382 protein-coding genes, 15 tRNA genes, 3 rRNA genes, 13 pseudogenes, 3 riboswitches and 2 other annotated features (2 of these 418 running past the window's edge) are annotated in these 461,373 nt (G+C 43.7%); of the genes and pseudogenes, 109 read left to right on the top strand and 304 right to left on the bottom strand.

What is annotated here, in order from left to right:
• The 8 genes from alr to MHH52_RS05625 all read right to left on the bottom strand — a co-directional run.
• On the bottom strand, positions 1-240 hold the start of the coding sequence (alr, locus tag MHH52_RS05660; protein ID WP_313640820.1) for an alanine racemase. Its footprint begins 942 nt before the window's first position; only the first 240 of its 1,182 coding nucleotides appear in the window; its start codon is at positions 238-240; its stop codon lies off the left edge, out of view.
• 189 nt (positions 241-429) lie between these two features.
• Positions 430-1,515: an outer membrane lipoprotein carrier protein LolA gene (locus MHH52_RS05655; RefSeq protein WP_340007180.1), complete on the bottom strand. Its 1,086-nt coding sequence runs from the start codon at positions 1,513-1,515 to the stop codon at positions 430-432.
• A 235-nt stretch (positions 1,516-1,750) separates the two neighbouring features.
• Complete coding sequence (locus MHH52_RS05650; protein ID WP_340007179.1) at positions 1,751-1,924, bottom strand: aspartyl-phosphate phosphatase Spo0E family protein; 174 nt, start codon at positions 1,922-1,924, stop codon at positions 1,751-1,753.
• A gap of 13 nt (positions 1,925-1,937) precedes the next feature.
• On the bottom strand, positions 1,938-2,591 hold the full coding sequence (locus MHH52_RS05645; protein ID WP_340007178.1) for a hypothetical protein: 654 nt from the start codon (positions 2,589-2,591) through the stop codon (positions 1,938-1,940).
• Positions 2,592-2,730: 139 nt separating this feature from the next.
• Positions 2,731-3,357 carry a helix-turn-helix transcriptional regulator gene (locus tag MHH52_RS05640; protein WP_340007176.1) on the bottom strand — a complete coding sequence of 209 codons (627 nt, stop codon included), beginning with the start codon at positions 3,355-3,357 and terminating at the stop codon, positions 2,731-2,733.
• Between the two features lie 258 nt (positions 3,358-3,615).
• On the bottom strand, positions 3,616-4,374 hold the full coding sequence (locus tag MHH52_RS05635) for a DUF3600 domain-containing protein (protein WP_340007174.1): 759 nt from the start codon (positions 4,372-4,374) through the stop codon (positions 3,616-3,618).
• Positions 4,361-4,948 carry a sigma-70 family RNA polymerase sigma factor gene (locus MHH52_RS05630; RefSeq protein ID WP_340007171.1) on the bottom strand — a complete coding sequence of 196 codons (588 nt, stop codon included), beginning with the start codon at positions 4,946-4,948 and terminating at the stop codon, positions 4,361-4,363. The genes MHH52_RS05635 and MHH52_RS05630 overlap by 14 nt, the downstream gene beginning before the upstream one ends.
• A 449-nt stretch (positions 4,949-5,397) precedes the next feature.
• Positions 5,398-5,721, bottom strand: coding sequence for a DUF4367 domain-containing protein (locus MHH52_RS05625; RefSeq protein ID WP_340009506.1), 324 nt, complete (start codon positions 5,719-5,721; stop codon positions 5,398-5,400).
• Between the two features lie 81 nt (positions 5,722-5,802).
• Here MHH52_RS05625 and MHH52_RS05620 point away from each other — a divergent pair, with 81 nt between their 5' ends.
• Positions 5,803-6,222 carry a MarR family transcriptional regulator gene (locus tag MHH52_RS05620; RefSeq protein WP_340007170.1) on the top strand — a complete coding sequence of 140 codons (420 nt, stop codon included), beginning with the start codon at positions 5,803-5,805 and terminating at the stop codon, positions 6,220-6,222.
• Between the two features lie 67 nt (positions 6,223-6,289).
• On the opposite strand, the gene MHH52_RS05615 is transcribed toward MHH52_RS05620, so the two are convergent.
• The gene (locus MHH52_RS05615) at positions 6,290-7,246 is read right to left on the bottom strand and encodes an IS30 family transposase (RefSeq protein ID WP_340003901.1); all 957 of its coding nucleotides are present in this window, start codon (positions 7,244-7,246) and stop codon (positions 6,290-6,292) included.
• Between the two features lie 194 nt (positions 7,247-7,440).
• Between MHH52_RS05615 and MHH52_RS05610 the strand changes: the two genes are divergently transcribed.
• The 3 genes from MHH52_RS05610 to MHH52_RS05600 all read left to right on the top strand — a co-directional run bounded on the left by MHH52_RS05610 (position 7,441) and on the right by MHH52_RS05600 (position 10,101).
• Positions 7,441-8,085 carry a hypothetical protein gene (locus tag MHH52_RS05610; RefSeq protein ID WP_340007168.1) on the top strand — a complete coding sequence of 215 codons (645 nt, stop codon included), beginning with the start codon at positions 7,441-7,443 and terminating at the stop codon, positions 8,083-8,085.
• A gap of 103 nt (positions 8,086-8,188) precedes the next feature.
• Positions 8,189-9,322 (top strand): stalk domain-containing protein, encoded by a 1,134-nt coding sequence (locus tag MHH52_RS05605; protein WP_340007166.1) that lies wholly within the window; start codon positions 8,189-8,191, stop codon positions 9,320-9,322.
• Entirely contained in the window at positions 9,319-10,101 is a 783-nt protein-coding gene (locus tag MHH52_RS05600; protein ID WP_340007165.1) for a TatD family hydrolase, read from the top strand. The genes MHH52_RS05605 and MHH52_RS05600 overlap by 4 nt, the downstream gene beginning before the upstream one ends.
• Before the next feature lie 354 nt (positions 10,102-10,455).
• On the opposite strand, the gene MHH52_RS05595 is transcribed toward MHH52_RS05600, so the two are convergent.
• The 5 genes and pseudogenes from MHH52_RS05595 to MHH52_RS05575 all read right to left on the bottom strand — a co-directional run.
• Entirely contained in the window at positions 10,456-11,022 is a 567-nt protein-coding gene (locus MHH52_RS05595; protein WP_340007164.1) for a histidine phosphatase family protein, read from the bottom strand.
• Between the two features lie 496 nt (positions 11,023-11,518).
• Positions 11,519-12,724: an IS4 family transposase gene (locus MHH52_RS05590; RefSeq protein WP_340004457.1), complete on the bottom strand. Its 1,206-nt coding sequence runs from the start codon at positions 12,722-12,724 to the stop codon at positions 11,519-11,521.
• Positions 12,725-12,963: 239 nt separating this feature from the next.
• Positions 12,964-14,259 carry an MFS transporter gene (locus MHH52_RS05585; protein WP_340007163.1) on the bottom strand — a complete coding sequence of 432 codons (1,296 nt, stop codon included), beginning with the start codon at positions 14,257-14,259 and terminating at the stop codon, positions 12,964-12,966.
• A gap of 86 nt (positions 14,260-14,345) precedes the next feature.
• On the bottom strand, positions 14,346-15,497 hold the full coding sequence (locus tag MHH52_RS05580; protein WP_340007161.1) for a winged helix-turn-helix domain-containing protein: 1,152 nt from the start codon (positions 15,495-15,497) through the stop codon (positions 14,346-14,348).
• Between the two features lie 156 nt (positions 15,498-15,653).
• Positions 15,654-16,108, bottom strand: a pseudogene (locus MHH52_RS05575) (YjgB family protein); the annotation flags it as partial.
• 244 nt (positions 16,109-16,352) lie between these two features.
• Between MHH52_RS05575 and MHH52_RS05570 the strand changes: the two are divergent.
• The 4 genes from MHH52_RS05570 to MHH52_RS05555 all read left to right on the top strand — a co-directional run bounded on the left by MHH52_RS05570 (position 16,353) and on the right by MHH52_RS05555 (position 20,824).
• Positions 16,353-16,931: a sigma-70 family RNA polymerase sigma factor gene (locus MHH52_RS05570; protein WP_340009504.1), complete on the top strand. Its 579-nt coding sequence runs from the start codon at positions 16,353-16,355 to the stop codon at positions 16,929-16,931.
• On the top strand, positions 16,928-17,293 hold the full coding sequence (locus MHH52_RS05565; RefSeq protein WP_340007159.1) for a hypothetical protein: 366 nt from the start codon (positions 16,928-16,930) through the stop codon (positions 17,291-17,293). The genes MHH52_RS05570 and MHH52_RS05565 overlap by 4 nt, the downstream gene beginning before the upstream one ends.
• The gene (locus MHH52_RS05560) at positions 17,283-19,592 is read left to right on the top strand and encodes a hypothetical protein (RefSeq protein WP_340007157.1); all 2,310 of its coding nucleotides are present in this window, start codon (positions 17,283-17,285) and stop codon (positions 19,590-19,592) included. Before MHH52_RS05565 ends, MHH52_RS05560 begins: the two co-directional genes overlap by 11 nt.
• 275 nt (positions 19,593-19,867) lie before the next feature.
• Positions 19,868-20,824, top strand: a complete 957-nt coding sequence (locus MHH52_RS05555; protein ID WP_340003901.1) for an IS30 family transposase — start codon at positions 19,868-19,870, stop codon at positions 20,822-20,824.
• 41 nt (positions 20,825-20,865) lie between these two features.
• Here MHH52_RS05555 and MHH52_RS05550 read toward each other — a convergent pair whose 3' ends face one another.
• The 11 genes from MHH52_RS05550 to MHH52_RS05500 form a co-directional block, all read right to left on the bottom strand.
• Positions 20,866-21,405 carry an RDD family protein gene (locus MHH52_RS05550; RefSeq protein ID WP_340007156.1) on the bottom strand — a complete coding sequence of 180 codons (540 nt, stop codon included), beginning with the start codon at positions 21,403-21,405 and terminating at the stop codon, positions 20,866-20,868.
• Positions 21,406-21,433: 28 nt separating this feature from the next.
• Positions 21,434-21,952: an AAA family ATPase gene (locus MHH52_RS05545; protein ID WP_340007154.1), complete on the bottom strand. Its 519-nt coding sequence runs from the start codon at positions 21,950-21,952 to the stop codon at positions 21,434-21,436.
• A gap of 174 nt (positions 21,953-22,126) precedes the next feature.
• A complete protein-coding gene (abc-f, locus tag MHH52_RS05540; RefSeq protein ID WP_340007152.1) occupies positions 22,127-23,977 on the bottom strand; it encodes an ABC-F type ribosomal protection protein in 1,851 nt (616 codons plus the stop codon).
• A gap of 482 nt (positions 23,978-24,459) precedes the next feature.
• Entirely contained in the window at positions 24,460-25,374 is a 915-nt protein-coding gene (locus MHH52_RS05535; protein ID WP_313640261.1) for a L,D-transpeptidase family protein, read from the bottom strand.
• Between the two features lie 482 nt (positions 25,375-25,856).
• Positions 25,857-26,999 (bottom strand): Ger(x)C family spore germination protein, encoded by a 1,143-nt coding sequence (locus MHH52_RS05530; protein WP_313640259.1) that lies wholly within the window; start codon positions 26,997-26,999, stop codon positions 25,857-25,859.
• A 5-nt stretch (positions 27,000-27,004) separates the two neighbouring features.
• Positions 27,005-28,090, bottom strand: coding sequence for a GerAB/ArcD/ProY family transporter (locus MHH52_RS05525; protein ID WP_340007151.1), 1,086 nt, complete (start codon positions 28,088-28,090; stop codon positions 27,005-27,007).
• Positions 28,071-29,594, bottom strand: coding sequence for a spore germination protein (locus tag MHH52_RS05520; protein WP_313640257.1), 1,524 nt, complete (start codon positions 29,592-29,594; stop codon positions 28,071-28,073). Before MHH52_RS05520 ends, MHH52_RS05525 begins: the two co-directional genes overlap by 20 nt.
• A gap of 509 nt (positions 29,595-30,103) precedes the next feature.
• Positions 30,104-31,072: a sugar phosphate isomerase/epimerase gene (locus MHH52_RS05515; protein WP_340007149.1), complete on the bottom strand. Its 969-nt coding sequence runs from the start codon at positions 31,070-31,072 to the stop codon at positions 30,104-30,106.
• Positions 31,073-31,804, bottom strand: a complete 732-nt coding sequence (locus tag MHH52_RS05510; RefSeq protein ID WP_313640255.1) for a ThuA domain-containing protein — start codon at positions 31,802-31,804, stop codon at positions 31,073-31,075.
• Between the two features lie 51 nt (positions 31,805-31,855).
• Entirely contained in the window at positions 31,856-32,932 is a 1,077-nt protein-coding gene (locus tag MHH52_RS05505; protein WP_313640254.1) for a Gfo/Idh/MocA family oxidoreductase, read from the bottom strand.
• A gap of 7 nt (positions 32,933-32,939) precedes the next feature.
• Positions 32,940-33,893 carry an AraC family transcriptional regulator gene (locus MHH52_RS05500; protein ID WP_313640253.1) on the bottom strand — a complete coding sequence of 318 codons (954 nt, stop codon included), beginning with the start codon at positions 33,891-33,893 and terminating at the stop codon, positions 32,940-32,942.
• Positions 33,894-34,290: 397 nt separating this feature from the next.
• On the opposite strand from MHH52_RS05500, the gene MHH52_RS05495 reads away from it, so the two are divergent.
• From MHH52_RS05495 to MHH52_RS05475, 5 genes are all read left to right on the top strand, one after another.
• A complete protein-coding gene (locus MHH52_RS05495; RefSeq protein ID WP_313640252.1) occupies positions 34,291-35,295 on the top strand; it encodes a substrate-binding domain-containing protein in 1,005 nt (334 codons plus the stop codon).
• Positions 35,296-35,448: 153 nt separating this feature from the next.
• A complete protein-coding gene (locus MHH52_RS05490; RefSeq protein ID WP_340007142.1) occupies positions 35,449-36,714 on the top strand; it encodes an extracellular solute-binding protein in 1,266 nt (421 codons plus the stop codon).
• A gap of 82 nt (positions 36,715-36,796) precedes the next feature.
• Positions 36,797-37,663, top strand: coding sequence for a sugar ABC transporter permease (locus MHH52_RS05485; protein WP_313640273.1), 867 nt, complete (start codon positions 36,797-36,799; stop codon positions 37,661-37,663).
• Complete coding sequence (locus tag MHH52_RS05480) at positions 37,660-38,478, top strand: carbohydrate ABC transporter permease (protein ID WP_313640250.1); 819 nt, start codon at positions 37,660-37,662, stop codon at positions 38,476-38,478. Before MHH52_RS05485 ends, MHH52_RS05480 begins: the two co-directional genes overlap by 4 nt.
• 37 nt (positions 38,479-38,515) lie before the next feature.
• Positions 38,516-40,204, top strand: coding sequence for an alpha-glucosidase (locus tag MHH52_RS05475; RefSeq protein WP_340007141.1), 1,689 nt, complete (start codon positions 38,516-38,518; stop codon positions 40,202-40,204).
• Positions 40,205-40,313: 109 nt separating this feature from the next.
• On the opposite strand, the gene MHH52_RS05470 is transcribed toward MHH52_RS05475, so the two are convergent.
• The 4 genes from MHH52_RS05470 to MHH52_RS05455 form a co-directional block, all read right to left on the bottom strand.
• On the bottom strand, positions 40,314-40,868 hold the full coding sequence (locus MHH52_RS05470) for a GNAT family N-acetyltransferase (RefSeq protein ID WP_340007140.1): 555 nt from the start codon (positions 40,866-40,868) through the stop codon (positions 40,314-40,316).
• The gene (locus tag MHH52_RS05465; RefSeq protein WP_340007138.1) at positions 40,826-41,197 is read right to left on the bottom strand and encodes a cupin domain-containing protein; all 372 of its coding nucleotides are present in this window, start codon (positions 41,195-41,197) and stop codon (positions 40,826-40,828) included. Before MHH52_RS05465 ends, MHH52_RS05470 begins: the two co-directional genes overlap by 43 nt.
• A gap of 1 nt (position 41,198) precedes the next feature.
• On the bottom strand, positions 41,199-41,645 hold the full coding sequence (locus MHH52_RS05460; protein ID WP_340009502.1) for an NUDIX domain-containing protein: 447 nt from the start codon (positions 41,643-41,645) through the stop codon (positions 41,199-41,201).
• A 123-nt stretch (positions 41,646-41,768) separates the two neighbouring features.
• Positions 41,769-43,244, bottom strand: a complete 1,476-nt coding sequence (locus MHH52_RS05455) for an amidase family protein (RefSeq protein WP_340007136.1) — start codon at positions 43,242-43,244, stop codon at positions 41,769-41,771.
• A gap of 269 nt (positions 43,245-43,513) precedes the next feature.
• Here MHH52_RS05455 and MHH52_RS05450 point away from each other — a divergent pair, with 269 nt between their 5' ends.
• The 7 genes from MHH52_RS05450 to MHH52_RS05420 all read left to right on the top strand — a co-directional run bounded on the left by MHH52_RS05450 (position 43,514) and on the right by MHH52_RS05420 (position 50,814).
• The gene (locus MHH52_RS05450; protein WP_340007134.1) at positions 43,514-44,359 is read left to right on the top strand and encodes an STM4015 family protein; all 846 of its coding nucleotides are present in this window, start codon (positions 43,514-43,516) and stop codon (positions 44,357-44,359) included.
• Positions 44,319-45,656, top strand: a complete 1,338-nt coding sequence (locus tag MHH52_RS05445; protein WP_340007132.1) for an STM4014 family protein — start codon at positions 44,319-44,321, stop codon at positions 45,654-45,656. Before MHH52_RS05450 ends, MHH52_RS05445 begins: the two co-directional genes overlap by 41 nt.
• Positions 45,656-46,438: an STM4013/SEN3800 family hydrolase gene (locus MHH52_RS05440; protein WP_340007130.1), complete on the top strand. Its 783-nt coding sequence runs from the start codon at positions 45,656-45,658 to the stop codon at positions 46,436-46,438. Before MHH52_RS05445 ends, MHH52_RS05440 begins: the two co-directional genes overlap by 1 nt.
• Before the next feature lie 42 nt (positions 46,439-46,480).
• Positions 46,481-47,830 carry an STM4012 family radical SAM protein gene (locus tag MHH52_RS05435; RefSeq protein ID WP_340007129.1) on the top strand — a complete coding sequence of 450 codons (1,350 nt, stop codon included), beginning with the start codon at positions 46,481-46,483 and terminating at the stop codon, positions 47,828-47,830.
• Positions 47,827-48,693 carry an STM4011 family radical SAM protein gene (locus tag MHH52_RS05430; protein WP_340007127.1) on the top strand — a complete coding sequence of 289 codons (867 nt, stop codon included), beginning with the start codon at positions 47,827-47,829 and terminating at the stop codon, positions 48,691-48,693. The genes MHH52_RS05435 and MHH52_RS05430 overlap by 4 nt, the downstream gene beginning before the upstream one ends.
• A 157-nt stretch (positions 48,694-48,850) precedes the next feature.
• Positions 48,851-49,579, top strand: coding sequence for a glycerophosphodiester phosphodiesterase (locus MHH52_RS05425; protein ID WP_313642006.1), 729 nt, complete (start codon positions 48,851-48,853; stop codon positions 49,577-49,579).
• A 17-nt stretch (positions 49,580-49,596) separates the two neighbouring features.
• The gene (locus tag MHH52_RS05420) at positions 49,597-50,814 is read left to right on the top strand and encodes an SLC45 family MFS transporter (RefSeq protein ID WP_340007124.1); all 1,218 of its coding nucleotides are present in this window, start codon (positions 49,597-49,599) and stop codon (positions 50,812-50,814) included.
• A 99-nt stretch (positions 50,815-50,913) separates the two neighbouring features.
• Here the strand turns inward: MHH52_RS05420 and MHH52_RS05415 are convergent, their stop codons facing one another.
• Together MHH52_RS05415 and MHH52_RS05410 are read right to left on the bottom strand one after the other, a co-directional pair.
• Positions 50,914-51,717 carry a GGDEF domain-containing protein gene (locus MHH52_RS05415; RefSeq protein ID WP_340007123.1) on the bottom strand — a complete coding sequence of 268 codons (804 nt, stop codon included), beginning with the start codon at positions 51,715-51,717 and terminating at the stop codon, positions 50,914-50,916.
• Positions 51,718-51,808: 91 nt separating this feature from the next.
• Positions 51,809-52,387 (bottom strand): histidine phosphatase family protein, encoded by a 579-nt coding sequence (locus MHH52_RS05410; protein WP_340007121.1) that lies wholly within the window; start codon positions 52,385-52,387, stop codon positions 51,809-51,811.
• Between the two features lie 174 nt (positions 52,388-52,561).
• On the opposite strand from MHH52_RS05410, the gene MHH52_RS05405 reads away from it, so the two are divergent.
• From MHH52_RS05405 to MHH52_RS05380, 6 genes are all read left to right on the top strand, one after another.
• A complete protein-coding gene (locus tag MHH52_RS05405) occupies positions 52,562-53,716 on the top strand; it encodes a phosphodiester glycosidase family protein (protein ID WP_340007119.1) in 1,155 nt (384 codons plus the stop codon).
• Between the two features lie 1,084 nt (positions 53,717-54,800).
• Complete coding sequence (locus MHH52_RS05400; protein ID WP_340007117.1) at positions 54,801-55,757, top strand: WYL domain-containing protein; 957 nt, start codon at positions 54,801-54,803, stop codon at positions 55,755-55,757.
• Positions 55,758-55,862: 105 nt separating this feature from the next.
• Positions 55,863-56,321, top strand: coding sequence for an SRPBCC domain-containing protein (locus MHH52_RS05395; RefSeq protein WP_340007115.1), 459 nt, complete (start codon positions 55,863-55,865; stop codon positions 56,319-56,321).
• A 273-nt stretch (positions 56,322-56,594) separates the two neighbouring features.
• Entirely contained in the window at positions 56,595-56,849 is a 255-nt protein-coding gene (locus tag MHH52_RS05390) for a FeoA family protein (RefSeq protein ID WP_313641534.1), read from the top strand.
• Positions 56,846-57,577 (top strand): FeoB small GTPase domain-containing protein, encoded by a 732-nt coding sequence (locus MHH52_RS05385; RefSeq protein WP_340007112.1) that lies wholly within the window; start codon positions 56,846-56,848, stop codon positions 57,575-57,577. The genes MHH52_RS05390 and MHH52_RS05385 overlap by 4 nt, the downstream gene beginning before the upstream one ends.
• Positions 57,555-58,964 carry a nucleoside recognition domain-containing protein gene (locus MHH52_RS05380; RefSeq protein ID WP_313641531.1) on the top strand — a complete coding sequence of 470 codons (1,410 nt, stop codon included), beginning with the start codon at positions 57,555-57,557 and terminating at the stop codon, positions 58,962-58,964. Before MHH52_RS05385 ends, MHH52_RS05380 begins: the two co-directional genes overlap by 23 nt.
• 319 nt (positions 58,965-59,283) lie before the next feature.
• Here the strand turns inward: MHH52_RS05380 and MHH52_RS05375 are convergent, their stop codons facing one another.
• Complete coding sequence (locus MHH52_RS05375) at positions 59,284-59,964, bottom strand: hypothetical protein (protein WP_340007110.1); 681 nt, start codon at positions 59,962-59,964, stop codon at positions 59,284-59,286.
• A 133-nt stretch (positions 59,965-60,097) separates the two neighbouring features.
• Entirely contained in the window at positions 60,098-61,507 is a 1,410-nt protein-coding gene (locus tag MHH52_RS05370; protein WP_340007108.1) for a PLP-dependent aminotransferase family protein, read from the bottom strand.
• 164 nt (positions 61,508-61,671) lie between these two features.
• On the opposite strand from MHH52_RS05370, the gene MHH52_RS05365 reads away from it, so the two are divergent.
• The 4 genes from MHH52_RS05365 to glpX are packed head-to-tail and all read left to right on the top strand — an operon-like array spanning position 61,672 to position 65,165.
• Complete coding sequence (locus MHH52_RS05365) at positions 61,672-62,622, top strand: EamA family transporter (RefSeq protein ID WP_340007106.1); 951 nt, start codon at positions 61,672-61,674, stop codon at positions 62,620-62,622.
• A 3-nt stretch (positions 62,623-62,625) separates the two neighbouring features.
• A complete protein-coding gene (locus MHH52_RS05360) occupies positions 62,626-63,306 on the top strand; it encodes a CBS domain-containing protein (RefSeq protein WP_340007105.1) in 681 nt (226 codons plus the stop codon).
• A gap of 12 nt (positions 63,307-63,318) precedes the next feature.
• A complete protein-coding gene (locus tag MHH52_RS05355) occupies positions 63,319-64,125 on the top strand; it encodes a pyruvate, water dikinase regulatory protein (protein WP_340007104.1) in 807 nt (268 codons plus the stop codon).
• Between the two features lie 44 nt (positions 64,126-64,169).
• Complete coding sequence (glpX, locus tag MHH52_RS05350; RefSeq protein ID WP_340007101.1) at positions 64,170-65,165, top strand: class II fructose-bisphosphatase; 996 nt, start codon at positions 64,170-64,172, stop codon at positions 65,163-65,165.
• Positions 65,166-65,247: 82 nt separating this feature from the next.
• Here the strand turns inward: glpX and MHH52_RS05345 are convergent, their stop codons facing one another.
• Positions 65,248-65,916 (bottom strand): general stress protein, encoded by a 669-nt coding sequence (locus MHH52_RS05345; RefSeq protein WP_340007099.1) that lies wholly within the window; start codon positions 65,914-65,916, stop codon positions 65,248-65,250.
• 202 nt (positions 65,917-66,118) lie between these two features.
• Between MHH52_RS05345 and MHH52_RS05340 the strand changes: the two genes are divergently transcribed.
• Together MHH52_RS05340 and MHH52_RS05335 are read left to right on the top strand one after the other, a co-directional pair.
• A complete protein-coding gene (locus MHH52_RS05340; protein WP_340007097.1) occupies positions 66,119-66,967 on the top strand; it encodes an AraC family ligand binding domain-containing protein in 849 nt (282 codons plus the stop codon).
• A 91-nt stretch (positions 66,968-67,058) separates the two neighbouring features.
• The gene (locus tag MHH52_RS05335; RefSeq protein WP_340007095.1) at positions 67,059-68,051 is read left to right on the top strand and encodes an aldo/keto reductase; all 993 of its coding nucleotides are present in this window, start codon (positions 67,059-67,061) and stop codon (positions 68,049-68,051) included.
• A gap of 82 nt (positions 68,052-68,133) precedes the next feature.
• On the opposite strand, the gene MHH52_RS05330 is transcribed toward MHH52_RS05335, so the two are convergent.
• The 5 genes from MHH52_RS05330 to MHH52_RS05310 all read right to left on the bottom strand — a co-directional run bounded on the left by MHH52_RS05330 (position 68,134) and on the right by MHH52_RS05310 (position 72,743).
• The gene (locus MHH52_RS05330) at positions 68,134-68,865 is read right to left on the bottom strand and encodes a ZIP family metal transporter (protein WP_283910468.1); all 732 of its coding nucleotides are present in this window, start codon (positions 68,863-68,865) and stop codon (positions 68,134-68,136) included.
• A 69-nt stretch (positions 68,866-68,934) separates the two neighbouring features.
• A complete protein-coding gene (locus tag MHH52_RS05325) occupies positions 68,935-69,462 on the bottom strand; it encodes a GNAT family N-acetyltransferase (protein WP_340007094.1) in 528 nt (175 codons plus the stop codon).
• Between the two features lie 458 nt (positions 69,463-69,920).
• Complete coding sequence (locus MHH52_RS05320) at positions 69,921-70,682, bottom strand: hypothetical protein (RefSeq protein ID WP_340007092.1); 762 nt, start codon at positions 70,680-70,682, stop codon at positions 69,921-69,923.
• Between the two features lie 385 nt (positions 70,683-71,067).
• Positions 71,068-72,279, bottom strand: a complete 1,212-nt coding sequence (locus MHH52_RS05315; protein WP_340007091.1) for an MFS transporter — start codon at positions 72,277-72,279, stop codon at positions 71,068-71,070.
• Positions 72,280-72,290: 11 nt separating this feature from the next.
• Positions 72,291-72,743 (bottom strand): MarR family transcriptional regulator, encoded by a 453-nt coding sequence (locus MHH52_RS05310; RefSeq protein WP_340007089.1) that lies wholly within the window; start codon positions 72,741-72,743, stop codon positions 72,291-72,293.
• 279 nt (positions 72,744-73,022) lie between these two features.
• On the opposite strand from MHH52_RS05310, the gene MHH52_RS05305 reads away from it, so the two are divergent.
• Together MHH52_RS05305 and MHH52_RS05300 are read left to right on the top strand one after the other, a co-directional pair.
• Entirely contained in the window at positions 73,023-73,562 is a 540-nt protein-coding gene (locus tag MHH52_RS05305; RefSeq protein WP_340007088.1) for an NADPH-dependent FMN reductase, read from the top strand.
• Positions 73,563-74,077: 515 nt separating this feature from the next.
• Positions 74,078-75,034, top strand: a complete 957-nt coding sequence (locus MHH52_RS05300; protein WP_340003901.1) for an IS30 family transposase — start codon at positions 74,078-74,080, stop codon at positions 75,032-75,034.
• Between the two features lie 77 nt (positions 75,035-75,111).
• Here the strand turns inward: MHH52_RS05300 and MHH52_RS05295 are convergent, their stop codons facing one another.
• The 3 genes from MHH52_RS05295 to MHH52_RS05285 all read right to left on the bottom strand — a co-directional run bounded on the left by MHH52_RS05295 (position 75,112) and on the right by MHH52_RS05285 (position 78,243).
• On the bottom strand, positions 75,112-75,717 hold the full coding sequence (locus MHH52_RS05295; protein WP_340007086.1) for a flavin reductase family protein: 606 nt from the start codon (positions 75,715-75,717) through the stop codon (positions 75,112-75,114).
• 17 nt (positions 75,718-75,734) lie between these two features.
• Positions 75,735-76,712, bottom strand: coding sequence for a ring-cleaving dioxygenase (locus MHH52_RS05290; RefSeq protein WP_340007085.1), 978 nt, complete (start codon positions 76,710-76,712; stop codon positions 75,735-75,737).
• A 289-nt stretch (positions 76,713-77,001) separates the two neighbouring features.
• Positions 77,002-78,243 (bottom strand): Zn-dependent hydrolase, encoded by a 1,242-nt coding sequence (locus MHH52_RS05285; protein WP_340007084.1) that lies wholly within the window; start codon positions 78,241-78,243, stop codon positions 77,002-77,004.
• Between the two features lie 121 nt (positions 78,244-78,364).
• Here MHH52_RS05285 and MHH52_RS05280 point away from each other — a divergent pair, with 121 nt between their 5' ends.
• Positions 78,365-79,237, top strand: coding sequence for an alpha/beta hydrolase (locus MHH52_RS05280; protein ID WP_340007082.1), 873 nt, complete (start codon positions 78,365-78,367; stop codon positions 79,235-79,237).
• Between the two features lie 163 nt (positions 79,238-79,400).
• Here the strand turns inward: MHH52_RS05280 and MHH52_RS05275 are convergent, their stop codons facing one another.
• The 7 genes from MHH52_RS05275 to MHH52_RS05245 form a co-directional block, all read right to left on the bottom strand.
• A complete protein-coding gene (locus tag MHH52_RS05275) occupies positions 79,401-79,853 on the bottom strand; it encodes a nucleoside deaminase (protein WP_042124600.1) in 453 nt (150 codons plus the stop codon).
• Positions 79,854-79,868: 15 nt separating this feature from the next.
• Positions 79,869-81,323 carry a cytosine permease gene (locus MHH52_RS05270; RefSeq protein ID WP_340007081.1) on the bottom strand — a complete coding sequence of 485 codons (1,455 nt, stop codon included), beginning with the start codon at positions 81,321-81,323 and terminating at the stop codon, positions 79,869-79,871.
• Between the two features lie 23 nt (positions 81,324-81,346).
• Positions 81,347-82,297 carry a carbamate kinase gene (gene arcC / locus MHH52_RS05265; protein WP_340007079.1) on the bottom strand — a complete coding sequence of 317 codons (951 nt, stop codon included), beginning with the start codon at positions 82,295-82,297 and terminating at the stop codon, positions 81,347-81,349.
• 31 nt (positions 82,298-82,328) lie between these two features.
• Complete coding sequence (locus MHH52_RS05260) at positions 82,329-83,489, bottom strand: tetratricopeptide repeat protein (RefSeq protein WP_340007077.1); 1,161 nt, start codon at positions 83,487-83,489, stop codon at positions 82,329-82,331.
• An 87-nt stretch (positions 83,490-83,576) separates the two neighbouring features.
• The gene (locus MHH52_RS05255; RefSeq protein ID WP_340007076.1) at positions 83,577-85,004 is read right to left on the bottom strand and encodes a DUF1116 domain-containing protein; all 1,428 of its coding nucleotides are present in this window, start codon (positions 85,002-85,004) and stop codon (positions 83,577-83,579) included.
• A gap of 2 nt (positions 85,005-85,006) precedes the next feature.
• Positions 85,007-86,554: an acyl-CoA synthetase FdrA gene (gene fdrA / locus MHH52_RS05250; protein WP_340007075.1), complete on the bottom strand. Its 1,548-nt coding sequence runs from the start codon at positions 86,552-86,554 to the stop codon at positions 85,007-85,009.
• A 15-nt stretch (positions 86,555-86,569) separates the two neighbouring features.
• The gene (locus tag MHH52_RS05245; RefSeq protein WP_340007073.1) at positions 86,570-87,436 is read right to left on the bottom strand and encodes a DUF2877 domain-containing protein; all 867 of its coding nucleotides are present in this window, start codon (positions 87,434-87,436) and stop codon (positions 86,570-86,572) included.
• Between the two features lie 264 nt (positions 87,437-87,700).
• On the opposite strand from MHH52_RS05245, the gene MHH52_RS05240 reads away from it, so the two are divergent.
• Positions 87,701-89,395 carry a PucR family transcriptional regulator ligand-binding domain-containing protein gene (locus tag MHH52_RS05240; protein WP_340007071.1) on the top strand — a complete coding sequence of 565 codons (1,695 nt, stop codon included), beginning with the start codon at positions 87,701-87,703 and terminating at the stop codon, positions 89,393-89,395.
• 86 nt (positions 89,396-89,481) lie between these two features.
• Here MHH52_RS05240 and MHH52_RS05235 read toward each other — a convergent pair whose 3' ends face one another.
• From MHH52_RS05235 to MHH52_RS05200, 8 genes are all read right to left on the bottom strand, one after another.
• Positions 89,482-90,681 (bottom strand): MFS transporter, encoded by a 1,200-nt coding sequence (locus MHH52_RS05235; protein ID WP_340007068.1) that lies wholly within the window; start codon positions 90,679-90,681, stop codon positions 89,482-89,484.
• 190 nt (positions 90,682-90,871) lie between these two features.
• Positions 90,872-91,648 carry a DeoR/GlpR family DNA-binding transcription regulator gene (locus MHH52_RS05230; RefSeq protein WP_340007066.1) on the bottom strand — a complete coding sequence of 259 codons (777 nt, stop codon included), beginning with the start codon at positions 91,646-91,648 and terminating at the stop codon, positions 90,872-90,874.
• Positions 91,649-91,703: 55 nt separating this feature from the next.
• Positions 91,704-92,369 (bottom strand): deoxyribose-phosphate aldolase, encoded by a 666-nt coding sequence (deoC, locus tag MHH52_RS05225; protein ID WP_340007064.1) that lies wholly within the window; start codon positions 92,367-92,369, stop codon positions 91,704-91,706.
• A 691-nt stretch (positions 92,370-93,060) separates the two neighbouring features.
• Positions 93,061-93,924, bottom strand: a complete 864-nt coding sequence (locus tag MHH52_RS05220; protein WP_313638248.1) for an SMR family transporter — start codon at positions 93,922-93,924, stop codon at positions 93,061-93,063.
• Between the two features lie 31 nt (positions 93,925-93,955).
• Positions 93,956-94,768 carry an MBL fold metallo-hydrolase gene (locus MHH52_RS05215; RefSeq protein ID WP_340007062.1) on the bottom strand — a complete coding sequence of 271 codons (813 nt, stop codon included), beginning with the start codon at positions 94,766-94,768 and terminating at the stop codon, positions 93,956-93,958.
• Positions 94,769-94,839: 71 nt separating this feature from the next.
• Positions 94,840-96,444, bottom strand: a complete 1,605-nt coding sequence (locus MHH52_RS05210) for an extracellular solute-binding protein (protein ID WP_340007060.1) — start codon at positions 96,442-96,444, stop codon at positions 94,840-94,842.
• A gap of 72 nt (positions 96,445-96,516) precedes the next feature.
• Positions 96,517-97,413, bottom strand: coding sequence for a carbohydrate ABC transporter permease (locus MHH52_RS05205; protein ID WP_340009500.1), 897 nt, complete (start codon positions 97,411-97,413; stop codon positions 96,517-96,519).
• Positions 97,414-97,427: 14 nt separating this feature from the next.
• Entirely contained in the window at positions 97,428-98,351 is a 924-nt protein-coding gene (locus tag MHH52_RS05200; RefSeq protein ID WP_340007059.1) for an ABC transporter permease subunit, read from the bottom strand.
• 248 nt (positions 98,352-98,599) lie between these two features.
• Here MHH52_RS05200 and MHH52_RS05195 point away from each other — a divergent pair, with 248 nt between their 5' ends.
• Positions 98,600-100,831, top strand: a complete 2,232-nt coding sequence (locus tag MHH52_RS05195; protein ID WP_340007058.1) for an AraC family transcriptional regulator — start codon at positions 98,600-98,602, stop codon at positions 100,829-100,831.
• A 314-nt stretch (positions 100,832-101,145) separates the two neighbouring features.
• Here MHH52_RS05195 and MHH52_RS05190 read toward each other — a convergent pair whose 3' ends face one another.
• The 8 genes and pseudogenes from MHH52_RS05190 to MHH52_RS05155 all read right to left on the bottom strand — a co-directional run bounded on the left by MHH52_RS05190 (position 101,146) and on the right by MHH52_RS05155 (position 110,947).
• A complete protein-coding gene (locus tag MHH52_RS05190) occupies positions 101,146-101,715 on the bottom strand; it encodes a hypothetical protein (RefSeq protein WP_340007057.1) in 570 nt (189 codons plus the stop codon).
• Between the two features lie 265 nt (positions 101,716-101,980).
• The gene (locus tag MHH52_RS05185) at positions 101,981-102,454 is read right to left on the bottom strand and encodes a hypothetical protein (RefSeq protein WP_340007056.1); all 474 of its coding nucleotides are present in this window, start codon (positions 102,452-102,454) and stop codon (positions 101,981-101,983) included.
• A 74-nt stretch (positions 102,455-102,528) separates the two neighbouring features.
• The gene (locus tag MHH52_RS05180) at positions 102,529-103,371 is read right to left on the bottom strand and encodes a hypothetical protein (protein WP_340007055.1); all 843 of its coding nucleotides are present in this window, start codon (positions 103,369-103,371) and stop codon (positions 102,529-102,531) included.
• 29 nt (positions 103,372-103,400) lie between these two features.
• Positions 103,401-103,781 (bottom strand): annotated as a pseudogene (locus tag MHH52_RS05175) (hypothetical protein); the annotation flags it as partial.
• A 605-nt stretch (positions 103,782-104,386) separates the two neighbouring features.
• Positions 104,387-105,652 carry an extracellular solute-binding protein gene (locus MHH52_RS05170; protein ID WP_340007054.1) on the bottom strand — a complete coding sequence of 422 codons (1,266 nt, stop codon included), beginning with the start codon at positions 105,650-105,652 and terminating at the stop codon, positions 104,387-104,389.
• Positions 105,653-105,690: 38 nt separating this feature from the next.
• A complete protein-coding gene (locus MHH52_RS05165; RefSeq protein WP_340007053.1) occupies positions 105,691-107,247 on the bottom strand; it encodes a response regulator in 1,557 nt (518 codons plus the stop codon).
• A gap of 19 nt (positions 107,248-107,266) precedes the next feature.
• On the bottom strand, positions 107,267-109,063 hold the full coding sequence (locus tag MHH52_RS05160) for a sensor histidine kinase (protein WP_340007052.1): 1,797 nt from the start codon (positions 109,061-109,063) through the stop codon (positions 107,267-107,269).
• Between the two features lie 81 nt (positions 109,064-109,144).
• Entirely contained in the window at positions 109,145-110,947 is a 1,803-nt protein-coding gene (locus MHH52_RS05155) for a glycoside hydrolase family 66 protein (RefSeq protein WP_340007051.1), read from the bottom strand.
• Between the two features lie 646 nt (positions 110,948-111,593).
• On the opposite strand from MHH52_RS05155, the gene MHH52_RS05150 reads away from it, so the two are divergent.
• On the top strand, positions 111,594-114,146 hold the full coding sequence (locus MHH52_RS05150) for a glycoside hydrolase family 31 protein (protein WP_340007049.1): 2,553 nt from the start codon (positions 111,594-111,596) through the stop codon (positions 114,144-114,146).
• Positions 114,147-114,311: 165 nt separating this feature from the next.
• A complete protein-coding gene (locus MHH52_RS05145; protein ID WP_340007047.1) occupies positions 114,312-114,557 on the top strand; it encodes a hypothetical protein in 246 nt (81 codons plus the stop codon).
• A 543-nt stretch (positions 114,558-115,100) separates the two neighbouring features.
• On the opposite strand, the gene MHH52_RS05140 is transcribed toward MHH52_RS05145, so the two are convergent.
• The 3 genes from MHH52_RS05140 to MHH52_RS05130 all read right to left on the bottom strand — a co-directional run bounded on the left by MHH52_RS05140 (position 115,101) and on the right by MHH52_RS05130 (position 119,604).
• Positions 115,101-116,552: an IS1182 family transposase gene (locus MHH52_RS05140; RefSeq protein WP_340006552.1), complete on the bottom strand. Its 1,452-nt coding sequence runs from the start codon at positions 116,550-116,552 to the stop codon at positions 115,101-115,103.
• Positions 116,553-117,126: 574 nt separating this feature from the next.
• Positions 117,127-118,713 (bottom strand): alkaline phosphatase family protein, encoded by a 1,587-nt coding sequence (locus tag MHH52_RS05135; RefSeq protein WP_340007046.1) that lies wholly within the window; start codon positions 118,711-118,713, stop codon positions 117,127-117,129.
• A 669-nt stretch (positions 118,714-119,382) separates the two neighbouring features.
• Positions 119,383-119,604 carry an acyl-CoA dehydratase activase-related protein gene (locus MHH52_RS05130; protein ID WP_340007045.1) on the bottom strand — a complete coding sequence of 74 codons (222 nt, stop codon included), beginning with the start codon at positions 119,602-119,604 and terminating at the stop codon, positions 119,383-119,385.
• A gap of 260 nt (positions 119,605-119,864) precedes the next feature.
• Here MHH52_RS05130 and cls (MHH52_RS05125) point away from each other — a divergent pair, with 260 nt between their 5' ends.
• Complete coding sequence (gene cls, locus MHH52_RS05125; protein ID WP_340007044.1) at positions 119,865-120,878, top strand: cardiolipin synthase; 1,014 nt, start codon at positions 119,865-119,867, stop codon at positions 120,876-120,878.
• Between the two features lie 149 nt (positions 120,879-121,027).
• Entirely contained in the window at positions 121,028-121,279 is a 252-nt protein-coding gene (locus MHH52_RS05120) for a phospholipase D-like domain-containing protein (protein ID WP_340009498.1), read from the top strand.
• Between the two features lie 26 nt (positions 121,280-121,305).
• Here MHH52_RS05120 and MHH52_RS05115 read toward each other — a convergent pair.
• Together MHH52_RS05115 and MHH52_RS05110 are read right to left on the bottom strand one after the other, a co-directional pair.
• Positions 121,306-121,482: pseudogene (locus MHH52_RS05115) on the bottom strand (SpoVA/SpoVAEb family sporulation membrane protein); the annotation flags it as partial.
• Positions 121,422-122,184, bottom strand: a pseudogene (locus tag MHH52_RS05110) (hypothetical protein). The pseudogenes MHH52_RS05110 and MHH52_RS05115, both read right to left, overlap by 61 nt.
• A 290-nt stretch (positions 122,185-122,474) precedes the next feature.
• On the opposite strand from MHH52_RS05110, the gene MHH52_RS05105 reads away from it, so the two are divergent.
• The 4 genes and pseudogenes from MHH52_RS05105 to MHH52_RS05090 all read left to right on the top strand — a co-directional run bounded on the left by MHH52_RS05105 (position 122,475) and on the right by MHH52_RS05090 (position 125,483).
• Positions 122,475-123,158 carry a class I SAM-dependent methyltransferase gene (locus tag MHH52_RS05105; protein WP_340007043.1) on the top strand — a complete coding sequence of 228 codons (684 nt, stop codon included), beginning with the start codon at positions 122,475-122,477 and terminating at the stop codon, positions 123,156-123,158.
• A pseudogene (locus tag MHH52_RS05100) lies at positions 123,136-123,339 on the top strand (DUF1657 domain-containing protein); the annotation flags it as partial. The gene MHH52_RS05105 and the pseudogene MHH52_RS05100, both read left to right, overlap by 23 nt.
• A 728-nt stretch (positions 123,340-124,067) precedes the next feature.
• Positions 124,068-124,222, top strand: a pseudogene (locus tag MHH52_RS05095) (transposase); the annotation flags it as partial.
• 286 nt (positions 124,223-124,508) lie between these two features.
• Positions 124,509-125,483 (top strand): tRNA-dihydrouridine synthase, encoded by a 975-nt coding sequence (locus MHH52_RS05090; RefSeq protein WP_340007042.1) that lies wholly within the window; start codon positions 124,509-124,511, stop codon positions 125,481-125,483.
• 144 nt (positions 125,484-125,627) lie between these two features.
• On the opposite strand, the gene MHH52_RS05085 is transcribed toward MHH52_RS05090, so the two are convergent.
• The 11 genes from MHH52_RS05085 to MHH52_RS05035 form a co-directional block, all read right to left on the bottom strand.
• Positions 125,628-127,013 carry an alpha-galactosidase gene (locus MHH52_RS05085; protein ID WP_340007040.1) on the bottom strand — a complete coding sequence of 462 codons (1,386 nt, stop codon included), beginning with the start codon at positions 127,011-127,013 and terminating at the stop codon, positions 125,628-125,630.
• Positions 127,014-127,018: 5 nt separating this feature from the next.
• Positions 127,019-127,930, bottom strand: coding sequence for an ROK family protein (locus MHH52_RS05080; RefSeq protein ID WP_340007038.1), 912 nt, complete (start codon positions 127,928-127,930; stop codon positions 127,019-127,021).
• A gap of 15 nt (positions 127,931-127,945) precedes the next feature.
• Positions 127,946-128,668, bottom strand: a complete 723-nt coding sequence (locus MHH52_RS05075; RefSeq protein ID WP_340007036.1) for a 6-phosphogluconolactonase — start codon at positions 128,666-128,668, stop codon at positions 127,946-127,948.
• Between the two features lie 20 nt (positions 128,669-128,688).
• Complete coding sequence (locus tag MHH52_RS05070) at positions 128,689-129,819, bottom strand: ROK family protein (protein WP_340007034.1); 1,131 nt, start codon at positions 129,817-129,819, stop codon at positions 128,689-128,691.
• Positions 129,820-130,285: 466 nt separating this feature from the next.
• Positions 130,286-131,914: a chaperonin GroEL gene (groL, locus tag MHH52_RS05065; RefSeq protein WP_313638398.1), complete on the bottom strand. Its 1,629-nt coding sequence runs from the start codon at positions 131,912-131,914 to the stop codon at positions 130,286-130,288.
• A 78-nt stretch (positions 131,915-131,992) separates the two neighbouring features.
• Entirely contained in the window at positions 131,993-132,274 is a 282-nt protein-coding gene (gene groES / locus MHH52_RS05060; protein WP_036676506.1) for a co-chaperone GroES, read from the bottom strand.
• Between the two features lie 466 nt (positions 132,275-132,740).
• Positions 132,741-133,508, bottom strand: coding sequence for a twin-arginine translocase subunit TatC (gene tatC, locus MHH52_RS05055; RefSeq protein WP_340007031.1), 768 nt, complete (start codon positions 133,506-133,508; stop codon positions 132,741-132,743).
• Positions 133,509-133,658: 150 nt separating this feature from the next.
• Positions 133,659-133,901, bottom strand: a complete 243-nt coding sequence (locus MHH52_RS05050) for a twin-arginine translocase TatA/TatE family subunit (RefSeq protein WP_042185275.1) — start codon at positions 133,899-133,901, stop codon at positions 133,659-133,661.
• A gap of 137 nt (positions 133,902-134,038) precedes the next feature.
• Positions 134,039-134,524 (bottom strand): MogA/MoaB family molybdenum cofactor biosynthesis protein, encoded by a 486-nt coding sequence (locus tag MHH52_RS05045; RefSeq protein ID WP_038586695.1) that lies wholly within the window; start codon positions 134,522-134,524, stop codon positions 134,039-134,041.
• A gap of 79 nt (positions 134,525-134,603) precedes the next feature.
• Positions 134,604-135,077 carry a cyclic pyranopterin monophosphate synthase MoaC gene (gene moaC / locus MHH52_RS05040; RefSeq protein WP_340007029.1) on the bottom strand — a complete coding sequence of 158 codons (474 nt, stop codon included), beginning with the start codon at positions 135,075-135,077 and terminating at the stop codon, positions 134,604-134,606.
• A 3-nt stretch (positions 135,078-135,080) separates the two neighbouring features.
• Complete coding sequence (locus MHH52_RS05035; RefSeq protein WP_340007028.1) at positions 135,081-135,716, bottom strand: 5-formyltetrahydrofolate cyclo-ligase; 636 nt, start codon at positions 135,714-135,716, stop codon at positions 135,081-135,083.
• Between the two features lie 244 nt (positions 135,717-135,960).
• On the opposite strand from MHH52_RS05035, the gene MHH52_RS05030 reads away from it, so the two are divergent.
• Positions 135,961-137,901: an ABC-F family ATP-binding cassette domain-containing protein gene (locus tag MHH52_RS05030; protein WP_340007026.1), complete on the top strand. Its 1,941-nt coding sequence runs from the start codon at positions 135,961-135,963 to the stop codon at positions 137,899-137,901.
• A 406-nt stretch (positions 137,902-138,307) separates the two neighbouring features.
• Here MHH52_RS05030 and MHH52_RS05025 read toward each other — a convergent pair whose 3' ends face one another.
• The 7 genes from MHH52_RS05025 to MHH52_RS04995 all read right to left on the bottom strand — a co-directional run bounded on the left by MHH52_RS05025 (position 138,308) and on the right by MHH52_RS04995 (position 144,240).
• The gene (locus MHH52_RS05025; protein ID WP_340007024.1) at positions 138,308-139,843 is read right to left on the bottom strand and encodes a 2-isopropylmalate synthase; all 1,536 of its coding nucleotides are present in this window, start codon (positions 139,841-139,843) and stop codon (positions 138,308-138,310) included.
• A gap of 238 nt (positions 139,844-140,081) precedes the next feature.
• Positions 140,082-140,361, bottom strand: a binding site (T-box leader).
• A 52-nt stretch (positions 140,362-140,413) separates the two neighbouring features.
• Positions 140,414-140,709: a binding site (T-box leader), on the bottom strand.
• A gap of 42 nt (positions 140,710-140,751) precedes the next feature.
• Entirely contained in the window at positions 140,752-141,801 is a 1,050-nt protein-coding gene (tsaD, locus tag MHH52_RS05020; RefSeq protein ID WP_313638404.1) for a tRNA (adenosine(37)-N6)-threonylcarbamoyltransferase complex transferase subunit TsaD, read from the bottom strand.
• 1 nt (position 141,802) lies between these two features.
• Positions 141,803-142,321, bottom strand: a complete 519-nt coding sequence (rimI, locus tag MHH52_RS05015; protein WP_313638405.1) for a ribosomal protein S18-alanine N-acetyltransferase — start codon at positions 142,319-142,321, stop codon at positions 141,803-141,805.
• Positions 142,318-143,151, bottom strand: coding sequence for a tRNA (adenosine(37)-N6)-threonylcarbamoyltransferase complex dimerization subunit type 1 TsaB (gene tsaB, locus MHH52_RS05010; protein ID WP_313638406.1), 834 nt, complete (start codon positions 143,149-143,151; stop codon positions 142,318-142,320). Before tsaB ends, rimI begins: the two co-directional genes overlap by 4 nt.
• Positions 143,152-143,156: 5 nt before the next feature.
• Complete coding sequence (gene tsaE / locus MHH52_RS05005) at positions 143,157-143,594, bottom strand: tRNA (adenosine(37)-N6)-threonylcarbamoyltransferase complex ATPase subunit type 1 TsaE (protein WP_340009496.1); 438 nt, start codon at positions 143,592-143,594, stop codon at positions 143,157-143,159.
• 258 nt (positions 143,595-143,852) lie between these two features.
• Positions 143,853-144,038, bottom strand: a complete 186-nt coding sequence (locus tag MHH52_RS05000) for an H-type small acid-soluble spore protein (protein WP_313638407.1) — start codon at positions 144,036-144,038, stop codon at positions 143,853-143,855.
• Positions 144,039-144,069: 31 nt separating this feature from the next.
• Entirely contained in the window at positions 144,070-144,240 is a 171-nt protein-coding gene (locus MHH52_RS04995; protein ID WP_313638408.1) for a hypothetical protein, read from the bottom strand.
• Between the two features lie 139 nt (positions 144,241-144,379).
• On the opposite strand from MHH52_RS04995, the gene MHH52_RS04990 reads away from it, so the two are divergent.
• The 3 genes from MHH52_RS04990 to ligD are packed head-to-tail and all read left to right on the top strand — an operon-like array spanning position 144,380 to position 147,222.
• Complete coding sequence (locus MHH52_RS04990; RefSeq protein ID WP_340007021.1) at positions 144,380-145,351, top strand: Ku protein; 972 nt, start codon at positions 144,380-144,382, stop codon at positions 145,349-145,351.
• Positions 145,352-145,363: 12 nt separating this feature from the next.
• The gene (locus tag MHH52_RS04985) at positions 145,364-146,320 is read left to right on the top strand and encodes a DNA ligase (protein WP_340007019.1); all 957 of its coding nucleotides are present in this window, start codon (positions 145,364-145,366) and stop codon (positions 146,318-146,320) included.
• A gap of 17 nt (positions 146,321-146,337) precedes the next feature.
• On the top strand, positions 146,338-147,222 hold the full coding sequence (gene ligD / locus MHH52_RS04980) for a non-homologous end-joining DNA ligase (protein WP_340007017.1): 885 nt from the start codon (positions 146,338-146,340) through the stop codon (positions 147,220-147,222).
• Between the two features lie 303 nt (positions 147,223-147,525).
• Here the strand turns inward: ligD and MHH52_RS04975 are convergent, their stop codons facing one another.
• Both MHH52_RS04975 and cls (MHH52_RS04970) read right to left on the bottom strand, forming a co-directional pair.
• Complete coding sequence (locus MHH52_RS04975) at positions 147,526-148,365, bottom strand: YitT family protein (protein ID WP_313638432.1); 840 nt, start codon at positions 148,363-148,365, stop codon at positions 147,526-147,528.
• A 240-nt stretch (positions 148,366-148,605) separates the two neighbouring features.
• Positions 148,606-150,036, bottom strand: coding sequence for a cardiolipin synthase (cls, locus tag MHH52_RS04970; RefSeq protein ID WP_340007016.1), 1,431 nt, complete (start codon positions 150,034-150,036; stop codon positions 148,606-148,608).
• Between the two features lie 207 nt (positions 150,037-150,243).
• Here cls (MHH52_RS04970) and MHH52_RS04965 point away from each other — a divergent pair, with 207 nt between their 5' ends.
• Positions 150,244-151,362 carry a peptidoglycan DD-metalloendopeptidase family protein gene (locus MHH52_RS04965; RefSeq protein ID WP_340007014.1) on the top strand — a complete coding sequence of 373 codons (1,119 nt, stop codon included), beginning with the start codon at positions 150,244-150,246 and terminating at the stop codon, positions 151,360-151,362.
• Between the two features lie 63 nt (positions 151,363-151,425).
• Positions 151,426-151,875 (top strand): polymer-forming cytoskeletal protein, encoded by a 450-nt coding sequence (locus MHH52_RS04960; protein ID WP_340007012.1) that lies wholly within the window; start codon positions 151,426-151,428, stop codon positions 151,873-151,875.
• 8 nt (positions 151,876-151,883) lie between these two features.
• Here MHH52_RS04960 and MHH52_RS04955 read toward each other — a convergent pair whose 3' ends face one another.
• From MHH52_RS04955 to MHH52_RS04930, 6 genes are all read right to left on the bottom strand, one after another.
• Positions 151,884-152,672 (bottom strand): ABC transporter permease, encoded by a 789-nt coding sequence (locus MHH52_RS04955; protein WP_340007010.1) that lies wholly within the window; start codon positions 152,670-152,672, stop codon positions 151,884-151,886.
• On the bottom strand, positions 152,665-153,576 hold the full coding sequence (locus MHH52_RS04950) for an ABC transporter ATP-binding protein (protein WP_340009494.1): 912 nt from the start codon (positions 153,574-153,576) through the stop codon (positions 152,665-152,667). Before MHH52_RS04950 ends, MHH52_RS04955 begins: the two co-directional genes overlap by 8 nt.
• Positions 153,577-153,789: 213 nt before the next feature.
• Complete coding sequence (gltB, locus tag MHH52_RS04945) at positions 153,790-158,385, bottom strand: glutamate synthase large subunit (RefSeq protein WP_340007008.1); 4,596 nt, start codon at positions 158,383-158,385, stop codon at positions 153,790-153,792.
• A gap of 377 nt (positions 158,386-158,762) precedes the next feature.
• Positions 158,763-161,117: a YhgE/Pip domain-containing protein gene (locus MHH52_RS04940; protein ID WP_340007006.1), complete on the bottom strand. Its 2,355-nt coding sequence runs from the start codon at positions 161,115-161,117 to the stop codon at positions 158,763-158,765.
• 204 nt (positions 161,118-161,321) lie between these two features.
• On the bottom strand, positions 161,322-161,897 hold the full coding sequence (locus tag MHH52_RS04935) for a TetR/AcrR family transcriptional regulator (protein WP_340007004.1): 576 nt from the start codon (positions 161,895-161,897) through the stop codon (positions 161,322-161,324).
• The gene (locus tag MHH52_RS04930) at positions 161,827-161,979 is read right to left on the bottom strand and encodes a hypothetical protein (protein WP_340007002.1); all 153 of its coding nucleotides are present in this window, start codon (positions 161,977-161,979) and stop codon (positions 161,827-161,829) included. The genes MHH52_RS04935 and MHH52_RS04930 overlap by 71 nt, the downstream gene beginning before the upstream one ends.
• A 184-nt stretch (positions 161,980-162,163) precedes the next feature.
• On the opposite strand from MHH52_RS04930, the gene MHH52_RS04925 reads away from it, so the two are divergent.
• On the top strand, positions 162,164-163,351 hold the full coding sequence (locus MHH52_RS04925) for a glycosyltransferase (protein WP_313638420.1): 1,188 nt from the start codon (positions 162,164-162,166) through the stop codon (positions 163,349-163,351).
• Positions 163,352-163,419: 68 nt separating this feature from the next.
• Here MHH52_RS04925 and MHH52_RS04920 read toward each other — a convergent pair whose 3' ends face one another.
• From MHH52_RS04920 to thpR, 3 genes are all read right to left on the bottom strand, one after another.
• Entirely contained in the window at positions 163,420-164,103 is a 684-nt protein-coding gene (locus MHH52_RS04920) for a metal-dependent hydrolase (RefSeq protein WP_340007000.1), read from the bottom strand.
• A 74-nt stretch (positions 164,104-164,177) separates the two neighbouring features.
• A complete protein-coding gene (locus MHH52_RS04915) occupies positions 164,178-165,083 on the bottom strand; it encodes a cell wall hydrolase (RefSeq protein ID WP_340006998.1) in 906 nt (301 codons plus the stop codon).
• Between the two features lie 78 nt (positions 165,084-165,161).
• A complete protein-coding gene (gene thpR / locus MHH52_RS04910) occupies positions 165,162-165,764 on the bottom strand; it encodes an RNA 2',3'-cyclic phosphodiesterase (protein WP_340006996.1) in 603 nt (200 codons plus the stop codon).
• A gap of 88 nt (positions 165,765-165,852) precedes the next feature.
• Between thpR and MHH52_RS04905 the strand changes: the two genes are divergently transcribed.
• The gene (locus MHH52_RS04905; protein ID WP_340006995.1) at positions 165,853-166,809 is read left to right on the top strand and encodes a D-2-hydroxyacid dehydrogenase; all 957 of its coding nucleotides are present in this window, start codon (positions 165,853-165,855) and stop codon (positions 166,807-166,809) included.
• A gap of 219 nt (positions 166,810-167,028) precedes the next feature.
• Here MHH52_RS04905 and dgt read toward each other — a convergent pair whose 3' ends face one another.
• Positions 167,029-168,438, bottom strand: a complete 1,410-nt coding sequence (gene dgt, locus MHH52_RS04900) for a dGTP triphosphohydrolase (protein WP_313638425.1) — start codon at positions 168,436-168,438, stop codon at positions 167,029-167,031.
• A gap of 327 nt (positions 168,439-168,765) precedes the next feature.
• Between dgt and MHH52_RS04895 the strand changes: the two genes are divergently transcribed.
• Entirely contained in the window at positions 168,766-169,401 is a 636-nt protein-coding gene (locus MHH52_RS04895; protein ID WP_340006992.1) for a polysaccharide deacetylase family protein, read from the top strand.
• Between the two features lie 66 nt (positions 169,402-169,467).
• Entirely contained in the window at positions 169,468-170,442 is a 975-nt protein-coding gene (locus tag MHH52_RS04890; RefSeq protein WP_340006990.1) for a helix-turn-helix transcriptional regulator, read from the top strand.
• 395 nt (positions 170,443-170,837) lie between these two features.
• On the opposite strand, the gene modB is transcribed toward MHH52_RS04890, so the two are convergent.
• The 5 genes from modB to MHH52_RS04865 all read right to left on the bottom strand — a co-directional run bounded on the left by modB (position 170,838) and on the right by MHH52_RS04865 (position 175,272).
• A complete protein-coding gene (modB, locus tag MHH52_RS04885) occupies positions 170,838-171,500 on the bottom strand; it encodes a molybdate ABC transporter permease subunit (RefSeq protein WP_340006989.1) in 663 nt (220 codons plus the stop codon).
• Between the two features lie 34 nt (positions 171,501-171,534).
• Complete coding sequence (gene modA / locus MHH52_RS04880) at positions 171,535-172,326, bottom strand: molybdate ABC transporter substrate-binding protein (protein ID WP_340006988.1); 792 nt, start codon at positions 172,324-172,326, stop codon at positions 171,535-171,537.
• Between the two features lie 217 nt (positions 172,327-172,543).
• A complete protein-coding gene (locus tag MHH52_RS04875; protein ID WP_340006987.1) occupies positions 172,544-173,509 on the bottom strand; it encodes a WYL domain-containing protein in 966 nt (321 codons plus the stop codon).
• 199 nt (positions 173,510-173,708) lie between these two features.
• Positions 173,709-174,395: a hypothetical protein gene (locus MHH52_RS04870; protein ID WP_340006985.1), complete on the bottom strand. Its 687-nt coding sequence runs from the start codon at positions 174,393-174,395 to the stop codon at positions 173,709-173,711.
• 190 nt (positions 174,396-174,585) lie between these two features.
• Positions 174,586-175,272 carry a M50 family metallopeptidase gene (locus tag MHH52_RS04865; RefSeq protein WP_340006984.1) on the bottom strand — a complete coding sequence of 229 codons (687 nt, stop codon included), beginning with the start codon at positions 175,270-175,272 and terminating at the stop codon, positions 174,586-174,588.
• Positions 175,273-175,498: 226 nt separating this feature from the next.
• Here MHH52_RS04865 and MHH52_RS04860 point away from each other — a divergent pair, with 226 nt between their 5' ends.
• Positions 175,499-175,966 (top strand): hypothetical protein, encoded by a 468-nt coding sequence (locus tag MHH52_RS04860; protein ID WP_340006983.1) that lies wholly within the window; start codon positions 175,499-175,501, stop codon positions 175,964-175,966.
• Between the two features lie 49 nt (positions 175,967-176,015).
• Positions 176,016-176,720 carry an AIM24 family protein gene (locus tag MHH52_RS04855; protein ID WP_340006981.1) on the top strand — a complete coding sequence of 235 codons (705 nt, stop codon included), beginning with the start codon at positions 176,016-176,018 and terminating at the stop codon, positions 176,718-176,720.
• 82 nt (positions 176,721-176,802) lie between these two features.
• On the opposite strand, the gene MHH52_RS04850 is transcribed toward MHH52_RS04855, so the two are convergent.
• Positions 176,803-177,258 carry a DNA starvation/stationary phase protection protein gene (locus MHH52_RS04850; RefSeq protein WP_313641894.1) on the bottom strand — a complete coding sequence of 152 codons (456 nt, stop codon included), beginning with the start codon at positions 177,256-177,258 and terminating at the stop codon, positions 176,803-176,805.
• A gap of 155 nt (positions 177,259-177,413) precedes the next feature.
• Entirely contained in the window at positions 177,414-178,874 is a 1,461-nt protein-coding gene (locus MHH52_RS04845; protein ID WP_340006980.1) for a potassium/proton antiporter, read from the bottom strand.
• A 194-nt stretch (positions 178,875-179,068) separates the two neighbouring features.
• Between MHH52_RS04845 and MHH52_RS04840 the strand changes: the two genes are divergently transcribed.
• Entirely contained in the window at positions 179,069-180,136 is a 1,068-nt protein-coding gene (locus MHH52_RS04840) for a GNAT family N-acetyltransferase (RefSeq protein ID WP_340006979.1), read from the top strand.
• An 89-nt stretch (positions 180,137-180,225) separates the two neighbouring features.
• Here the strand turns inward: MHH52_RS04840 and MHH52_RS04835 are convergent, their stop codons facing one another.
• From MHH52_RS04835 to MHH52_RS04725, 23 genes are all read right to left on the bottom strand, one after another.
• Positions 180,226-182,901 (bottom strand): discoidin domain-containing protein, encoded by a 2,676-nt coding sequence (locus tag MHH52_RS04835; protein WP_340006978.1) that lies wholly within the window; start codon positions 182,899-182,901, stop codon positions 180,226-180,228.
• A gap of 50 nt (positions 182,902-182,951) precedes the next feature.
• Complete coding sequence (locus tag MHH52_RS04830; protein WP_340006977.1) at positions 182,952-184,511, bottom strand: glycosyl hydrolase; 1,560 nt, start codon at positions 184,509-184,511, stop codon at positions 182,952-182,954.
• 93 nt (positions 184,512-184,604) lie between these two features.
• On the bottom strand, positions 184,605-185,006 hold the full coding sequence (locus MHH52_RS04825) for a PA14 domain-containing protein (RefSeq protein ID WP_340006975.1): 402 nt from the start codon (positions 185,004-185,006) through the stop codon (positions 184,605-184,607).
• Positions 184,961-185,311 (bottom strand): glycosyl hydrolase, encoded by a 351-nt coding sequence (locus tag MHH52_RS04820; protein WP_340006973.1) that lies wholly within the window; start codon positions 185,309-185,311, stop codon positions 184,961-184,963. Before MHH52_RS04820 ends, MHH52_RS04825 begins: the two co-directional genes overlap by 46 nt.
• A gap of 1 nt (position 185,312) precedes the next feature.
• Positions 185,313-185,597 (bottom strand): hypothetical protein, encoded by a 285-nt coding sequence (locus MHH52_RS04815; protein WP_340006971.1) that lies wholly within the window; start codon positions 185,595-185,597, stop codon positions 185,313-185,315.
• A gap of 12 nt (positions 185,598-185,609) precedes the next feature.
• A riboswitch (cyclic di-GMP riboswitch) is annotated at positions 185,610-185,689 on the bottom strand.
• 114 nt (positions 185,690-185,803) lie between these two features.
• Positions 185,804-187,177, bottom strand: coding sequence for a sugar phosphate nucleotidyltransferase (locus tag MHH52_RS04810; protein WP_340009492.1), 1,374 nt, complete (start codon positions 187,175-187,177; stop codon positions 185,804-185,806).
• 477 nt (positions 187,178-187,654) lie between these two features.
• A complete protein-coding gene (locus MHH52_RS04805) occupies positions 187,655-189,001 on the bottom strand; it encodes a UDP-glucose/GDP-mannose dehydrogenase family protein (protein WP_340006969.1) in 1,347 nt (448 codons plus the stop codon).
• A 4-nt stretch (positions 189,002-189,005) separates the two neighbouring features.
• Positions 189,006-190,106: a glycosyltransferase gene (locus MHH52_RS04800; RefSeq protein ID WP_340006967.1), complete on the bottom strand. Its 1,101-nt coding sequence runs from the start codon at positions 190,104-190,106 to the stop codon at positions 189,006-189,008.
• Positions 190,107-190,203: 97 nt separating this feature from the next.
• A complete protein-coding gene (locus tag MHH52_RS04795; RefSeq protein ID WP_340006966.1) occupies positions 190,204-191,343 on the bottom strand; it encodes a glycosyltransferase in 1,140 nt (379 codons plus the stop codon).
• Positions 191,337-192,530 (bottom strand): glycosyltransferase family 4 protein, encoded by a 1,194-nt coding sequence (locus MHH52_RS04790; protein ID WP_340006965.1) that lies wholly within the window; start codon positions 192,528-192,530, stop codon positions 191,337-191,339. Before MHH52_RS04790 ends, MHH52_RS04795 begins: the two co-directional genes overlap by 7 nt.
• On the bottom strand, positions 192,517-193,371 hold the full coding sequence (locus tag MHH52_RS04785) for a glycosyltransferase family 2 protein (RefSeq protein ID WP_340006964.1): 855 nt from the start codon (positions 193,369-193,371) through the stop codon (positions 192,517-192,519). The genes MHH52_RS04790 and MHH52_RS04785 overlap by 14 nt, the downstream gene beginning before the upstream one ends.
• 23 nt (positions 193,372-193,394) lie before the next feature.
• Positions 193,395-194,774, bottom strand: coding sequence for an oligosaccharide flippase family protein (locus tag MHH52_RS04780; protein ID WP_340006963.1), 1,380 nt, complete (start codon positions 194,772-194,774; stop codon positions 193,395-193,397).
• A complete protein-coding gene (locus MHH52_RS04775; RefSeq protein WP_340009490.1) occupies positions 194,740-196,230 on the bottom strand; it encodes an O-antigen ligase family protein in 1,491 nt (496 codons plus the stop codon). The genes MHH52_RS04780 and MHH52_RS04775 overlap by 35 nt, the downstream gene beginning before the upstream one ends.
• A 6-nt stretch (positions 196,231-196,236) precedes the next feature.
• The gene (locus MHH52_RS04770; protein WP_313638153.1) at positions 196,237-197,010 is read right to left on the bottom strand and encodes a WecB/TagA/CpsF family glycosyltransferase; all 774 of its coding nucleotides are present in this window, start codon (positions 197,008-197,010) and stop codon (positions 196,237-196,239) included.
• Positions 197,007-198,353, bottom strand: coding sequence for an O-antigen ligase family protein (locus MHH52_RS04765; RefSeq protein WP_340006962.1), 1,347 nt, complete (start codon positions 198,351-198,353; stop codon positions 197,007-197,009). The genes MHH52_RS04770 and MHH52_RS04765 overlap by 4 nt, the downstream gene beginning before the upstream one ends.
• A gap of 9 nt (positions 198,354-198,362) precedes the next feature.
• The gene (locus tag MHH52_RS04760) at positions 198,363-199,298 is read right to left on the bottom strand and encodes a glycosyltransferase (protein ID WP_340006960.1); all 936 of its coding nucleotides are present in this window, start codon (positions 199,296-199,298) and stop codon (positions 198,363-198,365) included.
• Positions 199,299-199,323: 25 nt separating this feature from the next.
• Positions 199,324-200,016 carry a sugar transferase gene (locus MHH52_RS04755; protein WP_340006958.1) on the bottom strand — a complete coding sequence of 231 codons (693 nt, stop codon included), beginning with the start codon at positions 200,014-200,016 and terminating at the stop codon, positions 199,324-199,326.
• A gap of 38 nt (positions 200,017-200,054) precedes the next feature.
• On the bottom strand, positions 200,055-200,945 hold the full coding sequence (gene galU, locus MHH52_RS04750) for a UTP--glucose-1-phosphate uridylyltransferase GalU (RefSeq protein WP_340006956.1): 891 nt from the start codon (positions 200,943-200,945) through the stop codon (positions 200,055-200,057).
• A gap of 63 nt (positions 200,946-201,008) precedes the next feature.
• Complete coding sequence (locus tag MHH52_RS04745; protein ID WP_340006955.1) at positions 201,009-201,650, bottom strand: CpsD/CapB family tyrosine-protein kinase; 642 nt, start codon at positions 201,648-201,650, stop codon at positions 201,009-201,011.
• The gene (locus MHH52_RS04740; RefSeq protein WP_340006953.1) at positions 201,634-202,374 is read right to left on the bottom strand and encodes a Wzz/FepE/Etk N-terminal domain-containing protein; all 741 of its coding nucleotides are present in this window, start codon (positions 202,372-202,374) and stop codon (positions 201,634-201,636) included. The genes MHH52_RS04745 and MHH52_RS04740 overlap by 17 nt, the downstream gene beginning before the upstream one ends.
• A 252-nt stretch (positions 202,375-202,626) precedes the next feature.
• Positions 202,627-203,262, bottom strand: coding sequence for a response regulator transcription factor (locus tag MHH52_RS04735; protein ID WP_234534625.1), 636 nt, complete (start codon positions 203,260-203,262; stop codon positions 202,627-202,629).
• Positions 203,263-203,286: 24 nt separating this feature from the next.
• The gene (locus MHH52_RS04730; protein WP_340006952.1) at positions 203,287-204,729 is read right to left on the bottom strand and encodes an ATP-binding protein; all 1,443 of its coding nucleotides are present in this window, start codon (positions 204,727-204,729) and stop codon (positions 203,287-203,289) included.
• 463 nt (positions 204,730-205,192) lie between these two features.
• A complete protein-coding gene (locus MHH52_RS04725) occupies positions 205,193-206,047 on the bottom strand; it encodes a helix-turn-helix domain-containing protein (protein WP_340006950.1) in 855 nt (284 codons plus the stop codon).
• A gap of 84 nt (positions 206,048-206,131) precedes the next feature.
• Here MHH52_RS04725 and MHH52_RS04720 point away from each other — a divergent pair, with 84 nt between their 5' ends.
• Complete coding sequence (locus MHH52_RS04720) at positions 206,132-208,042, top strand: glycoside hydrolase family 20 zincin-like fold domain-containing protein (RefSeq protein ID WP_340006948.1); 1,911 nt, start codon at positions 206,132-206,134, stop codon at positions 208,040-208,042.
• A gap of 41 nt (positions 208,043-208,083) precedes the next feature.
• Here the strand turns inward: MHH52_RS04720 and MHH52_RS04715 are convergent, their stop codons facing one another.
• The gene (locus MHH52_RS04715; protein ID WP_340006947.1) at positions 208,084-208,377 is read right to left on the bottom strand and encodes a hypothetical protein; all 294 of its coding nucleotides are present in this window, start codon (positions 208,375-208,377) and stop codon (positions 208,084-208,086) included.
• Positions 208,378-208,480: 103 nt separating this feature from the next.
• On the opposite strand from MHH52_RS04715, the gene MHH52_RS04710 reads away from it, so the two are divergent.
• Together MHH52_RS04710 and MHH52_RS04705 are read left to right on the top strand one after the other, a co-directional pair.
• Positions 208,481-209,416, top strand: a complete 936-nt coding sequence (locus MHH52_RS04710) for a hypothetical protein (RefSeq protein ID WP_340006946.1) — start codon at positions 208,481-208,483, stop codon at positions 209,414-209,416.
• A 93-nt stretch (positions 209,417-209,509) separates the two neighbouring features.
• On the top strand, positions 209,510-209,749 hold the full coding sequence (locus MHH52_RS04705; RefSeq protein WP_313638140.1) for an NHLP leader peptide family RiPP precursor: 240 nt from the start codon (positions 209,510-209,512) through the stop codon (positions 209,747-209,749).
• A 16-nt stretch (positions 209,750-209,765) separates the two neighbouring features.
• Here the strand turns inward: MHH52_RS04705 and MHH52_RS04700 are convergent, their stop codons facing one another.
• Together MHH52_RS04700 and MHH52_RS04695 are read right to left on the bottom strand one after the other, a co-directional pair.
• The gene (locus MHH52_RS04700; protein WP_340006944.1) at positions 209,766-211,685 is read right to left on the bottom strand and encodes a HAMP domain-containing sensor histidine kinase; all 1,920 of its coding nucleotides are present in this window, start codon (positions 211,683-211,685) and stop codon (positions 209,766-209,768) included.
• A 113-nt stretch (positions 211,686-211,798) separates the two neighbouring features.
• A complete protein-coding gene (locus tag MHH52_RS04695; protein ID WP_340006942.1) occupies positions 211,799-213,688 on the bottom strand; it encodes an ATP-binding protein in 1,890 nt (629 codons plus the stop codon).
• A 224-nt stretch (positions 213,689-213,912) separates the two neighbouring features.
• Here MHH52_RS04695 and MHH52_RS04690 point away from each other — a divergent pair, with 224 nt between their 5' ends.
• Complete coding sequence (locus tag MHH52_RS04690) at positions 213,913-214,317, top strand: hypothetical protein (RefSeq protein ID WP_313638137.1); 405 nt, start codon at positions 213,913-213,915, stop codon at positions 214,315-214,317.
• Positions 214,318-214,422: 105 nt separating this feature from the next.
• Here MHH52_RS04690 and MHH52_RS04685 read toward each other — a convergent pair whose 3' ends face one another.
• The gene (locus MHH52_RS04685) at positions 214,423-215,628 is read right to left on the bottom strand and encodes an MFS transporter (RefSeq protein ID WP_340006940.1); all 1,206 of its coding nucleotides are present in this window, start codon (positions 215,626-215,628) and stop codon (positions 214,423-214,425) included.
• Positions 215,629-215,831: 203 nt separating this feature from the next.
• Here MHH52_RS04685 and MHH52_RS04680 point away from each other — a divergent pair, with 203 nt between their 5' ends.
• Complete coding sequence (locus MHH52_RS04680) at positions 215,832-216,527, top strand: peptidylprolyl isomerase (RefSeq protein ID WP_313638167.1); 696 nt, start codon at positions 215,832-215,834, stop codon at positions 216,525-216,527.
• Positions 216,528-216,617: 90 nt separating this feature from the next.
• Here MHH52_RS04680 and MHH52_RS04675 read toward each other — a convergent pair whose 3' ends face one another.
• The 3 genes from MHH52_RS04675 to MHH52_RS04665 form a co-directional block, all read right to left on the bottom strand.
• Positions 216,618-217,724, bottom strand: coding sequence for a Glu/Leu/Phe/Val dehydrogenase (locus MHH52_RS04675; protein WP_340006939.1), 1,107 nt, complete (start codon positions 217,722-217,724; stop codon positions 216,618-216,620).
• A gap of 187 nt (positions 217,725-217,911) precedes the next feature.
• A complete protein-coding gene (locus MHH52_RS04670; RefSeq protein ID WP_340006938.1) occupies positions 217,912-218,844 on the bottom strand; it encodes a manganese-dependent inorganic pyrophosphatase in 933 nt (310 codons plus the stop codon).
• Between the two features lie 108 nt (positions 218,845-218,952).
• A complete protein-coding gene (locus MHH52_RS04665; protein ID WP_340006937.1) occupies positions 218,953-219,759 on the bottom strand; it encodes an AAC(3) family N-acetyltransferase in 807 nt (268 codons plus the stop codon).
• Between the two features lie 163 nt (positions 219,760-219,922).
• Here MHH52_RS04665 and MHH52_RS04660 point away from each other — a divergent pair.
• A pseudogene (locus tag MHH52_RS04660) lies at positions 219,923-220,156 on the top strand (VOC family protein); the annotation flags it as partial.
• Between the two features lie 67 nt (positions 220,157-220,223).
• Here the strand turns inward: MHH52_RS04660 and MHH52_RS04655 are convergent.
• The gene (locus tag MHH52_RS04655) at positions 220,224-220,925 is read right to left on the bottom strand and encodes a YjjG family noncanonical pyrimidine nucleotidase (RefSeq protein WP_340006936.1); all 702 of its coding nucleotides are present in this window, start codon (positions 220,923-220,925) and stop codon (positions 220,224-220,226) included.
• 143 nt (positions 220,926-221,068) lie between these two features.
• Here MHH52_RS04655 and MHH52_RS04650 point away from each other — a divergent pair, with 143 nt between their 5' ends.
• Positions 221,069-222,028 (top strand): MraY family glycosyltransferase, encoded by a 960-nt coding sequence (locus MHH52_RS04650; protein ID WP_340009488.1) that lies wholly within the window; start codon positions 221,069-221,071, stop codon positions 222,026-222,028.
• Between the two features lie 69 nt (positions 222,029-222,097).
• Here MHH52_RS04650 and MHH52_RS04645 read toward each other — a convergent pair whose 3' ends face one another.
• From MHH52_RS04645 to MHH52_RS04590, 12 genes are all read right to left on the bottom strand, one after another.
• Entirely contained in the window at positions 222,098-222,610 is a 513-nt protein-coding gene (locus MHH52_RS04645; protein WP_313638130.1) for a mismatch-specific DNA-glycosylase, read from the bottom strand.
• Between the two features lie 39 nt (positions 222,611-222,649).
• Positions 222,650-223,207, bottom strand: a complete 558-nt coding sequence (locus MHH52_RS04640) for an RNA 2'-phosphotransferase (RefSeq protein WP_340006935.1) — start codon at positions 223,205-223,207, stop codon at positions 222,650-222,652.
• Between the two features lie 38 nt (positions 223,208-223,245).
• Positions 223,246-225,861, bottom strand: coding sequence for a polynucleotide kinase-phosphatase (locus MHH52_RS04635; RefSeq protein ID WP_340009486.1), 2,616 nt, complete (start codon positions 225,859-225,861; stop codon positions 223,246-223,248).
• Positions 225,862-225,866: 5 nt separating this feature from the next.
• Complete coding sequence (locus MHH52_RS04630; protein ID WP_340006933.1) at positions 225,867-227,249, bottom strand: 3' terminal RNA ribose 2'-O-methyltransferase Hen1; 1,383 nt, start codon at positions 227,247-227,249, stop codon at positions 225,867-225,869.
• Positions 227,250-227,287: 38 nt separating this feature from the next.
• A complete protein-coding gene (locus MHH52_RS04625; RefSeq protein WP_340006932.1) occupies positions 227,288-228,091 on the bottom strand; it encodes a nucleotidyltransferase domain-containing protein in 804 nt (267 codons plus the stop codon).
• A 363-nt stretch (positions 228,092-228,454) separates the two neighbouring features.
• Positions 228,455-230,473: a hypothetical protein gene (locus tag MHH52_RS04620; protein WP_340006930.1), complete on the bottom strand. Its 2,019-nt coding sequence runs from the start codon at positions 230,471-230,473 to the stop codon at positions 228,455-228,457.
• Entirely contained in the window at positions 230,448-231,350 is a 903-nt protein-coding gene (locus tag MHH52_RS04615) for an ABC transporter ATP-binding protein (protein WP_340006929.1), read from the bottom strand. The genes MHH52_RS04620 and MHH52_RS04615 overlap by 26 nt, the downstream gene beginning before the upstream one ends.
• On the bottom strand, positions 231,343-231,732 hold the full coding sequence (locus tag MHH52_RS04610; protein ID WP_340006928.1) for a GntR family transcriptional regulator: 390 nt from the start codon (positions 231,730-231,732) through the stop codon (positions 231,343-231,345). Before MHH52_RS04610 ends, MHH52_RS04615 begins: the two co-directional genes overlap by 8 nt.
• Positions 231,733-232,166: 434 nt before the next feature.
• Positions 232,167-232,916: an amino acid ABC transporter ATP-binding protein gene (locus tag MHH52_RS04605; RefSeq protein WP_340009484.1), complete on the bottom strand. Its 750-nt coding sequence runs from the start codon at positions 232,914-232,916 to the stop codon at positions 232,167-232,169.
• A 9-nt stretch (positions 232,917-232,925) separates the two neighbouring features.
• On the bottom strand, positions 232,926-233,585 hold the full coding sequence (locus MHH52_RS04600; RefSeq protein WP_340006927.1) for an amino acid ABC transporter permease: 660 nt from the start codon (positions 233,583-233,585) through the stop codon (positions 232,926-232,928).
• A 30-nt stretch (positions 233,586-233,615) separates the two neighbouring features.
• Complete coding sequence (locus MHH52_RS04595; RefSeq protein WP_340006926.1) at positions 233,616-234,386, bottom strand: amino acid ABC transporter substrate-binding protein; 771 nt, start codon at positions 234,384-234,386, stop codon at positions 233,616-233,618.
• Between the two features lie 234 nt (positions 234,387-234,620).
• Positions 234,621-235,739, bottom strand: coding sequence for a polysaccharide deacetylase family protein (locus MHH52_RS04590; RefSeq protein WP_340006924.1), 1,119 nt, complete (start codon positions 235,737-235,739; stop codon positions 234,621-234,623).
• Positions 235,740-236,222: 483 nt separating this feature from the next.
• On the opposite strand from MHH52_RS04590, the gene qoxA reads away from it, so the two are divergent.
• From qoxA to qoxD, 4 genes are read left to right on the top strand one after another with little or no spacing between them, the layout of a single operon-like run.
• Complete coding sequence (qoxA, locus tag MHH52_RS04585) at positions 236,223-237,218, top strand: cytochrome aa3 quinol oxidase subunit II (RefSeq protein ID WP_340006922.1); 996 nt, start codon at positions 236,223-236,225, stop codon at positions 237,216-237,218.
• 38 nt (positions 237,219-237,256) lie between these two features.
• Entirely contained in the window at positions 237,257-239,200 is a 1,944-nt protein-coding gene (gene qoxB / locus MHH52_RS04580) for a cytochrome aa3 quinol oxidase subunit I (protein WP_313638119.1), read from the top strand.
• Positions 239,197-239,793 (top strand): cytochrome aa3 quinol oxidase subunit III, encoded by a 597-nt coding sequence (gene qoxC / locus MHH52_RS04575; protein ID WP_042124373.1) that lies wholly within the window; start codon positions 239,197-239,199, stop codon positions 239,791-239,793. The genes qoxB and qoxC overlap by 4 nt, the downstream gene beginning before the upstream one ends.
• A gap of 4 nt (positions 239,794-239,797) precedes the next feature.
• The gene (gene qoxD, locus MHH52_RS04570; RefSeq protein ID WP_036680878.1) at positions 239,798-240,088 is read left to right on the top strand and encodes a cytochrome aa3 quinol oxidase subunit IV; all 291 of its coding nucleotides are present in this window, start codon (positions 239,798-239,800) and stop codon (positions 240,086-240,088) included.
• Positions 240,089-240,231: 143 nt separating this feature from the next.
• Here the strand turns inward: qoxD and MHH52_RS04565 are convergent, their stop codons facing one another.
• The 9 genes from MHH52_RS04565 to MHH52_RS04525 form a co-directional block, all read right to left on the bottom strand.
• Complete coding sequence (locus tag MHH52_RS04565) at positions 240,232-241,938, bottom strand: methyl-accepting chemotaxis protein (RefSeq protein WP_340006920.1); 1,707 nt, start codon at positions 241,936-241,938, stop codon at positions 240,232-240,234.
• 209 nt (positions 241,939-242,147) lie between these two features.
• On the bottom strand, positions 242,148-244,727 hold the full coding sequence (locus MHH52_RS04560; RefSeq protein ID WP_340006918.1) for a DUF4430 domain-containing protein: 2,580 nt from the start codon (positions 244,725-244,727) through the stop codon (positions 242,148-242,150).
• Between the two features lie 272 nt (positions 244,728-244,999).
• Positions 245,000-245,201: riboswitch (cobalamin riboswitch) on the bottom strand.
• 126 nt (positions 245,202-245,327) lie between these two features.
• A complete protein-coding gene (locus MHH52_RS04555) occupies positions 245,328-248,324 on the bottom strand; it encodes a glycosyltransferase (protein ID WP_340006916.1) in 2,997 nt (998 codons plus the stop codon).
• Entirely contained in the window at positions 248,321-249,583 is a 1,263-nt protein-coding gene (locus tag MHH52_RS04550) for a hypothetical protein (protein ID WP_340006914.1), read from the bottom strand. The genes MHH52_RS04555 and MHH52_RS04550 overlap by 4 nt, the downstream gene beginning before the upstream one ends.
• 83 nt (positions 249,584-249,666) lie before the next feature.
• Positions 249,667-250,308: a beta-mannanase gene (locus MHH52_RS04545; RefSeq protein ID WP_340006912.1), complete on the bottom strand. Its 642-nt coding sequence runs from the start codon at positions 250,306-250,308 to the stop codon at positions 249,667-249,669.
• Positions 250,309-250,330: 22 nt separating this feature from the next.
• Positions 250,331-251,602: a VWA domain-containing protein gene (locus tag MHH52_RS04540; RefSeq protein WP_340006910.1), complete on the bottom strand. Its 1,272-nt coding sequence runs from the start codon at positions 251,600-251,602 to the stop codon at positions 250,331-250,333.
• A 208-nt stretch (positions 251,603-251,810) separates the two neighbouring features.
• Positions 251,811-254,213 carry a transcription initiation factor TFIID gene (locus MHH52_RS04535; RefSeq protein ID WP_340006908.1) on the bottom strand — a complete coding sequence of 801 codons (2,403 nt, stop codon included), beginning with the start codon at positions 254,211-254,213 and terminating at the stop codon, positions 251,811-251,813.
• A gap of 4 nt (positions 254,214-254,217) precedes the next feature.
• A complete protein-coding gene (locus tag MHH52_RS04530; protein WP_340006906.1) occupies positions 254,218-257,607 on the bottom strand; it encodes a tubulin-like doman-containing protein in 3,390 nt (1,129 codons plus the stop codon).
• A 60-nt stretch (positions 257,608-257,667) separates the two neighbouring features.
• Positions 257,668-259,485 carry a vWA domain-containing protein gene (locus MHH52_RS04525; protein WP_340006905.1) on the bottom strand — a complete coding sequence of 606 codons (1,818 nt, stop codon included), beginning with the start codon at positions 259,483-259,485 and terminating at the stop codon, positions 257,668-257,670.
• Positions 259,486-259,690: 205 nt separating this feature from the next.
• Between MHH52_RS04525 and MHH52_RS04520 the strand changes: the two genes are divergently transcribed.
• The 3 genes from MHH52_RS04520 to MHH52_RS04510 all read left to right on the top strand — a co-directional run bounded on the left by MHH52_RS04520 (position 259,691) and on the right by MHH52_RS04510 (position 262,731).
• Positions 259,691-259,843: a hypothetical protein gene (locus MHH52_RS04520; RefSeq protein ID WP_155986556.1), complete on the top strand. Its 153-nt coding sequence runs from the start codon at positions 259,691-259,693 to the stop codon at positions 259,841-259,843.
• On the top strand, positions 259,836-260,762 hold the full coding sequence (locus tag MHH52_RS04515) for a hypothetical protein (RefSeq protein WP_340006903.1): 927 nt from the start codon (positions 259,836-259,838) through the stop codon (positions 260,760-260,762). The genes MHH52_RS04520 and MHH52_RS04515 overlap by 8 nt, the downstream gene beginning before the upstream one ends.
• 190 nt (positions 260,763-260,952) lie before the next feature.
• Positions 260,953-262,731: a hypothetical protein gene (locus tag MHH52_RS04510; protein ID WP_340006901.1), complete on the top strand. Its 1,779-nt coding sequence runs from the start codon at positions 260,953-260,955 to the stop codon at positions 262,729-262,731.
• Between the two features lie 109 nt (positions 262,732-262,840).
• On the opposite strand, the gene MHH52_RS04505 is transcribed toward MHH52_RS04510, so the two are convergent.
• Positions 262,841-263,224, bottom strand: coding sequence for a pyridoxamine 5'-phosphate oxidase family protein (locus MHH52_RS04505; protein ID WP_340006900.1), 384 nt, complete (start codon positions 263,222-263,224; stop codon positions 262,841-262,843).
• Between the two features lie 210 nt (positions 263,225-263,434).
• Between MHH52_RS04505 and MHH52_RS04500 the strand changes: the two genes are divergently transcribed.
• Entirely contained in the window at positions 263,435-263,830 is a 396-nt protein-coding gene (locus tag MHH52_RS04500; RefSeq protein ID WP_340006898.1) for a hypothetical protein, read from the top strand.
• A 235-nt stretch (positions 263,831-264,065) separates the two neighbouring features.
• On the opposite strand, the gene MHH52_RS04495 is transcribed toward MHH52_RS04500, so the two are convergent.
• Positions 264,066-264,551 carry a GyrI-like domain-containing protein gene (locus MHH52_RS04495; RefSeq protein ID WP_340006896.1) on the bottom strand — a complete coding sequence of 162 codons (486 nt, stop codon included), beginning with the start codon at positions 264,549-264,551 and terminating at the stop codon, positions 264,066-264,068.
• A gap of 150 nt (positions 264,552-264,701) precedes the next feature.
• Here MHH52_RS04495 and wrbA point away from each other — a divergent pair, with 150 nt between their 5' ends.
• Positions 264,702-265,343 (top strand): NAD(P)H:quinone oxidoreductase type IV, encoded by a 642-nt coding sequence (gene wrbA, locus MHH52_RS04490; RefSeq protein ID WP_340006895.1) that lies wholly within the window; start codon positions 264,702-264,704, stop codon positions 265,341-265,343.
• A gap of 85 nt (positions 265,344-265,428) precedes the next feature.
• On the opposite strand, the gene MHH52_RS04485 is transcribed toward wrbA, so the two are convergent.
• From MHH52_RS04485 to MHH52_RS04470, 4 genes are all read right to left on the bottom strand, one after another.
• The gene (locus MHH52_RS04485) at positions 265,429-266,427 is read right to left on the bottom strand and encodes a Gfo/Idh/MocA family oxidoreductase (RefSeq protein ID WP_340006894.1); all 999 of its coding nucleotides are present in this window, start codon (positions 266,425-266,427) and stop codon (positions 265,429-265,431) included.
• Positions 266,428-266,471: 44 nt separating this feature from the next.
• Positions 266,472-266,624, bottom strand: coding sequence for a hypothetical protein (locus MHH52_RS04480; protein ID WP_313640000.1), 153 nt, complete (start codon positions 266,622-266,624; stop codon positions 266,472-266,474).
• Between the two features lie 238 nt (positions 266,625-266,862).
• The gene (locus MHH52_RS04475) at positions 266,863-267,189 is read right to left on the bottom strand and encodes a nucleoside triphosphate pyrophosphohydrolase (RefSeq protein ID WP_340006891.1); all 327 of its coding nucleotides are present in this window, start codon (positions 267,187-267,189) and stop codon (positions 266,863-266,865) included.
• A gap of 26 nt (positions 267,190-267,215) precedes the next feature.
• On the bottom strand, positions 267,216-267,368 hold the full coding sequence (locus MHH52_RS04470) for a hypothetical protein (protein WP_340006889.1): 153 nt from the start codon (positions 267,366-267,368) through the stop codon (positions 267,216-267,218).
• 43 nt (positions 267,369-267,411) lie between these two features.
• Between MHH52_RS04470 and MHH52_RS04465 the strand changes: the two genes are divergently transcribed.
• Both MHH52_RS04465 and MHH52_RS04460 read left to right on the top strand, forming a co-directional pair.
• Positions 267,412-267,660, top strand: coding sequence for an ATP-binding protein (locus tag MHH52_RS04465; protein WP_340006887.1), 249 nt, complete (start codon positions 267,412-267,414; stop codon positions 267,658-267,660).
• 69 nt (positions 267,661-267,729) lie between these two features.
• Positions 267,730-268,221, top strand: coding sequence for a hypothetical protein (locus MHH52_RS04460; protein WP_340006885.1), 492 nt, complete (start codon positions 267,730-267,732; stop codon positions 268,219-268,221).
• 337 nt (positions 268,222-268,558) lie between these two features.
• On the opposite strand, the gene MHH52_RS04455 is transcribed toward MHH52_RS04460, so the two are convergent.
• A complete protein-coding gene (locus MHH52_RS04455) occupies positions 268,559-268,738 on the bottom strand; it encodes a hypothetical protein (protein ID WP_340006883.1) in 180 nt (59 codons plus the stop codon).
• Positions 268,739-269,074: 336 nt separating this feature from the next.
• Here MHH52_RS04455 and MHH52_RS04450 point away from each other — a divergent pair, with 336 nt between their 5' ends.
• Positions 269,075-270,532 (top strand): amidase family protein, encoded by a 1,458-nt coding sequence (locus tag MHH52_RS04450; RefSeq protein WP_340006881.1) that lies wholly within the window; start codon positions 269,075-269,077, stop codon positions 270,530-270,532.
• 93 nt (positions 270,533-270,625) lie between these two features.
• Here the strand turns inward: MHH52_RS04450 and MHH52_RS04445 are convergent, their stop codons facing one another.
• On the bottom strand, positions 270,626-271,183 hold the full coding sequence (locus MHH52_RS04445) for a DUF1273 domain-containing protein (protein ID WP_340006879.1): 558 nt from the start codon (positions 271,181-271,183) through the stop codon (positions 270,626-270,628).
• Between the two features lie 290 nt (positions 271,184-271,473).
• Here MHH52_RS04445 and MHH52_RS04440 point away from each other — a divergent pair, with 290 nt between their 5' ends.
• Entirely contained in the window at positions 271,474-271,629 is a 156-nt protein-coding gene (locus tag MHH52_RS04440; protein ID WP_340006878.1) for a hypothetical protein, read from the top strand.
• Positions 271,630-271,703: 74 nt separating this feature from the next.
• Here the strand turns inward: MHH52_RS04440 and MHH52_RS04435 are convergent, their stop codons facing one another.
• On the bottom strand, positions 271,704-273,734 hold the full coding sequence (locus MHH52_RS04435) for a beta-galactosidase (RefSeq protein ID WP_340006877.1): 2,031 nt from the start codon (positions 273,732-273,734) through the stop codon (positions 271,704-271,706).
• A 119-nt stretch (positions 273,735-273,853) separates the two neighbouring features.
• Between MHH52_RS04435 and MHH52_RS04430 the strand changes: the two genes are divergently transcribed.
• Complete coding sequence (locus tag MHH52_RS04430; protein ID WP_340006876.1) at positions 273,854-274,687, top strand: AraC family transcriptional regulator; 834 nt, start codon at positions 273,854-273,856, stop codon at positions 274,685-274,687.
• Positions 274,688-275,249: 562 nt separating this feature from the next.
• On the opposite strand, the gene MHH52_RS04425 is transcribed toward MHH52_RS04430, so the two are convergent.
• On the bottom strand, positions 275,250-275,570 hold the full coding sequence (locus MHH52_RS04425; RefSeq protein ID WP_340006875.1) for a beta-galactosidase trimerization domain-containing protein: 321 nt from the start codon (positions 275,568-275,570) through the stop codon (positions 275,250-275,252).
• 36 nt (positions 275,571-275,606) lie between these two features.
• Between MHH52_RS04425 and MHH52_RS04420 the strand changes: the two are divergent.
• Positions 275,607-275,858, top strand: a pseudogene (locus MHH52_RS04420) (helix-turn-helix transcriptional regulator); the annotation flags it as partial.
• Here the strand turns inward: MHH52_RS04420 and MHH52_RS04415 are convergent.
• On the bottom strand, positions 275,848-277,023 hold the full coding sequence (locus tag MHH52_RS04415) for an SGNH/GDSL hydrolase family protein (protein WP_340006874.1): 1,176 nt from the start codon (positions 277,021-277,023) through the stop codon (positions 275,848-275,850). The pseudogene MHH52_RS04420 and the gene MHH52_RS04415 overlap by 11 nt on opposite strands.
• 201 nt (positions 277,024-277,224) lie before the next feature.
• On the opposite strand from MHH52_RS04415, the gene MHH52_RS04410 reads away from it, so the two are divergent.
• Entirely contained in the window at positions 277,225-277,623 is a 399-nt protein-coding gene (locus tag MHH52_RS04410) for a helix-turn-helix transcriptional regulator (RefSeq protein ID WP_340006871.1), read from the top strand.
• A 378-nt stretch (positions 277,624-278,001) separates the two neighbouring features.
• Here the strand turns inward: MHH52_RS04410 and MHH52_RS04405 are convergent, their stop codons facing one another.
• The 13 genes from MHH52_RS04405 to MHH52_RS04345 all read right to left on the bottom strand — a co-directional run bounded on the left by MHH52_RS04405 (position 278,002) and on the right by MHH52_RS04345 (position 289,423).
• On the bottom strand, positions 278,002-280,071 hold the full coding sequence (locus tag MHH52_RS04405; RefSeq protein ID WP_340006870.1) for a class I SAM-dependent methyltransferase: 2,070 nt from the start codon (positions 280,069-280,071) through the stop codon (positions 278,002-278,004).
• A gap of 127 nt (positions 280,072-280,198) precedes the next feature.
• Positions 280,199-281,074 (bottom strand): radical SAM/SPASM domain-containing protein, encoded by an 876-nt coding sequence (locus MHH52_RS04400; protein WP_340006869.1) that lies wholly within the window; start codon positions 281,072-281,074, stop codon positions 280,199-280,201.
• 18 nt (positions 281,075-281,092) lie between these two features.
• Positions 281,093-282,079: a Gfo/Idh/MocA family oxidoreductase gene (locus MHH52_RS04395; RefSeq protein WP_340006868.1), complete on the bottom strand. Its 987-nt coding sequence runs from the start codon at positions 282,077-282,079 to the stop codon at positions 281,093-281,095.
• Positions 282,080-282,339: 260 nt separating this feature from the next.
• A complete protein-coding gene (thrC, locus tag MHH52_RS04390) occupies positions 282,340-283,728 on the bottom strand; it encodes a threonine synthase (protein WP_340006867.1) in 1,389 nt (462 codons plus the stop codon).
• A 123-nt stretch (positions 283,729-283,851) separates the two neighbouring features.
• Positions 283,852-284,355: a CYTH domain-containing protein gene (locus MHH52_RS04385; protein WP_313640019.1), complete on the bottom strand. Its 504-nt coding sequence runs from the start codon at positions 284,353-284,355 to the stop codon at positions 283,852-283,854.
• A 170-nt stretch (positions 284,356-284,525) separates the two neighbouring features.
• A complete protein-coding gene (locus MHH52_RS04380; protein WP_340006865.1) occupies positions 284,526-285,125 on the bottom strand; it encodes an IS3 family transposase in 600 nt (199 codons plus the stop codon).
• A gap of 70 nt (positions 285,126-285,195) precedes the next feature.
• Positions 285,196-285,513 (bottom strand): hypothetical protein, encoded by a 318-nt coding sequence (locus MHH52_RS04375; RefSeq protein WP_340006864.1) that lies wholly within the window; start codon positions 285,511-285,513, stop codon positions 285,196-285,198.
• Positions 285,497-285,712, bottom strand: coding sequence for a helix-turn-helix transcriptional regulator (locus tag MHH52_RS04370; RefSeq protein ID WP_016114251.1), 216 nt, complete (start codon positions 285,710-285,712; stop codon positions 285,497-285,499). Before MHH52_RS04370 ends, MHH52_RS04375 begins: the two co-directional genes overlap by 17 nt.
• A gap of 10 nt (positions 285,713-285,722) precedes the next feature.
• Positions 285,723-286,205, bottom strand: a complete 483-nt coding sequence (locus MHH52_RS04365; RefSeq protein ID WP_340006863.1) for a DUF2975 domain-containing protein — start codon at positions 286,203-286,205, stop codon at positions 285,723-285,725.
• 403 nt (positions 286,206-286,608) lie between these two features.
• Positions 286,609-286,953, bottom strand: a complete 345-nt coding sequence (locus tag MHH52_RS04360; RefSeq protein ID WP_340006862.1) for an antibiotic biosynthesis monooxygenase — start codon at positions 286,951-286,953, stop codon at positions 286,609-286,611.
• 191 nt (positions 286,954-287,144) lie between these two features.
• Positions 287,145-287,510, bottom strand: coding sequence for a hypothetical protein (locus MHH52_RS04355; protein WP_340006860.1), 366 nt, complete (start codon positions 287,508-287,510; stop codon positions 287,145-287,147).
• A 171-nt stretch (positions 287,511-287,681) separates the two neighbouring features.
• Positions 287,682-288,269 carry an AAA family ATPase gene (locus tag MHH52_RS04350; RefSeq protein ID WP_340006858.1) on the bottom strand — a complete coding sequence of 196 codons (588 nt, stop codon included), beginning with the start codon at positions 288,267-288,269 and terminating at the stop codon, positions 287,682-287,684.
• Positions 288,270-288,721: 452 nt separating this feature from the next.
• Positions 288,722-289,423 carry a type II CAAX endopeptidase family protein gene (locus MHH52_RS04345; protein WP_340006857.1) on the bottom strand — a complete coding sequence of 234 codons (702 nt, stop codon included), beginning with the start codon at positions 289,421-289,423 and terminating at the stop codon, positions 288,722-288,724.
• Positions 289,424-289,514: 91 nt separating this feature from the next.
• On the opposite strand from MHH52_RS04345, the gene MHH52_RS04340 reads away from it, so the two are divergent.
• Together MHH52_RS04340 and MHH52_RS04335 are read left to right on the top strand one after the other, a co-directional pair.
• The gene (locus MHH52_RS04340) at positions 289,515-290,258 is read left to right on the top strand and encodes a MerR family transcriptional regulator (RefSeq protein WP_340006856.1); all 744 of its coding nucleotides are present in this window, start codon (positions 289,515-289,517) and stop codon (positions 290,256-290,258) included.
• Between the two features lie 431 nt (positions 290,259-290,689).
• Positions 290,690-291,907 carry an IS110 family transposase gene (locus MHH52_RS04335; protein WP_340006855.1) on the top strand — a complete coding sequence of 406 codons (1,218 nt, stop codon included), beginning with the start codon at positions 290,690-290,692 and terminating at the stop codon, positions 291,905-291,907.
• A 790-nt stretch (positions 291,908-292,697) separates the two neighbouring features.
• Here the strand turns inward: MHH52_RS04335 and MHH52_RS04330 are convergent.
• The 18 genes from MHH52_RS04330 to MHH52_RS04245 all read right to left on the bottom strand — a co-directional run bounded on the left by MHH52_RS04330 (position 292,698) and on the right by MHH52_RS04245 (position 309,306).
• Complete coding sequence (locus MHH52_RS04330; RefSeq protein WP_340006854.1) at positions 292,698-292,994, bottom strand: hypothetical protein; 297 nt, start codon at positions 292,992-292,994, stop codon at positions 292,698-292,700.
• An 87-nt stretch (positions 292,995-293,081) separates the two neighbouring features.
• Positions 293,082-293,843: a SagB/ThcOx family dehydrogenase gene (locus MHH52_RS04325; protein ID WP_340006853.1), complete on the bottom strand. Its 762-nt coding sequence runs from the start codon at positions 293,841-293,843 to the stop codon at positions 293,082-293,084.
• Between the two features lie 455 nt (positions 293,844-294,298).
• Positions 294,299-295,264, bottom strand: a complete 966-nt coding sequence (locus MHH52_RS04320) for a hypothetical protein (protein ID WP_340006851.1) — start codon at positions 295,262-295,264, stop codon at positions 294,299-294,301.
• Between the two features lie 89 nt (positions 295,265-295,353).
• The gene (gene fabZ, locus MHH52_RS04315; protein ID WP_313641668.1) at positions 295,354-295,782 is read right to left on the bottom strand and encodes a 3-hydroxyacyl-ACP dehydratase FabZ; all 429 of its coding nucleotides are present in this window, start codon (positions 295,780-295,782) and stop codon (positions 295,354-295,356) included.
• A gap of 470 nt (positions 295,783-296,252) precedes the next feature.
• Entirely contained in the window at positions 296,253-297,539 is a 1,287-nt protein-coding gene (locus MHH52_RS04310; protein ID WP_340006849.1) for an IS110 family transposase, read from the bottom strand.
• Positions 297,540-297,751: 212 nt separating this feature from the next.
• On the bottom strand, positions 297,752-298,423 hold the full coding sequence (locus MHH52_RS04305) for an aminoglycoside adenylyltransferase domain-containing protein (protein WP_340006847.1): 672 nt from the start codon (positions 298,421-298,423) through the stop codon (positions 297,752-297,754).
• Positions 298,424-298,818: 395 nt separating this feature from the next.
• The gene (locus MHH52_RS04300; RefSeq protein ID WP_340006845.1) at positions 298,819-299,124 is read right to left on the bottom strand and encodes a DUF3889 domain-containing protein; all 306 of its coding nucleotides are present in this window, start codon (positions 299,122-299,124) and stop codon (positions 298,819-298,821) included.
• Positions 299,125-299,182: 58 nt separating this feature from the next.
• A complete protein-coding gene (locus MHH52_RS04295) occupies positions 299,183-299,497 on the bottom strand; it encodes a hypothetical protein (protein WP_340006843.1) in 315 nt (104 codons plus the stop codon).
• Between the two features lie 119 nt (positions 299,498-299,616).
• Positions 299,617-300,603, bottom strand: a complete 987-nt coding sequence (locus tag MHH52_RS04290; RefSeq protein ID WP_340006841.1) for a phosphotransferase — start codon at positions 300,601-300,603, stop codon at positions 299,617-299,619.
• Positions 300,604-301,071: 468 nt separating this feature from the next.
• Entirely contained in the window at positions 301,072-301,629 is a 558-nt protein-coding gene (locus MHH52_RS04285) for a methyltransferase domain-containing protein (RefSeq protein ID WP_340006839.1), read from the bottom strand.
• A 160-nt stretch (positions 301,630-301,789) separates the two neighbouring features.
• Complete coding sequence (locus MHH52_RS04280; RefSeq protein WP_340006837.1) at positions 301,790-302,422, bottom strand: GNAT family N-acetyltransferase; 633 nt, start codon at positions 302,420-302,422, stop codon at positions 301,790-301,792.
• A 460-nt stretch (positions 302,423-302,882) separates the two neighbouring features.
• Positions 302,883-303,398, bottom strand: a complete 516-nt coding sequence (locus tag MHH52_RS04275; protein WP_340006835.1) for an AAA family ATPase — start codon at positions 303,396-303,398, stop codon at positions 302,883-302,885.
• Positions 303,399-303,621: 223 nt separating this feature from the next.
• A complete protein-coding gene (gene murF, locus MHH52_RS04270; RefSeq protein WP_340006833.1) occupies positions 303,622-304,998 on the bottom strand; it encodes a UDP-N-acetylmuramoyl-tripeptide--D-alanyl-D-alanine ligase in 1,377 nt (458 codons plus the stop codon).
• Between the two features lie 369 nt (positions 304,999-305,367).
• A complete protein-coding gene (locus MHH52_RS04265; protein ID WP_340006832.1) occupies positions 305,368-305,820 on the bottom strand; it encodes a hypothetical protein in 453 nt (150 codons plus the stop codon).
• Positions 305,821-306,018: 198 nt separating this feature from the next.
• Positions 306,019-306,933, bottom strand: a complete 915-nt coding sequence (locus tag MHH52_RS04260; protein ID WP_340006830.1) for a helix-turn-helix domain-containing protein — start codon at positions 306,931-306,933, stop codon at positions 306,019-306,021.
• A gap of 265 nt (positions 306,934-307,198) precedes the next feature.
• Complete coding sequence (locus MHH52_RS04255) at positions 307,199-307,732, bottom strand: GNAT family protein (protein ID WP_340006828.1); 534 nt, start codon at positions 307,730-307,732, stop codon at positions 307,199-307,201.
• Positions 307,733-307,837: 105 nt separating this feature from the next.
• A complete protein-coding gene (locus tag MHH52_RS04250) occupies positions 307,838-308,812 on the bottom strand; it encodes a phosphotransferase (RefSeq protein WP_340006826.1) in 975 nt (324 codons plus the stop codon).
• A gap of 173 nt (positions 308,813-308,985) precedes the next feature.
• Entirely contained in the window at positions 308,986-309,306 is a 321-nt protein-coding gene (locus tag MHH52_RS04245; protein WP_340006824.1) for a Beta-galactosidase C-terminal domain, read from the bottom strand.
• Positions 309,307-309,614: 308 nt separating this feature from the next.
• Between MHH52_RS04245 and MHH52_RS04240 the strand changes: the two are divergent.
• From MHH52_RS04240 to MHH52_RS04230, 3 genes and pseudogenes are all read left to right on the top strand, one after another.
• Positions 309,615-309,860: pseudogene (locus MHH52_RS04240) on the top strand (ABC transporter permease subunit); the annotation flags it as partial.
• A 91-nt stretch (positions 309,861-309,951) separates the two neighbouring features.
• A pseudogene (locus MHH52_RS04235) lies at positions 309,952-310,143 on the top strand (helix-turn-helix domain-containing protein); the annotation flags it as partial.
• Positions 310,144-310,147: 4 nt separating this feature from the next.
• Positions 310,148-310,894: a fused MFS/spermidine synthase gene (locus MHH52_RS04230; protein ID WP_340009482.1), complete on the top strand. Its 747-nt coding sequence runs from the start codon at positions 310,148-310,150 to the stop codon at positions 310,892-310,894.
• An 82-nt stretch (positions 310,895-310,976) separates the two neighbouring features.
• Here MHH52_RS04230 and MHH52_RS04225 read toward each other — a convergent pair whose 3' ends face one another.
• The 5 genes from MHH52_RS04225 to MHH52_RS04205 form a co-directional block, all read right to left on the bottom strand.
• Positions 310,977-311,864: a sugar phosphate isomerase/epimerase gene (locus MHH52_RS04225; RefSeq protein WP_340006823.1), complete on the bottom strand. Its 888-nt coding sequence runs from the start codon at positions 311,862-311,864 to the stop codon at positions 310,977-310,979.
• Between the two features lie 45 nt (positions 311,865-311,909).
• Positions 311,910-312,932 carry a LacI family DNA-binding transcriptional regulator gene (locus MHH52_RS04220; protein ID WP_340006822.1) on the bottom strand — a complete coding sequence of 341 codons (1,023 nt, stop codon included), beginning with the start codon at positions 312,930-312,932 and terminating at the stop codon, positions 311,910-311,912.
• A 68-nt stretch (positions 312,933-313,000) separates the two neighbouring features.
• Complete coding sequence (locus tag MHH52_RS04215; RefSeq protein ID WP_340006820.1) at positions 313,001-314,575, bottom strand: DUF3502 domain-containing protein; 1,575 nt, start codon at positions 314,573-314,575, stop codon at positions 313,001-313,003.
• Between the two features lie 75 nt (positions 314,576-314,650).
• Complete coding sequence (locus MHH52_RS04210; protein WP_313641051.1) at positions 314,651-315,547, bottom strand: carbohydrate ABC transporter permease; 897 nt, start codon at positions 315,545-315,547, stop codon at positions 314,651-314,653.
• A 28-nt stretch (positions 315,548-315,575) separates the two neighbouring features.
• Complete coding sequence (locus MHH52_RS04205) at positions 315,576-316,511, bottom strand: ABC transporter permease subunit (protein ID WP_340006818.1); 936 nt, start codon at positions 316,509-316,511, stop codon at positions 315,576-315,578.
• 591 nt (positions 316,512-317,102) lie between these two features.
• On the opposite strand from MHH52_RS04205, the gene bglX reads away from it, so the two are divergent.
• The 4 genes from bglX to MHH52_RS04185 all read left to right on the top strand — a co-directional run bounded on the left by bglX (position 317,103) and on the right by MHH52_RS04185 (position 322,293).
• Complete coding sequence (gene bglX / locus MHH52_RS04200; protein ID WP_340006816.1) at positions 317,103-319,262, top strand: beta-glucosidase BglX; 2,160 nt, start codon at positions 317,103-317,105, stop codon at positions 319,260-319,262.
• Positions 319,263-319,374: 112 nt separating this feature from the next.
• Positions 319,375-320,343: a metallophosphoesterase family protein gene (locus MHH52_RS04195; RefSeq protein ID WP_340006815.1), complete on the top strand. Its 969-nt coding sequence runs from the start codon at positions 319,375-319,377 to the stop codon at positions 320,341-320,343.
• 194 nt (positions 320,344-320,537) lie between these two features.
• The gene (locus MHH52_RS04190; RefSeq protein WP_340006813.1) at positions 320,538-321,290 is read left to right on the top strand and encodes a 3'-5' exonuclease; all 753 of its coding nucleotides are present in this window, start codon (positions 320,538-320,540) and stop codon (positions 321,288-321,290) included.
• A 211-nt stretch (positions 321,291-321,501) separates the two neighbouring features.
• The gene (locus tag MHH52_RS04185) at positions 321,502-322,293 is read left to right on the top strand and encodes a MerR family transcriptional regulator (RefSeq protein ID WP_340006812.1); all 792 of its coding nucleotides are present in this window, start codon (positions 321,502-321,504) and stop codon (positions 322,291-322,293) included.
• Positions 322,294-322,466: 173 nt separating this feature from the next.
• On the opposite strand, the gene aroD is transcribed toward MHH52_RS04185, so the two are convergent.
• On the bottom strand, positions 322,467-323,231 hold the full coding sequence (gene aroD, locus MHH52_RS04180) for a type I 3-dehydroquinate dehydratase (protein ID WP_340006811.1): 765 nt from the start codon (positions 323,229-323,231) through the stop codon (positions 322,467-322,469).
• Positions 323,232-323,281: 50 nt separating this feature from the next.
• Positions 323,282-324,217, bottom strand: a complete 936-nt coding sequence (rbsK, locus tag MHH52_RS04175) for a ribokinase (RefSeq protein ID WP_313641044.1) — start codon at positions 324,215-324,217, stop codon at positions 323,282-323,284.
• A 252-nt stretch (positions 324,218-324,469) separates the two neighbouring features.
• Between rbsK and glgP the strand changes: the two genes are divergently transcribed.
• Both glgP and katA read left to right on the top strand, forming a co-directional pair.
• A complete protein-coding gene (gene glgP / locus MHH52_RS04170; protein WP_340006810.1) occupies positions 324,470-326,086 on the top strand; it encodes an alpha-glucan family phosphorylase in 1,617 nt (538 codons plus the stop codon).
• Positions 326,087-326,330: 244 nt separating this feature from the next.
• Positions 326,331-327,788, top strand: a complete 1,458-nt coding sequence (gene katA, locus MHH52_RS04165; RefSeq protein ID WP_340006808.1) for a catalase KatA — start codon at positions 326,331-326,333, stop codon at positions 327,786-327,788.
• A gap of 189 nt (positions 327,789-327,977) precedes the next feature.
• On the opposite strand, the gene MHH52_RS04160 is transcribed toward katA, so the two are convergent.
• The gene (locus MHH52_RS04160; protein ID WP_313641041.1) at positions 327,978-328,172 is read right to left on the bottom strand and encodes a sporulation protein Cse60; all 195 of its coding nucleotides are present in this window, start codon (positions 328,170-328,172) and stop codon (positions 327,978-327,980) included.
• Positions 328,173-328,568: 396 nt separating this feature from the next.
• Here MHH52_RS04160 and MHH52_RS04155 point away from each other — a divergent pair, with 396 nt between their 5' ends.
• On the top strand, positions 328,569-329,024 hold the full coding sequence (locus tag MHH52_RS04155; RefSeq protein WP_340006806.1) for a GreA/GreB family elongation factor: 456 nt from the start codon (positions 328,569-328,571) through the stop codon (positions 329,022-329,024).
• Positions 329,025-329,120: 96 nt separating this feature from the next.
• Here MHH52_RS04155 and MHH52_RS04150 read toward each other — a convergent pair whose 3' ends face one another.
• From MHH52_RS04150 to MHH52_RS04055, 20 genes are all read right to left on the bottom strand, one after another.
• The gene (locus MHH52_RS04150) at positions 329,121-329,585 is read right to left on the bottom strand and encodes a YdeI/OmpD-associated family protein (RefSeq protein WP_340006804.1); all 465 of its coding nucleotides are present in this window, start codon (positions 329,583-329,585) and stop codon (positions 329,121-329,123) included.
• A 111-nt stretch (positions 329,586-329,696) separates the two neighbouring features.
• Positions 329,697-329,767, bottom strand: a tRNA-Gly gene (locus tag MHH52_RS04145).
• A gap of 12 nt (positions 329,768-329,779) precedes the next feature.
• Positions 329,780-329,853 (bottom strand) — tRNA-Pro (locus MHH52_RS04140).
• A gap of 30 nt (positions 329,854-329,883) precedes the next feature.
• Positions 329,884-329,960 (bottom strand) — tRNA-Arg (locus MHH52_RS04135).
• 10 nt (positions 329,961-329,970) lie between these two features.
• Positions 329,971-330,045, bottom strand: a tRNA-Gly gene (locus MHH52_RS04130).
• 7 nt (positions 330,046-330,052) lie between these two features.
• A tRNA-Leu gene (locus MHH52_RS04125) sits at positions 330,053-330,137 on the bottom strand.
• A 14-nt stretch (positions 330,138-330,151) separates the two neighbouring features.
• Positions 330,152-330,227: transfer RNA gene (locus MHH52_RS04120), tRNA-Lys, on the bottom strand.
• Positions 330,228-330,234: 7 nt separating this feature from the next.
• Positions 330,235-330,309 (bottom strand) — tRNA-Gln (locus MHH52_RS04115).
• A gap of 16 nt (positions 330,310-330,325) precedes the next feature.
• Positions 330,326-330,403, bottom strand: a tRNA-Asp gene (locus tag MHH52_RS04110).
• 25 nt (positions 330,404-330,428) lie between these two features.
• A tRNA-Met gene (locus MHH52_RS04105) sits at positions 330,429-330,505 on the bottom strand.
• A 72-nt stretch (positions 330,506-330,577) separates the two neighbouring features.
• Positions 330,578-330,654: transfer RNA gene (locus MHH52_RS04100), tRNA-Met, on the bottom strand.
• A 15-nt stretch (positions 330,655-330,669) separates the two neighbouring features.
• A tRNA-Val gene (locus MHH52_RS04095) sits at positions 330,670-330,745 on the bottom strand.
• Between the two features lie 6 nt (positions 330,746-330,751).
• A tRNA-Glu gene (locus MHH52_RS04090) sits at positions 330,752-330,823 on the bottom strand.
• A 16-nt stretch (positions 330,824-330,839) separates the two neighbouring features.
• Positions 330,840-330,930: transfer RNA gene (locus tag MHH52_RS04085), tRNA-Ser, on the bottom strand.
• Positions 330,931-330,935: 5 nt separating this feature from the next.
• A tRNA-Asn gene (locus MHH52_RS04080) sits at positions 330,936-331,011 on the bottom strand.
• Between the two features lie 3 nt (positions 331,012-331,014).
• A tRNA-Ile gene (locus MHH52_RS04075) sits at positions 331,015-331,091 on the bottom strand.
• A 57-nt stretch (positions 331,092-331,148) separates the two neighbouring features.
• A 5S ribosomal RNA gene (gene rrf, locus MHH52_RS04070) occupies positions 331,149-331,265 on the bottom strand.
• A 75-nt stretch (positions 331,266-331,340) separates the two neighbouring features.
• Positions 331,341-334,269, bottom strand: a 23S ribosomal RNA gene (locus MHH52_RS04065).
• 287 nt (positions 334,270-334,556) lie between these two features.
• Positions 334,557-336,114, bottom strand: a 16S ribosomal RNA gene (locus tag MHH52_RS04060).
• The 16S, 23S and 5S rRNA genes sit together here with 15 tRNA genes alongside, the layout of an rRNA operon.
• Positions 336,115-336,587: 473 nt before the next feature.
• Positions 336,588-341,006: an S-layer homology domain-containing protein gene (locus MHH52_RS04055; RefSeq protein WP_340006802.1), complete on the bottom strand. Its 4,419-nt coding sequence runs from the start codon at positions 341,004-341,006 to the stop codon at positions 336,588-336,590.
• A 168-nt stretch (positions 341,007-341,174) separates the two neighbouring features.
• On the opposite strand from MHH52_RS04055, the gene MHH52_RS04050 reads away from it, so the two are divergent.
• The gene (locus tag MHH52_RS04050) at positions 341,175-341,306 is read left to right on the top strand and encodes a DUF4023 domain-containing protein (RefSeq protein ID WP_340006800.1); all 132 of its coding nucleotides are present in this window, start codon (positions 341,175-341,177) and stop codon (positions 341,304-341,306) included.
• A 233-nt stretch (positions 341,307-341,539) separates the two neighbouring features.
• On the opposite strand, the gene MHH52_RS04045 is transcribed toward MHH52_RS04050, so the two are convergent.
• Positions 341,540-341,893 carry a hypothetical protein gene (locus MHH52_RS04045; protein WP_340006798.1) on the bottom strand — a complete coding sequence of 118 codons (354 nt, stop codon included), beginning with the start codon at positions 341,891-341,893 and terminating at the stop codon, positions 341,540-341,542.
• 121 nt (positions 341,894-342,014) lie between these two features.
• Positions 342,015-342,536 carry a GNAT family N-acetyltransferase gene (locus tag MHH52_RS04040; protein ID WP_340006796.1) on the bottom strand — a complete coding sequence of 174 codons (522 nt, stop codon included), beginning with the start codon at positions 342,534-342,536 and terminating at the stop codon, positions 342,015-342,017.
• A gap of 165 nt (positions 342,537-342,701) precedes the next feature.
• Here MHH52_RS04040 and MHH52_RS04035 point away from each other — a divergent pair, with 165 nt between their 5' ends.
• On the top strand, positions 342,702-344,297 hold the full coding sequence (locus MHH52_RS04035; protein ID WP_340009481.1) for an AMP-binding protein: 1,596 nt from the start codon (positions 342,702-342,704) through the stop codon (positions 344,295-344,297).
• A 91-nt stretch (positions 344,298-344,388) separates the two neighbouring features.
• Here MHH52_RS04035 and MHH52_RS04030 read toward each other — a convergent pair whose 3' ends face one another.
• Positions 344,389-344,967: a hypothetical protein gene (locus tag MHH52_RS04030; RefSeq protein WP_340006795.1), complete on the bottom strand. Its 579-nt coding sequence runs from the start codon at positions 344,965-344,967 to the stop codon at positions 344,389-344,391.
• A gap of 11 nt (positions 344,968-344,978) precedes the next feature.
• A complete protein-coding gene (locus tag MHH52_RS04025) occupies positions 344,979-345,419 on the bottom strand; it encodes a HEAT repeat domain-containing protein (protein WP_042184977.1) in 441 nt (146 codons plus the stop codon).
• Positions 345,420-345,672: 253 nt separating this feature from the next.
• Between MHH52_RS04025 and MHH52_RS04020 the strand changes: the two are divergent.
• Together MHH52_RS04020 and MHH52_RS04015 are read left to right on the top strand one after the other, a co-directional pair.
• Positions 345,673-345,801: pseudogene (locus tag MHH52_RS04020) on the top strand (DUF4358 domain-containing protein); the annotation flags it as partial.
• Positions 345,802-345,958: 157 nt separating this feature from the next.
• Positions 345,959-346,441: a hypothetical protein gene (locus tag MHH52_RS04015; RefSeq protein ID WP_340006793.1), complete on the top strand. Its 483-nt coding sequence runs from the start codon at positions 345,959-345,961 to the stop codon at positions 346,439-346,441.
• A 244-nt stretch (positions 346,442-346,685) separates the two neighbouring features.
• Here the strand turns inward: MHH52_RS04015 and MHH52_RS04010 are convergent, their stop codons facing one another.
• From MHH52_RS04010 to MHH52_RS03945, 14 genes are all read right to left on the bottom strand, one after another.
• Entirely contained in the window at positions 346,686-348,080 is a 1,395-nt protein-coding gene (locus MHH52_RS04010) for a HAMP domain-containing sensor histidine kinase (RefSeq protein ID WP_340006791.1), read from the bottom strand.
• Positions 348,064-348,711 (bottom strand): response regulator transcription factor, encoded by a 648-nt coding sequence (locus MHH52_RS04005; protein ID WP_340006789.1) that lies wholly within the window; start codon positions 348,709-348,711, stop codon positions 348,064-348,066. Before MHH52_RS04005 ends, MHH52_RS04010 begins: the two co-directional genes overlap by 17 nt.
• Before the next feature lie 10 nt (positions 348,712-348,721).
• Positions 348,722-350,053: a cellulase family glycosylhydrolase gene (locus MHH52_RS04000; RefSeq protein WP_340006788.1), complete on the bottom strand. Its 1,332-nt coding sequence runs from the start codon at positions 350,051-350,053 to the stop codon at positions 348,722-348,724.
• A gap of 139 nt (positions 350,054-350,192) precedes the next feature.
• Positions 350,193-352,523 (bottom strand): bifunctional glutamate--cysteine ligase GshA/glutathione synthetase GshB, encoded by a 2,331-nt coding sequence (gene gshAB / locus MHH52_RS03995; protein ID WP_340006787.1) that lies wholly within the window; start codon positions 352,521-352,523, stop codon positions 350,193-350,195.
• Positions 352,524-352,542: 19 nt separating this feature from the next.
• Positions 352,543-353,895, bottom strand: coding sequence for an MATE family efflux transporter (locus tag MHH52_RS03990; protein ID WP_340006786.1), 1,353 nt, complete (start codon positions 353,893-353,895; stop codon positions 352,543-352,545).
• A 62-nt stretch (positions 353,896-353,957) separates the two neighbouring features.
• Complete coding sequence (gene arsC, locus MHH52_RS03985; protein WP_340006785.1) at positions 353,958-354,380, bottom strand: arsenate reductase (thioredoxin); 423 nt, start codon at positions 354,378-354,380, stop codon at positions 353,958-353,960.
• Positions 354,381-354,392: 12 nt separating this feature from the next.
• Positions 354,393-355,454, bottom strand: coding sequence for an ACR3 family arsenite efflux transporter (arsB, locus tag MHH52_RS03980; protein ID WP_340006784.1), 1,062 nt, complete (start codon positions 355,452-355,454; stop codon positions 354,393-354,395).
• Between the two features lie 12 nt (positions 355,455-355,466).
• Positions 355,467-355,787 carry a metalloregulator ArsR/SmtB family transcription factor gene (locus tag MHH52_RS03975; protein ID WP_313637033.1) on the bottom strand — a complete coding sequence of 107 codons (321 nt, stop codon included), beginning with the start codon at positions 355,785-355,787 and terminating at the stop codon, positions 355,467-355,469.
• Positions 355,788-356,013: 226 nt separating this feature from the next.
• On the bottom strand, positions 356,014-356,223 hold the full coding sequence (locus MHH52_RS03970) for a hypothetical protein (RefSeq protein ID WP_340006782.1): 210 nt from the start codon (positions 356,221-356,223) through the stop codon (positions 356,014-356,016).
• 4 nt (positions 356,224-356,227) lie between these two features.
• Positions 356,228-356,956: an ECF transporter S component gene (locus MHH52_RS03965; protein ID WP_340006781.1), complete on the bottom strand. Its 729-nt coding sequence runs from the start codon at positions 356,954-356,956 to the stop codon at positions 356,228-356,230.
• On the bottom strand, positions 356,938-358,608 hold the full coding sequence (locus tag MHH52_RS03960) for an energy-coupling factor transporter ATPase (protein WP_340006780.1): 1,671 nt from the start codon (positions 358,606-358,608) through the stop codon (positions 356,938-356,940). Before MHH52_RS03960 ends, MHH52_RS03965 begins: the two co-directional genes overlap by 19 nt.
• The gene (locus MHH52_RS03955; protein WP_340006779.1) at positions 358,581-359,471 is read right to left on the bottom strand and encodes an energy-coupling factor transporter transmembrane component T; all 891 of its coding nucleotides are present in this window, start codon (positions 359,469-359,471) and stop codon (positions 358,581-358,583) included. Before MHH52_RS03955 ends, MHH52_RS03960 begins: the two co-directional genes overlap by 28 nt.
• Entirely contained in the window at positions 359,471-360,442 is a 972-nt protein-coding gene (locus MHH52_RS03950; RefSeq protein WP_340006778.1) for a DUF4430 domain-containing protein, read from the bottom strand. Before MHH52_RS03950 ends, MHH52_RS03955 begins: the two co-directional genes overlap by 1 nt.
• Positions 360,443-360,514: 72 nt before the next feature.
• Positions 360,515-365,086, bottom strand: coding sequence for an S-layer homology domain-containing protein (locus MHH52_RS03945; RefSeq protein ID WP_340006776.1), 4,572 nt, complete (start codon positions 365,084-365,086; stop codon positions 360,515-360,517).
• 164 nt (positions 365,087-365,250) lie between these two features.
• Positions 365,251-365,452: riboswitch (cobalamin riboswitch) on the bottom strand.
• A gap of 379 nt (positions 365,453-365,831) precedes the next feature.
• On the opposite strand from MHH52_RS03945, the pseudogene MHH52_RS03940 reads away from it, so the two are divergent.
• A pseudogene (locus MHH52_RS03940) lies at positions 365,832-367,279 on the top strand (cellulase family glycosylhydrolase); the annotation flags it as partial.
• Between the two features lie 63 nt (positions 367,280-367,342).
• Here the strand turns inward: MHH52_RS03940 and MHH52_RS03935 are convergent.
• The 24 genes from MHH52_RS03935 to MHH52_RS03820 form a co-directional block, all read right to left on the bottom strand.
• Complete coding sequence (locus MHH52_RS03935) at positions 367,343-367,636, bottom strand: transposase (RefSeq protein WP_340006775.1); 294 nt, start codon at positions 367,634-367,636, stop codon at positions 367,343-367,345.
• A gap of 24 nt (positions 367,637-367,660) precedes the next feature.
• On the bottom strand, positions 367,661-368,221 hold the full coding sequence (locus tag MHH52_RS03930) for a hypothetical protein (RefSeq protein WP_340006774.1): 561 nt from the start codon (positions 368,219-368,221) through the stop codon (positions 367,661-367,663).
• Positions 368,222-368,327: 106 nt separating this feature from the next.
• Entirely contained in the window at positions 368,328-368,984 is a 657-nt protein-coding gene (locus tag MHH52_RS03925) for a SprT family zinc-dependent metalloprotease (RefSeq protein WP_313637042.1), read from the bottom strand.
• A gap of 79 nt (positions 368,985-369,063) precedes the next feature.
• Positions 369,064-370,437, bottom strand: a complete 1,374-nt coding sequence (locus tag MHH52_RS03920; RefSeq protein WP_340006772.1) for a hypothetical protein — start codon at positions 370,435-370,437, stop codon at positions 369,064-369,066.
• Positions 370,438-370,449: 12 nt separating this feature from the next.
• On the bottom strand, positions 370,450-371,100 hold the full coding sequence (locus MHH52_RS03915; RefSeq protein ID WP_340006770.1) for a hypothetical protein: 651 nt from the start codon (positions 371,098-371,100) through the stop codon (positions 370,450-370,452).
• 177 nt (positions 371,101-371,277) lie between these two features.
• Entirely contained in the window at positions 371,278-371,931 is a 654-nt protein-coding gene (bshB2, locus tag MHH52_RS03910) for a bacillithiol biosynthesis deacetylase BshB2 (RefSeq protein WP_340006768.1), read from the bottom strand.
• A 23-nt stretch (positions 371,932-371,954) separates the two neighbouring features.
• Complete coding sequence (locus MHH52_RS03905) at positions 371,955-372,299, bottom strand: YojF family protein (RefSeq protein WP_313637046.1); 345 nt, start codon at positions 372,297-372,299, stop codon at positions 371,955-371,957.
• Positions 372,300-372,527: 228 nt separating this feature from the next.
• Positions 372,528-373,763, bottom strand: coding sequence for an MFS transporter (locus MHH52_RS03900; RefSeq protein WP_340006766.1), 1,236 nt, complete (start codon positions 373,761-373,763; stop codon positions 372,528-372,530).
• 200 nt (positions 373,764-373,963) lie between these two features.
• Positions 373,964-375,523: an aminomethyl-transferring glycine dehydrogenase subunit GcvPB gene (gene gcvPB / locus MHH52_RS03895; protein ID WP_313637048.1), complete on the bottom strand. Its 1,560-nt coding sequence runs from the start codon at positions 375,521-375,523 to the stop codon at positions 373,964-373,966.
• Between the two features lie 23 nt (positions 375,524-375,546).
• Positions 375,547-376,950: an aminomethyl-transferring glycine dehydrogenase subunit GcvPA gene (gene gcvPA, locus MHH52_RS03890; RefSeq protein WP_313637049.1), complete on the bottom strand. Its 1,404-nt coding sequence runs from the start codon at positions 376,948-376,950 to the stop codon at positions 375,547-375,549.
• Between the two features lie 54 nt (positions 376,951-377,004).
• A complete protein-coding gene (locus tag MHH52_RS03885; protein WP_313637050.1) occupies positions 377,005-377,787 on the bottom strand; it encodes an SDR family NAD(P)-dependent oxidoreductase in 783 nt (260 codons plus the stop codon).
• A 14-nt stretch (positions 377,788-377,801) separates the two neighbouring features.
• Positions 377,802-380,957: a glycoside hydrolase family 2 TIM barrel-domain containing protein gene (locus MHH52_RS03880; RefSeq protein ID WP_340006764.1), complete on the bottom strand. Its 3,156-nt coding sequence runs from the start codon at positions 380,955-380,957 to the stop codon at positions 377,802-377,804.
• A gap of 114 nt (positions 380,958-381,071) precedes the next feature.
• Positions 381,072-381,884, bottom strand: coding sequence for a carbohydrate ABC transporter permease (locus MHH52_RS03875; RefSeq protein WP_313637053.1), 813 nt, complete (start codon positions 381,882-381,884; stop codon positions 381,072-381,074).
• Positions 381,881-382,870 carry a sugar ABC transporter permease gene (locus MHH52_RS03870; RefSeq protein WP_313637054.1) on the bottom strand — a complete coding sequence of 330 codons (990 nt, stop codon included), beginning with the start codon at positions 382,868-382,870 and terminating at the stop codon, positions 381,881-381,883. The genes MHH52_RS03875 and MHH52_RS03870 overlap by 4 nt, the downstream gene beginning before the upstream one ends.
• A gap of 26 nt (positions 382,871-382,896) precedes the next feature.
• On the bottom strand, positions 382,897-384,162 hold the full coding sequence (locus MHH52_RS03865; protein ID WP_340006761.1) for a sugar ABC transporter substrate-binding protein: 1,266 nt from the start codon (positions 384,160-384,162) through the stop codon (positions 382,897-382,899).
• A 115-nt stretch (positions 384,163-384,277) separates the two neighbouring features.
• Positions 384,278-385,498 carry a response regulator gene (locus MHH52_RS03860; RefSeq protein WP_340006759.1) on the bottom strand — a complete coding sequence of 407 codons (1,221 nt, stop codon included), beginning with the start codon at positions 385,496-385,498 and terminating at the stop codon, positions 384,278-384,280.
• Positions 385,476-387,224, bottom strand: coding sequence for a sensor histidine kinase (locus MHH52_RS03855; protein WP_340006758.1), 1,749 nt, complete (start codon positions 387,222-387,224; stop codon positions 385,476-385,478). Before MHH52_RS03855 ends, MHH52_RS03860 begins: the two co-directional genes overlap by 23 nt.
• Positions 387,225-387,363: 139 nt before the next feature.
• Positions 387,364-389,070 (bottom strand): trehalase family glycosidase, encoded by a 1,707-nt coding sequence (locus MHH52_RS03850; protein ID WP_340006757.1) that lies wholly within the window; start codon positions 389,068-389,070, stop codon positions 387,364-387,366.
• Positions 389,071-389,398: 328 nt separating this feature from the next.
• Positions 389,399-391,090 carry a hypothetical protein gene (locus MHH52_RS03845; protein WP_340006755.1) on the bottom strand — a complete coding sequence of 564 codons (1,692 nt, stop codon included), beginning with the start codon at positions 391,088-391,090 and terminating at the stop codon, positions 389,399-389,401.
• Between the two features lie 33 nt (positions 391,091-391,123).
• The gene (locus MHH52_RS03840; protein WP_340003901.1) at positions 391,124-392,080 is read right to left on the bottom strand and encodes an IS30 family transposase; all 957 of its coding nucleotides are present in this window, start codon (positions 392,078-392,080) and stop codon (positions 391,124-391,126) included.
• A gap of 143 nt (positions 392,081-392,223) precedes the next feature.
• A complete protein-coding gene (locus MHH52_RS03835) occupies positions 392,224-393,069 on the bottom strand; it encodes a transporter (RefSeq protein WP_340006753.1) in 846 nt (281 codons plus the stop codon).
• A gap of 242 nt (positions 393,070-393,311) precedes the next feature.
• On the bottom strand, positions 393,312-393,476 hold the full coding sequence (locus MHH52_RS03830) for a hypothetical protein (protein ID WP_340006752.1): 165 nt from the start codon (positions 393,474-393,476) through the stop codon (positions 393,312-393,314).
• A gap of 5 nt (positions 393,477-393,481) precedes the next feature.
• Complete coding sequence (locus tag MHH52_RS03825; protein ID WP_340006750.1) at positions 393,482-393,676, bottom strand: hypothetical protein; 195 nt, start codon at positions 393,674-393,676, stop codon at positions 393,482-393,484.
• A 34-nt stretch (positions 393,677-393,710) separates the two neighbouring features.
• Positions 393,711-394,166, bottom strand: coding sequence for a VOC family protein (locus MHH52_RS03820; RefSeq protein ID WP_313637063.1), 456 nt, complete (start codon positions 394,164-394,166; stop codon positions 393,711-393,713).
• Positions 394,167-394,289: 123 nt separating this feature from the next.
• Between MHH52_RS03820 and MHH52_RS03815 the strand changes: the two genes are divergently transcribed.
• Positions 394,290-395,228 (top strand): YafY family protein, encoded by a 939-nt coding sequence (locus MHH52_RS03815; RefSeq protein WP_340006748.1) that lies wholly within the window; start codon positions 394,290-394,292, stop codon positions 395,226-395,228.
• 58 nt (positions 395,229-395,286) lie between these two features.
• On the opposite strand, the gene MHH52_RS03810 is transcribed toward MHH52_RS03815, so the two are convergent.
• On the bottom strand, positions 395,287-395,496 hold the full coding sequence (locus MHH52_RS03810; protein WP_340006746.1) for a hypothetical protein: 210 nt from the start codon (positions 395,494-395,496) through the stop codon (positions 395,287-395,289).
• A 113-nt stretch (positions 395,497-395,609) separates the two neighbouring features.
• Here MHH52_RS03810 and MHH52_RS03805 point away from each other — a divergent pair, with 113 nt between their 5' ends.
• From MHH52_RS03805 to MHH52_RS03795, 3 genes are all read left to right on the top strand, one after another.
• Positions 395,610-396,176, top strand: a complete 567-nt coding sequence (locus MHH52_RS03805; protein ID WP_340006744.1) for a TetR/AcrR family transcriptional regulator — start codon at positions 395,610-395,612, stop codon at positions 396,174-396,176.
• Between the two features lie 235 nt (positions 396,177-396,411).
• Entirely contained in the window at positions 396,412-397,404 is a 993-nt protein-coding gene (locus tag MHH52_RS03800; protein WP_340006742.1) for a DUF4003 family protein, read from the top strand.
• A gap of 20 nt (positions 397,405-397,424) precedes the next feature.
• Positions 397,425-397,883 carry a GNAT family N-acetyltransferase gene (locus tag MHH52_RS03795; protein ID WP_313637068.1) on the top strand — a complete coding sequence of 153 codons (459 nt, stop codon included), beginning with the start codon at positions 397,425-397,427 and terminating at the stop codon, positions 397,881-397,883.
• A gap of 72 nt (positions 397,884-397,955) precedes the next feature.
• Here the strand turns inward: MHH52_RS03795 and MHH52_RS03790 are convergent, their stop codons facing one another.
• Together MHH52_RS03790 and MHH52_RS03785 are read right to left on the bottom strand one after the other, a co-directional pair.
• A complete protein-coding gene (locus MHH52_RS03790) occupies positions 397,956-400,601 on the bottom strand; it encodes an FtsX-like permease family protein (RefSeq protein ID WP_340006740.1) in 2,646 nt (881 codons plus the stop codon).
• Positions 400,602-400,614: 13 nt separating this feature from the next.
• Entirely contained in the window at positions 400,615-401,316 is a 702-nt protein-coding gene (locus MHH52_RS03785) for an ABC transporter ATP-binding protein (RefSeq protein ID WP_313637070.1), read from the bottom strand.
• Positions 401,317-401,554: 238 nt separating this feature from the next.
• On the opposite strand from MHH52_RS03785, the gene MHH52_RS03780 reads away from it, so the two are divergent.
• Positions 401,555-403,360 (top strand): ABC transporter ATP-binding protein, encoded by a 1,806-nt coding sequence (locus tag MHH52_RS03780; protein ID WP_340006739.1) that lies wholly within the window; start codon positions 401,555-401,557, stop codon positions 403,358-403,360.
• The gene (locus MHH52_RS03775; protein WP_313637072.1) at positions 403,347-405,122 is read left to right on the top strand and encodes an ABC transporter ATP-binding protein; all 1,776 of its coding nucleotides are present in this window, start codon (positions 403,347-403,349) and stop codon (positions 405,120-405,122) included. The genes MHH52_RS03780 and MHH52_RS03775 overlap by 14 nt, the downstream gene beginning before the upstream one ends.
• An 84-nt stretch (positions 405,123-405,206) precedes the next feature.
• On the opposite strand, the gene MHH52_RS03770 is transcribed toward MHH52_RS03775, so the two are convergent.
• Both MHH52_RS03770 and yaaA read right to left on the bottom strand, forming a co-directional pair.
• The gene (locus MHH52_RS03770; RefSeq protein WP_340006738.1) at positions 405,207-408,572 is read right to left on the bottom strand and encodes a HEAT repeat domain-containing protein; all 3,366 of its coding nucleotides are present in this window, start codon (positions 408,570-408,572) and stop codon (positions 405,207-405,209) included.
• A 163-nt stretch (positions 408,573-408,735) separates the two neighbouring features.
• Positions 408,736-409,497 (bottom strand): peroxide stress protein YaaA, encoded by a 762-nt coding sequence (gene yaaA / locus MHH52_RS03765; RefSeq protein ID WP_340006736.1) that lies wholly within the window; start codon positions 409,495-409,497, stop codon positions 408,736-408,738.
• Positions 409,498-409,681: 184 nt separating this feature from the next.
• Between yaaA and MHH52_RS03760 the strand changes: the two are divergent.
• A pseudogene (locus MHH52_RS03760) lies at positions 409,682-410,612 on the top strand (RNA-guided endonuclease TnpB family protein).
• A 169-nt stretch (positions 410,613-410,781) separates the two neighbouring features.
• Here MHH52_RS03760 and MHH52_RS03755 read toward each other — a convergent pair.
• From MHH52_RS03755 to MHH52_RS03705, 11 genes are all read right to left on the bottom strand, one after another.
• Positions 410,782-411,027, bottom strand: a complete 246-nt coding sequence (locus MHH52_RS03755) for a hypothetical protein (RefSeq protein ID WP_340006734.1) — start codon at positions 411,025-411,027, stop codon at positions 410,782-410,784.
• A 31-nt stretch (positions 411,028-411,058) separates the two neighbouring features.
• A complete protein-coding gene (locus MHH52_RS03750; RefSeq protein WP_340006733.1) occupies positions 411,059-412,150 on the bottom strand; it encodes a glycosyltransferase family 39 protein in 1,092 nt (363 codons plus the stop codon).
• A 9-nt stretch (positions 412,151-412,159) separates the two neighbouring features.
• Positions 412,160-412,363, bottom strand: a complete 204-nt coding sequence (locus MHH52_RS03745; protein ID WP_340006731.1) for a hypothetical protein — start codon at positions 412,361-412,363, stop codon at positions 412,160-412,162.
• Between the two features lie 415 nt (positions 412,364-412,778).
• Entirely contained in the window at positions 412,779-413,651 is an 873-nt protein-coding gene (locus MHH52_RS03740; protein ID WP_340006729.1) for an aminoglycoside phosphotransferase family protein, read from the bottom strand.
• Positions 413,652-413,688: 37 nt separating this feature from the next.
• Positions 413,689-414,075 (bottom strand): VOC family protein, encoded by a 387-nt coding sequence (locus MHH52_RS03735; RefSeq protein ID WP_340006728.1) that lies wholly within the window; start codon positions 414,073-414,075, stop codon positions 413,689-413,691.
• A gap of 155 nt (positions 414,076-414,230) precedes the next feature.
• Positions 414,231-415,136 (bottom strand): GNAT family N-acetyltransferase, encoded by a 906-nt coding sequence (locus MHH52_RS03730; RefSeq protein WP_313637079.1) that lies wholly within the window; start codon positions 415,134-415,136, stop codon positions 414,231-414,233.
• A gap of 255 nt (positions 415,137-415,391) precedes the next feature.
• Positions 415,392-417,323, bottom strand: a complete 1,932-nt coding sequence (locus tag MHH52_RS03725) for a hypothetical protein (protein WP_340006725.1) — start codon at positions 417,321-417,323, stop codon at positions 415,392-415,394.
• Positions 417,324-417,739: 416 nt separating this feature from the next.
• Positions 417,740-418,906 (bottom strand): DUF4317 domain-containing protein, encoded by a 1,167-nt coding sequence (locus MHH52_RS03720; protein ID WP_313637081.1) that lies wholly within the window; start codon positions 418,904-418,906, stop codon positions 417,740-417,742.
• Between the two features lie 94 nt (positions 418,907-419,000).
• Positions 419,001-420,125 (bottom strand): FAD-dependent oxidoreductase, encoded by a 1,125-nt coding sequence (locus tag MHH52_RS03715; RefSeq protein WP_340006724.1) that lies wholly within the window; start codon positions 420,123-420,125, stop codon positions 419,001-419,003.
• 208 nt (positions 420,126-420,333) lie between these two features.
• Positions 420,334-421,194, bottom strand: coding sequence for a hypothetical protein (locus MHH52_RS03710; RefSeq protein ID WP_340006722.1), 861 nt, complete (start codon positions 421,192-421,194; stop codon positions 420,334-420,336).
• Positions 421,187-421,765 (bottom strand): sigma-70 family RNA polymerase sigma factor, encoded by a 579-nt coding sequence (locus tag MHH52_RS03705; protein ID WP_340006720.1) that lies wholly within the window; start codon positions 421,763-421,765, stop codon positions 421,187-421,189. The genes MHH52_RS03710 and MHH52_RS03705 overlap by 8 nt, the downstream gene beginning before the upstream one ends.
• A 491-nt stretch (positions 421,766-422,256) precedes the next feature.
• On the opposite strand from MHH52_RS03705, the gene MHH52_RS03700 reads away from it, so the two are divergent.
• Complete coding sequence (locus tag MHH52_RS03700) at positions 422,257-422,655, top strand: (deoxy)nucleoside triphosphate pyrophosphohydrolase (protein WP_340006719.1); 399 nt, start codon at positions 422,257-422,259, stop codon at positions 422,653-422,655.
• A 305-nt stretch (positions 422,656-422,960) separates the two neighbouring features.
• On the opposite strand, the gene MHH52_RS03695 is transcribed toward MHH52_RS03700, so the two are convergent.
• From MHH52_RS03695 to MHH52_RS03680, 4 genes are all read right to left on the bottom strand, one after another.
• A complete protein-coding gene (locus MHH52_RS03695) occupies positions 422,961-423,830 on the bottom strand; it encodes an RsiV family protein (protein ID WP_313637086.1) in 870 nt (289 codons plus the stop codon).
• A gap of 1 nt (position 423,831) precedes the next feature.
• Entirely contained in the window at positions 423,832-424,335 is a 504-nt protein-coding gene (locus MHH52_RS03690) for a sigma-70 family RNA polymerase sigma factor (RefSeq protein ID WP_340006716.1), read from the bottom strand.
• A 390-nt stretch (positions 424,336-424,725) separates the two neighbouring features.
• Positions 424,726-425,700: a hypothetical protein gene (locus MHH52_RS03685; protein WP_340006714.1), complete on the bottom strand. Its 975-nt coding sequence runs from the start codon at positions 425,698-425,700 to the stop codon at positions 424,726-424,728.
• A 315-nt stretch (positions 425,701-426,015) separates the two neighbouring features.
• Positions 426,016-426,198 (bottom strand): hypothetical protein, encoded by a 183-nt coding sequence (locus MHH52_RS03680; protein ID WP_340009880.1) that lies wholly within the window; start codon positions 426,196-426,198, stop codon positions 426,016-426,018.
• A gap of 702 nt (positions 426,199-426,900) precedes the next feature.
• Between MHH52_RS03680 and MHH52_RS03675 the strand changes: the two genes are divergently transcribed.
• Positions 426,901-428,430, top strand: a complete 1,530-nt coding sequence (locus MHH52_RS03675; protein WP_340006713.1) for a flavocytochrome c — start codon at positions 426,901-426,903, stop codon at positions 428,428-428,430.
• Positions 428,431-428,561: 131 nt separating this feature from the next.
• Here MHH52_RS03675 and gnpA read toward each other — a convergent pair whose 3' ends face one another.
• From gnpA to MHH52_RS03630, 9 genes are all read right to left on the bottom strand, one after another.
• Positions 428,562-430,742: a 1,3-beta-galactosyl-N-acetylhexosamine phosphorylase gene (gnpA, locus tag MHH52_RS03670; protein WP_340006710.1), complete on the bottom strand. Its 2,181-nt coding sequence runs from the start codon at positions 430,740-430,742 to the stop codon at positions 428,562-428,564.
• A 13-nt stretch (positions 430,743-430,755) separates the two neighbouring features.
• The gene (locus MHH52_RS03665) at positions 430,756-431,595 is read right to left on the bottom strand and encodes a carbohydrate ABC transporter permease (protein ID WP_313637091.1); all 840 of its coding nucleotides are present in this window, start codon (positions 431,593-431,595) and stop codon (positions 430,756-430,758) included.
• On the bottom strand, positions 431,592-432,482 hold the full coding sequence (locus tag MHH52_RS03660; RefSeq protein ID WP_313637092.1) for a sugar ABC transporter permease: 891 nt from the start codon (positions 432,480-432,482) through the stop codon (positions 431,592-431,594). Before MHH52_RS03660 ends, MHH52_RS03665 begins: the two co-directional genes overlap by 4 nt.
• A 94-nt stretch (positions 432,483-432,576) precedes the next feature.
• Positions 432,577-433,917: an extracellular solute-binding protein gene (locus MHH52_RS03655; protein ID WP_340006709.1), complete on the bottom strand. Its 1,341-nt coding sequence runs from the start codon at positions 433,915-433,917 to the stop codon at positions 432,577-432,579.
• Positions 433,918-434,102: 185 nt separating this feature from the next.
• A complete protein-coding gene (locus tag MHH52_RS03650) occupies positions 434,103-440,306 on the bottom strand; it encodes an endo-alpha-N-acetylgalactosaminidase family protein (RefSeq protein WP_340006707.1) in 6,204 nt (2,067 codons plus the stop codon).
• Positions 440,307-440,864: 558 nt separating this feature from the next.
• Complete coding sequence (locus MHH52_RS03645; RefSeq protein WP_340006705.1) at positions 440,865-445,901, bottom strand: discoidin domain-containing protein; 5,037 nt, start codon at positions 445,899-445,901, stop codon at positions 440,865-440,867.
• Positions 445,902-446,272: 371 nt separating this feature from the next.
• Positions 446,273-451,540 (bottom strand): S-layer homology domain-containing protein, encoded by a 5,268-nt coding sequence (locus tag MHH52_RS03640; RefSeq protein WP_340006704.1) that lies wholly within the window; start codon positions 451,538-451,540, stop codon positions 446,273-446,275.
• 373 nt (positions 451,541-451,913) lie between these two features.
• Positions 451,914-453,527 carry a response regulator gene (locus tag MHH52_RS03635; protein WP_313640757.1) on the bottom strand — a complete coding sequence of 538 codons (1,614 nt, stop codon included), beginning with the start codon at positions 453,525-453,527 and terminating at the stop codon, positions 451,914-451,916.
• A 33-nt stretch (positions 453,528-453,560) separates the two neighbouring features.
• On the bottom strand, positions 453,561-455,327 hold the full coding sequence (locus MHH52_RS03630) for a histidine kinase (RefSeq protein WP_340006703.1): 1,767 nt from the start codon (positions 455,325-455,327) through the stop codon (positions 453,561-453,563).
• Positions 455,328-456,034: 707 nt separating this feature from the next.
• Here MHH52_RS03630 and MHH52_RS03625 point away from each other — a divergent pair.
• The gene (locus tag MHH52_RS03625) at positions 456,035-456,187 is read left to right on the top strand and encodes a hypothetical protein (protein ID WP_340006701.1); all 153 of its coding nucleotides are present in this window, start codon (positions 456,035-456,037) and stop codon (positions 456,185-456,187) included.
• Positions 456,188-456,272: 85 nt separating this feature from the next.
• Here MHH52_RS03625 and scfB read toward each other — a convergent pair whose 3' ends face one another.
• Both scfB and scfA read right to left on the bottom strand, forming a co-directional pair.
• Positions 456,273-457,658: a thioether cross-link-forming SCIFF peptide maturase gene (scfB, locus tag MHH52_RS03620; RefSeq protein WP_313640755.1), complete on the bottom strand. Its 1,386-nt coding sequence runs from the start codon at positions 457,656-457,658 to the stop codon at positions 456,273-456,275.
• 122 nt (positions 457,659-457,780) lie between these two features.
• Entirely contained in the window at positions 457,781-457,930 is a 150-nt protein-coding gene (scfA, locus tag MHH52_RS03615) for a six-cysteine ranthipeptide SCIFF (protein WP_076098734.1), read from the bottom strand.
• Between the two features lie 150 nt (positions 457,931-458,080).
• Between scfA and MHH52_RS03610 the strand changes: the two genes are divergently transcribed.
• A complete protein-coding gene (locus MHH52_RS03610) occupies positions 458,081-458,341 on the top strand; it encodes a hypothetical protein (RefSeq protein ID WP_340006699.1) in 261 nt (86 codons plus the stop codon).
• Between the two features lie 267 nt (positions 458,342-458,608).
• Here MHH52_RS03610 and MHH52_RS03605 read toward each other — a convergent pair whose 3' ends face one another.
• A complete protein-coding gene (locus MHH52_RS03605; RefSeq protein ID WP_313640753.1) occupies positions 458,609-458,971 on the bottom strand; it encodes an Ig-like domain repeat protein in 363 nt (120 codons plus the stop codon).
• An 83-nt stretch (positions 458,972-459,054) separates the two neighbouring features.
• Positions 459,055-461,373 carry the 3' portion of a carbohydrate-binding protein gene (locus MHH52_RS03600; protein ID WP_340006698.1) on the bottom strand. Its footprint extends 1,932 nt past the window's final position, so only the last 2,319 of its 4,251 coding nucleotides appear in the window; the start codon falls outside the window, past its right edge — the gene reads right to left on this strand; the stop codon is at positions 459,055-459,057.

The raw sequence follows: 461,373 nt of genomic DNA, 5'->3' as shown, positions 1-461,373 counted from the left end.
AATCAGTATTCCCGCCTGACGCAGCTCCAATGCTTCATCCAAAAAAGCCACACTAACATAATCTGCTCCGAGTCTTTCCAGTTCCCGTGTCACTTCCACTGCTCCATGGCCGTACGCATTTCCTTTGACGCATCCCATAAACTTTGTCTCTGCCGGCAAGTAGCGGCGAAAGGCTTCGTAATTGGCACGCAATTCATCCAGATTAATTTCGGCTACTGTCGGTCGATAGCTTGCTTGCACTTCAAAGTCACCTTCTTACGTTGTAGTAAAACGTCATAGCTGCATTGTATTGATTATTGTCTTAGTACTCATGGTAATGCTACGGAAGGTGGCTGTCAATGTGTGCTAGAGCCCCGGCAAATATAGAAAGGCGGATACTACGTTGTAGAGGAAAGAATCCCACAAAACGCAGTATCCGCCTACTTTATATTATTTACCCGATTGTGCCTCCATAGAAGCGGCAATTTGCATCATTTCGTTAACAGGAAGATTAGCACTTGTAATCCTGTACTCTATACCCTCAGACATCCAAGTCAAAGTCTGCTGCTCATCACCACTCAGAAGTCCTGCGGTAAAACCAAGATCTATCAGTGTTCCAGGAGCCAATGCTACTGCACGGTCCAATGGACGGGCTTCCATAATGGTGTATTGATAAACCCCATCATACCGGATGAGAACGGCATGATCTTTGTTGCCCTCCATTTTATGGGAGTCCTTCAACTCAACACCTGCCGGAACATACCCCGGTTCAATGATCCCAAAGTCACCAAGTTCAGCAGCGACAGGTTGCCCCTCCTGCTCCTGACCCTCCGGAACTACAACTGGATTTCCATTTTCATCAACCTCAGCTACTGTGCTTTCTGAAGCAGCACCTGTGGTCATATTCTTTTGCATATCAAAAGAATCCTTAGTGAAATCCGTATCGAATTTAAAGGTGTTAAACTTCACATCCACAACTACCTTGGCTTCAGAATCAGAGACTTGAACCTGTTTAGGCTCATAAGTCTTTTTATCCAGCCAAATCTTCTGCCGCACAAGGGCATTGCTTTGATAATTCGCGGCTACTTCGAACACATAGTTATCTCCATCTTCCACAAATTGACGATTGTTATCTGAGACAATGCCCCGAACTAGCGTCTGGTACAAATAAACCTGACCTTGATTGTCCGGCCAATCACTCTGGAAGCGGAAGCTCTTATTCATACTTGGTGTGAGGACGAACACTCCTTCATCATTACGAAGCACGATCTGCGTAATATCCTTCTGAACATTCGCCAAGCTGATCCGGTAGTAAGAAGGATTCTTGTACCATACCTCTACCTTATACTCCTGCGGCTGTTCGCCGGTGAACAGGGTCATAGTGCCTGAAGCTTGGTACGTTCCCTGCTTACTCTCCAACTTGTCGGCCACATTGTTCAAATCCTTGACCACGGAAGCGGCATCCTTCTTCCCGCACCCCGTCATCACCAGGGCCACGCTCATAATGATCGCGAGTACCCATATTGTCCGGCGCATGACATCATCCCCTTAACCTGTTTTGAATGCATTGATTAGTACATGTCTATGAGGGACTTGGCCGCAATATGCAGACGGGCATGACAAGCATGGGGCTTAGATTTATTTTTCAGGAACATACAAACAAAAAAAGCCCACGCATAACGCTGGCTTTATGTTTTATACAGAAATGCAATAACATTATGTAGGTCTTATCTTTTGAATAGAGAGCAATTTATACGATCCGTTTCTTGTTTCAATTCTCGTTATCACTATGTATGGCTTTATTGTACTGATTGATTAATTCATCCAACCTCATCGACTGTCTGATCACATTTGGATGTAACAATCCTCCGTATTCCCTTTCCATCAAATAAAGTTTGGCTCTAGCACCCTCTATTCTTTTTTTGATAATTTCTGGATTATTCATTAACACAACCTCCTCAAATTAATATACTAGAGGTATATGTCAAATTCCAAATTTTACAATGAAGTGCAGTACTATAAAAAAGTGTTCCAAGGGATACTAGCCTGCCAATAACAAAGCCATTTTTCTTTTGGTTGATTGTCTGCACCTTACTAATTAGATTTTGATATTCCTTCAGTGTTTCTAAGGATGCTGTATGTCGAAGTTGTTCGAACATTCCTGCACACTTTATTATACATGACTCGCTATTGATTTTTACTGAATATTCTAAACTTTCCATTATATAATCCATGCTAATCTCAAATTGATTCCTATTCATATAATAGAATGCTATTTCAGCCATCAAATTAGTATATCTATCTTCGAAGATTTGTTGATTATAGGATCTAATCTCTAGCTGATGATCTCTACAATCTGATATTTTTTGCTCAAACTGTTGAAGAATATCATCCACGTTAAATTGATAGTAATTAGCTGCTTGAAGGATTTTGAACAGACCTGAGGGGATCTCTTCCTTTCTTTGTTCAATGTATGCCACATATTCCGGAAGCACCGTTACATCCCCTTTTAAAATTCGCAGCAAGTAAATATTAGCCCGTGCCCACTCCATACATTGATTCATAAGCTGCAGAGCTTCTTCCGTGTCTTCACCAATCCAGCTCTTATCCATGTAAAGGTTAACATAATGTAAAGCTCTATCATAATTTCCAAGCTCTCTATAAACTACTGAACGTAAAACGTAAGAATATAGAATATATGAGAATATTGGTATTTCAGGTTCTTTTTGGAGCCTACTTTTTCTGGCCCGGTCATATTTGGAATGATATCAAAGCACTATATGTATTCGCCAAATCTTTCAGCGCATTGAGTTGGTCCACCTCATCAAGCCGATTAACAAATCCTTCAAATTGCACAGCCGCTCGCAAATTAGCATCCTGATCCTCACCCAAAGCGATCGTGAACAACCTGTATTGGCAAAGAGCCAACCGCTCTGAATGCTGATACTTCTCACTCTCTGCCACACTCTGATATAACATCGCTGCTGCTTCATGCTTCCCTTGCACAAAAAAATCTTCCGCAGTATCGAATAACGAAGGCATATAAGATAAGCTGTCCATCATGATCCCAACTACCCGCGCAATACATTCTAGCTTGTCTAGTTCTGCACAGCGAGATAGAAATGGCCGAAGTCGCCTCCAATTCGGATTGGAGTGTACAAAACACTCATCCACATACAGATCATAGTAGCTTCCTTCTTCTAATCCCATACCTTCTGTAATCCGATCTAATTGCTGCATGGCTATAGGACGATTCCCATTGATGATATTACTGATCGTGCCTGAATTTACTTTAGACACCTCTGCGAACTGATTGATCGTTGTCCCATGCTTCTTGAGATAGTCCGCCAGTTCTGCACGAATGGTCATCTGCTTCATGATCAAAGCCACCTTCCGCCAACATAATTCATATATAAGTTAATAGTATTTTAATAAAAATATGTCTAATTATTCCATTGGTCAAATGCTTTTTTTTTCTATTACTTTTCATCATGCAATTATTCAGTGAGCAATGTATAGACTTTAGATTAGAAAAAGATAAAAACCACCAGAATGCAAGGTGTAATAGACCTTTTCTGATGGCTTTTCTTATGATAATTCTATCCATAGTTATTCAATACATGCATATAAATTCAACTAAGAGCTAGGCTTAACCATTAAATCTATCTTTTTAACATAAGGGTCGAGCGCTTCCATTAACTTCTCTTGGTTTTGTATCTCCTCTTTCGAAAGCCGTTCCATATGAACACTGCCATCTGAATCAAATACCTTGGCATCATAGCTTTGTAACTCATTTATTAATCGTTCGATCTCCTGAAACTCCTCTTCGCTAAGGTTTTGCTTTGCTTTTTCAAGCAGGTTATTCCAGAAAGTATTTCTATCGATGGATTGTGCTGATGCCTTAGGAGTTTTCACTTCATTCATTTGTTGGAAATAAGGTTTAAGCTCCGCTTGTAAGTCTTTATATGCCTTCTGATCCTTTGCACTTAACTGCTCTAAGTGAAAGACTCCTTCAGCATCGGCCATTTGCAGATTGTAAACACCCAATTCCTTCAGTAAGGACATCAACCTTGTAAATTCCTCTTCGTTAAAGCTTTGCTTCGCGTTTTGCAGTTTGGCCTCAAGCCTATCATATTGTTTCTGGGTGACTCCAATCGTAGCAGCGGTTGCCTGCGAACCATACATGGTGTCTGCCAAATAATGATATCCGGCATAAACTCCAGTAGGAATTAATAGTGCAGCCGCCATAATACTTGCCACGAGCCATTTCTTCATACGTCTTCCCCCTTGTTTGGCTACGGTCCTATTTAGTATTTGCTCCTTCAGTTCCGGTGGGGCACTTAGGTTTCTCGCCTCTCCCTGCAGAACTGTCCGTAACTCTTCATTGAAATTCATGCAGGTCCTCCACCTTTCCCTTAAAAAGAGTATGATTGTCTGGCTTTTGACGAAGCTTGTGCAGTGCAGCATGAATACGGGATTTCACCGTTCCGAGAGGGATACCCAGTATCGCAGCACTTTCTTCCTGCGAATATTCGTTTAAATAATGCAGAATAATCACCTGCTTCAGCTTAAATGGAAGACGATCTACACTTGCTAGCAGGCGACGGTTAGATAACCTGTCCACGACATCATTCGTAAATTCGTGTTCCATGATCAGATCAGCATGTTCTGCCTTTTTGAGGATTCGGAGATGCGTCCATCTCTTCCTCCGATAGGCATAAATTTGCCGCATAACCAATCCCATAAGCCAAGGCCTAAAGGGGCGGTCCACGTCGAATCTTTCAAGAGACCGGTGCATCTGAAAATAAATATCTTGAACAATATCATCCACATCGAATGGTTCACGAACGAGGAAATGAACGGTTTGATACACATCCCGGATCGTTGCATCATATAACTCACTGAACGCTTCACGACTGCCGGCTTGCGCAAGCGTAATGAGCTTAGAATTTTTAATTGGATGTTTCATCCGCCGCTCCTCCTTCGGTCTTACACTATATATTGGTAAATAGAGGATATATCGTTCGATCTATTTTAGCAAAATTAAAAAATATTCACTTAATAAAGGGGGGAATCTAAATCCTGAAGTAACTACCTCTTAAATAAAGTGATTGATAGTAGGGAATATATTAGTAATACTTACCTATAATTTGGTCAAAAACTACCTGCATAGAGAGCTTATACGGAATAGCTCCCTATAAATTCGAAGAAAACCCTTAATTATGCCCAAAACCTATGAATTATAGGGAGAGATTCCCTATACCTTTTGATTATAGAGTTAAAATACAAAATTACATGGAGAATTTCCCCTTTAGATGACTTTTTCGACATTCAAAAAGCCCGCAAAATGCGGGCTTCCAGTTTAGTTGCATTCCAATCAACAGCATAAGCCACCTGCCACTTACTTAATCTAATCGATTAGTGGATAGACTCTGCTACTTTGATCAAATCATCCTTATCCAAGCTAGCTGATGTTACACCGTATAACACACCATTAGCTTCCCAGTCTACAGCTTTGCCATTATTCAATACAGCGTCAACTCCGTTTATTTTCGCGTTTTCTATTGTACCGTTTGTCGACATTTCATACGCCGTTTCCTCATCAGCATGCCGCTGCTGCATAGTAATAATCTCATCTGTGGCTTCATTTATAAAATATAAATCAATATATTTACTATTAATTACTTCACCGTTATCGTCCTTATAAAACTCTGCGTGATCAAATGCATAACCATCCGGCAGGTACTCCAGAAACCTCTTAACTTGACAAGCTTATTATAGCTTCTATATATTTTAAGAACTAAAGTAAATTGGAGCGTGGCTATGAGCACAGAGCAAGATAAACAATATGCTATCCATAAGGTTATGGAATCCATGGCAAATGTGCAGCAGAAATCCCAGTTTTTCATTGATATGATCACCAAACAGGAAACCCTGACTCACAATCAGATTCTGCTGCTGTTCCAACTCCGGCTTACAGGAAGCTTGAACATTACTGACATCTCCGAACGATTCGTTATTACACCGGGAGCCGCTTCCTCTATGTGCGATAAGATGGAAAAAGCCGGTCTTATCGAACGGGTTCGGACTAAGGAAGACCGCAGAGTCGTAAACATTGTCCTTACAGAACAAGGCGATCGGCGGATCCGTCATATTTTCGAGGCTTTTCCTACCTCAGATCTGGATAAAATCTCCGAAACCTTAGAACAAATAAATGACCTAATGGATAAAATGATGAACTAGTATTTTTTGTTATACACACTGCCTGTCAGGAAACTGACGGCAGTGTTTTTTTATGCTTGACGGATTGTCAAGCTAAGTGCGACACTTCGGACATGAAAGATTCGTGAGCAGACTTCCACCCCAGACATTTCCGGGGGCGGTGGTTGATGAGATCTAGGGCGTGGGCAAGCTCCTCATCTGAAACTTGTGCAAAATCATGGCCTTTGGGAAAGAACTCTCGAAGGAGTCCGTTGCCATTCTCGTTAGACCCTCGTTGCCAGGACGAGTAGGGATCAGCAAAGTAGACATCCAGTCCATGAAAGGCTTCCAGAGCGCTATAGCAGGCGAATTCCTTTCCTCGATCCGCAGTAGCCGTTCGGAAAGTTTCTTGCGGATACTGGCTAGCCACAACACCAAAGGCGATCTCCATCGAATGAGCGGTACGGTCGGGCATCTTTACGGCCAGATACATCCGTGTCTTGCGCTCGATAAAGGTCGCGGCACAAGCACGGCTTTTTCCTCGGCTGGAAACCACCGTATCTAGTTCCCAGTGCCCGAAGGAATCTCTCTTTCGTACTCCCTTTGGCCGTTGACTAATGGTTTTCCCCACGAGGAATCGACCACGTGTCTCCAGTGGTTTACGTCGTTTACCCTTATGCCGTAGCACCTTTACTTCGCCTGCAACCAGACGACCTGCATATAGCCAACGGTAGATCGTCTTGAAGCATACGAAGGGTTGACCACTGGCTCTACGCTGTTCAGCAATCTGCTCGGGCGACCAGGTAAGTCGGAGTTTCTCATTGATCTCTCCGGCCAGTTCCGCGGTGAAACGACCTGTCGACTTACTCCCTTGTCGACGTTCGCTATACGCGATCTGAGCGGTCTCAGCAAGATAGGTATTTCCCTTGCCTCCTCGCTTCCGTTCTCTGGCAATGACGGAGTGATGACGTCCAAGTTCTGCCCCAATCGCTCGACTAGACCATCCCAATCCGTATAGTACTTCTAGTTTGCTTCGCTCCGTTATGCTAAGATGAGTGTAACCCATGGTGTGATTCTCCTTGTGTGAATGGTGTGTGGTAACTTCATTCTACACGAATCCCCATGGGCTTTCTCTGTTTAGCTGTCGCACTTCATATTACAATCCGTCGCTTATAAACACAAAATACTATATTGACTATATATTATAATAAATATATATTTTAATAACTAAAATACATTCCGAAAGGCGGTTCCCTATAAATGTCCAATGATTATGATACTGAATTCAGAGAAATGATCGGTCCACCGCTGAAAGTGAGAGGTTCACTGTTCCTCCAAGAGGATGTTCGTGCGGTTACCGTCGATGTTGTCGGCCATTTAAGTACGCAGAAAAATATTGCCACATCTAATCTAAAAGTATCAGGTGTATGTTCGATTGGAGGTCACTGTAGGGCAAATCAGGTTAACAATCTGGGAAGCCTCCGTGTTCAGCATATCCAAGCAGACAGACTTCAATCGTCAGGATACTTATCCGTAGCACAAGATGCTGTAGTCGAAACCTTTTATGCCGAAGGTGCTGTGAAGATCAATAGATTAATCGCTGGTACATCGATTGAGATTCGTTTAGGAAACAAAAGTACACTTGAGGTCATGAGATCTAGCGGCACCATTACTGTTAAGCCATCTTCCAAGCTAATTAATGCGCTGATGCACTACTGCCGGAAGCTTACCTGCGAAACAATTGAAGGAACTAGCATCACATTATATCGAACGACAGCTGATCTCGTCTGCGGTGAAGATATTTTCATCGGACCGGGTTGTTCCATTGGGGAGATCCGCTATAGCAAAAGTCTAACGATAGATCCTCGATCGCATGTTGATCGGACCGTCTTTTTAAATAAATAGCAAACGTAACAAGCTTGTCTCTGCTTTGTTTACAGAAAGTGACCTACAACGCGCTGATTTATTCTATACTTAAGGGGACTGGACTTTATCCTCGGAGGTAATTATGAATAAAATCATCGTAATCGGAGCTAGCACGCTCTTTTTGGCCGGATGCGGAGCATCGGCATCTATAGATATGGATACATTAATGGCTATTAACCAAACACAAACTACTGAAGCACCACTGAAGCTAATCGTTGACGGCGAAGCCGTTCTTCCCTCTCTCCCGCCTTTTTTCTCAGGTGATAAGGTCTATGTACCTGCAAAAGTACTAAAGGAGTACTACTCGTCAGAACAAAAATGGGATAATACCTCGAAGACCTTAACCATCTCTGATGGAAGTAGTAGATATGTTCTGAAGCCGGACAATGAGTATATGCAAGGTGACGGATATCAAAATGCGCTGGGGGGACCTGCGATTCTACGAAACGGCAATTTCTATATTCCGGCCGATTCATTAAACAGTCTCTCCGGAGCGGATGTGAAGCTGAATGCTTCGCAAACCGCAGTTATGATTACATCAGGCAGCGTAAGCACTACCGTGCGTAAGCCTAATCAAGCGCTCGCTATCGCTGAAGAGAACGATAAAGTTAAGTTATATACAGTCCTTAAAGATGGTGATACCTACAGAGGATTTATTGTAGAGGTCAATGGGACAAAGCATACTTTTAATTGGAAATCACCCAGATTACTAAATGATCCTCCTCAGATTCATTATGCTGACATAGATAAGGATGGGCAGGAAGAAGTCATTGTCATACTGCCGCTCGGAACAGGTACGGGGATGTCCATGCAGGAGATTCACGTTGTTAAGCCTAATTCGTGGAAAGAAGTTACTATCCCATCAGCAGAAAAAGCTGCTACTGCGCTTGTCTCGTCAACGATTTCCAAAGAAAAAGGAGATCTCCTGATTAAGATCCAGATGAAAGGCCCAACTCCATCCATGGTCACTTTGCGACTTCCGGATCGTGCGAAGGACGGCAATTTCGATGAACAAGCAGGCATTGGTGCTGTTACTTACTACATGGTGGAGGCTGGAAAGCTGAAGGCGGAAACTAATGTTTATATTGGATTTTTGGAGAGTATTGGCACGCTAACGCTTGTATACAAAACGGGAAATGATGGAATGGAACCTGAATCTATTCACTTTGATCCTCATGAGGAGTATGCCTCTTACATAGAGGGTAAGCAGCTATGATTGATGCACATATACATTTAGAGCAATATGAGTACGAAGCTATGGAACAGATGCTGAGTGGGCTGCCTAACATGGGAATTGAAGCGCTGATCGCCGTCTCCATGAATTTAGATTCTTGCGTTCGCACCCAAAGTCTTGCAGCTACATATCCCGGTGTGGTCCGCCCAGCTTATGGATTTCATCCCGAGCAGCCACTACCACAGGAAGATGAGCTATCCACTCTATTGGAATGGATTGAGAGTCAAGCTCGGGAGGATTTTATCGCTGTGGGTGAAATTGGATTGCCTTATTATTCGCGTGCTGAAGCACTAGAGCGTGGCGAAGCCTTTGATATGGAGCCTTATATTCAGCTTCTTGACCATCTGCTAGGACTTGCCGCCCGTCTGGATAAACCAGTTGTGCTACATGCTGTTTATGAGGATGCGCTAATTGCCTGTGATCTACTAGAGAAACACAATATTAAGCGTGCTCACTTCCACTGGTTTAAGGGCCCTGAAGAAGCCATTGCCCGTATGATTAAGAATGGTTACTATATCTCTTTCACTCCTGATGTCCAATATGAGCCGGAGATTCAGGAGATTGCCCGCCGCTATCCGCCAGAGCTTGTCATGGTGGAAACCGATGGTCCTTGGCCGTTTGAAGGGCCTTTTGCGGGTAGAGTCACTCACCCATCTATGATTCGAGACGTCGCCGCCGCTTGGGGAGCGCTCCATGGCTACACCCCTTGCCAAGCGGAAGAGATACTGACTGCGAATACTAAGCGATTCTATAGCTTGTAGATAGAAGAAAGGCTGGTCCCTAGCTAACATGCCCTAACGCCAGGCTACCATTATGAATGAAAGCGTCTTGGCCTGTGAATCCGTAAATCCCATAATGGAAGTACAGGTCATAGGCCGAATCTTACTTGATCTAGACCTTAAGCTTTGATTGATTCAGTAACATTTTCGCGTACGAAGCCGCTATCGGACACAGCGGACCTTAAACGCAGCAATATCCTACATTTGGAATGGTAACGGACCCCAGAGTAGCTATTGGCATAAAAAACATCCAATACGGAGCTCTTTCTAAGGAATAACGTCATCTGGGTCCGTACGCTCAAGGGATGATGACTCGGCGGTGTAGGCATCCCCTAATCATAACCTCTCTACACCCATTAAAGTTCCGCCTGCGAACTCCATTTTATAAATATCCGGCTTTGTGGTTTGAAGTAGAAAATTCAGATCATATTTGGCGTCAAAATAATTCATCATAAGCGTCATGACTGCCCCGTGAGTTCCAATCGCAACCTTTTGACTACTGTGTTTGTTCAGTATTTCTGTCAGCACGCTAACTGATCGCTTCTGACACGCATGAATGGATTCCCCACCAACCGGAACAAAATTCGGATCAGCAAACATTGTTGTCAGTAATGGATATAACTCCTGGTCAGACATGATCTTATTTCCGTCCGAAAAATGGATTTCTCGGAGATCTTCAACACTTTGAATCTCTGCCCCTAACTCCTGCGCCAATCCAGAAATCGTATGTATAGCCCGAAGGTATGGACTTGAATAAAAGGCTTGAATTCCTTCGAGACGTAATTTTTCCGATATCTTACGGGCATCCGCCTCCCCCTTCGCTGTTAATCCACGTGTCCTCTCAGTTCCTCCGAGTAGCTTTGGCGACTCTCCGTGCCTTACCATATAAATAAAAGTAGCCATTCTTTCCCCTCCTTAACCTCTACAATTTCTCGTGCTCTATCCAAACTCCTCCATAAAATAAAAAAAGCCCTTACGGGCAAGATACTATCCTACCGGGTTAGCTATATTACGACTTATACCGATTCATATGAAGCTGCTACAGACCACAAAATAATAACTTACTGAGAAGTCACTTAATTGCACTATATACAACTATTAATCGTAAAAAGACATCCGATGAACGTATAAGTGTAGTTTGTGCAACTAAAAATCATCATTCCTAGCCTACAAGGGAGAAAATCAAATTATAGCTGCACTAAATACAACTAAAGTCCGCTTTGAGCGATGGAAAGGAATTTAATTGCACGTTCTGCACTAAACATGCATAGAACCTTACATGAAATCGAAAGATATTAAAAAGTAATAATTTTACAGTTCTACTTTTCGAATTAAGAAAAAAAACTAAAGGGCTCTTAAGCGTAGGAGTAATTACCAGAAAAAGTAATTTGGTATGGAGTTAGCTCACGATGATTTTTACGGTTTCTCGCTTGTCACCCGTTCGTGGGGGAGCCTCCGCAGGCTTCGGTATTTTTTGTCTTCCTTTCGAACGCCGTGTCGGCTCAATATCCAGAGTCTGGACGAAAGAATCCCAGTCTCTCGCGAAGTAATATCGCATCTTTCGCAGAAAGTTCCACGGGCTAAGCAATGTCTGTGTTTCCCGTTGAATTAGCTGGCACAGCAAGGCCGTAATCATCCCGATGTAGCATTGGACCCAAATCGCGTTCGGATGATGATTGTGAAATGTAACGGTCGCCAGGTGCTGTTTAATCCACTTAAAAAATAGCTCAATTTGCCAGCGACAGCGATAGATTTCTCCGATATCCTGTGCGGTTAGTTCTTGGCGATTGGTAATGACTTCGTACACCTTACCTTCGTCATCTGAAAACTGTACAAGACGAACCTGAAAGAGTTGTCCTGAGACTTTGTCCAAAATCTCCACGTCAGCATCTCGGGTAATCAGGCCTTCCTTAGGGATCTCTCGTTCCCGAAGCACTGTATATTTCGTCTTGGTTTTCAAACGGGCAACAAAGAGTATGGCCTGCTCTACCCACCGTCTAAAATTACCGTAATTGACATAGCCACGGTCAAAGATGTACGTCGTATCCTGCTTCGTGACCAAACGGTTAACGGCTTGTTGATCCGACACACCGACAGTAGAAAGCACAATTTCATCCGGGAAATGGCAGCCTGACTCTAAGGAGAGCAACCGAGTATGAATCTTTACCCCTTTGGTTTTATCTTGATAAAAGGCCCAGTCCCCTAATACCTTAGGTAGAGAAAACGTGGTGGAATCCACTGGAGCTAATTTTCCAAAGTGCTTGATGCCTTTGGCTCCACGTTGGTGTGCTTTCAATTCTTGAGTCAACTGAGCAAACAGCCACTCTAAATAGGCTAGAGGAATGGCATTCAGTTTGCGATTTAAGGTGGACTCATGGATGGATGAAAGGCCCGTGAATGCTTGAAGATCTAAGTTCGTTTCCAGATTAAGTACGATGTCAGCCAACGATTCCCGTTGCTGGAGTTGGGCCTCGACCAAAAGGGCGATCGCTGAGCCGACAGAAAGCCTTTTGGTATAATGGTCGGTCAGCGGACACCGAAACGAACAAAGTTTTAAGCGAATTAAACACTTGCGTAAAACAGAATTTTGCGTTAAATTACCCATGGATGCTCCTTTTTGTAGAGGGATGTGGGTAACACGCCTACACTTTCTACAATAGGAGTTTTTTTATGGATTGAGAAGTGAAAACAAATCAATATACTCCATATTTAGTAATTTATTAAAACTTTTTTTCTCATGTCAGCTTTTGCGCATGTCTAGTGCACGTTCTGCAACTAAATACTTGGGTAGCCCGGCCTTCACTCCACACTTTCGCAAGCTCATTTCCGAACAAATCAGCATCCTCAAGTTTCCATCACTTCAACCTTCCTAGGTTGCTCCGCTGAGCTATCACTCTTCTCTTTCTCCTTAGGCCACAGCACGCGTCCAAACATCATTCCAAGCACACCAATCAAGGCAATTACGATGCCAAAATTCAAAAATATTCGACTAGGTCCAGCGGCCTGAACCAGCATACCGCCAAGGAGTGGAGCGCCAATCATAACTCCGCTTAGAATGGTACTTTGAATACCGAACACACGCCCTGTCATGTGCGGAGGTGTTTCTTTTTGCAAACAATAATTGAACGTGATCATAAACATTCCGTTTCCGAGACCCAGTACGAATCCTAGCAGCATTACAGGTAGGCTGGAGACTCCCGGCTGAAGCAGGCCAAGCCCTCCGACCGATACACCAATAAGTGCATAACCCGCACCAAGCTTCCAGGCGTAGCCTGTTCCCCGGTTCATTTTGTTCATGACCATGATCATGAATATAGCACCCACGCCAGACGCTGCCACAAGCCATCCCAGCATAGATTCCTGAGAAGGTGCAATCATTCTGAATAAACTAGTGAACTGAAAATCGATCATCTGAATGGCCAACGCACCAACTAAGCCAAAGAGCATGCTGTTTAGAAGCAGTCTACTGCGCAGCATAAAGCCCCAGCCTTCCTTCCACATGGTGCGGAGGGGAACCTGCTCTTCTTTATCGCCCTGATCTGAGCTGACTTGTCCTACCTCACTGTTCTTAACTGTCAGCAAAAGCAGGTAAGAGCAACCTCTGAGACAAGCATTAATCAATATGCACCACTGTGGCGTAAGCACAGACAATGCGAAACCACCAAGCAAAGGTCCAGCGATTTTGGAACCCTGATTTACAATTCCGTTAAGTGAGGTCGCTTGAAGAAGCTGATCCTCTCTGACCATACTGCGGGTCATCGACTGCTGGGCAGGTACGTTTAACGTGGAGATAGCAGCTCGCAACATCAGTAGAGGAAGCAACCACACCATGCCGGGAGCGAAAAGCACTAGTACAGTTAACAATGCCGTAAGCAGATCACACATCCGCATTAGCTTTAGCTTATTCAGTCTGTCAGCCGCTACCCCTGCCACGGAACCGAGCAGAATCCCAGGTAAAGCCATAGAGACCGGAATCAAAGCCAGCATAAGCGGGCTAGCTTGCCAACGGTACCCTACGAGGACCTGAATCGCCAGTGCATCGAACCAATCTCCAAAAGTTGCTGTCGCAAATGCGCTGTACACACGCATAAATACTTTGTTCTTTAACAGGCTCGTTCCTGCTTGTGATGAAGCATTCATCGGACATTCCTCCAAGTTACATTTAAGAAAATATGAAGCATGTTCTTAATGTAACGGAGAATTGTCAGAGAATTGTCAGAGAATTATCAGAGAGCTGTCACAATATTCATAAGCACGGTTTCCAAAGATTGCTCTAACCGATGGAATCCCCGCTTTTCCTTCTCTCGTTCAAATAATTCTGCATATTTGTGATGCAAGGCTAGCTTGGGTGGAAACTCGTTACAATAGTGAACCATTCGGTATAATGCATATATCCGCATCGGTACGAACCCCGACATCTCAAGCACCTGAAGCGCATCATCCAATAGTTGCTCTGCTTCAATCCAAGACTTGCGCCGTAACAACCATAATCCCCTTACAACTTTATAACTGCCGATCTCACGCAAAAAGGGCTTTTCCAGCAAAAGCGCTTCAATGGCGTTCGCCATCCGTTCCAATTCTTGATCCTCAGTACCCATCCACAAGTGTACAAACATTTCTGAGATTGCCGTTACCGGAATGAAGTTCTCATACCCAGGCTCTTTGATCACCTGATGTGTTATCTTTAATCGTTCCAGTGCTTTTTCCGGTTGTCCAGCAAGCGTGTATAAGTCCAGAATATTAAGGATCTCCAGCTCTTTGTGCTGAGGAGGTAAGAGGATCTTTTTCTCAAGTACTTGCTCGCAAAAATCCAGTTTGTTCTTCGGATCACCCAAAAATATATAACATATCAACAGCGAATAGAATCGCTCCTCTATCCCAACTTCATCTGTGTTCAGCAGCCATTCTAAGTCTCCCTGTACAAAATGAATATAGATCGAATAGAACGGATCCATCTCATAACCCAAAACATCTTGTTGTCGCGCTAAGGTTAACATGGATCGACCTTGGCCGTATTGATGGTATTTTACGAATATCTCCCGCATCGTCTCTTGCATCTCTGAGTCATATGTGGTCGGATTGGTCATTGCTACCGAAGGCTCCTGCATAGTCAGACTATAGCCAAATCCACGAACGGTCTTAATATCCAAGCCTTGTAGCTTGCCAAGCTTCTTACGAAGTCGATAAATATGATCATCTACCGTTCGCTCTACCGGATACTCCAATGGCCATACCTTATCCAGCAGCTGTTCTCGACTGAACGTACGCCCTCTATTGTTGTACAAGTACTGAAAAAGCGTAAATTCTTTTGGGAATAATTCTATCGTTATCCCATCTGCGGTCACTTTATATTCACATTCGATTAATTCCAGCTGCATGGTAGAGCCTCTCCTTCCCCCGAATCCACTCCATGGCCTCATTATATCAGTCAGCCTACGGTGTACTCCAGATGGAAATGAACATATAAAAAGAGCAATCCACAGAATTCTCTGCATGATTGCTCTCTTCGAATATTACGGTTATTATCAGACTCCTTACCCAGCCATATTATTGGTGGAATCCTGTTCACTAAACACGGAGATGGGCCCACCTTACCCGTCGAGTTTAGAATAATGAATTTCAACTGGAATTGATCATTGGCTTGATAAATGTAGATCTTATCCTCGCCGTTCACTTTGGTATCATCCGGCTTGCCTAGCGCCCCTTCGATTTGTTTCAGTGTCAGCTTTTGCAGTGCAGAATCACTGGAACGAACATCGAAGATTAGACTCCCTTTATTGAATCCGAATACGACATGTTCGTCAGTGTGGGTAGCATAAATGCCTTTTCCCGCTGGCTCTTGATCAGGCTTACCCCAATCCGCTTCTACCTCATCAATAAGTCCGGTATGAGCAGCATATTCAACACCGGGAACCTTACTCTTTTTGGCAAGCTCAATTAATTCTTTGAGTTGTTGTTTGTCGCTATTCTGCGAATTTGCGTTGGCTGTATCTTTATTAGTCTCCGTAGGAGAAGAAGTAGCTGTTGGCATCGTAGTTGGGGAGGCAGAATTAGCTTGTTTCTATCATATACCCAGATCTACCGATCATCTATTAAATTACGGATTACCTATTTTGAATGTACAAAGTGCAATGGGAGGCACATCTGAAGCATATCTTGGGAAACATCTTGCGACAAACCGCCCTCCCAGTAAAAATATTCCACACAAACGCAACCTTAATCCTCCAAGCCGCATCTTATTAGTAAAGGGAGGGGAGCTTCATCTGAATATTATAGAAAGAATCAAAGCAAAGGATGAGTCAGCTCTCCGCCTGTTGATGGATGATTACGGCGATATGCTGCTCCGGACCGCTTGCTTACTGCTCAAAGATCGACAGAGTGCCGAAGAAGCGGTGCAAGATACTTTTGTTCAAGCATATGCCAAAATGAGTCAGTTGCAAGATCCGGAACGGTTAAAGGCTTGGCTCATTCGCATCGTAATCAACCGTTGCCGGATGAGACAACGAACATGGAGCTGGCGCAATATTTTCCCTTCAGGAGGAACAGCGTTACAACCAAATGACGATGCTAGCTTCACTGCCGGGGCTGAAGAGCTTTTTATGGTGGAATGGCACAATATCAGACTCACCGAGTCCATGAGAAATCTCGATTATATATACCGCGAATGTCTGACGTTGTATTACTTTCATGAAATGAGCATCCGTGAAATTTCCGAGCAATTGAATACACCTGAGAATACGATTAAATCCCGACTCGCCAGAGGACGGACGCTCTTAAAAAAGATTTTGGAGAAGGAGGGACATTTCTTATGAACACGGAGAATACGGAGAATACGGAGAATACGGAACGCGAAGCTATCAAGCAACAACTAGATGAAGAACTACAAACAATCCACTTCAAAGGATACGAACGAGTCCTCAAGATGACCCACCCTCCAACCTTTGGAGCCCGTCTCTTTGCGCTATGGAATAAGGAGATCGAGATCCCAGTCAAACCCCTAGGCGCGATCGGTGCAATTATTCTAGTCATTTCGCTGACCCTGCATCAACCAGAAGTTAAACATCAGCCACAACAAAGCGTCCAGCAACATGCGAACCGGGAACTCATCGAAGCCGGAGGCAATACGTACTGGAAAGATATCTATGAGCAGGCGGTGAAGAGGCATGAGAATTAAGATAAAGGTCAAACATCTGGTGTCATTCGTGCTGCTCCCTGCTTCCCTGATCATTCTTTTATTTAACTTCTTACCCTCAAAGGCACAAATGGATAAGAGCACAGCTACTCAATCTAACCTAGCCCGAACAGAGCTTCTGCAAAAGCTAGAGTCTACAACTGGCAGTAAACGTATGGAGCTTATCCAGACAAACATCATAGATAAGGAGCACGGCTATGATCCCTACAGATATGACGTTAATATCAGCCCCTCTATGAGCCAGTGGACTAATAATGAAATCCATAGTTCCGGTCTGCTACCGGAGGACAAAGTACCCTTGCTTGAGGAATATATCCTTGATGGGCCAGCGGATAATACACGTATATTTGCGGCTAAGCTGCTTGCCTATGAATATGATGCTCTTGGTCGTAAGGACGACGGGGATCAAGCGCTTATCACCGCATCGAAACAGCTAAACAGCAACTCTCTCGTGGCAAAAAAACTAGCGTTCCTTCGTGCAGAACGATCCCTGAATCGTGGGGATACAGCAGTCGCTGAAGCTATTCTAGAACAACCCACTTTTCCATCTGAGTATCAGGAAGATCTAGATGCACAAAAAGCATGGCTTACCGGACGTCTGCTCTTCACAAAAGGCGAAGCGCAGCAAGCCCTTGCTGTAGTAACCGATGGCTTGGAGAGCTACAAAAAATTCTGGCTGAATGTTCATAAACAAATGAGTCAGGTTACTAGCAACTCGGATAAAGACACCACAGACAATGGCGCAGCAGGTTCATCATCAGGGTCAGCACCGGAGATAGGCACTTCAGAGACTGAAATGCAGCTAGAAGCGCTCCGATCCGCAATTCAGTCTGCTATAGATATGGGAAGTACCTCAACTGCTGTCGTATCCGGAACCCTGACCCGTAGCGATGGGACTCCGGTCTCACGTGCAGGTATTTTTCTCCGTGCTGAAAGCGAAGTTCATCACAGCATTACTGCTGCTGAACCGTACCGAATCGTCACCGACGCTGATGGACGTTTCGAATTCCACGGTGTGATTCCCGGCTTCTATCAATTGCAGCTTGGACTTAGCTATGATCAGATCGACGGCTGGACTTGGCCTATACAGTATGACGATTGGATTGAAGTCAAACCGGGTGACGTGTTAAATGAGCGCATTGTTCTGCAACCTCTACTTGAGCTTCAGTCTCCTATTAATCAAGAGACGATAACGGATCAGTCTGTAGATTTCCACTGGAAGGCTGTTGAAGGCGCGGCTTACTATCGTTTAAACGGAGGGGTCTCGACGGTGGGGAGCTCCTTCAGTTCGCAGATTCGGGACCATATCACCGATAATCAAGTCTCCATTCCAGTAGACGAACTTTACTATAACAGCGGTTTCTCTTACAGTAGCGGCGGAGAGGGTTGGGAGTCCATTGAACCTTTGTCTTTTCTCGGGTTCATGAATCCCGAGGTACGCTTTTCTTGGAATATTGAAGCATTAGATGCGGAAGGACGCTTGATCACCCGCAGCAATGGCTACAGGCTGAATGAAGACACCGTCGGTAATCTTCCCTTCTTCTATCTCAAGGAAAGAGAGCTTACCGCGGCTGACCAACTCTTACTGGATAAAAAACCGGATCAGGCTTTAGAAATGTATCAACAGAATGCCGCAGATGATCCACAGGATGCTCATGCCCTGCACATGCTTGTGAAGCTGATGCTCGCCAAATCCTCCATCACGAAGGATGACTCATTAGAAGATCAGGCGATTCCTTCACTCCAAAAACTCATGCAGCTGCATCCTAATTCTAATTATGCCTTCACATTGACGCAGTATTATTTCGACCATGCGGACTGGAAGTCATATAACGAGTATTATTCCCGCTATAACGAACTAAACCAAACCAATGATAACAGTTATGTACTTTCTATTAACGCGACAGCACTCATGCATCAAGGCAAGCTGGAAGAAGCACGTGAGCAATTCGCTATGGCTCTGGAGCATGATGAAAGCCATCGCTTCATCGGGAGTTATCTGGCGGCAGAATTATACGCTGGTGAGTCGCTCTCATCTATAATAACACTGGCTGAGCGTTATCCCGAAAACAGCTTTGGTCTTAATGGGTATCGTTGGCCGCAAATGCTTAAACAGCTCATAGCCGAACGAACAAAACAACCTAACAACTTTGACCAAGAGTTGAAGGAAAAACTCGGATGGTATGTGAATGGTCAGACAGATGTTTTGAAGCAATGGATCGAAGGGGCAAAGTCCTCCGCATTGAAGACCTTTATGCAAGCAGTTCAAGAGGTAAGCTAACTCATTTATGCATATAAAAATCCGGTCCCTCTCGATAAATACGAGTATGGACCGGATTTTTATTTAAGCATGATTTTATTTAGATTTAGCTTCCATCATGTAATTCTGGAAGTCTGTAATACTTGGGTTGGACATAATCAATAAGTATTTTAACGATAAAAAATTTAACATTAGACGGATTGTAATATGAAGTGCGACAGCTAAACAGAGAAAGCCCATGGGGATTCGTGTAGAATGAAGTTACCACACACCATTCACACAAGGAGAATCACACCATGGGTTACACTCATCTTAGCATAACGGAGCGAAGCAAACTAGAAGTACTATACGGATTGGGATGGTCTAGTCGAGCGATTGGGGCAGAACTTGGACGTCATCACTCCGTCATTGCCAGAGAACGGAAGCGAGGAGGCAAGGGAAATACCTATCTTGCTGAGACCGCTCAGATCGCGTATAGCGAACGTCGACAAGGGAGTAAGTCGACAGGTCGTTTCACCGCGGAACTGGCCGGAGAGATCAATGAGAAACTCCGACTTACCTGGTCGCCCGAGCAGATTGCTGAACAGCGTAGAGCCAGTGGTCAACCCTTCGTATGCTTCAAGACGATCTACCGTTGGCTATATGCAGGTCGTCTGGTTGCAGGCGAAGTAAAGGTGCTACGGCATAAGGGTAAACGACGTAAACCACTGGAGACACGTGGTCGATTCCTCGTGGGGAAAACCATTAGTCAACGGCCAAAGGGAGTACGAAAGAGAGATTCCTTCGGGCACTGGGAACTAGATACGGTGGTTTCCAGCCGAGGAAAAAGCCGTGCTTGTGCCGCGACCTTTATCGAGCGCAAGACACGGATGTATCTGGCCGTAAAGATGCCCGACCGTACCGCTCATTCGATGGAGATCGCCTTTGGTGTTGTGGCTAGCCAGTATCCGCAAGAAACTTTCCGAACGGCTACTGCGGATCGAGGAAAGGAATTCGCCTGCTATAGCGCTCTGGAAGCCTTTCATGGACTGGATGTCTACTTTGCTGATCCCTACTCGTCCTGGCAACGAGGGTCTAACGAGAATGGCAACGGACTCCTTCGAGAGTTCTTTCCCAAAGGCCATGATTTTGCACAAGTTTCAGATGAGGAGCTTGCCCACGCCCTAGATCTCATCAACCACCGCCCCCGGAAATGTCTGGGGTGGAAGTCTGCTCACGAATCTTTCATGTCCGAAGTGTCGCACTTAGCTTGACAATCCGTCATTAAAAAAAGAATGCTTTGTGAGAGCATCCTTTAAATCGCTGATTTATCAACAACATAAGTACCGGCCATCATATCGTGAAGCGCACGTTTTCGGGGATTTAGTGCGACAAACAGATAATCTACAAGCATTATGGAGCCAAGTATTTTACTAAGGTCATTAGCCAAAGGTGCCCATAAGGCAAAGTAGGTAGATATAATAGTGAAGTCGTAGAGGCTGACGCCTATAACCATCGAAATAACGAGACTAATGATTCGGAAAATATTTCGAACTAGAGCTTCCTTCAGCGTTGGATAATTCCCTTGTTCATTGATAATCTTTATTTTTAAAATCAGCTTCCCTGGCGTTCCACCAAATCTAACGATCATAAAAATATCAAACACGACGAAGAAAATATACTCAAGGATGATAGGAATCTCCGAGTGCAAGGAAATAGCTAATGAATTGAATATCCAGTATACAATAACCGCAGGGATCAGGATGACAATGAGATCAAGAATGGTAGCCAGAACTCTTCTCCAAAAGCCTATGAAATCCTCCTGTTCCAAACGCTCAACTTTATTATTATCCATATTAGGGCCCCACTCTCTGTACTTTACTTTATTCATTCATCCTTATTACCCGTTCTTCAATAATGGTTTCCAGTTCCTTATTATTCTTTAGAATCACCCGTCTATTAGAAAAATCATTCGTTAATTCAATAATTCTATGTATGGCTTCCCGATTATATCCACGGTTCCATTCAAAAATCATCACATACAGATTCTTAAACGATTGCTTGTAATTCGCTTGCTCGAATCCCAGTCTTGTCTTTATAAACCTTGTAATCACTCTCAAATCACAGATTACTGGATTAGGTCTCAGAATAACGATTAAATCTGCTCTTTTAAAACTTTCTTGCCCCCACTTATAATGTACGCCTTCCAGAATCCATGAGGGTTTATCTAGAATCTCCTCCAATTGTGCATCCCTTGCTTCAACGGAATAACGAAGGTTCTCGGCACTTCTATCCCATACCAAATTATCAGTCTCGTAATAATCTACCCCATACTTTTTGGACAACTCTCTAGCGATATAGGATTTTCCACTTCCACAGGCTCCGATGATTCTAATCTTCATATAACCATCCCTTCAAGATTCTCTGTTCGTAAAAACATCCATATTAATCCAATTATACACCTTACACAGAATGCCTCCTATCGGAATATTCGATTCCTTATGTATTGACCACGCTAAAAAAACAACCCGGCCCAAGATACGTTCTATCCTGAGCTAGGTTGTGTCGCTTCTTCCCTATGATGGTGTAACTTCTTCCTTAACCCCTATTTCCTGAATCTGTGCCCTTAGATTAACGATTTCCGCCATTAACGCTTCATTCTCCTCCTCTGTATCTCTACTTCCGCTCTGGATCAACTGATTCAAGCGTAGCTCCAAAAGGACAAGATCATCCTCCCTCGCCTGTTCTTTACGAGTAAGGATTCGGCTTCTGTCTTTCGAGGTATATTCATCATAAGAACCTTGAAAAAACTTTGGTGTCTGGGATGACTCCAGTATCACCAAACGATTAGCTACTTTAGCGTGAAGATATCGGTCATGCGAGACCATCACAAGTCCCCCCGGATAAACCATAAGCGCTTCTTCTACACGCTCCCTAGTGTCAATGTCCAGATAATTGGTGGGTTCATCCAGTACCAATAGGTTAGCTTTTCCAAAGTACAGTTTAAGGAAAGCTACACGACATTTCTCTCCCAGACTTAAATCACCAATTCGTTTAAAGACATCCTCCCGCGAAAATAAAAAGCAGCCCAGAATCGTTCGCGCCTCCGTTTGGGTCATACCCGGTACTTCAAGCAAACTATCCAGGATGGTGGATGATACCGCTAGATTATCGAGCTCTTGCGCAAAATAACCAATCTTCGTCCGCGGATGCAGCCGCACATCGCCTTTGGTAGGCTTATGAATACCAGCAATCAGCTTCAACAAAGTAGACTTACCGACACCATTGGGACCCAGAATAGCGAGACGATCACCTCGATTCAGAGACAAACTGAAATCTTTCAATACAGGCTTACTACCCTTATATGCAAAATCAATTTCGCGGAGTGACAGCAAAGTGTCCGCCATAAACGCTTCACTCTCCAGCTTCATCTTCAGCTTGCTTGTCTCGCGTGGCAATTCCACACGGTTCTTATTTAAGCGTTCGAGTGCTGCTTCCTTCGCATGAAGACGAGACACGTTCTTCTTAGATTTCGCACGCAGGAAATCATGCTGTCCGGCAGCACGGTGTGCCTGCTGGAACCATTCGGAATACCTTCTGATGCTCTCCAGTAGTTTCTCCTTTTCCTGTTCCTGCTTCTTATATTGTCCCTCCAGTGTTCTCGCCTCCACCGCTTTCTGCTCCCGATACTGCGTATATCCACCCGAATACCGACGACACCCCTCTTGACTAAGCTCCAGCAGGCCCGTCGCTGTTCGGTCGATGAACGTACGATCATGTGAAACATAAAGCACAGTTCCAGGGTAAGTGTATACCCAATGTTCCAACCACTCCATCGTTTCTCCATCTAAGTGATTCGTCGGCTCATCTAGAATCAACAGCTTCGGCTGCTGGGCTAATAATGCTGCTAATTGTACACGTGTCTTTTGCCCTCCGCTAAGCGATGGGTATGGCAAATCCCAAACCGAACGTTCAAGCTTAAGCTGCTTCAAGCATTTTTCCGCTTTAGCCTCCCAGTCATATCCATCAAGCTGCAAGTATTGATCATACACTTCGGCGTATTCAGCCAATCCAGCTTCACTCTCGTCGTTCTGCTCCTGCAACCTCTGACTGAGGGATTTAAGCCGGAGCTTCAATTTGGGTAGTTCTGCTGATCCGGCGAGAACGTAATCCAAGGCGGTTACTTCCTCTGATACTTCAAGCTGCTGATCCAGCACACCCCATTCCTCACGTGGCAAGCCATGATAAATACTTCCCTCCTCAAAGGTGAGGCGACCGATCAGCCCCTTCAGCAGTGTGGTTTTGCCGATTCCATTACGACCGAACAAGAGCACACGCTCTCCTTCTGCGATCTCAAAAGACACCTTCTCGAATAACAGGGTCCCGTTCCATTCTTTACGTAAATTCTTTGCTTTTATTAGGGTCATATTCCATTCCTCCGATTGTATTGCCAAGCATAAACGCCTTCGGCGTCCTTATAAGGACGGTATGCGCTTTAGCGAGAAATCTAAGGAAAAAGTATAGTGTAACACTTATACTTTCTTAGATTTAAATAAAAAACCGCAGCCAGCGGTCTGCGGTCGAATAGCGTATGGTGGGGTGGAATGTGCCATAACATGAATAGACTACGGCCGTGATCACCTGCTGCATGCAGAGTAAACCAAACAATAGATAGATCTATTCATATAAAAGCAACGTAAGGTTCCCGACCGACACACGTATCCCTGACCGTTATCACCCTGCGCGGGTGCTCCGTGACTTGTGCATCATGCACTTTACAAGTTGGATGGTCTGTTTATAGGAAACGTGTTAGTTATACATCAGTCGGTGGCCCTCCGTCATTGTCCGAATTTGTTTGAATGAGTATAGTATATACCTACTTCAGTCAGAAATAAAAGTTCAAGAATAGTTATAAATTAATCTTTACCGACTGGGACTGTGGATTCCATTGTACCGGAATACTAAATAATTCGGGCAAGATGCTCAGTGGAATCAGTAATCGGTTATTTACATTGCGGGACGCCGGTATCGTAATTGATTTTCCATTCACAACAGCCTCATCTGATAACGGCTTATGTGTCACCGTACGATCGCCTATCGTAATTAGCAATGCACCAGTTCCAGCTTCGCTCTGCAAAGTTCCACCTAACAAAGCTACAGATTCTCTCAGCGGAACAAACACACGGGAGTTATCCAGTATAAAGGGATCATTCAGCTTTGTTGTGACTCCATCCATCTCAAAAGCTCCAGCGAACGTCTTACTTCCCACAGAATACCCATTCTTAGTCGCAAGGCTCTCCATAGCCAGTGTGCTTGTTGTAATGATGACCTTTGTATTCTTAGCTATTTTTGGATACAGCCAGTGGATGTCATCATTATGCATTCGAATACATCCAGCACTAACATACTTTCCTATGGATGACTCATTATTATTGCCGTGAATCGCATACGTAGTTCCATAAGTTCCGTTCACTTCCAGCCCCAGCCAGCGGTCGCCAAGCGGATTGGCCGGATCACCCCCGGGTATTTTCTCTTTGTAGTAGGGTCTGTTCTTTACTTTAACTACCATTTTGAAGCTACCTTCAGGTGTCAGTTCCTTCGACTTCCCCGTTGCGACTGGAAAGATCTTTACCAGCTTACCATCACTGAAATACGCGAGTTTGTTTGTTTTTTTGTTCACGATAATCAGATCTGATCCAGCAGCAGCTTCCGCCTTTCCCATACCTGTAAAACATGCAGCGAACAGAAGCCCGAACACAAGTATCAGCTTCATGTTCCGCTGTAATGAAGATTGAAACCGGCCACCCGAAACGAAAAATCCCAATTTTCTCCACCTCCATATATAAAGACGAAATTATTTCAATTTTGTTGCATGCCAGCCTGTACCTATTCTTTTCAACTCGTCCCCCACATTTGACGCAGAGATTGCAATACTGTAACCAAGTGAACACACGACAAAAAAGCCGACCTTTGGATAACCAAAGATCAGCTCTGTATTTTAAACTACAGTATTATGTTATCAGCGACTACAGTTTCTTACAGGTGTCCCACGGAATGATCTGACCTTGTCCTGCTGCATTTGGTTGTACATCTTCAGTACGCGCTGCCTGTATTAGCTTAAATCCCAGTGCAAATTCATCGCGCACCGCCCACCAATACAGCGCGCACCGATAGAGTATCGGTGCGCACTGGCAGCATAGCTTTTTTCATCTGTCTACTTGACAGGGATATGACCATATTTTAAAGTTTGATTAGATTTTTTAGTTTCAGAGGCTTGATAGAAATCGCAAGAACAACAAACATTAGTTAGTTAATAATCCCTTGCTTCGTAATTTCTACTTGTATTACTGGGGCAAAATGCACTTTTTGATAATTGCTGCCCCAGTCTTCCTTATGCTTTTTCCAAACACGTGGATGGAACGCCATAAGTTGTCTACCGATCCCTAATCCATCACAGCGAGCTATTTGCATTTTTTTCAGTGTTTCTTGAGCCAGACTAGTCATCCTCTTCGAAAGATCCTTGTTTAATTCTGCGACCACTTCTTTCTTATCTAAGCGATCTTTCGGATACTCAATTACACTTACTTTCAATTTTAATTTCAGATGAACCGTAATTTGATCGCCTGATTGAACCTTTACTTTCATTTTTCGCTTTAACTTTTCTACACTGAAGGTCAGAAAATCATACCTGTTTTGAGGGTTCTCCTCTGTAGTACCCATTTCCCCTGCAGTGCTCATATTTTGGGTGTATCTCGTCACTTTCCCCTTGCTGCCTTTCAATAATAAGTACATTGTTGATTCTTCAGGACTCAGTGTACCTGTAAACTTATGGTTATGAAACATGGCAATACGAGAAACATTCACACGAGCCCCTTGTTCCATCAGGTAAGGAAGAACAAAATCTTCCCCTGGGTCCAACATCACAGGGTAGATCTTTTCAAGTGTCACCTTGGGAACGGTTGTTGTCTCTTCTTTGCTCTTGATTAATTCATCAATTTCTTCTGCGATCAAGACATTCCCTACTTTCTTTAGGGAAAGTATATCTTCCGCTGTCCCTTGGACCACTCCGATCCTGGCGTTTAAGGCACTCTTCGGGTCACGGTAGAACACTTCGAGGATCGGATAAATATCTTGTTTGGCCAGTTCTTCTCCAATGAGAAAAAACCGGTTTTTATAAGCACGAAGATGCCGTGATATCTGATCGTCTGCATAACTGCGGGTTTCCATAGGCGTATTGCCATCTGTGGATATAATATCGTTTTTAGGACTCTGTTGTTCGCCTGATGGCACGTCCTGAATGACAAAAGTTGCTCGAAGCTTACCATTCGGCGCGAGATCAACCCCCGCTCCATAGAGCAGACGAGCATCTTTTAATAGATCTTGATCCCAGCAGCCAGCTATAAATAGGAGGAGGGACATAACCATACACAAAAAGCAGATTCTTTTCATCTGACTTACGTCCCCCTTTTTCTCATAAAGTACGCGAAACAAAGCAGGATCACAGGAAGTCCAATTACAAATGTATAATGAATAATCTTAATTACTTGATCGTAGAAGTCAATGACCGATGGTTCTTGAGCAATCATAGCCAGAATAAAGAGTATGCATATGGTATAGGGGACGGCCTTTTTATGTTCGCCTTGGTGAAAGAAGTGACCCAATCCAACCGTTGCCATATATATCCAAGAGACAATGGCATTGCTAACTACAAAGACCCATAACGACAAAAAGATCAAGTCGATCCGTTGGATGATCTGAAAAGAAAAACCTTTCAGCATGTAGAGGAGAGGTTCTGAAACCGCGGGCATGACCGCCGGGCTGAAAATGACTAAACTGGTAAACACCTCAAAGGTGTAAAAAAGTGTAATCACCATACTGCCTAAAGAAGCTGCCTTTAATTTTCCGCCGCTCTTCCCTTCAACGAAAGGATAAAGCACCAATATCACTTCATACCCTACTAAAGGAAACAATGCCTCATTCGCAGCTTTGAAGATATTCCCCCATCCCGCTTCGGTTATAGGAAAAATATAACTGAAGTCCGCATTGACATAACCGCTCAAGGATAATGCCACCAATACAATGATCGTTAATGAAGAGATAACGAACAGCCTGGCAATCACCCGAAGGTTTTCTTTAGCCAAGTACATACAAGTGAGAAGGGCGAGAATTAATAATGCCCATCTAGGCGTTGATAGCAGCACCCACCTTCCTACGACATCGGCAAACTTGGCCAGAACCGTTCCTGCAGAAAACAGAAAATAGCCAATATAAAGAAAGCTAAGCAGATTCCCAAGAAGCTTCCCGGTAATCTTCGGCAAGAAATCGTATATCGTATCGGAAGGAAATCGTCTGCAAAGAGCCCATAGAATCAAAATAATAACTTGTACAGCCGATCCCGCGATGAGGACAGAAATCCACCCTCCTCCCTTGGCGCTTGCTTGCATTGTATGAGGAAGCGTTAAAATACCAACCCCCACTTGAGTCTGTACGATAAAAAACATGAACTGACCTTGCGTAATCTTACTCTTTTCCGGGATCATCCTGTTCCCACCCTCTTGAATTTCTTTCTTGAACATACTTTTGGGGATGCGCATCATGAGGACGTTGATTGAGACTCCAGATCGGAAAACGCACAAATGTATCCTTCATATCTTTCATTCGAAGAGGCATGACAGGCGAAAAATAGGGTGTACCAAAGCTTTCTAATTTACATAAGTGAATCAAGATGAATAACATGCCGAACGTAATCCCGATCAAACCGAACATCGCAGCCAGGATCATGAGCGGAAAGCCCAGAATGCGTGTTGCTGTACTTATTTCATTAGACGGTGCGACAAAAGAGGAAATAGCCGTTAAGGCGACGACGATAACCATGGGATAGGATATCAATCCTGCACGCACGACTGAATCACCAATGACCAGACCGCCAACAATACCGATGGTTTGACCTACCCGGCTCGGCAAACGAACCCCTGCTTCACGCAGTACTTCTAAGGTAATCTGCATAATAAGAGCCTCCACTATAGGCGGAAATGGAATCCTGTCTACACTGCTCTTCACGGAAAAAATCAAATTTTCAGGAAGAATTTCAGGGTGAAAGCCAATAACCGCTATATATAAAGCAGGTATAAGAGTTGCGATGATAAAGCTCACAAAACGAAGCAAACGAACAAACGATCCGGCAATCCACCTGCTGTGGTAATCGTCAGGGCTTTGATAGAAAGCAAAGAAAGTCACCGGTAAAATCAGCGCAGACGGGTCTCCATCAGCTATAATAACGACACGGCCTTCCATGAGATGAGCTGCCGCCCGGTCCGTTCTTTCTGTATATAAGATTTGCGGAAATAGAGAAAATGGGTTATCTTCAATCAATTCGGCAATGAATCCAGGCGAGATCGTGATGTCCATCGTAATGGAACCGATTCTTTGATCCACTTCTTTGACCAGATCCGGATTCGCCAGATCCTGCATATAGAGAAGAGCTAATTTTGTTTTGGTTTCCTTTCCGGTCTGATAATAACGAACGACCAGATTCGGATTCTCGACGCGCTTCCGAACCAGATAAAGATTCGTCATGAGGTGCTCTATAAATCCATCATGCGCGCCGCGAATAACCCCTTCGTTCACTGGCTCCGAAATATTTCGTGTATTAACTGCAGCTACATCGACAATAAAGACTTCTACTATACCTTCAAATAACAATACACAATTCCCTTGAATTAAGGCGTAAGGCACCTCGTTGAGATCCGATTTTTTCGTAATCTCCACAGAAGTTATGACTTCATCCACGTTTCCTTCACTTTTTCCTTCTAGAGGCTGGATGATCTCTTTTTGAATTTTCTGTAGATCCGCCAGGGATTCTAGAAAAACAATAAGACCCTCCGTTTGATTAAATCTAATGCTTCTCCATTTTAAATCGCTTGAATGAAACAGCTGATTTTCAACGTACTCCTTATTTTCTTGTAACGAAGAATAAACACTCATTCTCTCATTCGGCTTATTTTCTGTCGGTTTTTTCTTTAATAATGTCCTTAAAAGACTCATCTATCCACTCCACCCATGTTCATTCCAATTTCGGTTATTATAACCATTGAATTCAGAATTATTCCAACGAAAACCTTATCTGCTCGGACCCTCTTTCGCGTCACTACGCCCTTTCGCGTCACTACGCCCTTTCCCGTTACATCAATGTTTTGACAGAGAAAAACCCAAAACTAAAGGCGGCCTTAAAATATGGTGTCTTTATTTGCATACTCTTGGTGCATTAGCTAGCCTGCCCGTTAGCCAGACATACAGCGTACGCGCCGCACCACAACAGATAAAAATACTAGGGTCCGTCAATACTGCAACTGCGGCTGGAGAGGAAGGTCGATGAACTATGGTGCCTATGAGCCCATCCGTTAGTCTTACTCCAACGACCACGGTGCATCACATTGTAACCTAACCAAAAATCTAATCAAAGCTAAGCAGATCCCACATCCGCATAAACACGCAAAAAAAAGCCTTGATCCTCTAAACTAGAGAATCAAGACCTTCAGTTCTTAAAATATTCCTTACGCCCACCACATACCCTGAGGTTGATCGCGAATAAGAATGGATTGCAAATTGGTTACTGCACGATGGAAGCCTTCGTCTACCGTCATAAGAGGGTCTTCATGCTCGATGCTGACTACATAATCATAACCGTAAGTACGCAGCGCACTCATGATATCCGACCATTCAGATATGCTGTGTCCACAGCCAACGGAGCGGAAAGTCCAAGCGCGGGTCTGTACATCACCGTAAGGCTGCATATCCGTCAGACCATACATATTAATATTGTCCTGATCCAGGTACGTATCCTTAGCATGGAAATGATGAATTGCGCCGGCTTTACCAAGAATCTTGATCGCGCCCACAGGATCGATGCCTTGCCACCACAGATGGCTCGGGTCTAGGTTCGCGCCGATCGCATCGCAGGTTGCTTCTCTAAGCTTTAGAATCGTGTAAGGAGTATGGCATAGGAAACCGCCGTGAAGCTCGATACCGATCTTAACGCCATGCTCCTCGGCCAGCTTACCGATTTCCTTCCAGTAAGGGATCAGTTTATGTTCCCACTGCCAGGTTTTGATGTCGCTGTATACGGTTGGCCAAGGTGTAACTGGCCAGTTCGGTGCTTTTGCCTCATCACTGTCACCTGCGGTTCCCGAAAAAGTGTTAACTACCTTAACTCCCATCAGCGAAGCCAGCTTGATCGATTTACGCAGAATTTCGTCGCCTTCACGAGCTTCTTCTTTATCTGGCGAAATTGGGTTGTTGTGGCAACTGAAAGCACTAATCATAATGCCACGTTTCGTGAACTGCTCCAAATATTCCTTACGTGCTGACTCGCTCGCAAGCAGCTCATCCGTAGGACAGTGGGCATTTCCGGGATTGCCTCCTGAACCGATCTCCACCGCATTCAAACCTGCGGCCGCGATTTTATCAAGCATCTCTTCGAGACTTAAACTTCCAAATACAGGATCGAATACACCTAACTTCATTTACATTACCACCTTTTCTTTAATGGGTTCCAAAGCTTCGGAATGTCCGTAAACTGGATAAGCACGCTTCGTTGGTGCACACCAGTTCACGCCATTGATGATTACTCTTTGAATCTCTTTGTTGTAATAGGTTGGGTAAGATTCATGACCGGGCTGGAAGTAAAAGATCTTCCCGTTCCCACGACGATAGGTCGATCCGCTTGGGAACACATTGCCGCCCTCAAACCAGCCGACAAAGATAAGACTCTCTGGTGCTGGTACATCAAAATGTGCACCGTACATCTCTTCTTGCTCCAGATCGATATATTCTCCGATACCCTCAGCAATCGGGTGACTTGGGTCCATGACCCAGAGGCGCTCTTTCTCCCCTGCTTCACGCCACTTTAGATCGCAGCTGGTGCCCATTAATTTCATGAATATTTTGGACATATGACCTGAATGAAGCACCACTAGCCCCATGCCTTGCAGCACTCTTTGGTGGACACGGTTTACAATCTCATCACTAACTTCTTGATGGGCGACATGTCCCCACCAGACCAGTACATCTGTATTATCCAACACTTCTTGTGTCAATCCGTGTTCCGGTTCATCCAGCGTAGCTGTCTGAGCGTCCAGTCCAGCTTCCTGAAGGAAACTTGCCAGTTGTCCGTGAATCCCTTGCGGATAGACCTTGAGAATTCTCTCTTCCTGCCGTTCATGACGGAATTCATTCCATACCGTTACTCTGGTCACTTTGGACACACTCCTAGTTCATAGATATCTATGCCACTTAAAATTGATAGGTTATTCAAAAAATACAGGCATTCCAGTCTCTGAGGATTTATAGATAGCCTCCAAGATGCGGGTGACAACCAGTGCCTGCTCCGGTTTCACTACAGGATCGGTGTCATTTACAATGCTGTCGATCCACTGAGTAGCCTCTGTCACCGCAGGATCATCTCCTGCGCCATCATAAAAGTCAACACCACCGGCTTCCAAGCTAATATGCTTCTCGAATGTCTTACCGTATTCTTCTCCGTTAATGCGCAGACCGTTCTCCATATCCGCTCCACCTTCAGTACCGCAAAGAACCGTCTTAGCTTCACCAACATCGAGTGTATTCAGCGCCCAGCTTGCTTCGAGAACGATGCTAGCTCCATTCTCCATAGTAATGAATCCAATGGCGGAATCCTCAACTGTAAATTTCTCAGGATCCCACGGGCCCCAAGCGTTCGCAGCGTTTTTACGACCGGACAGCTTATGATAGGCGTTACCCACAACATATTTAGGTTTGTAGTTATCCATCATCCAAAGGGTCAAATCGAGGGCATGAGTACCGATATCAATCAATGGACCTCCGCCTTGCGCTTCCTCATCCAGAAACACGCCCCACGTTGGAACGGCACGACGACGGATCGCCTTAGCTTTAGCATAATAAATCTCTCCAAGACCATTATTCTCGCATACCGTATGCAGATAAGCTGAATCTGGTCTGAAACGGTTTTGGTAACCGATGGTCAGCTTCTTCCCAGTTCGCTTTGAGGCATCGATCATGGCTTGCGCTTCTGCTGTGGTCTTAGCCATCGGCTTTTCGCACATTACATGCTTGCCTGCCTCCATTGCCGCAATGGAAATCTCTGCATGGGAAATGTTTGGTGTACATACATGAATCACATCTATACTTGCATCTTTAAGAAGCTCTTTATAATCTGAGTAAACCACGGAGCTCTCATCCCCGAACTCCGCTTTTGCCTTCTCGGCACGCTCAGGAACGATATCGCAAAAAGCAACCATTCGAGCACCTTCCACTTTTGATAGCGCTGGCATATGTTTGCCGTTCGCAATGCCTCCACAGCCGATAATTCCTACTGTTAATGTCATCTTTGTTCTAACCTCCACTTGTTCCTGTTTTGATATCTCTATCATACAAAGCCCGGGGGCGTCTTTCTTCCTGCATTCTTGCTGTATTATTCCCGAATATTGTCTTGTGGTATTTAAGCGGGGATATCCCTGTAGCTTCCTTGAAGAAATGATGAAAGGTCTTCACGCTGCCAAACCCAGCTTCTTCCGCCACCGCGGACATCGGCAGATCATCATTCATCAAAATCCATTTGGCTTTGTTAAGTCGATATTCATTTAAGAATGCTATAAAGGTCATGCCCGTGTTCTTCTTGAATAGTTTGGTAAAATAATACGGACTGAAGCCCATGTAATTCGCTACCTCATTCAGCGTAATGGCCTCCTGATAATGCTGCTCCACATAGATAAAAATCCGCTCTAATCTCTCCAGCGTTTCTCTGGACTGGTTCAGCGTATCTTCCGAGAACTTAGGCTGTTTATTGACTGTGCTCTTCGGCACCTCCCGCAAAATAACAGTCAGTAGTTCAAATAATCTAGCTTTGATTAAGTAGGCGTACCCTTCTCTTCGCTGCACGTCTTCCTCGTAAATACTCTCAATCAGCCCTTTGATCTTCGCGGCGGTTGCCTCGGGCCATTTTGAACTAGAATGCTCCATAAGCGTAAAAACCTCACGAAGCGAATAGTCATTTCCGCTCAAAGCTGCGACTTCCTGAAACAGGTTAAGATCGAATTGAATTACTACCCGTTCGCTCTCAGGTGAGGCGAGAAAATAATGTACATCCCCACCGTTGATAAACTGAACCTCACCCTGCTCCATGTGAATAGGGGTATCATTAATTCCCAGATTTAGACTTCCTTTAGTTACATAGATAATTTCAATTTCTTTATGCCAATGCGGATAGCACAGCGTATCTCCTCCACAAAGTAAACTTCTAAAGGGAAAGTGCTTATCCACATCAGGAATTTCGAGATAAATATTCATAAGCGCAGCTCCTTATCCGGTTAAACACTAAAACAAACGTTGAACATGTCAATCCGATATTTGCGTAAGCGTTTACTCACTAAATGTTAGCCCTCTAATATTCTTTTGTCAATTCTAGGTCATATGATTCCTTATATCCTGCTCCTACTACCTTTCAGCTCTCTTACACCCCCATTTTAAAAGAGATTTTTTGGTAAATTAATCGGTTTCATTCTATTTAAAAATCATTTGCCTTTCACGGTTTTTATTATTCATTTATTTTTTAATAGAGTTGACAAGAATACCTACCAGGATTTATATTCAGGGTAAGCGTTTACGTTATAGTTTTAAGTAATTTCATTACTCAAAGCGTAAACGTTTAATCTAAGGCTAACCGTAATCTAAGGAGCACGTATGAATGAACCCGACAATTAAAGATGTTGCACAAAAAGCGAACGTTTCCATTGCGACAGTCTCTCGCGTGCTAAACAATTTAAGTGGGTACTCCGACAAGACGAAACAAAAGGTAAATGAAGCCATCAAAGAACTCGGCTATCAACCTAACGCGATTGCTCGTGGCCTAATCAATAAGCGTACGCAGACCATAGGTGTAATGTTTCCAAGTGTATCTGGAGCTTTCTCCTCCGATCTGCTTAAAGGCATTGAGGAATTGGCCAATGACCGCAATTACAGTGTGATGGTCTGTAATACCGATCAGGATGGTAAACGAACATTAAAGTACTTGCAGCTCCTAAGAGAGAAGCAGGTCGATGGCATTATTTACTCTAGTGAGGTCTTGAAGAAAGAGTATTACGATGTGCTAGAAACCATGAAGATCCCAGTTGTGTTGGTTTCTTCCCAAACGGAATTTGCCAGTGTACCTTACGTGAAAGTAGACGATTATCAGGCTGCCTATGATGCTACTCTCTACTTAATTTCCAAAGGTCATAGCAAAATCGCCATGATCAGCGGAAATCCAAGCGATGCTATCGCTGGTGTACCCAGAGCCGAGGGATATCGTAAAGCGCTTGAAGCGAATGGAATTCCTTTCGACAGCCGCTATCTCACCTTTGGAGACTTTCTGTATGAAAGCGGGAGCATTGCAATGGAAGCTCTCTTGGAGCAAGCCCCTGATGTCACTGCCGTCTTTGCCGCTAGTGATGAAATGGCGATTGGTGCTCTTTCCACTGTCATCAAAAATGGTTTAAGTGTTCCCGAGGATATATCCATAATGGGTTATGACGATCTTGGAATAGCAAAAATGATTATTCCTCCGTTAACTACAGTGCGTCAACCGCTGTACGATATTGGTAAGATCGCCGTGGAGAAGCTTATTCAGATGATTGAAACAGGCGAGACTGTGGATAGCAAAATTGTCGATCACTCCATCGTGGAAAGACAAACGGTAAGATCACTTACCTGAGTCTTTTTACCCCTTTTACGTAAACGTTTACTCTCTATTGGCAATGCATATCTGCCGCCTATAAGTAGCCAGAATATCAATTAATTTCATTTACGTACATGTTTACTCTCTTACATGTTCATAATACCAACAAATTATTAGGAGGATTTAATCATGAAAAAAACAATCAAACCCGTAGTGGTTAGCGTACTGGCTATGTCCGTACTTAGTGCTTGTGGAAGCAATAGCAGCAACAATGCGGCTGGCAACACGAATAGCGGTGGAAATGCCTCCGGTGAAAAAGTGAAAATCGAATTTTTCCAAAATAAGTCCGAAGCCAAAGCTACCTTCGACAAGCTGGTTGCGAAATTCAATGAAGCCAATCCGAACATTGTAGTCACTCAAGTAAATCCACCGGATGCTGAGACCGTACTGAAGACCCGTGCTGCTAAGAAAGACATTCCTGACGTGGTGGGAATCGGCGCCACCGATACCTACAAGACTTTATCCGCAAGCGGTCTGTTTGAAGACTTCACTACTGATCCGCTCGCTAAGAATATTCAACCTGCATATGTCCAAATGCTGAAAGATTTAACCGGTTCGAGTGAGCTGAATGGTCTTCCATTCTCCTCTAATGCAAGTGGTGTCATTTACAATAAGGCGATGTTCGCTGAAGCTGGCGTTACCGTACCAACAACCTGGGATGAGTTCATTGCCGTCGCTCAAAAGTTCAAAGACAGCGGTAAGAATGCTTTCTATCTAACATTTAAGGATGCTTGGACAACACTTACACCCTTCAATTCCCTCACGACAATCATTAAAGGTAATGATTTCTTCAAGGAGCGTACAGCAGGCACTGTAACCTTCTCAGACAGCTTCAACGAGGTTGCTGAAAAGCTGCTTAAGCTGACGGAATACGGACAGAAAGATATTTTTGGCAAAAATTACAATGACGGCAACACAGCATTCGCTAAAGGCGAATCAGCAATGTACCTGCAAGGCGTATGGGCGATCCCAGAAATCGTGAAAGCCAATCCATCCATTGAACTTGGCGTATTCCCGTTCCCAGCGACAAATGATGCTGCCGATAATAAGGTCATTTCTGGTGTAGACACATTGCTGACCATTTCCAAGAACACTAAGCATAAAGAAGAAGCAAAGAAATTCGTAGACTTCCTGCTCCAGCCTGAGAATGTCAGCCTTTACATCAGCGAGCAAAAAGCATTCCCAGCTGTACAAGGTGTAACGCAGGATGATCCAACGATGGACGGATTCAAAGAATCCTTTGAATCCGGCAAACTAGCTGACTTTGCTGACCACTACATCCCAAGTGCAATGAAAGTGGAAACCATCAATCAGTCCTTCTTGCAAAAGAAAGATATTAATGCTTACCTAAAACAGCTTGATACGGAATGGGATAAGGTAGCTAACCGGAAATAACCCGATCAGACATACTTGAACCGCGAAAGAGAACAGGGTTTCCCCTCTTCTCTTTCGCTTTTACAACGAGGAGGATTATATGATGGCCAAACGCCGAGTCGCCTTTTATCTGATGACAATACCGGCATTGCTTCTTTTCTTTGCCTTTCACACCTTTCCTGCAATACAAGGTATTTATTATTCGTTCACAAACTGGGACGGCTTTAGTGACAGCTTTGATTACGTAGGATTTAAGAACTTCGTTAACATTTTTCAAGACGAAAATGTGTTGAATTCATATTTGTTCACTTTTAAATATGCCATCATAACAACTATTCTCATCAACGTCATCAGCTTGTTGATTGCACTAGGACTAAATGCCAAAATTAAAGCCAAAAACTTTTTCCGCGGTGTATATTTCTTGCCTAATATCCTCAGCGTTCTAATTGTCGGCTTTATTTTCAACTACTTGTTCGCAAATGTATTCCCTATCTGGGGTGCGAAGCTCGGCAGCGAATTCCTTTCGCAGAACATTCTCGGTAACTCCGACTGGGCCTGGATCGGTATCGTTATTGTAGCCGTTTGGCAGGGAATTGCTTATAACACGATTCTCTATCTGGCGGGTCTACAAACCATTCCTCATGATCTTTACGAGGCTTCCAATCTGGACGGCGCTAGCCGCTGGAGAGAATTCTGGAGCATTACGTTTCCAATGCTTGCTTCCTTCTTCACGATCAACATGGTGCTCGCGATGAAGGGTGGTCTGATGGTATTCGACCAAATCGTCGCCTTGACAGGCGGTGGTCCTGGACGTTCAACTCAATCCATTGCCCACTTAATCTACACAGGCGGCTTCCAAGGCGGAGAATTTGCCTACCAATCGGCGAACGCCGTGATTTATTTTATCGTGATCGTCGTTATCTCCGCCCTTCAGCTTAAATTTCTGCAGAAACGGGAGATGGACTTATGATCAAAAAATCAACTAACTGGCCTGTAACGATTCTTATCGCCCTAGGCTCACTACTGATCCTGTTTCCGCTTTACATGACCATTGCCATCGCACTCAAGAATCCCGAGGAAATGGCTCAATCTATCTTTTCACTGCCGACTGGCTTGCATTTTGAGAACTTCAGCAATGCGATTAAGGCAACGAATTTCTTCAATGCATTAGGAAATAGTACCGTGATTACTATTACAACAGTCGTGTTCATATTGCTTACCAACTCCATGGTAGCCTATGCTATTGCACGTAATATGAAGCGAAGATTTTTCAAAGTGCTCTACTTCTATTTTATCAGCGCCATGTTTATCCCTTTCCAGATTATCATGCTGCCTGTGGTCAAAGTGACTACGGACCTGCACATGAACAACATTGTAGGGATTATTATTCTATACGTCGTTTATGGTCTGGCCTTTAACGTGTTTGTATACACCGGTTATATCCGCTCCATTCCGTATGAACTGGAAGAAGCGGCTACAGTAGACGGTGCATCAACATTCGGTACATTTTGGAAGATTATTTTCCCACTCCTTGCTCCCGTTAGTGCAACGATCGGTATCCTGTCTTGTCTATCCACTTGGAATGACTTTATGCTACCGCTTATTCTGCTCGGCGAGGACTCCTACACACTTCCGCTTGTACAATATGTCTTCCAGGGGCAGTTCAGCACAGATTTCAACTTAGCTTTTGCTTCATATCTGCTCGCATTAACCCCGATGCTCATCGTCTATTTGTTCGCGCAAAAATGGATTATCAGCGGACTAACATCAGGGTCCATTAAATAAAATAGCTAGATCTATATAGAGATAGGAGATTACAACCGTGGATAAGAAATGGTGGAAAGAAAGCGTAGTGTATCAAATTTACCCCCGCAGCTTCAAAGACAGTAACGGGGATGGCATCGGTGATCTGCAAGGGATTATCTCAAAACTCGATTATTTAAATCATCTTGGCGTCGACGTAGTCTGGCTATGTCCGGTGTACGAGTCGCCTAATGATGATAACGGCTATGATATCAGTAATTATCAAACGATTATGGATGATTTCGGAACGCTCTCCGATTGGGAGAAACTGTTAGCTGGACTTCACAGCCGCGGCATGAAGCTAATTATGGATCTCGTGGTCAACCATTCCTCAGATGAGCATGCCTGGTTCGTGGAATCCCGCAAATCGCAGGATAATCCTTATCGTGATTATTATATCTGGCGTCCTGGTAAGGACGGACAGCCGCCTAACGACTGGGGCTCCTTCTTCAATGGATCGGCTTGGGAATTCGATGAGAAGTCGGAAGAATATTACCTCCATCTCTTCTCCAGAAAACAACCGGACCTGAATTGGGACAATCCCAAGCTGCGCCAGGAAATCTACGATATGATGACCTGGTGGCTGGATAAAGGAATTGACGGATTTCGCATGGACGTAATCAACCTGATCTCCAAAGTACCGGAATTACCTAGCGTTTCTGGGGAAAAAAACGGGGAACAGCCTTCCTACCACTTCGGAGGAGATTATTTCGTTAACGGTCCACGCGTACATGAATATATGCAGGAAATGAACCGTGAGGTACTGTCCAAGTACGATATCATGACAGTGGGTGAAGCCGTTAATGTCTCTCCCGAAGAGGCTTCAATGTACGTTTCCGAGGATCGGAACGAGCTGAACATGGTATTCCATTTCGAGCTCATGGACGTCGATTCCGGACCCGGAGGCAAATGGAATGTACAGCCTTGGAAGCTGGCGGACATTAAGTCGATCATTTCCAAGTGGCAAGTCGCACTGGACGGTAAAGGTTGGAACAGCTTGTATATGAACAACCACGATCAGCCGCGTATGCTATCCCGCTTTGGGGATGATAAGCGTTATCCGAAAGAGTCTGCCAAAATGCTGGCAACGCTGCTTCACACACTCCAAGGTACACCTTACATCTATCAAGGCGAAGAAATCGGCATGACGAATGTAAAGTTTAATTCTATCGACGAGTACAAAGATATTGAAATCCTAAATATGTATAAAGAATACTTGGCTGCCGGACATTCGGAAGATAAAATCATGAATTCCATTTACATTAAAGGTCGGGACAATGCCCGTACGCCGATGCAATGGAACTCGGAAGCACAAGCAGGCTTCACCACAGGCACTCCATGGCTGACTGTGAATCCTAACTACAAGGAAATTAATGTGGAGCAGGCGCTGGCCGATCCAGATTCCATTTTCCACTATTATAAGAAGCTAATTGAGCTGCGTAAGCAGCATGAGATTATCGTATACGGAAATTATACAATCTTGGCCGAGGAGAACGAGAAAGTATATGCTTATCAGCGTTCTCTCGGAGAAGAGCAGCTGTTAGTTGTACTGAATTTCTTCGGTGATTCTACGGTATTCGAGCTTCCTTCCACTGTGAAATTCCAAGAGAAGGAACTGCTCATTGCCAACTACGAGGTAAACCCAGAAGAAGAACTAAACACGATTCATCTTCGTCCATACGAAGCTCGTGTTTATAAGCTTAGCTAATCGAGCCTACTGTATCTGTTTAGCAATGGTCAATAGTAGACAAGCAGAAAGGAGCCAATCGGCTCCTTTCTGCTTGTCTATTTGCTTGTAAGAACTTTAAAAATTCACTTTATGTAGTTTTGCCTTCAGTGTTTATAATTCCATAATGAATAAGATCATCATATTTATTTTCTTTATAGATATGCTGTAATAAAATGCCTTCTTTCACCATTCCACATTTTTGCATCACCCGCCCAGAGCCGGGATTTGAAGCAAAGTATCTCGCATATACTTTATGATAATGCTTTTCTGAAAATGCAAACGCAATGATAGCTTTTGTTGCTTCAGTCGCGTATCCTTTACCCCAATTTTCCTCACCGATCCAATATCCAACTTCACCATTTCTGTGTGTTTGATTATTTGTCAGTTCTATAGCTCCATAGAGCTCGTTTGTACTTTTATCAGTAATCGCAAACTCATAATACATATTATTGATAAAATTCTCTTCATGAGCTTCAATCCAGGATATTGCACAATCAATAGAATATGGATAAGGAAGAGTCAACGTACTTTTGTAGATATTATAATTATTACAGAGCTCAGAGACACGCTTTGCATCAGCTAATTCAAAGGGTCTCAAAATCAATCTTTCGGTCGTAATTGTTCTTTCCTCTTGATTAAACATTGTTTTACCTCCGCTTCGATTACTATCGCTGTTAGTCCTGTCTCTGTGCGTGTCTCATGCCACTCGCCCTTGTCCCAATACACGGCAGAACCAGCGCTAACTGGAATTCCCGCTTCTTCCCCTGCTCTGACCCAACCTTCTCCGCTAACGACCAGAAACAGCTGTGGAACCGGAGCCTGATGCCAGCCAACAAGTCCATTCACACCCAGGTGCATACAACCTACGTGAGGAGAATCTGCCTTTGACAGTATTCTCGACATATAAAGCTGCTGGCTGCCGAACGCATCAATAGATTTACCGGCTTCTTTGGCAAAGCTATATACTCGCATCTTACACCGTTCCTCCTACGGATACTGGATTCACCTGTACCTGTCCCGCATTCAATTTCTCAATAATCGCCAATAAGAAGGTTTCGGCTAGACTATTCTTTTTAATGGCTCTGACGGCCTCTTCCAAAGTAAACCATTCTGCATGATCAACCTCAGCACTCACCTGACTTAAGTCCTCCGAATCTGCAACGCCTATAAAATTCAGCATTAGCGTATTAGAAGGTGCGAAATACAAGCTGCGCATATATTCATAGGCTACAATATCAAGACCTACCTCTTCTTTTACCTCACGAATAAGAGTTGTTTCCGCATCTTCACCTTTATTCACGTACCCTGCAAGCAATATATAATCTGGTCGGTTATACTGCTGGATCAATAAAATCTTATTCATATCCCTATTTAATACTGCTGTACTGATTGCTGTGCTGAAAATAGGAAATCTGAACATTTCGCATGCATTACAATAAGGTACCTGCCCTTCCCCATCGCTTTCTTTCATTACTAACGCTGTTCCACATTCTAGGCAATATTTCAAGCTGATCGCTTCCTTCTATAATAAAGTAGTCAAAACCTATTCCAGTTGCAGTGGAATACGATGGTGTGTGGCTTGTTCAAACCCGTATGCTAAAGATATGAGCGTAGGCTCACTATAAGCTTTGCCGGAAAAAACAACACCAAAGGGACCCCTGGTAGGATCACCGTCAGCATCAATAATGCCCTGTGCTACATACCCTGCCGGAACGGTAATTAACGGATACCCCAAGCGTGCCGCAATATACATACCATCTACATCACCAGGCAGTAATAATGCATCCAAGCTATATTGTTCCAACACGTAATCTATTCCTTGCTCGAGCGCTAATGCCCTGTATTCTTGTTTCTTTTGCTGATAGTCTTCTTCAGTCAATGTTACTTCTTCTGACCTAGTTAATGTGTCTTGCCCATATTGTAATGCGATTTCAGCATGGCTTTCATTATACGCTATCAGTTCTTGCAAAGAGTGAATCGGAACGGAATCATCTACTTGGGATAAATACGCATTGAGCCCCTTTTTAAATTCATAACAGATCACATTATTATTCCAGTTTTGTTCTTCAACGTAAAGCGTAACTGGATCTATAATCGTAGCCCCTTCGTTCTTCAAAGTCTGGATAGCTGCTTCCATAATTGAAAGTCGCTCTGCATCTAAATGGTTATAATAATGCCGTGGGATACCTATTCTTGCTTGTCGTATAAAGTTTTTATCTAAAAATGGAGTATAGTCCGTAAAAGCATGCTTCTCGCTCGAAAATGTTGCTTCATCCTTGTCATCCACTCCCGTTAATGCCCCCAAAATAATCGCCGCATCCGTAACCGTTTTAGCTATAGGTCCAGGGGTGTCTTGGCTAACCGAAATAGGAATCACTCCAGTACGACTGACCAATCCAACCGTTGGTTTGATCCCAACGAGAGCATGCTGACTGGCTGGGCCGACGATTGATCCCGCTGTTTCGGTTCCGATCGATGCCGCTGCCAAATTCGCCGCAATAGCTGCCGCTGGCCCAGAACTTGAACCACTGACAAATACATTCCCTGGTCCATATGGATTAAGTACTAGACCACCTCGTGAGCTATACCCCGCCGGCATTGAACTAGACATAAAGTTAGACCACTCCGACATATTCGCCTTTCCAAGCAAAACAGCTCCTGCCGACCGAAGCTTCGCAGCTACGAATGAATCTTTTGCCGCAAATGATCCTGCTAAAGCTACTGAACCAGCACTCGTATGCATCTTATCCGCGGTATCTATATTATCCTTCAACAATATAGGAATGCCGTGTAGACTTCCCCGACTTCCTTTTTCCTTACGTTCATTATCCAGTGCTCTCGCGATTTCTATAGCCTCTGGATTGATTTCTAAGATTGAATTTATGTCTATATCGTACTTATGAATCCGTTCCAAATATGCTGCTACCACATCTTCTGAGCTGACTACTCCTGCTTCCATAGCCGCTTGCAGCTTTGCGATATCCGCTTCTATAATCCATTCCTGAAGTTTGATCTTCACCAGAGCAACTCCTTCAAGTATAATCGCCTTCGGCGTCCTTATAAGGACGGTAAGCGTTTAGCGAGAAATATAAGGATAAAGTATAGTGTGAAACGTATACTTTTTTATATTTCAAAATAATGTAATTCCCCCTAGCATAAACCTACCATAAATGATTAGCACAATAACATGACGAATTTGACTATAATTTTTTTAAACTGTTATTTGACTCCCTCCGCTACAGATGATAGGGTATTTTCGAAGTTAAATTTTTCCTGGAGGGAATGCCCATGACGGAAGTAAAGCTTAGCATTGGATACGACGAATTCGAAGAAGGCCAAAGAATTGGCACGGAAATTGAGAAGCTTAGCAATAGCCCTGAAAGTTCTTCGCTGACCAGCCTAATTATTGGTGATTGGGGGCAAGCCTACGAAAATAGTTCAGAAGAGGTTGTAGAGGCACTGGTTACGCATAGCGCTAGCTTCCCTGCTTTGCGCAAGCTTTTTATAGGCGAGATGGACTCTGAGGAATGCGAGATTTCTTGGATTACTCAAAGCGATCTATCACCGCTGCTCCCCGCTTTTCCAGAGCTACAATCACTCACTATTCAAGGCGGGAATGAACTGAGCCTCGCAGAACTAAAGCACGATAAGCTGGAAGAACTGATTATTATTAGTGGAGGCTTAAGTAAAACCGTACTTGAAAATATTGCAGCCAGCCAATTGCCGAATTTGCGCAAGCTGGAGCTCTATCTAGGTGTAGATGATTACGGTTTTGACGGAGGCCTCGCAGATCTTCTCCCTCTTATTGAAGTAGGAAAGTTCCCTAAACTTACTTATCTTGGTTTAAAAAATAGCCAAATCCAAGATGAGATCGCAGGTGCATTAGCAAATGCTCCTATTCTGGATCAACTGGATACGCTCGATCTGTCGCTTGGTATCCTAAGCGACGAGGGTGCAGAATTGCTTCTAGCCAGCGACAGAATCAAAGGATTAAAAGCATTAAACCTAAGCCATCATTATATGTCTGACGAGATGATTAACCGTTGGAAGCAGAGTGGATTGCCTGTTGATGTTAGCGACAAGCAGGAAAGCGATGATGAGGAAGACTGGCGTTATCCTTCCATCACAGAGTGAGCCTCTCATGAGACCGATGATTGTTATCGGTATTCCCGGTGATAAACGGACCAGCGGCATCCAGCAAGCGCGTTCCGATCTCGGAATGCCCCCTGCCATTATTTTATCGTACGCTGAGTTTCTGCAAGGTAGATCGTTAGGTGATCTTATGGAAGAGCAGAAGAAGCAGTTATCCAGTCAGTCCTCCGTTTATAACGGAATAGATCTCAGTGCAGCTCCCCCGCTACTGAGACTAGAATCACCTGGCAGCAGCTTCGAGGTAGAACGAGCCTTAATCGCTCTAGGCGCACCAGATTCGGATGATATTGACGATTCGCTTCATCCCTACGCCGAGAGACCTGATCCGCGGCCACTTCGCGTGAAGGTAGCCCGTCAATTGAATGATATGCAAGGTGTCTTGCATCATCCATCCCAATGGTTCCGCGGTTACTGCCGGATGCTGGCTAGACTACAGCGCGAAGCCAAAGCCGCTTGTCCAGGTTCGCTATGGTTAAATGACCCTGCTGACATAGTAGCCATGACCGATAAACGCCAGACACAAAAGATCCTGAGCGAAGCGGGCCTTCCAATCCCTCGCCCAGTAGGCGAGGATCAGCAACCTACGGATTATGCCTCTCTCCGTGAGATGATGTTATCCCGGCGAATGCACCGGGTATTCATTAAGCTGGCCTTCGGCTCTGCGGCTTCTGGGGTGATCGCCTATCAGATTCATCCCGTGACGGGTGCCGAGATTGCCTTAACTACAGTGGGGGTCGAGAATTATATCACTCGACCACCCATTTACTATAATTCCGGTAAACTACGACGGTATACGGATACCGCCACCATCTCCGGAATTTTTAACTGGATTTATCGGCATGGTGCTTATGCCGAGCAATGGATCCCTAAAGCAGGACTTAAAGGAAAAGCCTTTGATATTCGCCAGCTAGTGGTTCTCCGCGAAGCCTGTCACGCTATTGCACGTGTCAGTCCTACTCCGATTACAAATCTGCATTTACGCAACCAGCGGATGTCTCTTTCGGAAGCCGGCCTGTCTGAACCCATTCAGGAGCAGGTGCGAAATACCGCGGTGCAAGCACTGGCGGCTTTCCCCCATTCCGGGGTAGCAGGAATAGATGTACTGGTATCCGGGGGGTCGCAGCAATGTTTTGTCGCTGATGTAAATCCATTTGGCGATCTACTATACGATGTGAAATACCGTGGATGTAGCACCTACGAATGGGAAATGAAGGTGTTGTCGGCTAGAGATTATATCACGCATCCCTCAACACCGCTTATAAAGGAAGGATCATCTTAATGGATATGAACACCATCGTCGGCACCCATGACATTCTAATGATCACACTCGATACCCTTCGGTACGATGCCGCAACTATGGAGGAAGTCAACTGCCCGAACTTGTGCGGAACCGGACCTTGGGAGAAAAGACATACCCCGGGCAGCTTCACCTATGCTGCCCATCATGCCTTCTTCGGCGGCTTCTTGCCTACTCCAGCAACAACGGATAAGACGGAGCATATCCGCATGTTCCATTCCCGGAACACTGGAATGAAGACGCATCCCCACACCTGGCTGTTCGATACACCGGACATTGTGTCTGGGCTTGCTGCCGAGGGTTACCGTACGGTTTGTATTGGGGGCGTTATATTTTTCACCAAAAAAAATCCACTCGCGCGTGTGTTACCAAGCTATTTCCAGCAAAGCTACTGGCGGATGACGTTCGGCGTCACCAATCCGCGTTCCACAGAGCATCAGGTGAATCATGCCTTGAAGCTGCTGACGGATACTCCGCGCGAGCAAAGACTGTTCATGTTCCTTAATGTCTCTGCCATCCACGGGCCGAATCATTATTTTGTGCCGGGTGCTAAAAAAGACTCCGTAGACAGCCAGCGCGCCGCACTCCGTTATGTGGATGGTGAACTGGGCCGGTTATTCGATGCGTTCCGAGAACGCGGTAATCCTGTCTTCTGCCTAGCTTTTTCGGATCATGGAACCGCTTATGGCGAAGATGGATATCAGGGGCATCGCCTTGCCCACGAGACCGTATGGAACGTCCCTTATCGGGAATTTATTCTATAATTTATACTTTATTATATTTCAAGGAAAGGATGGAGAACTGTTATGACGTTATCGTCCTTCTCTTTAGAAGAGCTTCACAAATGGAAAGACAACATTACTGCTCACCCTTACAGATCTTATCTATATTCCTATCCACACAAAACGGCTTACAGGGATCTACAGCCTCCGATTCCACTAGAATCCTTATGGCGGGATGAGCCTGCAGAATCCTTTTTTCTGTATATGCATATCCCGTTTTGCGGCGCTCGCTGTGGATTTTGCAACCTGTTCACCTTACCTGATAAACGCGCGAATGTTCACGCTACTTACGTAGACGCGCTAGAACGTCAAGCCAAGCAGTGGGCCGAGTTCACTAGACATAAACCTTATGCCCGCTTCGCGATTGGTGGTGGAACTCCTACACTGTTGGCGGCAGATCAGCTTCGTCGCTTGTTCCGCATTGCCGTTGATACGATGGGACTGGATACGAGCTCGGCCTCCATCTCAGTGGAAACTTCACCAGAGACCCTCAACGAAGAGAAGCTGAATATTCTAAAAGAAAATACGGTGGATCGGGTCAGTATGGGCATCCAAAGTTTTGTCGCTGCTGAATCAGCGGCCATCTATCGCCCTCAGAATCCGGATGAGGTATATCGGGCACTGGAGCTACTGGGCAAATATGATTTTCCCATTCTAAATTTGGATCTGATCTATGGTCTTCCGGGGCAGACCGTCGACTCTTGGCTGTATTCGCTAAATCAGGCGCTTAGCTATGATCCGGAGGAGATTTTTATTTATCCGCTCTACACCCGTGAGCATACCATCGTGAAGCCAGGTGATATCCAGCGTCAGGAGGATATTCGCCTAGACTGCTATAAAGCCGCTGGGCAACTGCTTAAAGCCAGAGGTTATCGTCAATATTCCATGCGTCGTTTCGCCAAAGAAACCGCAGGAACGGATAAACGCATTCTTGACTACAGCTGTCAGGAAGAAGGAATGGTCGGGCTGGGATGCGGGGCTAGATCCTATACTCGCAACGTACATTACGCTTCCCGTTATGGAGTGAGTCGTAAAGCAACGGAGAGTATTATTGCCAATTATGTGGCAACGGATCGTTACGATACAGCAGATTACGGAATTGCGCTAAGTCTGGAAGAACAGAAGCGCCGCTTTATTCTAAAGGCGATTCTACATAGTGAAGGTCTGAGGATTGAAGATTACTACCTGCGATTCAGAAATTCGCTCTGGACCGATTATCCTGAGCTGGCCAACCTGCTTCATACCGGCCTTGGACAGGAAGAAGATGGCATACTTAGCCTCACTACCGAAGGGCTGGGCTATTCTGATTCCATTGGGGATTGGTTTATTTCAGGGGAGATTCGGGAGCAAATGGAAAGGTTCGTATTGCCATGAATGCGGTTCTCTATTACCGCGGCTCTCTCACCTCCTGCAATTACGACTGTCCCTACTGTCCTTTCGGCAAAACAAGAGACAGCGCAGCCACTCTCGCGAAGGATCGGAAAGGGCTGGAGAGCTTTGTAGAGTGGGCCTCTTTGCAAGGTGCGGCAGGCCATCGCCTGTCTATCTTTTTCAACCCTTATGGAGAAGGTCTGATTCATCGTTGGTATAAAGAAGCTATGATCTCGCTCTCCAATATGGAACATGTGGATAAGGTGGCGATTCAGACTAACCTTTCAGCAAATCTTGATTTCATCTCCAAACTGAATCGAAGTAAAGCTGCCTTTTGGGCTACTTACCACCCCGGACAGGTGAGCGAGGATAAGTTTCTAACGCAATGCATGACTTTGTACGATAACGTTGTTCCTTTCAGTGTAGGAAGCGTTGGGATACGCAGCGCCTTTCCAGCTATAGCCTCGCTTCGCGCAGCATTACCGGAGAGTGTATATCTATGGGTCAATGCTTATAAAGATAAACCAGATTACTATATAGCCGAGGATCTTTCCATTCTGAGCAAGATTGATCCGCATTTTGCTGTGAATGCTATGGATTACGAAAGCCTTGGTCAAACCTGTAATGCTGGAAATGAAGTCTTTTATGTACAAGGCGCTGGACTGGTGAAACGCTGCTATAAGGACAGAGGTGTTATTGGCAATCTCTACCGCGATGGCTTGGAAGGTCTATCCGCTATAAGAAGCTGCCGAATGAAGGTGTGCGACTGTTATATCGGTTATATTCATATGCCAGAGCTGAAGCTGCAAGATATCTACGGATCAGGATTACTGGAACGAATCCCTTATAGAGCTATGAACCATTGAACCGAAAATTGCTGTAAGGTCAACTGTACGTTAAATTTCAAGAAATAGAGCCCTGTCAGTATTTCTAAACAGGGTTTCTTTACTCTGTGTGGAATATGACAAGTAGTCCTCATCTACAGGGCGATAGCAAACACAAAATTGGAGGGATTGATATCTTATGAGAAACATCATTAATTTTGCGCATCGCGGCGCATCGGCAGTGTGTCCGGAGAATACTATGGCAGCATTCCGCAAAGGTCTTGAGTTAGGTGCAACCGGAATTGAAACTGATGTACAAATGACCAAGGATGGCGGACTTGTTCTTATTCATGATGAAACCCTAAACCGTACGACAAGCGGAAGTGGCTATGTGAAGGATCATACTCTTGCGGAATTATTGGAAGTGGATGCGGGCTCATGGTTCGGTCCCGAATTCAAAGGCGAAAAACTCCCATTGCTAGAAGATTTATTAAGTCTGCTGCAAGGACGAGATACGATACTGAATATCGAGTTTAAAAATGGTACTTTTTTTTACCCGGGTATGGAGGAAAAGGTTATCGCGGCTGTAAGGGAGTTCAAGATGAGCGATCGTGTGATTTTTTCGAGCTTCAACCATTATTCCCTAGCTTACAGTAAAACGATCGCACCTGAGATCAAGACTGGAATTCTATACGGGGAGGGTCTGTATCGTCCTTGGGATTATGCAGCTACGCTTGGCGCGAACGCACTGCATGCTCATCATCAAGCGGTACTTCCTGAATTCGTCGAAGAAGCGGCTAAGCATGGCATCGCCTACCATCCTTGGACCGTTAATGATCCGGAGCGGATGAAGGTTTTGATTGAAGCTGGAGTGTCAGGTATTATTACCGATCATCCAGACGTGCTGGCTGGACTTCTAGCTAAATAATAAGGGAGTGTGAACGTGTGAAAAAAGTCTGGTTGCTCGGATTCGGCTTTTTCAGCATCAGCATTACATGGAGTCTGTATAACGCATTCGTACCCTTTTTTCTAGAAAAATACGTACATAGTGTGGCCCTTATCAGCTTCTTGATGACGATTGATAATTACTTTGCCTTATTCCTGCAGCCTTGGGTCGGCAACCGTAGTGACCGCACTACCTCGCGTTTTGGACGCAGAATGCCTTATCTTATGATCGGTATGCCTTTCGCTGCCGTGCTAACCATGCTGATTCCGTTTCATACCGGACTATTTACACTTCTGTTGTTTATGATGCTGATGAATCTGGCCATGAGCTTATACCGTTCACCAACCGTCGCCCTTATGCCGGATATTACGCCTGAAGAGCAGCGTACGAAGGCAAACGGGCTGATTAATTTCATGGGTGGGTTCGGTTCTATTCTCGCTTTCGGCGTAGGTTCTATCCTGTATAAATCAAACCCAGCGCTACCGTTTATCGTTGCTGGACTAATCACCTTGTTATGTCTGTTTATCGTATCACGCTTCATCAAAGAAAATCGGGATGGCGTAAATGTGCAAATGAAGCTTCCTTCAGAAGCAGATGCTGCCACCAAGCCCTCTCGTATTTCCTTTCGAAGTCAGCTTGACCGTACGACAGTCTTTCTGCTCGCGGCGATTTTCTTCTGGTTCGTAGCTTATCAAGGCGTTGAGACACTGTTTACCTTATATGGCAAACATCACCTCGGTCTCAGTGAACAGGCGGCCTCTTTCTCGCTCACCTTCTTCTCTTTGGCCTTTGTGCTGTTCGCCATTCCGAGCGGCTGGTTGGGCGGAAGATTTGGGAAGAAAAAAATGATCATCATCGGCGTATGCGGACTAATGACCATCTTTGCTCTCGTCGGTTTTGCGAAGGACCTGCTACTCCTGCGAGGTTTACTCTTGCTCGGTGGAATCTTCTGGGCTTGTATTAATATCAATTCCTATCCTTACATTGTAGCTACGGGGACAGAGGAGAGTATAGGCACACGAACTGGGATGTATTATCTGGTCTCTTCTCTTGCCGCCATTAGTTCGCCTCCACTACTGGGACTCATGATTGATATCTTTGATTACTCCATCCTGTTCTATGTGGCAGCGATTAGTATGGCAGTTGCTCTTCTCTGCTTGTTCCTAATGAAAGGCCGCAAGGAAGAGACTAACAGGCTTCATTCGCCAGTCGCATAATTTCATCCCAAATGATATAGGTGATCCAATAAAAACAGCGGCAGTCTAGGACTTATTATCAAGTCCATAGCTGCCGCTTGTATTTTCCATAAAGTCTTTCTAATTCTTATAGACGGAGTAACGCCCCGTACCAAGCTGTTTGGCGGCGTACATTGCTGTATCTGCTTCATTTAACAGCCTAAAATGATCCACCTTACCATGACTTATGCTGATCCCTATACTCATGGATACGAACAAGTTATGCTCGCCAAGCTGGTAACTCTTAGTCGTCTTCTCCAGAATCCGCACAGCAAGCTTCTCCGCTTCCTTCTGGGTGCTACCTTTGGCGACAATCACAAATTCATCCCCGCCCACGCGGAAAATATGACGTTTTCTTTTGCTGGAGAATTGAATTAACTTTTTACCCACCTCTTGCAGTAATAAGTCCCCCACATGATGCCCCAAGCTGTCATTGATCGATTTGAAACGATTCAGATCCAGAAACAAAACGGCAAGCTGCTCATTTACTTTGCATCGATCCCAAAAATGATCCATTCCGTTCTTATTCAGTAGCCCCGTTAAAGCATCCTTATAAGCCAGTTCTTTCAGTTGCTCTCTTTCAGCCAATACTAGGTTCATTCGTGTAAGCAAAAACATTAATAATGCTATCGTAAGACCGTAGACGACCAGTGGTACGACGATCCCACCTTCGGTCTCTTCATTACCTAATAAGGTATTCCTGCCTAGCTGGTGCATGGTCCATAGCCCAACGACGATAATGATAATGGAAAGGCCGGTATGAATCGCTCTTTTTTGAGGAGTCTTAGACGATATATCCCGGTAAAGTCTTAGTACTAAATAACCAGCCGCTGCTGCGATGAGAATGGATAATAATGTTTGTAAGTAAATCTGGACCTCTGCCACCTTAAATTCGCACATCCTTCTGACTACAAAAATGATTAGATTTCTGATCAATTACTATATTAAAATGCTCTGAACATTTTCTGAACACTAGTTACATCTTCAAATGTTGCGCACAATTGTACAGCCCGCAATTCCAAATGTCATCCGATTTAGTAATCTGAGTGATAGACGTATTGCTCAGCAAGAGGGTTACGTTCAGTTCTGGAATAAGCTTTCTAAGAGTACTCCGTAAAATTGCACCATGGCTAACGACCAATATACGACTGCCCGGATGTTTCTCCGCGATATCTTCGATGGCCTGACTGCCTCTGATCTCACTGGCCACTGAACTTTCCAGTCCTAAATCTAACGTCTTCCACTCGTTTCCCCAACGTTCTACACGATCTTGTTCCGTAGTACCTTCAATTAATCCTGCGTTCATCTCACGGATACCCGGTACTAAACCGGCGATCTCCATGCACAGTCTTTTAGCAATAACCTCTGCTGTTTGCCGCGCTCTAAGCAGATCACTTGAATATATGTAGTCCCATTGTTCAGTGCTTAGCCGTTCGGCAAGTAGAGCCGCCTGCTGCAAGCCTTCAGTATCCAATGGATTATCTGTATGTCCTTGCGCTCTGCCTTCCTTATTCCACGCTGTACTTCCATGGCGAATTAAACCTATAGTAGTCATAAAGATCTCCTTTTAGCTGTTGAGTTCTAGTACTATTCATTTAATGGTATCTATATTCTATCAGACCTTCTATGAGCATTCAAAAAATCAGGATTATCCATGTTCTAGAACTTGAGGTATAATAAACCTTATCGTTTTTTACAACAGCTACAAGATAAGGAGATTTTGTTTGATATGAAAAAGTTACTGTTCTCTTTCTTTCTCGCATTCCTACTATTGATTCCGGTCTTCACAATTTGTCCGTTCACTGCAGGCGCTGCTTCTGTTCCTAAAAACACCGTGTATGTGACCAAGAATAATCACTCGTACATCCCGCTACGTCTCTTAAACAATCTCACCGGTATACATGCTGAATGGAATGCTAGTGACAAACGTATAACCATTACGAACGCAGACACTAAGATTACACTTACTCTAGGACAAGCAGCTGCGCTCGTCAACGATAAGCCAGTTACACTAACCGACTCCGCTTTTAGTGATAACGGTACGGTATATATCCCTTTGTCTTTTGTCAGCAAAACGCTGGGCTTTCAATTAGAGTGGAATCAGGAAGCCTCTTCTGTAACCCTTACTAATAACGATATTTCATCGACTGTTCCTGTACAGACTGGCGCACTTATCAAAGCAGATTCCTCCCCCGATGTCAGTGCTAGTAAAACTTTCAAGGTAGGTGGCAGATCCTTCAAAGCCCAAACGGTTACGGTATCCCTACTGCATCCTAAAGTGAAGCTCGACGTTGTACTAGCAGGCAATACGGTGGGAAAAGTGGAGGAACTGAGCAGTCTAGCCAAGCGCAATAATGCCGTAGTTGCTATTAATGGTACGTTCTTTGATGCCTACACTAAAGGGGCTTACAAAGCTCCTTACGGTTATATGGTTAGTGGTGGAAAAATGCTCAAAAATAGCTCCGGGGATCGCCGCACGATTTTCACCTATGACAGCAATCATCTGGCCTCGCTTATTCCCGGACTAGAGTTTACGAACCATTTTGCTTCCGGATCTATAGAAGGGGCGCTCCAAGCCGGACCACGTCTGCTTGTGAATGGCAAGGTATCCCTTAATGTCGTGGCAGAAGGCTTCAAGGATGCCAAAATCTTAACAGGCGGTGGAGCCCGCAGCGCACTTGGCCTCACTCGCGACCACAAGCTAATTCTGCTGACCACTGGTGGAGCTACTATCCCACAGCTGGCAGAAATGATGAAACAGGCTGGTGCGTATCAAGCCATGAATCTAGATGGCGGCGCATCAAGCGGACTTTATTACAATGGCAAATACCTCACGCCCCCAGGACGTCAGATCAGTAATGCGATTGTGGTTAAATATCAATAGATCATCCTAATCAGCGTCTACGTACGAGCGTTGTGCTACGTTTCGTTTTTCGGCTTCTAAGAATACTTTTTTTGATGCTTCTATTGTAGTTTGTGCAATAGAAGTATTCTTTTTTATAGGTAATTGGGATTCTGTTGTACTTTGTGCATCAGAATCTGGTCTTTTAGTGATAATGATACGTTCTTATAACAATTGATCGCAGAATGTGCAATAGAAGCAAATTCCAACGTCTTTTTGATAGAATTTATTGTACAAAGTACAATCAGAGGAGCGTGTGACTTCTGTATGGCCTCTGTTTAATCTCTGTGCGATCTCTTATGTGACTTGTGTAACTCGCGTGACTTGTGTGACTTGTGTTTCCTCTGCGTGACTTTGATGCAACCTCTATCTGACCATCTATGCGGCCAATTCCCATCTTACTCTTCTTAATTGAGGGGACTCTTGTACTCCACTTTGCGTACTCTGTTCCGTATATCCCAAAACCATAGGAGCTCATAAGCACCTGTTAACTGCAAAAAGTGCACTATTCCTCGTGATACTCTCTCAAGATTTTTTTAGTTGTATTTCGTGCAACTAAATTCCTGATTTTCCTTTCTCAGCACCGAATCTCCACTTTATAGCTGCACTAAGTGCAACTAAAGGATCGGAATGAGCTATTTTGGCAGAAATAAATGTATAAACTACACTTAAATCTGCGACTTTGGCTGAAATGTACCCCTTCAGCCTGCTAATCCCCCCAAGTGTCCCTCGTCTGCCGCTTCAAATTTCTCTCCCTATCAGCTCTATCAAACTTCCCAAACTTCCCAAACTTCTCAAACTTCTCAAACTTCTCAAACTATTCAGTCCCTCCTCCCTCAAACCTCATATTATTTTTCGGTATCAATTCTCCCTTTTTGCATCACATTCCTTGTCCGTGTTACTGTATAATCGTGGGGCCAGTAGAATATTTATGGCGACTCGGAACTTATGGTAGGAAACGTATGGTTAAACAGTAATAAGATCATATCGAAAGGATTCTGGCTGATCTATGAGCATTTTGCTATAGTTGAATTACTAATTTCTGTAGCAAGGAGGCTCCTGATTAATGTCCAAGGCCGACCATATGTTATCCATTCTATGGATGCTCAAGCAGCGGGGAAGAACCGCCGGAGAACTAGCGGAAGCGTTAGAGATCAGTGTCCGCTCCGTATACCGTTATATTGATGCGCTATGCATCAGTGGTGTACCCGTTATCGCGGATAGCGGAACTGGCGGCGGTTACAGCTTACCGGAACATTTTATCGAAGCTCCATTATTCTTTGACTCTGAAGAGCAGCGTTCCCTTCTACAAGCTTCTTCCTTTGCCCGGGGAACCGGATACCCTTATGTAGAAGCTCTGGACCGAGCCATTTCCAAGCTGAAAAGGTATAGCAATGCGCAGCAATTAGAACAGATGGAGCGCCACGAGAACGGTATTGAGAGTATCCACTCTCCTTCTCTGCCGCTTACACATCTGATTCAAGAGTTGGAATTGGGGACAGCGAACGGACACACCCTGCAAATGGAATACAATAAGAGAAATGGCGGTACTGTATCCTCCCGTGCCATTGATCCTTACGGTCTAGTTCTATGGAAAGGACAATGGTACACCGTAGCTTACTGCCATCAGCGACAAGAAATTCGCAGTTTTCGGGTCGATAGAATGGTTGAATTGCACCGCACAGAAGCGATCTTTACCCGTCCCACTGATTTCTCTGCACGTGACTTTTTGTTAAACAGCTTACTGCCTGTACGCAATACCGAGGAGACACTAGTTACAGTAGTCATCGCATCAGAAGAGGGAATATTGAATGATCTATGCAGTCATTGGCTATTTGGGCATACGCTGGTCCAGCGCAAAGACGGACAAGCCCGCTTTCAAGTGGACGAAACTTCTTTACTGACTTATGTACCGTACTTTCTGTTACCTTATGGAACCACATTACGCATCATGGAGCCTCTAGCTCTGAAACAAAAGCTGTCTTCTATAGCCACCGATCTGGCAGCTCATTATAGAACTTAAGATATTATTTTTAGGATCACTGACCGTAGTTGTCAGTGATCTTTTTGTATAGTGTAAATGAGTCTGAGGGAATAAATGAAAGTACAAACCAAGGAGGAATTACGAATGAAAGAACTTCACTATGAATTTTATATTGGCGGAACACCTGAGCAGGTATGGGAGACTTTGATCTCTCCGGAAGGTACTAAACAGATTTACTACGGGAGCGTAATCCATTCAACCTTTAAAGAAGGCGAATTGCTGGAATACATTGGTCCCGGTGCAGATGGCGATGAAACGATACATGTATATGGTACTCTGCTGGAGTTCACTCCACAAAAAGCATTGCGCTTCACGCATAAGGTCGGCCCCTCCTATCATAAGGGTACAGAAAGATATGAATCGCGTATATCTTGGCTGCTTGAACCGGTGGGTGGAACTACTAAGCTTACGCTTATCCACGATGAATGGCATCCTGATGATCCTTCATATGCTGGCAGCATCAGCGCTTGGTGGCAGGTTCTAAGTAATACTAAAACCTTGGTGGAGACCGGACGTACACTTGATTTTGGCAGCTGGACATAACTTCACGGCAAATTAAACTTAGATTTGACTGTTCCAATTAAAGACAAGCTTATGAGACTCAACCTTAGCCCCTCGGACGGAGAGCACAAGCCTTCTTTCCGTCAGGGGCTTTTTTTTCTGCCTAAATTTATTTTGCCTTAGGGAAACATTTTTGTTGCAAGGACAAAGTTGTTCACATATACTAATATTGTGTCAGACTACAAAAAAGGTTCTAATGCACAAAATAAAAACCATAAAAATACAAATATATGATAAATGAAAGAAGGGGATCTTATGTCTGGAACTAGTATTCCATTATCAGAAGCGGCTAAAGGCAGCACGCTGCGAATCAGCGGCATTGAAGTTCAGGGTGTACTTAGAAGAAGATTACTGGACCTTGGGTTTGTAGTCGGTAATGCCGTAGAGGTGTTGCGACGCAGTCCATTAGGAGATCCTATAGCCTTTCGAGTATGCAACACGACCATTGCTCTGCGTAGAGAAGAAAGCTCTTTAATTTTTGGTGAATTAATCGGAGGTGTAGAAGCATGAGTCATTTCACAGTCGCTTTTGCAGGCAATCCTAACACTGGCAAAAGCACGCTATTCAATCTGCTAACCGGAATGCGCCAGCATACTGGAAACTGGGCAGGTAAAACCGTCATTACTGCCGAAGGTGAGTTCAAGCACAAAGAACATTCGTACCGCGCAGTAGATCTCCCAGGTACGTACTCCCTGTACTCGAATTCCGCTGATGAAGAAGCGGCTAGAGATTATATTATTTTTGAACAGCCCGACGTTACGCTAGTAGTGCTTGACGCTACTTCGCTAGAACGCAATCTTAACCTTGCCTTGCAAGTGCTGGAGATTACCGGAAGGGCTGTTGTCTGCATCAACCTCATTGATGAAGCCCGTAAACTAGGTATCGACATCAACCTGAAGCGCATCTCCAAACGTCTCGGCGTGCCTGTCGTTGCGATATCGGCTCGAAATAAAATCGGTATTGAATCGTTATTGGATCAGGTGGAGCGAGTCGCTACAGGCGCATTCACTGCACAACCACTACGTATTACTTACAATGAGGAGATCGAACGAGGAATTGCAGAGCTTACACCACTGGTAGAACAAACCATCGGCACCAAATATCCGGCTCGCTGGATTGCACTGCGCCTGCTCGACGGTGATGACAGCCTGCTAACTTCGCTTAAAGAGAATATGAAGAATAAAGATTTACCTGAAGCAAAGGAGGTCATCGGTCATGGAGTCACCGCATATCACTAAAGGATTAGATCCTCTAGATTCCTTGCTGTCCACAGCGAAGAAGCTCGCTGACGGCGGAGCGATACGTGATGAGATTGTCAGCGGCATTTATGGCGTATCCGCAGGCATATGCGGAGATGCAGTCACTTATCAAGATAAGAAGAAGCTCAACAGCACTTATAAACTCGATAATATCCTAACCTCCAAAATATGGGGATTCCCCATTATGCTCGCCATCCTCGGTATTGTGTTCTGGATTACGATTGCCGGAGCCAACTATCCTTCAAGCTGGCTTGCTACTTTCTTCGGCTTCATTGAAGGTTATCTGACTGCCGGATTCGAGGCTATCAATGCCCCAGCTTGGCTACACGGCGTGCTTGTTCTCGGATTATATCGAGGAACCTCATGGGTAATCAGCGTCATGCTGCCGCCAATGATGATATTTTTCCCAGTGTTTGCGCTACTTGAGAATTTCGGGTATCTGCCGAGGGTTGCTTTTAACATGGACCGGTTGTTTAAAAAATCAGGAGGTCACGGCAAACAAGCTTTGACCATGTCCATGGGTTTCGGCTGTAATGCCGCCGCGATCCTCTCCACAAGAATCATCGAATCGCCGCGTGAACGGATGCTCGCGATCCTAACCAACAATTTCGTTCCATGTAACGGCCGCTGGCCGACATTGATTCTATTGTCTTCTTTATTCATGGCAGGAGCTGCTACGACAGGCGCACTCCGTTCACTTACAACCGCCTCTGTACTCATGGGGATGGTGCTAATCGGCATCGTTGTTACCCTGACGGTTTCCTGGGTCATGTCCAAAACAGCGCTGCGCGGTGTTCCAACACATTACACCCTGGAGCTCCCACCCTATCGCCGGCCGCAAATTTGGAAAACCATACTTATTTCCTCCAAAGATAAGTCCCTAAACGTACTTACTCGGGCAATCGTTATTGCTGCCCCTGCTGGGATTATCACCTGGATCTTAGGCAACCTGTTTATTGGCGGAGATTCTGTCCTGAATCATATGGCTGCATTCTTCGACCCATTTGCACAACTGCTCGGCATGGATGGTTTTATCATCATGGCCTTTATTCTCGGACTTCCCGCGAATGAAATCGTACTGCCCATCCTGCTTATGGGCTATATGTCCTCAGGAGCTATGGTCGATATCGACAGTCTTGGAAGCATCAAAGATGTCTTTCTATCACACGGCTGGACTTGGCTGACTGCACTTAATATGATGTTATTCTCCCTGCTCCACTATCCTTGCGGCACCACACTCGTGAACATTTACAAGGAAACGAAAAGCATGAAGTGGGCTGTTCTCTCAGCTGTCATCCCGCTCGGCATTGCCATCGGGGTTACCTTCGCCGTCGCTCAGCTTGCTCGGTTGTTCGGGTGGGTGTGATGTAGGCTTACGGCCTAAATTCACCTCATTTCACAGAATTCTGGCCCACTTGAAACTAAGTTTAAGGGAATTCTCCCTATAATTCGGACCTTAAAAGAGCACATTGAACTTTTTGCGGAATTTCTCCCTATAAACTAGTGGATTATTACCAAAACGGGCAATTCCCGAAGATTTACATGGAGGATTTCCCTGAATATTGATGATATCGAGTAAAACAAGATAAATTACAGGGAGGATTTCCCTAATTATTGATGATACTTAAGGTCAAACAAATAAGCGGTCGCCCGAATAACTCCCGGGCGACCGCTTCATTACATCATCATTTCTTTCGCGTTCCACCATTTCTACGACGGTACAACACAGCACCAACTATAGCTATCAGAACGATAATTACTCCACTGATCCCCACATTAACAAGTGGAAAGGAATCGTTGTCCTCAGCTGGTTTCCCCGTTAGATCAGACTCATTACTCCCAGCTCCTGATTTTGGTGAAGTATTCGATGTTACCTCCGGAGAAGCTGTGGGTGACCCTGCCGATATACTAGGTCCAAGCTTTTTCAGATCCTCCGATGCCGAAGCAAGTAACTTCGTTCGACTGCATAAACTGGCCACTAGTTTACCTGAGTCCCCTTCGTCACTAGCATAAGCATAGACGATATAACTTTCCCCTTCCACGAATTCAAAACCGCAGCTGGCAGACGATAAAGCAGTGGTCAATGTAACTTTATTCCCCTTAACCCCTTTCCAGCTTGAATCGACGTCAAAGGTTACTTTTACTGGATCCGCGGATGAGATTATAGTCCCCTTTGGCTCCTTTATGTCCACTACTTTCCCAATAAAGACGGCTGAACTTGACTCCAGCGCCTCAAGTGGCTCCGCAGGTACAACACAGGAACACGCATAAGTAACGGAGGGGCGCACCGTTAGCAAGGCCATAAATATTAGCGTTATACTTAGGAACATCATTAGTGGATTGCGGAAATTGGCCTTAAACATCATAATAACCTCCTTCTTTACCCTACAGACGGAATAGAAGGAGAAAGTGTTACAGCAATTTCCAAAGTAGTTATACAAGTCTAGTAAATTCCGTCCGAATTGGTCTTCATTAATCCCTCATGTCTACTGTACCTACTCATAACCCTCGAGCGATTGCAATCAACCGCTGGATTCCTTCACGCAGCACCCCTTCACTTGCGAAGGAGTAGCTTATTCGAATCCTCGACTTCATCTCCCCGAGCGGATCAAACAGCTCCCCAGGAACAAAGGCGATCGACTGCGCGATACTTGATGCAAATAACCTATCCACCGAAAGATGGTCCGGCAGCTTCACCCATAGATTTAATCCACCTTGCGGAGGCTTCCACTCCCACCCAGTCGCAGCCAACTCCTCCTCTACGATTTCCTTATGCACCTGAAGCGCAATGCGTAGCTTACCAAGGTGCTGCTGCAAGCGTCGTGAAGTATAGTAATGTAGGAATATTTTCTGGTTGAGCAGCGGAGTACCATTGTCCGCGAGTGATTTGGCCGTGATCAAGCGCTCCATAAACGGATATCGGCAAGCCACCGCACAGATCCGTAAGCCTGGGGCCACATATTTACTGAAGCTGCTAATATAGATCACCCAACCCTCGGTATCGTAAGCAAAAAAAGGCGGCGGTGGCTCCTCTTCAAAATACATATCGCGGAACGGATCATCTTCGACCAACAGACAGCGATAACGTTCGGCCAGCTCTACCAACAGTTTGCGTTGCTGCGCTGGCACCGTATATCCAGTTGGATTATGATGGGTCGGATTGATATAGAACATGCGTGGCCTATGCTTTTTCATCAAAGCTTCTACCTTTTCTAAATCATAACCTGTCGGAGTAATCTCAACCGGAACTAGCCTCGCCCCCTCCCGGCGAAAAACATCCATAGCCACACTGTAGGTTGGTCGCTCCACAAGTACTGTGTCCATAGGCCCGAGTACAATTCGTGCAATCAGATTGATCGCCTGCTGCGCACCCGAAGTGATAAGCAGCTCTTCTGAGGATAGCTGTAGCCGATGTTTCTTCCGAAAATGACGACTTAGCGTCTCTCGTAGCTCGGCATCCCCCTGAACCGAAGAGTACGTCCCCATTACCTTGGGATATAAATCGAACACTTTTTTGACATAGTCAGATAGAAAAAGATTCGGCAAGAGGCCCGGATCAATCAGCGCTTGCGAGAACTGATACTTAGCAGGCACTCTCTGTATATCCGAAAGAGGATTAGTGAGCGCATAGGCAGACACTGCTGCGCCCTCTTCTACAGTAGGAAGCAGGCTTTCTGGCGACATGTAATAACCTGATTTATCTTTTACATAAACTTTTCCATCCTCCGTCAGCATTCTATACGCTTTGAATACCGTCAGTCGGTGTACCTTCAATTCCTCAGCCAGCAGCCGTATAGAAGGAAGCTTATCATGTGCCCCCCACTCTCCTCGCTCCATGCGATTCACCAGAAATTCATATACCTGCCGAAACAAGGGATGATTATGCTCCACACCCGCTGACTTTTTCACCTCACTGCAACTCCTCTCCGAACATCCTAATCCTATTTACAGTATTGTACACGATTTCCGAATTGATCTGTTCTACTCTACATAATCTGTTCTGTGTTCTCCCCTATATGATTAACAGCATGCTTCAATATTGGCTATATAAACACATTAAAGGGGACCTCATAATGATCTTATTTGCTTACGCTCTTGTATGTCTGATTTTTGGCACGACCTTTCTAGCAATCAAAATCGGTGTGGATGCCGGTGCGCCGCCCTTCTTCTCAGCAGGCTTACGTTTTTTTGTTGCGGGCGCTGTTCTATTTATATGGATGGTCTGGAAACGCAAGGCTAGCTTCTCCCTACTCCTGCGCAAAGAAATGCTCTTCACTGGGTTTGCGCTGACCTTCGGAACCTTTGCAGGTCTCTACTGGGCTGAACAATATGTATCTTCTGGGCTTGCAGCCGTACTCTCTGCCACTGGTCCGATCATGATTCTGTTGCTCCAAACCTCTATTCTTCGTCAAAAAGCACCTGCCATCTCCCTATATGGTTGTATCATCGGATTGACTGGCGTACTGCTGCTCGTTCTTCCTAATCTTGTCGTTGATATTTCACCGTTATGGCTCATCGGCTGCACAGCTGTCCTCATTGGGGAATGCTGTTACGCGGTAGGTGCGATTTATTCTAAAAAAGTAATCAATAGTATGCCTGAGGTCTCCCCAATCGCACTAAATGCAGCCCAAATGATGTATGGTGGAGTGTTGTTATTCATTCTTTCCTTAGCCACCGAAAATGTACATCCTGAGTTTCTCCTCTCTTACGAGACTGCAGGTTCACTGCTTTATCTGATCGTAATCGGCTCAATGGTCGGTCATTCGTTGTTCTACTGGCTCGTCGCTAAGACAAATCCTGTGTTTCCTTCTACCTGGCTCTATATCTCTCCACCGATTGCCGTAGGGGTTGGCTTTTTCTTTTATAATGAGGCCGTGAATTGGGTTACGATCCTCGGTGTATTCACCATTATTGCTGGGACCATCCTGGTCAACGCTGACGCCTTGAAGCAATTAATGCTAAAGCGTAGGATCAGCACTTCTGCGTCAAGCAAAAACGCCTTCGGCGTCCCTAAAAGACGGTAAGCGTTGAGGAATGCCTTTTTATCTGAAGTGGAGGGAATTGCGATCGAACTGACATCACGTCAACTAGAAATCATTGATATTGTGAACAAAAGAGCTCCGATTACCGGCGAACAGATTGCCGAATGTCTGAATTTAACACGGCCAACGATTCGCTCCGATCTCTCTGTTCTGGTTATGCTCAAATATATCGATGCTAAACCTAAAGTCGATTACTTCCCGGGACTCAAATCATCCAATCGTCTGGGAAGCAATTATTTATTGCAAGAGACAAAGGTTAAAGAGATTCAAAGTGTGCCTATTATTATCCGTGAGACTACTACGGTTCAAGATGCTGTAGTTACGCTGTTTCTACAAGATGTTGGCACCCTTATTATTTGTGATGAAGAGGGCAAGCTCACCGGTGTTGCTTCACGTAAGGATTTCCTAAAGGTAACCCTTGGCAATCCGGGTGCTGTCTCCATGCCCGTAAGCATGGTCATGACACGCCAGCCCAAAGTAGTCACAACTTCACCAGATGAGACGGTGCTTGATGCCGCACATAAAATGATTTTTCACGAGGTAGATAGTTTACCGGTAGTTGTTCCCAGCGCCACTGAAGACAGTGGTACGAAACTGGATGTCATAGGACGTTTGACGAAAACTGCTATCGTAAAACTTCTCCTCGAAGTTGAAGCCAAAGGATAACAGGAGGAATTCATGAGCATCGAGCAATCTTCCAACCTAATAACGATATGCTCAGATTCTATAGGAGATACGGCGGAAGCTGTCGTGCAGGCCGTCATTCACCAATTCCAGAATCAGCAGATCACCATCAAAAGATACGGGAACATTAGACATGAAGATGAGCTCCGGAAGCTTATGGAAGAAGCCGCCCAGCATCAAGGTTTTGTCGTCTATACACTGGTGCAGCCGGAGCTAAGAGAAATGATTAAAGAAGAGGCTGTACGACTTGACCTTCGTATCGTAGATATCATGGGCCCCATGATGCAAGCTTTCATCGATACGTTTGACGATGCTCCACAGCAGCGGCCGGGTCTATTGCACCAGCTTGATGAGAACTACTTCCGCCGCATGGAGGCTATCGAATTCACTGTTGCCTGTGATGATGGCCGCGATCTCGGCGCTATGCTAAAAGCCGATATCGTTCTGCTAGGAATGTCCCGTACCTCGAAGACACCGCTTAGTATCTTTTTGGCCCATCGGGGGAAGAAGGTCGTTAACTATCCGATTATTCCAGAAATTGCTCCTCCGCAAGAGCTGTTAAGCTTGCCGCCGAACCGACTGATCGGACTAACCATGAAACCGGAGTGCATGCTGAAGATTCGCTCCGAACGGCTGAAGGTGCTGGGGTTACCGACTGGCTCCCAATATGCAAGTCTGGAGCGGATCACAGAGGAGATGCAATATGCCTCTTCTCTGTTCAATAAGCTAGGCTGTCCTGTAATCGATATTACCGACAAAGCTATAGAAGAAACTGCCGGCATTATAATGGGTTATATCTAACATTCGGATTATAAAATATACGGACTGCACTGGAGGGAATTAGAATGGATCGCGAACTGGCTCTTGAGATTGTACGGGTAACTGAACTAGGTGCATTATCCTCAGCTCGCTGGATCGGGCGAGGAGATAAAAATGCGGCAGATGATGCAGCCACGACTGCCATCCGCTCCATGTTTGACTCGGTCTCCATCGACGGAACCGTCGTCATTGGTGAAGGAGAGATGGATGATGCGCCAATGCTCTATATTGGCGAGAAAGTCGGGAATCAAAAGGGGCCTTCTGTTGATGTAGCCGTCGATCCTCTGGAAGGCACCGAAGTGGTAGCCTGTGGTCTGCACAATGCCCAATCCGTGATTGCCATAGCAGATAAGGGCAGCCTGCTGCATGCTCCAGACATTTATATGGAGAAACTCGCTTGCGGTCCTGAGCTTGCCGGGAAGCTTAGTCTTGAAGACCCTGTAGAGGTCACTCTCCAGAAAGCATGCCTCTTCAGCGGCAAGTCCCTCTCCGAGCTAACCGTAATGGTACTTGACCGCAAACGGCATGAGCAGCTCATTCATAGCCTTCGAGAAGCGGGTGTACGGATTAAGCTGCTCGGTCACGGAGATGTAGCTGGCGCTATTGCGGCAGCCCTGCCGGATAGCGATGTCGATTTGTACATGGGCTCCGGCGGAGCACCTGAAGGCGTCCTTGCCGCAGCTGCACTGAAATGTCTTGGCGGAGAAATGCAAGGCCGACTACTTCCTGATGGACCTCTGGAGCAGCAGCGCTGTGTGCGCATGGGAATTGCCAATCCTACGCGAGTGCTGTACATGGAGGACATGGTTGGCACGGGCGACGTACTCTTTGCCGCTACCGGTGTAACCTCAGGTGAATTCCTGAACGGTGTTCGTTTTATCGGCAAAGAACGCGCCGAGACGCATTCGGTCATCATGCGGGCACAGAGCCGAACGATCCGCTACATCCGCAGCATTCATTTCCTTCCTGGCAAAGAAATACCGGATGGACAGACCGTTAGACAGAATGTTGCCTCTTTATAAAATCACAAAAAACAGGCTATCTCACCAGCTCACCCATGGCTAGTGAAATAGTCTGTTTTTTTACGATATAGCTAATCTTTACTTATTTATTTCTAATACGCTCACTCGCTAAGGTATCCATGGCATCCAAGGTTCCGGTAGCTTGAGCTAGATTTCTCGCCTCTTGTTGATCAGCTGCCCGGAGCGCATCGCTTTCCTTTACACTACCATCATAATTTCGATTCTCAGCTGTATTTATTTTAGCAATATCCTCAAAACGCTCCGCGTTCAGACTATTGTACTGTATGAAGATCCGCTTCACTTCTTCCTCCTTCTGCTCGCCCTCCACATCCACCATTACAAGAATATGTCCTACGTCCACGTAGTTATTGTAACTCTCTGCTTCCGCCTCAGGAACTCCAAGACCAATAAGCCCGCCGACCAAACCGCTGCTGCCAGCACCTATCGCCGCTCCAGCCAGTGTTGCCGTAAGAGGTCCAACTGCAATAATCGGTCCTATGCCAGGAATGGCCAAAGCGCCAATCCCCATCAAGAGCCCTGTCACTCCACCCAGCAGACCACCAGTCGCCGCACCAGTAGCCATACCTTCCGGTACTTGGGTACCTGATTCGTCTCGAAGCGTATCCGCATGCTCTTTATTTCTCGCGATAATCGAAATGTCCTCCGTTCTGCAACCTTGACGCTTCAATTCTTCAATAGCTCTCGAAGCCTCGTATTCGGCGGCAAAGACACCCACTATTCTCTTATTCAACTCCATTACCTCCTATTGATGTAGTTAGCTCATACGTTCAGCTTCATAGCTTACTTAACCAAACTGGACAGGGATAAACTAAGATCTTTGAATTTGCTAACAATTCTGAGTTAATATTCCTTCTAAAATATGCTGTATAATAGAAGACAGCGGGTAAAATCACCCTTGATTAACTCTATAAAAGAAAGTGACTGAAGCATTCATGGCGATTTTCAATTACAATTCTGAGCGGCCCTACAGGAGCAATCCCGATCTGCATCTCCATTATTGGGGGCGGGAGCATTGTCTTCCCGGACATTATTTCGGACCCGGGGTTCGTGACGTATACAAAATACATTTCATTCATGAGGGAGCAGGCAAGGTATCTGTGGGTGAACAGACCCATATTCTACAAGCGGGACAAGCTTTTCTTACCTACCCTCATATCGTTACTTCTTATGCAGCAGACCTATCGAATCCCTGGACCTATTCCTGGGTAGCTTTTACCGGAGAACAAGTGGAATATATTTTATCCAAAACTTCCTTGTCGCCTGAGCAGCCGATCTTCCCGATGGATGAACAGCTTATGCCTAATCTCTACAAGCGCCTGACACAAGCAGCCGACACTTCGGATTGTCTTGACCTGCCGCTGAAAGCGATTATGTATGATTTCTTCTCCCTCTTGCTTCAAGCGGTGCCGGCTGTTACGGATGTACTTCCTTTACCACGTCAAAAGAGTATTTACGTCGAGCAAAGCCTGCACTTTTTGCATACGCATTATTGTGAGAATATTTCGGTGGAGATGTTATCTTCTTCTCTCAAGCTGGATCGCAAATATTTATCTTCCTTATTCAAGCGGACCATTGGTATGCCACCGCAACAGTATTTATTAAATTACCGAGTCGCCAAAGCATGCGAGCTTCTGACAGAGACCCTTTGTACCATCGGTGAGATCTCGCGTTCCGTCGGCTATCAGGACCCCTTACTCTTTTCACGAATGTTTAAGAAGGTGAAAGGTTGTTCTCCAAAAGAATACCGTGTCCGTCATCTCGAAAATGACATTGTGCTATAAACTTCTTCCTTGCTGACATACGTTTGTCCGGGATCTTTCGCTACAATAAGGACGTAACGTAATCAGAAATAAGTCTTTTTAGGAGGAAATAATGATGTATAACGCAAGCGCTACCAGATATGACAATATGAAATATAACCGCACTGGAAAAAGCGGTCTCCTCCTTCCGGCGATCTCGCTAGGACTATGGCATAACTTTGGCGGCAACGACTTATTTGAGAATGGTCGCGCCATGGCAAGAAGAGCTTTCGATCTTGGAATCACTCATTTTGATCTCGCTAATAACTACGGTCCGCCAGCTGGCTCCGCAGAAGAAAGCTTTGGTCAAATTCTTAAGAAGGATCTGGCTCTTTATCGAGACGAAATGGTCATCTCTACAAAGGCCGGATATTATATGTGGGCTGGCCCTTATGGCGAATGGGGCTCCAAGAAATATCTCGTCTCCAGCCTAGACCAAAGCTTGAAACGTATGGGACTTGATTATGTAGATATTTTCTATCACCACCGTCCAGATCCAAATACACCACTTGAAGAGACCATGGCTGCGCTGGATCTCATTGTACGTCAAGGTAAAGCGCTGTATGTAGGGATCTCGAATTACGGACCTGAACAGACACGCGAAGCGGCACAAATTCTGCGTCGACTTGGAACGCCATGCCTGATTCATCAACCTAACTACTCCATGATGTCTCGCTGGATTGAAGATGGCTTGCAGGATGTATTGGCTGAGGAAGGTATCGGTTCGATTGTGTTCTCCCCACTACAAGGAGGCATTCTGACCGACCGCTATCTAAACGGAATCGCTCCTGATTCTCGTGCTGCTGGACCAAGTGTATTCCTGTCCGAGAATGCCATTACTGAAGAGGCGATCGGCAAAGTTCGCAAACTGAACGAGATTGCTGCAGCACGTGGACAAAAAATGTCTCAGCTAGCGTTATCTTGGGTACTCCGCGGAGGTAAAGTCACTTCAGCTTTGATCGGCGCAAGTAAGGTGAGCCAGATTGAAGATGCAGTCGCTTCCTTGAATGCACCGGAGCTAAGCGCAGAAGAGCTGGAGCAAATCGAGACGATTTTGCGAGGATAATTCCAGATTAAACTATAAAAACGGCCAATGAGGTCAGGCAGCTTAAGCTGCTCTGGCACTTCATGGGCCGTTTTTTTCCTACTCATCCAAAAATCTGCGTAATATACACCATAATTAATAATCCAAAGATAAACGAATACGTCGAAGGCCGTTCATAACCATGACCGTGACTCTCCGGAATAAGCTCCTTGTAGACGATGAATAGCATAGCCCCGGCTGCAAAAGCAAGACCATAGCCCACTACATTCTGTAGGTAACTCGCCGTAAAATACCCAATAACCGCAGATACCATTTCCATAAGTCCGGTAAGCGTAACGATTCCCAAGGCCTTTAGCTTACTTGTTCTAGAATTCATCAGAAAGACTGCGAGAATCAATCCTTCTGGCATATTTTGCGCACCAATTGCTATCGCCACGGTAGGACCCAGACTCGCCTGTTCACTAGCATAACTGAATCCCGTACTAAGCCCCTCTGGTATGTTGTGAATGAACAGCGCGATCATAACGAGCAGCGCCTTCGAATCCATATTGGTATATCCAGGTTTATTCTCCACATCGATATGCGGGATGTTTTTTTCAATTAAATCAAGCAGCAGCACTCCTGTAATCAGGCCCAAGGTTAAAGCGATAATCCCCGACTCTTTAATCGCTTGGGGCATGAGTCCAAATGTAGAAGCTGATACCATTATACCTGCAGTAAAAGCAACGAGAACGTCCTTCCATTTCTCTGATAACCTCTTCACGAACAGGATCGGAAATGCTCCAAGAACCGTAGCCATTGCTGATACAAAGCTGCCTATAAGCGCAGTTTCCAAACCTTCAACTCCTTTTGGTACAAGTCGGATAGACCAACATATGATTGAGGAAAAATAATTATAACTCTCTTACAAATTCTTCCCTTTATATAGATTCAGCTCCAAGCTCATAAAGTCCTCATCCAGATAGCTATCCTCCAGCTTCATCGCATTTCGCTCTGTCCCATAAAGGATGAATCCAAGCGACTCGTATAGTTTTTTCGCTGGAACATTGCTGGATACCACGCTGAGATTGAGTATCTCCAAGCCAGGAAGCTGTTCTGCTCTTGTGATCAGTTCCTTCATTAGAGCATACCCTACCCGCTGTCCTCGAGCTTTCTGGTCCACATACATGGCCACTACATTTCCTTTATGCCGGATCTTTGATCTGCTCTCACGAACAAAAGTCACCACACCAACCAATTCACCATTTTCAGTAAAGCCACCCAGCGTAAAATGTTCCTCGCTTAGGGTCAGTCTACTCTGCGTTGTCTCTATCGGCATATCTTTTTCCGCTTCATAGCTGCTCAAGAAAGCTTCAGGATGTTCCTGTAGAGACTGTAGGCGAATGGTCCGATAGATCTCCGCATCGGCAGAATTCAATAGACGAACATTCAAAATCACAACCTCCTTTGTACAATTAAAAATGAATTTTTTAAATCATATCTAATTCTCCTGTCAGAAGCAATCCAAAGTGAACTTATTAATTGGAGAATAAGTTGGCGGTCTGCTCTAGATTCTGCTAACGAGCACCAATGTATCATTAGCGATGAATGAAACTTTTTCAGGCCTATGTTTGATGGAGTGGAGACTATAGCAAGGCTGAAATATTTTAGGGAAAACCTCCCTATAATTACCAAATAAATACTGAAAATCATTGATTTTAGGGAATTCCTCCCTATAAATCAGTCAAAATCGTTATTAATGATCAAAATCAGCCATATTATAGGGAGTATTTCCCTAAATATGCTTCTGTTAGCTATGAATTTCAAAATTATAGGGAGGTTTTCCCTAAAACTCTGAAATCCAGCTCTCCATTTACTACAATGACATATAGACAACTTCGACTAATCTATCTACATAGCGTTGATAAGCAATGCTATATCATCCTCAATCAGCTTCAAAGCATTTCTCCAGAAATCGACGGAATGAACATCCACGTCCATAGTCTTCGCTACATCAGCAATACGACTGTAGGCTTCAGCCTCAGCTTCATAAGCTACTTTTCTTAATGCAGCATTATTCTCGTAGGCCATACTTTTTAGCTCCGCTAGGGTCACTTGTCTGGTTTCACTTTCCACCACGATATCTGCAAGTGTACTCGAAATCCTCTCCATGTAGAGTCTGCTCCATGCTTTGGAACCTGTGCTCTGCATTCTGGTGATAGCTACTTCGACCTCTTCACTCAACTCATAGCGAGACTGTAACAGGAGTTCCTTCAAATAGAATTGATGTTCCATTAGGTAAGGCGAGCTGGCGATAAGCATATCCAAATGATCACAAGAGCTGACCCAGCGCTTAAAACCTACAACTACCCCGGTAACCTCTGAATTCAAATTCTCAATATCATCAGCAAGATTCATGGCTTCCTCGCTGCTATTATCCGCACTAAGCGTTAACTCTGCAAAAGCTAATAAGCATACATATACGCTTTTATAATCGTTGTAGAGTCTTAAAAATTCCTCGACAGGAGCGACCGTAACATTCGTCCCCTTCAGATTGTTCTCGGCCCACAGCTTTAAATCTTGTATATGTTGACTGAGTAGCTCGCGATCCCCTCTCAACTTCTCTGATTCAAACGAAGGGTATAAGCTATCCAAATTCCATGTCATATTCATTCGAAAACTTCTCCCCTACTTCATTGGCCATCTCCATATTTCTTCATTATACCGTCCTTAGCGGATAAAATCTGTACACTACCTATGCTTTCAGTAGGGCGTAAGAACACAAAAAAAGGACCCCGCCAACGTCCGGCAGGGTCAAAGTCTATATATAAGGGGGTTATGTGATTACTATAACCCTCTTAGCTTAAAAGAATATGAATAGTAGATAAAGATTGGCTTAATCTGACGATCTCTGCCCTCTTCATCCACAAAAAAGGACCCTGCCAACGTCCGGCAGGGTCAAGGTCTATATTTAAGGGGGTTATGTGATTACTATAACCCTCTTAGCTTAAAACGATATGAATAGTAACTAAAGATTAGCTTAATCTGAAAACATCTCTTATTGACTTAAGGCTGAAGGGTGATTTCTAGCCTTAGTAATCTGAATCCCAATATATATCATAAGGAACAACACCATGAATCCAGCAGAATAACGATACATTAACCCATAATTGGTTGCCGCAGAGATTATTCCAAGAATAATAGCCCCACCGGCTACCCCTAGATCCGTTGAGTTATAAAACATACTGTTAGCCATACCATATTGTGCAGGTGTTGAGGTCCGAAGCATCCAGGCCTGTATAGTAGGCTGGATGGCTCCAAACCCGAGTCCATATAGCAGCGCTGATAGGATGAGCATTGGCATGGAAGTCGTATACGAAAGTACCGTCAAGCTCGCGACGACACAAACCGCTGCGGGAATCAGAACAGCAGCAGGTCCTCTTTTATCAAACAATCTGCCGGAAATAGGTCTAATAATGATGATCGTAATCGCGTTAAATAAGAAGAACAAACCCACTTGCTCTAAATGTACCGATTCACCGAACAAAGCGATAAAGCTTAGCAATCCCCCGTAGGTAATCGCCAACATGACGTTCAGTATTGCGGGCAATACTAACTGTGTATTAAAAGGAACCTTCTGGTGTTGCGAGGATTCACTTGAATTTGGGACAGGTCGTTTTTTCGGCACTGCTGGAAGTGAGCGTGAGAAGAACAGAACTGGAAATGCAAGAAGCAAAGTGAACGTTCCGACCATAGCCAGAGTTCCGAACCCCGATTGTTTCATTACGTTTAAGCCAATCATAGGACCAATTGACATCGCAAGACTGGTAGATAAGCCGAAATAACCTATGCCTTCACCCATTCTTTTGCTAGGAATAATCTGTGATACAATCGTTGGAATAATCGTACTGCCGATCCCGAACCCAATTCCATAACCTACGCGCATCAGAAGCAGTGACCCGATCGAATCTGCTACAACATAAAGTCCGGTTATAACCACCGCTATAGCTAAACCAATATATAATAATACATTACGGCTAACCTTCCGCATCAGAAAAGCAGTCATAAAACGCGAGGCAATTGCAGATAATGCGAATACGCTTGTAACTAGGCTGACCATAATATCTCCGACTTGAAATTCTCCTTTTACGTAAGACGGAAATGAAGATAGCAGCATCTGTAAATTCATAAATAATAATAAAGCACTAATCGTTAAAGCAATAAAAGATTTGGTCCAAAGTTTCGTACGCGGTTCTTGTTGGCCTGACATAAATTACGTTCCTACTCTCCATCATTTATTTGATCTATATGACTATTTATTCTTAGAAGCAGCTCCATGAGCAGCTCATATTCGTTACTAGAAATACATTTCTTAATCTCATTTGTGACCTGACCCTCAATAGGAAAGGTTTCCTTAATAAGGGTTCTTCCTATTTCCGTAATATAAACCTTAAAAGAACGTCGATCATTCTCTCCGGTTCTTTTATAGATCAGTCCTTTCCCCTCCAAGTGGTCCAGAATTCTCGTCGTAGTTGGTTTATCCTTACCCAAACGCTCCGCGATGTCCTTCTGAATTAGCCCTTCCGTTCTGTCTACTTGAAAAAGGACTGACCATTGCTCTGGTGTTATATCATACTCTTTTAGCCCATTTTGAAATAACGCGCTTAATTTACGATAAGTCGTTCCCATCATAAATCCTAACGAAAGTTCGGATTGGTTATGCTTTGTCGTCATGAGTGAACCCCTTCTCATTATCTTCTTATTAAATAGTTGCTTAGACAATTATATTCTAGACAACTAAATTTGTAAAGGTGATACAAAATTATAAACTAACTATTATTAAGTTGCTTGACAAAGTAAACTTAATCCGGTATTATTATCTCATGTTAAAGATACTTAACTTAAAGACAACTAGAGCTTAGCACTCTTAAGATTATTTATTTGAAGGTTGTGTAATTCATGGGGTTTCTAAACAAACTATTTGGTAGAACAAAAATCGAGGAGGAACAAACAATGTCAAAATTAAACATCGGAATTATTCTAGGAAGTACTCGTCAAGGTCGTTTAAGCCCACAAGTAGGAGAATGGGTTAAAAAGGTTGCAGATGCACGTGGAGATGCTAATTATGAGATCGTAGATATCGCGGACTTCAAACTTCCACTTATGGGAGAGGTAGATGCCACTGAGCAAGCAACTGCTTGGAATACAAAGCTTGCTTCGTTAGACGGTTTCGTATTTATCGTTCAAGAATACAACCACAGTATTTCCGCATCACTGAAAAATGCACTCGATTACGCACGTGAAGCTTGGAACAACAAAGCAGCGGGTATCGTAAGTTATGGTTCCGTAGGCGGCGCTCGTGCAGCTGAACATTTACGTGGAATCTTGGGAGAACTGTCTGTAGCAGACGTTCGTGTACATCCAGCCCTGTCACTGTTCACTGATTTCGAGAACGGAGCAGTGTTCAAACCAGCAGACCTGCACCTTACCAATGTGAATGGCATGCTTGATCAAGTATTGGCTTGGAGCGGTGCGCTGAAGACTCTTCGTTAAGATCAATCCCCTTTAATATTATGAAATACACCTCTTGGAATAGACATTGGATAAACCTATGGTTTGTCCGGTCGATTCTAGGGGGTGTATTTTTTGTGTGATGAAATGACCATCCAGTGTAGAATCCAATCTGGTATAATCGGCGAGGATTTCATTCTACAGTAAGGGGAATGGTACAGAATTCATCTGGAGCTGTAATGACGTTACTCTTGTTCATCTTGTTCATATGTTCCATACTCTCTTTTACATACCTCAAGTTCATTAAAGAAAGTGAAGTTCAACGTATTCAAAGAGCGGGATAAAGCCTGTGCTGCAGTTCTGGAAACAACCGGGCAATTCTTTTACGACTTTGCTATGTCCAGTAACGCCAGATTGCGGACGAACTCTAGCAGTGTGAAACTATATTTTCTTATGACGGATTGTAATATGAAGTGCGACAGCTAAACAGAGAAAGCCCATGGGGATTCGTGTAGAATGAAGTTACCACACACCATTCACACAAGGAGAATCACACCATGGGTTACACTCATCTTAGCATAACGGAGCGAAGCAAACTAGAAGTACTATACGGATTGGGATGGTCTAGTCGAGCGATTGGGGCAGAACTTGGACGTCATCACTCCGTCATTGCCAGAGAACGGAAGCGAGGAGGCAAGGGAAATACCTATCTTGCTGAGACCGCTCAGATCGCGTATAGCGAACGTCGACAAGGGAGTAAGTCGACAGGTCGTTTCACCGCGGAACTGGCCGGAGAGATCAATGAGAAACTCCGACTTACCTGGTCGCCCGAGCAGATTGCTGAACAGCGTAGAGCCAGTGGTCAACCCTTCGTATGCTTCAAGACGATCTACCGTTGGCTATATGCAGGTCGTCTGGTTGCAGGCGAAGTAAAGGTGCTACGGCATAAGGGTAAACGACGTAAACCACTGGAGACACGTGGTCGATTCCTCGTGGGGAAAACCATTAGTCAACGGCCAAAGGGAGTACGAAAGAGAGATTCCTTCGGGCACTGGGAACTAGATACGGTGGTTTCCAGCCGAGGAAAAAGCCGTGCTTGTGCCGCGACCTTTATCGAGCGCAAGACACGGATGTATCTGGCCGTAAAGATGCCCGACCGTACCGCTCATTCGATGGAGATCGCCTTTGGTGTTGTGGCTAGCCAGTATCCGCAAGAAACTTTCCGAACGGCTACTGCGGATCGAGGAAAGGAATTCGCCTGCTATAGCGCTCTGGAAGCCTTTCATGGACTGGATGTCTACTTTGCTGATCCCTACTCGTCCTGGCAACGAGGGTCTAACGAGAATGGCAACGGACTCCTTCGAGAGTTCTTTCCCAAAGGCCATGATTTTGCACAAGTTTCAGATGAGGAGCTTGCCCACGCCCTAGATCTCATCAACCACCGCCCCCGGAAATGTCTGGGGTGGAAGTCTGCTCACGAATCTTTCATGTCCGAAGTGTCGCACTTAGCTTGACAATCCGTCTTATAATATAAAAATAGACCTGCTTCGTACGTGTCATCACATACTGAACAGGTCTATTCTGTATTCGTTTATTCCGGTCTTTCTATTGAAAATATCTCACCAAGTGTTGCGTAATTCGATCCCGCCAAACGACTCACAGCGTTTAGAGCTCTCGGGTCAATCCGACCCTCCTGATAGATCGATTCATCGATATGAAACTGAACAATTTCGCCGATGAATAAGTCACTCCCAGGTTCTTCTCCCCCTAGAGGAATAGCTTGTACTAGCTTGCATTCAATACGAACCTTCGCTTCTAATACGCCAGGCACAGCTACACTTTTACTTTGGACCGGTGTAAGATTCGCTAGTTCAATTTCACTTTCTGTTGCTGGTATTGAGGCAGCGGTTTGATTGATCTTCCCAACATTCTCAGCATCTACAATATGCACAACAAACTGATGATTGTTATAGATATTACGGGCTGTATCTTTTAATCGCCCCGCTGGTCTTTGAATAGACAGTGAAACCATCGGAGGATTGGATGAGACGATATTAAAATAGCTGAACGGTGCACCATTCAAGATGCCCTCCTCTGATTGTGTGGTGACAAAGGCAATGGGCCTAGGAATTACAGTACCAATTAATAATTTATAATTTTCCCGCTCACTATTTTGTTTTGGATCAATCGAAATCAATCTCCCCAGCTCCTTCTTCACTCTTTCACGAAATCGATCGTGCTTCTTACGGTATCAATAGGGCGTACTAATTTCTCAATTTGCTCACGTTTAGGCTCCAAGAATGGTGGCAATGAAAGCTTCTCTCCAACCGTTTCGTATTCCTCATCTCCCATAAATCCAGGACCATCTGTCGCAAGCTCGAACAAAATTTGTGGAGCAATACGTGTATACAGCGACTCGAAGAAATGACGATCCACATAACCCGAGGTCTGGAATCCAAAACCTTCAAAACGCTCTGTCCATTCATCTAGCATTGCCCGATCTTCTACTCGGAAAGCAGCATGGTGAACAGTACCAAAACCTTGACGCGAATTCGGCAAGTCCTCGTTATGCTCTACAATAATTTGCGCGCCATTTCCGCCCTCGCCGACTTCAAACAAATGATAAGCATCTTCCTGACCGATTTCTTTAAACAACATGACTTTTTCCAAAACTTCTTTAAAGTAGTTGAAATCAGCTATTCGCACAAAGATCGGTCCCAAACCTGTTATCGCAAACTCTAAAGGAATCGGTCCTTTTTGCCATGGTGTGCCTGATGCAACCCCTTCATTAAATTCATCCGAGATAAGTTGATATTGTTGGTCATCAAAATCTACAAAGGATAAAGTCTTCTTGCCAAACTGCTCTTTAATTCCGGTATGCTTCACTCCTAGGCGATCAAAACGCTTTACCCAGTAGTCTAATGCTGCATCTGTTGGTACTCGGAAGGATGTCTTGGCGATCTCATTGGTTCCGTGTACACCTTTAGGAATGTTAGGGAAGTCAAAGAACGTCATATCCGTTCCGGCATTGCCCTTATCATCTGCAAAAAACAAGTGATACGTTTGAATATCGTCTTGGTTGACGGTCTTCTTTACTAGACGCATTCCCAATACGTAAGTAAAGAACTCATAGTTTTTCTCTGCGCTGCTTGTGATGGCTGTTACGTGGTGAATCCCTTTTAAATTTCTCATTATTATACACTCCTAAAGTTTAGTTTGATTTTATAATATAATTCCCTAGATCAAGAAAGATTAATTAAAATATCTTAACGTTAAGATATTAGTCAAAAAATTTTCTTTCCACCATTTCATCCTATGTTTCACAGAACACTATTCCAGAAAATTATCTTTACATTAATTATCTTTATCTTAAGATAAATTTAACATACTCCTTTATTGTTGTCAACAAATCACTATAATAGATATGCAGAACAGCCTTGTTCAGTATGTGAAGAAACATATTGAGCAGGGCTGTTCTGTTTCAGGTTTGTCTTACGAACGCATAACGAAGAACAGCTTCCTCTAGGATATCAATCCCCATAATGATATCATCTAAATCCGTATATTCATTGGGATGATGACTAAGTCCATCTACGGAGGGTACAAAGATAAGCCCTACTGGACAAAGTCTGTTCATGTTCATGGCATCATGCCCTGCCCCACTGATCATCCGTTGATTTGATATCCCCTTCTCTTCACAAATTGATTCTAGAACATGACTGATCTCATCCGATAATAGGACAGGTTCCTCCGAAATGATTTCCGTACTCTCAATCTCAAGTTGTCTACTCTCTTGTACTGAAGATATCGTTTGATACAAATGGTCTAACACACGTTGCCTGGATATCACTGAAGTAGATCTGATATCAATTTTTAATTCAACCTCTCCAGGAACCACATTCATGGCGCCATTTAAGATATCTATCACCCCGAGGGTCGCAACGGTTCCAAAATCTTGTTCGAGTTTGGCTGCTTTTTCAAGCTCTAGTGCTATTTCTGAGGCACCTAGAAAAGCATCTTTTCTCATATTCATAGGTGTCGTTCCGGAGTGGGATGCTTTCCCCCATACTTGAATATGAAGCCTCACGGGTGCAGCAATTCCAGTCACAATACCAATCTTCTTATTATTGTTTATTAAGACGGGACCTTGCTCGATATGTAGTTCGAAAAACGCTTTTAATTCTTCATTCCCTCTACTCGCCTGATCAATACTGTTATAATCTAGTGCGCATAGCGAAAATGCCTTTTCCATGGTAATCCCATCTTTATCCTTTAAATGTTTGTATTTTTCCTTCTGAAATAACCCTGCCATTACTTTGCTGCCTACTGTTGAAATACCAAACCGCGAGGATTCTTCACAGGCAAATGAAATAATTTCGATGGGATGATCCGTTTCAATCCCTTTTTCATTTAGACGTTTGATCACTTCCAAAGCAGCCGTTACACCTACTACCCCATCGTATTTCCCTCCTTGGTAAACCGTATCCAAGTGAGAGCCCATTACAACAGGCGGAAGTCCCTCTATTTTCCCATTTCTTCTAGCAATCACATTTCCGCAATGATCCATTCGGATGTCTAAGTTTTCAGCCTTACACATCCGCATAAAAGCACTCGTGCATGTCTGCTCTTCATTTGTATAGGCAATTCTAGTGATGCCCTTGTCACCCGAGTTATATTGATTAATATTATCAAATAAATCCTGATATCTTCTCTTTCTATCCATGCCAATATCTCCAATCCTGGGTATTCATGATTATGGTTTCATCAAAATTCGTGAATGATATACAATAGAGGTAGTGCTAATCTTTAAAAATCACTTACTTGATGAGGTGTAATGGATAGTTATGAAGAAGACCATTATTTTTAAAGAAAATTATCAATTTACAATTAAGGCTGATTTTCATGAAACAAACCGTCCCCATGCCCCTACTATTGTATACATTCACGGAGGCGGCCTACTTTGGGGGGATAGAGATGATCTATCCGAGGAAATGATACAACTTTACACCAACAATGGCTTTGCGCTATTTTCGATTGACTATAGATTGGCCCCTAGATCAACACTTTCTGACATCCTTGAAGATGTCCAAGATAGCCTTCTTTGGTTAGTGAATGAAGGACCAAAACAATTCTCCATTGATCCCTCAAGGATTGCTGTGGTGGGAAGTTCGGCAGGTGGTTTCCTTGCCCTGTGCACAGGAATGTTTACCAACAAACCACGCGCGATTGTCTCCTTCTATGGATATGGTGATATTAGTGCACAATGGGCACTAGAACCAAGTAAATTCTATTGTGAAAAAGATAACGTCTCCATGGATATTGCAAAAAGAACAGTATCCGATCAAATTATTACGAACGCAAGCGTTGACGAGCGTTTTCTTCTCTATTTATATGCTAGACAATCCGGTCATTGGATTCAAGAAGTGACGGGCTTAAATCCTTCTCTACATAAGGAAGAACTCTTCAAATTCTGTCCTATTTATCATGTGACTAAAGACTTCCCTCCTACATTGTTATTGCACGGAACAAATGATGTAGATGTACCGTATGAGCAATCTGTATTTATGAGAGCTGCGCTAATGAAAGAAGGGGTAACCGCAAAGCTTATTACCATTCCTAATGGAGAGCATGTATTCGATAAAGATTTTGATAACCCTGTTGTGCAAAAGGCTCTTCATCAGGTGATTGATTTTCTCCAGCTTCATCTTGCAGAGTAAGTATGTAAAACAAGAAGAAACGACGTTGTCGTCTTTTAAAGACGATAACCGTTTCTCGTAGAAATATAAGGATAATGTATAGCGTGAAACTTATAAATTCTTATATTTGAACAGGAAAATCCGGCACTAAAATAGTGCCGGAAAATATATGATCATACATGAATTATTTCTTGTTTAATTCGTGGAAATGCGTCCATAAATGATCGCAATCTTCTCTAGCTTCCACTTTAATCATATTAACAACACTCTCATCATGACCCACAAAATATTCGCGAAGGTGAATGTCAGAGAAGCCATGCTCTTTCGCATCGTCTCTAGTGCTACAATAATGAACTTCTTTAACACCTGACCAAATAATAGCGCCCATACACATTGGACACGGTTCACAGGTTGCATAAATTACGCAATCCGATAAGTCCATGGTGTCTAACTTTTTACACGCTTCTCGGATAGCTACCATTTCTGCATGTGCAGAAGGATCCGTATCTCTCATCATTGTATTGCTAACCGCTGCAATCACTTCATCGCCTCGAACAATCGTTGCACCAAACGGGCCTCCAAATTTCTTGTTCATACCTTCGATCGTTGCGTCTACCGCCAATTTCATGTAATCCATTTCAAAATTCCTCCTCTAGTTTAATTGGGATGATTTTAGTGTTTTGCTAAAGATGGTGTATAGAACAAACGAAACAATTAAACCGCTGAAGAAAGCAAAATCATTCATACTAGCTAGGAAGGGTACACCCTTTAGAAACGCACCTGACATAGGAAGGATGAAGCTGACTGCTAGAACAGCCATTGCAACGGGATTGTAGCCATTCTTATATTCACCATTGCTGCCTGCTGGGACATAGATATGGTCAAGATTTAATACTCTTTTCCGATGAATAAAGAAGCTTGAAAGCATAATACCAGCAATTGGACCAAAGATGGACCCAATAAAGCTATAGAAGAAAAATAATGTCGTCGTACTTTCTACAAGCTTCCATGGTAAAATCAAAGTTCCAACAACGGCTGTTAAGACACCCGCAGTCTTTACAGTGAATTTTTTCGGGAAAAGAGATGACATTTGCAAGCCAGCTGGCAATAAGTTTGCAAACACTACGAAGGCGATTGCTCCTACATTTAGCGCTAGAATCAACACAACAACAGCGAAAGTGTTTTCAATTTTATCAATGGCGTGTACGATATTGAAGATCGGCTCACCAAACGCAATTTCAGTACCCGCGATTAAAGCCACACAAGTGATGGCAAAAAGAATATAAGATAGGATAAAGCCTACTGGCAAGCCAATCATAGCCGCTCTTGGTGATTTCGCACGATGCGTGAAGTCCGACATATTAACAACAGGACCCGCCCAGTTAGATACTAATGCACTTACGCAAGCAATAAAGACCAATGGACTTGAACTTGGGTTCGCTGGTACATACTCTAAAATCGGGCCAAAACCTCCAGCAATCTTGATCGCCCAAACAGCAGCACCAATGATAAACACATATACTACTGGGGATGACCAGTTACCGAACTTACCTAATGTTTTCATTCCACCTAAGAACAACAGAACAGTCGCTGTCCAAAGAATTGCATAGGAGATCATTGTCGGGAATGCTAACCCGAATAGTGTAAAACCACCGCCTAAATCCATGTAATTCGGAATAAATCTCGCAAATATAACATTTAATGATTCTGCACCTACAACGGTAGTGGTTCCAAAGAATACTAATCCGGCAACAAGTCCACGTATTAATGCGGGTATAATAGCTCCTTTTACTCCAAAAGAATCTCGAAGCAACATCGCGAATGGAAGTCCATATTTGGATGCAGAATACCCATTTAAAGCATAAAACGCAGAGACAATAATCGCTGAAAGCATAACGGCAAAGAGCACCTGTGTTGTATCCAGTCCTAGGACGAAGAAACCTGCGACTGTCATATACGACATAATATTATGAACAGCGCCCATCCAGAGTGTTATATAGTTGGACATTCCCCAGTCTCTTTGCTCAGGCTTTTTGGGCAGTAATTCCTCACCGTAACCGTATGATTTGTACCTATCATAATTTTGTTCCAATTTTGCTTGATCCATATCTACACTTCCCCTCGCTTAAATTACTTCACGATATGAGTGCCTGCTTTTTCATTGATCGCATCTTTCAAGCTTTCCGGATTCGTAATAATAACTCGCGTTCCGCTTTTCTCTAAGAAGCTTAAACTCGCCTCAATTTTAGGCAGCATGCTTCCTGCTGGAAAGTGATTTTCTAGCACATATTGTTTGGTTTCATCAACCGTCATTTTGGAGAGTTCCTTTTGATTCGGCTTACCATAGTTGATGCAAACTCTAGAAACTCCCGTTGTAATAATCAACGTCTCCGCATGGATTTGTTCTGCTAAAAGACTCGTAGCAAAATCCTTATCGATTACTGCATCAATACCTTTGTACGTATTATCATCAGACTTCACGACTGCGATACCTCCACCACCCGCAGCGACAACGACAAAGCCCCCTTCGATTAATGACTTAATCGCATCTTTCTCCACAATATCTATAGGTCTTGGTGATGGAACCACTCTACGATACCCTCGGCCAGAGTCTTCTACAAAACTCCATTCAGGATGTTCTTTTTTCATTTCTTCAGCTTGTTCTAGGGAAAAGAAGGATCCAACTGGTTTCGTCGGATTCTTGAAATTAGGGTCTTCTGAACTTACTTCAACTTGCGTAATAACTGTAGCAACATTCTTATTGATCCCTCTAACTGCAAATTCGTTAATTAAAGCTTGTTGGATTAAATAACCTATCCCACCTTGTGTATCGGCTCCACAATTCACTAGTGGAACAGGAGACATACCTGCAATTTCATGTGCAATTTCAGATCTTCTTAGTCCAAATCCTACTTGTGGTCCATTACCGTGTGTAACGACGACATTGTAGCCCTCTTGAACCATATCAACAATATTAACGACAACTTCTTTTACTGCTTCAGATTGGTCATGAATCGAATCCAGGCCATTTTCCTTGACCAATGAGTTCCCGCCAATAGCAACGATTACAATTTCTTCCATTTAGTGCCTCCTATGTTGCAATTTTTATGATCTAACCGATTAATTCAAGGGATTGCTTTTTGTGTGAATGGTATAACGGATTGGTTGGATCATTCTTAATCGCGTTCTCGATGGCCTCAATGGCTTCTTCATGCTTACCTAGCGATCTTAGACTGTTCGCCTTATGGAAGGAGAAGTCATATCTATTCGGCTGAAGTGCTAGCAGTTTATCCATCTCGACAACTGCTTCTTCATGTCGCCCAAGTTCTCTTAAATAATTGGATTTGTGGTAGCGATAGAACGTTTCATTAGGCGCTAGCTCACATGCTTTATCATATTCCTGAAGAGCTTCCTCCGGTTTGTTCCACAGTCTTAAACAATTTGCTGTGTAAAAATAACATTCTAAATTAGCAGGATCAATCGATAAAACGCTTTCATAGCAATAAAGTGCCTCTTCGTATCTCTTTAATTCTTGCAAGAAATAACCTTTATAATAGATGAAGTCCAGGTTGTTAGGGTCCAATTCCAACGCTCTGTTAATGACGGATATGGCTTCTTCATATTGATCATTTTTAGCAAGAGCCTTTGCCTGCTTCACATATTCGTTATTTGCTTGAATGCTTTTTTCTAGAATCTTCACGACTTTATACTGACCGTTCTCTTCAGCACGTTGTAGGGATGAGAGCCCATCTCGATCAGGCAAATGCACATCTGCCCCCGCATGAACCAGCGCTTCAATAATGTCAGAATATAATCGACCACCATTCCCCAATATGACTGCCTCAAGCAGGGCTGACCAGCCTAAGTTGTTGACATGATTCACTGGAACCCCAGCATCAATACACACCTCTACGGTTTTCAAATAACCTTTTTCACTCGATGGTAACAGTGCTGTTCCTCCAAAACGATTAACGCTTTTCAAATCAGCTCCACCAGCAATCATGAGACGCAGGATTTCATAAAAACCATTTGCTGCTGAGCAAATAAACGGTGATAGTTGTGTAATATCTCTTGTGTTTACGTCACTTCCTGCCTCTATTAAACTTTTAGCAATAGCGATTTGATTGTTTTGAGTTGCCGCCATTAACGCTGTTCGTCCCGCAGCATCTTTATAATCAATGCTGGCACCTTCGTCTAACAGTTTCTCAACAAAAGTCAGTTCTCCCTGTTCACTCGCCTCAATAAGTTTTGTATTCAAGGATAGATTATCCAAAATTATTCACTCCCTCACAACCTAGCACGAGATGTTCGTCTAATTCGAAATAAGAATAGCGGTCCTATACAAGTTAGGACCCTCTTCTTATTTAATTTCTTCACTTAATGCAAGTAATGCTTTTTCAAATGCTTCAATTGGAGGGTTAACGATACCCGCACCAATCATTCCAATTCCTGCATCTTTATGTGCAATGGCTGTATTAATAATCGGCATAATTCCTGTTTGAATGACTTTTTGAATATCAATACCTGTTGGAATACCTATAAAGTCAAGCATTGGAATCGTCACGTTAGGATTCTCTATTGTTGTGATTTCTGCCATTTTTGTGGTGTAGCTGATTGCATCATCAACGGTACCACCCACAAGCGAAACAATGGCTGGTGCAGTTGCCATAGCAAATCCACCAATTCCATAGGTCTCTGTGATCGCACTGTCACCAATATCAAGACCAGAATCTTCTGGTTTGTATCCAGCAAACATAGGACCAATAACTTGTTGTGCAGGACCTGTAAACCACACGTTTCCAGCTATTCCACTCACGCGAATACCGAATTCCACTCCGTTACGAGCCATTGTGGTAACAATTGTACTATTCTCAATGCCATGAGCAGCATCAAGGGCACATTTACAAAGCGCCATCCATGTCGGACCTGAGAAATAGTCGCTGCTGCTAACGAATTCAAACACTTCTTTTTTCTGTTCAACAGTGAAATTCGTTTGGATAATATAAGGCGTTAGCGCTTGAATGAGCAGGGTTGTTCCAGCTACATTTCGGTTATGACATTCGTCGCCCATATGAAGCGCTTGTGACAGCATTAAGCGCAAATCAATTCCATTTGGACTTAGTTTCATCGCATCTCTTAAAATAGGACCTAATACATCACGCATCCAAATCAAACGATGGATAACACTCTCGTCATTGGCACCCATACGAAGGATTTTGGACATCTGCTCACTTAAATTTGTATAAGCAATATTTCCATAGGTTCTATTCTCAACAATATGCATAAACATGGAAGCCGATGTTACACCAGCCATGGAACCTACACAGTTATGTTCATGACATGGCGAGAAGATAATCTCTCCCGACGCGGCTAGTTCAGCTGCTTCTTCAATATTGGGGGCAAGTCCTTCAAATACAATGGCCCCTGTTACTGCGCCCTTCATCGGACCATTCATTTTGTCCCAAGTGATTGGTGGGCCAGCATGTAAAATCGTATTTTTCGTCATACCAGGAACTACATTAATCGCTTGGTCAAAGCCAATCAGTACCGGTTGCGAGTTAATAATTCTCTCAACGGCCGCCTTGTTAGCAGCTTCGATCTTATCTGTTACGCTTGGATCTTCAAGCTTATCAAGCGCAGCAATTAATTCTGGATTCCCTCTGCCTGGCGGCGTCCAATCCAAGTGAGTTACACTCGCGTTTTGTTTAAACAAATCATCTCTGAAATTCTCAATGCCTACATTAATGACATTTAGTTTATTCGTAAAAAGTTCATTGATTTTACTCATGACTATTCTCCTTTCACAACAAATTCTCTTGCTAGTAGACCTGCGTTCTGACTGCTGCTAGCGTGTGTAGCACCAGAAGCTAACAATTTATTAATTTGACCCTCAATATTTTGACTATCTAGCTCGGTTCCAAGAATGTATCCAATAACCTCCAGATGTCTACCTTCTTCTTCAGCTACTTGCTTCGCTTCGATAATCGCTGGAAGCATTGCGCCTACAGGATCTTCGTGTGCTCCGAAGCCTAGAACAAAGTCCATAACAATGACACCAACAGAAGGATCTTTCGCTTCTTGAATAAATCTTTCAATCCGAGTAGATGGATCTATCATTGGATGTGGCTTACCTTGTGTAAATTGATCGTCTCCAAAATCAATAAAGGTATGATCTTGGCTTACTCTAACGTCTTTTAAGCGATATTCAGGCTCTCTCTGAATGTTACTGTAGACATTGTCGAATTTCTCCATAGCAATGTGCATCGCTTCATCACAGAGCGTACCGCCACTAAATAGTCCACGGATATATTTTTGCTCAGGATTTAACTTCGCACGTACTTCTTCAATAAGCGGAAGATTTAACGCTCGTTTGTTAAGCTTGGATTCGTCTGCTCCAGCTAAAAGTACCGCCTTAAGTGCAGCTTCTTTTGACATTTTTGCAAAGTGACCGCCAGCTTGGGTGACCTTTTCTTCATTCCCACCCACAAACCAAACCACAACTGGTTTTTTACATTGTTTAATTTGTGCTAGTACTTTCTCTTCTACACTTGGTGCTGGAGGTTTAGATACAAGGACAATAACCTTTGTTGCATCGTCCTCTTCTAACGCTTTAATTCCAGCCAGCATCATAATGCCGCCAACTTCTTCACTTAGATCTCTACCGCCCGTACCGATCAACTGTGTGATTCCACCGCCAAATTCATGAATACGAACCGTTACCTCTTGGCTACCTGTTCCTGATGCGCCAACGATCCCGATATTGCCTTTTCTCACGGCATTTGCAAAGCATAAAGCGACATTACCAATAATCGCAGTACCACAGTCTGGTCCCATCATTAACAAGCCTTTTTCTTGTGCTAAAGTCTTTAATTGAATTTCATCTTCAATACTTACATTGTCGCTAAATAACATGACGTGAAGATTATTTTCAAGAGCTTTTCTTGCTTCTCTAGGAGCGTAACTCCCATTTACAGCAATAATCGCTAAATTAGCTTCAGGAATACCGTTTACAGCTGAGGTAATGGTTGAGTATTTAACCTCACTCTTTCCTTTAGATGAATCTTTCTTCTTCGTTAATAATTCATTGATACTTTCGAAAGCGCCCTCACACAGCTCTTCTGAGGCAGCCTTCACAATAATCACTAAGTCACTTGTTTTGGCACTTTCCACTTCAGGTGTCATCAAGCCCACATTTCTAATGACCTCTTTATTCATTTCAGTACCCATTGCAATAATGGCTTGTTCTACGATTTCGATCTGATTCGCTTTTGTTGAGAGTGACATCAAAGATACGGAATCGATATAAGTGTTTGGTTTTACTAAAACTTGAACAGTCATACTTGTACCTCCCATTTACATGTTCATTTCCAGCCCTGCAACAATTCCTAGGGCTATATCTGTACCCGAAGTGGATCCTATAGCCAATACCCTACGTAAAGACAATTTTAATTCCTCTTCGCTACCTCTAAATAAAGCCTCCATTAAGTCACTAATGGACTCTCTTACCAGACCAACTGCTGCTTTAGCTAATGCCATATAGCTGATGTCATTGGTTAAAGGCTTCGCATGTAAGACGACTTCTTCACAAAACGATTTGTGTGAAAAGTATCGATTATTCTCGATGTTGAAGACGGTAAACAATCCCACCAAGAAATCATCGCCGGCTGGTGTTAAGCCTGGTCCAAGGCCTATGAGTGAAGTTGCATGTGTGATTGCAGTAGACATTCGCTTGTTTTGCAATTCCAATACAAGTAACTGCGTCCGTTCATTAAGCATTTTAGACATTTCATCGTCAAAAGGATTACCACTTTTGAAAGCCCTTTCAAATCTGCTGTTATTTCCGTGGAGATTGATATATTGCTTCATTGTGAATACATTCATTTTTAAGACATCAGTTTCTGCAGGGTAGATGGGCAATACACAATTCCATTTCATAGCACCGTCCAGTGTTATAGACATCTTATTAGCAATCGTTAGAATCGAATGATCTGAACTTACATTATCATTCACTACAACATCTGCTTCTTCAAAGCTGTCTAAGTCAATAATAAGTGTATTAGGAGCATTATCTATTCCTTTACACGCAATAGTATACAAATCTCCACTATCCAAACATTGAATATTGAGTGTACGATTAAACGTGCTATGAACAAAACCATGAAACTTATGATGAATTATTCGCTGAATAAAATCGCCATCACCGTATTTTGCAAGTCTCACTAGAGTCACCTCTGTTTTAATTCCTTATATTTTCAAAAAGGTGATTGACCTCCTTTTCACTTCTAAAGTTGAATAAATGGATTGAATAATATAATTTGGTTACATCGTACAATAGTAACTATAAGCGTAATTACCTTACGCACTTAATATATAATATAGTAGTGGGGATCGTCATCGTTTAAGCGAACCAAAAACAGTGCATCCTATTTGTGCATGTTATACAAGCGAATGTGTTAAAAGTGTGTCTGAGGAGCGTGCCGAAAATTGCTAACCGTTAAAGACTTAATGAAAATCAAGGCTATAGAGGGAATAAAGATTGTTGCTGGAGAACAAGGAATTGATAAATCCATATCCATCGTTAACATTATTGAGAATCCCGATGCCTTTGACTGGCTTTCACCAAACGAACTACTTTTATCAACAGGCTATATCTTCAAAAATAATGTAGAATTACAAAATCGAATTATTAAGGAACTTGCAGAGCTTAACTGTTCAGGATTGGTTGTGAAAATGAAGCGGTACTTTGACAAGCTTCCTCAGAACATGATTGATGAAGCTAATAAGTATGGGTTACCACTTCTAGAACTGCCTTTTGAATATACACTTTCAAACGTGATCTCGATCATTAATGAGAAGGTTTCCGGAAGATATGATTTGCTCAATAGAAAAACTTTAGATGTACATAACTTGTTCTTCAAAATTACACTTGAAGGCGGCGGTATTGCAAAAATAACTTCCATGTTATCCGAAACGATCAGTAATCCTATTATTATCGTTGACAAGGATTGGCGATTATTGCATCACACAGAACATGCGAAGAACAACAGTCCTCTCGAGTATTATCTTGATTTTTCAAATCAACAGCCTGTTTTTAATAAAGAGTTCATCGATACCATTCCTACAAATCTAAATGAAATGAAAAAGTCTATTAAGAGGATTTATCATTCAGAAGGCGCTGAAATAAAATGTCCAGTTATTCCTGTCGCTGCTTCCAACTATATTTATGGATACATTGTTATTTGGCAGACGGTGCAAGAACTATCTGAATTTGATTACATTATTTTGCAGCAAGCCTCCACCATCATGGCACTCGAACTGATAAAAGCTAAGGAAATTAGCGAACTTGAAATACGAATTAAGCAGGACTCCATTGATGATTTACTCTCGGGGAAAATATCATCTCATGAAGCGCTGCAAACCTTATGTTATTTACATGGATTAAATCCGAGCTATATGTATTACAGTATGGTGATAAATATTGAAATGAATGAAGCAGACAAGTTTGAAGATATGATTATTGGAAAGTACAAAATGGAGTCCATTGCAAAAAAGTGTGTGGATATCATTTATGACTTGTCGCATCAAGCGATTGGAGAAATTAAGTGCTTTTATAGAAATAATAGAGTCATCATTCTAGTAGGACAAAATGAAGAAAAACCTCCTGTTTCGATTAGTGATGCCAAGCTATATGCAAATGAACTACTCGAGGTACTTATTCAAAGAACGAAGGAAACGCTCTTAATAGGCATTGGTCAGCAATACAGTACAATAAGCTCGTTACATAAAAGCTTTTCTGAGGCGAACGAAATGATTAAATTGATGCAACAAAAAAACCTTCAAAACAAGGTCTCACATTTCGAAGATTATTCGGTTTACCACCTGTTGGAAGCAAATATCAAAGTCGTTGCATTAGAAGAATTTTTCCGAAAGTGTCTAGGTAAAGTGTTTGATCATGATCAATTACATGGTACAAGTTATATGTTAACTTTAGAAAATTACTTTATTAACAATCTTAATGTCACGGAAACTTCAAAGGCCATGTTTTTGCACAGAAACACGCTTATCTATCGAATTGAGAAAATAAAGGAAATACTAAATCTGGACTTAAAGCATTCCGAAGAATTACTGCGAATTCAATTAGCATTAAAGATATTTAGTATTTTAAATAAAACGATTTGAGTATAAATAAGCTCCTCTTACAGCAGCAGGTTTAATTATTTCACCTGTCTACCGTATGGGGAGCATAATTTACTACTTGTTCATGTTTATACATACTCATTTCGACCAGACAACATTCCAAACGTCATCACGACTCCAGAAATAACGATCAGTGTGATAAGTGGAATCGTCCACACCTGGGTCATATCGTATAAATACCCGATCAATATAGGTCCAATTGCTGCAAGCATGTATCCCGTTGATTGAGCCATTCCAGATAATTCTGCAGCTTGATTTCCATTTCGGGCACGAATTCCGATATAACTTAAGGCCAGTGGAAAATTCCCTCCTAAAGCGATACCAATTAAGATAATACTTATGATCATTATTGGATAAGATGAGCCCATCCATAGTCCACCATAACCAACAATGGAGCACATGCCTAATGCGAATGCAATCCACACTTGAGAGCGTAGTCGTCCTGCAAGAATAGGAACAAGAAAACTAGCAGGTACGCCAACAATTTGTGTGAAGGATAGTAACCAGCCTGCTGTACCCCTACTTATGCCATAGTTATATAAGATTTCAGGTAACCAAGACATCGTTATATAAAATAATGAAGACTGAAATCCCATGAATAAGGCTATTTTCCAAGCGAGTGGTGAACGCCAGATTTGCTTAGCGCTGATACTTACGCTTTTTACTGCATTACCTTTTGCTGGATTTAACCTAAGAAGAAGGATCCAGACCAAGATCGCTATGATTGCCGGAACTCCCCATACAATTAAAGCTCCCTCCCACCCAAGCTTGAGATCATTGGCTAGAGGAATACTAATACCTGATGCTAACGATGCGAACAATCCCATTGAAGTGGAATATACACTTGTCATCAGACCGAACTTTTGTGGGAATTTCTCCTTCACAACTACCGGCAATAGAACATTCCCGATGGCTATACCTACTCCAACCAATAACGTTCCGAAGAAAATAAAGAGCGTCATTGAAATGGAACGAATGCAAATACCGACTAAAAGAACAATCAAACCTAACAATAGCGTCTTCTCATTGGATAAACGAGTAGCTATTTTGGGTACGAGAGACGACATTACAGCGAAGGATATTAAAGGTATACTCATTAATAAACCCGCACTCCAATGTGCTAGCCCCACCTCTTCTTGAATAATGCCCACTAATGGACCTACGGATGTAATAGCAGGTCGTAAATTAAATGCTACCAGTACAATCCCTGTAATGAGTAAAACGATATATAATGATTTCTTGTTGTCTTGTGTCCGTGGTGAATTCAAAAACTAAATCTCCCTTCAAATAATCAAATGCCAAATGATCTGCAGAATGTAGCATTAGTTATAACATATAAGAAACGAGTTTAAAAGAATAAAGTAACAAGAGACTTACAACACAAGATTAGAGGCATTCGGCTTCAAAGGCAAAAATCAAACAGCGCGCACCGATTGAGTATCGGCACGCGCTGAATTTCTAAGCTAGATATAGAGAAATATTTAATTGTTTGATTTTCTCAATCCACTCTTCTGATAAACCTCTATCGGTTACAATAGCATCAAAATCATTTAACGAAGCAAAGTAGGTGGATTTAACCATATCAAACTTAGAGGAATCAATCACTAAAATTTTCTCAAGGGCACAATTAATTGCCGCATTTTTGGTGTCCACTTCACAACTGTTCGTGCAAGTAATACCTAATTTAGCATTAACTCCAGCAGCAGAAATAAATGCTTTTGTTGTTCGTGTTCTACTTATTAAATCCAAACCTTCTCTGCTTTCAAACATTTGAAGTTCCGGACGGTAATGACCACCGATAAGAATAAAATCCTTAAATCCTTTTTTATGAATCTCAAGTAAGGCGTTCATAGTGCAGCAAACAATTTCTACAGAGCTATTTGACGGAATATGTTCGATGATTTGAGCGGTTGTTGTACCAATGTCAATAAAAATAATATCGTTAGGCTCAATTAATGAAGCTGCTAACTTTGCTATATTATATTTTTCTGATGCTCGATTATTTTTTTGAGTTGTCAAATCATATTCATCTTGTTTATTCTCATTTGGGTCAGAACCATTATAAATAACTGCACCTGAAACAACTTGCACGATTTTATTTTCTTTTAGATATTTAATATCTCGGCGAACAGTCATTTCTGTGACATCAAGTTGATGTGAAAGCTCTTTGATGGATGCGCCACTTTTATTTTTTAGGATTGATACAATTGTATTTACTCTCTCTTGCTTATCCATACCGGTTCATCCTAACTACTAATAATAAAGTATAATTATCAGAATTATACCATATCTAATAACCCAATACTTCCTGCCCTTTTACAATTTTAACTATGGCACTAGTTCCTAAACGGTCTGCGCCCAAATCAATAAATGCTTTAGCATCATCCAAAGAGCGAATACCTCCAGCTGCTTTAATCTTCACATTCTGACCTATGTTCTGTGCAAACAGACTGACATCCTCTTTGGTTGCCCCAGCTTTAGAAAATCCAGTGGATGTTTTGATATAATCAGCTCCAGCTTTTGTAACAAGCTCACATACTTTCACTTTTTCCTCTTGTGTGAGCAAACATGTTTCAACAATTACCTTTAATATTCTACTTCCACATGCATTTTTAAGGGCACGTATTTCGTCGCAAACTTCCTCATAACGTCCACTTTTTAAGAAGCCCACATTGATCACCATATCAATTTCTGATGCTCCATTTGTAATTGCATCCGTTGCTTCAAATACTTTAACGGCTTGTGTATTATAACCATTCGGAAATCCGATAACTGTACATATTGCTATTTTGCCTTCTACATAATTTACTGCTTCTCTAACATAAGCACTTGGGATACAAACACTGGCCGTTTGGTATTTCATCGCATCATCACATAAATTCTTTATATCATCCCATGTAGCAGTAACATCAAGCAGGGTATGATCTACTTTCGCTAATATATCTTTAACATCCATTCCATTCACTTCTCCCTTTATAATTACTTATGAAACGTTTTGAATGTTACTATTCTAACAATTGTTGTTGTACTACAAAGAACTAGCTCTCTCAATAGCAATTGATGTAGATGAACAACCGATTCCTGGGTTCGTGCAACTACTCCAAGATTGTTTATTTGTTATATTACTAATATAAGTTATTAGATTAACAATATATGTTTGAATTATAACACAATCATGATTATAGTCAATTATAAATTAATTCCGATCGAATTGTGATCTTTCTATGATGGTAGCAATCTGCTAAATGTTGTATCCAAGAAAATGAGTTTGAACATTTGGCAACTTTGTTCTGATTTTAAACGCTTCTTTTAACTTATTTCCCTCCATCATAATCCCCCGCCCTTTTAGTGGTTCTCACTAATTGACGTCTGGTGAAATTCCTTTTCTGCGAAGCGAACTTCTCATCATTCATGAAGTACGCTAATAGACCTCTTTCTTCCGAAATAGAGAGTGTATTTCGACTGGTCTTGAGACGATTATGGAATGGCTGAGACACAAGGATGATTAGATAAAAAAGAAGCCTCTCAAAAGTTCAGTGAACTTATGAGAAGCTTCTAATCATTCTTATTTCAAGGCTTTATCTGCCTTATTACATCATGACGCCCATGACACATGAGCAGTTTTATGTGTTTTTTGGCAGACCAACTTATCCCCATATGGCAATGGAGATGATCCCACAGGTAATCACAGCCGACATGATAATTCTTCGCACGCCTTGCTTCTCTTTTAGTACAAGTATGCCAAGAATCGTACCTACAACAGTTCCAATTTCTCGTATTGGCGCAATTGAAGCTAATGGAGCAAGCTTCATCGCCATCAGAAACATAAAATAAGAAGCTGGCGAGCAAATACAACCAATCAAGATCATTTTCCAGTTTTGTTGCCATTCCCTTATGATTTGTGTACGACCAGCTCTTATAACCATAAAGAAAGCGACGATTACATAATTAATATTGGATAATTCAAGCGTTGATAGTGGAGATAATTGCTGGACAATCAGTTTATCCATTAATGTATAGCCCGCAACACATATCCCTACTACAATTGCATAAAGAATGGATATGGAATGATCCGATTTCCCTTGATTTGCATGACGATTAACTATTCCACTAATAATAAAGAGCCCTACTATGATACAACAAAAGCCTATCCAGCCTGCTAGAGATAATGAATCCCCGAATAACACAACACTTAACAAGGTCACTAGCATGACACCAGTACCTCGCATGATAGGATAGGTCTGTGATAAATCACCATAGGAATACGATTTAGAGAGAAAAATGAAGTACATCCCTTGAAATAAAGCAGATATCGCCATATAGCCAAGTGTCTCCGCATGAAGCTCAACTTGGAGCAGTTCAATTATAAAATAAGGTAATAGAGCAAGTGTACCAACAATATGAATCGACCAGAGAAATACGTATTTATTCAGACTTCTCTTTGTAAATAGATTCCATACCGCATGTGTGAAGCCTGAAAATAGAACCAATAAGACTGCCATTGAAATCATAGAAATATCCTCATTTCACTTATGCGCTAACTCATATGTCCAGTTGCATCCCATCAAATGCTACTGTGATACCATTCGGCTCAAAAATATGAACCAAATCTTCATGCAACAGATGAGCATTATGAGAGAAATGAGTGACTACGATTCGCCCTTCCGCTTGCATAACATGATTCTCGACTAACCATTCCCGTGTTTTTAGAGTATCCTTGACATTCATATGACCGTCGCATTGTTCGGCATTCCCCGTCGTACATTCCAGAATGGCAAGATCCAGTTTCTTCCCTTTCAACCAATTCCAAGTCTGTTCAGGAAACCAGCCGCTGTCGTGACCATAGAAAATGGTTTTGCCGTCCTTCTCTATTATGTACAATAAACAAGTTTCTTTAGGATCATGTTTGGCAAGCAATGGGGTAATCGTAGCTGTTTGCGTTTGTACGGTTTCAAAGGGTTTCAAGTTGTGAAATTGGAAGCGATGCGATTCCGTGGCAAGCAATTGACTGCAGTGCTTAATAGGCAAGTCATGACCATACAGATGAAGTTCTTCCTCTTCAATAAATTGGGCATACCCAAGCGCACGAATCAGTAAATCTTCAGGATACAAATGATCCGAATGTGAATGTGTAAACAATAGATCACGAACCTTATCCATATCTACAGAATCACGAATCGAATGATGTAAGGTGTCCGCCGGAAAGTCGATCTTAAGCACCTCATCAATCAAGACCGAAGTCCGTGTACGAATATTTTTCCCACCAAGTACTTTGGCTTGCTTGCAAGTCTCGCAATGACAGAATAGCGAGGGAATTCCTTCAAATGCAGCTGTTCCATGAAAATGAACCTTCATAAAAATTCCACCTTTGTAGTAGAGAACAACAGGACGTTAGTCCTGTTGTTCTCTAAGAACTCTAGACTATTTTACTTAATGTTTGAATCATCCAAATACTGTATCCACTGCTTCGTGTATTCCGCTTGAATTTTATCGAGACCAGCTTGTTTGGCCTTTTCCATAAATATTTTCAGGCCGCCTTCAACATCCTTAACCATACCAACATTCAAAGGCCATAAGTATTGCTTTTCAACTTGTAGAAGAGCTGCCTTCTCTGCTTGATAAGGCGTCCAATCCTCTCCGAAGCCTTGGTAAATATTTGGCTTTTGTATCTTATCTAATTCAGCGAACATATCTAGCACAGTGTCATAGCTCTTATCAAACAAATTGAACTCCGGATTTCTCCATGCCCATCCATTCATACCTTCTCTTGCGAAGCCGTTTGATTGGACATCACCAAGCATTTTGTAATATTTCCCATCCTCAATTTCAAAATGCTTGCCTTCAATACCGTATTGCGTCAGCCAATTGTAACGTTTATCAGTGACCATTTTCTCATAGAAAGCAAGCGCTCTTTCTGGATTTTTGCTGCTGCGTGGAATTGCAAAGCCATTATGAATCGGGTGAACGGGTGAAGAGAACCCTTTTATATTTGCATATGGGGCATAACCTAGCTCCCAATCCGGGTGCAGCGTTTTCACTTTGACAACAGAATCACCAAAGCGGTTTGGATTCTCAGATCCTAAAATTGCTGCGGCTTTACCGCTAGCAAATATATCATGACCACTATCTTTAATGTTCAGCATATTCTTCATAAAGAACCCTTTTTCTTGCCATCTCTTGTACATTTTTAAATCTTCCAAATGCTTCGGAGAGCCCCAATAGGAGGTTACGTCTCTCGGAGTGTCATACATGATGTTAAGTCCATATGGAACAGTTGAGTTGGTATTCACAGTTTTAGTTGTCATTTGACGGATGGATTCTGTATGATTGATCTCAGTATCTGCCAGAGGCATCATATCCGGTTCATTCTTGCGTATACCTTCCAAATACTGCTCTAGGGTTTCGAGTGTTTCCGGCTTTGGCAAATTATACTTTTTACGCAAATCTTCCCGATAGGCAACACCCTCATTTACATACTCCTTCCAGATCGCTGGAACTGTGTAAATTTTCTTGTCAACCTTGACTGCTTCCCAGAAATCCTGCGGTACATATGCTTGCAGCTTAGGTGCAGCCTTCGGTAGGAGATCATCTAGCGGAAGGAAAGCCCCTTTCTTCGCATATGACTGGTAATTCGTCCATTCTGCCGTAAAGATCAGGTCAATCGGCTGCCCTGAGGACAACAGAAGCTTGTACTTCGACTCCCAGTCTGTCCAGGTTGTGAAGTTGAATTTGACGGTTGCATTCAAATCTTCTAATGCCATTTTGTTAACTTCATCCTGAATGAGCTTTAAATCCTTTGGGGCATCGCCCAGCATATAGAACTGAAGCTCCACTTTCTTGGATGTGTCGATTCCAGTCGCTTCTTTTACAGCCTCTCCTTTTACAGCCTCTTCTTTTACAGTTGGAGCCTCCGTGCTGGTATTTGACGTAGTCTCCCCAGTTTTGGCATTACCACTGCAGCCAGCAAACAAACTTGCAGTTAAGAATAAAGAAGTGCCGATCGTTAACAATTTCTTTTTTCCTTTTCTCATACTAACCCTCCCCTTAATTGAATGATCTATGTCAGCCGATCGCATACGAGTTTCTTTCGTTTGCTTTCGGTACTAACCCTTCACCGCACCAATCGTTAATCCCTTCACGAAATATCGCTGTACGAAAGGATATAAGAAAACAATTGGTCCTGTAACGACGATTGCCATCGCCATCTTCGTCGATTCTGTCGGAATTTCGCGCCCTAGGGATACCCCAGTTCCAGTCGCCATTTGAGAAACGAACATCATGGTATTGATCGTGTTATACAAGTAGAATTGAAGCTGATACATGCTAGTGTCATTAATGAACAAGGAAGACATAAACCAGTCGTTCCAGTACGTCAGAGCAAGGAACAGACCGACAGTCGCTATGCCTGGCATAGCAAGCTTCAGCACGACACTGAAGTAGATCCTAAAGTCGTTCGCGCCATCGATTTTGGCTGATTCGAATAATTCTTCCGGAATCGCAGATTTGATAAAGTTTTTCATTAAAATAATGAGAAAAGGTGTCATAAGACCAGGTAATATCAGTACGGCATAGGTGTCTGCCAGCCCAAAGTATGTGGTCAGCATGATGTACCAGGGCACAAGCCCGCCTCCAAACAGCGTTGTGAAATAAATGAAGAAGGACAATTGATTACGGTACTTGAAATCTTTCCTCTGCAGAACATAACCAGCCATCGTAATAAGAAACAATCCCAGCAGCGTTCCAACCACAGTTACAAAAATCGTAACACCATAAGCCTTGATTAGCTGAGCTGGAAAGGTAAACACCATTTGATAACCTTCCAGCGAGAACACTTTAGGAATCAAGTGAAAACCGTCGCGTATAATGGATTCATTAGCTGTCAATGAGCCTGAAATGATCAGAATGAAGGGAAAGAGACAGAGCAAAGAAAAAATCGTAATGATCAGGTAAGCCATCATGCGGAAAACTCTAGTACTTAGAATGTTGTCATCCAATGTAATCCCTCCTTCCTATTTTAGAACAATGCATAATCATCATTAATTTTCCTGATGATATAATTCACTGTCATAATCATTACAAATCCGAAGATAGACTGATACAAGCCAGCAGCAGTTGCCATACCAATATCAAAATTAACTTTCAAAGATCGATAAACGTAAGTATCGACAATATCCGTAACGTTGAAGAGCACTCCGTTGTTCCCGACAAGCTGATAGAACAGATCGAATTGACCTTTCATAATGCTTCCGAGTGCAAATAAGAGCAGAACGATAAATGTTGCCTTCAGCATAGGTATGGTAATATACCAGATTCGCTGAAAAATATTTGCACCATCAATTTTGGCAGCTTCGTAATACTCATCGCTGATTCCCATGATGGATGCAAGATAAATGACCATGGAATAACCTAAGTTTTTCCATATATAAAATGCTGTAATCAGAAATGGCCAGAGCCATGGTGTATTGTATATGTCTACTGGATCAAATCCTAACGATTTTAGTAACTGATTAACAAAACCGGAATCAGCATTAAACATGTTAAACGCTAAAACACTAATCAGAACAAACGAAACGAAGTAGGGTAGAAACATAATGGATTGTGATAATTTTTTAAATAACTTACCTCGGACTTCACTTAATAGGATTGCTGCCCCTATAGATACCACGTTACCTAATATGATAAACACCACGTTGTATCCAAGCGTATTGATTGTCAACTTCAACAGAATTCCAGATTGCGTTAAAAACTTAAAATTGTCTAATCCTACAAACGGACTTCCAAATAAACCACCTGCAAAATCATAACTTGTGAATGCATAATAGATGCCGACCATTGGAGCATAAGAATTTATTAAGAAAAAAAGCAGTGTCGGTGCTATCATCAAAAACATGATTTTATTCTTATTTAATTCATATAAAAAACCTTTCTTCTTAAACATGACTGACCTCCTCCTGAATAGAATTTCTCGTGAATCTTACTTCCAAATCATAGAAGAAGCGGATTCGATAATATACTGTACAATGACACACATTGCTGTAATCTCGGTACTTGTGAAGTATGAACTTTTTGTACTTTTGTGAATTTTCACTACATTTAACCTAATTTTGGCTGTTGAATTACGAATTTGATTGAAAGCACCAAACTGATGAATTATACTCAGACTAGTAATGAAAGGGGTTTCACGAAATGATGAAACAGTGGTCTAGAGAGCATAAAAAAGTTTATAGCCGAATACTGCTCGGCTCTATTGGATGTGTTGTTATTACCCTTTTGATAACTTCAACTATTCTTTATATGGACTTCACAAGCATCGCACTTAAACAAGTTTATCGTTCCGATTCTAATAGTCTGAATCAAATTAAAACAGAGTTATCTAATATGACAGAGACTGTTACCTCACTGTCCTCCCAGATTTACACTGACCCTGCGGTATCCAAATTGTTGTATTATACGGACTTGAATATCTATGACACCATTTTTGCACAACAACAACTTGATAACTATCGCGCATCCTTACCATTCATTGAATCCATTTATGTATATAATGCGAAATCCAATCAGTTCTATATTAGTGCCAATAATGCACGAAACGGAGTTCAAACGAAGTCCGAACTTGATGATAAGGGAATTCTAGCCCTTTTTAAGAAATTCAAAGAACATCTTCCCTTCCAACCGATCCCCAGAACATATAACATCGGTTCGGTTGAGACCACTCATGTATCAAGCTACACTTACTTGTGTTATAGCATCATTGATGATAATAACGCTTTAAATACAGCGGTCGTTGTCAATATCTCTGCATCATGGTTAGGCCTGCGATTAGATCAATCGGAGAATAACACGTTTATCATTAATCAGGATGGAATATTATACTCCAGTAATGACAGGCAAGCAATGCTAACTGATCTATCTGATAAAACCTATATACAGAAAATTATTCAGGATCCTTCACACTCTACATATTTTGTAGACACAGTAGATGGAGTTAAATCTTTAATAACGTACACTTCTCCCGATCCATTAGGTTGGAGATATGTTCGCATTACCCCTTATAGCAATATTACTCAAGAAATAAGTGGAATGAAGTATCGAACACTCAGTATCTGTCTTGGCATTCTTCTCTTAGGTTTATTGATTTCGTTAACTTTATCCCATAGGGTATATCGACCAATTGATAAATTCATACGTAAATTCAAAATCCTAGAAACTGAAAAACGTAATCATCAACATATTCTCAAACAGGATTTTCTGAGAAATACGATTTTGGGTAGAGAAACGAATAATGCTGAGGTGTTGCAACAAAAATTGAAATACTTCAATTCGGAGCTAATGGTTAATAGTAAATCACTGATTGTTTTAATAAGGATTGATCAGTTCCCGTCGGTTCTCGAGAAATACAAAGATGATATTAATTTGCTCAAATACGGCATAATGAACGTTAGTACAGAAATTGCCTCGCCGATCTTTCAAATCGAAGCCATTGATATGGGGGATGATAGTCTTATACTTATACTCAACTTCCATGATCCGCTTAATAATATGGAACGGGATTCGCTGATAGAAATGGCGGAGCTTATGCAGTTGTCAATCACCAAACATTTAAAATTATCCATTTCGATTACCTTTAGTCCTGTGAAGGAATCCATCGAGCAATGCATTTTAATCTACAAACAGGTACTTGAGGCTTCTTACCATCGATTATTCAAAGGACACGGCAGTATCCTCTTTTCCGATGATATTATGGACTTAAAATTCAAAGAGTATATATTTCCCGTTCACAAAGAAAAACAGTTCATTGAATCCTTGATGTCAGGAAATGTGGATAAGGCACGGAGCATCTATATCGATATCGTAGGAGAAATATCAGAATATTCTTTTACCGTGGTTCAACTTGTCATATCGCATTTAGCACTTACCGTTAATAACGTCTTACGGGCATTAAAAAAGAACAATGCGATTTTAACATTACCCGAATTCGATACAACGTTCTTACTCCCCAATCATGTTGAAACCATGGAAGAAATCAACACGCCGTATTTCAAGATATTTGAAGAAATAAGTCAAAAACTCGAAGAGAAACGAAGTACAAAACAAGAAGATCTCATTAGAAAAGTACATCAAATTATTGAGCGAGATTATAGCAATTCCAACCTGTGCTTAAATTCAATTGCAGACGAGTTATCGATGTCTCCAATTTATTTCAGCCGGCTATATAAACAATTAACCACAAAAGCACTATCTGATAAAATTAGTGAAATGCGGTTGAATAAAGCCAAAGAGCTGCTGGAGACTTCTGATTACACCATTGTTGATATCGCCGAAAAAACTGGATTTACTAGTAGTTCGTATTTTTATCGTTTATTTAAGAATAGTACTGGTATAACCCCGAGCGATTATAGAAAAAAGATAAATGTTTGAGATTAAAATCAGCACAATACTAAATCAAATAGGTCCATGCGCAATTGTATGGGCCTCTCCAACATTAAATCATTATGAAAAAAATGAGACCTCCCGTAAGCTCAACGAACTCACGAGAAGTCTTTAATTTTACACAATGTATTCAATATGTGGTCAAACGACGTTTCCCTTGCGGGAAACCCTTGATGTTACAGGCTTTACAGCCTATATTACATCATCGTTCGACGAGTTTTATATGTTTCTTGATCCTTTTCTTGAATTATAAGTCCACAATTCAGGAAAAGCGCTCAACCCAATACCCTTGGGCTTTTATTTCATAAGGTACTAAGCCGTAGTTCATAAAAATACTGCACAATTGGATGCTTTAACTTCATTTTCTCGGTCATGTTTAAAATTCGCTTTTTTCCAACTCGTCTGTCCACCAAAGCTAGAATATTCAATAAGATATCATTGCTCTCCATGCTTTCCTCTATAGAAATGGATAAAAATTTATTAGCTACAACGCTAAAATTTGATTTACTTAATGATAACTGTGCTAACAAAAGCTCCTTTGCATATTCTGATATTTTTCTACTTCTTGCAATTACTTTTAGACGATCATCCGGAACTATTCCCTTGGTATCTTTTCTGACAGCTTCAATTTCTTCATTGCTGATAGGAATTTGGATATCTGAATCATTCTTAATTTCCAGCTCCGTCTGATACCATCTGATTAAGGTAGTTTTATCACTCATATTGAGTACATTCTTTTTATCTACCGCAATATAACAAAGTCCTGCTTTATCTGGTAAATAATGATAGCCGGTTGCACGGTATTCAACCCTTCCATATAATGCAGGACAGAGAAAACTCTCCAGATGTTGCTTCAATTTGCTCCAGGACATTCAATCCTCCTATGTTCTATATTATAAATACCTATTGAGGCAGTCATTCTATTATCCATAATACAATAACAAACACATAGATCATACTAAATACAAGTAACCTAGCGTTTCTCAATTTTCTTCTGAATAGTTAACCAACACCGGAATAACCATAAATCTCATAAGACCTGTCATGCAATAAAATCTCAACATAAGCAAAACGTCTTTCAAGGATTTATTCAAGCCTTTCTCCATCATACATTCGTTTTGACAAGCTTTAGCAAGCTTAAGAGGGTCGCCCAATCGAGCTAGCACCATAATTCTCTAATGCAAACGTTTTAAATTTATTAATAAATGCTGCGTACCCAATTTTATCAAAAGCCAAAGCAGGTACATGAATACTTGTAGATATCTCTAACCCATATCCAAAATACTTCCATAGCACAATATCGTCATGTTCAACAACATACGCTGAAACTATTGTGCAAAAAAAATCCATGTCATCACTGCATATTAATAATGGCATAGTCACATTTCTAAAATCAATTAGATGAATTGCCTTTTGTTGGTCTTCATTGTTAAACATTGCAATAGGCGGAAGTAGTAAATCAAAATCACTACTTTTGGTGTGAAGATTCAAATAATCATTCAAACTTATATCATTAATTTGGATTGTATATTGGGGATACTTAAATCCTTTTAAGTCACCTAAGAAAATATCAATTTTACTAATTGAATATTTTTCGCTCTTTTTGCCCATACCTTACCCCCATTATATAAATTTACCCTCTCCATCTGTTCTTCTACAACAATGGATATCATTTTTATAACTTATTACAAATTCCCTTCAATCGCAATTTCATCCACATGCTCTAGCGTTGCTATCACCCACCGACTTACATAATCTATAAATTCAGCACTAGATGGGTTATGGATAGCAAGTTGCGTCCAATGCATCAGGATCATTTTCCATTCCGGCTTACTAATAAAATTCATACCAGTATCATCAAAATACTCAAAGCCTGTCCCCTTGCGCGGATATACCAACTTGATTCCTTCATATAATAAATGAAAATCCACACGATATATCCATAAGCCAACACCCAAATTTTTACGCCAACGTCCGTGCTCATCTTCTGCATAAGGAAGAAAATCATAGCCAATTTTCCCATCAGCACGATGATGAAATTGCCGTACCTCGATATATTTTCCTTTTTGATCGATATGAAATGTTAAGGTTGGATGTCCCATATGTTCTTTCATTTGCAAGACGATTCTCTCGAATTGCTTACCCCTGCTATTATCCAAATGATTGAAAATACTGCATTTCAATAGGAAATGCCCACTCCATCTCTCTTGCTCCGCCCATTCAAAAAGAAACAATTCTTTAGTCGTTCGATTCAGTCTACCTGTATTTATCCACTCAAAAAAAGTTATTTCCTCTTGTACGGCTGTTATAGCAAAGCCCGTTTCAACAAGGAAGAAGTGAGCTGTGCCAAAATAATCTATCAAAAACGACTTGATCCGTAGCTTTTGTTCGTGAAGTGTCAAATAAGATGTGCAAGTAATTTCAATGTCATAACGCAATAATAGAATTCCCTTCTGAATATGGTAAAAGGATAACCCATAATTACGGGCTATCCTTTTAAAATGAACAAATAGGTTTCTCACACTCATGCCGTAATAGAAGTGGTGTGAGAGCTTATTTATGATTGCAATTGCATTAGAATCTGTGGATCTTTAATCTTCTTATCCTCGGCCAACAACACGATCTTAGAGAGAATTTCTGCTGTCTTCGGATCTTCATCAATAAAGGGTAAGAATATACGACCTCTATGCTGTGAATGTACAGGAATGATATGCATAGCTCCTGTAGCTTGTCTATAAACCATGCCGCTGCCCAAATGTACGCCATACTCGCCAAGGGCACCTTCAATTCGAGCATAATTACCATCTAAGCGAACATTATCAATCTTCAATAGACGCAGTGACTCTTTGACAATCACTCTCCGCATCTCAATCGTTGTCAGACTGGCTTCTGGATCGACGCCGCCAACATGAGCGACACTCACGACTAAATCGATGTCGTTTTAATTTCATGTAATGTAGTATTCCATTATATTCAATTACTTCGGATATAATTTCTCATCTACTAAATCAAGCAAAACGCTTTGGCCTTCTTTATATTGAATGAAGTATTCACTTTAATCAAATCTAGGATTTTTCTTAACTCTTTGAAATTGTCTCTTCAAAATATTCATCACTTTGCTCGTCATTATATGAAACAAGATTTGAAATTTACTTCCCTATCAAACTGAAATGTTATGATCTAAGTAATCTCTCAAAACCGTTAAAATCTGAATTCCACTACATTAACCATACCAATTCCCACCAATTTAATACATAGTAATTGAAATGTGCACAAAAAAAGAACCTCCTCTTAAGGAAGCCCCTCATTTTAAATTATTAAATCTTCCCGATATATCCTTACTACGCACTCCACATGTGTTGTATGCGGGAACATAGTTAATTTGGTTCCCATTGAACTCAGTGGGCTAAAGCTTGATTTACAAGGGTTTTCTACTTTTGAGTATTATTCTGTTTGGTTACCATTTGCTCTTTGATGATATCTTTCGTCCCCAATTCGTTCCTCTTCATGCACATTAAGATCCTGTGCTTTCAATAAGATATGTCAATCAGAATCTTCCAATAGTTTGTCTATTTCAGCCGCCGCACGATCTAATCCAACCTTAACGGGCAGTTCACCCATAAATATTTTATGCAGGTACAAGGTATACACTTCATCGATTCTGCTCCAGTTTTTCACAGTCGGCCTCAGAAAGGTATCATCCATAGCTTCCACGTATGGGTAAAGGTAAAAATCCTTGTCTAGACTCAGCGCTTTAACCGCCTCCTTGTTAGTCGGGATTAAACCGGCTCGTGCCATGGTCAGCTGAGCTTCCTTTCCTGTCATCCATTTCATAAAAGCCCACGCTTCCGCAGGATGTTTGCTGCCCTTCATAATGACTAAGTTTTCGCCGCCAATAATCGAAGACGGGCCATTCCCCTTTGGAAAAGGTACAGGTACGGTCTGCTGAAGTGCTTGTTTGATTTCCGAGTCTTTTAACAATCTGTAAAACCACGGCGCTTCGTCCGTTAAAATCATGTTTCCGTTCCGTACTTCCCTCCAGTTATCGCCGTTTAGGGTCACCGTAGAAAGATGAATCAGGTCTTCCTTATAAAGACCAACCAGCTTCTCTACCGCCCGGATGGTGGCTTTGCTGTTCAAAAATCCGGAAGCCCTGGTGGAATTCTCATCCATAAACGAGCCTCCAAGGCTGAAAAGGTACGGAAGTGTATCCCAAGCCTCCAATCCCCCCAAGCCAATTGTGAAGTGATGCGTACAAGCAAGCTCCAGAACTTCATCCATGGTGCGTGGAGGTTCTGAATATCCCGCCCGCTCCAGAAGCTCCCGGTTAAAAATGGCCGACTTGGTATATAAATTAAGCGGCAGGGAGTAATATTGATTCTTATAAAAACCAACGCTCATGTCCTTATGGTGAAACGCTTGCTGCAGAAGTTCGAATCCCGGGAACCCGTTTAATGGTTCAAGGAGCCCTTTATGTGAGAACTCTGGCACCCAAGAGATGTCCATTCGTACCACATCCGGACCACGATTGGAGGAGGCCCGTCCAATCAAATTGTACTTTAGTTCATTATTGTTGGCTAAGTTAATGTAATTGACCCGAATGCCCGGGTTCTTGCGCTCAAAAGCCGGAATCAATTCTTGCACTAACAGCCGGGTTTCTGCATCGTTATAGGTATGCCAGAAGGTAATAACGGTTGTATCCTTTCCGTGGAGCGTTTGAACATTATTTGAATCCGAGATTACGGACGGACTCCCACACCCGGCCGTTAACACTAGAGTCAGTAAAAAGGATATCCACCGGATGGCCACTAGGTAATTCTCCTTTCTTAATCGGTGTGCGGGAACTGTCATTTCATGCTTTCCCTATATTCTACTGGAGTAAGTCCTGTTATTTTTTTGAACACCTTGCTGAAATATTTTACGTCTTTAAATCCCACGGCTCCGGCTACATCGTAAATCCGGCAGTCATTTTGCGTAAGCAACCGCTTCGCTTCCCGAATCCGCAGCTCGATCAGATAATCGATAAAGTTTCGTTCGGTTTGTTTTTTGAATAAATGGCTGAAATAACTTTTACTGAGATGAACGATATCCGCTACGCTTTGGAGCGTCAAGTTCTCGGTATAATGGGCTGCTATATATTCCAGCGCCTTCGTGATTAGCTGCCCGCTGTAACCGTTATCGGACAATTTAGGAATAAAAGACTTGCCCATCTCCTCCAGCTCACAAATCATGAATGATGCCAGTTGTTCCAATGTTTCTGTCTTGGAAAGCAGTTCATACCGTTCAGAGAGTAGGGTTCCTGCGTCTTCATGCGGCTGATAAGCGCCTGTAAGCAGGGTGTACGCCTCTAGCTGTACTTCTCCCGGGTTCAAGATCCCGCTCTTCCAGCGTTCAAGCGCAAAATCAACCGCGGATGAAGCCGGATCACCGTTATGAATCATCTCAAAGAAGGGAGCCCAATCATGATTTAGTTCTCCATCTGTTAACGTTTGAACAGGATTGGTTTCCGATCGGCTCCCTCGATACAAGCCGCCCAGCCCTTCAAAAAATCGTCTTTGGCAGGTCAAACTGCTCTCGGCATATCCCTTAAGAATTCGGCTCACTCCTTGCTCTTTGACGAAGCCGACCGACGTCGAAATTTCCCATTTCGCTTCGAGCTGCCGCTTCCAATGGCCGAGCTGTTGTTCAACCTCCCCTTCGAGATCCGGAAAGATGACAAACAGGCTGCTTTCGGACACCAGCAGTGCGCATCCTTCCCTTATCTGCAAATAAAACGCTTCCTGCAGTTCCTCAAGCAGCAGCTGCACATACAAATATCCGTAATTTTCTCTCCATTCCTCAGCGGCATCCAGCATAAGATGAACACAGGTATAGGAATCCTCCAGCCATGCCGGAGCCCAAACGGTAGACTCAGGAAAGGTCTGTTCTTGGACGATGTATCTTTTAATTTCCTGTTCGACACGCTTTCGGTCCAGATAGAGAGCCCCTTGTTGGTAATGATTCCATTCAGAATCCCTTCTCCTTTCTTCCTCCAGCATGGAAATACTACGGTGAAGGACGGCAAGAAGGTCTTCCCCCTTCAAGGTCAGCTTTAACAAATAATCGACGGCGCCCAGCTTAAGTCCTTCTTTTACGTATTCAAAGTCACTATAATTGCTGATGAGGATCACCTTTAGCCAAGGGCATAGCGCCAACGCTTGTTTCATCAGTTGAATGCCATTCAGCAAAGGCATTTTGATATCTGTGATAAGAATATCGAAGGAAAGACTTTCTAAAGCAGACAATGCCTCCTCACCGTTAGCGTAATGGTCTTCAACCGTCATCCCTTCCTTTTCCCAATCGATAAACGCACTGATACCGTTGCGGATGACAGGCTCGTCGTCTACAATAAGAACTCTATACATGATATTCCCCCCTGATCTGCTAGTTCTCAGATGCCGATTCCACAAGTTTTTTTAACAAAATGCGTACTGCGGTTCCTTGGCCGGTTCTGCTTACGATAGACCATTCCCAATTTCGGGCATAATAAAGCCGCAATGAGTCATAGATGTGGCGCAGACCGATGCCAACTTCTCCATTTTCAATAGCAGTCCCCGGGTCGTTCAATGCTTTTAGCTTTTCATCCCCAATGCCTAAACCATCATCTTCTACGAGAAATTCCAAGTCTCCTCTACACGTACGAATTCTTATCGAGATCCGGCCACCTGTATTTTTGGGTACGATCCCATGAAATATGGCGTTTTCCACCAATGGCTGCAGCAGCATGCGGGGAATCATAAACTTCTCAGAACCCGGTTCAACGTCCAGCTCCAGATCAAATGTTTTCTCGTAGCGAAGCTCCAAAATGATCAAGTACTTCCGGATGATATCCAGTTCCTCTTCCACCGGTATCATACTCCCGCTTTTGCCCATGTTAGCCTCGAGCAAATGGTTTAGCGCGTGCAAAACTTGAGATGCCCGGTCGTTCTGGCCAGAATCAATAAGCCACCGCAGTGTGCTGAGCGTATTATAAAGAAAGTGGGGATGAACCCGGTGCATGACAACCCGAAGTTCAGCATGGTGCTTCTCGCTTTGTTCATCCTCCACCTGCTGCATTAAATTCCCGATTTTCTGCAGCATTTTATTAAACTGCTTGCTCAAAAAGCCGATTTCATCAGAGGTTCGAACGACCGCCCTTACGTTTAGGTCTCCTTGTTGAACGTGAAGCATACTTTGGGTAAGTTGTTTTACGGGTTTGGTCACCCATCCTGCTATGAAAAGCCCAATACCGATAGCAATCATGGAGAAAACTACGGAAGACAACAATATCCAGGTCTGGAGATTTTCCAGCTGTCCGCTGATTTCATCGACCGGAACAGTCCCTACAATCATCCAACCGTTGCTCAGCAGCTGCTTAACCCCGTAATAAGGCACCCCTTTCATGTCAAACTCAAATTCCACTGCGTCATCGCTCACAATCCTTTGATACAAGTCGGGATTCTTCACTTTCTGGTTAATCATTTCGAGGTTGGAATCGATCATGAGTCTCCCTTTGGAATCCACAACGAAAAACTTTCCCGTATCCCCGAGTTCCGGCTGCCGGATCGTATTCAGAATCGACTGCCCGTCCAACTGAACCTGCACCAGTCCGATATTACGCATGGTATCAAAATCCTTCAGAACCCTTCCGACAGGCAAAACCAGGTCCGTATTGACACCGCCTCCGCTGAAATGGTCATACTGAAGGCCCTGCCAAACCAGTTCTCCGTCTTTTCTTTTGACGTCTTTCACCCATTCCATATCTGAAAGACGTAACTGCTTAAGTCCAGAGTCGGAAAAGGTACCACTGCCCCACCCTCTCCCCTCCTCTTTCAATAAATAAACGATTTTGACGAAGGAATTAGAATAGACATAGTTGTTCAGTAAAGTATTAATATATTGAGAATTCCTGTTTTCTTCGTACGAATGACTGCTGTTTACTTGCAAAGCAGCGCGTTGAATGTTTGGATCGCTGGAAATAAAATCGGAGGTATCTACTCCTACGTTTAAAATAAAAGAGAGCGACTCCGCCGTTTGCTCGGCGATTTGAAGGGTGGACTCCCGTACGTTTTTCTTCAGGATGGAGTCGGCTACCCAATAGAAGGACCAGCTGGTAAAAATGATCGGGATTAAAATAACGAGCAGGAGGATCAGTATGATTTTAGTCGTGAAGCGATTTGATATTCTGAATTTTCGAAACATAGTACCTCCTATTTTGTTTCTTCCTAAGAGTGTACACGATGAAAGATGCAATACCAATGTCATTTGCAGGAAATGAGCCCTCTACTCCTTATACTCCACAACCGCCATGTCCCAATATTTCAGCTTGGGCAGCTCCCATTGCAATATGCCGTCCCGCTGCGAGAACGCTAAAGATTGCGGTGAGCCCTTGTTATAATCAGGGGAAGCGAACCATACTTTGGCAACCGGTTTTTCCATTTTCACAGAAACCTTAACATTCAGCCTCTCTGTCTGCTCCGCCTGCTTTCCGTTGTCATCATTCCAATCCATAGTGGAAGCATCTGTGAAATTAATGAAATGAAAGATGTCTTTACCATCCTTCCGTTTCGTGAAGGACCACACTTTACCTTGCTCGGCTTGATCCGAAAAGGCTGGCTCTCCCATTCCCTCGGCTTTCAGTATGGAATCTTCCGTGTGATCCCGCAGCAGATTCTGATAAGCTACCAGAAAATCGTAATAGTGGATCAGCTGTTCTTCCAAATCCGGAGACAGGCTTAGATTCTTATGAGGGAAATATTCTTTGGACAGCATGTTTTCTCCAAGCTCCAGATGAGATCCTCCGGAAGCGAAAATCACCGCATCCGTCAGCAGGATCCCCGGTGTATTGAACTCGCCTGGTGAATCGGAAAAATGATAATTCATATAAGCGGCCAATACCGTGTTTAGCTGGTTCCCGCTGTACTTTGAATTTTCCTCAATCACTTCTTTCAAATTCTGATAACCCGGGTGATTACCCCACACCTCGGTATACAGAAACTTGACGGGAGCTTCACGGGCAATGAATTCCTGACCGTATTGGCCAACTGCGTTCATAACATAATCCACATCCAGCCTCTCTTTGGATTTATTCAGGAATGCAGGATAAGTCTCAGCCATGTTGATGCTTTTGCCGTCATAGGTCCAAAGTGCGCCCCTGTCTCCCAACTGGTCCACATGCCAACCATCAAAGGGTAGTGCCTCAAACGTCTTGAGTTCCTTGTCGATCAAGTAGTTCTGCCATTCCGTATTAGAGGGATCATACATATAAATATCGCTTGCCCATTCTTTCGGAAGTGGGTGTTTATCCTGATCCATATGGATTGGGTCCTTGAATAATCCCCACTCCTGCTTCACACCGTCTTTTTCCGCATCGGCATAAGCCCCGAACAGCAAGTTGTAGTTCATTGCCTTCATGTTGCGATTGTGAGACAGGTGGATATAGCCCTTTACCGTATCGAACGCTACAGAACGGTTAGCAATATCTTTCCATTCCCGCACAGGCTTGCCGTCTTGGAAGGGAATAGGCTCTTGATGCTTATATTGCCAGTCGTAGAACTGGATGCCATTGATATGGAACCGGTTTAAACGTTCGATGACTCGGGACATCTCGTCCTGATTCATGGCCGGGAAATCTGCCAAGTAACCATAGCGGGGAAATTTTCCCCAGTCGGAGGAAACGTCCACAGCAATATTCATGTGATCGGCCGTCTTACCGTCTTGCTCATAGAACACTTCGGCCAAGTAGCCTCTCCCTTCGTCCCCAGGCGGTCTCCAGTTCCAAGTCAATTGATCGCCTTCCGCTTTCAGTCTTTCTTCCTTTATGATCCGGTCCATGTGCAAATAACGGATATGGAACGTTCCTCTGCGGACAGACTTCTTTAGCTTCAATTTAAACTGAATATCCTCTCCAGGTTTATAAGCCGCCTTATCCGTAGACAGCTCCTCGAGCAGTGGACCTCTTTGAATATGGACATCCTTTCGAAAATCAGCAACGTTGTCAGCAGCATTCCCACAAGTCGGTATCATCAATATAACTCCGCTGAACGCAAGAGCCGCGACCAGCCGCATCATTCTGCAACTTCTCATTTCTCTCACTCCTATCCATAGTTTCTTAACATTATCCGAAAAACAGCTCTACAATCAAATGTCTCAAGTAACAATTATGATAAGCCATCTCACATTTTTCTTTGCTAACACGTATATGTAATCGTTCCCAAACAATAAAGTGTTTTATATTTTCATAAAGGCATAATATATTCCCCCCTCCTATTTTCACCTAAAATTTGATAAGTCAAAGTTTGATTTTAATAAAACCATACAATAATTCCAAAATTAGTCGGTTGAAGTGTCTTAATTTACGAAATTCAATAATAAAAAAGGTTGATCTTCACATCATGTACTTTTTGAAATGTCTAACCCGTAGCCCTATAGAACTACATTTAACCATATATATACATATTTTTTGGTAATGATTAACTTCAAATTTAATCCTCAAAAAAAAACTTGAACAAGCATAAATCCATGTCAGGACTAGTTTTTCTTTGATTGATCTACCTATATGAGAACCCTCTCTCTCCTGTTAATCAACTTATTAAGGAAGCCCATAGGAGGTTTTCCCCATTGTTCATGCCGTTTTTACTTGCTAACTTTGTAGTAGGCACCGGAAACTGAAGTTTTTACTTTGAAAAGAGTATGTCTGCTTTCTAAACTAAATCGGAGTGGGAGAGAAATTATGATGAAGAAGTTAAAGGTTTTGAGCACGTCAAAAAAACTGGCACAAGCTGCTATGTGTCTAACTCTGCTGACAGGAACGGTCGCGGTCGCGCTTCCGGCCAACGTGGCTTTTGCTGCGATAACGCAGCCTGAAGCGGATACCTCGCTGGACAAACAGAATCTTAAGCCACTATCCGTACAATCGTTAGAAGCTTTGGAGAACGGAGTGAAGTTAAACCTGGGCGACTTCCAAGGCTATATCCGCCTATTCGATGAAGATATGGCGAAAGTCTCGGTAGTGAAAAACGGTGAAGAAGAATTTATCTCCCCAGGTATTGCTAAGAAGGATTGGGAAACACCTGAATTTAAGACCGAAGAAACGGATAAAGAATACACTCTATCTACTAATGAAATTACAGTGAAAATTAATAAAAGTCCGTTCGGTGTCAAATTTTTGGACAATCAGGGAAATGTTATAAACGAGGATGCAGCACAAGGTGTTGGCTATGAAGACGGGAAGCCATATGTATTCAAGAAAACCGATGCCAGTGAAAATTTCTATGGATTCGGTGAGCAATCAGGAGGGCTGAATAAACGCGGCAAAAGTCTTGGCATGTGGAATACGGACGCTTATTCCTATAATAAGGATACAAAATATCTGTATACGTCCATTCCATTCTTCATAGGTCTGAAAGATACAAAAGCGTACGGTATTTTCTTCGACAACACGTATCGCTCCTATTATGAAATGGCCAGTGAAAAAGACGATTATTACTATTTCTACGCCAACGGCGGCACGCTTACTTATTACTTCATCAACGGTCCGGAGATCGGTGATGTGATCGATCAATATACTGAGCTTACAGGAAAATCGGAAACTCCTCCGATGTGGTCACTTGGATTCCATCAAAGTAAATGGGGATATACTCCTGAAGAACTGGTGGATGTGGCCAATAAATACCGTGAGAAACAAATACCGCTCGATACGATGCATTTTGACATCGACTACATGGATGGCTACCGCGTGTTCACTTGGAACGATCAATATAAACAAGCGCTTAAGACGCTGAAAGGCCAGGGATTCCACGCGGTTACAATCAATGACCCTGCTGTCAAGCAGGACGAAAACTACCGTATGTACCAAGAAGGAACCCAAAATAACTATTGGGCGAAAAATCCGGACGGTTCCACTTTCATCGGTGAAGTGTGGCCGGGTAAATCCGCTTTCCCGAACTTCCTGAAGAAGGATGTCCGCAACTGGTGGGCTGACAATCTGGGTACCCTTTATAACGAAGGAGTTGACGGTATCTGGAATGACATGAACGAACCTGCTGTTTTTGACGGCCCATTCCATACGATGCCGCTGGATACCGTGTTTGAAGGCGACAATGGAGAGAAGAAACTGCATACGGAATACCACAATCTTTATGGACATGATGAAGCGCAAGCAACTTATAACGGTGCTCTGAAAAATAAACCGAATACCCGTCCGTTCGTGTTAACCCGCGACATGTACGCTGGAACGCAGCGCTACGCGGCGCTCTGGACCGGGGACAACGTAAGTAACTGGGAGCATTTGCAAATGTCGATTCCGATGAATGCCAACGTCGGTTTGTCCGGGGTTCCGTTTGTCGGCAATGATATCGGCGGCTTTGCGAAATCGCCGGGCAATGTTCCGACGCCTGAACTGTTCGCAAGATGGATCGAGGTCGGTGCCTTCCTGCCATTTGCCCGAGACCACTATGACAATAGCGCGAAATCAGGACTCGGAAGCGGACAGGAGCCCTGGGAATTCGGCAAAGAGGTCGAAGATATCAGCCGCAAATACATTTCGATGCGCTACGAGCTGATGCCGTACTTGTACAATCAATTCAATAAATCAGCCAAAAACGGTCAACCGGTTCAGCAACCGCTTGTTTACCAGTTCCAGGATGATGCGAAAACCTACAACATTGAAGATCAGTACATGTTCGGTGATTCACTCATGCTTGCACCTGTCGTACAAGAAGGTCAAACGAGCCGTGAAGTGTACCTGCCGGCAGGCCAGACATGGGTGGATTACTGGACAGGAAAAGAGTTTGACGGTAACCAGACCATTTCAGTTAAAGCTGATCTTGGAACACTACCTATTTTCGTGAAAAATAATTCGATCATCCCTCGTCAGGAAGTAGAGCAGCACACGGATGAGAAGAAGCTGGAAAACCTGATTCTTGACACTTACCTGAACGGTAAAGCCAGCTACAGCTTCTACGAGGACGATGCTGAGACGTTGGATTACAAACAAGGCGAATATAATGTCACAGAATTCCATGTGGAGAAGAAAGGTAACCACATCGAGTTCGAGCAGGACAAAAAGACTCAAAAGTATGCATCCGATATTAAGTCCTACACGCTTAAACTGCATAATGCTAAAGAACCGAATAAAGTGCAAGCGGCTAATAACAAATATGCCAAAGCCGGCAGTGCAGAAGAATTGAACAAACAGGAAAGTGGTTACTATTTCGATTCGAGAGAGAAAGTTCTGTATGTAAAAACCCCTGTAAACGAAAACCACAAAGTGAAAATTCAATAATACGATTTCACGGTCATTGCCAGATAATAAAAGTAAACGGGTAGGAGCATTCGGCTCCTACCCGTTACTTTTGTATTACAATGCCTCAGCATCTATATGTACCAGATTCAATGATTATCGAAGAGCTCGAACAGGAATTGTCCAAAATACTATAAGGGTGTGATCATGATGCAATGGCAAGAAGTTCGTACGATATACCCTGATCAATACGTCTTACTTGAAATTCTTGACTCTCATACCGAAGATAACATTCAGTTCGTTGATGAAGTTGCTTTAGTACGAGCGATTCAAGATCCTGATGAAGCAACTAGAGAACTATTAAAGTGCAAAAACAATAATGTTGTTTATCATACCGGTCAAGAGAAAATAGCCATCGGACTACGAAGTTATCCTCTATATAGGAGTAGATGAGATATCTTTGCCAAATGTCTGCACACCGCTAAAATAGACAACCTCGCAAGACGAATTCGTGCAAAAAGCGTAAGTCAATTCAGGGCGAATGGTTTCTAACGCTGTTGGTTGAAGTAATGCCTTGAGCGTAATCAATTGAATACTTTTGCCCTTTTGATGACAAACAGGGCATTGAGTAGGTGTTGTTGGCTTTTCGGTGGATGTTTGACAACAGCTATCCATTTATTATCACTCCTTATGCAGTTTTGAATGTGCGAACAAGTGTAAAATTGGCTTTCTTACACGCATCCAACACCATCGATTTTGTTTGTAAATTAAACATAAATATTATCAATGCTGATGAAGCCCTAATATTATCCGCCTTCCACATTTGTAATCTACTGTTCATCCACCTTTCATATCTAAAAACACTCCCCTGAATTAAGGAGGCCACTGAAAAACGTGTGTTTTAAGAATCTGTAAAATGAGCTTAAACAGCTAAAGGCGAATTCCCCTCCATTCTGAGTGAGAATTCGCCTTTATTTTATGTATTCTTCATGCTCTTTACTTTAATAGCGTCAATATTCTTTTGAGATTTACTGCAAATATAGCCATTGCTCCTTGCATGTGCATGCCGACGAGACCGGAGGAAGATGCCACATCATACCCATGTCTGTGTTTTAGTTCACTATTCTTTGCTTCAATTTTATAACGTTCTCTTGCCTTCTCTTTAAAATATTCACTTTCTTGGAAAGTTTGCTGCTCACTATGCTCCGTGGATTTGATGCTCACTGAATAGGTTTTTGATTGTGCTCCCTCTTTATAACATCCTTCTTTGTAGGGGCATTGCTTACACTTATCGATATCAAAATAATAAGTATCCTTTTGATTTTTTCCTACATTCTTTCTCCCCGTACGTGCCCTACGAATTGCCATATGCCCTGCTTTACAAACGTACATCCCTGCATCTTTATTAAACTCAAATTCATCTTCTTTTTTACGAGTACCCTGAGTAATCTGCGGATGTAATTTGGATATGAGTTGCAATTCATTTTGTTTGGCATACTGAATATTTTCTTTCTCAGAATAGGCTGTGTCGCCAATGACTGTATCGATATCCATGCCCGTTTTGCGACTTTTTTCGATTAGTATTTGGAGTTGTTTCCCATCACTTTTTTCACCTGTTGTAACTACGGCAGCTGTAATAATACGTTCTTCATTCATTGCAATATGTGTTTTATAGCCAAAAAAAGAAGAGTCGGCTGTTTTGTGACCCACACGTGCATCTGGATCATTAGAAAATTGAAGGTGCTCCACGTGATCTTCTACGATTTCCTTTAAGTAGTTCAACTTTTCCTTTACCTTTGGATATTCGCGGATACTTTCTTCTTTTTCCACGGCGTCAATTACTTTTTGGCAATAGTCCAGTTCATCCACTAATTCGTTTGTAGTTGTTTTTGGCGGGAATTTATCTTTCATGTTTTCATTGATTTGATAAACGGCCTTGCGCAACAGCTTAGACTTCTCCATCAATATTTCTTTGGGTGATTGCTGATTGAATCGTGATTTCGTGTGGGTAGCATCCACAATAATTGCGCGGCTTTTAATGATTTCTTTTTCCAATGCAATTTCCACCGTTTTTTGAATCAGCATGTCGAGCAGGTTCACATCTTTCAACCGAAGTTTACGAAACTTCGTGAGTGAACTAGGATTGATGACCTCGTCTTCAGGCGCCATATCTAAGAAGTATTTGAGCGACATGTCATATTTAGAACGTTCTACGACATCCACATCGGATAAATCGAAAATCGATTTTAGTAATAAATACTTGAACATACGAATAGGAGGCACGGCATTGCGACCATTATCTAGGCAATATTTATTCTGTAATTCTTCATGAACAAAAGAAAAATCTACGAGGTCATTTATTTGTCGTAGCATATTATCTTTAGGTACGACGATATCGTAAATCGCCATAAATGGACTGAGGTTAAGGGATTGTTGGTTTGAAATCATCCGAGTCACCACCTGAAATTAATACAATCATTATACAGCAAAACAGGACACCCATCCTCGAAAAGATCGAGGATGGGTGTCCTGGAATGGAGTTTTCATGGGCCTCCAAAAGGGGCCTTTATAACTTGAACTTAAAAACATTAGAGGGGCGTAGCGAAGGGGAAATTTGGAACTGGAGGAGCGATAGCGACCGCCTTTGTCTCCGGATTTTAACCGCTAACAGCGGTACAATTCAGGAAATCTGGAGACAACAGCGGCCGGAAGTCCAAATATTCTCCGTAGTTACGACTGACTCCTTAAATGTATGATCTAGAAAGAACTTTTTCAGTGGCCTCGAATTAAGAGGAGTGTTTCAGTTTCAATATATAGACTTACGTGTAACGGGTCTATTTTCCTAAACATTACACGCTGGCAGAGGGAATTTACGCTTCATCAGCGCCAGGGGATATCTTCTCATGCGACATTTACATAATAGATCCCATTCGCTTATTGGGGTCTCTTCTATAGATCGGACCTCGTTTTAACAATTAATGAAATTTCCAATATTGTTCTGGTATTTACTTTTCCTTTGGATTCATTCCGCCAACTTCAGAATCCAGTCTTTGATATCGATTATTCGCAGTGTCTTCGGCCGGGTATTCGTTCCGGATACGATTAATGGAACGAGGGAATCCAATTCATGCAGCGAACCATGGGCGCCCCCACCGACGTGGGTAGGGGAACTTTCGCCAATGACTTCATGACCAGGCTGCACCGTAACGACAACATATCTTCCCTCATGGGAATGCATAGCTCCGTATAATCTCGCAAGTACGTCAGGATACTTTCCATATTTGATCCGATTGCTCGTAATCGTAATATCCGCAAGTTCAGGGTCACCTGATAACGACCACGATTGACCATATTCATCCACATATTTTCCGCCGGGACAATAAGAAAACATTTTATCGCTCTTTCCTGTAGTAACATGAATATTTTTCTCGTCTTTAATAGCGATGATATCGAGCTTATCCTCGTTTTTCAAAAGCTTCACGATGTCCGATAATTTAATCTTTGAATCTATTGCATACACATAGGCCATTCGTTCGTTAGCGGAAATCACGATCTGATCATCGGTCCCTATGGATTGATTTATTTTTGCTATACGGTAACGGTTCAACAGTGGCCTTAAATCAACAATGGATCTTTCGCGATCATCGTATACATAGCTTTGCGCACTGTCTCCCATGACGATCCATACCGCTTTCTTCAAAGCTTGCTCCCATGAACCGTAAGCGTTAAGCACGTCCTGCAGCGCTTGATCGGCTTTCTCGATTCCCTCCAACTCGGTAGGGCCTTTTCTATGAAGGGTGTTATCATTTTCCGGAAAGTAAGCAATAGTTACATTCGGAAGTTTATTTTGTTTAACAAGAAATGCGAGCTCTTGCGCGGAAAATTCATCATTCATGCCGAATTTTTTCCATGGTCGAGCATTCCCATCATTCTTTGGATCTTGCTGCGCAAGCGCCGCATAGGACAACCATTTCGGTCCCGTTACGTTAATATGTTCCGGCAAACGCGTACTGAAAGCAATCCACTGCGGCACATTTAAGATATGCTCCGTCTTCCCTCTAAAAACGATAGCATTAACCGATGCGGAGTCTTTACCTTTTTCAGCTAACTCTTCATGTATAGTTTTCGTTTTTTTGTTCAATTGAACCTGATTTATCTGATAAACGGCATCCATCAGTACTTGCAGTTGATCAATTTTAAACGCTTCCTTGGCACCGTTACCATAGTAAATCATGCGTTTTTCTTTGCCGCTATACCAAACAAGTCCAGGCACTTGGTGCTGGTCTGCATACGTTCCTGTTAATAATGAACTGTCAATCGTCACAGACATCGTAGGGAATGAACTCACGACTTTCTGGAAATATTGCCCCTTATTGAGCAGATACTGCATTGCGGGTACACGGCCCTCTTTAATCGCTTTTTGCAGAGACTTGTCCATTAAAGAATCAATCAGGATCAATACGACAGGTTTGGCAGATTGATTTGATGTGATATTTGACTTGGTCTTCAATTGATTTGTCCGTTCGCCGGACTCCGTCCTGCAGCCAGCAGTTACAAGCAAACTTAGACATAAAACGAGCATAATGGCACTTTTTTTTCTCGCGCCCATCGAACTCCCCCTCCTTGAAATGCCTGATTTGACGGGAAGAGACTCATTGCCTGACATGCCTCTTCCCTATTTCACGAGATCGATCAACTTTGATTTACATTTTCCAACTCCCTTTTTCGAAAGGAAAGCCAGTTGAAAAATCCCGAAGGCATACCGGGCGCCTTCTCCTGTTCTTCCTGAAACAAGCGGAGCTCGACCTCAAGATTCTTTTTCTCCATTACCATAACTCGTTTCACTCCATATCACTGTATGGGGTTATTCTTAGATGTTTTTTTCAAACAACTCGGAACGCTTCTAAGATGCTGCAATTCCGCCTTTTTCTTGGCCAAATCCTGTAAACGTTCTTCATGGAGGCCCAGGCTGTGCGCATACGTCTTAACGCGTATTTTAATCGAACCGCTAGGTTTGTTCGTATCGATATCGTGCAAAGCCGAATATGGCATGCCCACGGTTGAGATGATATGAGTCGATCAATCGTAGGTGGGATTATCTTGACCTCACTTGAAGCTGGACAGGTCTAAGACGGCTATATTGGGTTGGATGGAGCGTGGAAATTGCCCACACCTTCTGCATGTTGTTTGAACTAAAGTTTTCAGGCCAGACGTCGGTCATTTCGAGAGCATATTCCACTCGCCCGCTCTGTAGGTTGCTCTTGAAAAACCGTTGAAGTCATGCTTCATCTTTGAGGATGGAGCGCATGGACAACACGGGATAACCCAGCACCTGAAACTCCTCCAGTACGCCATGATTTAAGCCCGGATCGGAGTGATAGGGGCGGCCGATCAACAGAATGGCGAGACGATTGTCTTGCTCCACCTGATCCAGAATCGAGCGGCCCTTCTCTTGCATCTCGTTATCGAACAGCTCCATCGACCAGAAATTCCAGAACATTCTCCGCCTGCTTAGTATGGTGAGATTGATAATCCGACCACAAAATTACATTGGTTGCCGAATCAACAACGGTTGCTTTGACGGTCGTCGAACCAACGTCAATGCCAATGATTAAGCATCTGATCGTTGCCTATTCCTTTCCATCCTCACTGCTCCTTTATCCAAAAAATCTTAGTAGTATCTTGCGTATAGATTTGTCACTCTATACAAAGAACACTTAAGTACCCGAATCTCTTGGACAAGGAGGTTAGACGTAACCATTGCTTTGGATCATTTTAGCGCTCTTGTTGTTTATCGTCCAAATTGCAGCCATCATCATTGTGGAATATCGCCGATCGAACAAAGCGATAGTATGGCTTATAATCTTATTCCTCTTTCCCCTGCTCGGTTTCATCCTGTATTATTTTGTGGCGAAAGAATACTCTTGTCACCGTACACTCGGTGAAAAAAAAAACAGGCAGTGGACACAATTTAAGGCTGACCTCATTGATCGGTGCAAACAACGAATAACGAAAGCTATGAATGAGGAAAACAATCGGCGAGATCATGACGAACATGCATCGCTCATAAAGATGCCGACCATTCCTATTACGGCTTACAATGAAACGACGATCTATTCCGAAGGGAAACAAGCATTCGAAGCGATGTTGGAAGCAATTGCCGCAGCTATGCACCATATCCACATTGAATTTTACATTATCCGCGACGACCATCTTGGTTCCCAATTCGAGCGGTTGTTGATTCGAAAAGCACAAGAAGGGATTAAAGTGCGGTTGTTATATGATGGGATCGGCAGCCGTCGATTGGGAAAAGCCTATTTGAAACGGCTCCGGGACACTGGCATAGAAACAGGATGCTTTTTCCCTCCATTCATCACCTTCTTCGATAAACGGCTCAATTACCGCAATCACCGCAAAATTATCGTTGTTGATGGGAAAATTGGTTTTTTCGGCGGTTTGAATATAGGGGATGAATACGTTGGTAAGAATCCGAAAATCGGTTACTGGAGGGATACGCATTTCAGCATTACAGGGGATGCATTGCTATGGATCCAGTATACATTTTTAACAGATTGGTATTTGGCCAAAGAACAAATCATAACCGATTCCTTTTATTATCCTATTCAGAAAAGTCAAGGGAAAGAATTGGTGCAAATCGTAAAAAGCGGTCCGGACGAGCCGATCCTGGAGTTTATTTTCTCCTTTATCATATCGGCAAAGAAGCGGATTTATATTGAGACGCCTTATTTCATTCCTGACCCCAGTATTTGCTAGCACTAAAAACAGCCGTCCGCAGAGGTATCGATGTTCGGGTTATTATACCGTCGACTCCCGATAAAAAGATTGTTTACAACGATTCTTTGTCTTATGTTCAGGAATTGCTGTAGGCAGGAGTACGGTTTTATTGTTATAAAAAAGGGTTTATCCATGCCAAAGTAATTATTTCCGATCAATTGGCGTGCTCCGGTAGCGCAAATATGGATATGCGCAGCTTTTGCGAGCAATTTGAACTTAATGCGGTCTTTTTTGACGGCAAGGTCGTTGATCGCCTGGTACAAGATTTTTACCGAGATCTAAGCGTAAGTTATGAAATTTCGCTTTCGGAATTCGAAAAGCGCTCCAGGATTCAAAAGATGAAAGAAGTCTTTGCCCGATTGCTCTCTCCTTTATTCTAGAGGCTAAAAGTAGTTTACATACCGATTTATCCCTTGGGCTTAACGAACAAAGCTGCCAAAAATGAAAAGATAATAGCTGCTGAAATGCCCGCACTAGTGACTTCAAATATGCCTGTAACAAGGCCAATCCAGCCGCTCGTTTTTATTTCTTCCAAGGCACCGTGCATAAGGGCATTACCGAAGCTTGTAATCGGGAAAGAAGCGCACCGGTTGCCACAACCAGAATCAGGTTTAGTTCATTGTTGCGCAATCGTTTCACCCAGGTCGCCATACGTAACGACCGCCGAGCATCCGCAACCGCTAGCTCCAGCCTGTACCATCTGTTTTTCGTAATCGTAAATCATCATTCCACAATCTTTATATTCCGTTTGACGCATTGGCACTTTATGTTTCTCAAATAAATCACATGCGATTTCATATCCCACTTTAGCAGGTCGCCTGTCACAATCAGATCGTAATACCCGGGCTCGATCCGAAAATCACGGAAATGAGCCTGGATCGTGTCTACTACCGCAGGAGCCATCGCGGCTCCCATATTGAACGCATGTCCCGAATATACCGATATAAGGAATCGTTAACGTTCTTGCGCAAAACTGGTACTGATGATTTGATTCATCAAATCGCCGCCAATAAAGAAATTGATTTGCTCTTGTGTTAATCCTGCATTCTCAATAGCGAGCTTAGCTACAGATACCGCGACCCATACCCCCAAAGAAATTATTCCTAGATACCAATTTTCTTCCAAATCCAACGAAATATATGCTGCCAAGCTGCCGATTGTAATTCCTGTAGTGTACTCGAAGAACGAAAGCTGGGAAATTTACCTTTTCCCAACAATTTCGTCATGAAAAAAGGACGGCTATGGCCAATAAAGTACGAAAAGCAATTACTAACCAGTCCGGCACAGTTTAATCCTCCTCAGTCAACGTATTTGAACAAATCAATTTATTTGTCCAAAAGACTGACATCAAACTTATAATTCTTTTCCGTAAAAGGAAAACGTTTTTCTTGGCACACCAAATCAATAATTAAATATCTATACAGTAAATTTTGTGTCATATAATTTTCCCCTTGAATGTCGATAGGGAAATTGAGTTACATTATTATGGTCGTAAATCTAGTGAATAAGGGTCAAGTTAATGTTTTCCATGAATGTTTACCGGGTAACTGAGTTATATTACTTTTCGTTACATAAATGAAAGGTGGTAAATATATGCCTTTATCTCCACAAATGTATCATTGGTTTGTTCGTCCAAAGTGGTTCACAAATAAATATATCCATGAACATATAAAAAACCATTTCCATTTAGAGAACAAAACTGTTCTTGATTTTGGATCCGGTACTGGTGCAAATTACAGTATTTTCAACCCTGGTCTTTATCTTGACATAGAACCTGATGGTAAAAGGGTTGGACTTGCAAAGCGGCTATTTCCGAATCATAATTTTATGATTTTTAAAGAAAATTTGATTCCAGCCCAAAATGATTCAATCGACTATATTTTTATTGTAGCCGTTCTTCATCATATCGATGACAAGCAAATCAAGGGGTATCTGCTTGAATTCGAAAGGATCTTGAAACCAGACGGAAAAGTCATTGTCATGGAGCCGTATCTTTGTGAACGAAAGAAATGGAATAACCTATTCATGAATTGGTATGATGATGGTAATTATATACGACACGAGAACAGTTATTTGGACTTGTTTCAATCTGCGCAATACGAGTGCCAAGTATTAAAGAAGTTTACAAAATGCTTCCTGTACAATGAAATCTTTTTTTTCGCCACAAAAAAAGGAACTCCATTTGATCATTTTACGCATAAAGCTATAGCTGACTCCTTGAAAGGAAGTGATATCGGTGACAGTTGTGTCCCAAGTTAAGACTTGCCTCGCTTCTTTGAAAAGCGCACAAGCGAGCCTTGAACAATTTGCATTATCAACTCAAAATCAAGAAGCTAAAACGCTTTTTACAAATGTAGCGTAGCAAACGGACCAAATCGTTCAGCAAGTGGAAGGCCGCATTCAACAATTGGAAAACGAAGAGGCCCAATATAAAGGCTTTTCCAGCCGATTTCCCATTTCACTGATTGGGCAAATCGGCTTTTGCTTCATCTTTTTTATCATAAAAATAAACCTTCTTGACTATGGCCAATAAGGTGCGAAAGGAAATATCTAATCAGACCGGCATAGGTTTATAACTACTGTTGAAATGATATAAATTTTTTATGAATGACTATGAATGATTTGTTAATTGGCGCGACCTAAACTCATTGCTGTAATACTTTGTCTGAATCAAGGATTAGATCTCTACACAGAATAGAGATTGTTCCTCTGTTATGATCCCAATTCAGCAAGAGGCGGTGAGAATGTATGCAATGGATGACGTCCATAATGGGTAGAATGAATAATCGTAAAATCATCATTTCTTTATTAACTTTAGGAGTTGTTGCTACTGCTCTTTGTATCACGCGCAGACGTAGATTAAACGGGAAATGATTAGTCGAACTTTGAATAAGAGTAAATAATTATTTCTAAAACTCCCAAGTTCTTAGACTTCCATAGGAAGTTTCAAGAGTATTATTCCTTCAATCAAAGGTAGGCATTTTCTTCATTTTGAATTTCACCGGAGAGATGACATTTATAATGGCGAAACAAATAAGCAGCCGAATGTCTTCGTAATGGCATATGTATATAAAGAGGGTTGGACAGCGAACGGATCAGATAAGGATAAGCTGTTTTCAGCACCGTTTCTTCTATCTTGAGCACGGCTTCCATAATAGTGACGACGAGCTGCGCATTTCCGATGTGTTAGGCTTAACTTCGGACTGCTTAGTAAAACTAAACGGCAAATACTCATTGTAACGGATATTGAAAAGACTTATGTTCAAGGTCATCGAATTCCCATTGACGAAAAGTTGGCGGATATTCTTGCAGTTCTCATTCAACAACCAATCTGAATCAAAAAGGAATATTCCCACAATGCTTGTGTACCTCTTCAAAACAGACATACCTTATCATTATAACGAAAATGGGGCAGAATAAACATTCACTTCATACAAATTCAACAACATCAAGTTTGATGTGTGATAGGTGACAGACACCAAAAATGTGTCTGTCGCTCACACAATTAATTCTGTGCATTAAAGGAAAAGAAATGATACTATTTATGATGGGGAAAGGACTTTGCTATAGCTAAAATATTTTTTATATGTTGCAAGAGAAGGAGATATAATGAGTAACGAACATAATTTTTGGCTTGATTTACCGAAGCCGTTTTTTATATTAGCACCAATGGAAGATGTCACAGATGTTGTATTTCGTCACGTCATTAGTGAAGCTGCAAAACCCGACGTATTTTTCACAGAATTCACAAATACAGAAAGTTATTGTCACCCTGTAGGAAAAGACAGTGTACGTGGTCGATTAACGTTCACAGAAGATGAGCAACCGATTGTCGCTCATATTTGGGGCAATAAACCTGCATTTTTTGAACAGATGAGTATTGATATGAAAAAACTTGGTTTTCGTGGTATCGATTTAAACATGGGATGCCCAGTACAAAACGTCGCAGCCAATGGAAAAGGTGCTGGCTTAATACAACATCCTGAAGTTGCAGCAGAAATTATTCAAGCAGCAAAAGCAGGTGGATTGCCGGTTAGTGTTAAAACAAGATTGGGTTACTCTGATATTGACGAGTGGCGCGATTGGTTAGGACATATATTGAAACAAGATATTGCGAATCTTTCCATTCACCTTCGTACAAAAAAAGAGATGAGTAAAGTAGATGCACATTGGGAACTAATCCCTGAAATAAAAAAATTACGCGATGAAATTGCTCCAAATACGTTGTTAACCATTAATGGAGATATTCCTGACCGCGCAACAGGATTAAAATTAGCAGAACAATACGGCATTGATGGTGTCATGATTGGACGCGGCATTTTCACCAATCCATTTGCCTTTGAAAAAGAACCTAAAGAACATAGTGCGAGGGATTTTCTCAATTTACTTCTTTTACAGTTGGATCTTCACGATAAATATTCTAAAGAAGAGCCACGTCCATTTAAACCACTTCTTCGCTTTTTGAAAATCTATGTTCGTGGATTTAGAGGTGCAGGCGAACTTAGAAACCAATTAATGGATACCACTTCAACAGATGAAGTACGTCGTTTAGTACAACCTATTTTAGATCAAGAATTAGAATGAGGTCCGTTCCTTCTAATCAAGAATCATTTCAATCGAACTAACTAATGCTTTACAGAATGAAAGGCCTCTCGTATTACTACGAGAGGCCTTCATTTTTTACACTATATGGTCAAATAACGTATTTCCAAGAAGAAACCCTTGCTATTATTTCCACTCAAGTTTTGGCAGCACTGCTTTTTGCAGTTCACACATTTCATCGATCATCGCACAAGCTTGATAATATGTTGGAGCTTGCGGATCAAGCAGAATCGCTTGCAGCAATTTTGTTCTCGACTCTTCAACAAACGCCTCAAGTAACAGCTTATGGATTGTACCTTGAATATGGATCGTTCCGATAATGGCAGTTGGCAGTTCAACCGTCATTGGCTTAAATGCGATACCATTTTTGTTAACGACCGCTTGTGTTTCAACGACCATATCCTCTGGAAGTCCTTTAATAGCGCCATTGTTTTGCATATTAACAGCATTCAACTCGATTTCATCGTCGAAGAAGATCGCTTCGATAATTGGCACTGCATATTCATTACTGATTTGAACCTTTTCTTCATCGAACGTATAAGCTTGCTCTATCCAGAGCTCTTGGTTCATCGTTTTCTCGAACAAGCCTTTATCTAAAGTACTGCCGCTGGCACAGTATACAAATTCAGGTGTTCTGGAGTCTTTCTTCCACAGCTGCTCACTTATTGGATCGTAACGGAACTGCAAGGGTAGTCCAGCATAGAAATCTTCTGCCCAAGAAATATACTCGCCGCAATGGTTAGTTCCCGGGTAAGGGAAGTAGCCATATGTACGGTACAACGTTCTGGATAATCCAACATGATCGAATTGTGCCAAACGGTTAGCTAGCTTTTCTTTCTCATGGAATAAAGGGTATAAATCCTCTCCCGTATTCTTGTTCCAGATCTTTGTGAAGAAGCCAAAGTGGTTCAATCCACCGCCTTCAACAGCGATATCTTTACTATCCATCTCCAGAAATTCAGCTAGCTGATGAATGCCGATGTCTAAACCATGGCACAAGCCTACCACTTTGATTGAAGTTAATTTGGAGATCGCCTCCACCAATTTTGCTTCCGGATTTGTGTAGTTGATCAGCCAAGCATTTGGACACACTTTCTCCATTGTCTTAGCAATTTCCAACATCGGACCTAGATTTCTCAATGTGTGGAACATTGATCCTGGACCGCCGTTCTCACCATATAGCTGCTTACTGCCGTAACGCCGTGGAATGTGGAAGTCTTGTGACCAGTAGTGATATCTCTCTACCTCAATCGCAACGATGGAGAAGTCAGCATCTCTTAATGCATCTTCCAAATTAGTCGTTTGCCAAATCTTCGCAGGATGAGAATATTCCGTGAACATTTCGGTTGCGTACTTGTACGTTCTATTCACATTTTCTTCTACGATGTCCATAAGCGCGATTTCGAGTTCTACTTGATTTTTCAAACGTTCTGACAACACGATATCTTGAAGTGCTCCTAGTCCAAAGGAAACACTTCCTGCTCCGATTAACGCAACTTTCAACCTTTTCATTGTCTTCAAGCTCCTTTTGCCTTTTTATAAACGTTATAGCCGGCACCAATAATTCCGGCATCAGGTCCGAATTCAGTCAACACGATTTTAATGTGCTCTTTTAAGTGTGGGAGAACTTTCTTTTTAGCGCTTTCAATAACTCTATCAATCAGCCACTGGTTGTAATAAATGACCGCTCCTCCGACAACAAAAATATTAGGATCAATTGTTTGCATTAAAGAAGCAATTGCGTTGGAGAAGTACTCAACCCACCTTTCGATCACTTCAATTGCTTGCCGATCTCCCAAATGATATCGTTCAAACAACAAACTCGAGGTGGCATCTCTACCATATAAAAACTTACTTTCCGCCTCAAGAGCAATGCCGCTGCATAGGGATTCCAAAGTGCCGTTATACAACGTTGAATGGTTTTTTTTGCTGTCGGAAATAATCATGCTTCCGATCTCACCCGCATATCCATGAGCCCCTTGAATAATTTTTTTATCAAGTATGATACCGCATCCAATTCCGGAACTAACCGTTATATAAATGGATTGGTTATACGGCTTGGAGGCTCCATGATCCGATTCAAGCACGGTGATCACGTTTACATCATTCTCAAAAAGCACTTCATAATTCGGAAAGAAAGCTCTGATTGTTTCGATACTAACATTCTCCAGGCAAGGGATATTGGTTACATCTCGAATGATTTCTGTTTGATCATTCCAAGGAATCGGCAATACAATGCCTATCTTGCTTGCTAGCTGTTCATGATCGACTTTAGCGATCATTTCCTTGACGGTTTTGAAAATTTCGTCAGCATCTTGGAAATCTCTTGTTAATGCCGACTCCTTGCGAACAAGTTCAAGTTGCTCGTTCACTAATCCAACCCTAATATTTGTACCTCCAATATCTACTCCAATAACGAAGCTACCCATATTTACGCTCCTCAACTATGATGACTGATCAATATATTTAGCTGCTGCAGCATCCAAATAGAAATCTATATGATCATAACGGAGCAATCGCTGGGCAGGCAGTTGTGCGTCAGGATTTGTGAGAATCTCCTTCACGATATCAGCTTTGCGCTCTCCAGTTATGACGACAACAACTCTTTTACTACTTGCAATCTGTTCCAAACCTAATGTAATACCTAGCTTTAATTCAGTCTGCTCATAAAAATATTTTTGAGCGACAGACTTTGTTGTTTCCGACAGCTCCACAACACTGCTGTAATTTAATACTGGGCTGCCAGGTTCATTTAATCCGATGTGTCCATTCATGCCTACGCCCATCAAGCTGAAGGTAATCGGATGTTGCTCGATAAAGCGATCAATTCGTATGCATTCCTGCTCTATATCCGGCGATGTTCCATCAAAAAACTCAATCTGGCTGCTATCCAGTGAAATCTGCGAGAAAAGATCTTGATTCAACATCTGATAGCAGCTGCCTTCAGAGCTTTTGTCAATGCCAATCCACTCATCCAAGCTAACGATGTTAAGCCTCTTGATCTTCGAGTGGATGTCCGCATCGTTGGCAAATTTCTGATAGCTTTTTTGTGGAGTACTCCCTGAAGCCAGGCAGAACACGGGGTGCTGATCGTTAATTAAATGATCTTTCATCTCTCTGGCAATTTCGTTTGCTACTTCCTCTTCACAATCAAAGATTTTGATCATGTTGTTCACTTCCTTGTTGTTTATTCCGAAATGACATTAATCATCTCTTGCTGAAGAATAAGTATAGCTGATCCGATTGCTGTTGATTGATGTAACTTACTCACCGAAATTTGAGGAGTCCACTCCGTATATTGCTCGACATAGCTTTTGGTGCGGTCCAATATACGTTCCGGGAATAGTGCTACCGTTTTACCACTAATGATGACCTGGTCGATATCCAAGATGCTGATCATATTGGTAATCGTTAATGCCAAATTCTTCGAAACATAATCAATGCAAGCTTCTACATCATTAGCTGAATTCAAATCATATGTGCTTAACAAGTACTTAATGGCTAATCTGCTTTCCAGCCAACCGACTGAAGATGGAGTCCGCTTATATTCTGAATCAAAGCACATATACTCCAGCTCGCCCGCACTTGCATTAACGCCGCGGTGTAGCTCTTTGTTAATGATCAAGCCGCCTCCGACCCCATCACCTACAGCAATATGAACGAGACTCGTCGGTGCTTGATCTGAGTTTTCAAGATTCCGAAATTCCGCCACAGTCGCTGCGTTCACATCATTCTCCAGAAGAATGGGCAAGTTCACTTCACTCTTGAGATTTTCAATAATCGTTTCATACTTAAAGTCGTTTTCTTTATTTTGATGAGTTCTCATCCGAATCGTTTTTTTTCTTGTATTGATCGCGCCATCAACGCCAATACCAATCCCCAAGACAACACTATTCGTTTCCTTCGCTTTATTCTTCAAATGTTCCACAATCTCTATAAATATCGAAGTGAACTGCTGGCTATAAAACGGAATGTCTGTTTCAATCGAATACGTTTCTATAATCTTGCTGTGTAGATTAATGAGTAATGCTGTAATCGTGTTGCCAATAATTTGTATTCCGATTGTCGTATAGCTGTTTTCATTAAATCTGTAAACCGTACGTTTTCTTCCCAAGCCGCCAGATCCTTCTCGACTTTCACCAGTGACAGTCAATAAACCGATCTGTTCAAAAAAGGTAACGATCTTGCTTACAGTAACAAAGCTCATTGCCGTTTTTTCTGTGATCTCGACTTTCGCCAGTTCAGGATGTTGAAGCAAAATATCAAAGACTATTTTCCTGTTCTCATCTTTAATATCATTGGGCAGAAATGATTTCATATGTCCTCCTCGTTATATTATTAATATAATTAATAAATAAAGTTAAATAATTAATTAAAAAATAAAGGTCTGAATTGGCTTCTTAAATTTATAATATATTCACTGGAGTGAAAGTTCAAGTTCATTTATTTAACTTCCTTAAATTAATCCATTCTCTATTCTCTATCTTAATATTAAATCAAACCGTTTTACAAGCTTGCAGATGATAAGTCAGAGCCCATCTGTCCTTTGAGTAACTTAACCCTTTTAGCAGGACTACTCTTAATCACCTTAGTCGTATTCTTAAATCTACGGTCATCTAAAAAATCCTTAAATACAATTTTAACAACAAAAGAACACTCCTTAATAAATTTATTAAGAAGTGTTCTTTGCTTTATTTATTATTTCTAACAGTGACCGCTTCACAAACTGAAGTCAAACTGGGCTGAAATAGCCTAAACTACTTCAAAGATGAAGGCTCGAAAGCCTACATCATGCCGCCCATTCCACCCATGCCGCCCATATCAGGCATTCCGCCCTTTTCTGGTTCTGGCTTGTCAGCGATAACCGCTTCAGTAGTCAAGAACATTGCAGCTACAGATGCAGCGTTTTGAAGAGCAGAACGTGTTACCTTCGCAGGGTCAACGATACCCGCTTCAAACATGTTCACCCACTCGCCAGTAGCAGCGTTGTAGCCGATGCCGATAGCTTCTTTTTTCAAGCGATCCACGATAACGGAACCTTCTTGACCAGCGTTAGCTGCAATGGTACGAACTGGCTCTTCCAACGCGCGAAGCACGATGTTAACGCCTGTTTTCTCGTCGCCAGTTACATCTACAGCAGCAACAGCATTATATACGTTCACAAGAGCTGTACCACCACCGGAAACGATACCTTCTTCAACCGCAGCGCGAGTTGCGTTCAGGGCGTCTTCGATGCGAAGTTTGCGCTCTTTCAATTCAGTTTCAGTTGCAGCGCCAACTTTGACAACGGCTACGCCGCCAGCCAATTTAGCCAAACGCTCTTGCAATTTTTCTTTGTCGAACTCGGAAGTTGTTTCTTCCAGTTGAGCACGAATTTGGCTTACGCGAGCATTGATGTCCGCTTTGTCGCCACTTCCGTCTACGATCGTTGTGTTTTCTTTAGTTACGCGTACTTGACGTGCGTTACCCAATTGTTCAATGGAAGTGCTCTTCAGATCAAGACCGAGCTTCTCAGTGATCACTTGGCCACCTGTCAGGGCAGCGATATCTTGCAGCATAGCTTCGCGGCGGTCGCCAAAGCCAGGAGCTTTAACAGCAACAGCGTTGAATGTTCCACGCAATTTGTTCACAATCAACATAGCTTGTGCTTCGCCTTCGATATCTTCAGCGATAATTACAAGCGGTCTAGCTTGTTGAACGATTTTTTCAAGCAAAGGAAGGATTTCTTGAGTGCTGCTGATTTTTTTATCAGTGATCAAGATGTATGGGTTCTCCAGAACAGCTTCCATTTTGTCCGTATCTGTAATCATGTACGGGGAAATGTAACCGCGGTCGAACTGCATACCTTCTACTACTTCAAGTTCAGTAGCGAATCCACGGGATTCTTCAACAGTGATAACACCGTCTTTACCTACTTTTTCCATAGCTTCAGCAATCAGTTGGCCTACTTCTTCGTCAGCAGCAGAGATAGCAGCTACTTGAGCGATAGCTTGGGAATCTTCGATTGGCTTAGCGATTTTTTTCAATTCTTCAACCGCTGCACGAACCGCTTTGTCGATCCCTTTGCGAATAACCATTGGGTTAGCGCCTGCAGTTACGTTCTTCAGACCTTCACGGATCATAGCTTGAGCAAGAACCGTTGCAGTTGTAGTACCGTCACCGGCTACATCGTTAGTCTTAGTAGCAACTTCTTTAACCAGTTGAGCACCCATGTTCTCGAATGCATCTTCAAGTTCGATTTCTTTAGCGATAGTTACACCATCGTTAGTGATTAGCGGGCTACCAAATTTCTTCTCAAGCACCACGTTGCGACCTTTTGGACCAAGTGTAACTTTTACCGCATTTGCCAAAGCATCTACACCGCGCAACATAGAGCGGCGTGCTTCTTCACTAAATTTAATTTCTTTAGCCATTGTGTAATTACCTCCTAAAAGTTTTTGTATATCAAGTTACTTTAAGTAGTTTAGATTTAGCTTATGATCGACTCTCGCTTAGTCAAGAATCGCGTGAATGTCGCTTTCTTTCATAATCAAATATTCTTTACCTTCGTATTTGATTTCTGTTCCTGCATATTTTGAGAAAAGAACACGGTCGCCTTCTTTAACTTCAAGCGCTACACGTACTCCATCTTTCAAAGCTCCGCTACCTACTGCAATAATAGTTCCCTCTTGTGGCTTTTCTTTCGAGGAGTCTGGAAGCACAATCCCGAATGAAGTGGTTTCCTCCTGCTCGCTCGGTAGCACCAATACGCGTTCACCTAAAGGTTTGATCATGAAAAAATAGCCTCCTTTAAAATTATGTTATTTTGCTTCAAAACATAGTTTAGAACTTACCGGTCAAACTTCAATTTCCCTGGTGTTTATGAAAAATATCAATTGGACACTACGAATTTCTGGGTCCATCTCATATTTTTCATAAGCGTTAGCACTCGACAGTCTGTAGTGCTAACAACAATTTTTATGATACTCAACTTGAGCCCGGATTTCAAGTCCTTTTACACAAATTCGCATTTGTTTTCGCAAAAAATAACGTTTCACTGGTTGTCCTAGGCGCACACTCTATAACATTCTATCCACAGGGTGTGAAAATATGCGTATGATTTCCAGTAGTTTCAACTGTACCACCTATGCCCGGACTTTTCAAAAAAGACTAAATATGTGCTAATTTTTACTGGGCTTTAAAACAAAAAGAGCTGTCTCCTTGGTAGAAAAAATCTACTTAGAGACAGCCCTCTTATCATCATTCCTCACTCTTGGTGTACTGAGCCTCTCGCGCCGCATCCGCAGCAAGCTGCTTACGATAGACGAAGGCGGACAAGAATACGCTGAACTCATATAACACGAGCAGTGGAATCGTCACCAGAAAGTCTGAGATGAAATCCGGGGGAGTGATGACTACAGCGATAAAGACAAGCGTGAAATAGGCGTATCGGCGCATTTTACGCAAGCGTATTGGGTTAAGAACTCTCAGTTTGGTCAGAAACATCACCAGCAGCGGGAGCTCAAACAACAACGCCAGGGGTATCACCAGACTGAACATGAAGTTGAAATACTGTGCAATTCCGTAGGTCTCTTCCAACCCCATACTCCGGGTAATAGAGATCGTGAACGAAAGCGCCATTGGAAATACAATATAATAAGCAAAAGAAAGACCCATTAGGAAAAGAACAAAAACATAGGGAACATAACGAAGTGTCGCACTACGCTCTTCCGACCGTAAGCCCGGACTAATAAACGCCCACAACTGGTAAGCAATAAAAGGAACCGAAATGACTAGTGAAACCGCCATAGCGATCTTCATATACATTCCGATACCGTCCCAGAATGAGAACGCATGCAGAACAAAGCCCTGTGCTAGATCTGTACTAATTAAATAATCGTAGATTGGTTTGGCACAGAACAAACCGCCTACCAATCCCAAAATAAATACAATCAGCACATAAATAATCCGTTTACGTAGCTCGGTGAGATGATCCACCACCGACATTTCTTCCGATTCGAGAGACATCCTGACACCATCCCATGACAAGAGTAGAAACGTTACACCGACTTTGTGTCAAGCTGTGCCCGTTTCTGCAGAAAGCAACAAGCAAATTGAAAAAGGGGCGTCTCCTAAGTCTATTAGACTCGAGAGATTGCCCCATTGTTAAACCTTTTATTATTCCGGCAGGCGTTTGTCCTGAGGAATATCTGCAGCGACCGTCTGCGGGGCCGTCGGCACAGGAGCTTCGCTCTTCTTCACCGGATCACCATCACCGATGATTTCACGTGCGCCTTCCTTAAATTCACGGAAGGTTCGTCCAACTGCGCGGCCTAACTCTGGCAGTTTGTTCGGGCCAAAGAGGAGCAGTGCCAGTATAACCAACAAGATAATACCAGGAGTACCAATTCCACTAAACATTATTATTCCTCCTTGTCCGTCTATCCGATCATGGTATCGTTTACGATAATCTAATAATACCATAACTTATGTCACAGTTACATCCACTATCTTCTATAAATAGTTTATCATTGTGACGTGACAAGAATATGACAATGTTATTGGCGGTATTGGCCAGTTACCATGAGTAATGCTTCCGGTAATTGATCCATAATGGCTGCCAAATTCTCATGAACACCCTTCGGTGTGCCCGGTAAGTTGACAATCAACGTGCGTCCACGAATACCACATATCCCGCGGAAAAGCATCACCGCACGGTTCTTTTGCATCACCGTACTTCGCATCGCTTCTGAAAGTCCAGGTACTTCCCGTTCAATAACACGCCGAGTAGCCTCCGGAGTCACATCACGTATCGCTAGATCCGTACCTCCCGTAGTCAACACTAAATCGGCCTGAAAATAATCCGTCAGTTCTATCAAAGCTGCGATAATCTCATCTTGTTCATCGGGAACGATCCGGTATTCAATGATCTCGCCCCCAAGCTCCTCTTCCACCAGCTCCCGAATAACCTGGGCGCTCGTGTCTTCCCGTTCGCCCCTGGCCCCTTTATCGCTGGCCGTTAGGATTGCTGTTTTCCACGCCATAGGTTTGTCCTCCCTCTCTATGTATAATTGGCTGTACAGTGCAGCCCATTTGCTTCAGCGCATCGAACGTTAGCTCTGATCATTGTTCAAGCGCGTAATCTCCATTCTTGCCCCCGCTTTTAGAGACTAAGAACGTTGGTCCGATAATCATGTCCTTCTGAATAGCCTTACACATGTCGTACACCGTAAGTGCTGAGGCAGAAACAGCGGTCAATGCCTCCATTTCAACTCCGGTCTTTCCTGTAGTATGGACTGTTGCTTCTATATAAAGTTCATCTTCGCTGTTATCGGAGAAGCTGATATCAATACCGGTAAGTGGGAGCGGATGGCACATCGGAATCCAGTCAGACGTCTTCTTGGCTGCCATTATCCCAGCAATCTGAGCAACGGCAAGTACGTCTCCCTTACTGATCTTGCCTCCCTTGATGGCGCAAAGTGTCTCAGCAGCCATCTTGATCTTACTCCGCGCGACAGCTGTCCGCTTTGTAATCTCCTTTTCGCTCACATCCACCATACGAGCCCTTCCCTGCTCGTTAAAATGGGTCAATTCCACGGCTCACTCTCCTTTTTGGCAGTGTACTATGCCATTTTCAGTAATCAGCATGTCCATAAAGGCATCATGCTCATCCATGGGCACCTTCGGAACCAGCTGCATGCCATAGGCTAACCCGATCCAAACAGAGGGCTTCCCAGCCGCATACTCTTCCTTCACCCAAGACGCACGCAGTCGATCATAGTATCCTCGGCCGTAACCAAGCCTACCACCCTGAAGATCAAAAGCTAGCCCCGGAACAAACACAACATCTGGTAGTGTAATAACTTCAATATCTTGTGAATCTTTGCCGGATACAATAGGTTCATGGATACCATACGCCCCCGGCTCAAGCTCGCTCCACGCGTTCACCCTATGGACACTCATTTCACCACTTGCTGGAATGACACGCGGCAGCAATACCCTACGCTGGTCCTTCCACGCCTGTGTAATAAGCGCGTTGGTATCGAGTTCAGAGCGGAATGACATATAAGCCATCAGTGAGGCTATATCCTTCGTCTCCAGCCACTCTGACGCATGCTTGCAGACCAGAAAAGACAGTTCCCTTCTCTGGTCCGAGGAGAGCTCGTTTCGGGCGATGGTCTTCTCTGTTCTTAGTTCTTGCTTTACTTTGGAGATCACCGACTCCTTACTTGACATCGTCGGCCACCCCCATATATTTATCCCAAGCTTATCCTTGTTTGTAAATCCAGTTTACCACTCTTCTCCCCGGTTCGCCAAGGTGGAGAGGACTGTGTTTCCCGACTATGTTACTATTCCCTACTTCCGATATATCGAACTCTCGCTTGGGAAACGCTTTTCATGTAAACTATAGAATAAGTTGTTCATACGGCTGAGGTATAAATGCCAAGGCGAAATATGCAAGGGTGGAGGTTTCATCGTTATGCTTCTTCAAGCGACAGGAATTACAAAATCATATGGTATACAGAACGTACTAGACGGCATAAGCCTGCAGGTGAATGAAAAGGAACGTGTTGGACTCGTGGGTGTTAATGGTGCCGGAAAATCAACTTTCCTACAAATTCTGGCCGGTGAAATGTCCTATGACAGCGGTCAAATTCATAAATCAAAAGAAACTACAATCGGGTACTTAGCCCAAAATAGCGGACTGCAATCCGACAAAACCATTCACGAAGAAATGATGGCAGTTTTCGCACCGTTAATCGAAGCCGAAGCTGAGCTAAGAGAGATGGAAGTAAGCATTGCTGATCCTAAGCTGGCAGAAGACCCAAAACGATACGAAGAACTTCTCGAACGCTATGCCCGCCGATCAGATTGGTTCAAGGATCATGGCGGTTATGAAATGAATACACGAATCCGCAGTGTCCTGCACGGCATGGGCTTCGGCGAGTTCCCACCGGATACACCAATTTCCACACTTAGTGGAGGTCAAAAGACGAGACTGGCATTAGCCCGTATTTTGCTTCAGGCTCCGGATCTTCTTATGCTGGATGAGCCGACTAACCATCTGGATATCGAAACATTGACTTGGCTCGAGGATTATCTTCGCAGTTATGCCGGTGGAATTTTGGTTGTATCTCATGACCGTTATTTCCTGGACCGGCTTGTGACTACTATTGTAGAGATCGAGCGTCATCAATCTCGGCGTTATACAGGCAATTACAGCCGGTATGTAGATTTGAAGGCTGCCGAATATGAAGCACGGATGAAGCAGTATGAGAAACAACAGGATGAAATCTCAAGAATGGAAGATTTCGTACAGAAAAATATTGTGCGAGCATCTACCACGAAACGTGCGCAGAGCAGACGCAAAGCGCTTGAGAAAATGGACCGCATTGATCGGCCGATGGGAGATTTGAAGAAAGCTAGCTTCTCCTTCGAGCCAGACTTCATGTCTGGTAAAGAGGTACTACAAGTTCGTAATGTAGCAGTTGCCTTTAATGATGGGCCACCTTTATTTAAGGACGCTTCTTTTGAACTGCGACGGGGAGAAACCGCTGCGCTCATCGGTCCCAATGGTATCGGAAAATCCACACTGCTGCAGTGTATGACCGGAACTCGTGAGCCTTCCGCTGGAACCGTGAATTGGGGCACTAAAGTAAAGGTCGCTTATTATGATCAGGAACAGACCCGCCTCAATCCAAAGAATACAGTAATGGAAGAACTGTGGAGTGAATATCCAATGATTGAGGAAGCCAGAATTCGTACGATCCTAGGCAACTTTCTCTTCAGCGGTGAAGATGTTCTTAAGAAGATCTCTGCTCTGAGCGGCGGCGAAAAAGCGCGAGTTGCGCTATCGAAGCTCATGTTGCGCGGCGCAAATATGCTCATTCTCGATGAGCCAACCAACCATTTGGATTTGATCAGTCGTGAGGTTCTGGAATCAGCTTTAATCGATTTCGAAGGCACTTTGCTCTTCATTTCGCATGACCGTTATTTCCTCAACAAAATGGCTGAACGCGTTCTTGAGCTTCATCCCGAGGGGATCGACCAATACCTCGGCAACTACGATGACTATATCGAGAAAAAACGAGAATTAGAAGAGATCGCGAAAGATGCCGCCGAATTAGCCTCAAAGAACGTTAACAAGGATGCTGTTGTTCCTGAAAAAAACGCTGTTTCCTCCTTCGAAGCGGACAAGCAAGCCAAGCGTGAAGAGCGTAACCGGAAGCGGCGTATCGCTGAGCTTGAGGAGGGTATTGCCTCACTAGAAGAATCGATCGCTTTTATAGAGAATGAAATGACTAAACCTGAAGTTTATCAGGATTATTTAGCACTTCAAGGTCATGAAGAGGACCTGAAGAACAAAAAAACTCAACTTACCGATTTATTTAACGAATGGGAAATCCTTGCTGACGAATAATGTAAATCCACTTCATAAATATTTTTTCACAGTTCCCGATTTGTTCATAATTAGTTATCCACAACTCTATACACAGGTTTCGTGTATAACTTCCTACTAAAAAAGCCCCTTAGGGGCTTTTTTTATGCGTTAAATCGGTATTTTCAATTCCCAGGAATTATTATCCACCGAATTATCCACATTATCCACAATTCCCACAAGGTTTCATTGCTAAAAAAAATGGTTATAAGGCCATTTTAAAAAGTGCCGACATTGCTGATTTTACGCACTTTTTACACAACTCAGACAGAATATGTGGATAACGTTGTCCACAACTTGACAAAAGACGTAATCGCTCCAAGAACCCTTCATTATACGCTAAAAAAGAACCCGCTATCTCTAAATCAGACAGCAGGTACGTCACATATCAAACGATCTGTGTAGAAAGCAGCGCAGCGTTACAGGCTGCAATATAGGCAATCCCTGCCGCCATGATAATATCTTGATGAGTAGCTGTACCTCTAAATTTAAGGCCTTCCCACTCTACCATCACTGCCGCCTCTGCTTGGGCGTTCTCTCCACTTCCGAGTGAATGTAGCTCAAGCCCCGCAAAGTCGATGTCCTCTGAAATCCCTTGCCCAATAGCGGCGATAATGGCCTCAAGCGGACCATCCCCAGTACTGGTATGAGAGGTTTCCTGTCCAGACTTCAAATGGCGAACTGTAACCGCGGCTACCCGGCGCTGGGCACTACCTGCCAATACCTGAACCTCACCCAGTTCATAGACCTGAGCCTGCTGTCCAGTTGTACTGCTCACCATTTGCAGTAGTTGGTCATCACTGACAACCTTTTGACGGTCAGCTGTCTCTTTGAATGATTCATACAGTGCATCCAGCTCTTTAGGCTCTAAGGTAATCCCATACTTCGCCGCCCGGTCCTTCAGCGCATGTCTGCCAGAATGCTTGCCCAGAATGATCATGCTGCGCGGGATACCCAGCCGTTCTGGGTCCATAATCTCATAAGTGCTGCGATCCTTCAGCAAACCATCCTGATGAATTCCAGACTCATGTTGGAAGGCATTTCTTCCGACGACTGGCTTGTTATAGGCGATTGGAAAATGCATCGCTCCGCTAATCAGCCGCGAAGTATCATACAGTTTATCCAGCACAATGCCTGTTTCTGCCCCAATCGCATCGCCGCGGGTTTCGAGTGCCATCACAAGCTCCTCTAGTGCGCAGTTCCCTGTACGTTCACCCACCCCATTAACAGTCACTTCTATTTGAGTCGCTCCTCCAGCAATCGCTGCCAGGCTGTTGGCTACAGCCAGCCCCAAATCGTTATGACAGTGGGCACTATAGCTTACCGTGTCGCCGCGTCTTGCTCCCTGCCGTACTCGCCGGAACATCTCCCCATATTCATGTGGCAATGCGTATCCGACAGTATCCGGCAGATTGATAATAGAGGCTCCTTCCTCAATAACAGCTTCAACCATTTCAATCAGATCATCTATTCCTGTCCGCGCAGCATCCATAGCTGTGAATTCAACTACATCACTAAATTGACGCGCATAAGCAGTCATCTCACGGGCTTTGGCTACGACTTCAGCTCTGCTCATACGCAATTGATGCTGCAAATGAATATCAGAAGAGGAGATGAACAGGTGAATCCGCCGGCGGTCAGCATCTTGGGTTGCCCGGACTGCCGCGTCGATATCCCCTTTAACCGCCCGTGCAAAACCGCATATTTCCACATTTCGTACCTTACGCGAAATCGTCTGTACTGCTGCAAAATCACCAGGGCTCGATATTGGAAATCCAGGTTCCATCACATCAACACCCAGATCTGCGAGCTTATAGGCCAGCAGTATTTTTTGCTCTGGGGTCAGACTTGCACCCGGAGCCTGTTCACCGTCACGCAGTGTCGTATCGAAAATTTGTATACGATTCTTTACTGGAATAATCATCTGAATTCCTCCTGTTTTCCTCTAATTAGATTTCTCACACCCATCTTCTGGTTCAGTGCAGAGCCACACGTCGACTTGTGGTCCTGCCAATATCCCACCCACTGCTGCCGGCAGCTGATACGAATGAATCCTCTGCATCATTTGGAATGTGCAGAATGTTCACTCTTGGTGTCCTATGTAGTCATCAGCTCGTAACCCGATCTGCTTCTACAAGAACGCAAAAACCCGCCGTCTCTAATAAAGAGACGGCGGGTTACCCCTCCGCGGTACCACTCTTTTTGACGCATAGGCTATAAATATTCAAGCCGTTAAGCTGCGCCCAGCTCTTCTTCCCGGGCCATCCTGGTTATGCCAGTATATCCGGAAAGGTCCTATAACGGGGACAGCCGTAGGCAGCGTACTCTTCATTCCGCCGCTCCGCTCCCGGGCGAGATTCAAGAAATCCGGTGACTGCGTCGCACCACCCCGCAGCTCTCTGTTCACCATCGTTCTCTACTACTCCCGTTCCTTGCGTGTTACATATAAGTTACTCACCACTCTAAATCCATACAAAAAAGCCTGCCATCTCATTCAAGAGACGACAGGCTGTTAACCTTCGCGGTACCACTCTTGTTGATGCCCTGTACTGGCTAATTATTGCCGTTCCACTTGAACATCCACTCTACGGTCGAATATGCTAAGTACTCGACCACCCTATCACGGAGGTTACCCGTAGGCGATGTACAGAAGTTCCGACTTGATGCTTGCCGGATATTGCTTCCACCGCTCCGCTCCCAGACGAGTTCAGGTCCCCTTCGACTGCGTCGCACCAACCCGCAGCTCTCTTATCCCGGAGTATCCTTACTACTTCCGCTCATCGCGTTTCCTTGTATAATTGAATTGATTATACTCGCTCGATCAAAAAGATGTCAATAGGCGGATACAGACCATTGTTCTAGTGAGAATCCAGGGTCTGCAACCATATCCAGCGGCGTACCGCCGTCATGCTGCCACTTCACATATGCAGCAGCTCCAATCATAGCTGCATTATCTGTGCAATATACCGGAGGTGGAATAATTAGCTCAATACCCTCTGCTTCACAGCGCGAGATCAATGCCGAGCGCAGTCCAGCATTTGCTGCAACACCACCGCACAACAACAATTGCTTGGAGTTAGTGGATTTAACAGCACGAACCGCCTTCTCCACCAGCACCTCCACCACAGATTCTTGGAACCCACGGGCGATGCCTGCCACATCCGGCGTAAGACCTTTCATTTTGCTCTGATTCACAACATTCAGCACAGCCGACTTCAGGCCACTGAAGCTGAAATCATAAGAATCTGGCTCCAGCCATACTCGTGGCAATGGTACGACTTCAGTCGCCTCGCGCGCTAGACGATCCACATGAGGTCCGCCCGGATAAGGGAATCCAAGCGCCCGTGCCACTTTATCATAAGCTTCGCCTACCGCATCATCACGGGTACGTCCAATAATCCGGAACTCGCCCTCCCTCTCCATATGAACCAGTTCAGTATGTCCGCCGGACACCACTAGTGTCATGCATGGATACTGCAACTCTGCCACTAAACGGTTAGCATAAATATGTCCTGCAATATGATGTGTACCAATTAACGGCTTACCCCATGCGAGGGCAAGACTCTTGGCAGCTACTACCCCGACAAGTAAAGCCCCCACCAAACCTGGGCCTTGCGTAACCGCCACCGCCGACAACTGATCTGGTGTAACCCCTGCTGTAGCGAGTGCTTCCTCTATCACCAGTGTAATTACTTCCACATGCTTACGAGAAGCTACTTCTGGTACCACACCCCCGAAGGCGCGGTGTGTCTCTATCTGACTTGAGATGATGTTGGATAAAACTTCAGAGCCATTTTTGACCACGGCTACCGATGTTTCATCACAACTAGTCTCAATAGCAAGTATTAATACAGGCTGAGCTGCGCCCGTTTCTGTCTTCATTTCAAGTCACGCTTCCTTCCATATTGCCATGCTCCTCGTACTCTGGTAAATCCGCCCACATAATGAGCGCATCCTCACGATTATCGGAATAATATCCTTTGCGTGTGCCGGCAGAACGAAAGCCTTTTTTACGATATAAATTCTGTGCTACCTCGTTCGATACCCTTACCTCAAGCGTAATGGATTTCATGCCTACATAAGACGCTGTCTTCATAAGCTCTTCGAGAAGGCGCTCGCCCCACTTACGTCCACGATAGGCTTCGAGCAAGGCTATATTCGTCACATGCGCCTCATCCACGATGGCCCACATACCGGCATAGCCGATAATACGACCTGCCAGCTCCATGACCATGTATTTTGCAAAATGATTATGTGTCAGCTCGTTTCGAAAAGCTTCCTCCGTCCAAGGCATCGTGAAGGCTTCCCGCTCAATGATAAGAATGTCAGGGATATCCTCCAACTTCATCAAACGAAAAACAAGTTCAGCCTCCTGAACTCTCATTGATTCCGCTTCCGTCATCGTTTCTTTAAGCCCCCTTCTCTGCTCGACCGCAGATTAGCCTCCGCTTCTGTAATCTGAGTATAGTTAGGGATCAAACTATGGATATCATCATTCTCTACCTGCAGCCGCGCTTCTCCAAGAAATCCTGACCAGCGGCCTTCCAGTTCATAAGGAACAGCTATAGAAGTACCAAGTTCCGTCAGTGGGCGAAGCGATTCCTCACTGCCATGTACAGCGGTCTCCCCAACAAACCATAGAACAGCGGGCTTTCGCCCCTCGACTGACGCCTGTTCTAAACGTTCTGCTAAATACTCCACCCAGTCTGTCATCAAGCGGATGGCATCAGGTTCAAGACGGCAGGGTGCACTATCTCCATCAGCGGCGAATAATCCTGTGTACACCTGACCCCGACGTGCATCCATTAGTGGAATGATCCAGTCAGGCCCGTAGCCACTATTCTCATTGGCTTGTCCTAACTCTTCTGGCGCCTTATTCTTGAGAGCCGTTTGATAGCCCCCCCATGCCACTGCATGTAGACTCGAAATACCAACTACCGGGACATTCCATGCCCATGCGAGCGTTTTGGCAGCGGTAACCGCGATACGTGTCCCCGTATAAGATCCAGGACCCACACCAACTGAAATCCCGCCCAGCATAGCAGCAGTAGTTCCCGTAGCTTGCAGCGCCTGCTCTATGATCGGCAGCAAATGCACCGAATGATTCCGTTCTCCGGAAGCATTAATTTCATGCAATAGTTCTCCATCCTCTGTAACTGCCACGCCTAATACTGCAGTTGATGTATCCAGCGCTAAAAGCCGCTTACGCGGCTCTGTATTCTGATTCGTCATATTCCTTAACCCCACTTCTGGATCAGCCCCCGGCAAAGCTCACCATAAGGCTCTCCGATTCCGGTCACCGTAATGATTCTTTCATCCGGCCCGACTGTTTCCATGTATATGTGCATATGCCGCGGCGGCATTAAATCCGTAATAATGCTGCTCCATTCCACCAAGCAAACACCATGCCCGTAGAAATACTCATCTAATCCAAGCTCGTCCGCTTCCTGAAGCGATATCCGATATACATCCATGTGATATAGCGGTAGACGGCCCTCATACTCTTTAATAATAGTAAAAGTAGGACTATTTACGATCCCTTTTACTCCAAGATGACGAGCGTACCTTTGCGAGAATGCCGTTTTTCCTGCGCCCAGATCGCCATCCAAACCGATAACCATCCCTGCCGTAGAAGCAGCGGCTATGGTGCCTGCGAGTAGCTCCGTATCCTGCAGGCTATAAGAACGGTAAGTGAACACCGTTTCGTCTGTTTTGTCCAACAACAACTACCACCTTTTAAAATATACCTGCCGAAAACCATTACTTTTAATTATATCGGTATGGTCCATCCACCGCAACAACTGTCCCTATTCAATCTTCCATGCCACTATGCCCACAATAGAAAAAGAGACCTCTACGCAAAATTAAGCATACAGAGATCTCTTTTATAAAACTGTGATTTAGCTTATCTCAACTCTTCGACTAAGCCCTCGTTAATGATCTTGCTCCTCTAACCGTTCGACGCCTACCGTATGCGTATTGGTTGGTCGAGAGCCTACTTGCACCGTAGCCATTCCGTTCTCTGCATCCACACGCTCAATCCATACGGGTTCTCCATCCAAATGTACACTCACTGTCTCTTTAGAAGCATAAATATCCTGTGCTCGTTTGACATCCACAACTGTTCTCCTCCTTTATTTTCCCTAAAGTTCACGATTCTAGGGGTGACGTGTCTTCGAGGGTTCGTTCCGCATCCAGCTTCTCTGAATCGGATACCTGCCTAGCCTCCGGTGGAGCAATAATGCTGTCCCAATCCACAACTGTCGCTGGAATATCCTGCTCGCTCAGCGCATCGCTCCACTCGTTTCCACGCGGTTCCATGACTAGTATTCTCCTCCTCAGCTTCACAAGCCTGACTTTATATTTTCCCATGCTTCACAAAAAATGCATTCGGCTAGAAAAGCTTCTCGTGTCTCATACTAACCCAATGCAGCTAAACTAATATCAGGAGGCGTTTCTCATGCATACCGTTTGGAAAGGAGCCATTAGCTTCGGACTAGTGCATGTTCCAGTAAAAATGTTCTCCGCTACGGAGGATAAGGATATTTCTCTGCGGTATATCCATAAGGAATGTGGCAGTCCACTGTCGTATGTACGTAAATGTCCGGTGTGTGACAAAGAGGTGGCTTGGGAAGAGATCGGCAAGGGTTATGAGTATGAAAAAGGGAAATTTGTTCTCTTCGAAAAAGAAGAATTGGATCAATTAACCGACGAAAGCAGCAAAAGCATTACCATTCTCGACTTTGTGGACCTGACGGAGATCGATCCGATTTATTTTCAAAAAACCTACTACTTATCCCCGGATCAGGCAGGCACAAATGCTTATCGGCTTCTGATGGAAGCCATGAGGCAAACTGGTAAAATTGGTATCGCCAAAATTTCGATTCGTTCCAAAAGCAGTCTTGCCGCTATTCGTGTGCTGGAGGATTGCCTCGCTATTGAGACCATTTTTTATCCTGATGAGGTGCGGCCGATCTCGCAAGTTCCCGGTCTCCCCGAAGCAGGAGTGGTGAACGATAAAGAGCTGGATATGGCTAAACTGCTAATTTCACAGCTATCCACTCCTTTTGATCCGGCAAAATATACCGACGATTATCGCCAGCGTATGCTTGATCTGATCTCGCACAAAATTGCAGGCGAAGAATTTCATGTTGCGCCTACGAAACAGGAAAGCAATGTAATCGATCTTATGGCTGCGCTGCAGGCTAGTATTCAGGCGGTACAGCATATCCCTACAGATCCAGGTCCTTCATTAAGCGGCACCGCAAAGACCAAGTCCAAAGCGGCTTCTGCTACCAAGAGAAAGTCTCCTAAAACCAAAGCAGCCACACCCGAACCTGCGGAGCAGCTAAACGAAGTGACAGGACCGATTCCAGTCATCGCGCCAAAACCGAAACGCCGCAGCCCGAAAAGTAAAACAACCGTATCTTAGGAGGCACTGCTGATGAAGCTTCAGCCCATTATTCCTTTTGAACCCATACTAGCTGAGCAGCTTCCAGCAGGTAACCAGTGGATCGCCCAGATTAAATGGGATGGCGTACGCATGCTGTCCTATTACGACGGGAACTCCAGTGAGCTTATCAACAGACGCAGAAATTACCGCACAAGGCAATATCCTGAACTTACTGATGTCGCCGCATATTGCAAGGCTGATTCCGTTATTCTAGATGGTGAGATCATTGCGCTTAAGAACGGCAAGCCCTCATTTCACGAGGTCATGCGACGGGACAGCTTAAAGAACAGCTCCACAATTGCAGTCGTTAGGCATCAGGTTCCCGTCATTTATATGATTTTTGATATTCTGTTGTATAATGGCCAGTCGACGATGGACCAGCCATTATCCTCGCGGCAGCAACTCCTGAGCGATATACTGCTGCCGCATCCACATGTTCAGGCCGTACCAAGTTATACCGATCCCGCAGAATTGTTCGTTGCCGCTCAGAACCAGAACTTGGAGGGGATCGTCTGCAAGGACATATACAGTACTTATGCTCCCGGTGGAAAAGATAAGCGCTGGCAGAAACGCAAAATCATTTCTGATATTACGGCAGTAGCCGGGGGTGTAACGTTTCGTGACGGTATCGTCAATGCACTGCTACTTGGTCTATATGACGACAATGAGAATTTGCATTATATCGGACATGCCGGTCCGGGCAAACTAACTGTTCAGGATAAGCGAGACTTAACCGCACTGGTGCACAGTCTAAATATAGACAGAATGCCATTTGCAGCTTTTCCTCAGCGAGGGAAGGGTGCTTTTTGGATCAAACCAGAACTCGTCTTCAAGGTACATTTTCTGGAATGGAATACCTCTGGTACTCTACGTCAACCTGTCACTCAGGCTAGAGTGGATCTTCCACCACAGTTATGCACTATGGAGCAAAAATCCCCATTCCTATAACAGAGAGGAAGTTCAGGATGCCAGCAGCCATCAAAGGCACAATTACTGTAGACGGCCAAGAGTTAATCATCACCAATCCGGACAAGCTGCTATGGCCTGAATGTGGGATTACGAAGCGAATTTATCTGCAAAAGCTCGCCGCACTCTCCCCCTACCTGATGCGCTATTGCCGAGATCGGCTGCTTATGGTCATCCGTTATCCTCATGGGATTTCCGGAATGTCCTTTTATCAGAAAAATGCTCCTGATCCTCTACCTTCCTTTGTCCAGACCGCAAAATATGAGAATATTAACTACATCATGCTGCAAGGCTTACCCGAGCTGATCTGGCTGGGTAATCTCGCTGCCTTGGAATTCCACCCTTCTCTGCATTATGTAGGTAGCGATCTGCCTTGTGAATGGATGATTGATCTCGATCCGTCACGTGAAGTTGAACCCCGTATCATGGAAGCAACTGCGATCGTAGGAACGGTCTTATCCTCCCTTGGATTGTTGTCTGTACCCAAAACCTCCGGTGCCACCGGGGTGCAGATCATTGTTCCTATCGAGTCTGGCGTTACTTTTGATGGACTGCGAAAAATTGGGCACTTTGTCGGCCGTTATGTCACCGAGAAGCACCCCGATTTATTCACATTGGAACGTCTGAAGAAGAATCGTGGAGATAAAATTTATTTTGACTACCTCCAGCATTATAGTGGTAAAACTTTAGCTGCTCCTTACACACCACGCGCGCGTCCGTTTGCTACAGTATCCACGCCTTTGCTCTGGGAAGAGGTTCAGCAAAATGTATCTCCCTCTAATTTTCATCTGCTCAATATCGAGGAACGACTGCAACGTATGGGAGATCTTCTGGAAAAAGTGCCTCCACAGCCCGTCGAACAGCTCATCGCTAAGCTCCCATAGAGGTGGAATGCCATGAATAATAAGGTATTAAAACAGCAATAAGCCCGCAGCATCAACTTCATGCTACGAGCTTATTTGGCGTCCCACTCAAGGACAGAAGGTATATAAGTTAAGAATACGGCACATCGAGTCTTGTTCACCGTATTTATTGCTCCATTATTCGTAAAAATACCTTCTTTCAGTTAATAATACTAAAGCGCCAAGCTAAAACGCCTGCGGCGTCCTTTTTAGGACAGTAAGCGTTTATGCGAGAATTATAAGGATAAAGTATAGCGTGAAACTTATACTTCCTTATAATTTAAACTAATGAATTGCTTTCTTCTTGAAACGGCCACCTTTAACATCATGAATGTTACCTATTGCGATGAATGCACCAGAATCCCAATCCTCAACAATGGATTTAAGCTTGGCTTCTTCCAAACGGGTAATAACCACGAAGATCACTTTCTTATTCTCCCCGGAAAACCCACCTTCTCCATCTAAATAAGTAACACCGCGTCCAAGACGCTCCGTCAGGGCTTCACCGATATCACGGAAATTATCACTAATAATCCATACTGATTTCGATTGATCTAAACCCTCAAGTGTAATGTCAATCACCTTGAATGCAATGTAATAAGCAATTAGTGAGAACATCGCATTATTCCAACCGTACACAAATCCAGCTCCGGATAAGATGAACAGATTGAAGAACATAACAACTTCACCTACAGAGAAGGGAAGCTTCTTGGCTACTAGAATCGCTACAATTTCTGTACCGTCTAGAGATCCTCCAAAACGTACAACTAACCCTACACCTACACCAAGAATGATACCTCCAAACACGGCAGCAAGCATGGGCTCAACCGTAAAGGCATTCACATGATGCAACAAGGAAGTACCAATAGACATAAGTACGATTGCATATAAGGTAGATAAGGCAAAGGTCTTACCGATTTGCTTATAACCAATTAACAGGAACGGAAGATTTAACAGCGTCAATAAAATTCCCAGAGGAATGTCGAACAGATATGATAAAATAATGGAGATACCGGTAATTCCACCATCAATCATTTGATTTGGTACGAGGAATATCTCAAGTGCAACAGCCATCATTGCTGCCCCTATGGATAACATGATCATTCGCTGCGCGAACTTAGCCATTTTATGTGTTCCGGTCTTTTGCAGTTTGTTCTGTTCCTCTTTGGCAATCATTTGTGGACTCACATTCATAGAACTCCCCCTACAATTTAACAGTATAGTTTTGAAACATTCGGAAGTATAATTATAATCTATACTTTCTTACATTTCTTCTTATACAATTATTATATCATAAAATAAGCCCTAATAATGAATAGAACACGTTATATCCTTCGAAAAATTCAGATTTAGTCCTCTTTCCGGTCATAATAGCGGAGATAACAACTGACACAGCCCTTCACCGAGTTTGACAACTCTCCCTCTCTCCTTAAACTTTACAGGATCAATATATTCACTGTGCTTTTGATCCTTCTCAAACCCTGTGACTAGTGGAGATATAGCATCAGGATGAAGCAGCACAGCAGTCAATTCAAAGTTAGAATAAAAGCTGCGCATATCCAGATTTGCACTTCCCACCGTAGCCAACAGATCATCGACAATCATGATTTTGGCATGCATAAATCCTTTGGTATAGCGGTAGAATTTCACTCCTGCATCTTGTAAATTTTCCAAATAAGACAAAGAAGCATGATAGACAAGTATATTATCAGGCTTCGCCGGAATGATAATTCTTACATCCACACCACGAAGTACTGCACTCTTCAAAGCCCTGCAGATTGCAGGATCAGGAATAAAATACGGAGAAGTAATCCAAATCCGATGTTTAGCTGCGCATAAGGCGGCAAAATACATCTCCTGAGAGGCATCTATTGCAGCATCCGGGCCACTTGCAACAATCTGCACGGCTTCTTGCTCCTCACAAGCATGTTTTGGGAACAGACGAGGATGACTCATGCTTTCACCAGAGGCCAGTCTCCAATCCTTTAAGAAGACATACTGAATATAATATACAGAGTCTCCTTCGAGACGCAGATGGGTATCACGCCAGTATCCCATTTTGAGGTCCTTTCCCAAATAATCATCCCCTATATTCATTCCACCCGTGAAACCAATCAATCCATCCACCACCAGGATCTTCCGATGATTTCGGAAATTAAAACGACGGTCCAATAGAGAACTAATCGGAGGTAAAAAAAAGTGGAACTCTACTCCCGCATTTTTCAAGGCACGGATGAATCTGCGGCTTAAGTGATGGCTACCCAGACCATCACAAAGCAAGCGCACCTTAACTCCCTGACGCGCCTTCCGAATCATAACATCTTGAAATTGCTCACCAATCTCATCATCACGATAAATATAGAATTCCAGGTGTATATGTTCTTTCGCTTCTTCCATAGCTCCCAGCATAGCATCATACGCTTCTCTCGCGGTTGATAATACCCTGCTCTTGTTGTGGCCAGTAATCGGTCCTTCTGAGATCTTCGAGAGCAAATCCAATAGACCTTTATTATTCTCAAACTGAGCATTTCCACTCTCAGTAACATTCTTTACTACCTTAATTTTGCCAGAGACATACGAACGAATTTCACGGAAGAGTGAAGTACATCTTTTGTTTATTTTTCGATTCTGTCTATAATCACGACCCAGAAAATAATAGAATGCAAGACCAAGCGGTGGACAACAGAATGAAATGAACAACCACGCCATAGCCCTTTGCGGGCGACGGAACTCCATAAATACAATTACTGCGATCTGTATAATAAAAAGACTTAGAATTATCGCAAAGGTCTTCAATTCCCTACCCCCTCCATTAATAAAACAGTTGCAATAGACTCGCTGCGACGACTCTAGTACAGGTTTTGCCGTAACTCTCTTTCTTTATTCAAACAAACCGTTGTCATGTTCCCGAAAGATATGGAATACATAGAGTAGTAAGACAATTCGGGATGAGCCTAATGGAAGTACGGTCGTTAGCTTCGGGTATCGTAAGGCGGCTGCCAAATGCCGCGGAAAGGAGAAGCCATGAAGAGTCAGCAAGATCATAACCGGATTACGCTGCTCGTCGTAAGGGATGCCGGACGCCCAGTCAAACAACTCCAGATATCCAAGCCACTTGCGTTCGCCCTGCCGGCAGCGGCAGCACTTTCCCTCTCCAGTCTGGTCACCTCTATGCATTTCCATGCCTCGCAGTCGATCTCACAACTGGAAGCTGAGGCAGCCGCACTATCACTAACCAATCTCCGCATGGAAATGAAGGTCGCCGACAAGGATAAGGATCTAATGCAGCTTCGTAATCAAGTCAGCGAGCTATCAGAAGAGGCAGATAGTATTAAAGACAAGCTGAAGAGTGTAAATGCGCTGGAACAGGAGTTGCAGTCATTGATTAACAAAAGCAAAGGCTCCGCCACAGAAACAAATGAATCAAAAACAGGATCTACCGCTTCAAATTCAACATTAGGCTTATCAAGCCGTAACGCTTTGCCAATACCTAATGAGACATCCTTTAAAGGTACAATCACACCACAGGTAGGCGGAGAATATATCGCTGCTTATCAAAACGAATCGCTAAATCTGGTGGAGGAAGCAAAAGACGACTTCGAAGAGATCCATGGGATACTCGATGAGATGGTGAAAAGTATTTCTCAGACGATCACTCAGGCAGAGCATGTGAATAACGTCCAAGCAAATCTAGAGGCAAAAAAGATTAAGGCTGAAAAAGCTAGACTTAATGCAGTGTCCCTCTGGCCTACCGATTCCAGGGTCATCTCCTCAAGCTTCGGCTACCGATCAGACCCATTCAAGGGCTCATCTGCGTTCCATTCCGGTGTCGATATTGCGGGGAACTCAGGCGATCCTGTATATGCCGCCTTGGATGGTGAGGTCGTTACCGCTGAGCAAATGGGCGCGAGAGGCAAGTATATTGTGATTAAGCATTCGAACGGGCTTGAAACTTGGTATATGCATCTGAAGGGAATGATTGTATCTGCAGGAGACAAGGTTAACAAAGGGCAGAAAATTGGCTTACTTGGAAATACCGGACGAAGCACAGGACCTCATCTTCATTTTCAGGTAGTGAAGCAGAACAAAACTGTGAACCCATTGAATTATGTCAAACCCTAAGCATAACCGCCTTCGGCGTCCTTATAAGGAAAAGTTCAATTTTAGAATAGGAGGAGTATGTACATGTGGAACAAGCGGCAGCAGCGCGTCCCTTTCAAGTCTACTGACTCTCTGATCGGGCATGGGGGTACTCTGGAGGGTAAGGTGCATTGTGATACGAACCTGCGGATTGAAGGTACCTTTAGCGGTGAAATTATATGCAGTGGTGTAGTCACTGTAGGTGAGGAAGGTACAGTGCGCTCCAGTATTAGAGCAGAAGAGATCGTTATCGCTGGTAAAGTATATGGAGATGTTACCGCAGATCGCAGACTCATAATGACTGGCACTGGAGAGCTACACGGTAATATTTCGGCAGGATCACTCAGTATTATGGAAGGCAGCCTGCTTAATGGTTCCATTGCCATGCAAGAACAGCCCACCTCTGAAAAAGCAGGTGAGCCCAAAAGTAATATGAAAAAGGACAAGGCAGCTAAACGCTCCTCCAAAGTAGAAGGAACACTTGAAGCCGGTTAAACCCATTTTTATCCAGCAACGTCCCTTTTACGGAAAACAAACCAGGAAACAGCTAAGAATACGATATAATACGCCGCTAGCACAGCAATGGAGAAGCCAAGTGTAGCACCACCTGGGCCAATATCAGACCCTAGATAGACGCTTAGATCCATATGAGTGAAAATTAAATATTTAGCCCATTCGAACACATCTGGATTAAGCAAAGCAGCGAAAATACCTTGGGCAAACATGATAAACATGGATAATCCAATAGCCAGTCCACTTGCGCGGAATACCGTGGATATCATGAAAGCAAGCGTAACCGTCAAGAAAAGAGTGATGTAGCGGCATAGGAGATCCATAAAGGAATATTCAGCAGGGCTCCAAGCCGCAATCGAAGATGGCATATTTCCAGTTGGAGAGGCAAAAATCAACGATGAAGCTAGACCAAAAACAATCAATACTGCCGTACAAAGAAAGCTAAATAAAACAATGCTAATGTATTTTGAGAGCAAGATCTGGGAACGACTCCACGGGCGAATCAGAAGCATTTTGATGGTTCCCCAGGTAAATTCGCCCGCTACGGAGTCAGCAGCCACAACAACAATGAAGATCGTATTCAGAAAGAATACAACACTCACTACCATTTGGAAGCTGTCCCAAGTTCCCATTAGCGATGAAGAGCCACCCGCTGTGTAATACATCATAGCAGGAAGAAACGCACTAAATACTGCAAGAATAATCAGCATAATCCATGTGCGGACACGGCTATATATTTTGATGTTCTCATTATGTATGAGAGCTGTAAAATTACTCAATTCCTTCACCTCCTGTAACCTCTAAGAATTGATCCTCTAGCGTACGGGCAATTGCTTTGATACTGTACACTTTAATCCCACCTGCCACTAGTCTGGCATTAATCTCAGCAATCGCCTCACGCTCCGCCTCAACTACAAGTCCCCCACTTTTTACTACTCCAAATCCAATAAGAGTAAGTGCAGCTTCAGCATCGTCAACCTCATACAAGGTTTCTCCGATTGGCATTGCAGTATTGCCTACATCTTTTAACTGTTTTACCTCGAGCAGTTGTCCATTCTGAATAATGGCTACACTGTCACACATAAGCTCCATCTCGGAAAGTAAATGGCTGGAGACAAATACAGTTGTTCCTTCTTCATGACATAGACGGCGTAAATAGTCACGAAGCTCACGTATGCCTTGTGGATCAAGCCCATTGGTTGGCTCATCTAGGATCAGCAGCTTCGGCCGGTTTAGAAGCGCCTGCGCCACTCCAAGCCTCTGACGCATACCTAGTGAATAAGTTTTCACTTTGTCATGAATTCTTTGACCAAGTCCGACCAGCTCCACAACCTCATCAATCCGTTGCTTCTCGACCCCCGGTACCATCCGTGCAAAATGTCTGAGATTCTGATACCCGGACAGGAACTTGTACATTTCAGGATTTTCTACAATAGCCCCAACACTCGAGATAGCCTCTTTAAAATTACTTTTAATACTATGACCACTAATCAGGACATCCCCACTGCTCATGGAGATTAACCCAACCATCATCCGTATTGTAGTCGTCTTCCCTGCACCGTTTGGTCCCAAAAAACCGAATATTTGACCCGGTGGGATGTCCAACGTTAAATTGCTTACTATCGTCTTAGAGCCTATTTTCTTGGTAACTCCCTGCAGGCGTGCAACAGGCTCCGACAAAATTTCTGTATTTGACACAGTATCACTTCCTTTCATTTACAAACAAGTTTACCATACAGCTTTTTTCAGAAAATTACAAAAAAGAAACAGTTTAACCTACTTTAAACCGAAGTTCCGATTCTATTTGAACAAAAAGGACCTGGTCTCCCGCAAACGGAAGTGTCCAAGTCCCTCATATCACTTCATTCAATATTCCGTTATTTCAGCTGCAGCTATTTAGCCACCTACGCGTGCAAGCTCGCGCATATTCGCTTCAAATGCAGCCATCAAAGCAGCTTCTCCGGTCAACCCAGTTTGTTCTACTTTGCGAATCTGCTCCATCATCCGTTTGTAATCCTTCGGAATGACACGAACAAACTTCGGCAAGCTATCTGCCCACTGATCCAGTACCCGCGCTCCCGCCTCACTGCCTGTAAGCTCTACATGACGGCTAATCAGCTCGCGTAACTCTTCGATCTCTTCTAGCTCTTCCACTCTCTCGAGCAGTACCATTTCGAGATTGCAGCGGCCGATGAAGGATCTATCTGGGTCATAGACATAAGCGATACCACCAGACATCCCTGCCGCAAAGTTACGGCCTGTTTCACCAAGAACAACCACACGACCTCCAGTCATGTATTCACAGCCGTGGTCGCCCACGCCTTCTACAACAACCTTCGCTCCAGAGTTACGGACGGCAAAGCGTTCACCAGCGATACCGCTGATATAAGCTTCTCCACCTGTTGCTCCGTAGAATGCAGTATTTCCGATAATGATATTGTCCTCAGCAGCAAAGGTAGCTTTTGGAGATGGCTTGATAATAATCTTACCACCCGACAGTCCTTTACCAACGTAGTCATTGGAATCTCCTTCCACCATAAGCGTGATCCCCTTAGGCACGAATGCTCCCAAGCTTTGACCAGCAGAACCAGTGAAATGAAGACGAATTGTATCATCAGGCAAGCCGGCTGCCCCGTATTTACGTGTCAGCTCGCTACCAAGAATGGTTCCAACGGCACGATTAACGTTCGTAATGGGTAGCGATGCTTCTACAGCCGTACCAGACTCCAGTGCAGGTGCTGCCAGATCCAGCAGTTTGGAGACATCAAGCGTCTCATCCAGACCATGATTCTGACGTTTACTGCAGAAGCGTGTGCTTCCCTCTGGCATTTCCGGTGTATGCAGCAGACTGCTCAAATCTACGCCCTTCTTCTTCCAATGCTGCGAAGCCTGAACAGCGTCTAGGCAATCTGTACGGCCTACCATCTCTTCAATCGTACGGAAGCCAAGACTCGCCATAATTTCGCGTAGATCCTGCGCCACAAAGGTCATAAAGTTAACTACATGCTGCGGATCACCAGTAAAGTTCTTACGAAGATCTGGATTCTGTGTCGCTACACCAACCGGACAAGTATCCATTTGGCAGACACGCATCATGATACAGCCCACAGATACTAGCGGAGCTGTGGCGAAACCATACTCTTCAGCACCCAGTAATACAGCTACAGCTAGATCGCGGCCGCTAAGCATTTTTCCGTCTGTTTCCAGTACAACGCGGTCACGCAGATTGTTCAGCATCAATGTCTGATGCGTTTCGGCCAAGCCAAGCTCCCATGGAAGACCTGCATGACGGATGGAGTTCATCGGTGATGCACCTGTACCCCCGTCATAACCGCTAACCAGGATAATATCGGCACGCCCTTTGGCTACGCCAGCAGCAATCGTACCTACTCCGACTTCAGATACGAGCTTAACATTAATGTTTGCACGTGGATTTGCATTCTTCAGATCGTAGATCAGCTCTGCCAAATCCTCGATAGAATAAATATCATGATGCGGTGGAGGTGAGATCAAGCCCACACCAGCTGTTGAGCCACGCACTTCAGCCACCCAAGGATAAACTTTACGTCCTGGTAGCTGTCCGCCTTCCCCTGGTTTAGCACCCTGAGCCATCTTAATCTGGATCTCATCAGCGTTAACAAGGTAGTTCGAGGTAACTCCAAAACGTCCGGAGGCTACCTGTTTAATCGCACTGCGACGGGAATCGCCATTGCTATCCGGGATATAGCGGGCCGGATCTTCTCCACCCTCACCGGTATTACTCTTACCACCGATCCGGTTCATCGCAATGGCAAGTGTCTCATGTGCTTCCTTACTAATGGAACCAAAGGACATCGCACCAGTCTTAAACCGTTTCATAATAGACTCTACTGGTTCTACTTCTTCTAATGGAATCGGTTCATAAGCTGACTTGAACTGCAATAAGGAACGAAGCGTCAGATGCTTCTCACTTTCACCTTGAACAAGTTCAGCATATTTCTTGTACATCTTATAATCTCCACTACGCACGGAGTGCTGAAGCAGATGAATGGTCTGTGGGTTGAACAGATGCTCTTCCCCATCGTTACGCCATTGATAATCACCACCGGAATCAAGCACTTTATCATTTCCATCTTTCTCTGTGAAAGCACGGTTATGATGGATAAGTGCCTCGGCTGCTACTTCCTCAAGACCGATACCGCCAATGCGGGAAGGTGTCCAAGTAAAGTAACGATCCACGAATTCAGAGTTCAGACCTACAGCTTCAAAGATTTGCGCACCCCGGTAGGATTGAATAGTCGAAATCCCCATTTTGGAAAGAATCTTAACTACGCTCTTAGTCGCAGCTTTAATATAGTTCTTAACAGCCTTCTCATGCGAGATTCCCCGCAGTAAGCCTTGGCCGATCATATCATCCAAGCTTTCAAATGCCAGGTACGGATTTACTGCACTCACACCATAACCGAGTAGAAGCGCATAGTGATGGACTTCACGAGGTTCACCGGATTCCAGCAAAATACTAACTTTTGTCCGTGTACCTTGACGGATCAGATGGTGATGCAAACTGGATACCGCAAGTAGAGCTGGAATCGCAGCATTCTCACTGTCCACACCTCGGTCAGTCAGAATCAGAATGTTATGCCCTTTAGCCATAACACGATCAGCAGCCTCATTCATACGCTCAAGTGCAATGCGCATTCCTTCTGCCCCTAGCTCAGCTGGGAAAAGAATTGGAATGGACATTGATTTGAAGCCCGCACGACGAACATGACGAATCTTAGCAAAATCTTCATTCGAAAGGATTGGTGTGTGCAGCGAGATATGGCGACAGCTTTCTGGTTCTGGTTTAAGCAGATTACGCTCTGGTCCAATAGTAGTCGTTGTGGAGGTAACCAGCTCTTCACGAATAGCATCGATTGGTGGATTCGTTACCTGAGCAAACATTTGTTTGAAATAGTTATATAGACGCTGCGGACGGTCCGAAAGTACGGCGAGCGGTGCATCATAACCCATGGAACCGATAGCTTCAGCGCCAGTAGATGCCATTGGCTCAAGTACCTTACGCAAGTCTTCAAAAGTATAGCCAAATGCCTGCTGCAGCTGCTGCACATTGTCATGCTTAGGATTTGGCAGTTCAGGCGCATCCGGAAGCTCTTCGAGACTAATCAAATGCTCATCTAGCCATTGTTGGTAAGGCTTCTCAGTGGCGATAGCCGATTTGACTTCCTCATCGGAGATAATGCGGCCTTCCTTCGTATCCACGAGCAGCATGCGTCCAGGCTTCAGGCGATCTTTATATAAGATGTCCTCTGCTGGAATGTCCAGTACACCCGCTTCGGAGGATAGAATAATCATGTCGTCCTTAGTTACATAATAACGAGCAGGCCGCAAGCCGTTACGGTCCAGAATAGCGCCGATTTGCACGCCATCGGTAAAGCCCATTGCAGCAGGCCCATCCCACGGCTCCATCAAAGTGCTGTGGTATTCGTAAAAAGCTTTCTTGTCGGCGTCCATCTTATCATGATTGCTCCATGGTTCAGGGACCATCATCATGGCTACCTGTGGCAAGGAGCGTCCGCTCAAGTAAAGAAACTCAAAGGTATTATCGAACATTGCAGTGTCCGATCCATCCGGGTTAATAACAGGTTTGATCTTGCTCAGATCTTCGCCGAACACTTCACTCTTGAACAGCGACTGGCGAGCATGCATCCAGTTCACATTACCACGCAAGGTATTGATCTCACCGTTGTGGATCATAAAGCGGTAGGGATGCGCACGTTCCCAGCTTGGGAAGGTATTCGTACTGAAACGGGAGTGAACTAACGCGATCGCTGATTCCAGCTCTTCGTTCTGCAAATCCAGGTAGAATTGTCCGACTTGTTCTGTAGTCAGCATGCCTTTGTATACGATCTTACGGCATGACAAGCTTGGTATATAGAAAGATTCAGCCTCTTCTACACCACCGTAGCGGATCGCAAGCTCTGCACGTTTGCGGATTACATAAAGTTTACGCTCAAAAGACAATTCGTTCGTAATCGAGGTCGAGCGACCGATAAACACTTGGCGCACAAAAGGCTTAGCAGCTTTCGCTGTCTTGCCAAGCATTTCATCATAGGTAGGCACATCACGATAGCCGAGTACTTCCTGACCTTCTTCGGCAATAATGTTGCTTAAGAGAGCTTCATGTTGAACCCGAACCTCTTCGTTATGAGACAAAAAGATCATACCCACGCCATAATGGCCTTGTTCAGGCAATGAAAAGTCTAGCTTCTGGGCTTCACTTGCAAAGAAACGGTGTGGAATTTGAAGCATGATACCTGCTCCATCACCAGAGTTGGGTTCGCTACCTTGTCCTCCCCGATGCTCCATGTTAAAGAGCATTGTTAAAGCGTTACTTACAATATCATGGGACGGTTTGCCTTTAATATGGGCTACAAATCCCATGCCGCAAGCATCTTTTTCGAACTGGGGATCATACAGGCCCTGTTTTCCGGGCAGTTCAGTGTGTCTCATCGAACACAACCTTTCTATAATAAAGTATGACGTAATCTTTGGAAAATTTTTCAGATTAAAATTTTAATAATTATTCAAGCCAGATTAGTGCTATTATTTTATCACCGAGGTGACATCAGCGCAATTTAAACTTTTTTATGAGGCTGATTAACATTTGTTTTTGCGACACAGCTTTAGTGGGAGAAAGTTTAAAAAAACCTCACTGTGCATAATTATGCACAAAGAACGCATAAGAACTTATGCAATGAAAGCGTTACAAGAATTTTCATTCCCCTTGAATGTTTGCAAGAAAAAGGTCTTTTATGATTTGAAGTCAAAAAAAAAGCGTCTCCCTGAGGAGGCGCTTTTTAATACCTTTTTTCAAAAAATCTATTGGATTATACAGTCATAGCTTGTTCACTTTTCATTCCAGCCTCATTGTCCCGACTGCGGGTCATGAAGTAACCGAATGTAAGAGCAAGGAAACCAAGTCCAAAGATTGCAAGCACACCTACATCACTCCACATTGCACTGAAGTCCCCTGTAGAAATTACTGCTTTGAAACCACTAACTGTATATGTCATTGGAAGCAGTGGGTTAAAGAATTTCATCCAGTTCGGGATCAATTCAAGTGGGAATGTTCCGGCACTAGTTGTTAATTGGAAAATAAGAATAACGATAACAACAAACCGTCCCGGTTGATCCAGCCAAGTTACAATGGATTGAACTACCCATGTGTAAACTAGACTAGTCAGGAATGTGAATAGGAAGAACAGCGGTACACTTTTTACTTCTAGTCCAAGTCCGTACAATACAACCACAGCGGCCAGCATAGACTGGATAAAGCTCATGATTGAGAAAGTAAGCGTACGGCTGATAAAACGATTTAGACGGCTAGCGCCAATTACAGCTGATTCACGCATTGGAATAACAATCGTAGAAATCAGAGCACCTACGAACAACCCAAGGGATAAGAAGTAAGGAGCAAACCCTGTGCCATAGTTCGGTACATGATTTACAACTTGATCCTCCACCACAACCGGCTGTGCGAACATTTCCATCATTTTATCTGACTTTTTCACGCTGCCTGATTGTTCAGCAGCTTCACCAAGCTTAGTTGCGAGCTCTGTTGATCCAGATTTCAGATCATCCATCCCATTCTTCAACTCGCCTGCACCACCAGCCAATTGTTTGGAACCGTCAGCTACAGCACCAATGCCGCTACCTAGTTCACCAACACCACTGAGTAGCTTCGATGTGCCATCTCCAAGCGCTTTACCACCCTTAGCGAGCTTATTGCCACCAGCTGCGGCTTCACTAAGCTTCGCGCCAAACTGTTGCATACCTGCTTGCAGCTTGTCGCCGCCAGTTACAAGTGCTGAAGCGCCTTGTGCCAATTTTTGTTGTCCTGCCAAGAGCTGAGTACTACCAGCATTTAACTGCTGTGCTCCCTCATGTAATTGAGTTACACCTGCATCTACCTGCTGCGAACCGGTATGCAATTGAGTAGCACCCTGTGCTAATTGCTCTTGCCCACTGTGAAGTGCGCTTGCTCCTTGTGCTAACTGCTGCTGACTTTGTTGCAACTGTTCACTACCTTGTGCAACAGCTGCACTAGCTGCCAGGAGCTTCTGTACGGCTGCATTTTGAGCCAATTCAGGACTAGCCTGTGCTAGTTGCTGCAATCCTTGAGCGACCGCTTTAGCACCCTCAGTTACCTTCGTGCTGCCATCTGCTGAAGCTTTCAATCCTGCTTCAAGCTTCGCACTGCCTTCTACGGAAGAGGCCAGACCCGCTCCAAGCTTAGCACTGCCATCCACTACAGATTTTGTTCCTGCTTGTAGTTTAGTAGTACCATCCACTGCTGACTTTGTTCCTGCTTGAAGCTGTGTAGCACCTGTTACAGCTTGCTGCAAACCATCACTAAGCTGTTTACTGCCAGCAGCACTTTGTGCAACACCGTCTTGAAGCTGTGTATGAGCAGCCGACAATTGCTGCAAACCGCCTGCTAAAGTGCCAGAACCAGATTGCAATGCGGTAGCACCTGCATTCAAATCAGTTACACCTTTAGTAAGTGGCTTTAAGCCATTTTGAAGCTTGCCCGTACCTTCAGTCAGTACAAGAAGGTTCTCTTTCAACTTCAGAGCGCCGTCATCCAGCTTTCCTGCACCATCGGCGATCTTGGTTGCTCCATCTCCCGCTTCGCCCAGTCCATCAGATGCTTTTGTAATCTGATTAAATACTGCATCCACATAAGCCTCTGTTACCTTAGCAGATATTTTAGATTTAATTTCTGATACAGCTGAGCCGCCGATTTGACCGGCCAGGAAGTTGTAGCCTTCATTTGGCTCATAAATAATTTTTGCCGGTTGTGGTTCATCATCCAAAAGTGTTGTAGCTTTAGCAGAGAAGTCTTCTGGGACAACAATCGCCATATAATAAGTATTGTCCTTCATTCCTGCTTCCGCCTCTTCTAATGAAACAAAGTTCCACTCAAAGCCGTCGGTTACCTTAAGCTCTGCAACCAGATCATCTCCGACCTGAAGTTGTGTTCCTTCATAATTAGCACCTACGTCTTGGTTGACTACTGCAACCGGTAGTTCATTCATCTTGCCATACGGATCCCAGAATGCCTTCAGGAAGAATCCGCTATACATCACCGGAATAAATAAGATGGCAATCATCGGAATCAGCACTTTTGGATTTCTCAGGGCTGCGCCAAGATCCTTGGTAAATACGGATAATGATTTCATTCTGGTTCTCTCCTTATGAGCTTATGCTCTCTTTAAAATGCTTTATTTGCGAAATATTACGTAACACTAGGTGACCATTTTCCCCATTCGGTCAACTTAGGGGATAAAAAAACGCCTTACGGCTCTTCTTTAATACCTAAAACAGCTTGGAATTTGTTAAGGGAAAGCGAATCTGATAACGCTATCCCTATCCTGAATCAACGCTTACTGTGCCAATCCTTCGGCGAGAAACAAATGAAAATACATCTTGATCTGTTCCTTGTCCAAGGGAGTATGTGTTTTATTCAGTTCAGCAGTCAATACAATATATAACCTGAACATGACTACGGATACGATTTTGGGATCGCAAGGTTTGATTTCTCCCTTTTGGAGCGCTTGTTGCACCTCCCGTTCTAAATATTCTAAAACTAAGTTCTCAATCTTCTCGAGCCCTTCTCCTGCCTGCGGCGTTCCGAATTCGCGACTTTCCTGGGAAAGCTTGATGAATAGCTCCTGCTCGCTTCGAAATTCCAGCAGCGCATCCAGCACACGATGCAGGTTATCAAAGAACGGTCTGTCTCGCCTGATCTCGCGCTCAGCAATCATCTTCATTTCCACCATCATATCGCGCAGGATCTCATCAAACAATTGCTCTTTGTTTGTAAAAAAGGTGTAAATGGTTCCTTTACCCACATTTGCAATCTTAGCAACCTGATCCATTGTAGTCGCCTTATAGCCGAATAAAGAAAAAGATTTTGCTGCGGCTTGAAGCACCTGCTGTCTTCGATCCACCACTGCCACCTGTGCCCACTTCCTTTCTCCAGAAAATATCGTTACCGCTGACTTCTGACCACTTTACTAATCCGGTCAATTGGTCATTCATTACTTTAACATGTAGCTTTGCAGTTTGCAATAGTTTTGAAAATCTTTTATTTTTTAATTTATTGCAGGGTTTTAACTTTTATTTTACGTCTTATTTGTATAATGTGAGTAGAGAACAATTTTCCATAATCTAATTTAGAAGAAATTCCGCATTTCTATTGAAAAGGAAAGTAGCAGGTGAACTTATGCGAAAGAAAAGAGTACTGCTGTTTTCGGAAGGCTTCGGTACGGGCCACACAGGAGCAGCCTATGCTCTGGCCGAAGGAATAAAGCTGCTGAATCCGGATGTCCAGTGCCGAGTCATCGAGTTAGGTAAATTCCTTAACCCAATGGTCGCCCCATGGATTCTTTCCGCTTACCGAAAAACAGTTAGCAGCCAGCCTAAGCTGGTCGGCATGATGTATAAGACACAGTATCATAAATCATTGAACCCGTTGACTAAGATGGCACTTCACCGGATTTTTTATACACATGCCTCACAAGTGATCGAGCAGCTAAAGCCTGATTTGATTATTTGCACGCATCCCATTCCGGCCGCTGTCATTTCCAGACTAAAGCGTCGCGGATTGAAGGTACCGCTGTATACGTTAATTACAGATTATGATGCACATGGTAGCTGGGTAAATTCTGAGGTCAACCGTTATCTCGTATCTACCCCACGCGTCAAATCTATTCTAACAGGCCGTGGAATTGCTCCCGAGCTTGTAACGGTCACGGGCATTCCTGTGCATCCGAAGTTCTGGGAACGATCCAACAAGACGCTGCTCCGCAAGGAACTAGGTCTAGCCGATATCCCTACAGTACTTATAATGGGTGGAGGATGGGGGCTGATGTTCGGCAAAAAGATTATGAATTCACTCACAGCCAGAATGGATAACATCCAGCTCATCTTCTGTATGGGCAGCAATGAGAAGCTTATAGCCAAAATGAAGTCCAATCCAAGACTGAATCATCCTAATGTTAAGATTCTTGGATACACCAGTGAAATCAATAAATTGATGGATGCTTCCGACCTACTAATCACAAAGCCTGGTGGTATGACCTGTACAGAAGGTCAGGCTAAGGGAATTCCGATGCTTTTCTATAAAGCTATTCCAGGACAGGAAGAGAAAAACTGCCAATATTTCGTCGAGCTAGGGTTAGCTGAGGTGCTCGACTGTGAAGTAGTGAACAAATGGTTCTCTATGATGCTCCGTGAATATTCTGTTCTCGAAGAGCAGCGCAAACGCCGACTTGCCCCTGATAAGCATCAACCGCAAAGCTGCGCGACTACTGTTCTGCAGATGTTAGGCAATCCTGCAGACAAATCAGCTGATATCAGAGGTTCAAGACCTCAAGCCCGAAGCGAAGAAGCTGTGTGCATTACACCTTAAAGAAAAGCAGGTAGCCGGGGAACTCCCCAGTTACCTGCTTTTTTTTGTAACATGTGATCGGGATTGATTTATACTTCTATACTTTCGCCAGCTTTAAGTGGAAATCCCTCTACACCCTCCTGGCGCAGACGATTACAGAAATCCACAGCATCCTGAGCAATATCCGGAAATGTATTGTAATGAAGCGGTATGACCTTATCCGCCCGCAACCAGCGTGCAGCCAAGAGCGCATCATCCGGTCCCATGGTCAGCATATCGCCTATAGGCAGGGCCGCCAAGTCAATCGCAGTCCTCTCTCCAATTAGACGCATATCACCGAACAGTGCGGTGTCACCAGCATGGAATAACGTCTTCCCCTCTATCGTCAATAGAATACCTGCAGGCTGTCCAGCATAAATCCAAACGTCGCCTTCCTGAATCGATGAGGAATGAAACGCCTGAGTATATTTAACGGTAATGGCATCATAAATATGACTGCCACCTATATTCATATGTTTAACCTTGGCACCCTTCATTCGGCAGTATTCTGCAAGCTCAAAAACAGCAAAGATCGGACAATCATTCTGTTTGGCTATTTGCACAGCATCACCTAAATGATCGGAGTGACCGTGAGTTAGCAGTACAGCATCTACAGTAATGTCATCAGGTGAAATACCGGAGTTCGGATTTCCTGACAAAAAAGGGTCAATAATAACTTTCGCTTGCTCTGTCTCTACCAGCAGTGCTGAGTGTCCGTAATAAGTGATCTTCATGACGATTCTTCCACCTCCAGGGTTATATAGTTTAGTTTACCCTATATATAGCTGAGGTTCACAGATTCGGTCAATTATTTATAAAAAGTATGATTTCCAATGGTCTTAACATACTCCTGCGAATGATGTACGGTAAGATCCTGCGCAAGCTTAAGCGATAGGAAAAAATAAGTATCATCGGGAACTTCCTTTATTCCGGAGAGCGCAGCGTTCACCGCTTTAATACAATCATCACTAGGCTTCACACGTTTAAGACGCCCGTTAGCTACAGGACTAAATTGGTGCTTTTGATAAATGACCTTATATATCGTGTCGGGGAATTTGGCTGACCGTAGCCTATTCAGAACAACGTTGGCAACTGCCACCTTGCCCTGGTACGGTTCACCTTCCGCCTCTGCCATTACAATCTTTTGTAGCAGAAGCAGTTCTTCTTCGGATATAGCGTAGCGCCGGGTTGCATTACTTTGCTGCTCCTGGCTTAATAGCTCGGTCCGAGAGAAGTATAATGTTGTGAGGGGGTTTTTCTGAGATGCCGAGACTGTCTTAACCACAGTCTGAGCGCTCTTTGTTGCTGTTTCCGCCATTTGCGGCGCTTTCTGCACAGCTGGCTTAGATTGTACTACATCAGCCTTTACCCGAACTATGGAAGCGTGTGATGTGTCTTGTCGCTTTATTTTACTCATACTAAGCCATTCCACATCCTGCTCTGGTGTCCAAGTGGAACTGAGCAAGCTAACTGTGTTATAAAGCTTATTTGTTTGTGAAACTTTATTAGTGCCCCTCGTCTTACTAGATATTGATTGTTCTTGTACAAGGTCAAGTACCGCTGCACGGCTCGTAGATTGCAACTTGTCCATCTGCACACTATCAGTTTTCCCTTCGGCAACCTGTTCGTGTTGCAATAAGCTTATGGCAGAGAAACACACTAATATAACGCCAACGAGCAACGCAATATAGCGGTTTTTTTTAAAAATTAACATGATATTCCTCCTATTTCACGGCACATTCCTATTTGTATGTAACCGAAAACGGAAGCTTTGAAAACTTAAATATCGATTTTAAAATGTAATATTTTCAATGATTTCATACATAGGAATGGCATACATTCTGGTAGCATACAACACAAAACTATCAATCGTCCAGTCTCTATGAAAGATTTTTGATCTTTTTTCATCATCCAATTTCAGTAAATTTTCCAGCATTTTATCATCAATTGAAATTTTTCCCCGATACTTTCGTGCAACTGTGAGATGTGGTTTATACTCCCTAGATTCAGCTGGAAAACCTAATGGAAGCATCGCAGAGTGTACTTTCGTAGCTAGTTGATTCAGCTCCTCTAATTCGCCAGAAACCCCTACCCATAACACTCTTGGAGCCGTTGGAAGACCGAATGTACCCCATTTGTCCAAGGATAGTTTGAAGGGGCGGCATTGCCCTGACAACTGCTTCAACGCCATGATTAAATCCGGGATTATCGTCTTCGGGGTGTCTCCCAAAAATTGCAGGGTAATATGATAATCCTCTGGATGCGTCCATTTAGCGAACTGATAAGTCTGAGATAGATTGGAGCACTCCTGAGCCAAAACTTGTCGAAGTTCCAAGGGTAATTTCACAGCAATAAACAATCGTTCTGAATCTTTATCCGACGCGTTAGCATTCATATCAATTTCACCTTCTCCTATAGATTTGGTATCCTTATCCTATAACATTATCCATTTTCATCAAACCGTAGAGCAGGAGGAATACATCATGACTAAGTCCATAGTATGTTTACAGCCACTTACAGCCCAGCAACAGGAAAGGATCAGAGCGGCGGCCCCCGGTTATACATTCACGCAAGGAAATGGCAAAAATCCGGATCTACAGCTTCTTGCTGATGCTGAAATCGTAATCGGCTGGGCCAAAGGCATTGCCGATACACTTCTTCGTCCAGATTCCCCCCTTCGCTGGGTACAATCTTGGTCTGCTGGAATTGAAAAACTTCCGCTTGAGCGTTTTAAGGAACGTGGTATTCTTTTGACCAGCGCCAGCGGAGTTCATGCCGAGCCTATTTCTGCGGTAATCTTCGGCTTCATGCTACTCTTTACACGTAATTTGCATACAGCAGTACGTAATCAGCAGAATCGCTACTGGAACTCTGAGGGTAGTGAAAGTGAATTATTTGGCAAGACAGCCGTTATTGTTGGAACCGGGGCCATCGGCAGCGAAACAGCTAGAATTGCTAAAGCCTTCCGGATGAAGACCATCGGGGTGAGTCGCTCAGGTAAACCGCTCGCTGATTTTGATCAAGTATATACCACAGGCCACCTGCCAGAAGCTGTGAGCCAAGGCGACTTTATCATCAACATACTCCCTATCACTGATGAGACTAAACATTTATTTAATACTGCAATCTTCTCCGCCTTTAAACAAGGCTCCTATTACATTAACGTTGGACGTGGAGCGACTACCGATACCGAGGCTCTAATCGATGCACTGAATCGTGGGCAGCTTCGCGGTGCCGGATTGGATGTATTCGAGACCGAACCCCTTCCGCAGGATCATCCACTTTGGGCTATGGAGCAGGTAATCATCACTCCACATTCCGCAGGCGTAACAGATCAATACGCTAATCGGATCGTAAATATTTTTACCGAAAATATGAATTCCTATTTATCATCTGGCACTCCATCCCTAAATCTCGTCGATTATGCCCGCCAATATTAATTTTAGGAATTGATTTCTAGGAACACTTGTTCTATAATGAGAAAATCCAGGAATCACATATAAAGAGAGGTTAGTTAAATGGATGTTACTGCGATACAATGGTATTTAAATCAATAATAATGAACTTGTCCTATAAAAAGAGTCCCTGCTTGTTCATTTAAAAAACCTAAATGAACAAGCAGGGACCTCTTATAAAATGCTTTTGATCTTCTCGTCTATCTAATCCAAATCATAAATCGAGCCGACCTTCAACCCATATAGCTCATTATATATTTTCTCAGCAAAGGCATCCGTCATCCCGGCGATATAATCAATCACCATATGTTCCCAGGTCCAGATCGGATTTGCTTGCTTCTGATCTTTCTCAAAGCGTTGTAGCCAATCTGATGGAATAATGGCTTTAGACGTCTGCGGATCAAGAAAAGCTCCCCAAAGACGGCGCAAAATCCATTCACTACGTTTCTGAAGCCGCTGCACACGTAAATCACGAATCATCGTGACCCAAGCGAAGCTTTTCAGCACGCTTACGGTCCGTAGCATATCCTCATCTTCTTTTCCTTCCTTTATAAAGGTGACCTTCTTCCAGTCCCCATCAGGGATCACACCCAGACTTGCAACAAAGGTGCTGACCCAATAAGCCTTAACTTCACGCCGAGTTCTGGAATAGTCGTTCTCGCAGGTTGGCATTTTCTCCATCCATACTCGAAGAAATGAACTAAGCACCTCTTCGACCTTAGCGCGAATGCCTTCCTCCTCCCAACCCTTCCAGAAGAAATCCTCTAGTGTTGTGATTTTCTCTACGATAAGCCGCTGAATATAGGAATCATGCATAAAGTGTTCATGCACCTCAATCTTTCCAGCCTTAATCCCATCCTCCAAATCATGTGCAGAATAAGCGATATCGTCGCAAAGGTCCATAAGCTGGGCTTCCAACGTTTTCTTACCTGCTGGTATTCCCCACTCTTTGCGAATCTCCGAAATATATGCCCATTCGTGAAGGTACATCCCCTTCTTCAGCGAGGTGCCAGGAAAAGGATATTTATTAATTCCGAGTAGCACTGCATCAGATAGATTTAGTCCATCAATGTTCTCACGCTTCTCCAGAAACATAATCAGCCGATAATTGTGAGCATTGCCTTCAAAATGCTCATAGCGCTGCTTCATCTGCTCATGAATCAGCAGTCTCTCTGCACCTGTTGCTCCAGATTGCAGGGCAGCTTCATTAGTCTTCTTTTCAATAAGCTGCTCCAAAATATTATCGAGCACCTCTTCCCCTTTATGTCCGAAGGGGGGGTGACCAAAATCATGAGCAATAGCTGCGCATTCCACTACCTCTGGATCTATAACAAGCCCCGGATTCTCCGCCTTACTCGTCTCCACCTCTGGGTAAGATCTGAGCAGACTTTTCGCTGCCTCACGAGCGATCTGTGCAACTTCAAGTGAATGAGTCAGACGCGTCCGGTAATAATCACCCGTGCCAGCCCCGAACACTTGAGATTTGCCTTGCAGCCTACGAAAAGTAGGCGAATGAATCAGGCGTGAATAATCACGCTCATAAGCAGCTCTCGACGTTTCTAGGCGGGTAATTTCCGGATACTGCCGGTGTTCTCTTTTCTCAATAAGTGTCATATTCCCACCCCTAACCAAATGTCTGTATATTGAACTTCATTATAAGGTATTTTCATAACAATTTTCACATCAAAAAACAAATGCTGTTCCAATCCCAAAAGTGATGGAAGTAATCCACCAATCTAAAACTAAGTTAAATGGAGAGATTAATCGTGCTATGAATAGTTTAACCATCTATAGGAGCATTCTAAAATAAAAAAAACAGGTGAATACATGAAAACTAGCAGCAAAATTATGATGACTACCCTCTCACTCTTGTTATGCTTCACGAACTCCGCCCTAGGTAGCCCGAGTAAAAACCGCGACTACTACGAAAAGAGAGGAGACATGATTTGGGAAGTACATACTAACCAAAAAGTAATTGCATTGACGTTCGATGACGGTCCTGACCCTTCTGAAACCGATCAAATATTAAAGGTATTAAGTCAATATCATGCGAAATGCACCTTCTTTGCTATCGGAAAAAGAATTGCAGCGTATCCAGAAGTGGCCAAACGAGTCATTTCCGAAGGGCATGAATTAGCTAACCATACCTACAATCACGTTTATTTTAGAAAACCTATTAACAAAGCCCAGTTTGAGCGGGAGCTGAATTTAACCGAAGAAGAGATTGTAAAGGTCTCTGGAAAGCATAGCGCATTGTTCAGACCTCCAGGTGGAATGTATGACGAGACGCTAGTGGATATTTCAAACAACATGGGCTTAAAGCCTATTTTATGGTCCTGGCATCAGGATACACGCGATTGGAATCGCCCTGGAGTGCACAGTATCGTGAACAAGGTTATTCGAAATGCACATAATGGCGACATCGTTCTGTTTCATGATCATGTGCATGGACAATCCCAGACCAGAGAGGCGCTCAAAATTATTTTGCCGGAATTAGAAAAGAGAGGTTTTCGATTTGTCACCGTTTCAGAATTGATCAAGCTATCCAATACACAGCAGGCGGGTAAACCACAATAGCCTAATTGCACAGGACTTCAAAATAGGGTAGTCTTGTCCTAATATGAAGTTCTGGAGGCTTTTATCATGTCTGATAATACATCATATACGACTGAGGAAATTGCCCGTTTACTGAAGATATCGAAATTAAAAGTATATGACCTAATTAAAAAAGGGGAGCTCCCCTCCTACCGTGTAGGAAAACAGATGCGTGTGGATCAATCGGATTTGGAAGTTTACAAACAGAATACTCGGAGTGGCATGGCCCCATCGACATTTCCGCTGACTTTTGCTGGAGCGAATCCTCCAACTCAAGCTGGAGCCCATTCTAGCCATATTAGCAGTAAAGATGCAGGACACAGCCTTGTTATTACGGGTCAGGATATGTCACTGGATATTCTAGCCACCTATTTGGAGCGTCACCTGCCTACTGAGCGCCCTCTTCGTTCTTACGCCGGCAGTCTAGACAGTCTAATTGCTATGTATCAGGGCGAATCGGACATCGTCAGTACTCATCTGCTCGACGGGGATACTGGAGAATATAACCTTCCCTATATCCGTAAAATACTTGTGGGCTTCTCTTATGTTGTAGTCCGTCTGTTGACCCGAAGTGCAGGATTGTATGTTCAAAAGGGAAACCCTAGAGGTCTTCATGATTGGTCTCATCTACAACAGGGAGGGCTCACACTGATCAATAGAGAACGTGGCTCTGGCGCACGTGTGTTATTGGATGAACAGCTCCGATTGCACGGCATTCCAGCCGCAAGTCTATCTGGATATGAGCAGGAGGAGAATAGCCATTTGGCGGTCGCCGGTAAAGTGGCACGAGGAGAAGCGGATGTGGCAATCGGCACCGAGAAGGCTGCCAAAATTGTCGACGGCATTGATTTCATTCCCTTGATTCAGGAGTGTTACGATCTCGTGATGCTTAAGAAGCCGGAGCATGAGCAGTGGATCGCTACAGTGATTGATATTTTACGTTCGCCAGCTTTTCAGAGTGAGCTTGGCTCCATTCATGGATACGATCTCACGGAAACAGGGACGATTATTTACGAGACCTGAGAGAGCACAGGCTTGCGTAGCTGTATAGAGGATCGACGGAAGCAATACATTTAAACATTTAACTGTATTTAGTACAACTATAATTCTTCAAATTATTCGCCAATGGATATAACTGTATTTCCTACACTTATTATCTTGATTTACTACCTTATTGATGGATTTTCTAGTTTTTAATTGTATAGAATACAGTTATAATCCGAATGATCCCTTTTACAAACGGAATAACTGTATAGAATGCAGTTAACTCACAGATTCCATCAATATCCCATAATAATAGCCAACCTCGAGGTCGGTCGGCTTTCACTTGCCCATCATTTCCTCAAGCGACCCACCGCAGACCAAAAACACCAGGCAGCAATACTCCAATAATCGGAGAATCGCTGCCTGGTGTTTTTTTAAGTACGCCGGTTCACAAACATCAACATCACAGCAGACATAACAATAATGGAGCACACCCACATCCAAGCAAGAGTCATGTTGCCGCCATCCACCGCAACATAGATCGCTGTAGGCACAGTCTGCGTGCGGCCAGGAATATTTCCGGCTACCATGATCGTAGCGCCGAACTCTCCTAAACCACGAGCAAAACCCAGAACATACCCAGCAGCTAATGAGCGACCTGCAAGGGGCAATGTAACATAACGAAGTACTTGCAGTTCACTCGCTCCCTGTGCACGCGCCGCATCTTCAAGATCTGGTTCCACGCCTTCAAAGCCCGCCTTCACCGTGCGGTAGACGAGAGGAAAAGCTACGACAACCGCGGCGATAACCGCAGCCCCCCATGTGAAAAGAATCGTATGCTCCGTCATCTGTTCATACCATCTGCCAATCCAGCTACGACGACCTAAGACGACCAACAGCACAAATCCGACAACTGTCGGCGGCAACACGAGCGGAAGCAGCATTACAGTCTCGACCAAGCTATAACCAGGAAATTTCCGACCTGCCATAGCCTTAGCCGCAGCCGTTGCCAGAATGAACACAATGATGCTGGTAATTACTGATATTTTAACGGAAAGCCATACCGGGGCGAAGAAATCAGTCCAGTTTATTTCCATCCTTATCCACCCCGCTTCTACTCATGATTTCTTATTAAGGAAGCAAGAAGCCATAACTTGCAAAAATATCACTAGCTTCCTTGCTCTGAAGATAACTGTACAGCTCCTTAGCCTCCTTCTGATTCTTCGAATTCTTCACGATACCTGCCGGATAATTAATGGCTTTGTGAACATGTGGACCCACTGTAAGGGCGATCTTGGTCTTCTTTGAAGTCAGCGCATCTGTCTTATAAACAAAGCCTGCATCGACATTCCCCGTTTCGACGTAAGAAAGTACCTGACGGACATCCTTCGCAAAGACAAGCTTGTTTTGCAGCAACGTATCCCATACCTTCTTCGCAGCTAACGATTGTTGAGCATATTGGCCTGCGGGCACAGATTCAGGCTGTCCCACCGCTACCTTTTTAAAGGCTTTATCCGTAAGTTGAGTGATCGTAGTTAATGAAGCATTTGAATTCGACGGTACGACCAGAACCAATTGATTCTTAAGCAGAACCTTATGGTCGGAGATGAGTCCACCATCCACTAACGCATTCATCTGTTTATCTCCTGCCGAGAAGAATAGATCAGCCGGAGCACCTTGCTCAATCTGCTTCTGTAGTGTGCCGGATGCACCATAATTAAAGACCAAATCAATATCAGGATGCTTCTTCTCATAGAGAAGAGCCATTTTATCTAGACTATCTTGCAAGCTGGCTGCAGCGGATACTATAATCTCTGTCTTCTTGGTGGCTGCCTCCACCTCAACCACTGAGCCCGCAGATAAACTCACAACCGAAAAGATTGTCAATACCCCAAGAATTCTGATCGTCCATTTCTTAAACATTTCCATTCCTCCCATTTTCATATGTATATATTTGATGCTATTCTAGCATACAGTTTTTCGATTTTCTATAGATTGAGTTTTGTTTGTATATGTTTAGTTATATATTGTTATAATTAGATATTTAGTATTCACAAAAAAGGATGCCTCCAGCAACCATTTAAATGGTTGCTCAAGCACCCTATCTTTCGAATTGAACACAGGTCAAATGAGAACATCACTATTTATAGTGTGAACTCCATTTCTCCAACTGCTGCCTGATCACTTCGCGATAATAGTAAGGCTCTATGATTTCCGCTTCCTCTTCAAATCTCTTAATCCAGCGGACAAATCCGATATCTTGTTCCACTGCAACTTTAAAATGAAAACATCGAGCTTGACGGTCCACTTTGTTTGGCTTAAATGGCAATTCTTCTTTCTTAATTCCTTCCATTATCCGTTCCGAAAATCTCACTTTGAACTCTACCTGTAAACTATCCCGATCGAGTGACCATTTCTGCTTCATAAAGGCTTGCAAATCAAACGCTTCCTTCGAAAAGAAACGATTTAGTGGCTTCACATTTGAAAAATCGTTGATATGATATGTACGAATAACACCTTGATGATGACAAAATCCAATGAGGTGAAAACGACTTTCCAGCGGGACAAGACAATAAGGATCAATGGTGATCCCTTTCTCTTCTAAAGCATTTTCACTATAATTCGCTTGAATGCTTTTTTGCTTTAATAAAGCCTCCAGGATGGGAGTAAGAAAAGAATGTTGCTCCATCTGCGTGCTGTTTCTTTCCGCCCAACCCGCCCCTACTTCTCTTCTTGCACGTTCTATCGTTTCTTCTCTCTCAGCCTTTCGTTTATATTCAGCTGCGACTACTTTTTCATATGCACTTTCAAAATCTATAGGCAGTACATGTTTTATATCTTCCATAATATAGCGTAATTGCGAAAATGCGGTTGCCTCTTCTTCCGACCAATCCAAGGGATAGAGTGCAAAATTCCCAATAAATGCATAACCTTTTCCATGCCCAAGGTGAGTAATAGGAATATGCATGGCGCTAAGCGCGTCCATATCCCGGTATATCGTTCTCTCGCTGTTGCCGCAGCGTTCCGCCAATTCACGGGCTAATATCCCCGGCTTGGCTTGAACAAGTGTAATAATGCGCATCAGTCGGATTAATCGGTCTGTCATATTCAGTTCCCCTTGATTTATGGTTAAATAGACCCATTATTTTATGAAAAAAAGTAAAATTGTGATAGAACTTTTTTACTATGTTACCACATTTTATATTACAATTCTTCTGATTATTTTCCGCCGATTCCGCAAAAAAATCCAATTTATGTATAGGTCTTTTTTCGTTTATGTGCATCCTCATGAGATGTGTCCTATATTAAATCCCACCAATCGCTTTACTGCGCTGCTGATGCTCGAACTCTATCTGTTTATACAACGTTTCAGCCTCTTTAAGCAGCAAAGGATCTCCAGAACGTACCGCGAGCAGCAACAGCTTATCTGCATGACGACCCAGCATCTCGCGAGCTTCACTATACTCTCCTTTATTTCGTAACGACGCTGCCTCCTCAACCGTTTCAGCCGTCTTCAACAATTCCAGATGTTTCTCAACATGAAAGCAGCAAGTATCGCTCAGAATGCGGGTATGATGGGCGTATTCCAGCTCAAGCACCTTCACAGGGAGTTCACGAACACGCTCTACGGTTGGCTTTTTATATTTCCATTGTAGGGATAGCGCTTCATATTTACCTGCTACTGAACTAGAGGTAGTGAATTCCAACCCTATGAATTTACGTTGTCCTGTTTTTATTTTACCAAGCTTAAGCAAGAGCGAATTGCCTTCTCCCGCTTCCATTTCACATCCATAACAGCGCTTAAAAGTTACATGCGGCTCAAGCCAAACTCGTAGTTCAATATCACGTGCAACCACTTTATGGCTGCTGGGTCGGCTATGTTCTGAAAGCATATTCCCTTTCCATTCGACAAGCAAAACAACATCGCGGTTGCCACCTGCAAAAATACGATCTTGACCCCACGTAAATATAGGATGAATACTTTCCATCATATTTTCCACCTCTTTCTTTTTTTGGGTCTTCTATTAATGTACCAATAATGGCGGACAGCTCCATGTCATGGAATGTATGTTCGGTTCTATATTATCGACAAAAAAAGAGCCATTCTACATACTAAGTAGACTGACTCTCGCAAAAACAACCCCTTTTGTCTGTTTATGACGAAATTTTATGTTTTTTTCTTCATCGGCTTTGAAGTTTAGGCTGCACTCTCTCCCGCTTAAAAAATAGTCCCAGCGCCCATTTGGCGCAAAACAGAGAAAAAATAAAAAATAGGATTGCCCAAAATATGGCTGGTACGGATGTCATCCTTGCCAGGTTACTGGCATCTCCCGCACGGGATGGGGATACAACGGCCGCATATACCAGAAATAAACTCCCCATTACAGACTCTTCTAAGGTCAGAAAAGCCAGTAACAAATAATAATATTTGCTAGCCTTTTTCCACACCACCAGCATTAAACCATTCAGCGCAATAAACCCACCTAACCACATCATTCCGAAGCTTCCCCGCACGTACATTAGCAGCATAATCAATGCTACTGTAGTAGCTAAGATAAGTCCCCAATCATGCCGGCCTTTACTATAGAGATAGAAGAGCAGCAATGCGAACAAGGATGCCATCAAATAACCAGATAGCGATACCAGTATCGCTCTGCCTCCATCTTGAATGGCTGAATAGGTGACACCACTATGATTCGCGTATAGTTCAATCCGCAGCACACTGCCTGACAGCAGTAAGGTCACCAGCGCATGACCAAATTCATGAATCATCGTGTCCAAATTCCGAAACAAAGATGAGAATGGAATCAACCTCGTCAAAAAAGCAGAGCCGACCAAAAATAACATTGTCTTAAGCCATTTATTCATTCCGTAGCAACCCCTTCCCGTCCAAAGTATACGATAAATAGTCCCTCTTCTCAATCATGAAGAGCATAGCCTGATCGTTCTTTACAAGGAAGTGTAACCTCACTTCAACCTGGCAAATAGTACTGACCCAAGAAGCCCAATTCACGTTTAGCGTACGCTGTCAGAAGCTGTCAAGCTGTGTTAAAATAAAAGAAATAGAAGCCTAAATTGGGTGGTGATTATATAGATGAAACAACTTAAATACCGTAAATATCTACAGCTGTTATGTTCGCTCCTGCTTCTGCTGGCCCTTTCCATATCTCTTCCGGCCCCAGTAGCAAAAGCCAATATATTCAGTGATATCTATAATGGAGTCAAAAGTTTCTCTGAGCTTCCAAACGAAGTAAATGAATTGAAAGAGGGATTTCAACAGACAGCTGAAGAACTACAGCAGGCTAAAGATAAGCTTGCGAATAGCATGCAGGAGATGGAGGCCTACCGGACACAGAACGAAGCCCTACAGGAGCAGAATCGCCAACTGACGCAGATGGTTGATGAATTACAAAATGACCGGACGGCACGCGAAGAATATTATCATAAAATCAAAGTGACTATTTTTACAGGGATTGGTCTAATCCTGGGGTATTTTATACTCATCCGTTTCATTCGTTTCAGCATGCTTTACCGTTCTAGAAAAGGTGACCGTCTGCGCTAATCCTGAACATTCTGTAAAGATCACACTCACAGCATGAGGGAGATGAAAAATGAATATCGATGTCCAAGATGAAAGCGACAGCGGGAGCGGACAAGCTGTAACCTTCTCCCTTGGGGAGAAGGAAGAGGTTCATGTACTGCATCCACAGCAAATCATCGCTTATCAAGGGCCTGCCACTGGACGGGCAGACAGATTTATGGATGTTAAAGGTATATATCGCAAGCGAAAATTGATTCGTTCTGATATGTCTGGACCTTGCCATTTTGTCGCCGCTCTTCCACCAGGTTATCGGGTTAAGATTCTTCAGCTCGATGGTAAAAGCGATTTACTGTACGACTTTAAACATCTCTTCTTCTACAGCAAGGGAGTTACGATGGATACACGGGTGCTGAGCATGAAGAATGTGCTCGTTACACGAGATATTGTGAAGGTGAAATTTACGGGTAAAGGCATCATTGGCATACTGACGGAGGGTACGGTCTGTGAAGCTGAGCTTCATCCGTACAATCCACTCTATGTTGATGCAGGCAGCATTATTGCCTATCCTGAGAATGCGAAGCTGGAGCTTACTGTTTACGGCAACCATTTGGCTAGCCAGCATATGAGTTATCACTGGAAGATGACGGGCCACGGCCCTGTGTTGTTTCAGGCAGGACGCCAGAATCGCCGATTTGAAAGAGATAATAACGATGATGGAATTATTAAACGATTTCTGCGCGAGGCCGTACCATTTGGCGGTGTGTTTATTAAATAGAAGTGTTCAAATGAAAGAGCGCCATGCGTATTTCTATACGCAGGCGCTCTTTGTGTGTTCTATCCCTTATAAGGACGTTGTCTTAGCCGATAAAGGCATTCAACATCCAAGCATGTTTCTCAATACTGCTTCTGATGCCAATCAGCAGATCCGCAGTCGGTTGATCACTCAGTTCTTCTGCATTAGCAATTGCAGCTTGCAGTTCTTTAGCAACAGTCTTAAAGTCTCTAACTAGCTCCAATACCATACCCTTGGCATCTTCACCACCGCGGGCTTCTTGTAAGTCAGAAAGCTCAAGATATTGTTTCATAGTCGAGGCAGGTTGTCCACCAATAGCAAGCAGACGCTCAGCCAAATCATCCGCATAACCAGCAGCTTCATTATAGAGTTCTTCAAACTTCTCATGCAGCGTGAAGAATTGCGATCCGCTAACGTACCAGTGATAATGATGCAGCTTCACTCCAAGCAGGAACCAGTTCGCGGTCTGGCGGTTCAATGCAGCATGCAGTTCAGTATGGCTCTTTAATTGTGTAGTCATTAATAAAACCTCCTATGGTTCATTATTTTAATTGTATTTAGACTCGTTCTAAATCTATATACAATTTAACATACTCTTTTGCGTTTTGCAACTATTCTGGAGATTATATGTTGCCGATTCTAGCACAACTTATGTTACAAAGCCTATTATGTGTGTCACACTTTAGAAAAAGAGCCTCTGCTGCGGAAGAAAGCCCTCATCTCATCTCGCTTGCTCTTTGGACTAAGTACATACACAGTATCCCCAGGCTCAATAACGGTATTGCCATGGGGCGTAACAATCTTTTTATTCCGGATGATCGCCGTAAATAAGATGTCCTCGGGAAGTCCAATTTTTGAGATTTTCTGTCCGGCAATAGGCATATAAGGCTCAATTCCAATATGGTTGAACTCAGAGTCCGTCTTGCCGAGAGCGACCAGCTCCATCAGTGAAGGCTGAGCTGAATCTTCTTGCCCCACAAGCTTCAACCGTGAAGCCAGCGGCGAAATACTTGTTCCCTGAATAACCGCTGAGGTCAGCACGACAAAGAATACAACATTGAAGAATAATCGTCCGTGAGGCAGGTCGGCCAGCAGCGGATAAGTTGCTAGTACAATCGGAACGGCTCCACGAAGTCCGGCCCAGGAAATCAGTGTCTTTTCGCGAATCGAGAATTTGGAAAAGTGCAGGCTTATAAATACACCGATTGGCCTAGCTACAACCATCAGAATGACGGATAACAAGATGCCTTGCCAAGCCACTTCCGCCAGCTCCTGTGGAAATACCAGCAACCCCAGCAGAATGAACATGAATATTTGCATCATCCATGCAAAGCCATGACTAAAATTCATAATGGTACGATGATACATCAGCTCGGAATTGCCAAGGGTAAGGCCCATAACATAAACAGCCAGCAACCCACTGCTATGTACCCCTGCGGCTAACCCGTAGGTCAGAACAGCAAATCCGATGGCCATTACTGGATAAAGACCTGTGGAATCCAGGTTAATTCGATTGATGCAGTAAACTGCGATCTTACCCAGCACAAAACCCAGCACTAAGCCAATTCCCATCTCCCATATAAAAGACAACAGGAGCCCCCATATCGCCATATCCGGATGCTGTATCCATTCGATCAGCGATACTGTTAAAAAAACGGCCATGGGGTCGTTGCTTCCTGATTCTGCTTCTAGCGTCGAGGTCAGACGTTTATCGATATTCTTACCGCCGAGTACCGAGAATACGGCCGCCGCATCTGTCGATCCAACGATCGCTCCAAACAGAAAGCTCTCTGCCCATGACACATCGAGGATCAGCTTGGCGAATACCCCTACAATAGCTGTCGTCAACAATACGCCTACTGTGGATAAGGATAATGCCGGTCGAATAATAGGCTTGATATCCTTAATATTGGTCTGCATGCCGCCTTCGAATAGAATGACAACCAATGCGAATATCCCAGCCATTTGTGTTAAGGAAGCATTGTTAAAAAAAACAAATTGGCTTAGCACCATCCCCGCAGCAAGGAAAAGCACTAGCGCTGGCATTCCAAATTTAGTGGAGAACTTGGTGGAAAATACACCTATGAGCAGGAGCGCTGCCAGCAATAATATAATATTATCTGCAAGTTGGGACACCGATTATTCACTTCCCTTTCTCTTCTAGCTTAAAAATATAAGGGGCTTCCTTATTTATGTACGTTATTACCCTTCTCCACATCCATTTGAGACATTGAATAATATGAACAAGATTGGAGATTTCATCCCCCGGGGCTTATACTTTATGTAAATGCTTTCTTCCCCATCATTTGTACATATAGGAGCTGACTGTTATGCAACTGAGATTAATTAAACCTACGGAGCTGGACCAAGCCGCTCTACTCGCTGATTCCATCTTTCGTGAAGCGGGTGCCATTTCAATGAAAGAACTGTTTCCACTGATTTTCCGCCCTGGACTCAGTCATTCTTACGCAGCTATTGCCGAGGATGGAACGGTTGCAGCTTTCATGGGACTCGTACCCTCTACGATCAAGACTGGTAATGATTACCTAGACGTATTCTCCATAGGTGCTGTCTGCACGGATCCAGCTTTTCGTGGACAAGGGCTGGCGGGCCAGCTTCTTCAGCTGTGCCAGACTCATGCTGCGGAAGCTGGCGCATCGCTGATTTTTGTCTCTGGTGACCGCTCGTTGTACACCCGAGCGGGGTGCGTACCGTTCGGAGGTACGCAATTTGCTGAGCTGAGCGCAAGCTCAGCTCAGGCACTTGCAGCCGCAGCAGGGGAAGAATGGACGCTGCGGCCAATGCAGCCGGGCGACTTCTTCGCCGTCAACCGGCTGCTAAACGAACGCGAAACCGGACATGTGTATAGTCCGGGTGAGCTGGCGCTGCTGCTGGGGACCGAGGCTTACGCGGGTGTGGTGGGCTTAGCCCAGCGCACACTCGTAGCCGTACGGGACGGCAGCATCGAGGGGTTCGCCGCAGTTGCTATGCCAGCGGCGGCGGATGTTCCAGCGCCGAGTGCGGCGACGGCGCTGGAATGGGCCGGCCAGCCGCAAGCGGTTGCGGCGCTGCTGGCCAAGGCGGCCCTGTGCAGCGGCGAAGGCACGCTGCAGGTGCCCGTGCCGTGGCAGGAGCGCAGCCTGCTCGCGCTCTTGCGGGACGCCGGCGCCAGCCTAAGCGGCGGCGCGAACAGCGGGACGGTCTGCATCGCAGACCGGGAAGCGCTTTTGCGGCAGACCGAAGGATGCCGCAAGAGCCTCGACTTGTCGTCCGTGCAGGACGACAAGGAGCTGATCTCGCTGCTCTTTGATCCAGCGAGCCCGCTTCGATCCTCTGATTCCTCAGAGGCTTCCGATGCCATTTCTTTGCCGTATATGTCCGGACTACGTTTCATTTAACAGATTTAAATAACATAAATAACCTCTACGGGAATTGTCCCGAAGAGGTTATTTAGTATGCACTTTAACTATTCACGTTCAGCAGTAGATTAGTCTCTGGAATATACCTGAAGCTCCTGTATAGACCAGTAATTCCCGTCAGCTCCGGTCTGCACAATCTTGATGTACCGTGTATTTACCTTAGCGAAGACAATCTTGGTTAGTTCCTTTCTTCCAGTACCAGAAATAATCTGCGTCCAACGCTGAGCATCATTCGAGACATACACTTGATATTGTCTAGGATAATCGTAAGGAGATAAGCTATTATCTAGATCAATGCCTTCAATGTTATATGCCTTCCCTAGGTCAATCTGATAATATTCTCCCGATTCCTGATGTTTCCCGGTATCCCAGCGTGTACGCCGATCCCCATCAATAGCATTGTAAGAGCTTCCCGTGTTCCTATTCGAGGAAACCTTCCATTCCGATCGTTCCAAAGAAACCAATCCAGTAGCTGTAATCTGTATCTTGTCAGACGTCTTACCTGAGCCTGTTACTTTTACAGCATACGTATACAACGTCCCTTCCTGTAAATTGCGATCTGTATAATGAGTTTCTTTTATATTAGAAGCAATAGTCTTCAGTTCGCCCCCATTTCCAGTCGCTCGCAGCAGTTCATAACTAACGCCTGGAGCCTCTAGCCAATTCAATTGGATAGACATTCCTTTGACAACAACAGCTTTAAGTCCCTGAGGTGCAGTATCGACGACCTCTGACGAAGGCTGCAAAATATACTGCACGGCCTCGCCTGGGGCCAGCGTTTCTTTAAATGTGAGCTGGGGGGAAGCCTTCTTCCCGGGCACATAACTTCGTGCTTGCTCATACGTATCTCCATTACCAAAACGTTCACCTTCATATATAGCTTGTTTCGGCATCGTGACGTTCACATTGATGGTCTGTGGTGTAGTCTCAAAATTGATGAGATTCACAAGCACTTTGTTTGAGGTAGCACCACTTCCAGCCAGTGGCTTCAAGGTAGAGGTATCCACAGCCCGGACGTAGACAAGCTTATCCGCTAGGGCATTCTTATTGGTAACCTCGTAGGTTAACGGAGCTCCGTGTGTAGCATAAGCAAGACTTAGTCTTCGCATAATGCTGACACGTGAATCCTCGTTCTGTTTCGTATAATAAATCTCTGTCGAGGCCGGGTCATGCTCCTCCAGATTAAAATCATATTTAAATAAACTAAAGTCCTTGAAAAAAGCAGCATGCTGCACAAACATATCTGCATAACCAATCTGCGCTCGCATGATCCGATCGAAAACAGCAGCTGTGCGCTCGCTAGCCCCATATTGATAAGCATCTTTATGACTATCCGAGGTCCCAAATTCAGTAGTCAGCATGTTTTTGCTAAGCCCATCCACCGCACCACCGAATGTCTTTAAATTCTCGGTAAAACTGCCACCTTCGCTATCACTATAGGAATTTCCATAAGAGTGACCATTCGTCAGATCCGTAACCTCTTCAAGCTCCTTACGCTGCTCCGGATCCCGCTCCCAACCATCTGGGTCACCACATTGTCGCACGCTCCCTTTTTGATAGCCACAAGGCTTCTCCTTGTAGCTCGGCCAATATGCCCAGCCTGGTGCAACCGTAAGCAAATGTGGGACAATTTGTTTCCCCTTCTTATTCAACCAATCTGCAATCGCCAAATTTACAGCCTTGGAACGATTGAATAGTCCTGGCTCATTATCCACTTCATAGTACTGAAAATAGGAACCATACTTCTCGAAATAATCTGTCAGCTTCTTAACCGCATCATCCGGCAGTGAGCCGTCGTTCTTCAGTTTAATATCACCGGTATACAAATGCAGTGCGACTGCCTGCGTATTATAATCTCGTAATACCTTGTAATATTCCTCCATATTAGAGCAGGAGCGGTCTACATCACTAACACAGCTGGCACGCATAATATTGCCACTGTAAGCTACACCGAGCCATTTCATCACATAAGGTAAATGGGTAACCGCGCCTTTATCAAAATAAAACTCTTTATTATTCACGGCCGTACCCGTCAGCGTATAGTTACCGTGGATCGGCTCTTTTATGGGTGTATTTAAAGATTCCAGACTTAAATCATCCCAAGTCCAGCCTATATATTCATCTTCCTTCTCGGAGCAATATAAGCAACGAGTCGTTTGCAGCTTCAATTCATTCGTTCCTGTCTTCAACTGCTCTTTAGGAATATACAGTTCATAGGTTTTGCGGAAGCCGTACTCACTTTCTGTATCAGCAATTCCTGCAATCTGAATTATCCCTGAAAGCTGCCGATTAGAAAGTACACTCATCTGCGGAACCGATTTATAAGCCTCAAGAATACCTACACGAAATAAAATCCCATTCGCCGGAATCTTGTTCAGCTGATAATTAATCCGTAGCTCAGGAAATGTCTTTCCATTAAGACCAGAGGGGATATTCTGAAGTTCTGAGGCTTTGACGGTAGATGAAGTAATATGAATGACTGTATGGTTATCTGAGGCGTTAATGTCTGCAAATTCATTCGATGATCCATCATGCTGCCCGAGTCTCCAGATCATTGTGCTCTTTGGGAACTCGGGACCCAAATCTTTACCAGCTGCAACGTTACCCACCTTACCTTTTGAGGTCCCCTCCATACCGAATATAGAGACAGTCATTAGAAGCAAGACAATCAAAGTAGAGGATTTTAGCAGGATCAGTAAAGGTCTATTTCCACTCAACTTCATTCTTCTATTTGTTGTTTCCATCCCCATGTCCTCGCTTTCTTTCAGATGTCTGCCCGTAAAGCTTTAATAAATCAAGGAAAGAATAGTGCGTTTTGAGGAATCACCGTCTGTTTCTGGCGTGGGCTTTCCCACATTAGACGAATACTTGCGTCTCTGCGATTCTCATAATATTCAATTTTGATATCATGCAAGATTCCAGCTGTTAATTCAATGCTCCCCTTATTAAGGGTAGCGCTATGATCTCGCCAATCGTCAATAATCAGCTTGCCATCAATCCAGACGCGGACTCCATCATCGGAAGACACTGAGAACGTGTATTTTTCACTATAAACTGGCTTGACCTTCCCCTGCCAACGTACGGAAAAGACATCCTTCTCAACCCCCGCTGCTGGTGCTTCACCCTGCCAATTGAAATCAATCTTGTTATCATTACGCGTAACTACCGGTTGGTCAGATAGATCAATATTATTAAAGTATTCTCCAGTCAACCCGTTTCGCGAGACTTTTGCTGCTTTATGGCTAGTAGTAGCCGTTGTCACCATATAATCCTCTCTCGATACGGTGTAGCGATGACTCATGAAATCTTTGATCTGCTGCAGGGTATTATTCTCGGTGAGCATCTTCCCCCATGTCATCGTGTACACCCATTGATTCTGCGTTTTGGATAACATGCTGGGGTTAGGAAGCTCTCCGCTTTCGCCAATTCCGATAGGTTTACCTGCGGCAAGCTTAAGCAAACCGTCATAATAAGACTGCTTATAATCGTTATTGTAAATATCTGCTGCCAGTACATCGACCTTATCTGCTCCCGGATAATAAGCTTGATATGGAGCTGACCATTCATTCGGCGCATTGGGATTCCAAACCCACAACAGATTATTCAGCTTGTGTGTATTCACTAAACGATCGTACATCAGGTTCCAGAGCACAGTAAAATTATCTTTACATCCCCACCAGAACCAATTGCCGTTCATTTCATGATAGGGTCGCCATAAGACTGGAACGCCAGCATCACGCAGTTCTCCTAGATATATAGCAATCTCGTCAAAATCAGCCATCAAACTCTGATATTGAGAGGTTCCAGGGGTAACGTAAGCATTAAATTTCTCCTGACTTAGTTTCATGGATACGTTAGACCATTTCAGAGAAGTTCCCGGCAGACTCTGATGGAACGTCATCGCTACGATGCCGCCCTCCCTCGACCACTTGATCGCACTATCGACAACAGCTTGACGCTGAGAAGCAATTGTAGCTTTGGATTGGTTAGTTATAGCTCCTAATTCGTAACCATGTAATACGGCATGCTCGCCAGAGGTGTTCTTTACCTTATTATTGAGTTCATCCGGACTTTCCAGATAATCGTGCTGACCCGCCATAATCCCTTTTCCGCTGAAATTCGCCAAATCATTAAGCAATTGACTGGCTTCCTCAGAAGCTAAAGGATTAATCGGTATCGCTGGTATTGTAATGGATGTTGTTGTGTTGGTAGTTGCTGTAGTGGTGGCTGATGTGGTAACACTCTGAGGTTCAAGAAGGCCGCGTGCCTCACTCAACGGTAGAAAAGACAAAATAAATACAGTAAGGATGGGCACGACAGTGACAAGAAACGGGTACTTACAATAAAAGCGCAAGTTAATCCTCCTTCCGGCAGCCTCCACAAGTGCTCAAGTGATCATATTCCTGTTTCAGGACAAGCATCTTTTTAGCCAAATGAGGACTATAGCTTAGGAGATATCTGAGAGAAAAAATACGTTAGAAGGAATGGTTCCTTTTGGTTGACTTGGGCTTTGCCACATCAGCCTTACCCTCGCGTCTCCCTGATTCTCGTAATATTCCACTTTGATATCATATAGTTGTCCGGCCTTCAGAGTGATGCTTCCTTGACGCTCCGTTACACTCTGTTCTATCCAGCTATCAATTACGGGTATCCCATCAATCCAGACACGTATACCATCATCAGATGCGGTATAGATTTGATAGGTTTCACTATATAGAGCCTTCATTTTACCGCTCCAGCATATAGAGAAATTGTCTATTCCAAGTGAAGCATCCGGTGCTCCTAACTGCCAGTTAAAATCAATCACTGCATCGTTCTTAGTGAGGATTGGTGCTCCGGATAGACGCATATTCTTAAAGTATTCACCCCACCATTCTCTCCGATAGCAATGGGTTTACCAGCAGCCAGACTAAGCAAACTGTCATAATAATTTTGCTGATAGTCATATTCATAGATATCTGCTGCCAAAATATCCACCTTATCCGCGCCCGGATAAGTAAGGGCATAAGGATCTGACCACGCATTTGGAGCATTCGGGCTCCATACCCACAACAAGTTATTTAATTTATGAACGTTAACAAAACGATCATACATAATATTCCACAGCTCAGAAAAGTTGTTCTTCTTCCCCCACCAGAACCAATTTCCATTCATTTCATGGTAAGGTCTCCATAGAACGGGCACCTTTGCATTTGTTGATTTCATCCGGACTTTCCAAATAGTCATGCTGTCCTGCGAGAATCCCTTTTCCGGAAATAGAATACAGGTCATTAAGCAGCTTGACTGCTTCAGGAGAAGCTTCTGGATTCACCGGATTTCCAGAGCTGGAAGCTGCGCCTGCTACAGACGGTGCAATCCCAAATCCCAATGGAATCACCATCAACAACAAGACCAGAGACAGGAACGTGCTGAGAAGTCGATACGTACGGTAAGCTTTCAAAAAAATCTTCCTTTCGGTAGCCAGGCTGCCACTCTTGCGAAGGCCCTATAGCTTTGCGTCCCTATCTTTCGATAGGTTTGCCATTATCAAATTGAGGAGGATTAATCCCTCTACCGTAAATATCGACTTCATTTAATTGTTATTTTATCTATTTATGTCTATTATTCAATAATTAGGTCACAATACCTGTTTATAACTTATCAGTCCTATGAAATGAACTGCTGTAGCTCAATATCATTCCAGTCTAAAGTAATACGAATATTGTCCTCCTCTACTAGTTCAGATCCCGTCTGTACCTCAATAAATTCAACATCCGTCAAAGCGAGAATGGCATGTTTTGTCCCTTCTGGTATCCGGACCACATCGCCTGCTTTAACATTATGCATCTTTTCATTCAGCACAATGCTTGCTTCACCGCTGACAATCGTCCAGATCTCACTGCGTTTACGATGCAGCTGATAGCTGATATTTTTACCCTCGGCAATAAATATCCGTTTGGTCAGCACTTCATTTCCTTCATCATATTTCACATAATCAATGACCTTATAGTGTCCCCAGCGGCGTTCCTCGTACATTGGTCTTTGTTCAAAAGACTTAAGTACCTCTTTAATTCGTGGACTCTCGGCTTTATGCGTTACTAGAATTCCATCCGGGCTGGCAGCGATAATCAGATCCTTCGCACCGATGACTGTAATCGGAATATCAAGCTCATTGATCAAGCAAGTCCCTTCAGAATCCGCTGTTACAGTACCTTTGCCCACATGGTTGCTAGTCATTTCCTCAGTTAACGTATTCCAGGTTCCAAGATCTTTCCAGAACCCATCATACGGCTGCACCACGATATTCTCTTCTTTTTCGACCACTTCATAATCAAAACTGATAGAAGACAGCAGCTTATACTGTTTCTGTAACTCTTCATAACCTAAAGGCAACCCTTTACGCTGCAAAATATCTAGCAAATACCCTAAGCGAAAAGCAAAAACCCCGCAGTTCCACAAAGCATTCCGGGCGATTAGCTCTTCAGCTTGGGTCCGGTCTGGTTTCTCCTGAAAGTGACTTACTCTCATAAAACCATTCTCCCCCGCCTGATCTGTGGTAGGAATAATATATCCGTATTTCTCCGATGGATGTTCAGGTACAACCCCCATCAGCGCCAGATTAGCGCCACTTTCCTGCATGGTATGCTCTAGCTCAGCTACAGTATCGAAGAATGAAGCCTCCACATAGGGATCCACCGGTAAAATGGCTATAGTCTCCGCAGGAGAAACTCCCGCTACCGAATATAAATAAGTTGCTGTCAGTGCAATGGCTGGAAAAGTATCGCGGCGTTCCGGCTCAACGATGATCGGCACATCAGCGCCCAATTGGCTCTGAATCATTTCCACTTGGCTGCGACCTGTGGCTAGATAGGAGGAATCCGCCATTCCTGTCTCTTTCAGTTGTCTCCATACTCGCTGAACCATCGACTCCGCTTCACCCTGAGGACTTTCCAGCACCTTTAGAAATTGCTTCGAACGTGAATCATTAGATAAAGGCCACAACCGTTTTCCTGAACCGCCTGATAAAAGTACTAGCTTCATATTTGTCGCCTCCGCAAAAGGATTGTTATTCATCATTGGATTACGCTTCGCTGATTGTGTCGGGAGCATGGGTGTAGTGTTGCTCCCCTCGCTTTTCTTGGTCGCCATTCTAAAAACATTGTTAGGCATAAGCCACTCCAAGGAATATTGGACTTCCGATCGCTGTTATCCTCAGATTTCCTGATTTGAACCGCTTCTCGCGGTAGAAATCTGAGGATAAAGGCGAACACTTCGTTTCTACAGTTCCAATAATCCTCTCCGTTCCCTTCCTATCAACCCTTTTTTATATGGATCCCACTCGCTTTCGCTCGCTGGAGCAACCATACCCTTACCTTGCTTCCCAGCTGTTCCAGCGGGAGCTGATGGGATGATTGCTAAAGATTCTTTTGCCGCCTTCGACGGCAGGCAACGTCTAGAACATAGAAAGTTGTTCGCAGAAGCCGAGATAAATACCAAGATAAAATTCTGGATACAACTCTAAGAATTAACCTCAGCAGGCTGTGCGGGAATATCACCATTCAGACCACTCAACTGCGGGCGTCCTATCGAATAATAAGATAGGCCGGTGCCCTCAACCTGCTCTTTCGTGTAGACGTTACGGCCATCGATCAGCACCTTCCGGCGCATGACGTTGGCTACCTTTTGCAGATTTATATCCTTAAAGACTCCCCAAGCAGTAAGCAGGCATACAGCATCGCTGCCATCAGCCGCTTCCTCGGGAAGCGTACACCAACGGAGCTGCGGATGATCATATTGCTGCCGGAAGTTATCAGCAGCGATGGGATCGTATAGCTTCACGATCGCCCCCTCCGCGACAAGCATCTCAATAATTTCCCGAGCAGGGGTCTCACGAACATCATCTGTGTTCGGCTTGAACGCCAAACCCCATATCCCTATAACCGCACCGTTCAATGTTCCTAATGATTCGCGCAGCATTGGAATGATCATGAATCGCCGCTCTCTGTTCACCTCAACAACGGATTGCAGTAGCTTAAAATCGTAATCCACGTTACCAGCGATTTGGATAAGAGCATTGGTGTCTTTCGGAAAGCAGGAGCCTCCATAACCAATACCAGCTTGCAGGAAGGAGGATCCAATTCTTCGGTCCATGCCCATTCCTTCCGCCACCTCGGTCACATCAGCTCCCACTTTTTCACAAATATTAGAGATTTCATTAATAAAAGAGATCTTGGTCGCTAAAAAGGCGTTGGATGCATATTTGATCATTTCTGCGCTTCGGATATCGGTCACGAAGATATTGTCGGTATATCCTTGATGAAGCTGGCGCATGGTTTGCACTAATTCAGTATTATTTAGTCCGATTATAACCCTGTCAGGATGAAGAGTATCCCGAATCGCGGAGCCCTCGCGTAGAAACTCAGGAGCAGATACGATATCGAAAGGATGCTTTGTACGATCCGATATCATTTTTCGTATTTTCTCATTCGTCCCCACTACAACCGTAGACTTGGTCATTATAATTTTGTAACCATCCATCGCATTAGCGATTTCGATAACTGCTTCTTCGATATATTGTAAGTCCACCTCCCCATTGGGGAGAGAGGGCGTACCAACAGCAAGAATGATGATATCAGAGCAGCGTACCGATTCTTGAAGATCAGTAGAGAAGGACAAGCGTCCCTCACGGAAGTTTATTTCAATCAATGCTTCGATTCCGGGTTCATAGATCGGAGATTCCATCCGGTTTAACTTGTTGATTTTCTCCACATCTTTATCGACGCAGATGACCTGATTCTCTCCCAGCGCAAAGCATACGCCGGATACTAAACCGACATAGCCCGTACCGATTACTGCTAGCTTCATAGAATCATTCCCCTTTTAGAAAATTGACGTAGGCCTGTTCCACGTATTGCTTGAATTGGATCATAAACGCCTGCTCATCGAATTTCCGTGCATGGCCCATAATCTGATCGATATCCCACGCATAGGACTCCACCTCATAAATGGCCTTCAGCAAGTCATCCACTTCTTGATGCTCGAAGAAGACACCATTGACATAAGGAATAATCGTATCCAGTGCACCACCGGCTTGATAGGCTATCACTGGTCTTCCAGCAGCATTAGCCTCCAGCGGTGTAATCCCAAAATCCTCTTCTCCCGGAAAAATAAACGCCCGACATTTCGCCATCAATCCCGTAACTTGTTCATCCTCCAACCTCCCCAGAAACGACACATTGTCTTTAGCCATCCCTTCAAGACGCTTTCGGTCAGGTCCGTCACCGACGATGTAGAGCTTCAGACCGTTACGATTAAATGCTTCAACCGCTAGGTCGATCCTTTTGTAGGAGACAAGACGGGAAACGATCAAATAATAATCTCCGATCGATGAAGAGCTTGTGAAACGTGAGGTATTGATAGGTGGAAATATGACATCGGCTTCCCGGTGATAATAGTTCTGAATTCGTGTCTTCACTACAGAAGAATTGGCCACGAACTGATTTACATTTTTGGATGTCCGTTGATCCCAAGTCTTGAGCTGCTGCATATACACCTTCAGCAATCTCTTGAACAGACCGGAATTCGACTGCCGTTCCATGTAAGTGTCGTAATCCCATGCAAACCGCATAGGAGTATGGCAGTAACAAAGATGAAACGTATGCTTCGGCACCTGAATGCTTTTCATAAAAGCACTGCTGGAACTCAGGACGATATCGAAACCGCGAAAGTCCAAATCACGGATGGCCATGGGATAAAGTGGCAGCACCCCTTTAAAATTGGTCTTCACTCCCGGAATTTTTTGTAGCCAGGAGGCTCGGATATCCGCATCTTTGAGGTTGTCAGTGAGGCGACTTCCGTTAAAAACCGTCGTGAAGATCGGAGCATCCGGATACATGTGGTGAAAGACTTCCACTACTCTTTCCGCTCCGCCCATTTGGATTAAGTAATCATGCGCTATCGCAATTTTCATGTGAATCATCCTCAAAGTTTTATGGAGCATCTTCTTCAGCGTTACCCCGTTATCAAAATCTGCTTTCAGGAGCATCAACCTTGGGCCCTATGATCTGTTAGGTGCTCGTCAGCAGGCCTTTATAGTAGTTGACTATGTCCTTAACCGTATTCTCTATTACAAAATGTTCCTTCACCCGCTTCACTCCATTAGCCGCCATCCGCTTTCTATCCTCTGGATGTTCCAACATCCAAGTAATAGACTCAGCAAGAATGGCTGGGTCCCCAGGCTGGATCAGCATCCCCGTCTCCCCAGGAACTACAATTTCAACGGGTCCGCCTTCATTAGATGCGATGACCGGAAGTCCAGCTGCCATCCCTTCTACGATCACTTGACCAAATGGCTCTGGTGTTATCGAGGTGTGAATCAGCAAATTGGCCGTACCCATTAATCCTTGAATGTCTTCCACATGACCTAATAGACTTACATTCGTGAGCTCATCTCGTTCTATCTTCTGAAGCAGCTCTTGTTTATATTCCGCCTCTCCAAACAGAGCGTCACCCGCTAGCCAGAATTTCACACGGGGATCTTGCTTAAGCATCCTCGCTGCTTCCAGTACGATATGTTGGCCCTTCCAATGCGCTAATCGCCCCGCCAACAACACGTTAAAATCCTTCTGATTACGATTACCGATTCCGTTGCCAATGATTTTACCGAAGCCACAGTGAACAACTAGTGTTTTCTTGGAACTAGGTAGATCCAATGCGTTCAACGTAGAATGTGAATTGGCAATTACACCGTTTGGAAGCAGTCGAGACAGGAGCCGAATCACTTTGGCTACAATGGGCTTTAAATAAGGGGCACCAATATGATCTCGAATGTGCCAGATTAAGGGAATGCCTGCTTTCTTAGCGGCGATCGTTCCATAAAGCGCTGACTTCAGAGAATTGGTATGAACACAATCAACCTTCTCCTGCTTGAGTAACGGTGCAAGCTTACGCCCGTATGAAAGCAGCTTAAACGCAGCAGCAGGTGCTCCCAGATTCACAGCATTCCGGTTACGACTACGAATACTTTCATCCAGGGGAACAACACGCACATCAATTCCCTTTTCCCGCAAGCGTTCTGCCAATGTTCCTTCTTCTGCCAATATCACGAGTGGTTCAATATGCTCTCCAATATTCGTGAGGACGTTGAACAACGCAACCTCTCCACCACTCCATTTCGCCGTGTGATCTATATAAGCGACTTTTAGCATTTTGTTGCCACCTCATCTCCTAATGCAGTTAGGAATACAGACTCCACTTGGTCAGTGACACGCTCCCAGGTGTATTTCTCCAGAACATGTTCCCTGCATTCATCACGGCTCGGAAGCAACTTTCGGTTGCTTAACATATGAATCATGCCTTCAGCCATATCCTCGCTCGCTGCACTTTTGAACAGAAGCTCCGGTCTAAAGCCTGCCAATATCTCCTTGTTCCCACCGATCGGTGTAGCCATTACTGGCAATCCCGAGGCCATGGCCTCCACAGTGATCAGACCGAAGCCTTCCAGTGCTTGTGAGGGAACTACGAACAAATCCGCAGCTTGATAATAAGAAACCAGTTCATGATCCGGAATGAAACCCAGCAGCCTTACTTTACTGCTTAAGCCATAATCAGCGATCTTTTCTTCCAATTCCCCGCGTAGTGGGCCTTTACCCCCAATAAGCAGAATTGCATTCGGGAAACGTTCGGACACCTGCTTCCAAGCTTCAAGCAATTGAAGCAGTCCCATCCGATTTACCAGACGTCTTACGGTTAACACCGTCGTTGCACCCTCAGGTAAATTCAAGGTTCTGCGGATTGCTAGCCGATTGGGAGCAGGAACGAAACGTTCTACATTAGCCGCTCCCGGGATAACTATGATTTTGTGTAATGGCACGCCATGGAGCTTATGAAGCATGTCACGGAACGTCTCGCTCAGAACAATAAATTTATCTGCCAGCTTATAGGCTCTATGTTCAATGTTTTTGGCAATCGTGCTCTTGACCCGATGTTTAATGCCGCGCCCCTCCATCTTCATTTCCTCATTCCAAGGTCCATGAAAGGTCATGATTACTGGAATTCCACGTTTCTTAGCTTCCAATGCGGGTCCGATACCATAGGGTGCAAAGTGTGTGTATAGAATGTCTATACGCCCACTCCCTTCTCCCATTAGATCCGCCGCCTTGCGCTGAAAGTCATCCTTCCGTTTCCAGATCCCATCCTTTGGATCCCCTGCATTATGGATCTTTAACTCTTCCGGGGTAGACGGTGTTTCTAGACTACAGATTAAGGCGTGTACCTTGTTGCGTGAAGAGAGCTGCTCGCAAACGGATTTGAAATACGTATTGAGTCCACCCGGCTGTAGCGATGGCCAGCTAAGACCAGTCGTCATAATATTCAATCCGTCACTGTACGGCATAACTTCTCTCCCCCTTTTTCTCTGGCTCGGCTTGCCCTTCCGCATTGTGCTGAGCTAGCTTAGCGGAGTGATTCAATTCGTAATGCTTGAAGCCGACCATGAATTCATACATCACCCAGAATACAGCGACCGCGAAACCTGATATCCCTTTCTTGAACAATCCGTGCACAAAATACTGCTGAACAAAGCGAGCTGGTGGACGTACGAGCAGCCGACTAAGTCGAAAAGGCTTGCCGCTGAGATAAGCGCTTTGAGCTTCCAGATCCGTGTATTTATTAAATCGCATCACATGATCATTAATGCTGCGGAATCCCTGATGCCAGAGTGTTCCGTTTAATCGGACGGTCCGTTCTTCAGATACCTCAGGTCTTTCGTGCACCAAGCTGTTAAGAATGCCATATTGCTTACGATTATAAAGGCGTACTAGGTATTCTCCGTGATTCAGCCATCTTCCGAGAAAATCACCGATCCGGTAGATGGAATAAGCAGCGGTTGGGTCTGTGAGCACTTTCTTTCGTTCAAGAATATTTGCGGCCAGTTCATCACTGACAATCTCGTCGGTATCAATAAGAAAGACCCAATCATGGACGGCGCGTTCCACTCCGAATTCTCTCTGCTTCGCATATCCGGGCCATGGGTTGACGAATACCCGGCAATTCAAGCTTTCGGATAACTCCACCGTCCCATCCTTGCTACCTCCGTCGATGACAACCACCTCGTCAGCAAATAGCCTACAGGACTGAATGGCTTTGGCTATTCGAATTTCGTCATCTTGAGCAATGATAACGGCCGAGATTGGATAACTGCCGGGGCCGCCTAACACGCTTGTCACTGAATCCATGAAGGTTCCTCCTTTTTGCTGTCTTATACATCCATAGGTTTCTTGCGAATATATGAATTCATCGTCGTCTTCATCCACTGAATGTCTTGCCCAGTAATCAGCAGTCGAGGAAGCTTAACTTTCAAGTTGAATCTTATATTTAAGATGATGAATAGGAAGCGCAGTACTGCGGATGAAAGCATCGCTACTCCTGCACCGAGCAAGCCGTACTTCGGAATCAGCAAGAATAAGAGCGGAATCACCAAGATCAGACCAAAGCCTTGAAGCATCGATACAAATTTGGGCTTACCAAGCGCCATAAATACTTGCGCCAGAATAATCGTTCCTCCGCTAATGGTTACTTCCAACAACAGCAATCGGAACACGGTTAGCGCCGTATTGAAATCTTTTCCGTACAGCAGTGGAATCACAAGGGGGGCTACAACCATCAGGGCCAAGGAGCCTAACAGTGTAAAGGTAGTGCTTATCCTAAACGCCTTGAAGGTGAGAGAAATGGCTTCTTCCTTCGACAGTTCAGAAGCTTTAGGGAACAGTACCACCGTAACGGAGCTTGAGAAGAAAGTAACCATCCGTGATAAACTCACGGCCACTACATAAAGTCCCAGATCAGCCGGTCTTAACAAGCCTGCAATTACAATCTGATCGATATAGTAAGAGAACTGACCAAGCAAATCATTGCCGTAGGAACCCAGTCCGTAAGTAAACAATCTTTTGAAATTCAGATAAGCATCCTTCATCTTTACCTTATAGGTGCGTAGCAGGGAAATCGTCATCCCGATGAAGAGCGGGGCTCCTGGAACAAGATAAGCAAGAGCCGTTGTAAAAGGGTTCATCCACCCACCCATAATCAGAATCCCAATGATGACTAGTGTTAGCAGTGGAATCACATAACGAAGACCATTAAACTTCTGGTATTCCCCTCTAAATTGATAGGCCGCATTGTTGATCTGGGCGACGACCATAAGTGGACACTGAATCATCGACCACTGTGCAAAAGCGACAACCTCCGGACTGAAGGATTTCAACCAATAGGGCAGGACCAGTATGCCTATAATCATGGCCACGATCCCAAAGCCAATGCCAAGTAGAAGGGACATCCGGTACAACACGCCGGCATCATCCGGATTCTTCTTAGCGTTATAAATCAATGCCGACGGAATTCCAAAGCTCATGCTGAACGCCAGAAACTGTGACCAGTTCATCATCGCTGTCTGTTCCCCGCGACCGGTCGGACCCAAATATCGGGCTGTCAACACACCTGTCAGCATGTTAATCAGCAGAACCAATACGCTGACTATCATGGTTTTCATGGCTGCTGAGCTATTACCCTTACTCTTCGTGAAACGCTTGAGAGTAGACCAGATCGTGTTAGTGGGGAGCGATTTTGCGTTCAACTGCTGCATGAGGTAATTCCTTCTTTCTGCTCTGAGTAATCTCTCTTGCACTAATCCCAAGACCAATCAACATCCAGATCAAATATCCCTTGAGTCCAGGGAACCCATTGTCTGATACTAGACTGACTACTGCACCGGTCCAAGCAGCCAGAGCAAGCCGCGCGTACGGTTGCCATATATCCTTACTGGTTACTCTGGTAAGTATCTGTTTGGCGACAGTACCCAAAGCACCGAAGAAGAAGACCGCTCCCAGAACACCGAAGGTTAGCAATAATGCAATCACTCCATTATCCATATTTCCGTACTCTCCAAGCTCACCGCTATTTCCTAGCTTGGTGCTCTGCCCTACACTGCCTATTCCCTCTCCAACCGGATTCGCAGCGACCATTGGTAGCATGTTCTGCCATAAACTTAGCCGCTCGTTATAAGATTGGTCTTCCTTCACAGAAGAAAGTGTCTCCACCCGTGCAACCAACCCTTCTGCTCCAGGCAGTTTAGGTACAATCCAGAATAGTAGCGATGCTACAAATACCAACTGAATTAAGGTCTTCCACTTTCCTTTGGACGGAGATGAGCCAATGTACATGAGCAGCATAACCACTAGAACTAGCCAAGCTGAACGAACCAGCGTAGTCAAAAGACAGATTACAACTAGCAGAACGCCGATCCAGCGCAGCGTTCCCTGCCATCTTTTTTCTAGAATCATAGGAACTAACGCGAATACCAGGAAGGTTGCAGCAGGCCCTGGAGAGTTCAACGTTGAGAACACGCGAATCTCGAGTGGATAAGGCGTTCCTATGGACAGCATATCCGCATGCCTCATCCAGAAAGCATCCCAAGGTGGAACGGTTAAATATTGAATTATTCCATAAATGGCAACCATGACAGCAATATTGGCAAAAGTGTATAACAGTCGGTCTATATCCTTGGGCTTGAACCGCGTAACCGCAAAGTAGGGCAGCAACAACAGTGGAACAATATAATTCGCCAAGTCGTAAACCGATCCCATCCCATTCTTAGTAAGTCCAATGATGGCTCCGTAGACCAGCGCTACTGCGAAGAGCAGAATAATCCGGGTAGATGATTTCTGAATCTTATGAATCTCTCTTAGTACCGGAATCGCTAGCGTTGCTCCAGTTAACAATGGGGCTAGACTTAACAAGGATACAGAGTGGTACACATCCTGTGACCAATCAATGATACGTCGAAGTTCTGGAGCTATCGCCCAAATTAGCAAGGTGTAAGAAACCAACAATTTGGGTCTGAGCAGTGCTAGAAGAAAAGCCGGGAATAATATGGTCGATAGGATGGCACCCTGCAGACTGTTCGAGTAGTCCAGCTTCGCACTGGCGAAGCCAATCATCAGTGGAAGAAGCAGTCCCATAATCATCATTCCGCCGATGACTCCAGCGCTCTGGATGGGATTTACGGATGGGAGCGGCAACTTGTTCTCATTCTCGCTCATCATCACTCATTCCAGGCCTCCTCCCTTTGCTTTATCACGCTTGCGCAACTCTTTGAGCAATAGCACTAGAAATTGTGCATCATCCACAAGATATCTTTTCCAGAGTCTTCCCGGCTCCTGACTCAGACGCCAGAACCATTCAAGACCCGTTCTCTGCATGAAATCCGGCGCCCGTTTCACCGACCCTGAGAGAAAATCAAAGGTCGCTCCCACGCCGATCGAGATCGGGGCTTGATAAGAAGTATAGTGACGATAAATCCACTTCTCCTGCTTGGGGGCTCCCACTCCGACAAATACGATGTCAGGCTGACTTTCCGTAAGCATTTTTACAATACGTTCATTCTCCTCATCGTTGTGCTCAAAACCATAAGATGGAGAGTAGCAGCCGACGATGTTGATTCCTGGATAAGCCGCTTTAAGATTCATGGTTGCTCGCTCCGGCACGCCTTCTGCTGAGCCTAAGAAGAACAGCCGGTACTTCCTTTGCTCAAAAGCATTGCCAAGACGACTGAATAGATCAGCTCCAGATACCTTCTGCTTCAGCGGTTTGCCTAGCATTTTGGATGCCCAGATGAGCGGCATGCCATCTGCAACGACAGCTCCTGCCTCGGAGTACACCATTTGGAATTCTTTGTCCTTCCGAAGCTTGATCACATGGTCCACGTTGCAGGTCAGGATGTAGGATTGATTCCTTTCCTGTATGGTTTTATCAATGTAATCAAGCAAATCCATAAAATCATAATTATCAAATTTGACATCGAACATATTCACTTGGTTCATCGTATCACTTCTTTTTGTGGGGAATCGGTTGGCTGTGAAGATCGGTACAGACAGTTTAGGTACCAACAAAACGGAATAATAGATTGGACCGTCGACAGCGTATTGTCGGAAAATGAATAGATTAGGAATCCTGCTAGAAAGAGCAGATAATAGGCTTTAACCGGCGGCACCAGAGCTCTATAAACTAGATAAAACACAGCCAATAGGGAGAGCAGCAGCAATATGGAGCCAATGTACCCCCCATCGAAGTAAAAACGGATATACTCGTTATGCGGAACAACAAAACCTTTGTACAGTGTTCCATCATTCGCAACAGTAACTGAGCCGAGCCCTCTACCTGACCAAGGAGATCCCGCGGCCTTATTCAGAAAATACTCCCATGCCTCCGACCGTCCAGACAAATCAACAGCGCTATCGGTCGATCTCTCGAAGGAACGCTTTTTAAGATTTTCGAGCTGCCAGAATACCGCGACAATCATCAGGAAGAATGAACCCATCAACGGAATTAATAAAAGCGTTTTGCCCTTCAGGTATTGGCGTAGAATGTCATAGAAGTAATACAGAATCATAGGTACCAGAGCCAGCATGGGACCCCTTGTTCCAGTTCCAATCAGAATGAAGAAATTCAGAACCAGCAGGATATAAAAGTACCGTGCATGCTTCGGATTCCGCTTTACCTCAATGAACGGGATTGCGACTCCCATAAAAGCCAGCATGGCTAAATGCGCCGGAATATTCGCCCCCTGAATCCGTACAGCGCCTGTAAACTCTACATTGAGAAAATTATGGATATGAGCAATCTGCAGTAGCAATCCTACACCTACACTTACTAAAGGTAGTAAGCAGATGATTCGAATTTGCCGTTCGGCGACTTCCTTTTTCCAATTAATTAATAAGAAAGCGAACGGAATGGAAAGACCAATAAAAGCTTTGATAGCAATCGATGATGTCATCTGCGGCAACCAGATGGAAGCTGTAAAGGTTATGATCAGCAGCATGACCATGGCCCAAATGGGATGACTTAGATGAAATCGCAAACCATTCACTAGCATGCAGGGGACGAGAAGCGCGATGATAGCCATTTTATAAAGGGACAGTATTTCCATTCCGAAAAGACTGCCATCGACTAAAAAGTTAATGGATATCGCCGTCGTGAATAGAACGAAATAGCTGATCAGCTGAGGCCTAGATATCGAAATCCCTAATAAAATAATCAGAAGTACGGCAGCTATCGCAATCGTCGGCTGATAAATGACCGCCGTTCCGAAGAAAAGGGCCAAGATGAGATAGAGCATCCCGTATGGTAAAGCATTGATTTTGGAGCCCCACTCAAAATTTGTCATGTTATTCCCTCACCCCGCTGCGGAATGCCTCTTAAGGCCCAGAATCATATGAAGAGTTCCGCGAATACTCTCCAGCCTACATTTATTCAGGAGCCTCCTTCCCTTACTTCTCGAAAGAACCATATCAGCCAGAATATACACTAGCTTAGCGGCTGTCTTTCCTAGCAGGGACAGCTTTCCCTTCATTCCCTCGCTCTTTACTGCGTTGGTGATACCCTGGCTATAATAACGTTTCATAATCCAATCCTCGGTTAAACGATTCGTAGGAACAAAATGATCAACCGCCATCTGTGGATGATACAGAATGGAATGCCCTTCCCTCTGGATCTGTCCAAATAACCAGGACTCCTCACCTGAGAGGAGAGAATCTCCCTTTCTACCGAGATCCAGCGGAAACAGACTGATGTCAAACACGAGCTTGCGCATCGCCATGTTAGCTCCGCAAGGATGAAGATGGGCCGGATACTCCTTGATTCGACTGCCTAGATCAACGATCGTATACGGAAGTTCGAATGGTTTGATCAGCCACTCCGGACGTTTGCTTTCGAAGATCGGAGCGATCTTCCCTCCCATAGCCATCACTTCAGGTTTACTTTCAAAGGTGCTGATAATCGTCGTAATCCATGTCTGACAAGGGATCGCATCATCATCAAGAAATGCAATGAGTGGCGTTCTCGAAGCTAGAATCCCTGTATTGCGAGCCGCAGACAATCCCTGCACGGGCTCCATCATATAGCGGATATCCAGAACTGCCCCATGCGCAGCTATGAACTTTTTGACGCAAGCTGCTGTATCATCTTTAGAGCAGTTATCTACAACAATAATTTCGGCCTGCTCCAAATCATCCAGTGTTAATAGTGACTGTAGCGTTGTGATCAATAAATCTGATCGATTGTAAGTACAGATGATAATGGAAACCATAGGAGCGATTCCGTAGACATTCATCGGCATTCACCTAATTTCCATAATATTAATAAGCGTCTTTCGAACCGAGCAACATCAGTCCGGTTTTGGCAATAATCTTCAGATCCAGTCGAGTACTTCGAATATGGATGTAGGTTAGATCCAGTTGTACCATTTCGTCGAAGCCGACGCTGTTTCTGGCGTTCACTTGCCAGTATCCGGTACAGCCCGGTGTAACCGTGAGCCGCTGTTTATCATATTCTGTATACTGTGCCACCTCTTCCGGAAGCGGAGGACGTGGTCCAACTAGACTCATGTGACCCAGCAGGACATTCCACAGCTGAGGTAACTCATCTATACTTGTCTTCCGCAGAAATCTGCCAATCTGCGTGATCCGAGGATCATTCTTGATCTTGAACATCGCACCGCTCACTTCGTTATAAGCGAGTAAGTTTTCCTTTAATTCCTCAGCATTACTCACCATGGATCTGAACTTATACATTGGGAATTGTTTTTCATCCTTACCCACGCGATTTTGCCGAAAGAACACTTTGCCTTTCGGGTCCTCCAGTTTGATCAAGATCGCTACCAAGCCGAATAAGGGCAGCAATATGAGAAGACCAAGAGCGGAAAAAAAGATATCGATCATCCGTTTCATTACCAGATAGAACTCCGTTTCTTTCTTTCCTTCTTTGGCATGTAGCATGTAAAGTTTCGGCAGGACGGCCTCATAGTCTTCCGGCATTTTTTGCATGCTCATCTCTCTTCATTCCTCCTTGAATTTTTGGGAATATCCATTTAACTGCTCAGGCTGGTTTGTCCTGCTTTACTAAGCCAGTCCGCCATAGCATCCATAATCGGATACCGTAAATCATCGCTTTGCAGTGCAAATTCTAGTGTTGTCAAAATATATCCCAGTCGCTCGCCGACATCATATCTCGTTCCGTCAAAGTTATAGGCATATACGCGTTCGCTTTGGTTCAGCTTTTGAATGGCATCTGTCAGCTGAATTTCTCCACCGGCACCTTTTTCTTGCAAGTCAAGATACTTGAAGATCTTTGGTGTAAATACATAGCGGCCCATGATAGCCAAATTAGAAGGGGCTGTACCCAGCGCTGGCTTCTCCACAAAATTATTAACTCGGTACAGTTTCCCGTCCTGCAGATCGGGTTCGATGATCCCGTAACGATTCGTAAATTCATCAGGAATCTGCTGAACACCTATGACCGAGTTTTGCGTTTCTTCATATTGCTCAATCAGCTGTTTCAGACAAGGGGTTTGCCCAACTACGATATCGTCACCTAACATTACGCCAAAAGGCTCATCACCGATAAATCGTCTCGCACACCATACCGCATGACCGAGACCCTTTGGTTCCTTCTGCCGGATATAGTGAATCTCAACCTTGGAAGAACGCTGAACCTCTTTCAGGATTTCCAGCTTGCCATCTTCCAGGAGTCGAGATTCCAATTCAAACGCGTTATCAAAATGATCCTCAATTGCTCGTTTTCCTTTACCCGTTACAATAATGATGTCTTCAATTCCGGAAGCAATAGCTTCCTCGACAATGTACTGAATAGTAGGTTTATTGATGATTGGAAGCATTTCTTTAGGCATTGCCTTTGTCGCCGGAAGAAAGCGCGTTCCTAGTCCCGCTGCTGGTATAATTACTTTTTTCACTTTCTTCATCGCACTTTACCTCCTAAAATCTATTTATTGGAGTTCACTTCGATTGCTAATGCTCGATTACCGTTATTTCGCCTGATTCATGGCAATACCGATAATCTGTGAACCGGCCTGCTCCATCAGCACCTTGACCTTACGAATGGATTCCCTTTTTGACTTCCCATATCTGGCTACGAGAATGACGCCATCCACTTGGGAGGCCAATATACGAGCGTCACTGTAATCCATCGCCGAAGGTGAGTCGAGCAGAATTAGATCATGACTTCCTTTCAGTTCATCCAGTAAAGCGATCATTTTATCGCTGCCGAGTAGATCCGGAGGGCTGATTCTGGATATACCAGCCGGGATGACCGAAAGGTTAGCTAATTTTCCATGCACAACAATTCGATCGACTTCCTCCATGCCGTCTAAATATGCCGCAAGTCCCTGACTGCCTTCCACTTCAAATACCGTATGGAGACTGGGATGTCGTAAGTTGCAGTCTATGACAGCTACCTTTCTCCCCTCCTGCACAAAAGAAACCGCGAGATTGGACAGAATTGTCGTCTTGCCCGCTCCAGCTTCAGCTGAGGTAAAGAGCAGCACTTTTCCTCCGTTGCCCTGTGCCAGCCCAAGCTGGCGAATATACGTACGCAGCGATCGGAACGATTCCGAGATCGACGAGGATGGATTAATGTTCGTAATCAGACTCTTATTTAGCCGTAACATAAGCACCCTCCTTCACTCTTGTTTTGCCATCTGTCGCTTTACCCAAATCGCGTTTGCGAATGGTTGCGATCGTGGCAATTACCGGAAGACCAAGGTCAACCTCTGCTTCCTTTTCAGACCTTAATGTACCGTTGAGTGTTTCCATCAGCAGAATGATTCCTAATGCAGCCATTAGCGATACTACAAAGCTGATGACGAGATTCATAGCGAACCCGCCGTTCGAGGGCCCTGGAACATCCGTCGGATCGGCCGGTGTGAGAAAGGTAACATTGTCTACCCTCATCAGCGATGGCAAGTCACGAATGAATGTCTGCGAAACCGCATTTACGATTCCGGCAGCCTTGGTGTAGCTTTCATCCTGAACACTAAGGTTGATCACCTGACTCTTCTCTGAAGATTTAATCTCTAGCTTCTTGCTCAGTTCTTCAGACGTCAGTCCAAATTCCGGATGACTTTCTATTACGCTTTTCATGATGGTGGGCGATTTAATAATTTCCTTGAAACTCTCAATTAGATTTAAGCTAAAGCTCAAATCGTTAAGATTGTTGCTCTCGGGAGTATTCACGATGTTATTGACTAGCAGCTGTCCGGAAGCGGAATAGACGGGTACAACGAAGTTTTTACTAACATAGTAAGTAGTAGCACAGGAGATCAAAACGAATACCATGATGAGCCAAAACCTTTTTTTAATCAGGTTAATGTAATCCAGAATCGTCTTTTCCACAGTAACCCTCCTTCCGCATAAATTACATTCTGAAATAATTCATGAAAGTTTCAGTTGTTGCTTTAATTCTATCAATCCACATCATTCGCCACATGGGTCATATCATTACTTTCCTGTTCACTTTGGAGTAAGGTGCTTTACACCTTAAGAGGGGGGGATGGTATACTTTAGTACCATATGGAGGGTGAACGCACAAAAAAAACACGGACATCTTGTCCGTGTTCATATATAAACTCCATTTATTTCGTACGTTTAGTCAAATGACATTTCATATTTGGTCAATCCGACAGCATTTGCATAAAGCGCCGCCTGTGTACGATCTGCCACCTGTAATTTCGCTAAAATCTGACTGACATGCTTCTTCACTGTAAATTCACTAATAAAAAGACGTGAGGCAATTTCTCTATTGCAAGCGCCCTGTCCTAGTTCGATTAGGACTTCCTTCTCTTTCGGCGTCAATTCATCTGTCGGACTGCTTCCACTCATTCGCATCTTATCTTCCATCAGACCAGGATCATAATACTTTCTCCCTTTGTGGACCAACTGAATAGCAAATAGTAACTCTTCTGGCAATGCCTCTTTCAGTACATATCCGTCTACCAGCACTTCCTCAGCTTTCAGAAAATCCTCTCTGCTTGCAGATGAAGTCAGCAGAATAAACTTACTAACGATACCACGAGCACGTGCTGTCTTGATGACATCGAGTCCTGATTCATCCGCTAGTTTAAGATCAATGAGTACGAGGTCAGGCTGCGTCTCCTCAATCACAAGAAGCGCTTCTTGGCCATTCGTCGCCTCTCCAGCAAACTTCACATTCGGTTGCATCGAAATAACAGATGCCAGCCCTCTTCTAACTAGAGGATGATCATCTACAATGACGATTTTCATAGAAACGACCTCCCGCCCTAAAGTTTATGCATTCTTTAATTCAGCTACACCCACAGGAATGGAGATCAAGATTCTCGTTCCCATATTTTCATTACTGGACAGCTGGAAGTCGCCACCTAGCGACTGCGTCAAATATTGCATATTCTTCATGCCAAGACCACTTGCACTATCTTCGGATTCAATCCATAACAGATCTGTATCAAATCCAACACCATCATCACAAATCAATAAGCGGATCCAGTTCGGCTTCAGAGATAACTCCACATCTACTCGACTAGCGGCACCATGCCTAATGGCATTCCCAGTGGCTTCAGAGATAATCCGAAAAAGCGCCTTGTGGTAAGGATAAGGGAGACTAAAGTCATCGCCCGTTATTTTTAATTCAATATCGACATCATTTAATCTGGATAAGCTCTGCAAATGCGATCTTACCATACCTAGCCATGTAGGTCCGCCGCTCTTCTTAGAACTAAGACTGTAGATCGTAATCCGCAGTTCTTTGGCTACTTTTGTAGCAGAATCATGGATAAGCTCGATTTGCTCCTCCAGCTCAGAGTCCGTCATTTTCTTCCACGTTTCCTTCAGCGAATGAGTAGCATACACGATACCAAAAAGACTCTGTGAGACACTGTCATGCATTTCATCTGCAATCCGGTTCTGCTCGTTCGTGATGATCAGCCGGTTCTCAATCACACCTAATTCATGACGTTCAAGAATATTCGCGCTTAGCTCAGATAGGAATATCAATTGCTGGATATACCATCTCCGGCCTTCTAGCCCTTCTGTAGACTCCAGCTTGAGTCCAATCACCCCTACAAAACGGGTGCTCATCCGTACAGGCATCAGCAGGAAGTCCCCTAATCCCGGAAGACTTCTAAAAATAGGCTCTCGCTGCAATCTCCATTCATGTTCATGTTTTCCCAGTTCTGAAAATAAGAACTGTTCCTCTTCCTGCTGCCAGCCGGTCTGCCTGCTCTGCGGCGCTGGTTCTCCGCTTTTCTTAGCGAACCAAAACAAAGCTTTATCCAGCTTCGTTAGCTTAACAACATAATCGGTGATCACTTGACCGATGTTCATGAAATCATGTTGGCTTGAGGTTTCCACGATATGGTACAACGCTTTGATATGATCCATCGTCTCTTTCGCGCGAGCAATCGATTCTTCACGTTGATGCTTCATCCGATTAACGCTCTGCATTATTATAACAGCTAGTACCAGCGTTAGAAACAGATTCCCATTTACAGACACAACTTCAAGAAACGTTTTGTTCGCCGAATTGATGAAAAAATAACAGAGCACCGCAAAAGCGCTGATGTAACTAAAGAGCAAAGACCAACCAAAATAAATGGATAACGATCCTGCAGCAATCAACACGGGATTAAGCACATACAACCTAAAGGAGCTTTCGAACCCACCAGTAAATAAGGTCAGTAAAATAATTCCCACCATCTCTATACTAACAGCCAAGACGAGAGTCCGTGGTCTGCTTCGTAGTTTCCGATAACAAAATGAGAACGTTTGTGCAAATAGAAATAGTGTAGCAATAACAAGGGATTTGTATATTACGGAAGGCCCCATTTTATCTAGAAGATACATGAGTGATGTGAGGGACAAAGAAAAATACCTGTAAAACGTGATCAGTTTGTCTTCTGCAGTTGGTTTGATTTTCATCCCACCACCTTATTCTCCAGTTTTTGTGGAAAATGTGAGATTGTACTATGCTTGTTAAAAGCATCATACATGAGAAAAATCACAATAACAAGTTGACATTCTCTATGTTTGCGCTTCCAATAAGAAAAAAATTACAATTATTTTTTTTCGTTTTTCAGGAATCAATAGTCCATTTTTTAACTATTTCATAAACTTTAGTTAATAAGAACTATTACATTAATGTAAATTAAACCCATGAAATAAGTAGAATGATGTCGATTTATATATTACTTCGACACAGCTGTGGTGCAATCCCCATATATTTTTTAAACAAACGAGAAAAATAGAACGGATCATTATAATGAAGCATGCCAGAAATTTCTTTAACTTGTAATGAGGTGTTGAGAAGCAGCTTTTTGGCCTCTGCCATTTTAAGACGGTGAATATATTCATGAAGTGGATATCCGCTACTACGACGAACAAGACGACGAAGGGTAGACATCGAAATATGATGTTTTGCCGCAATTTGCTCTAGGTCCATTTCACCATAAATGCATAAATTCAGGTCCTCCCGAATCTGACGCATATAATCTGCCTGAGCATTCCAACTTTTTTCTTCTATTATAAATGAACACTCCAATAGCATTCTTTCAACGAGTAATGCGGCCCGATCCGCATCTGCTGGTTCTCCGCTCTCCATTCGTTTCAGCACTTCTTCAAATAAGGTCGAAAGACCCATGATCGAATTCGTTTGGAACACATTCCCACCTGCAATCAGACCTGATTCCAACCATTCAGATACACGTGTTCCGTTAAAATTAATATAATACTCATCCCAGCTCCCTCCAGGTGGTGGACCGAAATTGTAACTATATCCTGGGCGAAAAAAGAATAAGCTACCTTCACGCACCTGCTGTTCTTTCCCCGAAGTCTCCATATAGGTGCCACCACCAGATACTATGTAAACAATAGCCCAGTGTTCAAAAACTACGCCTGAACGGAATAACGTTCTTCCTGGCAAATGACCGGCTTGTCCTACTCTTATATTTTTAAGCTTCAGTTTGGAGGACTCAACCTTTGGATCAATAATTCGAATTGGATATGGGCTGATCATATAATCCATGTGCTTGGACATTATAGACATTCCTCCCCGTGTTTAGTAGTGATAAGGTTATTGTGAAGTTGATCATATTCTACATGAATAAGAGGTGTCCACGCTATGCTTAATCATTCTACGCTACTGCTTCTACCTAATCCGCGTGAAATCACATTGTCACAAGGCTCATTCCGTTTTCCAATAAGCGGAAGCATCGTGCTTCCTAGTACAGGAGAACAATGTGCAATGCCAGCTGCACAAAAGTTGCAAGCTGTGATTAAACAAGCCTTGAATCTTCATCTGACCTTATCCATTGGTACACGTCCAACCGTTGTATCCGCCTGTATCTTTAGCTATGTGGCATTATTGTCTGAGCAAGCATATGAGATTGTTGTCGACCAGAGTGGGATCGTTGTCTCCTATAGCTCACCTGTCGGAGCCTTCTACGCGGTAGCAACCCTGAAACAAATCATAGAACAAAACGGAAAATCTATTCCGAATCTACATATTCGCGATGAACCTGATTTTGGAGCCAGAGGTATAACTATAGATATCAGCCGCAATAAAATTCCGAAGCAAGAAACCTTATACCGAATCATTGACCTTATGGCCGATCTGAAGATGAACGAACTTCAGCTATATATAGAAGGTGCTCCGTTCGCGTATGAATCTTTCCCTCAAGTGTGGGAGCTTGAAACTCCGATAACTGGAGAGGAAATCTTGCTTCTAGATACCTACTGCAAGGCGCGTTATATTGAGCTTGTTCCGAACCAGAATAGCTTTGGACATATGGAAGGCTGGCTTTCCCGTTCTGAATTCAACGCTTTGGCCGAAATTCCAGAAGGCTTTATGCTTCCGAAGGAATTGTATATGGGGGACGTATATCCAGAAGGACTATTTATGCATCCAGGTACTTTTGACACCGAAGATCCTGCCGTGCTCCCTCTGCTAGAAAAAATGTTCGACGATCTGCTTCCTTACTTTACCTCTAATCAGTTTAATGTAGGCTGTGATGAGACGTATGAGCTTGGTCTTGGTAAAAGTAAAGCGCTAGCTGAATCACAAGGCAAAGGTCAGATCTATTTATCTTTCCTTCAGAAGATTTATGAGCTCGTTACGAAACGCGGCAAAACGATGCAATTCTGGGGCGATATTATTATCCAACATCCCGAACTAATCCCTCACCTGCCTAAAGATATTATTGCTATGGAATGGGGTTACAGTGCGGAACATCCTTTCGAGTCGGATACTCTCAAATTCCGTGAAGCAGGTATTCCTTTCTATGTCTGCCCAGGCACCAGCTCATGGAACTCCATTACAGGGCGCAGTGACAATATGCTCGCCAATCTGCGTAGCGCAGCTATTCATGGCAAGAACAATGGCGCCATTGGCTATCTCATTACCGATTGGGGTGATCACGGACACTGGCAGCATCTCCCAATCAGCTATGCTGGATATGCTTACGGTGCTGCAATTGCCTGGAATGTAGATAACAATCTAGCAGCGGACACTGCAAAGTATTTAAATACATTCGTTTTCGCGGATCGCTCTGAGGGTATTGGCCAATTGCTCCTTGATCTCGGCAATTACTATCAGCTTGAATCCGAGATTAATCGTTCAAATGATACGGAAATGTCCCTGCTTCTTCGCACCAATCTCGACAATTTGTTAATCGTAGAGAAACTTACCGAAGAACATTTCAACAATCTCGAGGAATACCTACTCTCTATCGAAGCACGTCTCTCGGGACTTGATCTTCAATGTGATGATGCTGATCTTGTCCTAGAGGAACTGAGTAACGGAATCCATTTTGTGAAGCACGCTGTGCAGCTTGGCAGAATCAAACTGCAGCTCGTATCCGCACCAGATTCGATTGACCCTAACCTGATTACGAAACAAATCAATGATCTGAATGTGCTTCTTCACCAATATCGTCTATTGTGGACCGAGCGAAACCGACTCGGCGGCTTGGATCAAAGTATCTGGAGACTTCTACGTCTAAGAGGTCAATACGAAGCATTAAAATCGAAGTAATTTCCTCTTTATAGCTGCGATTGGCGAGTCGAACGTTGAATTTAGCGTTTACGGCTCGCTAATCGCAGCTCTTCATATTGATTCTCAAGCATCTCCCGCTCCCGTTCTTCATGCTTTTCTCTGCCAATCCCCTCTTTCTTGCTTTCCTCATCCTCATAGATCTGCCACAGATCAGAGAACAAATAATCTTTGATTTCTACCATTTTCCCATTCAATATCCCACTGGTCCAAATCAGTCCCGCAGTGGTACGCATCACAATGCGGCCGTCTGGTGTTTCAGCTTTTTGCCCCATTCGAATAGCCATAAGCATTTGACCAAATGTATAGCACTCCATACGTCTTCAAACCTCCTAAATTTTAGTTGTAATGGAATAAAGAGAAGGATATAATCAGGGCGAAAGAACCATTTTTTTGTAATTTTATTGTAGGAGGGATGCAATGGATTGGCTAAATGATTACGAAGAAGAACTCCGCTTAGTATTCCAAGAGAGCAGAAAGATCATCTCCGAGTTTCCAGAGCCTCTAAATTCACAAGGTCTGTCCTATCTTGAACATTTTAACGTATTCAATGCTGAAAGCCACAAAAATTACATATGTTATCTATTGCCCTTTTGGCTTCAGAAAGGCTGCGGACTCTCCGCAGAAATTACCCGTCAAATGTCGATGGGCAATGTCTTCTTCATGCTATATTTCTTCATACAAGATGACCTGATGGATAGCAAAGAATCCTCTACATACGAAAGACTACCTTTGGCGAACCTACTCTATGTTGAATTTTTGAATATCTACAGGCTTTTATTTCCGAATGACTCCTCTTTCTGGGCTTCGTTTAATCGTTACATTTCTCAATGGGCAGACAGTGTTAGTAATGAAACCACCAGCGACTATTTCCTTAACGATCGAATCAAAATCTCTTATAAAGCCAGTCCGCTCAAACTATCCAGCACCGCTGCCCTTCTGCTATCTGGTAAGGATTCCCTTGTGTCGCAGTCTGAGGAAATGATCGACTCTGTCCTACTTACACTGCAAATGCTTGACGACTATGAAGACTGGAAAGAAGATTTGTCAGAAGGCAGTTATAATTGTTTACTCTCCCTCACACGAAGCTATCTATCCAGTGATAGTGCAACTATACTCACTTCGAAAGAAGTCGAATTCTTCCTGTTCACTGCAAACGGACTACAAACCTATGCCGAATTAGCGCATGATACGCATACCAAAGTTATGGCTTCAAGCTTGGATGTGCCTCATCTCATTGCGTTCCACTCTATGCTGGTGACTAATTTACAACAGATCTCCGATTCCATCGAAGCAGAGAAGCAGCTTTTACAAGGCGGAGGATTATTTTATTATCTGTCAAAAAATATACAATAATTCTATTATTTTGTAGAAAAAAGAATAGTATTAGCACAATTGCTATGTTATATTAATAAAGGTAAATATATACATTTAGGAAGGGTGATTATTATGTCAGAAGCAGTTCTTAGAAATCAAGTCATTCAAAAGGCATGGGAAGATCCAAGTTTCAAGAAAAGACTACTCGCAGATCCAAAAGCAGCTCTCCAAGAAGCGCTAGGCGTAATCATTCCCGACAGCGTTACCTTGAAAGCCGTTGAAGAAGGTTCAAATGAATTCTATCTTGTAATTCCACCAAGTCCATCATCAGATGTATTGAAAGCAACCGCAGCACCACGCGGTTCTTGGTAAGACAGCAAGATTAACCTCATAGGGAGTAGGAATCATCCGGAGCTTCTGCCAATGGCAGTATGGTAATGGATTCGGTTCCTACTCCTTTTTTGCTTGTAAATCTCACTTCACCTTGCATAGCATCAATGATGCGGAAGGTGACCATTAAGCCTAAACCTGTTCCTTTATTTTTCTTGGTGAAATACGGTTCTCCTAGTCGGTGCAGAACATCTGCGTCCATCCCTTCCCCGTTATCTTTGATGTGAATAATCACTTTGTCATCTTCACCATATACCGACATATAAATGAACCCTTCCTCACTGAACGATTCAATGCTGTTCTTGATAATGTTGATGAATGCCTGCTTAAACTTCGAGGAATTTCCTTTCACCCATAATTGGCCGGATACATCCAGAATCATCTTTCCTCCATTAATATGACAGAGGGGCTGCATAATACTCTCAATATGCTTGAATTCATCATATAAATTCAGACTAGAGATCGTCTCAAATTCCGGTTTAGCAAAGGTCAAGAAATCCGTAATAATATTAGATGCGCGATCTAGTTCGCTAAGGGCCATTGACATATATATTTGCTCTTCGCTAACGGATTTCTCGCTAAGCAGCTGAAGGAAGCCTCGAGTTACCTGTAGAGGGTTTCGTACTTCATGAGCTACGGATGCAGCAAGCTCGCTAATAATCTCCATTTTTTCCGAACGCTCCAATTCATTGTTGAAACGCTCTAGTTCTCTAGAATAATTAACAACCTGTTGATGGCTATAGGCCAATCTTCGCTCCAGAATAACGATCAAGGAGATAATAAAAGCAACAAGTCCCCACTTCCACAAGAACAAATCATAGTTCCCTTTATGGATGTAATACCATAGTAGCTCTGCAACTACAGTAAACGCAGCGGTTCCAAATCCAATGGCAAAAATAATAGCGTCCTTATTTCCTTTTAGTGAGAACATGATTACACATGCGATTAACAGGATGAACTGAAGGATGAGGATGAACCCTATAATGGTGGTAGAAACAAAATAATAAAACTCAATATAGCGATTATTCGATAGGAGATTGATAAAAAGACATAACAAACAAAAGGAGGAGTAAAGGACTTGAAATTGACGAAACTTTCGAATGATACCGAACTTACCACTACCGAATAATTTTTCAAATAAAAAGGTAAGCGCCGGTAACAGTGACAATAGGGCTAAATCCAAGCATACATTACTGATCGGCCCCAATTTATTGTAAAAGGTGTAAATGAAAGAGGAGTAGGTTATAGAGAGGATTCCGGTACACGCTATAACCACAGCTAGTGAAGCAACACTGGAGAAGTAATCTTTGTTTATGTATAAAGCACTTATAAATAGAACGATGGCCACCAGAAAAAATGCGCAGCCCAAAATCACATCGCTTAGTCCATTCCCAATATAATCATTGATTAATTGACTGTGTTCACCGATCACTACACTGTCTTTAATTCCGATTCTGTCCTGCATCGTTGCTGTCCAGATATATAATGTTTTCCCGTTATCTCCTTGACTTAAAGGTAATAACAAAGAATAGTTATCTTTAATATAATTACGATCTTCCTCGAAGATCAACCGATCCTCCACATACACCCTCACATGAAGAGCATATAAAGTATCAATATAAACCGAAGGAGACACATATTTAAAATCGGGTAAGGTAATACGAGTCCAAGAAGAGGATACACTTGAAGGTAACTCTGGGAGTCCCTTCATAGAATCTACGTTCGTCCAGCTTTGCTGGCCTTCACTCCACGGAATCTCTTTCCATGTATTTCCTGTTTGAGCTCCCCATTTCATTTCCCACTTTGTAATTTCTTGAGATGGATAGGGGTTAGCCGCCGATACAATAATTGAACCATAACCTATCAGGAGAAGTGAAAGGGTTATTGCTATGTGAAGTATTCTAACCATCAAGCGCATAAAGGCACCTCAGAAGGAAGTATCAGAAACAATATTCTGTGTGTACTACTTCGCTCACTATACTACCCTTTCCTTCTAAAAAACGGAATATTCATAAACTTCTCCTAAATATTTCAAACTTTTGGTAATTTGACAATAATCTCCGTCCCTTCCCCCTTCTCACTCTGAAACTCAGTTGTCCCTTCCATCGCCTCAATAATACGGAAGGTTACCATAAGTCCAAGCCCCGTTCCTTTTGTTTTGTTGGAGTAATAGGGCTCACCTAATCGGGCCAGTTCACTACCATTCATCCCTTCCCCATTATCACGTACACTGATCATTATATGAGCTCCGGATTTCCAGGCTGAAACTCTAATAAGTCCATTGTCCTGCAAGGCTTCGATGCTATTTTTTATAATATTAATAAATGCTTGTTTGAATTTGGCAGATGATCCAATCACGCAAAGTCCTGACTGCAGGTTGAGTTCAATGACTCCCCCTTGCAAATTCGCAAGCGGAGATAGAATACCAGACACATGCCGTAACTCTTCAGATACATCAAGCCTCTCAATGGTCTCTAGCCCCGGCTTAGCAAAGGTAAGGAAGTCTGAGATTATAACCGTGGCTCTATCCAGTTCTGCGATTGCCATCTGCATATATTCTCTCTCCTTATGATCTGACCGTTCTCCTAGGATCTGAAGAAAACCACGGGTTACCTGTAAGGGATTGCGTACCTCATGCGCTACAGAAGCGGCTAATTCACTAATAATCTCCATTTTCTCGGAGCGTTGCAAATCATTATTGAACTTCTCAAGCTTACGAGAATACTCAACGAGCTGCTCATGGTTTCTCGTAAACCTTCTGCCCAGAATGACGATCAGCGATATGACGAATCCAACCATCCCCCATTTCCACCAAAACAATTGATAGGATTCTCCTGATACATAGTATTTGATTAATTCACTAATGGACATCAATGCAAATACAGAGAAGCCTGTAGTAAAAACAATAGCATCCGTATTCCTGCGATAAGCATGAATAAACGCCAAACTTACCAATAATACAAATTGCACAATCATAATGACGCCTAGAACGCTAGAAGTCATGAATCTATAAAAGTCTTCCAGCTGATACGACAGAAGGATATTAATAATCATTAGTGATAGACAGAATATAGAATAAACCATTTGAAACTTACGGAATCGGGTGACGATTTGTTTTTTCCCCGGACCGAATATTCTCTCAAAATACAATGTAAAAGATGGCAGTAAAGTATATAAAGCTAAATCAAAGAAAACGAGTGCAACATTTCCATAGTCACCTAGGATGGAGGGCAGAAAAGAAGAATACGTAACCACTACGACTCCAAGGGATAAAGTAATCAGCACAAGTAAAAAACCGCCCGTAAAAAATCCTTTTTTTAAGAATAACGAACAAATCAACAGCACAATGGCTATAAAAATAAGTGTCGTCCCGATGATGAGATCCATTAAACCCTGCTTCACATAAATGGAAAGGAGCTCATTGTAGCGGTCCACTCTTATTTCGCCTTCTATCCCTAAGTCCTTGCTTCCTCCCTGGGTCCATATGTATAGTTCTTGCCCTCCATCTCCCTTGGATAGAGGAATTAGAATTTTGATGCCGTTGAAATTGTACTTATTCTCAGATTCGTATACTAACGCATTATTCAGATAAGCCTTGACGTTATTTCCATATACTTTATCAATGAATAACGCTGATTTGTCACTAATTTGCGGCAAAGAAATCCGGAGCCACGCCGAGGATGTTCCTCTTGGAGTCTCTGATTTGTTATCATGAGGCGTTACGCGAATCCATTCATCTTCAGAAGCTGCTACAGCTTCTTCAACAGTTTCTGCTTCAGTACTTCCAAATCTAATCTCCCAACTTGGCAGCGTAGAGTCTGATGATCCAGCACTCACTATCGCCGCACCGTAAGGCACTATTGCAGACAGCAATAGAAATAATAGCAAAGTAGCTGCTATCTTGGGTTTTGGCAACTTCATCGTAGCACCTCAGTAGTTCATTAGTTGTTTAAACGTTCATACATGATTCTTAATTTCGACAACCTTCGCACTATTCCTGCCTATTCTTGTAAATTTCCTCGAAAAAAGACGTTATTTATCGGCTATTAGTTCCCGATTATTTGTAAAAGGATTCGATTATAGGCAATCGGGTAAAGATACATATGAGAAGTTCAAATCTTATCCTAATGAGGGAGTGAACAGCTATGGAAGATGCGCCTAATAAAACTGAAGCCGACTTTGCATATGAGCGTTATATACAAGCTGATATTGATGTAGAGGATGTTGTCAATGAAGACGCTGACCCCGTGTTAGTTGGCGATAAATATTTGGCGGCGGATATTGGTTTAAACCTACCTGAGGAAACTCTCGAAAGAAATGACTTACTGGAATCCGACGCCTTTCTGGCTGCTGAAACGGCAGGATTAACTAGCAGTGATATGGATTATGCTGAGGATGAAGAGCTGCTAGAGATGGAAGAGGAAGATCAGCCACTGGAAGACATTCCAGATGCTGATGAGGTGTATCCAGGATCCATAATCGACCCTGTTTCTCCACCAGTGGATGTTATGCCCGGAACAGATGTCTTAAACGGATCACAGGGAGAATAGGACAGATATACAATTTATAAAGCTGCCGGGCTTATTACCGGCGGCTTTATATTGTTTCCAGTATGTACGCTGCCCTCAGTAACGGTTAGTTTACAGCGTTACCGGCTATTCTGCTGGACGAGCTGCTGCGATTTGAGCATCCAGCTTTTGGGTCTTAACCAATACTGCTGCTACAAGCAGCATCACCCCATTAATCACAAACACCCAGCGTATCGGGATAAACGCCCCTAATAAACCGCCTATAATTGGCCCGGCCATTGTCGCGAGTTGAGATGCCGCTTGATTCAGACCGAAAGCACGTCCACGAAAGCCTGGCTCAATCACTTGTACAATCATTGCATTTACAGACGGAAGCACACCTGCATAGAACAAACCGTAGGCAAAGCGAAGAATGGCAAACTCCACATACCCCGTAACAAAGAACTGCAGAATATTACCGATACCTCCACCGATCAACCCAATAAACAAAATCATCCCGAAGCCCTTTTGGCTTCCGATTCTACCCCACTGCGGAGCCATCAGCACAGTAGCAATACCCACAGCAGAGAATACAATTCCTGAACTTAGCGAGGCGCTGCTTTTGGCAATCCCCATGTCAAGTAGATGTATCGGAATAAGCGGCTCCAGAATCATAACAGAAAAGGTGCTAATCCCTGCCAGCGATAGCAAAGTCATAAATGCGCGGTTACTTCTCGCTTCCCTAATATCATCGCTTACATGGGACCTCGGAGCAGATCGATCAAAGTTCTCCTCTTTAGCAAAAAAAGTAGCAATAAGTGCCGAAACGAGAACAATACCAGCCGAGAATAGAAAAGCGACCCGATTGCTAGTGTAATAACTGACTACACCGCCGATCAACGGACCAATTATACTGCCCGTTGCTCCGGCTGTAGACATAATGCTTAAGGCATAGCCGGTCTTATTCTCAGGTGTATTCGTGGCTACCATGGCAATAGCTGCAGGAACAAACCCAGCAAGCAACCCTTGCAGCACACGCACGATTAGAAAAACATAAGGATCATGTACAAAATAATTAATCAGATATAAGGCCGCCAAACTAAAGCCCGAGCGAATAAGCATCGGCTTCCGACCATATTTGTCGGCAAGTGAACCCCAAAATGGAGAAATTAGGGCACTGGCTAGAAAGGTTATGCCAAAACTAACCCCAGACCAAATCTCTAAATGATTCGAAACCCCAAGTTCGTCACTCAAAAAAATAGACAGGAACGGAATAGAGATCGAATACGCCGTACTACAGAAAAAGACACCCACCCAAAGCACGATCAAGTTCCGTTTCCACGAAAAGAGCATGATCTGCACATCCTTTCTTGATGTTCTCTCGGAAACATTCCTACTATTGTAAACCTCTTTTGAAAATGTGCCAATCCCTCACGTCACAACTGACCTTTGCATGTAATGGGACAAACGAGTTATTATGAGAGTACCTATGAGATTAATTAAGAAAAAGGAGAGATTAACCAGTGAAGTCTACACGAACAAGATCTGCTATCCTAATGGTCATGTTATGCTTGGTGATGGTTATTGCAGCAGGTTGCGGCAACAAGCCTACCAATAACAATGCCAGTGGTAATAATGGAAGCAGCAGTGGAGCAGCAGGAAATAACGCAAGTAATGAGACAACTCCTGGGGAAGGCGCTGCCTCTAACGAAGGACTTCCTTCAGCTACAGCAAGCCATCCCTTAGTGACCATTGAGATGGGAGATGGAGGCATCATCAAAGCCGAGCTTTATCCTGAAGTTGCCCCAAACACCGTGAACAATTTTATCTCACTGATTCAAAAAGGATTTTATGACGGTACCATATTCCATAGAGTTATCCCTGACTTCATGATTCAAGGTGGAGACCCAGATGGTACAGGCATGGGTGGTCCAGGGTATAGTATTGCTGGAGAATTCTCCGGAAACGGGTTCACCAATAACCTGTTGCACACGGAAGGCGTTCTGTCCATGGCAAGATCGCAGGCTCCAGATTCTGCCGGTTCCCAATTCTTTATTATGGACGCAGCATATCCTAGTCTAGATGGAAGCTATGCCGCTTTTGGTAAAGTTACCGAAGGCATGGAAGTTGTTAAATCCATTGTTGGCTTGAAAACAGACAGTTCAGATCGTCCGGAAGAGCCACCAGTGATGAAGAAAGTAACCGTCGACACACTTGGCGTCACATACCCAGAACCGCAAAAGGTACAATAAAAAAACTCGGCAAGCTCCCATCCGGAAAGTGATTCGGAGGGACTGCCGAGTTTTTTTATAATACATGATTGATTGAAGTTTCTTTGCGACTTATCCCCGTAGTGATCTTCTGCTAAGTGCATGTTGACCATTACGCAGGAAGGTGCTACGACTATTTCTTAATAAGGATATCCGTTCCTCTGCAAGCTGATTTGCAGCCGCATAAGTGGGAATTCCGTTCAGACGTGAGATTTCCAGCACGCGGGTGATGTTATCGTATATTTTTGAAACCTGCTTAAACGCACGTTCCTTATTATAGCCGTTCAGCTCATCCGCGATATTAATAACGCCACCGGCATTAATCACATAATCAGGAGCATATACAATGCCCATTTCGTGAAGAGCATCGCCATGATAGGATTCTTTCAATTGATTGTTGGCTGCTCCTGCGATCACCTTCGCCTTAATTACTTGTAGGGACTCATCATTGATCGTTGCTCCGAGTGCACACGGAGCATAGATATCACAGTCTGTACTGATAATATCTGCGGGATCGACGGCTTTGGCGCCATAAGCCTCTACTGCGCGCCCCACAGCTTCTTTATGAATATCAGTTACGATAAGCTGAGCGCCCTCTTCATGAAGATGCTTGCACAGCGAAAAAGCCACATTCCCAACGCCTTGAACGGCTACAGTCTTCCCTTCAAGTGAATCACTGCCAAATGCTGCTTTGGCCGCTGCCTTCATCCCTTGGTATACGCCGTAAGCCGTAGCTGGAGACGGATTACCCGAGGAACCGTATGTAGGAGATGTACCTGTAACATAATCTGTCTCCTGATAGATAATGTTCATATCCTCTTCTGTAGTGCCAACATCCTCAGCTGTTATGTAGCGTCCATTCAAGCCCTGTATGTATCTCCCAAAAGCACGGAACATAGCTTCATTCTTATCCTTCTTGGGGTCCCCTATAATAACTGTTTTCCCACCACCTAAATTCAGGCCGGATACTGCATTTTTGTATGTCATTCCTTTCGCTAATCGAAGCGCGTCAACAATTGCATCCTCTTCTGTAGCATAGGTCCACATCCGTGTTCCACCCAGTGCGGGCCCTAAAGTCGTATCATGAATTGCGATGATGGCCTTTAATCCTGAGGCTTTATCCTGACAAAACAACAGTTCCTCGTAATCGTCCCGCTCCATTGCTGCAAACAATTCCATTCTTAATATCCCCTGTCTCTTTGTTATATTCCACATGTTGGTTCGCAGGTCATACAATAAAAAAAGAATCAGATGATTCCCTCCCAAAATATTGTAGCAGAATACGTCGTAAAACAAAAAGAACTCATGTCACCATCATAATTACTGATGGGGGCATGAGCTCTTTCTAATGTATCTTCAAAATGCCTTACAGTTTAGCAATCGTCTCTGTAAGAACGGGTACGATTTGCGATTTGCGGGATACTACACCTTTTAGAAGTGCTTTATTGTCATCTAGCTTCACGTTATAGGCTTGTTCTACTGCGCCTGCAACACGGCCTAGAGCAAGACCTACAGAATCGTTATTGAGGATATCTGTAACTACGAACAGGAACAGATCCAATCCTTTTTCATCAATAATGGAAGTAAGAGCTGTTTCCAGTTCAGCCTGTTTGGACAGAACATCATTAACATCCACCGCGTTTACTTGTGCGATTTCCACTTTGTATTCGCCCATTTTGAATTCCTTAGCATCCAGCGAGATAAGCTGAGCGATACTCTTGTCGCTAAGATCAGCTCCGGCTTTCAGCATGTCGAGACCATAGCTTTCTGCATCCACACCAGCGATTTCAGCAAGCTCGCGTGCTGCAGCTACATCTTCCGCTGTGCAAGTTGGTGATTTAAACAACAAGGAATCGGAAATGATCGCAGACAGCATCAATCCGGCGATTTCTTTAGGGATAGCAACTCCGTTTTCTTTATACATCTTGTTAAGAATAGTAGCTGTACAGCCTACTGGCTCAGCACGATAGTATAACGGATGTGCAGTCTCAAAGTTAGCAATCCGGTGATGGTCGATAACTTCAACCACACGTACTTGATCAATGTCATTCGCACTTTGTTGGCGTTCGTTATGGTCAACAAGAATAACCTGTTTTGCTTCTCCAGCTACGTTCTCTACGAGACGTGGAGCCTCTACTCCAAAATGATCAAGCGCAAATTGCGTTTCACCACTAACGTCTCCTAGACGAACTGGCTCAGCATCCCAGCCTAATTCCTTTTTGAGTGCAGCATAAGCAATTGCAGAACAAATGGTATCCGTATCCGGATTTTTGTGTCCAAAAACCAATGTTTTTTCCATTTCCAATCTCCTTACTATGTTTTAGTGAGATTAATATACCATACATTGATAGCAGCTTCCAGATTGTGCGGTTTGAAAAATGATTCATCGCAAATCTAGTAGCATCTTCTAAGGTTGTTCACGTCTCGTCTTTGGAAGTGGTACCGGCTTGACTTCACCATGTAGCGGTTCATTATCTGAGAAAAGATCCGGATTCTCTTTCAACATCTGGCTTAGAATACATGTAGTCTCCACCGTCCCGCATACCCTAACCAGCGCATCTCCAAAATTCCCCTTGCGCATAGCACCACCTTCTTCAAGCTCACGCTCCACCTTCCAAAAATGCTCCGACCAAGAGAGACCACAATGTCTGCGAGAAGGCACCATGATCTCATCACCGGCCGGTGTCACCGTATACAGTTCTTCATGGCTATCCGTCATTCTGCCTGGAGTATCGACCCACTCTTCAATGCCGTGGATGAACGTATTTCGCCGGAGGTCGACACCAAGCAGTACAATTTCCGCCTTTCGATCAAGCAGCTTACCCCACACTGAACCACGGGCGCACGGCGTATCCCATCGTTCATCCCCTGTAGTGAATTCCTTAGCATCTGCACCTAAAGCCGCTACTGAATGTGTCGGGTGCCAAGAGCGAATAACGCCTAGACGTTTACGGAACAGCTCCGGTAATATACCTACACAAGATGGGGAATCTAGAACAGAGAACCGTGGATTGTCTGCATTAATATAAGCCCATGTATGAGTTGGCAGTACGAGCAGCCCATCCTTCATATATTCACTGAGTACATCCAGCACTGTGTTCGCCCCTCCATCTACTTCCCCAATACTTTTTAATGAGGAATGGACCAGAATGGTCCCGTGTGGATCAAGGTTCAGTTCCTGTAATTGCCTTATTAAACTAGCTGTTGTATGCATTTTACTCTCTCCTTATCTATGGATTAGATTTCATGAATTATAAATATCCACTTGCAAAAAATGCACTTTACTATTGAAATTATAGTAACTTAATAATATTCACTAAATTTCTAACGAATAATATAACTTACTCATAATAAGCATTCACACGGAGGTAATTACCATGAGTTTAACATTAAAAGGACTTCACCACGTATCCGCTATTACAGGCAAAGCGCAGGAGAACTTCAAGTTCTATACAGAAGTACTTGGACTGCGTCTCATTAAAAAGACGGTAAACCAGGATGATATTTCAGTGTATCATTTATTCTACGGGGATGAGAAGGGCAATCCCGGAACCGAATTAACTTTCTTCGAACTCCCAATGGCGGGCCCCAACCGTGAAGGTAATAATACTCGGCAGTAAGATTCTTCAGCTCACTAAATAAAAGGTGTGAGTCGCGTATGCGCTCACACCTTATTTTTTATTGAAGATTAGCTATCTTCCCTACAATGTCTAATAGCTCCGATAGGCTTCTAATTTCATATTTTGGCTGAACACCCGACGTGTTCTCCTTACCCAGCGGGTTGAACCAGCAGGTATCGATCCCATAATTAATGCCGCCTTGAATATCCGAAGTTAAGGAATCACCGACAATCAGCACTTTTTCCTTATCCGAAATCCCCAATTTGGCAAAAGCATAATCAAAAATCCCTATCTCTGGCTTCTGGCAGCCAGCCTCCTCTGAGATAATGATCTGCTCAAACGTATCACTTAGCGGCGAACCTTGGATTCTGGAAGTCTGCACTTCCTTAATTCCGTTCGTGATGATTGCCAGTCGGCAGCCTGCAAGCTCCCCGCACAGCTCGATCGCTCCCTGAATCAGAAAGGTTCCTTCACCTAAGAATCGTAGATACGCTTCACTAAAAGCCTCAGGATTTAGTTCCAGCGCATTCGCAGCAAATAACCGATTAAACCGTTCCACACGTAATGCCGCCGAACTAATCTTCCCTTGCTCCAAATCCCGCCACAGTGCATGGTTTATCTCCTGGTAACTGGCAGCATAATCCTCAGCGCCTGTGGGCATCCCAAAGTGTAGAAATGCGTTAGATAGCGCGTGGCTTTCTGCCATTCCGTAATCAAACAGTGTATCGTCGGCATCAAATAAAATAACAGCGTATTTCATAATATCCCCCAAAGCTCTTTTCTCAAAAAGGTACTACAGCGATACAAGCAAGTCAACTTATCATTCCGACGACAAATTTTTACTTTTTTAATGTAGTTTTAAGCGAATTGTGTTATTTTAAAAAGAAAACGGTGGTGAGCGTCATATTATACGTTTTATCGTTCCTAGTATCTTTTTCAATCGTCTACTTCCTAATTCCGCCGCTCGGCAGACTGGCTTTCCGACTTGATTTTGTGGACAAGCCTCGTCAAGACGTTGAGCGTAAAATTCATAGAGAACCTATACCGCTTACCGCCAGCTACGCCATATTCATCGGATTCTTCATCACTTATCTGGCATTTGCCCGTGAATTCTCCATGGAGACAATCGCACTATTTGCAGGGGGCGTGCTGCTGCTGACCATAGGTACCATAGATGACTGGTACAAAACAAAGGGCAAAGATTTCCCAGCGCTACCCAAAATGATTGTTCAGGTTAGTGCAGCTGTTCTTGTTTATCTTTCCGGTAATGCATTTACAGGATTCTACAACCCCTTCTCTGGGGATTATATCGTTCTCCCCGTTGTACTACAGTTTCTGTTGACGATTATCTGGATCTTCGGTGTAACAACTGTCATTAACTTCTCGGATGGTATGGATGGTTTGGCTGGCGCCTTAACTGCCATTTCCGCCGTAACACTATTTATTGTTGCGTTAGCTAAGGGGCAATCCTCTTCTGCGGTTATGGCGATTGCACTAGTCGGCGTTACCATTGCTTATCTACGTTACAATAAACCGCCTGCCAAAATCTTCATGGGCGATGCCGGGGCTACCTTTCTTGGCTTTATCCTTGCCGTAATCGCGCTCGACGGCGCATTTAAGCAAGCCACGGTTCTGTCGTTGTTCATCCCGATTCTGGCACTGGGCGTTCCGATCTTCGACAATATTTTTGTTGTCGTCAAACGCTTTATCCAAGGCAAGTCCATTTACCAGGCCGATGCGACCCAGGCTCATTACCGCCTGCTCCGTGCAGGTCTGAGCCAGAAGCAAGTCGTTGCCGTGCTATGCTTGATCAGTCTCTGCTTATCTTTATCCTCTATTATTCTGCTACTGATCGAGACTTAACTTATAAAACCTCTGAAGAAATAAAACGAGCAAGATTCCAAATTGGAATCTTGCTCGTTTTATGTTTTATTAGGTTTGTATAAACTCAGCCAATCTACGGTAAATCCCGACGATCTCCTCCATTGGCATTCTAACCAATCCACTGGAAGAAGGGGCGACGAATTCACGCACACCGTCTACCTTCGGAGGTACATCCCCTTGAAATCCCCAGTTAGCTTTCGTTCTACGACTAAACTCCGTATATACCCCTTTTCCAACGAAGCAAGCCACCTGAGGGCGATATAGTTCCAACTTGGAACGAAGCAATTCGCGGCCCTCATTATATTCCTCACGAGTAATATCGTCGATTCCGCGTGTAGGCCTGGCAACAATATTCGTAAAACCATAACCCAGTTTAAGCAGTTCCCCGTCCTCAGACGCATCGTACAACCTAGGAGTAAGTCCTGAATTGTGCAAGATTCTCCAGAAATTATTTCGCGGATTCGCGTAGTGATGCCCTAACTCGCCAGAACGAATACTGGGGTTAAAACCAATAAAAACAATCTGTAATCCGTGATCTAGGTGATCTGGGATTCCGTCCATATTATTATGCCTCCTAACCAAACGACAATCTAATTCAACTTACGGGGTGTACAGATTAAGACAGGAAGGCGGAACAGGGGTCGCCAGCCATACCTCATTACCCGCATAATAAAAGGTTACACCCATTTGACCTGCTCTAATCGTATCAACGGTCAGCAGGGTCAAATTTCCCCTGCGGCTTCCGGCCAGACTGGCAAAATGTGTCCCTTCGGACAAATGAACATACTGCCGTCCCATTGGTCGGAGTCCTTCCTCCATAATGACATGAAGCGCACCAGAATGGGTTCCGTGATATAGAATCAATGGCGGAGTCCCCGGCTCGTAAGTAATTTTCGTATGACTATGCCCGTAACGTGCTTTAATTCGATCACCTTCGATTTCAAATCGCTGCTTCTCGCAATCTGCAACCACTTGCTGAATATCTCCCACAGTCACCTCAGACCATCTAGGAGTCTTCACAAGCAGCACAGACAACAAATCGTCCAATGTACAGGAACCATCCTCCGGGTCCAAAATAAGACCGTATTGCTCCGGAGTATGCCGAAGCAATTTAGTCATAAATTTACTTAACGACACTTCTACAGCATTGCTCAACATTATATTTTCACCTCAATTCATTATTAATTTGTACTATTCTACAATCGTGGATCTACCGGATCAGACTCCAAAGACATCGCAGCAAGCACACATTCATGTACACGTTCTATCGGCTCTTTTCGAATAAAACGTTCCACCGATTCCCGGCTAAGCGCACATTCCATCAAGGCATGACGCTCTTTTTTGCTTGTTTTGCGCTGCTTGAGGCGTACAAGATTGTCCGGCTGTAAATAATCTATCCCATAGATAATATGCAGATATTTACGCCCTCTCACCTTAAGTGCAGGCTGAACCATTTTATCTCCATTACGTGTTATAAAAGTTTCCGGCTTGATGACAATCCCTTCATGCCCGTCCTCCGTCATCTTTTCCCACCAACGGATCACCTGTTCCTCGTCAGCTTCGTTACAAACCGTGCGGTATTCAGTCTCCATAAATAAAGGTGACAACTCAGCTAGTTCACGATTATGCTCCATATGCCAAAGATGACTGTGTTCAAAAAAAGTTTGGCTGCTATGCGCAAGGGTATGGAATGGTGCAATCTTGATCCCGTTTAATCCACTTACATCCCAGCAATACTTTTGGAAAGCATCCTTAAAAAGATGAGCATTCTGGAGCTTTCCCTCCATTTCCAGTATCCATGAGGCAACATCTCGCCCTGACCGTTCGGCCTCACGCAGCTTCTCCAAAAGATGCTCCCGATCCAGCAAAGCAGCTTCAGCCACATGGGCATATTGAGAGGAAATCAGCTCACGCGCTTTCAAGTTCCACGGTACGATCTCCGCATCTAGGAGCAGCAAATCCGTGTTGTTTTTCGCAAAATAATTCGCCCGTACGAGATCCTCATTCAGCCTACGTAACACTTCAAATTCAGTATCCCTGTCAAAAAAGGCTCGACCTGTACGTGTATAAATCGTGCCTAGCGTCGGTCTACCCACATACGATAGCGCCGCCTCTTCATCCCGGAATAATAACAGGATGGCCCGGCTGCCCATATGTTTTTTCTCCGCAATCATTGTCTTAACACCTTGTGCCCGGAAATAAGCAAAAGCTTCACGCGGATGCTCCAAATAGTTCTCATCCATAGACACTGAAGGCGGCGGACTCATGGTCGGTGGGATATACACCAGTTCCTCTAGTGGAACCGTGAAGTGAGAGACCGTATCTATCGCTGCTTTAACGAATTCTCCACGTACAGTTACCTCTCCATAAAGGTCCGTCTGAACTGAATAGCCCTCTACGAATTTACGCAGGTTAGGCGGCGAGAATCTCCCCCGCTCCCAGCGAATCAACGGACTATCTGGGTCACCTGCATAATCACGCTTTGCTTTAACACTAACAAATTGTTGTTCAGGATAACGGTACGCAGTTAACGATCCGCCAAAGACAGCGCCTTGGTCGATGTTCACTGTGTTTTTAACCACTGTAGGGAAAGGTCTAGGATCATGCCCCCAGACGATGATCTCTCCAGATTCGTGTTCGACATACCATTCTTTCCTTACAGGAGCACCCTTGCCGTCCATACCATCAGTGTCCCCGTATCGGCAGAAGTCCTGAATCCGCTTTGACTGTTTACCGATATATTCATCGCGAATTCCTGCATGGGTAACTACGACCCGCCGCACGCCATTACGGCCAAACAACAAGTGGCTAGGTGCGGACAACAGAAACTGTTTGAGTTCTTCTCTAAGCCTTTTTACTTCCTCATCCCCTGCTTCTAGCGCAAATGCCTCCAGCTCAGCGGCGATATTCTCGTCTCCATGACTCAATGTGACTTTGCGGCCATCTAGGTAACGGGCGATTTTCCAGCCATGGTTGCTGTCGATCATGCGGGCGATTCCAGCATCCACATGCTTTTTCCAAAACCTCATCGTCTTCAGCGATTCCGGCCCCCGACTCATTACATCACCCACAGAAATTAACTGCCTACCATCGGGGTGTTTGTACAGCCCTTGCTTGTCTATCTTATAATCCAATCTTTCCAGCAGCTCGATCATCTCTTCGTAACAACCATGAATGTCGCCGACAATATCAAGCCCTGCGCCGATTTCAACCCAAAGTGGGTTCTGCTTACGCTCAAAAAGAACTGCCTCTGTATTTTTTAAAAAATAAGTCGAAGTGAAGCCCTCGTCCTTAATGCTGCGCAGCGAACGCTTGAACTGTCCGTATTGTTGCTTGACCCGCTGGCGACCGCGTGGATGCTCACGCTGAATATCCCGCTCTAGCAGCGTTTCCTCTGGAACATCGAGCACCCAGGCCATACATGGAACATTATGCTTGTCTGCTAAATCTAAATATTGCTTACGGAAGTCCTCTTGCAAATGTGTAGCATCCACCACCGTCAGCTTTCCTAGTCGGCAGCGCATGGCAATCGTTGAGTTCATTGCTTCAAAGGCTAAACTCGAGAGCAACTGATAATCATTAAAAATAATATCCGCTTCCTCGCGGGGACGATTCTTCCAATCCATAAAATCAGTGTCACCAAGCATCGTACGGTAATCATCTGATGAGACGATTTCAGTCTGCAACAGCGTTCCTTCATCCACTAATCTCCGCAGTAAAGTGGTCTTGCCACTATTAGAGGGACCAACTAGTACAATAATTCCTGCATGCGGAAAAGAAATAGTTCTCTGCCTTTCCCTTTGCTCTTCCATAGTCATTACAATGTCCCCTCCCTACTAAATATAGCCATCTGTGTCGGGTATCCGAAAGTGTCCGAAGCTTCGCCAATCCCTTTAAAATCAACCGAATAATCAAAGGAACTCGTCCAGCGTTTACACCAAGCGGAGAACTCCTCTCGTCCCCATTCAAAACGGTGATCACCATGCCGCATTTCTTCCGCATCCATCTCATACACCTCGTTATAATCCTTGTTCGGTGTAGTCAAGATCAATACCTTAGGACAATATTCCGTCAAAATGGTCTCCATCACTCGAGCCAACCTATATTCGTCGATATGCTCAATAACCTCACACAGAATCATAATATCCTTGTTGCGCAGCGATTCATCGAAGTAGAACAAAGAACCTGTAACTGGTGTTGGAACTGTAACTCCCGTCCTGTCTTCAAGCTTCGAGAAACGCTGTATTGCCCGTAGCTGTGAGTTTGCGGAAGGCTCAACCGCCCAGATCTGCTTAACGCCCGGCACACTTCCGAGTCTTGCCGAAAGTTTTCCTTCACCGGAACCAAAATCAACAATACTACTCCTGAAGGCCAACCCTTCTACCGTTTCCGCAATCGCTGCATAACGCAGATCATTTAATCTAATTTTAGGCTCAGCTGAGACCTCAGCAGAAGTAACAGCCACTTTTTCAGAAGAAAGGGTCGATTCCTCACCATCAAATTGCTTAATAAGATTAGCAAATCGTAGTGACCGCTTGAGAATTAACCCACGTAACGGATGACTATCCAACCAGCCTTCACCGTACCGCTTTATTTTTTCGATCTCATCATCACTAATAAAATAATGCTTATCATCATCCAGCGCCGGAATCAGAACGAACAATTGACGGAGGGCCGTTTGTAGAGTTTGCTCCCCGCGAATCTTAATGTATCGAACAGAGCTGCGACTTTTTAAATCAAAAGAATACACCGCATCTCCTCTTTCAAGCTCAAGCTCGTAACCAAGCGCATGAAACAGCTCCTCAATCGTATGATCAGGTAAGTTCGATGCTACTGGCCCAAAGGACAACTCCAATTGAAATTTGTGATCCACCCAAGGCAAAAATACTTCCTTAGGCTTTCCGTTAAGTGCTGTGCCTAGCGCAGGACGGATATAGGAGCAGAAGCGGCTGCTCGTAACAAACTCCCGATCGTTAATATATTGTGTGATGTCATTATGAGCAGCATTTCCTTTGACTAGAGCAATTGGATCTGGTGTGACATAGATAACGGCCTCCGTCTCTTCGTCTGAAGCGGCAGTGAACACTATGCGTACTCTGGCTTCTTTGTCGCTCCTGTCATATAAATTATGCGGATTTTTGGCCAGCAGATGAGACAACATTCCCGCCCCTGCCCCCGTCGCCTTGATGATTAAATGCATAAACTTCATCTCTCCTTAACCATTATTGAACTACATACTTACCAGCTCCACTTCCCTGTTTCTCCCCAGACCTCTATTAATGCTGAGCGGAACAAGCCATCTAACGCTTCATCCATAACACCAACACTCTGTTCAAAAGCAGAAGCAACCTTCTCGTAATGAGCAATTCGATCCTCCATGTACATATTGATAACATCCAAGCGCGGCCCCAGATTTAATTCATCACCGGAAATTTTTCGAGATAACAGATTCTGCACGGCCTCCTGTAATTCTGAACCTTCCAGAATCAAATCTTGTACAAGCACGTTAAAATCGAGGGGTGGCACTTCGTTATATTTTTCAATCCAGGCGCACGCAAGGAGTGGTCTTAATACATAAAAGTACTTCTTAATCTTGACCTCGCTGCCTTGCAGATAATCACGGTAATTTCCTCGCGCCATGTTCAAATAGTGGTAAATGCATGATTTAGGCGAAAAGCTTTGTGGTGAGAGCGCACGGATACTTTCGGCTATAGAGTACTTTTCTTCATAGCGGATAGACGACTCTAGCCATTCCAGCAGAGGTGGGTTCGATTTTCGAAATAAATTAAGGCCCTTCTTCAAGTCCCAACCGTTTATATCGAGCATGTCACTAATCGGTCGCTCTATTACATCCCTGTGCTCAAAAATGGATAAGTACGCCTCAGGGCGCCGTATGTATAGGAATCTAACATCATAATCACTATCCTTGGATGGAAATCCCCAAGCCCGACTGCCTGATTCACACGCATACAAAATGCGGACCTGTTCTTCAGATTCAATAGCTCGAAGCTGCTGAATGATGGATTGATGGACTGCTGTCATATAATTCCTCCCCTTTAACCTTTTGAATATGCAAAAAAGACCATGGACTCCATCGTCCATGGCCGGGCTTCACCTAATTACAGATATATTTACCGGTTAATAATGTAATATTATTTAACCGGAAATGAATACACTGGTTCTGAGGTTGACCTGTAAGCCAAGGTGATAGATGGACGATCATATGGATAAACATTATACAAAAACGAAAGTTGATTATTCATATTCTCATTCATCTGTCCTTACCCCCTGATCAATTTATATTTACTCAGCTCTATTTAATACTTAGCATCTCTCCAAAAGCATAAACTAACTATCCAGTTTTTGTCAACCAATAGCCTATTATCTGTAATCTTCTAACTTAGCCTATCTCAGCAACGCCTTCAACCCAGGCGTCAAATCCGATGCTTTTAACATCGTGAAATCCGTATAGCCGCCCTTATATTGCACCTTAACCAGGTAGTTGCTGTTCTTATACGAATAGTATCGTTGCTGTTTCAAAATATCCGCTAGCAATGCCTTGTCCTCTGTAACAATGACTTGGTTCTCTTTGTCCGCAAGTTCCAATAGTAACTCAGGATCATATACATTTTCAGGCGAACGGTTATGATCAACCTTCACAAGCTTTGCGGACTCCACATCCTCAGCGTTACTACGAACCTTGTCAGCATAGCCTTTTTCCTCCATCCATTTCTCCAGCTCGTGATAGGAAGCGGACCATGAATAATTGAAGAAGGAGCTACTCCCAATACCATCAATATTAACAATAGGTGCTATATTCGCCACTGCCGCCTTATCATCCGTTTGATCTTCATAGGACATATTCAAGATTTCTTTTGTCAAAATCGCCTTGAATTCCGTTATTTCTGCTGGATCTGAGATTACTACTTGCTTATTCAGATTCCCTACAGAATTGTTAATTCGTATGAGATCTATATCCTTCTCCAATTGAGAAACGGCATACTGCGCACGCTTGAATCCTTCAGACTCCATTACGGCTTTTAGTTCTGGCTCGAACCCTTTTAGTGGCACGAGATATTTTCTAAGCAATTCTCGGCCATTATCCAAGCTATACGCTACAGTAAACGATTGGTATTGGCTATAGTCATAATAAGGTTTGGATGATTTATTCTCCGGACGAGTCGCTGTAACGGCTAGATGAAGCTTGCGGACAGCCTCGATATACTGTTTATCATTAGAAAAAAGGTCCGCATCCGTTAAAAAATTGCCGCTATACGAATCGCCATTCCTGTTATACATCCAATAGCTGCTTCCCGCAAACACACCGCTGATTTTGTCTTCAGAAGGCACTTTATTTTCATATCCAGTCAATCCAGATGCTGGGATATATAAGAGAAGACCTAACAATGCAGTATAAATCGCAAATTCAACGGGCACTTTATGAGTCATAATCTGCCATGTTTTACGAATGATCATTTCTGCTGCAATATAGCCGACAACCGCTCCAATTGCATATCCGCTAATGACCCATCCTATCTGCTGCTGCTTCATTTGCGCAAAATAGTTACCAGCAATAAGCATAAAGCAAACCATGATTCCCGCTTTAAAAAGAGGATTAAAATACGCGAACGCAATTGTCTGACCCGCTTTTTCCGAATGCCGTTTACGGTATAACAGATAGGATAATCCAATAAATAAAGCGGACAAGCCCCCATAAATCCACAATTCTACTGAGCTAAAAGGATTACCTGAAATATTCATCATACGAATAAACGGTGACCAATTTTCCAGATTGTTATGGAACGCGGACAACTCAGGATAACCATATAAATACATCGATAAATGACTATTCATTAGCAAGATTCCTACTGCTGGTAGAAGGAGCAGCGCATAAATTATAATTCCCTGTAAAACAGATTGCCCTGAGCATATTCCAACAAAAACACTTAGACAGAACAGGAACAGCGTAAGTATGCTTACCGTAATACACCAGCTCCAAATATCATTTCCTTGAAAAATATATAGATTCCCGCCCCACTGCCTAACCATCGCCACAACTGCTGCAGTCAGCCATACGGGTATCAGAAGTAGAAGCAATCCACTAACTAAATGCGAAGTCAGCAGATGTTCGCGGCGAAGAGGCAGGCTATGCCACATATCTGATGGCGATTTGGATTGCAGGTAATAGAATATAAATAGTCCAGCAACAACAGGGATGCTCACGATGAATACCATTTGCATCTCACCGACAATACGGAATAAATTATCAATCTCCTGCGGCTCAGCATTAGGATTATTACTCATGAACATCTGCAGCGGAAGCGCAAATAAAAGACCGAGCGCATATATAATTCCGATCCAGCCATGCTGGCGGAAGTTCTGACGAATGATGCTGCTATTAAAGAAGTATCGGCTGCGCGTCATATCCGGCATCCCCCATTTCATAAATAAAGATTTCCTCTAGCGTCAATGGAAGTAAATCGAATACGTACGGCTCATACACGTGAAAAGCTGCTGTAATTCGCTCACGATCCCCTTTTACTATGTACAGGTTCACGCTACCCCGGCGCTCTTGATGTAAAATTTGCAGCTTGGCCGATATTGCTGTCTCGTGCCGTTCATCTCGAAAGGCTACTTGAATCTTATGGGTATCTGCCTTAAGATCATCCAAATCCTTCTCTATCAACATTTTCCCAGCATGCATAATCCCGACATGATCGCACAAGTCCTCAATTTCTCGAAGATTATGCGAGGAAATTATTACTGTCAGTTCTCGTTCAGCTACTTCTTGAAACAGTATGTTTTTGATTTGACGCCGCATCACCGGATCTAGCCCGTCAATGGGTTCATCCATAATAAGCACGTCTGGCATACAGCTCAAGCTTAGCCAGAATGATGCTTGGCGCTGCATCCCTTTTGAGAAACGACTGAGCTTACGGTTTCTGTCCAATTGAAATACAGAACCCAAATTCTCAAAGCGCTTCTGATTCCAGCACGGATAAATCGAACGATAGAAAGATGCCATCTGCGTAATCGACGATTGAGGGAAAAAGTAAGGTGAATCCGGCATAAATATAACCCTCTGCTTTGTCTGCGGGTGTTCGAATACTCGTTCACCATCCACCTTCACGGTCCCCATATCCGGAGAGTAAATGCCGGCCAATGTCTTCAGTAACGTAGTTTTACCTGCGCCATTAGACCCGAGCAGTCCATAAATCGTTCCTTTATGTACCGTTAACGAAATACCGTCAACCGCCTTCTCCCCTTGAAATAACTTGCTGACTCCCCGAATCTCAATCATTGTTCTTCCCCCCTTCTCTTTGTTTCTCAACTTGTTGATACAATGCGCCTATCTCAGCTGCCGAGAATCCAAGGTATACCGCTTCTGCCATCAGTCGCAGCAGTTCGTCCCGCACCTCTGCCCTTTTGATTTCATTCTGTTCTTTTTTCATTGGGGCTACAAAACTCCCTTTCCCCTGAAGTGAATAGATATACCCTTCGCGTTCCAGTTCCCTGTAAGCTTTCTGAATCGTATTGGGATTCACGGTTAGCTGCTGGGATAACGTCCTCACCGAAGGTAGTTGTTCATCCGTCTGCAAAATCCCATGCAGAATCATTTCCTTGACCTTATCGGTCAGCCGCTCATAAATCGGCTTTCGACTACGAACGTCCAGTTCAAACATAACCATCCTCCTTTCACTTTGTTGCATATACACCTTTCACTTTGTTGCATATACACCTTTCACATGTGTATTAACTGTACTACTATTATTAATACAGTTGAATCTTTATGTCAACCAAAAGAATGGTCTGTCCCATCAGCCAAATACACGTTATGGCGAAAAAACCTGTAAAAATACATTTTTCTAGGATTGAAAGATCGCTAAAGTACTAATTCCTGCAAATGCATTTGCAGGAATTGAACTTTATAAAGATGATATCTGTTAAAAAAGCTGCACTTTTGCAGTCTTTCTATGATTCGATAAGCAGCAAGGATTAACATACATCAGAATCAAAAAAAGGAGTGTCACAGCAGCCATCTCATGGCTACTATGACACTCCCTTCTTTCTCATCAATAGACACTTTATGAATCAGTCTGGAGCATCCATGTCCTTCTCACTCTTGACTAAGAAAAATCCGGGTTCGCTCCTGCTGCGGATTGTCAAAAATCTGCTCTGGTGTTCCGGACTCGGTAATCTTACCGTTATCCATGAAAATCACACGATCCGCCACATCACGAGCGAAGTTCATCTCATGAGTTACAACAATCATCGTCATATTCTCATCTGCGAGTTGCCTGATAACACGTAGCACCTCACCCGTGAGTTCAGGATCGAGCGCTGAGGTAGGCTCGTCGAACAATAGAATATCTGGATTCAGCATTAACGCTCTCGCGATGGCAACCCGCTGCTTCTGTCCGCCCGACAGTTTTGCAGGATACACCTCCGCTTTCTCAGTAAGACCTACCTTGGAGAGCAAATCCTTGCTTCTAGCCGTAATCTCCTTCACACTTTCCCGTTTCAACATCCTTGGAGCTAACTCGAGGTTACCCCGCACTGTTAGGTGTGGGAATAGGTTAAAGTGTTGAAACACCATTCCCATTGACGCAGTTATCTCACGAATATTAGCTCCATTAGCGTATTTACCATTCTCCACAAGCGACTTGCCTTGGATAAAGATGCTCCCACCCGTAACTTCTTCTAGATGCACTAAACTGCGAAGCATCGTACTCTTTCCCGAACCGGAAGGCCCGATAACTGCAACGGCTTCACCCGACTGGATATTAAAACTAACATTCTTCAGCACATCCAAATTGCCAAAGGATTTCTGTAAATCCCTTACTTCTATCATGCTACTCATATTCAGACAGTCCTTCTACTCAAATTTGAAACGTTTTTCCAGTGCTTTGAAGAATAAGGTCAGTACCAGCGTCATCAACAAATAGATAACTCCTGCCACCACAAAAGGGGTTACTGTAAAGTCTCGGTTTACTGCTGTTTTAGCATAATTCAGTAACTCCGGTACAGCAACGGCATACAGTAGAGCCGTATCTTTGACTAGTGAAATCGATTCATTTGCCACAGCTGGCAAAGCTACCCTAAACATTTGAGCTAGGATTACCTTGCGCAGCGTCTGCCATTTACTCAGTCCGAGCACCTTGGCTGCTTCATGCTGTCCTTTATCAATGGAGAGCATGCCCCCACGGAAGATCTCTGCGAAATATGCCCCGTAGTTAAGAATAAATCCAAGACTCGCCGCAACGAAGCGGTCCATGACCAGATATTGTCCAATCACCGGAATCTGTGGTAAACCAAAGCAAAAAAACAACAATTGCAATAAAAGAGGTGTTCCCCGCATGACATAAATATAGCTATGCGCAATCCATGCCAAGGGTTTGAACACGCTCTTCGCCATCAAAGTGACTAGGAACCCGAGCGGAATCGACACCAAAATAACAATAAGGAACAATAAAACAGTCGTACGCGCTCCCTCTAACATCGGTCCTGCAATTTTTATACTATAATCCATATTCATTTCTACAACCGACTCCTAAGTGTTAACAATCTATTTCAGTACCTTATTTTCACCAAACCACTTCGTGGAAATCTCCTCAGCCGTTCCATCACTATTCATTTCATCCAGAGCTTTCTGAAGCTCCTCTAGCAGTGCCTCATTACCTTTCTTAATTCCAATCCCGTACTGCTCAGGCGCAAGCGATTCATCTAACAGTTTAAAGGCATGAGGCTCTTTTGACATATAATATCTAGCCACAACTTCATCAATAACTACACCATCCAGGCGTTTAGTCTTCAAGTCTGTGAGGGCTAGGACGTTATCTGGAAATTCTGATATATTAGCAATTTTGTCTTTAATCGGATTCTCATTCAAGGCATCAGCAGCTGATGATAAACTTTGGAGCCCTACCTCTTTACCAGCCAAATCCTTAAGCTTCGAAATCGATGAATCCGCTAATACGACTACTACCTGGCTATTCTCAAGATAAGGCTTAGTGAATAATACCTTTTCCTTGCGTTCATCCGTGATGGTGTACCCATTCCAAATCATATCAATGCGTCCGCTGTTTAGTTCTGACTCCTTTGCTGACCAGTCGATTGGCTGAAAAATGATTTCTTTGCCCATTTTCTCAGCAGCCGCTCTGGCATAATCAATATCAAAACCAACGATTTCGTTGTTCTCATCTCTGAAGCCCATTGGAGCGAACTTATCATCGATTCCGATGATCAGCTTTCCATCCTTACTCCCTGAAGCTGAGCAGCCTGCCAATGCAGTAATTACCATAATCATTAATAAGACTAAAATTGCTTTGTTCTTCATCTCTTTTATCCCCCATCGTTGACACAGCAGTGTGTGCTTTAGTTCGGTAATACGTTATCAGAGTATCATGATAACATGGCAGGTGAACTACGTCGATAGATTAGAGGGCCTTACTTGTGTCAAAACTACAACGATTTCGGACAAAAAAAAAAAAAAAAAAAAAAAAGACGACAGATCAAATCTGTCGCCTCAACAATATGAATACTCTTCTATTATTCAATCTTACTATCAATTTTAGCGATGATCCTTCCAAAAATTGTTAGGTGTCATATCTGAAGTAATAATATGAAACTCGTAACCCTCTTTCTTCAGCGTCGCTAGGATGCGTGGAAGAACTTTAAGTGTAGCCTTTTGATCATGCATTAGAATCACAGGGCTGCTCTTCTTCAGACCATGAACCTCTCTCATAACCGTATTATAGATGGAATTACTATCGTTCTTATATCTCCAATCCTCAGAGTCAACGTTCCAATCCCACAGATGATAACCTTGAGTTAGTACTTTATCTCTAAAGGGTTTTGTTAAATAAGGTTTACTACCGTAAGGTGTACGAATCAGTGTTGTACTTTGACCAGTAAGTTTCTTCAGAATCGCATTATCGTCATTCATCTCTTTCAACGCAGAAGCCGGAGAAGCATAAAATTTATCTTTCACATGTGTCATACCGTGTAAACCAGGCGCATGTCCTTCCTTCACTAAGCGTTTCACTTGAGACGCGTGTGCGTTCATGTTATTCCCTAACATGAAGAAGGTAGCCTTCGCATCATATTTCGCCAATATATCAAGTAATTGAGAGGTTGTGGCGGATGGACCATCATCAAAGCTAAGATATACGACTTTCCCCTTCGTGCCCGTCGTCCCTGTAGTTACATTCGGCTGCAAAGCCTTCTTATGTTGATTCACAAATGCAGCATCGTTTAATTTAGCCCCGGAATTATGAACTCTTAATAAAGATTCAACTGGCTTAAACGAAATTAAAAATCCAAGATGAGAGGTCATCTTCACAGGAACCATCGTTCTTCCATTTTTCAAAAATGTATCTAATGCAATTGTCTTTCCATTAGGGAGAAGAGCAGTTGCGTGATCATTCAGCAGTTTGATGGATCCATTGTTTCCCTTAACATTAATGCCATCACCCTGAAGAGTTAGAACCAGATTCGTTTCCAGTGACAAATCACGCAGTGGAACAAAATATGTATCTTTTATCGACACTGCTTCAATTTCAGTTAATTTATCGTTTACCCCTAACTTCAGGGATCCTGCACCCGCAGCATTCACTGTATCTATCTCTCGTACCAAACCCGTACATACGAAAAATACTATAAATAATAGCCAAACTTTCTTTTTAAACATCTTAAAAAATCTCCCATCTTGTATATTTACCTATAACCTTACCATAGATTAATAGAAAGAAATTTGAGAGATTGTAACTTAATGCAGAATAATTTGTTACCCTTTTTGTCATTTGCAGAAATTTCGACAAAGATCATCAAAATATGTATTCCACTCAAATCCTATCACACCAACAAAAAATGGTTAAATTATAGTCCTTTTGCACAAAATAGATGTGTCCAAATTAGCAACATTAGTAAATTATTGAACAAAGTTTGAACAGAAAAAAATATCCATAAACTGCGCCGCTACAGTGATCTTTATCATATCATTAGGAACTTGTAACAAATTAATCACACATATTTAACTTGTTCGCCATTATTAAGGACTATTATGGTTCAGATGGTAAAATAAGTCTTTTGCTTTCTTTCTCATTAGTTCTTACTATATATGAAGGTAATGATGAGGGTTATTAATATAAGTATTGAAGGAAGGAGCTTAAGCATGAACAAAAAGGGACCGTTATACGCTTTATTTCTCAGCCTAATTTTACTCTTGCCAGGATGCAGTTCAATCGCTGTTCTGAATCCGAAGGGGCCGGCTGCAAGAACTTTGTCTGACACGATCATCCTCTCCATTGTTATGATGCTCGGTGTTCTAGCAGTTGTCTACATCTTATATGTCTTCGTACTCGTGAAGTACCGCGCTAAGAAAAGTAACGAAGATTATATTCCTCCTCACGAGGAAGGAAACAAATGGTTGGAGGCCATCTGGATTACGATTCCGATTATTATCGTGTCGTTCCTCTCCGTGGTCACCGTCAAAACGACAATTGATGTAGAAAACGTTGCAGCGGACTATAAAGATCAGAAGCCGCTTGTAATCTATGCTTCCTCTTCCAACTGGAAATGGCATTTCAGCTATCCAGAGGAAGGTATTGAAACAGTAAACTACGTTAACATTCCAGTTCACCGCGCTGTAGAGTTCAGATTGTACTCTTTCGGTACGATCTCAAGTCTCTGGATCCCACAATTGGGAGGACAGAAGTACGCGATGAGCGACATGCTTACAACACTACATCTTTCAGCGGATACTGTAGGTTCTTATGTCGGAAGAAATGCGAACTTTAATGGTAAGGGTTTTGCCCACATGGAGTTTGAGGCACTTGCGATGACGGATAAGGACTACAAGGAATGGGTGAAAGACGTTAAAGAAACAGCAGGTCCTCTTACAGAAAAAGAATTCAAGAGCCTTCTGGAAATGGAATTTGTCGGACGTAAAACCTACACCAATACCCACTTATCCTTTAGCCCTCCTCCGGGAAATCACGGTGACCATATGAGTAATAATGGTACAGAGATGGATATGGATAATGGAAGTATGGAACATCAAGATAATAAAGAAATTCACCCGGCTCCTGCACCATCTAGCGAGACGGAATTCAATAGCAAACCTAATCCAGAACTGGATGAAGAGAGCACTACACATGACGGACATTAGTCAATGTTAATTGAACAACTTGAAAGGAGCGATTCCTAATGGATTGGGATAAATTCAAGGTCCACGGCGAACCCCTGATTTACGGGGCTATGGCAAGTATTGTTCTGGCTACAATCGGGATTATCGTCGGCCTGACCTATTTTAAAAAATGGGGATATTTATGGCGCGAATGGTTAACTACAGTTGACCACAAACGTATTGGGATTATGTACATCCTTGCTGCACTACTAATGCTTTTCCGCGGCGGCGTTGACGCTATTATGATGAAGCTGCAAACCGCAGCCCCAGACTTGAAATTTCTTGACGCACAGCATTACAACGAGGTATTTACAACACACGGCTTGATTATGATTCTCTTTATGGCCATGCCGTTTATTATCGGTCTGATGAACGTTATCGTTCCGCTACAAATCGGTGCCAGAGACGTTGCCTTCCCACGTCTGAACGCCGTCAGCTTCTGGCTCTTCTTCTTCGGAGCAATGCTGCTAAACATTTCATTTGTTATTGGAGGATCGCCGGATGCTGGTTGGTCCGCGTACTTCCCACTAGCAAGTATAGAGTTCAGCCCAACGGTTGGTAACAACTACTACTCGCTCGCTCTACAAATATCAGGTATCGGTACACTCCTCACAGGCGTTAACTTTATTGTAACGATTCTGAAAATGCGTGCACCAGGCATGAAGTTGATGAAGATGCCAATGTTTACTTGGTCCGTACTGATCACGAACGTAATTATCGTATTCGCTTTCCCAGTGCTTACGGTAGCGCTCGCTTTGATGATGTTCGACCGATTATTCGGATCTCAATTCTTTACGATGGCCAACGGCGGTATGGATATGTTATGGGCCAACCTCTTCTGGGTATGGGGACATCCAGAAGTATATATCGTTGTATTGCCGGCATTCGGTATTTATAGTGAAATTATCGCAACCTTCTCCAAAAAGAACCTGTATGGTTATACATCCATGGTCTTTAGTATGTTGATCATTTCCCTCTTGTCCTTCTTAGTATGGGCTCACCATTTCTATACAATGGGTCAAGGCGCTATGGTTAACAGTTTCTTCTCGATTACAACCATGGCCATTGCCGTACCAACAGGTGTGAAAATATTTAACTGGCTATTCACCTTACGAAAAGGGCGAATAACCTTTACGACACCGATGCTTTACACCCTAGCGTTTATACCGATCTTTACGATTGGTGGGGTTACAGGTGTCATGCTGGCTATGGCCAGTGCCGATTACCAGTACCATAATACAATGTTCCTAGTAGCGCATTTCCACTACGTTCTTATTCCAGGTGCTGTGTTCGCTGTTATCGCAGGTTTCCATTACTGGTTCCCTAAAGTATTCGGCTTCCGACTGAATGAACGCCTTGGTAAACATGCCTTCTGGTGGATCATTATTTCCTTTAACGTATCGTTCTTCCCGCTGTTTATTCTCGGACTTAAAGGTATGACTCGTCGTCAATACACTTATTCTGCGGATACCGGATTTGGTCCGCTAAGTATGGTCTCGTTCATAGGGGCGATTGGTCTTACAATCGGATTTGTAATTCTGGTTTATAACATTTACTGGAGTACACGTTACGAACCAAGAGATACTGATGGAGATCCATGGGATGCACGTACACTGGAGTGGGCAACGAAAAGTCCGATTCCAGCTTACAACTTCGCAGTGGTTCCAACTGTAAACACACGCGATGCCTTCTGGACTGCTAAACAAGATAAAGTACCACTTTATGAAGACAAGATTACTAAGATTCATATGCCTAGCAATACAGGAAAACCATTTATTCTGGGTGTTATCTTCTTCGTTGCAGGATTCTCTCTGGTATTCAGTCTCTGGATTCCAGCCATTATCTCTGGAGTAGGTATCCTCATCGTTCTAGCTGCTATGTCCTTCGATCGGGATCACGGATTCTACATCCCAGCTGAAGAAGTTATTGCTACTGAAAAGAAATTGCGGGGTGAGACAGTATGAAAATAGATGCGTCTAAGCCGCTTGAATACTCAACAGAAGAGAATAGTAATAAAATCTTTGGCTTCTGGGTCTTTCTAGGAGCAGAGATTGCACTGTTCGCTACGTTGTTCACTGTATACTTTGTAATGGTAGACCGTTTTGCCAGCGGCCCTAGCGGGCCGGACCTTTTTGAAATTGGTCCAGTGATGATCGAAACATTGCTGCTCTTGACAAGCTCGTTCACGATCGGTCTTGCAGTTCATGCTATGCGGCATGGCTACCAAAAAGCCATGATGGTCTTTTTCGGACTAACCCTGTTAATGGGTCTCGGCTTCCTTGGTATTGAAATCACGGAGTTTGTCACTTATGTTCACGAAGGGGCTACACTTCAAACTAGTGGTTTCCTATCCAGTCTCTTTGTACTGCTGGGAACACACGGAGCTCACGTATCGTTCGGGTTCCTGTGGGGTGCGGCTATTCTAATCCAGTTGAAGCGTCAAGGTATTAATCCGGCTACGGCCAATAAATCCTTTATCTTCTCGCTGTACTGGCATTTCTTGGACGTTGTCTGGATCTTTATTTTCAGCTTCGTCTATCTGAAAGGACTGATGTAGCATGATGAAGCAATTGTTTCCAATTCGCCATGTGATGGGTTTCTTAGCCTCTCTTGTCCTTTCTGTGGCTGCACTTGCTGTAATCTATCTTGATCTATCCAATACTGCGAACATGGCTATCCTGCTTGTTACAGCCCTCATTCAGGCTTCCTTGCAGCTCTTCCTGTTCATGCATATCGGGGAATCAGCAGATACCAAGAAAGAACTTTACATCAATATCGCCTATGCCTTATTCGTTGGCTTAGTCACGATATTCGGTACACTCTTCATCTTCGTATGGGGCTGGTATGCTTAATTCCATTCAATAACAAACAAAAGGGACGTTTCTAAAGCCTAAATGGCTTTGGGACGTCCCTTTTTGCATTACCTGTAGCAATAACCGAAATACTAAACAGCCTGCCTCAAGGTACACTAGAAACTGGCTGTTATTATTAAGCGCTATAAACTGAATCTTGCCAAGGTCTTCTGTAGATCTTCGGCCAGCACTGCTAAATACTGAGCTGATGCGGACATTTCCTCCATAGCAGACAGTTGCTGTTGACTAGCCGCGCTGGTGTCCTGAACACCCACCGCCCCTTTATTGGATATAGCATTGACCTGTTCCATTGCTGCCGCTACACCTTGTGACTCTAAAGAGACATGCGCAACCGCCTCTCTGATCTCTTCCGTCTGCTGGGTAGCGTCTTTAATAGAACTTTGAATCTCATGAAACGCTTGAGATACTAGCTGACTTTGAACTACGCCGTTAGAGACTAGCTCAGACCCTAAAGCCATTGATTCTACTGCGCTTTCAGTTTGCTTTTGAATATGCGTAATTATATCTGTTACTTTCAGTGAGCTGTTTCGCGTTGCTTCTGCAAGACCTCGAATTTCTCCAGCAACTACAGCAAAGCCACGTCCATGTTCTCCAGCTCTCGCTGCTTCGATAGATGCATTAAGCGCCAGCAAGTTCGTCTGTGTTGCAATTCCATTAATCGTCGTAATAATCGTATTAATCTCCTGCGACAGTTGTCCAAGGTTACTAACAATCTCTTGGCTCTGGGTTACGCTGGAGTCGATTTCCTTCATTTGTTCTATAATGTTATCTACGGCGATCACCCCTCGATCCGTTGAACCAGAAGCGACTCCCATAAGGTCGGACATTTCAAAACTGCTACTTTCTACGGCCGAAATATTATTAGTCATAGCTTGTATAGACTGTGAGGTGCGACTAATGCTCTCCGTCTGTTCATCAAAGCCCGCTGCAATCTCTCCTGAAGATTCGGCGATCATTTGTGAAGCCAGTGAGGTCTGCTCAGCACTAGCGCTCATCTCTTGCGACGAGGCTGATAACATTTCTGTACTCTCCGCAATTCCCTGCATCATCTTCCGCAGGCTCTCCAGCATATTGTTAAACGAGCTATTAATTTGGCCGATTTCATCCTTGGCCGTATATACAGCCGTCACGGTTAAATCTCCTGCTTCAGCCCGCTTCATCAGCCCTTGAAGTTCCTTAAGAGGTTTCGTAATCAGACGAATGATTGTAACACTAAGCACGATACAAATGATCCAGGAGAACGTTATCAATAATATACTATTAGTCTTCATACTTTTAGCGGTAGCAGTGGACTCTGAATTATGAGCTCCAGCTCCCTTAAGCAGCGAATCGCTTAGTTCTTTAAGCAGATTGATCATTTTCTCACGGGAATTACTAAAATCACCACTGAATACTTTATAGGCCTCTTGACTACCTTTGCTATCCGCAATCTGAATAATACTGTCTCTTTGTGCACGGTAGTCTGTTAAGGAAGACTCGAATTTATTTATTTTACTTACAATCGTACTATCCTTGTATTGGACGGTCTTCAGCTTGTTCAAAAGATCATTATTTTCCTGAACTTTTCCCTTGACGCTCTCTATCAGTTCTTTGTTCTTCTTTACATCAACACTAATCAAACGCTCCAAAAGAAAAGCTTCGATAGCCCGATTGTTTGTACGCATTTGCCCCACGTAAGAAACAGGCAACAAGTTTTCATTATACGTCTCTGTTGTTTTTAGGGCCATTTTGTCCATGGTGAGAAAGCCGGTTACCCCAACGACGTTCAGCATGATCACAGAAAATACCAAAAGAAGCCCAATTTTGAATTTCACTTTCATATTCTTCATCTACATTCCGCCTTCACATCATCTTAATAACTATCTATTTTTATCGGTAAGAGGGACGAATAGTGTGATGATTTTTAAATAAAATCATGAATAAAATGTCGAAAAAAAGTGTCTGTTGTCAAATATTACAACGAACAAAATCAAAAACGGACACTAGATCCGCTAATGCTCCGAATCGTAGTGCCCGTCTAACGAATTATCAATCGTACTTATTTACCCGATGAATAGTACCAATATAACGTATCACCGTTCTCTAAAATATAGCTGTCTGCACTTGTACTTGGATCAGCATCCCTATTCGTCTTATACTTCCATCCACTGCTTGGACCGCCATCAAATTCAGCCAAACCATCTATAGATTTCACGTATTTACTACCAGCGTTTCCGGATGATACAACCTTATCACCCAATTGACTGATCAGTAAGCTATAAGCCGTTTCGCCTTCTTTTAGCGCTACTGTTGTACTGTTCAGCATCGTTCCCTTCTTGCTATCCCCAACGACTGAAATGGTTGCAGTAGCTTTAGCCGAAGCAATATCAGCTGATCCAACGTTCAGTGATTGAGTATAACGCGCCACACTAGGTACACTATCTTTAGCATACCCGGTAACAATTATCGTATAGGTATTCGCTGGTAGACCTTCGTCAAAAACAGCTACACCCTTAGCATTTGTGATTGCCTTCTTATCACCGATCGAGACCTGCACTCCAGCGGCTGGAGAAGTCACTGGATCGGAAGTAAAGGTATCCTTATTCCACACCCATTTCTTCTGAGAGACTGTTACTGTGAAAGCTTCACCCGGCTTTGGTTGTGATGAGGAAACAACCGCGGTATCAACAACCTGTGTGGTTTCTCCGGCATAATATACAAGAACCCGGTCGGATTCCTGTAATTCAAAAGCGTCCATACCCAAACTTGGGTAGATCCACTCCCCGCTACGCCATACTATGAAGCTCCACCAGCCGTCGTAAAGTCCTTGCGTAATTCCATGGATACCCGATACAAAATTTCCGTAAGAGGATTTCGTAATATCCACTTTAAAATCATTGGACAACCCTAATTGCTGCAAAGCTTCAAGGGCATTGGAAGTCTTTATAGTCCCCTCACCGATCAGTCCTTGCGGACCCTCAACGGTAAGTAAAGCCGTTACATTCTTAGGAATCACCTTTAGATCTTGAGTATATTTAGCTATCGATGGCGCTTTTCCTTCACGATAGCCTGTTACAGTCAGTTTGTAATCACCTGCTGGAACATTCCCCGAGAACAAAGCCTCGCCTTTAGCATTCGTCGTTACGATACGATTACCAATTTGGACCTGAACGCCAGCAGCTTTGGCGGTTACAGGGGAGGACGTATTCGTTACAGCGTCCCATTTCCATGTCTTACTAGTCACGACTACGGTAAAAGAATCGCCCTCTTTAGGGCTTGGTTTGGACACCGTTACCGAATCTACAAGCTTAGTGTCGTCTCCGGCATAGTAAACCAGTAGCTGATCTGAATCTTTAAGCGCAAAATCGCTCATTCCAACATCTGGATTGATCCATTGACCACCACGGGATACGATATACATCCATCCATCATAACCGCCATAGCTTCCGCCCAGAACGTTTCCAATTCCTGTGACATAAGCACCGGATGGATTCGTGATCGGCAAGTTCGTTTGAAGTGCCAGCTTCTCCAGTGCTCCAAGTGCGTTTCCGGCATATACATATCCCTGTGCTAATGTACTATTAGGACCTTCTACAGTAACAGGAGCATAGATTAAGGCACTCTGAACGGATGACTTAGAAAAATCGTATAGCTTGCTGTTACTACCTTTATAGAGCAGATTGTAGGCAACAAGCGCCTGAAGACCCTGCTCCGTGGCTAGAACATTGCTGCTTCCACCACGGCTATGAGCGAAGCTTCCGTCAGCGAGACGGTAGCTTAGTAGGTTACCGATCAGATTTACTTTATTCTTGGTATATTCTAATCCACTTGGATCTACACCGAAGGATGTAAGACCTAGAATAGCTTGTGCTGCGCTTTCAGCACTATCTCCGTAACCTCCATGGCTATCCTGAGCATTGGACAACCAAGCCACAGCTTGTAGTCCTGCTGTGTAAGCTTCCGGATTACTCTTATGTGCCGCTAGAGCGGCCAAAGCTATCGCTGTCATATCAGGCTCGCTCGCGCCTGTCGTTAAGGCAAAGCCACCATCTTGATTTTGCTTAGAAATAATCTCAGCAATGAGCTTATCCACAGTCCATTTTGCGTTATATGGAATGTTATATTTGCCAGAATCCAGTGCAATCAAAGCATATACTGGATTATTAAGTTTCTGTCCACTGATTTTGTCATGATTATAGATCTTCTCTATTAAATTATAGCCAGGAGCTGTTCCGCTTCCAGCAAAGCTGGTAGGATCGGCACCAATTGCTCTTACTGCGAGTACGATTCTCGCATAATCCGTTACGTTCGCGAAATTTCCCTCTGCATCTTTCACCTTTTTCTCAAGGGATAGGCTATAACTCGCAGGCAGTTTATATCCTGCTTGAGCTAGTCCAATGGCTTGCCAATCTGACTGCAAGCCACCCTTTAGAATAAATTCTGCAGCCGTATAGGTCGCATCCGCAACATTAATCCGCTCCGCATTAGTAACTGAATCACTGGATGCTTCCTGCCCAGTGCTAACACCCGCCTCTGCGAAGATGGTTCCTGCAGGAGCAAGAGATGTTCCTAGAATCGAAATGACCATGAATAGGGCCAGTCCAAGTACAAAAAACTTGGAGGAGAATATTGTCTTCATTGTTCAACCTCTTTCTATAAAGGAATGGGTACTACACAAGCATATACGCCTTCGGCGTCCTTATAAGGACGGTAAGCGTATATGCGAGAAATATAAGGAAGTATAGATGCAAAACTTATACTTTCTTATATTTTGGAATAAGAGCGCACAACATAAAGACCGCCCCTATGAAGGGCGGCCCGGGAAGATAACAAATCGAGGCTGGGGCGCTTGAAACTCTACGACCACACAGTCTATCTGTATATGTTCCACATTCTTACCCCACGAAGAATAGAAACGCTCATGAAAAAGGCAGGTCTCCTGGCTAATGCTTCATCGCTGCTCTCCACCTTCCCGTCCTTACTTCAGAACAGTGGTTTATAGAAGAAACGCTCCGCATGTACAGTGGCGGGACCGCGCCGGAATTTTACACCGGACTTCCCTTTTAAGCAAACTCCGGTTTAGAGAGTCTGCACCTTTTCCAATATGTAGTATCTTATTGTGATATTCATAATCATATCTATTAATCCACAGCATGTCTATAGAAAAGCTTTGTATGAGTAACAAAAAAGAATAGCAGAACCAAACCTTTCGGTATAGTCCTGCTATTCAGAAATTCCTTTATTCAGCTGTTCCTTCCGGACTTGCAGTTGCCGATGGTTCAGCACTTGAATCAACATTCGGCGTATCGTTTGGAGCAGGATCTACGATCAACGTAAATCTACCAGCCTTGATCATGCTTTTCTGAACGATTGTCGCTCCCGGCTCCAGGGTAACCTCCACCTGATAGGATGGGTGTACTCCTTCTGTGACAGCTGTCGCGGAAGGCACAACTGTGTTGTCCTCCGCATCAGATGAAGGCGAAGGAGACGGAGAAGCATTGACTACTGCGTTAGTAGCGTCTGCACCTTCTGCCGTTCCATCAGTAGTGTCAGCAGAATTGGAATCGCCAGACAAGTCTCCCTCATCCGTTCCATCCGTTGACGGAACTGAACAGGTTCCATTGCTAGCAGCGACCTTAAAGCTCTTATCCACCACATTTGATGAAGTCATCAAACTAATCTCCGTCGGATTAAATTGGACACAGTCATCCGCGTTGGCAAAAGTGAACACCAACACACTGCTTCCTTTATCTTCATCAGCGCTTAAATCCTTCAAATAAACGGAAGCCGGCGGAAGCTGACTGCCTGGACTCTGAACAGGTGTCGGCTGAGGGGTTGTCCCAGGCAAGGCCGTCTTCGAATCTTCCGGACGTAGCATACTGAATACGATAATTGCAATAATCACCAGAATGCCAGTGATGGAACCGGAGATCAGGAGTCGAAATCGACTGCGGCTGATCCAACGCGCCAGCGGGGAAGCGAGCTGGGAGCGGGCTTCATTGTACACATTTTGTAGAGCAGGCCGAGCGGTAGCGACATAGCTTTTGCGGAATTCGCGATTCTTGAATGCCTCGCGGTCACTGTTCAGGAAATACTTCAGAATCGCCCGGCGATAACCCGGATAAATCTTTTTATTCGATATCGTAAATAAAGAATTTCCTTGGGACCAAGCAAAGAATCGATAGATAGCATCCTTATCAGTACCGGCCTTATGCTTAACTAACTCCAGGAGTGCGTCATAATCCAGCGGACCATCTTCGCGCTGACTGGTATAGTAGAAGGCTAGTGGAAGCCGTTCAAATGGCTCTAGAACACGAGCTTCCTTCAGTAACCGGCGACCGAGCAGCTGTACATCGTCCAGTTCCTTCGGAGACAAGCCTGCAAAAATCTCTTCATTCGGATTCTCTTCACCAAACCAGCGATAAGCAGCGCGGAGTGCATTTTCTTTCTGCTTGCTAATTCTATCAAGTGGCGGTTGCCAATCCACTACATTGCCATAACGTAAGAAAACAACCTCAAGCAAGTCCTCTTGCGTCATTTCAGTAAGTGATAGTCGGTTCAGCAAAAATCTATCAGCAGATGCGGCAAGCTCCAGCATGAGCGAGAGTACCATAGGTGTAACTCCTGTACCTCTACGTCGATCTTTTTCCGCCTTATCTACAATCCCATGAATTTCCGCCACCGCAGCAACCGGATCAGTCTCCAGTTGTAGCTTCTCTAGCAAATAATCCCTTACTGCATCCTGAGCAAAAGGCCGTTCTAACGCAGCCGGTAGAAACCGGCCCCAATGGAGTACAAAATTCAAAATGTCCACAGATTTTGGTGCAGCGACTAGTCTTGACTCCATATAAGGCTCTAATAGTTGCTTGCGGAAATACGATTCTGACATCACCCGTTGAAAGAAGGTAGCACTTAGCTCATCATTGCTCTCGATGATACCGTAAGCTGCATTCAATACATCTTTCCGGCCTGCTTCCACGCTATGAAGCATACCATTGATGAAATAATCCACGATTCTGACTTTGTAATTATGACCCTTGAGCACAAAATATTCCTTAAAGCACTCCATAATAGCAGGCTCCGGAACATTCCTTTGCCGGACTAAATCAAATTCTCGGTCGAACCGCTCCAAGAAAATATCGTTCAGTCGGACTCTGGAATGAATGGCCCCCTCAGCTTTTAGGTAAGTAAGCAATTCACTCAGCACCGCGCTCTTGTTCTCCGTATATAAATGCTCATTCCCCTGCTCAATCTCATAAAATACGGCTAACTCATTATAGAAAGCGAGCGATAGTTTATGCTCAGGGCTTTCTCCACGTAGCATCTGATCAGCAAAACTTACGAAATCGTCAAGATCCCCTGGATTCAGAAGTAACAGCTTCCAAACCAGATCAGCATACGGCTGACGGGCCTCGCCAAAATCTACATTCCCCATCCGCCCTGAAACCAAATCGAATGTAAAATCCTTCTCGATGTTGCGATCACCGGGACGGAGCGAACCTTTTTCCACAAAGCTAAGATGGATATATTTACGGCTTTGCGGTTCATTGGCATACGTAATCACGCCTAATCTACGGCGGAATTCATACGGTAGCACGCTATAAAGAATCTCTGTAAGCTCTACCGCCCGCGTGGACAACTCTGTGATCGGTACATTTAGAGCGATATAGATTTTTTTCTTACCTACCACAGAGAGCATCACCGCTTGCAGCAATGCCTTAAATATCCCTTCATTAATCCCTAACAAGCGTAATCCCGCTATAGGATCAGGGCGACGATCCGTACGTATAACTGGAATAGCAGACAGCTCCGGCAAGGTTCCACCCAGCTCTCCTTCATAACTTCTTGCGAAATCAGCATGCAGAAAGTCCCCGTAGCTCTGTACAATCTCCTCTGAACGTGAGGCGGGAACTACAAAGTTATGTGCAAAAAAAGCGCTGCGCTGGCCCGTAAAATCCGTCGCTTGATAACGACTCAGCCCAATGACCGTGTCGCCATTCTCTGCATGGAACAGGTGCAGCGCTACTGGGTATACAGACTCGTCCTTCTCCCCACGTGTGGTCAGCTCTGCTGGAGCATCGTAGAGGCAGAAGGGATGTAATGTTTTTTTGATGAAATTATTGTCCAGACTGTCCGATTTCGCTACCGTATCAAAACCTTCTGTGGAACGAAACACTCCGCGGCGTTCGCGGGTGTACATCTGTTGGGTGATCTTAGACCCTGAGAATGCATTCACGGGCCGTCGCTCCCCTCAATATACTTCAGCTTATGCAACAGCCAAATAAACGGCTCGTCTACGCGAATCGGGCTTACTACTCCCTCAATCTTCTGATTCACAGGATTGCTGCCTAGTGCAGATACCGCAAAATAGCCTGTATTCGAGAAGTACACATCCATCGTATCTTTAAAAGGTCTGTCCACCTTACCAATAAATCTGCGGATTTCTCCATCGATGTTATGGAACTCATCCATATTCAACGTTTTGCGATGGACATAATTATTGAACACATTGCTGTTGGACTTGATGTAATCGCCATCCTCATCCTTCAGCGAATGCAGCATATCACTTTTCGCAAGGACGACTGCTGTAGGAATGTCTGTTTTGCTCTTTTCCTGATAGGCGATAAAGTCACCGAACATCGTCAGCACAACGTCACGCGGTTCGTCATATTGCGAGACCCATTCTCCAGGGCGGTCACCGATGTTAATATGAATCTTCTCACGGATCGAGCGAATTTGCAGTGGATCGACCATAAACAGAATACCGGCAGAGTTCTTAATATGCTGACCGTGTAATCCGAGATAATCCTGATCCACCATGCCCTCACCCGCCACATCGAAGAACACGAGTGTCAGTGGTGGCTTCTCTTCATCCTTAAAGACGAATTGAAAAATAAACGGCTCCTGCATCTTTTCTTTTTGTGTAGAAGCAAGCAGATCCCCGCGCTCAAAAAGCGGTTCTTCATAGAGCGTACGGAACTTACGGCTAATCTCTGCATTAAGCGGCATACAAGCGGCATCGAAATGACCTGCTGTCGTATGCTGTAAGGTGTGAATCAGAGCGGTCATATACACCGACTTCCCGACTTGGGAAGCCCCGATAATCGAGATAATGTTACTTGGAACCTTTCCTGCGGTCACAGGTAGCTCGTTATGGCAGGATGGACATAGCCGTCTGCGCGTGAGCACACCGTAACGATCCGTAAGTCCAGTCAACACGTGATCAGTATAATGATGGTATTCTTCTGGAATATTCGCCGGGTTAATGATCGCTTCTATGTCATCCACCGTATCGAGCCCAAAGCGCTCACGGTATTTATTTAAGGCATCATCCTCGCCTAGTGCGTAATTCTCATCGTCCTCTCGGCTATGCATAGCCCGAAAGACCACATCCTCTGGAGAGAACTTGGTGAAGCAGTACGGACACACAATATCGTAAAAAAGCGGCCGCGGCTCCGGCTGATTCTTTTTCATAAAACGGCTAAAAAAAGACATCTACTCATCCTCCCAAAAGTTGTATCTGCGTATCTTGCTATGGACAACACTGTCCAACACTCGCTTGTACGCGTAGACTGACCTTACTCCGGCACCAACTCGTAATAAAGCCCATACTTAGGACCGTCGGTAAAAAAGATGCGCACAAAATCATCCTTGCCGACCTCAATCGGCGGGAGTACGTTGCGTCCAGGGGCAAAATCCTGTACGAAGGGAAAGAGAATACCATCCTCTTTCCCTGCCGGATGTCCTCCCCGTTTCTTGACATAACAGAGGACATCCCGAGCCAATGGAACTTCTGCCGTAATCGCCATATGTACGGTCTTTTGTTTTCCGAATAATCCTCTTTTTTGTTGGATGGAATAATAGATTCTGGCTTTGCCTGCACTGACCACCACACGGTTCGCACCGTCACTTTGCCTCACCAGTAGGGTCTCTCCGTTCTCAGCAAGGCGAGTAAATATGGTATAGGAGACTAGGCCGATCTCATCCAATCGGTCACGATATCCATTGTTAGATTTGTATTCCTCACGAGTGTAGAGCTTCATCCCGACCGGCGGAATATCCCCTGTTCCAATGGAAGCCTCTTCTGCGGAGGTCTTGTGGATGTACACCGCCTGCACGCAGTCCGGCCAGCGCCATCTCAGCGTACAGAACCGGTCATCCACTTGGGTTGTCACATCCGTTATTAACGGAGCGGAAGCATTAACCTCGGCGTACCTCATCACTGTAAACCCCTTTCAACTACTAGAATCCTTTGCTGTTCCGATTTCTCCGTCGGTCTGGAAAGCCCTCTGACGATGGAGCAGGAGCTGTATTATTTCTTCTATTACGGTAAATACGTCCTTCTCCTACCGGAATGACGCCTGTAAATAATGAGATGATAGCAGCTAGGATAAGAACAGCTAGGAGACGAATAAGTCCGTCAGAGAAATTGTGTCCGCTGAGTCCGAATTCCAGAATAAGCCCTGCGAACAACCCTGAGATTACGCCGCCAATCCCAAAGCTCTTTGCCAAATGACGGTTGTCAAACACAACACCAAGACCGAGTCCAAGTGCAGCACCGATTAGCATCAGCGACAAAATACGAACCGCAGCATAGTATGGACTATCTGCCGTAGCATCACTGCGTACAGTAAGCAATGTTCGATCTCCCAAACGATCATAGATCTGCTGGAATACATCGCCCAAAAGGGCCGAATCTTTCACATCATAATAGTGACCGCCCGTTACTTTCGCAATATCCTGCAGCAACTGGGTACCTGAAGGATCCTGCATCCCCAGACCAATGGTATTTACGGCAATTCCACGATCTATATAGGTCTGCAATTCTCGTGAGGTGTCGAAATCACTCACTCCATCCGACAGCAAAATGACCATAGCTCCCTGGTTTTTCTTGCCGTCACTATCAATCTCCTTAAGTGCCTCTGAGATCGCACCGCTAATGTTCGTACCGCCCTCAGTTGGCTTAAGATTATCAATGGCAGTCAGTACCTTCTCACGATTCTGCGAATCTGAGAGTGGCGTTAACGGCTGGACAACTACAGCTTCGTGGTTAAATGTCACCACTGCTACCTGATTGTCATTGTCCATTCTCGTAATTAACGCCTTAGCGGCTGAATAACGGCTGTTATCAGGATCACTCTGCGCCATACTGCCAGAGTCATCGATAGCCATAACTACATTCTTAATCGGCTTCACACCGCCAAAATTCAGCTCATAAACAAACTCCGTTAATGCACCCACCCCAAACGCCAATACAAGCATCAGAGGCAGGAGCTTCCATGATAGACCTAGGTAGCGCTGCTTCCATGAAGCTCCGTTTAGAGTTGGCGAGATCATCTCCGCCAGCAGGCAACCAATGCCGACACCAAGCGCTACAATGGCAAAATAGATGCCAACAAGCACGATGGAAGGCAGGTCGTTATACCAACTCAGCAGCCATTCGCCAATGAGAAAAGCGACCCCGCCACCGATCAGACTGAAGAAGAGCAGGAGCAGATTAATTTTTCTCTGCATCGTTATACTTCCTTTCCGGGAGAAACCTGAATTGTACTCTTGAATCCATCTGATACTAGACCCATTTCAATTCTATTGCATGTTGTGATTTGAAATAAGGAGAAATGTCCCTATTCCTGAAATCTTCTTAATTCTACTGTATCAAACACAACAGAATATTGATTCTGAGTAGAATCCAACGTAACTATTGCACTAAGTGCAATTCTCCTCAGCGCATCTCAGGAAGCTGCTCTTCACTCAGCCCATGAAGCTGATAGCCATTCTGAGCGTAGGTTTCATAATAAACCTTACCATTACGGTAATAGAGAAGGTCTTCTAAATGGAAACCACCCATCAGATTTAGCTTCTCCACTCCGCTCCTGCGCTGCTCGTGCACGAATCCTAACCGGTAAATGCGGGTCGTCTCATCCACACCAAATGCATAGCGCAGGAATTCAGATCCGCTGTCACCGAAGAAATATTTTTCCTCATGACGATGCTCTTGCGTGTATTCGAACAGACGAACATTGATCGTCGCACCGTCCTCCAGATTATGGTACAGGCGCTTGAACAGCTCTTCCTTGGATAGAACCTGGCGGTTCTCATAAGCAGCCGCAACATTCGCACGCCTCAGAAGCTCTTCCTCGAAAGATAAATTGAAAGGCTCTGCTGTCAGCAGCTCTCGGCGGCAAATATCAATCAAGCGCTCTGCTACCGCTTCTTTACCTTGCTCTAAAAGCTTAGAAATGCTACCCATGTACTTCTCACTGAAGAACATCCCTGGGCCGCGCCGGGTTTCGATATCTTTCATCACTTCTTCTGTGACCACTCGGTAGTACTCCATCACATTCTGGCCAGTGGTTTCGTTCGTTCGCCCAATGCTGTCCATCACAGTAATACGCAGTTCTTCCTGAAGCGTCTCCATAGCTTTCACACGAGCCACACTTTCCACGTGAAGCTGCTCAAGCGCAGATTCCAAACGGCTGCACAGCGCGAGCTCACTTTCCATACATAATAGCTCATATTTTTTGCCATATACCGCTGAGAATAAGTAATGAATGAAGTTGCGTACCGTTCGTTTGTCAAAAAGCGGCACACGCTGGAACGGCTGGCGCTCCACACTTTCCGCATAAAGATCCTCAAGCTCATCCTGCGCGGAGACAATAGCTGAACGCAGTCCAGTCATATGTTGACGTAAAGCATGCAGCACACTGCCACCCTCATCACGGTCAGCAGTCCACTCCGCAAGTTGATAGAATGTTACTGCTGGTGTGGTCGTTTCCTGCGCCGCCAATGTAGTGCGCCATCCACGAAGAGGATGAATACCTTCTACTCTTCGGTTAGACTCTGCGACAAAATTATTGTGGAAATAAGCTTCGCCCCCGTCACCGAACAGCTGCTGTTCAGCTTCACGTAGCGACAACTGCTTCAGTTCATTATAGGAAGGGCGTCCGTGGCTCATCAGCCCTGTCATTTCACTAAGGCCGTCTTTCTCCGGAACTAGCTGCGTTGCATGCTCTCGCAGACTATCAGGGTCCAGTCCTAATAGGGATTGACGCTCGCGCATCGTCCACGGACTGCCCTCACGCATATCCGCTGCAAGGCGCCCGAAAGCGTGATACAGCACAGCCAAGGCAATTTGAACATTAGGTCTTCTTACGCCAGAAAAGCCTGCGGAGGCGTAGCCTTGTCTTCCTGTGCTGCCTCTGATACCGCTTTTGAAAGTCATATTGTTATAGCCACCGTGTCCGGTTGCCTGATCAGAAGTCGGACGGACACGATTCTTGAGAAGACTGATATGGGAGATGATCTCATAGTTATCATCCATGCCGTGAGCAGACATCATGCCGCGCTCATTCTTATCGGAGAGCAGATACACAAGATCAAATAATGCGGATGGACCATGGCCGACTGGAATCGACAGACCATCTTCGGTTACAAGCAGCGGCGCATTAAACGTATATTCCGTAGCTTGCATTCTGTCCAATTCACGCAGAAAAGCCAGCCCTACCGAGCTGGAATATCCAAAATTATCCCCTTGCTCCCGCTCATTGATTAGAGCGTAGAGATCTGTCTGTACAGACTTAAAGGACTGGCTGAGTATTGCACGTGCCAGCAGTGTAATTTCCGGTAAGAATACATTAAGCGGGTCATCGACCCGCGTAATGATAGAAAGATGGATCACGTCGAAAGACGAATACAGACGTCCATAATCCGCTATACTGTTGCTCAGCCGCCGGATAACTTTATTCATTTCAGCAAGATATTTTGTATCCTCATGAAACTTCCGGTAAATATCATGACGTACAGTGCGTGGATCAGACCCAGCCATATCCGGTAAGGCCATAGCCATCACCCGGTCTCTTCCTCCCGCATCAGATCCGCTCTTGCTTTTTTCTGTTCCCTCGCTATTCGCACCTGACGCAGCATGTATTGCCATAACGCCGCCGGCGTTATCCCATTTCCGTTCGCAGCTATCCAGCACCGGACCGATGGCCGGAGCAACCTTGTCGCCTACGAACAGAAACAGGGCAGGGTAATGGATGCTGCTGCGTCCATCCCCTTTGCTGCGCCTTGCTTCTTCCTGTGCCGAATATTGTTCACCATAAGATAATGCCAGTGTTTTGATCATAGGATTATTTCAACTTTCTGCGAATACTGCCCAGCTTACTAGTCATGCTCTTGTAAAAGCTGTACATTTCATCGCCGCTCTCATACTCTACTCGTTCGTATTCCAAGCTGTCACGTGCTTCCAGGAATGATACATACAACCCTTCCAGTTTATACAGCAGCGGGGTTACGTCTTCTGCGGCAGTCATTTCACTCGCACGGCGAGCTGCCTTGCGCAGTAGAACGCTGCGGCTCTTCTCATCCAGCTCCCGGAAATGGCGATACACGGCATACTCCACATAGCTGCGTTCTTTCATTAAGTTGGCAAACGGCTCCCAGGCATCCTCTTCTTCATCGCGATCATAAACGTAGAGTGCGCCCTTCTTAACAATACTGTCCGTGTACAACGCCTCAATGAATTGGTCCATCCACTTATCTTCATCCAAATATTGATGGAGCAGAGCTTCAAGTTCAGTTGCCTTTGCAGTCAGTTCAGCATATTTAGCGAGCTCTACACGAACACGAGAAATCAGCTGTGGCGAACGAATAAGATTCTCCTGAGCCATTTCTTTGTTGATGCTGCCAAAAATATCTTTTATGCCTTCGCGCTCCAAGCCCTTCTCACGCAAATTCTTCAGCTCATCAGCCGCCTTCTTCACTTCGCCAAGATTCGGTCGAGAAGAATTCAACTGCATATCAAATCCACTCAAAAGAGCATCCATATCGAACGGCTTTGTGAAGACAACGGAATATCTGTTGCTTGTGTTCTCATCTACGCCTTTTTCGATGATCACTCCGCTTGCCAACGCCTTTGCAAAGTCTGCACGCACACGGGCATTATAATCACGCACACGAGAGTTGACGTAAGTGTCACCCCATGATTTTTCCGGAATCGGAGAAGGCAGGTACGTCCAGTTGTTCTTATCAGTCATCACCAGGTGGCGACCGATCCCTTCCTTATCGAGAATGGTCCGCTCATAGTTCTCTTCAAACACCCGCAGTGGAGTGTATACGAAGAGTGGCACACCATTACGTGTATTAAGCCAGAAAATACGGTTCTTCACTTGGCTTTCTTTGATTGTAAATTGCGATTTGCCAAGCGCATTGTTCTGATAATTACGAATCCCCTTCAGGATGCCAGGGGCTTTAACTGGTACTGAAACGAATCCCCATGATGGGAAGTGCAAGCTGCCCGAGCTGTTGCTAAGGTGGAAGGTAGGTACAGCCTCTTCGTCCAATTTACCAGCAATAATCCGTTCTACGAACTTATCCAGCGGCTCTTCATGACCGAACTTCATCACAAGGAAATCTTCCATCGAACGGGTGATCAAATCCCCGAACTTATCGCTAAGGAACTCCGAAATCGAACGGACGATATCAATCTCCTGCTCCTTAACCCAACGTCCGGAATGCTTCAGCATTTCACGGGTAAAGTCGCGAATCAGATCGTCGCCGTCCTTCTGATCCATGATTTTGGAGATGGTCGCCGAAATATCTGGCACATTAACAATATTCCAATAATAAGTTTTGTTCCCTTTATAATCCGCCTGCTCTTCACCATTGATAAGGATGTCCCCATTCTTGGCAAAAATCGAGCTAAGTGCACTAAGAATCTCTGTAAACACACCATAAATCCGGCTGTTTTCATCGTTTAAGAGTTCATATAAGTCCTCATAGAATTGAATCATTTGCTCAGTGCGCTCTACATCGGCGTGTAGCCAGTACTCATTGATTTTAGCCTCAATATAGGCATTCTTCTTCTTCTCTTTGGATACAAAAGCACTGCGAGCATCGCTCAGCTTGTCATCCGCACTGTCCTGCGCCGTCTCAATATCGCGTGGCAAACGCAGCAAGCTTTCACGTAAAGCCTCAATATAGGACTGAATCAGCTTCAAAACACAGAATCCCTTCTCTGTATACAGCAGTCGTGAAACGTAGAAAGGTCCTTGCTCTGGGTGCAGGAAGATGCGCTCTAGCTCTTCACTGAACCGTCCAACAATTTCGCCAGGCAGCTGCTTTTTCGATTTGATATATTCTTCACGGGCACGTGCCAGGAAGTTCTGCTCCAGCTCTGTGTCCATGCTTACAACCTGATTCTTAACAACATTAGCATGGCTCAGTCGTTCACTGTTCTCGTAGCCAGGTAGCGGCTCAGGCACACGAGATTCAAACGTTTTTATCATACTGTCGAGATCTATCCCAAGCTTACGTGCGAATTTCTCTACATCCTCTTGACCAGGCGCTTGCTGGAACATTTTTTCCATTTTATCAAACAAGCGGAAAGCCAGATACGTCGTCATTTCCTCAATTGGAAGCACGGCAGACGAGGCACCGATAATGTTGTACTCATAGTTAGCCGGATAGGTCTTATTCATCTGCGCAATATTGGTGCGGATATTACTGATATAGTCATGAATGGCGAATTCTTCGCCAGACGCTTTTTCTTCACTCGCCATAAAGTTCGTGATGTTCTCAGCCGTTACGTTCATACAGTAATCATACGCATTTTCTAACAGCTTACCTTCGGTATTCGTTGCAGAGATCAAATGGCATAGATTAAATGGAGCCAACGGTGAATTTACCGTCAAAATATTTCCGTATTGCTGTTGGAATCGCTCACCACGACTGTCCACATTCATCCAGTAATCCAGCTCTTTAAGCGCCGCATAACCGTTCTTGCGAATATATTCACGCGTATGCTCGCTTAAACTTTTGTTAGACAGATTCACGTCCGGTGTAAATAGGTAACCCAGTGTGTTCACACGGTCAATACCGGCAGATCCATAGTCACGCTCAATAATACCGCGTACGATATAAGCAATATCTAGGAAAGCTCCGCTACCTGTACCCCCTGACAGACCTGTCAAAAGAAAGACCATCAGTTTCTTGTTCGTGCCTACGGATAAGGTCTTGATCTTCTTATCAATCGCGCCTACAACCTGATTAATCTTGGTGAACAGAAGCAGACGACCAGCTTGGCGCACACCAGCAGCACCATTCATACCATCCGTAATACTCAGCTCCGGTGACAGCCAGTCCGTAATATACGAATCAAGAATGCTACGATTCTGAAGCAAGCCTCCGATTTCAGCATTTGCCAACAGAACAAATTCATTCTGTGGATCGAGACCGATCCCTTTGTATCTCTTTCCGCGATCCTGTTCATTTGTCTCAAAAGCTAGAAACTCTACATTATCTGGCTTGTCCCGTTTCTTCTTAGATATCGGATCCTCCGGCAGCTTAAAGCGGCGGTTAATCTGATATTTAAGACGCAGCAGGGCATCAATGCCCGTGCCGCCTAGTCCAATGATCAGGATCGGATTATCAATCGTATCCACCCTGATCTTATCACTGACAATCCCGCCGCCTAGTGATACATCCAACTGCTGTATATGCTCTCTTACTACTGGTTTCATATGCTTATCCTCCTAAAAGTTTTGCGGAAGCTGTACTTCAGATCTCTTGCAAAACCACTTCTATACTAAATATTCGAGATAAATCGTCTTGTCTACCGTCTGCAAGGATACTGAAATGCGGTCACCACTCTTCAGTTCAAGGCCACGTGAGGCATCCGCAGCACGTCCGGATCTTTCTACAGTAACACCTTCTCCGCTACGTAGCAGCAATCGGTCATTCTTAGCTGGTGTGAAAATAATACTCTCGCTTTCCTTCAGCTCAGGCGCTAATTGCAGCAGCTGATGAAGGGTGAACTTGCCTCTGAATCCAGCAAGTTTTTTATATTGTGGGTAGGTCTTCTCCCCCGTATTGCCGTCTTTAACCTCAACTACCAGCTGCCCAACAAAACCACGTGCCGACTTCTTATTCAGCACATACCATGCCGCAGCGGCTGCCAACACTAGAAGAATACCACCAATAATGTAGTACAAGGTTTTGGACGAAGCTTCTTTCAGAGGTTCTTCTTTGCCAGCCCCTGTCGAAGGACTAGTAGTTGCGGCGCCGCCTGTCTTCGCGCTGATCTTTACAGGAGCACTTTCACGATAGAAACTGCTTTCCTCTGCACGAACCTTCAGCTCATAGTCATGGCTTTCTTTTACCTCAAAGGTGCCCTTGAAGACATCCCCGGAGTTATCGAGTTCGATTTCCTGTACATCACCTGTATCAATATCTGTAGCAAGCAGTACCGCCTTCATATCTTGATACAAATTGCTGAGCGTTACCTGAGTACCATTGCTGAACAGGTGGGAGGTAATATCAATTTTATCACCTTTTTTATAGGTTGCTGATGGCAATGCATCGATCTTAAGCTCCAAATCATAGTTAAAGACTAAATTAATATCAATTTTATCCTTTGGCACACCTTTGACCTGAAGCTTCCAATCTCCTTCCTGCGGTGACAACAGCTTGATCAAGCTATAAGTGGAAGACTTGGACAGGACAACATCCTTAGACGGGATGGCGACAGCATTTCCTGATGGATCAGTTAGCTTTGCTGTCACAGGCTGTGACGACATAATTGAGATATTAGCTTCCAAAACACTGCCGTTAGGCACGTTGACGGTCACATCCTGATAATCCCCATTTGCAGTGATCGACTGCACAGGTACTACCTTTAGCTTCAGATGACTAGCAAAAATTTCACTGAGTATTTGTGGAAGATCATCTGCGGAGTCAGTCGAGAATGCTTTACCACCTGTCTCATTGGACAGATCAGCGAGTTTTTGTTTATTCAGTTTGCCGTCTGCATTAAGCCCAATGGTATAAATGGGATAGCCATTCTTCTTGGCGACCTCCACAGCGGCGTTCAGTTCTTTATCCGATTCGCTTTGCGTCCGACCTGTTGATTTGTTGAAATCGTTATTGCCATCAGCTAGCATTACGATGATTGGCTCATGATTCGGATCGCTACCATTCTGGAGCACCTTCACAGCTTCTTCTACACCGACAGCAATGTCGGTATAAGCTCCACGGTCCAGACCATCAATAAAATCCTTCAAATCCTGTTTATCTGTCTCTGAACTAATTTCCAGCAGGGCCTTCTCCCGCTGCACTTTGTCGGTATAGGCAACAATACCTACTTTATCACCTTGGGTAGATAGCATATCTATGAACATTTTCATCGCTTCGCTCGCGACCTTGTTCTTGTCACTTGTCTTCATGGAGTTACTGACATCGATAAGAAGCACAGCATCAATGTGAGATTGCGCTGACGTTGCCGCATAGGCCTGAACAGCTGCAAATGGTGAGGCAGCAAGACATAGAGCCAGCAGTAATGCCGGGAAGATACGTTGAATAAGTGTCTTAGTTGTTCTGTTACTTTGATATTTACAAAGCATAAATAGGGCTCCTCTTGTGTTATATTAGGCACATATGACAGGTTCAGCACTATCGCTAAAATCTGTAAATAGTATGCCATTATGATATAATTAAACCTTGTAAACTTCAACTTTAGGACCGCCGGACCAAAGTAGCATTGATGCATAGAATTATCATTCTATGAGCCATCCAGACTGCGAGGCGTCCATGAGAAAGGACTGTTCCATGATTTCATACGTCATTCTTGGGATTACGTTCCTAATTGCCGTAATTCAGATTTCCATCTATGCTGCACACCAGCGTAAACCACTCACTCGTGATGATATTAACGACCGACTACTGGCTGCTTTGAACGGAGGCGATAAAGGCCGTGAATAAGAAAAGACCCGTTACCTTCCGGCCTTTCAAGGCCCCTCGTTACGCTTATGACAAGCTTCGTAGTTGTCGCCACTGCGGGCAATACACCGCTCTCGGCGAAGATCGATGCACCAAATGCGGTAGAGCCTCACTTATTACTGTAGAGCAGCAAGCCGTATCCATCGCAGGACGGAAAATGCATACGCGCCTCTTATTCATCTTACTGCTCACACTAGCCTCCGTCTATTTTGGAAATAGCATAGAGCAGATGATATTGTGTGGTGCCGGAGGGGTTCTCCTCGCTGGACTATTGTACTATACGCAGCGAAAAGTACGGCAGAACGAGAATCTTCGTTCACTTAACGAGCTGCTTGGCCGAGGCATCGGCATCATCAAGGAGGGACTAGAGAACAACCGTCAGGAAGCTGTCTCCGTACTCCGCGAGAATGATGTGCTTGCCTATGAGAAGCTGCGCGAGCTTTCTATCCTGCTTCGCGGCGACCGGATCGCGCGGCAGCGAGTAGCTTTGCTACATGGATTTTTACTCCGCAAGGATATGGATCTAGAGCTGGAGCAGCTTCTTCTAAAAGACTTCGAACCACTGCTAGCAGAATATATCGGCGAGATCGCTAAAGTCCGTCCCGATCTTATCAAAGATCGCACACTACGCTACGTGAAGAACTATGAAGTGGAGATTCGCCAGATGGCTAACGGCTTAACCATCCTTACGAGCGTTGCAGGAGCGGCGGTAAGAATGAAGCGTTATGCCCTGCTCTACTCCAATATGATTGGCCGATACGTGCAGGATCTGCCCAAAGACCGTTTTATGCGATTGTCCAAACTCATTGCTGCGAATCCCCATGAACCGTGGAACGGCTTGGACCAAAGAGTAGCTGACATTCGCGAAGCCAAATATCGCTGGGACCCAGAATTTCAATAGACCTGAAAGCTTAGATGAAGTCCAGTCACACCATCAGGGTGGAAACGCCAATATAAAGCAAACTTATATTTCAAGAAGAAACGACGTTGTCTTCCTTTATTGATGACAACCGTTTCTCGTAGAAATATAAGGATGAAGTATAAAGTGAAACTTATACTTTCTTATATTTTGAAAAAAGAGGCTACTCTATATGACGTTCAAACAATTAATAACCCTGCGAAACTTTATGATCATTTTGTGTATTAGCATGTTTGTGCTGCTTGGACAGAAGGTTTTTCTGATCGCCGACAAAATACAAATGACAAAGGAAGCTGACCGTCTCTATGCTGCTGGTGATCTGATAAGTGCCGAAAATCAGTATCGCTTGGTGGCGGCAAACCATTCCATTCTTTATATGGAAGAGAGAGTTGCGGAACGGCTAGCTGAACTGTCGCCAATCACGGCCATCCGCCAAGGTTTGAGTACCATGATATCATCCGCAAAAGCACAAGCCGCGACTAAGGATTTTGCCGGATTTATGAAAAGTTATAATGCTCTGCTCAGCTTGAAAGCTACATATATGAAGCCCGGTGGTCCCTATGAATCTTATTATCGCCAGTTATCGACCGATTCAGGCATTTCTGACCAGTTCACAACCTACTTCCGAGAATTTAAGGAACAGTTTCTTACCGAACTTGCTCAGAGCCAGAGCGGAAATACGAGTGAAGAGGACACTTTTAAATGGAATCTGTTGCAAATTCCCGATGCTTATTACGGAAGCGCTGCTTCCAAGGGGGAGTTGCTAGCCTCTAAGTTCAAAAGCCATGATACGGCTAAATTAAAAACCTTAGCAGGGACAGGAAACTTTACAGGTATGCTGGAGAGCGCCCTCTCCATGATGAATGCTTACAGCCATCATAGTTACGAAGCTCCATGGGTACTTCAACAGGCTGAAAGCAGCGGAAAGATCATCCTGAACAAAGACCTAGAGGGCGATAATATCACAGCCTTTGCTGGGCATGCTGTGGCCTATCGTAATTTTGCAGAATCGGCAGGCATCACCTCATCCAAAGTGCTAACCTTGGTCGATACTAGTAAAGCTAAACTATTGAAAAATGCCAAGCGCATGACTAGTAAAGGTCAATATGCTGAGGCTCTTGAATTATACGGAGAGCTTGCTCCGCTAGAGGATACTTCGTCAAACATTGCCGCTGCAAGGCTGGCCTGGAATATTGCCGAGCCTGTTCGCCTCCTTCCGGGTGGTGAAGAGCAAGGCAAATATGAGAACATCATCTCCAGTAAGGGACTACACGGTACGAAAGTGATTGTTTCTGGGACGGATAGCAGCGGCGTCCTCTATTATGCCGCGATGAATAGCGACGATAGTGTGGTTACTTTAACTGGAAATAGCTTGCCAAGATTCGAGAGTCTGCGCAGTCTTACTTTTAATGATCAGCTTGCTTCCTCTTCTGGCTCTGGGGGCCCCGTGGTTCTGGCCGAATCCGAGGTCGAAGGTGGACGCACCCTTTTTACAGCATATGAGATGAAATCGGAAGGTATTTCACAGTTATTTTCATTGGCTGGCGATAGCTACGAACTTCAATCTGATGATTCCATACTCGTGCCTAATGCGGATCTTGGTGACCGTGTCGACGGACAAACTGCACGTTACCGTAAAGTAGATGGTATTTATCAATTTGCTGAGATTGTTCAGGAGTATGCTGTAATTTCAGCTTCCGATGTAGCGCTTCATCCTTTTGAGAAGGTATCTTTTCACTGTGAAATCGTCCAAGATAACTTCGGTAATATGCTTGCTTACTCGAATGGAGTTTATATTTTACTTCAAGGAGACGTGGGTTCCGTTACAGGTAACGCGTTAGTTAGTGGTCAATATCAGAACGGTTATCAGCTTGTTGGAACGGACATGGGAGAGCAATATGTGCCTGTGTTTGTGGTGGAATCCGTGGGTAGTATGAGCTTTGGACATTAGGACTTAAGAGATTACTGATGGCGTCAAAGCTTTAGCAATTCGTGAGAACAATCCTATGACTAGTGAAATCCTTCTATTTGAGGTATGAATATTTGGTCACCGTATCCGGTCAGTTTCTTTGTCCAATTGGTGTGGGTAGTCCGTCTATACTTGTAGTGTTCTTCTCTTGTCTATATGCTTTCAGACCTTCTTCGCCCTTTTGGATAGACCAACGTTGCAACGTATCTCGCTCACCATCATAACTCATGAATGGGACCGAAAATCCGCAGGAAGTCTGTACTTTATGAACATCAATCAAAATGATCTGTCTCACTCCAGGCAGAGGTGTAAACATAGGGTACAGTGCTTCCCATTCTGCTGATCCAGGCAAGATCACGGTCCCTGTTCCATACAATCTCAGAATGTTCGGCGGCCCCTCAAACGCACAAAACATAACCGTCACCCTTCCATTTTCTAGCAGATGTGCGCTCGTCTCATTGCCACTTCCAGTCATATCTATATAAGCCACCTGGCTACTTCAACCCCATCAACTACACCAATTCTCAACCAGCTAAACCAACTCACGAACTACTTCAACTCCCCTTACCAAACTATACTTAACTCGGTTCAGCCGGTGTTGGTAACAAATGTAGGGCACTTTTGCCCTTCTTTCTTACTAATTTGGCTCGATGGGACAAATGTAGGGCATTTTTGTCCTTGAAGATTGCTATTTCGGCCAAATGCAGCTAATGTGCGGGATTTTTACCGTTCTTTCACGCTACTTCAGCCAAATGCAGCTAATGTACGGGATTTTCACCGTTCTTTTGCGCTATTTCAGCCAAATGCAGCTAATGTACGGGATTTTTACCGTTCTTTCATGCTACTTCAGCCAAATGCAGCTAATGTACGGGATTTTTATCGTTCTTTCACACTACTTCGGTCAAACGCAGCAACTTTACGGGATTTGAATTTACCTTCATTTTTCCGCGAACTCATTTGTCAGTTAAGTATTTATTCTCTTGAGCTTCCCATATGTCTACCCTTCGTCTCCCTAGAATACACAGAGAAAATCAAAGTAAATGCGAGCGCAGCAACGGTTAGCGACACATCTGCCATATGATATGAAGAGTCATTACTTATTCCTTCTATTGATATATATTCGTTTCAATCGTTGAGTAACCCTTCACCCGGGGTATTCTGCTCATCAGCGAAAAAAGGACTACCTCTCGGCAGCCCCCAAATCCCCACAAAACATTCTTTTAGCTAAACAAATCTATTCCCCTATAAAACTTCCACATAAGCAGTAACTAAGCCACAAATAAGCTATCACTACACAAAATCATCTATCTCCCTATCTACTCAATCGCAATATAAATCTCAACCTGCGTGTTAGCAGGATCAAAGTTTCGCGAATCATAGAGCTCAAAATCGCCTGTATAAGTTCTTACCTCCGCGGACGCCTTAAAATACGCCCAAATCTCCCCCCACGCTTGCGAGACTACTTCAAATACCGGACCTTTTTTCGTCGTAAATACCAAGTATTTGCTCTCCGGAACAGATGCATAAACGAGATTGCTATTGTCTATCTGACTCTCACCATCAACTTCATGCCCAATCACAACGGTATACGCTCCGGTCGCATCACTCTCATAATCTGTATACAGAGCGTAGATATATTCAGGATTAGCCGTACCAATCTGCACCGCAATATTACTCTGAAAATACGTTTCCCACAGCCGCGACAAGCCCCCATCTGGACCCATTTCCACTTCATTAGTCGTGCGTATGCTAACCCCAGCCAAGGTCATTTTCGGTTTTTGTACAAAATAAGTTTCCATCATTCTCCCTCATTTCCTGTGATTGAATTCAGTATACACAGGAGAAGTGGACACCTGTGTGTCCAGTTAGAGTAGAATTATCGATTTGGGTTATAAATGCTCCTTAGGGGTAATTAATAGTATGGAACTACACTCGAAGGGAATGACTCCATCATGTCAAAAATCAAATTAGCCGTCATCTACTACAGCGCCACAGGAACTAACTATCAGCTCGCACAGTGGGCAGTTGAAAGCGCCGAGAAAGCGGGAGCCGAGGTGAAGTTGCTGAAGGTACAGGAACTGGTTCCCGAGGACAAAATTGCGGCAAATCCAGCCATGAAAGCCCTAGCTGAAAAAACAAAAGATATTCCAGTCGCTACTCCCGATGATATTGTCGAGGCAGATGCGATTATTTTCAGTTCTCCTACCCGCTTCGGTAACATCGCTTCTCAAATGAAGCAGTTCCTCGACACGACCGGAGGGATTTGGGGCAAAGGACTAACTGTAAATAAAGTAGTCAGTGCTATGAGCTCAGCACAGAACCCACATGGTGGACAGGAAGCTACGATTTTGGCACTCTACACATCGATGTATCACTGGGGAGCGATTGTCGCTGCACCTGGTTATACTGATCCAGTAACGTTCGGTGCGGGAGGCAACCCCTACGGAACAAGCGTCAGTGTAGATGGGGACGGTAAGATGATCGAAGAGCAGGATCGTATCCGTGACGCTGTTTTTCATCAAGCGAAGCGTACGGTTGAAGTTGCAGGCTGGGTCCATTCAGGTAAAAGTAAAACCGCCAATAGTCAGAACTAGACGCCCGCCTATCGTTCGATATAGAACACCCCTCGGAGCTTCCAAATAGCGAATTAAACCGAGGGGTGTTGTTATTTTTTTTCATTTATTCTCCAGGATACTTAAGACCCCACTGTGCACGTATTTGATCCAGCAGATTCAGAATCGCTAAAGATTCATCCAGTGACATTACCGAGCTTTCTGTAAGCCCTGCTTGTAGACAACATCCTACTTCCTCTGCTTCAAAACAATATCCGATAGAAGCTCGATCATCCACAAAAGTCTCTACCTTCTCATCCCCTATATAGAGCGAAACAGATTTCGGGTTCACTAACGTCCCTTCTACAATAATACGGCCTTCTGTTCCAAACACATGCGCTTCTTCCAGCATGTTAAGACGAATACCGCCGTTCAACGAAGCTGTTTTCCCATCACCATATGACAGCAACATGGAGAAATGCTCGTCCACTCCAGTCTCACCAATATGCACTGTGCTGGATATAGCTTCAGGATGAGGCCCAAAGACCATGGAGGCAAAAGAAACCGGATAAATCCCAACATCCAGCAGCGCACCCCCACCCAGCTTCGGATTCAACAATCTGCCTTCTGGATTCCAGTCCGTGCGAAATCCTAAGTCTGCCTTTACCAAGCGAACGTCACCAATTCTGCCCTCTTCGATCCACTCTCTAACCTTAACAATCGCCGGGATGTAGCGACTCCACATCGCTTCCATCAGGAACAGCTTATGTTCTCTAGCATAGGATACGATTTCTTCCAATTCTCCACTATTTATGGTGAAAGGTTTCTCACATAGGACAGCTTTGCCTGCACGCAGCGCCAATAATGCATTTTCTTTGTGAAAAGGATGTGGCGTTCCGATATAAACCGCATCTACATTCGGGTCATTTACCAATTCCTCATAGGTGGCGTAGGCATGCGGAACCCCATGATCACGCGCAAATTTATCCGCACTTTCCTGAGAACGCGAACCCACGGCATATGCCACGCCATTGCTAGCGTGAACTAAATCAGTAACAAACTGATGTGCAATCCAGCCTGTACTGAGAATTCCCCATTTTACCTTGTAAGCGTTGTCTTTTTCCATTGTATTGTTCCTCCTCATCCTTCTGTTTCTACTATTTGATTCTATCAGACCATGCTTATTAATGCATATGAACTAATAGCAGCGAACACCACTGTCACTACCACAATAGCAATATTCCAGATCCTGCTCAAAGCTGCCGAATGCTCGTTAGAGTTCTGAATAAACGCTTTTTGGAGAAGACTCTGCAGTATCTTCATTAAAATCAACCCCAAACATCCAAGGCCGCTCAGCAGGATAACCTCAAAGCTGATTTACTCACAAATCTGTCAGCGAAGTTGCTATCGTAATGAATCGGGACTGTGTCCGGCATTCTAGAATATAGGAACAAATAAATTACTAAAGGGATCAAGGCCGCCACAACGCTTAAGATCATCGCTGGCTTGGTTTTGAACATCGTTATAACCTCCTTGTAGCATGAAGATAGGATCTAACCGTTTATTCCTCTTCCACTTCAATCAGAAATATTCGATCCTTAAACCCACCGCGACGTTTAGCCTTCTCCGCACGAAGCTTCTCCAGCTCCATGCTATTACCTCCATGTGTCTCTGCCAGCGCTAGAATCACTTCCAGCATATCGGCAAGCTCCTCCAGAGCTTCTTCGTCACTAGCTGCCTTAAAGTACTCTTCAGACTCTTCTTTCAATTTATTACGTAGTTCAGTTATGTATTCTTTGGGCTCGAGTATCCTTGTTCTAAGATCTTTCCCTTGAGAAGTGATTAAGTCGGGAATTCCGTCACGCACTAGCTTTTGATATACAGGCATTTGAGTTCTTCCTTTCTATCTGATCTTCAGACTGCCCTCAACCTTGATTCGATCCCACCATCAGCCGAGAACACCCAATTGTATTCGTCGTGATCAACAAGTTCAATCACACCTCCTTGATACACGGCTTTCCAAGCAAACAGTCTGATCTGCACACTCCCATAATTATGCTCGTTCATGCCAAAGCTCCAGATCGAATGGTGCAGCTTACAGTAGAATTGTTTGAACAGCAAGGCCATGGCATTGCCGAAATCCGTGTTCAGGATAATGGGCTTGGCATCTCATCGAATTATAGAGAGCATGTCTTCGAGCATTCTTCCGGGCAGCAACAAACAGAGCACACTACGCGGTCTAGGACTCGGCTTAACCTTCAGTCATCTGTTAGCAGAATCTATGAACGGAAGCCTTGTGCTTGAGAAGCACTCAGACGAAGGCTGCACCTTCGTGCTATCCCTGCCGCTGGATCACTAAATATTAGGCTGCGGCACATCATCATGGTATAATCATTTGCACAATAACACCGAAAACCGGAGGCTATATATGCTTACTTTTGAACAGAAATTAGCGATTCTTGATTCTTATCCCCAGTTGGAACGCAAGAACGTATCCCTTGGACGCGTGAACTATCACTATGAGGAAAGCCAGCATGACAAGAAAACTGTTGCCTTTCACCTGCATCCAAACGGTAATGGTTATGTATTCGCAGGATTACTGCGGGGCTACGAGACAGATGATAAGGGATTCGTGAACATTCGCGACTACTCGGAGTCCGAACTGCGGAGTCTCTTAGATGCCGCTATCACTTCTTTGTCTATTTACATTCCGGAAGCCCCTGTAGCGAGCAAAAGAAAGAAAAAAACTGCTGCATCCGCCGATTCACTCTGGACTAATGATGAAGGCCATACCCTAACACTAAAGCTTGAGGATGATTTATGGTATGTCTATGCCGATCTCAATCTGGAAATGGCGTTTGAAACCCTTGAGGAAGCTAAAGAATATTTAGCGGAAGAGGGATTTACACCGCAGGGTTAAGCGTCACTCCTCTCAAAGAGGTGTTCCAACTGCCATTTGATTTGGCGATTCGAACACCTCTTTTCAATTGTAAGCATACAAGCTATATCCAAGAAATGATCCACGATATAACTGCCCTCCACCACTAATCTATCTTCTTTTCCAACAGGAGCTACCAAAATCAGTTGTTCTATACTATTTTCCGGTATTACCAAATTTTGCAGACCACCCGCTTGATCTTGAACATATCTACGGACTGACACGGTGTTACTACCTACTTCCGAGAATCCAGAATTGTTTTTCCGCCATTCTTCAAAAGCATTTTGTTGAGAATGGTTGGAACTAACACAGGCCTGATTTATTGAAAAGTCCGGTAGTTATATACGTCTCCACCAATATTATCTATACCCACTTTATTGGTTACTTCCGAACAATTCTCTTGTTTTTGAATCGGCATGGGGTCTTTTTCTTTAGAGATCGTCCTTATTATCTTTTTAGCACCGGATTTTAAATTTATAAAGATCTCTTTATTATCCATGTTAGAGAACTCAAAGGGACGAGCGTATTATTCTGAGAGCTGATCGCCTTCATTACTTGTTCATTCTCTTTGCCGTTAACAAATTGTTTGAATCGAAGCACAAAAAGTAAACGTTAGCATTACTAAGAAAAGAATGATGATTTTTGAAGGATATTTGTTGTTTATCATATTCCATTAGCTCCCTAATCTAAAAAAATAAAAACAATACATTTCACACCTGAATATATCAAATGGCAAATCATAATGTAAGTCTAAAAAGAACACTACCAACAACACCCAAATTATGGTTAGATGAAGGAGAAGCTATATCTTAAAGGGAAAGAAGCGTGAACGCACATGAGTTTTGAAATCGTAGAAGCCACTATACCGGAGATCCAGGCTGCATTAGAATCCGGAGAAATTACGTCAAAACAACTAGTTCTCATGTATTATGAACGCATAGCTGATCATGACAAAAATGGCTTGACGATTAACTCTGTGCTGGAGATCAATCCTGATGCGTTGTTTATCGCAGAATCTCTGGATGTGGAACGTGCGATCAAAGGCCCACGTGGGCCCTTGCACGGCATACCTGTGTTATTGAAGGATAACATCAATACTGGGGACAAAATGCATACTAGTGCGGGTTCGCTAGCTTTGGCGAATTCTTTTGCCGGGGAAGATGCGTTTATAGTTACCAAGCTGCGTGAGGCCGGAGCGATCATTATGGGTAAAGCCAATATGACCGAATTCGCCAATTTTATGACGAACGGCATGCCTTCTGGCTACAGTTCCCGCGGTGGGCAAGTCCTTAACCCCTACAATATATCTACACCAACCGGAGGCTCCAGTTCTGGCTCAGCAGTAGCAGTCGCTTGTAACTTCTGTACAGTCTCTGTTGGCACAGAGACCTCTGGATCGATCCTTAACCCTGGTAATTTGGGCTCCATCATCGGCATTAAACCGACCGTAGGACTGCTCAGCCGTTCGGGAATCCTTCCGCTCTCCAATACGCAAGACACCGCTGGTCCTATGGCCAGAACGGTTCATGATACCGTGTTGCTGCTAAACGCAATGCTGGGCAACGATAATCACGATGCAGCTATGGGAACGAATACAGGTAAAATCCATGAGGATTACACTGTATTCCTAGACGCCAATGGTTTGCAAGGTGTCCGAATAGGTATCCCGCGAGATTATTATTTCGAGGAGCTGACAGAAGAGCAACTTGCACTGTTCAATGCTTCTGTAGATAGAATGAGAGAGCTTGGAGCTACCATCATTGATCCTGCGGATATTAAGACCGCCCGAGAAATTAGTTACTCATCGGTTGTACTGAACGAATTCAAAACATCACTGAACGCTTATTTATCTCGTTTGGGTCCTGGGGCACCGATGCGAACCTTGAAGGATATTATAGATTTTAACCATGCACATCCTGTGGAGACTTTAAGATTTGGCCAATCTACGTTAATAGATGCGGAGTATACCTCTTCCGGCACACAAACCGAGCCAAAGTATTTGCGACACCGTGCGACCGACCTGAAGCTGTGCAAGGAAGAAGGAATCGACGCCACCATGAAGGAGTACAATCTGGATGCCCTGCTGTTCCCAGCCGATTTCGGCGCCAGAATTACCTCCAGAGCAGGATATCCGTCCATTGTTGTGCCTTCCGGCTATACATCAGCCGGCGCCCCCTTCGGAGTGACTTTCTCAGCAAAAGCTTATCAAGAGCCTACACTCATCAAGCTCGCCTATGCTTATGAACAGCACTACAAGGTACGAAAAGCGCCATCGCTAAAGAGCTTTATCTGATCACGCTTTTTCACCGATATCTAAAAGCCCGTAAACGGTGATTGTCTCATTCACTGTTTACGGGCTTTTTCATCTTCCAAACTCTACATATACTTACTCATAGTCACGCTGATTCTCTTCATCGGCAATATTCTGAATTTCATCGGAGTGAATTAGAAACAACTCATACTCTCTTTCAGCATGCAGCTTCAGCGCCCGCTCTTTAAAAAACTTCGGACTACCCTCCGCCGCATCCTCATCATAAAAGAGCAATATCCCGTCGCTTTTGCGGAACAACAAGTCATCTCTGGCCCGAAACTGCCAGCTACCGTCATATGGAGCATTACTGACCGCCCCGAAGAAGTCCGCACCCGCAATAATACGCCTATACTCGTTCTGCTTCTCTTCTTTCCACTTCTCCTCCTGTCCAGTATGCGCTGTAATGATCCCAAGCTTTAAGTCCGGATACTGCGTCTTAAGTTCGCTCACCACCTCGCATGCCCACAGATCCACACCATATTGCCCGGGCGTAATCACCCACTCTACACCTTCTTCGATTAAGGGTTTTAATCGGTTAGCCAGTGCTTTTTTGATATAAGGAATCCCTTGATGCTTATTGTCAAAAATACCGAGCTCGTGCGCACGATACCCAGTTACCAGTAATGTCTTCATGTGCTGCCTCTTTCCTGAACGTTGTAATCCACTTAATTGTTCATTATATATCATTTGCGCACTTCATTTCTTAGGCAAACTTTCAGCTGATATTAAGCAATTTTTCAGAACCGTCTGTTATATTTCTTCTAAATCATTTCTAAACTACTAAAGAGGAGAAAAAAATGATGAGATTCATCCCTTTTATGATCTCAGGGAGACAGAATGCAGCAAACCTTCTCCGAAGAAACCACAGACCTTACGATTGATGCGGACACTAAAATTGTAGCCGTTACCTTCGACAATGGCACGTGTTAAGAAATGCGATCACCTTAGCAGAACTGAAAGCTGATGATATCATCCAATATACGCTTAAATCAGATTCCACCGTGGCGGAGAGCATTACATTAAGTAATGGCAATCCCGGAGGAACCGATCCAGATGACAGCACGAGCAGCAGCAGCTAATGAAATGCTACGTAACAAAAAAAAGATCTCAGGGGACAAGCTGGTTCCCCGGAGATCTTTTAATATAACATGAACTAGTTCTTATCAGACAAAATCAATACTCCACGAGCTGGCACAACAGCAGAACCGCTAACTTTATTGCCAGTCAGAAGATCCGTACGCTCAGTAGCACCAATATCCGCACTCAAATCACCAGTGGTGTGGTTCAGCAAGAACAGGTAAGATACGCCTTCCTTCACACGTTGCACAGATTCGATACCTTCCGGTGCAGTTACTAACGGTTGAATGTTCTTTTCGGCACACAGATTGGCTAAGAATCCTTTCAAGAATTCAGCTTCTGGGCTAGTAGCCACGTAGTAAGCTTTTCCTTCGCCAAATTTATTCACAGTCAGCGCAGGCATTCCTTTATAGAAATCAGAACCGTATTCTGCCAAAACTTCTGCACCTTCAGCATGAATCAGATCGCAGAGCAGATCACATTTATAAGAACCACTCAATTTGCCCCACTCTTTGCCCATCACAAGCTCGTTGCTCATCCCTGGCAGCAGTGCATCAATTTCCTCTGCCCAGATACCGAGTACCTTACGCAATTCCCCAGGGTATCCACCTACGGTTACGAGGTCCTTCTCATTAACAATACCACTGAAATAAGTCGTAATGAATGTACCGCCCGCTTTTACAAAAGCTTCAACCTTCTCTGCAAAACCTGGCTTAATCATATACATCACTGGTGCGATTACAATCTCATATTTGAACAAATTCTCTTCGACACCGATCATATCGGCTTCGATATTTTGCTGATACAGCGCATCATAATATTTATGGATCTCATTCACATAATCCAAAGCAACGGATGGTCCGCTTGAAAGGTTAATTGCCCAACGGTTTTCCCAGTCATAAATAATCCCTACTTTAGCTGCACTGCGCGCATCCAATAGTTGATCTCCAAGCTGCCCCAGCTCTTTACCTAGCTCAGCGCATTCACGGAATACACGCGTGTGCTCATGTCCCACATGCTCAATAACAGCTCCATGATACTTCTCACATGCACCTATCGAACGACGCAGTTGGAAGAACAGAACAGTGTCCGCACCACGCGCTACAGCCTGATAACTCCACAAGCGCATAACCCCTGGACGTTTCAGAGAGTTATACGGCTGCCAGTTCTGCTGGCTTGGCGTTTGCTCCATCAGCATGAACGGTTGTCCATTCTTCAATCCACGCATGAGATCATGCGCCATGGCTGTGAAACTCACTGGTGTATCGAGTGAAGGATAGTTGTCCCAAGAAATAACGTCCATATGTTTAGCCCACTCAAAATAGTCCAGTTCATCATAAAAGCCCATCAAGTTAGTGGTAACCGGTACGTTAGGACTGTGCTCCTTAATCGCATCGCTCTCAATTTTGTAGCATTCCAGCAAGCTATGCGACATAAATCTACGAAAGTCTAATGATATGCCTTGGAAGTTGGTGCGGTTGCCGTCCCATTCTTCACTCAGCTCACTTGGCAGTACAATTTCTTCCCAATCATAAAACGTATGTCCCCAAAAACGGGTATTCCATGCTTTATTTAATGCATCCAAAGAACCATAACGATCCTTCAGCCAGACACGGAATGCCGCTTCAGATAAATCAGAATAATCATAGTTACTGAACTCATTCGAAATATGCCAAGCTACCAGCGCTGGATGATCCTTATAACGTTCAGCCAGCTTTCCTGCCAGCTTCGCTGCAAACTTGCGGTAAACTGGACTGTTTGGATTCGAGTTATGACGTCCACCGAACTTGCGTTTTCTGCCCTTCACATCAACACGAGTAACTTCAGGATAACGATGAGCCATCCAAGCTGGGTGCGCTCCTGTACCTGTTGCCAGACATACGTAAGTACCATTTTTATATAGTCTATCCATTAATTCATCTAGTGATGAGAAATCATAAGTGTCTTCGGAAGGTTGGATCAGCGCCCAGGAAAATACATTAATTGTAGCAACATCAATTCCTGCCAGCTTAAACATCCGCTCATCCTCTGCCCATACAGGCGCATCCCATTGCTCTGGATTGTAATCTCCACCGTACCAAATCTTAGGTAATTTATCGTTAATCACACTTCGCACATCCTTTATAGTATAATTATATATATATTGTAATCGGTTAATCTTACGCTATAAATATAAAATAATCTTCCCAGCATATAAGAATATGGAACTAAGAGGAGATGAAGTCATTGAAGGGAATCGTTTATCGTAGAATTGTGTTCCCCCATGAGGGTGGACAACATCTGCCTATCACATTAGACAGTATCGGCCACAATCATCAACAAGAAAAAGTATCTCGCCCAGATGGCTACGAAACCTATCATTGGCTCCAAACGGCGTCTGGTGAAGGGGTGATTCATTTTGAGAATAAAAGCTTCTCCCTTACCGCAGGCAGTGGTGTATTACTTCTTCCCTATACCCCACATCGCTATGAAGCTTCGGCTGCTAACTGGAGCACCTCTTATTTAACGTTCGGAGGCAGCTCCGCAGGGTCTATTTTGGAGACGCTGGGGATGAATATGAATTCTTTTTACCGCTGGGAAAAAGAGGCGCCTCTCTCCAAACTGCTAAGGAAAATACTTGATCAATATGATGCCTCACAGGACATGTTTGGTCTGACCGCCTCCACAGATGCTTATCGCTTTCTGCTTACTTTGAGCAAATATGGGCAACTACATAACAACACGACGATATCCCGCAATGTGGATAAGCTGCAGCCTTTACTGAAATGGATGGACAGTCATTATGGTGATCCTGATCTCGGACTTAATGATCTGGCCGATCAACTCGGAGTATCAGGACGTTATCTCAACAACCTATTCATACAAACTTTTGGGCTATCTCCTTATGCCTATTTCGTACGGTTACGTATCCGCAAAAGCAAAGAAATGCTCGTAAGCCAGCCGGATCTTACTGTAAAGATCATCTCGCAGAGAGTCGGCTTCCGTGATGTCAGCCATTATGTAGCCACATTTCGAAAGCAGTCTGGAACTACGCCAGAGCAGTTTAGAAGACTTCACTAACACTCTAAGGTGTAAAGCTTAATCGCCTTCTGCGTAGTGAATTGCTACATAAGGTTGCGTATGACGTAGCCATCGCTGTGTGGATCTCATTAGTATGGGCATGTGCGACAGAGTAATTGCATTTTGTACACTTAAAACAACCTGTTCAGCAGAGAATATCCATATAAGTGTATTCTCGGCATTTGGCTGTGAACCGGGATACTCCGCATTATAGCTGCACTAAATACATCTAAAACCGTTTAATATCCGGAGCACGCTAAGTAAGTGTAGAAAGTGCATCTATTCAGCGGGGAAGAGAGTTTACACTTGGTAAATGCACCTTTTCATCTCATTTCGAGCATTCTATTGCACAGAATGCAATCGAAAGGATTCGAACACGCGAAGGAGATAATTATGACCCTCCCATCGACAGTTACGTTGAATCCTTTCACATCTCCAGAATTTCTACGCCATATGGCTCAAGTAGCAGCTCTCCTGAACGCACAGAGGCCTGTACTCCATCCGGCAATCCCTCAAATCGTAACAATCCTTTCTCCTTCGCTAGGCTCTCCAATAGAACTGACTAGAATCTCTCTTCCATATGAGTCCCGAAGTAATAGACCTGACCTTTCCCGAAAGCATTGACGGTTACGGCCGGAGATCCACTGTAGAAATCATCGCCATACCAAGCAATCGGACGTGCCACAACAGGTCTTAGTATGTCGCACCACTGCGTGCATTCATATTTGTTACCCTCAGCATCAACGACCGTATGTGTTTCAGCACCAATCGGATCATACTCCAGCACTTCAACACCTGTGCAATAACTCAGAAGCCCTGGGAGTGGCTGCATGACTGCGATGTTATTTATATTTTTGACGCCACTTCGGTTAGTAATAAGCAAGGTCCCGCCAGCATGTGCAAATTCCTCCAGACAACGTTAGCCGGAAGGTTCTATGTTAGCCGTGAATATATTTCACGCCGATCCAAACAGGAATATGGCATTAATTTCTCCGATTTCATCGTTAACGTCCGGATAGATAAGGCTAAATTGCTAATGCAGAACCCTCGTCTGAAACTATCGCAAATTTCAGAAATGATCGGTTTTCATGATGTGAAGTACTTTAGCAAGGTATTCAAGAAGCAGGTTGGCGCATCACCCAAGGACTACCGAAATCAATTCAATGATTAAACCAGCTTAAGAAGGCGTCCGCGACCGTCTTACCGGCTATGCCGTTCGGGTGCGGGTCGTCTGTTCCACTCATAAACTCCGGTCTGATCCGGTGATCATCTGGTGCAGGCAACGACAATAGGCTTGCTATATCAAAGACACGACTCACTCCTGCAGGCGGATTGGACAAAATCTCACGATTCACCTTGCGCCAAGTCTCTTCTCTTTCACCCTGAAAATTGAACGGCGGTACCGTACCTAGAATAATACTAGCTTCAGCATTTCCCCCCTTGATCTTAGAAATAATGGTCGTCAAATCACCAAGCAGCTCGTCCGCCGAACGGCATCCAATATCAATATCATTTACTCCGAGTACGATCATCACTTCATCACTTTGCTTAGCTTTGTGTAGCCATGGACCATCCGCGGCAACATCATAAGCTCTAGCCCAGCCTGAACCGAGATTCCAAATGCCAATATCCGTGCCAAGACCATCCGCAATTCTCGCTACCCAATATTCGTACTCATCCTTAAATGTCCGCACCCCTTGAGTAATCGAGTCGCCCAAGAAGACTAGTTTCTTGGTAACAGATTTCTTATACCCAATGAAACTTGGCAGTACCAAAAGATTATCAGACGCTGTGAAACCATCCTCTGAATCCTGTGCGGCAAGATTTCCGGGCGCGTCATAAGCTGTTGCTAGCATCCCTTCTACATTGAAAGGAATCGATTTACCTGCAGTGAGCGTCCTAATCGTCCACGTAAACGCCAAGTAATGATTCTCTGGTAGAACAATGCTTATCTCATCACTCCAGAAACATTCGCCAGCCGCAACGGTTTTAGAGGCTTTGCCTTCAAAGGTAAGCACATGCTGTGTATCTTCAGTAATCGTTCCGTCTGGTTCTGTTCCTCCGTCAGCGATATAAGCTGTCTCGATAACCCAGTCGCCTCCAGGTTCACTGCCTACAGCTTCTTGCCCTTGATCCCATGTAGAATCCACCGCGTTGCTATGCCAGAACTTTAGCTTCAACGTACCATTTTCCCTTAAACGAATATAAGTCCGGAAGGTATGTGTAAACGGCTCTTGCTTATTCATTATAAAATTCGCTGCAGTTGAAAGAACCGTTGCTGAGGTATAATCCGTCTGGTTCAATACTCCACTTCCCTTAGTTAAATTAGTATTCATAACGTTTCCCCCGTTATTCAGTAAGATTGTAACACTAAAACCTCTCCAATAAATCAAGGGAACGGATCGTCCACCCAATTTACAGGAGAGGTTATGGCTATATCAATATGCTTTGAGAAACGATGTTGCCTTTACGGTCAGCCTTCACAGTCAGTTCAGGGGCACCTTTGAGATCACGAACCGTGCAGAAGCGGTAGTGCCATGCTCATTGCTCCAGAGGATCGTTTTGTAAACCGCAGCCAGCTGGATGACGCTGATACTACTAAGATCAATCGTCTTAAGAAGATTATTCTCTATATTCAGGATAGCTATCAGGAGCCGATTCGAACTCGAGACCTCTCCGAGCTTATCCCCATGAGTGAAAGACAGTTCTGCCGATTTTTCAAAGAAATGACCCGTAAGACTCCAGTAGATTACATTAACTCTTACCGAATTCGCCAAGCCGCCGATCTACTGCAACAAAGCGACAGAAAAATATCCGACATCGCATTCGAGGTCGGATTTGATAATGTAAGCTATTTTATTAAAGTGTTTCGCAGAGCGATGAAATGCTCGCCTTCGGAGTTTAGGAAGGGATCAGGGGGGACCATTATTAACTAATTGCATAGAGACACCAACAGTGTCGAATGCTGAATAGGTCGCTTCGTCTACCCGGATTTACTATTTAGTAACGAGTATGAGCTCTACTATGGGAATGAGGATTAATGTATCCGTCACTCATCCATCGAATAATATAAACACGAAACCTAACCTCCCCTGTAAATGGTAACAGTGACACCTTATCTATTAGTAAATCCGCTAGAAGTGCATTTCATAACCAATCCAAAATGGGCGGTAGCCGAAGACTCTGATACGTCTCAATTAGAAATACTAATCTAACAAAGACAAAATTCTCTATATAGAAAAAGCAATCGGACCTCTACCATATCAGAGGGTCTGCCGATTGCTTTTTTATGTGCAGATGATGTTGTTCTACGGCTATTCCTTCCGAATCACAATAAAGCAGGTGCTGTCCGGCAGCGCCACTTCCTGTCCGCTCTCATCCATGAACCTTACCCTGTCGCGCAGCGCTTCGGTATAACCTTCTTGCAAGTAATGCCGGAAGACCTCAATCTTCGCCTGCTTTCCTAAAATCTGTTCAATAAATGAGGCAAACTCCGTAGGAGTAAAATAACCAAACTGTTCTTGGACCTCATGAATATATGCCTCTTCGCCCCAGGTATACGTATATAAAAATTCCATGGCATCATTAACAGGCATGAGCACTTCTTGCTCCCCTAATCTCTGAAACTGAATCTGACGTCCGGCAAAATCCTTCGCATAACGCTCCAGCCACCCCAGACCATCCTCCTCCAGAAAGCGTACTCTCCGCAGCAAAGATTCTGGTTCAGTCATAACCCCATCACGGATAATAATAACCCCGCCCTCAGACAATACATCAAAGGCACTTTGCAGAGCAGCCGATACAGTGTCATGATTGAACTTTTTACCATTAAGCGGCACATAAGAATATAGCTCATGCAAAATCGAAGAGAAGATTACCGTGTCCACTGTTCCAGCCTCCACGAAATCTTTAAGGTTCAACGCATCTCCCTGCAGGACCTCCCAATGACGACCTTCCCGCTGCTTGCGTTGTCGCAAGGCTTCCACTACATTGCTCGATATATCAATGCCGATAGGGGTAACCTCTGGCATACGCTCTTCCAGCAAATCCAGCAGCACACCGCCGCCCGGACCGATATCGAGCACTTTTTGCCCTGTAACATGATCCAGAATCACAGCTTTATAGTCTGCTGTATTATTCATTTGACTTAAGTAGGTATCTTCATTATGAAAACGGTCGAAAGCGTCCCTCCGCAGCTCGAACAGGTCGAACAACAGCAATACAGCACGTTCATACAAGGGTGATTTTTCAGCTTCCATACAGAATTCGATCAACTTCTCAGCCGCTGCTGAGAATTGGAACTGAAAAAATACCGTATCTGGCAGGTACTCCTTAGAATATTGCCGAAGGATTAGGTGAGGGTTCTCAGTAGGTAAAGTCTCTTTGTCGATATCCTCCCATGTAAGCTCCGCTAAATATTTTTCGATAATCCGCTTCTTATAAACGTTGATCTTCTTAACACCCTTGTAGTCGTAGTAAATGCTGTTCATGACATGCTCGAAGCTGATATGGTTTAGGGGTTCATTCTGGGCCCTATGGGCAGCAAGTATCATCACCTTCAGAAATTGCTCCAGCGAAAAGGTCTGCAGTGCAGATTCCACATACCAGAAGGTAATCTTACTTAAGGAGTCCAATCGTTCCGCATGGAAGCCTTCCTGCATCAGCTTTGCCCATTCCGTAGTGAAATCTTCTCCTCTAGAGATCGGACCTAGACGCATTCTGCGCAGCCTTTCCTTCATCGGCATAGGACTAGCAAGGTCTCCGGAGGAAATCAGGGCGATAAGCTGCTTCACTTCATGCTCTACATTCAGCCATAACTCCGGAGACACAGCCTCGATGATGCAATGATTGAGTACGGTCAGCAAACGTTCCAGTTCCTCCACAGTCAGCAGCTGCTCTTCCACAATACCACGGAGCGGCTTATTCACTTCCGGAGGCACCTCCCCACGAATTTGCTGTCCTATGAGTCCATGGGTCTCAATTAGCCAATGAATCATCGCACCTTTCTCAGAGACAGTCCTACCCAAATGCCTATCATATAACTGTGCGGAGCCAATGTTATGTACAAAACAATTAATACCTTCCTCCTGCCAAAGTAGCCGCTCTTTCGATGTGCCACCCTTAGCAGTTTCTGACCAGATTAACGTCTCTTCCACAAGCTCTTTTATCCAAATCGAACGGGGAAGTTGGTCTAGAATCTGCAAACTGCGTTCCACATAGTCCAGCACGGGATTCCTGCGGTCCAGCTCCTCCAGAGATTCCACACGTTCCAAATTTACAATCTGCTCCTCCGCTTGGACAATAAGCTTCAGCCAGAGGTTATCCTCCAAATGATCTTGTATTCCTTCACGGTATAAGGTGATGGCTTCCAGTGATTTCAGCATATACTCCTCCTTCGCTCCAAAGTGGAGACTATAAAGACTAATTATTATATATACACTACTGTAAATTAAAAAACAGAACTAGGGCTCATGAAATAACCATGGCCCAGTTCTGTTTGCATTCCAATCATTAGGTTCCGAACCGCTGCCGATATCCGCACTTGCGGCACAGCTCTTCTACCGCCTCTCTACGAGAGAACCCATAAAATAAATTATTCGCCCGCTCACCCTCTACAATCTCTGAGAACGGAGTCTCATGAATGTTTCCGAGGTTAATTACTCCTTCACCATCCAGACAGCACGGCACAACGGTGCCATCTACGAGGATTGCCGCTTGGCTGCGTAGCGCATGACAGAACCCTTTTCCATCATCCTCCGGCTCGTTCAGTGCAGGCCAACGGAATTCATGGTCCTGATTGAGATACACGCGTGGGGCAATCTTGACGCCGCTGCCAGGCACAACCTTTTCTTCGATCTTGAAATCAAGGTTAAAGGCCTCCTCCAGCAAAGCAAGCGTCTCACGGTTACGATTCTTCTCCAGATTGGTCAGATTGTCCTCCGTCAAATTCCACAACCGGAAGGAAATAATCACTCCTAGCGCAGAGGCTTCCCGTACAAAAGAAATAATCTCCGCCAAATACCCTTCGCGGTTCTCTGACCCTTCATGTCCATCAAAGCTGTGCAGAGAGAAGTTCATCTGACGTAGTGCAGGTTTGCCGAGAATCTTAGGCCCAGCCTTATGAATTAACGTGCCATTGGTTGTAATATTGACCTTAAACCCTTTGGCATGTGCGGCATCCAGTAGCTCACCAATCTTGGGGTGCAATAGCGGCTCACCTTTAACGTGAAGGTAAATATGATTACTATGTGGCTTAATTTCATCTAATATCGTATTAAACGTATCGAGCTTCATAAAGTTCTTCGTTCGAGCGGTTTGTGGACAAAAGCTGCAGGCCAGGTTGCAGACGCTTGTTATCTCAATGTATACCTTTTTAAAAGTCTTCAAGTTCTGCTCCCCTTCTATTTATAGATCTGCGGCATAGCGGAGGCCGATCTGCGCTCTGGCTTCCTCCATAACCTCTGCTACCGCCAAGGAACTTGCATGCGTGTTAATTCTGCTTTCCCGTTCACCGTTCTTAATTAAGTTGATAAATTCCTCCACCTCATAATACATAGACTCGTATACCTGAGGCTGCGTAAGCTCCTCGACGGTCCCGTCACGATAATGAATCTTCACTTGGTAGGGTTGGTTAATCTTGTCGATCACCATTGTACCACTTTCCCCTTGAATCTCGGCTGGCAAATAGGAATCAGCGATCTTGGAATGCATCACAACTGCGTCCATATCATCGTATTGCATGACAATACTTCCTTCGCCATCCACTCCAGAAGAGAGCATTAGACCCACGGCCTTTACAGACTTCGGTTTCCCGAACAACACTACCATAGGATATAAGCAATAAACACCAAGATCCATCAATGAGCCATTAGAGAAGGCTGGATTAAAAGCATTTAACACCGTTCCCTGCCGATAGGCATCATATCTCGATGAGTATTGGCAATAGCTCGCGAAATAACGGCGAACTTGGCCAATCTTATACAAATTGTCTCTGATCACTCCGAAATTCGGCATGAATGTCGATTTCATTGCTTCTACCAACAACACATCATTGCTCTGCGCGGCTTCAATCATAGCTCTAAGCTCGGCACTGTTTGAGGCAGCCGGCTTCTCACAGAGCACATGCTTCCCATGATTTAAGCACATAATCGCCTGCTCAGCATGCATGGAGTTCGGGCTTGCAATGTATATGGCATCGACATCTTTACTGGAGACCATATCTTCCAAATTCGTATAAATTGTAGCTCCAGCATATTTTGCAGCAAAGGCCTGACCTTTCTCCATTGTGCGGGAGTACACGGCTGTCAGGATAAACTCCTCATTCTCCAAGCCGGCTTGCACGAAGCGGTCTGTAATAAAGTTTGTTCCAATGACCCCGAAACGAATTGTCATGATAATCCCGTCCTTTTTAGTTCTTACTAAAACTCTATATGCTATTTTCTCACTCTCTGGGTAGTCATGTCTACTTTTCAAGACAAATTTCCGACAAATTCCGATAGATCCATCTTGTGAAAAAAATCACCACTCCCATTCTTTCGTTAATACCAAACTTTTCATAGTGAATAGCGACATTATTTGACGAAAGGTGCAGTAAAAAGGCTCCCATTCTTAACTTAAGAACAGGAGCCCGTTTAGCCATATTAAATTACATCTTATTTATAAAAAACCTGCAATTGACGCACGATTTCATCCTTGTCATGATCCACTACGGTTTGATGTTGTGGCATCTCGAACAACGCTTTAATTTGTGCCGGGAATTCCTGCTTAATGTCGATCAGGGTAATCGCCTCATCAAATTTAGCTGGATGTGCAGTCGCAAAGGTAATGCCAATCTCATCCGAGCCATTGAAAGCTTCGTAAGCCGCGATTCCACATGCTGTATGCGGATCAAGCAAGTAACCATACTCCTTCTGATACTTAGCGATGGTATTCAAGCATTGGTCATTCTTCACACCCAGCGCTGCAAAATCTTGCTGCACCTGCTGAAGCGCTTCGCCTTCGACCGTAATCTTACCCTCAGTCTGCAGCTTGGACATATACGCAGATAACTTCTCGGAATCCTCGCCTACCAGATAATACAGATACCGCTCAAAATTGCTCGCCACTTGAATATCCATCGAAGGGCTGTACGTGCTTGTGAAGCTGCCTGGTTTGTATTCACCAGTGTTCACGAAACGCTCCAAGATGTTATTTTCATTCGTAGCAATAATCAGCTTGTTAATCGGCAATCCCATTTGCTTAGCCAAATATCCAGAGAAAATATTACCGAAGTTGCCGGAAGGCACACTGATATTAATCTTCTTCTCGCCGCTGCCACCGACATGCAAATACGCATAGAAATAGTAGACGGTCTGCGCCAGAATACGCACAAAGTTAATGGAGTTGATCGCACGCAGATGATAGCGACCCTTAAAGTCTAGATCCGCGAACAGATCCTTAATCACCTTCTGACAATCATCGAAGTTACCATGAACAGATAGGTTCAGCACATTGCTGTCATCTACCGTAGTCATCTGCAGCTCCTGCACTTTACTTACCTTACCATGTGGATGAAGAATACAAATCTTGATTCCTTCTTTACCGCGAACGCCCTGAATGGCAGCCGCCCCAGTATCCCCCGAGGTTGCTCCGAGGATGTGGATGATCTTGTTCTGCTTTTTGGAAATATAAGAGTACAGCTCACCCATAAACTGCAGCGCTACATCTTTGAAGGCAAAAGTAGGCCCATGGAACAATTCCAGTACATACAAGGAATCATTTACTTGGTGAACAGGCGTTACTTCCGGCGCGCGGAAATTGCCATAACTGGTGTTGGCCATTTCCTGCAAATCCTCGTAAGGGATCTCCTCATTAGTGTAATAGGCGAAGATCTTCAGGAACAACTCTTGGTAGCTAAGACTTCTCCACTCTTCCAAAGTAGCTGCTGAAACGACAGGAATCTCGGAAGGGACCATCAGTCCGCCGTCATCCGCAAGTCCCATCAACACCGTATCGATAAAGCCTTTAGGTTCCACATTACCTCTTGTGCTTATATACTTCATACTCATCCTCCTGAACCCCTCTATTTAATATACAACATGATAAATTCTTATATTTAAATATAAGTTTCGCCTTATAGCTGCTTGTTTTCCCTATATACTACCACGTTTACGCGCTAAAGTCCGTTAATTCTTTGTCTTATTTTGTAGCTCTTTCCAGACCGTTTTGTTACTGTATTGCCGTTCCGTGCTGACATCCTTGCCGAACCATTCCGGCGCCTTGAAGCTTTCCGCTTCCTCCAGAGATTCAAATTCAACCTCCAGAACGGACAATTTAAGCTGAGAATATACGTCGATCTCAACCGTGGTGTCATTCCATACCGCTGTAATCCGTTCTTTGACCAAAGCTACTGCTTTTACTGCCTCAATCATCTGATTATATAAACCTTCTGAGATAAAATATTCGATTTCTTCACGTTTGATCCCTTTGCCATCCTTAAACGTATGTGTGTACGTTACCTCGCCTGAGTCCAGATCCGTAATTTTACGTACGCGCAGTTCTTGACCCCCGTCTATCGCCAGATACGTCTGGTCGATATTATGCCGGGTAACAATCTTCAATTCTCCTGCTTGAATTAGCTGTTCCGGAAATTCCGGCAGTAGAAACTTGCGTTCGATCTCCAAAGCCATGATGTTTCGCTCCTCTTCGTGCCATTTATTTTATATTAATAATCATCATAGGGGTGAGACAAACCCAAGTCAATGTGATTACGGGGAAATAGGTCTGCTCTTGCCGAAAAATGATAATGTTGCGCTCAGCGCGTAACTGGCAGGTGGACCTCTGTCAAGAAAGTGGACAGTCACGAAACAGATTTTCTAGTAAATTGCTCAGCAAAACGAACAGGAGAAAGATACCCCAGCGCGCCATGCATTCGCTTCCGGTTATAGTAGAACTCAATGTATTGAAAAAGCGACTGGTAGGCTTGCTCTTTGGTTTTGAACCGCGGATTACAATAGATGAGTTCCTTCTTCAAAATGCTGTGCCAAGACTCGATACAGGCGTTATCATAACAGTTACCTCTGCGGCTCATGCTGGATTCCATATGGTCGTACAATCGCCATCCTACGATTTCACGCGTACATAAATCCATGACGCTGGCTAGGTACAAGCGACCTCCCCGGCAAGGGATGTATGTGATGTCAGTGACCCATACCGTGTTGGGTTTGAGAACTTTAAACTGTTGATTCAGCGTGTTAAGTGCGATGGGATGGTTATGCTTGGAGTGGGTAGTCTGTACACGGTAGGGTTTAGACACGATAGAACGGAGCTTCATCTGTCGCATGTACACACTCACGGTGCGTTCGGTGATGGTATAGCCCTCCTGGTGCAGCAGACGGGTGATTTTCGGACTCCCATACCGCTTTTTATGATCAACAAAATGATTCCGGATTCGCTCCATGACACCTGTAGGATATCGCACATCTTCTCCAAGTGAAACTCGGAGCGATGGTCCTCCATAAACTGGAATCTTAGTTCCTTGCTTTGCTGAAGATGTGCACTGCTTTTTTTACAATCGCTAATTCTTCTTCTGCATCGGCAAGTTTATGTTCTTTCTCCTGAAGCATAACCTCAACAATAGAAACAGCGGCAGTCATCGACCGGGAAAACAAAGCCCTAGACTGTCGCTGTTTAATTGAACTATAGTTCTCCGTTAGCCATTCATGCAGCGCAAGCCCTGCACCACAGATAATGAAAATGGTCATCTCTGTTAATACTGCTACTATGGCTGGGAGAGGAAGGTCGATTGAATAAATTTGTTGTCTATTTTTATTAAGTGTCTTCGTCACTTTTGTACTCCAAAATATCACCCGGCTGACAATCCAAAGTCTTACATATTGCTTCTAATGTTGAAAAACGAACCGCTTTTGCTTTCCCATTTTTCAGAATGGAAAGATTCGCCATAGTAATTCCAACCCTCTCCGAAAGCTCCGTTACGCTCATTTTTCGTTTTGCTAACATCACATCAATATTAATAATAATTGCCATATGCTCCACCTCAGACCGTTAAATCATTTTCTGATTTTATATTAATAGCTTCTTGTAAAAGTCTTTGGAGAACAGCAGCAAAAACGGCGATCACCATAGAGGCGAAAATAATGACCAATCCGATTGGTATGAAACTTGGAGGGTCAACTCTCTTCCCCATGAGATAGTAGAGTGGCATACCTAGCAGGTACAAGGTACTGATTGTGATGGCACAGTATTTTATATTCTTTAAAGCCTTTACCGATAATTCCGAGAACGCTTGGTTCTTATCAATATAGCTTAAAAGTTTAAAAGCCTGATACAGAGCAAAGTAAAAAGGTATCGCTGCCGCGTACATATCGATTAAAACGAGAGATTTCATATAAGCCATTTCTGGATACAATTTTCCAGCAAAATCCCCAATCTTAGGCACTAAAAATATGCACAAAGCGAGAATTGGGATTCCAATAAGAATAACAGCCATCTTCAAAAAGAGTGTTGTTGCTCGTTTCATAAAGTGCACCTCACTTATTTAATGTCAGTTTTGACTTTACTACATAATATATTGTTTCACAATAAACTTATATTGTTTTTAATTATATTATTATATACTTTTAATTTTGACAAAAATAAAAAAGCATTTCTCATTACAAAGAAATGCTCTTACTTTAAAATGTTAAATTTACAACTTGTTCAATAAAACTGCCCGTTACCTCAACGAACATCAAAGAGGAGCTGTATTTGCAGCAGCTCCACACTATCGTTCTGCGTTAGCTCAAAAATAACCACAGAATTACAACATGACATGAACTAACGTTTAGAAATAATAGATGAAACAGTAAGAGCGAATAAAACCAGCAAGTTAAATTGAGAAGGAGCAACCTGTTTTTTAGACAAGTCATTCTTTAAATCATTAATTAATCTATCTTTTTGTTTGTTAAATTAGTTCTCCACTCATTCGTCGGTGTAAGATAACTAATCATTCTTTCATCGATTAAATCCACAAGTTGATGCTCATATGTTTTTCTATAAGGTTTAGGAAGTTCTTCTTTTAACCAACTTTCCTTTGTTCCTTTCCAGATTTCAAAAAGAGTAACCTCATTTGAATTATCAATATCATCTGAAAGAATGGCACTTACAAAAGCTGATTCATGTTCCATCGCTCGCATATTAGCGGATAATAATTCTTTGAATTCTTCCTTTTTCCCACTTTTAACTTTAAATCTTATATAGAGTATTACGTTTTCTTTATTATTACTCATAAATATCCTCCAACTGAATAAGTTTAGCTTAAAATCTAAGTAATCATATCATGTAGTAAACGTTAATCAAAGTACGATCACCATTGAAGGAACCAAAGTATTTATATATCTTTCAATACTGCTCTTTTAAATATGAAACTGTTACTACCGTACATTTTTCGATTGCTTTTTGCACTAACCTGCCCTATAGCTTAACGACAGAAGGAGCAGCTGTCGCGGCGGCAAACTGCTCCCAGGATCTCTGGACTAACGTTCACCGTTAGCCATTCATGCAGCGCAAGAGCGGCGCTGCACCACAGAGGATGAAAATGGGTACCCCTGTCTATACTGTTTGTACGGCTGGCGAAGAAGGTCGATAAGCTATGGTGCCATAGAGCCCAACCGTTAGTCTGATTCCGACCACCACGGTGCATCACAGAATGTCGCACCCTATATGGGTAGCACTCATGGGAGATTAATCCTTTTTTGGTTGTTGCACCAGCCTTGCCTTTTTGTTTGTTGTCTATATGATGTTTTTTGTGCTTAATAGATCTAACAATCTCTATATGATTACTCAAGAGGCTCAACCTTTTTTTAAAAAGTGTTATTCTGAGTCTATTTTATTATGCTCTTTTTCAGGTTTAGAGCTAATTTAGTTTTCATGGGAGCTTAATTCCGAAATCCCTCGGGCAGACCGAGGGGCGATAGCCCCAATGCATGAATATGGTGTTATCTGATGGATACGCCTTCTAAGAAACACTAACATTTCTTTTACTTAATTTCTTAAATACCGAGTATTCCTTATTGGACTTAATAAAACTTAATATCTTTTCGGCACATTCTATTGGATTCATCTCTTCAGTATTTACTTCAAGGTCATATTCATCAATGCAATATACTTTGCTGAACTGTGAAGCTGCTAGTCCAATTTTTCTATCTCCTCTTGTTTGCTCTCTTCTTATGAGTTCTTCTTTCGAGCATATTACACCTATAAATAGTGTAGGCTGATCGAAAAATACATCAAGACACTCATTAAACCACTTATCATTTTCGATTACAGTATCTACTAATACATTCAAACCCATTTCTGAAAACAATTTAATTGTCGAATAGTACATTGAGATTAAGGGATCAAACATTATTTGTGCGATAACTTGCTCATCTACTTCTCTTGTAGGTTCAATATCTGAAAATTTATTATTAAAAAAATCCTTGATAAAATCATCTATTGATAAATGATGAAAAGGAATTTCTTTCTGATTTATCAGTTCATTAGAAATACTAGTCTTTCCTGAACTTGAAGTTCCGTTCATCAACACAATGATTCCTTGCTTCAAACGAATCACCCTCACATATAAGATTTGCGTATCTTTCAGATAACGTTATACTCACAGAGTTCATACAATTATCCAACTCATAAAATATTCGAGAAACGATTGAACTATCCTTCCCTTTAGCTTAATAAAAACAAGGAACAGCTGCCGAGGCAAACTGTTCCTTGTTTCGTTCAACTATATTGTCCCGTTAGTTGAATAAAGGCAGCCGATCACGCAGCTGCCTATTCATGTTTATTGAGCTATCGTTACCCTTTAGCCATCCATGCAGGGTAAACACTGCACCAAAGATGATGAATTGTCCTTTTGAGGTTTTTCGCAGATTTAATTTTCATAGGAGATAAATTACACCTAAGCTTATGGTCAGTACCCAAGTCTTAAATATGCAGCTCTTTCCAATTAATACAGACACAGATGCTCTTTAGCGCTCATCGTGTATACATAATATAATCATCCTAACCCATCGCTGTTAACAACACGGCAATCGTATTAAACACACCGTGAACGATCATACCAGGCACGACCGATCCCGTACGTTCATAGGTCCATGCAAACACAACTCCACTAATAAAATTCACGGGCATGGCATTTATAGTAGGAAAATGTGCAAGAGTAAAGATAAGCGAACTAATCACAATCGCCCATCTCATACTAACACGAGCCCGTAGCCAACGATATATAAATCCACGGTAAAATATCTCCTCATAAAAAGGTGACACGATCCCTGCTGACACAATACCAATAATCATAGTAAATAGAGTGACATTTTGCTTCAGACTCTCTGTTTTGCTATTGTCCACCGTATTCCCAAGGAAACTGGTGAGATAGAGAGTCGCCACACTGAATACGATAAGAATAAGTGTCCACTGCGCAATCCTCCACCAATCTTTCGCAGGAAATCCCTTTACTCCTACCTCTGTCCAGGACATTTTCTTAGGTCGTAAAGCAATGAAATATAATCCTAACAAAAGTACAATCGCGATGGTAAGCCCTGTAAGAGTCCCTGAGTAAAGAGTATTCCCCAACCATTGCTCATACATTGACTGGAGTGCATATTTGATAACGAATATAACGAATACAAATTCAAGTGCAAGTAAAGCAATAAACTCACGCCATGTCCACTGATCCATCTTCTTCCACATTTCCGTACTGGTCATCCTTAATCCCTCAATCCTCTGTGATATAATTTAATGATATTAGGTGACGTTACGTCACCTGCAAGCATTATTTTGGGAGGAAAGAAGAAACATGAATAGATGGACAACAGGACAAGTATCCAAACAGCGGAACATTTCCGTTCGAACCCTACGTTATTATGATCAGATCGGTCTTCTTACACCGAGTTATAAGGAAGATAACGGCCGCCGTTATTATTCAGAGAAAGATTTATTCACTCTCGAAAAGATAACATTGCTTAAATCACTATCACTCCCCCTTGAAGACATTCAAAATGTAATGGACAAGCTATCTTTTCGTCATATTCTAATTGCACACCATAATCATCTTCAGGAGCAGCTCACTTCTCTTCAAGGCAGTATTGCAAATACTACGTCTTTGATCAACATGATTGATCTGGAAGGTACACTCTCCTGGGATCGGGTTTCTCATCTGGTCCATAACGTACAACCTATTTCTAAACAGTGGATCGATTACTTCAACGATGACGAAAGTGCATTTCTACAGAATGCACTACCCAATCTCAACAGTAATGACCAGACCACTCAGCAATATGCCTCTTTGCTGCGCCGGATTGAGTGGTGCATACAGCAATCTGTTCCACCTGAATCTGATGAAGGTTATAACATTGCCTGCGAGTTAATGAAGCTATCACACGAAACCTTTAATGGAGACGAGAAATTGATGGAGAAGTTTTGGGAAGTGAGGAAGCTCCCTACATTAGAGTCAGGACTATATCCCATATCCGACGAAGTGCTGAACTTTGTGGAGCTTAGCATTGCTCACGTTCAAGAAAAAGGGGCTGAACAGAAATAGAAAATGAGGAATTTTCATTGAAATCATGCGTACAACCAGGGCGTTGATGTTTATTTTTTTAAAAATAATGAGCAGGCTTCCGAAGCCTGCTCAAAAATTGATATTCAACTAACCTGCCTTTGTTAACAAATAAAAACCGGCTGCCGAAGCAACCACTATTATACTATCGTTTCCCGTTAGCCATACATGCAGCGCAAGCGCCGCACCACAGATGATGAAAATAGTTATATCTGTTAACACTGCTACTATGGCTGGGAGAGGAAGGTCGATGAACTATGGTGCCTTAGAGCCCATCCGTTATTCTGACTCCAACGATCACGGTGCATCACAGATTGTCGCTCCCTTTTGGGAAGCACTCATGGGAGATTAATCCTACTCTGGTTGCTGCACCAGCCTCTTATCTAATTTAGCCGTTGAGAGGATGCATTAAGGTGGAAATCGTAGTTGAACGAGCATGTGGTATGGATATTCATAAGGATAACATTACCGCATGTATTCTAACGTCTAATGGAAAGGAGATTCAAACGTTTTCAACTAAAACTGTGTTTCTATTACAATTAATTGATTGGATTAAACAACATGAGTGTACTCACGTTGCTATGGAAAGCACGGGTGTATTTTGGAAGCCTATTGTTAATTTACTTGAAGCTGAAGGAATTGAATTTTTAGTGGTAAATGCCCAGCATATGAAAGCTTTGCCTGGACGTAAAACAGATGTTAAGGACTCAGAATGGATTGCAAAGCTTCTTCGTCATGGGCTACTTAAAGCAAGTTTCATTCCAGATCGAAATCAACGGGAACTTCGAGAACTTGTACGGTATCGTCGGAGTACCATTGAAGAAAGAGCTAGACAACATAACCGAATTCAAAAAGTGTTAGAAGGAGCCAATATTAAACTTAGCTCTGTTGTCTCTGATATTATGGGTGTATCCTCTCGCGACATGCTCCGTGCCATTGCTGATGGTGAAGATGATCCTGAGAAATTAGCAAACTTCGCTAGACGCACCATGAAACGAAAGAAAGATCAACTTGAACTAGCTCTGCAAGGCTATGTAAACCCTCACCAACGGCTGATGATAAAGACGATTTTAACTCATATTGATTTTTTAAGTGAACAGATCCTGCTTTTAGATCAAGAAATCGCTTCGAGGGTAGTCCCATTTCATGACGATGTCGAACGTTTAGATTCAATTCCTGGAATAGCTACTCGAATGGCAGAACAAATCTTAGCCGAAATTGGGACCAATATTAAGAAGCAGTTTCCCAGTGCTGCGCATTTATGCTCATGGGCTGGACTTGTACCTGGGCATAATGAAAGTGCAGGAAAAAGAAAATCTACCAAAACCAAAAATGGAAACAAATATCTGAAGTCTGCTTTAGTTGAGGCAGCCCATTCTGTAGCAGCCTCAAAGAACTATCTTGGTGCTATGTATAGACGAACGGCAGCACGAAAAGGAAGAAAAAGGGCAGCAATCTCTGTTGCGCATGCTATGTTGAGAATAGCCTACTATCTGTTAACACGCGAAGAAATGTATGTGGACCTAGGCGAAGATTATTTTGACAAACAGAAGCAACAATCTATTGTGAAATACGCAGTTCGACGACTAGAAAACTTAGGTTATTCTGTAACTATTGCAGAAGTCTCTTAATTCATTAATATACCAATATTCCTATTTCGGGTGCTGTGCCCTTCAAAAAAATGAATGGACTGCGTCTTATTTACGTTTGCCCTTTTACAGAAACTACAGATTTAATTTTCATGGGAGTTCAGCGATTTGAAGTCTTATAAGTGGACACCAATGGAAGTAACTTTTCAATTGTGTATTTAACATCGGTTATAATTGAATCCAATTCAACATGCGTTTCGGGGTTTAAGTCCCAAAAAGTCTGTTCGATGTTTATTACACATACCAACAAGTCTCCTTTATAAAAATCTCCTCTGACAAATGGGTTGTCTGCCAAGTACCTAAGAGCAATTGGAACAAGATATTTCAAACTGAAACCTTGTCCAATCATTATTCTTAAATCTTCGACTGAGAAATCCATTAACGGTTTTCTTCGTAATTCATGACACCTAACAACAAGGTTTGAGCCATACTGGGCTCACCCCAAGTCTCCCCTTCAAGTTCTTCTAATGTTTTATCCAAATAATTATTTAACATCATCCGACCACCTTAAATGCTTTATTAAAAAGTATATCAGAAGTGGCGATTTGTTGTGTTAAACTGCCTGTTAGTTCAATAACCTGAGCAGCGCGCGCATCCGCCGAGTATAGAAAGACCGCTATGAAGGCGGTCTCAAAAAACTTATCTTTTCTGCCCAACAACAAGTCCTAAAGATAACCAACGACCGTTATCTTCTAGTATAAAATCTTTTTCACCATCATAATACATGGCGCCGAGATATTTTTTGACGCTGCAACAGAACGGGCTGCTTCAACTACTTTGGCAGACGATCGATCGTCTGCTGCATGAGAATCAAGAGCTTCAGCAGTCCATTCTCGCGTTCGAGAGCGCTGCAAGGTCGATTATGCTCCTTCGCTTGCTCAAATGATATTTCCCGGAGCATCATCAGCAGATCAACGGTCTCGCCAAATTCGGTTTCCGTTACACGGAGAACATGTCGTACTGCACCATGCTGGTCGGCTTGCACGGGATCCAAGAAATGACCGACATCGCGAAAATCCGCAAAATCGAGATGATTACGGTGCTCGTCGTCGAGAAGGTATTGCAGCATGAACACCTAGAGCATGAACTCTTCGAGATCACCAACGCCGATAAATGCTCATCATATCTTCGGACCAATCTTTGATCAATACTTGCATTATTCTCGTTTCTTCCCAACTGCACCCATAAAGATGATGAATTCTTCATCACCGTCTAATTCTAAAATATCATCAATCAACTTTTGATCATAGATTCCAATTGCACAAGCACCTGCACCGATCGATTCACTAGTCAAATAAAGGTTTTGGCTTACATGTCCAACATCGATGAGGATTTTTTTGTGAGCTGAAATATCATACTTCCATTCAGAGCGATAGGGTGTTGTACTCCATGCAAACATTACCGAAGCTTTTTTAACAAAATTAGGGACAAAAGGCTGATCCAAAGTAATCGCATCAATTTTTTGATCAATTTTATCTAATTCAAACATAAACACGAGCTTGTGTTCCACAGGAAGGTATCTGTAAATTCCTTGTTGCAAGCCTTCTACTCGCATAATAAATAAATATGTCTCAAATGTATGTGTTGCCCCACTGCAGGGTACAGTTCGCAGTGTACACCCATTCTTCGTCATACTCGTTATCCCTTGGGTAGCCCATAATAAATATGATAACTCATCAAGACTTAATGATTCATCAGAATAAAACCTTGTACTTCTTCTATCATTTATACATTCATATATATTTTCTTTACTCACAACGTCTCTGCTGATCTTTGGCAAATCAATAATTAGTGATGTCGAATTAAAGGACTTAACAATTGGTGGTTGTGGGAGTCCCTTTAGCTTATCTGTTTTAATATGTTTAAATTCAAGAAAATTGGATTTCAAAAAGTTTCTTTGTTGTTCATATTTAGCCATAATAGACTCTCCTTAGATGACTTAATCGTTTCTTAATAGTTCTAACATAGCATGTATTAAAAATAGTATTGTGATCTGATTCACAATACAGCTTTTTACTTCAAAATTACTGAATACATTCTGGCAGATACCAAAAAAAGTCAAACCGATAAATATCAACCTTTTCGTCTCTTTTATTGACGTTAGCATTTGTTGAAATAAAATAAAGTATTAGACTAGCCTAACTAAAAAAAACAGCGGCAGCCGTGGACAAGAAAATAAAGTCCTAGACTGCCGCTGTTTTATTAAGCTAACGTTTCCCGTTAGCTCAACTAATCTGGTACCCATGAAGAAATGCCATCGGGTGTAGCCAACCACTATAAGCCCTGCATGATGGGTGCAGCTTGGGCTATCTCCTGATCACCAATATTCACACTTATCATGGTGTCCATTAACCAAAAGCGATTTCCCACTAGTCATTCGAGTTGTGACAATTGGACAATGATATACCGAAAGTTTTCAATATACGATTCTTTCTTTTGCTCCACTCGTCGTAAATGGTCATAGAAGCTATGAGAAAATTTAAATACGTGACCGTAATCCCAATCTTGTTCGCTATAGTTCTTTTCCCAATACTTAATATCGATCGGAAGCACGTTCGCCCGCGCCGCCGGCTGCAAAGGCAGATGATCGACAGGCGAAACCAATTTGATTGAATCTCCAGGTTTAACGTTACGACTATGGCGCAGAACTTTAATTAGCTTCATTATAGGCTGTAATCCTCTTTCGAAAAAGGAGACATGGCCAAGGTCAAACAAGATGTTTAACGCATGTGAGAAAGTCAGCATGTGACCAATTAAATCATGATGTGATTCTGCGCGATAAATGACGGGGAACTCGGCCAATTGTTCCAGCACAAGCGAAGAAAGCTCATTGGGATTCGATATAGTCGGAAAGTCGTCTGCGTCCGTAATCTCCATCCTTTTCACTTCGGAAGCAGAGAAACCAATCCATGACCGTCCCGGAATTGTCCTCTCAAACGAGCGAATGAGATCGGTTATTCCTGCAATATCCTCAGTACTTCCCCAGCCTTTAAGTTCATGGATGGCCAACAAACTTGCTGTACTGTAAATCACATTATGACCGACCCAGTGTAGCTGATCGATCGTTCTATCAAGTGCCTCAAGTATGGTAGTTACGGCTGTTTGCTCGTCACAACCGGAACGGTGTTGTACGCCGTTCGCCCCAAGAATCTTTTTTGCCATCGCTCCGGCCTGCGAAGATACTAGTTGAGCCAGTTCTTGACTCAAATTATTAGTTGTAACGAAAAAATAACTGCCGATGGCGGCAGCACCAAAGTGAGCCTGCCAAATGTCACCTGTTTCCTTTTTGCATGAAGAGATGATCGTTAATCCGTCTCTCAAAATGGATTGATTCAACATAATGTCCACCACCCTTGCAAATTTTGGTCGTTTAGTTACACAAATATTTGCGAGAATATATCGACTATCGTGTCCCGTTACCTTAAAACCTAAATCGAACTGAATGCAAACATTATTTCAGATTCACATACCAATTCATTATTTACCGTGGCGACGCCCTTTCCTTTGACGATTTGTCCCTTGATTCGAATTACATCAAATACAAGAAGGAGTTGGTCTCCTGGTTTTACTTGTCGTTTGAAACGACAACTATCAATACCAGTCAGTAAGCCTATTTTATGATTGTTGCTCTCAACGTTAGACATAGCGATTCCACCGATCTGTGCCAGTGCTTCTACAATTAAGACTCCAGGCATTACGGGATAGCCAGGGAAATGACCTAGAAAATAAGGTTCATTAATTGTTACATTTTTAATTCCAACAGCTCTCTTCCCCTCATTAATTTCCAATATTCTATCGACCAAGAGAAATGGATTTCGATGAGGAATAATCTCTTTAATTCTTTCAATATCAAACATGGATTCGCCTCCCTAATCGGTTTATTGCCAATCGGTTAAACTAACCAAGAAAATAAATCAACAATACCCTTGTTAAGCTATACTGCCCGTCCCTCAGTTTTAATGGGTTATCTCACATATACTCACTCATTCGCAGGATTTCATCACCATGGATTAGTATTAAAGGTGGGGAAAGCTGGAGGCGAGAGCCGTCAGTCCAGTATTTGGGCATGCGGGAACAGAGGAATCGCTTCAGCCATTCCTTATCGCTTCACTCTACTGTACGCAAACTCCACAAATTGCCCTGGTGTTTACCATCCCATGACTCGACGGGTCTATGCCCTTACATTCCATCGTCATACTTATCCAAGGTGTGGAGACCGATTGCGTTTAGCGGACGGGTCTAAGCCCTTTTTGGGCAGTAACTCGGTTCTCCGTGCTTTCTTTGTCAAAATCCCGCGAACGAATCAATATACGTGACGGGTAATACCTTAAGCTGCTTGTGAAACGAGATAGCTGGCTTTTTCGGGAGAGAATGTTTCTGCTCGATGGACCATACCGATCAGAATTCGCGCTACTTTACCCACAAGCTTGAAGACAGACTGTTGCTTTTTCATGTGCTTTACTTGAACATTGTGCTGATGTAATTCTTGAAAGATCGGATTAATTCCGATGAGTTGAATGGTCGCTAAGTATAGATATTTCCTTAGGCTGGAGTCTCCTCGTTTGGAGATGATGATCTGTCCTTTCCTTTTCCCCGATGTACTTTCTGCGAGATTTAGACCGGCTTTGCGCAGTAACTGACGTCCATGTTCATACTGTCTAAGGTCACCTGCACCTGCTAAGATGGCCGCGACAAAGATCGGACCAAGGCCTTTAATGGAACGGAGCTGGGCGGCCATGGGAATCTCCTCTAGCAATGCGCGGAGTTGCTTTTCGATGTCTACTAACATATCCGTAATTCGTTCGAACTCCGTGATTAGACGTACAAAATCTTGCTTTGCTTCAGTTAAAGCTGTAACGTCTCCTACACTCCGCTTAGCATATGCAATGAGCTCAGCCGCCTTTTGTGTGCCTGAAGAACCGCCTGCTCGCTGCATATGTTTTCTCCATATCGAAATGATCTCCGGTATAGACCGCCCTGCAAGATCCTGAGGCGTAGGAAACTCCTTCAGTGTGGCCATCGAACGTTTGCAGGTCCAATCCTTAAAAACCGAACTGTACTCCGGAAAGCGGATATCCAGCCAACGAATGATGCGATTTTGTAACCGAACACTATTCGTAACCCAAAATTCTCGATCACTCATCAGGGTTCGTAACCGCTGAAACACGTGGGTCTGTTTCGTATGTTCATAGTAGTAGCCACGGCTTACTACATCTGCAATGACAAGTGCGTCTTTTGGGTCACTCTTCGATTGGCAATTGTCACGGTTTTCTTTATTGCGCTTGGTCGTTGCTGGATTGACTAAGACGATTTGCAATCCTTTATGTGTAAGCCAGTTGGCCAAGTTCCACCAATAATGCCCTGTCGGCTCCATACCAATGATTACGCTGCTTAAACGGTGCTTTTGCTGGATGGCTTCCATCCAACGTTGCAGCCTTTCAAAGCCCTCAATGGTGTTGCTAAACGATAGATGCCGATTCGTCAGCACGATTCCACGATAATTCGTTACCTGTGCTACATGTGTTTCCTTGGCCATATCGATGCCTACTACAAGATAAGAAGTGGTAATTCGTTCAATTCGTTGATTTTGTGCTTCTGATTGTTTAAACTTCATGATAAGAGCGTCTCCTTGATGGTGTTGGGTTTCGAACCCGTGGACAAACCCATCATACCGAGGCGCTCCTTTTTTGGCAAAGTCTATTTCTTAGCCCTAACAGGAATGTTTAGCTGAACAAAGGCAGCCGATCCACTGATCGATTGCCTTTGTGTCGTTATTGAGCTATCGTGTCCCGTTAGCCATACATGTCGTACACGTGACACCACAGATTATAGAAGTAATTGCGTTCTTCCATGGGAGCTCAATAATGGTTCCTTGATTTGATTTATTACATAATGCCTTAAATTATTTAAATCTGTCTCTGAGAAGTCTTTTTTCTTAGCTTTATCGTTATAAACATCTACAAGATTTTCAATGATGTCACGGTATTCTGAAGGGACTAACCCAACAGCCCACTCACCAGCTTGTGCTTTTGAATATATCGCTTTGTTTTCTTTATAAGACCAAATTCTCAGAAGTGTGAGGATTCCTGTAGTTAAAAGTTCTCCATCTAATTTGCTGAAATATTCTATTCCCCAAAAAATAGAATCCCAGAAATCTTTTTCAGGTACTACTGGGAATATTTCACTGATGGCTCGACCATAGATACAAATACCACTTTGGTTAATTAAAGTTACATGACAAGCAATATCTCCATCTGTATAAATCTCCTTAATATCCCAGAATGCCAAATCATTTTCACTAGAAATGACCTCGAATTTTGGTCTCCAATATTCACTGAAGTGAAACTCATAAGGGGTAGGGTGTCTCCAAGGATTAAGGTCTGAATAGCACAGAATACTTATCTCGATTGGTGACGGCTTTTTATGTAAAGCTAAGAACCCATTCATTAAATGTAGCCTTTGAGGAGCAGTTAATGGTTGTTTAGTGATTACAATCATGTCTAAATCACTGTGGGAAGGCTGAAAGCTACCCTAAACATAATGACCCGTGAAGGTATGTTCCAATTAAGTTTTCACCCAACGCATGATTTAAAAAATCTGATATATTTGTTATCTGAAGCTTTATTTCTATAGGGCAATCATCCCAGCGATATCCACTCAAGAGAAATCCACTCCTTGTCTTAAATATTCTATATTTGATAATAACATGCTCTCGCATAATAATGGTAATAATAATCATATTTAACTATTTTATCCTTATTAATTATAATTGCGTTTATTAAGCTAACCTGCCCGGGAGCTTAATAAAAACAAGGAACACTGCCGAGGCAAACTGTTCCTTGTTTCGTTTAACTATTGTTCTCCGTTAGCGTAAATAGCAAGATTTATTAAATCTAACGATTAGTTTCAGAAAACTGAATCGAATGGATCATTTCAGTTGACGGGTCAAATTGGATTGATACAAAAACCCCAAACTCGTTACCTGCTTTGCTTCTAATCCATAGTTTGAATTTCTCTTCAGACTTTTTTGGTGTTAGTTCAGTACGACCGATGTGCTTATAATCAATTATGTCTGCATTGTATCGTTTTTGTGTTTCCTCTACTGCAATTTTACCCCATTTTGCGTATTCAGGCATAGCCTCTACTGAAACAGTGGAATAAATAAGTATAGCCAAAAAAGATATCAGTAATTTTTTCATAATAACCGCCCATCTGGAGAAGTTTTCAATAATATCTCCACTTTATCCAAATGTATTCTTAAACAAACCTGCCCGTTAGCCATTCATGCAGCGCAAGAGCGGCGCTGCACCACAGAGGATGAAAATGGGTACCCCAGTCTATACTGTTTGTACGGCTGGCGAAGAAGGTCGATAAGCTATGGTGCCATAGAGCCCAACCGTTAGTCTGACTCCGACCACCACGGTGCATCACAGAATGTCGCACCCTATATGGGTAGCACTCATGGGAGATTAATCCTTTTTTGGTTGTTGCACCAGCCTTGCCTTTTTGTTTGTTATCTATATGATGTTTTTTGTGCTTAAAAGATCTAACAATCTCTATATGATTACTCAAGAGGCTCAACCTTTTTTTAAAAGTGTTATTCTGAGTCTTTTTTATTATGCTCTTTTTCAGGTTTAGAGCTAATTTAGTTTTCATGGGAGCTTAACGAAAAGCGGTTAATTTTGCGTTGTCTAAATATTTCCTAACAAACCGGACAAATTTTTTTGACTTTCAGCAAGCCAAATCATTTCCTTTGCAAAGCGAGCTGGCGGTACACTATGTTGATCCATGTTAGCATTAATCCACCATATGCTTTCCATATACCACAACAACTGTAATGAATGTGTTAAATAGCCCTCTACCACGTTGCGTTCCTCACTATACCCTTCCATAAACGCCGAAGCCAGGGAGACATCTAAATTATCATCTAAGGCACATGACATCACAGCACGAGCTACATCAAGTTGCGGATAGTCATATTTTAGTCGATCGAAATCTAGAATTGCAGTTAATCCGTTATCATTAAATAAAAGATTATCTACCCAAAGGTCACGATGTGCCCATCCTGTTTGAAGTAATTCGAGTATTTCTATATTCATTTCTTCAGTAGCTTTAAATTGAGTTTCTATATCTGCAAGCAACTGAGGGTTACCAACTCCCTTAGTCTTTTCCCAAACTGAGTTCCAATGTGCTAAACGCTCCTCACGGCTTGGAGGAATAAATTGTGGACTATTTTTAATGCCAAGTGTCCCGTCATTTAACAATCGATGCATTTTCCCTGTTGCTCGACCTAAATCGTATATTTGATGGACATTAGTTTTACCTGGTGAAATTAGTTTTCCCTGGCAATATTCCATCACCAGGAAGAGTTCTCCATTATCAGATTCAAGCAAAATACTTCCATTCTGTGATAACACTTTGGGGCACGCTAAACCTTGGTCATACAATCTAATCTGTTGAGAGAGTGCAAACAATATCTCCTCTGGGTTATATAATTTATATCTTTCTTTGTTATATTGTTTAAGTAAAAATTCCCCTGCATCAGTCGTAACTTTCCACTTTAAGTTTAACCAGCCTCGTTTTATTGAAGTAGTTTCAATTACATTCAAACCGAAAAAATGATGAAATGTTTTTAATAGGTCATCCAAGATCATTTCCTCTGTGAATATTGTCCCCATTTGGTCAACTCCTATATTTATAGTGAATAAGTTTTTATTCCTTATGGAGACCGATATAACCTCTTGGATATCTAAGTTTTTGCGTTATACTGCCCGTTAGCCATTCATGCAGCGCAAGCGCTGCACCACAGATGATGAAAATGGATCGACGAATCTGTCCATACTGCTACAATGGCTGGGAGAGGAAGGTCGATCAACTATGGTGCCTTAGAGCCCATCCGTTAGTCTGACTCCAACGACCACGGTGCATCACAGATTGTCGCTCCCTTTTGGGAAGCACTCATGGGAGATACTCTGGTTGCTGCACCAGCCTCATTTTTTTATTTTCAGCTATGAAAGGTCTTTGGTACTTTAATTTCATAACTCTTCTCAGGCTCAGCCTTTTTTAAAAATCATTCGGCTAGGTCTAATTTATTATTGTCTTTTTGAGGTTTTTCGCGGATTTAATTTTCATGGGAGTTCAATTTTTTAGGTCTTATCTCTTATTACCAATGGTTTTTTTGCATCTATAATAATGGATACCATCCCTAATCCTTTAATCGAATTTCTTGTATCGAACCGAAACGATCTACCTATCCTTCCATCCACTTCATTCCAGTATATAAAATGAAAATCTCCGTTCTCGTCACAATACTCTAACAGCGTTACTTCAAATCCTGCCATTTCAAATACTGATACAAATGTTTTAGCATTATAAACTATTTTATGAGTTGCTGCCGGATGATCCGCTGGTCCAGGACCACCGACTTGAACCATCTGTTGATACCAATCGTTACGGAAGTTTTTATCGGGAACGGCACAACGAATGTACCCACCAGGTTTTAAAAATTGATAACAATGCTTGGCAGCCATAATCCCTTCCTCATAGGTTAAATGTTCCCACACGTGCTCAGCCAAGAGCGCATCAATACTCTCTGGTTCAGATAATTTGTACCAACTTTCTACAGATAGTAAATTCAACTCATCCACCTGCGTACTTAGCCAACCATCATATTTTGTCTGTCCTGCTCCAATAATCACTTTCATAAAAATACCACCATCCAATCTTGTTCTTGAACAATCTAATTAAGTAAATATTCTTTGGATTTAGGATATTTCCTTTATTTTCAACTACTCTGCCCGTTTGTTGATCAAATAAAAAACGGCTGCCGAAGCAACCGCTATTCCACTTTTGTTACCTGTTAGCTCAACGAGTCATTTTAGGATATATATCGCTAGGTGGTCTGCTCAATCGAGTGTCCGGTTTGTAATATTTTGTTACCCAATGGTTTAATGACTTTTCTTTGAAACCAAGACTCTTATACAATTTTATTGCTGGATTGCCTTTCACAACCCCGAGGGTCACGATTTTCCCACCCCTTCGTACAATTTCATTTACAAGAAATGAAATAAAAGTTCTGCCGTATCCTCGTGATTGAAGATCTGGGCGAACGGATACATGACTCAGTTCAAAACCGTCAATAATACCGACTGCCACTATTTCACCGTCGATAAGCATCACGAATCTATTGTTTCTATCTTCGGAGAATCTCTTTCGCTCCGTTTCGTTAGGAGGATAATAGTAAGACGGAAGAATCCCCACGCGTTCATGCATTTGGTAAAAAGCTATTTCGCAAATGTTATGGCATATTTCATAATCATCATCTTCGTATTGCCTGACAGAAATATTACTTTCAGGAAGAGGTACACCTTCACGCTCCATGATAAAGGATGAATAACTTATGTAATAACCATGCTTATATAAAAATTGCAGAGAACAACGGTCGCCATCTATAGAGACACCTATCGAACGTTCTACTGCTACGTTTTGGGAAAGCATTTTTATCCACCTTTGCCATAAGTGCGGAACCAATGCCCATTCTTCTGTATTCTTTGTTAACAAATATCGTCGTCAACGCTCTTCTCTTAAAACCATCAAATGAGAGAAAAGCTACCATTAAGTCTTTGTAACGAGCAACAAATACACTGTTAGAGAGCATTTTGTCACTCTGTTGAAACACATTAAACTGTTCATTTCCACATAACATAGCTGTGATTGAGGCTTTATCCATTTCGGGTTTATAGGGTTCAATTATCAGTTGTTCCACCGGCATTCCCCTTTCAAATTAGGTGTTTAATACTGTAACATTGTACCGCAATATGCACAAACAAGTGTTTAATTTGTGTTGCGTTTTCCTACCCGTTAGCGTAACAAAAGGCTGCCTAGCGACAGCCCCTCTCAGCGTTGAACTATAGTTACCCGTTAGCGGAATGTGCCGCCCCGAGTAAAGTAATTCATACTAATCTTCAAATATACTTTTTAAAATCAAATCTGCGCATTCTTCGGAAGTGTTTAAATGTGTGTTGACAGTACAATTATACTGGATATCTTTTTCCATGACTTTGTGTTGCCAATCAGATTGGTCTTCGGTTCTATTTCCTCGTGCAATATTTCTCTGACGGCAAATGTCTAACGGGCAGAACACTTCAACAATGTATAATGGGTACCCAGAAAATATATTCTTCACTTTTTCATAATGTGGTTTCAACTCAGATCGGTCTACCATAATGCCATCAATAAGTATATTTTTACCATGGTCAGAAAATAATTTGGCTGTATGATACATCATGATAATTGCTTCACTTAAATACTTCCAATAATCTTCACGAAGATAACGTTCACCTATCATTTCTTCAAAAAGGTCATTGGCAACAACATAAAAAAATTCGTGCGATTTTAATTGTAAAGCATCTACTATTGATGTTTTTCCAGAACTCGTAACACCGTTTAAAAATACGATTCTACCTTTGTTCATCCTGTTAATGCCCCTTATTAGTACAATTAGTTCCATTATAATATTTAAACTGTAAGACTGGAGATAAAAAACAATTACAATTGAACTATACTGTCCGTTTCTTCAACAAATAAAAGAGGAGCATTGCCATGGCAAGCTCTTCTGCTAACGTTTCCCGTTAGCCACACATGCAGCGCAAGCGCTGCACCACAGATGATGAAAATGGGTACCCCTGGCGTAATAGTTACTGCATTAATATCGGCAGGATTGAGTCGAGTTGTATTCTCCTTGATGCCTTTAGCAAGATTACATCATTTTTCTTAACCTTATTTTTTAATACTTTAGCCAACTCCATTTTATCCAAAAATGTTTGTACAGTACCCATTGGAAATCGCTTTTCGGCTTCTAAAGCAATAAGGCTACTTAGAGCACCGATTGTATATAAATAATGAATTTTATCTGAATCAAGGTCTCTGCCAATTTCTCGATGAAACACCTTTTCTTGGTCACCAAGTTCGAGCATGTCACCTATTACTAAGTGCTTTCTGTTATAACCAGTTAGTTCTTGAAAAGTTTTTATTGCTGCGCTCACTGAAACTGGGCTAGCATTCCATGCATCATTGATTATTGTAAATCCCAAAGGAGAATCAATCTTCTCCATTCTCATATCCGGCATTTTTAAAGAACGAAAACCTTCATTAATCTCTGTTGAATTCAAGCCCAGTTTTGAAGCAATTGCAATTGTGGCAAGTGCATTTGTAATATTGTGTGCACCGAGAAGTGGTATAGAAAATTCACTATCACCTACAGAAAAATAGGAACCGTCGGAGTTAGTTACTGCATTTTCAAATTTAATGTCATTTAATTTCCCTTCACCGAAACTAATGGTTAATATTGAGGTGTTTTTTTGTATATTTTCGAGTCCCTTTGCTAACAAGGGCTCATCACCATTGTAGACAAGACACCCACCATTCTGTAAACCATTCACAATTTCTAATTTTGCTGCGGCTATTTCTTCTCTAGAACCGAGGCTAGATAGGTGGGAAACACCAATCATTGTAATAACAGCTAAATCTGGTTGGGTAATTTGAGTTAATTGATCAATTTGACCTCTTTCACTCATCCCCATCTCAATTACTGCAACTTCGGCATCCCTATCTATACCCAAAATCGTTAATGGAGCACCTACCTGACTGTTTAAATTCCCTGCGGTCTTATGAACCCGATATTTTGTTTGTAAGACTGAACTGAGCATCTCTTTTGTAGTTGTCTTTCCATTGCTACCTGTAACACCAATTACTTTGACTAAAAGTTTTTTTCGATAATTAGTTGCTAAGTTTTGCAAAGATTGCAAGCAATCATCTACAAAGATTAGCGGCAAATGAATAGGCGGGTTTGGATGATCCTTCTGCCAAAAAGATGCCATTGCTCCTTTTGATATTGCTTCTTTAACATAATCATGACCGTCTAAATTTCTTATAATTGGAATAAATAGATTACCTGGCTTTACTGTTCTGGAATCGATAGACACTCCTTGAATCAAAAGTTCCTCAAACTCTTGAGATAATCCATCACCTTCAGCCATTTGTTCTATTGCTTTTAGTTTATGAGAAATCATCATAGCACCACCAATTGACAATAATTATTCATTTGCTTGGATCGCGATCGAACGTTCACGAACGAACTAGAGATCCTGGAGTCTTCTTAATCGCCTCATATTGATAATGACATGGGAGAGGAGAGAAAAAAAGAACCATCATGCAGGATTTTTCATCCTTAGGTGGTTCTTACACTTAAGGTTCACGATGTTTAATCTTGACCTACCATCTCGTCAGTTGATGAAAAGACGGCAGCCAATTATCTATCTAACTACCGTCGTGTTGTATTTAGCTATAGTTCTCCGTTAGCGTAACGAACAAGCATGTCATCCTGGTTAAGCTCATCCTCTGAATAAGATAATTACCGTACCGAATAGTGCTTTTGAATACACTTATATCCACGTTTGAAACGATTTATTGACCATCTCTATATTGTTCATTTTTGCCCAACTCTTTAAATCCGAGATACCTCTATCCTCATCCTTTGAATACCTAAATGCCATATCCAATGGGACGATCTTCCTCCTGTAAGGTAATATCCCAATAACAGGTTTAAAGTACCCCCTGGTCATTATCACTTTAATATCCCTTGAATTAATTATTTTCCCATTTAATATGATTTGCTCATTGCATAGGCATAACTCCGTTGGTTTCTTAAAAAATGTTCTGTACAATGCGAGTAACAGTACAACTAAACACATAAGAACCGCTGTTAACGAAGCGTAGAATAACCCCCTATGATCCCATAATCTCAATACAAGAATAGATTGACTCGTTATAAGCACTATCATGCCTATAATGGTTCCAATCCTTGATGGACTCTTAACTGGATGCTTTATTTCCATCAACATTGCCCCCCTGTTCAAATCCCTTATCTCAGAATACCACATATTGGAACTATTCTGCCCGTTCGTATCGCGTTGACTGACCGGCTGCCTTATCGTATTTGAGCTAACGTTCTCCGTTAGTCATCCATGTCGCTCACGCGACACCACAGATTATGGAAGTAATTGCGTTCTTCCATGGGAGTTAAATCTTCTTTACTATTCATCTTTGATTACAGGCAACAAATAATCAAGAATAATTTTCCGTCCTTTTTCTAGCGGTCTGCTAAATCTATCGTATGTGTAGACATCACACCAATAAAAGTTTTCAAAATCAATTTTGTATCCTGTTTTCTCGACCGCTTCGGAACAAATTAAGTATGCACTATCAATAATATCGTTAAGGTTATTGGCTTCTATCCATATTTTAGCAACTGTTCCTGCGGATATATTTTCTGAATACATTTTTTCTGGAACAGGTGCATCAAGTTCTACAAATTTATCTATGATATATTGGAAATTATCTTTTCCAACAAATTTACTCATATGCCCAAGTCCAATATAATCATCAATATCTTTGCAAATCCATCTTTCAATTTCTTGAATTCTGTCAAAAACGCCTTCCTTAAATGCTGAACCCCAGCACTCTTCTCCAGCCTTTTGAAACGAAGTCATTTTCATCATACCTACAATTTTACAAGCTCTAAATTCTACATACTCGATTTTTTTAAGCTCTGCCATAATTCGTTTTCCTCCTACAATTCTAATATTTGTAAAGGAGGTGCGAGGATAATCATTAAGCTGTTCTCCAACCTTTCTAATACTAGAAGGTGAAACCTTGTGGTGCTCTTTGAATGCTCTTGTAAAAGCAGCATGGGAATTGAAACCATATTTCATAGCAATGTCAATAATTTTCCCACTGCTATTTCTGATATCATAGCCCGCCAACGTTAATCGACGTCTCCTCAAATACTCATTAATAGTAATTCCGGTAATATACACAAAAATACGCTGAAATAAGGGAGCAGGACAACCTGCAATCTTAGAAATGACACTATAATCAACTTCATCTGAGCAAGGTATAATATTCTCCAGGTATTCCACTACACACTCAAAAGAATTAAAGTTATTCATTACGCGCACCTCCTCTCTTTTAAATTATAGGAATTTGTTCGCAATATCACTTTACAAGAACTGTACATTTTTTGTAAAGAAAACCGCATTATACTACCCTATACTTCAACAAAAACAGCAGCCGATTACATGCCGGCTGCTGTTTTGTTGATTTGAACTCCCTCGTCAGTTCAACTAAAGATATCATAATATCGGAAGGGTACAGTTTACATTGGCTCCGCCATGCTATGCTGCCCGTTAGTTAAATCGTTCACAATAGATACAATCAATCTGTTATTAATTTGGAATACATATTGAGATCGTTAAACCTCCCGTCTACTCTTTCAGACTGTCTTAGTGTTCCTTCAAACGTAAAGTTCAGCTTCTGTAAGACTTTCACTGAATTCACGTTTTCGGGTTCCACTTTTGCTTCGATTCGATTTAGCTTTAAAGATGAGAATGCATAATCTAACAAAGCACAGATTGCTTCTGAAGCGTATCCTCTTCCCCAAAATGCTTTAGCAATGTCATATCCAATTTCCGCTTTTGCGTTTTCATAATCTAAGAAATTGAAACCACAAGAACCTATGATTTCATTGGAATCCATTTCAATTATGGAGAAACGAATAGCTTTGTTATCTTGAGAAAATTCATCGAGAAGTTTAATCATATCTTTTGCCTGATTCTCATCAGTGAAACAATTAATATTCATGAACTTGGTAACCTCTGGATCAGACCAAATTTTAAACAAACTAGGCGAGTCCGATACCTTCATTTTTCTTAAATGTAATCGTTCTGTGTGTAACTCTATAGTTAACATTATTTTTACCTCCATTAAATTTTAATAGTTGGCTTAAAAATAATGGTCTCTGCGCATAGTTCAGTCCCTTCATTGATCATTCCCCATTAGAGTATCACACTATCTCTAAAACGAATAATATACCTCTTTCCCTTCAAGAAAATCTCGACAAAGCGTGCTACATATTTGGGAGGCGTGCTCTTTTATCCAGCCGTTCCTATCAGAATCATGAATAAAAAATACATAACTAATGAAAATATCCATAAATATTTGTCCTTCAATGTACCGAATCTCATTAAGCGAAAAGCTTGTTTTAGAAGCATAACCATCTAAAAGGGTTTTTCGAAGCTCACTTTTTAGCATGGAAGATGCACTGCCTAAATCAAACAAATAGTATCCATATCCAAATAAGCAATAATCTATTAAGGTAGGATTTTGTTCTGACACAATGACATTCCCCAGTTGAAAATCAGCATGAATGAATCCCCATGAATTTTCCCTAGCGTCCAGTTCTGTTAACTGTTCTTTTACTACGGATAGAACGCTATTGATAACATCATAATCCTCCTGATTGAGGAATCCATTGTTTGTACCCTGTTGAAGTTCTATTAACGTTTCATCAATCTTTTTGACGTTGTAGACAGGTCTATGTAACTCCAAGGGCATTAACGTTCGTGAAAATTCATGCAAGCTGGCAAGATTCTCGCCTAATCTATAAATAATATGATCAATGTTGTCTTCATCTTGGGTAAGCGTCGAGCCATCGATCCATTCTAAAAGAGTTGCCAAGCTAGTACCAAATTGATCCGAGCTATATTCAGTGACCAGTTCCCCTTTTTGATTTTCAACAGGTCTTTGAACTTTCAGTATGTTCTTTTGATCGATTTCTCGAAGAAAAAACATTTCTGACTGTAATCCCTCTCGAGTATGTTGCAAGCCTGAAAACCCTTCAGATATTGGTTTATGTATACGTAACAAGTACTTCCTGTTATCCGGTTTGTTGGTCACTTTAAATGTAATATTTTCATTATGTCTAATGAATTCAATCATTGGATCGATGAACGAATACTGCAACAATACTTTCTCTGCTTCAATGATCACGCTACTTCTCTCCTTCAAATCTAGAATATTCTTTATATTATACCTGTTGCTCGTTGTATTTTGTTGGAATAAATAACTATATTTAAAGTATCTTGATAGCTAAAAAAAATAGAGCTACATATTAGTTATCTAATACATATCTCCAATTATTTCCATTAACTTTATTCATAGCATTAATGCAAAATCAATACTCCAAAGCCTTCCAGAGTAACCTCACCTGACAACGTTTTGCCGCTCAGTAAATCAGTTTTAGTCTCATGCAGATGGATCGAGGCAGGCGTTTCACTATAATTAAGCACAAATGTATAGCTTGAAGAAGCTCCGTTACGAATTTGAAACTCCATTTCTTCAGGAAGATCGATCCAATCTGCCGGCGACTTGAGACCGATTTGATCTATGATTTTGGACGCTGCCTGTTCATTAAAGACTGCTCCTTGATACCAAACTTCGCCTTTGCCGCGATGATTTCTCGTAACAAAAGATGTACTCCTCATGACTTCAACATGAACGGGGTATGAACAGGCAAAACTTATATACCAATAGAAAAAGCAAGCCAAGAGCCAGGCTCTTGGCTTGCTTTCTTTTGAAATAAACTGTCTATTCCCGTGCCTTCAATTTAACATCCGCTAACATAATAATGAAAAAGGGATTATGTTATGAAGAATAAGTTATTTTCGTTATCTTTTTATTATAATGGTTTTATCATCAACCCTTGCTGGCTGTGGCTCTAACAATAGCAACAGTACGAATAATGGCGCTACCGCAACAGATAAGCCCGCAGCAACTAATGCAGAAAATACGGGCGACTTTTGGTATCATTAAGAATATGGGCCTCTACAATACACTTGGCGCCCCGATCGTTCTCTATATTGGAGCGGATGTCATTCAAATTATTCTTTACTTGCAATTCATCCGAAATATTCCCGTCGATCTGGATGAAAGTGTGATAGTCGAAGGTGCATCTCTGTTCAAAATCTATCGATCGATTATTTTTCCATTACTTACGCCAGCAACGGCTACTTTGATAATTTTGAAGACTATCAGTATCTTATAATCAACATGCGGATCTGAACACCTTAGCACACATGGTTTTTTTGACACCAAGCTATTTAAGTAAGCTGTTCTAACAAGAGACCGGACTTACACTAACGGACTACATCACGGAAATCCGACTTCGAAAAGCTAAACATTTGCTCAAGAATGCCCCAGACCTTAAGATTCACGAGATTGGAGCAGAAGTTGGATATGGCGATCCTGCCTATTTCAATAAGCTTTTTAAACGTGTAGTCGGCGTTACACTCAATGAATATAAACGAATTTCTATCGTATAAGGAGATTGATCACTTGCATTCACAGCTTCACACGAGTAGCAATAATCATGAGATTACCGTCTATGACACTACAGAATTATATGGTGAAAAAGGTGCGTTTCGCGTCATGCAGTTTTCCAATCATGCCATTCAAGGTGCGATGGATCTTAATCACCCAGAACGAATTGTGTTTGAATATCCGAGAGCCATCATTCACTTGATGGAATGTAACGCTCCCTCTTTCGAGGATGTCTTTCTTATTGGTCATGGGATTGGAACGATTGCCGGGCATTTTCCGGACAAAAGATTTAAAGTAGCCGAGCTAGACAGTGAAGTAGTGGAATTAAGCCGCCGCTGTTTTGGATACAGCCAAGATAACGTGATGATCGGTGACGGACGCCAGATCCTTGAAGGTGAGGAACCACAAAAATATGATTACATCATCTTGGACGCTTTCACCGCCGCAGGCACGCCTAGGCATTTAATCTCCCGAGAATTTTTCAGCATCGCTCATTCAAAACTGAATTCCGAAGGATATATCCTTATGAATCTAATGGGAAAAGGTGAAAATGACCCGCACATTAACGCTATTTACACAACACTCGCGGAAGAGTTTACATATATCAAATCCTTTTCACTGCCTTCAGAAGGGGCCGCTGATATCCAAAACATCATTATTATAGGTGGATTTAAGCCGATTCACTTTCAAGCTCGCCAGATGGCAGACTTTAATGAAATCCAGCTTGGACAAGGATATCTTATTCGGGATTAGGATTCTGAATTTAAAAATGACCTCATCCTCCACTTCACTGTGGATTTGAGGTCATTTTTGGGTTGTTTCCATCTGGTACCAATTAAACCGGATTAGGGACAAAGTTGCCACCTCGGCAATACTTCAAATAATTTAGCGCATGCACTTGTCCAGTCATTTCTAGCTCACCCTGGTAGACAGGATCATGCCAGCCTTCGATATCAATCGTACCTTTGTAGTCAGCCTGGCGCAGAATAGTAATGATATCCACCCAATTCGTATCCCCAAAGCCAGGTGTCCGGTCCCATACATAAGGCTTGGGTCCATGAATACCGTATTCCTTAACGATATCCCAGGCAATGGTAGCGTCCTTGCCATGTACATGGAACACCTTGTCTACCCATTTACGCAGCTGTGGAATCGGATCAATTAAACCTATCAACTGGTGGCACGGCTCCCATTCCAGCCCCAGGTTGTCTGCCGGAACGGCATTGAACATCTTCTCCCAGGCTGAAGGATTATGGGCGATATTCCACTCTCCGGTTTGCCAGTTTCCGCCCATAGAGCAATTTTCAAAAGCAATTCTTAGGCCGCGGTCCGCTGCCCTTTTAGACAATTCTCCGAACACTTCTGCAAATTTTGGAATCGACTCATCGATCGACGAACCAGGCAGACGTCCGGTGAATCCACCGATAATATCCGTGCCGAATAAATGCGCATGATCAATTAGCCGCTCCCAGCTGGCGAGGGTGTCAGCATTGTCGCCGGTTCCTGAAAGTGGATTACCATAAATCCCAACGGAAGAGATGACAAAATCATGCTCAGCGGCCAACTCCCTCAGTCGTGCAGCTGTTTCTACAAGATTGGTTTCACCAGTAGTCTGCCAAAAGTTCAGGTTAAATGATTCAAACCCATGCTGAGCAATTTGCGGAATAACGGCGACAGCTTCCCCGCCACGAACTAAAGTACCTATTCTTAATGTGTCTTGCATCTGGGTTACCACTCCAATGATATGGTTTATAGTCAGCATTAAATTTTAAGGAGCTTTGATCATCTTGCAGGAGCCACGCTTTAGCAATACCGCATCATAGACAATATGCTGATGGCTTGACCGTCCAGAAATAAGATCAAACAGGACGCCTACACTGGATAAGGCCATTTCTGTACCCGGTTGGCTGATCGTATCGAGCGAAGGATGAAAATATTCAGCCATCTCGATCCCGTCAAAGCCAATGATTGAAATATCATCCGGGATAGACAACCCCGCGGTAAGTACAGCTTTGGCAGCACCGATTGCAATTGTATCAGACGCCGCAAATATTGCGGTTACTCCCTTATTCCTTTTAAGCAGTCTTCGAGCTGCATCAAATCCCGAGCTGGGACTATATTCACAATCCTCCACCAGCTGTGCATCGTAAGGCAGATTATGTTCTTCCAGTGCTTTTTTGTAGCCCAAATATCGCCGGTTCCCTGTAGTTTCATCCAGTAATGGGGATTTAGCTAGAAAACCGATATTCTCATGCCCAAGTGAGATCAAATAATTGGTGGCCTTATAGGCTTCTTTCAATTCATTAATGGTGACACTAGAAAAGATATCAGGGTCCACCTCTTGTGTAGAGGTGATCGTTGTCAGAACAAATGGGACCGTCAGCTGCTTGAATTTCTCTTCAGAATGATTGTAGGTTCCGCCCATGAAGATGATCCCGCATAGATTCTTTTCTTTGGTCAGCTGAATCGCCGCATTAATTTCATCCGTTCCATCCTCTACCTGATGAATGAGGAAGGGGTAACCTCGAAGATTAGCCTGCCTCTCGATTTCTTTGATCATATTGGAGAAAAACGGATTGGTAATCCCTTTGACCATGAGCGCAATGTTCTTAGACTCCGTCGTTTTTAAATTTCTTGCATTAGAATTAGGAATGTAATTGTATTCCTTAACAACATTCAGAACCTTTTCCCGTGTAGCCTTGCTCACCAGCCCCTTATTGTTGATGACCCTGGAAACCGTCGAGATGCCCACACCGGAAATCCGCGCGATATCCTTGATATTTACGTCCACTATACTCCCCCACTTATAAGTAAGGGAGCTATATGCTACTATAGCTCCCTCACACCTTTTAACGTTCTTTAGTTCACTGGAACAAACTCAGCCAATTGCTTTTCTACTTCGGCAATAACCTTGTCAATTCCTGCTTTTTTCAGTTGTTCACGGTAATCCGCTACAGCAGCTTTAGGATCTTTGCTTGTTTTACCAAGCATCAATTGAATACCAAGCTGGGAATTCACGTTGGAGATGGAAGCAATTTCTGTAGTTACATTCGATGGATCAAAGCTAAAGCCATTGTATGGATCATCGATAGCGACTTTATCCCACTCTGCAAACAAGGAGTTACGAATTGGGTTTTCTGTATCCGTAGGAACTACGAATTTGTCATTACGAAGTGACCAAGCAGCGAAACCTCCGCCGTCCGTTTTTTCGTTGAAGCCTGGAGGCTGCTTTTTAACACCATTTTCCATAACATATTGTTTGCCTTCAATACCGTTTTGGATGAGGTTGTAGTAGCTTTCGTCAGTCATGAACTTCTCGATCACCATCAGAGAGCGCTCTGGATTCTCGGAGTTCGTGCTGATTACAGTCGAGTTGTCAACGCCCATCTTACGTTTGATCTTCTTGTTGGCTTCCGCAAAAGTAAAGAATGCAGTTTCTGCCTCTGGTTGTGCCTTCAAATCTGCACCGTATTGGCCGATCCAGTCCTGAGCATGAGTCAAATAACCTGCAGAGTTTGCTGCTCTGAAGTTATCTTTGCTACCAAGAGTTGCAGACAGCACATCTTTGCCCCAGTATCCTTTATCTGCCCATTCACGCATCTTCACAGCCCAATCTTCGAATTCTTGAGTGTATGCTGGATGGAAGACGGTCTTGTAGTCCTCTGGACTTTTGGTCACAAGATTCAGTTCATTCAAAGATATACCAGGTGCGTTAAGCCACATTCCTGTAGTATCTACGAGCATTCTGAACATATTGGCCGCATCTTCAGACTTACCGTTAATTGGTGGGAAGGACTCATTGGCAACAACATTATCCATGTATTTAACCATATCATCGATAGTTGTAATTTTTTCCATGCCATATTTTTTCAGCAAGTCTACACGATAGGCATAACCATTCGGTGTATATTCGCTATAAAGACTCGGAACACCATAGATTTTACCTTTGTACTTAGTATTTTCCCATACACTAGCAGGGATTTCTGCCTTCAGCTTAGGAGCAACTTTATCGAGCATATCTGTAAGGTCCACTAGAGCGCCTTCACTAGCCAATGTGAAATAGGATACCGGTGCTCCTGGAGATGCATGAGACATATCAAACTGCTCGCCGGAAGCAAACAACAACGGGTATTTCGTATTGATATCCGGCCAGTCAATATACTTCACTTCAATTGTAGCGTTGAGATCAGCCTTGAGCTTTTTGTTAATCTCAGCTAGAATCGCCTTATTTTGAACACCTTCACTGCCCCACAGATAGTACACCAACTTAGCTTCTTTGGAAGTGTCTACTCCTCCTGCATTCGTTGAAGCTTCTGGTGCCTTCGTAGCTGCCGGATCATTACTCGCCTCGTTGTTCTTCGATGAACAGGCTGTCAATGCCCCAGTAAGCATGAGTACAGCAAGTAAAGAAGACGCAATTTTTTTACCTTTCATTAGGTAAGCCTCCCTTTTCTCTTCTATTTATGAATTACATTTATAATAAACGCGCCTTCGAAAAGGAGACGTCCATTAACCCTTTACAGCCCCGACGGTGAGGCCTGTTACGAAATAACGCTGTACAAATGGATAGAGGAGAATAATTGGTCCGGTGGCCAGCACAGCTGTAGCCATCTTGATGGATTGCGTTGGGAGATCAGCCGTATTGATAACTGCCCCCGAGTTGATTAGTGTACCGAGATTCGTCTGATTGACCATTCGCTGCAAGAAGTATTGGAGTGGATATTTCGTCGGGGAGTCCATATATAACATCCCGTTGTACCACTCATTCCAAAAGCCTATCGCCGAGAAAAGCCCGATGGTAGCTAAGGAAGGAACCGCCAGCGGAATAAATATCCGCCAATAGATACGGAAGTCGCCAGCACCGTCAATGGTAGCAGATTCATATAAGGAATCCGGAATCGCCTTCATGAAATTACGCATCAGGAAGATCGACCATGCGCCAACTACAGCCGGTAGAATCATGGCAAATAAGTTGTCTTTCATATGCAGGTGCTTGACCATCAGGATGTACGTTGGAATCAAGCCACCGCTGAAGAGTGTCGTGAAGTAAATTAGAAAGGAAAAGAAGTTGCGATACTTGAAATCCTTGCGGTTAAGCACGAAGCCAGCCATCGACATCATGAACAGTCCAAGGACCGTACCCACTACAGTTATAAAAATAGTTATCTGATAAGCATCCACCAGTTTGGCCGAATTGCTGAGCAGCATCTCGTAAGCCTTAAAGGAAAATTCCTTAGGCAACAGCTTGTAGCCTTCACGGACAATCTCCTGCTCATTCATGAACGATGAGGAGATCATTAGTGCGAAGGGAAATACACAGAACAGTGCAAAGATACTAATGCAGATATAGCTAATCGCTTTTATGATAATACTTCCGGAATCCTGTTTGATTTTTGAAGTTTCCATATTCATCACCCCTGTTTCTTGTCTGGTCTTAAAACAATGCGCTATCGGGTTCAACCTTGCGAACAATAAAGTTAACTACTAGCACCAGAATCAGGCCAAACATGGATTGGTAGAAGCCCACCGCGGCGCCCATAGAGAAGTTGAATTGTCCCACCAGTGAACGGAAGACATAGGTATCGATGATATCCGTCTGCGGATACAGCACCGAGTTCGTACCGATCAGATTATAGAAAAGGTCAAAGGAACCCTTGAGAATTCCACCCATACCAAACAGTAAAAGCAGAATAAAGGTTGGCTTCAGAATCGGCAAGGTCATATAACGGATTCGCTGCCAGGTAGTGGCTCCGTCCATATAAGCAGCCTCGTACAGATCATGATTAATCCCTGTGATCGTTGCCAGATAGACGATCATTCCATATCCGGTAGCGGCCCAGATCTTGAAGGCTACGATGATATATTTCCAGATACCCGGATCGGAATAGAACTCGTAACGGTCCAGACCTGCACTTGTTAACATCGTGTTGATAAAACCCGAATTGAAATTGAATATGTTATAAGCAAACACACCGACAATAACCATAGAGATAAAGTAGGGTAGGAGAATAACGGATTGAGACACTTTCTTGAACCACTTACCCGAGATCTCCGATAGCATAATGGCAAACACAATTTGAATAATGTTACCCAGAGCTAGGAAAACGATGTTGTAAAGCAGCGTGTTCTTGGTAATATTCCATAGATCGCCATTTTGAACCAAAAACTCGAAGTTTTTCAGACCGATAAAGTTACTTCCGAAAATACCTTTGTTGAGCTTGTAATCTACGAATGCGACGTAAGCCCCAGGCATTACCGCATAGTGAAAAATAATGAAGTATAGGATTACAGGCAGCAACATTAGAAAAAGCACTTTGTTCTTAATGACTTCTCGGACAATACTTCCACCCGCAAGTTTAATTCTTGCCAATGAGCCCACCTCCAATTTGAAAGATGCATTTCGTCACATGCATAACTTAGCTTCCTTTCTTGTCCCGCAACCAGCATGAAACTGCTTGCTCATCCTTTATGATAATGCGTATCGGATGATATAGAAACGTTTCCATAATTTCTTTGAAACTCCCTGTACGAAAATCATACTCCCTAGATGTATGCGCTGTCAATTCATTTTATTTTTGATTTTCTAGTAATAAAAATCACATTTTACAACCTAAATATAATGAATCGGCCGATTTCACGAAGATAATTGACTTTTTATGGTCTTCGGACTAAGATCGATATGTATCGTTAATGGAAACGTTTCTATATGTTCTTTCACAGATATGTCAGCCTCTATATATGACGTCTGACGATGAACTCCCCGTTCTGATCTATTTCATGTCTTATCCAATTATATTTATCTACGTGTGCACACGAAACAGGATATTGAAAGCTATCCATTACTCGGAACCCGCTCCCGCTCCAAGCAGCGGCGAACACAAACCGCAAGCGCTTTCTTATAGGTATAGCACATCTATTTGTCACAATAACTTTCAATGCGCTCACGAGGAAGGTGTTAACCATGACTAAACCGTTTATCCAAGATCTTGTGAACGATATGACTCTAGAAGAAAAATTGGCCCAATTAACCCAGCTAGGCCCTCACTATTGGGGTTTGGATGATACCGTGGATTTAACCGGTCCATTCAAGGAACTGAACATTAAGCCGCAGGTAATGGAGAACATCGGAAGCGTTCTGAACGGCATTGGAGCCAGGAATGTGATTGATCTGCAGACCCGGCATTTGCAAGCCAGCCGCCAGAAGATTCCCCTGCTCATCATGGCGGATGTCATTCATGGCTACAGAACCATCCTTCCGATCCCGCTTGCGATAGGTTGTAGCTTTGACATGGAAGCCTGCGAAAGATTCGCTGAAATTGCAGCCAAGGAGAGCGCGGCTGCCGGTATTCACCTCACTTTCTCACCTATGACTGATCTCGTACGCGATCCGCGCTGGGGACGGGTGATGGAGACATCCGGTGAGGACCCTTATCTGAATGCCCATGTAACCGAAAGCATGGTACGGGGCTATCAGGGTAAAGACCTAAAAGAAAAAGGGCGTATCGCTGCCTGTGTGAAGCACTTCGCCGGTTATGGCGCTCCCGAAGGCGGTCGTGAATACAATACGGTGGATATGTCCCTCGGCGTATTACGTGAGTTCTATCTACCAGCCTATAAGGCTGCAGTAGATGCTGGTGTAGCCATGGTGATGGCCGCATTCAATACGATTGATCGTATACCAGCAAGCGGTAATTCCAAACTTCTCCGCGGGATTCTGCGTGAGGAATGGGGCTTCAACGGCGTTACCATCGCCGATTTCAATTCCGTCAATGAGCTAATCCCTCATGGTGCTGCCGAGGATGGTCGTGAAGCAGCGGAGAAAAGTCTGGCTGCCGGACTTGATATTGAAATGATGTCCACCCATTATCTAAACCACGGCGCCGGTCTGGTCGAGGAAGGCAAGCTTGATATCTCCTTGATCGATGAAGCCGTTATCCGGGTGCTAGAACTCAAGGACGCTCTCGGCTTGTTTGACAATCCATTCAAGGATGCAGATCCGCTAGTAGATGAGGCGCCTACGCCGAGCGTGGAGAATTTGCAAGCCGCGAGAGAGCTTGGTGCCAGCTCAGTGGTGCTGCTGAAAAATGACAATGACGCTCTGCCCCTTAAACGCGGCATGAAGATTGGAATGGCTGGTCCCTTCGCCACCTCCATTCATGTGCTGGGCGGTTGGTCTGGAACGGAAAAAGACCCTGCCGTATCACTCTACAACGGCATTTCTCAAAAAACATCTGCCGCAGATATTATTACGGCAATGACTGGTGAGCTAGGAAGCATGCTAGAGGGTGTCTTTGATGTGGAGGATGAAATCGAAGAAGCCTTCCAGCGCCTGAAAGATTGCGATGTAATTCTCGCTGCGGTCGGTGAGAATCAGCAGGATACTGGGGAAGGCGGAAGCAAGACCAATCTGCGCCTGTCGACCAATCAGGAGAAGCTGATCTGGCGTCTGAAAGATACCGGCAAAAAGATCGTTACCGTTGTATTTAGCGGCCGACCGCTGGAACTAAAGCCCGTTCTTGAGGCCAGCGACGCTTTGCTGCAAGCCTGGTTTCTGGGTACAGAATCCGGAAACTCACTAGCTGATGTGCTGTTCGGAGATTATAATCCGTCCGGTCGTTTATCTATGAGCTTTCCTTACTCGGTTGGGCAAATTCCTGTCTATTATAATGCCTATCAGACGGGGCGTCCCTATGATCCCCTATATCCCAATGTGCGTTATGTAACCCGATATCTGGATTGCCCTAATGACCCGCTGTTCTGCTTTGGCTATGGCCTGAGCTACTCCAGTTTTGATTACAGCAACTTCAATGTTGATGCTGCCGATCGAGTTGTTGCCTCCATTGAGGTGGAGAATACTTCAGACATCGCCGGCAAAGAAACCGTTCAACTCTATATCCATGACGTCAGCGCAAGCGTTGTGCGCCCGGTCAAGGAGCTGAAGGGCTTCCGACAAATCACTCTCGCAGCGCATGAGAAACAAGTGGTTTCTTTCGAGATCACTAGAGAAATGCTGATGTTCTACGGAAAAGACGATCAACTGGTCTTTGAACCCGGAGAATTTGATATAATGATTGGTAGAAACTCTGGAGATCATTTCACCCAGCGGATCTGGATCGGCTAACGTCTATAGCTACATAGCTGATAGTGTCAGCCTTCATCGGCTTGATGACGCATAAGCGGCTCCGCTTCCGCAGCTTAGAATTCAATATTAGACAGTAAGGGAGATAACCCCAATGAGACACAGCTTATCATTTCAGCAAGATGGAACCTTGAAAATTGTACAGTTCACTGATCTTCACTGGATGGATGGAAGAGCCGAAGATCAGCGTACCCGGGAACTGATGGAACGCGTTCTGGAAGCGGAACAACCTGATCTTGTGGTTTTCACGGGAGATCTAATTTACACCGCCCCTGTCTCACCTGGCGAAAAGGCGTGTGAGGACCCCGCCCAAGCTTTTCGGGATGCTGTCGCTTCTGTGGAGAAAACAGGTACCCCTTGGGCCTTCGTATTTGGCAACCATGATACAGAAACCCTGATTTCCCGCAGTGAATTGATGCAGATTGCATTGGAACATCCCCACTGCCTAGCCGAGGCTGGTCCAGAGGATCTTGAAGGTTCAGGCAATTACACGCTTGAAATAAAAGATCAAGATGGCCATGCGGCCGCTGTCCTTTATTTTGTTGACTCCGGCAGCTACTCCGAGCTGGAGCATATTCCTGGCTACAATTGGATAAGCCGGAATCAGATCAACTGGCTGACAGCTGAATCCGCACGGCTGAATCCGAAGACTGCTGAAGACAGACTGCCCGCATTGGCTTTCTTCCATATCCCGATTCCTGAGTACCAGGAAGTATGGTCAACACAAGTCTGTCATGGACATAAGTCCGAGCGTGTATGCTCACCACATGTTAACTCGGGATTATTTTCGGCTTTGCTTGAAATGGGCGATGTGCTTGGCACCTTTTGCGGGCATGACCATATCAACGATTTTACGGGCAACCTGTACGGCATACGGCTCTGCTACGGGCGGGCCACCGGTTATAACACTTATGGAAAAGAAGGCTTTATGCGTGGAGCACGCGTCATAAGACTTACCCAAGGCACTAAGGACTTCACTACCTGGCTTCGTCTTGAAGACGGTTCTGTCGTACTGGAACAGCCGATTCATCAGCCTGAGCCTACTACCGATTCAGAGCATTAATCGTCTTACTCCGTTTTCTGCAATCGTTTTTGCTCATTTATAGTTATAAAAAGAACCCGCATAGTGCAGGTTCTTTTTTATGTTCCAATATTAGCTTGTTCCCATACTCCCCATTACATCGCTTTTTTTGTTAAAATAGAGTAGTCGACGTATTAAGCACTACAGCGTCAGTCATGGAACGGAGGCAAGTACCTGTGGATTATATTATTCTGGACATCGAATTCAACGGCCGTAAGTTTGCCAGCGAGCACCCTATGGAGGTCATTGAGATTGGAGCCGTCCGGTTAGACTCTTCATTGCAGTATAAGGATGAATTTTCTTCCTTGATCAAACCCATATATTTCTCCACCCTTAATTCTTTCATTAAGAAAAAAACCGGTATTCCCCAAGAGGAAATCGATATCGCAGCCCGCTTCCCGAAAGTAATTACTGCTTTTAGAGAGTGGCTTGACCTAAGTACGGACGGAGTGCTGCTGCTTACTTGGGGTGGCGAGGACATGAAGCGTATCATTCAGGATGTGCGTATGCACAAGATGGACGATTCCTACTGGATGTCCGCTACGTATTTCGATTTACTGAAAGGTGTGCTGCGGGCTCGCGGCCTAAGTAATGATATCAGTGTCGAAGGCGCGATGGCTTTGTTCGAACTTGAACCTTCTGGATCTGCTCACCGTGCGTTGGATGATGCAAAGATGACTTCGGAAATCTTCCGCGCTGTGTTTAAGGATCTGGATTTTGAGCGCTCACAGCATTATGTAGATACCTTTTCTAATGCCAAAGAACGTAAGACAGTCAAAGTTGCCATTAAAGCGATGACCTCGCAAAAAATTGTACCTACCTGGGACCTTGTTCTCGAACACTACTTCTCAGACAAAACAACCCTAACCGATCCTCGTAAATTAGAGGAATTACAGAATTATTTTGCGGCGCAGATGGGTCAAAAATAACTTCAAACATCAGCAACTCATAGCAGCGGCAGTCTTCCCAATGATCATTCAGAGGGTAACTGCCGCTGTTTTGGGTACTACAAGAAGAAACGACATTGTCATCCTTTATGGATAACAACCGTTTCTCGTAGAAATATAAGGATAATGTATAGCGTGCAACTTATACATTCTTATATTTTAAAAAAACATTTGACCTTCACGCTACGTTAAGGTGTACATTGAATTTGTGGGAGGTGATACTACGGAATACACAGTACAGAAGCTCGCTGAGCTAGCTGGAATCAGTACGCGAACCCTGCGCTACTACGATGAGTTTGGCATTCTTAAGCCGGCGAGAATCAACTCTTCGGGGTATCGTATCTATGGCCGCGCCGAAGTGGATCTACTACAGCAAATTTTATTTTATCGAGAGCTTGGCTTAAGTCTGGAACGTATCAAAGCTATTATGACTGAACCGTCATTCGACGGAGCCAAAGCGCTGCGGGAGCATCATGACAAGCTACTTGAAAAGAGACATCAATTAGATCAATTAATCGCTAACGTCGAACAGACGCTGGCTCACCAAGAAGGGAGAATTACTATGAGTGACGCTGAAAAATTTGAAGGTTTTAAGCAAAAGCTGGTAGATGACAACGAGAAGAAATACGGTCAAGAAATTCGGGAGAAATACGGGGACAGCACTGTGGATCAATCCAACAAGAAGCTTAAAGGTATGACAGAAGAGCAATATGCGGCTATACAGCAGCTTGAGGAGGAGATGTTCGAGACGCTCGTACAGGCTATGGAGCATGGAGATCCTGCCAGTATATTGGCGCAAAAAAGTGCTGACCTACACCGCCAGTGGCTCTCCTTCTACTGGAATTCCTATTCCAAAGAGGCACATGCTGCGCTAGCGCAAATGTATGTTGATGATGAACGTTTTACCAAGTATTATGATAAGCGACGCCCTGGACTTGCAGCGTTCTTAAGAGATGCCGTTCACGTATACACGGGAACAAAATAAGAAGAAGAAACGCCGTCGGCGTCCTCTCAGGGACGATGATCGTTTCTGCGAAAAATAGAAGGATAATTTATAGCGTGAAACTTGTACTTCTTATATTTTGAAATAGAAATAGAGCGGCATCGGAAATCCGGTCGCCGCTCTATTTCTATTATCCGGAACCTTGCTGATAACCCTTATAGACTGCGATGCAGCAGTGACAGTACATTTCGCAGCTCAACTACAGCAACTTGCCCTGGTGCAGAGGGCTTATGCGCCGCTCCGAAGGTAAGCGCGGAACCGAAAATTTCACCAGCCAGACGGCTGATTACCCCTGCCCCCGCCATGGACATCGTTATAATCGGGCGGTCTGCATATTTTTCCTTCATGGTATGGGTGGCTTCCAATAGAGTCAGCACATCCCCCGCATCTTGAGGCATGACCGCAATTTTAGGCAAGTCCCCACCAAGCTCCTGCGCCTTGCATAGTCGCGAGATGATCTCCTCTTGAGAAGGTGTTCCCTGAAAATCATGATTCGATATAATGACAGACACGTTATGAGCGTGAGCCACTTCGACTAGTACCTTTACATCCTGTTCCTCATTGAATAATTCAACGTCTATTATATCTACTAGACCACTTTCGGCAGCAGCTTTATTCAGTGCTATGTAATATTCCGTGCTAACCTGCTTCTCGCCGCCCTCTTTAGCACTCCGAAAAGTAAAAATCAGTGGTAACTCCGAAATTACAGAATGGATTTCGCTTAGCGCTGACTTGACCGCCTCTACGTCTTCAACCTCAACAAAAAAATCCGTCCGCCACTCCACCAAATCGGGGCTCAGCTCCTTCAGCGCTTTGGCTTCCTGTTTCAGTTCAGACAAAGTAGCTCCAATCATCGGAACACATATTTTAGGGATTCCTTCACCGATGATCACATTTTTAACGGTTACTGCCCTGCTCATAAATTCAGCCCCTTATCCAGTCGTCTAATATAGATTCTGTACTGTTTATTTTACTGCCGATACACCTTTAGAAACTGCTCAACCTCTGACAACAGCGGCAACGATGGGATCGCGCCTTCTTTCCCTACAGCCAGAGCTCCAACAGCATTAGCGAAGCTCACCGCTTCCTCCAATGTCTTGCCTAGGACCAGCTGCTGGGCTAATGCGCCATTAAATGAGTCTCCGGCAGCAACCGTATCTATCGCCTTTACCGGGAAACCCGGAACTGACTTAGCGCCCTCAGCATTAACGATCAATGCGCCTTTAGAGCCCAAGGTTACGATAACGTTCTGAACACCTTTTTGCAGCAAAATACGGGCTGCCTGCTCAGCATTCTCTAAACTATCTACAGTCATTCCAGTCAAAATTCCCGCTTCAGTCTCATTAGGAGTCAAATACGATACTTGACCCAACATCTCGTCCTTAAGTACTCTAGCAGGTGCTGGATTCAGAATGACCGGAATTCCATGTCGATGTGCGATGGCAATAGCGTGCTCAGTCATCGCGAGATCCATTTCAAGCTGCATCACAATCATCTCAGCCTGGCTAATCACTGACTCTAACGCTTGTATATTCTCCACAGAGAGATCAATATTCGCTCCGGGTACAACGATAATCCGATTCTCTCCATCTTCTTCAATAACGATTGAAGCTACACCCGTTGCCTGAGACTCACTCACTGAGATATGTTCTATATGAATACCTTCCTGCCTAATAATCTCCAGCATTTCGCTTCCAAAGGGATCTTTTCCGACTCTTCCGATCATACTAACCTCTGCACCCAGACGTGCAGCGGCAACCGCTTGATTCGCTCCCTTTCCACCAGGAGATAGAGCAAATACTTGTCCTATAAGCGTTTCTCCAGCATTCGGTGCCCGGTTCGTACGTACTACCATATCCATATTTAAGCTTCCAATCACAACTATACCCAACTTAGACACCACCATTAATTATTTCTTCAATCTCTTTATCTTAGGGTCTTCCCATCACTTTATCAATCACTTCCGTTGATTTTGCCCCGAATTGGCTATTTTCACCAAATCGACGTTATGCTTTTATAGATAAAGTGTGCTAAAATGGTGTTGTGCAATCGCTTCCACAACGATTGTCGATCGTTTTTTAAGCAAACGTTTGCATCGTAGATAATGCCAGCACCTTTACTGCAATTCAATCTAATCCGCGATTAGGAGGCTTATCAAGTGAACGAACAAAAATTACCATCAGTAGCTTATTTTAGTATGGAGTATGGGCTTCATTCCGATTTCAAAATGTATGCCGGAGGGTTGGGTATTCTCGCCGGAGACTACATTAAGGGAGCCAAGGATATCAATGCCCCTATCATCCCTATTGGGCTGAAGTGGAAACAAGGTTATACGGACCAAAAGATTGATGCGAACGGTAATCCTTACGACTCCTATCACAATTATGTTTATGATTTCCTTGAAGATACAGGGGTGAAGGTAACCGTTAAAGTCAGAAAGACCGATGTGGTGTGCAAAGTATGGAAGACTGATTATTTTGGCAACAGCACGTTGTATTTACTGGATACGGATATCCCCGAGAATAATGATGCTTGGATTACTGGACAACTGTACGGCTGGTTCGGCGAGGAACGGATCGCACAAGAGATCGTACTTGGTATCGGTGGAGTTAAAGCTATGCGTGCTCTGGGAATTCCTATTGATGTCTATCATTTCAACGAAGGCCACGCGGCCCTAGCAGCCATCGAGCTAATCCGTGAGAAAATGTCCGGAGGCAACACCTTTGAGGAAGCTTGGAAAGCTACTCGGGAAGAGGTTGTGTTCACTACACATACGCCGATAAAAGAAGGCAACGAAACCCATCCGCTCGACCGTCTAGAGTATATGAGTGCATTCAATGGTTTAACCCGCGACCAGATGGAGCGAATCGGTGGTGAGCCGTTCAACATGACGATTGCCGGTCTGCGACTCTCCCGTATTTCCAATGCAGTGGCTCAGCTTCATGCGGATACGGCCAATAAGATGTGGAAAGAGGTTGCTGGAAGATCGGACATCATTGGCATTACTAATGCTATTCATACCCCTACCTGGGTAGATGAAAGAATGACACAAGCCTATGAAGAAAATGGCGATCTATGGGCAGTGCATAAGGAAATTAAGGGAGAACTGATTGATTTCATCAAAGAACGGTCCGGCATTAGTCTAAATGCTGACAATCTACTCATCGGCTTCTCGCGCAGAGCTGCTCCTTATAAACGTAGTGACCTGATCTTCTCACAACCAGAAATTATTGAGCCTTATCTGGAGTCTGGTAAAATACAAATCGTCTTCTCTGGTAAAGCCCATCCACTCGATGATAACGGCAAAAAAATCGTCAGCAACCTAGTAGCAATGATGAAAAAATATCCGAAGAGTGTTGTCTTCTTGGAGAATTACGATATGACTATCGGAGCACAGTTGACACGCGGTTCTGATATTTGGCTCAACAATCCGCGCAGACCGCTGGAAGCAAGTGGAACCTCCGGGATGAAGGCAGCCATGAACGGCGTATTGAACTGTTCTATTCTAGATGGCTGGTGGCCGGAAGCCTGCATTGATGGCGAGAATGGCTGGCAGATTGGAGACGGCTTCGAGACAACTGACTTCGAGGTTCTGGATAAGCATGATAGTGATGCGTTATACGACACCCTATTGAATCGTGTACTCCCAACCTATTACGAGAATCGTGAACAGTGGGTACAAATGATGAAAAAGAGTATCGAAACGACACGCACCGAATTTGCCACCAAAAGAATGCTGGATGAATATTACAACAGAATGTACATTAAAGCCTAAGTACAAGAAACCGATATCTTCTAAAGTACAGCGTACCCCTCCAGTGATGGTAGAGGTGCGCTGTTTCTTTTTTAATTCTGGTAAGCAATTAATCACTAGGTCTATCATATACTTCTGAATGTGACGGCGATTACCACATACTGTAATGTGTCAATTATTTAAAAAGTATTGCATTTTCTCCAAAAAACATTAATATAGAACTTATACTAAATCTAAAATCAAATCTTACGAGGTGATTCTATTAATGAGCTCCAATAATAATAATCTTACGACCAGCTGGGGTGCTCCAGTAGGCGACAATCAAAATTCAATGACAGCCGGTGATCGCGGTCCTACTTTGTTGCAAGATGTCCATCTGCTTGAAAAATTAGCCCACTTTAACAGAGAACGTGTTCCTGAACGTGTCGTTCATGCTAAGGGTGCTGGCGCTCATGGGTATTTTGAAGTCACTCAGGATTTGACTCAATATACAAAAGCTAATTTCTTGTCTGACGTTGGCAAGCGTACACCACTGTTTATCCGTTTCTCAACGGTAGCTGGTGAGCTAGGCTCTGCTGATACTGTACGAGACCCACGTGGTTTTGCTGTGAAGTTCTATACCGAAGAAGGAAACTATGATCTCGTAGGTAACAATACACCTGTATTCTTCGTTCGTGATGCAATCAAGTTCCCAGATTTTATTCATACACAGAAGCGTGATCCACAGACACACTTAAAGAACCCTAATGCGGTTTGGGACTTCTGGTCTTTATCGCCGGAATCTCTACATCAGGTTACGATTTTGATGTCAGACCGCGGAATTCCAGCTACGCTGAGACATATGCATGGCTTCGGAAGCCACACCTTCAAGTGGGTAAATGCCGAAGGTAATGCCGTCTGGGTGAAATATCATTTCAAAACAGAACAAGGCATTAAGAATCTTGATCCAGACCTTGCTACCAAACTCGCTGGGGAGAACCCAGATTATCATACAGAAGATTTGTTCAATGCTATTGATAAAGGAGATTTCCCTGCGTGGAAGCTCTACGTGCAAATTATGCCGGTCGAAGATGCGAAGACTTACCGCTTTGATCCATCCGATGTCACAAAAGTATGGTCACAAAAAGATTATCCATTAATTGAGGTTGGCCGCATGGTACTGGATCGCAATCCAGAGAACTACTTCGCGGAAGTAGAGCAAGTTACGTTCTCACCTGGCTCTTTCGTCCCTGGTATTGAAGCTTCTCCTGATAAATTGCTACAGGGTCGACTGTTTGCTTATGGCGATGCCCACCGTCACCGTGTAGGCCCTAACCATAACAGCCTACCTATCAACCGTCCAAAAGTAGAAGTGAAGAACTATCAACGTGACGGCGGTATGGCACTCGGCAACAATGGCGGATCTGGTGCCTATTACGAGCCTAACAGCTTAGGTGGACCAAAAGAAGCATCGCAGCACAAAACATCACCGTTCGAAGTATCCGGAAATGCGGAGAGTGTCTCCTATAATAGTGACGACCATTATACACAACCTGGTGACTTGTATCGTCTGATGAGTGAAGAAGAACGTTCCCGTCTTATTCAAAATATCGTAGGTGCTATGACACCAGTTGAAAGTAACGATATTAAACTTCGTCAAATTGTTCATTTCTATAAAGCTGATCCAGAATTGGGACAGCGTGTTGCATCCGGCTTAGGATTATCCGTCCCAGACGGAGTATAAGACTGTAAATGCACTTATACAATCAAAGAGGACCTTTACCCGTAAATGGGAAAGGTCCTCTTTTTTCATAATAAAAGTTGTCGATTAAGTATTCCATTAGGGGCTAATTAGCTGAACACATAATAAATAAGGACGATCACAATGCACAGTGATGAGACAATAGATAAGCACGAAAAAAACGTATTCCAGTTATTGCCCTTCATTTGTCTTATACACGACCAGTATACTGCTTCTTTGATGCTCTGCCCCATCACGTGAAGATTTAACTACCGAACCGTAACAGATATTCACAATCTGTTCCTCACGCAGCCCAGCCAAGAACTCATTAGCCTTATTCTCAGCATACGAATTATCAGCATCTACAAACTCTTTTACTTGAATCATCCTGATCTCTCCTTTGATAAATTTATTAGTTACTTTTTATGTCTAGATTCTATAGGTAAACTCAACGAAATGTACATGGCGTATCACTCCCCTGGTAACATTTAATGTAAAAATATCTTCAAAATATAGTATAGGCATTCCGCAGTTTTCTACGAAATGCCTATAACATCAGCCTATCATAGCACCCAACTATACAATAGTCAAACGTTTTAAATACAATATTTAGTAAGAATTAATTGCCTTTACAAAATGGATTGGATTTACATATAGAAGCTGTTATACTGATCAGAAGGTCTCCACTGGGGGACCTCTATTTGTATAGGAGGGATTTTAATATGGCAACTCGTCATAACAAATTCACAAAGAATGTGCTAATTAGAGGGGGTGAAATCTACTATGAACCATAGTCTAATCTATGAAGGCTCAAGGACACAATTGGTCCAGCAGCTTATCTATTTTGATGAGGAAAAAATCGCATTTCTAAATCAGTATTTCCCAGAACGAAGCAAACAAAGAAGCAACGCTGAAACGCTGTTGTCCCGTTATTGCTCCGAGCTGGAACAATTACTATCCCGTTTTAATGGTGAAGAATTGAACTCGCTCGTATTGATTGGAAGTCAGCTTCAGCTTCGATACTTAGACGACAATACTACAGATACCTACACCATCGTATTTCCAAACCAGGCTGAACCCAATGATAACAGGATTTCAATGTTCTCGCCTATAGGCATGCAGTTGCTGTTGGCTCAGCTCGGCAGTACATGTCAGCTAGCTATACCTTCAGGTGAGTTATCGGTAAAGATCGAAAGTATTAAGTTTGTGAATTGTGGTGAGGTAGCCGTTCTTATTTAAGCCAACTCGCACATATAACCAACATAAACAGCGTCCCTTTCCAATCATATGGAAGAGGACGCTGTTCATCTATTCAGCCTGCTCAGCTCTTCATACTCATTTAAGCTTCAATCCTTCTGCCAGCTTATTAACTGACTTTTCGATCCGTGATGCTCTGGTTTCAGGTCTTTTCGCCCCTTCAATCCAGACCACATATTCTTTCTGATAAGAATAAGCCAGACTGTTAAAATAAGTTTCTGCCTGCTCATGGGCACTCAGTACGTCGAGAAAATCTTCTGGCGCTTCTACCTCCCGTAATTGATGATCTTGCTCCATCGTCACACGCACGGTGTCTCCAGACTGGGCCTCGGCTAGGTCCCGTAGTTCTTTCTTTACCACCATAAAATGCTTCCCGTTTCCATGGGGCATAAGCGTTCCTCTATAGAGGATACCATTTACACTTCCTTTTACCTGTACCCTGGATTTGGTTTCAAATACTTCCTCTGTATCAAAAGGGACGTTAAGATAAGTCCAGCTTCCATTCGCATCAGGTCTCACTAATTTAGCTTCAAATTCGAACATAGCTACCTCCTCAAATTCCTCTAATAAAATCCCTAGGTTCTATTGTATCCATACGAGCGTAGCTATACAAAAAAACACCTACCTATAATAGGCAGGTGTTTCTTAATTATAAGCGGGTGATGGGAATCGAACCCACGCTATCAGCTTGGAAGGCTGAAGTTCTACCATTGAACTACACCCGCAAAGGTATAAAATCGGGATGACACGATTTGAACATGCGACCCCCTGGTCCCAAACCAGGTGCTCTACCAAGCTGAGCTACATCCCGTCAAAACATATAATTGCTTAGTAATAAAAATGGTGCGCCCTGAGAGATTCGAACTCCCGGCCTTTTGATTCGTAGTCAAACGCTCTATCCAGCTGAGCTAAGGGCGCAAAATTTATATGGAGCGGACGACGGGAATCGAACCCGCGACCCTCGCCTTGGCAAGGCGATGCTCTACCGCTGAGCCACGTCCGCAAAAACATGGTGCGCGTGAAGGGACTCGAACCCCCACGTCGTGAAACGCCAGATCCTAAGTCTGGTGCGTCTGCCAATTCCGCCACACGCGCACACTTTAAAATAATGGTGAGCCATGAAGGACTCGAACCTTCGACACCCTGATTAAAAGTCAGGTGCTCTACCAACTGAGCTAATGGCTCTCATAAATGGCTGGGGATATAGGATTTGAACCTATGCATGACGGAGTCAAAGTCCGTTGCCTTACCGCTTGGCTAATCCCCAACAATAATTAACTAAATGGCGGAACCGACGGGATTCGAACCCGCGATCTCCTGCGTGACAGGCAGGCATGTTAGGCCAACTACACCACGGTTCCATAGACATAATGCATAAGTGTAAATTGGTTGCGGGGGCAGGATTTGAACCTGCGGCCTTCGGGTTATGAGCCCGACGAGCTACCGGGCTGCTCCACCCCGCGTCATTTAATAATTATATACTATTCATTTACACTAAACCAGCTAGTCCCAAAACATAATGCTTAAGGAAAATTTGGTTGCGGGGGCAGGATTTGAACCTGCGGCCTTCGGGTTATGAGCCCGACGAGCTACCGGGCTGCTCCACCCCGCGTCGTTTAAATGAATATGGTGGAGGCTGAGGGGATCGAACCCCCGACCCTCTGCTTGTAAGGCAGATGCTCTCCCAGCTGAGCTAAGCCTCCATGTTATGACCCGTATGGGATTCGAACCCATGTTACCTCCGTGAAAGGGAGGTGTCTTAACCCCTTGACCAACGGGCCATGCTAATAAACTTTATGGCGGAGAGAGGGATTCGAACCCTCGAGACGCTTGTGGCGCCTACACGATTTCCAATCGTGCTCCTTCGGCCAAACTCGGACACCTCTCCATAAATGGCTCCCCGAACAGGACTCGAACCTGTGACAACTCGATTAACAGTCGAGTGCTCTACCAACTGAGCTATCAGGGAATATGGTGGGCCTTAGTGGACTCGAACCACCGACCTCACCCTTATCAGGGGTGCGCTCTAACCAGCTGAGCTAAAGGCCCTTTTCTGACATATGAATATTAAGGGCAAAAAAAATACCACGGGTAATGTGGTTGTCCGCTTGGCGACGTCCTACTCTCCCAGGACCCTTCGGTCCAAGTACCATCGGCGCTGGAGGGCTTAACGGTCGTGTTCGGGATGGGTACGTGTGGAACCCCTCCGCTATCGCCACCAAACGGGCATTTACAGCGTAAATGCTCAGGCTTGAGTCGCCTGAAAACTGAATCCGAATCGAATTTGCGTTTTAAGTATAGGATAAGCCCTCGACCGATTAGTATTGGTTAGCTCCATGCATTACTGCACTTCCACCTCCAACCTATCTACCTCGTCGTCTTCAAGGGGTCTTACTAATTGGGAAATCTCATCTTGAGGGGGGCTTCACGCTTAGATGCTTTCAGCGCTTATCCCGTCCGTACGTAGCTACCCAGCCATGCTTCTGGCGAAACAACTGGTGCACCAGCGGTACGTCCATCCCGGTCCTCTCGTACTAAGGACAGCTCCTCTCAAATTTCCTGCGCCCACGACAGATAGGGACCGAACTGTCTCACGACGTTCTGAACCCAGCTCGCGTACCGCTTTAATGGGCGAACAGCCCAACCCTTGGGACCTACTTCAGCCCCAGGATGCGATGAGCCGACATCGAGGTGCCAAACCTCCCCGTCGATGTGGACTCTTGGGGGAGATAAGCCTGTTATCCCCAGGGTAGCTTTTATCCGTTGAGCGATGGCCCTTCCATGCGGTACCACCGGATCACTAAGTCCGACTTTCGTCCCTGCTCGACTTGTAGGTCTCGCAGTCAAGCTCCCTTATGCCTTTGCACTCTTCGAATGATTTCCAACCATTCTGAGGGAACCTTGGAACGCCTCCGTTACTCTTTAGGAGGCGACCGCCCCAGTCAAACTGCCCGCCTGACACGGTCCCCGTACCCGGTTAGGGTACTAGGTTAGAACCTAGATACGATCAGGGTGGTATCCCAACGGCGCCTCCACCGAAGCTTGCGCTCCGATTTCTACGGCTCCCACCTATCCTGTACAGATCGTACCCAAATTCAATATCAAGCTGCAGTAAAGCTCCATGGGGTCTTTCCGTCTTGTCGCGGGTAACCTGCATCTTCACAGGTATTAAAATTTCACCGGATCTCTCGTTGAGACAGCGCCCAAGTCGTTACGCCATTCGTGCGGGTCAGAATTTACCTGACAAGGAATTTCGCTACCTTAGGACCGTTATAGTTACGGCCGCCGTTTACTGGGGCTTCGGTTCATAGCTTCGGGTTACCCCTAACCACTCCCCTTAACCTTCCAGCACCGGGCAGGCGTCAGCCCGTATACTTCGCCTTGCGGCTTCGCACAGACCTGTGTTTTTGCTAAACAGTCGCTTGGGCCTTTTCACTGCGGCCCCCTCGTGCTATTCACACTACCGGGGCACCCCTTCTCCCGAAGTTACGGGGTCATTTTGCCGAGTTCCTTAACGAGAGTTCTTCCGCGCGCCTTAGAATTCTCTTCTCGCCTACCTGTGTCGGTTTGCGGTACGGGCACCTTCTCCTGGCTAGAGGCTTTTCTTGGCAGTGTGAGATCATGACCTTCGCTACTGTAATTTTCGCTCCCCATCACAGCCCAGCCTTAATGATGTGCGGATTTGCCTACACATCAGCCTCACTGCTTAGACGGACATATCCATCAGTCCGCGTCACTACCCTCCTGCGTCACCCCATCGCTCATAGCGGATTACGGTGGTACAGTAATTTCAAACTGTTGTCCTTCGACTACGCCTTTCGGCCTCGCCTTAGGTCCCGACTTACCCTGAGCGGACGAGCCTTCCTCAGGAAACCTTGGGCTTTCGGCGGATCAGATTCTCACTGATCTTTTCGTTACTCATACCGGCATTCTCACTTGTATGCTGTCCAGCGCTCCTTACGGTACACCTTCAACCCACATACAACGCTCCCCTACCCCAGATACATACGTATCTAGCCATAGCTTCGGTGGTGTGTTTAGCCCCGTTACATTTTCGGCGCAGAGTCACTCGACCAGTGAGCTATTACGCACTCTTTCAATGGTGGCTGCTTCTAAGCCAACATCCTGGTTGTCTGTGCAACTCCACATCCTTTCCCACTTAACACACACTTGGGGACCTTAGCTGATGGTCTGGGCTGTTTCCCTTTTGACAATGGATCTTAGCACTCACTGTCTGACTCCCGGCAATAAGTATATGGCATTCGGAGTTTGACTGATCTTGGTAACCCTTGCGGGCCCCGCAACCAATCAGTGCTCTACCTCCACTACTCTTATACCGAGGCTAGCCCTAAAGCTATTTCGGGGAGAACCAGCTATCTCCGAGTTCGATTGGAATTTCTCCGCTACCCCCACCTCATCCCCGCATTTTTCAACATGCGTGGGTTCGGGCCTCCAGTGCGTGTTACCGCACCTTCACCCTGGACAGGGGTAGATCACACGGTTTCGGGTCTACGTCCACATACTAAATCGCCCTATTCAGACTCGCTTTCGCTGCGGCTCCGTCTTCTCGACTTAACCTTGCATGTTAAACGTAACTCGCCGGTTCATTCTACAAAAGGCACGCCATCACCCATAGATAGGGCTCTGACTTTTTGTAAGCACACGGTTTCAGGTTCTATTTCACTCCCCTTCCGGGGTGCTTTTCACCTTTCCCTCACGGTACTGTTTCACTATCGGTCGCCAGGTAGTATTTAGCCTTAGCAGATGGTCCTGCTGGATTCATACGGGGTTTCACGTGCCCCGCACTACTCGGGATCCGTCTCGGAGAGAACACAGTTTAGGTTACAGGGCTTTTACCTCTATCGCGGGCCTTTCCAGACCTCTTCACCTACCATATTCCTTTGTAACTCCATGTGAGACGTCCCACAACCCCTAAGAGCAAGCTCTTAGGTTTAGGCTGTTCCGCGTTCGCTCGCCGCTACTGACGGAATCACTATTGTTTTCTCTTCCTCAGGGTACTTAGATGTTTCAGTTCCCCTGGTCTGCCTCTACATCTCCTATGTGTTCAGAGATGAGTAACTGCGAATTACCACAGCTGGGTTTCCCCATTCGGACACCCCCGGATCAAAGCTTGCTTACAGCTCCCCGAGGCAGTTTCGTTGTTCGCCACGTCCTTCGTCGGCTCCTGGCGCCTAGGCATCCTCCGTGTGCTCTTATTAGCTTAACCTCAATTTTCTCCGTAGGAGAAATATTGCACATTGAATGAATTCAACACACTTTACTTCTTTCGGATTCCATTGTATTCACTAATAACATTTACTTGTTTACACAAGTTGCTAAAAGATGTTCTAAAACGCAAATTCGTTTCGGTATCCAGTTTTCAAGGATCAAGTTTAAAGATGAGAGCTTAAACTCTCAAAACTGAGCAACGAGTGAGTAACAGGCCTAAACCTGAGATTTGGAAGTTTAACTTCCGATTTGAATGTCTTCATTGCAGAAGACGATTCTCCATAGAAAGGAGGTGATCCAGCCGCACCTTCCGATACGGCTACCTTGTTACGACTTCACCCCAATCATCTACCCCACCTTCGGCGGCTGGCTCCCTTGCGGGTTACCCCACCGACTTCGGGTGTTGTAAACTCTCGTGGTGTGACGGGCGGTGTGTACAAGACCCGGGAACGTATTCACCGCGGCATGCTGATCCGCGATTACTAGCAATTCCGACTTCATGCAGGCGAGTTGCAGCCTGCAATCCGAACTGAGACCGGCTTTGATGGGATTGGCTTCACCTCGCGGTTTCGCTTCCCGTTGTACCGGCCATTGTAGTACGTGTGTAGCCCAGGTCATAAGGGGCATGATGATTTGACGTCATCCCCACCTTCCTCCGGTTTGTCACCGGCAGTCACTCTAGAGTGCCCAACATTACTTGCTGGCAACTAAAGTTAAGGGTTGCGCTCGTTGCGGGACTTAACCCAACATCTCACGACACGAGCTGACGACAACCATGCACCACCTGTCTCCTCTGTCCCGAAGGCCGCCACTATCTCTAGTGGATTCAGAGGGATGTCAAGACCTGGTAAGGTTCTTCGCGTTGCTTCGAATTAAACCACATACTCCACTGCTTGTGCGGGTCCCCGTCAATTCCTTTGAGTTTCAGTCTTGCGACCGTACTCCCCAGGCGGAGTGCTTACTGTGTTAACTTCGGCACCAAGGGTATCGAAACCCCTAACACCTAGCACTCATCGTTTACGGCGTGGACTACCAGGGTATCTAATCCTGTTTGCTCCCCACGCTTTCGCGCCTCAGCGTCAGTTACAGCCCAGAAAGTCGCCTTCGCCACTGGTGTTCCTCCACATATCTACGCATTTCACCGCTACACGTGGAATTCCACTTTCCTCTTCTGTACTCAAGCCACCCAGTTTCCAGTGCGACCTTAGGTTGAGCCCAAGGTTTAAACACCAGACTTAAATAGCCGCCTGCGCGCGCTTTACGCCCAATAATTCCGGACAACGCTTGCCCCCTACGTATTACCGCGGCTGCTGGCACGTAGTTAGCCGGGGCTTTCTTCTCAGGTACCGTCACTCCGATAGCAGTTACTCTACCGGACGTTCTTCCCTGGCAACAGAGCTTTACGATCCGAAAACCTTCATCACTCACGCGGCGTTGCTCCGTCAGGCTTTCGCCCATTGCGGAAGATTCCCTACTGCTGCCTCCCGTAGGAGTCTGGGCCGTGTCTCAGTCCCAGTGTGGCCGTTCACCCTCTCAGGTCGGCTACGCATCGTCGCCTTGGTGGGCCGTTACCCCACCAACTAGCTAATGCGCCGCAGGCCCATCCCTCAGTGACAGATTGCTCCGTCTTTCATTCTTTCTTCAGGAGAAAAAAGAAATTATCCGGTATTAGCTACCGTTTCCGGTAGTTATCCCAGTCTAAGGGGCAGGTTGCCTACGTGTTACTCACCCGTCCGCCGCTAAGTTATTTTGAAAGCAAGCTTTCAAAATAACTCCGCTCGACTTGCATGTATTAGGCACGCCGCCAGCGTTCGTCCTGAGCCAGGATCAAACTCTCCAATTAGTATTGAAAAGAGCGATATGCTCATTTTGAAACATCTGACGAGAAAATTAATTCTCTAATTTTGGATTTCACTTTCGTGATTTCCTACTCACTCGTTGTTCAGTTTTCAAAGATCAAGTTCTCGTTGGCACCGTTTAATGTCTCAGCAGCAACTCTTATACTATATCATGTTCGGCTATTTAATGTCAAGCTCTTTTTTTTAATTTCTTTTTCGAGCTCGGCATGTGTATTTCTTGGCCGGACTTAGAATATATCATGTATGGAGATTCATTGCAAGCATTAATTTCAAATTCATATTGGTTAGTATTCTGTTACTCCTTCATTAAAACCCTCCGCTCACTTGGTTAAGTCTTTCAACAGTGTAAGGGCCTGTTATAAACAACGTAATAAATGCAAAGGAGCCCCAGCAGATAAGCTGAGACCCCTTATGTTCAATACTTGCTAAGTTGAGTTCATTTCACTCTGATACTAGCTTACTTCTGCGCTTTTTCTAACAATGTAAGGATTATGGTGACTGCTTCTGCCCTTGTGGCCATCTGGTTAGGTGCAAATTGGTTCTGTCCTACACCGTTCACAAGGCCCGCTTTCGCTGCTGCGGCAATATATGGAACGGCCCATGCCGGCACATTCTTAGCGTCATTGAAGGTTAGGGTCGCTTTAGGATCTACTGTAATTCCTAGCGCCCTAACAACCATAACCGCTAATTCAGTACGAGTAAGCTCCTGCGTAGGACGGAAAGTGCCATCATCATAACCACTTATAATTTGCAGAGATACAGCCTGTGCCACAAAAGACTTAGCCCATGCTGGAATCTTCGCGGAATCCTTAAAGCTTGAAGTGTCACCACTGTCCGGCAATTGCAATGCGCGAGCCAGCATAGTGATAAATTCAACCCGATTTACTTTCTGATTAGGACGGAAAGTATCATTCGGATAACCGCTAACGAAGCCAACTGCTACTGCTTTCTCGATAACTGCTGCTGCCCAGTGATTGCTAGTATCCGTTAAAGATGGCTTATTAACTGGCGTTGCAGTTGGCGAAGGCGCCGTTGGCGGTGCTAGTGTAGCTGTTGGCGCTACTGTTGGTGTTGGTGTTGGTGTTGGTGTTGCTGTCGGTTTTGTTGTTGGTGCCGTTGTCGGTGCTGTTGTCGGTGCCGTTGTTGGTGCCGTTGTTGGTGCCGTTGTTGGTTCAGGTGTTGGTGCCGTTGTTGGTGCCGTTGTTGGTTCAGGTGTTGGTGCCGTTGTTGGTTCAGGTGTTGGTGCCGTTGTTGGTGCCGTTGTTGGTGCCGTTGTTGGTGCCGTTGTTGGTTCAGGTGTTGGGTTTACTACAGATTCCTTAACAATACCAAACTCTTCAAGAACGTATGGTTTAGCATCATTAACATTCTGATCAATCTCATAAGATACAGCTGTCAGCTTCCCAGCATCTACAGTAATGCCGACAAAAGTCTGAACTTGACCGCGTTTTGGACGAGATGCATCACTTGGATCCGCTCCGTATTTAGCGGCTGTATTCTCATTGGCTACTTCGAAGAGATTATAATACGCATCGCCCAATTCTGGTTTCATGTTCTTATAGTAAACCTTTGCTCCTGCTGTAGCCGGAATCAGATAGATCGTTCCATCTGGATTTACTGTGTACTCCACAGTTTGGCCATTGAAGCTTTCCTTGATCTTCACTGCGTCTGCAGCAGTTCCGTCAGCCTTGATCGGCTTGGTCCGCGCATAAATATGGTCGTGGCCTTGAAGCACTAAATCAATGCCCAGTTCTGCCATCATTGGAGCGACTTTCGCTCTTTCTCCATTCGCTCCCATAATGTCTTTGTCAGTAGCATGGTTAGAGGTTGTGTATGGACCTTTATGCATAGCGACGATAATCCACTTCGCCCCAGCAGCCTTCGCTGCCTTCACGTCGGCCTTCATCCAATCCAACTGAGCTTTGCTGAAGTTAGCGAATTCATCCGAATTCTCATTCGTGTTAAGCACTACAAAGTGAGCATTACTATAATCATAAGAGTAATATGCTCCCGTTTCTGTCGCAGAGCCTGGTGCTTCCTTAATGTTGTAGTGCTCATAGAAGGCATTCGCTTTATCCTCATGATTTCCCGCAACTGGAACGATAGTCGTGTTAAGCAAGGTTTCTTGCGAATGACCGAGCAACCAATTCCACTGTGACTCATTCGTTCCAGTATCTACAATATCCCCGTTAATCGCCACAAACTCAGCATTTGGGAATGTGGTAAGTGCTTTTTCCATTGTTTCTCCAGAAAGAATAGCCTCATCTTCCGTCTTAGCTTGCGTATCGGCCAAATCGATGAAAGTAAATGCACCTGTCTTCGCGGCAGTTTCGAAAGTTCCCACTGCACTCCAAAGGCCTAGTACTTTATCACCTACACGGAAGTAGTATTTCGTATCAGCCTTAAGGCCAGAAGCTTCTGCTTTATGGACCAACTCTTCCTTTGAATTTCTAGAAACAGCTGAGCGTCCTTTAAATTCACTAGCCTTAGTAAAATCGGGAGTAACGCCCGTATTCTCTACAACTTGAAGATCACTTCCAGTAGACTTCAAGGTTGTGTACCAAGTGAATCCTTTAGAACTAACCGGGTCACCGTTAAAGGTTACTGTTACTTTTTTGATCGAATCTGTAGAAGCGATAGTAGATTCTGAATTTGTTCTGTCACTTACAGCTTTGATAACAAATTGATAGGTTTGGTTCGGATTAGTATTCTCTACAGTGTAACTATAAGAAGTTTTACCTTCCGAATTTTGAACGCTGACCGCCCAATTTGCGGATAGCAGATCGTTTTGCTCATAAATTCGATATCCAGATACTGGCACACCTGATACAGGCGCATCCCAAGTCAACGTGATTTTACCACCATCTGCTACAGTAGCTTTTGCATTTTGCACAGGTTTAACAGTTACGTCCGACTTATGAATGCTGTACTTATCATACAAATCTGTAGAACCACCAGTTATTGTTGTGTAGGCTTCATATGAAAGCTCATCATTCGTTACAGTCATACCTGTGAACATTTCCTTACCAGGCTGTCCGTATTTAGCTGCAAATGGGAATGTGCCTGAGGCTACGCTGTATTTTTTATTGCCCGCTGCATTTGTAATCAGATATAACGTACCTTTAGGATCAGTAACTACTCCATTTGAGTCCGGGACAATATCCGTCAACGGCTTATTTGCGTACATTTGATAGCTTCTAGCAAAGGTGTGGTCATGCCCACCAATCACCATGTCAATGCCAAGCTCATCAAACACCTTCGTTAATTGCGTTCTGTAATAGAGTACATCTGTATCATTTGTGTGACTGGCAACGGAATAAGGAGATTTATGCAAAAGCACAACCTTCCACTTCTGATCGCTTTTCGCGGCTTCACTGCGGAGCCATTGTACTTGTTTATTGTAATTTTCGTTATTCTCAAGATTCGTGCTAGCGCCATAGTATTCTGTATTAATAACCATAAAGTGCGCAGAACCGTAGTCAAAAGAATATACAGAGCCATCTGGTTTTGCGCCCGTATTCGAAACGTTTGGCAAATTAAAATGAGTAGTATAATTGCTATAACTCTTGCTTTCATGATTACCTACCAGAGGAACCAACGGAATATTCGCGAGAATATCTTTTGGCTTATTGAAGAACCATGACCATTGCTCCTCTATATCACCGTTATCTACCAAATCACCGGAATTAAGAATGAATTCACTTGTTGGGAATTTAGCCATTCCCTCTACAAGGGTATGGTTCCAAATATCAAAATCACCTTCAGTTGTTCCTTGAGAATCCGTTGTATATAAGAACTTAAAGGCTTTATTACTGGAGCTTTCTGTTTTAAAAGTTCCGATGTCGCTCCAATTGTCAGCTTGTCCATCCCCAGCACGGTAAGCATACTCCGTTCCCGGCTGCAAATGATCAGCAATGACCTTATGGCTAGTCAATACAACTGGTTTTTTAGCTGACTTATCCGCTTTTGTCATATACACACTTGTTGTAACAGATGTTCCTTCGTAGGATTGAGCACCTGCGGATGGAAACTGACCATTCACTACTTTAGAAGCTTCTACCACTTCAAGCTTGGTACCCCTCACCTTCTCAGGTGCATACCAGTTGAATCCCATACTAGTCTGAGGGTCTCCGTTAAAAGTAAGCGCGATAGACTCAGGCTTACCGACTCCAGGTTCTACCGTCTCTACTACTGGATAAGCAATCAGGTTCATATCCCAATACAGGTCAGAGCTACCATCACTCGACTGATGAACCTCAGCTGAAAGCTCATTACTTCCATCCTTCAAGTTAGCCTTTACGACTTCAGTAAGATCTACCTTGGTGTATTCGTTTGGATCACTTAAGTTAGTTGAACTTTTTGTAGAAAAATCGATTTCGCCCGCTGGCATAGCCTCGCGGTAGATTTCTGTGCCGTTCAAATATAGTACAGCTCCGTCATCAAATGCGAAGTTCCCCAAGATTTTATCGGATTTCGTAATCTCTTCTTTATTTGCAGTTACAATTGTACGGAAGTAGGATGTACGATATTTCTTGCTCTTATTAGAACCGTAGCTTATGTTTGTGTTCAGCGCACCAAATTGCTTGCTGCTGACTCCAGCTCCACTATCTTTATAACCAAGCGGCGCTTGGCCAGATGCCCATGTTGAATCGTCATACACAGACCGCCATGCCGTACCTTGATTGGTTCCGTTATCTAAGTACTTCCAAGTGGAATTACCTGCTAATAGAGTAACAGGCTCTAGTGTTTGTAATTGCAGTAATTCAGCTTCCCCATTGCTGTCTTCTGCATAAGCTGGTATTCCTGTGAACGTAAGTCCCAGTACCATAACGAAAGCTAGTGTCATGGATACAGCTTGTTTAAATAACCTGTTCATAATCAGTCTCCCTTACTGTTATTATGAAATGCTTGCATCCATTCATAGTAACTATTGAATATTTTGACAATGTATTTATAAACCTTGAAGTATGTAAAGTGCATCGTGTATGTATTCATACAAAAGTGGTTACAGTAACGGCAAGGTTGCCAATCAAGGAGGATAAACATGGACGATACTCATGCTTTTGTAGAAAAAGTACACGACACCCAAAAGAAAGCCGAGAAGAATAAAGAGCATCACGGCAAAGGAACACCCAGTCAAAAGCTTCCCACTAAGCAGCACAGCAAGAATCCATAAAAAATCGCGCTCCATCACCATCCATCAAGAAGAAAACCTTGTCTTCTTTAAAGAGTACAAAAAAGCAGCAAGCCTCTCCAAACATGGGAGACTTGCTGCTTTACTTTTTAGGGAATTTATTTACTCCACTTCGCTACATTCACTGCTAATTTTTCTAATTGCGTCTTACTCAGTGTTTTATTTGGGGAACTAATAGTTACAAAACGAACGTCCAGTTTATAGGTCAAGAACAACTAATCGCTGGATGGGCTGTACCATTTGGCTTCGGTTCCATTAGAGAGCTTTACGGTATCACCTTTGTATTCATAAGAGAAATCACGTGGAGAAATGTTCACCTTCATCTGCTTAAATACAAAGTTCACACCATCATCAGAACCAACCACTTTCTGAAATGCATCTCCACTCACCATTTGAGTCGGTGCATAGGCTGTTTCGAATCCTTGGAAGTTGGCGAAGGCTTTAACAATCTCTTCTTTCTGAGTGCTGCTGTACTGTACAGGTGTCAGAGAAATTGTGTCAGTCACCGCACCTCTGGTACTAAGAATGACCTGATTGTTCGCCGCATCAAAGGTCACAGGCACCTTCATAACATCAGCAATCGCACGTACAGGAAGATAGGTTGTATTGTTATAAGTATTAATCGTTTATATAAAATAAAAACAGCAACCCGCTTATCCTAAAAAGGATCATACGGATTGCTGTTAGAGATTAACCTTGGTACGGTAATGTAACCTTATACACTTCTGAATATAAAATCTCTCTATAAAGATTGAATTCTTCTTCATCGACTGGATTAGGGTAAGTCATGATAAGAAGCGGTAAATCCGCATTTCCCTCACGCAGAGGGGGCTGCACATAATCATAAGGATTCAAGTGGAATCCCAGACGCTCATAAAAACCAATTCTCCGCTGTTCCATTTCACCCAGTGGCGGCTCTACTTCCAAAAGAACAGGCTTACCCGACTGACGGATATATTCTTCCATCAGCTTTTTGCCAATTCCTCCACCTCTTATGCTTGGGTCCACTGCGATATGTTCTACAAAACGGAATCCAGGAAACTCCCAGCAGGCTATAAAAGCAATGATTTTCCCGTCAGCATTCACTTCGGTAATCAATCGATAGTGTGAAACGTCCAATAATTCCTGTTGTCCCGCGTAGGTTCTGATCTCTGATGTGGGAAAAGAAGCTTCCATAATAGCGAATATTTCATCAAAAGTTGTGTGGTTCATAACATAAGTTCTCACTTTCTGGATTTATATTTACAGAAGTTATCTTAACCCTCTGAACCATATGATATCAAATTTAAGCATCAAGGTACTAGTACCTGGTACTAGTATAACGTGCTATACTAAGCATAATAGTTGTACACATCTTGTTTGAAATAGGAGAGGTTCATATTGGATAATCAGCAGTGGATCGCACCTGAGTACTACAATCTCACTTCGGAAATAGAACGACATGCTCCCGAAAAGATTGCGCTTAAGTGGTTGAATGAACACAGAGACTACGAGGAAATCACTTACGGTGAACTGCGCAAACAGGCTAACCGGCTTGCCGGGGGGCTCGCAGCACTGGGTCTCCAGCAAGGGGATCGCGTTCTTGTAATGGTTCCACGCAGAATCATCGCTTATGTCATCTATTTAGCTTGTCTGAAGCTAGGGCTAGCCATCATTCCTTCTTCAGAAATGCTTCGCGCCAAGGATTTATCCTACCGCCTTCGGCATTCCGAAGCCAGAGCCGTTATTGCCTGGTCCGAGGTTACTGAAGAAGTCGATAAAATCTCGGATGATCTGCCTGCTCTGGATTACCGTCTTTCCGTATCCAGCAACTCAGACGAGCTCGGTCAAGGATGGCTGGATCTTGAAAGTCTGATGATTGATCAGCCGGATGCCTTCACTGCAGTCGCAAGCCACCGGAACGATATGGCGATCTTGGCATATACCTCTGGAACAACTGGCAACCCTAAAGCGGTGGTTCATAGTCATGGCTGGGGTTATGCTCACTTGCGTATTACCTCGCCTCAATGGCTCGATATTAAAGAAACAGACACCGTCTGGGCAACAGCAGCACCCGGCTGGCAGAAGTGGATCTGGAGCCCCTTCTTAACCGTACTTGGAAACGGGGCAACTGGCTTTGTATATAGTGGATCCTTTCACCCGAAGAAATATTTGCAGCTGCTGCAGGATCACAACATCGAGGTATTATGCTGTACGCCAACCGAATATCGCTTAATGGCCAAATTGGAAGACCTCAGTCAGTATGACTTGTCCCGCCTGCGCTGCGCAGTTTCCGCTGGAGAGCCTTTAAACCAAGAGGTCATCAACACCTTCCAGCGTGAATTCAATATCACGATTCGGGATGGCTACGGTCAAACAGAAAGTACACTTATCATCGGAACACTCAAGGATACTCCTATTCGTATAGGTTCTATGGGTAAATCTATTGCTCCGGGTTTAGTCGAGGTCGTTGACGAAGAGGGCATTCCACTACCTGCTGGAGTGGTTGGAGATATCGCGGTGCATTTGAGCATGCCAGCGTTATTCCACACCTATTACAAGGATCCCGGCAGAAAAGAAAGCTGCACACACGGCGAATTCTTCGTAACGGGCGACCGGGCGCGGAAGGATGAGGAAGGTTATTTCTGGTTCGAAGGCCGTGGAGATGACATCATCATTAGTTCAGGTTACACCATTGGTCCTTTCGAAGTAGAGGAAGCACTTATGAAACACGCCTCGGTGAAAGAATGCGCGGTCGTAGCAAGTCCGGATGAAATTCGCGGACACATCGTTAAAGCATTTATTGTACTGAAGGATGAGGCCGCTGCTTCTTCTGAACTTGTGAAGGAGCTTCAATCACATGTTAAAGAGTGGACAGCCCCTTATAAATATCCACGCAAAATCGAGTTCATTCAGGATCTTCCGAAGACCGCCTCCGGTAAAATACGCAGAGTAGAACTGCGTGAGCAGGAGAAACGCGCTTCGCAGGAATAACATCGATAGAACAGGAAACTTATGCTTACTGATACTTGAAGAAACAACAAGAGCAGCTAGTCCGTAATTGGACTGCTGCTCTTATTTATCGTTACTCGGACCAATATTTCGCTGACGGATTCAGAGCCGCGCCTACTTCGCCCTCTTTTACTAAATCGCAATCGAGGTACCCCTCTTCATCCAGGAAATAAACCTCCTGCTTGTAGAACTCACATAAAGTCTCTAGGAACTTCTCAGGTGATTCATACATCACAATCAGATCCCCAAAATCATGCAGCAGATCACACACGCTTTCCACACCATCCGCAGATTTGTAGTAACAAATGAAATCACTGCCGTAGTTCGTTAAGATCGGCAAGATAACCCCATCCGCTTGATGTCCTTTTTCCTCCAATATTCCAGCTAAAACCTTCATCTCCGCTTCATATTCATTAATATGAATTAGACGATACCCTGGAATAAATTCGATCAGACTTGGTTCTTCTTCCTCACTGCTTGTACCTGAAACTGTACTGTAAATGGCTTTCAGCAGTGCAGGGGCTTCGGGAAAAACCGCCGTAATCTTCGCTTCATTATCACCCTTACCTAAGCTGGTAATATAGTCAGGACGTAATTCAGCGGAAAGCTTAAGATATTCTTGGAATTGTTCTGTCAATTTGTTAGTTTGCATGTTGTCATCCTTTACTTATTCGAGGAATTCCACATCTTCATCAGCCATGCGTCAAAATCAGCGCCCTTTTCGCCTTCGTAAATATCGTACACATCGATTCTCATCTTCTTCAACTTCTCTTTGAAATCTTCGTACGAATGATCTCTTGGCAGGCTCTTCTTGATTCTCAGGAGTATTTTGGATACGCCTTTGACTAATTCCGGTTTATTCTTAGATGGCGCTTTAACATCTTCGCCAAATGCCTTCAGCTTAAGGTAAGCAGCTTCTTGAACTGTATATACAGGATCGCTCTCCATTAAACGCGTCAGGATATCGATAATTTGTTTATGATTGGTCTGTCCCAGTTCTTCAACTGCTTCTAGACGTGCTCTCCAATCCGCGGAGCGGTTGGCAGCTTTTTTTAACTCCTCGTAATTCTCCGGTAGTCCATTATTGTTCAGTTCTTCGATCATTCCGTTCAATCCCCTTCTATTCAAAACTATCTATCTAACAGTAACAGTATAACCAACCATTGCGCAAGCTAAGAGAGGAAGATCTTTGCATAAATTTGTGTGAATACAACGACAATGTCCTTATCTCATTCAAACATATTTCCACAAAATTTGGGTAAAGTATTCGGAGAAAGTACCCAGCGCAACATTCTATAGACTCTATACGTTAGCTAACTAGTGCTTAGCGCCTGTTCCAGCAGTAACCGAACAATACCTTCCGGATCAGTATGAGAATGCCCAAAATTATAAGCTGATCACAAAAGGCAATTACATCTTATTCGTGATTTCTGAGAGTGCAGATCAGCTGGTGACTGAATTCGATACCTTGTTTACCAAAAAATAATTAGCCATGGTATTCAGCAGCCTACTCTTCCTATTCCTGTTTCTGCCGGCTGTCCTTGCTCTCTACTATGTTTCGCCTAGGCGAAACAAAAACCTCATATTGTTCTTAATCAGCCTAGTTTTTTTATGCTTGGGGCGAACCCGTCTACATTGTAATTATGTTGCTGTCTACCTTTACGGATTACGGTTTTGGTCTACTTCTTAGTAGTCCGAAGCTAACTACGGTGCAGCGCAAGTGGATTGTGGTTAGCTCTATGTCGGTAGATATCCCCTTGTTCGCAGAAGGCGTACGAAGATTCATTATCGGTCTAGCCAAAAAAGTGCTGCACGCCAATAACATTGGTCTACTCTGGCACAAGGGAAAGATGGCCCTAGGTGGCGTTCATGCCCTCATGAAAATCACAAGCCAGCTTGATCCTAAAGTGGTCAAACAGGAAAAGTTGCTTGTCATCAAGGACTCCTATGCGCATAGTGTCATTCCTTTCCTAACTCAGCACGTACCGGAAATCCACGTGATTGACATCCGTTATTATAACGGGAGTATCAGTGAGTACATGGCTCAGAATGATATCAAGGATGTATTGATGTTGTTTAATACGGCTACTTTTGTTGATAATTCGGCGCTTTTGAAGCTTAATTAAAAGTTCTCGGGGAAAAGGTAACAGGCGTAACTGCGGGAAGTTTGGACTTTCGGTCGCTGTTGTCTCCAGATGTTTTTGATTTTACCGCCTTCAGCGGATAACATCCGGAGACAAAGGCGAACGCTCCGCTCCTACAGTTCCAAAATTCCCTCCGTTACTTTTCACCTTTTCAAGGGTACAAAGCTTTAAGATCAAACTTCAACAGCTAACCTCAACAGGAAAATCTAACCACATAACTTTAACATCAATCCTTAACATCAAACCAAACACTAAAACTAATATACGAATCCTCTAATATGGCTTCGTATTTCAGATCATTTTTAGCTAGAATCTCCGCGACGATAGACAGGCCAAGTCCAGTTCCGGAGATTTCTTTATTCCGAGACTCCTCGATAACATAGAACGGGTCCCAGATATACGCTAAATGCTCCTCTTTCAAGCGCGTGGTTTTATTAGTGATAGTGAATTTTAGTGTATCGGTGGTATCACCCGCTAGTGAGATTGCAAAGATATTCTCTTCCCCATATTTAATGGCATTACTAATTAAGTTATTGAATACAATCTCCATTTGGCTGATATCCTCTTCAACGATGGATCGTTCAGCTGAATGGAAGTCAGTCTGTAAGGTCAGGTTTTTATTTTTAAGCGTAATATTATATTGTGAGATCACTTTGAGCAGAAGCTCTTTAAGATCAAATTTCTCTTTATGCACTTCGGTCTTTTGGATCTTGGACAGTTTAATTAAGTAATCCACCATATCAGACGTATACTTCACCTGTTCCAAAATGATATCCGTATACGTTCCATTATCCAGATCGTCTTGAATCCCGATGGTATAAGCTTGGATTAAGGATAACGGTGTCTTCACCTCGTGTGAAATGCTTGAGATCAATGTGTTTAAGCTTTGATTTTTCTTCTCTAGCTCTGTATGGGCGCTTTTCAAACGCTGACTCATCTGGTTTATGCTTTTGGATAATTCTTCGATTTCATCCCCCGATTTAATCGTCACTTGTTTAAAATCGAGATTGGAGATATCCTTCGCCACATCCTGTAACTGCTCTAATGGGGTAATGATCTTTTTCGAAAAATAGGCCACTAACAGCAAACTGATAATTATGCCCAAAAGAATAGAATAGAAGCTGAATTGATTTACGATGTTCAAGGCATCTGTATTGTGTACAACCACAGTTCCTATGAGGATCAGACTGCCATCCTGCTCGTATATTTTCGTTAACAGACTGGACTTCAATTTCCCCTGATTAAATAAAAGATTGACCGTATTCCCTTCGTTTACCTTCTGCAAGACTTCTTCCGTGATCCAGAACTTATTAAGGGCCACCTTATCTTTAAACAGAGCAAATTGTAAATTATCGTTAATTTCTGCTACGCTTCCGTTGTTTTTAACCCTAACAATCGTTACGTTGTTATTGTTCTCGATCGACGTTTCATTCTCCACGAGCTGATCCAGACTGAGATCCTTTACTTCGTCATAGATGGCATTAATCTTGGTTTTCATTTTGTACAAGTAATAATCAGACGAGAAATAATTATGCAATAAATAGGACGTCCCAAACACAATCAGCAGAATGATACTTACCATAATCAATAACTTGGTGCTTATTTTATTGATTTTCATCATGGAAGCTGTACCCCATTCCCCTGTGTGTGATTACGTGGTCAGCCCCAATCTTATCGCGCAATCTCTTGATATGTGTATCGACGGTTCTTTCTTCGCCAAGGTAATCCATCCCCCAAACGGAAGATAACAAAGAATCTCTGGACAAAATTCGGCCTTTATTCTCATATAGGAAGGTTAGCAATTCAAATTCTTTTTTATAAAGAGCCAGTTCCTCCCCATTCTTGTACACTTTCTTTCGCTCAAAATCGATCTCTAAGTCACGTATAGCAGCTACTTTTTCGGTCCCTAGCATTTTTTTGATTCTAAGCATTAAAATCCGTGGATCAAATGGTTTTCTTATATATTCATCTGCACCTATATCTAAAGCGCTAAATTCATCGTCATGGGAAGATCGCGCGGTCAGCATCACCACCTTGGCTAGACTAACTTTCTTGATTTCATTACAAACCTCAATCCCGCTTCGCTTAGGCATCATCCAATCCAGTACCACAAGATCGATTCGATTCGAAAAAAAGAGCTCAAGCGCCTCCTCCCCATCCGCAGCTACCCAAACGTTATAGCCTTCTTTTTCAAAATAAGTCTTCAATATAGTGATCATATGTTTCTCATCATCCGCAATTAGAATGTTCAAGTAGCATCAATTACTCCTTTCTTTCAAGTCCTTTCTTCAATACTTCCCATATCGGGTTATCCACTGCTTTCCGAGGAGGCTGTTCGCCTTTCTCTATTGCTTGCCAATATTCCCACGTTGGAGGTTGATTGCCCAGTTCATAATCCATACCGTCCCAAGTATCCTCACGAAACGCATAGAACGCCCAGTGCCAACCGAAATCATCGAAAATCGAAATTAAATCAGCCATATATTGATCTGCACCTTTTACTAGTTGATTCGTTCCAAATTCTTCTGCAACAATCCGATTTGCGGGTATGTTATGTTCCTTTGCCCACTGCGCAACAGGTTCTAGAAATTCCTTTAAGGCTTCCTTGTTAAAAGCTTTTTCTGTTTTATCTTCCCCGACCTTTATCGTCCCAGGATATTCATAGGTTAACCCTTTTTTCTTATTTTGACTGGTTAGCTCGTAAGGCTCGTACATATGAAAAGCATACAACACATTCTCGTCTTTGATCGGTTTCAAATATTTAAAGGCCCAAGGTGTAGCATACAGGCCAGAATTTACGATAATTGGTGTCTTGGAATCTACGGTACGTATAGCGGTCACTATCGTCTCATACAAAAGATTCAAATCCGCAGGGGTGTTCTCCACTGAGCTATACCATTCGTTGTAATCCTGTGTCCAGAAATCATGAAATCCCGTAGCAGTCTCTGGATGTGGCTCATTAATCAGGTTATAACCGATCAATGCAGGGTGATCTTTCAATCGACTTGCTAGATCTCTCCAAAACACTGCCGCTTGTTCATGATAACTGAAATCTTTCCATATCCGATCATCATTTTTATAATTGTTGAACTGCCTCCAGCGATCTCCAGGGAGACTGAGGACGGTTAGCACCACTTTGGAGCCCCGAGCCTCAGCTGCATCTAAGTCCGCTTCTAACGCGGCAAAATCCTCCGCAACAATCCCTTCATACTTATCTGCATTCCCTATTAGAAAATCTTTATCCGGGTTCGTATCCGGTTTGTCATTAAATAAGTAGTCACTGTCTTTTGCCCATTTATCTGGTGCCAAACGAATGAATTCAATATTCTGCTCTTTGGCGGCTTCATAGTTTTCCGGTAAAGATTTTGAATTCATGAAATTCGTTCCTTTTCTCTGAACATCCCAGAAGGCTAGCTTCTCATTCCTTTCTTGCTTCACTTCCTTCTTCTCTTCTTTCTTCTCTTCTTTCTTCTCTTCTTTCTTCTCTTCTTTCTTCTCTTCTTTCCTCAGTTCTTGATTGGCTTGCGGTGGTACTGAACTGCATCCCACGACCAACAATAAGATCAACACGATAAAAGCTTTAGATTTCTTCATTTTCTCACCTCGTAACCTATCGTATCGAATCTCTGTTACAAGAGTGTCACACGGAAGTGGAAATCAAGCCGGAATCGGCTCAATTAAAAGTAAAAGCTCAACCCAAAATACTGGTTGAGCTTCATTAAGTTTGTTCTTTCTATTCCCCAAATAATAAATCCAGAATCCGTTCATCCGCCTTTCGATTCTTCCCTTTATAAGGGTAACAGTGAATATGAATCGCTGGATTAAAATTGATCTCAATAATGCTGTAATTGGTATCGGTGGCGTTTTCCTTGATGTTATCAATCATCATATCTACTCCACAAAAAGTAGCCCCCGCAGCTTTAGCTGAATGAATGGCAATTTCTTTATAGCTATCCGGAATCTCATCCGTAAAGTCTAAGCTGTCTCCACCCGTGCTAATATTAGAATTCTCCCGCAGATAGATGACCTGATTTAAAGGAGGGATATCGCTCCAAGCCTGAGCATGGTTCTTCAAGAACATCCCTTCTGCTTCACCAATCTGAATTTTCTCAAGAGGAGTCTTATATCCTTGGCCTCTTAGCAGATCCTTGTTCTTCTCATGAACCAACTGTTCTATCGTATGTAGACCATCTCCGACCACATTCGCAGGAACCCGGTGCAATACTCCAACTACTTCATCGCCCATGACTAGAAAACGATATTCTTTCCCTGTCATAAATTCCTCAAGCAGTACTGTTCGATCATGTTCGAAGGCGATTTCGAAGGCTTTTTGATAATCTTCTTTGGAGAATTCATCTGTAAAAATAGTAATGCCGAGTCCAAAATTCGTTGATTTAGGCTTGATCACGATTGCCTTGTTGCAGTAAGTTCTATAGGCATTCATAGCCTCTTCAAGATTTCGAAAAGCCTCTCCTGTGGGAACGCGGATTCCTTGTTGGCTAAGGACTTTCTTCGTAACAATCTTATTCTCCATAATTAGTACCGTGCTGTAAGAATCTAGGGATGTCTTCGTAGCTTGCTTAACGTATTCTTTATGATCTCCTTTAGTAAGTACTACGAAATTCTCCTCCCTATCGATCAATTGAAACTTAATGCCACGTTTAACTGCTGCCTTCAATAGTAGCTGTGTAGACAGCTCCAGATCCTCATATCCGACAAATCGATATCCGTTCTGAAGACTTTCCTTAGCATATTGTTTAGCTTTATTCAGATGATATTTTACAAAAGAGGATTGCTGAACTTCCGACTTCACAATGGCCGCAAAACTCCGATCTGGATCTAGAATCTTATCCTTAGCTCCATTCAGAACGTTCGAGAACTCTTCATCTTCAGGTTTCAACAGCTGTATCATATCCTGCATTTCTTGAATACAAGTTAATGCTTTCTGTTCCATCGTTGTACAAAAATCTCCGTAATCATGTAAGCATCCCTTTATTCCCTCCATGATCAGTTGATCATGATTAAGGTTTGCCATCTTCTGATCCTCTACTCCGAACGGTTCGTCCTCTTTCAGCAGCATATACAGGATAAACAGATGAATGAAAATCATCGTTTCTTTGCTGATTCCTATTTTGTAGAGTGGATTCAGGTCAATAAAACGAAGCTCCAGGTAGGCAATTCCATCTTGTAGCAGCTCCTCTAAAGGATGTTTTCCTCTTGCTGTCTTCAATCTAACCGGACTATAAAACTCTTTTATACTTAGTAATTCTTCGGATTCAATCAACGATTTCAAATCATGCACATAGTCCGTAAGCGAATCAAAAGACACATAGAGAGGTTTTTCATTCCGATACCCGCATTCGCTATTCCGAAGTGAATTCATATTTAGATAATAAAAGCTTTTTTCGTCATCCGACTCACCCCGTGCCACACATTGTTCCATATAAGTCTTATCAAAAACAGGACTGGCACCTGTTAAATAGATGAGAAGCCAGCGGTACCGCAATAGGTTACGGGCTACTTTTAAATAGGTAGCATCTTTGAAGTCTTTAAAGCTCTCTTGTGGATCTACTATGTCATGAAGCTGTCTAAGAAATTGTTCGTCAAAAGAGAAATTATAATGAATTCCGCTCAGCAATTGTCTTTTGCGACCATACTTGTCGGCTAGCTGATGTCTATATTCATCCTCTACAGGATTACCCATCTTGGCAATGGGAATGTCCTTATCATTCGGTAACATAGGAGGATTGCTGCTTGGCCACAGGTATTCTTCATTAAGCTCAAGCGAGACAATATCCTGCAGTGCCTCCATAAAACTATAAGTCTCTGTAATAGAATCAAAAGAGGGTGTGACCATTTCAATTTGACTCTCTGAGAAATCGGTTTGAATATAGGGGTTCTCCATTTTGTTGCCAAAAGCTTTAGGATGCGGAGTCAGCGCAAGTCTTCCCTCTGGATCAACTCTGACATTTTCTTTTTCTAAACCAAATTGCCCGTGGAAAAGTTCCTTATTTAAATGGTGATCCATCAGAAGCTGTATGAGTTTACGATTCAATAATGCCATGTCTACTATCATCCTTTGCTTAAATATTTACCTGCTGTTTATTCATTCTGAACAAAGATCTCCTAAACCAGAACACAAGAACAACTCCCTTGAACACACTGCTTAGAGCAATCGACATCCACACCCCATTTAAGCCAAAAGGTTCAGATAAGATCAAGGCTAGCGGTATTCGGAGTGCAGTAAATGTAATACTGAATATCGGCGGAATATGGGTTTGCCCAATGCCGTTAAACGCACCCACTGTCATCAATTCCATACACATGAACAATTGTGAGTAACCGATGATCCGCATATAATCCGCGCCTAATTCCAGACTTGTCTGATCCGATAAAAACAATGAAAATAGCTGCTGCGGGAACGCAATAAATATAAGTGATACGATCACACCGAAGATGGATGTTAAGATCAAGGCCTGACGATAACCCTGCCCAATACGATCCAATCGACGTGCTCCATAATTTTGACCAAAAAAAGCGGCGATAGCTCCCTGTAGTCCTCCAATGGTCATATAGGAAATGGATTCAATTTGGATTCCTACTTTTTGAACCGCAATAGCATCCGCTCCAAAACGTACAATGATCTTGGCAATGATGATCGATATGATCGTAAAGGTGACCCGTTGGATCGTTATTGGAAGCCCCATGCGGATTACTTCTTTCATTTGGCGACTGTCCCACGCTGTAGTGTTAGAAATGATTTCTGACTTTCTTGTCTTCATGATAAAAAGAGCCGTAACTAAGATATTCGCCGTTAATGTTGCAGTAGCTGCCCCTGCTACTCCCCATCCCTCAAAACTACCCACTCCAAAAATTAAAAACGGATCAAGTACGATATTAACCATAAGACCGATGGAGAAGATCTGAAACGGTTGTTTACTATTGCCCATAGAGTTTAAGAGTGTTGCAAACAAAGTATTCACGATGGAAAATACCGATCCAAATATCGAAATCATTAGAAATTGTCTAGCCATCCGTTCTACTTCATCACTTCCAAGATCAAAAAAACCAATCAACTGATTCTTGGTCAACAGGACTAAGCTCATATAGAGAAGCCCTAATAAAATAGACATCATAAATCCGTTCTTTATATAAGATTTAGCCTTCTCTCCCTGACCAGATCCCATACAATGTGCCACCTTAATCCCAGTACCGATCGTAATCATGGTAGATAATGCAATCGCTAGATTAATGAAAAAACTCGCCGTGCCAATCGCAGCAACAGGACCACTTCCTAATCTTCCAACCCAAATCATATCGACTAGACCATAGGTGGTGGAGATGAAATTAGTTGCAATAATGGGAAGCGTTAATTTCATTAAGGTAGGCATAATAGGACCCTGAGTCAAATCGTTCATGTCCTTCAAGTCCTTCATGTCTAGTACTCCTTCTTCATTTAATTTAAAAACCGACCCTTAGGGTCGGTTCGAAGCTCCATTTATTCTCCTTCAATTAAGAATGTTTCAATTCTAGATTGAATGGAATCTCGTACCTTTCGGAATTGAGCCCAAATTTCTTCTTCGGTTCCTGTTGCTTTTGCTGGATCATCAAATCCCCAGTGCCATTTCACTACATTTGGATTCGTAATCACTGGGCAATGCTCATCCGCATGACCACAAAGTGTAATCACATAATCTGCATATTCCAAAATTTCAGGTTCGATGACATCAGAAGTATGGTTGGATATATCAATACCTGCCTCTTGCATCACCAGAACGGCTCTAGGGTTTAATCCATGTGATTCTAAGCCAGCACTTTTCACTTCATAACGATCTCCACCTAGTGCTTTCAAGAATCCATCCGCAATCTGACTACGACAAGAGTTTCCTGTACAAAGAAAATAAACTAAAGGTTTGCTCATCTGATATCGCTCCTATTCTTTACTTACTGAGGGTTCAAAATGCTTCCGCTTAATCCAAAGCGATACATTTACAAGACCAATTAATACGGGCACTTCTACTAAGGGTCCAATTACAGCTGCAAAGGCTACTCCTGAATCCAATCCAAATACCCCGATAGCGACTGCAATGGCTAATTCAAAATTATTACTAGCTGCTGTAAAGGATAACGAGGTAGCTACAGGATAAGAGGTTCCAGCTCGTTTGGATAAGAAGAAAGAGACTACAAACATGACAACAAAATAGATCACCATCGGAATTGCGATACGCACCACATCCATGGGTAGCTGGACGATTAGGTCTGCTTTTAGCGTAAACATCAACACGATCGTGAACAACAAAGCAATTAAGGCGAGTGGACTAATTCGGGGAATAAATACTTCTTGATACCATGTTTCCCCTTTAAGTTTGATTCCTGCTATACGAGTCAATAAACCTGCTGCAAAAGGAATCCCCAAATAAATGAGCACACTTTCCGCAATTTGTCCCATCGAGATATCCACTACAGCTCCCTGAACACCAAACCAACCGGGTAATACGGTTATAAACACATACGTAAATATGGAATAGAACAGAATCTGAAAGATCGAATTAAAAGCAACAAGACCTGCTGTATACTCAGGATCTCCCTTTGCCAAATCACTCCATACAAGCACCATGGCAATACATCTTGCTAATCCGATCATGATCAGTCCAATCATATACTCGGGCATATCACTTAGAAATAATATAGCTAACACGAACATGAGAATCGGACCGATAATCCAGTTCTGCACTAGAGACAACAATAGTACTTTCCAATCCTTAAACACTCGACCAAGCTTCTCATATTTCACTTTCGCAAGGGGAGGATACATCATAACAATTAGACCGATAGCAATAGGTATCGATGTTGTTCCGACTTGCATACTGGATACTTGATCTGAGAAATTTGGAACTACATATCCCAACCCGATACCGATTGCCATCGCTCCAAATATCCAAAAGGTCAGATAACGATCCAGGAAAGATAATCTTTTAGATTTTCCTTGATTCATAGATCCCCACTCCTATTCGCACACCATGGCATTTATTTTTTCTTGCATCCCAGCATCCAGGTGTGGTAAATATTGAAGCGCATCTTTTAAGTGCGGTTTATCTTCAACTTGGAGTGAATAATAGATCCACTGCCCTCTTCGTTCCTCATAGACTAACCCTGCATCCTTTAACTTGCGGAGATGTTGGCTAATATTCGGTTGAGTGGTCTGAAGCAGCTCTACCAAATGGCACACACACATTTCTTGCTGATATAAAATGGATACAATTCTTAATCGAGTTTTATCTCCTAGCAGCTTAAAATGCTCCGCCATTTCTTCCGTTGAAATCGTCATATAATTCCCACCTCCGTTGTCTCGAACTTATTATATAATCAATCACTTATATAATCAATCACTTATATAATCAATCACTTATTTGCTCGTGAATCATTCACCACATTTCGAGTATGAGTTTTGCTTCTACTAACCCTGAACATAGAAAAACAGCCAGCCTCCGTTTATTGGAGGCCGGCTGTTTTGCACTTTCTCTCTTAACTTCGGCTAAAAATCGAAGGGGGTTTCATTGAGCCTTTTGTTTGTGTTTGGGATTCGCGCTGATAGCAGCGGAGAGAACGGACTGATTGCGGAAAAGCAGAGCGTTCGCCTTTGTCTCTAGATGTACACTGCTAAGTGTATAATCAATACATCTGGAGACAACAGCGATTGTAACAACAGTCCGTTCTCGGAGCGTCCGCCAGCGTACAGCGCCTAGCACAAACAGCCAACTCAAAAACCTAAGGCTCAATCAACCCATACTTCATTTTTATCCGATCCAACTTTTCAATCATAGGCTTAGAAATAAAGAACAAAAACACCACCGTAGAGATCGCATGCACCATATCAAACCAAAAGGCTGAAATATAAGTGGTCATCAAAGCCGGCCATGAGAACTCTGAAGTGAACATCAACAGCGAGCCTATATTGATAATACCTCCGTATACCAAGAACGTCGCTAACCCTCCAAATATACATAGAGACAGTTTAGTCTTTTTAAGCAGACCCTTCTTGAAGAAAATGCCCGCCAAGAAACCAATAATGCCAAAACAGAACATTTGCCAAGGCGTCCAAGGTCCCTGACCAAAGAAGAAATTTGAGACGAAGCCCGCAACAGCGCCTACCAGAAATCCTGCCTCAGCGCCCAAACTCACACCTGCGATGATCACAATAGCAACTACAGGCTTAAACTGCGGCAACATAAAAAAGGCTGCGCGACCCGCCACGGCAATGGCTGCTAACACCGCTATGACGATCAGCTCCCTCGCCTGCGGCTTCCGATGCTCGAACACCATCGCAAAAGGAATCATCGTATAGATAACGATCAAGAGACTAATAAAGTAATATTTTCGATCGTCTAGAACGAAGATGCCTAACAAAATCGTAGCTGGAATCACTATGAAGATTAGTAGTGCTGCTAATAAAGTTCGACGACTTAAACGACGACCCGTTACCTGCTTCTTTGACATAAATCAATCACACCCTCTATCGTTACTCCCTCGCTCCATACATGTCGCGCCATACGGTTAGCAGCAGTAGTATAGAAGCTGTTTCCCGCAAAAAACTTCTTCGCTTCGTTCGTGGTGATGATACTCCCATCAAAAAACATCGCGCAAACCTCAGCATATTTGGCACAAAATTCAACGTCATGTGAGACCATTATGATGGTAACGCCTTCGGCATTAAGCTTTTGCAGAAATAAGGCTAGCTTCTCCTTGAAAGGTCCATCCAGTCCTTTCGTCGGTTCATCCAGCAGCAGAATCTTCGGCTCTAACAAAAGCACCTTAGCCAGCGCCGTGCGTTGCTGTTCTCCACCACTGAGATCATACGGATGCATCGAGAGAAGATGTTCCAGTTCTGCGAACTTAACCACGGCCTCAACTTTAGCCGCTTTTTCTTCCTTCGTTAAAGGGAGCTGGGATAACATCTCGTATAAATCTAACTCGACTGTTTTTTTCACAAATAACGTTTGCGGATTTTGCGGAAGGATGCCCAGATTATTAGTAAACAGTTCTTTGGCATTCATCTTCGCGGGGTTCTTCCCGCCGATTAGAACCTTGCCTCGATAGGACTGAAGGATGCCGCTCATCAGTGACAGGGTTGAAGTCTTGCCCGTGCCGTTCCCACCCACAATACAATAGAACTGCCCCTGCTTTACTTCAAACGATAAATCTTTAATGATATCCGGTCCGTTTTTCTCATATTTAAACCATACATCCTTGAACTTTATGACAACAGGGCCGTCCCCTTTCGAGCTTGGCTGAGATTCTACCATCGTTGCAGGAGTCTTATCCTTAAGAAAAGCATCCAGCCATTGACGTCCTTCCTTCACTGTAACAGGCCACGCTAAGTCATGATCTACTCCCGCGTAAATTTGCATCGGCGAGGGCATGGACAGAAACATCGGATGCTTCAGCTTGCTTAAGGTTTCTCCCACCCTTTGCGGGGTATCATCGGCAATCACGACGCCCTCATTCAGAACAATCAGCCGATCTGTGAGCGGAAGAACATCCTCTAGCCGATGCTCGGTCATGATAACGGTTGTTCCAAGCTCACGATTTATCTTTTTGACCGTCTCCAGAAAATCCGAAGCCGCGATAGGATCTAGCTGAGAGGTGGGCTCGTCAAGGATTAGAACCGAAGGGTGCATAGCCATAATCGCAGCTAAATTGAGCAGTTGCTTCTGACCGCCCGAAAGCTCAGTCACATTTTTATGAAACCAGGTCTGAATCCCGAAAAAACTCGCCATTTCAGCCACACGCAGACGAATCGTAGAATTGTCATAGCCTAAGCTTTCAAGACCAAAGGCCAACTCATGCCACACCTTGTCAGTCACAATTTGATTGTCCGGACTTTGGAGTACATAACCGATTTCCGCTGCTTGTGTCCGTTGATCGATCTCTTCTACAGGTTGACCCTTATAATAAATTGCCCCTTGGCGTTTGCCGTGTGGGGTTAGGATTGTTTTCAGTTGTCTAAGCAGGGTGCTTTTGCCGCAGCCTGACTTTCCACAAATCGTAATGAAGTCTCCGCTTGAAATCGTAAGATTAATATTCGAAAGAGCCGCTTGCTCTTGTTCAGGAAAGGTAAAACTTAGTTCTTCGATTCGATAGATTTCCATTTCATTGCCTCCACCATATTGATGAGCACAGGGATCATACATAGCGCAAAATAAGCGATATATACAAGGATACTAAAGGGCGAAATTGCGCTCGCTTTAATGGACGGATAATATCTCATAGTGTTCTCGCCCATCGCTGCAGAGACGGCTACCATCGCAATTAAGCCTGTCATGATCAAGAGTACTACTTTGTCCCGGGCATCTAAACGGAAGATCGAAAAGCTTGTACGTCCCGGCAATCCATACCCTCTTGATTTCATGGAATCCGCCGTCTCAATCGCATTTTCCAAAGCCCAGGTGGTCATAATCGAGAGGATCGTTATCCCATTCCGTGCTCGCGCGAGAAGATTCCCCTGTGAGACATCCCTGCCTATACATTTTTGAGCATTTGAAATCACCTTGATTTGCGCTAAATATCTAGGAACAAAACGAAGCACCATCGAAAAAATCAACGACAGTGCCGGCAGTATTTTTCCGAATATATAAATAAACTTATCCGAGGTCATCACGACGTTATAACAGGAGAACCATATGATTACCGTCACAAACATACACGCCGCTGCCACGCCATAAAGAATGGATTCCATCGTAATGGGGTTTCCGTTATTTAAATAGAACAGGATCGTTACCCCTTGATGATTAAAAACAGGATTCATAATAGCCATAAACAGCAAAAAAGGGATCATGTACAGCAAATTAAATTTGATCGCCTTTTTTCCTTTTAACATAAAGGAGTAGACCACTGCACTAATAAGAGCAATCACCTGAAATATGGGATGCATGAACACCATGCTAAACAGCAACACAACAACAAAATAAAGAAAATTCACAAACGGATGAAAGGTAGAAAAGCTATCCTGCATTATTTCTGTGCTCCTCCTGTGGCTCCATTACCACCTACATCTCGACCTAAATCACAAGTATATACCCAATCAATGACATCGCCATCCTTAAGAACATAACGACTACTGCCGTAGTTAGGGAACCAACCATTTACTTTGTACATCCATCCACTAAGCTCTCCAGCATCAAATTCATACAGATTATTTATGCCTTCAATATAATTACTGTTATAGATCGGAGTCATACTAAATTCCATATGGATTTTATTCTTCTTCATCTCTCTTAGTAAAACATCAAACACAGACTCGCCTTCATAGAAGGTTACCTTTTGCGCTTTATAAATGATACCATCTGCCGGCAATACTTCAAGCTTAGCCTCATTAAAAATATCCATGTTATCTAAAATCGTTGCCGCCGAGACGGACAATGTAGCCGTTAATGCTTTTTTCTTATCTACCGTTGCATCTTGCCATTCCACTGGCTTAGGTTTGCCTGTTGGGACTGGATCAGTAAGAAATTTATCCTTTTTCGGTTCCTGCTTCGTTTCTGTTGTCGCTACTTTGGTTTCTGGTTTCTTTACTTTAGAATCCGGTGTGGACGTTTTAGCCGCTTTCGGTGATGCGGTCGGTTGTGCCTTTGTATCCGCTTTTGGTGTTGCTGTCGGCTTTACAACTTCTGTTGATGCAGTTTCTGTTGGCGTTGCCGTTTCTGATGGCTTAACCTCTTCAGTTGGCGTTACCGTTTCGACGGGCTTAGCTGTTTCACTAGGCGTAGCTGACGGTACTATCTCCGTTGTCTCGGCATCGCTTGACGCTGTAGGCTCTGCATCAACATTCTGATTGGAAGCAGTGTTGTCTGATTCTACAACGTGAGACTCAGCGCTGTTACTCGCAACCTTGTTCGGGCTCTTCTGGTAATTCCCGCCCCAAAAGAAGGCGATCGCCAGGACGCCTATAATTAGTATTGCTGTTAGCCATTTTTTCTTGTTCATTACTTAAGTTCCCACCTTAAATAATAAGCAAGGGTACACATGCTACCCTTGCTTATTTCTCTAAATTAAATTCTATTTAACGTCTGTCATGTCATAAAGATGCGTCTGACCCTTAACGTACCGATCATACGCAACCAGTGCATACATAGCCTGGTCCGTAGCCATTAGATCTACTTCTCCTGGTTTCGCGCCGCCGTTGCCTACTCCACCCTGCTTCACATGATAGAAGCCTCCTTCAGGTGCAGCAAAGCCAAGCAAAGCGTCCACCACGGAATGTCCATTCTTAATAAATCTGGAATCCTTATGTGGATCTATGCCAAGGCCAGTTAAAGCTACAATCACCTGAGCAATGCTCTCGGAGTTCGTAGATTCCCAGCTTGCGAAACCACCGTCTGCTGTTTGTGTCTTGGATAACCAAGCAATTCCACGATCTACAGCAGCCTTTACTTTGGCATTAGTTTTATAATACGGGGTCAAGCCTTGAATAACCATCCCAGTGATATCTGGATCTGCCGCAGCAGCATTACTGCCTAGTGCCCATCCGCCACCGTTGATCTCTCTGCCCAAAATAAAATCAATGAGCATCTCTCTAGTCGTCTGTGTCTTTACATTCTTAACCACTGGAATTTCGTAATGATTGCTGTCCAGTGCGATAAGAGCAAACACAGGTCCATTGATACCTTGCTTGATTAAAGTATCAAAATCAGCGAGCGGTTCAAGCAGGTTATAACCCGCCACTTTATCAATATTTTTGCCGATTGAAGATAATGCCAAAATAACTCTATCATATTCCGTATATTTTACGCTATGCAGCTTCCCTGATTTTTCTTTAAGGGTTGCTTCTACATTCGCATAGTACTTAGCGTAATAACTATCTGGAACCTTTACACCAGAACGTGCCAACCCGAACACTGTCCAGTCCCCACCAATCGTGGAGATGACCGGGTTTGTCACTGTTTTTTGCAAAAAAGCTGCTGTGTTCTCAATGTATGGAGTAACTGCTGTGTTCTGAATATTTGGACTAACCACTTTGTTCCCACTCTTATAATCATGGGATCTAGTGGCTACAACGGCTGCCATTTCTCTTGTTACAAACTCTTTAGGTTTAAATTGATTATTATCACCTAACATAAGTCCAGTGGCAACAATGGTTTCCACGTCTGCCTTTGCCCATGCGGATGCGGTATTGATGTCTTTGATAGCTGTCCCTGGCTTCGTAGCTGGGATTGATAATGCTCTAACGATAATTGCTGCCATTTGCTCGCGAGTAATCTTGTCATTTGGTTTAAATTCATTATTAAAACCTGTGATTAGACCTGCCTTATGAGCAGCATTCACATATGGATAGAACCAATCGCCTAGAGCGACATCCTTGTAGGTAATTCCTTTATCACTCTTAATATCCAGTTCTAATGCAGAAACTAGGATCTTAGTGAACTCTGCTCTTGTAATATGATCTTTCGGATTCACCTGACCATTGTTACCTTGGATATATCCTTTTACTGTAGCTGTTTCAATCGCTGAATATGCCCATGGTGAGATCTTATCGGCGTCTTTATACAGTTGTTTGATATCATTTGTATTCTGATTAGGAACCTTAGGAGTCTCTACTGGAGCTGGACTCGCATTCGGATCACCACCACCGACTGCACCACCCGGAGCAGGAGTACCGCCAGGTTTAGGCAGGGTTGAGGTTGGCATACCTGCATTTATATCCTCACCCAAATCCGTAGTATAACGCCACTGAATACTATCTCCAGGATTCAGGGTATATTGAGATGCCCCGTACCCAGGATAATATCCATTCACATTATACATCCATCCACTACCGCTGCCATGGTCAAATTCCCCATCGCCTGCGATCGATTCTACATAAACACTTCCGTATTTACTGCTCCAAGATTCACTGAATTCGATACCGTGGGTATCTAGTAATCTTTTTAGCACAGACCATGCTGTGTCACCTGGTTGTAGATCTACCTGTACAGATGGAACAACATACCCTTTATTGATCGTAAGCTTATCCACGGATAAAGTTACATATCCATTGCCTGAACCACCAGGCGTTTGTACTGCACTGGAAGTGTAAGCAACGTAATCCGTGAAGTGTTTGGTTTTTACAATTAAATCATTTCCGTCATCATAGGCGTACTCAAGCTTGTCGCTCGCTAAACCTAAGGCATCACTTGCAAATTTTTGAATCGTATGAGGTGTGCCGTCTTGAATATAAGCTGCATCTTTTCCCTTAAGTCCCTTAAAGGTTAATGTTATAAATTGATTAAATTCTACTCTTGCGCTGCCACCCATGGAAAAAGCTTGAATAATGCTCTCCAGCTTCTTGTCCCCAGAAATAATCTGATTCAGACTATCTTTTAGCGCAGATTCTGTGCCCGTTGTAGGTGATAGCAATTCAACCTTAGAGGAATCTCCACTTGTAACTTGTGCACCCTTAGGAATGGCTACAGATACGTTACCTTTGGTAACCTCTAACTTAGGCAGATTACTGTTACTAGGTAAATTAACACTTACTGTGGATTGCTTATATTCCGGGATCTCCACTGTAATTTCTTTGTTGTTATCCCCTGAATTTATCGGAAGAATATAATTATTACTATTTTGAAAAATGACAACTTTAGGTTTATCTCCTGAGGGTAACGTTACTTCTATTTCTTTCGTTTCCTCTGGTTGCTTAATTACCACATTACTCATATCAAATAGACGGTTCTTATGATTGATCAGACGATCGTAAGCAATAAGTGCATACGTACCTTGATCCGTTGCGATTCCATCTACTTTTCCGGTTAGAATATGTTTAAATCCACCATCCGGTCCTGCGAAGGTAAGCAGTGCATCAATAAGCGAATTCCCTTTTTTTACAAACCTAGGGTCAATATGTGGATCTACGCCTACACCAGTTAAGGCTACTATTACCTGCGAGATACTTTCGCTGCTTGTACTTCCCCAGCTTGTATATCCGCCTTGATCATTTTGGGTACTCGATAGCCATTTGATCGCCCGATCTACAGCAGCTTTTACACTTGTATTAGTTGCGTAATAAGGTGCAAGAGCCTGCATCGCCATCGCGGTCATATCGACATCGGCTTTGGTTACTCCTAATGCCCAACCACCAGCGTCATCTGTACCCTTTTTAACTTCTTTATCTAAGATGTACTGAACCAGATTTTCCCTTGTACTTTGATATATTACTCCATCTTTATCAGGATTAGGGAATAATACTGGGATATCGTAGTTATGACTATCCAAGGCAATCAGAGCAAATATGGGACCATTATTCCCTTGCTTCTGAACATATTTATAATCAGAAAGGGCATTTAATAGATCATACCCTGCAACATTCGTGATATCTTTTCCGATAGAGGTAAGTCCTAGAATCGCTCTGGAATGCTCTGTGCTTTTAGTAGCATCGAGTTTTCCATACTTCATTAATTCTGTTACTTTCTTAGCCACATTGTTGTAATAGAGATCATAATAACCACTTGGCACTTCGTAGTTGACCTGTGCTAGAGAAAGAATTGACCATTCTCCGCTACCTGTTCCAAATGACGGGTTCTTTACGGTGTTTAGAATATAAGCAAGGCTCTTATCTAACTGTTCATTTACTCCAGTTGTAGCATTTATTTTGTAGGTAATTTGATAAGTTTGCGTTGCTCTATTTTCTGCTCCGTCTACTGCCGTTACAGTGATTACATTACCACCTGGGTTAAGAGAAACCTTATATTCACCATTAGTAGCAGATAGAGCGACTCCATTTAGTTTCACTACTGGAATGATACCGTTATATACATTATCTGTGACAGCTACTCTGAAACTTAAATCTTTATCGGATACTTCCTGTTTATCCTGAATACCACTTACAGTAATAACAGGTGGCTCTATATCTAAAGAATTGGTAAGCTCGACAAGCGCATGATCTACACTTAATTGAGAGCTTTCCATATTTTCGAGCGCTGAATAAGCTTGGTAAACTGCCTTTTGTACTACTGTTCTGTCCAAAATACTTTCTTTATTCGGGTCACTGTTAATTTCTGCGATTTTCGCAGTTAAAGCATCCTTATTGGCAAATGGAAATGGAGGTTCTCCCCAGCCACCAAGATCAGAACTATAGCCATAAGTGGTGAACTGTGTTCGGATGATGTCACCGTCTTGAGGCTGATAATCAGTCATCCCGAACTGAGGAAATTCATTATTTACGGCATACATCCAACCCGACATGGAGGTATAGTCAAACTGACTCAACCACTCTGGGTCTGCTTTAGTGCCGACTGTATTCCCATCGGCCGAAATCATATCTAAAATATATTGTGGAATATTCCCTTCACTTCTGCCACTATCTTTAACTTCAGATAAATAAAAACCACTATCTATACTTCCGAAATTTCTATAATTACCTTCTCCTAGCGCACGTGTTATTAGTGATGCGCCATTGTCCCCTTCGTAGAACGGAACTTTAATAGGTTCCTTAATATACCCTTGACCCAATGTGAATTTTTCTACAGATACAGTTACGTATCCTTTAAGTGTAGATGTTGCTCCATCCGCATGAGCCGGAACTATACTTGTAGAGAATGTAGTGATAAATACAGCTACAATGAGTAACCAAGCTAAAAACTTATTTTTCTTCATTTTTTCTTAACCCTTCCCTTCACTTCCTATGATAAAAAACAGAGTAAACTTATTTAACAATACAAAAAAACCACTCAACATAAACGTTAAGAGGTTTAAGATAGTGAAGCGCAATAATAGCTGCAAATACTATATCAAGCACCTCTCTATCGCTCGTAGAGTTTGATGGTGTAACAGAAATAGGCAGATATTCTGGCTCAAGTATCATCACCCTTGCTACCTTCCCAGTTTCCCAGTGGTACCTTGCAAGGACTCCTCTTTCACAGCGGCGGGACCGCGCGGGATTCACACCCGCTTTCCATTTAACCAATCTATGATTGTATTTCCGAAACATTCATAATTGGCACCTATTGCTAATATTAAATTTTCCATGCTCCATCATATCTAATATGTATGCATTTGTCATGTAATATTTGTTTTTTATATAACAAGTAGTTGGCGATAATCCTATTGAATATCAGATCATTTTAACCACAATATACTCTTTTTCTCTCAGCTCAAAACCATCCTCCATCACATTAAGATAAATGGAAATCACTAATTCATATATGAATTTACCACAAATTAGTAAGGCACTCACTAGAAATGTTCTATGTTAGGGTATTTGGTAAGCGTTAACAAAAAAATAATGGAGGTGTTCGTTTTCATCTAACCACTAAGTACTGAGGCAAGGCCAGATTTAAGCATCCTCAAAAATTATCTTACAAAGGAGAATTCAATGACTACTCGAATCCAGAAATCTTTCTTATCCGCACAAGGCTACAAAAGCATCCGAATTCCGATCAATTGGGATTCACACATAGGCGAAGCACCGAACTACACCATAGAAAAAGCTTACCTCGACCGTGTCGAAGAAGTTGTCGGCTGGACGCCAAGCTTTATGTCATGATCAATGTCCATCACGACTCCTGGTTATGGGTAAGCCATATGGAAGAGAAGCATGATGAGACGCTGGCGCGTTATAATGCAGCATGGACTCAAATTGCGGACCGCTTCAAGGATAAATCCGATAAGCTGATGTTCGAAAGCATCAATGAACCCCGCTTCACAGATGAAGCGAAGATGGAGCAAATGCTTACTGAGCTCAACACCTCCTTCCATCAGATCGTTCGGAACTCCGGTGGGAAGAATGCGGTACGCCCACTAGTTCTACCTTCATTAGAGACTTCTCCTACGCAGCCTAGAATGGATCAGCTCTACAAGACGATCACAGCTCTAAACGACCCGAATATTATCGCGACCGTTCACTATTATGGCTTCTGGCCGTTTAGTGTGAATATCGCTGGCTACACCACATTTGAAAAAGATATAAAAAACGATATCACCCAAACTTTTGATAACGTTTACAACACATTCGTAGCCAAAGGAATCCCTGTCATCGTCGGTGAGTTCGGACTGCTTGGATTCGATAAAGACACAGGTGTGATTGAACAAGGCGAGAAGCTGAAATTCTTCGAGTATCTGACCTATTATTTAAAAGAAAAGAAAATGACCTCCATGCTCTGGGATAACGGGCAGCATTTCAACCGCAAAACGTATAAGTGGTCCGATTCCGAGCTGCACAACGTATTAATGTCTGGTCTGAAGGAACGTTCCTCCAGCACCGAAAGCGATCTGGTCTATCTAAAAAAAGGTGCAACGATCAAAGACACCAAGGTGAAGCTGAACCTAAACGGCAATAAGCTAACCACGATTAGTGTAAATGGGAAATATTTAACCAAGGGCAAAGATTACACCTTGAATGGCGAGGAGCTCACACTCAAAGCCAGCCAACTCAAAAAACTCACAGCTTCTCAAAAATAAGGTGAAAATGCCGTGTTAACGCTGAAATTCAACAAAGGTGTTGCATGGAGACTAAAGGTCATCGTGAATGACACTACCAAATTAAGCAATGCTAAAGGGACGACCGAATCGTTTGCTATTCCGACTACCTTTAATGGTAGCCAGCTTGCCACGATGAAGGCTGTATATAGCGCTGGAGGAAATGCAGGCCCTCAAGACTGGACTCCATTCAAGGAGTTCGGCAATACCTTCTCACCATCTTATAACACGAAAGAAATCAAGCTGCTTCCAGCGTTCTTTAAAGATGTAAAAGACGGTGAAGTGAGTCTTAAATTCCACTTCTGGAATGGCGACGTTATTACGTACAAAATCACGAAGAGTGGAACCAGTGTTGTAGGAAAGTCTTCTTAGCCTTCCGCTGTTTAACAGAAATAGGAGTTTCCCTTCACGGGGACACTCCTATTTTTAATTAAATCATATATAAACTTCTTCATACGTGATCAACATCAATCGATAGACCAGATATACTCCAAGGTAGGCCCCTGTAATAAGGAACATTGGGTTCAGAAAAATCGCATGGATCGAGGTCATAAATACCGTGTTGTCTCTTAATATTTCATATATGGCTAGGGCAGAAATATTGCCTAAAATAAGCGTAGACAACACAGAAGCTACATTGAAAACAATACGCCACTTTATCCATTTCCGTTGTATCATTAGCATGGCGATGGGAACCACTATACTACCAAATACGATTAGAAATTTCATCTAGCCAGCCACCTCGGTATCTCTTTAATCCTCCAGTTCAACACTTTCGATTTGACCTTCGGCATTCACTGCCCACTCGATTTCAACACCTGGCATCAACCCAAGCTTGTCCTCATCTTCGATCACTACATGATCGGAAATGGTTATGGTCTGCTCTCCCCCACCTTCGACTTTAACCGTAACCTGTTTACCATTAACTGCACTAATCTTCCCATCATATTCAATCTGATGCAAAACAATCTTTTGACTCGGATCCGTAATGGTGACCCGCTTGCCACCGTCTGTCAGCAGCTCAATCTTTTTATGATAGCCATCCTTTAACGTGACATCCTTAATCACTCTCTGAACGCTAACACCCGCCGGAATTCCCTCTGTATTTGTACCGGACGAGGTATTGGGTTGTTCTGTTGCATTGTTCGTAGCCGCAGGTGCAGTCGCTTCTGTTGTAGGCTTTGGAGTGGTTACTTGTGTGGTTTCATTGGCAGCTTTAGAACAGCCACTTAATAGGACAGTGCATGCACAGATCAGACAAAGAATTGAAGCTCGAATCTGGCGTTGTGTATTTCCTTTATTCCGTGTCATCATTTACCTCCGCAGTTAAATTTTTTCCAGTTCTATTAGTGAAAATAGTTTTACCTCTTACCTTCCTTTTATTCACCAGAAAATGGGCCATCTGAATTACACCATATTATCACAGCGTCATAGCACGCCCGTATCTAGCTAAATACTCTTCCTTCTCCTTATAATCCGGCATGAGGCTTCCAACCCGACGCCAAAAGGAGCGATCATGATTCATATGAAGCAAATGGCATAGTTCATGGATGATCACATAATCGATAACCTCCACAGGAGCCATCGCTAGGCGATAGTTAAAGGTTAGCTTTTTATCCGAGCTACAGCTTCCCCACTTGGTTCTAGACTCAACAATGTCAATGGTCTTTGGCTTTACTCTAAGCTGTGTCTGATATCTATTAATCCTCTCACCTACAATCTTCTTACAACTCGAGAAATAGAATTTCTTCAGCTTAAGTTTAAGCTCTTCTTCATTCAAATCTCCTGTCTCTATTAGCTCTTGCAGAGCATAATATTTACCTAGATACAGGAACTTACCTTCATCTTCATACTCTCCAGTCTTAGGGCTTTCCGCTGCCACTGCCGCAATGCTGTTCAGCTTCTCCACTATTAGTTTCCCATTACGTTCTACCACGCTTTTAATCGTCTCTTCACTTGTTTTCTTGGGAACTTTGAGCGTTATGCGCCCTGACGAATCTATATGAATGGAGATTTTCTTGCCATTTCCATATTGAACATTAAACTCGATCACCTGATTGTCGTAATCAATCTTCATATCCACCATCGTTTCTATAAGGTTTTTCGCAAAAAAAAGAAGAACGCGTTTAGACGTCCTCCTATTTTAACATGATTCATCAATACACTGGATATCCCGCTACAAACATAGCTAGGTACAGAAGACTCCCCACAACTGACACTACAGTAAGCGCAACATCCTTTGACTTCTCTTCAGTGAGCGCGACAGCAGCAAAAGCTAGTGGAAATGAAACAAGCAAATAACGCGGGGCTGACAGCAGCCAAGTAGCACCCACTACGAACGCAAAATACACGATGAAATAGGCGGTGTATGAAGGCCTTAACTTTTTCGCACCCATGAACATGATAATTAGTGCTGTGAATATAGCGATTAAATTGGGTAGCCATATGCCGAGGAAAGAACGACTATCTCCACTCTTAAAGGTGCCCACAGCATATTCCATCTGATATCTTACCGTATCAAAAAAGAGATAAAACCGCTGAGACCAATGCTCCCTCTGGTAAATACTGAACTGAAACGCATTTCCCGTAACGTAGTAATTGATATAAAGATAAGCCAGCAGACCCATCGATATGATAGCGAGACAGCCAAAGGCGGTGGTGATTCTATGTATAAACGCTTTTTTATCTAGTAATTTATAGTTCCCTATCAGATCACGTCCAAATTCAATTGCAACCGGCACAATAAGAAGCACTCCTGGAGAACGAGTAAACGCTGCGAGTGCACCGCATAAGCATCCGATGAACCATTCTTTTTTTCTCACAAAATATAAACACATCAAAGATAAAGCCAGGAATAGAGATTCAGTCATCGGAATGAAGAAAAAGAACGCGGCAGGGAAAATGAAAATATACTTCACGACTCGCATGGCATTCTTCCGATGCATATCTAGTGCAGCAAGCTCATAAGCGACCAAGGCAGCGACAATTGAAGAGATATTGGAAACGATGAATCCAGCGACAAGATAATTCCCTACGAATACATGAACTACTTTGATTAGATTTGGGAGAAAAGGAAAAAACACAATATGGTACTTCGGATCTCCCTCCGTCAGGTACCAGTTCTCAGCAATACCCAAATAATGTGAAGCATCGATCCCGAATATATGCCAGGTCTCGGCTATTTTGCTAAACAGACCCCCTGAATAACCATTCTGTATAATCAAAAATGCATAACCAATGAGCATAAGAAGGATACGACTCGCCAATATCCAGCCGATAATATAAAGCCAAGTCCGCTTTCTATCCCTCTCATTCCTCTCCTGAATTACCTTCTCTGCTGTATTCGACAGCATAAAGTCTGACAAGACAGGTATAGTGCGTAGCCCCAATAATACAAAAAGTACAAAACAGATCAAGGAAGCAAGGGTGCCCATCACAGTCCAACTATGGGTCGAAATTGCCCAGTAAATAACCGTCACCGTCATAAATAGCATGAAGATAAAGGATATGATTTTGTCGTGCTTTTTCATTTGATCCTCCAATTATTTAGTCCGAACAATAGTATAAAGAAGGGGATTAATGCGTATAGAAATATCATACTTACCCTCATAGCTGAAATAAAAGTTCAACGGCAATTCATCATCACTTTGAAAACTGTTCGACATCCTGTAGGTTATATACAATTTATCCTCGCCCTTGCCGTATGACCATGATTCTTCGATAGAGCCTGTTAATGGCTTTAGCGGAAGAGCCATCCTGTCAATCGTTTGGACTGATTTCTCGACTTTTTCAGCCTCTTCATCTTCCACAGGTTTGTAATGCTCCAGAAAAGCGCGCACCAGTTCTCTCGCATTTTGATAGCCGCTTTCCGATCTGGGAAAAACGGTTCCTATTCTGTAACCAATGATTTTATTGGTCGCAACATCTACCACAATCTGTTGCTTAAACTCCATTTGATTGACGGTTAGGATATCATCCTGCATCATTTTACCCAAAGTTGTATCATATTCACCCACCGCATCCGCAATCCCAAGAGCAGCAAGCCCTTCTTCGCGCGGCTGCATGAACACAGCCCTGTGCTCTTCCACCTGTGCGAACAGCTCAGCATATTTGGGTCTGTCCTTGCTACATGAAGTAGATAGCAGGGCAAGAACGACTATTCCGCAAATGAGAATGAAGTATGATTGTCTCATACGAATACACCTCCTGGTCTCACGAAACCGGTTTGGTTGAGCAACTTCCTAAACCTTACCATATATTTGAATAAAAGATACAGATATTCATTCCTTATATTGGAAAACTAAAGCATACCCACAGCAGGGAGCTACAAAGAAAAAGTCCGAGCGTATATGCTCGGACTTAGACGAATATCATTCAAATGGATAGATCCAGAAATGTTCTGTTCCAAAACGATCTTGGATTTCTTTATCCTCTAACGGGTTGCTTCCTAATAACTCAGCCGCTTGGAATTGGGATTTATGCGCCTGAATGGACGCCATCTTTTGCTTCAGGAAATCTCTCACATCATTGATAACCTTTGCCTCCCCAATCTCTTCAATATTATTGGCGAAAGCTATACAGTGAACAGGAGGTCTGTCCTCCTTAGGCAGTCTTGCAACGGTTCGAATCACCGCAGCTCCGGTAGCATCATGATCAGGATGAACGCTGTACCCCGGATAGAACGTAATGATCAGCGAGGGATTAAGCTCTTTTAGAAGAGCATCAATTTTTCCATCCAATAGCACTTGATCCTCAAATTCAATCGTCTTATCGTGGAAACCAAGCATCCTTAAATCCTGTATTCCAATGGCTTGGCAGGAAGCTTCCAGTTCCTTCTTACGTATTTCTGGGAGGGTTACCCGATTCGCAAATGGCGGGACGCCCATATTTCGGCCCATCTCCCCAAGTGTCAGACAAGCGTAAGTGACTTGGGTGCCGTTTTGCACATGTTTAGCTAGCGTTCCAGATATACCGAAGGCCTCGTCATCCGGATGCGGTAATATAACTAGAATATGTCTTTCCACTGAACTCCTCATCTCCTCTACCATTAGAACGGCTCCCGGCTTAATTGTAAGGATACGACCAGTTTGCCTTGGCTGTCATGCCCGGCCAGAATCAATCGGTCTGTCTCACTCTCTTCATAGTGAGTTAGCCCTTCAGAGTACACCCAACCCTGCGACATTTTCAAGCCGACTCGATAAGGTCCGTTACCGGAAATCGATCCATGAGAATATCGGATCACAGCATTGGTAATGAAAGTAGCAGCTGGGTGCTTAGAACTATCGAAATGGGCAGCGTATGCTCCCGTCGTCATCTCAAGATGGATATACAGATCCTGATCTTTAAGCTGGTCGATCCTATCTTGTATTTCTGATTGATTGATTAGCTGCAAGGTTACGCCTCCATATCTGAATGAATATATTCATACGAAAAATAAGATCCATGCCTTATTAAGGACGGATCTATTAAATGATAAGCTTGGTAGCTCATAAAGTATAACCTGCAAAGCTATGTAATTCAAATGGATGCGGTACATTCTAAGCTTCAATTTCCCTCGACTGTCGTAATTCATGCTGCTGTCAAGAATTGAATTATTCTTATGAACGTTGTACTCAGCGATTCATTCTTCCAGCCTTTTATCCAGAATTGGGCGTATGAACCAAATGTAATAAAGCAGACAGAGAAGCAATACTACCGATGTCAGAAAAAAGGGCAGCTCGTAATCCTGTCCGATCAAAATCCATCCCGTAAGCAGAGCGGCACCGGATGATCCGAGGCTCCGAAATACGGATCTCATCCCTGCGTAGAGATTCCTCTCCCGCTCCTTAAAGGCAGACATCAACTGGCTGTCCAGCAGATTAGAAAGCATCGTAAGCCCTCCCCCGCGAACCAGAAACACAATTGTGAACATCCAGACCGGCATGGCCCAGGATAAAGAGGCGAACACGAGTATGTTAACCAAAAAGACAGATACGATGGCCACATTATGGCCGAAACGTTCTAATACGTAAGGCGTCATTAAAGAAGCTGCAAACAAAATAGCTCCGCTTACCGCCAGCAGAATTGACACTTTGTCATCCATCCAGTTCAGTCTGTACTTCACAATTACATTAAGAAATGACCCGGTAATGGCTATCGCTCCTCCGAGTAGGGCCATGAATACCGAGAACAACCAGAGTGTGCCGGAAGGCAGCTTTTTCCTCAAGCCAGAGACTTCGTGGCTCACTTCCAAATCTCCGGATGTTCCAACCGTTTCTCTTTCCCTACCCTCAGAGGGAAGCCAGAGTCCTCTAATCATACTGTGAACTACGAAAACCAGTGCAGCAAGCAGTAGCGTAAGCCCGTAGCCTTCCCCGCTATCAGCCAAATTCGGCAAGTATCCGGCTGCCAGGGTTCCTGCCCCGGTAAATGCCGTAAACACGGCAAACATCAGGGAGAAGGCACTTGCTTCTTCCTTGCGCGAGGCACAATAGTGGAATAGCAACTGCACCTCAGTCGTCTCCACAAGAGTAAGGCCAATCGAGACCAAAGTTTGAGCCAAATAGAATATGCCGGAATGATTGCCAATCGCATAAAGTGCACTTCCTGCCGCTATAAACATGATGCCGGATACCAGCAGCTTTTTACGACCTATACGGTTTGCCGATATGGATACAGGAATAGCCAATGCCCCCATGATCAGTATACCTATGGACATGAGCAGCCCGATTTCATCCTCCTTCATTCCTTTGGACAGCAAATGCAAATTAAGAACTAGCGAATACATACCGATGCCGATGCCATACATGGCTTCGGTCATAAGAAACCGGCGGACGCCGACGGACAGGCGCAGCAAGTTCCTCATATACCCAGACATACCCATAACCCCTTTCCTTGGTGAGACAGTCAAATAGGAAGGGCTCCAAACGAACGGAGCCCCTCTACTTTCAAATGTATTTTTAACAAGAAGAAACGACTGCGCCGTCCTTCAATGGACGGCATCCGTTTCTACGAGAAATATAAGCAAAGTATGATGAAAGATATACTTTCTTATATTTTAAATGTAGGGGCCAAGCCCTATACCGGCTGTGTCTTCTTTAGGTAAGCCCGCCACGTGATACACCATTGTGCGGGATCATCAAGAGAAGATTCCACATTCCTGTGAACGGTACTGCTATGTGGAGCTAATTTAACGATATCCGGCTGCGTGTAAGCTTCATTCGAAATATGGGTCAGCGCCTCGATATATTCGTCAAGATCTTCCTTCGAATAAGATTCAGTCGGCTCCAGGGTGAACGGCTGCGGAACGATGTACGGATGATGGGATGTCCAATAATGCAGGCCGAAATCACACATCCGGCGGGTGATGTCTTCTGTCGTTACCCCAGTCTCATCCGCAAGCTGCTTCCAACTGTACCTTACCTGTTCAAGACGCCGACCTTTGATGTAAGGAGCGCTGGCTCCGCGGATTTGCAGAATTTTGTGATACAGGTAGTTGTTATTCAGTACAGCGATCTGGGCCACATTCTTAAGGCCATCCGGCCCCAGGCTCATAATCCAGGCATAGGAGCGAAGCACAGTCTGGGCCACGCCGTGGAAGCTGCGGACTTTGCCGATGCTGTCGTCGCTTTGCTCTACAAGGACATAACGGCTGCCGTCCCAGTCAACAAGCGGTCCCGGCAGGAAACGCTTAAGGGAATCTGTTACCCCAAGAGCGCCTGTAGCCGGCCCTCCGCACATGTGAGGTGCGGCAAAGGTCTTATGCAGGTTGAAGAAACACATGTCAAACCCGGCTTCTTTGGCTCGGGTGATGCCGAGCAGCCCATTCGCGTTTGCCTGATCGTAGAAGCAGATTCCTCCTGCTTCATGAACCACGTCCGTGAACTCGCGGATACGATGGTTGTATATGCCTGTATCTTCTGGGTTGGCCACGACGAAACCCGCCGTGCGTTTGGAGACGGCATTCTTCAGCTTCTCCAGATCAGGGAATCCATCTTCGTCAGGATGCAGTGTAATGATCTTATATCCCTTAACCGCTGCGGTCGCCGCTTGGGACGGATGTGAGAAGATGGTCGTAATGATCTCATCCCGTTGGTCTCCCTCACCACGTGAATCGTGATATGCGCGGACAATGGAAGCCATGGCCAGCAAGGCCTGGGTGCCACTGCTCGGCTGGAACGAGAAGGCGTCCATCCCTGATATTTCACGCATCGCCTGGTCCAGCTTATAGTAGATTTCCAGGATGCCCTGAACGGATCCGGCATCCTGCAGTGGATGCAGCTCCATCAGATTTGGGGTACGTATAAGCATTTCATTGATACGGGGAATATACTTCATCGTACACGTCCCCTGTCCGATCTCTACGTTAAGATCCGAACCCAAAGTCTCTTGGGAGAGTCTTAAATAATGCCTAAGAACTTTGGCCTGACCGATCTCGGGAAGCGCCGGCGCTTCTTTTCGCCGCATGGCTGATGGAATTCGGGCTGAGCCTTGGCCGACAGCCTCGGCAATTCCAGCCTCGGTGCCTGGCGGGATTACCCCGCGCTCACCCGACCGGTGAAGCTCGAAGATCACCGGTTCATCCCATTTGGCTTGGTGAAAGCGGCGCACCTTGTGGTCTCTACGAATCCGTTTCATGGCTTTCCTCCTACTCTTCTGTATTATTGATCCTTGCAGACAATGCTCTCGATAGCTGACGCAAGCCGGTTCAGATCTGACTGCATATGAATTTCAGTTACGCAATAAAGAGCACATTGTCCCCACTGGGGATAAGCAGACGACAGATCTTTTCCTCCGAAAATCCCTTCTTCCAAAAGACACTTGTTAATCTCAGTAACAGACATTCCGGTCTCGTTGAAATCCAAGACAAATTCTTTGAAAAAGACTGTATCTTTGAATCGCAAAGAGACCCCCGGAATGGCACACAGCTTATCCGCCGCATATTGGGATTTCTGCATAATGGTCTCCCCTACTTCCTGCATACCCGCTGGTCCAAGCAGGGATAGATAGACTCCGGCGGTAATTCCCCACAGTGCTGTCTGTGTTCCTACCGACTCCTTCCCATTCTCCCGGAGGGCAAAGGACGTACGCTCATAGGCCACATCGCCGAAGCCATACTCGCCTTCCACTTCTGTAGGAATAATACCGAACAGGCGGGACGGATATTCCATCACATAAGTCTCTTCATCCCGGGTAGCGATGAATCCAGCTTGACCCCCACCATAGTTCATATGCATGCCTAGCGGCTGTAAATCCCCACAGACAATATCAGCGCCGTAACGGCTTGGTGGTTCCAGTACGCCAAGGGAGATCGGATCAACGCCCACAATAGAGATAGCGTTCACCGCATGCACAAGCTCAGATATTTCAGCGCCTTGATCCTCAATAACTCCGAGGTAACCCGGATTCTCGAAGTAGAACGCCGCCGTTCCTTCCTCAAGCTTGCCCTGCAGATCATCCAGATCTATCTTTCCTGTCATCGGATCAATCTCCACATACCTAATTTCCATTACAGGTGTACAGTAATTGGTTATGATCTTGGCTTTATCCGGATCGACAGATCTGGAGAGCAGCGCAATCCTGCGGCCTGTAATCCGACCTGCCATTCGGATAGCCGTAGAGGCCGCCTGTGCCCAGTCGAAGGTAGGAACGTTAACTACGTCCATATCGACGAGTTCGGCCATCAGGCTCTGATACTCAAACAAGGACTGAAATCGGCCGTGGTCTTCGTAAGGCTCTCCTGCATAAGCCGTCACGAACTCCGAGCGCTGATTAATTTCATCGCATACAGCCGGAACGAAATGCTGCCAGCAGCCCGCTCCGAGGAAGTTGATATAATCGGCGCCATGCTTGTTCTTCGCAAGCAGAGCCTCGATATGCCGACGAAGTTCATATTCATTCATAGCTGGAGGAAGATTCATCTCCCGCTTGAGCTTCAGACTGTCCGGAATCGCATCATGCAGCTGGTCGATGGAGCTCAGGCCGATTTCCTTCAGCATGGCCTCCCGGACTTCCGGTACTGTGTTCGGGATATAGGGATGGGCATAAGTTCTGTGTTCAGACAAGGTTAACGCCTCCGTCCTTAAAAAGTTGATTTAAAGTGTTCATTTCTTTAGTCGTTAGGCAATGCCTCCACCGTCCACAACAATTACACTTCCGGTGATCCAGGAAGACAGATCGCTGGCCAGAAACAGCACTGCATTCGCGATATCACGTGGTGTACCCAGCCGCTCCAGTGGACGCCCCCCCGCCGAGGCCACCAGGAAGGCAGCTTCGTCCTGCTGAAGCTGCTTGGCTTCATCGCGCAGAAGCGGCGTATCCGTGTCGCCCGGGGACACGCAGTTCACGCGAATGTTCGCGGGGCCGTGATCAATGGCCATAGCCCGGGTGAGGTTGACCACACCAGCTTTGGCTGCACAGTAGGAAGCGGCGCGGTCTCCGCCTTTAAGGCCCCAGCCGGAGCCGGTATTAATGATGCTGCCACCGCCTCCGCGCTCCATCACCGGGATCATATATTTGGAGAGTAGATAGACTCCCTTAAGTGATACATCCATCACCAGATCCCAGTCGGCTTCCTCAAGCTCGACAACGGTCTTGCGGCGGATAATCCCCGCATTGTTGAACAGAATATCGACTTTGCCGTGCGCGTTCTCAATCTCTGAAGCGGCACGCTTGCAGTCCTCCGAAGAGGAGACATCGCAGCGGTGGAAGCTTGCTTCCCCTCCCCGCCCTTTAATCTCATGAACAGCCTGCTCCCCTTGCCTTACATTGATGTCCAGCACAACCACATGTGCTCCGAAATCTGCAAGCAGTCCGGCCGTAGCAAGGCCAATACCTGAAGCACCTCCGGTAACTACAGCTATCTTTCCGCTTAAATTGAGTACATCCTGTGTGTGGAGCATGCTGCCCCCTCCTCTCATTGTTGTGGTTGTGGTAACCCGAACAGCATTTGTCTACCAAGCCACTCCGGCGTTGTATCTTCTGATAGAAACGGAGCGAGCAGAATACGAAATGTAAAAGCTTCCGATGTTACCTTATGATCCGGCATCTGGGCAGGTCCACAAGTGTTGCTACCCAGCCCATTCTGCCGGTAATCCAGATTCAGCGTGACGAAGTCACGCGGAACAAGCTCGCTTGCATGTTTTGCCTCTTCAAGATCCTTGTCCGTATAACGGTGCGCACTGAATTCAAGAGTCGGAATACCCGCAGCAAGTAGACCAAGTCCGGATGCGTCTGTGACGGATATCCATCTAACATCCATCCGGTTCCCATTCTCCTGCGGATATATATATGGAGTGAATAGTCCATCAATTGAAGCTGTATACACTCCAACACGGCATGCCTCTTTGCTGTCCGAATAATTCTCACCGGGACCCCGGCCATACCATTTCACCCGATCCAGGTCGCCAGGAATCTCCATCTGGAGTCCAATCTTAGGCAGCATTTCTGGCGGTTTTCCCTCCGGTGTGCCCTGCACATCCATAGTGATTTGCCCTATGCTGGTTACGGTATAGGTAGTTACACACCGGAACCCCCAATCAAAGACTGGCGGAGCAATCCTTGAGCTTACAGTAATGCAGATGGTCCCTTCGTCAAGCCGGGTCCAGCTAACCTCATCAACGCGTTCTGTTAGCCGGTCCAGGTGCGCTTTGCGCCAGTCCGGTAGCACATACATGTCATTGTCGATCGGCGCACGCCAGAAATTCAGGCGCGGTCCGGCTTTCATTAGTTCCTTGCCATTCAGACGAAGCGAACCGATTCGCCCGCTCCGCGTGTCAAAGGTCATACGGAAGTCATCATTTGCGAGAATGATCTGCCCAGCGGCTTCTGTGCAGTGAAGATTCTGCCAGATCTGTTGACTTCCCATCCGGATAGCAGCATTGGAGGGGGCATCTGAATGCCCTGTATGACTATCGCCAACACGATTCTCCAACTCATCCTGCATTAGAAACTGAGCCCAAGCCACTTCATGACCCTGCTCCGCCCAAAGACAGTCAGCGGCGATCGAAAAGCAGATGTTCAGCCACTGTTCCGCATCCTCACTGCGAAGGAGAGCATCAAGACTGTGGTCATAAGGAATCTCCACTTCTGCCTGTCCGCCCGCTTCAATCTCTGGCAGTGCAAGAACTCCGCTTTGAACGGTACGTCCATCCATGGTGATGCTCCAGTCAGCATGAAGGTGATCCAGTGTCAGGAAATCATACCGGTTAATCACATTTACCTTATTCCTGCTTATATACTCGACCCGAACCGGCTCGATAATTTTCTTGTACTCAAGGAGTCCCGGTGATGGTGTCCGATCCGGCCGAACCAGACCATCGATGACAAAGTTGCTGTTATTCGGCACATCCCCGAAGTCCCCACCATAAGCGTAATCAGCCTTCCCGTCTCCCGTCTGCCAGCTCAGCCCGTGGTCAATCCATTCCCACACAAAACCGCCCTGCAGTCTATCGTACTTGTCAAAAGTATCAAAATAAGGTCTTAATCCACCGGGTCCGTTGCCCATGGCATGCGCGAATTCACACAGAATATGCGGCTTCGGATGGTCAGTCAACTGACCGAAACCTTCCATTTTCTCAACGGAGGAGTACATCGTGCTTACCACATCACAGACTTCAGCTTCGCGATCTTCTTCGTAATGAATAAGTCGTGTCGGGTCAGCTTCTCTGCACCACTGCGCCATCGCTCGGAAATTGCAGCCGAAGCCGGACTCATTCCCAAGCGACCAGAAGATCACGGAAGGATGATTCTTGTCGCGCTCAACCATCCGCTGAACGCGCTCCACATAGGCTTCCTGCCAGGCGGGATCGTCACTGAGTCTGGAAATGTTGCCAAGCAGCTCGAACCCGTGTGTCTCCAGATCGGTCTCTTCCATAACATATAAGCCGTACTCATCACACAGATCATAGAACCGAGGATCATTCGGATAGTGGGCGGTTCTTACGGCGTTGATATTGTGCTGCTTCATCATCTTGATATCCTGTAGCATGGTGGATACAGTGACTGTGCGACCTGTATCAGGGTGATGATCATGACGGTTGACACCCTTGAGCTGAATCGCCTTTCCGTTCACCAGAAATTGTCCGCCGCGCACCTCAACTGTGCGGAATCCAACCCGCTGGGCCGTCATCTCTACCGTCTCTCCACTTTCATCCCGCAAAGTGATCAGCAGATGATATAAATTGGGGGATTCCGCACTCCACAGTTCCGGATGACCTACCGGCATTACAAGCTGCACATTTTTTCCTGCAGTAACCCGATCCTCAGCCCATGCAACAGATTCACCACTCCGTTTAAGCAGCTCAAGCCGCAGACGGCCCTGTACAGCAGCTTCCCCTTGTATATTCACTTGAACGGACAAGATCCCATCACGGCATAATTCATCCAGTTCCGTTATAATCCGATAATCGGCAATGCGGAGCGAAGACGGCTCGGAGAGCAGATACACATCTCTAAAAATCCCACTCATCCACCACATATCCTGATCTTCCAGATAACTGCCGTCCGACCATTGGTACACTCTAACGGCTAAGGTATTGTGGCCCGGTTTCACATAAGGAGTGAGATCGAATTCTGAGGTCAGGCGGCTGCCCTGACTGTAGCCGACCGATTTGCCGTTCACCCAGATATGAAACGCACTATCCACCCCGTCGAACTTAATGGCGACATTCCGCCCGTTCCAGAATTCGGGCAACATGAACGCTCTCACATAACTGCCTGTCGGATTCTCGTCAGGCACATGCGGGGGGTCTGCCGGGAACGGATAATATAAGTCCGTATAATGCGGAGTTCCGTAACCTTGTAGCTGCCAGTGCCCCGGTACCTGAATCTCATCCCAGCCGGAAGTATCATACTCCTCCTCGTAGAAGTGATCCGGAGCCCACTTTGGCCCCTTTGCATAGTTGAACTTCCACATACCATTTAAGGATTTGAACCAGGGTGAGCTTCCCCTATTGTAAGTTAGTGCCCCTGACCAGTCAGAATAGGGGATGAAGTAGGCCCGGCTTTTGGCCCGCCCCCGCTGAAGGACGCCAAGATCATCCCAATCCCTCCCGATAGTTTGCTGTGTCATGGTTCATTTCTCCTCTCTTTTCTCTACTCTGCTCTGTGCTATCTGTTCAGTTCTGTTCTCTGTTCCTTGTCAAATTTCCCATTCTCTATTAACTTCCCGTAACCGTAACGGCAACTAACCTTTAATGCCCGTAGTCGCAATGCCTCCAACGATATAGCGCTGAGCGAAAAAGAAGATTGCCAGCGGCGGGATCGAGATCAGAACAGTAATCGCCATAATAGACTGCATATCCACACCGTACATCCCTTTGAACTGTGAGAGCCCCAGGGTCAATGTGTATTTCGCCTGGTCGTTAAGGAAAATGAGCGGCCCGAGATAATCGTTCCAACATCCCATAACCTGGAACACAGCGACCAGGATCAGCGAAGGCCCCATCAGCGGGACAATAATCCTCGTCAATACGGTTAGCTTATTGGCTCCGTCGATTGTAGCTGCTTCGTCCAGCTCACGCGGGATGGTGAGAATGAACTGCCGCAGCAGGAAAATGAAATAGGCCGACCCGAAGAAAGACGGTACAATAAGGGATTTGAGCGTATTAATCCATCCCAGAAAGTTGAACAGCATATACTGCGGGATCATAGTGACTTCCCAGGGAATCATCATCGTTGCGAGCACAACCAGGAACAAAAAGTCCCTGCCCTTGAACTGAAATCTGGCGAATCCATAGGCAACGAGCGTGCATGAAATCAGTTGACCGAACGTCGACAGGATGGTAATAATCAGTGTGTTTTTCAGAAACATATTGAAGGGTTGAATGTTCCATGCCTCTGCAAAATTGCTGAACTTCCATACAGAAGGAATCCATTTTGGTGGAAAAAGATAAAGCTCGGACTGTGACTTAAGTGCAGTCGTAACCGCCCAGAACAGCGGGGCTATGAACAACAGTGAAAAAAAGAGCAGCAGCACGTATACGAGTATTTTCTTCACAAAGAACGTCTCCTTCCTTGAGCCTTCAGCTTCTCCTGAGGATTCTTCTTCATTTCACCTTCGTAGAACACCCAGGCTTCCGATGATTTGAACACAATGAAGGTCAAGCTGAGCACGATCAGGAACATGAACCAGGCGTTAGCTGCCGAATACCCCATTTTGAAATACTTAAACGCATTCTCATACATGTACATGGCATAGAAATAAGTTGCTTTCATTGGACCGCCTCCGGTCAGCAATAAAGCCAGGGTCAGCTGCTGGAAGGCTGCAATGATGGAAGTAATCAAGTTGAATAAAATCGTCGGCGTGATCATCGGAATCGTCACACTGAAGAATTGTCTGATCTTGCTTGCCCCATCAATGGAAGCGGATTCATAAAGATCTTTCGGAATCCCTTTGAGACCAGCCAAAAAGATCAGCATCATCGAGCCTTGTCCCCAGAGACTTGCGAACACCATCGCTACTAATGACCACTGCTTATCGTTGAGCCAATCAGGGCCCTGAATGCCGATCAGGGACAGGAAGTAATTCAGAATCCCATAATCACCGCTGTATACCCAAGACCAGATCATAGCCAGAGCGACGCCTGATATAACGGAGGGAATATAAAAGGCGGTTCGGAATATGGCACTGCCCCGTGTCTTCTGATTCAGGAGAATCGCAAGCCCAAGCGCCACAATGATGTTCAATGGAACGAACAGAGCCGCAAATTTGAGGGTGACCCCGAGTGAGGTCCAGAACAACGGGTCATCCGTAAACATATCCGCATAATTGCCAAACCCGATAAAGCGTACTTCGCCGACAATCGGCCAATCGAAAAAAGAGATGATAAGGGAAAATAACAAAGGCCCCAAGGTGAACACGAGGAATCCGAAGATCCAGGGAAAAATGAAGAGGTAGGGAACAACCCCACCCCATCTACGTTTTCGTGTAGGCTTGAGCTGGGCTATAGGTTCCCCTGCTTGATGCAGAAAGGTCTGAGCCATCTCTTAACCTTCTTTCTGTAAATGTGTTATTTCAAATAACGTTCACTATCTTTAACAGCCTGATTCAGCACTTCCTGGGCATTTTCGCCGTGCATAACCGCTTCCACCGCCGCAGAGAGCTGGCGGTTCACTTCATTCCATTTCGGATTGAGCAGGAACGCCGGTGTGTTGCTGGAACGCTCCAGCATCGTGTAATAAGGTTTATATAGCGGGTCCTGATCTTTCTTCAGCTCGTTTACGACACTGACCCTTACAGGCAGATCCGCCACACGCATCTTGATCGAATCATTGGACACATAGAATTTCACGAATTCCCAGGCCAGATCTTTCTGCTTCGAATCCTTGGCGATGGACAAGGCGGACTCCGCAAGCACCCCTTTGACTGGTTTGCCCGGGAAGGCCGGGATTTCGACTGTACCTACATTTATGCCTGCCGTCTTGAACGATTCCAGCGGCCAGATACCGCTCTCCCACATAGCGATTTTACCTGCTTTAAAAATGTCATCTCCGCTCTGCTGGCCTTTGCCTCCGGTCAGCACAGCCGAACCGTTCTTAACCATGTCGCCGAGCATCTGGATGGACTCAGCTGTCTCTTTGCTGTTCATAAATCCTTCAATCGTTTTGCCGTCATCAGAGATGAATGAGCTTCCGTTGCTCCATACGAAGCTCTGTAGGTCATACGTATCGTTCTCTGCGCGAACCCCGAACCCGTACTGCTTCTTCGATTTATCGCTGAGCTTGGCCGCGATGTCCTGGAACTCCTTCCATGTCCATCCATCCTTCGGGTAAGGTATCTTTGCCTCATCGAACAACTTCTTGTTGTAGTAGACCACGCGTGTGGTGAACCCTGCCGGAATGCCATAAAGCTTGCCGTCAATTTTTCCATAATTGAACAATCCCGGATAGAAATCTTCAATGTTCAAGTCTTTATCTTTGCTTGAATAGCTGTCCAGAGGTTCCAGAGATTGATGATAGGTTGGAAAATCCCACATATACATCACATCAGGCGGATTGGTCGCCCCGAATCCGGCGGCAAGCTTCTGATCAAAACCGTCTGCATAAGCCTCTACCTGAACCTTCGTGCCCGGATGGGCTGCTTCAAATTTCTTGGCGATGTCTTGCTCAATCTTGAGCGTGTCTCCGGTATCCCATGTCGCAAAACGAAGCGTCTTCGTCTCCCCTGAGCCCGCAGCGCCTGAGGGTGATGAGCTTTCACTGTTCCCCCCGCAAGCCGTGACCATAGTTGCCATTAACGTTGTGGCAAGTACAATAAGAGAAATTTTCTTTTTCACTGTGGCAGCCTCCCCTTTAAATGAGGTTATAATAATTGAACCGCTTTCATCTTAACTTTTATGAAAGCGGTTCAAAACCGATATCTATTCGAATGTTTGTGTACTTTTGTTCGATTTATAGGCCGGGGTGTCCATCTGTTCGGGTCTCGGCGTCTTTTTGTTGTATGCGGTAATGACTAGGCGTCTGACCCGTGCAGCGCTTGAACCATTTACTGAAATATTTACTGTCCCCGAGCCCCGTCCGCTCCGCAATATCCTGCATCGTCAACTGCGTATCCCGTAGCAATTCCTTGGCCAGCTTAAGCTTACGTATATATTGGAAAGCCACAAAGCTGTCGCCCACCGTCTTCTTAAACAGGATCGAGAAATGGCTTCGGCTGAGCCCTACCTGGCCCGCCAATTCGCTAACCGACCAGTCCGCCCCAGGATTCTCGTGCAGAAGCTTCACGGCCTTCCAGATCGGTTCAGGCCAGTCCTGAGACGAAATACCATGCAGCTTCTCAACTTCCGCTTCTTTTTGAAGCGCCATGAAGGCCTTGCTTAAATCTTCAGCGTTGCGCAGCGGTCCTCTCTTGGCCCACTTCAGCTTCTCGGTTTGGCTTTTCATCTGAACAAGCAGGCTTCCCGCAGTCTCCAGCTCGTCACCAGGTACAATCCAGTAGCAAAGGTCCTCACCGTAAGGGATGATAACAGATGCGCTGTGGGGCATCCGGCTATTCTCATCCTCTTTAACCTTGGCAAGATCCAGATAGGTACGACCACATCCGTAGGTCTTGACCAGATAAATATACAAGGGTTCCCTGTTCGGCGGCAGCTTCTCCCCAATAAGCTTATCCATTTCGTCAACAAATTTGCTACTGTGTCCACTAAGCCAGGCAAACAAGAGAGAGCCCAGCCGTTCTCCATAGATTTCGCTTGTTTCAGCATCCGCTACGAGAGCAGGGGATGTCAGCTCCCTCTGGAATATCTCCAGCATTCCTTCGAGTTCTTCATCTTCAAAGGCCGTCTTAAGCAGATATCCTGAAGCGCCAAGCTTGATTCCCTGCTGGGCGAATTCGAAGTCACGGTGACAGCTCAACAGAATAATCCGGGTGTCCTTATCGACTTCTTTAACTTTGCGTAACAGCTCAATCCCATTCATCTCTGGCATGACGATATCGGTAATCACTATTTGGGGTAGATGAATCTGATAGGCCTCCCAGGCTTTAAGGCCGTTCGGCGCATCCGCCACCACTTCCATCCCATACTTATGCCAAGGTATTGTGGAGCGAAGCCCTTTGCGCACGATACTCTCATCATCTGCAATTAACACTTTAATGGTCTTGGTTGTCTCCATATGGACTCTCCTCCTTCTTGGGCCACCGAATTACGATAGTGGTGCCTTCACCTTTCGTGGATTGAACCGTCAAACCATACTGCTGTCCGAAATGCAGCTTGAACTTCTGGTTGGCGTTCTGTACGCCGAGCCCTCCGCGTCCCTGCGGTTTACCTTCCGGCTTTGCAAGCATAAGCGTCCTTAGCTTCTCTTCCGTAATCCCTGCACCGTCATCAGTCAATGTTAGCAACAGATGCTCACCTTCCTCCCTCACATTTAACGAAATGTTCCCCTTCCCGTCTTCAAATCCATGAAAAAAGATGTTCTCAAAGAGCGGCTGAAGGGTCATACGGGGAATCAGATACGGCTTGAGTTCTTCGCTGCAGGTCTGTTCATAGCTGAACGCGGATCCATAACGAATCACCTGGATTTTCAGAAAATGCTCAATCATGCGGAGTTCACGGCCCAGAGTGATCAACTCCTGGGAGATATCCAGATTACCTTCAAGTACCATCGTCAGATGATAGAGCATCTGGCGGATATCCTCCGCCCCTTGGAGCCTTGCCTTCCACTGGATGGAATTCAGCGTATTGAAGAGCAGGTGTGGATTAATTTGGTAGTGGAATGCCTTGAGCTCGGCCTCCTTCTTCAGCCGCTCACTCTGCTCCACTTCCTGGACAAGGGATTGAATCCCCCCCACCATGCGGTTGAAGCTGGTATCCAGGCTTCCGAGTTCATCTTTGCCTTCCACCAGGGTCCTCGTATGTAGCTTGCCAAAGCTGACCTTCTGCATCGAGTCTTTAAGCCTGCGGATTCGAGCTGTGAATTTCGATGAGAATATATAAGCTAGCCCAAAGGCAAGCAGACAAGAAACAATGGCTACAAGTACCGTGTTGGAGCGGATAAGGCTCGAGGAAAAATAGAAGTCTTTGGACGGCACTCTCGCTTCAATCTTCCATCCGTTGGCTGCCAGGGTCCTGTTCCACACTACGTCACTGTCGTTTGGGGTGAACGGTGCTTCTGACTGGTAAATAGGCCGCTCTTGGGAATCAGTTATCGTCAAATGCGCTTTGATATCCTCCTCAAACATATGGAACATATGTAGAAGAACCTGCGCATTCTCTTCAATTAAGATAGTGCTTCCATGCTGGGTTCCAGCCGGATTATTAATCCGTACGGCGAGCCCCAGTATAGGTTCCCCGGTAACCGAATCTCCCATGCCATGACTCATAGGATAGAAGCCCAGCCAATAGGGACCTTTGGATGAACGGGTAATGGACCGCCAGGCGGGAATATCGCTAAGCTTACTGACATCCAGATTATTCTCCCCATAGTAATAACCAGAGCGGGTAATCAGATAAATACCTCTCGTCAGATCCGTCTTAAGGGATTTAAGCAGCGCCTCGAAGTCATCTTTATCCATAATCTCCTGATACGTGGTCGGAACGTGGTCGCCTAGTCCCCCCCGCGCAGGATCAAGAAGATAAGAATAGATCGTTCCTGTCGTCTGATTCATCCGGTTCAAGGCGGAACTGATCTGCTGATCAAGTTGTGCCACGGTGTTCTCCCCGTATTTCCCGAATTGGGAGTTGATGACTATGGCTGATTGATAATAGTTCAAGGCTCCCAGTGACAACAGCGGAATAATCGCGACAATGAGAAAGCAAAAGAGTAGCTTAGTCCGGATGCTGAAATAAGAGCGAATAGAGAAGCGATGATATAACTTCTTAAAGAAATGACTCAACATAACTTCTCATCCCCGCTTTATATATTGCATTTTTATACTTGAAGTGTAGCATGGACTGGCACACTCGGGAATATCTCGAAAAATGGGAAAGCACTTCCCCTCACGCCGGTCTTGACCAGGAGGAAGTGCCCGTATGTTTTTAGGTTGTATACTCGTGCCCCAGTATTAAGAAGACACTTGAGGTCCAGGTGAATGCCCTGTCACGAAGACCTTGACCCGTCAGGGCATCGAAGTTCTCGGCCATGCCACTCTTGTTCAGCATTTCGCAGAATCGGCGGGCTACCTCGCTTGCCAGTTCGATATCCCCCGCCGCGGCCACGCCTTCCACAAGCAGCATGGTTGATGGTGCCCATATTGGGCCCCGCCAATAGCCATCCGGCGTGTAGTAAGGGCTCTTCACGCTCTCTGTAGCCCAGCCGTTCGGCGTCAAGAAGCGGCTCTCATCCCGCAGGCCGTCCAGCAGTGAGCGCAGGATGGGCTCCGGCAGCCGCTTGCCGAGCAGAATGGGCACGAAGAGCAGCAGGCTATCGCCGTCGGATACTTCGTGAGTTCCGGAACGGCAAGCTGTGAACCTTCCATCCTTCCAGAAATGACGCAGCATTTTCTCCAAGGTCTCCTCGCCTAATCTTCTCCATGCGGTGCTTTCGTCGGTAAGCCCCAGAAGCCCAGCAATTTCGGCAAGCAGTTCGATTTGCAGGATCAAAAATGCCGCCAGATCCGGACTCTCCACCGGAATCCCGTTATTAAAGGCTGTACTGTTGTCCCAACCCGAATCGTTTCCATGATTGTACTGTGGTATACCGTCCCTGTCGTTATCCCGGTAATGGAACCACCAGTTCGTCCACTTGCTCAAGGGTCCATACACTTCACGAAGGTGGGACTCCTTAATATAATCCGTCCGCTGCATCATCCAGGCCAGTGTCCAGCCATGAATAGGCGGCTTGTTGCAGTTCCAGAGCTCATACTTGTCGTTGATAAAGTCCGGAATTAGGCCGCTCTCATCCTGGCGGTCGAAGAAGATCATAAACTGATCCCAGGCCAGCTTTGGATTATGCCTAACCAGTGCCATCGCATTGAAGCAGTGATCCCAGCTCCAAATATTCGTCATCCAGTTCTTCGACATATACATAGCTGGCCGGGTCAGGCATCCTTCTGCGGGAACCAAACAGGACCAGGTAATATAAGCCGCCAGTTCACGGCCGTCCTGCCAGCGTTCGGGAACGGTCAAGCTGGCACCCAGCCACTGGTTATATTCCTCTTGCACCTCTAGTACCGCTTCCTCCCATGGCGTCCAGTCATCACGCCGTTCCCACACCGTGCGGAATTCCTCCACCGCGAACTCGGCAATTTCCGTACCAATTTCAGGGATGAACTCCGCCACAATGCGAGAACTCTTGATTTTGTCCCAAGGCACCTCCATCCGGAGAGCCCCGGTTAACCGGGTGAGCATGAACCGGCATTCATGGGTGAAGCTGTTTACTTCCCAACTGCCTGCGCTGTGTTCATAAGCATAATCGTAGGCGGATGTACGGAAGGTGAGGCGGATGCCACATCCTTTGCTCTTGAACCGGACCGTGTGGCCATCTGTAATACAGATCTCCGCATAGATGTTTTCGGTATCCGTATTTAAACGAAGCAGAGTAGGCCCGGCCTTGGCCTCGTACGGGATATACTTATTGCTCTCGTCCAGCAGTTCAATTTGAAAAGCCTCACCAAATTTGTCATCCCCACCACGCACGGTCCGTAAGTAAATTCCCTCCACCCTAACATCCGATTCAGGTAGTTCAGAAATAGCGAGAAAGGTGCCTCTTCGGCTGAAGGGTACCGTGTTAAGATTAAAGTTCATATCGTTGGACTCCTTTCCAAGGGAAGTATGCGCTTTCATTTTATCCAAGGCGTTAGATATGCGGAACAGACAGGTGTTAGCGATGGGGAGTCATATTGTTGGAGTGAGAAGTCTAACGCAGACACGGGTGTTTTTTTGTTAGATGATCAGGGGTACAAATGTTAGCGCGTCTTTGTAAACGAGAATATCGATAGGAAACGGCATATAGGTTTGGTGAAAAAAGGTTATCCTATACACCTCATATTGGCATGTACGGGATAACCTTTTGATGTTAATGCGAATTAAATCGCTCGTGTATGCTACTTACAATTCAAAATAAGATTGTAAATTAATTTAATGGGATCGAGTAAAATACTCGATATCCATTGTTGTTGGTATACCAGACAATTTTGTTGCCACTAATGATAGGGCTGCATTCTGATAGTGCAAAGTTCTTAATCGTTTGGATGTCGCCAGTGGCTGTGCCTTCTCCATTTATAAGAACATATTTCAGGTCGCCCGGTTCCTTATCAAATTCCTGCCACAACACCATCAGCTTGTCGTCTGTTATTTTCACCAGTTTAGGAATGGAAGCGATCTGGTTCGCACTTACATATTTAGCCAAGGTGATGTGGTTCACTGACGTGCTAGACAGGTTAGCTTTTGGCAGTACACTAAGAACGATATCTCTCTGGTCCTTCTCCAGTCCTACCATCTCATAAGACGTATATTCTTTGACTAGCGAATGGTCAATCGTATTCATAGCGACAATATAGTTCGCCGAAGACATCTCAAATCCGCCTATAGAAACGCCGGTGGCGTTCGCTCCGATTTTGCCGGGGATATTAAACAGGTCCACCTCGTTATAGCTGGTTCCGTCTCCTTTATTCAGGACAATCGAACGAGGATAGGCGTCACCATGATCCACTAGAACATGAGTAGCACCATCAAACAATACATATTGATCAAAAGAGTGACTGACATGATTCTTCTGGAATCTTCCCAGATCATTGGTCACGGTCATGGTTTGGGTATTCACGATAATCGTGAGCTGGGACTGATGATTTAATTTATCTTCTGTCGTGTACCGTGTACGTGAGGTGTGGAATACAAGCGTATCCCCAGCCTCAGCCATACTACCAGATCCTGAATCAAAAGGGCTAACCGTATAACTCTCCCCACCCTTAATGGAGACACTATCTACTCTATTGAAGCTTTTATCATAACGAACAATGCGAATCACTTCTTTGTTATCATTCTCTTCGCGATTCTCTTGTCCAAAAGCAATATAGTTATACTTCTCCCCGCTATAGAAACCGCCAAATATCGGAAGCTCAAAAGGAATACTTTTGTTACCTGTTAGTTCAAACTTCTCATTATACGATTCAATCGTAACTTCCTTATTCGCCTCAAGGACACTTACAGTCCCATCATTATTATTCACAAGATAGGAAGTGACCGTACTTTTCCATCTAGGAAAATAAGAAGATACAGCGTTACTTTCGGTTCCCACCGCCGTCTTCACCCGGTAAGCGTGATCTGGAATTTTGGAGAACAACGATATACGATCTGACTGAACGTCATATTCGATATCGAATGGAATCTTTCCCGCCAAATCTCGCAACTGAACATAGTTATTCTCATCAATATTGTACGCCGTAATAGACTGCAGCTGTCCATCCACTAGTACTTTGGAGGTTGAAAGCGTGGCAGAGTAATTTCTATTGCTACTATAATAGTTGCTGCTAGCTTTCTTTTCGGGAGTATACGCTTGCCCGGTTATGATCTCGATCGCATTGTTTGCTTTATTCCAAGTGATATCAAATTGACTCGTTGTTCCCGAGAAGTACTCCGCTAAATCGCGCAGTCTGAAATAATTGTTGTTCGAAATATTGAACCCATTCAGATCCTTTTGTTCTCCATCAAAATATGTACTGCTCTCGGTCACCTTAGCCTTCACCGTATTGCTCGCAAAGGTTGTAGTGCCGAGTGCTGGTATAACTAATAATACAATTAACAAAACACTAAAAATCCTCTTCATCCAACTTTTCCCCCATTTATGTATGACGGATTGTCAAGCTAAGTGCGACACTTCGGACATGAAAGATTCGTGAGCAGACTTCCACCCCAGACATTTCCGGGGGCGGTGGTTGATGAGATCTAGGGCGTGGGCAAGCTCCTCATCTGAAACTTGTGCAAAATCATGGCCTTTGGGAAAGAACTCTCGAAGGAGTCCGTTGCCATTCTCGTTAGACCCTCGTTGCCAGGACGAGTAGGGATCAGCAAAGTAGACATCCAGTCCATGAAAGGCTTCCAGAGCGCTATAGCAGGCGAATTCCTTTCCTCGATCCGCAGTAGCCGTTCGGAAAGTTTCTTGCGGATACTGGCTAGCCACAACACCAAAGGCGATCTCCATCGAATGAGCGGTACGGTCGGGCATCTTTACGGCCAGATACATCCGTGTCTTGCGCTCGATAAAGGTCGCGGCACAAGCACGGCTTTTTCCTCGGCTGGAAACCACCGTATCTAGTTCCCAGTGCCCGAAGGAATCTCTCTTTCGTACTCCCTTTGGCCGTTGACTAATGGTTTTCCCCACGAGGAATCGACCACGTGTCTCCAGTGGTTTACGTCGTTTACCCTTATGCCGTAGCACCTTTACTTCGCCTGCAACCAGACGACCTGCATATAGCCAACGGTAGATCGTCTTGAAGCATACGAAGGGTTGACCACTGGCTCTACGCTGTTCAGCAATCTGCTCGGGCGACCAGGTAAGTCGGAGTTTCTCATTGATCTCTCCGGCCAGTTCCGCGGTGAAACGACCTGTCGACTTACTCCCTTGTCGACGTTCGCTATACGCGATCTGAGCGGTCTCAGCAAGATAGGTATTTCCCTTGCCTCCTCGCTTCCGTTCTCTGGCAATGACGGAGTGATGACGTCCAAGTTCTGCCCCAATCGCTCGACTAGACCATCCCAATCCGTATAGTACTTCTAGTTTGCTTCGCTCCGTTATGCTAAGATGAGTGTAACCCATGGTGTGATTCTCCTTGTGTGAATGGTGTGTGGTAACTTCATTCTACACGAATCCCCATGGGCTTTCTCTGTTTAGCTGTCGCACTTCATATTACAATCCGTCGTATAAATAAAAACACTATTATTTTTATCGGTAATTTACGCCTATTCCTCCACCACATAACTTACAAATGCCAATCTCTTACTATCAGGAGACCACGAATTCACGTTTATCGTACCTTGTCCTCCAAACAGCTGTACTAGTGTACGATAAGGGCCTCCCGTGCTTGCCATCAATCGAATCTCAACATCCTTATTCGCAGGGTGATCGCCAGGAGCTACATCTCCTTTACGGTAACTAAGGTATGCTATCGTCTGTCCATCTGGCGATACATGCGGGAACCAGTTATTACTCTCGTCAAAAGTCATCTGTGTCTGCTCACTGCCATCGGCATTCATTCGCCACACCTGCATCAGCCCTGTACGCACCGAATTGAACCAAATATGCTCTCCGTCTGGCGAATATTCAGGTCCATCATCTAGTCCAGGCGAATCCGTCAGTTGTACCTCAACTCCTCCGTATACTGGAATGGTATAAATATCATACTGACCCTTGCGCTCTGCACAATAAGCTAACTCAGCACCATTTGGAGACCAACCATGTAAATAGCTTGGAGCATTCGGTGTAACTAGAACCGGTTCGCCACCCTCCATGGGAAGAGTATATATACGAGATTTACTATCTTCTTTCGTATGATGACTAATTGCGATCTTAGTGTTGTCAAAAGACAGAACATGATCGTTATTACATTCCGTAGCAAATCCCGAATCAATACGAACACTCTCACAGGTTGCTATGTCGAACGAATAGAGACAACCTTGACTATTATAAATAAGACGCTTACCATCGCTCGTCCAATTGGGTGCCTCGATTAAGTAATCAAACGAGCGGAGCGCAGTTCGTTCCCCTGTCTGTACATCTACGATTTCTAATGTGCTAATCACTTTCATTGTCCTCTCTCCCATCGTTAAAATATGTACATAACCCACTTCGACAGCTTTTCTAAATACCCTTTCTTCCTTGGTGATAGAGTTGTATAGGTAAGCAAAAACGCCTTCGGCGTCCCTAAAGGACGGTATGCGTTTATGCGAGAAATATAAGGATAATGTATAGCGTGAAACTTATACTTTCTTATATTTCAAAAAAACTGCCTCGAAGAGAGTTCATTCCTCAAGGCAGCTCCATAATCATCTTATAAACGTCCTGCCGCTTTTACCAGCAAGGCATTGCCCGGCAAGTAGGCAATCGGAATATCCTCAGACAATACGATCTGTACAGTCTCGCGATCTGCTCCGGCAAGAACGGCTTGTTCTATCGCATGGTTGCGAGCATCTTCCTTAGCCTCGTCATAAGACATTTCGTCTAAGGAATAAATCCGTTCTGTCTCCCGCTCACCTCACCTAATGCAGCGCCAATCGCATTCGCAGCATCATAGTGATCCGGTCTTACAATCCACGCTACACCTTCAAGCTTATCTGCTACGAGAATGCTTCCGCCGCCGACATCAATCCCAATGCGGTATATTTCTTCCATGTTGTTTACATTCGTATGAGACATTACTCTGCTCCCCCTTTCTCAGCTGCTTGCCTTTTTATTTCGATTGCAATCTCTCATCAAACATTAATTGGATTTGTAAACCAAAGGGATCTTCAATGATCCCGTAGGCTTTGCTAAACACATTACTAGATAAAGGAGCAATAATTTTTACACGCTCATCTGTGACTAAGCTTTTATAAAAACCTTCAATTTCCTCTAAGTCAGCACTTTGAATACATAATGAAGTGTTATTACCCACTGTATATTTCTCACTCGTATTCATTGTATCTTCTGCTATCATCACTTTTGTTTTTCCAATTATTAGGACTGAGTGAGTAATGTAATCCTTATTTTCATCAGTAAGCTGTATGGAACTGTCACGTTCTGCTAGTTGTTGATAAGTAACACGTAACAATTCCTCTGCCTCAAAATGTTTTTTGTAAAATTCAATAGCTTCCTTTGCTTTTCCGTTCATGGACAAAAAAATAGCTATTTCTAATGTTGTGCTCATTGTATAACTCTCCTTTAAATCATGATTTTAGGTAAATATCTTATCCATTTGATAAATAACCTTAAACTTATTATCATATATAAAGGTATCAAAACATGACACCTTAATAAGGAGCCTTATATTATGAAAAAAACAGAACGATTAAATGACATGATGAGATACTTAAACGGGCGAGAGTTTTTTAATCTAAGTGACCTTATGGAGAAATACAATATTTCAAAAAGCACTGCGCTACGTGATATTAGTTCATTAGAACAATTAGGGATGCCTATTTTTTCGGAGCATGGGAGACACGGACGATATGGACTTTTAAAAAATAGATTGTTATCTCCTATTATTTTCACTATGGATGAAGTGTATGCATTGTACTTTGCTATGCTGACGCTAGAATCTTATCAATCTACACCTTTTCATTTAAGTGTTAACAAGCTAAACGAAAAGTTCGAGCACTGTCTATCGAATACACAAATCAAGCAGATTCATAAAATGAAAAAAGTTCTACAATTTGAAATGTATCAGCATAAGCATGTTAGTCTTTTTTTAGATAAAATCCTAGCAAGTATTCTAAATGAGAGCGCCTGTAACATTGAATATACAAAAAATAACCAGACAAAAAGCTACCCCGTTCAATTCTTCAGAATTTCCGCGAAGTTTGGTCAATGGTATGCTGCTGGAATAGAGTTAAATACGAATACATATAGAGTTTTTAGATGTGATCGAATAACCTTCATTGAAGAAGAGGAAAGCACAGCCCGCTTTTCTATCGATGAATTGCTTAGTCGTTCATTAGAAATTTATCAATCCGAGAACAGTATTAACTTTGAAGTTGAGATTGCAGACCAAGCCAAGGATATTTTTTATAAAGAACATTATCCTTCTATGGAAATAGAAGATGGTCATAGAACAGTCATTAGGGGATTCTATAATCCAGGCGAAGAAGAATTCCTAGCTAATTATTTTATGCGATATGGTCATTCTGTTATATCAGTGAAGCCTGAATCCTTAAAACAAATGATTCAGGATAAAGTAGAGAATCTCTTAAGTCACTATCAAAAAATATAAATCGGACGAAAAAAGAGGGATCTACACCCCTCTTTACTATTTCATCAATGCATCTCAACTATATGGCGCCTTTGAATTCCAGATTCACAAGCGGTTCCCGGCTGGGATTAGCTTTCCCGGCTTCTCGGAGTACCAGTAATCCAATTGATAAGGACACAACGCCAATAATGATCAGCAGCGCCCCCATCTCCTGACTGTAGGTTGTTAGCGCCCCAAAATATGATGATCGTAATATATTATAATCATCATATTTTAGAATCGTCAACAACCGTGTTTATCCTTTCATAAGCTAACAGTGCTCAGGATCGTTAAATTGACAGGCTTTATTATGATGAATATAATATTTTAAAAGTAGAATTATGAAGCTATGGAGTGATTACGATGCCCTATCCCAAAGGCCATAAAATAAAAGTACGGAATACGATTGTTGAAAGTGCCGCCCAGGCTTTTCGCACCCATGGCATTCACGATGTAAGTGTTCCATTCATTATGAAGGGAGCCGGATTGACTCATGGCGGGTTTTATTCCCATTTTGACAACAAAGAACAACTGGTCGCCGAAGCCTGCCGGTATGCCATCAGCGATACCATCGCACTTTTGCAGAAGGTCTCGGACCAGGAAGAGCAGAACCCCAAAATCAATGCTGTCATTGATTATTATTTAAGTCCGTATCACCGCGACAAAACGGAGATGGGCTGCATTATCCCTGCCCTTTCTGCCGAAATATCTCATTCTTCCGAAGAAGTTCGGCAGGTATTCACGCAGGAACTGGAGCGGATGATTGCTTTTATCTCCGATCTGGCGGGAATTGACCCCTCCAAAGGTAGCGCACTGTTCAGCACCATGGTTGGCTCTCTTGTTCTTGCACGGACTGTAAATGACCCTGAACTGAGCGAAAGCCTCCTCTCGGCAGGCAAGGAGTCTGCCAAAAAGCTAGTTATGAACTAACAGGGTCGGAGGGATTCTGGAGAAACGTCAGTGGTCGCCTTTAAAGCCCGATTTCAACCGATAATCTATTACAATTCAGAAATCAGGCTTTAACAGCGATCGTAAGAACCCTCCGAACCCGTAGCTGTTGTTTATAAACGGTCAACCACTAATTTTGATTTTGAGCCACAAATGAATCCTCATCCAAGAATCTTCGTACTAATATGAAATAGATGGTAAATGAGGAGTGTATCCAATGAACGAGCAGTATGCAGCAAGAATTGAATTGTTCGCAGAGAACGCGCAGAGGATTAAAAAAGCTTTTCCTTGGCAAAATGCAATGGTTAGTCGTTTGGCCGGGTTGCTGTATACAGCAGAAAACAAAAGTGCAGATGAGGATGCCATTCGCGCGAGCCAAGAACTTATTAAAGAGAATACCGGAATTTTCTCTTCCTTTAGGGGTAACTCGGCAATTAGTATTGCTACGCTACTCTCTCTTTCTGCTGACAAGGAACAACAGCTTGCAAACACCCTGACCGTGTATGACTTATTGAAGGACGTCAAATTCAGAGCCTCTGATTATCTCGTCGTTGCCGCGTATCAAATCGCCGCTAATACGACAACAGATAAGTATCAACGTACGGTAGAACGCGCAAAGATGTTTTACGACAGTATGAAAGCTAAGCACCGTTTTCTTACCGGACATGATGATTATATCTTCTCTGCTATGCTCGGCCTTTCCGATATCGACGTCGACAGCGGCGTGGACCGGATGGAGCAGCTTTATACTGCACTAAAGCCCGAATTTATGTCGGGAAACAGCGTGCAAGCTCTTACACAGGTGCTGGTTCTTGGAAAAGAAGCCCCAGAAGCAGCGGACCGTGTACTGGCATTACGAGACGCGTTCCGTGCACATGGTATCCGGTTGGATAAGGAATACACCCTTTCTTCGCTGGGCGTGCTAACTTTGCTCTCCTCCAACAATAAGGATATGGTTACGGAAGTCTCGGAGACCTACGAATTACTACGCACCAAAAAAGGCTTTGGCAACTGGTCCATTGCAAAGCAGGAATTGCTACTACTGTCAGCTGCACTAGTAGCCTTCAAATATGTAGAGGATGTGCAAAGTGGCATTGTAACCTCGATGCTCTCCACCAGTATCACCAATATTGTGATCGCACAGCAGGCTGCTCTTGCTGGGGCTGCAGCGGCTGCATCCGCTGCGGCTATAAATTCTTCTTCGAATTAAAATGAACAGTGAGGGAAGACATGGATTCAATACAAATCATCACCAATAGAAATGAAGAATGTTTATACCGTCTACTGAATATTTGGGAATCATCCGTGCGGTATTCGCATCTATTCCTGTCTGAACAGGACATTGATGCGTTGCGTCCACTGGTTATACAGGGGATGGAGCAAATAAGTCATCTGCTTGCTTTTATAGATGATCATAACCAATCGATTGGCTTCATAGGTGTTCAGGATAACAAGATTGAAATGCTGTTCGTAGAACCTGCTGCAATGGGAAAAGGGATTGGAAAATCGCTCGTAGCTTATGCTATACAGGCACTGGACGTACACTACGTTGATGTAAATGAACAAAATCCGCAAGCCTTAGGTTTCTATGAGCATATGGGTTTTCAAGTTTTTGAGCGTTCTGCACTCGATGAACAAGGCAATCCTTTCCCTATCCTCCATATGAAGTTATCGATCGACTCACGTTAAAAGATTCCTTCGCTTCTCAAAGCAAATACCCTTCCAAAATATTTGGAAGGGTATTTGCTTATCCACTAACGCTTATTCTACCGACTTCAACGCTTCAATCATATGAATCCGTTTGAGCTTAATATGCATGAAAGCCATGACAATGCCCGAGAACAGCAGTGTTAACAGTGCGGCATACACATAGCTTGGCCACTTGATAATCGGCGCGAACATCGTCACATCCAGCTCAGCTGTATTCAGGACGAAGCTGTGTAATATAATGCCAAGACCCGATCCGGCCACAATGCCAAGTAAGCTTAGCAGCATATTCTCGCGGTAAATATACATCGTTACTTCCTTATCATAAAATCCCAATACCTTGATGGTTGACAGTTCCCTGATCCGCTCAGAAACATTGATATTGGTCAAATTGTAGAGGACGACAAAAGCCAGAGCGGCCGCTGACACAATGAGTACTAAGGTTACTACATCCATACTCTTCATGGTGTCATCAAAAGCAGTGCCTACGCTACTGGAGAAGCTGACCGCAGCCACTCCCTCATTATCCGTTAGCTTCTCGCTGAACTTGTCCTCCCATGCTTTATCGTGCGTGGTATAGTTCAGCAGCTCTGTGTTGAACACCGGTTCTTGTCCAAATACGGAAGAATAATACGCAGGTGTCATATAAACATAGTGCATTACATAGTTCTCTGTAATCCCTGCGACCTTAATCTTGAATGTTTCGTTATCCTTGTCCACCACATTCAACCGGTCACCGGGCTCAAGCCCGTATAATTTAGCCAGCTTCTCCGAGATTATAGCGCCCTCGTCCGAAAGCGTGCATTTTTCTCCACTCACTCGATCCCGCAACTCCACATAATCGGATATAGAATCAACAGATGCAGGGATGAACATATGCACATCCTGATCATTTACACCACTGCTGTGCGCTTTCATCGTTTCCTGTGCAACACTTAGTGATCCAGTTATGGTGGACTCGCCAGTAATCAATTGCTCGTAGGCATCCCGCACATCAGCAGATGCATCTTCATGCAGCGCTACGAGTGCATCATATTTCATAATCGTGCCGAACTGCTGGGGGGCAATGCTACCGATCGAATCTTTGAGGCCAAACCCGGTCAGGATCAGCGCCGTACAGCCGGCCACGCCGAACACAGTCATGAACATCCGCTGCTTGTAGCGGAATAAATTCCGTGCGGTAACCTTTTGAACAAAGCTCAGCCGTTTCCATACAAACGTAACTCTCTCCAGTAAAATCCGTTGCCCGCTCTTTGGCGCCTTCGGACGCATCAACACAGAAGCATTGCTACGTAGCTCTACACGTGCCGCAATCCAAGCCGTCAATGTAGTGCAGATTAGCGCCACTATAATGGAAATGATGGAATACGACGGATAGAAGCTTTTGATAAGATCCGGCAGATTATAAAGCGAACTGTACGCATTATAGATAATGGTTGGAAACATGGTAAAACCGAGAGCAAGCCCCGCAACCGAAGCTGTCAAGCTGGCAAGCGTACCATAAACCAAGAATTTGGCCATAATGTCACGGTTGCCATACCCAAGCGCTTTAAGTGTCCCGATCTGCAAACGATGCTCCTCGACCATGCGAGTCATGGTCGTCAGGCTGACCAGCGCAGCAATCAGGAAAAAGAATACCGGGAACGCACTCGCAATTGCCGACAACCGATCAGCGTTGTCTTTATATTCGGCATACCCTGGATTGGCGTTTCGGTCAGTGACGTAGACCTTGGGTAGCCCTAGTTCTGCAAGCTTTTGCTCCCCTGCGGCCAGTTCCGCCTTGGCTGAGACCAGTCCATCGGCAATGGCCTTCATGTTTGCAGCTTGTTCCTGCTGCACTACTTTTGGCTGGCCCTTTAAATCGTCGAGCTGACGCTCGGCAGCGGCCACCTTGCCACGTCCACTCGACAGCTCTTTCTCACCTTCCGCCCGCAGCTCCGCAAGCCGTGCTTCCGGCACGCTGGACAACGCCTGCTCTACTGTCTTGGTATGCTGTTCGATCAACGCCTCATACTCTGGTGAATAAGCCTTCATACCGGCTGTATCTTTGAAGGACAGATAGGCTTCCGTGTAAACCGGGAGCTTGAAATCTGACTCCGGGATCGCTGCGAACGCATCTGCCATGCCTTTGCCGATCCCACTTGTGCCCCGGGTACTCTTTTCTATAAATTGCGGGCTTCGCACAAAGCCCACAACAGTATAGTTCAGTGTCTCAAAGTTGTTCGACAGCTCCGCATCCGTTCCGTCTCCGCTGAACGTTACTTTGTCACCTAGTGCATACTTTTCGACCAGCTTGTCATCCAATACGATTTCTCCGGAATTCTCTGGAAGACGACCTTTAATTATGCTGTACTGGTTAAGAGGTTTATCTGAATTGTAAGAATGGACCTTGAGTATCAAAGCATTATCTCCGCTGAACACATCCGCGCTGTAACTCGGCTGGACCTCATCGATCCCCGGTACATCGCTCAGCAGATCTATGTTATCTTCGGTCAAACCATAGTTGGTCTGCACCTTCAGATCCATCAGCCTCGTCTCTTGGTAAAAGGTTCCGGCTGTATCCAGCATATCTGGACCGGCTGCTTTGATGCCGGAAAAAAAACTAACGCCCAGCATAATGATTGCAAAAATCGAAATGAATCGGGCCTTGGTGTGCCTAATTTCACGAAAAATATCTTTCCACAATGCGCGCTTTTTCATAGATGCCTTCTCCTTACCATTCGATATCTTCAACGGATACTGGCGAAGGATTGGTTACCATCTTCCGTACCTTAGCATTGTTAATCTCAATGACCCTGTCTGCCATTGGCGCAATCGCAAGATTATGTGTGATTACGATGACCGTGGTCCCTGTATTACGGCAGGTATCCTGAAGTAGCTTCAGCACCTGCTTGCCAGTATTGTAGTCTAGTGCACCTGTTGGCTCATCGCATAGGAGTAACTTCGGCTGTTTAGCCAATGCTCTGGCGATAGCGACGCGTTGCTGTTCACCGCCAGACAGCTGAGCCGGAAAATTATTCAGCCGCGCTCCCAGTCCCACATCCTCCAGCACCTTACGAGCATCTAGTGCACGCGGGGAAATCTGAGATGCAAGCTCGACATTCTCCAGTGTGGTAAGATTGGGCACTAAGTTGTAGAACTGGAACACAAAACCAACGTCATTGCGGCGGTAGCCCGTCAACTCCTTGGCACCGAACTTGGCAATGTCCGTACCGTCCACAATGACCTGGCCTTCATCAGCAGAATCCATCCCGCCAAGAATATTAAGCACCGTCGATTTGCCCGCACCGCTGGGACCGACAATCACAGCAAACTCACCTTTATTTATCTCAAAATCGATTCCGTCATTAGCGACGATCACACTCTCACCCATTTTGTAACGCTTGTACTCACCTTTTACAGCAACAAAGCTCATTCCTCATCCTCCTGTCTCTATCCAAACCAAGCTTAATCACTTTACATTGTTTCAGTTTATCATAATTAGAACGCCCAAGCCCGAATGGCAAACCCTCATTACTAAAGGTAAAATTCACATCATTAATAAGTTCATTTTTTTGTAACAATAATGTAACAAGGGAATTTTACCGTAAACGATACTTAGTCATTTGATAGTGTTATAATCACCTTGATTTATTCATTCTTTTCAGGCAAGAGTGAAAGAACTAACAGAAACAGGTGATCAGATGTTCGAACTGAAATGGCTATGGCAGAACTTAGAGGGAAACCGAACACGGTACATTCTGGCGCTCTGCCTCTCGGTGGTGGGCTCAAGTCTTACGATTGTGAACCCGTACATCAGTCAGCGCATTGTCGATACGTTTATAGCGGGTGACAATGCCCTGCAGAATCTTACACAAGAACGGCAATTATTGATTATGCTCTGCTTGGGCATGATTGGATTTTCTCTACTGCGCACAGGACTTGCTTATTTTACAACCATGCAGTACGAAAAGTCCTCGCAAAACATGATGTACAACATCCGGATTTTTTTGTACAACAAGATTCAGGGACAAGACAGAGAATATTACGACCGTAACCGAACCGGGGATCTCATGACCAAGATGACCGGGGATTTGGACATGGTTCGTCACTCGATGGCATGGATTTTCAAAACGATCATTGAATCGCTAACGATCTTCATTGCTGCTGTTATCTATTTTTTCACCATAGATGCTCAGCTAACGCTGTGGATGCTAATCCTGTCACCGCCCATTTTTATCGTGGCTTACATATTCGCTAAACGCGTCCGTCCAATGTATATTGACCTACGCGAGCGGTTGTCCCAGCTTAACACAACTACACAGGAAAATATTTCAGGCAACCGTGTGGTCAAGGCTTTTGCTCGCGAGGAGTTCGAGGTCCAAAAATTCACAGAGAAGAATGTCAACTATTCTACGGCGAACAAAAAGGCCGCCCTTGTATGGCTTGATTATTTTCCTTATCTGGAATCCTTCGCTCAGGGCTTCAACGTAATTCTTATGTTGGCTGGTGGTTTGTTCCTGATGAACGGCCGGATTACCTTTGGCGAATTCACAGCTTTCTCTTCGCTGATATGGGCCGTCTCCAACCCTATGCGCAACATCGGTATTATCATCAACGACATTCAACGCTTTTTTGCGAGCTTGTCCAAAATCGTTGATATCTATTACGCAAAGCCTAATATTGTAAACGAGCATACGTCTACTGACAAACGCCGTTACGAAGGCCGTATTGAGTTCGATCATGTCCGTTTCAAATATGACAGCGCTGTCGTACTTGACGATGTTAGCTTTACCGTTGAACCTGGTGAAACCATAGCGATCATGGGCTCGACCGGATCAGGCAAAACAACAATCATCAACCTGATTCCTCGCTTCTACGACGTAGCCGAAGGGCGCGTACTCATCGACGGCGTTGATGTCCGAAAGCTGGAGCTCGATGAGCTCCGCGATAATATCGGCATGGCGACCCAAGATGTGCTCTTGTTCTCTGATACTATCGATGGAAACATCGCCTATGGTGATCCTGATCTTCCGGAAGAAGATGCAAAGGCCTATGCCGAGCTCGCCGCCGCACACGACTTCATTACCAAAATGCCTGAAGGTTATGATACCGTTGTTGGGGAACGCGGAGTCGGCCTGTCCGGAGGTCAAAAACAGCGTATTGCGCTGGCGCGGGCCTTAGCGGTACGCCGTCCTATCCTGATTCTGGATGATACGACTTCTGCTGTCGATCTTGAGACGGAGGAGCATATTCAGAAAAGTCTACGCGAGCTGGATTATCCTTGCACAAAGATTATTATCGCGCAGCGTGTATCTACGACCGCGCAGGCTGACCGTATCCTCATTCTGGATGGCGGAATGCTGGTTGAGGAAGGTACCCACGCCGAACTGCTGGCGAAACGGGGCTACTACTACGATGTGTTTAAACTGCAGAACGAGGGTATTGGAAGGCAGGTGACCGCAAGTGGCAAGGAATAAATTCGACGTCGATGAGAATCTGGAATCGCCGTTTAATATAAAACACTTCCGACGTGCGATGGTGTACATTAAACGAAAGAAAACGCCAATGATTGTTGCGTTTATACTCAGTGCGCTTTCAGCGGCCATATCACTATCGGCTCCACTTATTATGCAGCATGTCATCGACGTGACCATTCCAGCAAAAGCGAAGCTTGCGCTGGTGGGCTGGGCTGGGCTGATGCTTCTGACCATTGTGGTCAGCGTTTATCTAGCTACCATACGATCACGCATCATGACGAGTGTTGGGCAGGATATTATTTTTGACATCCGTACAGATTTGTTTAAGCACCTGCAAGAGTTGCCTTTCAAATATTATGACGACCGTCCGCAGGGCAAGATTCTCATCCGGGTCGTAAACTACGTTAATGCCGTTTCCGATGTGTTATCCAACGGTATTATCAACTTTATTCTAGAAATCGTGAATTTGCTCTTTATCGCGGCCTTCATGTTCGCCGTTGACGTACGGCTCTCATTTGTCATCCTTGCAGGACTGCCAGTCTTCTTTGGCATCATGATGCTGATCAAAACTCGGCAACGCCGGGCTTGGCAAGCAGTGTCCAACAAAAGCTCCAACCTGAACGCCTATTTGCAAGAAAGCATCAGCGGTATTGGTGTGACGCAAATGTTCTCCCGGGAACAACGCAACGAGGGAATCTTCACACGTCTCGCAGGCAATTTCCGCACAGAATGGATGAAGGCGCTACGTTACAACATACTTATTCCGTTCTCCGTAGACAACTTGTCTACGATCGTTACATCGTTGATTTTTCTTGTAGGCTTACTAACACTCAGTCCTCAAGACATGACCCTCGGTGTCATCCTAGCAATGAGCAGCTACGCTGCCCGCTTCTGGCAGCCGATTCTGAATCTTTCGAACCTGTACAATAACTTTATCAACGCCGTTGCCTATCTTGAGCGTATCTTCGAAACGCTGGATGAGCCTGTTACCGTCAGTGATATTCCGAATGCGAAGTCACTGCGACCTGTAGAGGGTCATGTCACTTTCGACGATGTAACCTTTGCGTATGACCCAGGACTCAATATTCTGGAGAATATCTCCTTCAAGATCAAAGCGGGAGAAAGCATCGCTCTGGTGGGACCAACAGGTGCAGGCAAAACTACGGTCGTCAATCTGATCTCGCGCTTCTATAATATTTCCAGCGGTAAGATTCTTATCGACGATCAGGATATCTCGCAGGTTACGCTGAAGTCCCTGCGCAGCCAGATGGGGATTATGCTACAGGACAGCTTCATCTTCTCCGGTACCATCTTGGACAATATTCGTTACGGTAAACTCGATGCCACCGAGGAAGAAGTGATCGCCGCAGCAAAAGCCGTTTGCGCCGACGAATTCATCCGTGAATTCGATCAAGGATACCTGACAGAGGTCAACGAGCGTGGCTCCAAGCTGTCTCAGGGACAGCGGCAGCTCATTTCGTTCGCAAGAACACTTTTGGCTGACCCGCGCATTCTCATTCTAGACGAGGCAACCTCTTCAATTGATGCGAAGACTGAGCGCTTGCTGCAAAAAGGTCTGAATGAGCTACTTAAGGGACGTACCTCGTTCATTATCGCGCATCGCCTGTCCACCGTAAAAAACTGCGACCGCATAATGTACGTGTCTAACAAAGGCATCGCAGAAAGCGGCTCACACGATGAGCTTATCACACAAAGAGGCCTTTACCACCGCCTCTACACGGCGCAGAAGATGGAAGCTTAATTAATATAAAGCAACAAAAGAGCTCAGGGCTATTCGCAGCCTGAGCTTTTTTGTTCCTTTACATTTTTTTGATAATATCAAAAACTAATCTATCGCCGTCCAAATATTCAGCGCAAGTGAGCGAACCGCAATATCCGTGTGATTTCTGTACACCCTCAAACGCTCTGCAGCCTCTGGACTCCAGAGCAGAGCACTTCCGGCAACTTCAAGCAACGAAAGTCCGATATACTGAGATTCGTAACTACCTTCAGACCCAAGCACATCTACAATTTCCAATAAAGTCTCCGGACTCCAGTATCCTATGCTGTCTTTTAAATTATGCGTGACCTGCTTGTAGGCATCGCTTAACAGCTGAGGCTGATTTGAAATAAAGTTAACCATCCGATTCAGATAAGCGGCCGATTCCTCCACGTTATTCCATTCTATTACTGCTATATACAGTTTCATCACAACTTGCTGTAAAGTCTCATCCGATGCTAGACAGTCAATCAGTCCCGTATACAAAGATATAAGGTGCATCCGGTTGATTTTTGGCAAAGAGTTTAGCTGGTTGACCAATTTCAGGAGACGTTGCCGATGAGGCAAATCTCTTCTGGTAGTTGCATTCCATTCATCACTTATTGCCCCACTAGCCAGTCTCTGACAAACACCGATTACCACCTCATTGACCTTACCATCGCGGCATGTTTCTATCAGCGTGTTCATAGCAAATTCCCATCTGGTGCTGTCTTCCAAATCCGTAATAGCCCGAGCGGTGGCAGCTGCAACAATGCCTTCATTTCCATTTGTCCACCGCATCATAGAACTGAAAGCATACTTGCCAACAAACCCATCCGGATGATTTCCAATTTCAATGATTAATTCTAAATAGCGAAGTCTATAGTCTAGCGGAAGATCATTAGGCTGTTGGGATAATAAACTTCTTGCGATGTCACTTTCTGATGAGGCGGCCATTGCACTTAAAATCTCCCAAGCGCGCTCATCATCTAAAAGCTGTTTCGCAGCATGCCCTATGGCAATGATTACATCCTTGTGTGCGTTTGGTTTCTCGAACTCGTTCATCAATAGCGGAATGCTGTCATCGCTTCTATAAGCACCCAGTAAGCGGATGGCCTCTTTTCTGACAGTGATCTTCAGCTTATCCCGATTCAGCAGCTCTTGCAGCATGGAAACCAGTAACACCGGATTCACTCTGCGGATGCATCTAGGTATCGAGTACATGGCTACACGCGCCCGGTCCCCATCCAGATTCTCCAGTAGAACAGGAAGTGCCTTCTCCGGTTCTTCCATGAGTGAAAGGGCATGAAGTGCAGCTTCTACTACAGTTACTTCCTTATCCTGTAGAAGCTCTAGTACCTTATCTGAACCAAGATCAGGCATACTTGCCATGATCTTAATAACGCTTGAACGCTCCCAATGGCTGCGCTTGGCATCGAATGCAATTTTTTCTAATAAGGAACTTAATGCTAGTTGCTGACGCGGCAGCCACCTGTAGAATCCATCCGCAGCTGGTACTGGATAGATAGTCTTACCTGATAGGAACTTGCCCTTAATAGTAGCCCCCGAAATAAAGGGATCGAGCCATTCTTGACGCTTCAGATGCAGATGCTGGAACACTTCATGGATTGTAATATACGATTTATCCAAAGCTAATAATTCCTTAACTCTAGCATCACGCATTGTATGAGGCGCAAGCCAGTGTCTGGCCGCTTGTATGGCTGTAGAATCTACTTTTACCCTCGTTGCTTCTTTTAACAGATTCTGAAGTTTTATGATGCCGTAACCTCTTTTACCGAATGAGCTAGCCAGGCTAAGCAACAGATTGTAGTCTTCTCTTTTGTTGGCCTGTACAGCTAATGTATAAATTTCGTCGAAGATAATCTCTTCTACTCCTTGGGGCAAATTCTTCTCCAATGATGGAAGTGAAAGCTGTCCGTTCTGTTTGGCCAGTTTCTGGAACGTATTTAAAGAGAACTTGAACAACTCACCGTGAGGCTGCAAAGCGTTATGCCGCAGAATAACAAATGCCAGTTGTTGAACGGAAAACTTCGTACCATATGAAGTATCTCTGGCATCTATAACACTATCAACAAGCAAAGTAAGTTCTTGTACATGGGCATCCGTGAACACAGACGCAGGACTTTCCGAAAGCTCTTTAAACACAACACCCCGAACAGGATCCTGGTCATTTCTAATCCGGCCCAAGTACACCAAAGTCTCATTCATACCCTGTCTCGACAGAACCGTACTTCTGATCAACTGCATAAGCGCCGTGGCGCGTTCGTCTGCACTGGATACCTTAGTTGCTTGTTCAAGCCCCGCTCTTGAATGAAGAATAGAACGACAAGCAGTAAATCTGATTGTTCTATCCTGGTCATCATTGATTTCACGAAGGCCAAGCATGCGGGTGGCTTCCTTGTCACGCAAGGCATGCGGTAATACATATAGTAATCTTTCCGGAAAAATGCGTTCTTGGCGTTTATCTTCTTCATACACGGCATCAAAAATTACTTTGCGGTTGGAAGGTGCAATATTATGCAGCAACTTCGCTAAATGCATAGGGTGATCTGCGAGTAATTTCGCTATCTCAATCCATTGATCCATGGATAAATATTTTTTTCTTTTTAGAACCCCTTCAGGCACACCATAAGTAATCAGATCGCTCCGCGACTCCGTTCGAGTCAGCAGCTGATACACCTTATTAGGATTTTGGCGTACAAGCGTGCCAAGTTGTTCTTTTAACGCAGAATTTATGATACCCTCAGGTCCATGATTCATCGCACACTCCAGCACCAGATCCGCCTTCAGATTGCATAGGATCTCCATAGCTGATGAGAACCTCCACCAGACATATCCCTTTTCCCTGGGTGGTGTACTTTCTAGCGTTGTTTCAAAGTATTCCGCTACTACGTCAAGATGCCTACTGGATAATTTCTTCCAGTCTTTTATGGCATATCCGATATCAACAAGCCATTTACTAACCGTTGCCGAATAACAAGCCTGCAGTACAATTGCTGCCTCCTCCGCTCCCCACCGGGCGTACACCACAGGCAATAAGCGTTCCGCCAATTCCTGACGGTTAATATGTGAAATACTGTGCAGCAGCTTGCGGCGGCAATCATGTGATAAATGGGGAAGCTCACGTTCAATATCAGCATCTGAAGCCACCTTTGCCAAAAGACCCGCAGCCGTATTTCTGATACTTGCCATGGGATGCCGCAGTGCTGATAGAACAATAGCAGCATCCTGTGTTGCAATGGCACCGATTAATGCAAGACGTGCTTCATAAACACCATCCTCCAGCAAGGAGGCTAGTAATTGGGAGTACTGGACAGATCCAAGATGATCACGGCCTAATATCGCTACTTTTTTATTTCTGTCGGAATAGCCTAATGAATCTAATTCTTTAAGTAAGCTCTGTTTGTCCAATGGATCTCTTTTAAAAATCATAAGTCCTCCTCTTTCACCTGTTCTTATTCCATCCAAACTTTATTCTCTATAACGCAATCCATTCCCTTTATAATTCTAGAATTTTACATCTAGTTTCGTTGACCAAAAAATAAAGGTAACCCTGAAGCTGGTTGTTCAACCGACTTCAGGATTACCTTTAGTACTACTTACTCTGTTCATTCCGTCTTTGTATAAACACATACGTATTCTCATCCGACAGCTCATCAGCAAAGCAGAAATCAAACCCGTCGAACCCTTTGATATCTTCCACACAGGTGATTTGCCGCTCGGCCATGAAGCGTACCATTTCACCTCTGGCCATTTTGACCAGAGTCGCTCTCTCAACTATCTTACCGCCGATTTCCTGCCCGAATACACAGCTAATCATTCGAACGTTTCCACCAACATACGGAGAGATGCACTTGCTGTATTCCTTGGAGGCCAGATTCAGAATGATATCAGTCTCCGAAAATAGCTGATCCGCCAGCTTCCTGTTCCAGAATTCGTAGATAGAATTGAAACCAGGTCCGCTAAGCTTTGCCTGCATCTCCAGTCTGTACGGAACAACGCCGTCAAAGGGCCGAGCGATTCCATAGAACCCGGACAATATCCGTAAATGCTGCTGAAGATATTCTAGCTCCTCCATTTGAAGTACCCCAGGTGCCATGTACTGGTACTGGATACCCTCATAGGAAAAGATAGCCGGTGTAAGATTCTGTGTTACATCCATATCCCGAATCCGCTCCACATTCAGCGTGGCGATGGCATCATTGCATTTCCATAGCGATTTGGCTTCTTCATAATTCAACTTTTGTAATAAGGCCAGAAGAGTCTGCGACTCGCTTATGAATTGCGGCATCTGGCGGCAATCCAAAAAATCCGTGTCCCTCTTCATCTTCTTGGCAGGCGAAATAATGATTCTCATGATGCTCCCTTTTCTCTTTTCTTACCCCCATGGGGAATTTAACCACCAGTAGTCAGAATTCCCTCACTTCTAAAGTGGTGGAATGAATGGCTACAGTCTTTCTCATCTAAGAAATTCCTTATATACGAACACTTGTGCTATAATACTCCTGTTAATGTATGGAAAGGAGTGGCGCGACTTGCTCATCCTTAAAGCGTACAAGTACCGGATATACCCCACGCTTGAACAACAACACTATTTTGCTAACGTATTCGGCTGTGTTCGCTTCATCTACAATAAGATGCTTGCAGATAAGATCGGGCACTATAAACAAACAGGAAAAATGCTGAAAAATACACCTGCTGTATATAAGAAAGCCTTTCCGTGGCTTAAAACAGTAGACAGCCTTGCCTTAGCCAATGCCCAGCTCCAATTGGAGAATGCGTACAACCAATTCTTTCGGAATAAGAATGTCGGATTCCCCCACTTCAAAAGCAAAAAAACGAACCACTACAGCTTCACAACAAACAATCAAAACGGAACGATCACGATTCAAGATGGAAGGATGAAAATTCCAAAGCTTAAGACAAGAATACGCATCAAGATCCACCGTCCATTCACAGGGCGAATCAAATCCTGCACCCTATCCAAAACAATTTCGCAAATCCGAAAAACGCTTGGCCAAATTACAACGGGACTTGTCACGTAAGAAAAAAGGGAGTCATAACCGGTCTAAAGTACGACTCCAGGTGGCCAAGCTCCATGAAAAGATAGCGAATCAACGTAAAGATTTCTTGCACAAAATGTCCACCCGAATGATAAGCGATAACCAAGTAATCGTTCTGGAGGACCTGCGTGTAAAGAACATGATGCAGAACCACAAGTTAGCGAAAGCCTTATCCGAAGTCTCTTGGAGTCTGTTCAGAGAAATGGTTACCTATAAATCGGAATGGTACGGCAGAACATTGATCATTGCGCCCAAACATTATGCAAGCAGCCAAATTTGTTCTTGCTGCGGCTACAAGAATGCAGAAGTGAAAAACCTGGCTGTACGGGAATGGACTTGTCCTGAATGTCATACTGAGCACGACAGAGACAGGATTGCAGCTCTAAACCTTCTAAAATTAGTCATGTAAAATGGCAATGATCGGGTTAGGAACTAGCCTGCAAGCTTGGGGTAACTTGGAGCGGTAGCTCTATTGACCAAGAAGCACCCACCTCTTAGGTGGTGTGTAGTTCACATGTAATCTTATCCTATCACACTTAATCTTATTAGGCTTGGGACAAGTTCATGAAATTTTTTCACTACCGTCCGCTTTGCCCGCTGCCGCCATCCGTACCTTGGCTGCCATTTCTTCTTGTCCCTCCATTCATGCCGGGAGAGCCACCTCCATCTTTGGCCCTGCCATCGGTAAACCCCTGTCCCCCGTTCGCCCTTGACCCAGAGTCGGTACTCGATATCTTCTGTGCGGTAATGGCCTCACAGGAGACTAGCACCATGGAACAGCTAAGCACTGCTATAATCAAAGCAAGAAATCGCTTGGTCCGCATCTTTGAACCACCTCTTTCCGAGCAAAAATGGTCAACGTGGAAAATATCTTTTTAACATATAATCATATACATCTTTAAATCCCATGTAGGATAACACGATCAGCAGCGGATACACCGGATAAATATACCGGGACTTAATCTCCCACAAAAGATAGAATCCGATAAAGCCTAGCACCACAAGAATCAAAGAGGTCTCCTCATATCTTTTGGCTCTTATTCCACCAATTAAGCGGATGAGTATACAAACATACATCAGGAAATTCAGAACATACAGCAACCACAGCAGCCCGCTTCGGTAACTCGAATCCGCCTTAAATAAATCCGTAGCAGTGTTAGTGTAGCTATAACGGTCCATGACAAAACCCATTCTTCCACCGTTACTAGATGATCCGTCATTCCCAAGCACATATCGTTCCATCTGGTATGTTCCTTCCGTCCAGGTCCAAACGATCTTTTTATAATACATCTTCACTAAGTCACTTAGGCTCGCCTCGGAGAGTTTATTGCTGATTTCCACTTTAAATAGCTTCGTACTTTCTGCGATCGTATAGCTCTGCCAGTTATCCCAGAAACCAAACGTCTCCAGATTGACCCCCATATTCAGCCACATATAAACACGTGCGGAATTTGTATTAATCGGTTCATCTACGACATTCGTCGACTGCAGCACAGCATTTTGCGTCCAGCCGGGAACATTAAACAATAAAGCTGTGATAAACAAAGCGCTTAGAGCCTTTTTCACCCCGATCGCACGTATGTTGAACAAAAGACTGAATACCATAGTAATCAGAAAAATAATACCAATGCTTCGGAAATAGTTACCAACTGCCAGTAAGGTAGCTGCGAAGAGAATATCCTTCATGGACCTTCTTTTTATAAATTTCACGGCAAAATATAAGGCACTTGTCAGGAAGGCGGTGGCTATCACATCGTTATAGATTAAATTACTCATGAACAGCGAAGGAATATAGGTTGCGGCAAACACAAGAATGCCATAATCATGATCCTTAGACTTATCATTGAGCTCTTTATACAGCAGGTAAATCATTAACGAGGTTAAGAGTGTAAATAGAATATTGAATATTTTGATCACCAGATAATAATCCGGAAATAACTGTAGCAACGTCTTTAATTACACAACAATCGAGAAATTAAACGGAATCATATGCAGATAACCGCTCGTGTCAAAAGATGAATAATCATTCCGGTACAGCATATCGAGTGCCAATGAAAGCACGGTCTGCGAATCATCCGTCGGCAAGCGGGGAAACAGGAAGATGATCGCGAGCTGAATGGAAAAAGAACATAGCAATGTGGCCGGATGGCGATTTTCCAACTATACTGATTAAGCTTCAGGCACATTTTATACAAAATAACGCTTAATACGAGCACCACAGCAATCCCTAAAATAAAAAGGCCGAGCTATTGCTTCTCCAAAACGGGTGTGTCCCCATATACGAAATAATTATATTTCGCCTGGATAAAAAAGGAGGAAGCGATAAACAGCCCTATGAAGCATGCAAGTATGAGATACAAGGTTTTCTGAATTGCCCTTACCATGGAAAACCTCCTTTACACAGTCGAAGTCCTATACAAGCACATCCCCCGATTCATTAAAAGCATTATAAACACCCAAACTGAAAATCAAATGAACGTCCGATGTGTTGAAATCTCGCAGCGAACAAACGTAAATAGACCGCCTCCCTCGCAAAGGGTTGCGGTCTGTATTGTAATTCTTTTTGAGATGAAGATCATTCAAACCCTAGGAAATCCAAATCTTTCAGGAATCTATTACTTCCAATTAAACTCTTTACCCTCTTCGTTACATTAGGCCCTTTAGGTGTACTGCCTCGTCTATTCAGCAGGATCCATCTAAGACAAGCCCATGCTTCAAAGACCTCAAGCTCTTCCTGCTCCATAAAATGCTCCAATAAATAAGCGGAACGGAACACATCAGCATAACGCTCGGAGATGTGAATTTTCAGTAGAATGAGTGACCATGAAAAATCATATCTAGGATCTCCCAACTGTCCGTTCGTCCAATCAATGACGGTAAATCGCTCTTTTTCCTCTACTATATTTCCTATGTGGAAATCCCCATGAATGATACATTCTTGCTTCATTGGCGTTTGCTCCACTAGAGAAATCAATGCTTGATTAAGGTCTGCGTGCTCTCTTGCTTCTGGAAAAAAGTAATCGATGAAATCGTACTTAGGTATTTGTATATGTTCAAGCTCAACAAAATCTATTTGATGAATTCTGGCTAAAATGCTCGCGAGCTTCTTCATTGTCATATCATTCACTTTATGAATTGGCGTTCCGTCAAAGCTTGTTAACAATACCTTATTCCCGTCCGGGTTGATCCCCCACCCCACTGGTTTAGAGACGGCTACCCCTCGTTCAGACAGGACATCCAATAATCGATATTGGAACTGAACATCCGGTTTGGAGCTCTTACTCCACGTTTTTAAGACATAGCTCTCCTGATCTAAACCGATCTTTAGAACCTCAGCTTCAAAGCCATGATCCATCGGATGCGTGGTTAAGCTGTCTTCATGATGGAGTAGCTCGTCCATGATTTCATGGTGTTCCAGCCATTTTACGATACTTATTGGGGTTCTCATGAGTAGTTCTTCCTTTCGGGTGATTGTATATACCCTATTATTTTTGTGGAATACCCGCTACGATCTCAATCAAATTCCCTTCTGGATCAGCCACAATAGATTCACGCAACCCATAGGGCTGCGAAATAGGTTCTTTTATAAGAGTTGCACCTGCCTTCACCAGACGCTCAAATTCCTTGTCGACATCTTCAGGTGAGGGAACGCCAAATGAGACTTCCATCGTCCCATTTAACCCATTAGGATAATCTAGCCCTGAAATACTAAGCGCATCCCGCTGACACAAATTAAAAAACACACCACTCTTTAGCTGGACCCCGGTAAATACGCCACCATCCCATTCTATAGCCATATTCATGACGTCCCGATAGAATGTAACCATCTTTTCCATGTCTTTTACAAAAAAAGTGATCGCACCGATTTCCATAAAACCCTCCTACTATTCTAAATTATTCCTTTTCAATCGTAGCTATAGTAGCATAGGCGGTAAAATATTGAAATGAACTATAACAATAATAAAAAGCTCTGTAGAAACTCTACAGAGCATAGTAGCGAGCATTCGCTGATAATCTAGTAATCTGTTTAATGGATTTCATAGCAAACGGTAAATCTGAAACCGTACAACTCATAACCAATCTGAGTATATAGACGAATGGCCTTCTTATTGTCTCCATGCGTGCCCAATGTGGCGGTTGTTTTTCCCTGCTTTTTTAGATAATCCAGTGCGGTGCAGATGATGTTACGAGCGGCACCTTTTTTCTGCCATTCAGGAATGACGAATACATTCTCCGTTGCACTTCTCTCGTCGGTGATTCTCCAGGTTGAGGTGTTGCCGATCAATTGATCGCCATGAAACGCGCAGAAATTAACGATTTCGGGCGATCCCTGCATCCATCCCAAATGGTTTAGACTCCACGCCACACCGTCAAAGGAAGCGAGTTCAGCTTGACGATATTGTTCCTGAGCTTCACTATTGTTCAGTGCAGTTGGCTTCACCAGAACACCTTCTGGTAAAGGATACTCAGGAATCTCTCTACTCAGGTCAAATTTAAACACGACAATCGTATCGCAAATCGTAAATCCGCGTGCTAGACAGAAGCTCAACTCTTGGAGATTATCTGTGTCGATATATTGAGCCATGATAATACGCTTGTCTTGATATTGTGCTTTAATTTCTCTAGACCGTCCGATCAATGCTTCGATCAGCGCAGCTTTGATGTCTTCATCCTCGGCGTTCTCCGCAAATACGATTTCGTAATTAAGATATCGTTTAAAACTTGGGTCTTCGTCATGCCCAACCGCATGAAAGGTATCATGCTCCATCAGATGAGCAACGGCCAGAACCTCTCCGTCGCCACTCACTGCGCAGAACATATTTCGCTTATCCAGATCGCCATGATACAGATATAGCATTTTTAGAACAAAATCCATGCCTTCAATTTGCTCCGCATCTTCATCCTTCGGATTTCGAATTACAAAGTCTTTCATTAATAAACATCGTCTCCAATCTTTTATGGTGCTGCAAAATATTTTGGATGATGGTTTGTTCTAAGCTGCAAATGATCTCTTAGTTAAATAATGGATGAAGCAGGCCACGCTCAGCAAGGGAGAGTTTAGTTATAGTCGTTCTCACCAAGTGCACAAGTCAATCCGACTCAAAAATCAAAAGGGAGTCCCCCCGATAACCACTTTCATGGCTACCAGGAGACTCCCTCACTGTTAGGTATTAGCTTTGCTATAAGATTATTTAGATTTCTTCACAGTCGTCGATTTAACTTGAAATGCTCCATTTTTGTAAGTAAGAACAGAAGTTTCTTCGCCTTTAACTACGGAAGTAGCTTGACCATGAATCGTTTTTGTTGCAACAATCTCATAGACTCCGTTTTTATCTACATCAGAAGCCTTCATTGTATTGTAGAGCGAACGCTTGCCATTCACTTTCACGTACTCGTTAAGAAGAACTTTAACACGACTGTCTTTGAAGGATACTACATAAGCATCAGTGCTGCCGCTGTTACCGCCAGAGTATACAGTAATCATGACATCTTTGGACTTATCTCCGTTGAAATCTCCAACGAAGTTGATTTTTGGCTGGTAACCCGTGAAGTCTTTGATATTACTGTTAATCACTTTTTTAGTCTTACCTTCGATAACGACGATGTTGATATCCGTAACCAGACCACCATTTGCGGCATCCTTGTTACCGATCAGTAATACGTTATCTGCAACGCCATTACCAGTTACATCCACTGTTTGTTTTGCCAGCAAAATTGTTTTTGCTGTTGTTGGAATTCCCTTAAGCTCAAAGCGTTTGCCAACGGTGTATTCACCAGTTGTAGTTGTAGTTGAAGGAGTTGGTGTAGTAGTCACTGGCTTGCTATCGGCTTTAATTGTTTCTTTATTAACAACCTTGAAAGCACCGTCTTTGAATGAGAAAGTTGTTTTTTCCACACCTGTAACTACAGAAGTCGCGTCGCCATGAATTTTTCTAGAACCTACCAGGTCATATAAACCATCTTTATTAGGATCTAATTGCTCTAAAGTATCGAAAAATGCTGGTTTACCATCAACAACTGGCTTTTCACTCAGAAGTGATTGTGCCTTATCGCCTGAGAAAGATACTATGTACGCATCTGTCGTACCATTGTTACCACCGGAGTATGCTGTAAACATTACATCATTTGCTTTGTCGCCGTTGAAATCACCGATCCATTGAATTTCCGGTTTGTAGCCATCGAAACCGGTGATGTTTGAATCTTTCACTGTGTTTGTTTTGCCATCGACAACAACTAGATTGATGTTGCTTACATAACCAAGCTCATCTGCTTTGTCTCCGAACAGATAGATTTTATCTTGAACGCCGTCTTTGTTAACATCATTAACTTGTTTTCTGATAAGAACGGTTTTATCTGTTGTCTTAACACCTTGCAATGCGAAAGGTTGTCCAACAGTCTGTTCACCAAGTGCAGGTTGCTTAAATGGGTCTTCTTTGGTAGTTTCTGTTTTGCTAACTTTGAATTCGCCATCTTTGAAAGCGAACCATACTTTTTCATAGCCTTTTACCTCGGCATTAGAATCGCCATAGATGGTTCTGATTCCAAGCAGCTCATTTACACCATCATTTTCCACATCAACCGCTTCTAATGTTTGGAATAATGAACGCTCACCTTTGATCTTCAAGTCTCCGCCCAGAATAATGGAAGGTGTTTCGTTCTTAAAGGTTACGATTCTAGCATTGGTAGATCCTTTGTTACCACCTGAGTACGCGGTAATCATTACATCAAGTGCATGGTCATTATTGAAATCATTCACATAGCTAATTTTTGCATTCAAACCACCGAAGTCTTTAATACCGGCGTTTAACACTTTGTTTGTTTTGCCATTTACAACGATGAGATTAATATTGCTGAAATCAGTAGATTCATTTTTGTCGCCGATGAGATATAGAGTATCTTTCACTCCATCCAAATCAAGATCAACAGTTCTTGTTGCTATCAATACTGTATTTGCGTTCGTTTGAACACCTGCTAGTGTAAACTTTTGTCCCACTTGATTAGTGGATGCTGCTACTGTTGAACTTGTTGGTGTTGCGACTGGATTCGCCATTGCTTGGGATGAGAAGGATGCTACAGCCGCTACACATAATGCAACGGATAATGTTTTTTTTATTTTCATTGTGTTACCTCCGATGGTTTATTAAGGTTGGTGTCGATTACCGTCTTATTATAGTCCTACAAACCTAGGACAGTGTTACTGTAAGGTAACATTATCCTATTGAAATAAAACAATAACTAAATAAAATATCCAATTCAGAGGAATATCAGGTGCTAAATAGTGCCAATTCATTTTGAGGAGAGCGTTTGCAAAATTAAAAATAATTGCTATTTCATCAGTTATTTCAAGGGTTTTGAACAACCCTACTTTTTTTAATAGTTTGATAACAATTCTGTAAAACAGCATATCTACTTCAGCACGTGTGGAATAAGCAGCTGGTTTGAGTTGTAGTTGTTATGTGCATTTGATAAAAGAACAAAATGGGCTATACCAAGTCTTTATCAAAGACTTTAAGGATAGCCCGCTGTTAAAAGAGTCTAAAGCGTCTCAGTAGTGAGTGTGAACCCTTCGATCACAGCATCTTCGTCGACCTCAATCAAGATACAGCGTCTCCCTTGATAATTCACCTGTTTCACATACTTTAAATCCTGCGGGCTGACCGAAATCGTGGCTACCTTTGTATCGATCTTAATCGATTTTGTAGTGAATTTCGGCATCACGCTGCTCGCCTTCATCTCATAATGCTTATCGTCAACGATCGTTTCAAACGCCCGTTCCACTTTTTCCGTTGTCACGTTCTCAACGCCGCTTACCTTCAGCACGCGTTCCACATCTCTATAGTCGAGCTTTGGAGGTTCTTCCTGATCTTCGTTGGTTTCGATGACCTGGTGGATTTCCTCGTACAGCTGAGCAATGGTGGTCGCGTCAAGTTGTTCACCCGCCACTTCCTTCACGATGTCTTCGAAAATAGCTCTCTCTTCCAGTGCCGTCACGGATCTTTCGGCATTCAAGACCTGCCCGATGAAATGCGGATCTGGAAAGTTCGATTTTCCCGTACAATACAGAATGCGGTTCACATCGGAATAATTGTCCGTCACGCTCGGGTAAAAGAAGCCCTGCTCCGGCGTACTTAACTTAACGATCGGATCTACAATGACATTGTACTTGAATTCCCGCTCCACATAATCAAATAAGAGAGCTTTCCGTTGCTTCTCCGTGGAATTCACGCTGCATAGAATAAACGGATGCGCGAATAGTTCGTTTTTCTCACTTTCCTCGGTTTCATCGTTTCTATCTTTGGTCGGCCGGAAATACTGTCCGCGAACGAAAGTGACCACCGTATCCCGTTCATAATGGGTATCCGCCATCATTTTATCCACCAACAACAGCATCAAGTCTTGCCATTCATCCGGATCACCTGTCACTAAAGCTTGGTGAAGCATTACCTGCGTTGGCTCCTCCGCTTCCTCCTGAAACCTCAACTCGAACAACTTCTGATCCAGTTCGCCGGTCAGCAGTTTTTTGAAATTGCCCATGTACAGCTCCTGCTTCTCTCTGTCCACCATTCCAAACGGCTGGCGCTCCCAATGATAGATCTCGTTACTTTCCTTCATAATATACACGTTGAGAATATCGTAAATATTCATTAAATCGTGATCTAGCTTAAATTGCTTGCGTATATGCGCGACTTCTTTCTTTATCATGATTCGTTAGACAACTCCTAGGAAGTAAATTGGTCTTTTCAGTATAAATGATATAAAAACCCTTCGCTAGAAGGGTTTTTTATACGTGTTCGTTCTACTCATTTATGGCATGCTCTAATGCATAGTCTTCAAGCTGAATATCTACCTGTTGATTCATGGCTAGCTTGGCTAGCTGCTCACCAAGAAAGGGTCCCATCGTTAATCCGGATGACCCTAGTCCATTAGCAACAATTAGTTTATTCCATCCTTGAACCCTTCCTAGCACTGGAAGAAAATCTGCAGTAAAAGGACGGAACCCTACTCTTATCTCATTTAGGCTACAATCTGCAAGACCGGAAGCCGTCTGAAGACCTTTATTTAAAATTTCTTGCATTCCACCTACGGTTACAGAGGTATCATACCGTGCGACATCATTTTCGTGAGTAGCACCTACCACGATATTTTGATCTGCAAATGCAAGTATATATTGATCTGTAGGCGGCATTACCACAGGCCATTGCTCTGTATTGGCTTGTTGAGCAAGCTTCAAGTGCATAATTTGAGCCTTTTGATAACGCACCTGGATCATTATCCCGAGCGGATGAAGCACAGCATTGGACCAGGCACCTGCGCACACAATAACCTCATCCGCGGTGAATGTCTGATCTCCTACTCTAACACCTTTAATTTCATGATCATCATGCTCTAGAATAGCATCTCCCTCAATCATTTGCGCACCGTTACGCTGTGCCGCCCTTAGCAAAGCTTCACGCAATTCACGTCCATCCACTCTTGCTGCACCCGATACATGAAGCGCATGATAACCTTCCGACAATAATGGAAACTTCTCTTGTGCTTCACGATCCGTCAGCATCGTAAGTTCCCCTATTTCAGGTGCGTCCTCTCTGCGAAGTTCCGCTCTTTCTTTCATCGCGAGCAATTTTTTCAAATCATCATGAATACATATCGCTCCTACTTTTGCATATCCAGTCTCGGCTTCTCCGGCCTCTTCCAACTCCTGAATAAGTGCTGGATAAAAGCTTGCTCCCGCCTTAGCAAGACGATACCATGCTTTGTTTCTGCGTTGAGATAACCATGGACAAATAATCCCTGCTGCTGCATCCGTTGCTTGTCCTGCATCTTTACGATCTATAATTGTGACATCGGCACCTAACTTACTTATCTGATATGCCGCTGAAGCCCCTAATATCCCTGCACCAATTACAATAACCTTTTTCATGTCCGAAGTCCCTTCAGTTATCACTTTTAATTAATAAATATAAAATCGCAGCCCCAATAGCAATGCCTGTATAAATTAATCGTATTGGAATAATACCATGTTTTTTATAAGCATAATATTGGTGCACTCAAAAAAAAGACGCTCAGGGAACTCCCCTCGCGTCTTCTCTATGTGCATCTATGGGCATCTACTACCCTAAGTAGGCCTTTTATTTTGAATCTACAACCGGAACCGAAACCGGAGCTGTAACTACCGCTTCATTCTTCTGCAAGTTCTCTTTCGCTTGTTCAGCCCCTAAGGATTGGACAGGAGCTCCAATGTTAAAACTATCGATGATTTTCCCAAGTGTAACTTTGTCAAAGTCTTCTTGGGCATACAGTTCAACGGTAAAGCCATCTTTTTCCCAAATTACAGTTCCATTTGCAAAATAAACCTTAGTCCCGTTGATTACTTCTGTTTTTACTTCTTCCGTAGTACTGATCCCATTGTCGCCGCCCTTGGAGATTAGAAAATTGACAGTTTTCTCTCCAGACTTGTACTGCACTTCAACCATACTGGTCCCCTGCAGAACACAATTCACAAACTCATAGTCTGCCATCCAGTCTGGTGCTGGGAAGTTCATTCCAAGCTCCGTACGCGCTTCATCCAGGCTCAACTTAGCCGGAACCGGCAAATCAATGGTAACATTCTCCCCTCCTTGAGCATCTTCAGATGGAGTAATTGACTGTGCTGCTTGGGGGATTTCCTTATCGTATTGCGTGATTTCGAGATTTCCCACTTCAAACTTTGCCATAATCGATTGGAACATATCCTGTGCATAGGAAGTTGCAGAGAATGCTCCACCCAGACAAATTACTGCACTACCAATCACTATTGCATTTCTCCAGCTGCTTTTTTTCATCGTTATCCCGTCCTTTTTCTCTGATTTGGGTTCAAGGGCTCCATGGTCCAGCTTGTATACTAAGCGGTTATAGATTCTTTCCTTGGCGGCAGTGCTATCCTGTTGGACATTCTCAAGCAGCTCTATGGTCTTGCTGAATGTTGTGAGATCATCATTTTTCTTATTCATGGTTGAATCCTCCTGCTTTTAAGGAAATATGCAGTTTTTTCAGACTTCTATGCAATACGACGCCAATATTGGACTCACTGACTCCCATGATCTGTGCAACTTCGGAATTTTTCAGCCCAGCCCCATATTTCATTGCAATGATATTACGCTCCTTCTCACGTAGCTTGGAGAGCGCCTTGAACAGTGCTTGATTATTATCCTCACGAATCGCCAGTTCCTCAGGAGACGGCTTGGGGAATATCAGCTCCAGCAAAGAATCTAGTGAGGTGTAGCTTCTTTTCTTCTGCCCCCGGAAGTAATCCGTCACAGCGTTCCTAACAATGGCAAACAGCCAAACCTCAAAATTCGATTTTTCTTCTGAAAAGCTATAATACTTGCACATCACGGTCTCAAATACCTGACTGCAAATGTCCTCCGACACGTGGTGGTTATTAATACGATAACTAATATATTTGTAAACACGTTTGTAATACGTATCATACATCCGAGTAAATTCCTCTTTTGACATGATGGTATCGCGTGATCTTTCGATATTCTTGTAACGATCCGCAGTACCCTGGATAACCTCCATCTCCACCCTCCTTCCACCTCACCTTCATCGAAAAGCTAAACAAATTGCGCAATTTGTTGTGAAGAAACTTACATATGTTAATACGTAGAAAAGCCCAAACCATTAACAAATCTTCCGATGAAATTGTGCGATAGCTAGAATACGCAGTGAACGTTGGAGGATTTGTGATGGAAATTGGCATTATGAAGATCAATGGGGCGGCTGTACATTTAAAGATAGTGATGTTACGTTATACGACTTATAGTTCACCAAATGGAGACAGAGGACCTCCTTCAGCGTTCGTACAAAAGTATCTTATAGCGACCTCGAGCTGAATTTTTTTTTGGGGGGGTAAAGGGAGTGAACCTTTGGCAGATCAAGAAACAAAACATAGCTTGCAAGGCGATTTTGAGTACATGAACTTTCCCCCTATCCCCAATACTATAATAGAATAAGATTATAAATGCAGAATTGACTACATAAATACTAGGCTGCATAACCGGAGGGAAATTATGAAAAAACATATCTACGTAGTTGGAGCTGTCATCATAGAGAATAATAAGATCCTCTGTGCACAGCGCGGAGCTACTAAAACACTAGCTTACAAGTGGGAATTCCCTGGTGGCAAGATTGAGGAAGGCGAAACACCTCAGGCTGCGCTAAAGCGCGAAATCAACGAAGAAATGAACTGTGCGATTGAGATTGGTGAAGAAATTGAAACTACCGTGCATGAATATGATTTTGGCTTTGTACATCTGACTACTTTCTATTGTCACCTACTAAGCAGGAAGCCTACCTTAACTGAACATGTTGCAATCCAATGGTTATCTGCTCATGAACTGATGTCCCTAGATTGGGCACCTGCTGATATTCCTGCTGTACAAAAAATCCAGAAGAAGCTGACAATATAAAATGGAAAATCCTATTCAGCATTTGAAAAGCACATTAAATTGGGCGTTTATTGACCATCAGCAGGATTCATTGGATCAATACAAGCCTAGACTTCTAGTCAATAATAAAGAGACCAGCGATTTTGTTCTTACTCCTTTGTTGGACGAACTGGATCGCTGGTCTCTTTATTTTTTTCGTTGCTTTTATTACTCGAAATTGAATTTGCCCTGCTTATCGACGGGTTCTTGATGCTGCCTAAGTGGAAGGTGATCTGACTGCAAAAGGATGCAGACTTCTAGGCTGCATCCTTTTAATTTACGGATTTTTATTTTATATAAACATTACTTACTAATGTATCGGCAATTACATTGGTCGGAATGATAAATTCAACCACGCCCATATAACCTGGCGTAACTTCGTATTTATCAAAAGAAATGACAAGTTTGCCATCATTGTTAATATAAAAGGATTGATCTTTAGCAATGCTTTCAAAACTCTCAAAATTGACTTTATCATCTACCCAATACGTTTTGTCCGGGTCCGCTTTCATCTGATGTCTCATTTGTTCTTTAATATTTTCACTGATCAGCCTGATATAGCTGTCATCTTTAAATAAACTTGGTAAGGTAATTAAAAGTTGATTTTTCTTATCGATCGTATCGTATTTAAATGTTGTTGAGGATGAGCCGACCGTATTTACGACATATCTGCCAATGGCAAGAATCTGATCGTTGTCGGTTTTGACTTCATAGCCGCTTTCCACGCCTGTATGGCCCCCGCCATTTTTCTTTAACTCCTTCATTTCAGCTGTGAAATCGCTGTACAGCTTTTTACTTTCTTCCAGATATTTGTTATTTAGAGCGGCTTCTAACGTTTTATTTTCCATATTCGTAATGGCCGGTACTTTGATATTGGCTTTAGCGGTTCCTTCATCTACTTTAAGCTCTGTAAAAGTCAGTACTTTGACGAGTGAACCAACCAGCGGCACATCTGATAAAGCCTTTGCAAAGGCAGGGCTGGCATTAATGCCTGTTACCAATATAATAGCCGCTGCCCCAACTCCAACGAGATTCTTCATCCAACCCATATGTCTTTTTTTGCTTTGTTTAATGGCTTTCTTCACCACGAATTCCAGTTCACCTGGGAGAGGCGTATTTTTATATTTGCTTTTTAACTGTTCCAGTTGTTCGTTCATCTTATTTTACCTCCTCTAAAATCTCATCACTCATTTTAATTCGAAGTTTGCGGAGCCCTTGATACAATCGTGTTTTTACAGTACTGATGTTTTCATTCATAACTTCCGCAATTTCGTCAATTTTTAAATCTTCAAAATATCTAAGTACAATCACAGTACGATAAGGATGGGGCAATTCCTCCAAAGCTTTCTCCAGATCTATGTCAGGGTAGACGTCTCCACCTGTAGGACTGTGAAATTCCAATGTCTTATCATCTACAATTTGAATCCGCTTTTGTTTTCTCAGGAAATCGATCGATGTATTCACCAGAATCCTGTACAACCAGCTTTTTATCGAACCTTCGGATTTCAATGTTCCTGATGAAGAGAGAGCTTTATGGATCGTATCCTGAATAATATCGAGTGCATTTTCAGCATTTTTCACATAACTGAAGGCTAAGCGATACATATTCTCTTTATTTTCCGTAATAAAATCAATGAGTAACTTTTCAAACTTCTTATTCATTTAAAGACTCTCCCTTTGATATGCGCATATCATTTCCTGGCTATACAGATAAGACGTGGGTGGTACCTAAAAAAGTTTGTTTTTCGGTTCATGAGTGTGAGATGTAAAAATTTCAAGTTCATTTCCTAATTCGCAAAGTAAAATAGGGTCCCCCGCTGTAATGAGAACTACTAAGAGTTCCGTCAGATTAAAAAACTCGATGTTCCTTATCATAAGGAAATCGAGTTTTTTACGCAATTCTAATTTTTTCCTCCGTTAGGGAACGTTACGAAGTGACACAGAAAATAAAGAATTATGCTCGTATCATGTTATTTATATCTATATAGATCCTTTTTCATATCATTTCTAATATAAGTATTGAACTATCGGGCAACTTGAATCTACAAAAACCTATTTTAGCAGTTTGAAAGATTTTCCAATGCTCAAATCACCATAGAGTTGGTCAAACAGCTTGCCGTCTTTCGACTGGAGATCAAACGGATTGGACTGCGGAGTTGTATACACATACACCATTCCGTTGGCTTCCGTAATTACACTCCCTACAGGCGGGCCTTGTTCACTGGAGAGGCTGCTCCAATCATTTTTGGAGAATACGGAGATCATCAGCAGCATTTCAGCATCTTTTCGATCTTTTGTCGTATAATCGAACTGCACTACATGCTTAGCCAACGGTATGATTTTATTTGCACTTGCACCTGCGTATTGGCTTGCCTTGTAATGTCCTTTCCATGAAGCGGGCAATTTCAAACTGAAGTTTGCCTGAGAATTAGTGTACAGTTCTTGGTTATCCGCCACAACATCTTTTGCCAAAACATCTTTAAGTTTATTCCCTTCCCATGTTAAGATCAGATGATCCACGTGTCCACCATTTCCTCCTTGAGGGGCTGTTGTGATAATATCGTTCACTTTGTTACCTGTATAGTCACCGATAATCAAATTCGGTTCTCTTCCAAGTTCTCCGTACAATTTTCCGTCCGTTCCTTCGTACACCCAATCATATTTATCGTATCTGTTGGTTTTTCCATCTTGCACGATGACGGATAAATTACTCGCATACGCATCCAGTTTTCCTTCAATTTTTTCTTTTGTCCCGACCAAAATCACTTGGTCTTTAGCCGAGTCACCGGTAACATCGGATATTTTGTAATCAAGTACATACGTATTTTCCTTCAGTTTAAGTTCGGGCACACTAATTTTTTGACCAATTTCTATTTTTTGCAATGTTTTTTTGGACTGCTGATTCACCACTTTTGGAGCTGAGTTTGCCTGTTTTGCTAATGAAATTTGTGGCGCCCCGATTCCAACCGCACAAATGAAACCCGCCAATACTAAATAAGGAATTTTTTTTGCAAACTGTTTTTTCATCTTCCAAGCCTCCGTTTATTCTTGTTTGTCTCTTATATAAGTAAGACGTATGAGGTAACCTAAAAAGTTTGTTTCTGGGTTGGCGAAGATTTTTTTTATATCGCTCTCAATTGAAGCTGTCTTTTTTCCTATGGTTAGCATAACTTTTCCATTAAGAATAGATCGAAATAATTTCAATGACGCTACCCCTTAATGAAGAGGCCACTGAAAAACGTGTGTTTTAAGAATCTGTAAAATGAGCTTAAACAGCTAAAGGCGAATTCCCCTCCATTCTGAGTGAGAATTCGCCTTTATTTTATGTATTCCTCATGCTCTTTACTTTAATAGCGTCAATATTCTTTTGAGATTTACTGCAAATATAGCCATTGCTCCTTGCATGTGCATGCCGACGAGACCTGAGAGGTCATTTATTTGTCGTAGCATATTATCTTTAGGTACGACGATATCGTAAATCGCCATAAATGGACTGAGGTTAAGGGATTGTTGGTTTGAAATCATCCGAGTCACCACCTGAAATTAATACAATCATTATACAGCAAAACAGGACACCCATCCTCGAAAAGATCGAGGATGGGTGTCCTGGAATGGAGTTTTCATGGGCCTCCAAAAGGGGCCTTTATAACTTGAACTTAAAAACATTAGAGGGGCGTAGCGAAGGGGAAATTTGGAACTGGAGGAGCGATAGCGACCGCCTTTGTCTCCGGATTTTAACCGCTAACAGCGGTACAATTCAGGAAATCTGGAGACAACAGCGGCCGGAAGTCCAAATATTCTCCGTAGTTACGACTGACTCCTTAAATGTATGATCTAGAAAGAACTTTTTCAGTGGCCTCCTTAATGAAGTGTAGCATTTTTGTATGTGAAGGAAACGACATGCATAGAATTTGATTCGCAGGAGAACATACTCAAGGAAAATCCTAATTATTTTACAAGGAAGTACTATGGAAAGTAACTATGCCAGCGGTTGTAAATTCTTCTGTTCAACCATTCCAAATGTGAATTGATGCTTGCAGCAAAACTAGAGTCCACTATATCAATATTCTTCGTGACTGTGCTGACATATGTGCTTGGGCATCTCAGTAGAAAGCCCGCGGCAGTATGTATGTGTAAGAAGTGGATATGGAATAGTGAAGTGAAAAAAATTCACTTTACTCTTTATGTTCATCTAAATAACAACATAGAATAGCGGAGGGGTTAAACATGAAAAATAAAGTTGTAGCAACGCTTATTCTCGTTCTCTCTTTCATGCTCATGATCGCGGGATGCGGCAGCGGTAACCAGAACCAAAAACAGGGTCAGGACAATGCGAAAAAAGATGAGGCCAAAGAAATGGAAACCGTTTCGGGAGCGTCTCAAGCTGGCTATACACCGATCGATCAACTAAAAGATAAATATGATATCATCATTGTTGGTGCGGGCGGTGCAGGGATGACTGCTGCACTTGAGGCAAAAGAGAATGGTATGAACCCGGTTATTTTTGAAAAAATGCCGATTGCCGGCGGGAATACATTAAAATCATCTTCGGGAATGAATGCTTCTGAAACTAAGTTTCAAAAAGACCAAGGCATTCAAGACAGCAATGATTTATTTTATGAAGAGACCTTAAAAGGTGGTCATGGTACAAACGACAAAAACACGCTTCGTTTCTTCGTTGACAATTCGGCAAGTGCAATCGATTGGCTGGATTCCAAAGGGATTCGGTTGAACAATATCACAATTACTGGTGGCATGAAGGAGAAGCGCACACACCGTCCTGAAGATGGCTCAGCGGTAGGACAATACCTAGTCAGCGGTTTGGTGAAAAATGTACAAGAACAAGAAATTCCGATTTTTGTAAATGCCAACGTGAAGGAAATTATGGAAAAAGGCGGGGAAGTAGACGGCGTCAAAGTCATCTTCAACGAGAAAGACGAGAAAAATATTGCAGCGGATGCCGTCATTATAACAACCGGCGGTTTCGGCGCCAATATGGACATGATTGCTAAATTTAGACCCGATTTAAAAGGGTATGTAACAACTAACCAAGAAGGCAGCACCGGTGATGGCATTAAGGTGATTGAACAACTCGGCGGTACAACGGTGGATATGGACCAAATCCAAGTTCACCCAACGGTGCAGCAAGAGAAATCCTATCTCATTGGAGAAGCTGTTCGCGGAGAAGGAGCGATCCTCGTGTCCAGTGATGGCAAACGTTTCACTAACGAACTGGATACTCGTGACAATGTAACTGCCGCAATCAATAAACTTCCTGAAAAATCGGCTTATCTTGTATTCGATTCTGGCGTAAAATCCCGCGCTAAAGCGATCCTGCAATATGAAAAAATGGGCTTTGTCATTCAAGGGGATTCGATCGAGGCTTTAGCCAAAGAAATGGGCGTTCCAGCAGATCAGCTTAAAACCACTTTGGATACATGGAACAGCGCAGTGAAGAATAAAAAGGATGCTGAATTCGACAGAACAACAGCAATGGAAAACGACTTGTCCAGCGCGCCATATTATGCAATCAAAATCGGTCCCGGGATTCACTACACCATGGGTGGTGTGAAAATCAATTCGAACACAGAAGTTTTAAATAAAAGCGGTAAGCCGATTCCGGGACTGTTCGCAGCAGGCGAAGTTACAGGCGGATTGCACGGTCAAAACCGGATCGGCGGTAACTCCGTTGCGGAGATCATTATTTTTGGTTACCAAGCCGGTATTAAATCAGCTGAATTCGTAAAAGCACAATAAGATGTCAGCTTCCTCTCTTCACTCAGCAAACAACAACGCTTGGGCTCATCATGCCCAAGCGTTGTTGGTTTATTTAGCCGGATTGAGATTACTTCTGTTATGTTAATAACAATCAAAACTTATTTATCGAGCTATTTAGTTAAACTATCCACCCTAAACCATTCATGACCGCCCGGTTTAAGCTCAACCTCAATATAGCTCTCAGCATTTTTATACAGCTTCGTTCGTTGCGGATCCAGTGAGTTGTTAATGACGACTCCCCAGCCAGTTTCCAAATAAACGGCGCATTCCGTTTCTACATTCTCACAATACCACGTCATCATCTCATTCTCTGCACTTGCGGCCCAATAGATCGATCGAAGCAGTAAGCGGCTATTTGCCGGTGAGTAAGGTAATCCTGCAATATAAACGCTGCGTCCTTTCCCAAAACTATTCGCCGCTACGGCAATGTCGCCTCTTTGCATCTGAATGATTTGCGTTTGCTCACTTACACTGCGAATAAATTCAACTTTCTCTCCACAATCAATCGGTTTAGCCTGTCCCCCCATAATGAAGTGATCGCTCGTATTTTCTTGATCATACTTAGTGTAGCTTAAGGTGTAGCCTATTTCTTTATCGACACCCAGCACATCGCTCATCTGAAAGAAACGTCCCTGATGCATAAACGCACTTGGTTCGCCAATTCCAATAAAGCCGCCACCGTTATAGACAAATTGTTTCAAGCAAGCAATGATTGCTTCATTAGCCCAATATTCGTCGCCGCTCCAGGCGGTTCCTGCATCCCCGGCGTTCAAAATGACTCCTATATCTTCCGGTATACCCGACTCTAGCACATCATCAAAGCTAATAAACTCAACATCAACTGCTAATCCACTTAACGACTCAAGCATGCCTAGATAGCTATAAATTTTTTTGTACCAAAGAGCATGGGCGACCATCGTAGTCTGCCAAGAGCGAAGCTTGCCCCAAGAATTGAGCACTGCTACTTTAAACTTAGGCGTATATGCCTTCGTACCGTTCATTCGATCATATAGAGTCCGAAATTCCTCACCTATCTGTTCCACACATGTTATAAAGTCAGGAAATGAAGCAGCCAAGCTCAAATAACCGCCATAACCGATTCGGTCGACTGGTTTTCGTAGAATTGCTCTTCTTGCCTTTACCCAATTATCAATTGCTTCAGCCGTTGGATTGCCTCCCTCATGGAATACATCCGGAAAAAAGTACGGAAGAAAACGGCCCTCTGTATATTTCACACCAGGTATATCGGATATCATTCGCAACGTGGCACCATTACCAACAGAGCCTACCACAGCGTCTAGCCCAGTAGACGGAAACAGATCGCCATAGGGTTCAGTACCGATCCAATTGTCGCCCAGAAACATTATCGCTTCACGTCCTGATTGATGGGTGATGTCAACCAATTCCCGAATCTGTTTACAGACAAATTTGTGTTGAAATTGCATCCAATCGCGAAACTGTTTGCTCGGATTGCGGAAAGGCGTATTATGATACCCCTGATCAACAAGATACTCTGGACGCATCCTGTAACCATACTCCGCCTCAAATTGCTCCAACGCTAGCGGACTAACTGTCGTCGAATAGCCAAACCAGTCGACATACTTCTCCTTTGCTAACTCATTAAAGATTATGGTGAAGTGGTAGAAGAAGGTGGTAAACCGTACTACATCAACATGCTTGTTAGCTTCGAGCCAGTTTTTCATATACTCTGTGATATGTGCCCACGTTAGCGAATGACGAGCATCATACGGAATCTCATGAGGCTTATCTCCCCATTGATTCGTAATATGATTGTACATCTGGGTCTGATCCCAAATTTGCCAGACTAGAAATGTAACGGTATAGCTATGGAATCTGTTCACCTGATGGAGGGTAATAATTCCTGTTAGAGGATCGACACTCCAGCTTTCAGGATCCACGATTTCTCCTGTCGTACGATTAATAACTTCCCACCATCGCTTGGGATCATGTTCATAATCTACTTCAAGCTGTTCCCGATAGTAGCCCTTCATTAGCTCAATTTGCAGCGACTCCTCGACAGCCGTAATATGGGGCGTCATAATGTACATTTGCTGACGTTGATCGGGATGCTCGTGTGCCCACACCTGATCATTTCTTGTCGGGAAATACGTGGAATAGACTTTTATCTTCATCTGCTGCAACTGATCAGGCAGATCCGTTCCATCACTATTCCGTACTGCATCAGCTCCCCATCGTTCAAGAATGTCTTTCATTAAATCGTAATCCATGCCTGCTTCTATGGGTACTGTCATTCGTCCTTTGCTGCTCAACTATGATCCCTCCTTATGATTTCACTGCACCTGCAACAATACCTTTGAAAATGTACTTTGAAAACACAAGGTAAATCACAAGTGTCGGCAACATAACCAATATAATCGCAGCGCTTAAATAATCCCAACTTCCAAACTTTGAACTACTAAAATACATCAACGTTGTAGTCAACGTTCTTAGTGTGCTTGACGGCATATACAAATACGGAATATACATATCATTCATAACATCAACCGCTTTAATAATTGCTAATGTTGCAGTTGCCGGCAGTAAAAGTGGGAAAATCATTTTAGTAAAAACTTTAAAGTACGAACTACCATCCAGCATCGCACTCTCATCCAATTCTTTGGGAATACCATTTAGGAACTGCGTATAAATATAGAGCTGTACCAGATTCGTTGCTGCATAAATCACGATCGGAGCCCAAATTGTATTATAAAGTCCAAGATTTTTAATAATGGTAAACCGTGAAATTTCAGTAATCATACCGGGCATGATCATACCTGCTACAAAGAGACCGAGTATGATCTTCTTCAAGCGAAAATCAAATCTATTAATCGCATAGGCAGTCATTGTTCCCAATAGAGAATTAATGATGACACCGACTGCAATAAGGAATAAAGAGTTACCAAATCCCTGTAAAAACTTTCCCTTTTCCAGTACAACTTTGTAGTTATCGAAATCAAAGCTTGCAGGCAACTTTAGAGCAAATTCAGAGCCAATTTCCACCGAAGTTTTAAATGAAGCGAATAACGTTATAAGCAAGGGGATGAAGATAATCATACAAATCATAATTAGAATGAAATACAAGGCAAGCTTTTTGATAGGGATTGCTAAACGAGTCGTCGTCATTCCTCACCAACCCCCTTTAGGTTGAACAGCCTGCTCTGTACACCATTCAGGATTATAATGAGAATTAACATCGTGATGCCCATCGCAGAAGCCATACCGAAGCTGTTAAATTTAAAGGCCGTCTCCAGGGTATATAATGTGAATGTACTACTCGCATGACCCGGACCGCCCTGTGTCATAATATACGGAATATCGAACACTTGTAGTGCCCCAACAACGTTTAAGAACAAAATGACCTCTAGTACCTTTTTCACACCTGGAACGATAATATACCAGAAATTCTGAATGTTGTTGGCACCATCCATTTTTGCTGCCTCGAATTGATCCTGAGGAATGGCTTGTAAGCCGGCTAGGAATAAAATGACATGGAAGCCTGAGAATCGCCAAATCGATACAAACACTAAGCTAAGGTTAACTATAGACTCATTCGTCAACCAATTCTGTATGAGCGACTCTAGCCCAAGCACTTCAAGAATGCCATTTAACCCACCATTAATGGGACTATAAAAGAAGGCGAAAATATACGAAATAGCAACCCCATTGATAATGTAAGGCATGAATATGATGGACTTAAAAAACTTGCTGGCACGAATCTTACTATCCAATAAAACCGCAATCGCTAGTTCAAGCGGAATCATTATTAAATGAAAAATGAAATAGATGCCGTTATTGCGAAGTGATAGCCATACATCTGATGAATCCGTAAACATCTTAATGTAATTGTCGAAACCTATATAAACTTGCTGGGTATTCACTCCATTCCAATCGGTAAAACTTATTCTGACAAGCTCTACAAGCGGGTAAAGCACGAACATCAATAGCAGCAATATAGGAATCAATAAAAAACTGAATAACAGTATGTTTTTCTGCATAGAAATCGTTTTCATTTCTACCCCTCCATCCCTTTCTATATAAGGAAAGTGGCTCATCTAAATGGTAGCCACCTTCCTCATTACTCAACTTTTGAATTGAGATTTATTTTTATTTGGAACGAGCATTTTTCCAACTCTTATTCATTTCCTGCATCATCTTATTGAAATCCTTGCCTGACATCATGTCCTGCCCCATTTTCTTCACATCGAACTTAATCGCCGATTCGATCTTCTTATAATCCTCATTGCCGCCTTTATTAAGCACATAATTCAGATTTGATACGTCAAAAGCACCATCGAACATTGTACCTAGATCAATCTTTACATCCTTCACTGTCGATTGAAGTTGAGCCTCGGTCAAATATTTAGAATACCATGCATCACTGAAGAACCAGTTAATGAATTCTTTCGTTTCATCTGGATACTTCGAAGTTTTCGGAATTGTAAAGAACGTATCTACCATGGAAATCGTATTGAATGGCTCATCTACTGAATTTCGAACCGGTAACAAGAAGGCACCTACATCATTGATATCCACATCCGTCATCGATTTCAAATCACTGCCGAACCATTGACCAAGAGCAATCATCGCCGCTTGATTGGAACCAAACATCAGTTTGGATTGATCAAAGCCAACACCAAGTGGATCAGGGCCCATTACTTGAGCATTGTACAGTTCCTGAATTTTCACATAAGAATCATAGAAAGCTTGGCCTTTCGTAAAAGGTTCATCTATCGTCGCCATAGTTGACCAGTAATCCCCATCTCCTGCTTCAAGAGAAGGCATAAATTCGTTGAAAGGATAATCCGGCCATGCGTCTTTACCACCCATGGCAATCGGAATATATTTGCCACCGTCTTTAATCGTTTTAGCAGCAGTTACAAACTCTCCCCAGGTCTTTGGAATCTCAAGTCCATATTCCTTGAAAATACTCTTCCGATACCAGACATACTCATTGAATTGGCTTTCGGGTACACCATAAATATGATCACCCACCTTGAAATCAGCTGCGAATAAATTGTTCTTGGCTGCTTCTAAGTCATCAAGAGGCAAAATATTATCCTTGAAATTAATCAGCCATGCTGATTTCAGTGGCAAAATATCTGGCAATTCGTTTGCTGAATTCCGGATCTTCATTGTATTTTCATACTCCGTATCCTTTAACAGCTCCAATTCAATGGTGACATTGGGATGTTCCTTTTTGTATTCGTTTACAAGGTCAAGCTTCGTAAATAAATCCTCCGTAATCGTTGACCATATTGGGAATTTCAATGTAACAGGATCCTTCTTTTCTTCTTTCTGCTCCTGCTGAGTATCCGGCTGAGTAGTAGATTGCCCCTTATCAGCAACCGTTTCCCCTTTAGCACAACCTGTAAACAATGGAATCATTAAGGCCGAAATCATGATCATACATAGTATGCGTGTAATACGTGGTCGAACATTATACATTTTACATTCCCCCTATACTTATTTGATGCAGGCTATTACTCATCTGCTGCTTATATCATAGCCCTTCCGATATGAGACCTGAATGATAAAACATTCGAAATCATGATATAGTTTTGGCTATCGACCTCTTGAAGAAGGAAGAAGATCACCTGCACTAGAGCAGACGATCTTCCTCGAAGTTACTTCTATTTTTTTGAATTTAGTATTGCTAGAATCAAAGTGACTGCTTCAGCTCTAGTGGAAGAGGCATTCGGATTAAATTTGCCATCCCCATTCCCCTTAATTAAGCCTGCTTCTGCAGCTGTTGCCACATAAGGTCTTGCCCATACTGGAATCTGGTCAGCATCATCAAACGTCAGTGTTGCCTTTGGATTCACTTCAAGACCCAGTGCACGAACGGCAATGACTACTAATTCAGATCGTGTTATTTCTTTATTCGCACGGAATGTGCCATCTTCGTATCCCTTAATGAAACCGGATTTAGCAATGGCTTGAATGAAGGCTTTAGCCCATACTGGGGTTTGGTTTTGATCAGCAAAACTAAACTCAGTATCGCCAAGTTCCAATTTCAGCGCTCTTGCTAACATCGTTGAAAACTCACCACGTGTTACAGTACCATTCGGACGGAAAGTCCCGTCTTCATAGCCAGTTACAAAACCAAGTTCAACGGATTTTTCAATGGAAGCCTTAGCCCAATGATCGGCAAGATCAGTAAGCTTTACTTTTGGAGTTTCAGGCTTAGTTGGTTGTACTGGATCTGCTGGTTTCGTTGGCTTAATATCATCTTTTGGTTTTGGTGTAGGGCTTGGTGTAGGTGTAGGGCTTGGTGTTGGCGTTGGATCTGGTGATGGTGTCCAGCCACCACCCGAAGAGCTAGCTTCAGTCGTCACCGTTACACTCGGACCATTCATGCTCCAGTTTCCTGCTCTATCGCCTGCTTCAACTTTAAAGTTATACGTCGTGTCAGACGACAGGTCACTGACTGTAAAGCTAGTGATATCTCCTGCTAATGTAACTAGTTCGCTTCCATTCTTGTAAACCTTATAGCTTGTTACACCCGTATCATCCGCTGCTTCTTTCCATGAAAGTGTAAGGCTAGTTCTGCCAACATTTGAAGTCGTTAATGCTTTATCTTCTGACCATGTTGGTGCAGTTTTGTCTCCTGGTGTTACATCCTTATAAGTTGCTGTTACTTTAACGGCTTCACCAGGCATTACAAATGTAGTAGATTGTGCTCTTGCATCTTCGAATACAACACTAATGTTATCCGTCATCCATTTGTCAAATTGTTGGCCTTCTGGTGCTCCATAGGCTGCTATTGTAACAGTGGCTCCTTGAGCATAATTTCTGCTGCCTTTACCATTTACGACTTCAACGGCATATTCTTGACCTGGATCTGTTATGTCCTTATAAGTTGCTGTTACTTTAACAGCTTCACCAGGCATTACAAATGTAGTAGATTCTGCATTTGCATCTTTGAATACAACGCTAATGTTATCCGTCATCCATTTGTCAAATTGTTGGCCTTCTGGTGCTCCATAGGCTGCTAATGTAACGGTGGCTCCTTGAGCATAATTTCCGCTGCCTTCACCATTTACAACTTCAACGGTATATTCTTGACCTGGATCTACAGTTGATTTAGCACCATAAGCTTCAAACTCACGGAAACCTGCCCATGCAGGGTCAATACCCAAAGCCGTCACTTTGATAAATTTAACATGATTAGCTGACCAAGTATCTTCTGTAACACTTTGAGTAACTGGAGTATCCCACTTATTCACCGTTCCGTTCCAGGTTTCTCCATCAGAAGAGACTTCTATTCTGTACTTCATCGTACCTGAAGCGGATTCCCAAGTCATCTTTGAACCCGTAACATCGTACTGTGCTCCCAGATCAACCTTCCACCAGTGTTCAGTGTTTGGATTGCTTACGCTCCAACGAGTCGATATTTGACCATCATTACCCATAGCTGCTGTATTACCTGACTGCTGACTGCTTGCAGTTGCAGGTTTCCTTAATGCAATGTTCGGATCTTCTTTTACTGTAATTTCTGCAACAGCTTTCATGTTAGTACCTTCTATCGTACCATTTACATTAAATTGACCTTCTTTGTTAATCTGTTCATCCGTAATAAGATCCCACGTCACAGCTACAAAACGCTTTGAATTATCACTCATCGTTACTTCGATCATGCTTGGTAAAAGCGGTTTTACGCCAATAAATGTGCTCATTTTTATTTTAGGAATTTCACTAATTGTAGCTTGGCGCTCCGTAACTATAACAATAGCCTGTGCTTTGATATTAGAACCTTCTACTATACCCTCTACTTTGAATGATCCAACATTCTGGTAGCTACCTTCAGCTATTTCACTCCAAGTTACAGGTACATTTGCAACTGTACCAGTTGAGGTTACCATCTTAGCCGTTGCTGGCATCATAGGTGCAGTTCCTACTGTCGTGTAAACCGTCATCACTTTTGCATCTACGATATCTACTGCCCCACTCGCTGTTACGGTTACAGTAGCTGTAATCGCTGCAGCTTCAACGCCATTAATATGTCCTATTACTTCAAATTCTCTTTCTTCAGCATATTCTGAAGGGGTAATGGCTGGCCATTGCACTGGCAAATCCATTTCTGTGCCATTGCTCAGTGTTGCCTTTACAGTTGCAGGCATTTCCGGATGCATACCGACTGCAGTACTAACTGTAACGGTATTTGGTCCAGTTATGGATGGAGCTTCTTGAGCAACTCGCATTTCAGCTACACTCGCCCAACCATTAATTCCTTCTAACGCTGTTAACTTAACATGAGTTATTGGCTTAGGATTATTAATATTTATAGACTTTGTATCTACATTAACCTCCCAATTACCTTCCGCTACCTTCTCAAAGTTCACTCCATCGGCACTTGTATATAACCCATATTTCGTTATCACTCCATTTTTCTGGCTTTGTCTTGGCGTTACATCTACTCTGTTTACACTGTAAACTTTACCTAAATCAAGCGTAATGGATTGTGGTAATTCATCACTTCCATCCCAAGCTGTGTGCCACAATGAACTTGTGTTTCCATCAAGAACATTTTCTGGTGCATCACTTGGTTGATAACCCGTTGCACTTGCAGTGATACCATCTACAGGTATAACTGATAAATCAACAGGTGTAATTTGTGGTGGTTCAATCGTAGCATCCTTTGCTTCTTTAACCACTAGATCATCAAGGATAAAGTCTCCTGCTGAACTCCCAGTAGTATTCCTTGTTCCAATCCAGAAATCTTCTGTGCTTGCTGTAAATTTAACCGTAAACGGTGTAGGAACAGTTACCTGTGGCATTGGTACATTCATCACTTCCTTAGTACCGTTACCAACAACGAAATTAATCTTCTTATCGAACTGACTTTCATATTTGAAAGATACTTCGTAAGTTGTTCCTTTATCAAATCGTAGAGTCTGCGGTAATGTTCTCATGATCAGACCGCTACCTGTTTTATGTGACTTAATGGACCATCCTCCATTTAATACGTCATCAACTTCTTTTCCATTCCAACCTTTCTGGGTGTATGGAGCGTGTGATTCTGATAAGTGAGTACGTGGATCACTTACTCCGTCAGCATCTGCAATGACAAATGGAGTCAACCCTTGGTCCACATGCTCAAAATCTTCTGCTACGACTATCTCTGGAGATTGCGGTACAACTCGCTTGGTAGGTACGCAGCGAACATCGTCAAAGGTTACAATTGCTGTTCCTCCAGCTACCTTCAAGTACAATGTAGCTGTATCCTGTCCTGCTGCAACATCAAACACGACTCTCATTCGTTGCATATTGGTGCTGTGCTTGGAGTCAGCTGAAATGTAGTTTTGCAGCGGTGAACTTTCCGTATAGTTCGTGATGTCTGCTCCGCCAAAATCTTTCACGCCAATCGTCGTTCTACGTTTTGCATTTCCTGCCGTGTTTGGATCAGTTGCATTTGTACTGTTTGGCGTATTTCCTACCTGAACATATATGGAAGCCGAGTAGGTTCCAGGGTTCAATCCTGATAACTCCGTCTCTAATACAGTCTCTTCCGTATTTTCTTTGACGACTAATTCATATTGTCCACGATGGTTACGTTCTACGGTTGCAGCACTGTCTCCACCTTTGATAATCGACCAGTTGTCTAATGTTCCGCTGTTGAAGCTTGGGTCCTTTGCAGGCATCGCAAATCCCCAATTCATATCTTTAGCAGTTACAGACACATCACCTTTGTATACAACGTAAGCCTGTTTTGCTTTAGCATCAATCGTAATTTTGCCATCAACTACGCTTAATTCTTTTGCTTCTTGCTTACCCGTATCAGTTAATGTATATAACTTCACTGTTGATACATCGTTCCAGCTATTTGGAAGCTCCCAAGTCGTTGATCCGCCACCTTCATTGTAGTGGTACAGTTTCTCTTCAACTTTAGCCAATTCACTATCTGTCTTATCAGCATTTGGCGACCACGGCAACAAGTATTTGAGGTTATTGAATTTTACATCATCATAAACATTACCGTCACTTGTTCCTTTTTGAATTCTCACATCTTCTTCAAGAAGCTTTTTAGCATCTTTCGTGAAGGTTCTTTTTCCGTCATTTTTTCTTTCAGCAACGACATTTCCTTCAAATTCGACTCTTCCCACATTGTTGTTTACATCGTACTTCGTCATCGGGAAGCTTTGCAGATATTTCGTTGGCAGATTTGTTTCGAATACAATATCAATCATTTCATCATAATCTACTCTACCCTGCCATCCTTCCGCATCATTTGCCTCCGTACCGCCTAGGATTGGATGGCGAGCGATCCACGTATCTTTCTGGTGATTTCGCACAAATCTAGCGATATCACTGCTATAGCCCTTGATGCTCTTACCGCCGTAATCATAGTCAACTGACCAGTGATTCCAAACGGCATCATCTTCTAATACATTTGGAAACTCCGTCGTAAGCGTCCAGCCAAAAGAATTCACTTCTCTTGCAAATCTTCTTCCGTTAAAGCCCTGCTCATACCATGCATCCGCATAAATAAAATCAAGTGTTGGCGCATCGTCCTTTAACATCTGTAAACGGTTCAGTCTGTTGCCAGAATAAACTTCTCTACGGTATGTTGGGTCATCAAAGTCATAGGATGGATCAAGCCAGTCCCAACCGCCTTTATTGATATTTACTAATTGATCATCAAATGCCTTTGCTTCCGGGTGTGCACCTGTACCACTAATGTGTACACCCATAAAAGCATTATAGTTCTGCGCTTCTCTTACAAGCGTATCCATATCCTTCTGTCCGCCCTGACGTACACCTATATGTCCGCCGTAATCCGGATGTGCGGAGTCATGCCCTTCTGCTTGGTAACCCTTTAATTCCACCCACTGTCCAAGCCCATCAGTTGATAGATATATTTTCTTTGTTTCATCTAAAGTCTTTAAGAATGGGTTGGTTGCCTGGCTGCCAAAGTTCATCGGTATACGGTGAACAACAAGTTCAGACATTCGATCGCTGCCTACAGGATTGTTCATGATATCTCGGAATGCAACAGCTGCATCCTGCCAATCCATTTTAGCATCCGCATTTGCATCCGCTGTGATAACGACCTTACTATGTGGTAAAGGTTCTATTATGTTTTCTGGCATATTATTTCCACGATATACCCATGAAGCACTCCACAAAGCTGTACGGGAGTAATCCGTTTTCTTGGTCGTCTGTTTCACAATCCGGTGATTGTCATTATCTCCATCGGCATTTGTATCACCATATGCATTTGACCATACACCTGCTGCCAGTTGATCATTGTTAATGAACGCGTACATATAGTTTTTTGGTGAACTATCTACCGTAGGAGTACCTGATACATCTTGATACACATCACCTTTTTTATAAACAGCGTTTTCCATTCTGGAACCGGCAAATTTAGCACCCGCTTCTGTACTTCTTACTGATACCAAGCTATGGTTCGGAATTTCAATGGTATGTATTCTTTCTGTACCATTTTCTTCCACCTTTGTCACTTCGAAATCAAGTGAATTTTTCACTACTTTCATTGTTAGCTTAATGACTACATTCAGCTCATCAACAGTTAGCACATAGTAGGCTTTGTCTGCCTCTTCTGTGTACTCTACTTTCGGTACATAGTCTGTTCCGTTAATTCTTACTATGTTTAATGCATCTTCTGAACCATGCAACACCTTGTTATTTAACTCATATTTCACTACTCTTGGAAAATTCTGATCTAATTGAACTGACATTATATTTGATTCAATGATTCCATCATTAGCTGCAGCATCCGCAATTCCTGAAAATGCAGGAATTGTAATACTACTCAGCTGTGCAGAGACTACCACAATGGCTAAGTTTTTAATTACCTTTGACAGTGACATTTTTATCCTCCTTCGGGTTCAATCTATTCCTTGCCAATTGCTCTTAATTGATCTTTTGTGTAATTGCCATCGATCAGCATCACCTCCTTTGAGTCGAACAAACTGAAACCGCTTACAAAATCACCAGTATCATTGCTTGTCATGCTGACTGTGGAAGAGATCGCTTATTTTTTTGAGAATCTGAATATAATGATGAATTCATGGAAGTATTCATAGGAAGGAGCATTCTAATTACAAAATGCTATATATCTGTAGGATTTCAAATACCTTTATCGATATTGTGAAAAGAGAAGAGTCAATCGACTTTATATGTGTTCATCTTACTCTCCAGCCACTGGAAAGTTAATGACGATAATTTGGATTTATTGATAAATTTTACGGAAATCGGACAAATAAGATCTTATTAGATCGTGTACCCTGAGCTCCCCTCTCCGTCGCATTCGAACCTCCTGATTTCATAAAACAATACAAAGAAGATCGCCTACACTCGTGTAGGCGATCTTCTTCGAAGTTAAACCAAATGGCACAACACAAAACTGCAGTAAGCTAAACCATCATTTATTTTTCGTTTAGCATAGCTAGAATCACAGTGACTGCTTCAGCTCTAGTGGTAAAGGCATTCGGATTAAATTTGCCATTCCCATTCCCCTTAATCAATCCTGCTTCTGCTGCTGTTGCCACATAAGGTCTTGCCCATACTGGAATCTGGTCAGCATCATCAAACGTCAGTGTTGCCTTTGGATTTACTTCAAGACCCAGTGCACGAACGGCAATGACTACTAATTCAGATCGTGATATTTCTTTATTCGCACGGAATGTGCCGTCTTCGTATCCCGTAATAAAACCAGATTTAACAAGTGTTTGAATGAATGACTGAGCCCATACTGGTGTTTGCTTCTGATCAGCAAAACTAAACTCCGTATCACCAAGCTCCAATTTCAGCGCTCTAGCTAACATCGTTGCAAACTCACCACGGGTTACCGTACCATTCGGGCGAAAAGTTCCATCTTCATAGCCAGTTACAAAACCAAGTTCAATCGATTTTTCAATGGAAGCCTTAGCCCAATGATCCACTAGATCCGTAAGCTTTACTTTTGGTGGTTCTGGCTTCGTTGGTTTTACTGGATCTTTTGGCTCAGCTGGCTTAGGCGTTGGTGTAGGCATAGGTTTTGGATCTGGTGTTGGCTTTGGATCTGGTGACGGTGTCCAGCCACCACCTGAAGAGCTTGATTCAGTCGTCACCGTTACACTTGGACCATTCACACTCCAGTTCCCTGCTGCATCACCTGCTTCAACTTTAAAGGCATACGTCGTGCCAGACGAAAGGCCACTGACGGTATAGTTCGTGATATCATCTGCTAATGCAGCTAGTTCTCTGCCATTCTTATATACCTTATAGCTTGTTACACTCGTATCATCCGTTGCTGCTGCCCATGAAAGCGTAAGGCTAGTTTTACCAACATTTGAAGTCTTTAATGCTTTATCCGCAGGCCATGTTGGTGCAGTTTTGTCTACTGGTGGTTCTACCCCAGGAATTTTTGCATCATCGAATGTTTTTACTGCTGCTTGAAGTGCTTCGATTGCTGCTGTCACTTCTGCTTGTGTTGTTGCCTTCTCTACAACACCTTGTGCTGCTTCAATCGCTGCTTTTATTGCATCTACTGCTGCTTGCGGATATTGTCCTGGCTGATCGCCAACAACTGCTCTTTCAACTTTTGCTTGTGCTGCTGCAATCACTGCCTTCAGTTCTGTTGTATCCACTTCCGCTGGTTCTACCCCAGGAATTTTTGCATCATCGAATGTTTTTACTGCTGCTTGAAGTGCTTCGATTGCTGCTGTCACTTCTGCTTGTGTTGTTGCCTTCTCTACAACACCTTGTGCTGCTTCAATCGCTGCTTTTATTGCATCTACTGCTGCTTGCGGATATTGTCCTGGCTGATCACCGACGACTCCATGATCAACTTTGACCTGAGCTGTTGTAATCGCTGCTTCGAGCTCTGTTGTATCCACTATAGGTGATTTTACGCCGTAAACTTCAAACTCACGGAAACCTCCCCACAGTTCCGGGTATCCCATGACAGTTACCTTGATATATTGGGCACCCTTAGCCGTCCAGTTATCTGTTCTAACTTGTTCCGTGTTGGTTGTGTTATTCATATGGTCAATCACTGTGATCCAAGTTGCAGCGTCACTTGAAACCTCGATCTTATACATCATGGCCTTACCGGCTTTTTCAAATATTACCTTTGAACCCGTTAAATCATATTTTCCGCCAAGATTCACCTGCCAATAGTGTGGATTCTTATCATCAGACACGCACCAACGAGTTGACTCATCACCATCGTTACCTGCTGATGCTGGACCGCTGTTTTGCTGGCTATCTGAAGTAGCAGGTTTGTTTAATACGACATTGTTTGATTCCGGTATAATTACACTCTTCATACCGCGTACTCTTATCTCATCAATCGAAGCGATTCCTTCTGTAAATGTTACCCTCACATACCTTACTTCATCATTTGAAACTCTGTCCGTTTTAACCTTGCTGGATTCTGTATCCGCGGTTCTGTCAACTGCATGTGTCCATACCTTGTTATCACTTGACACTTCAACCCTGTACTTACTTGCATTTTCTGCAGCCCATTCAAGCTCGATTTCTGTCAGGTCATATTTTTCTTCTAAATCCACAGTCCAAGTCTTCATCGTATCTTCATATACAGCCTTCCATGCAGTAGCTATATTACCATCGTTGGCCTTTGAAGCCTCAGACCATGCTTGTTCACTGCTTGCTACAGCTGTCTTGTTATCAGATACGACTGGTATTGAATCTGCATTTTGATAAATGTTAATTTCAGCAGCGGAACCGTATCCATTTTTACCAGCCAATACTTCAAATCTCAGGTAATGAGCCTGCGTAGATCTAAATGTTACTGTCTTCGGTGTGGAATCGTTTACAAATGTTCCTTTTTGCTTGACCAAGGTGTAGTTTACAGCATCCATGCTTGTGTAGATGTTGTACTTGGTTACAATACCGTTATCTCCACCGGACTGTCTTGGAATATATTTAAGCTTATATACGTCATATGCTGCACCCAAGTTGAAATCCAATGTGTGAGGAGGCGTATTTCCACCATTCCATTTTGTATGCCAGATCGTATCTAGGTTTCCATCTAGGACATTTGCTGCTTTATTATCTTCGGCTTGAGTTTCCTCACTTGAAGCAGTTACTGTCATGCCAGTTGATGGAATCATTTCAGGGTCAGCTTCAGTTGTAATATTTACACCCTCACTCCATTCACTGAAACCAGCAAAGTTCTTTGATCTAACCTGTACGGTATGAGTTGAGCCTGTAAGTAACCCTGTTTCTGAAAATGGGCTTGTTGCATTGCTTATGATCTTATTATCAATCTTGATATCATACTGTAATGCTCCGGATACAGCATCCCATGCGATATCAATCGTTGAGCTGTTGGGTGAATCCACTTGAACATGAGCTGGAACTGCAGCAATCTCAGGATAATCACCAGAACCAAACATAAACCAGTTTAGCTTGCACATTTCCGTATCCGCACCGTTAAATACTAAGAATATCTTTTGCTTACCTGTAACTTCTTTTGTAAGCTCTGCTTTAGCATTTACATACTCATTCAAATCACTTGTATTCGGAATTTGTAGTATGGCTATCGTTTCAGCTAGATTTCCTTCTGCATCAGCTAGTTTAACCTCAATCGTGCCGCTAGTTTTGTTACTCGCTACTCTTACGTTAAACCATTTTGCTTCCCCATTACCAAAATCCACCTGGTCATAACGCAACCAGTCGCCATTCTTGATATTAGCCATACTTTGGTCATATCCACTGTTTACATCATCATCTGTCCACTCCGTTTTAGCGTTGATCGTAAGATTTTTATCTGTTACATAGTTTTGATCATCATACCGTTCAGCATCAATCTTCTTATTTACACGATATAAATTACCTTCATTTTCAGTCATTGTCAGTTCAAATGAATCAACATCAATATATCCGCCAAGGGTTTTTGTTGCATAGTTGAAAATACCAAACCTCATACCAACGTAGGTTCCGTAACGCATTTCATATCTTCCGCCTAATCGAGTAAAATTTACTCCATCTAGACTGTATGAGAACTCCGTTCGATATTCAAATCTTGGAGTTTCAGCTCTAAACCAGATATTCGTTGTTCCTTCTGGAAGATCAATGGATGCCTCTTCTGTCCATAAGTCCTGAACAACGATTCTCTTCTTTCCATCTTCATTCTTTATTCCGATGAAGTTGGAATCTTTTTGTATTACAGATAATCCAGCCTGATCACCGTCAGCCATACGGCTTATATCCATCTTTACAGTTCCTGTACAATCTGGACCAATAATTCTTTGAGTAAGCGTATTTCTAGCATATGCTAAAGAATTTGTTACACTAGATGTTTTAAGTCTTATATCTCCTGGTCTTTCCGTAAGACTCCACTTGTCATTGTCAGGATTGTGATTCCACTGCCATTGTAGACCTAGCTTGCTGCTGCTGAAATCATCTGATGTTGCAGGTGCCTTTGGCTCAGTTGCTTCAAGCCCTGGTATATTAGGTTTTTTATAAGTAACAACAGCTTTTTCCCCATCAAACTCTCCTAAATATGGCCATCCATCTTTCCAGTTGACTGGTTGTAAAGTAGGCACACGTCCCAGCTTGCCTCGATCCTGGAATATGACCGACCACCATTCGGATTCTTTACCTTCTCCTTGAGGTACGTCTACCATACCTCCCTGATGAATACCATTGCCTGCAAAGTTCATAAAACTAGTTATAATATCTTTTGCTACATAAGGGCCATTCGCCAAGTCTTGTGTTCTGATCGCTATTTCTTTCTTTGAACCCTTGTTCCATGTCGGAGTGCTTAGAATGTAGTAGGTGCCATCTTTTTTATACACATGTGAACCTTCATTATAGGCGCCACCCTTATAGTCATATATCATCTTTCCGTTTCTTGATGCTCCAGGCTGTCTCTTCGAAATAATAGAGAGTTCACCTGTTGCTTCACTAACAATCTTCAGCTCACTTAAGTAAAGTTGACCTTGACCATGTACAACGTATACTTTTCCATTGTCGTCAAAAAATAACCCCGGATCGTATAGTTCATCTTCTAACTTGTAAATCTTCCATGGACCCTTGGCGCTATCTGCAACACTTACGTATGCAGCATCTCCATTGATGTTATACATCAAGTAGAATTTACCGTTATGATACCTCAAGCTGGTTGCCCATGGACCTTCATCATAAGCATTCAACCCATTCTTAATGTCGTACATGTCACCTTCCATTCTGTCAACAGCATAACTTTCATATTGCCAATTCACTAAATCTTTGGAACTCATGATTGGACTTCCGGGAAATAGGTGCATACTCGTTGATGACATGTAATAGGTGTCTCCCACCCTGATCACATCATTATCCGGATAGTCCCCCCATATAATAGGATTTGTGTATGTACCATCTCCGTTGTCTGCAGCCCTGGCATTAGGTGCAAAATTGACAAACATTGCAATTAGCATTACCAGCACCATTGCTTTTTGTCTGGAACTGAACATTTTAGACTTCCTCCTCTTAACTAAATATATGATTATAAAGAGCTAGTTGAAGTAGTTTCTTACAAAATGTGTAGTTATTGGGACAATATAAATTCATGAAAAGATTCATAGGAAGGAGCATTCCGATTACAAAATGCTATCGTTCATAAGTGAGGAAAGATAATAAATCGAATGTTTTATTTTTACATCTTACTCTCCCGCAATGGATAGGTTAATGATGATAAATTAGATTTCTTGATAAATTTTACGGTAAGTGTCATGAAAAATCCCCTCCAGTGTACTCATACCTCATGCTTTCACAAAGCTGTATTCGCGTATGGGCTTGAAGGGGATTAATCTACTAAAATATAGTATAGCGACTCTTCTCTAACTTATTTCAGATGGTTTAACATGCCTAAAATCAATGTGATGGCCTCAGCTCTAGTCGTTGAACCATTGGGATGAAATTTACCATCCCCATTCCCTTTTATCAGACCTGCTTCCACAGCAGCTGCAACATAAGGTCTAGCCCATGCCGAAACCTGCTCCGCATCCTTGAAAGTCAATTGTGCATTAGAATCTATTTTAAGACCAAGCACACGAACAATAATGACTACGAATTCAGATCGTGTAATTTCATGACCCGCACGGAATGTACCATCTTCGTATCCTGAAATGAAACCAGCTTCGGCTATGGCTTGAATGAATGGCCGAGCCCACGCTGGTGTTCCCTCCTTATCATTGAAACGAAACTCCTTATCATTAGACCCCAATTTCAGTGCTCTAGCTAACATTGCAGCAAACTCACCACGGGTTACAGTGCGGTTCGGGAGAAAAGTTCCATCTTCATAACCAGTTACAAAACCAAGTTCAATCGATTTTTCAATGGAAGCCTTAGCCCAATGATCCACTAGATCCGTAAGCTTTACTTTTGGTGGTTCTGGCTTCGTTGGTTTTACTGGATCTTTTGGCTCAGCTGGCTTATTACCATCTTCCGGTTTTGGAGTAGGCTTTGGATCTGGCGTAGGCTTCGGATCTGGTGTCGGTGTCCAGCCACCACCCGAAGAGCTAGGATCAGTCGTCACAGATACACTCGGACCATTCACACTCCATTTCCCTGCTTCATCGCCTGCTTCAACTTTAAAGGTATACGTTGTGTTAGATGACAGGCCGCTAACTGTATAGCTCGTGATATTACCTGCTAATGTAACGAGTTCGCTTCCGTTCTTGTAGACTTTATAGCTTGTTACTCCCGTATCATCCGTTGCTACTGTCCATGAAAGTGCAAGGCTAGTTCTACCAACATTTGAAGTCTTCAAAGCTTTATCTTCTGTCCATGTTGGTGCAGTTTTGTCTACTGATGGTTCTACCCCAGAAATCTTTGCATCATCAAATGTTTTGACCGCTGCTTGAAGTACTTCGATTGCTGAGGTCACTTCTGCTTGTGTTGTTGCTTTCTCTACAACCCCTTGTGCGGCTGCAATCGCTTCTTTTAATGCATCTACTACTTTTTGAGGATATTGTCCGGGCTGATCACCAACGACTGCTTGATCAACTTTGACTTGTGCGGCTGCAATCACCGACTTCAGTTCTGTTGTGTCCACTTCCGCTGGTTCTTCCCCAGGAATCTTGGCATCATCGAAACCATTTACTGCGGCTTGAAGCGCTTCAATCGCTGAGGTCACTTCTGCTTGTGTTGTTGCTGTATCTACAACATCCTGTGCTGCTACAATCGCTGCTTTTAATACCTCTACTGCTATTTGTGGATATTGTCCTGGCTGATCACCAACGACCGCTTGATCAACTTTGACTTGTGCGGCTGCAATCGCCGCTTTTAGTTCTGTTACAGTTACTCCATAGACGAATCTGGCATCCGCCCAGTCCACATGCGTATTATACCTAGATTCAGGATTTACAGGATTATTATTCCATTCAGCAACAAGCTTAATCTGCTTGGCTCCTGTGATATCAAGATCAATAAATTCACAGTTGTCGTCTCGCATCTTGACAGGGCTTGTATAGATTAGCTCATCATCTTTAAATATTTTAAAGATTGCTTCTCCACCCATTTTAGGAGCTTTCTTGTCAATTCCTGCATAGGATTGGAATCTTGTATATCCACGTCCATCTACATGGTATACAACCTCTGAATTTGTATCCGATGATAGTCCTTTCGTAAAGGTCTTCACTCCAGCTGCCGTGTTTAAGTCAAAGTTGGAACCACCATACTGTGGCTCATCCTTAAGTACTGCTTTAAAGTCACTGTGTGCTGAAGCCCATTCCAGATCACTTGCATAGTCAAAATTCTTAGGCTCTGTTTCTGTATAATCCTGTCCATATAATATCAATTCTGCCATACCTATTCTGAACCCGCCGCCAGCAATGATGTCCTTGATCGTTACGCGAACATAGTTGATGTTGTCATACGGCTTAGCAAATGTCTCTGGTGTGAAATGCTGTCCACCTACATAGCGATTATCGAGTGCCTTTTGCCATGTGTGGCCATCCGTTGAAACTTCTAAATCATACGTGTACCAGTTACTGTCCTTCTCCCAGAAAATACGGCTTCCAATAACGGATTGCGGTTTGTTGAATTTTACCGTAACGGACTGCGGAAGCGTTAATTCCTTGGCTAACCAGCCTGTTCCTATCGTCGTTACGCCATCTCTAAGCTTACCCGTACCCCTGTCTGCTTCACTTTCCGAAGATGACGTGATAGATTCGATTTTCGCATCTGTAATTCTGTCACCGGGTTCTTCATTTTCTAAAGGTATGATCTTAAACTCATATAAAGATGCCCAATCTCCATTGGTTATACGATCAACAATGCTTAATCTTACATATCTCCCTTTTGTTTCTACGAGCTTTGTTTCTTCATGTCCATTCGGTGTGGTATTTAATGTATTATCAATAACTTTCCGCCAATTGGTCCCGTCTTCGGATACTTCAATATCGTATTTATAAACATTTGTACTTGTCTCCCAAATCACCTGAAAACCAGCTATTGCGCTGCTTTTCTGTAAATCAACCTGAATCCACTGCGGTAAGGATGCTCCATTTGCACACCATCTTGTACCTTCGTCATCATCTACTGCATTTTTTGCAAAGTTACCTGATTGTTCAGAAGAACTCGTAACAGGTTTACCAATTGCAATATTTTTATAGGTCTGTTCTGTGGTTTCTAGTTTGTCAACTCCACCAACCCATGGTGTATGCTGTCCGTCAGGGACAAACTGCCCTTTATAGGGTATTGTACTTACGGTTTTGGATCTCGCATTTAATCCTTCTGCTGTAGCAAGAATTTTTATACTTCCACTGACGTCTGCAGTTCTTACAAATGCGAAACCTATACCGCCTTCAACCCTCTGTTCTTCGACACCTATTCGTTCAATATTTTTGCCGACGAGTTCACCTTCACCTGTTACAGCAATTTTAATCTTACCCTCGTAGTTGGGTACTACCGTTCCATTTGCATCAACGACTTTGAAGTATACAGGGATTACATCTGAACCATCTGCTACGGGCATGATTCCTCTGTCACGTACTTCAATTTCTATTCCAGCAGCTTGACCTGGTGTTCTAACTGTATGCGTTTTCACAACTTTCCCATCTAAAATCGCTTCTGCTCTAAGCTCTCCAGCCGCAAACTTATCTAATGTAAATGTAAAGATGGGGCTGCCACCTTTTTTAGCGATGTTCGGAACAGATTTCAGAGCTTCTTCCCTTGTCATTTCACGTACCAATACATCATTCTGATATAGCTTCACACTGTCGCAGTTACTGAATACGTTAATATTTAGGCTTGAGGTTGGAGAATATGTGCTTGCTATGAACACCATTGGTCCATAAACAGGATTTCTAGCCGATTGCATGGACTGTAACCAGTAGTAATCATATTTTTCGTATCTATCAATATCGACTGTTCCACTTCCTAATGTCTTGGTTGTTGATCCACGCGCGTAGTCATTCCAGCTCCATAAGAAATATCCGCCTATTCTGTCATTCGCATCGAGGCCACCCCAGTCCGAGTAACCATCTCCATTTAAATATCTCTGACGCGTCAAAATCTGAGTCATCATTGCGTCTTCGCCTTCTTTTCTCAGCGCCTTGCTGGATTCTTCAAAATCACCCCATTCGCGAGTAAAAAATGGCTTGTTGGGATCAAAATCAGTCCATTTGTTAGGGTCAGCATCCCAATTCGTATCGACGACTTTGTAGTTCACATCATAGAAAGATCCCTGAAGTCCATGGTCAGCCGCTGTATACATCTGGTTGCCAGGATATTCTGCATGAGCAATCGCAGTAACCTCTTTTGCCCATGCTGCTGAATAGCCCGTCTCATTTAGTGAAGTTTCCCATAGGATTACGGATGGTCTGTTTCTGTCACGTCTGATCATTTCCCGTGTATCTCTTAATGTTAGATCATAGAACTTTTGAGTTTTCGTGAAGTTCTGCCAGCCGGGCTGACATTCAATAACTAATAATCCTAATTCATCAGCTGCATCTAAAAAGGCCGGATCATTGGGATAATGAGTGGCACGAACCGCATTAAAGCCATTTTCCTTGATTTGCATAGCATCACGATACTGCATCGAGTTAGGAGCTGCATCTCCGATATTCTGATAGGCCTGATGACGGTTGGCTCCGCGTAAATATAATCTTTCCCCATTGAGATAGAAACCATCTGCCTTGTACTCTATTGTTCTGATCCCTATCTTTGTTATTACATAATCTACTAGAGTTGACCCATTATATACTTCACTGACTAAAGAATACAGATAAGGTGTATCTGGATGCCATAAATTTGGACTGGTTATCGTTAATCCCTGATTAAACTGATGATCTCCACCTGTTGGTACGCTTACAGCATCAGCTTCACCCTGAGCAACGATATTTCCTTCCTTGTCCACAATCTTGCTTACAACCTTCGTATCTGCTGAAGTATTATTCTTGTTTACGACATGGGTTTTTACATTCACCTTGGTAGAAGTTTTGCTTACTTCAGGATAAGTCACAAAAACTCCACCGCTAGCTGTTTTATCAGCCTGTAATGCATCCGAAATATGTAAATCATTTGTAATTCTCATGGTTACATCTCTGTAAATACCACCGAAGTAATGGAAATCGAGATTGGCAACTGGCTTTCCTGGCGGTGTATCTGGACTATCATAGCTAGATACCTTTACGGCTAGAACATTGGTTTCACTAAACTTAACTTTATCTGTAATATCTACAGAAAATCCAACATAACCACCATTACGGGAATAAATTTTTTCTCCATTCAAATAGATTTCACTGTCGGTCATGACACCTTCAAAGTCAATATTGATTGTATTTCCTCTGTACATCTCGTCAACCGTAAAATAACGTCTGTACCAACCTATTCCTTGATATACGGCTCGCCCACCATTCGCATGTTTCTTCTCCAGTCTCATGGTGTGCGGAATGGTTATATTGGCAAATGCCTGATCATCAAAGTCAATAGCCTCTGAACCAGCTAAATCACCTCTGTAGAATCCCCAGTCGCTATTTAAATTCAATACGGTTCTACCATTTGTATTCTGAATAGTACGATCGCTCCCTGCATAAACAGCTGTACTTGAGAATTCCATTCCTAATATCAATGAGAAAATTAATAGCCATAAAGTTGTTCTCTTCATAAGACACCTCTTTAAAATATAATATAAACTAAAGGAGTATAGATGCTGTTGCAGCCTCTGGCTATCTAATTAGGCTCTTATATTAGTTCACCTCCAAATTAGGGTAGAACTATCACGTGGGGTAGGAGTACTGCGTATTTTCTCAATAACTGCCGGGGGTCATTCGTTAGGAAAATAAACCGTATTATTTATCTTTCCATCCTATCCACCCGCTACTTATATGTTAATGACAATAATTTTGATTTCATGATAAATTTTCCGATTCCCATTATTTCATAAGTATTCAGATCTTAGATTCTCTATTGTGTCAAGTAAAAACGGATACCATCCTTTTAGACGGTATCCGTTTTCGAAATCATGATATAGTTTTAGGTTACTTAGAAACCGTTTTCATAAACTGATTTGGACTCACGCCAGTCACCTTCTTAAAAACCCTGCTAAAGTGCTCCGTACTAGCATATCCTGTACGCTCTGCAATCTCATATATCTTTAGATAAGGCTCCTTCTTCATACTTTCCATTGCCTTTTCCATGCGTACTTTTGTTACAAATTCTTTAAAAGTCTCACCTACCGCCTTGGAGAACAATGTACTGAAATGACTTTCACTTAAATGCACCATTTCGCTTACTTTCCGAAGTGTAATATCTTCATCATAATGCTCCATAATAAAAGCTTGGGCAACGGCTACAACCCGATTCATTTGCCCCGCCTTCTTATCCATCTCTTGAAGAAGCTGCTGAACCAAGCTAGAAATCCTGGCTTGCAATTGAGCGGCGGAGTCAATCTGCCAAGCCATTCGATATACGTCCTCGATCTTATTCATTTCCTGGTTATTTACGAAACCGTTATCATGCATGAACTTCACTAATATCATTAAGAGTTCCATATATCGGGTACGCAGTACCTCATTTCCCATGGAGGCAGAACGCTTTATCAGTGTGAACATTTTGTCTAGTTCTTGCAGCACCGATTGCTCTTTCCCCTCCTTCAATGCATCCAGCAAGGCTTTCTCTTTCCCGATCAAGGTCTCTCCCGACTGGTTCAAGAAATGTCTAGCATCCTCAGGATAAATGATTCGATGCTTATTAATAACAAAGCGCAAATCGGCATTTTTTCGAGCTTGAAGATAAAACGCCGGGATTTGCTTTATCTCTTCACACAGCTCACTTACGCCTATCGTGACTTGAATATTGATGTATTCCTTCAGTACAAATATGATTTGATTCATGATCTGCGAAATACGCTGTCGCACATACATTAAACTACTCGTTCGAAACGATAAGACCACCACGTACTCATACGGATTACAACTAATAACTTCACCTGTTCCTACCTCTGTTAGCACCTGATCAATAGACTTTACAACGGAACTTACAAACTCCCCAATGGACGATCCATACCGCTCCTGCACCTCAGCAGAGCCCTCTACTCGAATCAAGGAAACTGTAATGCTGTTCCATTCCAACCTCATGTTCAAATCCTCCAGAATAGAAGGTTCCGACTGAGGACTCACGCCAATTTCAAGCCATTCCCGGATGGTTTGCTGTTTCAATCGTACCTGTTCGCCATTACGGATTTCTCTCGATTGTCTTGACATGGTCTGTTCAACTTCAAAGTCGTGCTTGATCCGATTCAAGAGATTCAGTACAACATTCGGATCCATCTCCGATTTAAGAATGTAGTCATTGACTCCCCTCTTAAATGCCTTCCTTACAAATTCAAAATCATCATACGCACTTAAAATGACAACATGTGGAGAAGTCCCAATAAACTGATTAAGCTCATCAATAAGCTCTAAACCATCCATCACAGGCATCTTCAAATCCGTAATCACAATGTCAATCTCTCGATTTTCCTTGATATACTGAAGGGCTTGATAACCATTACTCGCTTCATAAACAATCCGAAATCCGTTCGATTCCCAGTCAATCAGCGTAGATAATGCCAATCTCATAATAGTCTCGTCTTCTACGATCATTACATTCATCTCTCGGCTCGTCCTTTCCATGAAAAATCATGTTCATATCAATGGAAGCAGTATAGTAACGATGGTACCTCTATCTAACTTGCTATCAATTTCCACACCGTACGGATGACCATAATTAAGCTCAATTCGTTGTAACACATTATGTACACCTAACCCGCTAAAATTCCCACGCTGATATTTATCCCCCTGATTCAGCAATTCACTAATTTGTTCGTCTGTCATTCCTTTACCATAATCCGTGATGGAAAAGCATACTCCAAGCTCATGCCGAATCGCCTTCACCTCAATAAGTTCGTTCATATTTTGTTGATCCAATCCATGAAAAATGGCATTCTCAAGAATCGGTTGAAGTAGCATTTTGGGCATGCTGTAACTCAAAAGCGTATCATCAATATGAAACTGGATATTCAGATTGCCTCCATAACGAACCTGCATAATATGAACGTATGACTCTAGTACTTTGATCTCCTGACCGATCGGGGCTAGCGAGTTTGGTTCACGAAATACATGAGTCAGAAGGGCAGATAGGCTCTCAATAATTTTACGAATATTGTCTGTTTTTGCGATCATCGCCATAAGTCGAACAGAATTCAATGTATTCGATAAGAAGTGTGGATTAATTTGTGACTGTAGAGCTTCGATTTCAGCCTGGCTGCGCGCTCGTTCCTTCAAATCCCGTTCTTGCATAAGATCTCTGATCTGAGAAACCATGCGATTAAAGGAATGGCCCAGCCGCTTAATCTCGCCTCTTCCGTCTGCCTTGACCTCCATCAGAAAATCACCTCTCTCAACCTTTTTCATCGCTCGAATGAGATTCTGCAGCGGCCTAAGCAGGTCTTGGAAAAACCAAAGTAGGAAAAATATAAAAAAAGCGAAAATACCAAACATAAAAATGAGGGATATCTTTAAGAATTGATCAGCATCCCTCGTAACCATGCTCTCATCTAAAATATTGACGATACTCCAATCTGTCTTCTCGAACGAATACAGCTTAAGAAGCTTATTCTCTCCATTTATCTTAATAAAGGAGTAATCATCATCATTATCGTGAGATGGCTTCTGTACCATCTTGGACAGCTCCATCATGATTCCAGGATCTATCTTATCATGATTGTTCTGATTCACAATTCGATTACCGTTTCGATCAATAATGAATTGTTTAATTTTAGGATTAGAATGAATGAACTCTGGAAGAGAGGCGTGAGTCGTCAAATAAACCATCTCAACCTCTGATTCCAAAGATTGATCTGGATGAAGCAAAAAGGTAAACATGTCCTGTTTATCTGAAGTAATACCGTTCAGGCTATCAACAATGACTGTTGTTCCATTGCTGCTCCTCAGCGTCTCTTGATACCATGGCAGATTGCGAATTGAAGAATCGGAAATCGTTGGAGGGTTCTTGAAATAATAATAGCCTCCATCCTTAAAAGTAAAAATAACACTGACGATCTCATTGCTATAATTCGAGATAATATTTAAGTATGCATCGATCTCACGCGAAATCCGAATTTTTTCTACTGAAGTCGAGCTTCTGCTCCACGCTGAGACTGCATCTAATATCATGTGGTCATTCACAATAGCGATTGTAGCAATTGTAAGTGAGGCTCGTTTCAGCTCAGAGTTCATATTGTTAGATGCTAGATCCAATTGCTGAACAACTTGATCAACTGACCTTTGAATTAATGATGTTGAATAATATTTATAAAATATTGTGATAAATAAGATAAATGGAACAATGATAATCAACACAAAAGTTCCGATAAAATGCTTAGTAATCCCTTTATCTCTATGTCTGAACATGGATACCCTCCAATACATGTATATGTCACTTATCATCGGGTCCGGTCACTTATTACTTCAGTAAAAATAAAAAAATACTAACATAAAATATGACAAAGAAGATCACCTTCAATAGCGTACTAGAGCAGGCAATCTACTTTGTTAAATGACTCCTATTCCATCGAGGTAACTTATCATTCCATTATCTACCACAGGACATAACCTAACTACAGTTTACAGATTGAAAAAGATATTTTAATGATATTTCTTCTTATTACATGATATTTTTTCTGTATTAACTCTAATTTCCCTTCCCAATCCGTACCCAGTATAAATACAGGATATTCTGCTTAACACAGTCAAAGGAGACATCCCTAGTGTAGAAAAAATCTGTCCTACTCTACTCATCGTTTTGGGCAAACTCAAATCTTGTAAAATACTAGAAAATAAAATTTGTTATTTTCATTATAGGTCAGGATAAAGACCTCATCTAGTATAATTTCGTGACATTATTATCCTATGTTTACTTCAGCGACGATGGCACAAAAAAATCGCAAGCGGTCAGATGAAAAATCCAGAATTTTTCTCAAGAATGCAGCAAAAACACCTGCCATTATAAATTATAGCAGGTGTCTATTTTTTCTATTTTTTTAGAAATATTATCTCGTCAACCACCCATCAATCCCTAATTATAAGCACCCTTCAGCCATTTCAGCTTGAACATATAGATGGGCAGATATGCCGCTAATATCATGGGGATGATTAGCTTGACTGGGAAGATCATCATCAAAATAAGCACAACAGCGATTGGCTTTTTGAGTACGGCACTGGTAAGTGCAGTCGTTATAATGCTAATGGATGATCATGAATGCTCGAGTTAATACAAAAAACCGAGAAAGGGCACTTTATTTAAAAGCGTCTTTTTCTCGGTTACAGTTTATTCATCCATTACGTTAACTAGCTAGATTACCCTTCCATCGCTCTAATGGATTCATCAACCTTCACCATCATGGAACATTCGACCCTCTTGCGGAAGATATCACAGCTGAAGTCATAGGTTCCGCCCAGGGAACCAGTTGCGTGCAGCGCATTGGCAGGACAACCGCCGCTGCAGTAGAGTTTCGCCCAGCAGTCCTTGCATTCCGGCTTTGAGTAGCAGTTGCTCTCTTTAAATTGACATTGCAACTCAGGTTGTGTGATTCCATCCCAGATGTTTCCCATGCTGTACTCTTCATCCCCGACGAACTGGTGGCAAGGAAAAAGTTCTCCCCAAGGGGTGACAGCAAGATATTCGGTTCCTGAACCACAGCCAGTGATTCTCTTCTGGATGCAAGGTCCTTCCGAGAGGTCAAGCATGTAATGATAAAAGGTAAACCCCTTGCCTTGTTCACCGCGTCCGATCATTTCCTTGGCGAGAATTTCGTACTGGTTGTATATCTCCGGGAGGTCCTCCTCGGTAAGTGCATAGGGTTCCCTTGGATCACAGATGACCGGTTCCATCGAAATCTTGTCAAAACCAAGGTCTGCGATATGAAATATATCATTGGTGAAATCGACATTGTTACGAGTGTAGGTTCCTCGTACATAGTACTCTTGGTCTCCGCGCTTACGAACGAATTCCTGGAACTTCGGAACAATATGATCGTAGCTGCCTTTTCCGTTAACTGTTTTGCGAAGTCGGTCATGAACCTCTTTTCTTCCATCCAGGCTTAATACGACATTGTACATTTCCTGATTTAAAAACTCGGTGACCTCATCGTTCAGCAGCATCCCGTTCGTCGTGAAGGTGAAGCGGAACTTTTTTTTGTATTCTTGTTCTTTGCTTCTTGCATAAGCTACGATCTGTTTAACCACTTTCCAGGCCAAAAGCGGTTCCCCGCCGAAAAAGTCGATGTCAAGGTTTCGATGATGACCCGAATTTTCAAGCAGGTAATCGATAGCTCTTTGTCCAACCTCATAGCTCATGATTGCCCGATCTCCGTTGTATTTCCCCTGGCTGGCGAAGCAATAGTCGCATGACAGATTACAGGTATGCGCAACATTGAGGCAGAGCGCCTTGACATAAGTTTTTCGTTTTTTTAAATCAAGCGAGAGGTTCTCATACTCATCTTTTGTAAAGAGCTGGCCATCATTTTTAAGTTCCTCGATATCCACGATGGTTTCTCGAATGTCGCTCTCGGAAATGCTGGAATCATGTTTATATTTATCCAACATCGTTGTCACGATTTTTTCGACAGAAGTTTTCTCATAAAGCTCTGTAATTTCATATGCTAGGTCATCAACAACATGTACCGAGCCACTGTAGGTGTCGAGCACGATGTTATATCCATTTAGTTTATATTGATGAATCATACTTGCTAATCAAGCTCCTTTTGCACACAAGTAGAAACGGCTTTGCCGTCCTTTAGAGGTTGCGTCCGTTTCTTAAAAATAGCCGCCCATCAGCAGAGCAATGGGCGGTAAAATTCCGAATCCTATCTGTTCATTGCATTTTCACACTTCTGGTTTGCAACTCCGCAGGAAGTTTTACAAGCGGACTGGCAAGATGTCTGGCATGCGCCGCATCCGCCGTGTTTTGCGGTATCCATCAGTTTGCGGGTACTCAGTGTTACGATTCTTTTCATCATAAATAACTCCTTCTGTAATTTCTTGTGAAGAATTTCACTTTATTTCCATGAAACATTGTAGCAACACCTCGCAAGTACGTCTATGATTCCTGTCACCTAGCAGAGCAGAGAGGGGTTAAACATAAAAAAATAAAGTAGCATCAAGAAGTGACCAAAGAAACAGAAGCCGTTTCGGGAGCGTCTCAAGCCAGCTATACACCGTACGATCAACTAAAAGATAAATATGATATCATCATTGCCGGTCCAGGCGGTGCCGGTATGTCTGCGCTTTTTCTGCAACTGCAAATTAAATTTTCATGGGAGTTCAATCAAAGCAGTAACACACATGCACATCTGCGCTTTGTTTTTTTTGGTACACTGGCACCTTTAGGTCGTTCTTCACAAACGATTGCGAATGGTTCCCGCTGAAGTAGACGATAGAGCAAGCAGGGTACTTCCTCAGATAATTATCGCACCAATTGGTAGAAGAATAATTCTACACTTCGCTAAACTGCCCGTAGCTCTATGGTATTCATCCTAATTTTACCATACAACAAAAAAACGAAGTGTTTTGTCGTTTTTTAACAGATAATCCTTTATGGCTGGGGAATGTACTAGGACAAGAAAAACCCACTTTTCAAAGTAAAAAAGAAGGATGGCTTCAATGCCATCCTTCTTACATAACGTTCACCCGTACTACTTTTCAGGCTTTCCCGACTGATCATGCAGGACAGTTACGGTTGCAGTTGCAACTGTTTGGTTGCCTGCATGGTCGGTAGCCGTGTAAGTAATTGTATAAACGCGACCTGTTCCTTTACCGGATCTTGATGCACGCAAGCTGAACGAAGTGTCCTCGGACCCCAAGTTTGCTTGAATATCGCCTTCTTCACTTTCCGGTTCGTTGCTTGTAATGGAGGTTAACACTACGGATTTGATTCCTGACAAGGTGTCACTAGAATCCAGCGCAGCATTCACCTTCACCATTTTGTGATTCGCTGGCCAGAGAGTCATAGGATCTAGCCCAATCGTGAGTGTCGGCCCGGTCTTGTCGATCTTCACGGTTGCGGTATGACGCTCCTCGACATTCCCTGCCTTGTCTACGCTCCAGTATTCCAGTTTATGAACGACTTCTTCCGTGAGGACTACCGAATTTCCGGTTTGTTCCTCTCCATCGTTGACAATGTAATAAGCTGACCCGATCCATGGTCCGAGGAGGCAAGCTCAAGCGTAACCGGATGTTCGTACCAGCCGTTCTGCCCTTCGGGTTGAGACGGCGTGACGGCTGCACTGCTCTCGGGTGCGATCTTGTCGATATTGCTGACTTCATAGCTGGTAATATTCGATATGTTGCCCACATCATCCGTACTTCTCGCATAGACCGTGCTGTTCGCAGTCATGACAATCGGAGAGGTGTACAGTGACCACGTACCATCAGTACCCACTTTATATTCCTTCACCGCTGCGTCATCCGGATAGTGAATCGTTACGTTGAAGTCGATGTTGGTTGGTGCTGTCACATCGGCAGTAAAGGTGGCATCCGCCGGTGGTGTATTATTTACATTGAACTTGAACCAGTCGATATTACCCACTCCGTCTCCACTTCCGGCAGCAACAATATACAAATTATGCACTCCGCTCACGCCAGATACGGCGCATGTCTGCGTTGCGTAAGTATCCCATCCGCCAGTTGAGCTTATGGTTAATGTACCAATTAATGGTCCGGTCGTGCTGTCAAGCCTTAACTGGAGCTGCTTACCTGCATAAGCAGGATCGACGCCTACATTGGCCATGAACTGATTGATACCCGTACCGAAATCGATACCGTTATATACCATCCAATCGCTTGGATCTATATTGCCAACGACAGTCCCTGTTCCAATGCTATGGGTCGCAACTCCCCTATGCGAGCTATAGTTCTCAGCCTGAATGGTGTCAGTGCTTGGCGTTGTCGTCGGTGCTAGCAGTTGGAACCAATTCAGATTCAAACCGGTTTTGCTGGCGTACAGCCGTATCGTCTGAGGTCCTGCACTTAGTGTCACCGTATCGCTTACCGTCGCCCAATTTTGCCATCCGCCTGTACTTGGGATTGACGTTGTTTTCAGATTGACTCCGTTCACCTGCAGTTGGACTTCACCGGTGTATCCTACATTAACGGCTACCCGATAATTCACCGTATAGATACCGGTGGTCGCGACATTAACGTTATAATCCATCCAATCGCCAGCGTCGATATAACCTACATTCAACGTGCCTTCTGATGATGGTTCCGTTTGTACGCCCGACATCGCGTTATAATTTTCCGCTTCGATCTTGCCAGGGATCGGCACAATCTTCTCGATCTGGAACCAATTCAGGTTCCACCCGTTTTTGGTAATATAGAGTCTTATCGTCTGAGGTCCTTCGCTTAGTGTTACGGTATCGCTTACTGTCGCCCAATTTTGCCAGCCGCCTGTACTCGGGAATGAAGTGGTCTTCAGATTGACTCCGTTCACCTGCAGCTGAACTTCACCGGTGTATCCCCCATTAACGGCCACCCGATAATTCACCTTATAGGTGCCGGCAGTCGCGACATTGACACGATAGTCTATCCAGTCACCAGCGTCTAAATAGCCCGCAGCAAAAGTGCCCTCTGAGGCTGTAACCGCCTGAATGCCTGACATATCATTGAAATCTTCCGCTTCAATCTTGCCAGGAATCGGTGCAGAAGGTGTCGGCAGCGGATCAGGCAGAGGGGTTACTGTACCCCCATAAATATATAACTGATCGTAATAACTCACGCCAATACCATCGCCAGACCCGAGCTCGACACGATTAAAATTGGATATGGTGGTTAAGGTCTGAACCAGCGCGCCGTCAATGTACAGCTTCACGTCACTTCCGCTTGTATAATCCCATTTCAGCTCATGCCAGCCATAGGTTCGAGGAACCGTGGTTGCCGTTTCGGTTGATCCATTCATAACAACGTAATATTTATCGCTTACCGTCGTATCCAGCCCTATCCCTACAACCTGAACACCATTGTCTGCTCGAGCCAGTGATTTCACCGTTGAAGAGATAGTCGTGCCGGAATCGTAAGGAACTAAGTTACTGCTTTGACGATCGAACATTTTTACAGTGACGATTTTATTGAGCGAACCGCCGAAGTCTCTGTACAACACCGGTTTTGAACCGCTTGGTGCAGCATCGCTGTGTATTGTCAACGCTTTTTTGCCATGAAGAACGCCTTCAGACATCCATTCCGTGGTCACAACAGGTCTCATACCTTTATAAACCCACTTCGTCCAATCCATTCCATTTTCGAAATCATCTTTGAAATAAATATTGTCCGGTTCTTGAAATGAAACTGTTGCGGGTAAATAGACACTTGGAAAATTAGCCCCGACACCGATGTTCGCATAATCCATTAAAGCGTCATTAAAGGTGGCGACTTGATTATAAGCGGTGCCAAAGTCAATATTTGT

This window comes from Paenibacillus sp. FSL K6-0276 (assembly GCF_037977235.1).
Lineage (GTDB): Bacteria > Bacillota > Bacilli > Paenibacillales > Paenibacillaceae > Paenibacillus_AQ.
This window is presented reverse-complemented; position numbering and strand designations above follow the sequence as displayed.

Bases quoted from the DNA above. Each gene is read 5' to 3' on its own strand.
- MHH52_RS05355 (WP_340007104.1), top strand. From the start codon at position 63,319: ATGAGCATCGAGCAATCTTCCAACCTAATAACGATATGCTCAGATTCT.
- MHH52_RS05025 (WP_340007024.1), bottom strand. From the start codon at position 139,843: ATGATTATTCCAGTAAAGAATCGTATACAAATTTTCGATACGACACTG.
- MHH52_RS05200 (WP_340007059.1), bottom strand. From the start codon at position 98,351: ATGTTTAAGAAGAAAGGTTTTTTATATGAATTAAATAAGAATAAAATC.
- MHH52_RS04475 (WP_340006891.1), bottom strand. From the start codon at position 267,189: ATGCCTGTATATCAAAAGCTAGTGCGTGACGGAATTCCCGACTTAATC.
- aroD (WP_340006811.1), bottom strand. From the start codon at position 323,231: ATGAGCAGGGCAGTAACCGTTAAAAATGTGATCATCGGTGAAGGAATC.
- qoxC (WP_042124373.1), top strand. From the start codon at position 239,197: ATGAAAATAGATGCGTCTAAGCCGCTTGAATACTCAACAGAAGAGAAT.
- MHH52_RS04810 (WP_340009492.1), bottom strand. From the start codon at position 187,177: ATGAAGCTAGTACTTTTATCAGGCGGTTCAGGAAAACGGTTGTGGCCT.
- MHH52_RS04455 (WP_340006883.1), bottom strand. From the start codon at position 268,738: ATGGATAATAAAGAGATCTTTATAAATTTAAAATCCGGTGCTAAAAAG.
- MHH52_RS05560 (WP_340007157.1), top strand. From the start codon at position 17,283: ATGAGAATTAAGATAAAGGTCAAACATCTGGTGTCATTCGTGCTGCTC.
- MHH52_RS05390 (WP_313641534.1), top strand. From the start codon at position 56,595: ATGTCTGGAACTAGTATTCCATTATCAGAAGCGGCTAAAGGCAGCACG.
- deoC (WP_340007064.1), bottom strand. From the start codon at position 92,369: ATGGATGTTAAAGATATATTAGCGAAAGTAGATCATACCCTGCTTGAT.
- MHH52_RS03930 (WP_340006774.1), bottom strand. From the start codon at position 368,221: ATGATGACACGGAATAAAGGAAATACACAACGCCAGATTCGAGCTTCA.
- gltB (WP_340007008.1), bottom strand. From the start codon at position 158,385: ATGAGACACACTGAACTGCCCGGAAAACAGGGCCTGTATGATCCCCAG.
- MHH52_RS05275 (WP_042124600.1), bottom strand. From the start codon at position 79,853: ATGGATTACATGAAATTGGCGGTAGACGCAACGATCGAAGGTATGAAC.
- MHH52_RS03805 (WP_340006744.1), top strand. From the start codon at position 395,610: ATGCCCTATCCCAAAGGCCATAAAATAAAAGTACGGAATACGATTGTT.
- MHH52_RS04415 (WP_340006874.1), bottom strand. From the start codon at position 277,023: ATGAATACTAATTTAACTAAGGGAAGTGGAGTATTGAACCAGACGGAT.
- MHH52_RS05495 (WP_313640252.1), top strand. From the start codon at position 34,291: ATGAACCCGACAATTAAAGATGTTGCACAAAAAGCGAACGTTTCCATT.
- MHH52_RS03740 (WP_340006729.1), bottom strand. From the start codon at position 413,651: ATGAGAACCCCAATAAGTATCGTAAAATGGCTGGAACACCATGAAATC.
- MHH52_RS05470 (WP_340007140.1), bottom strand. From the start codon at position 40,868: ATGTTTAATCAAGAGGAAAGAACAATTACGACCGAAAGATTGATTTTG.
- MHH52_RS03755 (WP_340006734.1), bottom strand. From the start codon at position 411,027: ATGCGGACCAAGCGATTTCTTGCTTTGATTATAGCAGTGCTTAGCTGT.
- MHH52_RS03815 (WP_340006748.1), top strand. From the start codon at position 394,290: ATGAAAAAAACAGAACGATTAAATGACATGATGAGATACTTAAACGGG.
- MHH52_RS04655 (WP_340006936.1), bottom strand. From the start codon at position 220,925: ATGAAATACGCTGTTATTTTATTTGATGCCGACGATACACTGTTTGAT.
- scfB (WP_313640755.1), bottom strand. From the start codon at position 457,658: ATGATTCATCAATATAAACTAAATGGATATAACATCGTGCTCGACACC.
- MHH52_RS04615 (WP_340006929.1), bottom strand. From the start codon at position 231,350: ATGATTGAGATTCGGGGAGTCAGCAAGTTATTTCAAGGGGAGAAGGCG.
- MHH52_RS03655 (WP_340006709.1), bottom strand. From the start codon at position 433,917: ATGTATAATGTTCGACCACGTATTACACGCATACTATGTATGATCATG.
- rimI (WP_313638405.1), bottom strand. From the start codon at position 142,321: ATGACGGAAGCGGAATCAATGAGAGTTCAGGAGGCTGAACTTGTTTTT.
- groES (WP_036676506.1), bottom strand. From the start codon at position 132,274: ATGATCAAACCTTTAGGTGAACGCGTATTGGTGCTACCGAGCGAGCAG.
- MHH52_RS05255 (WP_340007076.1), bottom strand. From the start codon at position 85,004: ATGAGTAAAATCAATGAACTTTTTACGAATAAACTAAATGTCATTAAT.
- MHH52_RS03770 (WP_340006738.1), bottom strand. From the start codon at position 408,572: ATGATTTTTAAAAGAGATCCATTGGACAAACAGAGCTTACTTAAAGAA.
- MHH52_RS05160 (WP_340007052.1), bottom strand. From the start codon at position 109,063: ATGTTTCGAAAATTCAGAATATCAAATCGCTTCACGACTAAAATCATA.
- MHH52_RS03880 (WP_340006764.1), bottom strand. From the start codon at position 380,957: ATGACACAGCAAACTATCGGGAGGGATTGGGATGATCTTGGCGTCCTT.
- MHH52_RS05150 (WP_340007049.1), top strand. From the start codon at position 111,594: ATGATGAAGAAGTTAAAGGTTTTGAGCACGTCAAAAAAACTGGCACAA.
- MHH52_RS04975 (WP_313638432.1), bottom strand. From the start codon at position 148,365: ATGGCTAAGTTCGCGCAGCGAATGATCATGTTATCCATAGGGGCAGCA.
- MHH52_RS04505 (WP_340006900.1), bottom strand. From the start codon at position 263,224: ATGACTGGAAGTGGCAATGAGACGAGCGCACATCTGCTAGAAAATGGA.
- MHH52_RS04045 (WP_340006798.1), bottom strand. From the start codon at position 341,893: ATGAAGGTGCCTGTGACCTTTGATGCGGCGAACAATCAGGTCATTCTT.
- MHH52_RS04450 (WP_340006881.1), top strand. From the start codon at position 269,075: ATGAGTTTTGAAATCGTAGAAGCCACTATACCGGAGATCCAGGCTGCA.
- MHH52_RS04015 (WP_340006793.1), top strand. From the start codon at position 345,959: ATGTTGCTGTCTACCTTTACGGATTACGGTTTTGGTCTACTTCTTAGT.
- MHH52_RS04345 (WP_340006857.1), bottom strand. From the start codon at position 289,423: ATGACCAGTACGGAAATGTGGAAGAAGATGGATCAGTGGACATGGCGT.
- MHH52_RS04265 (WP_340006832.1), bottom strand. From the start codon at position 305,820: ATGGAAATAAAGCATCCAGTTAAGAGTCCATCAAGGATTGGAACCATT.
- MHH52_RS05285 (WP_340007084.1), bottom strand. From the start codon at position 78,243: ATGGATAGAAAGAGAAGATATCAGGATTTATTTGATAATATTAATCAA.
- MHH52_RS04540 (WP_340006910.1), bottom strand. From the start codon at position 251,602: ATGCAGAGAAAAATTAATCTGCTCCTGCTCTTCTTCAGTCTGATCGGT.
- MHH52_RS04940 (WP_340007006.1), bottom strand. From the start codon at position 161,117: ATGAAATCATTATCCGTATTTACCAAGGATCTTGGCGCAGCCCTGAGA.
- MHH52_RS03660 (WP_313637092.1), bottom strand. From the start codon at position 432,482: ATGAAAACGATTTCTATGCAGAAAAACATACTGTTATTCAGTTTTTTA.
- MHH52_RS04340 (WP_340006856.1), top strand. From the start codon at position 289,515: ATGAATAGATGGACAACAGGACAAGTATCCAAACAGCGGAACATTTCC.
- MHH52_RS04000 (WP_340006788.1), bottom strand. From the start codon at position 350,053: ATGAAGAAATCTAAAGCTTTTATCGTGTTGATCTTATTGTTGGTCGTG.
- MHH52_RS04535 (WP_340006908.1), bottom strand. From the start codon at position 254,213: ATGATCAAAACACTGGCATTATCTTATGGTGAACAATATTCGGCACAG.
- MHH52_RS03685 (WP_340006714.1), bottom strand. From the start codon at position 425,700: ATGAAAAAACAGTTTGCAAAAAAAATTCCTTATTTAGTATTGGCGGGT.
- modB (WP_340006989.1), bottom strand. From the start codon at position 171,500: ATGGAAATAAACTGGACTGATTTCTTCGCCCCGGTATGGCTTTCCGTT.
- MHH52_RS05385 (WP_340007112.1), top strand. From the start codon at position 56,846: ATGAGTCATTTCACAGTCGCTTTTGCAGGCAATCCTAACACTGGCAAA.
- MHH52_RS04050 (WP_340006800.1), top strand. From the start codon at position 341,175: ATGGACGATACTCATGCTTTTGTAGAAAAAGTACACGACACCCAAAAG.
- MHH52_RS04395 (WP_340006868.1), bottom strand. From the start codon at position 282,079: ATGACAATTCGTTTCGGGGTCATTGGAACAAACTTTATTACAGACCGC.
- MHH52_RS03695 (WP_313637086.1), bottom strand. From the start codon at position 423,830: ATGAACGAACAACTGGAACAGTTAAAAAGCAAATATAAAAATACGCCT.
- MHH52_RS05525 (WP_340007151.1), bottom strand. From the start codon at position 28,090: ATGATCCCGGAAAAGAGTAAGATTACGCAAGGTCAGTTCATGTTTTTT.
- MHH52_RS04780 (WP_340006963.1), bottom strand. From the start codon at position 194,774: ATGCAGCAGTTGAACGCAAAATCGCTCCCCACTAACACGATCTGGTCT.
- glpX (WP_340007101.1), top strand. From the start codon at position 64,170: ATGGATCGCGAACTGGCTCTTGAGATTGTACGGGTAACTGAACTAGGT.
- MHH52_RS03885 (WP_313637050.1), bottom strand. From the start codon at position 377,787: ATGCTCCACACACAGGATGTACTCAATTTAAGCGGAAAGATAGCTGTA.
- MHH52_RS04855 (WP_340006981.1), top strand. From the start codon at position 176,016: ATGAATATCGATGTCCAAGATGAAAGCGACAGCGGGAGCGGACAAGCT.
- MHH52_RS03960 (WP_340006780.1), bottom strand. From the start codon at position 358,608: ATGGAAATCTATCGAATCGAAGAACTAAGTTTTACCTTTCCTGAACAA.
- MHH52_RS03725 (WP_340006725.1), bottom strand. From the start codon at position 417,323: ATGAAAATAAAAAAAACATTATCCGTTGCATTATGTGTAGCGGCTGTA.
- murF (WP_340006833.1), bottom strand. From the start codon at position 304,998: ATGATGATTTCTCATAAACTAAAAGCAATAGAACAAATGGCTGAAGGT.
- MHH52_RS05640 (WP_340007176.1), bottom strand. From the start codon at position 3,357: ATGAAGCAGATGACCATTCGTGCAGAACTGGCGGACTATCTCAAGAAG.
- MHH52_RS03795 (WP_313637068.1), top strand. From the start codon at position 397,425: ATGGATTCAATACAAATCATCACCAATAGAAATGAAGAATGTTTATAC.
- MHH52_RS04290 (WP_340006841.1), bottom strand. From the start codon at position 300,603: ATGGGGACAATATTCACAGAGGAAATGATCTTGGATGACCTATTAAAA.
- MHH52_RS05080 (WP_340007038.1), bottom strand. From the start codon at position 127,930: ATGGGTAGCTTCGTTATTGGAGTAGATATTGGAGGTACAAATATTAGG.
- MHH52_RS04720 (WP_340006948.1), top strand. From the start codon at position 206,132: ATGCTTAATCATTCTACGCTACTGCTTCTACCTAATCCGCGTGAAATC.
- MHH52_RS05500 (WP_313640253.1), bottom strand. From the start codon at position 33,893: ATGAATATTTATCTCGAAATTCCTGATGTGGATAAGCACTTTCCCTTT.
- MHH52_RS03955 (WP_340006779.1), bottom strand. From the start codon at position 359,471: ATGCAGGATAGCTTTTCTACCTTTCATCCGTTTGTGAATTTTCTTTAT.
- MHH52_RS04685 (WP_340006940.1), bottom strand. From the start codon at position 215,628: ATGCTCTTTTCGTGGAAACGGAACTTGATCGTGCTTTGGGTGGGTGTC.
- MHH52_RS04215 (WP_340006820.1), bottom strand. From the start codon at position 314,575: ATGAAAGGTAAAAAAATTGCGTCTTCTTTACTTGCTGTACTCATGCTT.
- MHH52_RS05590 (WP_340004457.1), bottom strand. From the start codon at position 12,724: ATGGGTAATTTAACGCAAAATTCTGTTTTACGCAAGTGTTTAATTCGC.
- MHH52_RS03830 (WP_340006752.1), bottom strand. From the start codon at position 393,476: ATGTCTTATGACGAGGCTAAGGAAGATGCTCGCAACCATGCGATAGAA.
- MHH52_RS04225 (WP_340006823.1), bottom strand. From the start codon at position 311,864: ATGCAAGACACATTAAGAATAGGTACTTTAGTTCGTGGCGGGGAAGCT.
- MHH52_RS03855 (WP_340006758.1), bottom strand. From the start codon at position 387,224: ATGTTGAGTCATTTCTTTAAGAAGTTATATCATCGCTTCTCTATTCGC.
- MHH52_RS05180 (WP_340007055.1), bottom strand. From the start codon at position 103,371: ATGAGTGTGAGAAACCTATTTGTTCATTTTAAAAGGATAGCCCGTAAT.
- MHH52_RS05630 (WP_340007171.1), bottom strand. From the start codon at position 4,948: ATGAAACATCCAATTAAAAATTCTAAGCTCATTACGCTTGCGCAAGCC.
- qoxB (WP_313638119.1), top strand. From the start codon at position 237,257: ATGGATTGGGATAAATTCAAGGTCCACGGCGAACCCCTGATTTACGGG.
- MHH52_RS05035 (WP_340007028.1), bottom strand. From the start codon at position 135,716: ATGTCAAGTAAGGAGTCGGTGATCTCCAAAGTAAAGCAAGAACTAAGA.
- MHH52_RS05480 (WP_313640250.1), top strand. From the start codon at position 37,660: ATGATCAAAAAATCAACTAACTGGCCTGTAACGATTCTTATCGCCCTA.
- MHH52_RS04620 (WP_340006930.1), bottom strand. From the start codon at position 230,473: ATGACGCGCAGCCGATACTTCTTTAATAGCAGCATCATTCGTCAGAAC.
- MHH52_RS04840 (WP_340006979.1), top strand. From the start codon at position 179,069: ATGCAACTGAGATTAATTAAACCTACGGAGCTGGACCAAGCCGCTCTA.
- MHH52_RS03915 (WP_340006770.1), bottom strand. From the start codon at position 371,100: ATGAGACAATCATACTTCATTCTCATTTGCGGAATAGTCGTTCTTGCC.
- MHH52_RS04410 (WP_340006871.1), top strand. From the start codon at position 277,225: ATGCTCATTGCTCCAGAGGATCGTTTTGTAAACCGCAGCCAGCTGGAT.
- thpR (WP_340006996.1), bottom strand. From the start codon at position 165,764: ATGAATGCTAACGCGTCGGATAAAGATTCAGAACGATTGTTTATTGCT.
- MHH52_RS04705 (WP_313638140.1), top strand. From the start codon at position 209,510: ATGTCAGAAGCAGTTCTTAGAAATCAAGTCATTCAAAAGGCATGGGAA.
- tatC (WP_340007031.1), bottom strand. From the start codon at position 133,508: ATGTCTCTCGAATCGGAAGAAATGTCGGTGGTGGATCATCTCACCGAG.
- MHH52_RS05220 (WP_313638248.1), bottom strand. From the start codon at position 93,924: ATGATTTCAATGGCAGTCTTATTGGTTCTATTTTCAGGCTTCACACAT.
- MHH52_RS04820 (WP_340006973.1), bottom strand. From the start codon at position 185,311: ATGAATGGAAATTGGTTCTGGTGGGGGAAGAAGAACAACTTTTCTGAG.
- tsaB (WP_313638406.1), bottom strand. From the start codon at position 143,151: ATGACGAATCAGAATACAGAGCCGCGTAAGCGGCTTTTAGCGCTGGAT.
- MHH52_RS03675 (WP_340006713.1), top strand. From the start codon at position 426,901: ATGAAAAATAAAGTTGTAGCAACGCTTATTCTCGTTCTCTCTTTCATG.
- MHH52_RS05505 (WP_313640254.1), bottom strand. From the start codon at position 32,932: ATGACATTAACAGTAGGAATTATCGGCTGTGGAGGCATTGCGAACGGC.
- MHH52_RS04735 (WP_234534625.1), bottom strand. From the start codon at position 203,262: ATGAAAATCGTCATTGTAGATGATCATCCTCTAGTTAGAAGAGGGCTG.
- MHH52_RS04030 (WP_340006795.1), bottom strand. From the start codon at position 344,967: ATGCAAACTAACAAATTGACAGAACAATTCCAAGAATATCTTAAGCTT.
- MHH52_RS05555 (WP_340003901.1), top strand. From the start codon at position 19,868: ATGGGTTACACTCATCTTAGCATAACGGAGCGAAGCAAACTAGAAGTA.
- MHH52_RS04925 (WP_313638420.1), top strand. From the start codon at position 162,164: ATGCGAAAGAAAAGAGTACTGCTGTTTTCGGAAGGCTTCGGTACGGGC.
- MHH52_RS04590 (WP_340006924.1), bottom strand. From the start codon at position 235,739: ATGTTTAAAAAGAAAGTTTGGCTATTATTTATAGTATTTTTCGTATGT.
- MHH52_RS05130 (WP_340007045.1), bottom strand. From the start codon at position 119,604: ATGTTCTGGAATTTCTGGTCGATGGAGCTGTTCGATAACGAGATGCAA.
- MHH52_RS05400 (WP_340007117.1), top strand. From the start codon at position 54,801: ATGTCCAAGGCCGACCATATGTTATCCATTCTATGGATGCTCAAGCAG.
- MHH52_RS04775 (WP_340009490.1), bottom strand. From the start codon at position 196,230: ATGAGCGAGAATGAGAACAAGTTGCCGCTCCCATCCGTAAATCCCATC.
- MHH52_RS05610 (WP_340007168.1), top strand. From the start codon at position 7,441: ATGTCCAATGATTATGATACTGAATTCAGAGAAATGATCGGTCCACCG.
- MHH52_RS03710 (WP_340006722.1), bottom strand. From the start codon at position 421,194: ATGAATAAGAAAAATGATGATCTCACAACATTCAGCAAGACCATAGAG.
- MHH52_RS04260 (WP_340006830.1), bottom strand. From the start codon at position 306,933: ATGAATAACTTTAATTCTTTTGAGTGTGTAGTGGAATACCTGGAGAAT.
- fabZ (WP_313641668.1), bottom strand. From the start codon at position 295,782: ATGTTTGATATTGAAAGAATTAAAGAGATTATTCCTCATCGAAATCCA.
- MHH52_RS05185 (WP_340007056.1), bottom strand. From the start codon at position 102,454: ATGGGCAAAAAGAGCGAAAAATATTCAATTAGTAAAATTGATATTTTC.
- MHH52_RS05075 (WP_340007036.1), bottom strand. From the start codon at position 128,668: ATGATCAAAATCTTTGATTGTGAAGAGGAAGTAGCAAACGAAATTGCC.
- MHH52_RS04370 (WP_016114251.1), bottom strand. From the start codon at position 285,712: ATGGCAATTATTATTAATATTGATGTGATGTTAGCAAAACGAAAAATG.
- MHH52_RS03790 (WP_340006740.1), bottom strand. From the start codon at position 400,601: ATGAAAAAGCGCGCATTGTGGAAAGATATTTTTCGTGAAATTAGGCAC.
- dgt (WP_313638425.1), bottom strand. From the start codon at position 168,438: ATGACACTTATTGAGAAAAGAGAACACCGGCAGTATCCGGAAATTACC.
- MHH52_RS03665 (WP_313637091.1), bottom strand. From the start codon at position 431,595: ATGACGACGACTCGTTTAGCAATCCCTATCAAAAAGCTTGCCTTGTAT.
- MHH52_RS05440 (WP_340007130.1), top strand. From the start codon at position 45,656: ATGGATATGAACACCATCGTCGGCACCCATGACATTCTAATGATCACA.
- MHH52_RS04445 (WP_340006879.1), bottom strand. From the start codon at position 271,183: ATGAAGACATTACTGGTAACTGGGTATCGTGCGCACGAGCTCGGTATT.
- rbsK (WP_313641044.1), bottom strand. From the start codon at position 324,217: ATGGTGGTGTCTAAGTTGGGTATAGTTGTGATTGGAAGCTTAAATATG.
- MHH52_RS04280 (WP_340006837.1), bottom strand. From the start codon at position 302,422: ATGCTTTCCCAAAACGTAGCAGTAGAACGTTCGATAGGTGTCTCTATA.
- MHH52_RS04700 (WP_340006944.1), bottom strand. From the start codon at position 211,685: ATGCGCTTGATGGTTAGAATACTTCACATAGCAATAACCCTTTCACTT.
- arsC (WP_340006785.1), bottom strand. From the start codon at position 354,380: ATGAGCAAACCTTTAGTTTATTTTCTTTGTACAGGAAACTCTTGTCGT.
- MHH52_RS05410 (WP_340007121.1), bottom strand. From the start codon at position 52,387: ATGACTACTATAGGTTTAATTCGCCATGGAAGTACAGCGTGGAATAAG.
- MHH52_RS03840 (WP_340003901.1), bottom strand. From the start codon at position 392,080: ATGGGTTACACTCATCTTAGCATAACGGAGCGAAGCAAACTAGAAGTA.
- MHH52_RS04360 (WP_340006862.1), bottom strand. From the start codon at position 286,953: ATGAGTAATAATAAAGAAAACGTAATACTCTATATAAGATTTAAAGTT.
- MHH52_RS05515 (WP_340007149.1), bottom strand. From the start codon at position 31,072: ATGAAGTTAGGTGTATTCGATCCTGTATTTGGAAGTTTAAGTCTCGAA.
- MHH52_RS04670 (WP_340006938.1), bottom strand. From the start codon at position 218,844: ATGGAAAAAACATTGGTTTTTGGACACAAAAATCCGGATACGGATACC.
- MHH52_RS05050 (WP_042185275.1), bottom strand. From the start codon at position 133,901: ATGTTTAGTGGAATTGGTACTCCTGGTATTATCTTGTTGGTTATACTG.
- MHH52_RS03630 (WP_340006703.1), bottom strand. From the start codon at position 455,327: ATGTTCAGACATAGAGATAAAGGGATTACTAAGCATTTTATCGGAACT.
- MHH52_RS04245 (WP_340006824.1), bottom strand. From the start codon at position 309,306: ATGAGGAGTACATCTTTTGTTACGAGAAATCATCGCGGCAAAGGCGAA.
- MHH52_RS03965 (WP_340006781.1), bottom strand. From the start codon at position 356,956: ATGTCAAAGAAGCAGGTAACGGGTCGTCGTTTAAGTCGTCGAACTTTA.
- MHH52_RS04870 (WP_340006985.1), bottom strand. From the start codon at position 174,395: ATGATGGAAAGTATTCATCCTATATTTACGTGGGGTCAAGATCGTATT.
- MHH52_RS04865 (WP_340006984.1), bottom strand. From the start codon at position 175,272: ATGAATAAATGGCTTAAGACAATGTTATTTTTGGTCGGCTCTGCTTTT.
- MHH52_RS04690 (WP_313638137.1), top strand. From the start codon at position 213,913: ATGGAAGATGCGCCTAATAAAACTGAAGCCGACTTTGCATATGAGCGT.
- MHH52_RS04665 (WP_340006937.1), bottom strand. From the start codon at position 219,759: ATGCATACAACAGCTAGTTTAATAAGGCAATTACAGGAACTGAACCTT.
- MHH52_RS05405 (WP_340007119.1), top strand. From the start codon at position 52,562: ATGAAAAAGTTACTGTTCTCTTTCTTTCTCGCATTCCTACTATTGATT.
- MHH52_RS05490 (WP_340007142.1), top strand. From the start codon at position 35,449: ATGAAAAAAACAATCAAACCCGTAGTGGTTAGCGTACTGGCTATGTCC.
- MHH52_RS05615 (WP_340003901.1), bottom strand. From the start codon at position 7,246: ATGGGTTACACTCATCTTAGCATAACGGAGCGAAGCAAACTAGAAGTA.
- MHH52_RS04150 (WP_340006804.1), bottom strand. From the start codon at position 329,585: ATGTTCGAATTTGAAGCTAAATTAGTGAGACCTGATGCGAATGGAAGC.
- MHH52_RS04920 (WP_340007000.1), bottom strand. From the start codon at position 164,103: ATGAAGATCACTTATTACGGACACTCAGCACTGCTGGTAGAGACAGAG.
- MHH52_RS03900 (WP_340006766.1), bottom strand. From the start codon at position 373,763: ATGTCTGGGTATATGAGGAACTTGCTGCGCCTGTCCGTCGGCGTCCGC.
- MHH52_RS04635 (WP_340009486.1), bottom strand. From the start codon at position 225,861: ATGGAAGAGCAAAGGGAAAGGCAGAGAACTATTTCTTTTCCGCATGCA.
- MHH52_RS03870 (WP_313637054.1), bottom strand. From the start codon at position 382,870: ATGGCTCAGACCTTTCTGCATCAAGCAGGGGAACCTATAGCCCAGCTC.
- MHH52_RS04745 (WP_340006955.1), bottom strand. From the start codon at position 201,650: ATGTTACGGCTAAATAAGAGTCTGATTACGAACATTAATCCATCCTCG.
- MHH52_RS05425 (WP_313642006.1), top strand. From the start codon at position 48,851: ATGAGAAACATCATTAATTTTGCGCATCGCGGCGCATCGGCAGTGTGT.
- MHH52_RS03735 (WP_340006728.1), bottom strand. From the start codon at position 414,075: ATGGAAATCGGTGCGATCACTTTTTTTGTAAAAGACATGGAAAAGATG.
- MHH52_RS03950 (WP_340006778.1), bottom strand. From the start codon at position 360,442: ATGAACAAGAAAAAATGGCTAACAGCAATACTAATTATAGGCGTCCTG.
- MHH52_RS04930 (WP_340007002.1), bottom strand. From the start codon at position 161,979: ATGAATGACCAATTGACCGGATTAGTAAAGTGGTCAGAAGTCAGCGGT.
- MHH52_RS04155 (WP_340006806.1), top strand. From the start codon at position 328,569: ATGAACCATAGTCTAATCTATGAAGGCTCAAGGACACAATTGGTCCAG.
- MHH52_RS03650 (WP_340006707.1), bottom strand. From the start codon at position 440,306: ATGTCACTGTCAAAGGTAATTAAAAACTTAGCCATTGTGGTAGTCTCT.
- MHH52_RS04990 (WP_340007021.1), top strand. From the start codon at position 144,380: ATGCATACCGTTTGGAAAGGAGCCATTAGCTTCGGACTAGTGCATGTT.
- MHH52_RS04695 (WP_340006942.1), bottom strand. From the start codon at position 213,688: ATGAAGTTGCCAAAACCCAAGATAGCAGCTACTTTGCTATTATTTCTA.
- MHH52_RS03645 (WP_340006705.1), bottom strand. From the start codon at position 445,901: ATGTTCAGTTCCAGACAAAAAGCAATGGTGCTGGTAATGCTAATTGCA.
- MHH52_RS03850 (WP_340006757.1), bottom strand. From the start codon at position 389,070: ATGAACTTTAATCTTAACACGGTACCCTTCAGCCGAAGAGGCACCTTT.
- MHH52_RS05085 (WP_340007040.1), bottom strand. From the start codon at position 127,013: ATGAAAAGGTTGAAAGTTGCGTTAATCGGAGCAGGAAGTGTTTCCTTT.
- MHH52_RS04010 (WP_340006791.1), bottom strand. From the start codon at position 348,080: ATGATGAAAATCAATAAAATAAGCACCAAGTTATTGATTATGGTAAGT.
- MHH52_RS03920 (WP_340006772.1), bottom strand. From the start codon at position 370,437: ATGAAAAAGCACGACAAAATCATATCCTTTATCTTCATGCTATTTATG.
- MHH52_RS03990 (WP_340006786.1), bottom strand. From the start codon at position 353,895: ATGAAGGACTTGAAGGACATGAACGATTTGACTCAGGGTCCTATTATG.
- MHH52_RS05155 (WP_340007051.1), bottom strand. From the start codon at position 110,947: ATGAGAAGTTGCAGAATGATGCGGCTGGTCGCGGCTCTTGCGTTCAGC.
- MHH52_RS05045 (WP_038586695.1), bottom strand. From the start codon at position 134,524: ATGGCGTGGAAAACAGCAATCCTAACGGCCAGCGATAAAGGGGCCAGG.
- MHH52_RS04600 (WP_340006927.1), bottom strand. From the start codon at position 233,585: ATGAATATGGATTATAGTATAAAAATTGCAGGACCGATGTTAGAGGGA.
- yaaA (WP_340006736.1), bottom strand. From the start codon at position 409,497: ATGAGAATCATTATTTCGCCTGCCAAGAAGATGAAGAGGGACACGGAT.
- MHH52_RS05635 (WP_340007174.1), bottom strand. From the start codon at position 4,374: ATGAATTTCAATGAAGAGTTACGGACAGTTCTGCAGGGAGAGGCGAGA.
- MHH52_RS05465 (WP_340007138.1), bottom strand. From the start codon at position 41,197: ATGCGAGTATATAGCTTTGCCAAAGAAGCCGGTAAATCTATTGATGCG.
- MHH52_RS04255 (WP_340006828.1), bottom strand. From the start codon at position 307,732: ATGTTAACTATAGAGTTACACACAGAACGATTACATTTAAGAAAAATG.
- MHH52_RS05300 (WP_340003901.1), top strand. From the start codon at position 74,078: ATGGGTTACACTCATCTTAGCATAACGGAGCGAAGCAAACTAGAAGTA.
- MHH52_RS04960 (WP_340007012.1), top strand. From the start codon at position 151,426: ATGTGGAACAAGCGGCAGCAGCGCGTCCCTTTCAAGTCTACTGACTCT.
- MHH52_RS04710 (WP_340006946.1), top strand. From the start codon at position 208,481: ATGGATTGGCTAAATGATTACGAAGAAGAACTCCGCTTAGTATTCCAA.
- MHH52_RS03730 (WP_313637079.1), bottom strand. From the start codon at position 415,136: ATGAAAGACTTTGTAATTCGAAATCCGAAGGATGAAGATGCGGAGCAA.
- MHH52_RS03935 (WP_340006775.1), bottom strand. From the start codon at position 367,636: ATGAAATTTCTAATCGTATTTGGTAGTATAGTGGTTCCCATCGCCATG.
- MHH52_RS04795 (WP_340006966.1), bottom strand. From the start codon at position 191,343: ATGCTAAAAGTCGCTTATATAGATCACACGGCGAAATGGAGTGGTGGA.
- MHH52_RS05580 (WP_340007161.1), bottom strand. From the start codon at position 15,497: ATGCAGCTGGAATTAATCGAATGTGAATATAAAGTGACCGCAGATGGG.
- MHH52_RS04285 (WP_340006839.1), bottom strand. From the start codon at position 301,629: ATGAAAGTGATTATTGGAGCAGGACAGACAAAATATGATGGTTGGCTA.
- MHH52_RS04835 (WP_340006978.1), bottom strand. From the start codon at position 182,901: ATGGAAACAACAAATAGAAGAATGAAGTTGAGTGGAAATAGACCTTTA.
- MHH52_RS04640 (WP_340006935.1), bottom strand. From the start codon at position 223,207: ATGTTGAGCAATGCTGTAGAAGTGTCGTTAAGTAAATTTATGACTAAA.
- MHH52_RS05145 (WP_340007047.1), top strand. From the start codon at position 114,312: ATGATGCAATGGCAAGAAGTTCGTACGATATACCCTGATCAATACGTC.
- MHH52_RS05305 (WP_340007088.1), top strand. From the start codon at position 73,023: ATGTCAAAATTAAACATCGGAATTATTCTAGGAAGTACTCGTCAAGGT.
- modA (WP_340006988.1), bottom strand. From the start codon at position 172,326: ATGTTTAAGAAATGGACGATCAGAATTCTTGGGGTATTGACAATCTTT.
- MHH52_RS04480 (WP_313640000.1), bottom strand. From the start codon at position 266,624: ATGAAGATACTGCAGAGTCTTCTCCAAAAAGCGTTTATTCAGAACTCT.
- MHH52_RS03785 (WP_313637070.1), bottom strand. From the start codon at position 401,316: ATGAGCTTTGTTGCTGTAAAAGGTGAGTACAAGCGTTACAAAATGGGT.
- MHH52_RS05565 (WP_340007159.1), top strand. From the start codon at position 16,928: ATGAACACGGAGAATACGGAGAATACGGAGAATACGGAACGCGAAGCT.
- MHH52_RS04755 (WP_340006958.1), bottom strand. From the start codon at position 200,016: ATGAGCATGCAAAAAATGCCGGAAGACTATGAGGCCGTCCTGCCGAAA.
- MHH52_RS05620 (WP_340007170.1), top strand. From the start codon at position 5,803: ATGAGCACAGAGCAAGATAAACAATATGCTATCCATAAGGTTATGGAA.
- MHH52_RS03845 (WP_340006755.1), bottom strand. From the start codon at position 391,090: ATGAAGAGGATTTTTAGTGTTTTGTTAATTGTATTATTAGTTATACCA.
- MHH52_RS04380 (WP_340006865.1), bottom strand. From the start codon at position 285,125: ATGGAGCGAATCCGGAATCATTTTGTTGATCATAAAAAGCGGTATGGG.
- MHH52_RS04765 (WP_340006962.1), bottom strand. From the start codon at position 198,353: ATGACAAATTTTGAGTGGGGCTCCAAAATCAATGCTTTACCATACGGG.
- MHH52_RS04595 (WP_340006926.1), bottom strand. From the start codon at position 234,386: ATGAAGAACAAAGCAATTTTAGTCTTATTAATGATTATGGTAATTACT.
- MHH52_RS04025 (WP_042184977.1), bottom strand. From the start codon at position 345,419: ATGATCGAAGAACTGAACAATAATGGACTACCGGAGAATTACGAGGAG.
- MHH52_RS04485 (WP_340006894.1), bottom strand. From the start codon at position 266,427: ATGGAAAAAGACAACGCTTACAAGGTAAAATGGGGAATTCTCAGTACA.
- arcC (WP_340007079.1), bottom strand. From the start codon at position 82,297: ATGGAAGAAATTGTAATCGTTGCTATTGGCGGGAACTCATTGGTCAAG.
- MHH52_RS04890 (WP_340006990.1), top strand. From the start codon at position 169,468: ATGTCTGATAATACATCATATACGACTGAGGAAATTGCCCGTTTACTG.
- MHH52_RS03640 (WP_340006704.1), bottom strand. From the start codon at position 451,540: ATGAAGAGAACAACTTTATGGCTATTAATTTTCTCATTGATATTAGGA.
- MHH52_RS05655 (WP_340007180.1), bottom strand. From the start codon at position 1,515: ATGCGCCGGACAATATGGGTACTCGCGATCATTATGAGCGTGGCCCTG.
- fdrA (WP_340007075.1), bottom strand. From the start codon at position 86,554: ATGACTGTTCAAGTTTTAGTAAAACCAAACACTTATATCGATTCCGTA.
- arsB (WP_340006784.1), bottom strand. From the start codon at position 355,454: ATGAATCAAGGAAAATCTAAAAGATTATCTTTCCTGGATCGTTATCTG.
- MHH52_RS04330 (WP_340006854.1), bottom strand. From the start codon at position 292,994: ATGCTGCAATACCTTCTCGACGACGAGCACCGTAATCATCTCGATTTT.
- ligD (WP_340007017.1), top strand. From the start codon at position 146,338: ATGCCAGCAGCCATCAAAGGCACAATTACTGTAGACGGCCAAGAGTTA.
- MHH52_RS04210 (WP_313641051.1), bottom strand. From the start codon at position 315,547: ATGGAAACTTCAAAAATCAAACAGGATTCCGGAAGTATTATCATAAAA.
- qoxD (WP_036680878.1), top strand. From the start codon at position 239,798: ATGAAGCAATTGTTTCCAATTCGCCATGTGATGGGTTTCTTAGCCTCT.
- MHH52_RS03625 (WP_340006701.1), top strand. From the start codon at position 456,035: ATGGGCAGATATGCCGCTAATATCATGGGGATGATTAGCTTGACTGGG.
- MHH52_RS04965 (WP_340007014.1), top strand. From the start codon at position 150,244: ATGCCGCGGAAAGGAGAAGCCATGAAGAGTCAGCAAGATCATAACCGG.
- MHH52_RS05030 (WP_340007026.1), top strand. From the start codon at position 135,961: ATGCTTCTTCAAGCGACAGGAATTACAAAATCATATGGTATACAGAAC.
- MHH52_RS04895 (WP_340006992.1), top strand. From the start codon at position 168,766: ATGATTTGGGAAGTACATACTAACCAAAAAGTAATTGCATTGACGTTC.
- MHH52_RS05335 (WP_340007095.1), top strand. From the start codon at position 67,059: ATGATGTATAACGCAAGCGCTACCAGATATGACAATATGAAATATAAC.
- MHH52_RS05165 (WP_340007053.1), bottom strand. From the start codon at position 107,247: ATGTATAGAGTTCTTATTGTAGACGACGAGCCTGTCATCCGCAACGGT.
- gshAB (WP_340006787.1), bottom strand. From the start codon at position 352,523: ATGGCATTATTGAATCGTAAACTCATACAGCTTCTGATGGATCACCAT.
- MHH52_RS03860 (WP_340006759.1), bottom strand. From the start codon at position 385,498: ATGGAGACAACCAAGACCATTAAAGTGTTAATTGCAGATGATGAGAGT.
- MHH52_RS04040 (WP_340006796.1), bottom strand. From the start codon at position 342,536: ATGAACCACACAACTTTTGATGAAATATTCGCTATTATGGAAGCTTCT.
- MHH52_RS04470 (WP_340006889.1), bottom strand. From the start codon at position 267,368: ATGAACGAGCATAATTATGGGAGTGTGCAGATCAGACTGTTTGCTTGG.
- MHH52_RS05380 (WP_313641531.1), top strand. From the start codon at position 57,555: ATGGAGTCACCGCATATCACTAAAGGATTAGATCCTCTAGATTCCTTG.
- MHH52_RS04055 (WP_340006802.1), bottom strand. From the start codon at position 341,006: ATGAACAGGTTATTTAAACAAGCTGTATCCATGACACTAGCTTTCGTT.
- MHH52_RS04300 (WP_340006845.1), bottom strand. From the start codon at position 299,124: ATGAAAAAATTACTGATATCTTTTTTGGCTATACTTATTTATTCCACT.
- MHH52_RS05090 (WP_340007042.1), top strand. From the start codon at position 124,509: ATGAGTAACGAACATAATTTTTGGCTTGATTTACCGAAGCCGTTTTTT.
- MHH52_RS05430 (WP_340007127.1), top strand. From the start codon at position 47,827: ATGAATGCGGTTCTCTATTACCGCGGCTCTCTCACCTCCTGCAATTAC.
- MHH52_RS04320 (WP_340006851.1), bottom strand. From the start codon at position 295,264: ATGTTGAATCAATCCATTTTGAGAGACGGATTAACGATCATCTCTTCA.
- MHH52_RS04725 (WP_340006950.1), bottom strand. From the start codon at position 206,047: ATGTCCAAGCACATGGATTATATGATCAGCCCATATCCAATTCGAATT.
- MHH52_RS05450 (WP_340007134.1), top strand. From the start codon at position 43,514: ATGACGGAAGTAAAGCTTAGCATTGGATACGACGAATTCGAAGAAGGC.
- MHH52_RS05485 (WP_313640273.1), top strand. From the start codon at position 36,797: ATGGCCAAACGCCGAGTCGCCTTTTATCTGATGACAATACCGGCATTG.
- MHH52_RS05310 (WP_340007089.1), bottom strand. From the start codon at position 72,743: ATGACGACAAAGCATAACCAATCCGAACTTTCGTTAGGATTTATGATG.
- MHH52_RS03700 (WP_340006719.1), top strand. From the start codon at position 422,257: ATGAAAAAACATATCTACGTAGTTGGAGCTGTCATCATAGAGAATAAT.
- MHH52_RS04550 (WP_340006914.1), bottom strand. From the start codon at position 249,583: ATGTCTTTTTTTAGCCGTTTTATGAAAAAGAATCAGCCGGAGCCGCGG.
- MHH52_RS04520 (WP_155986556.1), top strand. From the start codon at position 259,691: ATGATTTCATACGTCATTCTTGGGATTACGTTCCTAATTGCCGTAATT.
- MHH52_RS05605 (WP_340007166.1), top strand. From the start codon at position 8,189: ATGAATAAAATCATCGTAATCGGAGCTAGCACGCTCTTTTTGGCCGGA.
- MHH52_RS05215 (WP_340007062.1), bottom strand. From the start codon at position 94,768: ATGAAGGTTCATTTTCATGGAACAGCTGCATTTGAAGGAATTCCCTCG.
- MHH52_RS05230 (WP_340007066.1), bottom strand. From the start codon at position 91,648: ATGGATAAGCAAGAGAGAGTAAATACAATTGTATCAATCCTAAAAAAT.
- MHH52_RS04790 (WP_340006965.1), bottom strand. From the start codon at position 192,530: ATGCCGTACAGTGACGGATTGAATATTATGACGACTGGTCTTAGCTGG.
- MHH52_RS04785 (WP_340006964.1), bottom strand. From the start codon at position 193,371: ATGGATTCAGTGACAAGCGTGTTAGGCGGCCCCGGCAGTTATCCAATC.
- MHH52_RS05460 (WP_340009502.1), bottom strand. From the start codon at position 41,645: ATGTTCAGATTTCCTATTTTCAGCACAGCAATCAGTACAGCAGTATTA.
- MHH52_RS03705 (WP_340006720.1), bottom strand. From the start codon at position 421,765: ATGGAGGTTATCCAGGGTACTGCGGATCGTTACAAGAATATCGAAAGA.
- MHH52_RS04630 (WP_340006933.1), bottom strand. From the start codon at position 227,249: ATGCATTTAATCATCAAGGCGACGGGGGCAGGGGCGGGAATGTTGTCT.
- MHH52_RS04680 (WP_313638167.1), top strand. From the start codon at position 215,832: ATGGTCATGTTATGCTTGGTGATGGTTATTGCAGCAGGTTGCGGCAAC.
- MHH52_RS05070 (WP_340007034.1), bottom strand. From the start codon at position 129,819: ATGAAATCATTTCTGCCCAATGATATTAAAGATGAGAACAGGAAAATA.
- MHH52_RS04510 (WP_340006901.1), top strand. From the start codon at position 260,953: ATGACGTTCAAACAATTAATAACCCTGCGAAACTTTATGATCATTTTG.
- MHH52_RS05650 (WP_340007179.1), bottom strand. From the start codon at position 1,924: ATGAATAATCCAGAAATTATCAAAAAAAGAATAGAGGGTGCTAGAGCC.
- groL (WP_313638398.1), bottom strand. From the start codon at position 131,914: ATGGCTAAAGAAATTAAATTTAGTGAAGAAGCACGCCGCTCTATGTTG.
- MHH52_RS03680 (WP_340009880.1), bottom strand. From the start codon at position 426,198: ATGATTTCAAACCAACAATCCCTTAACCTCAGTCCATTTATGGCGATT.
- MHH52_RS03635 (WP_313640757.1), bottom strand. From the start codon at position 453,527: ATGAATGTAATGATCGTAGAAGACGAGACTATTATGAGATTGGCATTA.
- MHH52_RS03820 (WP_313637063.1), bottom strand. From the start codon at position 394,166: ATGAGCACAACATTAGAAATAGCTATTTTTTTGTCCATGAACGGAAAA.
- MHH52_RS04825 (WP_340006975.1), bottom strand. From the start codon at position 185,006: ATGCGTCTATCCGGAGCACCAATCCTCACTAAGAACGATGCAGTGATT.
- MHH52_RS03975 (WP_313637033.1), bottom strand. From the start codon at position 355,787: ATGACGATTTCAACGGAAGAAATGGCGGAGCATTTTAAGCTGCTAGGA.
- MHH52_RS05280 (WP_340007082.1), top strand. From the start codon at position 78,365: ATGAAGAAGACCATTATTTTTAAAGAAAATTATCAATTTACAATTAAG.
- MHH52_RS04805 (WP_340006969.1), bottom strand. From the start codon at position 189,001: ATGAAGCTAGCAGTAATCGGTACGGGCTATGTCGGTTTAGTATCCGGC.
- MHH52_RS04770 (WP_313638153.1), bottom strand. From the start codon at position 197,010: ATGAACCAAGTGAATATGTTCGATGTCAAATTTGATAATTATGATTTT.
- MHH52_RS05195 (WP_340007058.1), top strand. From the start codon at position 98,600: ATGATGAAACAGTGGTCTAGAGAGCATAAAAAAGTTTATAGCCGAATA.
- MHH52_RS04905 (WP_340006995.1), top strand. From the start codon at position 165,853: ATGACTAAGTCCATAGTATGTTTACAGCCACTTACAGCCCAGCAACAG.
- MHH52_RS04525 (WP_340006905.1), bottom strand. From the start codon at position 259,485: ATGCTTTGTAAATATCAAAGTAACAGAACAACTAAGACACTTATTCAA.
- MHH52_RS03690 (WP_340006716.1), bottom strand. From the start codon at position 424,335: ATGAATAAGAAGTTTGAAAAGTTACTCATTGATTTTATTACGGAAAAT.
- MHH52_RS04305 (WP_340006847.1), bottom strand. From the start codon at position 298,423: ATGATTGTAATCACTAAACAACCATTAACTGCTCCTCAAAGGCTACAT.
- MHH52_RS05105 (WP_340007043.1), top strand. From the start codon at position 122,475: ATGAAAGGTGGTAAATATATGCCTTTATCTCCACAAATGTATCATTGG.
- MHH52_RS05315 (WP_340007091.1), bottom strand. From the start codon at position 72,279: ATGTCAGGCCAACAAGAACCGCGTACGAAACTTTGGACCAAATCTTTT.
- MHH52_RS04915 (WP_340006998.1), bottom strand. From the start codon at position 165,083: ATGTTAATTTTTAAAAAAAACCGCTATATTGCGTTGCTCGTTGGCGTT.
- MHH52_RS04850 (WP_313641894.1), bottom strand. From the start codon at position 177,258: ATGACTACACAATTAAAGAGCCATACTGAACTGCATGCTGCATTGAAC.
- MHH52_RS03715 (WP_340006724.1), bottom strand. From the start codon at position 420,125: ATGAAAAAGGTTATTGTAATTGGTGCAGGGATATTAGGGGCTTCAGCG.
- katA (WP_340006808.1), top strand. From the start codon at position 326,331: ATGAGCTCCAATAATAATAATCTTACGACCAGCTGGGGTGCTCCAGTA.
- MHH52_RS04325 (WP_340006853.1), bottom strand. From the start codon at position 293,843: ATGGCTAAATATGAACAACAAAGAAACTTTTTGAAATCCAATTTTCTT.
- MHH52_RS04160 (WP_313641041.1), bottom strand. From the start codon at position 328,172: ATGATTCAAGTAAAAGAGTTTGTAGATGCTGATAATTCGTATGCTGAG.
- MHH52_RS04275 (WP_340006835.1), bottom strand. From the start codon at position 303,398: ATGAACAAAGGTAGAATCGTATTTTTAAACGGTGTTACGAGTTCTGGA.
- MHH52_RS04985 (WP_340007019.1), top strand. From the start codon at position 145,364: ATGAAGCTTCAGCCCATTATTCCTTTTGAACCCATACTAGCTGAGCAG.
- wrbA (WP_340006895.1), top strand. From the start codon at position 264,702: ATGTCAAAAATCAAATTAGCCGTCATCTACTACAGCGCCACAGGAACT.
- MHH52_RS04365 (WP_340006863.1), bottom strand. From the start codon at position 286,205: ATGAAACGAGCAACAACACTCTTTTTGAAGATGGCTGTTATTCTTATT.
- thrC (WP_340006867.1), bottom strand. From the start codon at position 283,728: ATGAAGTATATAAGCACAAGAGGTAATGTGGAACCTAAAGGCTTTATC.
- MHH52_RS03925 (WP_313637042.1), bottom strand. From the start codon at position 368,984: ATGAAGATTGATTACGACAATCAGGTGATCGAGTTTAATGTTCAATAT.
- abc-f (WP_340007152.1), bottom strand. From the start codon at position 23,977: ATGACCCTAATAAAAGCAAAGAATTTACGTAAAGAATGGAACGGGACC.
- MHH52_RS03800 (WP_340006742.1), top strand. From the start codon at position 396,412: ATGAACGAGCAGTATGCAGCAAGAATTGAATTGTTCGCAGAGAACGCG.
- MHH52_RS04385 (WP_313640019.1), bottom strand. From the start codon at position 284,355: ATGGCTTTGGAGATCGAACGCAAGTTTCTACTGCCGGAATTTCCGGAA.
- MHH52_RS05395 (WP_340007115.1), top strand. From the start codon at position 55,863: ATGAAAGAACTTCACTATGAATTTTATATTGGCGGAACACCTGAGCAG.
- MHH52_RS04560 (WP_340006918.1), bottom strand. From the start codon at position 244,727: ATGAAGACAATATTCTCCTCCAAGTTTTTTGTACTTGGACTGGCCCTA.
- MHH52_RS04610 (WP_340006928.1), bottom strand. From the start codon at position 231,732: ATGTTTGAACTGGACGTTCGTAGTCGAAAGCCGATTTATGAGCGGCTG.
- MHH52_RS05445 (WP_340007132.1), top strand. From the start codon at position 44,319: ATGATGAGGAAGACTGGCGTTATCCTTCCATCACAGAGTGAGCCTCTC.
- MHH52_RS05545 (WP_340007154.1), bottom strand. From the start codon at position 21,952: ATGAAGATTAGAATCATCGGAGCCTGTGGAAGTGGAAAATCCTATATC.
- MHH52_RS05595 (WP_340007164.1), bottom strand. From the start codon at position 11,022: ATGGCTACTTTTATTTATATGGTAAGGCACGGAGAGTCGCCAAAGCTA.
- galU (WP_340006956.1), bottom strand. From the start codon at position 200,945: ATGAAGAAAGTGAAAAAAGTAATTATACCAGCAGCGGGACTAGGAACG.
- MHH52_RS04760 (WP_340006960.1), bottom strand. From the start codon at position 199,298: ATGAATGTCTACGGAATCGCTCCTATGGTTTCCATTATCATCTGTACT.
- MHH52_RS05135 (WP_340007046.1), bottom strand. From the start codon at position 118,713: ATGGGCGCGAGAAAAAAAAGTGCCATTATGCTCGTTTTATGTCTAAGT.
- gcvPB (WP_313637048.1), bottom strand. From the start codon at position 375,523: ATGAAACGGATTCGTAGAGACCACAAGGTGCGCCGCTTTCACCAAGCC.
- MHH52_RS04310 (WP_340006849.1), bottom strand. From the start codon at position 297,539: ATGAAGTTTAAACAATCAGAAGCACAAAATCAACGAATTGAACGAATT.
- MHH52_RS03945 (WP_340006776.1), bottom strand. From the start codon at position 365,086: ATGAAGAAAAATAAGTTTTTAGCTTGGTTACTCATTGTAGCTGTATTT.
- bglX (WP_340006816.1), top strand. From the start codon at position 317,103: ATGACTAAACCGTTTATCCAAGATCTTGTGAACGATATGACTCTAGAA.
- MHH52_RS04875 (WP_340006987.1), bottom strand. From the start codon at position 173,509: ATGACAGACCGATTAATCCGACTGATGCGCATTATTACACTTGTTCAA.
- MHH52_RS05375 (WP_340007110.1), bottom strand. From the start codon at position 59,964: ATGATGTTTAAGGCCAATTTCCGCAATCCACTAATGATGTTCCTAAGT.
- MHH52_RS05585 (WP_340007163.1), bottom strand. From the start codon at position 14,259: ATGAATGCTTCATCACAAGCAGGAACGAGCCTGTTAAAGAACAAAGTA.
- MHH52_RS05270 (WP_340007081.1), bottom strand. From the start codon at position 81,323: ATGGATCAAGCAAAATTGGAACAAAATTATGATAGGTACAAATCATAC.
- MHH52_RS05435 (WP_340007129.1), top strand. From the start codon at position 46,481: ATGACGTTATCGTCCTTCTCTTTAGAAGAGCTTCACAAATGGAAAGAC.
- qoxA (WP_340006922.1), top strand. From the start codon at position 236,223: ATGAACAAAAAGGGACCGTTATACGCTTTATTTCTCAGCCTAATTTTA.
- MHH52_RS04405 (WP_340006870.1), bottom strand. From the start codon at position 280,071: ATGCTGAAATCACTGGAAGCCATCACCTTATACCGTGAAGGAATACAA.
- MHH52_RS04625 (WP_340006932.1), bottom strand. From the start codon at position 228,091: ATGACAGCAGTCCATCAATCCATCATTCAGCAGCTTCGAGCTATTGAA.
- MHH52_RS04530 (WP_340006906.1), bottom strand. From the start codon at position 257,607: ATGAAACCAGTAGTAAGAGAGCATATACAGCAGTTGGATGTATCACTA.
- MHH52_RS04800 (WP_340006967.1), bottom strand. From the start codon at position 190,106: ATGAAAATTGCGATAGCGCATGATTACTTAATCCAAATGGGCGGAGCG.
- MHH52_RS03825 (WP_340006750.1), bottom strand. From the start codon at position 393,676: ATGTCTCATACGAATGTAAACAACATGGAAGAAATATACCGCATTGGG.
- MHH52_RS05210 (WP_340007060.1), bottom strand. From the start codon at position 96,444: ATGAGAAAAGGAAAAAAGAAATTGTTAACGATCGGCACTTCTTTATTC.
- MHH52_RS05290 (WP_340007085.1), bottom strand. From the start codon at position 76,712: ATGAGAAATTTAAAAGGGATTCACCACGTAACAGCCATCACAAGCAGC.
- MHH52_RS05320 (WP_340007092.1), bottom strand. From the start codon at position 70,682: ATGAATATGACATGGAATTTGGATAGCTTATACCCTTCGTTTGAATCA.
- MHH52_RS05600 (WP_340007165.1), top strand. From the start codon at position 9,319: ATGATTGATGCACATATACATTTAGAGCAATATGAGTACGAAGCTATG.
- MHH52_RS04715 (WP_340006947.1), bottom strand. From the start codon at position 208,377: ATGGAGTGCTATACATTTGGTCAAATGCTTATGGCTATTCGAATGGGG.
- MHH52_RS05340 (WP_340007097.1), top strand. From the start codon at position 66,119: ATGGCGATTTTCAATTACAATTCTGAGCGGCCCTACAGGAGCAATCCC.
- MHH52_RS05520 (WP_313640257.1), bottom strand. From the start codon at position 29,594: ATGAGTCTTTTAAGGACATTATTAAAGAAAAAACCGACAGAAAATAAG.
- MHH52_RS04495 (WP_340006896.1), bottom strand. From the start codon at position 264,551: ATGATGGAAACTTATTTTGTACAAAAACCGAAAATGACCTTGGCTGGG.
- MHH52_RS04645 (WP_313638130.1), bottom strand. From the start codon at position 222,610: ATGGACGGAATCCCAGATCACCTAGATCACGGATTACAGATTGTTTTT.
- MHH52_RS05645 (WP_340007178.1), bottom strand. From the start codon at position 2,591: ATGGATAAGAGCTGGATTGGTGAAGACACGGAAGAAGCTCTGCAGCTT.
- MHH52_RS04545 (WP_340006912.1), bottom strand. From the start codon at position 250,308: ATGAGGTACGCCGAGGTTAATGCTTCCGCTCCGTTAATAACGGATGTG.
- MHH52_RS04460 (WP_340006885.1), top strand. From the start codon at position 267,730: ATGCTTACTTTTGAACAGAAATTAGCGATTCTTGATTCTTATCCCCAG.
- MHH52_RS04860 (WP_340006983.1), top strand. From the start codon at position 175,499: ATGAAACAACTTAAATACCGTAAATATCTACAGCTGTTATGTTCGCTC.
- MHH52_RS05550 (WP_340007156.1), bottom strand. From the start codon at position 21,405: ATGGATAATAATAAAGTTGAGCGTTTGGAACAGGAGGATTTCATAGGC.
- MHH52_RS05530 (WP_313640259.1), bottom strand. From the start codon at position 26,999: ATGAAAAGAATCTGCTTTTTGTGTATGGTTATGTCCCTCCTCCTATTT.
- MHH52_RS05190 (WP_340007057.1), bottom strand. From the start codon at position 101,715: ATGTCCTGGAGCAAATTGAAGCAACATCTGGAGAGTTTTCTCTGTCCT.
- MHH52_RS04995 (WP_313638408.1), bottom strand. From the start codon at position 144,240: ATGGAACCGCGTGGAAACGAGTGGAGCGATGCGCTGAGCGAGCAGGAT.
- MHH52_RS04195 (WP_340006815.1), top strand. From the start codon at position 319,375: ATGAGACACAGCTTATCATTTCAGCAAGATGGAACCTTGAAAATTGTA.
- MHH52_RS05140 (WP_340006552.1), bottom strand. From the start codon at position 116,552: ATGATTTCAAACCAACAATCCCTTAACCTCAGTCCATTTATGGCGATT.
- MHH52_RS04675 (WP_340006939.1), bottom strand. From the start codon at position 217,724: ATGGAATTGTTTGCAGCAATGGAGCGGGACGATTACGAGGAACTGTTG.
- MHH52_RS05365 (WP_340007106.1), top strand. From the start codon at position 61,672: ATGATCTTATTTGCTTACGCTCTTGTATGTCTGATTTTTGGCACGACC.
- tsaD (WP_313638404.1), bottom strand. From the start codon at position 141,801: ATGAAGACAGAAACGGGCGCAGCTCAGCCTGTATTAATACTTGCTATT.
- scfA (WP_076098734.1), bottom strand. From the start codon at position 457,930: ATGAAAAGAATCGTAACACTGAGTACCCGCAAACTGATGGATACCGCA.
- MHH52_RS04565 (WP_340006920.1), bottom strand. From the start codon at position 241,938: ATGAAGAATATGAAAGTGAAATTCAAAATTGGGCTTCTTTTGGTATTT.
- MHH52_RS03835 (WP_340006753.1), bottom strand. From the start codon at position 393,069: ATGAAAGTGATTAGCACATTAGAAATCGTAGATGTACAGACAGGGGAA.
- MHH52_RS03720 (WP_313637081.1), bottom strand. From the start codon at position 418,906: ATGATAAAGAAAGAAGTCGCGCATATACGCAAGCAATTTAAGCTAGAT.